The following is a 461373-nucleotide window of genomic DNA, read 5'->3' as shown; positions in this document are numbered from 1 at the left end:
TGTGCCACTGGTGAGGCTCCCCCATTCGATTAATTGGTTCCGCTCCACTGGTCGCACTCATTCGATTAGTTGGTTACTCGCCACTGGTCGTACTTACCCATTCGATTAGTTGGTCACGCTCCACGGGTCGTACTTACCCATTCGATTAGTTGGTCACGCTCCACGGGTCGTACTCACCCATTCGATTAGTTGGTTACTCGCCACTGGTCGTACTCACCCATTCGATTAGTTGGTCACGCTCCACGGGTCGTACTCACCCATTTACTTACGGACCGTATAGCCACTATTTGCGAAAAAAACGCATATTTGAGATGGTATCGGACTCAGGTGCAGCTATTTACTCCAAAACACCCCATATGGTCGCGATAATTAGCCAATAACGTCGCTGGTGTCCGAAAGTAGCCTCAATTGCCTCTTTTCTAGCAAATAAGGACTTCTGAGTCCGATCCGGAGCAGGGTACCTAGGAACCTAGCAGCAACCAAGGGAACTCTCCATCATATGCAGTCAGCCCCTTCTCATTCTTATCACCGACCAAACCCTAAAGATTAGACCATCGTTAACTGGTGGAACCCCCTCATACTCCCTCATACTTTCTCATACTTTCTCATACTTTCTCATACTCTCTCATACCACCCCTACTCCCTATTTACTTACGGACCGTATAGCCTCTATTCGCGAAAAAAACGCATATTTGAGATGCTATCGGACTCAGGTGCAGCTATTTACTCCAAAACACCCCATATGGTCGCGATAATTAGCCAATAACGTCGCTGGGGTCCGAAAGTAACCTCAATTGCCTCTTTTCTAGCAAATAAGGACTCCTGAGTCCGATCCGAAGCAGGGTACCTAGGAACCTAGCAGCAACCAAGGGAACTCTCCATCATATGTAGTCGGCGCCTTCTCATTCTTATCCCAGACCAGACCATAATGATTGGAGCATCGTTAACTGGTGGAACCCCATCATACTACCTCATACTCCCTCATACTTTCTCATACTTTCTCATACTTTCTCATACTCTCTCATACCACCCCTACTCCCCATTCACTTACGGACCGTATAGCCACTATTTGCGAAAAAAACGCATATTTGAGATGGTATCGGACTCAGGTCCAGCTATTTACTCCAAAACACCCCATATGGTCGCGATAATTAGCCAATAACGTCGCTGGGGTCCGAAAGTAACCTCAATTGCCTCTTTTCTAGCAAATAAGGACTCCTGAGTCCGATCCAAGCAGGGTACCTAGGAACCTAGCAGCAACCAAGGGACTCTCCATTAAATGTAGCCGACGCCTTCTCATTCTTATCCCAGACCAAACCTAAAGATTAGACCATCGTTACTGGTGGCACTCCCCCATATCTTACGGACTAATAAAAAACCGAACGAAAATCAGAGGAAATCCTGAAATCCGGTCGGCTCGACGGCAGCACTTATTTTATTTCTTTCATAAATGCCTGAAAGTCTTTTACGATTTCTTTTGCTTTAGTGCGATATAAATAATGTCCCTCTTCAAACTTCACTATTTTTCCATGCACAGAGTCCTTGATTTGCTTTTCATGCTCTGGTATCCATCTATCCGTTGCTGGTTGATTCGCTTGTATAAAGAAAATAAGAGGAAGATTTTTAGGAAATGTTAAGCTTTCAGCTGATTTAAAATTAGAATACATCATTCCAGCTTCATTTAATTGGGTGGGATTAAATATGTTTTTGCGATTGATCAGTCTCATTTGTTCTTTTGTTTTATCATCAAATGGTAGTTCAGCAATTGGGTCAGCACTAAATTTCATTTGCAATCTGATTAAACCTGATTTTTTGAGCAGATTTATAGCTCTTAATTCCGAAGCTTCGATCTTCCTCTCGCTTATCGATGGAACACTACTATCAAGCCCGACAAATGCACTCACTTCATTTTCATACTTGTTAACATAATCTAGTCCATATATGCCTGAAATAGAGTGGCCCATTAGAATATAACGGTCAATATTAAGAGCCTGTAAAGCTTCATGAATTTCACTTACAATATTCTCTGTGCTGCGCTCCTTTTTGGTCAGATCACTTAATCCATACCCAAAAGGCTCAATCATGACAACTTTGTAAAACGGCGACAGTTCATCTATTAATGCTTTAAAATCAAGAGCTGGCGCTGCTGTGCCATAACCCGGTAGTAGCACGACTGTTTCTTCACCTTTTCCTTGAATATAAACATTCATGTTTTTCCCATCTACGGGTACTAACTGACCATAGGGTTCTATTTTATTTTGTTCCGATTTATTGCTGATCAAATTAACTGTATAGACAATAGCGAGAAAAAGCACGATTGCGATGATTATTGCTCCTACTACTTTAAGTAGTATGTTTAGTATTTTACTTGTTCTCGTGCCCGCCTTCATTTTCATTTTTTCTTTTATTTCCACTCGTATCTTCTCCTGTCATCAGCTGTGTTTTGGACTACCATAACTAACTGCTAAGCTAAGATTAACCAATGAAGATGTACTCTCTATGACCTCAATATGAACGGAATATGAACATGCAAAAAAGCTATAGCGTCATGCACAAGGGTAGCTGCACAGGATGCCATAACAGGAGGAATATATGTGTGGAGGTGGATACGATCAAGGCTGCCTTGCCATCCGCAGCTTCAGCTGATTCAGCTGATTCAAATTCATCTTTGAACAAAAAAAGCAAACCACGAGCTAGGCTCATGGCTTGCTGATGACTTGCAATAAACTCTATTCCTGCACCTTCAATTTATAACATCCGCTAACAAAATCCTGCTGGATATCCGGCAGAGCCAGTCCAGCCTGCATTAACCGATCACCACCGTAAACCTCACCACTTGCCTCCAGAATGTAATCCAGCTGCGGATTTAAACCATTCAGCTTCAGGCTAAGGCGGGGCGGGTGCGGCACAGCCATTACCCGGAAGTAATAAACTAATGCCTCTCGCTGATCATCGGACACGAACATCCATGCTGTCTCATTGCCCTCAAACGGGCTTTGCTGCCGGTACAGATTCCCTTGCTGCACAAGACTGCGGATTTGTTTATAGTTCGCAACCTGCTCCTTCACAAGTTCCTTCTCTTCGTCTGTAAACTTCGTAAGATCCAGCTCATAACCGAAATTACCGGACATAGCTACATCTCCACGAAAAGACAGCGGGGTGATCCGTCCTACCTGATGATTCGGCACGGCAGACACATGCGCGCCTATCGAACTAACCGGATACACCAGACTTGTTCCATACTGAATCTTCAGTCGTTCCACAGCATCTGTATCGTCACTGGTCCAGGTCTGCGGCATGTAATGCAGCATGCCTGGGTCGAAGCGGCCACCACCACTACAGCAGCTCTCGAACAGGATATGCGGAAACTCTGAAGTTATTCGCTCCAATAGCTCATACAGACCAAGCACATAACGATGAGCGGTTTCCCCTTGGCGTTCAGAAGGTAACTCTGCAGAGCCAATCTCCGTTAAACAACGGTTCATATCCCATTTCACATAACTAATGGGCACGGTCGAGAAAATCCGGGACAGTGACTCATAAATGTACTGACGTACATCCTCCCGAGTATAGTCCAGCACCAATTGCCAGCGGGCTTCGCTACGGCGGCGTCCCGGCACATGCAGACACCAGTCGGGATGCTTACGATAGAGCTCGCTGTCTGGCGAGATCATCTCCGGCTCGAACCAGAGGCCAAACTGCAAGCCTAGATTGTTCACACGCTGCGCTACATCAGACAATCCGCCTGGAAGCTTGCGCAGATCCTCTACCCAGTCTCCGAGAGAGGAGTTATCTGCATCTCTTTTGCCAAACCAGCCGTCGTCCAGTACGAATAGCTCTATCCCGAGTTTCGCTCCTTCCGCCGCAATCGACTCCAATTTATCCGCATCGAAGTTGAAATAGGTGGCTTCCCAATTGTTGACCAGAATGGGCCGTTCCTTATCTCTATATAACCCTCTGCATAAACGGGTCCGGTACAGGCGATGATAGGTTCTCGACATTTCCCCGATCCCCTTGGAAGAATACACCATCACTACCTCTGGGGTCTGAAATTGTTCTCCCGGCTCCAGCAGCCAGGAGAAATCAAATGAATTCAGCCCCATCGTAAACCGGGTCATCCCGAAGGAGTCGACCTCTGCCTCAGCTTCAAAGCCTCCACTATATACAAGACTGAAGCCGTAGGCCTCTCCATGATTTTCATCCGTTTCAGGTTTCACCAGCGCTGCAAATGGATTTAACTGGTGGCTGCTCATCCCTCTGCGGCTCCCAATGGTCGTACCCCCTTGCACCAGACGTCTACGGGTCAGATTACCTTCCCTTGACCAAGCTCCTGCCAAATAGATCATATCCATATCGCCAGACGAGAAATCGACACTAGCACTCAGTGCACGCTGCAATCGCAGCTGTGTTTCCCCCGCATTGGTGAACTCCACAGAGCGGGTGATTACGTTGGTATGTTCAAAAACCGTATAGCGCAAATTAACACTCAGCTTGGCGTAATCATCCTTAAGTGTAAGCTCCAACGTCTGTGCTTCTTGCGCAGACTCAACATATACAGATGGCAGACCTGGCAGTGAGGGTTTACCCTCAACTACCCGGTACCCGCTGTATTTCAGCTCTGTAATACGAGTGCCGTCTTCGAGCCGAACTTGATAAGCAGGTGTTCTGAAATCTCCCGTGCCGTATTGGGGATATTCCTGCGGGAGCCGGTCGAGACCCGTATTTCCTCCCAGATTCAACAGCCCTTCCAAATTGCTGCCACTACGCAGCTTCTTGCCCCAATACACATGTGCCGGATAATCATTAACAAGCTGAAGAATATAACTCATCCCTGCGCTCTGTAAATGGAATAATCCCTTATCTTCCTGAACTAAAATCCCCATGTGCCAGTCCTTCTCTCCTTAGGATTTACAGCAAATCTTCGCTCACAAAATCAACCATCGATTGAACCTTTAGCCCTTTAGGTGCGGCAGGAATCCAGTCTCTTCCATCGTTCCCGCGTTGTGAGAACTCTATCGTCTTGGTCTGACCTGGGAGAAGGTCAAAATAATTGTCAGAGAATATTCCTTCCTCTTCCGAAGTCAGGTATACACCTCTAGCCAATACATCACTGGTCACGGTGAAGCTTAATCCACTGCTCTCTGGAGTTTCCAGCACGGTAATTACTGAGCGCTGCAATGGAATTTCTTTTTCCGGAGTAAAATAATGCAGCTTGTGATCTATCACCTGGCCATCCGCCTGCAAGCCAATTCCAAGCAATACATCACCCACCCCTTGACCTTCTAGCAGCTCTGCCACAGGAGACGAGAATACGATAGCAGCAGAATCAGCTCCCAGCTCAACGGGATGTGCCCACTCTCGCAGCACCGAACCGTTAAACTGATACAAAGTAAGCACCAACTCAGCGCTCACTGCTGTTCTTAAATCAGATACGACATGAACGTCTACCTTCTCACGGTCTGTACCGTCGATAGACAACAGAACATCTTGGAAGCTTGAACGCACGGTATATTGCAGGGCTTTCCAGCGCCCGTTATAATCCATGCCCGCCCAAGAAGCCACCGGCCAGCAATCATTCATCTGCCAGTATAAAGTGCCCATACAATAAGGTTTATTTCTTCTATGGCTTTCAATCGCGATTCGGATCGCTTCGGCCTGCAGGATTTGACTCATATATAAAAAAGCTTTGAAGTCCTTTGGCTGCGGCAGATACATATCCATATATTCTTTGATCAGCAGATTACCGCGACCATTCTTCTGATGCGCCAGCATCACCTCTGAGGTAAGCTCCAAATCCTGCTCTTCTGCATAGCTCATTACCGTTTTTAGTTCCGGGAACGACTGGAAGCCATATTCACTCATGAAGCGGCCAACCTTTGTATTATAGTTCTCAAAAGGCTCGATTCCGTGCCACACGCCCCAGTAATGCACATCCCCTTCGCCCACAATCCGTGTCGCATGCTGATTAATATCGCCAGTCAGCTCCCGCAGCGGCGAAGACGGCCAATAGTCCACTCCCGGATGGAACGCGGCTACAGCCTCCGGCAGAATACGGTGGAAGATTTTAATATAATCGGCCCACATTGTCGTTCTTTGCTCAGCGCCGAGTTTTTCTTTCCAGCCCCAGCCCATATTTTCCTCGAACTGTGACCAGGCCGAATCAATCTCGTTGTTGCCACACCATAAGGCGATGCAGGGATGATTGCGCAATCTTTTGACGTTATATTCGGCTTCTTTTTTCACATTTTCTAGGAACGCCTCGTCCCCGGGATACATACTGCAAGCGAACATAAAGTCCTGCCAGACCAGCAATCCGTATTCATCACAGAGCTGATAAAAAATATCTTCTTCATATATACCGCCGCCCCAAACGCGCAGCATATTCATATTCGATTCTACTGCCGTGGCAATTTCATGCCGATACCGCTCCTCGGTTACTTCTGTGGTGAAGCTGTCATTTGGAATATGATTGGCACCTTTGACGAAGACGGAAACTCCATTCAGTGCAAAAGAAAACGAAGCTCCTTTGGCATCACGCTCCCGAATCAATTCAATACTGCGGAGTCCGGTTTTTACACTTTTGCTAACCTCTACTTCCGCATCTTGTATCAATTCTGCCTGGAATGTATATAAATGAGGCTCTCCGAGCCCTCTGCACCACCAGAGCTGTGGCTCGGATATAACAATATTCATCTCTAATTGCTGCATGCCTTCTTCTAAAGTAACCGCTTGCATCCACTCCAAACCATCGGCACTTATTCGCAGCATTCCCCGCCAAGCAGCAGGAGCATCCACTTCAACAATTGCGGTCAGGCGAGCTTCTTCCTTAGCAATCACATTTTGACGGATATAGAGGTCTGTAATTTGAACGGTGTCACGTCCCACCAGAGCTGCCGCACGCCATATTCCACTGGTCAAGAAACGCGGGCCCCAATCCCAGCCGTAATGATAAGGTGCTTTGCGCGCAAAAATACTAATCCGTTGTTCATCTAATCCCCCAAGCTCGGATTGATCATTCGAGGCAGGCAGCGCGTAACCCAGCTTCGCTAATTTCGGTAAATCTTCCTTAACCACAGAGCGGAACTTCACCCGTATATTATTTTCTCCAGTCTTTAACTGATCTTTGACATCCACTTTCCATGCCAGAAACATATTATCAGCAGCGAGCACATGTACATTATTCACGTACACATCTGCATAAGTATCCAGTCCCTCAAAAACTAGCTCCGTACAAGCAAGCTCCTGCCACTCTTCCCCCAACTGCAACGAGGTTTGATATTCCCAGTCCTTCTTATCGATCCACTGTAGATCATGTTCATTTGTTCCATAAAAGGGGTCTGAAATCTTCCCGTTCTTTAGTAAATCCGTATGGACTGTACCTGGCACAGTCGCCGGAAGCCACTCCTCATCACCACAGCCTCTAAATTCCCACTTCGCAAGATTCATATGCAAATGTTTCATAATACCTCCTAAAAGTTTTGTAAGCATAGACTTCTCTGAATGACTTCGCGCAAAACTCGCTTCGGAAGCAGATGCCTAAAGTTTTGTAAGCATAGACTTCTCAAAAATAGCATAAGACTTCAATTAATTCATTGAACCCTTTTGATATTCTTTGTATTTTGTTATCTGATTGTTAGGTACATGCTAATTATAAACGCAGAAACAAAACAAATAAAGACAATAAATAATAATACAATACATTTATTAACGGCTTCGATAAAGCTATAATGTTCATGTAAACGCTAACAATAAAAACGAAAAGGGGATTAAGCTATGAGAAATAAGTTATTTTCGTTATCCTTTGTTATGATTATGGTCTTATCTTCAACACTTGCTGGCTGTGGTTCGAATAATGACAACACCACGAATAACGGTGCTGCCGCAACTGAAAAGCCCGCAGCAACTAACGCAGAGAATACCGGCGGTGACACGAATGCAACTGCCGAACCTGCAGCAGGAGCTGATATCAGCGGCAAAATCACCTTCCTAACTAACAGAACAGATATGATCGGCAAAGAATATGACGAATATTTAAAGCGCTTTAATGAAAAATACCCGAACATTAAAGTCGAATTCGAAGCTTCCCAAACCGACTATAACCAACAGGCTAAAGTCAGAATGGCCAGCGGCGAGCTTCCAGACGTTATGTTTATTCCTTCCATCCCTAACTCCGACCTGCCAAAATATTTTGCTTCACTGGATGATCTCGGCTTGAACGATCAGATCACCTTTAAAGACTTCAAATCCTTTGATGGTAAGCTTTACGGAATTACTACAGGGAACTCTACTTCCGGTATTGTTTATAACAAAACAGCATTCACTGATGCCGGCATCACCGAAACGCCTAAGACTTGGGATGAATTCCTGGCTGCCTGCGAGAAGCTGAAAGCAAAAGGTGTTATTCCAATGTCCTCTAACTTTAAAGACAAATGGCCACTTGGTACTTGGGCTTATGACACACCACGCTTAATTGAAGGCAATCCTGATTTTCCAAATGCTAAGCTGAGCTCTGAAACACCGTTCACTATAGACAACGGTTATGGCAAAGCTTTCAGCCTACTTAGAGAGCTCAATGAAAAAGGCTATCTGGAAAAAGACATCAACTCCACCAACTGGGAGCAATCGAAAAAGGACATAGCTTCCGGCAAATTCGCCATGTACTATCTTGGCAACTGGGTTATTAACCAAGTCATCGGAGCAGGCGCTTCTTCAGACAATGTTGGCTTCTTCCCATTCCCTTATGACAATTCGGGTAAACCATCCGCTACCCTTAGCCCTGACTTCTTCTATGCCGTTGCCAAAAACAGCAAAAATTTAGAGGCAGCTAAAGCCTTCGTAAAATGGATGATTGAAGATTCAGGTTATGAGGATTTCGCCGGCTTTATCTCTCCATTAAAAGGCAAGGAATCCAATCTGACTCAGCTGAAAGAATTCCAAGCTACCGGAGTAGAACTGGTAGAAGGAACTGTTGACGATGCAAAGGTTACAGAAATCGGCAACAAGGCACAACTGGATCTCCCTGCTGTTGTACAGGAATTTGTACTTGCCAAAGATCCACAAACCGTATTAGACAAGTGGAATAAAGCTTGGGCTAAAGCCAAGAAGGACCTCGGTTATTAATTTGAGCTTTTGATTCGAAGTACACTACGGAGCAAAATGGATTATTGCTTTTACGGATAATCCATTTTGCCTTTCCATACCACGTTTTTATGAAAGAAGGGCTAGCGATGTTCGGAACACTTTCCTATAACAAACAGAAGACGATTATCATTGTATCCTTCCTCACGATTCCTTTGTTGCTGCTCGCAACATTCACGTATTATCCGGCACTCAAGCTGATTTATTACAGCTTTACGAATTGGGATGGCTATAGCCCTGAGAAGCCTTGGGTCGGTCTCGATAATTACCGCGAAGTCTTCTCCAACCCCGATATTTTCAAGGTATTTACCCATAACTTTGCTTATTTCGCGATGGGAATTCTCCAGAATATCGTCGCTATTTATTTTGCGATTGTGCTCAATAGTAAGTTGAAAGGAAAAAATGCATTTCGAATCTTATTGTTCCTCCCTTACATTATGAACGGTGTCGCCGTCGCCTTTATGTTTGGTTATGTCTTTGACACCACCAATGGCTCTCTGAATATGTTCCTGAATAGCATCGGTCTTACCGGACTAGGACAGACCAGTTGGCTTGGAACAGAAGGACTGGTTAACTATTCTCTGGCGTCCACAGGATTTTGGCGTTTCATGGGTTATAACATGGTAATCTACATCGCCTCCTTGCAGGCCATTCCAAACGATATCTATGAGGCCTCAAAGATCGATGGTGCCGGACCTTTTCAAACACTTTGGAGAATTACTTTACCGAATATGAAGCCAGTCATCCAGCTTAACTTATTTCTTACCGTCACAGGGGCACTGGAAGTATTCGATCTCCCCTTCGTGTTGACCAAGGGCGGCCCCGCAGGCGCCAGCGAAACATACGTACAAAAAGTTGTAGATACTGCATTTGCTTACAATAATTACGGCCTCGCTTCTGCCATGAGTATTATTTTGCTTTTCTTTGTCGTCATCGTACTGTTAGTACAGCAACTAGTTCTAAGCCGGGGAGGGGACAAATAGATATGACATACTCCAAATTTCGCTTCACAGATGTTATTAAATACTTCTCGCTGCTTATCGGCGTATTTGTTGTACTCTTTCCTCCGTATGTGGTCATCGTCAATGCCTTTAAATCCACTGACGAATTTAACAGCAGCAGCTCCATGGCACTGCCAAAAAGCTTTTTGAATTTCGATAATTTCACTGCCGTTTTCCAGCGTGGGGGTCTACTTAACGGATTTGGTAATGTGTTAATCATTATAGCTATTACTTTAATTCTGAACATTCTGTTCGGCACTATGGTAGCATTTGTATTGGGACGCTTCTCTTTCAAATTGAAACCCGTAGTCTTTGGTGCATATCTAGTAGCCACCATTATTCCTAGTATCACGACACAAGTAGCGACTTTTGGTATCATCAAAAGCATGGGGCTTTACAATACACTTGGCGCCCCGATCGTGCTTTATATTGGAGCGGATGTAATTCAAATTATTTTATATCTGCAATTTATCCGTAATATTCCCGTGGATCTCGATGAAAGTGCGATGGTAGAAGGTGCCTCTCTGTTCAGAATCTATCGGTCGATTATTTTCCCTTTACTTACGCCAGCTACGGCTACTTTGATTATTCTGAAAACCATTAGCATTTACAATGACATGTACATCCCTTACCTCTACATGCCGAAACAAAGCCTTGGTGTAGTTACGACGATCCTAATGCGTTTTCAAGGGGTCAATTCGGGGGAATGGAATTTAATCTGTGCGGCTATTCTGCTTATCCTGCTGCCAACAGTAATTCTATATTTCTTCCTGCAGCGTTACATCTTTGAAGGCGTAACCAGTGGAGCGGTCAAATAAGGTAGGTAGCTTATTACAGGAAAGGAACAACGCAAATGCTATCATACATCCGGTTAACTTTACGCAAAATGTGGTTGTTCCTTGCCAATCTACCGATGGAGCGCAAGCTGATCGTTATCTTTGTCTTTCTGATCTCTCTGCCGATCACTTATGTAAGTTATCTATCGTCCCGCTCCATGTTCAACTCGGTTCTTGTGAATGCGACTGACGGTGCGGGTCAAATGACATCGAATGCTTCAGATACCATCGACCGATATATTGCCGACCTCAAAAGATATACAGCCCTGCCGCTGTATAACACCGATGTGCAAGTCTACCTGACACAGCAAAATACCGACTGGGAAAAAAATACGGGCATGGCGATGTTCCTTAGCTATTTGAATCATACTAAGGAAGAGATCATTGCCGTGTATTTGGTGGATCAGTACGGTTCTGTCTTTTATGATAAAGACGCTGGAATTAATGAACTGTATCCAGAGGAACGATTAGCCAAATGGAGAACCATGAGTGAAGATGCCGGAGCAGCGCCTGTCATTCAGGGCAGACATACGATCCGCACCAACTCGAATGTCCATAAAGAGGTCTTTAGTGTTCTGCGTACGATTAACTCTGTAAGCACATTACAGAATATAGGAATTCTCGTTTTCGATGTAGACATCAATCTGTTTAAGGGCATTATCGATCCCGTAAATGCAGTTACGCAAGGAAACACGTTCATTGTAGATAACAATGGAGATCTGATTTATGCCAGTGAAGATTCCGCGGTTCCGAATCTGGCTGCCGATACACAAACTCTGAATACAAAGCTGTTGCTGCAGCAAGTAAATCAGCAGCAGGATCATTTTCAAATAGACTTGAATGGCCAGTCTTATCTTGCAGTGTATACCGTCTCGAAACAGACCGGGTGGACCACTATGGTTACGATTCCTTTAACACGTATCCTGTCCCCTGTACAAAAGAATCGTAATACGCTTATCTTGACCACACTGATTATCATTGCTTTTGCACTTTTTGTTGCGACTATAATTTCCCATGCCCTGACCAAACCCCTTAAATCCTTGGTCCGCTTAATGAAACGAGTGCAGCATGGTAATCTGGATGTCTGGCAGCATTCCAAATATAATGATGAGATTGGGATGCTGGGCAGTCATTTTAATCGGATGATCATAAGGATCAAAGATCTGTTACAAGAAGTGTCTATCACGGAGAAACGGAAGCAAAAGGCTGATATGCGGGCGCTTCAAAACCAGATTAATCCCCATTTTATTTATAATACGCTGGAATCCATCCGCATGCTTGCAGAGAGCAATGATGATCCACGTGTGGCGAAGCTAACCTATTTACTTGGGCTTCAAATGCGTTACAGCATTGTCCGAAACGAAGAGGCTGTTACAATTAGACAAGAGCTGGATCATGTGAGAAATTATTATCAGCTGTTGGAAATCCGATTCCCAGACAAGTTCAGACTTAACATCGACGTGCCGGACGAATTCCTTCATCTTCCTGTTATTAAGCTTGTCTTTCAACCGATCGTAGAAAATGCTGTCTTTCACGGTTTGGATCAAAAGGTAGGACCGGGCACCTTGAGCATCACCGCATGGAGCGAGCATGGAGATGCCGTATTCTGTGTAGAAGATGATGGGATCGGTATGGATGAAGCCACCCTTCGTTCCTTAAACAATAGTCTGCAGACTGGAACGGACAATGAAAGGTTCGGGATTGGACTACGAAATGTAAATGAAAGAATTCGCCTGCATTACGGCAGTTCGTTTGGTCTGCTTGTTGAGAGTGAGCTTGGAATCGGCACTCGTGTTACCCTGCGCATTGCGGATATTAACGCTAAATTCAGTGAAGATGAATTTATTTAGGAGAGGGGCTGCTCAGATTGCTGCGTATTGCGATTGTGGATGATGAGATCTTAATCCGCGAAGGACTGGCCCGAATGATCAGTAAAGAAAGCGCCGAATTTCTGGTCATCGGCACCTACTCCGACGGAAAACATCTATTAGATAAGTTAAGCACACTTCAACTTGATGTTGTGATTACAGATATTCGTATGCCGCAAATCAATGGCTTGGAGCTGATTAAACAGTTAAAAGCCACCCATCCGCAGATCTACTCTATTCTAATGAGTGGATTTGTTGAATTTAATTATGCCCGAGAAGCCATCCGCAGCTCAGCTGTAGACTATTTATTAAAACCAATTAATAAAGAGCAGCTGTTCGAGCTGCTTTATCGGCTAGACAAAGAACGGCAGCTCGCGCGCGACAAGGAAGAACGCCACCGTTCCGGGCTTTTATTGACAGTCTTACATATCGAAGAGCCCTCTTCCCCTCTCCTATTATCCAGCCTTACCTTGCCCCAGCCTTATTTCTCGGTCTTTGTCCTCAAAGGGAGCGCCAGAGAAACCGTCTGCTCCTGCGCAGACAGTCTGCGGCAAGAGAAGGCGTTGAGCTTCGACAGCTTGGAGATTCAAAAAGGACTCTACGTCTGGATTGTATATTCTGCTGAGCCGCTGTCAGACAACGATTTAAAAGATATCGGTGACATTATGCGGATATCTGCACACGGAAAGATCCTACATGTAGGTACCAGCGGTTGTTATAATGAGGTATCCAAGCTTAGACAGGCATACCTAGATGCTAAACAAGCCTGCAACATGGGCATATATAATCCGGAGCCTGTACATTACGCGAATATTCAGAACATTCAACAGCCGGAGATGAACCTCCTGGATCACTTTAATACAATTAGAGAACCGCTGATCCATAACCTGCAGATTCTGAATGTGACAGGCGTCTTAGAATGGATTCATGACCTGTTCTCAGTGCTGAAAGCACAACAAGCCGGTCCTGACCAAATTCTCCGGGTCTGTCGCTGGGTTGAAGAAACTGCACAAAAGGAACTGCAAGAATTCGAGGCCCGCAATAAAAGTGTTCCCGACCTCAGGTTGGACGACAGAATCGCGTCCAGTATGAGCTTTTGCGACATTGAGGAGATGTTTACCGCTCATTTCACAAACATTCTGACCGAAATCAGAACCCATCGTCTGGAGATGTCCGGCACAGCCATAGAAACCATAAAACGCTGGATATCCGCTAACTATAATCAGCATGCGGATCTGAACACTTTGGCGAATATGGTTTTTTTGACTCCAAGCTATTTAAGCAAGCTGTTCAAGCAAGAGACCGGACTTACACTGACGGACTACATCACGGAAATTCGGCTGCGCAAAGCCAAACATCTACTCAAGAATGCTCCGGACCTGAAGGTTCACGAGATTGGGGCAGAGGTTGGATATGGCGATCCTGCCTACTTCAACAAGCTTTTTAAACGTGTTGTCGGGGTTACACCCAATGAATATAAACGAATTAGTATTGTATAAGGAGATCGATCACTTGCATTCAGAGCTTCAAAGAAATAGCGAAAATCATGAAATAACCGTCTACGACACAACAGAACTATATGGTGAAAAAGGCTCCTTCCGTGTTATGCAGTTCTCGAATCATGCCACTCAAGGTGCGATGGATCTTAATGACCCGCAACGAATTCTCTTTGAATATCCGCGGGCCATCATTCACTTCATGGAGTTCAACCTCCCTTCTTTTGAGGATGTTTTTCTTATTGGGCATGGAATTGGAACAATTGCCGGACATTTTCCGGACAAAAGATTTAAAGTAGCCGAGCTAGACAAACAAGTAGTCGAATTAAGCCGCCGCTGCTTTGGATATAGTCAAGATAACGTAGTGATCGGTGACGGACGTCAGATCCTTGAAGGCGAAGCCCCGCAGGTATATGATTACATCATTTTGGATGCCTTTACTGCCGCTGGTACACCAAGGCATTTGATCTCCCGTGAATTTTTCAGTATTACCCGTTCGAAGTTGAACACAAGCGGATATATTCTCATGAATCTAATGGGAAAAGGTGAACATGACCCGCTGATCAACGCGATTTATACAACGCTAGCCGAAGAGTACGCCTATATCAGAGCCTTTTCCCTGCCTTCAGAAGGGGCCGCCGATATCCAAAATATCATTATGGTTGGCGGCAGCACCCCTATCCGCTTTCAAGCCCGCCATTTGGCTGGCTTCAAAGAAATACAGCTGGGACAAGGATATCTGATTCAGGATTAAATCAGGATTAACTATAAAAAATGACCTCATCCTCCACTTCACTGTGGATTTCGAGGTCATTTTTGGGTTGTTTTCATACGGCACCATTTAAACCGGATTAGGCACAAAGCTGCCACCACGGCAATATTTCAAGTAATTCAATGCATGCACCTGGCCGGTCATTTCCAGCTCATCACGATACACTGGATCATGCCAGCCTTCGATATCAATCGTACCTTTATAACCCGCTTGGCGCAGGATGGTGATTACATCTACCCAATTGGTATCCCCGAAGCCAGGGGTCCGGTCCCATACATAAGGTTTGGGGCCATGAATACCGTATTCCTTGACGATGTCCCAAGCGATGGTCGCATCCTTGCCATGCACATGGAATACTTTATCCATCCATTTGCGCAGCTGCGGAAGCGGATCAATCAATGCGATCATCTGGTGGCAAGGCTCCCATTCCAATCCCAGATTATCCGCCGGAACGGCATTGAACATCTTCTCCCAGGCCGAAGGATTGTGAGCGATGTTCCACTCTCCGCTCTGCCAGTTTCCGCCCATAGCGCAATTCTCAAAAGCAATCCGCAGGCCACGATCTGCCGCTCTCTTCGCCAGTTCTCCGAACACCTCTGTAAACTTCGGGATGGACTCATCAATGGACAAGCCTGGCAATCGGCCAGTGAAGCCGCCTATAATATCTGTGCCAAATAAATGTGCATGATCAATCAGCCGCTCCCAGCTTGCCAACGTGTCGGCATTGTCGCCGCTGCCTGCGAGCGGATTGCCATAGATGCCCACAGAAGAGATGACAAAATCATGTTCAGCAGCTAACTCCCTCAGTCGTGCAGCCGTTTCTATCAAATCGGTTTCGCCGGTGGTCTGCCAAAAGTTCAGATTAAATGATTCAAATCCATGCCCCACAATTTGTGGAATGACCTTAACGGCTTCTCCACCACGTACAATCGTACCTATTCTCAGTGTATCTTGCATTTCGGTTCCACTCCAATAAAGGTTTATAGTGTGATCTTAACGAGGTTTAATCATCTTGCAGGAACCACGCTTGAGCAATACCGCATCATAGACAATATGCTGATGGTTTGAACGTCCGGAAATGAGATCAAACAGAACACCTACACTGGATAAGGCCATTTCCGTACCCGGCTGGCTGATTGTATCAAGAGAAGGATGATAATATTCAGCCATCTCGATCCCGTCAAAGCCAATGATCGAAATATCATCAGGGATAGATAACCCCGCGGTAAGCACCGCTTTGGCAGCACCGATGGCAATCGTGTCGGAAGCGGCAAATATAGCTGTAATTCCCTTATTCTTGTTGAGCAGTCTCCGCGCAGCATTAAATCCCGAGCTGGGACTGTATTCACAATCCTCAACCAACCCTGAATCATAGGGCAGACCCTGCTCTTCGAGTGCTTTTTTGTAGCCTAAATACCGCCGGTTGCCCGTGGTTTCATCCAATAATGGAGACTTGGCTAAAAAGCCGATATTCGTATGACCTAATGAGATCAAATAATTGGTAGCCTTATAGGCTTCCTTCGTTTCATTGATAATAACGCTGGAAAAAATAAGCGGGTTCACCTCCTGCGTTGAGGTGATCGTTGTCAGCACAAACGGAACCGTCAGCTGTTTGAACTTCTCTTCAGAATGATCATAGGTTCCACCCATGAAGATAATCCCACACAGATTCTTCTCCTTCACCAGTTGAATTGCAGCATTGATTTCATCGGTCCCATCCTCTACTTGCTGGATAAGAAACGGGTAGCCCCGCAGATTGACCTGCCGTTCAATTTCTCTGATCATATTAGAGAAAAAAGGATTGGTAATCCCCTTGACCATAAGTGCAATGTTCTTAGATTGTGTAGTTTTCAAATTCCGCGCGTTGGAATTGGGAATATAATTGTATTCCTTAACCACACTCATCACTTTCTCACGTGTAGACTTGCTCACCGGTCCCTTGTTATTGATTACCCTGGAGACCGTCGAGATGCCCACACCGGAAATCCGCGCGATATCCTTGATATTTACATCCACTTTACTCCCCCATTTATGGGTAAAGGAGCTATATCGAATTATAGCTCCCTTACACCCCTTAACTTTCTTTAGTTGACAGGAACAAACGCAGCCAATTGCTTCTCTACTTCGGCAATGACCTTGTCAACTCCTGCTTTTTTCAGCTGATCGCGGTACTCTGCAACAGCTGCTTTTGGATCTTTGCTTGTTTTACCAAGCATCAATTGAATACCAAGCTGTGAATTCACGTTGGAAATCGAAGCAATTTCAGTTGTAACATTGGTTGGATCAAAGCTGAAGCCATTGTAAGGATCATCGATAGCCACTTTATCCCATTCTGCGAATAAGGAGTTACGGATTGGGTTTTCTGTATCCGTAGGAACTACGAATTTGTCATTACGAAGTGACCAAGCAGCGAAACCTCCGCCGTCCGTTTTATCGTTGAAGCCTGCAGGCTGCTTTTTAACACCATTTTCCATCACATATTGTTTGCCTTCAATACCGTTTTGGATGAGGTTGTAGTAGCTTTCATCGGTCATGAACTTCTCGATCACCATCAGAGCGCGCTCTGGATTAGCTGAGTTCGTGCTGATTACAGTCGAGTTGTCAACGCCCATCTTACGTTTGATCTTCTTATTAGCTTCCGCAAAAGTAAAGAAGTAAGGATCTGATTCCGGTTGCGCCTTCAAATCCGCACCGTATTGGCCGATCCAGTCCTGAGCATGAGTCAAATAACCTGCGGAGTTAGCTGCTCTGAAGTTATCCTTGCTGCCTAGGGTTGCAGACAGCACATCTTTACTCCAGTAACCCTTATCCGCCCATTCACGCATCTTCACAGCCCAATCTTCAAATTCCTGAGTGAAAGCTGGATGGAAGACGGTCTTGTAGTCCTCTGGACTTTTGGTCACAAGATTCAGCTCATTCAAAGATATACCAGGAGCGTTAAGCCACATCCCTGTAGTATCTACGAGCATTCTGAACATATTGGCTGCATCTTCTGCCTTGCCGTTAATTGGTGGGAAGGACTCATTAGCAACCACATTATCCATGTATTTAACCATATCATCAATGGAAGTGATTTTGTCCATTCCATATTTCTTCAGCAAGTCAGAACGATAGGCATAACCGGCAGGTGTGTATTCGCTATAAAGACTTGGTACACCATAAATTTTGCCTTTGTATTTTGTATTCTCCCACACACTTTCCGGGATTTCCGCTTTTAGCTTAGGAGCAACTTTATCCAGCATATCTGTAAGGTCCACTAGAGCGCCTTCACTAGCCAATGTGAAATAAGACACTGGAGCTCCGGGAGATGCATGCGACATATCAAATTCTTCGCCTGAAGCAAATAGCAGCGGGTACTTAGTAGCGATATCCGGCCAGTCAATATACTTCACTTCAATCGTAGCGTTTAGATCAGCCTTGAGCTTCTTGTTAATCTCAGCGAGGATTTCTTTATTTTTAACTCCTTCGCTGCCCCACAGGTAGTACACCAGCTTAGCTTCCTTGGAAGTATCCACTCCGCCTGCATTGGCTGAAGCCTCTGGAGCTTTCGTGGCTGCCGGATCATTACTCGGCTCATTGTTGTTCTTGGATGTGCAGGCTGTCAGTGCTCCAGTAAGCATGAGGACAGCAATTAAAGAAGACGCGATCTTTTTACCTTTCATTTAGGTAAGCCTCCCTTTTCTCTTCTATTTATGAAACTTTCATTTATAATAAACGCTCTTCGAAAAGAAGATTGCGTCCATTAACCCTTTACAGCCCCGATGGTGAGGCCTGTTACGAAATAACGCTGTACAAATGGATACAGGAGAATAATCGGTCCAGTGGCCAGCACAGCTGTAGCCATCTTGATGGATTGCGTCGGAAGATCAGCAGTATTGATGACCGCTCCCGAGTTGATTAGCGCTCCTAAGTTCGTCTGATTGACCATTCGCTGCAAAAAGTATTGGAGCGGATATTTCGTCGGACTGTCAATATACAACATCCCGTTATACCACTCATTCCAAAAGCCTAGTGCTGAGAAAAGTCCAATAGTAGCCAAGGATGGAACCGCCAGCGGAATAAATATCCGCCAATAGATGCGAAAGTCACCAGCACCGTCAATGGTAGCGGATTCATATAAGGAATCCGGAATCGCCTTCATGAAATTACGCATCAGGAAGATGGACCATGCACCAACTACACCCGGAAGAATCATGGCGAATAAGCTGTCCTTCATATGCAGGTGCTTAACCATCAGGATGTATGTCGGAATCAAGCCGCCACTGAATAGTGTTGTAAAGTAAATCAAGAAGGAAAAGAAGTTGCGGTACTTGAAATCCTTACGGTTGAGCACGAATCCGGCCATCGACATCATAAACAGTCCGAGTACCGTACCCACTACGGTGATGAAGATAGTTACCTGATAAGCATTCACCAGCTGAGTAGAGTTGTTGAATAGCATCTCGTAAGCCTTAAAGGAAAATGCCTTCGGCAGCAGCTTGTAGCCTTCACGAACAATTTCCTGCTCGTTCATGAACGATGAGGAGATCATCAACGCGAAGGGAAATAAACAGAATAGCGCAAAGATAGCGATACAGATATAACTGACTGCTTTTATGAGAATGCTTCCGGAATCCTGTTTGATTGTACTCTTTTCCATATTTATCACCCCTGTTTCGTGTCTAGTCTTAGAACAAAGCGCTGTCCGGTTCTACCTTGCGTACAATAAAGTTAACTACAAGCACCAGGATCAGACCGAATAAGGATTGGTAGAAGCCCACTGCGGCACCCATAGAGAAGTTGAATTGTCCCACCAGTGAACGGAAGACATAGGTATCGATGATATCTGTCTGCGGATACAGTACAGAGTTCGTACCGATCAGATTATAGAAAAGGTCAAAGGATCCCTTGAGAATTCCACCCATACCGAACAGTAGAAGCAGAATAAAGGTTGGCTTCAGAATCGGCAAGGTCATATAACGGATTCGCTGCCAGGTAGTCGCTCCATCCATATAAGCAGCCTCGTACAGATCATGATTAATCCCTGTGATCGTTGCCAGATAAACAATCATTCCATATCCGGTACCCGCCCAGATCTTGAAAGCCACAATAATATATTTCCAGATGCCCGGATCGGAATAGAACTCGTAACGGTCTAGCCCCATTCCAGTTAACATCGTATTGATAAACCCGGAATTGAAATTGAATATATTGTAGGCAAACACACCGACGATAACCATGGAGATGAAATTCGGTAACAGGATAACGGATTGTGATATTTTTTTGAACCACTTGCCTGAGATCTCAGACAACATAATGGCAAATACTATTTGAATGATATTACCTAAAGCCAGGAAGACGATATTATAGAGCAGCGTATTCTTGGTAATATTCCATAGATCCCCATTTTGAACCAGAAACTCAAAGTTCTTAAGGCCGATAAAGTTACTTCCAAAAATCCCCTTATTGAGCTTGTAATCTACAAATGCGACGTAAGCTCCAGGCATTACAGCATAGTGAAAGATAACGAAATATACGATTACAGGCAGCAACATTAGAAAAAGAACTTTGTTCTTAATGACTTCCCGAACAATGTTTCCACCCACAAGCTTCAGTCTCGCCAAAGTGCCCACCTCCAATTTGAAAGATGCATTCAGTCACATGCATAAATTACCTTCCTTTCTTGTCCAGCAGCCAGAATAAAAACAGTTTGCCCAACCTTCATAAAAAAGTGTATCGAGCGTTGTAGAAACGTTTCCAGTGTTTCTGTAAAACTCTCTGTGTGAGAAGCATACTCCCAAAATGTATGCGCTGTCAATTCATTTTATTTTTGAATTATAAGTACTAAAGTTACATATTTCACGTAAAAAAATATAAATTAGCTGTTTTTCTAAAGGCGATTGACTTTTTTTGGTGTTCAGACTAATATCGAGGTGTATCGTTTGTGGAAACGTTTTTATTCTTTTCTTTCATAGACATGTCAGTCTCCATATGTAACATCTTAATGATGCAATCCTCTTCTAATTTAATTCATGTCTCATCCTGTATCCGAAGAGAGAAATGCTATGATTTTCACAACAATTGAACCTGATTATAGCTCAGGCCCATTCCGCATCTCGGAGCTGTGTGCCAGGAGAGTTAACGGTTCACTCCCATCCTTATCGCCTATCTAACGTAAGTTTTGCCAATATAATCATGCTTACGCTGCCTGGCGGGGAACTACACATCTATTTAACAAACTAACTTTCAATGCGCTCACGAGGAAGGAGTTAACCATGACTAAAACGTTTATCCAAGATCTTGTGAACGATATGACCCTGGACGAAAAGCTGGCCCAATTAACCCAGCTAGGTCCTCACTATTGGGGTTTGGACGATACCGTGGATTTAACCGGACCATTTAAGGAACTGAACATTAAGCCGCAGGTAATGGAGAGCATCGGAAGTGTTCTGAACGGTATTGGAGCCCGGAATGTAATCGAGCAACAGACCCGACATTTGCAAACCAGCCGACAAAAGATTCCTCTGCTCTTCATGGCGGATGTCATTCACGGCTACCGGACCATCCTCCCGATTCCGCTGGCCATGGGCAGCAGCTTTGACCTTGAAGCCTGTGAAAGGTTTGCTGAAATCGCCGCCAAGGAGAGTGCGGCTGCCGGCATTCACGTCACCTTCTCGCCCATGACTGATCTCGTACGCGACCCGCGCTGGGGACGTGTCATGGAGACATCTGGTGAGGATCCCTATCTGAATGCCCGTGTCACCGAAAGTATGGTGCGGGGTTATCAGGGCAAGGACCTAAAAGAAAAAGGACGCATCGCCGCCTGTGTGAAGCACTTCGCTGGTTATGGTGCTCCCGAAGGCGGACGGGAATACAACACGGTGGATATGTCTTCCGGCGTATTGCGTGAGTTCTACCTGCCAGCCTATAAGGCTGCCGTAGATGCTGGTGTGGCCATGGTGATGGCCGCATTTAATACCATTGACCGTATCCCGGCAAGTGGTAATTCCGAGCTTCTTCGCGGGATTTTACGGGAAGAATGGGGCTTCAACGGCGTTACCATCGCCGATTTCAATTCCGTTAATGAGCTGATTCCCCATGGCGCCGCGATAGATGGCCGTGAGGCAGCCGAGAAAAGTCTGGCTGCTGGGCTGGATATTGAGATGATGTCCACTCACTATCTAAACCACGGCGCTGCTCTGGTCGAGGAAGGAAAGCTTGATATCGCCTTGATCGATGAAGCTGTTATCCGGGTGCTTGAGCTCAAGGACGCGCTTGGCTTGTTCGATAATCCATTTAAGGATGCAGATCCGCTGGTGGATGAGGCTCCGAAACCTATCGCGGAGCATCTGCAGGCCGCACGGGAGCTTGGAGCTAGCTCAGTTGTACTGCTCAAAAACGACAATGATGCTTTGCCCCTTAAACGTGGCATGAAGATTGGTCTGGCTGGTCCTTTCGCCACCTCCATTCATGTGCTGGGCGGTTGGGCCGGGACAGAAAAAGATCCGGCTGTATCACTCTACACCGGCATTTCGCAAAAAACATCTGCCGAAAATATTTTTACGGCCATGACTGGTGAGCTGGGAAGCATGCTTGAGGGTGTTTTTGATGTGAAGGATGAAATTGAAGACGCCTACCAGGCGCTGAAGGATTGTGATGTAATTCTCGCCGCTGTCGGTGAGAACCAGCAGGATACCGGGGAAGGCGGAAGCAAATCCAATCTCCGCCTATCAGCCAATCAGGAGAAGCTGATCTGCCGTCTGAAGGATACCGGAAAAAAGGTCGTCACCATTGTATTCAGCGGCAGACCACTGGAGCTGAAACCCGTTCTTGATGCCAGCGACGCTCTGCTGCAGGCTTGGTTTCTGGGTACAGAGTCAGGAAATTCGCTGGCCGATGTGCTGTTCGGAGATTATAATCCTTCCGGACGTTTATCGATGAGCTTCCCCTACTCGGTTGGGCAAATTCCTGTCTATTACAATGCTTATCAAACGGGACGTCCTTATGATCCTATGTATCCTAATGTGCGTTACGTGACCCGTTATCTGGACTGCCCGAATGACCCGCTGTTCTGTTTTGGTTATGGCCTGAGCTATTCCAAGTTTGCTTACAACAGCTTCAATGTTGAAGCTGCGGATCGGGTGGTTGCCTCCATTGAAGTAGAGAATACTTCGGACATCGCCGGCAAGGAAACCATTCAGCTCTACATCCACGACGTCAGCGCAAGTGTCGTGCGCCCGGTCAAGGAACTGAAAGGCTTCCAGCAGATTACACTCGCACCGCATGAGAAACAGGTGGTTTCCTTCGAAATTACCAGAGAAATGTTAATGTTCTACGGAAAAGACGATCAGTTGGTCTTCGAGCCTGGGGAATATGATATTATGATCGGTAGAAACTCTGGAGATCATTGCACTCAGCGGATCTGGATCGGCTGACCTGCGTATAGCTATGCTTCTAACGACGTCAGCCCTTATTGCCCTCTTGGCGCAATGAGGGGTTGGCGCCTCCACAGCTTGCTATTCAATATTCGATAGTAAGGGAGATTATTCTAATGAGACACAGTTTATCATTTCAGCAAGATGGCACTTTTAAAATCGTACAATTTACCGATCTGCACTGGATGGATGGAAGAGCTGAGGATCAGCTTACCGAGGCACTGATGGAACGCATTCTGGATGCGGAACAACCTGATCTTGTGGTTTTCACGGGAGATCTTATTTACACGGGTCCTGTATCACCGGGAAACAAGGCATGCGAGCACCCCGCACAAGCTTTTCGTGAGGCTGTCGCTGCCGTGGAGAGATCCGGCATCCCTTGGACCTTTGTATTTGGCAACCATGACACAGAAACTCTGATTTCAAAGAGTGAACTGATGCAAATTGCCCTGGAACATCCCCACTGCCTGACCGAAGCCGGTCCAGAAGAGCTGGAAGGCTCGGGCAATTACACTCTTGAAATTAAAGATCAGGAAGACCACTCGGCTGCTATTTTGTATTTTCTGGACTCTGGCGGCTACTCCGAGTATGAGGATATCCCGGGCTACAATTGGATTGGGCGGAATCAGATCAACTGGCTGACGGCTGAATCTGCGCGGCTGAATCCGAAGACTGCTGAGAACAGGCTGCCTGCCTTGGCTTTCTTCCATATTCCAATTCCCGAATATCGGGATGTCTGGTCTACACAAGTCTGTCATGGGCATAAGTTTGAGCGTGTATGCTCACCTGAGGTGAACTCGGGCTTATTCTCAGCTTTGCTGGAAATGGGTGATGTGCTTGGCACCTTCTGCGGACATGACCATATCAACGATTTTAGCGGCAGCCTGTATGGCATACGTCTTTCTTATGGCCGTGCTACCGGCTACAATACTTATGGAAAAGAAGGCTTTATGCGGGGAGCACGCGTCATCGAACTGGTCAAAGGCACTCAAGACTTCAATACCTGGCTTCGTCTTGATGACGGATCCGTTATAAATGAACAGCCGATTCAGGACATTAATCTTTTATAGGATTAAATTTTAATAGTGATTAAATGAACCAGTGCGCAGATGTTACGCTGGTTCATTTTTTTGTGCAAATATTAGCTTGTCTCCATATTCCCCATTACATCACTTTTTTTGTTAAAATAGAGAAGTCGACGTATTAAGCACTACAGCGTCAGTCATGGAAACGGAGGCAAGTACCTGTGGATTATATTATTCTGGACATCGAATTCAACGGCCGTAAGTTTGCCAGCGAGCACCCTATGGAGGTCATTGAGATTGGAGCCGTCCGGTTAGACTCTTCACTGCAGTATAAGGATGAATTTTCTTCCTTGATCAAACCTATATATTTCTCCACCCTGAATTCCTTTATTAAGAAAAAAACGGGTATCCCTCAAGAGGAAATCGATATTGCCGCTCGCTTCCCCAAAGTCATCACTGCTTTTAGAGAGTGGCTTGATCTAAGCACAGACGGAGTTCTGCTGCTTACCTGGGGTGGCGAAGACATGAAGCGAATCATTCAGGATGTGCGCATGCACAAGATGGACGAATCCTACTGGATGTCCGCTACGTATTTCGATTTGCTCAAAGGAGTTCTTCGTGCGCGTGGTCTTAGCAATGATGTCAGCGTGGAAAGCGCGATGGCATTGTTTGAGCTTGAGCCTACTGGATCTGCACACCGGGCGCTGGATGATGCACAGATGACATCAGAGATCTTCCGCGCCGTGTTTAAGGATCTGGATTTTGAGCGTTCACAGCATTACGTAGATACCTTCTCCAATGCCAAAGAACGCAAAACAGTTAAGGTAGCCATAAAGGCTATGACCTCACAAAAAATTGTACCTACCTGGGACCTTGTCGTTGAACACTACTTCTCAGACCAAGCAACCCTTGCGGACCCTCGTAAGCTGGAGGAATTGCACAATTATTTCACAGCACAAATGGGTCATAAATAAATTCAAGCAGCAGCAAAGCTCAACATAGCTCAACATTATAGACTTATTCATAGCAGCGGCAGACTTCCCCATGATCATTCAGAGGGTAGCTGTCGCTGTTTTGGATATGCTAAAAAAACCATTTGACCTTCACGTTACGTAAAGGTGTACATTTGGTTTGTAGGAGGTGATACTACGGAATACACAGTGCAGAAGCTCGCAGAGTTAGCTGGAATCAGCACACGGACCCTGCGCTACTACGATGAGTTTGGCATTCTTAAGCCGGCGAGAATCAACTCTTCGGGGTATCGTATCTATGGCCGTACCGAAGTAGATCTACTACAGCAAATTTTATTTTATCGGGAGCTTGGCTTAAGTCTGGAACGTATCAAGGCTATTATGACAGAGCCCTCATTCGACGGAGCCAAAGCGCTGCGGGAGCATCATGACAAGCTACTGGAAAAAAGACAGCAATTAGATCTATTAATCGCTAACGTCGAAAAGACGCTGGCTCAAAAAGAAGGGAGAATTACCATGAGTGATACTGAAAAATTCGAAGGCTTTAAACAAAAGCTGGTAGATGACAACGAAAAGAAATATGGCCAAGAAATAAGGGAGAAATACGGAGATGACACCATTAATCAATCCAACCAAAAGCTTAAAGGAATGACAGAAGATCAATATGCCGCTATACAACAGCTTGAGGAAGAGATGTTCGAAACACTCTTGCAAGCAATGGAGCATGGAGATCCTGCCAGTGTATTAGCGCAAAAAAGTGCAGACCTACACCGTGAGTGGCTCTCCTTCTACTGGAATTCCTATTCCAAAGAAGCTCATGCTGGTGTTGCACAATTGTATGTTGATGATGAACGTTTTACCGAATACTATGACAAACGCCGCCCTGGACTCGCTGCGTTTCTAAGAGATGCCGTACATGTATATACGGGAAAAAATGCGTAAGCGCACGAACAATATTTTAAAATAGAAAAAGGCATCCGGATACTCCGGATGCCTTTTTTTTGAGGCAATAGCAATCAGCAGAAATCACAGACTGCGGTGCAGCAGCGACAATGTATTCCGAAGCTCAGCGACAGCTACCTGGCCAGGTGCAGAAGGTTTATGTGCAGCTCCGAAGGTAAGCGCTGAACCAAAAACTTCACCTGCCAAACGGCTGATCACCCCGGCTCCCGCCATAGACATCGTTATAATCGGACGGTCTGCATATTTTTCCTTCATGATGTGTGTAGCTTCCAGCAAAGTTAGCACATCGCCTGCATCTTGGGGCATAACGGCAATTTTGGGCAAATCCCCGCCAAGCTCCTGCGCCTTGCATAACCGTGAGATGATCTCCTCTTTAGGAGGTGTACCCTGAAAATCATGATTTGAAATAATGACAGACACGTTATGAGCATGAGCAGCTTCGACCAGTAGCTTTACATCCTGCTCATCATTAAATAGTTCAACATCTATTATATCTACTAGACCGCTCTCGGCAGCAGCTTTATTCAGTGCTGTGTAATATTCCGTGCTGACTTGCTTCTCTCCGCCTTCTTTTGCACTCCGAAAAGTAAAAATCAGCGGCAGATCTGGAATCACAGAACAGATTTCGCTTAGTGCGTTCTTTACAGCTGCAACGTCTTCCACTTCAGCAAAAAAATCCGTCCGCCACTCCACCAAATCAGGTTGCAGTACTTTCAGCGCTTCCGCTTCCTGCTTCAGCTCAGACAAGGTCGCTCCAATTAGCGGAACACATATCTTAGGGATTCCTTCGCCGATGATCACATTTTTAACGGTTACTGTTCTGCTCATTATTTAAGCTCCTTATCCTATCTCATCTAGTATAGATCTTGAATATCCTGTACTGTCTATTCTACAGCGATTTACGTTTTAGAAACTGCTCGACCTCGGACAACTGCGGCAATGAAGGGATCGCCCCTTCTTTCCCTACAGCCAATGCACCTACAGCATTAGCGAAGCTCACGGCTTCCTCCAAGGTCTTCCCTAAGACCAGCTGTTGGGCTAATGCGCCATTAAATGAGTCACCGGCAGCAACTGTATCTACCACCTTTACCGGGAAGCCTGGAACAGCCTTGGCACCTTCAGCATTCACAATCAGGGCACCTTTTGAACCCAAGGTTACAATTACGTTCTGTACTCCTTTTTGCAGCAAAATACGGGCTGCCTGCTCAGCAGTCTCTGCGCTATCCACAGTCATTCCGGACAAAATCCCGGCTTCCGTCTCATTAGGTGTCAGGTAAGATACCTGAGCCAGCATCTCATCCTTTAGCACTCTAGCTGGTGCAGGATTAAGGATGGCCGGAATCCCCTTACGATGGGCAATCGCAATCGCCTGCTCACTCATCGCCAGATCCATTTCAAGCTGCAGCACAATGATCTTAGCCTGGCTAATCACAGCCTCCAATGCCTGAATATCCTCTACCGTAAGCTCAATATTCGCTCCAGGTACCACGATAATCCGATTTTCTCCATCTTCTTCAATAACGATTGAGGCGACTCCTGTTGCCTCATGTTCACTTACAGAAATATGCTCTATATGAATGCCTTCATTCCTGATAATCTCCAGCATTTCGCTACCAAAGGTATCTTTTCCAACTCTTCCGATCATACTAACCTCTGCACCCAGACGTGCTGCGGCAACGGCCTGATTTGCCCCTTTTCCGCCAGGAGATAGAGCAAAGGCTTGTCCAATCAGGGTTTCTCCTGCATTTGGTGACCGGTTTGTACGTACCACCATATCCATATTCAAGCTTCCAATCACAACTATATCCAACTTAGACACCACCATTAATTATTTCTTCAATCTCTTTATCTTAGGGGCTTCTGTCCACTTTATCAATCAATTCCGCTCCATTGGATTCAAAATGGTTGTTTTCACCAAATTGACGTTATGCTTTTATTCATCGAGTGTGCTAGAATAGTGGTGCAATCGCTTCCACAATGATTGCCTGCACTATTTTGAGCAAACGTTTGCACCTAAGATAATGCCCGCAGCTTCACTGCAATTTAATCTAATCCGTGATTAGGAGGCTTATCAAGTGAACGAACAAAAATTACCGTCAGTCGCTTATTTTAGTATGGAGTACGGGCTGCATTCCGATTTCAAAATGTATGCCGGAGGTCTGGGCATTCTTGCCGGAGACTACATCAAGGGTGCAAAAGATATCAACGCCCCTATCATCCCTATTGGGCTGAAGTGGAAACAAGGTTACACGGACCAAAAGATTGATGCCAATGGCAATCCGTACGACTCCTATCACAATTATGTTTATGAGTTTCTTGAAGATACAGGGGTTAAGGTAACTGTTAAAGTCCGAAAAACCGATGTGGTATGCAAAGTATGGAAAACTGATTATTTTGGCAACAGCACATTGTATTTACTGGATACGGATATTCCCGAGAATAATGATGCCTGGATCACAGGCCAATTGTACGGCTGGTTCGGCGAAGAACGGATCGCACAAGAGATCGTGCTTGGGATTGGTGGAGTCAAAGCTATGCGTGCGTTGCAAATCCCTATTGATGTCTATCACTTCAATGAGGGTCATGCGGCTCTAGCGGCTATCGAGCTAATCCGTGAAAAAATGTCCGGAGGCCATACCTTCGAAGAAGCGTGGAAAGCCACTCGCGAAGAAGTCGTATTCACTACCCACACACCAATCAAAGAAGGCAACGAAACCCATCCTCTCGACCGACTTGAGTATATGAGTGCGTTCAACGGCTTAACCCGTGACCAGATGGAGCGGATCGGCGGCGAGCCATTTAATATGACGGTTGCAGGTCTAAGACTATCACGTATTTCCAACGCAGTAGCCCAGCTACACGCCGATACGGCTAATAAAATGTGGAAGGAAGTAGCCGGAAGATCAGAAATTATAGGCATTACTAATGCCATCCATACTCCTACCTGGGTAGATGATAGAATGACGCAAGCCTACGAACAGGATGGAGACTTATGGGCAGTGCATAAAGAGATCAAGGGCGAACTGATCCAGTTCATCAAAGAACGTTCCGGCATTAGCTTAAATGCTGACAATTTACTCATCGGCTTCTCACGCAGAGCAGCTCCATATAAACGAAGCGACCTGATCTTCTCGCAGCCAGAAATTATCGAACCTTATCTGGAGTCTGGAAAGATACAAATTGTATTCTCCGGCAAAGCGCACCCACTCGATGATAACGGTAAAAAAATCGTCAGTAACCTAGTAGCGATGATGAAAAAGTATCCAAAGAGTGTTGTGTTCCTCGAGAATTACGATATGACGATTGGCGCCCAGCTGACGCGCGGTGCTGATATTTGGCTCAACAATCCACGCAGACCATTGGAAGCCAGCGGCACCTCCGGGATGAAAGCAGCTATGAACGGTGTATTGAACTGTTCTATTCTGGATGGCTGGTGGCCGGAAGCCTGCATCGATGGTGAGAATGGCTGGCAGATTGGAGACGGCTTCGAAACTACAGACTTTGAGGTGCTGGATAAGCATGATAGTGATGCACTGTACGACACCTTATTGAAACGTGTGCTCCCAACCTTTTACGAGAATCGTGAACAGTGGGTACAAATGATGAAAAAGAGTATCGAAACCACCCGTACGGAGTTTGCCACCAAAAGAATGTTAGATGAATATTACAACAGAATGTACATTAAAGCCTAAGTACAAGAACCGAATATCTTCTATATCAAAAAATGCAGCGCACCCCTTCAGTGATGGTAGGGATGCGCTGTTTCTTTTTTAATTCTGCTAAGTAATTAATCACTTTGTCTATCATATATATCTGAATGTGCCAACGATGTATTGACGATTACCACATATTGTAATGAGTCAATTATTTAAAAAGTGTTGCAATTTCTCTAAAAAACATTAATATAGAACTTATACTAAATCTAAAATCAAATCTCATGAGGTGATTCTATTAATGAGCTCCAATAATAATAATCTTACAACCAGCTGGGGTGCTCCAGTAGGCGACAATCAGAATTCAATGACAGCCGGTGACCGCGGTCCCACTTTACTGCAAGATGTCCATTTGCTTGAGAAATTAGCCCACTTTAACAGAGAACGTGTTCCTGAACGTGTCGTTCATGCTAAAGGTGCTGGCGCTCACGGGTATTTTGAAGTTACAAAAGATCTAACCCAATACACAAAAGCTAACTTTTTGTCTGAAGTAGGCAAACGTACACCGTTGTTCATTCGTTTTTCTACTGTAGCTGGTGAATTAGGTTCTGCTGATACCGTACGTGACCCTCGTGGATTTGCCGTGAAGTTCTATACTGAAGAAGGAAACTATGATCTCGTAGGTAACAATACGCCTGTATTCTTCGTTCGTGATGCGATTAAATTCCCGGACTTTATTCATACACAGAAACGTGATCCACAGACACATCTGAAGAACCCGAATGCTGTATGGGACTTCTGGTCTTTATCGCCTGAATCTTTGCATCAGGTAACGATTTTGATGTCGGATCGCGGAATTCCAGCTACACTGAGACATATGCATGGGTTCGGTAGCCATACCTTCAAGTGGGTAAATGCCGAGGGCAATGCAGTCTGGGTGAAATACCATTTCAAAACAGAACAAGGCATTAAGAATCTAGATGCAGACCTTGCTGCCAAAATCGCTGGGGAAAACCCGGATTATCATACAGAGGACTTGTTTAATGCTATTGATAAAGGAGATTTCCCTGCTTGGAAGCTCTACGTGCAAATTATGCCAATCGAGGATGCGAAGACTTACCGTTTTGATCCATTTGATGTAACAAAGGTCTGGTCGCAAAAAGATTATCCGTTAATCGAGGTTGGCCGTATGGTATTGGATCGCAATCCGGAGAACTACTTCGCTGAAGTAGAACAAGTTACATTCTCCCCCGGCTCTTTCGTTCCTGGTATTGAAGCTTCGCCGGATAAATTGCTACAAGGCCGTCTGTTCGCTTATGGTGATGCACACCGTCACCGGGTTGGTCCCAACCATAACAGTTTACCTATCAACCGTCCAAAAGTAGAAGTGAAGAACTATCAACGTGATGGTGGTATGGCCTTGGGCAACAATGGCGGTTCCGGTGCCTATTACGAGCCTAACAGCTTAGGAGGACCTAAAGAATCACCGCAGCATAAAACATCGCCGTTCGAAGTCTCTGGTTATGCGGATAGTGTCTCCTACAATAGTGACGATCACTATACACAACCAGGTGACTTGTACCGTCTAATGTCTGAAGAAGAACGTACCCGTCTAGTTCAAAATATCGTTGGCGCTATGACTCCTGTTAAAAGTAACGATATCAAACGTCTCCAGATTGAGCATTTCTTTAAAGCTGATCCAGACTTGGGACAGCGTATCGCATCCGGTTTGGGTTTATCTGTACCAGACGGAATGTAAGATTGTAAATGCACTTATAAACTAAAGAGGACCTTTGCCCGTAGATGGGAAAGGTCCTCTTTTTGCTAATTAGCTGAAAACATAATAAATGATGACAATCACAACGCCCAGCGTGGAGACAATGGATAGACATGAAAAAAACGTGTTCCAGTTATTGCCTTTCATTTGTCTTATACACGACCAGTATAGTGGTTCTTTGGTGCTCTGCCCCATCACGTGATGATTTAACTACCGAACCGTAACAGATATTCACAATCTGTTCCTCCCGTAGTCCTGCCAGGAACTCATTAGCTTTATTCTCTGCATAAGAATTGTCAGCATCTACAAACTCTTTAACTTGAATCATCCTGATCTCCTCCTTTAATAAATTAAGTAGTTATTTTATAGTTCTGGAATCTATATGTGAACTCAACGAAATGTACATGGCGTATCACTCCCCAGGTAACAATTAATGTAAAAATATCTTCAAAATACAGTATAGGCATTTCGCAGTTTTCTACGAAATGCCTATGCATCAGCCTATCATAGCACCCAAGTATGTAATAGTCAAAGGTTTTCATTACAATATTTAGAAGGTTTTAATTCCCCTTTTAAAATGGATTGGATTTACAAATAGAAGCTGGTATACTGATCAGAAGGTCTCCATTGGGGGACCTCTATTTGTATAGGAGGGATTTTAAGATGGCAACACACCATAACAGGTTTACAAGGAATGTGCTACTTAGAGGGGGTGAAATCTACTATGAACCATAGTCTTATCTATGAAGGCTCACGGACACAGCTGCTTCAGCAGCTTATCTATTTTGATGAGGAAAAAATCGCATTTCTAAATCAGTACTTTCCGGTACGGAGCAAAGATAGAAGCAACGCTGAAACGCTGTTATCCCGTTATTGCTCCGAGCTGGAACAATTACTAACTGAGTTCAATGGTGAAGATTTAAATTCACAGGTCTTTATCGGAAGTCAGCTGCAGCTTCGTTACTTGGACGATAATACTACAGATATCTATACCATCGTATTTCCTAACCAAGCAGAACCTAACAATAACAAGATTTCTATGTTGTCACCTATAGGCATGCAGCTGCTGCTGGCTGAGCTCGGCAGTACTTGTCAGCTAGCGATTCCTTCAGGTCAACTAGAGGTGAAGATCGAAAGCATTAAGTTCGTGAATAATGGTGAAGTAGGCGTTCTTATATAAGGACGATCCCTTATATACCCGCTACAGCAGCGTCCCTTTCCAGATATTAAGGAGGAGGACGCTGTTCTATTATTTAAGCCTCAAACCTTCTTCCAGCTTATTAACTGACTTCTGGATCCTTGCTGCTCTGGTTTCCGGTCTTTTCGCCCCTTCGATCCAGCTCACATATTCCTTCCGATAGGAATAAGCCAAGCTGTTATAATACACCTCTGCCTGCTCATTGCTGCTTAGTGCGTCCAGAAAATCTTCTGGAGCTTCTATCTCTCGCAATTGATGATCTTGTTCCATTGTCACCCGTACTATATCTCCAGGTTGAGCATGGGCTAAGTCTCGCAGTTCTTTTTTCACGACCATAAAATGTTTCCCATTACCATGCGGCATGAGTGTTCCTTTATAGGGAATGTCATTCAGGCTTCCTTTAACTTGTATCCTTGATTTAGTTTCATATATTTGTTCAGCGTCAAAAGGAACCGTAAGATATGTCCAACTCCCATTCGTATCTGGTCTGACTAACCTTGCTTCAAATTCAAACATTGGCCCCTCCTCAAATAAAATCTCTAGTTCCTATTGTATCCATACGTGCTTAACTATACAAAAAAACACCCGCCTAATACCGGCAGGTGTTTCTCTTTATAAGCGGGTGATGGGAATCGAACCCACGCTATCAGCTTGGAAGGCTGAAGTTCTACCATTGAACTACACCCGCAAAGGTATAAAATCGGGATGACACGATTTGAACATGCGACCCCCTGGTCCCAAACCAGGTGCTCTACCAAGCTGAGCTACATCCCGTTAACAATACTATAACTGCTTAGTAATAAAAATGGCGCGCCCTGAGAGATTCGAACTCCCGGCCTTTTGATTCGTAGTCAAACGCTCTATCCAGCTGAGCTAAGGGCGCAAAATCTATATGGAGCGGACGACGGGAATCGAACCCGCGACCCTCGCCTTGGCAAGGCGATGCTCTACCGCTGAGCCACGTCCGCAAAAACATGGTGCGCGTGAAGGGACTCGAACCCCCACGTCGTGAAACGCCAGATCCTAAGTCTGGTGCGTCTGCCAATTCCGCCACACGCGCACACTTTAAAGAAAATGGTGAGCCATGAAGGACTCGAACCTTCGACACCCTGATTAAAAGTCAGGTGCTCTACCAACTGAGCTAATGGCTCTCATAAATGGCTGGGGATATAGGATTTGAACCTATGCATGACGGAGTCAAAGTCCGTTGCCTTACCGCTTGGCTAATCCCCAATAATAATTAACTAAATGGCGGAACCGACGGGATTCGAACCCGCGATCTCCTGCGTGACAGGCAGGCATGTTAGGCCAACTACACCACGGTTCCATAGACATAATGCATAAGTGTAAATTGGTTGCGGGGGCAGGATTTGAACCTGCGGCCTTCGGGTTATGAGCCCGACGAGCTACCGGGCTGCTCCACCCCGCGTCATTAATTAGTATATACTATTCATTTTCACCATACCAGCTTATCCCTAAACATAATGTATAAGAGTAAATTGGTTGCGGGGGCAGGACTTGAACCTGCGACCTTCGGGTTATGAGCCCGACGAGCTACCGGGCTGCTCCACCCCGCGTCAGTGAAAAAAAATGGTGGAGGCTGAGGGGATCGAACCCCCGACCCTCTGCTTGTAAGGCAGATGCTCTCCCAGCTGAGCTAAGCCTCCATGATATGACCCGTATGGGATTCGAACCCATGTTACCTCCGTGAAAGGGAGGTGTCTTAACCCCTTGACCAACGGGCCATGCTAATAATTTTATGGCGGAGAGAGAGGGATTCGAACCCTCGAGACGCTTGTGGCGCCTACACGATTTCCAATCGTGCTCCTTCGGCCAAACTCGGACACCTCTCCATAAATGGCTCCCCGAACAGGACTCGAACCTGTGACAACTCGATTAACAGTCGAGTGCTCTACCAACTGAGCTATCAGGGAATATGGTGGGCCTTAGTGGACTCGAACCACCGACCTCACCCTTATCAGGGGTGCGCTCTAACCAGCTGAGCTAAAGGCCCTTCTAAGACATATTAATATTAAGGGCAAAAAAAATACCACGGGTAATGTGGTTGTCCGCTTGGCGGCGTCCTACTCTCCCAGGACCCTTCGGTCCAAGTACCATCGGCGCTGGAGGGCTTAACGGTCGTGTTCGGGATGGGTACGTGTGGAACCCCTCCGCTATCGCCACCAAACGGGCATTTACAGCGTAAATGCTCAGGCTTAATCGCCTGAAAACTGAATCCGAATTGAATTTGCGTCGCCCGTCATCTCTTCGGGGCCCCCGGAAAGTATTCGGAATTAGCTTCGCAGCCTTTTCTTCACTTTTTGGGGTATTTTTAGGATAAGCCCTCGACCGATTAGTATTGGTCAGCTCCATGCATTGCTGCACTTCCACCTCCAACCTATCTACCTCGTCGTCTTCAAGGGGTCTTACTAATTGGGAAATCTCATCTTGAGGGGGGCTTCACGCTTAGATGCTTTCAGCGCTTATCCCGTCCGTACGTAGCTACCCAGCCATGCTCCTGGCGGAACAACTGGTGCACCAGCGGTACGTCCATCCCGGTCCTCTCGTACTAAGGACAGCTCCTCTCAAATTTCCTGCGCCCACGACAGATAGGGACCGAACTGTCTCACGACGTTCTGAACCCAGCTCGCGTACCGCTTTAATGGGCGAACAGCCCAACCCTTGGGACCTACTTCAGCCCCAGGATGCGATGAGCCGACATCGAGGTGCCAAACCTCCCCGTCGATGTGGACTCTTGGGGGAGATAAGCCTGTTATCCCCAGGGTAGCTTTTATCCGTTGAGCGATGGCCCTTCCATGCGGTACCACCGGATCACTAAGTCCGACTTTCGTCCCTGCTCGACTTGTAGGTCTCGCAGTCAAGCTCCCTTATGCCTTTGCACTCTGCGAATGATTTCCAACCATTCTGAGGGAACCTTGGAACGCCTCCGTTACTCTTTAGGAGGCGACCGCCCCAGTCAAACTGCCCGCCTGACACGGTCCCCGTACCCGGTAAGGGTACTAGGTTAGAACCTAGATACGATCAGGGTGGTATCCCAACGGCGCCTCCACCGAAGCTTGCGCTCCGATTTCTACGGCTCCCACCTATCCTGTACAGATCGTACCCAAATTCAATATCAAGCTGCAGTAAAGCTCCATGGGGTCTTTCCGTCTTGTCGCGGGTAACCTGCATCTTCACAGGTATTAAAATTTCACCGGATCTCTCGTTGAGACAGCGCCCAAGTCGTTACGCCATTCGTGCGGGTCAGAATTTACCTGACAAGGAATTTCGCTACCTTAGGACCGTTATAGTTACGGCCGCCGTTTACTGGGGCTTCGGTTCATAGCTTCGGGTTACCCCTAACCACTCCCCTTAACCTTCCAGCACCGGGCAGGCGTCAGCCCGTATACTTCGCCTTGCGGCTTCGCACAGACCTGTGTTTTTGCTAAACAGTCGCTTGGGCCTTTTCACTGCGGCCCCCTCGTGCTATTCACACTACCGGGGCACCCCTTCTCCCGAAGTTACGGGGTCATTTTGCCGAGTTCCTTAACGAGAGTTCTTCCGCGCGCCTTAGAATTCTCTTCTCGCCTACCTGTGTCGGTTTGCGGTACGGGCACCTTCTCCTGGCTAGAGGCTTTTCTTGGCAGTGTGAGATCATGACCTTCGCTACTATAATTTTCGCTCCCCATCACAGCCCAGCCTTAATGATGTGCGGATTTGCCTACACATCAGCCTCACTGCTTAGACGGACATCCATCAGTCCGCGTCACTACCCTCCTGCGTCACCCCATCGCTCATAGCGGATTACGGTGGTACAGTAATTTCAAACTGTTGTCCTTCGACTACGCCTTTCGGCCTCGCCTTAGGTCCCGACTTACCCTGAGCGGACGAGCCTTCCTCAGGAAACCTTGGGCTTTCGGCGGATCAGATTCTCACTGATCTTTTCGTTACTCATACCGGCATTCTCACTTGTGTAGTGTCCAGCGCTCTTTTCAGTACACCTTCAACCCCTACACAACGCTCCCCTACCCCAGATACATACGTATCTAGCCATAGCTTCGGTGGTGTGTTTAGCCCCGTTACATTTTCGGCGCAGAGTCACTCGACCAGTGAGCTATTACGCACTCTTTCAATGGTGGCTGCTTCTAAGCCAACATCCTGGTTGTCTGTGCAACTCCACATCCTTTCCCACTTAACACACACTTGGGGACCTTAGCTGATGGTCTGGGCTGTTTCCCTTTTGACAATGGATCTTAGCACTCACTGTCTGACTCCCGGCAATAAGTATATGGCATTCGGAGTTTGACTGAGCTTGGTAATCCTTGCGGACCCCGCACCCAATCAGTGCTCTACCTCCACTACTCTTATACCGAGGCTAGCCCTAAAGCTATTTCGGGGAGAACCAGCTATCTCCGAGTTCGATTGGAATTTCTCCGCTACCCCCACCTCATCCCCGCACTTTTCAACGTACGTGGGTTCGGGCCTCCAGTGCGTGTTACCGCACCTTCACCCTGGACAGGGGTAGATCACACGGTTTCGGGTCTACGTCCACATACTCAATCGCCCTATTCAGACTCGCTTTCGCTGCGGCTCCACCTTCTCGGCTTAACCTTGCATGTTAAACGTAACTCGCCGGTTCATTCTACAAAAGGCACGCCATCACCCATAGATCGGGCTCTGACTTTTTGTAAGCACACGGTTTCAGGTTCTATTTCACTCCCCTTCCGGGGTGCTTTTCACCTTTCCCTCACGGTACTGTTTCACTATCGGTCGCCAGGTAGTATTTAGCCTTAGCAGATGGTCCTGCTGGATTCATACGGGGTTTCACGTGCCCCGCACTACTCGGGATCCGTCTCGGAGAGAATACAGTTTAGGTTACAGGGCTTTTACCTCTATCGCGGGCCTTTCCAGACCTCTTCACCTACCATATTCCTTTGTAACTCCATGTGAGACGTCCCACAACCCCTAAGAGCAAGCTCTTAGGTTTAGGCTGTTCCGCGTTCGCTCGCCGCTACTGACGGAATCACTATTGTTTTCTCTTCCTCAGGGTACTTAGATGTTTCAGTTCCCCTGGTCTGCCTCTACATTTCCTATGTATTCAGAAATGAGTAACTGCGAATTACCACAGCTGGGTTTCCCCATTCGGACACCCCCGGATCAAAGCTTGCTTACAGCTCCCCGAGGCAGTTTCGTTGTTCGCCACGTCCTTCGTCGGCTCCTGGCGCCTAGGCATCCTCCGTGTGCTCTTATTAGCTTAACCTTGATTCTTCCGCAGGAAAATATCATACGATGACATTCTCTTTGGAATCATCTCACTAATAACATTTACTTGTTTGCACAAGTTGCTAAAAGATGTTCTAAAACGCAAATTCGTTTCGGTATCCAGTTTTCAAGGATCAAGTCTTACTTGAGAGCTTAAACTCTCAAAACTGAGCAACGAGTGAGTAACAGGCCTAAACCTGAGATTGTGGAAGTTAAACTTCCGATTTGAATGTTCTCATTGCAGAGAACGATTCTCCATAGAAAGGAGGTGATCCAGCCGCACCTTCCGATACGGCTACCTTGTTACGACTTCACCCCAATCATCTACCCCACCTTCGGCGGCTGGCTCCCTTGCGGGTTACCCCACCGACTTCGGGTGTTGTAAACTCTCGTGGTGTGACGGGCGGTGTGTACAAGACCCGGGAACGTATTCACCGCGGCATGCTGATCCGCGATTACTAGCAATTCCGACTTCATGCAGGCGAGTTGCAGCCTGCAATCCGAACTGAGACCGGCTTTGATGGGATTGGCTCCACCTCGCGGCTTCGCTTCCCGTTGTACCGGCCATTGTAGTACGTGTGTAGCCCAGGTCATAAGGGGCATGATGATTTGACGTCATCCCCACCTTCCTCCGGTTTGTCACCGGCAGTCACTCTAGAGTGCCCAACATTACTTGCTGGCAACTAAAGTTAAGGGTTGCGCTCGTTGCGGGACTTAACCCAACATCTCACGACACGAGCTGACGACAACCATGCACCACCTGTCTCCTCTGTCCCGAAGGCCGCTGCTATCTCTAGCAGATTCAGAGGGATGTCAAGACCTGGTAAGGTTCTTCGCGTTGCTTCGAATTAAACCACATACTCCACTGCTTGTGCGGGTCCCCGTCAATTCCTTTGAGTTTCAGTCTTGCGACCGTACTCCCCAGGCGGAGTGCTTACTGTGTTAACTTCGGCACCAAGGGTATCGAAACCCCTAACACCTAGCACTCATCGTTTACGGCGTGGACTACCAGGGTATCTAATCCTGTTTGCTCCCCACGCTTTCGCGCCTCAGCGTCAGTTACAGCCCAGAAAGTCGCCTTCGCCACTGGTGTTCCTCCACATATCTACGCATTTCACCGCTACACGTGGAATTCCACTTTCCTCTTCTGTACTCAAGCCACCCAGTTTCCAGTGCGACCTCAGGTTGAGCCCAAGGTTTAAACACCAGACTTAAATAGCCGCCTGCGCGCGCTTTACGCCCAATAATTCCGGACAACGCTTGCCCCCTACGTATTACCGCGGCTGCTGGCACGTAGTTAGCCGGGGCTTTCTTCTCAGGTACCGTCACTCCGGTAGCAGTTACTCTACCGGACGTTCTTCCCTGGCAACAGAGCTTTACGATCCGAAAACCTTCATCACTCACGCGGCGTTGCTCCGTCAGGCTTTCGCCCATTGCGGAAGATTCCCTACTGCTGCCTCCCGTAGGAGTCTGGGCCGTGTCTCAGTCCCAGTGTGGCCGTTCACCCTCTCAGGTCGGCTACGCATCGTCGCCTTGGTGGGCCGTTACCCCACCAACTAGCTAATGCGCCGCAGGCCCATCCCTCAGTGACAGATTGCTCCGTCTTTCATTCTTCTCTCAGGAGAAAAAAGAAATTATCCGGTATTAGCTACCGTTTCCGGTAGTTATCCCAGTCTGAAGGGCAGGTTGCCTACGTGTTACTCACCCGTCCGCCGCTAAGTTATTTTGAAAGCAAGCTTTCAAAATAACTCCGCTCGACTTGCATGTATTAGGCACGCCGCCAGCGTTCGTCCTGAGCCAGGATCAAACTCTCCAATTAGTATTGAAAAGAGCGATATGCTCATTTTGAAACATCTGACGAGAAAATTAATTCTCTAATTTGGATTTCACTTACGTGATTTCCTACTCACTCGTTGTTCAGTTTTCAAAGATCAAGTTCTCGTTGGCGCCGTTTAATGTCTCAGCAGCAACTCTTATACTATATCATGTTCGGCTATTTAATGTCAAGCTCTTTTTTCAACTTCTTTTTCGAGCTCGGCATGTGTACTTCTTGGCCGGACTTAGAATATATCATGTATAGAGATTCATTGCAAGCTTTATTTTAAAAAAACTAAACACATACTTCTCCGCAATTGTATCGCAACCGTATTCCCCTTTTCCGCGTCTATCTATTTAACATCAGAGCCCCTTCATACATAGGTATCAATTCCATTATTTTTTGGCAAAGAGGTGATTCATATAAAGACCTTGCATGATCTCTAGCTTCCCTCTAAAAGGAGGTTGGAGAATCAATGAGCAGAAGTGTGAAAAAGCAACCCGTGTGCAGCGACCAACAGAAAGATGGTTCATCATGGGATAAAAAACAAGCCAATAAAGCCGTCCGCCGTTACCCTGGCGACATCCCTAAAGGGAAATGGTATCAGAAACTGTATAACAGCTGGAACATTTGCGACTACAGCTTTTACCAAACTAAACAGCAGGCGATTCATGAATGGGAAACAAACAATTGGATCCAGATGAGATTCCCCTCCCGCCAAGAGGCCATTCAAGATTGGCACAAGTCTTATAGAAGAAAGTAAATCAAAAGATGCCCCGGCAGGGAAGCCCCGGGACATCTTTTTACTTAGAAGCTTAATTTCGCACCTACAGTTACAATCTCAGATGGTCCGACCTCTAAGTGGTGAACCGAAGACGTTGCTCCTTGTAAAGCAGGGTTAGGCTGCTCTAAGATATTGCTTTTAAATAAATACTCTTGAGGACTGTTCACTTTCAGTTGCAACTCTGTCTGCTGAGCGGACATATTGTACCAACGCAAAAACAAGTCGCCGGAAGCTCCGTTCATTTTCATGGATGAGAAGGCCATGTTGTCTCCCTCCCAAACCAATGGGGTATATCCAGAGTTCAACTTCCCGCTATGCAGGCCGGTCTGACATACCGTCCAAGGAGTCTGGAATTGATAGGCCTCTGTAAATGCCCGTTGTTCACTTCCCTCACCAGAATGAGGAATCAGCTCCAGTTGTGCTGTGTATTCGCCCAGGCACTGAGCTTCCGGAGTTGGGAACCAGCCCCAATCCCCCAATTCCCCTACGCTGCGTAGCAAGGTGACGGCAATAGTATTGCGTCCATCCCGCAGAACCTCATATTCGTTCAATCCCTGGTTGGCTACCGTAAGTCCTACATTGCCATTGCTGACATCGACAAAGGATTGCTGATGTTGAGTGTTGCTCGGATTTGCCCATTCTGGTGCCGGATTATTGTCCCGTGTAGCCACTTCAAACATAGAATCCACACGATGCACATCGGTAGACAGATCGGTCGGGAACAGCATTCGTATCCGGTGATCCTTGGCTTGGTTATTAATTGTGGATTCAATATGCACACCTTTGCCTTCCCGCTCCAGCGATACGACGGTACGAAGCTTCAAAACCACCGTATTTACACTCCGCTGCGCTTTACGCTCAGGATAATACACAAGTGCACGCTGTTCCGCCTCCAAGGTGTCATCCGCCGAAGCCGGAATCTCCCAATCTATTCGGATCTCAATGGCCGCACGGAAGGGAGAGTCTTCAATCACCTTAATAACTGCAGGCTGGCCTTTGGTCGTCAGCGCTTGTTCACCTTCTGGCTGCTTGTACATGTATTCATTGCCTACGTCTCCGGTATTCTCGTAAATCCCCAACTCACGATAAGTGGTACCGCTATGCTTATCCAATAACGTAAATGAACCATCCTCAGCAACAACTACCTTGAGAGATGCATTCTCCAAGCTGCGCTCTCCTTCTATTAAAGAGCTTCCCTGAGCGGATTCCGTAGTTGATTGTACCCAAGCGTAAGTACAAAGCCCAAGTGCAGGCACATTGCGTGCTTCAAAAGTAAGTCTCACTTTGCGGCACATATACGGCTGACGGAATTGGTCATCAGGCAGATCATAACCAAAGTTTAAACCCAGATCTTCCACTGTAGACGCTAATTCCTCCCCTGTGTGATCGACGAGAATCCTGCCGGACAAATCAACAGCCAGCATTCTGCGGGCGGTCTCATCCAAAGGATAACCCTCGCGCAGATATAACCGTTCAGCATCCAGCTCTATAGTTACCGTTCCCGTACGCTTCCACCCCGTGGTATTCATCACTATAAAAGGAACTGCATCTTCCCCGTATGCGGAAAAGCCAGAAGTCTCCACTTGATCTGCGATAAACTTAGCACTGTCATCTATGATGCTCTCAGCAACATGCCGGCTTTTATCAAAACGAGTTACCAGCTCACGATGCACTTCATCCACACTACAACCACAGATACTGTCATGCGGATGGTTCTGCATCAGCGTCTTCCAGGCATAGGTGAATAGATGGTGCGGGTAGTCCTGTCCGGACAGGCGGGCGATGGAGGCCAGCGGCTCGGCTACTTTTTCCAAAAGAGTCTGGCCCAGCTGGTTCATCTGCTTCAAATAAACCCGGGCTGAGGCTGTGTTCACTAAGGTGCCCCATCCGTCAGTACGCTGGCTGCGCAGTTCCCCTGTAACGGTGGAGAGCTCCCGCTGACCCGAGGATAATTGCTGATCCAAGGCTTGCAGATAGTCCGGGAAATTTGAATGCACGAACTTCACTTCAGGGTATAGCTTTTCGGCGGTGCGGATAGCTTCCGGCAAATCCAATTGCAGAGGCTGGTGGTCGCACCCGTTCATGAACAATAACTCCCCCGTTGAAGCATACTTCTCTGCATCCGCAAGCTTACGGTCCCAGAATTCCCGAGCCGCACCTTCCTCAACAGGAACTTCATTGCCGTTAGAATACCAGTTGGCAAATAGGATACCGAGAATTTTGGATCCATCCGGCCCTTCCCAGATCAGCTCGGAGAAAGAGGACTCATAACCTGCATCCGATACAGTGTTGTTAAATCCCGTAGGCTTCACCCCGCGTCCAAAAAAAGCATTCGTAATCCCTGACTGCAACATCAGCTGCGGAGTCTGTCCGACCAATCCAAACGTATCGGGAAAATAGCCGATTTTGGAAGGCTCGCCGTATTTCTCGGCATCCTGATGGCCGATCTGCATATTCCGCACATTTGCCTCGCCGCTCGTCAGGAACGCATCCTGCAAAATGTACCAAGGTCCAATCAAGATTCGCCCATCCCGGATATACTTCTCCAGCTTCTCTTTGTTCTCTGGCCGAACCTGAAGATAATCCTCCAGAATAATGGTTTGCCCATCGAGGTAAAAACTGCGGAAGGCGGAATCTCCGTCCAGCTTCGCAAGCAGTGCATCCACCAGCTGAACCAGACGGACGTGGTGTTTCTCATAGGGCAAATACCATTCACGGTCCCAGTGAGTATGGGACACGATATGGGCTGTTTTGGTTGTTGTGTGGGTCATCTGTGTGTACACCTCAGTTCTTCAGCATTTATTAAGCGTAATGTTAACCTCTTCAGGTCTGTAGACAGCTACCAGCTTGCCCGCTGAATCAGCTGCAAACAACACCGAACGTTCTTTCTCCAGTAAAAATGAGTAATGAGCTCCAGTTGCAGGATCTTTTATTTCAAGTTCGGCATCCCAGGCGTATTCAGATACGAAGATATACAATGAACCTTCTGCAAAAGCAAGCTTTCGCCCGTACACACCTGGCAGGTCTCCACCGCTGATCCATTCCAGCCCGGTTTCGATACCTGCGGCTTGTGCAGCATATTGGTAGAGCGCGGCGATCGGCTCGTCGCGGTCATTCAGTTCTAAAGGTAGCGGGCACCAGATCAGGCGACCTGTACCAAGCTGGCGTTCGATGAGGTGATCACCCACACCACCTGAGCTAGACGAATCAACATCTGCATTTGCTGGCGTTTCTTTGACTAGCTCCGCGATTCGCTTCTGTCCATAGGACACCGCAAACTTGCGTCCGTTCAATAGAAGCTGCTCCTCACGGCGCATGTTACCAAGTTTACGGGCTCCTACTATTGCGTCCATACGATCCGAAGGCTGCCAATACGCATCAACCCCCAATGCTCCAGTAATGAGCAGAACGGCACCTGTACGCTCCACTATGTCCAGCAATTGCTGAAGGGCGTCATTATCCAGATTGTGCACACTCGGCAGGAGAATCAACTTAGCCGGCTCTGCCTCCAGCGGAGCCAGATCGTATTCCGATACGGCGCGGAAAGGCAAATGAAGCTGATAAGATAAGATCCGCGTCAGGCGGGTAGTCGCATCATAGGCGAGCTTCCGGTTAGAGAAGTCATTAGAGTAAGGGAAAACCACGGCAATCTCTTCCAGCTTCCGCCCGTCAAATAATCCCCCGGCTTCGCCGATGAACCGCCCAAAATCATAAGACACATCCGCTTCCGGCTTCTCAGTCCCATCGGCCCGCAGCGCACCGATCTGTGATTCATTGGCATTATCCATATAAAAGTTCGTGTTCCAGATCCATTGCACAGCCCCGGCACCTCCAGAAGCAAACGCATAGGCATATTTGCGCTCCAGCATGGCCCGCAATTCTTCCTCACTGCGTTTAGCCCGTCCGTCTGGCGTCTCTACGTACATGATGCCGGTCTCCTGAATGAGGTTCGGTTTATGATGGGTTTTGGCAAAAATTCCATCCCAGAGCAGATTGTCATTCAACCACCAGCTGTGAACAGTGGTGTAATCGACATCGCGCTCATAAAAGAACGGCGATGGCCGTTGGGCACCTAAAGCCTCATCCTGCCCTACGGTCACTAAATGATCTGGGCAGAGTTCCTTGATAGTCCCGCTAAGCTCCCTTGCCCATACGTTGTGCATGTCCATGGAGAACAGGCAGTAGTCGAGCCAACGTGTGCCGCGCTTCCCGGAATGAATATCCTGCACACTAAAGTTAATCTCTTCTCGCTCAGGAGGTTGTGCAGCCGCAAAATCCGGCAATTCCAGCGGCGTCATATTCCAGCGCTCTTGCAGCAAAGTTATATCACCATGGCGTTCTTCCAGCCAAGCAGAGAAAGCAGCGTGTTCATATTTATCTCGCGCCGAGCTCGGTCCGTCCGAGAAAATCCGCGGCGGATCGAACATTGACGGTTCATTGATCAAATCCCAATCCACATGGGTTGTCGTGCGATGCCGTGCGATGATGGAGCGGATGAACCGTTTTTGCGCTTCTACACTGCGCGGATCGAGATAAGGATTCGTCCCTTCCCAAGTCTCCGGTGTAAAGGAGAAGAACGTAAAGGTTACCTGCAGCTCATGCCGCTTCGCAGTCAGTAGAAAAGCATCAATCGCTCGCAGCACTTCTTCCGAGGCATGACCGTCTACCTGCATAATATTGCGGTAGGCTGTCCAGATGCCGGTACGAATCCAGTTGATGCCTGCCTTCCGCATCTGTGCCATATCCCGATCCCAGACATCAGCATTTGGCAGGAATAGAAACTTCCGCGCTACGTCAGAGGTCATATAAGTCATGCCGACAACAGGTAAAGGCTGACCGTCTTTGATAAAATAATCTCTTCCAGCCTTAATCGGTTCCCCCTGCGATAACAGGCCCACGTCATATCCCCAAAAGCCTTGACGCAACATCCGCACTTCGCCTTCTTCCGATACAGCATGGCAAGAAAGATGATACAGGCCAGGTTGAATTTCTATAGCAAGCGGTACACGTAGGAAGTTCAGCTCGCGACTGACCTCAAGCTTGCACTCGTGAGTGAAACATGGGATAGACTCCCCGTCTTTGTTCAGAGTGATGTTCAGGGTCCACTGCGCTGATGTCGGTGACGATTGGCTACGGCTTAGCCGCTGACCCTGCAAAAACAGCAGCGGCCGCTCGCCTTCTTCATAAGAAGCATAGTTAGGCTTCAGCCACAGCTCTGTTACTCCCCGAGCGGCAAAAGTTGCCCAGCGGGTTAATGCTTCCGTTCCGCCTTGATTCCAGAAATCAGGCGTAAGCGGTTGGCCGATGAAGATCCAACGGCCACCAGCAAAAGGCCCGCCGATATGCTCCCACAGCACAGCTGGAGCTGAAACTTCCCGCCCGGCGGCGGTAATGCCCTTAAGCAGCGGGTAGATCCGCGTGTCCATGGGTCCACTGGAACCCATCTGCTCCGGCAGGTCACTGCTTTTAGTGACATGCGGCACCAGGTTCCAGGTATCCGACAGGGCCAGCAGCTGCTCATCGCCTACAAAGAGCGGAATGTCTCTAAGCGCGACATGCTGCTGTATGCGATTTGCGCTGCTCACCTGCAGCGCTTCATGGATATGCAGCTGGCGGTGATAGGCAGTCTGCTCAGCTTCGACCCGCCACTCTTCAGCGACTAGGCGGACTGGATGCTTAAACGGGGCACCGCCAATGCTGATCAAGCTGCCGCCTCTGCTCAAATAAGCGACGATGGAAGGCCAAGCTTCCTTTGGGAAGTATGGAGCATGGAAGCTAACGAAGCAGTCCCCGGCCTTGGCGCTGTCCAGCGTTTCGGCCAGCTGTGCTGCATGAACAGGAGGGTCAGTATGATGTATTCCTATAGACTGTGCCTGTTCCGCTGTCAGTCCGCCCGCTGCGGTATACCCGGGAAAAGACGGGTCCGCGAACAGGATGATACGGCCCCCGCTCACAGAATACCTTCCTTCATCGCCCGATAGACAAGCTGCGAGAACAAGCTGTTCGACCATGCAAACCAGCTGCGGGTAAATACACTAGGATCATCCACATGGAAGCCTTCATGCATATATCCGGTTCCGGCATCCGTACTTTCCAGCATCGCAATCAGTTCCAGCTTCTCTTCGGCAGTCTGAGCCGTAATGCCCTGCATAGACAACGCCATATGCCAGATATAGTTCTCCGGAGTGTGCGGGCTGCCGATCCCTTTGGCAGCTGTGCCTTCATAATAGAACGGATTTTCTTTGCTCAATGCGAAACGTCTGGTGTTCTGGTAGATGGGATCATCCGCCGAAGCGTAACCCAGATACGGAATGGAGATCAGTCCGGGCGTTCCCGCATCGTCCATCAGGCAGTAATTGCCGAAGCCGTCGGTCTCATAAGCATAAATCGGACCAAACTCCGGATGGCGATAAATGCCGTAGAGCTTGATGCCATGATCCACTTCAAATTCCAGCTCTTTAAGTTCAGCTAGGAATTCTAGGTCGCGGAAGACCCACTCCGCGAATTCCTGCATCTGGCGCAGCGCGACAACAGCGAACATATTGCCAGGAATGTTGTAGTGGAAATCACAGGCATCATCGCTGGACCGGAAGCCCGACCAGATCATTCCGGTATAGTTCACCGGCATGCCGAGACCGCTATTGCGCAGAGAATCTTCCGGAATGCCGTTATTGCGGCTGAACCGGTACGGAGACTGCTCGAAATGCCGCTGCTCTCTTTTGAACAAATCGAAAATCTGGCGCATGGCCGACTTGAACCCAGCGTCGAAGAAATCAGTCAGGCCCGTCTCTTTCCAGTAGGTATAAGCGAGGCGCACAACAAAACATAACGAATCAATCTCAAATTTACGCTCCCACACCCATGGCGACATCTCGGTCACATCCGTAGTGTTCCAGTGCCAGTCATTGGCCGACTCATTAAATGCATTGGCGTAAGGATCGATATGAATATACTGAATATGGCGTTTGATAAGACCGCCGATAATGCGCTGGAGATCGGGATCGTTTTTGGCCAGAGGCACGTATTGAATTACCTGCTCAACTGAATCACGCAGCCAGGAGGCCGGAATATCGCCGGTAATCACAAAGGTGGTTCCGTCATCCAGCAGTTTAGTCGTCGTCTCCAGCGTATTCGGAAAACAGTTCTTGAACAGCTGCAACAGCTTCGGGCGATGTGCCAGCTTCTCCTCTGCTTCGGCAAGCACTTCTTGTACAGCCTGCGGCAGCGGCAGCTGGGGCATTGCTATTTTGGGTAATCGGAATTGTTCCAAGTGAGTTATGCTCCTTTGCATCTGTGATGTGATTATTTAATTTCTGATGTAGATTGTTTTGATCTCGTAAGGGGCAAAGTGAAGTTCCAATTCACCGTCAGCCGTGTGTTCGATCTGTTCCAGCTGCTCTTCCAGAGCATTGGACAGGTAGACGCTCTGAACTGGATGCTGCCATTTGAGCTGGACCCGCTCGCGGCCTCCCGAGGATTCGTAGAAACGGAGAACAGTCCCCTGCCCGTCCTCGGATGGCTTAATCGTATCCAGCACCACATTCTCACCCGAGAATCCAATAAATGAGCCTGTTGGTGGCAGCTGCCCCTGTGTTGAAGAAGCGGCAAAAGTATACAGCTCATGATTTAGCTCTGCTGCACGACGAACAGTATGAGCCTCCCGCCAATCCCCACGGTGCGGATATAGCGAATAGGTGAAGTCGTGCTCGCCGAGATCCGCAGTAACATCCGGCCATTTCGGCGCGCGCAGGAGCGACAAACGAATGGTACTGCCTTGGATGTCATAGCCGTATTTACAATCATTCAGCAGACTGACGCCATATCCACGTTCGGATACATCGGCAAAACGGTGCCCGCAAACCTCATACTGCGCCTGCTCCCAGCTGGTGTTGCGGTGGGTCGGACGTTCCAGCGCACCAAATGGAATCTCGTAAGTCGCCTTATCCGCGACAACATCAATCGGAAACCCTACCTTAAGCAGCTTATGGGCTTCGTTCCAGCTTACATGCGTCTGGAAATCAATCCGGGGATTATGGTGATGTAGAATCATATCCTGAGTAATCTCGGATTGGCCCAGCTTCCAGCGGAAGCGCAAAATATCCTGCACCGCACCAGTGCGGATCACTCCCTTTTCTATAAGTTCAGCCTCCCCGGCGGGTTGGGCTTCATAACGGTTGTCAATGTCCCAGGCATCCCAAAGCGTCGGACGGTCGTGGAAAAAGTGGAAGCGGTTCGCCGGCTCACCGGATTTTACGATCTCCCGGTTTCCTTTTTTATCAAAAAGACTGGTGATTTCTCCCCGCTCGTTAAAGGTAATACGATAATAGTCCGTCTCCCAACGGTCGCCGAAGGGAACAACTCCTATAGCTGTTTGATTATGTTCAGCAGCGGCAGATTCTGCATTATTTTCAACGGATGTGTTCTGAGACAGATCACGAATCCAGATCGTCTTGTAACCAAAGGCTGGAATCTCCGGAACGAGAACCGAGACACCAGAAACTACTGTCTCCTCCGTCAGGACATCTGCTTCCAGCAGTACGTTATCCTCGCCATACACCGCAAAGTTTCCGCTAGCGACTCCTTCTTCATTGAGGGCAAGTTCGACCACGGCATCCCGCATCCAACCCAAACCATTAAAAACAATGTAAGGTGTACCCTCGCCTGACGTGTTAATGTTCCCGGCCAATGCCGCAAGCCCCGGCTGAAGCGCATCACGGCCAAGCTCAAATACCTCTGCGTATTCCTTCTCCGAGGTCTCGTAAGCTTCGGTAATCGCCGAGCCCGGAATAATATCATGGAACTGGTTCAACAAAATCAGCTTCCAGCCCTGATGCAGCTGCCCGGCAACTACGGCATGTTGCTCCGTGTCCAGCTGCGGCGAAGCTAATGTCTGCCACAGCTCCGCTTCACGGTACAACACTTCCGCCTTGCGGTTGTTCCGCTTGTTGCGGCCGTGCGTGGTGTAGGTGCCGCGGTGCAGCTCCAGATACAGATCGCCCCGCCACTGCGGCAGCTGCGGCTGACTGCGCGTAATGCCCGCGAAGAAATCCGCGGCATTACTGTATTTACTCTCCGGCTGGCCGACCATTAGCTCGGCACGCTGGATATATTCCAGCATCTCGCGGGTGACCCCGCCGCCGCCGTCACCATGCCCATAGAGCAGCATCTGCTCATTATGTTTATCTTTTTCGCGGAAGGACTGATAGTGTTCATGCACATCTTTGGGCAGCGTATTCTCATTGACCCCATGATTCAGGTAAGACAACATCGGCGTGCCGTCAATGCCGACCCAACGGAACAGATCGTAAGGGAAGACATTGGTGTCATTCCAGCCCAACTTGGTGGTCATAAAATATTTGATGCCACCATGCTGCAGAATCTGCGGCAGAGAAGCGCAGTAGCCGAAGGTATCCGGCAGCCACTCAATCTGCGAGGTGCGCCCGAACTCTTCGAGATAAAAGCGTTGACCATATAGCATTTGCCGCATCAACGATTCTCCGCTCGGAATGTTCAGATCCGGTTCGATCCACATCCCACCGACCAGTTCCCAGCGTCCTTCACGGATGCGTGCCTTGACCTTCTCATAGAGTACCGGGTCATTGTCTTTCAAATATTCGAACAGCAGCGGCTGGCTCTGCGCATATTGATAGTCAGGATATTCGTCCATCAGGGCATTCACCGTCGAGAACGTCCGGCTCGTCTTGCGCACGGTCTCGCGCGCAGGCCACAGCCAGGCAATATCGATATGGGACTGGCCCACCATGTGGATTGTTCCTTCGGCATGACCGCCGATCTCCCCGACTCTGCCCCGCAGCTTCTGCTCGATTCGCGTAATCTCACCACCCTCGCGGATCTCCTGCGTGGTAAGGCCAACGAATTCATCCATTGCCACATACAAAGCTTCCAGCATCCGGTTACGGCGCTGGTCCTGCTCAGGCAGCAGAATTGCCGAATCGCGAATCACTACTGCCGTGTACATTAGACTCTGCACAGGTCTATTCACCAGCACCAGCTGGCTGTGGATCATCCGAATCGGCGGCTGGATCACCGCCTGTTGATTTAATGGGTCCACCGGCTCGGGGACCGGATCGAAGAGTTCGATTTCCAGGTCCAACGGACGGCCAGATGGATCACCTGTCAGGGTCACAAAGGTATGATTGCGGTCAAGTCCTTGCCGCGATTCACCGTTCACCCGCAGCAGCCCTTCCCCACCTGAAGCAAAAATCAGCCCGATGTGGCCCGGCAGCCAGTTAGCCGGAATCTCCAAAGTACGGCGGAAGAAATAGGTCGTTCCTTGCACACTCGGGAACAGATCATAATTGCTGCCGTCCTTATAAGGCTGCAGCTTGTCATACTGTCCCGGCAATTGATACACCGAGGACAGAATCTCCCAATCGCGCAATTCCTGCACCTCTAGCCATTGCTGCTCGGAGAGCTCGCGGATGAAGCGTTTAATGCGTTCCATGTCTTTACCCCCTCACCGTCAAATCGGTGCTCAGTGTATCATTTACATGCTTACCCACCAGCACTTTAAACGCTCCTGGCTCTACAACAGGTCTTAAATCCGGTCCGATATATTGCAATTGCTCCGACCCTACCGTGAACAACACGGTTTGCTTCTCACCCGGAGCCAACTTGATTTTGTCAAAAGCCTTCAATTCCCTGGCAGGACGGGTGACCTTACTGGCGACATCGGAAATATACAGTTGCACCACCTCTGCGCCCTCACGGTCTCCTGTATTCTGAACGTCCACGGAAACTGTAGCCGTCTCCCCAGCCGCAATTACTTCCGGCTCCACCTTCAACCCGGAGTACGTAAATTCAGTGTAGCTAAGCCCGAAGCCGAACGGATATTGAGGCTGGGAATCGGCCTCCAGATATCTTTTGCCACGGGAACGTTTACCGTTGTAATAGACCGGGAGCTGGCCCACATGCTTCGGCACGGATACAGTCAGCTTCCCGGACGGGTTCACATCGCCGAACAGGATATCCGCAACAGCGTGCCCGCCTTCTTGGCCTGGATACCAGGCTTCCAGAATGGCATGTACATGCTCGTCAATCCAAGGCTCACTCACCGGACGGCCGTTAATATAAACAACGATCACAGGTTTGCCGAGCTGATGAACCTGCTGGATCAGTTCCAGCTGCACTCCCGACAGGGTCAATGACACCCGGTCAATGCCTTCGCCGCAGTCCATATCATTCCAGGCATTCTCCGTCACCTTGGACGCGCCTGTCTTGAGATCGATACTGCCTTCCCCGAAATCGCGTGCACTGGAGCCGCCGACGACCATAACAACGGTATCAGCCTGCTCTGCACAAGCGAGCGCGGCTTCAAAACCTTCGCGCGAATCGCCTTTGATCCGGCAGCCCGGTGCATAGAGCACCCGCTCCGGCTCTGCAGCCAGCTTGCTGCGGATGCCGCTGAGCACGGTCGCTACCTTAGCCGGAGGCTGCGGTGAGGTATAATCGCCGAGCTGGTTATACCCGGCATCGGCGTTAGGGCCAATGACGGCGATCGTGCCGGCGGTCTTGGACAATGGCAGCACACCTGCTTCATTTTTCAGCAGGATGATGCTCTCGCCCGCCACTTGCCGGGCCAGCTCTTGATGCGCTTTGCTGCCGATGACGCGTTCAGCCGCATCGGGATCAGCGAATGGTTGCTCGAACAGGCCCAGCCTGAACTTGAGCGTCAGCACACGGCGGACCGCCCGATCCAGCAGTGCCGGGTCCAGCTTGCCTTCACGAACGGCATCCACCAGGTATTTGCCGTACATCTCTCCGGACATCTCCATGTCGATGCCGGCTTCCAGTGACTGCACTGCTGCATCCATGCCATCTTCAGCCACATCATGGCCAGAGGCCAGCATCTCTATAGCTCCGCAGTCGGTAATGATTAGACCCTCAAATCCCCAAGCTTCGCGGAGTATATCCTCTAGTAGCTCTGTATTTGTCGTGCAAGGCACGCCGTCTATTTCGTTATAAGCAGGCATAATGGAGACTGCACCCGCTTCGACCGCTTTTTTGAAGGGCAGCAGATCCACTTCCAGCAGTTCACGCCAGCCCATGTGCACAGGTCCGGCATTCCGGCCGCCTTCTGAGCTGCCGTATCCCACAAAATGCTTCAGCGTAGCCCCCACGCTGCCGCCGCTCTGCAAGGATTCCCCCTGCAGACCTTCAACAGCCGCAACCGCCATCTCGCTGATCAGGTAAGCGTCCTCGCCGAAGCACTCCTCGGTGCGGCCCCAGCGGGGATCGCGCACCACATCCAGCACCGGCGAATACGTAACCGCGCCGCCCTGACTGCGTGTCTCCAGCGCTACGGCGCGGCAGACCTCACGATACAGCTCTACATTCCAGGAGCTGCCGAGCGACAGGGGCACCGGGAATACGGTGGCCCCGATCGCCATGTGGCCATGCGAGCATTCCTCGCCGATCAATACCGGAATGCCCAGCCGCGAATGCTCCAGCACATACCGCTGGAGCGTATTCACCGCTTCCGCACCTTCACGCGGAGACAGGCCAGTAGCCAGCGTCACACCGGTCCACGGGTCAGCGCGCAACATCCCGTAAAGCGAACCAACGCCGCCCCCGGCAACCTTCTCCTTGAAGCTTTCTGTCAAGGTCATCTTACCGTCTCTATGTTCATAGGCCTGCCAGCCAAAAGGCTGAATCAGCTGACCGGCCTTCTCTTCCAAAGTCATCAGTCCGAGCAGATGCTCCGCCCGTTCTTCAGCAGGTAAATTCGGGTTTGTATAACTCATTCCTTAACAGCCCCTACGGTAAGACCTTGAATGAAATAACGCTGGAAGAACGGATAGGCAAAAATAATCGGTCCTGTCGCCAGCACGACCATCGCCATCCGCGATGTATCCTGCGGCATGGAGCGAAGAGCTTCCAGACTGAGCGAACTGTTCTGGGAGTTCTGCAAAATAAACTGCATACTGGTCTCGATCCGCATCAGCATCGATTGCAGCGGGACTAAATTCGGGTTGTCGATGTACAGCAGCGCATTGAACCAGTCATTCCAATAGCCGAGGGTGCTGAACAAAGCAATCGTAGCCAGACCGGGCAGTGATAAAGGCAACACCAATTTCAGGAAGATACGGAACTCGCCCGCCCCGTCGATTTTGCCGGATTCGATAATGGCATCAGGCACACTCGTGCTGTAGAAGGTGCGCAGAATCATAATGTAAAAAGCATTCACCGCCAGCGGCAAAATCAGCGCCCAGATCGTATCCTTCAGGCTTAGAAACTGCGTAACGATAATATAAGTCGGCACAAGTCCACCGTTGAACAGCATGGTAAAAAACGCGAAGAACGAGAAAAAATTGCGGTAACGGAAGCTTTTCCGGGAAATGGCATACGCATAAAAAGCGATAAACAAAAGGCTGATAATCGTCCCTATCACCGTTACAAAAATCGTCACACCATAAGAACGCAGCAGCATATCTCCGGATTCAAACACATAACGGTATGCGCCGAGACTCCATTTTGCCGGAATCAGCTTATAGCCATCCCGCGCCAGCGCCACCTCATCGGTGAAGGAGATGATCACGACGAACAGAAACGGAAACACGCACAGAAACGCAAAGATGCCGGCTATCAGATTAAAAGTGATATTCCAGGGCGTCGAGAGATGGTGGAAATCACGTTCTTTTTTAGTCTTAGTAATGGAAGACATATGGCCCACTCCTTTCATGAGGTTCTAGAACAAAGCGCTATCCTTGTTGTATTTGCGGACAATATAGTTAGAGGTCATCACTAGCGTAAAGCCGACAACCGATTGATACAGACCTGCGGCAGTGCTCATACCAATCTCACCCGTTGTTTTGAGGCCTTGATAGACATAGGTATCAATAACATTCGTGACACTGTAGAGCGTACCGGAATTACGAGGCACCTGGTAAAAGAGACCGAAGTCGGCGTAGAAGATTTTACCGATGGCCAGCAGGGTCATGATCGTGATAATTGGACTCAGCAACGGCAGTGTAATATTGCGAATCTGTTGGAACTTACTAGCTCCGTCGATCATCGCCGCTTCATACAGCGACTTGTCGATCCCCATAATAGCTGCGAGATAAACTACGCTGTTGTAACCAACTGCTTTCCACAGATAGACTAGGATCAGGATGAACGGCCAGTAGGCTTTTTCCGAGTACCACTGAATTGACTCTGCGCCAAAAAAGCCCATGATCTGGTTCAGCATCCCGCGTTCGGAGCTCAGGAAACTAAATGCAAAATAGCCGACAACGACCCATGACAGGAAGTAGGGCAGGAACATGCCGGTCTGATACACTTTGGCCAGCTTCTTGTTCACAATCTCGGACAGCACAATCGCCATCAGAACCGACAAGATCAAGCCAAGCAGGATAAACGCTCCATTGTAGAGCAAGGTGTTGCGGGTAATGATGTACGCGTCATTGGTGGTAAACAAAAACTTGAAGTTGTCTAGCCCCACCCATTTGCTGTTGATAATACTCGCCCAGAAGCCGTCGCGGCTAAAGCGGTATTCCTTGAAAGCAATAATCGTCCCTATCATCGGCAGGTAAGAGAAAAAGAGAAACCAAAGCGCACCTGGTAAAACCATGAGCAGCATAATCTTGTTATTCATAATATTTTTTATAAATCCGCTGATTGTCTTCACACTTAGATCCCTCCTGTATGTCCTTATATTTCAAAAAAAGACCGGGTCAGAGGCCACGCCCCTGCCCCGATCTTCTCTTACGTTGATGTTTTACTTGTTGTTGGACGCTTTCCAGGCATCAATTTGCGATTGCGCTTCAGCGATAATTTTGTCCAAACCAGCTGCCTTGAATTTCTCAATAGCTTTCGGTAGATACTCGTCAGGATCAACGGTTCCAGTCATCAGTGGTGACCAGTATTCTTCTTTTACGTTCTGAACCGCAGCGATTTCAGTAGTCACCTTGGAAGTGTCGAAGTTAAAACCAAGCAGCGGTGCATTTACACCGGATTCATTAAACTTTTTGAACTCTTCCCATTTGTTCTCAGGGTCACCCTCGTTCAAATAGTTGATCATGATATTGCCCAGCGAGAAGGTTGGCATGTCATAGTTCTTGGATTCATCCAGGTTCTTCATGGAATTCTCACCGGTCTTCTCGTAGTGCACGCCTTCGATTCCGGAGTCAATCATATTGCGCAGCACCGGATCGGTGTTGAGCAGGTTCAGGAACTCCATCGCTTTCTCCGGATATGCGGAGTTAGCCGAGATGGCTTGCATCGAACCCATAACGGACCAGTTGTAGATGTAAGGTTTGCCAGCTGGCGTGGAAACTACAGGATAGCCGTAGCTTGCCGACCACAGATTGTCCGCCATCGGCTGGGTAGCTGCACGATCCATGAACCAGTTGGAAGATTTGTAGAGATCATCCACCGAAGTTGTAGTTGCTACTTCCGGCGAGATATAACCTGCCTTGTAATATTTGCGAACGGTTTCAAGAGTGCTTTTGAGTTCTGGTGTTTCCAGAATGTTCACGATCTTGTAATCCTTCGTGTCCATATAAACAGCCATTGGCATCTTTTCAATGATGTAATCGAACGGCAGTACTGGCATGAAATCCTTCACCATAGCGTAAGGCGTGATGCCCGGTTCATTCTCTTTGATCGTCTTCAGCAGTGGTTCAATGCTTTCCATTGTGTTCACCCCGGAAATGTCGAGGTTATATTTGTCGAGCAGCTCTTTATTAAAGCGCCAAACTTCTTGCGCCGGAAGCTCTTTGTTGGCAGGTACGGCATAATTATGTCCATCTACCTTGGAGCCTTCCAGGAACGCCGGATCAATGGTGTCTACGATGCCTTTTCCATATTCATTAAGCAGGCTGTCCAATTCCATAAAAGCGCCTTTGCGGGCATTTTGCACATAATCGAACGCCCAGGAACACGTAAAGAGAATGTCCATGGGTTCGCCAGCGGCTACTTTGACCTGCATTTTTTGTGTATAATCGCCAAAATCAATCATATTCATCTTCAGGGTGACATTTATCTTCTCTTTAGTGTACTTATTGACTTCTTCCACGACACGGTCCAGATCCTTCTGCGGTCCGCCGATCGTGTACCAGATCAGTTCGACCGGTTTCTCGGATGATGCACCGTCGCCGCCCGCTCCTGAACTGTTAGTTGCGGCGTTGTTTGAATCGCCGCCACATGCGCTGAGCGCAAGCGAGAATGCCATAAGTGATGTCAGTAACAGGGAAAACCTTTTTCTTTTGTTGTTGCCCATTCCTGTATAACCTCCCCTTTGTTTACCTCAAGATCGCTGGCCTAATCCGGAATTAAACCAGCAGCTTTCTCCTTCAAGGACTATCTTTACTGTAATTTATGAAAGCATTTTCAAACAGAAGCTAAACTAAATAAATCATGTAGAAAATAAAGAAAAAGCTTGCAGCGGGGGTCCGCTAGACAAGCCCTTTGTACTCCGTAGGAGATATCCCGACATGCTTCTTAAATTGTTTGTAAAAATAGCCGGTCTCCCAATAGCCTACTTTGAGAGCGATTTCATGAACTTTAAGTGAGGTATTCCGCAGCAGCTCCTTTGCCTTCTCAATCCGGTATTTATTGATATATTCGGTGAACGACTCATTCACCTCTTTATGGAACAGCTGTCCCAAATACACCGGGTGAATATGGTATTGGGCACCGAGGGTCTTCAGTGACACATCTTCATTGTAGGACTCATGGATATAATTCAGCACCTGCTGCACGACTGGACTCTTTACGTCCCGAACTAAGGCGTCTACCGTAATGGTAGCGGCTTCCTGAATAATCTGAGTCAGTTCATTTATGGAAACTGTAGAGCGAATGAGGCCAAAACCGTCTGCGAAAAGCTCCGGTTCTTCCACATGACGAATCTCCTGCAGCTGCATCTTGAAGCGGATCAACCATTCCATGGCAATGCCTTGCAGCAGCACGGGTGTAATCCCCTCCATCCGCCGCAGCTGCTCAAAATGATCCTGGATCCGCACCAGCAGCGCTTCCTTATCCTTCGCCATAATCAGCTTGAGATCATCTTCCCAATTCAGCGGCATGCCTTGGACGGCAACCTCATGCCTGTCCTGAACTTCCTCATAATGCAGCAAATTCCGCTCTGGAAACAGCATGAAATATTCCTGAGTCATCTTTGCATGGGCATAACTCTGAGCCGCCGCCTCCTCCATCTCCTCCACCGTTCCTACGGACAGACGCATTGGCGGACCGCCAGTTAGGGATAACAGCAGCTGCGCATGAAGCCTTTCCACCGCTTCTTTACCCTGCTGATACTCACTAAGCAGATGCAGCAGCACGGTATCTCCATCCATATCCCGGAATGCAATCAAAGACGGGTTACCGCCTACAACCTCTTCCACCGCCTGAAATAGCTCGGCAGCGTCCTGTTCAGGGCGAAGCAGGGCTACCTGCACCAGCGGCTTATCTAGTCTAAGTCCCAGAAAATCAGTCCGTTCACAGAATTCCTTCGGCCCAATCTGGCACCGCAGCCAGCGGTACATCACATTATCGCGCAGAATGGAAATACTATGCGCATTGAATTGACTCTCTTGACGGGAGACACCCAGCTTCTCGGCGGCAGTCACTAATGTTGCCCGGAACTCTTGCAAATTAATAGGCTTGAGCAGATAATTTTCAATGCCGAGCGCCATTCCTTCCTTAAGATAACCGAACTCATCATAGCCGCTGAGGATAACAACTTTGATCTCCGGCTGAATCTCCCGTACGGCCCGGATCAGATCCAGCCCGTTCATCAGCGGCATGGAAATATCCGTAATCAGAATATCCGCTGGAACAAACCGCAACGACTCCAGCGCTTCCTGTCCGTTCTCGGCGTGGCCGACAATCTCCATCCCCAGTGCTGCCCAATCCACAATGTCATATAATCCTTCGATAATAAAAGGCTCGTCGTCCACAATGAAAATTTTATACATGGTTTGGATCATCCTCTCCCAGATCGGGAAAATACACAGTCACGGTTGTGCCGGTACCCGCTTCGCTTTGTAATTCAATGCCATACTCACTGCCATAAAGCAGCTTCAAACGTTCATGAATACTGCGCAGGCCGAATGATTCCGATTGTTCATCTGGCTGCAAAAGACCTTCTTTGAGCTGGACCAATCTGTCCGGGGCAATCCCCCGCCCATTGTCTGTAACTACCGCACGCAAATATTGGCCATCCTTGACCACAGCCACACTGATGTGATTATCATTCTTGTCCACGCGCATCCCATGTAGAATGTAGTTTTCAATGATAGGCTGCAGCGACATTTTGAGTACAACTCTTCCTGTAAGCTCTTTCCCGCATTCCATTGTATAAGAGAATTTATCCTTATAACGGATGCGGAACAGCTCCAGATATAAACGGCAGGCCTCTAGTTCATCCTTCATCGTATGCTTGGGTTTCTGATGAACATAGCTTTTGAACAACACCGACAAGCTGTAGATCATCTCCCCGACATCTGAAGCTCCTTGAGAGATTGCTCTCATTCGGATCACCTCCAAGGTATTGTAGAGAAAATGTGGGTTTACCCTGGCTTCAAGCGCGGCGATTTCGGTATGTTTTTGCTTGATTTCAGCCTTGAACACACGGTCTATATGAAGATTCAGCTCATCCAGCATGTCGTTGAAGCTCTTGGAGATCTGCCCCAGCTCGTCTTCTCTGACATCGGTAATCCGGGCATCCAGGTCACCGTTTTTCACTTTGCGGGTGAACTTGATAATTTTATGAGTCCGTCTGGCAAAATTATTGATAAATAAAGTGGGTGTAATAATCGCAAACAACAGGCAGATCAAGCAGATAATGAAGATCATGTTCCGCAATCCCCTATAAGTGGCGGCTAATTCCTGCTTAGGTACAGCACTCAACACAGTAAATCCGCCTTGGGTGTGAGTCTGCTTAGTAATGATCATCCCGCCGACTTCTTCACCATCTGTATAGGCAGAATTCATCTGCTCGGGATAAGGATAGCGCTTTCCATAATAGGTGCCCGAGGTATCAAATAACACATCCCCATCCGCTGCCAGCACCAGAATCTTTCCCTTGAAGTCATCCTTATAATTGCCCATACTCCCCCAGACCTCACTGGCATCAAAATAGACTAGAAGCTGACCAATGTTGCGCAGTGATATCTTGTTATTGACTGGGGTACGGACCGTAAACATTGGCCCCTCCGGAGATGAGATCGCCTGACTGACCCAAGTGTTTGGAGCAGTGACACTCCCTTCCTCCTCCAGATACAGCGCATCCGGTACGAAAGAGTGGGCTGCATTAGTGGAAATAATCTGAAATTTGCCTTGGTCATTATAGACATACAGCTGCTGTTCAGCTGCACTGTAGAGCATTAAACTGCGGATATCAGGATCATCTTCAACTTGATTGCGAAAAAACTGCACGGTATCCGTCGTAGCATTACTTTCGTTGAAATAGCGGTCCAGCCGGTACCTCACGTAATCTTCATACGGATGCTCCAGCAAATACGACGTATTAGCAGTCAGCTCCGTGTCCCGGTACACGTCCCGCATCATAGACTGTACAGAGTCATATTTCTGCTCAATATAGCTGTTGATGCTCTCCACGGTACGTTTCTGAATCTCCATCTGCCGCTGCACTACAGCCTGAGACATGAGCAAGAACATCAGGTAGGAGAAGGTGATAATGGTGACCACGGCAATGACTGAGAAGAGCAGGATGATTTTCATAAACAGATTATTCTTCAGATACTTTCTGTACAATTTCCCCGGAAACATCAGCAACCTCCTACAGCAGGGGGAAGACTAAGCTTCGCTGCTTGTCATTATGAATAAAGTATAGCATGAGGTGCTTCCTGCCTGTGGCTGGTAAAAGCTTGCAATCCTCCGCCAAGCAAAGACAGTCTGCCCATGGAGCAAAGGGCTCCTTGGGCAGACCGTGGTGAGGCAATATAATCTACCGGATGTAATTCAAGATGAACTGCGCAGCCTCGGCACGGGTCGCCAAGCCACCGGGAACAAACTTCCCGTCCGTGCGGCCATTCACCAGACCCAGTGATGAAGCAGCATTCACGCTGTCTGCCGCCCAGGCTGCTACCTCACCGGAATCGGTGAATGTTGCCGGGGCTGATGACTGAAGCGCTCCATGCTCCAGTACATAGGCACGCATTAGCATAGTGACAATCTCCTGGCGGCTGATGTTCGCACTCGGATCGAAGTGCTCAGCAGTGCGTCCACCTACAATACCTGCCCGGACCAGACGCGCCAGGTCCTGCTCATACCAGACACCAGAAGGCACATCACTAAATTTCAATTCCGCCTGATCTTGCAGTCCCAGCACGCCAGCCAGCAGCTTCACAAATTCCGCTCTTGTAATCCTGCGGGCGGGTTCAAATCCATTTTCGGAAGTGCCTTGTACCAGATGTTTAGCCGCCAGCTGGCGGATAGTGTCCGCAGCCCAGTGAGTAGACGGAACATCAGCGAAGGATTTATTGTACTCCAGCACAGCCAGCCTGCCTGTTCCGCTAAACTCCCCTTGCAGGAAGCCATTCGCGTACACTCCGCCGAGATAGGTAAGCGAACCTCCTTCAGCAATAGCATATAAACCAAGCAAATTAGTATTATAATCCGTATTTGTTGCATTCCATTGTAAGGTTACTGGTTTGCTGAAGCTTGGAAGACGGCTAGATGTGCCATTCCCCGCGATGATGCTCAGATCAAACGTCATACCTGTACCCCGCAAGACCACCCCACGCTCTACTTTCAGTGTGCTCATGTTCAAAGTCTCCGGGCTGAGCTTCACCAGAATCTTGCCGCCTGAAGCTTGGGCTTCATTAAGCAGAGCCTTCAATTGCACCAGCAATTCCGGCGCAATACCAAGTGTGGTTCCCGAGGCAGCCAATTCAAGTTGATGGATCCCGAGCAATTCACCTGCATTCACAGGCAGCTCGATAGCTGTAACGCCTGCCGGCACATTTACCGTCACTTTGCCGTTCTCAGTAGATGTACTGAGTGCACTTGCTGGAACTGTCAAAGTTGTGCTAGTAGGACTTGGAAGCGGCGTTGCTGTCGCTGCCGGAGTCGTCCCACCAGTTCCCGTACCTGTCCCTGGAGCCGATGTCGGCTGCGGTGTAGATACAGGAGTATTGTGGACCTTGAAATTAATAATTCCGCTCTTTTGAACAGCCGTATAAGGGTGACCATTCAGTATTTTGGTGTTGGTGACTACGGCCGTGTACTCGCCGCTGTCTGTTTCTTTTGCAGAAGGAATCGTATAATTACGCTCCACAGCACCTTCAATGGCCTGCCCGTCTTTCAACCATTGGTAGCTTAACTCGCCATAAACTGCAGAAGCTACTACGGCAAAAGACACCTTATCACCTACAACTGCCGGATTCTTATCTACACTATTAGAGGTGATAATTGGCGCATCGGGTGCCGGATGTACTGTCACCGTAAGTTCATTACCGGTTCTTGTGGAAGGCTCCGTTCCCTCTTTTCCAGTCAGAACCACACGGAACTGCGTACCGCTGTCTGTTTCAGAAGCAGTAAATGCGTATACCGCCGAAGTCACGCTCTCCGCCACAGTCCATTCCTCTGCGGTTGCTGCCTTCGTCTCCCAGCGAACCGATTCCACATCCCCGCGGATCTGTACGAACAGCTTCACTTCTTCACCAGTAATGACATCAAGTGCAGACGGAAGATCGGTTATGAAATCAGGCGCTTCCCATGGTGCTTCAGCCGGAGTTAAGTTAATTGTGTACTCTGCTTCACTGCTGTCACCAGATTCATTGGTGACGATGACCTTGTACTTATTGCCATCCATCCCGGTAGTCAAAGCAGGGATAGTATAGGAGGCGGACACTCCCAACGCATCTCCATAACCGCTGCCTGTGTCCGCATACCAGGCATAAGTCAGCTGCCCTGCGCCAGTGGCAACTGCCGTTAGTGTCGCGGACGTATTTTCACGGAAGGAGCCTTCCCCTACGATCTGCACCTTTGGAGCTTGCAAGGCCCACTTCGCCTGCAAGTTCAGTTCACCGGTTATTAGATCTTCGGTAAAATTCCATCTTCGCGCACCTTCTCCTTCTCCAACATACCAGCCTTCCAGGTCATAACCCTCTCTGGCAATGCCTGTAGGCTCCATCAGCAAAGTGCCATACACAGCCTCGGCCACAGTATTTGCTGGCTCACCCCCATTAGCATCAAAGAGAACGGGATAGCTTCCTTTCAGATAGACAGGTTTGGAGCGGTTGCCTGCATAATCCTCCATCACCACATGCACAACTTTTGCCGACGAGGTGAAGCTTAAGCTCGCCTTAGTTGTCCGTCCACGGATAATCATCGGCTTATTGCCAGAGCTATACGTTGTGGCAAAAGATTTTGCATTCCCATCCTCATACACATACATATACCGCCAGTCTCTAGTATTCGGCATCGGCAGATTCAGCTTACCGTCCGTCCAGGACCATTCTTCCGCGTAAGGTTCCGCAACCGTGTCGATGAACTGGCCGCTGACCGAGACTGGATCGGTGTTGCCTGCGGTAACGGTGACAATGTAATCATCGCCGTTTACCGGCATCCCCGTGAACAGCGCAGTGCTTGCACCTGCCGGGACAACCACTTGCTGTGACACCGGTTCGGATGTCGTAATCCAATTCAAAGACTGCACTCGAACGGTAATGTCACCGGAAGCTTGGGCGGAGTTCGTCCAGTTCACAGTCAACTCCCCGTCCGCGCTTGAATCCACCTTCACTCCGGAAACCGCCGCATCCAGATCAAAAGCCAGCGTTGCCGCTTCACCCTCCACTCCATCCGCACCCACTGCAACCACTTTAAGGGTTCCGGATTTCACCGGGAGATGCTTCAGGTAGAACACCTCATCGTATTTGCCGCCCATAAATACATCATTCACGTACACATTATATTGCTTGATCTTAGTGTAATCGGGATCTAGCTTCCACTTCACAACCATCTCACCTGTATCTGTAAAAGCTTCCGCAACTGCTAATTCCGCAGGAGCTGCGGGCTTTACGGCAGACCCGTCATAAACGCGCAGCTGTCCGACGTTCATCTGGTAGGTGGACGCTGTTCCTTGCCCGGGATCGAAGACCAGTCCAAGGGCTGCAATATTATGACCCGCGTATGCACTGAGGTCCAGCTCCTTTGTCAACCAACCGTCCGAGTGCTGACCACTGTTTGGAACAGCGACCTCTACGACGGTATTCGGATCATCAGCCAGGATGAGTCCTACTGCCATCGCCGAAGCATCTGTGGCAGATGGCTTGTTGAAGCTGATCGACAGCTTGGAGTTGCCATTGACCTCCAGCTCTGTTTTGTACAGACGCAAGAAGTTCTTCGCATTCAGATTGCCGTTTACCACCAGTGAACTGCCACCGTTATACGCACCGATCTGCTCATAGTTGTAACGGTTTGTACTCGCAAGGTTGTACTCCGGTCCATAATCAAAATCTACAGTAAGCTTATTGCCAGCAGTATCCTGCCACCACTGCCAAGTCACTGGGATATCCTGCAAGCTCATATTAGACCACTCATCCGGGTTCGATACTTCACCGTTCACGGAATAGGACAAGCCTTGTCCAGTGTTAAAATTGGTGTAAAAGTTCTTGTCCTTAATTACCGAACGCTCCGCAATGACGGAGGAGATTCCCGGCCAGTAACGGTTGTCGGCATAAACATCGGAAACGGTATTGGTTGCCGATTTGACCGTATTCTTAGGGTCCACGTTCGGGCCTGACCACCATAGCTGCTCACGCAGTTTTGTCATCCATTGGTAGTCATTTTCAGATCTGTGCGAGACCGGGTAAGACAGGTTCATGTCCTCATCCAGACCGGCATGAACAAAGTCCGCACCGAGTGTAGCCAAGCTGAGCCGCGGCAAGCCATTGCTGTCCAGCTTGTTCATCAACGCTGTTCCGTTAACGGACTTGAACCGGTCGCGGCCTGCTTCCAGCCCTGCAAAACCAACTTCAAACAAGTTGTAGCTTGTTCCCAGACTGGCATTCAGATTGCTTAAGTAATTAGCCGCGTTAGTAATCTGTGTATTGCCAGCCCCGTAGTCGAAGAAAAACGAATTGGAGACGGGTTCCTTGGTGCTTTTATCCACTAAAAAGGAGATATTGGTATCATTAATCGTCCGGGCGAACGTATTAGCACCGGTATTGGTGTTCAGCGAGTCGTACCACTGTACATACAGGCCGCCCTCTTGCAGCACCTTCATAAAAGCGATGTAATCGGGGATATCCTGGGTCGCTACATTCGGATTCATCTCTTCCTGATTTACAAAATAACCGTCAAACCCGAAATACCCGGCCATCTCGATCAGTTTATCCGCCACCGGAAAATTACCATTCTCGTCTTTAACTATCATTTGTTTGTACGTCTGCTGTCCACGGTCATTATTGGAAAAAAAGATTCCCGCCAATGACAACACGCCGTTCTTATGCGCTGCATCGGTGTAGGTAGGGTTCGGGATGTTCAGCATGCCGAATTCGAACCATTTTTGCTGCCAGTCCTTCTGGGCCAATTCATCATAATATTCCGGCGGGGTGTACGCAGTCGCTGTACCGTGCCAATAGGAGTAGTAATCGATATATTGCCAAAAGTTAAAGTGATACTGCGCAAACTTGTTCGTATACGGCGCGTTCTCAATAAAAGCATTCCCGTAGTCGCCAGCAACGTTGATCATCTGTGTATCTGCGCTAAGTGCTGGGTTAGCTTGGGTTGCAGCAAATGGGGCATTCCGCTTCTGCAGCGGCACCCGCGATCTCAACAGCTCTGCATCCGGATCGGTTGCCGGACTCCAGTTCGCAATATGGCTGCTCGTATATCCATGTACATTAGGCTGATTGGCACCCGGCGCACTGTCTCCTGTAAAAGGCCACGTATCGCCGGCGTAAGCCGTTAGGGGAAGTCCTGAAACTAGCAAAGCTGCCGCCAGAACAGCTGATGTCAGCTTACGACGCGCCTTTTTACCGGTGTGAAGGTTCATTTTCCACTCTCCTCGTCCTGTAGTTGTTTCGGTTACTCTCATCCATGAAGCGTAATGTGTCTCACTATGTCGCCGAACAGCAAGTAGATTACTTCTGTTGTCCCGTCCCTCTGCTGCTCCTACCCTCTTCTACTTCTTCTTCTTCTTCTTCTACTCTCTTCTGCCTACAGATTCTGTATCCAACCACATTCGTGCAGGCACATTCTGTATTCAACCCCGATCGTGCAAGCGCATTCAATTTTGTTGGCAACCCTCCTGCCTTACTTTGATTAGTCCACCCTAATCTAACCCAGATCTTTCCTTACAAATAGCCGCAAAATTAAAGATATGCTGGATAAATTAAAGATTATCGTGCTATCAAGGCTCGATATCCTGTCAATGAGTGGGTCGTTAAACATATGTTGGTTGAAAATATAAAGAGGATGAAGGAGCGTGGTCTCTTTTGCCTCTTATCTCCGCCACTCCACCGCATTCGCTCATTTCTGAGGCACTTTTGCCTCTCATATCCGCCAATCGCCGCATTCGCTCATTTCAAAGGCATTTTTGCCTCTCTTTCACGCCCATCCGCCGTATTCGCTCAAATCAAAGGCACTTTTGCCTCTCTTTCACGCCCATCCGCCGTATTCACTCCAATCAGAGGCATTTTTGCCTCTCTTTCACGCCCATCCGCCGTATTCACTCCAATCAGAGGCACTTTTGCCTCTCTTTCACGCCAATCCACCGCATTCGCTCAAATCCGAGGCACTTTTGCCTCTCTTTTACGCCGCACCACCGTATCGCCGCCTCCCTCACACTACCCAGCTACGAAAAAAAGATTGCCTCTCCGTCATCAACGTGAACTGCACCCCGTCAAGTAGACAGCACAAAAAATAAAAGTAGTTTAAGCGGCCTTAGTCCTAAATTCAATGGGACTGAGGCCGTTTAGTTTTGCCTGTAACCGTTCGTTATTGTAAAAATGAATGTAGGTATCAATATCTGTTTGGAGTTCTTCAAAGGTCTGGTAGGAATGTAAGTAGTACTTCTCACATTTCAATGTTCCCCAGAAGGATTCCATCGGCGAATTGTCAATGCAGCAGCCTACTCGGGACATGCTTTGCTTCAGTTCTGCATCGTCCAGCATCTTTTTAAAATGCAGAGAGGTATACTGAAAACCACGGTCGCTATGGAGTAAGGTTCGGCTCTCCGGTGCTGCCTTCAAAGCTAATTCCAGTGTGTTAAAAACTAGCGAATTATTATTGGAATGACCCAGAACGTAAGCAACAATCGACTTGTCATACAGATCTTTTATTGCACTTAAATACGCCTTCTTGCCGTTTCCGTATTTGAATTCCGTTACATCCGTTACCCATTTTTGGTTTGGAGCTTCAGCCTCAAAATTACGGTTCAGCACATTCTCTGCAACCTGCTGCGGCGTGGAGCCTACATACTTCTTTTTCTTTCTGCGGATGACTGACTGGATGCCTTGGCATCTCATCAGCCGGTACACTCGCTTTGCGTTAATAGATTTATCCATTTGTCTGCGCAAATGCAGGGTCAATTGGCGATACCCAAAGGTTCGTTCCACCTTCTCATACAAGAGGAGCATAGCCTCTGTCAGTTTCTCGTTGTCTGCCTCTCGAGAACTGGGTTTGCGATTCAACCATTTGTAATAACTTGACCGTGAAATCCCTGCGATGTCACACAAAAGCCGAATGGAGCAAGACTGTTCCTGCTGAACGGCCTGAATGGCCAGGTAGATGTTCACCTGGCGAATGGTCCTTAACGTCTCCTCCTTTCGAGTTCCTCTAACTTTTTTAGAAAAGCATTCTCCGCACGCAGGCGTGCATTCTCGTATTCCAGCTTTTGCATCGCGAGTTTGTGGCGATCTGCTTCCGTAAGTTCTTCAGGCGCTTTAGTGCGTCCTCTACCGTCTCGTAACGCCTCTTCACCACCAGCTTCGTACTTCTTTACCCAGCTATATACTTGTTGGTAAGACACGTGAAAATGGCTTGCCGTCTTCGCATAGTCTTCTCTGTTCGAAAGGCAGTACAGCACGATATTTATCCGTTCCTGCCAAGTGGTTACGCGTCCTTTGGTCATAGCTTTAGTTCCTCCTGAATGAGCTGTTAAGCTGTTGCTATGACCATTATACTTCCTAATCCAGTTGGCGAGTTGGGTTGAACTTGCAATCTTATACTTGCAGATGATTTGGTTTTGCGACAATCCTCCCTCGAGATAGTCCTTAACGGCATGGAGTTTAAGTTCTGCAGAATATGTACGATTGTAGCTTCGGACTTCCAGCCCTTCGTATCCATACAATTGATAACGTTGCCGCCACTTCACTAATGAGTTTTTGGATATTCCATACTTCCGGGCCGCAGTTTTCAAACCAATGTCGCCCCGTTCAATTTCTTGGAGAATCGTTAACTTTTCCAGTGCTGTAAACTTCTTTTGTTCCATAAAAATGCTCCCCATACAGCGACAGGTTTTTATTATTTCACCTGTCTACTATATGGGGAGCATATCAACGATGACCTTGAGGCAATCTTTTTTCAAACCATCCGATTTAGTTACTTTCCTTGCTTCTCCAGCAGGTTCAGAATGATTGTTACTGCTTCGGCCCGGGACGCTACCTGGTTAGGTGCGAAACGATTTTGTCCTATGCCATTCACAATGCCCGCTTCTGCTGCTGCTGCAATATATGGCACTGCCCATGCGGGTACATCCTTAGCATCATTGAAGGTTAAGGTCGCTTTTGGATCTACTGTAATACCCAGAGCCCTAACAACCATAACTGCTAATTCAGTGCGAGTAAGCTCCTGCGTAGGACGGAAGGTACCATCATCATAGCCGCTGATAATTTGCAAAGCTACTGCCTGAGCTACAAAGGACTTGGCCCATGCCGGAATCTTCGCTGAATCCTTAAAGCTTGAAGTGCTACCACTGTCCGGCAATTGCAGGGCACGAGCCAGCATAGTGATAAATTCAACCCGATTTACTTTCTGATTAGGACGGAAAGTATTATCCGGATAACCACTAACGAAGCCCCCTGCTACTGCTTTCTCAATAGCCGCTGCTGCCCAATGGCTGCCAGTATCCGTCAATGATGGTTTGACTACTGGTGTTGCGGTTGGTGTAGGCACCGTTATTGGTGCTGGTGTAGCTGTTGGTGCTACTGTTGGCGTTGGTGTTGCTGTTGGTTTTGTTGTTGTCACTGGTCCTGTTGATGATCCTGTTGTTGGTTCCGTTGTTGGTGCCGTTGTTGGCGCCGTTGTAGGTTCCGTTGTAGGTTCCGTTGTTGGTGCTGTCGTTGGCGCTGTTGTCGGCGTTGTTGTAGGTTCTGGTGTTGGGTTTACTTCAGGATCTGCTTCCTTAATAATACCGAACTCTTCCAGAACATATGGTTTAGCATCATTAATATTCTGATCGATCTCATAAGATACAGCTGTTAATTTGCCAGCATCTACAGTAATACCTACAAAGGTCTGAACTTGACCGCGTTTTGGACGCGTAGCATCACTTGGGTCCGGCCCGTATTTAGCAGCTGTATTCTCATTTGCTACTTCAAAGAGATTATAATACGCATCTCCCAATTCTGGTTTCATGTTCTTGTAGTAAACCTTCGCTCCCGCTGTAGCTGGGATCAGATAGATCGTTCCATCTGGATTTACTGTGTACTCTACAGTTTGACCCTTGAAGCTTTCCTTGATCTTCACTGTGTCTGCCGCAGTTCCATCAGCTTTAATTGGCTTGGTCCGGGCATAAATATGGTCGTGGCCTTGAAGAACCAAGTCAATGCCCAGTTCAGCCATCATTGGAGCAACCTTCGCTCTTTCTCCATTTGTACCCATAATGTCTTTGTCAGTAGCGTGGTTAGAGGTTGTGTACGGACCTTTATGCATAGCTACGATAATCCATTTCGCTCCAGCAGCTTTCGCTGCTTTTACGTCAGCCTTCATCCAATCCAACTGTGCTTGGCTGAAGTTAGCAAATTCATCGGAATTCTCATTTGTATTCAGGACTACAAAGTGAGCATTGCTGTAATCATAGGAATAATAAGCTCCTGTTTCTGTTGCAGAGCCCGGTGCTTCCTTAATATTGTAGTGCTCATAAAAGGCATTTGCCTTATCCTCATGATTCCCTGCCACTGGCACGATGGTCGTGTTAAGCAGGGTATCTTGCGAATGACCAAGCAGCCAATTCCATTGGGATTCATTAGTTCCGGTATCCACGATATCTCCGTTAATCGCCACAAACTCAGCATTCGGGAACGTCGTAAGTGCTTTTGCCATCGTTTCACCGGAAAGAATCGCTTCATCTTCGGTCTTAGCCTGTGTATCAGCCAAATCGATGAAAGTAAATGCTCCTGTCTTAGCGGCAGTTTCAAAAGTTCCCACTGCACTCCACAGACCTAGTGCTTTATCACCTACACGGAAGTAGTATTTTGTATCAGCTTTCAGGCCCGAAGCTTCCGCTTTATGAACTAATTCGTCCTTTGAATTTCTGGAAACCGCCGAACGTCCTGTAAACTCAGAAGCCTTAGCAAAGTCTGGAGTAACGCCCGTATTTTCTACAACCTGCAGATCGTTTCCAGTAGACTTCAACGCTGTGTACCAAGTGAAGCCTTTTGCACTCACTGGGTCGCCATTAAAGGTAACTGTAACTTTTTTAATCGAATCCGTTGAAGCGATAGCAGCTTCTGAATTTGTTCTTTCACTTACAGCTTTGATAACAAATTGATAGGTTTGGTTTGGATTAGTATTTTCTACAGTGTAAGTATAAGAAGTTTTACCTTCTTCATTAGGAACACTGGCCGTCCAATTTGCGGATACCAGATCATTTTGCTCATAAATACGATATCCAGACACTGGTGCACCGGAAGCTGGCGCATCCCAAGTCAACGTTATTTTAGCACCATCTGCTGCAGTAGCCTTGGCATTTTGCACAGGTTTAACTGCTACTTCCGATTTATGAATGCTGTAGTTATCATACAAGTCTGTAGAACCACCAGTTGTTGTGGTGTAGGCTTCGTAAGAAAGCTCATCATTCGTTACCGTCATCCCCGTGAACATTTCCTTACCAGGCTGTCCGTATTTAGCTGCAAAAGGGAATGTTCCTGAAGCTACGTTGTATTTCTTATTGCCCGCTGCATTTGTAATCAGATATAAAGTACCTTTAGGATCAGTTACTACTCCGTTTGAATCCGGAACAATATCCGTCAATGGCTTGTTATTGTACATCTGATAACTTCTAGCAAAGGTGTGGTCATGCCCGCCAATTACCATGTCGATACCAAGCTCATCAAACACCTTCGTTAATTGCGCTCTGTAAAAGAGTACATCTGTATCATTGGTGTGATTGGCAACGGAATAAGGAGATTTATGCAGAAGCACAACCTTCCATTTCTGATTGCTTTTTGCCGCTTCGCTACGAAGCCACTCCACTTGTTTATTGTAAATTTCGTTATTCTCAAGATTCGAGCTTGCACCATAATATTCTGTATTAATTACCATAAAGTGTGCTGAACCGTAGTCAAAAGAATATACAGAACCATCAGGTTTCGCACCTGTATTCGATACGTTCGGCAAATTAAAATGAGAGCTATAATTGCTATAATTTTTACTTTCATGGTTGCCTACCAAAGGAACCAACGGAATATTCGCTAAAATATCCTTAGGCTTATTGAAAAACCATCCCCATTGCTCCTCAATATCACCGTTATCCACCAAATCACCAGAATTCAGGATAAACTCACTTTCCGGGAATTTAGCTAATCCTTCTTGAAGGGTATGATTCCAGATATCAAAATCTTCTTCAGTTGTTCCTTGGGAATCCGTTGTATATAAGAATTTATAAGCCTGATTACTGGAGCCTTCTGTCTTAAAAGTTCCTACGTCGCTCCAGTTCTCAGCTTGTCCATCCCCAGCACGGTAAGCATATTCCGTTCCCGGCTGCAGATGATCCGCTATTACCTTATGGCTGGTTAGCACAACTGGTTTTTTAGCTGATTTATCCGCTTTTGTCATATACACACTAGTTGTAACGGATGTCCCTTCATAAGATTGAGCGCCTGCCGCAGGAAACTGGCCATTCTCCAATTTAGAAACTTCTACTACTTCCAGTTTGGTGCCAGTCACACTTTCAGGTGCATACCAGTTGAATCCCATACTAGTCTGCGGGTTGCCATTAAAAGTAATTGCGATAGAATCAGGCTTCCCAACTCCAGGTTCTACTGTCTCCACTACAGGATAAGCAATCAGGCTCATATCCCAATAAAGGTCAGAGCTAGTGTCGCCCGTCTGGTGAACTTCAGCTGAAAGCTCATTACTTCCATCCTTCAGATTGGCTTTTACGATTTCCGTTAGGTCAACCTTTGTATACTCATTTGGATCACTGCCATTAGTTGTACTAAGTGTCTGATAGTCGATTTCACCAGCTGGCATAGCCTCGCGGTAGATTTCTGCACCATTCAGATACAGCACTACTCCGTCATCAAATGCAAAATTACCTAATACTTTATCCGATTTCGTAATTTCTTCCTTATTCACAGTTACATTTGTCCGGAAATAGGAAGTACGATATTTCTTCTTTTTATCCGTGCCGTAGCTTATGTTTGTATTCAGAGCACCAAATTGCTTGCTGCTGACTCCGGCCCCAGAATCTTTATAACCAAGCGGCGCTTGGCCTGATGCCCATGTAGAATCATCGTAAACAGACCGCCATACCGAACCTTGATCCGTTCCGTTATCTAGATATTTCCATGTAGAATTGCCCGCCAGTAGTGTAATTGGCTCTAGCGTTTGTAATTGCAGTAATCCAGCATCCTCATTGCTTTCTTCTGCAAAAGCTGGCATTCCTGTAAATGTAAGTCCCAGTACCATAACAAAGGCTAGTGTCATGGATACTGCTTGTTTTAATAACCTGTTCATAATCAGTCTCCCTTACTGTTATTATGAAATGCTTGCATCCATTCATAGTAACTACTAAATATTTTCACAATGTACGGATTGATCCACTAGTTTGTAAAAACGGCTTGTGTATTTAATCAGGCAAAAGTGGTTACAGTAACGGCAAGGTTATGATCAAGGAGGACAAACATGGACGATACTCAAGCTTTTGTAGACAAAGTACACGACACCCAGAAGAAAGCAGAAAAGAACAAACAGAATCACGGTAAAGGAACACCAAGCCAAAAGCTGCCTAATAAACAGCACAGTAAATAGAACACGCAGACACGAAAACAAAAAAAAGCAGCAAGCCCTCCCGGATCGGAGTGACTTGCTGCTTTACTTTTTGTATATTGAGCTTTGCTTTTAAAGGAGTTATTTACTCCATTTCACCACATTCACGGCTACCTTCTCTAATTGTGCCTTGCTCAAAGCCTTGTCTGGAGAACTAATCGTCACAAAACGATCATCCAGTTTATAGGTCAAAAACAATGAATCGCTGGTAGGGCTGTACCACTTAGCTTCTGTACCATTGGAAAGCTTTACGGTATCGCCTTTGTAATCATAGGAGTAGTCACGTGGAGAAACGTTCACCCTCATATGGTCGAACAAAAAGTACACTCCATCTTCAGAGCTAGCTGCTTTTTGAAAAGCGTCACCACTCACCATTTGTGCTGGTGCATAAACCGTTTTAAACCCATCGAAATTTGCAAAAGCTTTAGAAATTTGTTCTTTTTGAGCGTTGCTGTACTGTACTGGTGTTAATGTATCTTTATCCGGCACCACAGTTCCAGTACCCAGAATGACCTGATTCGCTGCCGCATCAAAAGTCACTGGCACCTTCAACACATCAGCCAAGGCACGTACAGGAAGATAGGTTGTATTGTTATAAGTAATCGGAGCTAATGCGTTACCTTTATTATCAACAGGCGTATAAGCTGCACCATTCACTTTAAATCCAATGCTGTGATTGAGGTATGCGGTGATTTTTTGCAGCTTAGTTCCTGCGTACACACCAGCCGAACCTGTAATTGCCATCCCAAATACCATCGTTGCTATAATGAACTTTTTACTTTTCATATGTTATGCCTCCTTAGAAGTTCAATCTCGGTTTTTACTTTAGCTCAAGTTTTAAAGGAATATGTCTCTAAGTTGTATTTAACTTGTACCCAATTTGTAAAGAAACTATTCATCTGAAGCTCTGGTTTGTATAAGAAAAACAGCAACCCGCTTATCCCATAAGGATTTAACGGATTGCTGAGGGCTTTAACCTTGATACGGAGTTGTAACCTTATACACTTCTGAATATAAAATTTCTCTATAAAGTTGGAATTCTTCTTCATCAACAGGGTTAGGGTAAGTCATAATTAAGAGTGGTAAATCTTCATTTCCTTCACGCAAAGGAGGCTGCACATAATCGTAAGGGTTCAAATGAAAGCCCAGCCGCTCATAAAAGCCGATTCTCCGCTGCTCCATTTCACCCAGTGGCCGCTCAACTTCCAAAAGGACAGGCTTGTTAGATAGACTGATGTATTCAGTCATCAGCTTTTTGCCAATTCCTCCGCCTCTAATGCTTGGGTCGACTGCTATATGTTCTACAAAACGAAAGCCGGGAAACTCCCAGCAGGCCATAAAAGCAACAATTTTACCCTCAGAATTCATCTCGGTAATGAGACGATAATCTGGAACGTCCAATAACTCCTGTTGTCCCTCAAAGGTTCTGATCTCAGAAGTAGGAAATGAGGCTTCCATAATAGCGAATATTTCATCAAAAGTTGTGTGATTCATAACATAAGTTCTCACTTTCTGGATTTGTGGTCTATTATAAGTTTACCTTACACATATTATCTTAACCCGAAATTCATTAAGAACTCAAGGTACTAGTACCTGGTACTAGGATAACGTGATATACTAAATAGAACAGTTATACACATCTTGTTTGATATAGGAGAGGTTCATATTGGATAATCAGCAATGGATCGCACCTGAGTTCTACAATCTCACTTCGGAAATGGAAAGCCATGCTCCTGAGAAGATTGCGCTTAAGTGGTTAAATGAGCAAGGAGATTATGAGGAAATTACTTACGGTGAATTACGCAAACAAGCTAACCGGCTGGCCGGAGGACTTGCGAAGCTTGGGCTGCAACAAGGGGATCGTGTTCTTGTTATGGTTCCACGCCGCATCATCGCTTATGTCATCTATTTAGCTTGTCTGAAACAAGGACTTGCCATCATTCCATCCTCAGAAATGCTGCGTGCCAAAGATTTATCCTACCGCCTGCGCCATTCTGAAGCCAGAGCCGTTATTGCTTGGTCCGAAGTAACCGGGGAAGTTAATAAAATCTCAGAGGATCTTCCTGCTCTCGATTACCGTCTTTCCGTATCTGGCAGCTCAGACGAACTCGGTGAAGGCTGGCTGGATCTAGAAAGTCTGATGGTTGGACAACCAGATACCTTCACAGCAGTCGCAAGCCGCCGGGATGATATGGCTATTCTCGCCTACACCTCAGGTACTACCGGCAACCCTAAAGCGGTCGTTCATAGTCATGGCTGGGGTTATGCTCACTTGCGGATCACCTCACCTCAATGGCTGGATATTCAAGGATCTGACACCGTCTGGGCAACAGCAGCTCCCGGCTGGCAAAAGTGGATCTGGAGTCCCTTCTTAACCGTTCTTGGCAACGGAGCTACAGGTTTTGTATATAGTGGATCCTTTCATCCCAAAAAATATTTGCAGCTATTGCAGGATCACAAAATTCAAGTATTATGCTGCACCCCAACGGAATATCGTCTAATGGCTAAAACAGAAGACTTAGGTCGTTACGACTTGTCTACCCTGCGCTGTGCAGTATCTGCCGGAGAGCCATTAAACCAAGAGGTCATTAACACCTTTCAGCGTGAGTTCGATATCACAATCCGTGATGGGTACGGCCAGACGGAAAGCACCCTAATTATCGGAACACTCAAAGATACTCCAATACGCATTGGTTCTATGGGTAAATCAATCGCTCCCGGCTTAGTCGAGGTTGTGGACGAAGACGGCAAGCCACTGCCTGCTGGAGTGGTTGGTGATATTGCCGTACATTTGAGTATGCCAGCCCTGTTCCACACTTATTACAAAGATCCCGGTAGAAAAGAAAGCTCCACACACGGCGAATTCTTCATAACCGGCGACCGGGCAAAGAAGGATGAAGATGGTTATTTCTGGTTCGAGGGTCGTGGGGATGACATCATCATTAGCTCAGGTTATACTATCGGTCCTTTCGAGGTAGAAGAAGCATTGATGAAGCATACCTGCGTTAAGGAATGTGCGGTCGTTGCCAGTCCAGACGAAATCCGTGGGCACATTGTTAAAGCATTTATCGTGCTTAAGGATGAGATTGTTGGTTCACCAGAGCTTGTAAAAGAGCTGCAATCCCATGTTAAAGAGTGGACAGCCCCTTATAAATATCCGCGCAAAATCGAGTTTATTCAGGATCTTCCGAAGACGACCTCCGGTAAAATACGGCGAGTAGAGCTTCGTGAACAGGAGAACCAAGCTGCGCAGGAATAAACATAGCCATATAAAATTCACCTTATTAAAAAATAAACAAGAGCAGCAATCCATAATGGACTGCTGCTCTTGTTTATTTGGCATCAGGCCGTTACTCGGACCAATATTTCGCATCCGGGTTCAGCGCCGCACCAACTTCGCCTTCTAATACTAAATCGCAATCGAGGTAGCCCTCTTCATCCAGGAAATAAACCTCCTGCTTGTAGAACTCGCATAAGGTCTCCAGGAATTTATCAGGCGAATCATACATCACAATTAAATCGCCGAAATCATGGAGCAGGTCACATACCTGTTCCACACCCTCAGCAGACTTATAATAACAAATGAAATCACTGCCATAGTTCGTTAAGATAGGCAAGATAACTCCATCAGGATGTTGACCTTTTTCCTCCAATATCCCAGCTAATACCTTCATCTCCTCTTCATATTCATCCATATGAATCAGGCGGTACCCTGGAATAAATTCGATAAGGCTTGGTTCCTCTTCCTCACTGCTTGTCCCTGAGACAGTGCTATAAATAGCTTTCAGCAGTTCAGGAGTCTCCGGCAAAACAGCCGTAATCTTTGCTTCGTTACCACCCTTGCCCAAGCTGGCAATATAATCAGGGCGTAATTCTGCGGACAGCTTAAGGTATTCTTGAAATTGTTCTGTCAATTTATTGGTGTGCATATTGTCATCCTTTACTTATTTGCGGAAGTCCACATCTTCATCAGCCACGTATCGAAGTCAGCGCCTTTTTCACCTTCATAAGCGTCGTACACGTCAACTCTCATCTTCTTCAGCTTCTCTTTGAAGTCCTCGTAAGAATGATCTCTTGGCAGGCTCTTTTTAATTCTCAGCAGGATCTTGGATACGCCTTTAACTAGTTCAGGCTTGTTCTTCGATGGCACCTTAACGTCTTCACCAAAAGCCTTCAGCTTAAGGTAAGCAGCTTCTTGAACTGTATATACAGGATCGCTCTCCATTAAACGCGTCAGGATATCGATAATTTGTTTGTGGTTGGTCTGTCCCAGCTCTTCAACTGCTTCTAGACGCGCTCTCCAATCCGCAGAGCGGTTGGCAGCTTTCTTTAATTCCTCATAATTCTCCGGTAGTTCATTGTTCAGTTCTTCGATCATTCCGTTCAATCCCCTTCTATTAAAAACTATCTATCTTACAGTAACAGTATAACCAACCATTGCGCAAGCTAAGAGAGGAAGATCTTTGCATGAATTCATGTGAATATCATATTTCCGCAAAAATATGGGTAAAGTATCCGGAGTAAGTACCCAGCGCAACATTCTATCGACTATATACGTTAGTAACTAGAGAAATTCAGACAATACATCAAGGAGAGTGACCTAAGTTGAAAAAGCATACCTTCATGCTAGCGTTAACCATTGTACTAAGTGTGGTGCTTGGCGCCTGTTCCAGCAACAACAGTAACAATGGAGCTGCCATTGAAACGAATCTAACTGCAAAAGAAATGGTCGATCAAATGCTGAGCAAAGTAGAGCAGCCATCATTAATGGAGCTTGATGCGGCTACAGTCGAACAGCTATATCATCTCAACCCAGAATTGCTTGAAGATTATAGCATTAGAATGCCTATGATGAATGTGAAAACTAACGAAATCGCCGTTCTGAAAGTTAAAGATGTAAAAGATATGACTACTGTTGAGGATGCCATCAAAGCGCGTGCAACAGATGTTCAAAAACAATTCGAAACCTATCTGCCTGATCAATACGAAAATGCCAAGAACTATAAACTTATTAAAAAGGGTAACTATTTCCTGTTCGTTATTGCTGATCCTGCGGATCAAGATAAACTCGTAGCAGACTTCGATACTTACTTCACAGAAAAATAAATAACCATGGTATTCAGCAGCCTACTTTTCCTATTCCTATTCCTGCCGGCTGTCCTAGCGCTCTATTATGTTTCGCCCTGGCGAATCAAAAACCTCATATTGTTTTTAAGCAGCCTGGTTTTTTATGCTTGGGGCGAACCTGTCTACATTGTAATCATGTTGCTGTCCACCATTACAGATTACAGCTTTGGTCTACTGCTCAGCAGACCAAAGCTGACTGCGGTGCAGCGCAAGTGGATTGTGGTTAGTTCCGTCATTATTAATCTAGGCTTATTGTCGTATTTTAAATACGCAGATTTTCTCATCCAAAATATAAATGGACTCCTCGGTACACATATTCCTTTAACGGATTTACCTTTACCTATTGGGATTTCATTTTATACTTTTCAATCCATGTCCTACATTATTGACGTCTATAGAGGAACTACGAAAGCACAACGCAATTGGATTGATTTCGGTACATTTGTAGCCCTGTTTCCACAGTTAGTAGCAGGTCCGATTGTTCAATATAACACCATTGCCGGGCAACTACGTGAACGTTCGGTCGATATCCCCATGTTCGCAGAAGGTGTACGGAGATTCATAATCGGATTAGCCAAAAAAGTACTGCTCGCCAACAACATCGGTCTGCTCTGGCACACCATATCCAGCTCCAATCTAGATTCCCTGCCTGCTTTTACCGCTTGGCTTGGGATTATTGCGTTTGCTTTTCAGATCTATTTTGACTTCAGCGGGTATTCGGATATGGCTATTGGTCTCGGTCTCATGTTCGGCTTCCGCTTTAACGAGAACTTCAACAAACCTTATATCTCTCAGAGTATTACTGACTTTTGGCGGAGATGGCATATTTCCCTTAGCAGTTGGTTTCGTGACTATGTCTACATCCCGCTTGGAGGCAACCGCCGGGGGTTAAGCGTTCAAGTGCGCAACATTCTCATCGTGTGGCTGCTCACGGGAATCTGGCACGGGGCAAGCTGGAATTTTCTGCTCTGGGGATTATACTTCGGGGTCATTCTTATCTTTGAAAAATGGTGGGGATTAAAGCTATTAAGCCGCCTCCCCCGTTGGACAAGACATTTATATGCTGTAGTACTTATACTCATCGGATGGGTCTTATTCGCTTTTGAAGAACTTCCTCTGGTCATTGGCTACTTACAAGCGATGCTTGGCTTTAATGGACAGCCGTTATGGAATAACACCACTTTATACTTCACTTACACGAACGCGATTCTACTCGTGGTGTTAACCTTTGCCTCTACACCTGTGAAGCTCTCCAAGCGGATAGATTCTAGATCGGTTCCTGCTCTTGTTTGGTATGGTGTGTTATTTTTCCTATCTGTTGCCTACTTAGTAGATGCAACCTTTAATCCATTTTTATATTTCCGGTTCTAACCATTAGGGGGTGATTGTTTATGAAGCAGAAGACGGATCGAATCCTGGCTGGGGGATTTGTTGCAACGTTATTTCTGGTCGCTATCCTCTTTTTCTTACTGCCTGTTCAGCGTTTCTCTGAGCTTGAGAACCGGTATTTGCAAAAGGCCCCACATCTGACATGGGACAATTTATTATCCCACACCTATGCGGAAGAGGCCGAAAGCTTTGTAACTGATCATTTTCCATTTCGGGCCAAATGGGTATGGGTGAAATCGGCGGTGGAACAGATGAGGCTGCAGCAAGAGAATAACGGAATCTATAAAGGAAAAGACGGCTATCTTTTCGAAAAATTCGCAGCACCTGATTACACTAAAGTTCAGCAATATGCAGCAGCTGTGAAACGCTTTGCCGATAACAATCCCGATGCAAACACCACTTTCTTATTGGCACCTACATCGGTTGGCTTGTACAAGGAACGTCTACCCTGGTTAGCTCCTGTCTACTCGCAAGCTGAGGTGAATCAAACAATAGCTAAGGATGTAGGAGATAGCCTTACTTTTATAAATGGATTTGATGTTCTTAGCCCACATGCCGCAGAGCCCATTTACTATCGGACCGACCATCACTGGACAACCTACGGTGCCTACTTAGCTTATGTAGCCTATGCTCAAAGCATGGGCTGGCAGCCTCTGTCCCAGAGCGAATACCAGATTCAGACTGTGAGTAATTCATTTCTCGGAAGCTATCATACCCGGGGGCAATTTATCGGGGTCACACCTGATTCCATTCAAATGTACAAACCTAATCATGAGGTATCCACCCAAATGTACATTCAAGATACCGGTGAGACTTTAAAAAGTATGTATGACCTAAGTTATCTGGTGAAAAAGGATAAGTACTCTTATTTCCTAGGGGGCGTACATGCGCTCATGAAAATCACCAGTCAGCTTGATCCAACAACGGTCAAACAGAAAAAGCTGCTCGTCATCAAGGACTCTTATGCACATAGCGTTATTCCTTTCCTGACTCAGCATGTGCCTGAAATCCATGTGATCGATATCCGTTATTATAATGGAAACATCAGTGATTATATGGCTCAAAATGATATCAAGGATGTCTTGCTGCTTTTTAATACGGCTACTTTTATTGATAATGCGGCGCTATTGAAGTTAAATTAATGATATTGCGATGGATGCGGTGAAAAGATCTTTAATAGGTGTTGTGCGTAACTGCGGGAATGTTGGACTTTCGGTCGCTGTTGTCTCCAGATGTTTTTGATTTTACCGCTATCAGCGGATAACCTCCGGAGACAGCTTATGCTTCCGATGCGAGCTTTCCTTCGGAAAGCTTTCAGGCGAACGCTAACGCTCCTACAGTTCCAAAATTCCCTCCGTTACTTCAAACCAAATACTAAAACTAATATATGAGTCCTCTAATTTGGACTCGTATTTCAGATCATTTTTGCCAAGAATCTCCGCGACGATGGACAGACCAAGTCCAGTACCGGAGATTTCTTTATTTCGAGACTCTTCAATTACATAGAATGGGTCCCAGATATACGCTAAATGCTCCGTTTTCAGGCGAGTGGTTTTATTGGAGATCGTAAATTTTAATGTACGAGTAGTGTCACTCCCTAGTTTTATTTCAAAAAAATCCTCTTCACCATATTTAATGGCATTACTAATTAAGTTGTTGAATACTATCTCGATTTGGCTGATATCTTCTTCAACGATTGAGGATTCAAGCGAATGAAAGTCGCTCATTAAGGTTATGTTTTTATTTTTTAACGTAATATTATATTGTGAGATCACTTTTAGCAGAAGCTCTTTAAGATCAAAAGGCTCTTTATGCACTTCTGACTTCTGGATCTTGGACAATTTAATTAAATAATCCACCATATCCGACGTATACTTCACTTGCTCCAAAATGATATCCGTATACGTGCCATCATCCAGACCGTCCTGAATGCCAATCGTATAGGCTTGGATTAAGGATAATGGTGTTTTCACTTCATGCGAAATGCTTGAGATAAGGGTATTTAAACTTTGATTTTTCTCCTCTAATTTGGCATGGGTGCTCTTTAGACGCTGACTCATCTGATTGATGCTTTTCGAGAGCTCTTCGATTTCATCCCCCGTTTGAATCGTCACTTGTTTAAAATCGAGATTGGATATATCCTTCGCGACATCCTGTAATTGTTCTAACGGTGTAATGATCTTTTTTGAAAAATAAGCCACTAACAGCAAACTGATAATAATCCCCAGTAGAATGGAGTAAAAGCTGAATTGATTTACGAGGGTCAAGGCATCTGTATTGTGCACAACCACAGTTCCTATGAGGATTAGACTGCTATCCTGCTCGTATATTTTCGTTAACAGACTCGATTTCAATTTGCCCTGATTAAATAAAAGATTAACCGTGTTGCCTTGTTTTACTTTTTGTAATACCTCATCTGTGATCCAAAATTTATTAAGTGCCACCTTATCTTTAAACAACGCAAATTGAATATTTTCGTTAATTTCTGCTGTACTTCCACTGTTTTCAACCCTAACAATGGTTACGTTATTATTGTTCTCGATCCTGCTTTCATTTTCCATGAGTTGATCCAAACGGAGATCCTTTACTTCGTCATAAATGGTGTTGATCTTGGTTTTCATTTTGTATAGGTAATAATCTGCTGAGAAATAGTTGTGCAGGAAATAAGACGTACCAAAAACAATCAGCAAAATAATGCTCACCATGATCAATAACTTCGTACTTATTTTATGAATTTTTATCATGGAAGCTGTACCCCATTCCCCTATGCGTGATCACGTGGTCAGCCCCAATTTTATCGCGCAGCCTCTTAATATGCGTATCTACCGTTCTTTCTTCGCCCAGATAATCCATTCCCCAAACCGCAGACAATAAGGCATCTCTGGATAAAATACGTCCTTTATGCTCATACAGGAAGGTTAGCAATTCAAATTCTTTTTTATATAACGCCAGTTCGGCCCCATTCTTGTAAACTTTCTTCCGCTCAAAATCGATTTCTAAATCCCTAATCGCAGCCACTTTTTCAGTGCCTAGCATTTTTTTAATTCTAAGCATCAAAATCCTTGGGTCGAATGGTTTTCTTATATATTCATCTGCTCCTATATCCAAGGCACTGAATTCATCATCATGGGAAGACCTTGCGGTCAGCATTACAACTTTAGCCAAACTAACCTTCTTGATTTCATTACAAACCTCAAGCCCGTTTCGCTTAGGCATCATCCAATCCAGCACCACCAGATCGATCCTATTCGAAAAAAAGAGCTCAAGCGCCTCTTCACCATCCGCTGCTGTCCAAACGTTATAGCCTTCTTTTTCAAAATAAGTCTTCAATATAGTGGTCATATGTTTCTCATCATCCGCAATTAAAATATTCAAAGCAGATTCTCCTTCCTATAATTATCAGAAGAAAAAGGCGAAATCCTTTACAGGTTTCACCTTTTCATATATTTTCATGCTACGTTATTGCAACTTCTCTACACCTAATCCCTTCGTCAGTACGTTCCATATCGGGTTATCGACCGTCTTTCGATCAGGCTGTTCACCCTTCTCTATCGCTTCCCAATACTCCCAGGTTGGTGGCTCAGTGCCAAGTTCATAATCCATGCCATCCCAAGTATCCTCCCGGAACGCATAAAACGCCCAGTGCCAGCCGTAATCATCAAAAATCGAGATTAAATCAGCCAAGTATTGATCTGCACCTTTTACAAGCCGGTTCGTGCCAAATTCTTCAGCGACAATACGATTAGCAGGGATGTTATTTTTTTCTGCCCACTGTGCGATAGGTTCTAGAAAATCCTTTAAGGCTTTCTTATTGAATGCTTTTTCCGTCTTCTCCTCACCTACTTTAACTGTTCCAGGATATTCATAGGTTAAGCCTTTTTTCTTATTTTGGCTGGTGAGTTCGTAGGGTTCGTACATATGAAAAGCATATAATACATTCGCATCATCGATGGGTTTCAAATATTTAAAGGCCCATGGTGTAGCATACAGACCAGAATTGACGATAATAGGGGTTTCCGTATCTACGGTTCGAATCGCTGTCACAATAGTCTCATATAAAAGATTCAAATCCGCCTGAGTATTCTCCACTGAGCTATACCATTCGTTGTAATCCTCTGTCCAGAAATCATTAAATCCAGTAGCTTGTTCAGGATGTGGCTCATTAATCAGATTATAGCCGACCACCGCAGGATGATCCTTTAATCTTTCCGCAAGATCCTTCCAAAACGTTGCCGCTTGTTCATGATAACTGAAATCCTTCCAGATTCGATCATCATTTGTATAATCATTAAACTGCCGCCACCGATCTCCGGGCAGACTAAGGACTGTCAGCACTACTTTTGAACCCCGCGCCTCGGCTGCATCCAAGTCTGCTTTTAACGCTGTAAAATCATCCTCAACAAGCCCCTCGTATTTATCTGCATTCCCTATTAAAAAGTCTTTATCTGGATTAGCATCCGGTTGATCGTTAAACAGGAAATCACTATCTTTTGCCCATTTATCTGGCGCAAGTCGAATGAACTCTATATTATTTTCTTTCGCTGCATCATAATTTTCGGGTATAGATTTGGAATTCATGAAATTTGTTCCTTTACGCTGTTGATCCCAGAAAGCGATCTTCTCATTGACCTCTTTCTTTACCTCCTTCTCCGGTTCAAGATTTGCTTGTGGTGTTGCTGCACTGCATCCTACGACTGCCAACAAAATCAATACGATAAATCCTTTAAACTTCTTCATTCTCTCACCTCGTAACCTATCGTAGCCAATCTCTGTTACAAGAGTGTCACAAGAGATACCTAAAAAGACTGCCCTAAGGATGTCGGCAGACATTCTAGGACAGCCCGATCATATTCATAGAATATAAAATAAATGCTTACTGATTAGTACTTCGACGGGAATGTGACTCCGCATAGGCATCATGACGAAAGTTCAGAATAGGATCTTCAGAGCATTCAATGCCGGCAGGTACAACTGTCGGATCAAAGACGTACTCTTGAGCCTTCTCGTCTGCCACGCCGGTGATCGACAAATGGCCGACAACAATCCGTTCCCGGTCTTCAGGCCAAGCAGACGCCGGGTCATCCGTAGGATCTCCCTCCTGTCCGAGGATTACTGTCAATTGAAACGCCACAGGACCTTTGGACAGTCTCTCGATTAGTTCATCCTCCAAATAATCGGGAGATCGATTCTCCACCTCTTCCTGGGCCAGAAAGTGCAGACCCGCTTCCGGTTCCCACTCATATTTAATAGCCCGCCGCTCGCCAGCAGCATTGGTGAAGTAATAGGCATGAATGGAATGATAAAGGTTGGTTGCAAAACTGAGTGGCGGTTGCAGCATTTTCACGGCTTGAAGCCCAGCCCGGCTTTCCGAATACTTCTCCATGACGGCTTTGAATTTGTCTGCAATGGTCGCTCCCTCAAACGAATTTTCTTTAATTGTACGTAAGATATTAATAAAGGATTGCGGTGTTTTGGCAAAAAAGATCGGCAATGTAATTGTCACCAAACTTGTCACGCCCCCATCAGGCAATACAAACTGAACCGCCATTCCTTTTGCAGGCGAAAAAACATCAGGGATGGACGGATTAGTCGAGCTATTGGAGAAGCGTACGAGAGCTTGCACCTCTTGATTTTGCAAATGTGCAGCTGTTGTTAAAGGACCCGCTTGGCCGTTAGGGGTGAACACCGCCTGGTAGACAACACCTTTGGCGTGCGCGCGTCGATAACCCGGATATTTGCCTGCTACCTCCTCAATGGAGTTTACCGCTTCTTCTGCGAGTTCAGACGACACTGATTTATTATTGTTCATTTTCGTTCACCTCTTTGTAATTTATCAGGAAGGAAAAGGGGACAAGGCCCCCTTTTCTAGTTATTTAGCTTTGTGATGCGTCAAGCAAGTCGTTCCAGGCCTTCGTAATTCGCTGTCCGCGCCAAATATCTCTGACCGTGGCATCGGGATAAGCACTGTACCAGCCGGATGCAGTGATCTGATGGTTAGCGATGAAATCTTTCGCTTCCGAAGATTCAATTCCCGGAAAATCCTTCACTTCATTAAACATGTTATTCAACAACTCTGGAATTTCAGTTCCAAAATCATCGATATAGCTATCCCAGTCGCCATCATAAGCCGTCGCGAACAACAGCCGGGTGTCGTTATCAAAGATTACGAAGCGCATGTCGTGAACGGTCGCGATCTTCGCCATCGTTTCGGCTTGTCTTGATGCGCTTTTTTTCAGCTTCTCACGGAGACGATCCGCCCCACCTTCTTTAAGCGGCGCAATGATGGTAAGCTCAGATATTTCACCTTCCCGCAGGCCGGCACGTCCAGCGCTTGTAATTGGATTAGTCTGATCTTGTGCTTCTAACATGTTTATTCCTCCTTAGATGTATGTTGATCCAACTCTGCCATCCACCGCAATGCAGTCATGCTGGGAACAAAGAAATACTCCCCGCCTTTGGTGATTGAAAAACTTGGAATTTCTTTCATCCGGTGGCGAATAGGTTTGTCCGGAATGGTAAACATCCCTTCCCCCTCATTCTTACCGGTAATAGGGTCTTTCTCGGTTGACATGCCCGCGAAATTGCCTCCATTTAACCAATCGCTCTTGATAAACTCGAATTGGCGGGACAATGAGCTGCATATACCTGCAAAAATAAGGCCTCTATCCTGACCATCATCCTCCATTACACCTTTTGGCAGTATAGGGCCATACATCGTTGACCGCCGGAGCAACCGGTGAATGTTCACATTAACAACCGAATCCTGCAAGCTGTCTCGGGGAAATGCACGACGGATATGCGAGCTTACCGGACATTTCAACCCTTTATGATCATCCCCATACGTAAATGCGTTCCGTCGGCTGACATCTTCGCCCAGTGCCGGATCATCTGCTTCAGGAGCCAGACTTAAAGGGGCTCCGCTCGGCCATCTTCCTACCATTTTAGCGGCCAAAAGTTCTTCCTCTTCCCGGTTATCCGCATGCTCCCGCAAATAACGACGGAAAGTCGCGACCCTCATATGCAATTTACGGAAACTGAGGTAACTTCCATTGTGGCCAAGTTCTGCCGGCTGTGGTCCCTGTGTTATAGTGCCGGATTCATTTAAATGCCCGAACAGGAATTCACCGGCTTTAATCTCCGCTTCCTGCCCCACCGCATTGGGTATATGGTTTCCTTCGATTCTCGGATTGCTGATTCCATCCATGAAGCCCAGATGAGTACGTCCGTCAGGATTCATTCCGACATCCAGCTGGTAAACGACGGATACACCATTCAGTTCGCAGTGGATTCGACGGGCTGCTTCTTCTGCTTGAAGCAGCGCTTCTTTGGTGGGCGCGAACAGAGCAAGCGCCACATCGACTTTGTCAGTACCCAGCGGGTCTTCCCAGTGCTCCGGGCTGCTTTCGTTTACATCCCCTAGCTTAGCTGCCCGGACAGCCATGCCCTCCCGGAACTCCAGGTCGAAGCTGTTGAGTGACTCCTTGGGAATCCCCAGCTTCTGGAGTCCTTGATAGGTAAAACCAACGTTGACCCAAGCACCTTCGTGAGGATTATTCCACTGTCCGGCCGACGTCACTTCGTCGAGAAGCCGCTTCAGCATCACTTTCCCGTCCTGTTGATGATCGATAGACAGCAATACATAGGTTCCTACGTAGGGGGTAGGCCGTTCTTGTAAGACGATTCCTTGAATGTCATCATAATTCAGTTCTTCCGTTTCTGTACCTATGACGCTCACTCCTCCCTCGTCTTAAAGTTGTTTTCATAATATTAAAAACGGGTATTCTCTCATCCGTCTCTCGATCTAATTAAACTTAGCCCTAAATGGTTAATCAGGTTAACAGTCCTCCCCAACTAGACAATAACGGTACATTGTCTAAAAAATAGACACATCGTTAGATTTGTCTAAAATCGAGACAAAAAAGAGATATTCTAAAACCGGACCGGCTTTAGAACATCTCTTATCTTCGACTAACCTCACAAATCATATTCATAGTTATCAAACTTGCCATCTGATGCGAAGACATATTCGCAGATGTTCTCACCCCATCTAGCTATAACACTAAAGACGCGACCCGAAGTGGGAATATCACTGGTGGATGCTGGAGGGTTCACAAATTCATATTTCCCTTCGACGAGTGTTACAGGAACTTCTACAATTGGAAGCTGCGATTCATCAAAGCTCTCAGTTAGATAGGCCATCTTTACTGTGACTTCACTCGGTGCGTAATCTCCAAAGTCGACCTGCAGTTTCTCCCCTGGTTTCAAACGATGCAGCCCCGTTAGAAGCGCAGGTTCACTATGCCAAGCCGTATAGTAAAAGGAAGCCCGATCATAGTCCGCTCCATTCCAGCTCGTCTTTAGAATGACATAATTCTCTATAGCATCTGTACTATTCTCATGTGTAATGATAAGGGGCGACGGTTCAGCAGGACTTTTGAAAGAGCTCTCGGATTTACTCATTATTCCTCCGCGTTCCCCAAGCACCACCGCACCAATGATAACTACTGCCAACAGCATCAATGAAATCAATAATATCCTTTTAGACTTATTCCTATATTTGATAATAGCTCCCGCCTTTCCTTAAACTTCTAACCCTTCTTTCATTTAACACTTGATCATCAAGCCATGCAAGTAGGTAGCTGATGAATTATATAGAAAATCCAAGAGTTAACTCTCCTTCTATCATATTCTATTTCTAGGAGGTGAATATAAGATGACCATTCAGTTTGTAGATTTAAGACTATCCAACCAAGCTGCTTCTGATGCTACACCAGCAGTTATTCCACTAGCAGCGACTCCCCTTGTTTTTGGAGATATTGGTATTCAGACCGCAGGCGTGTCGGCTGAGAATCAAGGCAATGTCCGCGTACTTTTGACCGGATTTCTAAAAGTAGAAAACAATCCTCTTTTCAATACCAATACCGTTAATGTTCGCAGAAACGGAACGATCATTTTCACCACGACATTTGGGGTTGCGATCAGCAGAGAAAATGAAGCTTTCGGTTTTACAGCAGTAGATATTCCACCACCAGCGGCTGTCGCAACAGGGCAAATTCAGTACACAGCAGAGATCTTCACAAATGCAGCTGCAACAGATCCCTTTAATAATGTCCAAGCCAGAAACTTTAGTGGCGTTGCAGCTGCGGGTAACTCCTAACATGAACATGTAGTGGGTGAGGGAGCGAATTGCCCCTTTAAAAACAGAAGCTCAACCAAAGGTACTGGTTGAGCTTCTGTTTATTCCCCAAATAATAGATTCAGAATCCGTTCATCCGCCTTTCGGTTCTTCCCTTTATAAGGATAACAATGAATATGAATCGCTGGATTAAAGTTAATCTCAATAACGCTATAGTTCGTATCATTGGCTTCTTCCTTGATGTCATCAATCATCATATCCACTCCACAAAAAGTGGCGCCCGCAGCTTTAGCCGCTTGAATCGCCCGAGCCTTATAACTATCTGGGATCTCATCCGTAAAATCCAGGCTGTCACCACCCGTGCTAATATTAGAGTTCTCCCGAAGATAGATGACTTCGTTTAATGGAGGAATATCACTCCAAGCCTGAGCGTGGTTGTTCAAGAACATCGCTTCTGCTTCACCGATCTGAATTTTCTCAAGTGGTGTCTTATACCCACGGCCTCTTAACGGATCCTTATTTTTCTCGTGCACTAGTTGTTCAATCGTATGTACACCATCTCCAATCACATTTGCAGGAACCCGGTGCAATACTCCGACTACTTCATCACCCATGACAAGAAAACGATATTCTTTACCCGTCATGAATTCCTCTAGTAGCACTGTTCGATCAAACTCGAAGGCGATTTCGAAGGCTTTTTGATAATCTTCTTTAGAGAAGTCGTCTGTAAAAATAGTAATGCCGAGTCCAAAATTGGTTGATTTGGGCTTAATCACAATAGCCTTGTTACGGTAAGTGCCATGCGCATTCATTGCCTCTTCCAGATTTCGAAAAGCTTCTCCTGCGGGAACACGAATGCCTTGCTGTTTAAGAACTTCTTTCGTAACGATCTTATTCTCCATGATTAATACCGTACTATAAGAATCAAGGGAGGTCTTCGTAGCTTGCTTAATATATTCTTTATGATCACCTTGCGTAAGAACTACAAAGTTCTCTTCCCGATCGATCAATTGAAACTTAATGCCACGTTTAACCGCTGCCTTCAAAAGAAGCTGTGTAGATAGCTCCAGATCCTCATATCCCACAAAACGGTATCCATTCGCAAGACTTTCCTTAGCATATTGTTTAGCTTTATTCAGATGGTATTGTACAAAAGAGGATTGTTGAACTTCCGACTTCACAATAGCTGCAAAACTCCGGTCTGGCTCTACAATTTTATTCTTAGCTCCATGCAATACGTTCAAAAACACTTCATTCTCCGGGTTCAACAGTTGGATCATATTCTGCATCTCATGAATACAAGTTAATGCCTGCTGCTCCATCGTTGTACATGAATCCCCGTAATCATGCAAACATCCCTTTATTCCTTCCATGATTAGTTGATCATGATTAAGATTCGCCATCTTCTGATCCTCTACTCCGAACGGTTCGTCCTCCTTCAGCAGCATATACAGGATAAAAAGATGAATGAAAATCATCGTTTCTTTGCCGATTCCTATTTTGTAGAGTGGATTCAGATCAATAAACCGAAGCTCCAAATAAGCTATCCCATCTTGCATCAGTTCCTCTAAAGGGTGTTTGCCTCTTGCTGTCTTCACTCTAACCGGACTATAAAACTCTTTTACACTTAATAATTCTTCCGATTCGATCAAAGCTTGTAAATCATGAACATAATCCCTTAACGAAGCAAAAGATACATAAAGAGGTTTTTCATTTCGATACCCACATTCGCTATTCCGCAGTGAATTCATATTCTGATAATAAAAGCTTTTGTCGTCATCTGTTTCCCCGCGAGCTACACATTGTTCCATATAAGTCTTATCAAAAACAGGGCTGGCGCCTGTTAAATAGATAAGAAGCCAACGGTACCGCAATAGGTTACGGGCTATTTTTAAGTAGGTAGCGTCTTTGAATTCTTTAAAGCTCACCTGTGGATCTGTTATGTCATGAAGCTGTCTCAGAAATTGTTCATCAAAAGAGAAATTGTAATGGATTCCGCTCAGCAATTGTCTTTTGCGACCGTATTTGTCTGCTAGCTGATGTCTGTATTCATCCTCAATCGGATTACCCATCTTGGCAATGGGGATGTCCTGATCATTCGGTAGCCTTGGAGGATTACTACTCGGCCACAGATATTCTTCCTTGAGCTCAAGCGACACAATATCCTGCAGCGCCTCCAGAAAGTTATAAGTCTCATCAATAGAATCAAAAGAAGGGGTGACCATTTCAATTTGACTCTCTGAGAAATCGGTTTGAATATACGGGTTCTCCATTTTGTTGCCAAAAGCCTTAGGATGTGGTGTCAGCGCAAGCCTTCCCTCTGGATCCACTCTGACATTTTCTTTTTCCAGTCCAAATTCGCCGTGAAAAAGCTCCTTATTCAAATGGTTATCCCTCAGAAGCTGTATGAGTTTACGATTTAATAAAGCCATTTCAACGATCATCCTTTGCTTAGTAGTTTATCTGCTGTTTGTTCATTTTGAATAAAGATCTTCTAAACCAGAACACAAGAATAACCCCTTTAAACACACTGCTTAGAGCAATCGACATCCACACCCCATTCAGGCCAAAAGGTTCGGATAAAATCAAGGCTAGTGGAATTCGCAGTGCAGTAAATGTAATACTGAAGATCGGCGGGATATGAGTTTGGCCAATGCCGTTAAACGCACCTACTGTCATTAATTCCATACACATAAATAATTGAGAGTAGCCAATGATGCGCATATAATCAGTGCCTAATTCCAGGCTTGTCTGATCTGATAAAAACAAGGAAAATAGCTGCTGCGGGAACGCAATAAATATAAGCGATATGATCACGCCAAAGATGGAGGTTAAGATCACAGCCTTACGATATCCCTGCCCTATACGGTCCAATCGGCGTGCTCCATAATTTTGTCCAAAAAAGGCAGCAATAGCTCCCTGTAGTCCTCCAATAGTCATATAAGAAATAGATTCAATTTGAATCCCTACTTTTTGCACCGCAATCGCATCCGCCCCAAAACGTACTATGATCTTAGCAATGACGATCGATATGAGCGTAAAGGTGACCCGTAGGATTGTGATCGGAAGTCCCATACGAATTACTTCTTTCATTTGACGAATGTCCCATGCTGATGTGTTCGAAATGATTTCTGACTTTCTTGTCTTTATGATAAAAAGAGCCGTAACTAAGATGTTCGCTGTCAATGTTGCCGTGGCTGCCCCCGCTACTCCCCAACCTTCAAAACTGCCCCAGCCAAAAATTAAAAATGGATCAAGGACGATATTAACCATAAGACCAACAGAGAAGATCTGAAACGGTTGTTTACTATTTCCCATCGAGTTTAAGAGTGTGGCAAACAAAGTATTTACGATGGAAAATACCGTCCCGAAGATCGAAATCATTAAAAATTGTCGTGCCATCCGTTCAACTTCATCACTTCCAAGATCAAAAAAACCAATCAACTGATTGTTGGTCAACAGAACTAAACTCATATAGAGAAGTCCTAATAAAATAGACATCGTAAACCCGTTTTTCATATAAGATTTAGCCTTCTCTATCTGACCAGATCCCATACAAAACGCAACCTTAATCCCTGTACCGATCGTAATCATAGTCGACAATGCAATCGCTAGATTAATGAAAAAACTCGCCGTGCCAATCGCGGCAACAGGACCACTTCCCAATCTTCCAACCCAAATCATATCGACGAGGCCATAGGTTGTGGAGATGAAATTCGTCGCAATAATGGGAAGCGTTAATTTCATTAAGGTAGGCATAATAGGACCCTGAGTCAAATCATTCATGCCCTGCAATTCCTTCAAATCTAAAAACACCTTCTTCATCTGATTTTCAGATTTATTATATAACCAAACACTTATATAATCAATTGATTATATTTGAGTAATCTACTCAGAACTCCTAAAAAGTATATGAATTGTGTAGACATCAAAAGGCAGTTCCTAGTGCACAAAATGTGCCCAACGGAACTGTCTTTTTTTCGTAATTAAAATTTCTTTTGTTTTTCAGTCGAAAAGCTATTGAAAATGGAATATTGTTCGTTTACAATAAAACCAATAAAAAGTTCTATAATTATAGAACTAATTAATGTTTCAGTAACTTAATTAAAGGATGGAGAAGCTCATGGAATATAAAGTAGAAGTCGATTTTGCCCCCATGTATGAATGTGTGAACAGTATGACTGCTTTTCTAAGCAAGCAGAACCATACTGCTATGGATTCCGGTAAGCTCTGGGTACGTGAAGTCCAAGCAAGATTTGCCCCGATGTTGCTTCGTAAAATGCAAGAGGTCGTTAAGAAACTTGATGATTTCAGTTTGGCTCCCTACATTTGGTGCTGTCCAGTAGAACGTTCGGTTAGCAGCTTTCTGGATTGGTTTGATGGGTTAACTTCGGGTGAACTGTATGAAATATCTGGACGTTTCGGCCAATCGGTCCCCTCTAATCTTTCCGAGCTAAGGGACACTGCCTCTGACATCCTGCGCGAATGGAACGCGGGTTACTTCAATGGAATCGAACCTAATATCCTCAAAGGGCTTGATCAGGAAGCTGAGTCAAGACGAACGACACTGAATGGGAACAATGATATGGAAGTCTTTGAAGCAGCAACCGACGGAATGCGCCTCTATCCAACCGAACGTCTGAAGCAGGTCATTATCATTCCGCAATATCATGCCCGCCCACTGGTCACCACCTCTATGTTTGATGAATTCGTGTTCACTAGCTACTCTTGTGATGTTCTCCCTCCGGAAGCTGGCCGGCCTGCTCCAGCACTACTTCGCCTTACCCGGGCACTCTCGGATGAGACGCGGCTGTATATCCTTCGTTTGCTTACAGGCAAGCAGTTGAATTTCACGGAAATCGTGCGGGAAGTCGGACTTTCTAAAAGTACAATCCACTACCATCTGATCGCGCTGCGCGCAGCAGGGCTGGTCATTGTCCATACCAACGTTAAAAGCACATCGTATAGCCTGCGATTGGAAGCCTTAAATGGGCTACCGCAACAGATTGGGTCATATCTAGAGAGTCAAGCATAAACGCCTTAAGCGTCCTTATAAGGACGGTAAGCGTATATGCGAGAAATATAAGAAAGGAGCGAACAGGCTATGATAAAACGCAGCTATTATGGTTTACTCTCAACCATAACTTTAAGTGCTTTTGGGGATGCTTTTGGCTTGTTGGCTATGGAATGGCTCGTCTATGAGCTGACGGGTTCCAAACTAGCGATGGGAGCACTCGCACTCAGCTCCGGCATACCTGAGCTGCTGCTGCGCTTGCTGGGCTCGCCGCTGTCCGACCGACTCCACCGGGTACGCTTTATGGCCTGCTTGGCAGCCATTCGCCTGCTGGCTATAGCATTGCCACTTGGCATGGGTCTGGCTGGCCAACTGCAGCTGTGGCATCTGTTTGTCGCCGCTGGTCTCAGCGGGGCCTGCGCCGCCCTGTTCATGCCAACAGCCATGGCTGTTATTCCCGGCGTTGCCGATAGCCGGAAGCTGGTGCGGGCTTTTGCTATCATCGATGGCAGCAAAAGTGCAGCAGTCTTGCTGGGCCCCGCCCTGGCTGGGGCGTTGACCGCTGCCAGTGGCGCGCTGCCAGCCCTTAGCATCAACATGTTATGTTACGTTGCGGCCATCACTACCTTGCTGTGCCTGCAGAAGCTACCCAAGCCCTCTCCAGCTCCAGGCCGTTTCTCCATTGCCATCTACGTTCGCGAAATAGCTGAGGGCTTTACCTTCTATAAACAATTCCCCGCCATGCTTACGATAATGATGATGGCCTCTATTAGTAATCTAAGCTCCATTGCCGTCTGGACCATGATGGTTCCTTTTGTACGCGAAGTGCTCCACCGTGATGCGGCGACGATGGGCACACTTAGTACAGTTTTCGCACTTGGAACCTTAGTCGGGCTAAGCGTCATTTCCATGATAGGGGAAATTAAAAAGAGGCGGTTTGTCATGCTCGGAAGTCTGGGGACCATCGGTTTAGTTACAACATTATGGGGGTTATTTCCTAGTTTTTCTTTTGCTCTCGCCGCCGTATTCGCCACCGGAACGATAGGCCCCTTCTTCGGCTCCTTAAGCTCTTCACTCCATGGACGTCTGGTTCCGAGCAATCTGCAAGGAAGAGTCAACTCCATCCGTTTTTTAATCGGTGGCGGCTTGCAGCCTTTTGGTGCTTTTACCGGGGGCGCGATTGCTGAACTCTATGGTGTGCCTACGCTTTTTGTCATCGCCGGCTTGCTTCCAATGCTCTGTGCCAGCGCAGCCTTGCTGCTCCCCGGACTCAAAACACTGGACGGTGACCTCTCCACACTTGAAGCCACTCATCGGCGCCCCGTGGTGCAAAGTTCATCGCAAAGTGTTGTAACTGAGCGATAGATGGTAATAGGTTTAAAAAATTCATTTTAATTATTTATGATGAAATGAATAAAAAAAAGAGATGCTTATAAGCATCTCTTTTTTTGACTATACAGTTAACCTTTGTCTCGGATAACTCGCCGTCACGCACGATTATTTTATGTATAAATAATAACATATATTCTAAAATTAATAAAGAAAAAATCATTTAATACCTAGTTTAAACCAATCTGAATGCTTTCCCCGCCCCATTCTTTCGAACATCTTTACCATTAAGCTTTTTTCACGTTTTGAATTACAACGTCTAAAATAAAAATCTTTAAATAGCTTTTCTATATCTTTTAGACTTTCAAACTGGGAAAGTACTAATAAAGTGTCATATAGTCTTATTTCATAATAAGTTGAAATTCCTGCAGTATTAATTTTGGTTCTTAAACCTAAATCATTTATCAAACCCGAATCAACCCTTAAACGATTCGATGTCCGAAATCTATTAACTAATTGAAAATGTGCACAAGTATTTCTTAATTCAATAAAAATTCGTACTGAGTTGATAAACTTTTGTTTATCAATGTACTTCATCCCCATATCTTCAATGACCTTTTCAAAAACATCTCTTTCAAATCCTAATAATAAACTAAAGAGAGAACCAAACTCAAGGACTTTAATAGTCACCCAGAACGGCGGGTGATCATAAGTAGATATATAAGGATATTTAGCTCTGCAATGCTCAATGAAATTACTATACGTAGCCCCATTGAAATAAATATTTGCCTGAAATATTTTATGTCCTGAAATATTCTTAGCTAAATCTTTAGGTAAACTCAAATGATTTGAACGTGGATTCGTATACTTATTAATATCAATGTAACATGCAGAATCAGAAGCATTTAAATAATGTTTTTCACAAAACCGATATGCCATAGAAGATTTCAAACGAATTTCAAATTTATCTAAAATTTTCAAAATCTCTAAATTCAATTTTTTATCAAAATCATACAACAATAAAAAGTCTTCAAAAAAAAGACCATTGTATTCTTTATTAGTAGCTTTTGAATCAGTTAATAATAATGTTTCAAATCCATTTATCAAGTCAAAATAATTCTTTTCTAATAAATGTCGTTTAGCTTTTTCTTCATCTCTAATAATTAGTTTTCTTTCTTTTAATAAATCAATTTGTTGGTCTAAAGACTTGAATGTTTTGGTAACATGTGTGCTCAAATAAATCTCCCCATTATTTTTAATCTATTTATTTAAAGGTTCTATAATTTTCTAAATGAGCGAGCTACCTAGTTTACTTCCATTTTTCGTAAGAAAATGTTAAAAACCACTCTGAATTATACATTAAATAAAAAAATAGGGATATGAACTTCTAGGACGTTTGGCATAATGAATGAGATACTCCACAGAATCGACAAAAACAGGCGATACCGGATACCGGAACATCGCCTGTTTTTATAAGTCTTCACCTAAGAGCATCGCTACTAGGTATATTCTCTTTTCAGTGGTTTGTCACAGTGGCTTGATTCGTAGCCACTAGTTCCCCTCCCCCTTCCGGTAAAAACCGAAGCGGGAGGCGTTGAGCCTTTAGTTTGTATTTGTGTTTGTGTGTTGGTGTTTTGGAATTCGCGCTGATAGCAGCGGAGAGAACGGACTGATTGTGGAAAAGCGGAGCGTCCGCCAGCGTAAAAAGCCCACAGCGCACAACGTCCAAAAGCTAACACCAAGAACCTAAGGCTCAATCAACCCATATTTCGTTTTTATCCGATCCAACTTCTCAATCATAGGATTAGCAATAAAAAACAAAAACACCACCGTCGAGATCGCATGCACCATATCAAACCAAAAACCTGAAATATAAGTGGTCATTAAAGCCGGCCATGAGAACTCTGAAGTGAACATCATCAGCGAGCCTATATTGATAATGCCTCCGTATACGAAAAACGTCGCTAAGCCTCCGAATATACACAGCGACAGCTTATTCTTTTTAAGCAGACCCTTCTTGAAGAAAATGCCCGCCAGGAAGCCAATGATGCCAAAACAAAACATTTGCCAAGGCGTCCAAGGCCCCTGCCCAAAGAAGAAATTCGAGACAAAGCCTGCAACAGCGCCAACCAGAAACCCTGCCTCCGCACCCAAGCTTACCCCTGCGATGATGACAATAGCAACCACTGGCTTAAACTGCGGCAACATAAAAAAGGCTGCGCGTCCCGCCACGGCAATGGCTGCTAACACCGCTATAACGATCAGCTCCCTCGCCTGCGGCTTCCGGTTCTCGAATACCATCGCAAAAGGAATCATCGTATAGATAACAATTAATAGACTGATAAAATAATACTTCCGATCATTTAGCACAAAGATGCCTAATAAAATCGTAGCTGGAATGACTATGAGGATTAGTAGTGCCGCTAATAAAGTTCGACGACTCAAACGACGATCCGTTATCTGCTTCTTTGACATAAATCAATCACACCCTCTATCGTTACTCCCTCATTCCATACATGACGCGCCATACGGTTGGCGGCCGTTGTATAGAAGCTGTTTCCCGCAAAAAACTTCTGTGCTTCATTCGTAGTGATGATACTTCCATCAAAAAACATGGCGCAGACCTCAGCGTATTTGGCACAAAATTCAACATCATGCGAGACCATTACAATAGTAACGCCTTCGGCATTGAGCTTTTGCAGGAATACGGCTAGCTTCTCTTTGAAGGGTCCATCCAGTCCTTTGGTCGGTTCATCCAACAGCAGAATCTTTGGTTCTAACAAAAGCACCTTCGCCAACGCTGCACGCTGTTGTTCTCCCCCGCTGAGATCATACGGATGCATGGAGAGGAGATGTTCCAGTTCTGCGAACTTTACCACAGCTTCAACTCTGGCGGTTTTTTCTTCCTTCGTCAAAGAGAGCTGGGATAACATTTCATATAAATCTAGCTCGACTGTTTTTTTCACAAATAAGGTTTGCGGATTTTGCGGGAGGATGCCCAGATTGTTAGTAAACAACGCTTTGGCATTCATCTTCGCAGGGTTGTTCCCACCGATTAGAACTTTCCCTCTGTATGGCTGAAGGATCCCGCTCATCAGCGACAGCGTCGATGTCTTCCCTGTTCCATTCCCGCCAACAATACAATAAAATTGCCCTTGCTTCACTTCAAACGACAAATCTTTAATGATATCCGGTCCATTTTTATCATATTTAAACCATACGTCCTTAAACTTTATGACTACAGGGCCGGCCTCTTTCGTGCTAGGCTGAGTTTCTGCCATCGTTGCAGGAGTCTTACCCTTTAGAAAAGCATCCAACCATTGGCGCCCTTCCTTCACAGTCACAGGCCACGCTAAGTCATGATCTACTCCTGCAACAATCTGCATCGGTGAGGGCATGGACAGAAACATCGGATGGTTCAGCTTACTTAAAGCCTCGCCCACCTTTTGCGGGGTATCATCGGCGATCACAACTCCCTCATTCAGCACAATCAACCGATCTGTAAGCGGAAGAACATCCTCTAGACGATGCTCGGTCATGATCACGGTTGTTCCCAGCTCACGATTTATTTTTTTGACCGTCTCCAGAAAATCGGAAGCCGCAATAGGATCTAGCTGGGAGGTAGGCTCATCGAGGATTAGAACCGAGGGATGCATAGCCATTATGGAGGCTAAGTTAAGCAGCTGCTTCTGGCCGCCTGATAACTCAGTCACACTTTTATGAAACCAGGTCTGGATCCCAAAAAAACTGGCCATTTCCGCCACACGCAGACGAATAGTAGAATGATCATACCCCAAACTCTCCAGCCCAAAGGCAAGCTCATGCCATACTTTATCTGTCACTATTTGATTGTCCGGACTTTGGAGTACATAACCAATTTCCGCTGCCTGCGTTCTTTGATCGATCTCCTCTACAGGTTGACCCTTATAATAAATTGCCCCTTGGCGATTGCCATGTGGGGTTAGAATTGTTTTCAGTTGTCTAAGCAGAGTGCTTTTGCCACAGCCTGACTTTCCACAAATAGTAATGAAGTCTCCACTTTCAATCGTTAGATTAATATTCGAAAGAGCCACTTGCTCTTGTTCAGGAAAAGTAAAGCTTAGTTCTTCGATTCGATAGATTTCCATTTCATTGCCTCCACCATATTGATGAGCACTGGGATCATACATAACGCAAAATAAGCGATATATATAAGAATACTAAAAGGCGTAATTGCGCTCGCTTTAATCGACGGATAGAATCTCATGGTGTTCTCACCCATCACTGCCCCTACGGCTACCAGCGCAATTAAGCCTGTCATGATCAAGAGGGCTACTTTGTCTCGGGCATCTAACCGAAAGATAGAAAAGCTTGTACGGCCCGGCAATCCATACCCTCTCGATCTCATGGAATCCGCTGTCTCAATCGCATTTTCCAAAGCCCAGGTGGTCATAATGGAGAGGATCGTAATGCCATTCCGCGCACGCGCGAGGAGATTTCCCTGTGAGACATCCCGGCCTATACATTTTTGAGCATTAGAAATCACCTTGATTTGCGCTAAATATCTAGGAACAAAACGAAGCACCATCGAAAAAATCAACGACAGTGCCGGCAGTATTTTTCCGAATATATAAATAAACTTATCCGAGGTCATCACGACGTTATAACAGGAGAACCAAATAATTACCGTCACAAACATAGACGCCGCTGCCACGCCATAAAGAATCGATTCCTTCGTAATAGGGTTCCCGTTGTTTAAATAGAACAAGATCGTTACCCCTTGGTGATTAAAAACAGGATTCATCACTGCCATAAATAGCAAAAAAGGAATCATGTAAAGCAGATTAAATCGGATGCCCTTTTTTCCTTTTAACATAATTGAGTAGGCTACAGCACTAATAAGGGCAATCACTTGAAATATAGGATGCATGAACACCATGCTAAACAGTAATACAACAACAAAATATAGAAAATTCACAAACGGATGAAAGGTAGAAAAGCTATCCTTCATTATTTCTGAGCTCCTCCTGTGGCTACATAACCACCCACATCTCGACCTAGATCACAAGTGTATACCCAATCAATGACATCGCCATCTTTGAGAACATAGCGGCTACTGCCGTAGTTAGGGAACCAGCCATTTACTTTGTACATCCATCCACTGAGCTCTCCAGCATCGAATTCATACAGATTATTTATACCTTCAATATAATTACTGTTATAGATCGGCGTCATACTGAATTCCATATGGATTTTATTCTTTTTCATTTCTCTTAGTAAAACATCAAACACAGACTCACCTTCATAAAAAGTTACCTTCTGCGCTTTATAAATGATACCATCTGCCGGCAATACTTCAAGCTTATCCTGATTAAAAATATCCATGTTATCTAAAATTGTTGCCGCTGAGACGGACAAGGTAGCCGTTAATTGCTTCTTCTTATCTACCGTTGCATCTTGCCATTCCACTGGTTTAGGTTTCCCGCTTGGCACTGGATCGGTAAGAAATTTATCCTTTTTCGGTTCCTGCTTGGTTTCTGTTGTCGCTACTTTTGAATCAGGTTTTGTTACGGGTTTTGCCGTCGCTTTCGTTTCCGGCACGGACGTTTTAGCCGCTTTCGGCGTTGCGGTCGGTTGCTTCGTTGCAGCAGGTTTTGTTGTTGCGACCGGTGTTACAACTTCTGTTGGTGCTGCAGTTCCTGTTGGTGTTACAGCTTCCGTTGGTGTTGCCGATTCATTTGGTTTTAGGGTTTCAATGGGCTTAGCTGTTTCACTTGGCGTAGCTGACGGTGTTATCTCTGTTGTCTCGGTAGCGATTGCCTCAGTGGGTTCAACATCATCATTTGTTGCGGAAGCAGTGTTCTCTGGCTCTATAACCTGTGTCTCAACGCTACTATTTGCGACCTTGTTTGGGCTCTTCTGGTAATCCCCGCCCCAAAAGAAGGCGATAGCCAATACACCTATGATTAGTATCGCGGTTAACCATTTCTTCTTGTTCATTTCTCTAGTCCCACCTTAAATAATAAGCAAGGGTATACACGCTACCCTTGCTTATCTCTCTAAATAAAATTCTATTTGACGTCAGTCATATCATAAAGACGTGTCTGGCCATTAACGAGCCGATCATAGGAAACCAGTGCATACATCGCCTGATCCGTAGCCATAAGATCTACTTCTCCTGGTTGCGCGCCTCCATTGCCTACTCCACCCTGCTTCACGTGATAAAAGCCACCTTCAGGTGCAGCAAAACTAAGCAATGCGTCTACTGCGGAATGTCCATTTTTAATAAATCTGGAATCCTTATGCGGGTCAATACCAAGGCCAGTTAAAGCTACAATCACCTGAGCGATGCTTTCGGAATTTGTAGATTCCCAGCTTGCAAAACCACCGTCTGCAGTCTGTGTTTTGGATAACCAAGCAATCCCCCGGTCCACAGCAGCTGTTACTTTGGCGTTGGTTTTGTAATAAGGCGTTAAGCCTTGAATGACCATCCCCGTGATATCTGGATCAGCCGCTGTAGCATTACTGCCTAGTGCCCATCCACCGCCGCTGATCTCTCTGCCCAAAATATAATCAATGAGCAGCTCTCTAGTCGTCTGCGTCTTTACACCCTTAACCACTGGAATGTCGTAATGATTACTGTCCAGTGCAATGAGAGCAAACACAGGTCCATTAATACCTTGCTTAATTACAGTATCAAAATCCGCGAGCGGTTCCAGTAGGTTATAACCCGCCACTTTATCAATATTTTTGTTGATTGAAGTTAATGCCAAAATAACTCTATCATATTCCGTATATTTTACGCTATGCAGCTTCCCAGCTTTTTCTTTAAGAGTTGCTTCTACATTCGCGTAGTACTTAGTGTAATAACTATCTGGAACCTTCACGCCTGAACGTGCCAGCCCGAACACTGTCCAGTCCCCGCCAACCGAGGAGATAACCGGGTTTGTTACTGTTTTTTGCAAAAAGGCAGCTGTGTTCTGAATATAAGAACTAACTGCTTTATTCTGAATAGTCGGACTAACCACTTTGTTCCCACTCTTATAATCATGGGTTCTAGTAGCTACAACAGCCGCCATTTCTCTAGTTACAAGCTCTTTAGGTTTAAATTGATTATCATCACCTAACATCAAACCAGTCGCAACAACGGTCTCTACATCTGCTTTGGCCCATGCCGATACGGTGTTGATATCTTTAATCGCTGTTCCTGGCTTCGTCGCCGGGATGGCCAATGCTCTGACGATAATTGCTGCCATCTGCTCACGAGTAATCTTGTCATTTGGCTTAAATTCATTATTAAAGCCTGTGATTAGACCTGCCTTATGCGCAGCATTCACATATGGATAGAACCAATCGCCTAGAGCGACATCCTTATAGGTAATACCTTTATCACTCTTAATATCAAGTTCTAATGCAGAAACCAGAATCTTAGTGAACTCCGCTCTTGTGATATAAGCTTTCGGATTCACCTGACCATTATTACCTTGGATATATCCTTTTACTGTAGCTGTTTCAATCGCTGAATAAGCCCAGGAAGAGATCTTATCAGCATCTGTATACAGTTGTTTAATATCATTTGTCTGGTTAGGATCCTTAGGAGTCACTGTTGGAGATGGACTCACATTTGGATCAACGCCGGCTTCCGGATTAGCTCCCCCACCAGGAGCAGGAGTAGCACCAGGCTTAGGCGTTGGGGTTGGAGTAGGGCTTGTAGTTGGTATCGGTGCATTTAGATCCACACCCAAATTCGTAGTATAACGCCACTGAATTCTTTCCCCGGCACTTAGTTTATATGAAGATGCACCATAATCAGGATAGACTCCATTCACATTATACATCCATCCACTGCCGCTGCCATGGTCAAATTCTCCATCGCCTGCGATCGATTCTACATACACACTTCCATATTTACCGCTCCAAGAATCTCGATATTCGATACCGCGGCTATCTAATGTTCTTTTTAGTACAGACCACACCGTGTCACCAGATTGGAGCTCTACCTGTACAGATGGAACAACATATCCCTTATTAATTGTAAGCTTATCCACGGACAGGGTTACATATGGTTTCGATGGAGTGGTTTCGCCACCATTGTTGCCACCATTGTTGCCGCCATTTCCTTCACCATTTCCGCTACCACCGTCGCCATTACCATTACCACCGTCGCCGCCAGGTGTTTGTACTGCACTGGAAGCATACGCAATGTAGTCAGTGAAGTGATTGGTTTTTACAATTAAGTCATTTCCACTATCATAGGCATACTCAGACTTACCGCTTGCAAAACCTAAGTCATCACTTGCAAATTTTTGAATGGCATGAGGGGTGCCATTTTGAATATAAGCAGCTTCTTTTCCTTTAAGGTCCTTAAAGGTTAACGTAATAAATTGACTGAATTCTACTCTTGCACTACCACCCATGGAAAATGCTTGAAGAATGTTATCAAGCTTCTTGTCCCCAGGAATAATCTGATTCACACTATCTTTTAGTGCAGATTCTGCACCGGTTAAAGCTGAAATCAGTTCAATCGCAGAGGCATCCCCACTTGTAACTTTTGCACCCTTAGGAATGACTACAGATACGTTACCTTTTATGGCCTCTATCTGAGGAAGGTCGCTGTTACTTGGTAAATTGACACTAACCTTCGATTGATTTTCTTCCGAAATAGCTACTGTGATTTCTTTGTTGCTATCTCCAGTGCTGATCGGAACGATATAATCATTAGCGTCATTTGGGATTTCAACTTTCGGGTTCTCCCCAGAAGGTAACGGAAGTTCTTTCGGACCCTCTGGTTGCCCAGGCCCCGGTTCTTCTGGTTGTTCCAGTTTCACATCATTCATATCAAAGAGACGGTTGCTATGATTGATCAGACGATCATAGGACACAAGTGCATACGTACCTTGGTCCGTTGCCATATTGTCTACTTTGCCTGTGAGGATATGCTTAAATCCACCCTCAGGTGCAGCAAAGCTAAGTAATGCATCAATAAGCGAATTTCCACTTTTAACAAATCTAGCGTCAGTGTGCGGATCTACACCTACACCAGTTAAGGCTACAATTACCTGCGAGATACTCTCGCTGCTAGTGCTTCCCCAGCTTGTAAATCCGCCTTGATTGTTTTGGTTATCGGACAGCCATTGGATGGCCCGATCCACGGCAGCTTTTACATCATCACGGGTTGCATAATAAGGTGCAAGAGCTTGCATCGCCATCGCAGTCATATCGACATCGGCTTTGGTTACGCCTAATGCCCAGCCACCAGCTTCTGCTGTACCTTTTTTAACCTCTTTATCTAAAATGTACTGAACTAGTTTTTCTCTTGTGGTCTGTTCTGTAACTCCATCAACTACAGGGATCTCATAGTTATGGCTATCTAACGCGATCAGAGCAAAAATCGGACCATTATTGCCTTGCTTTTGGATATATTGATAATCAGCGAGTGCTTTTCTCAGATCATATCCCGCAACATTTGTGATATCTTTTCCGATAGAGGTAAGTCCTAGAATCGCTCTGGAATTCTCTGTGCTTTTATTGGCGTCGAGTTTTCCATCCTCTTTAATGATTGATGCTATTTTCGTAGCTACATTATTGTAATAGAGATCATAATAACCGTTAGGTACTGTATAGTTCGCCCGTGCCAGAGAAAGGATCGACCATTCTCCGCTGCCTGTTCCAAACGACGGGGTCTTTACAGTGTTTAGAATATAGGCAAGGCTTTTATTTAATTGTTGTTTGGCTACAACAGCAGTAGGTTGTTCTAATTGCACATCATTCATATCAAAGAGACGGTTGCTATGATTGAGCAGACGATCATAGGACACAAGAGCATACGTACCTTGGTCCGTTGCCATATTGTCTACTTTGCCTGTGAGGATATGCTTAAATCCACCCTCAGGTGCAGCAAAGCTAAGTAATGCATCAATAAGCGAATTTCCACTTTTAACAAATCTAGCGTCAGTGTGCGGATCTACGCCTACACCAGTTAAGGCTACAATTACCTGCGAGATACTCTCGCTGCTAGTGCTTCCCCAGCTTGTAAATCCGCCTTGATTGTTTTGGTTATCGGACAGCCATTGGATGGCCCGATCCACGGCAGCTTTTACATCATCACGGGTTGCATAATAAGGTGCAAGAGCTTGCATCGCCATCGCAGTCATATCGACATCGGCTTTGGTTACGCCTAATGCCCAGCCACCAGCTTCTGCTGTACCTTTTTTAACCTCTTTATCTAAAATATACTGAACTAGTTTTTCTCTTGTGGTCTGTTCTGTAACTCCATCAACTACAGGAATCTCATAGTTATGGCTATCTAGCGCAATCAGAGCAAAAATCGGACCATTATTGCCTTGCTTTTGGATATATTGATAATCAGCGAGTGCTTTTCTCAGATCATATCCCGCAACATTTGTGATATCTTTTCCGATAGAGGTAAGTCCTAGAATCGCTCTGGAATTCTCTGTGCTTTTATTGGCGTCGAGTTTTCCATCCTCTTTAATGATTGATGCTATTTTCGTAGCTACATTATTGTAATAGAGATCATAATAACCGTTAGGTACTGTATAGTTCGCCCGTGCCAGAGAAAGGATCGACCATTCTCCGCTGCCTGTTCCAAACGTTGGATTCTTTACAGTATTTAAAATATAAGCAAGGTTTTTATCTAACTGTTGTTTGACGGCAACTGTAGTTTCCAGTTTGTAAGTAACCTGATAAGTTACATTTGTTTTGTTTCCAGCTCCGTCAAGAGCCGTTACAGCAATTGCATTAATGCCTGAATTCAGAGTAGCTTTGTACTCCCCATTTGCGGGTGATAAAGTAACTCCATTCAGCTTCACTTCTGGAGTAATGTCACTATATACATTGTCTGTGACAGCTACTTTGAAGCTTATTTCTTTATTGGATACTTCCTGTTTATCTTGTATGCCACTTACTGTAATAACAGGGGGTTCAATGTCTAATGCATTATTAAGACCGACAAGCGCATGATCTACACTTATTTGAGAGCTTGCCATGTTTTCGAGCACGGAATAGGCTTCATAAACTGCCGATTGCACTACTGGTCTGTCCAAAATAGTTTCTTTATTAGGGGCACTATTAATCTCGGCGATTTCCGCAGTTAAAGCATCCTTATTGGCAAGTTGAACTGGGATTTCCCCCCAGCCGCCAAGATCAGAACCATAGCCATAAGTGGTGAACTGAGTTCGAATGATGTCACCGTCTTGAGGCTTATAATCGGTCATCCCAAACGGAGGAAACACATTATTTACTGCATACATCCAACCCGACATGGAGGTGTAGTCAAACTGACTTAACCAATCTGGGTCTGCTTTAGTGCCGACTGTATTCCCATCGGCTGAAATCATATCTAAAATATATTGTGGAATATTGACTTCGCTTCTGCCACTATCTTTAACTTCTGATAAATAAAAACCACTATCTATATTTCCTAAATATCTATAATTCCCATCACCTAGCGCACGTGTTATTAAAGATGCGCCATTATCGCCTTCATAAATCGGAACTTTAATAGGTTCCTTAATATACCCTTGGCCTAAGGTGAATTTCTCTACGGATACAGATACATACCCTTTAAGGGTAGAGCTTGCTCCATCTGCTTGAGCCGGGATTACACTTGTAGAGAATGTCGTAATAAATACAGCTACAATAAGTAACCACGCTAAAAACTTATTTTTCTTCATTTTTCCATAACCCTTCCCTTCATACCTATGATAAAAAACAGAATAAACTTTCTCATAACCACAAAAAAACCACTCAACATAAACGTCAAGAGGTTAAGATAGTGAACCACAATAATAGCTGGCAAACACTATTCAAGCACCTCTCTATCGATCGTAGAGTTTGATGGTGTAACAGAAAAAGGCAGATATTCTGGCTCAAGTATCATCACCCTTGCTGCCTTCCCAGTTTCCCAGTGGCATTTTGCAAGGACTCCTCTTTCACAGCGGCGGGACCGCGCGGGATTCACACCCGCTTTCCATTTAACCAATCTATGATTGTACTTCCGCAACATTCATAGTTGGCACCTATTTCTAATTTTAAATTTTCATGCTTCATCATAACTAATATATATGCTTTTGTCATGTTATATTTCTTTTTTGTATAACGGGCAGCTAGAGATAATCCTATTGAATAACCAATTTCTACGAGTAGGGTTATTCAAATAATTTCTTTATCCAACTGTGGGGCAAATTAATTTAAATCACTAATTCTTATATGAATTTACCACAAATTAGTAAGGTACTCGCTAAGTGTATTCTATGTTAGGGTATATTCAGAAAGCGTTTACAAAATAAAACTGGAGGTGTTTGCGTTCATTTAACCACCAAGTACAGCGTCAAAGCCAGGTCCAAGCATCCTAAATTTATCTCACAAAGGAGAATTCAATGACTACGCGAATCCAGAAATCCTTCTTATCATTGACACTTGTCACCGCTCTTCTGCTCTCTCTGTTCTCATCCATGGCCGCAGCTGCAACTAAGGACGAGCAACAAGCTAAGGCAGCGCCAAAGAGTAAGATCCAATCCTATGTAGACGAAATGCAGCCCGGATGGAACCTTGGCAATACTTTAGATGCTACAGGTGAGGATGAAACCTCCTGGGGCAATCCACGTGTGACCCAAGATCTTATTAAAAAGATCGCCGCTCAAGGCTATAAAAGCATTCGGATTCCTGTGACCTGGGATACTCACATGGGTGCGGCACCAGACTATACCCTAGAAAAGGCCTACCTCGACCGTGTGGAAGAAGTTGTCGGCTGGGCACTGGACGCCAAGCTTTATGTCATGATTAATGTCCACCATGATTCCTGGCTATGGGTAAGCCATATGGAAGAAAAACACGATGAAACGCTGGCACGTTATAATGCAGCCTGGACTCAAATTGCCGATCGCTTCAAGGACAAATCCGATAAGCTGATGTTCGAGAGCATAAATGAACCTCGATTCACCGATGGTGGAAGCACAGACGAAGCAAAAATGGAGCAAATGCTTACTGAACTTAATAACTCTTTCTATCAAATCGTGCGGAAATCCGGTGGGAAAAACGACCTCCGCCCACTTGTATTACCTTCATTAGAGTCTTCACCTACGCAAACAAGAATGGATCATCTCTATAAGACGATTACGGCTCTGAACGATCCAAATATTATTGCGACCGTTCACTTCTATGGCTTCTGGCCGTTTAGTGTGAACATTGCCGGCTACACCACATTTGAAAAAGATACAAAAAATGATATCACTCAAACTTTTGATAACGTTTACAATACATTTGTAGCTAAAGGCATCCCTGTCATCGTCGGCGAATTTGGTTTATTAGGTTTCGATAAAGACACGGGTGTGATTGAACAGGGCGAGAAGCTTAAATTCTTCGAGTATCTGACTTATTATTTGAAAGAAAAGAAAATGACTTCCATGCTCTGGGATAACGGGCAGCATTTCAACCGTAAAACTTATAAGTGGTCTGACCCTGAACTCCACAATGTATTAATGTCTGGTCTGAAGGAGCGTTCCTCCAGCACCGAAAGCGATTTGGTCTACCTAAAAAAAGGTGCACAAATCAAAGATACCAAGGTTAAGCTGAACCTGAACGGAAATAAGCTAACCACCATTAGTGCCAACGGAAAGTATCTGACCAAAGGTAAAGATTACACCTTAAATGGTGAGGAGCTCATCCTCAAAGCCAGCCAACTTAAAAAGCTCACAGCTTCCCAAAAATACGGTGAAAATGCCGTGCTGACTCTGAAATTCAACAAGGGTGTTGCGTGGAGACTTAAGGTGATTGTGTATGACACAGCTAAATTAAGCGATGCAAAAGGCACGACTGAATCCTTTGCCATTCCGACCACCTTTAATGGTAACCAGCTTGCCACAATGGAAGCTGTATATACCGCTGGTGGCAATGCAGGTCCGCAGGACTGGACTCCATTTAAGGAATTCGGCAATACCTTCTCACCTTCTTATAACACTAAAGAAATCAAGCTGCTTCCCGCGTTCTTTAAAGATGTTAAAGACGGCGAGGTAATCCTGAAGTTCCACTTCTGGAATGGTGATATCATCACCTACAAGATCACGAAGAGCGGAACAAACGTTGTAGGAAAGTCCTCTTAACCCCCCGTCCTGTTAACAACACAAATAGGGGTGTCCTTCGCAGGAACATCCCTATTTGTATTGCACCGATCACATATAAACCTCGTCATACGAAATTATCATCAACCGATAAATTAAATAAACGCCAAGATAGACTCCGGTAATAAGAAACATTGGATTTAAAAATATCGCATGGATCGAGGTCATAAATACAGCATGATCTCTTAATATTTCGTAAATTGCCAAGGCAGAAATATTTCCAAAGATAATCGTACTTAAGACCGAAACAACATTGAAAACCATACGCCACTTTATCGATTTCCCCTGTAACATCAGCATAACAATGGGAACAAGAATACTACCAAGTACGATTAGAAATTTCATCCAGCTCACCTCGGTAATTTTTTAATCGTCCAGTTCCACACTTTCGATTTGTCCGTCTGCATTTACCGTCCACTCGATTTCAACGCCATTGTTCAATCCGAGCTTGTCTTCATCTTCAATGACTATATGATCAGGAATCGTTAAGGTTTGCTCTTTACCGCCCTCCACTTGAACAGTAACCTGCTTACCCTTAACCGCAGTGATCCTTCCGTCATATTCAATCTGCTGCAAAACAATCTTTTGATTCGGATCTGTGATGGTGACCCGCTTGCCTCCGTCAGTTAGCAGCTCAACCTTTTTATGATAGTTATCTTTTAACGAAACATCCTTGATAACTCTCTGAATGCTAACCCCCTCTGGAAGTTTCCCAGTATTTGAGCCGGGTGACGCAGATGTTAGGGGTTGATCTGTTGCGTTATTTGTAGGTACAGGTGTAGTTGCTTCTGCAGAAGGTGCTGCAGTTTCTACTTGAGCTGTTGGAGTAGGCACTTGAGTCTCATCCGCTGCTTTAGTGCAACCACTTAGCAATACCGTACATGCACAAATACAACAAAGAATTGTAGCCCTGGTAAAACGTTGTGTTGTTCCTTTATTCGATATCATCTTTTACCCCCGCATTTTAATGTATTTTTTTCTCTATAGTGGACATAGTTTTACCTCTTATCTTCCTTTTATTCACCAGAATATGGCCATCTGAAAGCAACAGTTAGATAACAATTCATGAATATGTCAAAAAACCGCCCTGATTTAGATCAGTGGCGGTCTCCATGAAATGATGAGATAAATTAGATCCTATTAATTTACAATATGTGTGCCAGCCTGTTGGCTCATCGCAGCTTTCATATTTTCCGGATTGGTAATGATAACTCTACGTCCCTCTTTTTTCAAAAAGCCAAGACTTGCTTCAATTTTAGGCTGCATACTGCCAGCAGGAAAATGACCCTGCTCCGCATATACCAACATTTCTGCCGCTGTAACTTCTTCAAGAGCCTTCTGCTCAGGCGTACCGAAATTCACACATACCTGAGGAACTCCTGTTGTAATGATAAGAGATTCTGCATCGATCTGTTCGGCCAGCAGACTTGTAGCAAAGTCTTTGTCAATGACCGCATCGATACCTTCGTAGGTATTATTTTCGGTTTTGATCACAGGAATCCCGCCTCCGCCAACAGCGATTACCACATAACCCGTCTCAATGAGTGATTTAATGACGTCTTTTTCAACGATATCAATCGGCTTAGGCGATGGAACAACACGGCGGTAACCTCGACCTGAATCCTCAATGATGACCCAATCTGGCTTGGCACGCTTCATCTCCTCTGCTTGCTCAAGCGTGAAGAAGGAGCCCACTGGTTTCGAGGGAGACTGAAAATTCGGATCATTTTTGCTAACCTCGACCTGAGTAATGACTGTGGCAACCTTTTTGTCTAATCTGCGATGAATGAATTCATTTGTTAAGGCCTGCTGAATTAAATAGCCTATGCCCCCTTGCGTGCCCGCCACGCAATTGACCAGCGGAGTAACATCCATTCCAGTGACTTCCGAAGCCACCTCGCTTCGTCTCAGCTCGAATCCAACCTGTGGACCGTTGCCGTGAGTAACCACCACATCGTTGCCTGCTTGCACCAGATCAGCGATATTGACAGCAATTTCACGTACTGCCTCAGACTGATCCTCTATAGAATCGCGGCCATTGTCTTTCACCAATGAATTACCGCCAATGGCTACAACTATAAATTTACTCATTCCATTCCTCCTGACGGATCAGTTGATCCTCATTTATTAGCGTTTAAGGGCCAGCTGAAATTGTTCCTTCGCGAAGTGAAAATCCGGATTGGCAGGATTATAGCTGATAGCAATATCTATTTCTTGAATGGCCATTTCATGATCACCAAGTAAACCAAGTGACTGTGCCTTATGATGATGATATAAAGGATTGCTCGGATCGTTAGCAATTGCGTTCTCAATCGCCTCAACTGCCTCTTGATGCCGGCCAAGTGATCTCAAGCTGTTCGCCTTATGAAACGAGAAATCATACCGTTCAGGCTGCTGTTCCAGAAGCTGATCCATAACTTTAACCGCTTCCTCATGCCTGCCCAACTCTCTTAAATAATTGGATTTATGATAGCGGAAGAAGCTTTCGCCAGGATCGCGTTCTATCGCTTTATCATACTCTGCTAACGCTTGCTCGGATCGCTTCATCATTCGGTAGGCATTTGCGGTATAGAAATAGAAATCAAGGTCATCCGGTTCGATAGTAAGTGCCTGTTGATAGGCTGCCAAAGCTTCCCCATATCTCCCGAGTTCCCCTAAGAAGTATCCTTTATAGTAATAGAAGTCTGAATTATTACTGTCCTCTTGCATTGCATGTTCCATAACCAAACTTGCTTTCCGGAAATCCTCTGCCCGAGCTAGCTCTTGAGCGCTTTGAATACTTGGATGAATCGTTAGCTTTTCTTTTTTGAGAATACGGATGACCCTCTCCTGTGCCAGCTCTTCTGCATGCTGCAACGATGATTTGCCGTCACGATCCGGCAATTGAACATCCGCTCCAGCATCCACCAACAACTGAATAATATCAGAGTATAAACGGCCACCATTCCCGAGAATTACTGCCTCCAACAAGGCAGACCATCCCAGATTGTTCATATGGTTAACTGCAACACCTGCTTCCAGGCATTTCTGAACAGTTCTTAGATACCCCTTCTCGCTGGAGGGGAGCAGTGTAGTTCCCCCAAAACGATTTACACTGGTTGTATCCGCACCTGCGGCAAGAGTTAAAGACAGAATCTCATGAAATCCATTGGCACCGGCACACAGGTAGGGTGATAACATAGTGATATCTCTTGCATTCACGTCACTGCCTGCTTCAATCAGCTTTTGAGCGAGAGGAATATGATTTTTTTGCGTTGCCGCCATCAGCGCAGTACGACCACTGGCATCCTTATGATGAACATCGGCACCACGAGCTAAAAGCTGTTCTACGGCAGCTAAATCCCCGCGATCCGCTGCTTGAATTAAATCTTCTGACAGAGTTTGATTAGTCATGGCTTTAGCTCTCCTATTTCTTTTTATCAATTATTTATTCGGATTGCAGCTTGTTCGCTGGGTCACGAAGGTCTGAAAAATGCTTATAAACAAATAATCCTGCAACCATCAAATAGGCGTATACGAACGGCATAAGTGAAGCTTGAGCAAATCCAACAGTCGGCGCGTGAATGATCCCAAATAAAGATAGACCAGACGCGATTACAGCAAAGACAGCAGCCCGCAGTGGTTTATTCAGGATAGAGAAAATAGTGATGGAACCCCAAATCAAGCTGCTAAGCGGTGCACCATTTCCTAAATGCATCAGGCCGTTGTAATAAACCCCTTTACTTAATAAGAGATCAATCCCCACCTTAGAAGCCGAAGTTTCAGCCGCATTAAAAATGTTGTTCGCAAGCGTTAAAGCCCAGTTAGCAATCCATGGGAACAAGGTGATAAAGATAACGGGCACTTCATTTTTAGGTGTCTCTCAAACCACCTGATTCGCCGTAACGACCCCGACATAGACCAGAATCGGAACAATCGCCACAACAGGTATGATAGACAACAGCAGTGCCCCTATGCCAAAGAGACAAATAATTAACATGGAGAAACCAGAAGCTATGGTATAACCAAGTCCAGCCCCAATAGATTTCCAGCCTGCATGACCAATGTACACAGTTACCGGGAACGGATTACCTGTAAAAGCACCAATACTTGAAGCAACCCCGTTCGTTAGCATGACGTTACGAGTGTTATAAGGATCTCCCGCAGCATGTGCGCTCTCAATATTTTCAAGGTCAAAAATATAATTCGCCAGTCCCAATGGAATTGCAGAAGCCAGGTATGGCAAGGCATGCGGAATCCCTTGAATTAAGCTGGTAATATGCACCTCAGGTGGATTAAACCCCAGTGTTGAAAGAGCCGTTGTGATCGCTTCTGGATTCTGCAAGCCGAATATCCAAGCCAGCGCGGTTCCAGCAATCAGCAGCAGGAATCCTGTAGGAATTTTTTTGAATATCGGCGATTTGCCAAACCAGTTAATAAAGATGATCACAAGTACAACAAAAGCAACCACTGGTGTTTCGAAGGATTGCAGCATCGGGTTCATAGCCAGCAATAACAATCCAAGTCCAGATAAACAAGATAAAAGTACAGTTCTTGGAATAACCTTACGCAGCACATCTCCCAGAAATGAGCCGACAATAAGGATCAAAGCTTCGAACAGGCACCATACGAGACCAATTTGCAGCGCAAATGATGCATCATTGGTTTCTCTAAATACGGGAATTAACACTAGAAAAGTTACCGTAAAAATCGATGGAGCACTAGGTCCTGAAGGTAATGCGGTTATATCCGTTCGGCCTGTTTTTTTGGCTAGCTGATATCCAAACCAGCCATAAGCAATACTTGCGATAAAAATCGCGAGTCCAAACGCAGGAACGACTCTGCCGTAAACCATACCTTCCGGAAACCCTACTACAAAAATTAACAATGAAATCATCGTAAGCAGATTGGTTAAATTGTTAGCAAGCAGCCCGAAAAACGCGGCCCAATCTCCCTTTTTCCAGAACATCTTCATAAATACTTGATCCATAATAAATCTCCCCCTAGATCGTTAGCGCTTACATACCAATGGCTTATGAAGCCCTCAGGCCCTTGAATAGGCCTGAAGGGCGGGTGGTTCTATGAATGCATGCTCTGGCTAAAAGCGAGAATGGCTTGCTCGAAACACTCGATTGGAGGATGAGTGATTCCGGCTCCAATCATTCCGATGCCTGGATCCTTATGGGCAATAGCCGTGTTGATCACTGGCATAATGCTGGTTTGACCCACTTTACGAATATCGATTCCAGTAGGAATTCCGCGGAAGTTCAACAAAGGAATCGTCACATTTGGATTCTCCGTCGTAGTAATTTCCTTCATTTTCACAGAATAGTTCATGGCATCATCTACGGTTCCCCCAACTAATGCTACAATCGCCGGCGCGGTTGCCATGGCGAAGCCACCTATACCATACGTTTCGGTAATCGCACTGTCACCGATATCGAGTCCCGAATCTTCCGGCTTATACCCTGCAAACATCGGTCCGACAACCTTTTGCGCAGGGCCGGTAAACCAGGTATTGCCTGGCATTCCACTGACACGAATACCGAATTCCACGCCATTGCGGGCCATCGTTGTTACGATGGTGCTATGCTCGATGCCATGGGCAGCATCAAGCGCACATTTACAAAGAGCCATCCAGGTTGGTCCGGAGAAATAATCACTCATTGCCACAAAATCGAACACTTCGATTTTCTGCTCATTAGTAAAATCCGTTCTCAGGATAAGCGGCGTTAATGCCTGAATCAAAAGAGTCGTTCCAGCGTTGTTGCGGTTATGGCATTCATCTCCCATATGGAGCGCCTGTGATAACATGAGCCGTAGATCAATGCCGTTCTCAGAGAACTTCATCGCCTCACGCAGCATCGGTCCAAGCACATCTCTCATCCAGATCAAACGGGCAACGACCGTTTCATCGTTTGCACCCATCCGCAAGATTTTCGACAGTTGCTCACTAAGGTTCGTATAAGCGATGTTGCCATACGTTTTATTCTCTACAATGTGCATGAACATAGAGGCTGAGGTTACCCCTGCCATGGAACCCACACAATTATGCTCGTGACAAGGGGAGAACGTAATCTCACCTGATGCCGCTAGTTCGGCAGCTTCATCCAGATCCTTCGCCAAGCCCTCAAAGACCAAAGCGCCGGTAACTGCACCTTTCATGGGACCACTCATCTTATCCCAGGTAATCGGAGGCCCTGCATGTAATATCGTAGTCTTAGTCATCCCTGGTACGACATTGATCGCTTGATCAAAACCAACCAATACCGGTTGTGAATTCACGATTCGCTCTACAGCCAGCTTGTTGGCAGCCTCAATCTTTGCAGCAATCCCCTCTTGCTCTAACGCATCCAGTGCGGCAATTAATTCGGGCTTACCTCCACCAGGTGGCTTCCATTCCAGATGGGTTACGTTGCCTTTTTGCTTCAGGATATCATCCTTGAACATTTCTAGGCCGACATTGATAACGTGAAGTTCACTCTTAAATAACTCATTGATTCTGCTCATGTTATACTCCCTTCTCTACAAAACCTCTGGCAAGAAGTCCTGCATTCGTATTACTGCTTGCATAGGTAACGCCCGCGGATACCAGCTTATCAAGCTGTTCTTGGACGGAAGGTGTATCCAGATCGGTTCCAAGTACATAGCCGACAATCTCCAAATGTCTGCCTTCTTGTTCCGCTGCTTGCTTAGCCTCAATAATTGCAGGCACCATAACACCTACTGGATCCTCATGCGATCCATAGCCTAATACAAAATCCATAATGATCACGCCCACCGCCGGGTCCTTTGCTTCCTGCTTGAATCTGGCAATCCGTGAAGAAGGATCAATCATCGGATGTGGTTTGCCGTTAGTGAACCCATCATCCCCAAAGTCAATAAACGTATGCGCTTGGCTGATATGGATATCACCCAGCTGATATTCCGGATCTTTTGGAATGTTGCTATAGACATCGTCGTATTTCTCCATCGCTAGATACATTGCTTCATCACATAAAGTACCGCCGCAGAATAACCCGCGAATATACTTCTGTTCTGGCTTCAGCTTGACCTTAATCTCCTCAATCAGCGGAAGGTTTAGCGGATGCTTGTCAATTTGACTCTCATCAATGCCGGATAGAATTACCGCCTTTAGCGCGGCCTCTTTGGTTGTTTTGGCAAAATGTCCACCTGCTTCCAGAACAGCTTCCTCCGTTCCTCCGATAAAGCAGACCACGACAGGCTTATGCATATTTTTGATTTCATTCAGCACTTTTTGTTCCACACTTTTGGCGGGTGGCTTGGAAATCAACACAATGACCTTAGTGGCTTCGTCTTCGTTAAGCGCTTTCATAGCATCAAGCATCATTACTCCGCCGACACGTTCACTTAGGTCTCTGCCGCCTGTGCCAATCAACTGTGAGATGCCTCCGCCAAAATCGTGAATCCGCACGCTGATTTCCTGACTTCCTGTGCCGGATGCACCCACGATGCCGATATTGCCTTTACGAACCTTATTGGCAAAACATAAGGCCATATTTCCAATGATCGCGGTTCCGCAATCCGGCCCCATCATCAGCAATCCACGCTCATGTGCTATTTTTTTTAATTCAATTTCGTCTTCTACGCTTACGTTGTCACTGAACATCATGACATGGAGATTATTCTCCAGCGCTTTTCTTGCTTCTCTGGCTGCATACGCTCCGTTGACTGAAATCACTGCAAGATTAGCTGCTGTCATATTCTTCACTGCCGACTCAATTGTTGGATATTTAAGCGCTGTACCGCCAACTGCACTGTCTTTTTTAATAAACAGCTCTTCGATTGCTTCAAAGGCAACTTCAGCCAGCTCAGGGGATGCTGCTTTGATTACGATCATCAGGTCACTATTCTTAGCTTCCTCTAGCTCAGGGGTTATCAGCCCTACATTCGCTAATACCTCTTTATTCATTTGAGTAGCCATTGCGATAAAAGCTTGTTCGACACCCTCTATTTGATTCGCTTTGGTCGACAACGACATGAGCGAGACGGAATCAAAGTATGTGTTTCTTTTAATTACTATTTTAGTCGACATATCTTACCTCCAACGTTGTTCTAGATTAAGATTCAAACCGCTAATGATCCCCAAGGCAATATCTGTTCCGGAAGAAGAACCTATATCCAGCACTGCCGATAAGCCAAGAAGCATATTTTCCTTACTCTCATACATGAGCGAATGCAGCATCTGACCCATTAACTCTCTCACCTGACCCCAAGCCGCTTTTTTCAGAGCCATATAGCTTATTTCATTCGTTAATTCAGCTGCTTCGTTCACAACTTCCCTGCACCACGGCTGATATTTACTAATAGGACTCTGAGGCAGATGGATCGCAGCAAACAATCCAACTAAAAAATCATCTCCCGACGGAGTCAGCCCTGAGCCTAACCCCATTAGTCGAATTGCATAATGAGTAGCCTCTTCCATGCTGTCATTCGCCAAGGCATTGAGAAGACCTGAAGATCGCTCTTCCAGCAGCCGCATCGTTTCTCTCTCAAAGCTGCTAGAACCCGCAAACTGCTTCATACCGCCTGGTTTTCCATAGCTATTGATATAAGCCCTTGCCGCAGCCAAATTATCTCTTAGCGTCTTTACTTCTATTGGAAAAATAGATAAAGAGCTCTGCCAAACTGTCAGTTCCTTGATCGATATTGAAAGCTTAGTGCCAATATATAATTGATCATTCTCCGCAAAAACTTCATCTCCCACAACCAGTCCAAGATCCGAAAAACTACTAACCTCTGTGATCAAAGTATTAGGCGCATTATCTATCCTACTGCTCGCAATGGTATATAATTCATCAGTTGCCTTGCACCTTACATTTATCGTCCGCTCAAATATGCTGTGTACATTTCCGAAAAATCTTGATTCTCGAATCCGATGAAAGAACGCGCTATCACTGGATATCCCAGCTTTTAAATAAGAGGTACACTTGCTCTGAGAATGCTCCGTTTGATCGCCCCCTTGAGAAGGAAGTAGATAATGGTTTGGTCACTTACTGTCAGGTTATCCTATATAGAAAGCGTTCTCATAAAAAAACCGTAACGGTTGATGATGAATGATAGAAGATGTTACACTCAGTTCATAAAATTCCAAGAATGATGAAGATTGAGCTGCTTTCTGTGTGAAAAAGGATATTTTTGTGAAATATATCACAGTTTAACGGATAAACGTTACCTGACACCCTTATTGTAGTCCTCCGTACACTGGGGGTCATCATACAAGAACACTAAAAACAACAAGTAATCACTATGCACATTGCACAATGGGCGAAGATGAGAGGTGTGAATTGATGCTAACGATAAAAGATATCTTACAAATCAAATCCATCGAAGGCATAAAGATCGTTGCGGGGCATTCTGGCCTAAACAATCAAATCTCCGTAGTTAATATCATCGAGAATCCGGACGTATTTGACTGGCTGACCTCGAACGAGCTGCTTTTATCCACCGGATATATCTTCAAAGACAGCACGGAGCTGCAAAATAAATTCATTCATGAGCTGGTGGAGAATAACTGTGCAGGACTCTGCATCAAAATGAAGCGATATTTCGATGCTATCCCGCAGAATATGATCGAGCTTGCTGATAAGCATGGACTCCCGCTACTGGAGCTCCCTTTTGAATACACTTTGTCCAGAGTCATTGCGATCATTAACGAAAAGACCAACGCGGATTACGATGCAGTGAACCGACGCTCGCTCGACCTTCATAATGCGCTGTTCAAAATCGCACTCGAAGGAGGCGGTATTGAGCAAATATCGGCGGAATTGTCCGACACGATCCATAACCCTGTTCTTATATTAGATAGAGACTGGAACCTACTCTGCTATACAGATCATAAGGATAACCCATCTCCACTTCAGGAATTCCTGCCACTGGTGAAGAACAGGCCTGTTTTTCCACCAGAGTTCACGGTAGCTTTCCCAAAGTATATTACTGAAATCAAAAAATCTATCAAACGCACCTACTATTCTCAGGGACAGCCGTACAAGTGCTGCATTATGCCGGTTTCTGTATCCAGTAACGCTTACGCGTATATCGTCGTTCTGCAAACGGTACGCAAGCTGGTTGAATTTGACTACACCGCGTTAGAGCATGTATCCACGATGCTTGCACTGGACCGGATCAAAGCCAAGGAAATCGAAGAGGTAAAGCATAAAATCAGGCAGGACTTCTTCGACGACTTATTAGCTGGCAATATTACTTCAACAGAAACACTGCATTCCCTATCTGCTATGCATGGGCTTAAAGTTAACTATGCGTATTACTGTACAGTTATCCATATTGAAGCTACACAGCTGGAAAACTACACGGACATGGTTTATAGAAAATACGAAATGGAGCATATGGTCAAAAAATGTGTCAATTTGATCTATGGCTTGACCAGTAATGCAGGTGGAGAGCTAATCTGTTACTATCGCAATCAGCAAATCATCATCTTGATCGGAAAAAATGAAAATAAACCGCCAATTTCCGTAAGCGATACGAAAGCCTTTGCTCAAGAGGTGCTGCAGTTGCTGGCTCAGGAAATGACTAAAAATCATTTTCTCATCGGCATTGGCAGTCAGTATAAGACACTTGCTTCGCTCCATCGAAGCTTCTTCGAGGCCCAGGAAGCTATGCGGCTCATGCAGCGGTTTAATAAAGACAGCCGGAGCATTGCTCACTTCGAGGATTATTCTGTCTATCATTTTTTGGATTCCAATATTAAGCCTACGGAAATGGAGACATTCTTTAACAAAGTTCTGGGAGGCATCCATGAACATGACCAGACGATGAACACGAGATTCATGTCTACCTTGGAGTACTATTTTATGTACAATCAGAATGTAACCGAAGCCGCCAAAGCGATGTTTATTCACCGCAACACCTTTATTTACCGGATTGATAAAATCAAAGATTTGCTAAATATAGATCTGAAAAACTCAGATGAGTTATTCGAGATTCAACTGGCACTTAACCTCTATCGATTGCTGCAAAGAGGTTAAAATAACGAAGGGTATTCCCGGCAACCATTACTCTAGTTGCACTGGAATACCCTTTTTTTCATAACGTCATAGCCCGTCCATATCTTGCTAAATATTCTTCCTTCTCCTTATAATCCGGCATTAGGCTTCCAACCCGTCGCCAAAAGGAGCGATCATGGTTCATATGCAGCAAATGACATAACTCATGAATGATCACATAATCGATAACCTCCACGGGAGCCATGGCCAGACGATAGTTAAAGGTTAGCTTTTTATCGGAGCTGCAGCTTCCCCATTTGGTCCTGGACTCTACAATCTCGATACTCTTAGGTTTTACTCTAAGCTGCGTCTGGTACCTAGTGATCCGCTCTCCTATAAGCTTCTTGCAGCTAGAGAAATAGAACTTTTTCAGCTTTAACTGAAGTTGTTCTTCACTTAGCTCCGCTGTCTCTATAAGCTCATGCAGAGAATAATATTTGCCTAGATACAGGAACTTCCCTTCATCTTCGTAGGCTCTGATCATCTTTGGCGTTTCACGAGCCGCTTCGAGACTTTGCAGCTTCTCCACAATCATTTTGCCATTACGCTCAACCACACTTTTAATCGTCTCTTCAGATGTTTTCTTAGGAACCTTGAGTGTTATGCGCCCTGACGAATCTATATGAATGGAGATTTTTTTTCCGTTTCCATATTGAACATTAAACTCGATCACCTGATTGTCGTAATCAATCTTCATACCCACCATCGTTTCTATAAGATTATTCGCAATAAAAAAGAAGAACGCACCTAGGCGTTCTCCTATTTTAACACGATTCCTCAGTACACCGGATATCCCGCTACAAACATTGCCAAGTACAGTATACTACCCACAACAGATATAACAGTGAGTGCAACATCCTTCGGCTTTTCATTAGTGAGCGCAACGGCTGCAAAAGCTAGCGGAAAGGCAACAAGCAAATAACGCGGGGCTGACAGCAGCCAGGTAGCTCCCACTACGAAAGCAAAATACACGATAAAATAAGCAGTGTAGGATGGCCGTAGTTTTCTTGCTCCCATAAACATGATAATTAGTGCTGAGAATATAGCGATTAAATTAGGCAGCCACATGCCGAGAAAAGAACGGCTATCTCCACTTTTAAAGGTGCCCACCGCATATTCCATCTGATATCTTACGGTATCGAAAAAGAGATAGAACTTCTGTGACCAATGCTCCCTCTGGTAAATACTGAACTGAAAAGCATTTCCCGTAACATAGTAGTTGATATAAAGATAAGCCAGCAAACCCATCGATATGATAGCAAGACAGCCAATGGCGGTGGTCAGTTTATGTATAAACGCTTTTTTATCTAGTAATTTATAATTCCCGATAAGTTCCCGTGCAAATTCAATCGCAACCGGTACAATCAACAGCACCCCTGGAGAACGCGTATACGCTGCAAGTGCACCGCATAAACATCCGATTAGCCATTCTTTTTTTCTCACAAAATATAAACACAACAGCGATAAGGCCAGAAATAGAGATTCGGTCATAGGAATAAAGAAAAAGAACGCAGCCGGAAATATAAAAATATACTTTACTACTCGCATAGCACTCTTTCGATGCATGTCTAGTGCGGCAAGCTCATAGGCGACCAAGGCAGCAACAAGCGAGCAAATATTAGAAACGATAAATCCAGCGACGAGATAATTCCCTACGAATACCTGAACTACTTTAATTAGATTTGGAAAAAAAGGGAAAAACACAATATGGTATTTCGGATCTCCCTCCGTCACATACCAATTCTCCGCGATGCCCAAATAATGTGAAGCATCGATCCCCGATATATGCCAGGTCTCAACTATTTTGTTAAACAAACCACCGGAATAGCCATTCTGTATGATCAAAAATATATAACCGATAAACATAAGCAAGACCCGACTAGCCACTATCCAGCCGATAATATATAGCCAAGCCTGCTTTCTGTCCCGTGTTTTATTTTCCAGAGTTACTTCAGGTGCTGGATTTGTCAGAACAAAATCTGTTAAAACAGGTATAGTGCGGAGTCCCAATAATACAAAAAGTACGAAACAGGCCACGGAAGCAAGGGTACCCATCATAGACCAACTAGTGGTCGAGTTTACCCAGAAAATAGCCGTCACCATCATAATGAACATGAAGATGAAGGAAATGATTTTGTCGTGCTTTTTCATTTGAACCTCCAAAGATAAATTCTTACAATAATCTAGTTAAAAAAGGAAAATATTACGCATAGAAATATAATAGTCTCTGGAAATTTTTTTGTAAATCATTTCTTAGATCATCATAGATTCTAAAAAAAGCCTATGCACTGAAATGCATAGACTGTATGTATAGCCCTATTTTAACAACTCTAACACGCCTTGAGGCTGTTGATTAGCTTGAGCCAACATCGCTTGCGATGCTTGAGATAAGACATTGTATTTGGTAAGCTTCATCATTTCCTTTGCCATATCCGCATCTCTTATTCGTGATTCAGCTGCTGTTAAGTTTACTTCGTAATTGGTTAGGTTATTATGGATATGTTCTAATGCATTTTGATACGCGCCGTACATTGAACGCCTGGATGAAACGGTATTTATAGCTTTGTCTATTTTCGAAATCGCTAATTCGGCACCTTGTCTAGTTGAAAGATCTATATCCGCAATTCCCAGAGCATTAGTTCTAGCATCTGTTAATTTAACAGCGAAGTTATTCCCAGAGTTTGCTCCCACCTGAAGATTTACTGTTTTGTAATCATATGTGGTACCAGGGTTTGATCCGTAAGATACATTGAAATTGGTTATCCCAGTTGTAGTTGAAAAAGTGTAACTTCCGTCATCATTACTAATAATGTTATTTAGTCTATCCGTAGAGCCCCCACCATTTAGATTAACATTAGCCAATTCATTACCCTGTGGATCAAAGATGGAAAGACGATAATTATTATCTACTATTCCTCCAACGATGTAATTCCCATCTTTCATTTCTGTAATGCTAGTAAGTTGACTGGAGTTGGAAGTTTCATTTGAGATATTCTTCTCCCACAATACGTTTCCACTACTGTCTAGTTTATAGATTAATCCACTAGTTTTAGTAGAGTCGTTATAAGAACCAACAATTATGGCCCCTCCATCACTGGTTGCGATGGCCTGGTAACCTTCATCATCCCCAGCAGCACCGACTCGTGTGTCCCATAACGGATTTAAGTTACTATCATATTTCACAACCCAGCTTGACTTATCGGTATAAGAACCGTTTAGTTTGAGACTTGATGAACCAATAGCCAAATAACCGCCGTCAGCAGTTTCAATAATAGAATTAAATTCTTCGCTTCCATAGCCAACAGGATTGGATTGTGAAGAACCCACTATCGAGGTGGATTGTTGCACACCACTACTATTAAATTTAGCCATAAGGCCATCCCAATTTTGAATACCGGAACCCGTCCCTGCCACAATAAAGGAACCGTCACTAGTCTCAATTACTTCATTCCCCATAATGGAGTAGACACCAGATACCCCTGTACTCCACTGCTCATTCAAATTCGCATCCCATTTAATTATATTTATCCTTTGATCGGAAATTGCCCCTGCTGAGAAATCATTTCCTAATAAAATATAACCACCATCACTAGATTCCTTAATACTATACACATCCATATTAGGAATTGCTTGTGACCAAACCAGATTACCCATACTATCTAATTTGAAGGGATTATTACCGGGAATTCTTATTCCGACGTAACCTCCATCTGAAGTCTTAGATAAATCTCTGGCAGGTATGTTAGCGGTCCAGTTCGTACTTATATTGCCCTGTACTGGGGTAATATTCGTGTTTACTTCGAGGTCATTATTCAATAAATGAATTCCATTAAATTGAGTGTTATTAGCAATATCATTTATCCCAAGCTTTATCTGCTCAACTTCTTTTTGAATCAATGTTCGATCAAAATTTGTTAAGGTATCATTTGAAGCCTGTATTGCAAGCTCCCGTAGTCTTAGCAGATTAGGATCTTGTATAGTTCCAAGTCCACTCTCAGCAGTCTGAATTAGTGAAATACCATCCTGTGTATTCCTTGCTGCCTGAGACAATCCACGAATCTGTGCTCTCATTTTCTCAGAAATTGCTAATCCTGCAGCATCATCTGCCGCTATATTTATCCGAAGTCCAGAAGATAACCTCTCTAGTGAACTTGTAATAGATTTATTATTTTTATTTAATCTGTTCAAACTATTTAAAGACGTGATGTTGTGACCGATTCGCATTTAATCACCTTTCAATTGTTAGTATCTTCTATATCGGATAGTCCTTAGTAATTTTTTAGGTCAAATTACCCGTGTCTTAAGGCCTCGCCTTAAATTCCCACCGTCCCCCGCTGAAAAGTTGAATATTCACATACAAAAACGGCGATCTATCACCGGTTAAGCACCGACAACAGATCACCGCTAAAATTCTGACTAGATCATTATCATTCAAACGGATAAATCCAGAAATGTTCTGTTCCAAAACGAGCTTGGATCTCTTTATCATTTAAAGGTTTGCTGCCCAACAGCTCAGCAGCTTGGAATTGGGAACGATGCGCCTGAATGGACGCCATCTTGTGCTTGAGGAAATCTCTCACATCATTGATAACCTTTGGCTCCCCAATCTCTACAATATTATTAGCAAAAGCTATACAGTGAACAGGAGGTCTTTCTTCCTTTGGAAGTCTTGCAACGGTTCGGATCACTGCGGCTCCAGTAGCATCGTGATCAGGATGTACGCTGTACCCTGGATAGAAAGTGATGATCAACGAAGGTTTAAGCTCTTTCAAGAGCGCATCAATCTGCCCATCGAGCAAGACTTGATCTTCGAATTCTATCGTCTTGTCGTGAAAACCAAGCATTCTTAAATCCTGTATGCCAATAGCCTCGCAGGATTCCTCCAGCTCCTTCTTACGTATTTCTGGGAGGGTTACCCGATTTGCGAAGGGCGGGATGCCCATATTGCGGCCCATTTCTCCAAGCGTTAGGCATGCGTAGGTAACTTGGGTCCCATTTTGTATATGTTTGGCAAGGGTACCTGATATACCGAAGGCCTCATCATCCGGATGTGGCAAAATAACAAGAATATGTTTTTCCACAGAACTCTTCATCTCCTCTTCCATTAGAACGGCTCTCGGCTTAATTGTAACGATACGATCAGTTTGCCTTGAGCATCATGTCCAGCCATAATCAATCTGCCTGTCTCACTCTCTTCATAGTGAGTTAGCCCTTCCGAGTAAACCCAGCCCTGCGACATTTTTAAGCCGACCCGATAAGGACCGTTGCCGGAAATCGAACCATGGGAATATCGAATAACAGCATTGGTAATAAAAGTAGCGGCTGGATGCTTCGAACTATCTAAATGGGCAGCGTAGGCTCCCGTTGTCATCTCAAGATGGATATATAGATCCTGATCTTTAAGCAGGTCGATCCTATCTTGTACTTCCGATTGATTGATTAGCTGCAATGTTGCGCCTCCGTCTCTGACTGAATATATACATACAAAAAATAAGATCCATACCTTATAGAAGGACGGATCTGTTATATGATAAGCGGGTCCGTATTTCTCATCAAAGTATAACGTGCAATGCTATGTAATTCAATGGATAGAGCGATCCCCTCCAAGTGTAACAGTAATGGACTGGCTTTTTACTGTTCACCTGAAGGGGATAATATCACTGAGTGGTTATGCTGTTTATATTAGATCACAAACTGATCTAACATCTTTACGATGACTTCACGCTTTACAGGCTTGCTGATATACTCGTCCATCCCGGCAGCTAGACAGTTTTCACGGTCACCCTTCAAAGCATTAGCCGTGACCGCGATGATGGGCGGACATTTCTCTTGATGCTCATCTCTTAACATCTTCATAGCCTCTATACCGTTCATAAGGGGCATGTGAAGATCCAATAAAATAAGATCAAAGGGTTCTTTCCGTGCTGCTTCAACCGCATCTATGCCGTTTGTGACGGCGATAACGCTGTGACCCATTTTTTCGAGTATTTTGGTCAGCACTAGCGCATTGATAGAGTTGTCTTCAGCAAGTAAAATTCTTGCCTCACGTGCGGTATGAAGCTTATTAATGTTAGCCTCTTGGCTAGGGATTACCACTGATTTCTTGGGCCTGATTGTGAAGGTAACCGACGTACCGCTCTTGCCGTCACTCTCCGCATAGATCTCACCACCCATCATTTCGACAATTCTGCGGCTGATGGCAAGGCCAAGACCCGTGCCTTCATGTCTCCGCATCATAAAGCTATCCACCTGCTCAAACGGTTCAAAAATATCAGTAAGTCGATCAGGATCAATTCCAATGCCAGTATCGGTTACCGTAAAAGCCAGCAGGAAGGGATCTTCCTTTACAAGCCTCACTTTTACCGATATGCTGCCCGCGGGTGTGAATTTCACAGCATTCCCTAGCAGGTTCAAGAACACCTGCTTCAAGCGTTCCTCGTCACCGTAAATAAAGTCAGGAACGTCATGATTTATGATGCTGGTGAGCTCCAGATTTTTTTGTTCAGCTTTTATTGCGATAACAGAAAAGCTGTCCTTGAGGCAAGTTCGCAGATCGAATGTATCCTCTTGTAGCTCGCTTCGGCCTGCCTCAATTTTTGAAAGATCAAGGATATCATTAATTATATTGAGCAGGATTCCTCCGCTTTTGCGAATGATTTCTACATATTCACGTTGTTCTTCATTAAGCTCTGTTTCAAGCAAAATATCAGTCATGCCGATCACCCCATTCATGGGAGTGCGAATTTCATGACTCATCATAGCCAGGAACTCACTTTTAGCTCTATTCGTGGACTCTGCGGCTTCCTTAGCTAGCGACAATTGCCTTTGCTCGGAAATGTCCTTGCATATAAGATAAAATCCGATATTATGATTGTTCACATAAATAGGTGCAATACTGGTGAGCACTTCAACGACTTCGCTGTCCTTAGTGACAAGCTTATTGATATACTGCTCAACTGTATTATCGTAAAGGGCTCTTTCCAGAATGCGCTGGACATTCTCTTCTCCAATCAGACTCGCAAGCTTCATCCCGATCAACTCGGACTCGATGGCATAGCCCGTTATCTTTTCCGCCATACTATTGGTGTTAATGATTCGACCGTCAAGGTCAAAGGAAATGACGGCGTCATGGTTATATTTTTTAAGCGACGTATACCGTTCAACAGACTCCTGAAGGCGTTGCTCGGATTCCTTTTGCTTTGTAATGTTAACGATTTGGCAAATGAAGTATGCTGGCTGGTTCGACTCGTCGCTGAATAGGTGGAGCGTGAGCTGTCCCCAAATATAATCTCCATTTTTTGTGATAAACTGCTTTTCCATCTGCACTTCTGTTTCCTCACCCAAAACTGCTTTTAAATCATGAAGGTTGCCGAAATCCTCGGGGTGAGAAAGGTCTTCTAACCGCATACCCTCAAACTCTTCAGTGGAATAACCAAAAGTCTGCTCAAAGGCCGGGTTTACGGTCAGAATCAAACCATTTGGCGATAAAAGGGCGATCCCAAAGGAGGCGTGATTAATCACCTGTTGGTTGAATTGTTCCTGGTTTAGATTTACGCGATGCATAGCGACCTCCATGGATGATGTGATTTTTGCGTGAAAAAATAGACCTTCTATTTAGAAGGTCCTATTTATAGCTTATAGTCTAATTTACCCACTTTGTTATTAATTGAATCCGTTAATTTAACGGGATCGAATAGAACACTCTGGATCCTTTATTGTTCGTATACCAAATGATTTTGTCTCCACTAATAATAGGACTGCACTCTGATAAGGCAAAATGCTTGATCGTTTGGATTTCGCTAGTAGCTTTTCCCGCTCCATCTATAAGAACATATTTCAGATCACCCGGATGATTCTCTTTATCAAACTCCTGCCACAGCACCATCATTTTGTCGTCTGTGATTTTTACTAGCTTAGGGATGGACGCGATCAGGTTCGTGCCTACATATTTAGCCAAGGTAATGTGATTCACCGAAGTACTGCTCAGGTTGGACTTGGGCAACACACTAAGCATGACATCCCTTTGGTCCGTTTCTAAACCCACCATCTCATAAGATGTATACTCTTTGACCAGTGAATGATCTACCGAATTCATAGCGACTATATAGTTCGCCGGGGACATCTCAAATCCGCCTATAGAAACACCCGTCGCGTTCGCTCCGATTTTGCCGGGAATATTAAATAAGTCCACTTCGTTATAACTGGCTCCGTCTCCTTTATTCAGAACAATCGAACGGGGATAAGCGTCGCCATGATCGACTAAAACATGCGCTGCACCATCAAACAATACATATTGGTCAAAAGAGTGACTGACATGATTCTTCTGGAATCTTCCCAGATCATTGGTCACGGTCATGGATTTAGTATTTACGATAATGGTAAGCTGGGATTGATGATTTAATTTATCTTCTGTCGTGTATCTTGTACGTGAGGTGTGAAATACAAGCGTATCTCCAGCCTCAGCCATACTACCGGAGCCTGAATCAAACGGGCTAACGGTATAGCTCTCCCCACCCTTTATGGAGACACTGTCTACTCTATTGAAACTTTTATCATAACGGACAATACGAATGACTTCTTTGTTATCATTCTCTTCGCGGTTCTCTTGGCCAAAAGCAATATAGTTATACTTCTCCCCACTAAAGAAGCCACCAAACACCGGAAGCTCAAAAGGAATGCTCTTATTGCCTGTTAGTTCGTACTTCTCATTGTACGTTTCAATCGTAAACTCTTTGTTCGCCTCAATAACACTTACAGTCCCATCCTTATTATTCACAAGATAAGAAGAGGCCGTACTTTTCCATCTAGGAAAATAAGAAGATTCCGCATTACTCTCAGCTACAGCCGCCGTCTTTACCCGGTAAGCATGATCTGGGATTGTGGAGAATAACGATATGCGATCAGACTGAACGTCAAATTCAATATCGAACGGAATTTTACCCGCCAAATCTCTCAACTGAAAATAATTGTTATCATCAATATTGTACGCCGTAATAGACTGCAACTGTCCATTGACCAGCACCTTAGAATTTGAAAGCGTAGCTGCATAATTTCTATTGCGGCTATAATAGTTACTTGTTGTTTTCTTTTCGGGCGTATAAGCTTGTCCAGTTATGATCTCAATCGCATTGTTCGCTTTATTCCAAGTGATATCAAACTGGCTACTCGTTCCCGAGAAATACTCTGCCAAATCGCGTAGTCTGAAATAATTGTTATTCGATATGTTGAACCCATTCAGGTTCCGCTGTTCTCCATCAAAATATGTACTGCTCTCGGTTACCTTAGCCTTCACCGTACTGCTCGCAAAGGTAGTAGTGCCGAGTGCTGGTGTAACCAGTAATACAATTAGCAAAACACTAAAAATCCTCTTCATCCGTCTTTCCTCCATTTAAACATAATTACAATGGCATGCTTTTGGTAATCACAGTATCCATCTATTAATCTTATCGGTAATCGCGTTAAACTTAATTATGAAAACGGGGTATGGTATATAATGGACATAAATTCAAAATACTGGAGGCGTATATGAGTAGAACAAATTATGGTTACTTACTGATCATTCTAGCCTTAATCCTACTGTTGACAGCTTGTGGACCAGGTCCAAAGTCTGGCAATCGATACGAAAAAGATATTCTGAACACACTCTCCCCAAGATACAACCTACAATTCAAAGTAGTAGAACGGACGGGCGTAACCAACAAAGACGGTTATGAGAAACTAATCTTATCTCCCATTAATGATCCGAACATTAAATTTTTTGCCAGTTCCATTTATGCGAAATCATACTATTCAATTTTTCGTTCGGAACAACATCAGGAAAGTTATCTAGACGGTCTTTTCTTTGCTTATGCCCCTTCATTGTACGCCAGACATTTAAATTTCAAGTTCCCTTCTGACTATTTCAGTGAAACGCTGAAGTATGGGGAGATTTACAAATCTACATACGAGAGGGATGGAACCGCACCATATATCATCGATGGAGTTACCGAAAAAGATTTCATTCCGTTATCCAAGGACTTTTATGAGATTATAAAGGGATTCTATCCGCACAGACCACCTTCTCCGAATTTAGTCAATCAGCTCGGTTCCACCATAGCACTTCCATACAGATTTGAAGGCAGTACAAAGCTGCAATTGATCCGCCACAATTTCGCTTCTGCTGAACCATACGACTCTTATGAAATCTATAGGCAATTTGTTAGCAGTTATGAACAGATGAAAGAAGGGAATGAGTGATGAGAGGCTCTTATAAAATCTCCATTCTGATGATCATTTGCTGTATTCTGTTGACAGGGTGCTTCTCGGGGAGTCACAAGTCAGGAGATAAATATGTGAAGAATGCTCTAGCATATATGAAGGCATACTATTTTATTGATTTTGAATATTCAAGAGTCATAGGAAAAAATGACGATGGATCCGACATTTTGGAGCTCTACCCTAAGCTCAATCCAGACATCAAATTTAACTACCAACAGTACATTATCCAGTATCCTCTTCACAAAACTGATAAATATAACGTTTCTAAGAATTACGAGGAAGTCCTCTGGATTAAAAAATATGCAGATGTCTATCAAAGGATTCTGGGTAAACCCGTGAATACCGATGCTATTTGGGAAGCTTATCAGAAAACAGATTTCACCCAAACTAGCTTTCTCGAGTTCCTGAGAACCACCGATTATGTGATTTCAATTCCACCAAATTCAATCCCAGAGTTCTCCCAAAAGATTTATGCAATGTCTCAAGCGATTGCTGAATTCCCAGAGATCAGCCGCGTGGGAGGAAGGCGCATTGATGAACTGCCTTACCAGTTTGAAAATCAAAAGGATCTCTCACGCGCTTACTTTTTATCGAATGATTTCAGTTTTAATGAAGAAACGACCCTTCAGCAGCTCACTCAGCATTATCAATATATGAAGGACACCGGGGAATTGAAATAATTTATATTCCTCAGATAGCACTCTCAAAAAAAGCCGGCCAAACTCAGGACAATACACCTGAAATTTAGTCGGCTGAATATTAAACTTAGTTTGTTTTAGAAGCAGGAAGCTTTTTTAATGTAATCTTTCATCAAACATGAGTTGGATTTGAATACCAAAGGGATCTTCAATGATACCGTAGGCTTTGCTAAACACATTGCTAGATAAAGGAGCAATAATTTTCACGCGCTCGTCTGTGATTAAGCTTTTATAAAAACCTTCAATCCCCTCTAAGTCAGCACTTTGAATACATAATGAAGTGTTATTGCCCACTGTATATTCCTCATTCGTATTCATTGTATCTTCTGCTATCATTATTTTTGTTTTTCCGATTAACAGGACAGAGTGAGTAATATAATCCTTATTTTCATCCGTAAGCTGTATGGAGCTGTCACGCTCTGCTAGTTGTTGATAGGTGACACGTAGCAATTCCTCTGCGTTAAAATGTTCTTTGTAAAATTCTATAGCTTCCTTAGCTCTTCCATTCATCGATAAAAAAATAGCTACTTCTAGTGTTGTACTCATAGTATAAATCTCTCCTTTTATATATTTGATATCTGGCCTTAAACTTATTATCCTATATAAAGGTATCAAAACATGACACCTTTATAAGGAGTTTTATATATGAAAAAATCAGAACGATTAAATGACATGATGAGGTACTTAAACAGTCGAGAATTCTTTAATTTAAGTGATCTCATGGATAAATACGCTATTTCAAAAAGCACAGCTCTACGCGATATTAGTTCATTAGAACAATTAGGTATGCCTATTTTCGCAGAACATGGAAGACACGGACGTTATGGTATTCTAAAAAACAGATTGTTATCCCCTATTATTTTCACGATAGATGAAGTCTATGCGCTGTATTTTGCCATGCTGACGTTAGAATCTTATCAATCTACACCCTTTCATCTGAGTGTTAACAAGCTAAACGAAAAGTTCGAGCACTGTCTTTCGAGTACACAAATCAACCAAATTCACAAAATGAAAAAGGTCCTGCAATTCGAAATGTATCAGCATAAGCATGTCAGCCGTTTTTTAGATAAAATCCTAGCAAGTATTCTAAATGAGAGTGCCTGTAACATTGCATATACAAAAGAAAACCAAACAAAAAGCTACCCTGTTCAATTCTTTAGGATTTCCGCTAGGTTTGGTCAATGGTATGCCACTGGAATAGAGCTTACGACGAATACATATAGAGTTTTTAGATGTGATCGAATAACCTTCATTGAAGAAGAGGAAAGCAAGGCTCGTTATTCTATAGAAGAACTTCTTAGTCGTTCATTAGAAATCTATCAGTCTGCGAAAAGTATTGACTTTGAAGTTGAGATTGCGGAACAAGCAAAGGATATTTTTTATAAAGAACATTATCCTTCTATGGAAATAGAGGTGGGTCCGAAAACAGTCATTAAGGGATTCTATAATCCAGGTGAAGAAGATTTCTTGGCTAATTATTTTATGCGATATGGTCATGCTGTTACATCCGTGAAACCTGAAGCCTTAAAACAAATAATCAAAGATAAATTAGAGCAACTCGTAAATCATTATCAAAAAATATAAAACTAAGCAAAAGGGGTAAAAAACACAGCTTGGAGAACTGCCTTAGCCTTTTTGAGGTTACGCGTATCAAGTTGGTTAAGCATGTCTACGATTTGACTCATTTCATCGTTTTCCACTGGCTCAAGAGATTCTCCGGCAGTTAATAATTCTTTTTCAGCAACCGATTCCGAATGAACCCATGACGCTTCCAAAGTATCCTCGAAGGCTTGGATTATAAATAACAATTCATCTGGGTTATATCTCTGTAGAAACCGGTTTATCCCTTTATTCATCTGCTTATGTAGGGCTAAATGCAAATCGAATATTTCTTTCCCTAGAGGTGTTGTAAGAAAAAGCACTTCTTTTTTATTATCGGGGAGAAACTCCGTGCGAATAATTTCTTGTTGCACTAATTTTCTAGTGATTTTGGACACGCTGCCTTTCGGAATTCCGAATTGCTTCGAAATGGTAGTGCCATTCACCGGCTCAAGCTGTCCAATCGCATCTATTACATGCAGCATCATGACTGTGGAGTCTTGGAGGAAATCAATGATAAGGGGATTACTGCAGTTCTGAATCAACCATTCCTTCTCTTCATCATCCTCCGATTGAAATCGCTTTTGTAGTTGGGGAATCATCTCTATCAGTTTTTTTATCAAAATATCCTTATTAGGTAAGTTCTCGAAAGAATGCGTCACTGTTAAGTCTCCTCGTAAATTCATCTTATGCTCATTTTAACAAGACACAGATCATAAATAAAGTTTCCTAGAAATAATATTGACAACAAGGAAACTTAAAACGTATTATTGTTTCCATAGTTAATATTTAATTTCAAGGAAACAATAATACGAAAAGAAGGTATTTATATGAATGTCTTAATTATTTTTGATCATCCATACGGAGCAACAGCGTCCGAGAATGTCCCCCATCAGCGAAGCTATTCCGCAGCCTTATTAGCCTCCGTAATGCGAGGTCTCACCACCAAAGGCCATACAATTGATCTTATCGATCTGCATGCCGATGGATTTGATCCCGTCATGTCGCACAAAGAACTCACTGCTTGGCGGCAAAAGAGAACCCCCGACCCGCTAGTCGCCAATTATCAGCAGCGTCTTATAGCAGCGGATCATATTGTCTTCATTTTCCCTATATGGTGGGAAGCCATGCCCGCTCTTACCAAAGGTTTTCTTGATAAGGTATTCGCAAAAGGCATTGTCTACGAAGAAACTAAACCTGGGCGGCCCTTCAAATGCTTGCTCCCGAATATTAAAGGAGTGTCCCTGCTGACCGTAATGAACACGCCCGACTTCTTTTATCGCTGGATTTTTGGCAACCCCATCACCAAAATTCTATTCAGAGGCACCTTTCGCAAAATGGGAATACGTAAGAATCTTCGTTGGTATAATTATGCCGGGATGTCAGATCGCAGCTTAGAAGAGCGGGTGAAACATCTTGATAAAACAGAACAACGGTTTGCACGACTGGACTAAACTAGACTAGATCAAATTACTCAAGCGCTGACTGATTCTGAGAACTGAATCTCTGGTTTCTTCATCTCCCTAAGCACCAGCAATCCAATGAATAAGGATACAACGCCGATAATAATCAGCAGCGCCCCCAGCTCCTGACTGTAGGCTGTTAGCGCCCCATCCCGAAAAGCCATTCCGCGTATGAGGCGATTAAGCCAGTTCATAGGTAATACCCATGCGGAAATTTGAAAGAACTCTGGAAAGGCAAGTGGACTCAGCTGGATTCCAGTAGCAAGAAACGACGGATACAACACGAAATTGGTTCGTAAATTAACTTTGGATACGTCTTTGGCAGTATAACCAATCAACAGGCCCATAAGCGACAAGGCAAAGGCATATACAAACAGCGGAATAATAAACAGATAAGGCTCCGCTTCAAAGCGCATTCCCCCCACCTGCTTTAATAAGCCGTAACATAGGAGCAGCGAAATAGTGGTCAAAACAGCGTAAGGTACACTGCGAACCCAAATCTGCCAAGGAGACTTCCCGTTTGCAAAGAGTTTCCCCTCCTGTCGCAACCGAGGGACAATTGAACCCGCTGCGCTTGTTGTAATCATCAGCACCACAATATTCACAAATCCAACGACCATAAAACCCACATAACTTGTGGTCGGGTTAAATAACATCCGCTGCTGGAGAGATAACGGAGAAGCAAGCCCTTTAGAGGTTTCGGCATCCATCCCCTTTTGGAGGAGCCGGGTCATAGAAAGAGTCACATTTTCCGTCTGGATCACTTCCTGAATCGCAGTCCGGATGCTGGTTAACCCTGATGGCATTGTATTATCCATTAAGATGCCAATATTTGTTGATATCCCCTGCTGCTGATGTTGCCCCAACTCTTTGGGAAGCATGATGACCGCTACAGCCTGCTCATTTGCCAGTAACGTCTCTGGGTTCAGGCGGCTGGAGTACACATTTGTTACGTTCATATATGGAGAGGCATTTATCTTTGAGATCAGCTGTCGTGAATACGAACTGTGATCCTCATCAATGACAATAACATGCGATTCGCTGATTTGGTTCTTCGAGAACATTAAGCCAAAAAACAGGGCCGCAATAAGCGGACCTATAAAAATCAGGCGTAAATACTTACTGCCCACCACGTACTTCCATTCGTCAATCAGTGACTTCATCGAGCTTCACCTCCGCTGTCATCCCCGGAAGCAAATCAGCATTCCCATCCATAGTTACACGGACAAGAAACATGCTTAAATCGGCTTGCCCTTTTTCACGTGACATACGTAAGCTCGCAAATTGAGGCGCGGCTGCGATAGATGTAATTACACCTGTCACCTCCGTTGGGTGCTCCAAATATGGAAAATGAACTCCAATACTTTGATTCACCTCTAGCTTTTGGATTTCACTTTCTTGTATGTAGAGATCTGTATAAAAGCTGTTTTTTTGCAAAACCGCCATTGGCATTCCTAGCTGGACTAGATCCCCCGGCTTTACAATAATCTTGTTGACTGATCCGTCCTCCGGCGCAACTACATCCGTTTCTCCTTCAGCAGATTTAACCTTAAACAGCACCTCTCCCTGTTTTATAGAATCACCTGCAGCCACACCGACCTCGACAATTGACCCTGGACTATTCTGATAAAATATTGTCTTTTGCTCCGCATCCAGAATCCCTTGTTTCCTGCTCTCAGCCTGACTGACTGCATCCTTTCCTTTTACAGCAAGAAGCGCCCCTCCAACAATCAGCACAATCGCAATTCCTATATATAGCCCTGCTTTTATCTTCATTTTCCACTCTCTTTCATCACCATTTTTTTAACTGCATTTTCAGCAGCCTCCATAATTACTTCTCCCAATGTGGGATGAGGGTGAATGGTCATCGCCAAGTCCTCCACAGTGGCTCCCATCTCAATAGCAAGAGCAAGCTCCGACACGAGTGTGGATGCCTCTACTCCAACGATTTGTGCACCCACTACGACTCCTGAATTTAGGTCCGCTACAAGCTTGACGAAACCTTCCGTCTCCCTCAAGGCCAAGGCTCTCCCGTTAATCCCAAAGGAGGATTTGCCAATAACCAGCGAAATGCCTTTTGCCTTTGCTTCTGTTTCACTTAAGCCGACACTGGCCAGCTCTGGGTGCGAAAAAACAACGAGCGGGATGGCTCGATAATCAACTTCGGAGGAGAGACCTGCAATGGCCTCTGCCGCAATCTTTGCTTCGTACGATGCCTTATGAGCGAGAGTCGGGCCTGCCGTAATATCTCCAATTGCAAAAATATGCGGGATAGCTGTTCTGCACTGTTCGTCCGTCGCAATCAATCCCCTACTCGTCACTGGCAAGCCTATGCGATCTAGTCCTAAATTGCCGTCTGTATTTGGTTTTCTGCCCACAGTAACTAACACATATTCCGCTGTAACATGCTGCTGTTCCTGATTTTTTAAATAATGCAGTGTAATGGTATCTGCACTCTCCACTACGTTCACAGCTGTCGCTCCGGTAATAATTTTCATGCCATCGGCTTTCAGCTGCGTTCCAACAGGGCTCACAAGCTCCGCCTCAAATCCAGGCAGCACTTGTTCTCCCCCTTCCAGAATCGTTACCTTTGTTCCGAATTTGGCATACATCTGCCCCAGCTCGACACCAATATAGCCCCCACCTATAACTACTAGGCTAGTTGGAATCTCAGGGAGCGACAGCGCTTCTGTGGAAGACAAAATACGTCCGCCAACAGGAAAGGCTGGCAGCTCAATCGGACGAGATCCTGTAGCCAGGATAGCGTTTTTAAAGGATAAGGTTTGCTCCTGTCCAGACTGACTGATGATAGCTGTATGTTCATCCACCAAGCTAGCCTCTCCTTCGAAAATGCTCACCCCAGCAGTCTTTAATAAATAACTGACTCCACCTGCCTGCTTATTCACAACTCCTTGTTTAAAATCCTGAGCATTTTTAAAAGATGCTGACGCATCTGCAAAATTGAACGGTCTGAGCAAATTATAGCGATGTGATTCAGCAATTAATGCTTTGGATGGGATACATCCAACATGCGTGCAGACTCCGCCAAGCTGGTTGCGTTCAACAATCGCTGTTTTCATCCCAAGCTGTGCAGATCGCAGCGCCGCCACATAACCTCCCGGACCTGATCCAATGACCAATGTTTCTACGGCTTCAAGCTTACTCATCTCCTGATACCTCCTGTTGAACTTTTTTAAAATATGATGATCGTAATATATTATTACCATCATATTTTAAAACAGTCAATAACCTTGCCTCGCCTTTCACAAGCTAACTTTCTCAGAATCGCTAAATTGACAGGCTTTATTATGACGCCTATAATATTTTAAAAGTAGAACTATGAAGCTGTGGAGTGATTACAATGCCGTACCCCAAAGGTCATAAAATAAAAGTGCGAAATAAAATCGTTGAAAGTGCTGCTCAGGCTTTTCGCACCAACGGTATTCACGATGTAAGCGTTCCGTTCATTATGAAGGGGGCCGGATTAACTCATGGCGGGTTTTATTCCCATTTTGACAACAAAGAACAGCTTGTCGCGGAAGCCTGCCGGTATGCCATCAGCGATACCATCGCCCTTCTGCAGAAGGTCGCTGACCAGGAAGAGCAGAACCCCAAAATCAATGCTGTCATTGATTATTATTTAAGTCCGTATCACCGCGACAAAATGGAGATGGGCTGCATTATCCCTGCCCTTTCTAGCGAAATATCCCGTTCCTCAGAAGAAGTTCGGCAGGTATTCACGCAGGAACTGGAGCGGATGATTGCTTTTATCTCTAATCTGGCGGGAATTGACGCGTCCAAAGGTAGTGCACTGTTCAGTACTATGGTTGGCTCCCTTGTTCTTGCACGGACGGTTAAAGATCCTGAACTGAGCGACAACCTACTCTCGTCTGGCAAACAGTATGCCAAAGCGCTAGTAAGAGCCTAATATAAAAAACACGCCAATAAATGGCGTGTTGTAGTTAAATTTATTAAAATTCTTCATACGATGCGGGATCTTGATCAGCTATGCGACCTGTTGGCGAGGTTAATGCGGAAATAACGGTCATTTCCGCTTCCGATAATTCAAAATCAAAAATATTCAGATTATCACGCTGATGCTCTAGAGAAGAAGCCTTTGGAATGGGAATAGCCCCAAGCTGTATATGCCAACGTAAGATAACCTGCGATATCGATTTATTATGAACCTTGCCTATTTCCGCTATTTCCTCATTTTCCAGTACACTGCTAGCCCGTCCCAATGGACTCCACGATTCAATCACTACCCCATGCTCTTTGTTCCATGCACGTTGCTCTTCCTGATTAAAATGAGGATGCAGCTCAATCTGATTCATACTCGGCGCTATACCAGTTTCTTGTATCAAACGTTCAATATGCTCCGGCAAAAAGTTACATACACCGATGGAGCGAATCAAACCTTGCTTACGTGCCTCGATCATCGCCTGCCAGGCCTCAACATATAAATTCACTCTAGGGTTAGGCCAGTGGATGAGATAGAAATCATAGTAATCCAATCCGGCTCTGAATAAAGACTCCTGTATAGTAGACAACGCTTCTTTATAAGAGTGATGGCGTCCTGGCAGTTTGGAAGTAATGAGTAGCTCTTCCCTAGGCACAGAACTTTGCCGAACAGCCTGGCCTACAGCACCTTCGTTCTCATAATTAAACGCAGTATCGATCAGACGATAGCCAACATCAATCGCCTTAGTGATGTTTTGTGCTCCCTCAGTTCCGTTTAACGCGTAGGTACCAAAACCAATCGCAGGCACCTTCACTCCATCGTTCAATACGATTTCAGGTATTCTCTCAGTCATCGTCGCTCTTCTCCTTTGTTGTCATTTAAACCCCTGTCGATCCATCTTATAATTATTATAACATCCTCATAGTAAACTCAATCATTGGGTCACCTGAACAACCTCTAGCCTATTAGTAAGCCGCTTTCGTGGGCATCCGATTTATTTTTTATAGTAAAATGAATCTACAACACAGGATTTTCGTAATGTTATGAATTAAAAGTAGAGATAAGAGGTGTATCCAATGAAGGAGCAATATCCAGCTAGGCTTGAATTGTTCACAGACAACGCTCAGAGGATCAAAAAAGCTTTCCCATGGCAAAATGCAATGGTTAATCGGTTAGCGGCACTATTGTATGCTGTAGAAGACAAAGTTGCAGATGACGAAGCCATCCGTGCCAGCTATGAGCTAATTAAGGAGAGTACCGGGATTTTCTCTCAATTTAGAGGGGCTTCGGTGATCAGCATTGCCGCCCTGCTCTCTCTTTCTGACGAGAAGGAAACTCTGCTTGCAAACACACTTGCCGTGTATGATTTAATGAAGGAAGCCAAATTCAGAGCCTCTGATTATCTCGTCGTTGCTGCCTATCAAATCGCTGCTAATGCAACATCGGATCAATATCAGCATACGGTAGAACGGGCAAAGCTATTTTACGATAGTATGAAGGCAAAACATCGTTTCCTTACCGGACAGGACGATTATATCTTCTCCGCGATGCTTGGTCTTTCCGATATCGATGTTGAGAGTGGCGTGGACCGCATGGAGCAGCTCTATGTAACGCTTAAGCCCGAGTTTATGTCAGGCAACAGTGTGCAAGCCCTGACCCAGGTATTGGTTCTTGGGGAAGAAGCCCCTCAAGCAGCGGACCGTGTATTGGCATTAAGAGATGCATTTCGTGCACAGGGTATCCGGCTAGACAAAGAATATACCCTCTCCTCACTGGGCGTGTTATCCCTGCTCCCTTGCAACAAGGAGGACATCGTTACTGATGTCTCGGAGACTTACGAATTTTTGCGTACAAAAAAGGGCTTCGGGAACTGGTCTATTGGCAAGCAGGAATTACTGCTCTTGTCTTCTGCACTGGTAGCCTTCAGATCTGTGGAGGATGTGCAAAACGGCGTATTAACTTCGATGCTTTCTACCAACATTACCAATATTGTAATTGCGCAACAGGCTGCTCTTGCCGGGGCAGCGGCTGCATCAGCTGCGGCTGCAGCTTCTTCTTCGAATTAGATTGAATCGTGAGGGAAAGATATGGACTCAATAAAAATCTTCACAACTAGAAATGAAGAATTGTTAAACCGTCTACTGAACATTTGGGAATCATCCGTGCGGCATACTCATCTTTTTCTATCCGAGCAGGATATTGATGCTTTGCGGCCGCTGGTCACGCAGGCGCTTGAGGGCATAAGCGATTTGTTTGCTTTTACAGATGATGAGGAACAGTTGCTTGGCTTCATAGGGGTTCAGAATAAAAAGATTGAAATGCTGTTCGTAGAACCTGCTGCAATGGGAAAAGGGGTTGGAAAAGCGCTAGTAGCTTATGTCATGCAGAAACTCGCCGTACACCTCGTGGATGTGAATGAGCAAAATCCCCAAGCTTTAGGTTTCTATGAGCATATGGGATTTCAGGTTTTTGAGCGTTCAGCACTCGACGAACAAGGTAATCCTTTTCCTATCCTGCACATGTCGCTTAAGTAGCTTTTTCCTATGCAGGAGACAGTTCGAAGCATTTTAATATTGTAAAAAGACAACAGAGCAGCGATTCTCTCGTTTGAGAACGCTGCTCTGTTGTCTAGTTGTCTGCAGTTTAGGTTGGCGAAGCTAGGAGCGGATAGGAGGAGTTATAAGAAGAGGCGGAGATAGGCGAAGCGGCTCCGAGTATTCGGCTCAGCTGTATCTACTTCTGCATCTACATCTACATCTGCATCTACTTCTACTTCTTCATCTACATTTACTTCTACTGCTACAGCTACTTCTACTTCTACTGCTACCTTTACATCTGCTTCTGCTTCTACCTTTACATCTACTTCTGCTTCTACCTTTACATCTACTTCTGCTTCTACCTTTACATCTACTTCTACTTCTACTTCTGCAACTACTTCTAAATCTACGCATATACCCTCGTGCACATCGCCAAATCAATGCTCTCTGTTGCTTCCGGACTCAGATGACGCTATTTGCTCATTTATCACCTTTGAGGCATAGTTTCGGACTCCAGTGTCGCTATTCTATAGAAAGAGCCTCATTTCTGGCGTTTTTTATGCCAATAGCTGCTATGGAGTCCGATACCATGGCAAATGGCGGATAATCTGGCGTTTAAGGTCATCTGGGTCCGATGGAATCCGCTAGCGTCAGTTCCTAACCATCCCCAGTTACTTCCGGACCCAGGGGGCGCTATTTGCTCATTTATCACCTTTGAGGCATAGTTTCGGACTCCAGTGTCGCTATTCTATAGAAAGAGCATCATTTCTGGCGTTTTTTATGCCAATAGCTGCTATGGAGTCCGATAACATCTCAAATGGCGGATAATCCGGCGTTTAAGGTCATCTGGGTCCGTTAGCGTCCGATAGCGTCAGTTCCTAACCATCCCAACTTGCTTCCGGACCCAGAGGACGCTATTTGCTCATTTACCGCCTTTGAGGCATAGTTTCGGCCTCCAGTGTCGCTATTCTATAGAAAGAGCCTCATTTCTGGCGTTTTTTATGCCAATAGCTGCTATGGAGTCCGATAACATTCCAAATGGCGGATAATCCGTCGTTTAAGGTCATCTGGGTCCGATAGCGTCGGGCATAGATTCAGATAACAAACAATATCGTCAGAAATCATCGGATGGCAGCGATAACGAACGATAGCGTCGGGTCCTAACTATCCCCTGTTCCTTACGGACCCAGAGGACGCTATTTGCTCATTTATCGCCTTTGAGGCATAGTTTCGGACTCCAGTGAAGCTATTTCATAGAAAGAGCCGCAGCTATGGCGTTTTTAGATGCTATTCCACCGACTTCAAAGCCTCTATCATATGGATTCGTTTGAGCTTAATATGCATGAACGCCATGACTATACCGGAGAACAAGAGGGTTAGGAGCGCCGCATAAATATAACTTGGCCACTTGATGATCGGAGCGAACATCGTCGCATCCAGCTCGGCCGTCTTCAGGACGAAGCTATGCAGCACTATGCCGAGACCCGATCCAGCCACAATACCGAGTAGGCTAAGCAGCATATTCTCGCGGTAAATATACATGGTTACTTCCTTGTCGTAGAAGCCCAGTACCTTAATGGTTGACAGCTCCCGGATCCGCTCGGACACATTGATATTGGTCAAATTGTAGAGGACGACAAAAGCCAACGCCGCCGCTGAAACAATGAGCACCAAAGTTACAACGTCCATACTCTTCATAGTCTCATCGAAGGCGGAACCTACACTGCTGGAAAAGCTGATGGCAGCGACGCCCTCATTAGCCGTCAGCTTCTCACCAAATTTGTCTTCCCATGTTTTATCATGTGCGGTGTAGTTCAGAAGTTCTGTGTTGAATACTGGTTTTTCTCCGAACACAGAAGCATAATACGCCGGTGTCATATAAACATAGTGCATTACATAATTCTCTGTAATCGCCGCGACCTCAATCTCGAATGTTTCATTATCTTTGTCCACCACGGTCAATTTATCACCAGACTCCAGCCCATACAGCTTAGCCAGCTTCTCTGAGATAATAACCCCATCATCCGTAAGCATCCGTCCTTCTCCACTTTTTCGATCACGCAACTCCACGAAATCGGATAAAGAGTTAACAGAGGTAGGAACGAACAGATGAACCTCTTGGTCATTTACACCACTAGCATGTGCGGTCATCCGTTCTTGCGCCACACTCAGCGTCCCAGTTACTGCAGATTCACCAGTGATTAGTTGGTCGTAGGCTTTTAGCACATCGGCAGACACATCTTCATGCAGTGCCACAAGTGCATCATATTTCATAATCGTGCCGAATTGCGACCCGGCGATGCTGCCAATTGAATCCTTGAGACCAAATCCCGTCAGGATCAGCGCTGTACAGCCAGCCACGCCGAATACAGTCATGAACATCCGCTGCTTATAGCGGAATAGATTCCGTGCGGTAACCTTTTGGACAAAGCTCAATCGCTTCCATATAAAAGTGATCCGCTCCAGTAAAATACGCTGGCCACTCTTTGGTGCCTTCGGACGCATCAATACGGAAGCATTGCTGCGTAGTTCTACCCGTGAGGCAATCCACGCCGTCAACGTAGTACATATTAACGCTACGATAACGGATATGATCGAATAGGAAAGATAGAAGTTCTTCGTGATATCCGGTAAATTATAGATTGCACTATACGCATCGTAGATAATACCCGGAAACAGGGTAAAACCAACCGCAAGACCCGCAATTGAAGCCGCCAGACTGGCAAGTGTACCATAGACCAGGAATTTCGCCATAATGTCGCGATTGCCATAACCGAGTGCTTTCAGTGTCCCAATCTGCAGGCGATGCTCCTCAACCATCCGTGTCATGGTCGTCAAGCTGACCAGCGCAGCAATCAGGAAAAAGAACACAGGAAACGCACTGGCAATCGCCGACAACCGATCAGCGTTATCTTTATATTCGGCATATCCCGGATTAGCGCTTCGGTCAGTAACGTAGACCTTAAGCTGCTCCAGCTCTGCAAGCTTTTGCTCCCCTGCCGCCAATTCCTCTTTGGCAGAAGCAAGTCCGGCAGCAATTGCCTTTATACTTGCAGCCTGTTCCTGCTGCACTTCCTCCGGCTGGCGCTGCAAATCCGCAAGCTGCTGCTCGGCGGCGGCCACCTTTGCGCGGCCACCAGAAAGCTCTTTCTCGCCTTCCGCACGCAGTTCAGCAAGCCGTGCTTCCGGCACGCCGGACATCGCCTGCTCTACAGCATGGGTATGCTGTTCGATCAGATCTTCATACTCCGGCGAATAAGCCTTCACTCCGGCTGTATCCTTAAAGGACAGATAGGCTTCCGTATACACCGGAAGCTTGAAATCTGACTCCGGGATCGCGGCGAACGCATCCGCCGTACCTTTGCCGATCCCACTGGTGCCCCGGGTACTTTGCTCAATAAACTGTGGACTTCTAACAAAGCCAACTACAGTATACTCCAGTCTTTCGAAGCTGTTCGACAGCTCCGCATCCGTACCGTTTCCACTAAAAGATACCTTGTCACCCAACGCATATTCTTCCGCTAGCTTATCGTCCAGCACGATTTCACCGGAATGCTCCGGTAGATGGCCTTCAATAATACGGTATTGATTAAGTGGTTTATCCGTGTTGTAAGAATTGACTTTAAGTATTAAGGCATTATCACCTATGAATACATCTGCACTATAGCTCGGCTGAATCTCATCGATCCCCTGTACATTTCTGAGTAACCCGATGTTGTCTTCGGTCAGGCCGTAGTTAGTCTGCACCTTCAGATCCATCAAGCGCTGCTCTTTGTAAAAGGTTCCAGCTGTATTCAACATATCTGGCCCAGTAGCCTTGATTCCGGCAAAAAAGCTGACGCCTAACATAATAATTGCAAAAATCGAAATAAACCGGGCTTTGGTATGCCCAATTTCACGAAAAATATCTTTCCACAATGCTCGCTTTTTCATAGATGCCTTCTCCTTACCATTCAATATCGTCAACGGATACCGGCGAAGGATTGATCACCATCTTCCGTACCTTAGCGTTGTTAATCTCTATAACCCTGTCAGCCATCGGAGCGATCGCCAGATTATGTGTAATTACGATGACCGTTGTCCCGGTGTTACGACAAGTATCCTGCAGCAGCTTCAGCACCTGCTTGCCGGTGTTATAATCAAGCGCCCCTGTCGGCTCGTCGCAGAGCAGCAGCTTCGGCTGTTTAGCCAACGCTCTGGCGATAGCGACACGTTGTTGCTCACCACCGGACAACTGAGCCGGGAAATTATCTAACCGCGCGCCCAGACCCACATCCTCCAGCACCTTACGTGCATCTAGTGCACGCGGGGAAATCTGCGAAGCAAGCTCAACATTTTCCAGTGTGGTCAGATTAGGTACTAGATTATAGAACTGAAATACAAAACCTACGTCATTTCGGCGGTAGCCTGTCAGCTCCTTGGCACTAAACTTGGCGATATCAATGCCATCCACAATGACCTGACCTTCATCGGCGGAATCCATGCCACCCAGAATATTAAGCACCGTAGATTTACCCGCACCACTTGGGCCGACGATCACGGCAAATTCACCTTTTTTTATCTCAAAATCAATCCCGTCATTCGCGACAATTACATTCTCGCCCATCTTGTAACGCTTGTACTCCCCTTTTACAGCAACAAAACTCATTCCTCTTCCTCCTGTCCCTATCCGAACTAAGTCTAATTACTCTACATTGTCTCAGTTTATCATAATTAGAACGCCCAAGCCCGAATGGCAAACCCTCATTACACAAGGTGAAATTCACATCATTAATAAGTTCATTTTTTTGTAACAATAATGTAACAAGGAAATTTTACCGTAAACGATACTTAGTCATTTGATAATGTTATAATCACTTTGTTTTATTTACTCTTTTCAGGCAAGAGTGAAAGAACAAGAACAATCAGAAACAGGTGATCAGATGTTCGAACTGAAATGGCTATGGCAGAACCTAGAGGGAAACCGGACGCGATATATTCTGGCACTCTGCCTTTCGGTGGTGGGCTCAAGTCTTACAATCGTGAATCCGTACATCAGTCAGCGCATTGTCGATACGTTTATAGCCGGTGACAACGCCCTGCAGAATCTTACACAAGAACGGCAATTATTGATTATGCTCTGTCTGGGCATGATCGGATTTTCTCTACTGCGCACAGGTCTCGCATATTTCACGACCATGCAGTACGAGATATCCTCGCAAAATATGATGTACAATGTCCGCATTTATTTGTACAACAAAATTCAGGGACAGGACAGAAAATACTACGATCATAATCGCACCGGCGATCTCATGACCAAGATGACAGGCGATCTGGACATGGTCCGTCACTCTATGGCCTGGATTTTTAAGACGATCATTGAATCGCTAACGATCTTCCTTGCCGCCGTTATCTATTTTTTCACCATAGATGCGGAACTGACGCTGTGGATGCTTATCCTGTCACCGCCCATTTTTATCGTGGCTTACATATTCGCTAAACGCGTCCGTCCTATGTATATTGACCTGCGTGAACGGCTGTCCCAGCTTAACACGACTACACAGGAGAATATCTCAGGCAACCGTGTGGTCAAGGCTTTTGCCCGTGAGGAATTCGAGGTCGAAAAATTCACAGAGAAGAATGTCAACTATTCTACAGCGAACAAAAAGGCCGCCCTTGTATGGCTTGATTATTTTCCTTATCTGGAATCCTTCGCTCAGGGCTTCAACGTAATCCTTATGTTGGTTGGTGGTTTGTTCCTTATGAACAGCCGGATCACCTTCGGTGAGTTTATGGCCTTCTCTTCGCTTATTTGGGCTATATCCAACCCTATGCGCAACATCGGTATCATTATCAACGACATTCAGCGCTTTTTTGCGAGCTTGTCCAAAATCGTAGATATCTATTATGCCCGGCCAAATATTGTTAATGAGCATACTGTCACTGACAAACGCCGTTATGAAGGCCGTATTGAATTCGATCATGTCCGCTTCAAATATGATAGCGCTATCGTACTGGACGATATTAGCTTTACCGTTGAACCCGGTGAAACTGTAGCAATCATGGGCGCGACAGGATCAGGCAAAACAACAATCATCAACCTCATCCCTCGCTTCTACGATGTAGCTGAAGGGCGCGTACTCGTAGACGGTGTTGATGTTCGGCAGCTGGAGCTTGATGAACTTCGTGGAAATATCGGCATGGCGACCCAAGATGTACTCTTGTTCTCTGATACCATTGATGGAAACATCGCCTATGGCGATCCTGATCTTCCGGAAGAAGATGCAATGGGTTATGCAGAGCTCGCAGCCGCACACGACTTCATTACCAAAATGCCTGAAGGTTATGATACCGTTGTCGGGGAACGCGGAGTCGGACTATCGGGGGGGCAAAAGCAGCGTATTGCCTTAGCGCGTGCTTTGGCGGTACACCGTCCTATCCTGATTCTCGATGATACGACCTCTGCGGTCGACCTTGAGACGGAGGAGCATATCCAAAAAAGTCTACGTGAACTGGACTATCCTTGTACGAAAATTATTATTGCGCAGCGTGTATCTACTACCTCGCAAGCCGACCGTATTCTTATTCTGGATGGCGGGAAGCTAGTTGAGGAAGGGACTCACACTGAACTGCTAGCGAAACGTGGTTACTATTACGAAGTGTTTAAACTGCAGAACGAGGGTATTGGAAGGCAGGTGACCGCAAGTGGCAAGGAATAAATTTGACGTCGATGAAAATCTTGAATCGCCGTTTAATATAAAACACTTCCGGCGTGCGATGGTATATATTAAACGAAAGAAAACGCCAATGATTGTTGCGTTCGTGCTCAGTGCACTTTCAGCAGCCATTTCACTGTCGGCTCCGCTGATCATGCAACATGTCATCGACGTGACCATTCCGGCAAAAGAGAAGCTTGCACTGCTGGGTTGGGCTGCACTGATGCTTGTGACCATCGTGGTCAGCGTTTATCTGGCTACGATACGCTCGCGCATCATGACGAGTGTTGGGCAGGATATTATTTTTGACATCCGAACGGATTTGTTTAAGCATCTGCAAGAATTGCCTTTCAAATATTATGACGACCGTCCACAGGGCAAGATCCTTATCCGGGTCGTAAACTACGTCAACGCCGTTTCAGATGTGCTGTCCAACGGGATTATCAACTTTATTCTAGAAATCGTGAATTTGCTCTTTATCGCAGCCTTCATGTTCGCTGTCGATGTACGACTCTCATTTGTCATCCTTGCCGGACTGCCAGTCTTCCTTGGCATCATGCTGCTGATCAAAACCCGGCAACGCCGGGCATGGCAAGCAGTGTCCAACAAAAGCTCCAACCTGAACGCCTATCTGCAAGAGAGCATCAGCGGTATTGGTGTGACACAAATGTTCTCCCGGGAACAACGTAACGAAGGAATCTTCACACGTCTCGCGGGTAATTTCCGTAAAGAATGGATGAAGGCTCAACGTTACAACTTACTTATTCCGTTCTCTGTAGACAACTTGTCTACGATCGTTACATCATTAATTTTCCTTGTAGGCCTACTAACACTGAGTCCTCAAGACATGACCCTCGGTGTCATTCTGGCGATGAGCAGCTACGCTGCCCGCTTCTGGCAGCCGATTCTGAATCTTTCGAACCTGTACAATAACTTCATCAACGCCGTTGCCTATCTTGAGCGTATCTTCGAAACGCTGGATGAACCGGTTACCGTCAGTGATATCCCGGATGCAAAAACACTGCCATCTGTACAGGGCCATGTCACCTTCGACGATGTAACTTTCGCCTATGACCCGGGGCTTAATATTCTGGAGAATATCTCCTTCAAGGTCAAAGCGGGAGAAAGCATCGCGCTGGTAGGACCCACAGGTGCGGGCAAAACAACCGTCGTCAATCTGATCTCACGCTTTTATAACATTTCCAGTGGTCAGATTCTGATCGACGGCCAGGATATCTCGCAGGTGACGTTAAAATCTCTTCGCAGCCAGATGGGGATTATGTTACAGGATAGCTTCATCTTCTCCGGTACCATTCTGGACAATATTCGGTACGGCCGACTGGATGCGACCGAAGAAGAAGTAATCGCCGCTGCAAAGGCCGTTTGCGCCGACGAATTCATCCGTGAATTCGATCAAGGCTACATGACAGAGGTCAATGAACGTGGCTCCAAGCTGTCTCAAGGACAGCGGCAGCTCATTTCGTTCGCAAGAACACTTTTGGCAGATCCGCGCATTCTCATCTTGGATGAAGCCACTTCTTCCATTGATGCGAAGACTGAGCGCTTATTGCAAAAAGGGCTGAATGAACTGCTTAAGGGACGCACCTCGTTCATTATCGCGCATCGCCTCTCCACCGTAAAAAACTGCGATCGTATTATGTACGTATCTAACAAAGGCATCGCGGAAAGCGGCTCACATGATGAGCTTATCGCACAGCGGGGCCTTTACTACCACCTCTACACAGCACAGAAGATGGAAGCTTAATCGAATAAACATCAAAAGAGCTCAGGCCGATTTGCAGCCTGAGCTTTTTGATGTTTTATTATTTTCAAAAAATATCAAAAACTAATCTATCGCTGTCCAAATATTTAGCGCAAGCGAGCGAACCGCAAGGTTCGTGTGATTTCTGTACAACCGCAGACGCTCTGCAGGCTCTGGACTCCATAATAGAGCACTTCCGGCAACTTCAAGCAACGAAAGTCCAATATACTGAGATTCATATTGGCTCTCAGACCCTAGAACATCTACAATTTCCAATAAAGTTTCCGGACTCCAGTATCCCGTGCTCTCTTCTAAATTATACGCGACCTGCTTATAAACATCGCTTAATAGCTGGGGTTGATTTGAAATAGTGGTAACCATCCGATTCAGATAATTGGCGGATTCCTTCACATTATTCCAATCTATTGCTGCTATATACAATTTCATCACAGCTTGCTGTAAGGTCTCATCAGATGCCAGACAGTCAATCAGATCCGTATACAAAGGGATAAGGTGCATCCGGGTGATTTTTGGCAAAGCTATCAGCTGGTTGACTAATTTCAGTAGACGTTGCCGATGAGGCAAATCTCTTTTGGCAGTGGCGTTCCATTCATCACTTATCGCTGCACTAACCAGTCTCTGACATACACCAACTACAACCTCATTGATCTTACCATCGCGACAGGTTTCTACCAGCGTGTTCATAGCAGTTTCCCATCTAGTGCTGTCTTCCAAATCCGTAATAGACCGAGCGGTGGCAGCTGCAACAATCCCTTCATTTCCATTTGTCCACCGCATCATAGAAATGAAAGCATATCTGCCAATATACGCATCTTGGTGCCTTGCAATTTCAAGGATTAATCCTAGATAACGTGGTCTAAAGTCTAGCGGAAGAGCATTAGGCTGTTGAGATAATAAACTTCCTGCGATGTCACTTTCTGATGAAGAAGCCATTGTACTTAACATATCCCAAGCGCGTTCATCATCTAAAAGCTGTTTGGCAGCATGCCCTATGGCTATGATTACATCCTTGTGTGCATTGGGTTTCTCGAACTCATTCATCAATAGCGGAAGGCTGTCATCGCTTCTATAAGCGCCCAGTAAGCGGATGGCTTCTTTTCTGACAGTGATCTTCAGCTTATCCCGATTCAGAAGCTCTTTCAGCATGGTAACCAGTAACACCGGATTCACCCTGCGGATGCATCTGGGTATCGAGTACATGGCTACACGGGCCCGGTCCCCATCCAGATTCTCCAGCAGAACGGGAAGTGCCTTCTCCGGTTCTTCCATAAGCGAAAAGGCATGAAGTGCAGCTTCTACTACAGTTACTTCCTTATCCTGCATAAGCCCAAGTAACCTATCCGAACCGAGATCAGGCATGCTTGCCATGATCTTAATAACGCTTGCACGCTCCCAAAGATTACGTTTGAAATCGTATGCAATTTTTTCTAATAAGGCACTTAAAGCTTGTTGCTGACGTGGCAGCCATCTGTGGAATCCATCCGCGGCCGGCACAAGATAGATAGTTTTGCCTGATAGGAACTTGCCCTTAATGATAGCTCCTGAAATAAAAGGATCGAGCCATTCCTGACGCTTCAGATGCAGATGCTGGAACACTTCATGGATCGTAATATACGATTTATCTAAAGCTAATAATTCCTTAACTCTGGCATCACGCGTTGTACGAGGCGCAAGCCAGTATCTGGCCGCTTGTATGGCTGTAGAATCCGCCTTTGCCCTCGTTGCTTCCTTTAACAGATTCTGAAGTTTTATGATGCCGTAACCTCTTTTACCGAAAGAGCTAGCTAGGCTTAACACCAGATTGTAATCTTCTCTTTTGTTGGCCTGTACAGCTAATGTATAAATTTCGTCGAAGATAATCTCTTCTACTCCCCAGGGTAAATTCTTCTCCAAGGATGGAAGGGAAAGCTGCCCATTCTGCTTGGCCAATTTCTGAATCGTTTTTAAAGAAAACTTAAACAGCTCACCATGAGGATGTAATGCGTTATGCCGGAGAATAGCAAACGCCAGTTGTTGAACGGAAAATTTTGTACCATATGAAGTATCTCTGGCCTCTATAACACTATCAACAAGCAAAGTAAGCTCTTGTACATGGGCATCCGTGAACACAGACGCAGGACTTTCCGATAGCTCTTTAAACACAGCGCCCCGGACAGGATCCTGATCATTTTTAATCCGGCCCAGGTACACCAAAGTTTCATTCATGCCCTGTCTCGACAGAACGGTACTTCTGATCAGCTGCATAAGCGCCGTGGCACGTTCGTCTGCACTGGATACCTGTGTTGCTTGTTCAAGTCCCGCTCTTGAATGAAGAATAGAACGGCAAGCTGTAAATCTGATTGTTCTCTCCCTGTCATCATTAATTTCACGAAGGCCAAGCATCCGGGTGGCTTCCTTGTCACGCAAGGCATGTGGTAATACATACAGTAATCTTTCCGGAAAAATACGTTCATTACGTTTATCTTCTTCATACACAGCATCGAAAATGACTTTGCGGTTAGAAGGTGCCATATTATGAAGCAGCTTTGCTATGTGCATAGGGTGATCTGCGAGTAGTTTCGCTATCTCCATCCATTGATCCATGGATAAATATTTTTTCCTTTTAAGAACAGCTTCAGGAATACCATAAGAAATCAGATCGCTCCGCGACTCCGTTCGTGTTAACAGTTGATATACCTTATTAGGATTTTGGCGTACAAGCGTGCCAAGCTGTTCTTTTAACGCAGGATGTATGATGCCCATAGGTCCATGATTCAGCGCACACTCCAGCACCAAGTCTGCCTTCAGATTGCATAGGATCTCCAGAGCTGATGAGAATCTCCACCAGACATAGCCTTTTTCCCTGAGTGGTGTGCTTTCCAGTGTTGTTGCAAAGTATTCTGCTACTACGTTAAGATGCCGGCTGGATAATTTCTTCCAGTCTTTTATGGCATACCCGATATCAGCAAGCCATTTACTTACCGTAGCCGAATAACAGGCCTGCAATATAATCGCGGCTTCCTCCGCTCCCCATCGGGCATACACTACAGGCAATAAGCGTTCTGCTAATTCCTGACGGTTAATCTGTGAAATACTGTGCAGAAGCTTGCGGCGGCAATCATGGGATAAATGGGGGAGCTCACGTTCAATATCAGCATCCGAAGCCACCTTTGCCAAAAGACCCGCAGCCGTATTTCTGATACTTGCCTTGGGATGCCGCAGTGCTGATAGAATAATAGCATCATCTTGTGTTGCAATGGCGCCGATTAAGGCAAGTCGTGCTTCATAAACACCATCCTCCAGCAAAGAGGCTAGTAATTGGGAGTACTGGACAGATCCGAGATGATCACGGCCTAGGATTGCTACTTTCTTGATTCTGTCGGAATAACCTAGCGAATCCAATTCTTTAAGTAAGCTCTGTTTATCCAATGGATCTCTTTTGAAAATCATAAGTCCTCCTCGTTAACCTGTTCTTATTCCACCCGAACTTTATTCTCTATACCCTAATCTATCCCCTTTAAAAAAACTAGAATTCAGCATCTGGTTTCGTTGATCAAAAAATAAAGGTAACCCTGAAGCTGGTTATTCAACCCCCTTCAGAATTACCCATCATGTACTGCTTGCTCTAGTCATTCTTTTTCTGAATAAACACATACGTACTCTCATCCGACAGCTCATCAACAAAGCTGAAATCAAATCCGTCGAAGCCTTTGATATCCTCCACACAGCTGATTTGCCGCTCAGCCATGAAGCGTACCATTTCACCTCTGGCCATCTTGACCAGGGTCGCTCTCTCTACTACCCTACCGCCGATCTCCTGCCCGAATACACAACTAACCATGCGAACATTCCCGCCAATGTAAGGGGAGATGCACTTGCTGTATTCCTTAGAGGCCAGATTCAGAATGATGTCAGTCTCCGAAAACAGCTGATCTGCCAGCTTCCTGTTCCAGAACTCGTAGATAGACTTGAAACCAGGTCCGCTAAGCTTTGCCTGCATCTCCAGCCTGTACGGCACAACGCCGTCAAATGGCCGGACGATTCCATAGAATCCGGATAATATCCGTAAATGCTGCTGAAGATATTCCAGCTCCTCCATTTGAAGTACCCCTGGTGCCATGTACTGGTACTGGATACCCTCATAAGAAAAGATAGCCGGTGTAAGATCCCGTGTTACATCCATATCCCGAATCCGCTCCACATTCAGCGTGGCGATGGCATCATTGCATTTCCATAACGATTTGGCTTCTTCATAATTCAACTTTTGTAATAAGGCCAGAAGAGTCTGCGACTCGCTTATGAATTGCGGCATCTGGCGGCAATCCAAGAAATCCGTATCCATCTTCATCTTCTTGGCAGGCGATATAATGATTCTCATGGTGCTCCCTTTTCTTACCCCCGCGGGGAATTTAAATGTAACCTTATCCTATCACACTTAATCTTCGTAGGCTTGGGGCAAGTTCATGAAATTTGTTCACTGCCGCCCACCTTGTGCGCCACCGCCATCTGTACCTGGGTTGCCGTTTCTCCTTGTCCCACCATTCATGTTGGGAGATCCGCCCCCATCTTTCCCCCGCCCGCCGGTGAAGCCCTGTCCCCCGTTCGCTCTTGACCCGGAGTCAGTACTCGTTATCTTCTGTGCGGTAATAGCATCGCAGGAGACGAGCACCATGGAACAACTTAGCACTGCTATGAGCAAAGCGAAATACCGCTTGGTCCGCATCTTTGAATCCCCTCTTTCCGAGCGAACATAGTTAACGTGGAAAACATCTTTTTAACATATAATCGTATACGTCCTTAAAACCCATGTAGGATAATACGATCAGCAGCGGATACACCGGGTAAATATACCGGGACTTGATCTCCCATAAAAGATAGAATCCGATAAAGCCCAGCACCACAAGAATCAAAGAGGTCTCTTCAAATCTTTTGGCTCTTATTCCACCCATTAAGCGAACGAGTATAAATACATACATCAGAAAATTCAGAACATACAGCATCCATAACATTCCACTTCTATAATTGGAGTCTGCCTTAAACAAATCCGTAGCAGCATTAGTGTAGCTATAACGGTCCATGACAAAGCCCATTCTTCCCCCGTTACTGGATGATCCGTCATTTCCGAGCCCATATCGTTCCATCTGGTAGGTTCCTTCCGTCCAGGTCCAAACGATTTTTTTATAATACATCTTCACTAAGTCACTTAGGCCCGCCTCGGAGAGTTTATTACTGATTTCTTCTTTAAATAACTCCGTACTTTCTACCTTATTATAATTTGCATCCTGCTGATAGATAGCGTAGCTCTCCCGGTTGTCCCAGAACCCAAACGTCTCCAGATTGATCCCCATATTCAGCCACATGTAGACAGGTGCGGAATTTTCGTTCATCGGTTCATCTACAACATTCGTCGCCTGCAGCACAGCATTTTGCGTCCAGCCGGGAACATTAAACAATATGGCCGTGATAAACAAAGCGCTAAAAACCTTTTTCACCCCGATAGAACGTATGTTAAATAAAAGACCCGCCACCACGGTAATCAGAAAAATAACACCGATACTGCGGAAATAGTTGCCTATTGCCAGTAAGAGAGCTGCGAAGAGAATATCCTTAATGGACCTTCTTTTAATAAATCTTATGGCAAAATATAAAGCACTTGTCAGAAAGGCGGTAGCGATCACATCGTTATAGATAAAATTACTCATAAACAATGAAGGGATATAGGTTGCAGCAAACACGAGGATGCCATAATCCTTATCCTTGGACTTATAATTGAGCTCTTTATACAGCATGTAAATCATTAATGAGGTTAAGAGTGTAAACAGAATATTAAATATTTTGATTACCAGATAATTATCCGGAAAGATCAACAACAACGTCTTTAAATATAAAACGATCGAAAAATTAAACGGAAACATATGCAGATAGCCGTTCGTGTCAAACGACGAATAATCATTCCTGTACAGCATGTCGAGTGCCAATGAAAGCACTGTCTGCGAATCATCCGTCGGCAAGCGTGGAAACAGAAAGATAATCACCATCTGGATTGCAAAAGAAAACAGCAGTATGGCTGGAATGACTATTTTCCAACTGTACTTATTAAGCTTCAGGCACATTTTATACAAAATAACGCTTAATGCCAGCACCACTGCGATCACTAGAATAAAAAGACCCAGCTGTTGTCTCTCCAAAATTGGCGTGTCCCCATATACGAAATAATTATATTTCGCCCTAATAAAAAAGGAGGATGCGATAAAAAGACCGATAAAGAATGCAAGTATGAGATACAATGTTTTTTGAATTCCTCTTATCATGGAAAACCTCCTTTGCGCAATCGAAAGCCCTTTACAATCCGCTGCCCCGATTCATAAAAAGCATTATAAACACCCAAACTGAAAATCCAATGAAAATCGGAAGTTTGGGAATTCGCAAAGAAGAGATTTAGAAAGAGAGGTACGTCCTACAATTGGGAATCAAAAAATCGCAAATGTGATACGGAAGTTTCAAAATGGAGAGAGTTGCGGAGACAAAGAGAGGAAATGGAAAACTACTCCAATCCTAGGGAGTATTATGACAAGAGTCTTAATTCTCTTTCAAACGATTATGCTATACTGGTGGAGCAAATAGAATAGGCTTAAAGGGTCGGTCGGCTACCTCTCACCGAAGGGAGGGATGCCTTGTGACAGTGTTTGAAGCAATGATGCTTATGCTAACCTTTGGTTCGCTTATCGTAGCGCTGCTGTCCAATAAACGCAAATAGACCGCCCACTCACAAAGGCATGCGGTCTATCTGTCGTGTCCTATTTGCTGAAGCCTACCGCCCTTAAAAGCGGCTATTGCCTTGGGAGTCGTGTTACAGCACGGCTCTCTTTGCATTTTACGTCTTTTCTACCTTTAATATACCACAAATAATTTAATAACGTAATAATGTACGGTGTTACATTACATTTCCAATCTCCCAGAAAATCCATCCATCCTTGCGTACATCAGAACAATTTACTATCCATCTTTTTTAAAAACCGATTATTAGCGATTAAGCCTTTCACTCTCTTCGTTGTATTAGGCCCTTTCGGTGTGCTACCTCTTCTATTCAGCAAAATCCACCGTAGACATGCCCAAGCTTCAAAGATCTCAAGTTCTTCCTGATCCATATCATTTTCCAATAGATAAGCAGTTCGGAACACATCAGCATAACGCTCAGAGATATATATTTTCAGCAGAATAAGTGACCAGGCAAAATCATATCTAGAGTCTCCCAACTGGCCGTTCGTCCAATCGATTATGGTATATCGCTCTTTATCCTCCACTATATTTCCGATATGAAAATCCCCATGAATGATACAGTCTTGCTTCATTGGAGTTTGCTCAACAAGAGCAGTCAACACATTATAAATATCAGATTGTTCTTTGGCTTCAGGGAAAAAGTAGCCGATGAAATCGTATTTTGGCAGTTGTATATTTCCAATCTCTTCAACGCGAATCTTATGTATTTTTGCTAATAGGCTTGCGAGTTCCTTCATTTTCCTGGTATTCATTTTATGAATAGGGGTTCCGTCAAAACTTGTTAACAACACCTTATGTCCCTCCGGATTGATTCCCCAGCCCACTGGTTTAGAGACGGCTACTCCTCGTTCGGATAGAACATCCAATAAACGATATTGAAACTGGACATCCGGTCTGGATTCCTTATTCCATGTTTTCAGTACATAGCTCTCTTGATCAGAATTAATCCTCATGACCTCAGCTTCAAATCCTTGATCCATTGTATGCGCAGTTAAGCTGTCTTCCTGATTTAATAAGTCGTTTATGATTTCGTTGTGCTCTAGCCAATTTATGATAGATATAGGAGTTTTCAAAAATGGGTCTTCCTTTCGGATGATTGTATAGACTCTATGATTCTTCTGGAATGCCCGCTACGATCTCAAGCAAATTTCCTTCTGGGTCAGCTACAACAGATTCACGCAACCCATAGGGCTGCGAAATAGGTTCTTTTACAGGAGTCGCTCCTGCCTTTACCAGACGCTCAAATTCCTTGTCAACGTCCTCAGGTGAGGGAACGCCAAATGAAATTTCCATAGTCCCGTTTATCCCTCTGGGATAGGTTAGCTGTGACATATTCAGTGCATCCCGCTGACACAAATTAAAGAATACACCACTCTTCAGTTGAACCCCGGTAAATACGCCACCATCCCATTCTATAGCTATTTTCATGACGTCACGATAAAAGGTAACCATCTTTTCCATGTCTTTCACAAAAAAAGTGATCGCGCCGATTTCCATAAAATACACCTACTATTCTAAAATATTCCTTTTACGGTTATAGAAATAGTAACATAGGCTTTAAAATTATGAAATGAACTATAAAATAATAAAAAGCCCTGTAGAAACTCTACAGAGCTTAGTTACTGGGCAAAAGTATTTTTACAAATAACATAAAATAGATTGTTCTATCCAGTACATAAATACAGTATCCGGGCTTTCCTTTTCAAACTTTTTCATTTTTAAATACATATCCATTCCATCAGAAACATCATGCCATAAATCCGTAAATACAAAATCATATTTTTCCTTAGACATATGTTGTTCTGCATATTCGAAAGCATCTGCTTGGATAAGCCTGATCTTGTGAGCATTACTGAATTGTGGCAGTACATATTTATTAAATAAATCAATGACATCTTGATTTTTTTCAACAACCGTTATGCTTTCAACATTAACTTTTTCAGAAACCATATAAGCATAATAGCCAAGTCCAAGCCCAAATGTAAGAACATTCCCAAACGCTTTATGAACAGCTTCTTTCATTGTTTCTATTTCATTTGGTGTGATCGTCATCCAGATTCTTTCATTCTCCAAGACAGCCGGGAACATGAATTCAGTTTGAAAAAAACCAACCTGAGGAATTTGTCTTCCCTCTTCTGTCCGGATGATATCATTGCAAACAAAACCTTCAAAAGGTTTATATTTTTCATATTTTAATTCACTATTATTAATCTTTATAGTTGGTATCTTGATATTTTTATAATATGGATTGTCATAATATTCATTTGCATCAAGCTTATGAAGCATATTGCTAAAATATTGGTTGAACAATTCCTTATCATCAACATTATCAACCGTATCCATCCCAAAAGCAGCAGCCAGCATTAAACCAAAAGCGTATTCATAAGATACACCACAGTTTACGATTTCTTCAATTTCTTCTTTGTTAATAAAGTCGGGGGTATTATTCAAATAGCGGCTTAGTAAAGCAAACACTTTATAGTTATCTTCTTTTACTTTTTCTTTTATTACGTTATTAAATTCCATATTCTCACCTATTAATTAGAATTTGTTCCTATGTCTCATGTTAGTCTTTCCGGATTGACTAGTAGGCAATACTCTCATTTTACCATTTAAAAATCCAGAAGAACAAAAACCGCTTTACTAATCCGTGACAGTTACCACTTCTACAGTGAGAAAATCTCACGCCAAATCTTCTAGTTATATGGTTTATGGTCCATTTTCCGCCTAATCCGCTCAATATTTCGTTACCCTATGTTAGAATAGACGACTTGTATAATTTGTGAAAACTTTCACTAATAATCATGATTGATGGTATACTTAATAAGAAGATGAACTAAAGAGAATAACGATGGAAACTGTGGACGTAACCGTAGAAGATTTGAAGTTTGGAGAACAACAGCGACGCGCGCGCTTCTCCACTTCCAACTCCCTCTGATACTTCCTTTCTTTTTTGTCGGGTTCTTTTGGTACATCTTAATAGAGAAATATAAAAGTGGAGGGTTAACAATGAAAAAGAAAGCAGCTGGTGCTCTGAGTCTCGTCCTCTCTGTCATGCTCGTTACCGCAGGTTGCGGTAATGGAAACGACAAGGTGAACGAGAGCAAGAGTAATAACAACGAGAAAAAAGAAGTTGAAGCCGTCTCCGGGGCATCTGAAGCAAGCTACACACCATTCGATCAATTAAAAGATAAATATGATATCATCATTGTCGGTGCGGGTGGTGCGGGAATGTCCGCGGCGCTTGAGGCCAAAGAGAAAGGCATGAACCCTGTTATTTTGGAAAAAATGCCGGTTGCCGGCGGGAACACAACCAAATCCTCTTCGGGGATGAACGCTTCTGAAACGAAATTCCAAAAAGAACAAAACATTGAAGACAGCAATGATTTATTTTATGAAGAGTCATTAAAAGGTGGCCATGACACTAACGACAAAGAAATGCTTCGTTTCTTCGTTGATAATTCCGCGAGTGCGATCGATTGGCTGGATTCCATCGGAATCCGCTTGAACAATATCACCATTACAGGCGGCATGAACGAAAAACGTACACACCGTCCTGAAGATGGCTCTGCTGTGGGTCAATACCTTGTCAAAGGTTTAGTAAAAAACGTACAAGAGAAAGAAATCCCACTTTTCGTGAATGCTGATGTCAAAGAAATCACTGAAAAAGATGGCAAAGTAAATGGCGTCAAGGTCCTCTTTAACCAAACAGAGGAAAAAACAATTACGGCAGATGCTGTCGTTGTAACCACTGGCGGATTCGGTGCCAATATGGATTTGATCTCCGAAGTAAGACCTGACTTGGAAGGCTACGTTACTACTAACCAAATCGGCAGTACCGGGGACGGCATCAAGATGATTGAGAAACTCGGCGGCACAACCGTCGATATGGATCAAATCCAAGTTCACCCGACTGTGCAGCAAGAAAAATCCTACCTCATCGGCGAAGCTGTTCGTGGGGAAGGCGCTATCCTTGTTTCCAGTGAAGGTACACGGTTCACCAATGAATTGGATACCCGTGATAAAGTAACAGCTTCCATCAATACACTGCCTGAAAAAGCAGCTACGCTGGTCTTTGATTCCGGTGTTAAATCCCGTGTGAAGGCTGTTGAACAATATGACAAAATGGGCTTCGTGATTCAGGCGGATTCCATCGAAGCTTTGGCCAAAGAAATCGGTGTTCCAGAGGATAAGCTGGCAACAACGCTTGATACTTGGAACAGCGCCGTTAAGAATAAAAAGGATGCCGAATTTGGCAGAACTACAGGAATGGACAATGACCTGTCCACTGGTCCTTTCTACGCTATTAAAATTGCTCCTGGGATTCACTACACCATGGGTGGCGTGAAGATCAATACGAACACAGAGGTTCTAAATAAAGATGGTGAAGCTATCCCTGGTCTGTTTGCGGCAGGCGAAGTTACAGGCGGCTTACACGGACAAAACCGGATTGGCGGCAACTCTGTTGCAGAAATCATTATTTTTGGTCGTCAAGCTGGGATCAAATCTGCTGAATTCATAAAAGCAAAATAAGTAGATAACAGATACTATAGGCCTCACAGCAAAAAGCTCAAGCATCGGCAAGTTAGCCGCTGGCTTGAGCTTTTTTAATGGGATTAATCGCCAATAGTTCGGATAATAGTATCAAACGGATCTAATTCCAGGGTTTGTTGTCCATATTCCGTATCGATCGTAGTTTTTTGAAGCTGGTCGCTATTGTTAATCACGACGAGTATTTTACTTTCTGGATAATAAGCACACTCTGTATATAAATTATCCGTAATATACTTTGTTTCCTTTAACTCATTGCCGGCAAAACGGATCACATTTAACAGCAATCTTGTATTTTCAAAGCTTAAGGTGAAAGAAGGCAGGTAGATCCCCGTTCCTTTACCAAAGGCATGGGTGGACAATGTTATCATCCCACTCTTTTCACACAATACCGCTGCTGAGCCATCCGTAAGATAGATGTTATTTTTAGGTGTTATGCTGGCTCCTTCAGGCACTAAACCTTGCTCATCTCTAGCCTCAAATGTCCATCTTCCATGAGCTACCTTGGAGCCTGTATCCTCATCCAGACCAAGCACATGTGCCATTCTGAAAAAGCTGTCATAACCATCAAGCGCCGAAGGCTGATTGATACCTATAAAAGTACCGCCCTCATAAACCCATTCTGTCAGTAAGTCCACGCACTTATGGTCACTCCAATATTCTCCACCACTCCATGCTGAACCTGCCGAGCCGGCATTGATCACTACATCACACTCTTGTAATACTCCCTTACGGATATCTTCAAAATCAATAAACTGGACTTCAATCGGCAATCCGGACAAAGCCTCATTGATATGAATCAGATCATGCATATACGTTTCATGGAAATGCCCGGACAAGGTCCACGATCTCAATTTGCCCCAAGCGTGCAAAATGGCTACCTTCGTCTTAATGTGATACGGTTTGCCTTTATGATGCAGCTCTTTAATTTCTCTGAATTCATCCGCGATCTTTTCGATATAATCACAAAAATCCGGATAAGGCTCTACAAGATGCAAATATCCGCCCAGTCCAATCCGATCTATAGGTTCTCTGAGCAAGGCGCGCCGGATATTAATCCAATACTTTTTGGCATCGAGCGTAGGGTTACCTCCCTCCATAAACGTAGGAAGCCCTCCCAATCCAACCGGAAATAAATAGGGATGCAGCCGAATCTCATGGGTATCTACTTTTACACCAGAGCAAAGCCTTGCCTCATACCCTGAGAACACACATTTAATCATCCCGTCAAAACCAAACTCCTCAAAACGGTCATTGTAAGGCTCCATGCCAACCCAACTATCATCATAGAAGACATACGCCAGCTTATCGTGCTTATGCACAATATCAATTAATTGCTTACCAAATTCGATGACAAAATCATTGATAAATGCCATATAGTCCAGCTTCCGCTGCTGCGCCGGGATATGACTGACCCGATATTTCCCACCATTCACAAAATCCTCAGCCGTGAGCGAATACCCATATTTTTTGGCAAACAGATCAAGCGCCCTTGAGCTTACCGTAAAATCATATGAACCCCAGTCCGAGAACAAATGGCGATTGCGCTCATCACTGCCCCAGATCCAGGCGAAATTATAAAAGAGGGAGGTGAACCGAACCACTGTTGTTTCCTTATGCTTATGACACCAATCTTCTATCCAATGGAGTAAATATTTTTGCGTTTCTACATAGATGGGATCAATCTGCATCAGATGCTCTTTTTCCCAGTGATTCGTGGTGTGATTGTACATGGAGATCTCTTCCCAAATCCGGTAGACCATGAAGCTGACTGTGTATTTATGCCAAGGCGTTATTCCGGTAATGACTACATTTCCCGATTCCCGCTCATAATTCCACAGTTCTCTTGGAACCTCTTCGCCCGTCGTTCGGTCAAAAACCTGCCAGTACTTAAACGCCTCTTTGGAATCATTCACTCGGAATTGTTCAGCAAAAAAATCCTCCATCAGATAGATGGATAAATAATCCTGTACCGCTACCTTCGGATTAGTTATTAAAAAACTCTGCTGCAGTTTATCTGAATTCTGGGACGCCCATTCGTTATGATCTCTGATGATGCAGATTGTAGAATAAATGCCGTATCCTGCGTTGATAATCTCATCGGACAACTGTGTGCCGTCACTGTCACGGATGACATCGGCACCCCAACGTTCAGCTAATTCCAGGGTCAATGCCTCATAACCGGATTCTCCCGGCAGTGTAAAGGCCCCCGTTGTTTGTTTGGACAACTTGGATCCCTCCTATTTAAGCATATCGGATAGAAAAGCTAATGCTAAGCCTTGCCCCCAGCCTTGAATCCAGTCTTTTGGAATATTGCGGTATCCTTCCCGATCCTTCATAACCGCTGTTCCGCCAGAGACACCCAGTACCCGTCCATCTTCACTGATATTGTTCAAAATACCTTTCAGGGCTTTTTGCACATATTTGGTATGCAGCGGATTGCCGTTATTGATCATAGCAGCCGCAATACCGCAAGACGCGGATACTTCTTCATAAGACTCCTCGTCATCGAGTACTGTCCGCCACAGGCCGTTCTCCGTTTGCACCAGCTTGAGTGCGGCCAGCTGATCGCGCAGCGAACACTCCACGTCCATACACTGCGGATACAGATACCATTCTTTCAAAAGCTTTTTAACTTGCGACATGGTGTATGCGCCCCAAGCATTCGCTCTGCCCCAGAATAGTCCAGACATGTGATCCTGCTTCACATTATTGTAGCCATGGTACCAAAACCCGCTGCTAGGATCTTGCAGGTATTTGATATGCCAATAATATTGATTCAAGGCATCTTGAATCATTTCCTGATCCTTTAATTTGCTTCCTACACGGAGCAGGAAAAATGCCGCCATAAACAAGGTATCCGCCCATGCCTGTTCTGGAAAATCATTAGAAATAGAGACGGTATGCTGCAACACATGATCTCCGAATCTAAGCGCATTGTTCTGCAGATAATCTACTTTACTCATCACAATATCCCAATATTTCTGATTGCCTGTTTCCTCATACAAAGTGATCAGCATATGGCCCATGGCACAGGTATTTACCGTCCAATCCGGCAGACCCAGCTCGATATATTCATCTGCCCACTGGACAAGCATATCCAAATACTCTTTATTTCCAGTAGTTTCATAAGCTCTGGTTACCCCATAATAAGCCACACCACAAGGCCAGTCCCATGTTAAATCCATCGCCATTGTTTTTCTGACCACTTTGTCGATGACCCTTAAAATCTCTTCTCTGTCATAAGTTAATTGAAGCATCTTGTTTCTCCTCTCTTTCGCACACGCCCCCAAAGGCGCTTGAGAGCTGTCCGTCCATATTGTAAACGCTTTACTAACTCTATTGTAAGTAGTAAAATGGTCTGATTCTAAGCATATTCATAACTAAACTGTGCAATTTCAACCATTAACTTTTGTTCGCTATATCTTGGAATTAGCCGTGACTACAGAGAATATTTGGACTTCCGGCCGCTGTTGTCGTAAGAATTTCTTGATTTTATACCGCTCTTCGCGGTGGAAATCTGCAGACAAAGGCGGACGCTAACGCTCCTACAGTTCCAAACTTCTCCTCCGCCACTTTTTTCCCAAATTGTATAATATCAAGTTCTCTTTATATAGTTGAATTTGATATAACGTTAACCTATAATCTACTCAACCTACGTAATAAGAATGGGAGTATTGAGAATATGCCCAGAAAAAAGAAGCCCGTCATTGAATACCGCCACTACAGCTTACCGATAAACTTTCCTATCTTGCTGTTAAGTGGTGAACGTTGGAAGATTTCTGATATTAAAAGTGAACATCTGCATTTCCATAATCATTTGGAGATTGGCATTTGCCATTCGGATAGCGGCATCATGGAGATCAAAGGAGAATCTGTGCCTTTTAAAGCCGGAGATGTGACCTTCATCCCTAGGTATCTCCCTCATACAACTTATAGTTCGCCGAATGAAGCCAGTCTGTGGTCTTATATCTTTTTTTCGCCTGAGGAGCTTTTTCAGCAATCCTTCAAAAGCGCTTACAGCAACTTTGAGCCGAATCTGTGGGCAATTAAGGGAATAAACTGTATTTTGAATAAAGAGGAACATCCCAAGGTATATACCCTTGCGACATCGGTCGTAGAGGAATTGAAACAAAAAAATCCTTACTATCAAGAAAGTGCTTACGGCTTATTATTATCGCTTTATATAGAGCTTCTTAGAATTCATTCCCGGAATGAACCCTTGGTTAATCAAGACACAGAGCATAGCCTGAAGGGCGATTTTGTCATCTCACCCGTTCTGGAATACATCACTAAAAACTACATGATGCCGATTACCATCGATTTTTTAGCTGATCTGTGCCACCTAAGTACTACTCATTTCCGCAGGAAATTCCATGAGATTATGGGGTCCGCACCTCTCGACTTCCTAAACAGTACCCGTATTGAAGAGGCCTGCAAGCAGTTAAAAAGTACGGATGATTCCATTCTCTCCATCTCTGAGCAAGTCGGTTTTCAGTCCATATCCAGCTTCAACCGATGTTTCTCCAAGCTTATGGGTGAGTCACCTAAACAATGGCGTAAAGGCGCACAATCCGAAGCACAATCCGCTAAAGCGTCTATATTGGAGTTTACGGGGTGGGTATGATCCATTGATCCATTGATCTATTCTAGATCATCTTTCTCCCGATTGTTTTATATAACATGGTTCTTATCTTCTTTAACTGCGCAAAGTTTTCTTCAAATGAAATGCTGTGGGTCAGTGCCAGCCCTTTTGAGAAATCTTTTTTATATAGAAAAATTGATTCCAAATACAAACCTATGACATGAATCTGGTTCCAAGTAGGATAACTTGAATGATGATAGAAGACAGTCAGCGTTTCTAATGCATAAAAATTATGACACCATCTCGCTTCCTCCATTATGTACTTCATTGCCGGTCCATTATTGTTAATCATTATGTCTCGGAATTCATCTAAATGATTAGGCTGAACATCGACATATTCAATTGCATAAAATGGCTTTACATGCCGTTTTCGCGCGCCTTCCCCTGGTGTAGGGTACGTGCTGTTTGGTGTGGTTACAAGTAACTCTATACGGATTGTTTCGAGCACGAAAGGTATATTCACATTTTTTAAGTTAGGTAAAATGATTTCGGCATCTTCTTTTTCCTTGATCTGCATTAGGATAAGATAATCCCATATAATGAATTCTCCATGTTTTTCGGCTGTTTTGTTATGACTGTAAACTGAAATATCCTCCACAGCATTATTTTGAGTCATGGATCCTAGAACGTCTGTGAGTTGGCTCTTTATTTCTTTTTTCATATGCTTTTTATACTTCTTATCGACTCCGATACTCCAAGCAATATAATAAGTATCATTTTGTGGTGTCAGTTTTAGATTCTCTACGCTTATTTTCTTATCCATTTCTGTTTCCCTTTCTGTACAAGTCCCCAGCCATCGATGTATAATTCGTCTAAGATTTCTAATAGCTCGGAAGGGGTCTGAAGCAAGGCTGCTTATGGTTAATCGTAACGCTGCTTCCCAATAAACGCAAATAAGCCCCCTCTATGAACTGCCCCATCAGGCACAACAAAAAGGCATGCGTCCGGTACACTACCGAATTCATACCTAACAAGTCGCCTAATAAAATAAGCTGTTATGTGGTAAGGCTAGCCTTTACTTGACCTCACAAAATCTATTTAACAAGGAAATGATTTGTTCCTTGCTCATAGGGGCGTCGTGCCCCGGGATATACGTAGTAAATGAAAGAGTCGATAAAAGCTCAATATATTCTTTCATTTTTATCGGATCAATTTTACCTTCTCCATGATAATAATCCCCGCTATGTGCATCGCCTGCGAATAATACTCCCGCTTCTTTTACATATACAACACAAGAATCGTCTTCATGTGGCCCTCCTACCTTTATAATCTGGCAAGTGGTGCCCCCTAAATCCAGCGTTAAAGCATTCTCGAACATAATATTTCCTGTGCTAACCTTAATCTTATCAAACGTATCATATTCTTTTTTCATACAGTTATAGGCGAATGCTATTTCTTCTTTGGTCTCTAAGCGTTTTACCACAGATTCTTCATCCCATTCCCATTCTTTCAGGCGCTTTAGTGCCTCATTCGTTGCTGAAGAGACTATAGTTTCCCCGTCAAAAGCATGCATACCAAAGGTATGATCCCAATGCCAGTGCGTGATCAAAGCATATTTGGGACGTGGCAGATTGTTATCATCCAAACACTTTATAAAGGCATCTAAATGCGATTCTGAATTGCCACAATCAATCATAATTGAAAAGCTGTCACCTACAACATATCCCAAAACAGGTCTGTCTGTTTCTCGGACACTTTCCAAATAATAAATAGAGTCATTTATTTTTTTGAGTTCCATCCTATTTTCTCTCCTTTATGGATACAGGTAAAGATACGCTCTATGGGGGAGATGATTACCTATTTATAATGGATGAAGCAGGTCCCATTGAGCAAGGGAGAGTTTAGTTATATTCACAATGTACTACGCCGTAGTTCATAAAAATATTGCACAATCGGATGCTTTAACTGCATCTTCTCGCTCATGTTTAAAATCCGCTTTTTCCCAACCCGTCTATCCACTAAAGCCAGAATATTCAATAAGATATCATCGCTCTCTATGCTTTCCTCTATAGAAGTAGATAAAAACTTATTAGCTATAACGATAAAATTCGATTTACTTAATGACGTCTGTGCTGACAAAAGCTCCTTTGCAACTTCTGATATCTTTCTGCTTCTTGCAATGACTATTAGACGATCCTCCGGGATGTTCCCTTTACTATCTTTTCTAACCGCTTCAATGTCTTCAGGGTGGATTGGAATTTGGAGTTCTGAATCATTCTTAATCTCCTGCTCCGTCTGATACCATCTGATTGAGTTAGTTCTATCATTCATATTGAGTACGTTCTTTTTATCTACCGAAATATAACAGCTCCCTGATTTATCAGGTAAATAACGGTAGCTGCTTGCGCGATATTCAACCTTGCCGGATAACGCAGGACAGAGAAAACTCTCCAGTTGTTGCTTTAATTTGCTCCAGGACATGTATCCTCCAACAAGACGATCTCTTCTCCTCGTCTTTGTCTTATTTTTATATTTTCTTTTCCCCAAGAACACATAACATCCACGATCTTATTGGCTGTAACGCCATATTCCGTGAGGCTGTATTCAACTTTTGGCGGCATCTGCTGGTACACGAATCTTTTGACAAGCCCATCCCTCTCAAGTTCACGAAGCTGCTGGATCAGAACCTTTTGTGAGATGCCCTGAATATTACGCTGTAATTCACTTGTTCTTTTGGCACCGGACATCAAAAAGCAAATGATCAAAGCTTTCCACTTTCCGCCGATGATTTCTAGTGTTGCCTCTATCCCTAAATGATATTGTTTCATAGAATAACACCTCGTTCATGCTGATCAAATTAAGCTTACTCAAAACTTCATTGTTGCATATATTTTTTTCGGAGTCCAGTACACACCTCGAAGTAACCATCTTACTTTATTGTGTGCATTTTCTTTTTTTACAACCTGCAAGATAATAATAATATTCATAAATAATATAGGCCTGAGAATGGAGATTCATCATGAAAACACTAGTGATTTTGGCGCATCCGAACCTTGAGAATTCGAGGGTCAACCAGCGCTGGAAAGAAGAACTGCTGTTATATCCCAACGATATTACCCTTCATGAGATTTATAAAGAGTATCCTGACTGGAATATTGATGTTTCTAGAGAGCAGAATCAAATGGAAGCTTATGACCATGTGATCTTTCAATTCCCGTTGTATTGGTACAGTTATCCGCCGCTATTAAAAAAATGGTTTGATGATGTGTTGGCTTACGGATGGGCTTATGGATCAAACGGGAACAAGCTTAACGGGAAAAAGTTAGGGCTGGCCCTGTCCATCGGTGATAAAAAAGAAAATTATCAGCCAGCGGGCTCTGTTTCTTTTACCGTAGACGAAGTGATCGCACCCTTTAAAGCCAGTGCCAAACATGTAGGCGCAGAAGCCCTACCGTACTTTGCTGTTTTTGGAGCTTCATTCCAAGCTAGCGATGAAGAAATTAATACTAGCGCAAAAGAATATATCGAATATATCTTTAATCACCGTATTTGACACAAAACAAATTGGGCTATCCTTAGTCTTGTTCAAAGACTTTAAGGATAGCCCATAGCATTGTTGAAGCAGTCTAAAGATTCTCTGTAGTAAGGGTGAAGCCTTCGATCACGGCATCTTCGTCAACCTCAATCAAAATGCAGCGTCTCCCATGGTAATTCACTTGCTTCACATATTTTAAATCCTGCGGGCTGACCGAAATCGTAGCTACCTTTGTATCGATCTTAATCGATTTGGTAGTGAATTTCGGCATTACGCTGCTCGCCTTCATCTCATAATGCTTATCGTCAACGATCGTTTCAAACGCCCGTTCCACTTTTTCCATTGTCACGTTCTCTACGCCACTTACCGTGAGTACACGTTCCAGATCTCTATAATCGAGCTTTGGAGGTTCTTCCTTATCGTCGTTGGTTTCGATGACCTGATGGATCTCCTCGTACACCTGTGCGAGAGTGGTTGCATCAAGCTGTTCGCCCGCCACTTCCTTCACGATGTCTTCGAATATAGCTCTCTCTTCCAGTGCCGTCATGGATCTTTCGGCATTCAAGACCTCTCCGACAAAATGCGGATCTGGAAAGTTCGATTTCCCCGTACAATATAGAATACGGTTCACATCGGAATAATTGTCCGTCACACTTGGGTAAAAGAAACCTTGCTCCGGTGTGCTTAACTTGACGATCGGATCTACAATGACATTGTACTTGAACTCCCGCTCCACGTAATCAAACAAGAGAGCCTTCCGTTGTTTCTCCGTGGAATTCACGCTGCATAGGATAAAAGGATGCGCGAATAATTCGTTTTTCTCACTTTCCTCGGCTTCATCGTTTCTATCTTTAGTCGGGCGGAAATACTGTCCTCGAACGAAAGTGATCACCGTATCCCGTTCATAATGAGTATCCGCCATCATTCTGTCCACCAACAGCAGCATCAGGTCCTGCCATTCATCCGGATCTCCTGTCACCAAAGCTTGATGAAGCATCACCTGCGCCGGCTCCTCCGCTTCCGCTTGAAACTTCAACTCGAACAATTTCTGATCCAGTTCACCGGTCAGGAGTTTTTTGAAATTGCCCATATACAGCTCCTGCTTCTCTCTGTCCACCATTCCAAACGGCTGGCGCTCCCAATGATAGATCTCGTTGCTTTCCTTCATAATATACACGTTGAGAATATCGTAAATACTCATTAAATCGTGATCCAGCTTAAATTGCTTGCGTATATGCGCGACTTCTTTCTTTATCATGATTCGTTAGACAACTCCTAGGAAGATTAATTGGTCTTTTCAGTATAAAGGATAAAAAAAACCTTCGCTAGAAGGGGTTTTTAACGTTACTTCTTTTCAGTTTTGTTCCAAAGCAATAATACAACGACTTTACGTGATAATACTAGGCGGCTTAATCAGTTGAGACTCACGAATCGCTTGTGGGCGCGATAGTCTTCACTCTCTACTTTTGCAACAATGCTCTCTTGGGTCCAAAAATTATAAAACTGATCGCGGCCAACACCCAGACACCAATACCGCCATAGAGCATCACCAAACCAAAGCCGTGTACAAGCGAGGCATGGACGATAGCTCCGGATGCATCCAGTGAAGATAGTTCTGGAAAACCCTGATTGAGAGACGAAGTGTTTCCGGCAGCTGTTTTTTCGGCCAAAGATCGCAATTGTAAAACATCGACAGTCTCAGGAAAAGCTTTCTTCAAATAAGAAAAGATGCCTTCCTGTAAAATGAAGCCCATTACGGCAATGTTGATGGCTAGACTGATTAATCTGGCACTCATGTCTATGCCGGAAGCCATACCTGCACGAGTACTAGGTACCGAGCCGGTAGTCGTGTTGGTGACAGGCGTGTTGGTTAATCCCAGCCCAATACCAGCCAACAGAGAGCCGGGGAGCATAGTCAACCAGCTGGCGTGATCACCGCTGCTGCCATACTTCATCAAAATGAAGCCCAAGCCGATAACGAATAGACCCAATGGGATAACTATGCGCGGTTGGTAGCGGAGCGAAAATCGCTCTGCCAGAGGCGGAATTACCAGGGTGGGCAGTGCATAAGCCAGAACAGACAACCCGGCACTTACGATGTCGTAATCAAGCCCGCTCTGGAAATAAATTGGAAGATAGATCATGAATGGCCAAAAACTGAAATTCATCCCGACGGAGCCAAGGAGAGCACCAGAAAAATTACGTATCTTGAATACGGAAAAGTCGAACATTGGATGAGCACTGTGCTTCTCCGCAAATAGAAATACTATGAAACTTATTGCCACTGCAACAAGGATGCTGAGGGATGCTGTACCTCTAAAACCAAGTTCCGACCCTTGTGTGATAAAATAGACCAGGCCAAAAACCGTCAACGAAAGCGTGACGATGCCGATAATGTCCAGCTTTTTTGCCTGTGGATCGCTGGACTCCTCCACGCCGCTGAAGACAAGGATCAAAGTAAAAAGGGTCAGCGGGACATGGACCAGAAAAACCCAATGCCAGTTCAATACAGCCACGATCATACCGCCAATGATAGGTCCAAAACCGAGACCGATACCAAACACGATCCCCCATGTGCTAAAAGCTTTGCTGCGTTCTTCTCCTTTCTGAAACCGATGTGAAAGAATGGCTATCTGGCAAATCTGCATCGCGCCAGCACCCACGCCTTGAAGGAACCGGCTGGCGATCAGAACCGATGTGCTTTGCGCCAAGCCACAAATCAAAGATGTAATACCGAACAAGATAAGGCTGATAATAAAAATACGCCTCCTTCCATACCGGTCAGCCAGCGTTCCAACAGCCATCAGAACTGTCGCACAGGCAATGGTGTAGGCGTTCATAATCCATTGCATATCCTTGAGGCTACCGTGCAGTACCTTTTCCAGGGTAGGCAGTATCACAGGCACACTGGAAATTTCGAGGCCAAACATCAATGCGGACAAACATATAGCAGCTAATGTGATTATATTTTTGCGGGAGTGGGAGAGTCTCATTGGGAGTTTCCTCCAGACTCATCAATACGTGCCTGTAAATCTTCTGTACCTACTTTATTTAAATCAAATTTTCTCAATGGTAGCCATCCTCTCTAACTTTCCAAGTGTAGATCATCATTTTGGTGAGAGTCATATTATATAATGTAAATTATTCATTTTACATATTATAATCAATCAATTATGATGATTTAACAAAGTAATTAAAGGAGTTTTAATGAATTACCTTAAATATAAAGGAGGCCATCCAAAGTGGATCATGTAGACAAACAAATTCTCTTCTATCTTCAAAATCAAGCGAGGATTTCAATGACAGAACTGGGGAAATCCGTAGGTCTGTCTCAACCTGCGGTTACGGAACGAGTTAGAAGAATGGAAGAGAAAGGAATCATTGAGGAATATCGCACCATCATCTCCCCTGAAAAAATCGGGAAAAATACGGCAGCCTATATGTTGTTTCGGACTAGAGACTGCCTGGCATTTCTTGACTTTGTCCATGCCTCTCCCCAAGTTGCCGAGTGCCACCGTATAAGTGGAGAACACAGCTATTTATTAAAAGTAGTGACCGAATCTACACATGCTCTTGAAGAGTTTGGCAATCAATGTGATAAGTATGGAACCTATACGATCCTGATTGTTATGTCTTCACCGATAGATCATAGATTTCTCATTCATTCTCTCGAAGAGGCATCTAAAGTAGACTAATGCCAAGCAGAAGGACAACGAGTTTACAGAGAAGTAGCTTTATTAAGAGCGTCTTACAATAAGCAGGAATAAATGTTTAGTTAAAAAAAACGACATCTCTGTCGTTTTAAGGAATACGTATGGTGGCACTTTAGCGGATCGAATCGCTGACCTCCTTTTTTACTACTCATTTATCGCATGCTCTAATGCATAGTCTTCAAGCTGAATATCTACCTGTTGATTCATGGCCAGCTTGGCTAGCTGCTCACCAAGAAAGGGCCCCATCGTTAATCCGGATGACCCTAGTCCATTAGCAACAATTAGTTTATTCCATCCTTGAACCCTGCCCAACACGGGAAGAAAATCTGCTGTAAATGGACGGAACCCTACTCTTATCTCATTTAGGCTACAATCCGCAAGACCGGAAGCCGTTTGAAGACCTTTATTTAGAATTTCTTGCATTCCTCCTGCGGTTACAGCAGTATCATAACCTACGACATCATTTTCGTGAGTAGCACCTACCACGATATTTTGATCTGCAAATGCGAGTATATATTGATCTGTAGGCGGCATTACCACAGGCCATTGCTCTGTACTCGCTTGTTGAGCAAGCTTCAAATGCATAATTTGAGCTTTTTGATAACGCACCTGAAGCATGATCCCAAGCGGATGAAGCAAAGCGTTAGACCAAGCCCCTGCGCACACAATCACTTCATCCGCTGTGAATGTCTGTTCTCCTACACTAACCCCTTTAATTTCATGTTCATCATGTTCTAAAATAGCATCGCCCTCAATCATTTGCGCACCATTACGCTGAGCAGCCCTTAGCAAAGCATCACGTAATTCACGTCCGTTCACTCTTGCTGCACCGGATACATGAAGCGCATGATAACCTTCCGACAATAAGGGAAACTTCTCTTGCGCTTCAAGATCCGTCAGCATCGTAAGTTCCCCTATTTCAGGGGCGTCCTCTCTGCGCAGCTCCGCTCTTTCTTTCATCGCGAGTAACTTTTTCAAATCCTCATGGATACATATCGCTCCAACTTTTGCGTATCCAGTCTCGGTTTCTCCAGCCTCTTCCAACTCTTGAATAAGTGCCGGATAAAAGCTTGCTCCCGCTTTAGCAAGACGATACCATGCTTTGTTTCTGCGTTGAGACAACCATGGACAAATAATCCCTGCTGCTGCATCCGTTGCTTGTCCAACATCCTTACGATCTATAATGATGACCTCAGCACCTAACTTACTTAGCTGATAAGCTGCTGAAGCCCCTAATATGCCTGCACCAATTACAATAACCTTGTTCATGTTCGAAGTCCCTTCAGTTATTCATTTTTTTTAATCATTCACTACTTACCCATTGTATCTTAAATTTGACATTTCTAATGAATTATCGTACTATAAATTTCACTCAGTTAAAAGTACTTTAATTGAAGTACTAAAATAAAAGTGTTATTCAGAAGAAAGAAGGAATACAGTTGAAGTTTTCACAGTTTTTGAAGTCCAAAGGGGCCATTGGTTCTATTTTTATGGGTGTGTTCTATGCCATTGCGATGCTTGGTATTTTCTTACCAGGGTATACAGCACTTCCAGGGAACATGGATGATTTAAAAATTGCTATTGTCAATGATGATGCAGGTCAATATGGGGCTCAGATTTCGAGTCAGTTCTCGGAGAGTTTACCATTCAAAACGATAAAAACGGATGTATCGAATAAAAAAGCGATGGATGAATTAGAACATAATAAGTTAGCTCTAGTTGTCCATATTCCAGAAGAATTTTCAGCCAACGTTCAAAGCGGTAAGGTATCCGCAAGTATTGATTTCACAGTCAACGAAGCTTCTGCCACCATGGTATCTTCAGCCATGTCTTCCGTTGTAGGAGAAATTAACAAACAATTAAGCGCGAACTTCTCAGAGCAAACCGCAAAAGGTGTGTTAATGAACTTTAACGTACCAGAAGAACAAGCCACCGCAATGGCTACACAAATTGAAAATAGCTATGTCGGGAATTATGTTGTCATCAATGATGTTCCGGACGGCATGCACAACAACATGTTACCTATGTTCTTAACTATGGCTGGTTATGTTGGGGCAATGATTGCCTCCATGCAATTAGTTGCTTCTTTTAAAGCGAACCGCGGGAAAGCAAGCAAGACAAAACTGTTTATGTTCGTTCAATTCACAGCTTTATTAATCGCTGTATTATCAACAGTCGTTGCTTTAACCATTGCCTTCTCTGTTGCAGATGTAGACCTATCCTTACTGTTACCAGTTGCTGCTCAACAAATTCTAATGTATATGGCTGCATTCAACGTGTGTGCGATTATGGTCTTCCTAGTTGGCGAAGGCGGTATGGTCTTAAATATTCCAATCCTGCTCATGCAAACCATCGCCAATGGTGCTACCATGCCTCGTGATATGATGTATACACCATACGATTGGTTCGGCCGCATCACCCCGATGTATTATTCTGTGCAAGCTTATTTGGCACAAATGTTTGGTTCCATTAGTCCAGCCCCCTTCTTATGGGGATTAGCAGGCGTATTTGCCGGGGCTATGATGATTAACATTGTAATCGTCCGGTTTGTTCATAAACCTGTACCTGTGACTAAAGAAACTATACTGCCCGTTGAAGTTAAAAATACAGCTGAAATAACCGCCTAGGTTTGGTAAGATAGAGTTTAGCCAACAATTAGGAGTGGGTTCTGTGATGTCAATTCAAATTTATATCTTAAGTAAGTTAATGGATGAAAATAATTATCCTTATAAATTAAAAAAAGAACTATCCACCCCTATTCCTTTTGATAAATTGCTCAATCTATCTGAAAGCAAACTGTATTATCACTTTGAATCTCTTACGAAACAGGGCTTAGTTGAACAGGTAGAGATTATCAAAGAAGAACATCGTCCAGACAAACAGGTGTTTTCCATTACCGATAAAGGGCGCAAGCAGCTCCCGCTAAAAATTTATAAGGTAATAGAAGATGCAGAATCCATTTCAGATATGATTGTCGCTCTTGTGAATCTTCGTTTTGTAGAGACTGATAAAGTGATCCCGATTATCGAGAAGAAAATTGAACAGTCACTTATAAAAAAAGATCAATTAAATCAAATCTACCAGCAAATAGATGTAGATAGCTCCACTCGTGAAAGTGTAGATTTCATGGAAAGCTACTACGCTTCTCAACTTGAGCAATCTATACACTGGTGGAAAGTTCTTTTAGAAAAGCTGAAAACGAAAACTATATAAAAAAGAATGCCTTGGATTATTGCATAATCAAGGCATTCTTTTTTTATTTCCAGCATCAATCACACAATAGCTTTTTTCAGTTATTCACTTTTAATTAATAAATATAAAAAGTATGGAGCACCGATTAAAGCCACGATTACTCCTGCTGGTATTTCAGTATTGGCTACTACCATTTTACCAAGCGCATCTGCAATAACAACTAATCCGCCACCGATTAATAAACACGCGGGAATCATTATTTTATGGCCACGAAAGAGTCGTCTAACTAAATGTGGAACTACTAGTCCTACAAATCCAATGCTCCCACTGACAGCAACCGCTGGTGCCGCCAATAAGACACTACACACTAAAAACCAAACACGATACTTATTTAGAGATACCCCTAAACTAATGACTACAGGATCGTTAAGCCTTAGTACATCCAATATAAGATGATTCCGAATTAATAAAGGCACAATAAGAAGTAACCAAGGCAGCATAGCATACACGTGACTCCAATTACTATTCCCTATGTTCCCTGCCAGCCACACCTTAATCATCTGATACTGCGAAGGATCTAGTACGAAGGTTAACACAATCATAAATGCACTAATCGCAGCCGCAACAGCAATACCAGTATAAATTAATCGAATGGGAATAATGCCTTGATTGCGATCATAGGAAAGCATAAATAATAGAGCGACAACGATAAATCCGCCCAATAAAGCATACAGTGGCTGAACATAAGTATGTAAGCCGGTTGAGCTATTTTGTAAGAGTAAAAATAACATCATGGATAATCCAGCACCAGCATTTATCCCCAGTATGCCCGGGTCGGCCAAAGCATTTCGGCTTATAGCTTGCAGCAGCATTCCTGCTATTGCCAACGCGCCACCTACTAGAAAACCCAAGATCATACGTGGAATACGGAACTGAAAAAGTACAAGCTCCTGCCTCGGTGTTCCATTTCCCAATACGGTTTGCCATAACTCTTGTAAGCTTAAGCTGCTTTGACCAGTAGATACACTATATATAAAGCCTAGCAGTAAAATGATTGCTATAATTATAAATTTCCATCTTAGCTTCACTATAGCTCCCGCCTTTCTTTACGCGCCAAATATAGAAAGAACGGAACACCAATAACCGCAATCACAGCACCTACAGGGATTTCATAAGGGGCATTTACGATACGTGCCACTAAATCAGCAAGCACAACAAGGATGGCTCCCAGAATTGCGGATAATGGAATAATATAACGATAATCCACACCCACTATGTAACGTACCAAATGCGGAGCAATTAAGCCCACAAAGCTTACAGATCCGGCTAAAGCACATGAAATCCCAGCTAACATAAATGCGGCTAAAAGCGAAAGATTTTTGATAAGTTTTATATTAACGCCTAACCCTTCCGCTGTCTCATCCCCTACAGAAAGTATAGTAATCGACTTTGAAATTACGATGGCAAGTAATAGCGCAAGAAGCATCCACGGCAACATTTGCTGTAGATGGGCCATGCTAATGCCACTTAAACCTCCTCCATACCAAAAAGCCACCTGCTGAGCCACTGAAAAAAAGATACTTATTCCTTCACTTAGGGCAGTTAGCATAGCAGAGATGGCAGCACCCGCCAATACAAGCCGAATAGGCGTCATGCCTCGTTTACTTAATAAACCAACACTAAAGACTAAACCCGCTCCCAATCCCGCACCTAGAATACAGAGCCAAAGTGTACCTGTGAATGAAATCGTCGGCAGGAAAACCATAGCAATAACTAGCGTGACCCCCGCCCCAGCATTTAATCCAAGAATCCCCGAATCCGCTAAAGGATTGCGACTAATCCCTTGAATAATCGCTCCACTTACTGCAAATCCAGCGCCTGTTGCCATAGCGGCAAGTACCCGGGGTAAACGAATCGACTGGATCACCTGATGGGTAGACGCCTTATCATCAAAAGCAAAAATAGACATGAATACATCTGCGAAGGGCATTTTTTTCGCGCCAAGGGCCATAGCAAGCACTAATACGCCTATTAATAGGAGGAGCATGAGGATTAGCAATAATAAAAAGGAGAACTTTTTTTCTCCTGCTAGTGATGATTTCTGAACATTTGCGGCCAATGTTTCCAACCCTTTCCCTTCACTTTACAAAAAGAGCCAGCCAAGGGCCAGCTCAGATGCAAACGAATATGATTTCTATCTAACTTAAGTCAGAGGATGTGGTAAGCAAAAATTTGACGGCCCGACTAATCGCACCCGAGATTACGCTCACATGCTCCTCTTGCTCAAGCAATGCCCAGCTTACTTCGAAGCTTGGAAGGTGTAAGGCTATCATGCTGTTACATAAATCCAAGCTATCCTTGACCATATAATCCAGCTCTTCTCCACCGGCAATCATAAGCGTTTTAGGTAACTGACTTAGCATATTGCTGTGTAAATCAGCTTTAAAACTCTCATATTCCTTTAAAAGTGCGTAATCATTCCACCAGATGGAAGCACTACTTGCAATATAATGTGAGAACAAGGTGGGTTGTGTAAACAACGCATGCAGAACAAATAATCCGCCAAAGGAATGGCCAAACAATGCTTGCTTCTGCTTATTGATAACGAACCGCTGGGCAATGGCTGGCATTAACTCTTTTTCAAAAAAAGCTAGCAGCTCATCTGCCCCGCCAAATTCAGGCCAAGGCTCCCCATTGGGACGTTTCGGTAAATTCGCGAGCTCGGCTGGCATGGTTAAATCATAGGTTCGACGCACGGTATCAAACGCCTCACCTCCAGGATAACCAATGCCAACAACAATCGCGGGTGGATAGCCTTTAGGCTTACGCGTCAGCAATCGGGTGATTTCAGCAGCGGTTTCAAAAAGCCCATTGCCGTCAAGAACATAAATGACGCCGTAGCCATCTTTTGCAGACTCATCCAACGGTTTTGCAATAAAGATTTCATAGTCCTTATGATTAGCTTTACTCGTGATCAACATCGTTTCATAGTTTGGTTTTACGTACGGTTTGATAATCATGGCAGCAGGAACGCTACAATATCGTCCATCGTTTTTTGATAAGCAATTAATCCACTGGATCTCCAGTGATCGCCATCCACCTCGAACACTTTACCTGCTTGAACTGCAGGCAGCGCCTTCCATAAAGGACTAGCTTTAATGTCTGCCAGGAAAGCATCTCCCAGACCATCATTATCGTTAATAAAGATATAATCAGCGTCTAAATCAGACAACATTTCCAGCGAAATATCAGCGGACATTTCTCCTTCTACAAGAGCACTTTGAGCAAAGCCTAGCTCACTCAGCACATAACCCCCGTAATGGAAGTTACCCACTAAAAAGATCGCACGGGCATTCGCATTAATATAAATTGCTTTTTTACCGGCAGAAACGCTGGCTAACTTTGCTTTAGTTGCTTCTAGCTTTGTATTGTAAGCAGCAATAGCTTCTGTTGCTTTATCCTCTAAACCTAGCAATTTCGCAATCGTTTCTGTGGCCTCCACTACATTGCCGAGTGCATTCTTAAACACGTAAGTTGGAGCAATTTGCGAGTAGTTTTCATAAACACCATTTTGTGCATAAAAAGCAGTGGGGAATATAATTAATTCCGGCTCCAAATCTACTACAGATTCTGGAGAGGGAACACCATTAGCGAAGCTGATTTCTTTTACACCACTTAACGTATCCTGTAGATACTGCTGCGGTCTTTCACCCGTGGACCATTGGGCTACTGGGGTTACACCAAGGGTAACTAAGTAATCCTCTAAACCAGGGGCATACACCTTTTGTACAGTCCCCGGAATGTTTACTGTATTGCCTACTTGGTCAGTTACTACAAACGCTTCTCTAGCCGCTACTTCCGTTTCATGTACAGCTGGTTCATCCGTTGCAGTTGCGCTCGCTTCACTGGTTGTTACTGGAGTATCTGTTGCTTGCTGATTCGCTGTATTATTACTGCCGCAAGCTGTTAGTAGAATGGATAATAAACCAACCATTACAATATAACTTATTATCTTTGTATTAAACCCCTTCATGATTGACCTTCCCTCTTTCCTATTTTCTCAATAATAATCATTCTCAGTATTGAGTGTATAAGAGATGGGGCTCATTGACCATGTAACATCTTATGATTGCTCATGTACATTTTCAAGGTATCATCATCACTGCAACTTCTTCTAGCATCCGCTTTAAAGCCACTGGGGAATATTCGAACCAAGGATCAGAATGAATGACATAGATTTGTTGCTGTTTAATAGCCTCTAACTGTTTGAATCCAGCGTCTCTCTGCAAATGATGCCATGTTGCCCGTGACTCATCATCGGGGCAAATAATCGTAAACAGCTTATCTACCTTCAATTTACCTAATTCATCAAAAGTAATCTCAGTATTATATAGACCCGGCTGCTCATAACTAGATTCCGCTCCCAAATCCTGAAATAAAAGATGCTGAATGCCTGTATTACAATAAGCAAAGATTTGCTGCTGATAGATACGTATAACTAGAACTTTAGGTGGTGTAGAGGTCCAGTCTAATCCGCGACGAACGTCTTCCAATCTTGCCCTATACTGTGTGATCCACTGTTTCGCTTCTTCTTGTTTATTTAGTCGGGCAGCAAGTTCAGTTAAGGCTACTAAACAATCTTGCTTATCATCCAGCCAATAGATTGGAAAATGATCCTCTATCCGTTTTACCAGCTCTGACGACAAATCTTTGGGAGAAATCAGAAGATCAATTGGCAAATGCAATAGCTCATTGGGGCTGCAATAATTTTTGTTTTGCGTCAAGGTTACCTTATGCTCGATTTCTTGCGCCCACAAATTATAGTAGTACGGTGTCCATTTTGCACTTAAGGGTGCAGCAAACGGAATGACTCCTGCCGCATGTAAATACCCCATCATGTTCCCAGTTACAACACCGATATGAGATTTTTGCTGGCTGGAATACATCGTTGGCGAGATCCCTTCAACCTTTTTGAACACTCGGCTAAAATAAAACTCATCACTATATCCAACAGCCTCTGCTATAAACTTTAAGCGAACATCTTCCTTTTGCAATAATTGTTTTGCCTTTTGAATCCGCAACTGGGTAACGAACTCCATTGGACTTTGTATATATTCCTGTTTGAACGCTGAGGAAAAATAACTGGAGCTAAGGCCAGAAAGATTAGCTAAATGTGCTAAAGACAAGTGCTTCGTGAAATTCTCTTCTATATATTTTCTAACCTCAGTTAAATCTGTCTTCTGCGATTGTTTTTGCATTCTGTCACCTCTTTACTGCTTATATATTAATACAGCTTGATTAATTCGATGATTGATAATTATTCTCAATTATACTTTTGTTTTTGGGGGGTGGCAATGGTTGGGGAACGTTCTATAAAAGTGTGCTCAAAAAAGAAGACGCTCAGGGGACTAATCCCCTCGCGTCTTCTGTGTGTAACTATAGGCTGCTGCTGCCCAGAGTAAGTCTTTTATTCCGAATCTACAGCCGGAGCCGGAGCTGCAACCGCTGCTCCATTCTTTTGCAAGTTCTCCTTCAATTGACCTTGCTCTAAAGGCTGAACAGGCGCACCAATCTTAAAGCTATCAATGATTTTCCCTAGTGTAGCTTGGTCAAAGTCTACTTGGGAATACAACTCTACTGTATAGCCATCCTCTTCCCAAATCACAATTCCATTTGCATAATAAACCTTAGTCCCGTTAATTACTTCTGTCTTCACTTCTTCCGTAGTGCTGATCCCATTGTCCCCGCCCTTGGAGATTAGAAAATTCACAGCATTCTCACCGGAATTATACTGCACTTCAACCATGCTGGTCCCCTGAAGAACACAATTCACAAACTCATAGTCTCCCATCCAATCGGGTGCCGGGAAGTTCATGCCAAGTGCTGCACGTGCTTCATCTAGGCTCAACTTAGCTGCAACCGGCAATTCAATGACCGCATTCTCCCCACCTTGGGCATCTTCAGATGGAGTCATTGACTGTGCAGCCGATGGGATTTCCTTATCGTATTGTGTGATTTCGAGATTTCCCACTTCAAACTTTGCCATGATCGACTGGAACATATCCTGTGCATAGGAGGTTGCAGAGAATGCTCCACCCAGACAAATTACTGCACTGCCAATCACTATTGCATTTCTCCAGCTGCTTTTTTTCATCGTTATCCCGTCCTTTATCTCTGATTGGGGGTTAAGTGCCCCATGGTCCAATTTGTATATCAAGCGGTTATAGATTCTTTCTTTGGCGGTAGTGCTGCCCTGTTCGGCATTCTCAAGCAGTTCTATGGTTTTGCTGAATTTGGTGAGATCATCTTTCTTATTCATTTTTGAACCCTCCTGCCTTTAAGGAAATATGCAGTTTTTTCAAGCTTCTATATACTACGACACCGATATTGGACTCACTAACTCCCATGATCTGTGCAATTTCGGAATTTTTCAGCCCAGCCCCATATTTCATTGCAATGATATTTCGTTCCTTCTCACGCAGCTTGGAGAGCGCCTTGAACAGTGCTTGATTATTATCCTCACGGATCGCCAGCTCCTCAGGAGACGGCTTGGGAAATATAAGCTCCAGCAACGAATCCAGTGAGGTATAGCTTCTTTTCTTCTGCGCCCGAAAGTAATCCGTCACAGCATTTCTTACAATGGCAAACAGCCACACCTCAAAATTCGATTTTTCTTGTGAAAAACTATAATACTTACACATCACAGTCTCAAACACCTGACTGCATATGTCCTCTGCTGCATGGTGGTTATTAATCCGATAACAGATATATTTGTAAACACGTTGGTAGTACGTATCATACATCCGGGTAAATTCCTCTTTGGACATGATAGCTTCACGTGATCTTTCGTTATTCATGTAACGCTCCACTTTACCCTGGATAACCTCCATCTCCACCCTCCTTCCACCTCACCTTCATCGAAAAGCTAAACAAATTGCGCAATTTGTTGTGAAGAAACTTACATATGTTAATACGGAGAAACGCCCAAACCATTAACAAATGTTTTGATGTAATCGTGGGATGGCAAGAAACCATCATACAACTTATAGTTCACCAAATGGAGACTAGGGACCTTTTTCAACGTTGGTTCATGAGATTAACAATCACAACACAAAAAACGCAACCCCGAAAGGCTGCGTTAACGTTAACCCCTAACTTCCTGTTCTCCCTAGTCTAATTAGTTATTTTTGCAGGTGCAAGCTTTAGTAATTCCACGGTTAGCCGCTGCTCCGCTTCCTCATCAATACGATACCCATCAGCTTCTAAACGTTCAATTTGCCGATCCAAGAAATAAACCGTATTTAAAATCTCAGTAGCACCCAGTACAGATAAGACGGGTTTTAATGCATATTCAATCGCTAGAAGATGGCCTAACGAACCCCCAATAGCAATAGGTACAATTCGCTTACCAACCAGCGCTTTTTGCGGAAGGAGATCTAAATAGGTCTTCAAGATTCCCGTATAGGAGGCTTTATAGATAGGCGTTAATACGGCGACAATATCCGCTTCTTCCACTAGCGCATTGGCCCGCAGAATCGCCTCACTGGCGAAATTGGCCGTAAGCAAATCGTCCGCTGGTAACTCATGTACATAGATCGAATTATGCCAAATCCCCTCTTGCGTTAGAAATCTTTCAACCTGCTGATGAATAGCTGTTAATCGAGATTTTCTAGTATTTCCTCCATTAATAATGACTGCTTTGCTCATTACACATTCCCTCCTGTACTCGCACTTGTTAGTGCTTTTTCAAGTGTTGTTACAACAGGTACAGATAGCCCTAAATTTCCTCGAAGCGTATAACTCTCATATTCAGTACGGAATAAGCCTCTACGCTGTAATTCAGGAATCACTAATTCAACAATATCGTTAAAGCCCTCCGGGAAATGGGGAGGCATCACATTAAATCCATCTGCACCATCGTTTAAGAACCATTCTTCTAATTGATCTACGATTTGTTCAGGGGTTCCAACGATTTCCCGGTGTCCGCGTGCTCCAGCGATACGCTCATAGATTGCACGAATAGATTGCAGATTCTCACGTTTGGCGATATCACGAATAATGTTGTAGCGGATCCGCGGATTGGTGTCATCTTCAATTGAACTGAATTCCGGAAGTGGTTCTTCGACATCATACCCTGACAGATCAATGTTAGTGAAAGACGACAAATACGATAGTCCTACTTCAGGTAAAATATAGCTGTTTAATTGCTGCTGCTTCAGCAAAGCTTCTTCCTCTGTTTTCGCTACAGTAATAAACACACCCGGCATAATCTTCAAGTCCTCCGGTTTACGTCCATATTTAGCCAACCGCCCTTTCACATCACGATAAAAGGTTTGCGCTTCTTCAAGCGTCTGCCATGCTGTAAAAATAACCTCTGCGGTCTTCGCGGCTAACTCTTTTCCAGATTCAGACGATCCGGCCTGAACAATCACGGGATGCCCTTGTGGTGTGGTTGATGAATCCAGTGAACCCTGTACCTTAAACCAAGCTCCCTGATGATCAACAGGATGTACCTTTTCTACATCTAAATACCGACCTTGCTCCTTGTCGATAACAAGCGCCTCAGACTCAATAGACAACCAGAGCTGTTTGACAACCTCCACAAATTCCTCAGCACGTTCATAGCGGGACGCATGCTGCAAATGTTTATCTTTACCAAACAGGAGAGCTTCACCCTCATTGGCTGATGTTACTACATTCCAGGCGGCACGCCCCTTGGACAAATGATCAATCGCTGCGAATTTACGCGCTACATGGTATGGATCGTTATAGGTAGTAGTCAACGTGGCCGTTAGCCCGATATTCTTAGTCACTGCTGCAAGTGCTGAGATAATAATAACGGGATCTAGCTTTAATGATGATTGTGCATTTCCGGACAGCTTTTGACCTAATACATCTGCAAAAAATATCATATCGAACTTGCCGCGCTCAGCCGTTTGTGCAATCTCCGTTAAATACTCCAAATCAAATGCCCGACTTGCCCCTGAAGCAGGATGACGCCAGCTTGCTACATGATGACCAGGTAGATTAATGAATGCCCCTAATTTCATTTGTTTTTTTGTCATGTTAACCACTCCCTATTGTTTGATTTTCTATTAAGGAAATCCGTACACAAAGGCGGATGCTCACGCTCCTACAGTTCCAAACTTCCCCTCTGCCACTCTCCCTTTTTAGATTGTTTTAGATTCAACTCATATATAAAATTATTTAACAAAAGGATTAAATTCGTTCGTATATAACTCTTCCGGTTTCACTTGGCCTTCCTTTAGCTCCCCATTTGCCACAAGCCAATCAATCCAGACATCGTATTCCGAGGGTGTGATCACACCGCCTTTTTCAGAGATGCCCGTACTCTTCCAAAACTTAAGATTATCTGTGGTTTCCTTGCGTTCACGCTTATTAATAATTTCCTCGAATCGTTTAATTACTTCCTCCCTAGGTGTCGTTCGGGCCCATTCAATCGCCTTAGCCACTCCATCTACAAATTGCCTGACGGTATTCGGATTATCCTTGATATACTGATCTGTAAAGAAATAATCACCCGCAGTAAACTCTGTGCCAAACACATCAATATCCTTAAAAATTTCTGCGACCCCACCTGTTGTTAAAGCCCGATCCCGGGCAATCCCGCTTAACATAACCACATCGATCTGATGATTTCGCAGAATCTGTTCTGCACTAGAACTTGGAACTGTCACTAAGGTTACTTGTTCAATTTCCTTTTCGGTCAAGTTACCTTGGCGTAAATAATCTTTAATGACGAATTCCGAATGGGCACCAAGAATATTCACCCCTACTTTTTTACCAATAAAATCTTTAGCCGACTTTATAGCTCCCTCCTCAAGGGCATATGCACCTACATACGTATTTTTATCACTGCCGTAGGAGCCAATGACCGACTTTATTTTTACATTCTTGGCGTAGGATTTAATAATGGCTCCATTGAATGCTGCACCAAAGTCAATTTGTTTCGTCGCGGTTAACTGAATACTTTCCGGACCACCCACGCTGTCACCTATAGACTCTAGCTTCAAATCTCCTAGGTAACCTAAATCGGCGGCCAGCTCTGGGAAAGAGACACTTCCAGGTGCAGACTGATATTGCAGGATCTGATCTTCTCCACTTTTGGCGGAGGACTTCCCCTCTGAGCAGCCAGATAAAATACCACTAACCAAGCCTACAAGTATAAGCAGTGCTACTGTTTTGTTCATCTCGCTTCTCCTTTTCCAAATGAATTGTATTTTTCTGAGCTACAGTTCCAAACTTCCCTCCGCCACTCTTCCTTTTTAGATTGTTTTAAGTGTAATTAATTCAATTTGTTTAGTTGGTATTATTCCGAAAAAATATCATTCAAAATCATCCTTCTATTCATTCACCGGTTGCTTCCATTTAGAAAATTTACGCTCGAGCATGGTCAAGCCTTGGTTGATTAGCAAACCCAACAAAGCAATGGTTAATATACCGGCGTACATTTGAGGGATCTGAAAGTTATATTGAGAATAAGTGATTAAATAGCCTAAGCCTTCTTTTGCCCCTACCATTTCTGCAGCAATCAATACTAATATCGCCCCTGTTCCTGCCATTCGAATCCCTGTAAAAATAGTTGGCACGGATGCCGGCAAAATCACCTTTAGAAATAACTTGAACGACTTAATATTCATGGATTTAGCCGCTTTAATAAGTAAGGGATCGACGTTACCTACAGCAGCAATCGTGTTTAGAAGAATAGGCCATGTGCAAGCAAATAAGACGATTGTAATCTTAGAGGTTTCACCAATCCCTAACAGCAGCATAAATACCGGAAGTAAAGCGAGCGCAGCTGTATTTCGGAACAATTCCAACACTGGATTTAACAGCTCTCGGGCCAATGGATACCAGCCAATCAGTAATCCTAACGGGATTGCAATCACTAACGCTAATGCAAATCCACTGAACGAGCGAATGATACTCGCTAAGAAATGAGTGAATAGCTCACCTGAAGCTATCAAATTCCATAAGGCGGTGATTACCTCAGAAATAGGCGGGAAAAATGCTGCGTCAACTAAGCCGGTCCGTGGTGCGACTTCCCATAGTAAGAACAATAAGACTAAGACAATGGACTGTTTGAACACCTTAAGCACGCCGGAAAAAGAAATAGGATTTCGTTTCTTTAGCTGTAACGTTGAATGAACAGACTTAACGGATTCGATGGGAATCCCCCCCTTTATAGATTAAATATATGCACCTTTGTATTCAGGTTCATGCAAATAACCCCATACCTCATGTCGAGCCTTCACAAAATCAGGATGTGAGCGAATATCCGCATCTTCCAATCGTGATTGAAGCGGAATATCTACAATCTTCCTCACCGTCCCGGGCCCTGGTGTCAGGACGACTACCCGCTCCCCAAGATAAACGGCCTCATCAATGCCATGCGTAATAAATATGATGGTTTTTTGGGTCTTCTGCCAAATCCGTAAAAGCTCACTTTGCAGGGATTCACGTGTTTGGGCGTCCAGTGCGGCAAAAGGCTCATCCATTAACAAGACGTCCGGGTTAAAGGCAAGACTTCTGGCAATGGCTACACGCTGCTTCATCCCTCCGGAAAGCTCATGTGGATAACGGTCTCCGAAATCACTAAGCCCAACTAACGAAAGAAAATGCCCAACCTGCTCGCTACGTTCATGCTTCGGAATCCCCTTTGCCTCTAACCCAAATTCAATATTGCCACGCGCCGTCTTCCAAGGAAATAAAGCATACTGCTGAAACACAATACCTCGATCAAGCCCTGGACCTGTTATTGGGTGACCATCTATTAAAATGCGACCCTGTGTGGGGGATGATAAACCACTAATCAAATCAAGCAAAGTTGACTTACCGCACCCGCTTGGCCCCACTATCGTTATGAATTCACCTTTTCTTACGGAAAAGTCCAACTCTTTTACCGCCGTGAATTGCTGCGTTCCCTCCTTTTGCTTAGAATCTCGGACACTGAACGTTTTGGTGACACTCTCAAATCTGATTTTTTCAGCAGCAGCCATTGACTTCACCTCTTTTAGTTATTATTACGGGAAAGTGATTGTTCACCAAAAAGGCTCAGATGACAACGACTAGCGTTTGTCCCCTGAGCCTCTGGTGGAACCAGTCAGCATATTCCGTTTCGTACTCACAATCACTAAAATTTAAACATCAATAATTTGCATTAATCTGATGGGATTACTATATTTTAATCCGCTGGGGTTGTCAACAATAAATTCATAATTATGGAATTAACTAAACAAACCTTACTTCATGTTCACTAACCTTAAATATTCCGAACTTCAACAACCTTTCCCAAGTCCACATACTGCTCATGATCCAACTTCACCTTCACTCTGCCCCTTCGGCGTTTCTCACGCCATTCACGAAGATCTCCCTCCGTTTCTAAGCGAAGCTCCGCGATTTCCAAGGCACGATCCAGAATATATTTACTCGTATAGAGCACCGTTTGTATTCTTTGACCACCTAGCATGATAGGAGACGTAATTGCTTTCCATTCCTCGACCGTAAATCGTACATACAGATCTTCTTCAGTACCCGGGCGACAAGGAACCTCTTTAATCTCATTACGCCGCAGCACCTTCCAATCCGCTACTTTCCCTACCCAGTGAATCCCCGTTTTTGCAGGATCAATGAACTTTTTGCGGGATTGGCACATCGCTACGTATTCAATTTGCGTTAGGATCTTCTGATTTGCAAGATTCCTTAACGGCATATGATAAAAAGCTTTCCCCAGCGCCACCTCCACTTGTTCGGGTCCCCGGACAGAACCAACAAGCACATTTTTACCCGCGAGTTGGTTGGCATAGTATTCTTTCGTGCCGCGTGGACGAGTCGAGCGTTCATAAGCTTTTTCCGGACTATCCTGAATAATCTCATCCAAGAATCGCTCCACTAGGCTTGTAGAATTCGGTAGGAATGGCAAAGCGCCAATATTCAATAGCTCGATGCTTTTGTAGAATCGGTGGGTCTTATACCGCTCCTCATCCGGGTAGGGGAATAAAACATAGGCGCCAAACATGCTTCGCTCATATTCTTCCGATCCCTTCTCCTGATACACAATGGCATCCCGATAACGGTGCATGGTGTTGATGTCATCCTCTTCAGGACCAGGCTGCCTATAAGTGCGGTGATAGGAAGTCCCTTCATAAGCCGGATTTAATCGGTATTTCGCATCAAAAACATACTTATACTCTTTGATTTTGCCAGCATCCTTCTTCTTCAGTGTCAGCACATTATCCGGACGCTGATTGAGCGTCGGTGCCTTATCCGAGCTAGGAATCGCATTATAATACAGGATGAACTGCTCTCCGTTAACTGGATTCTCGTACACCATCTTAGCGCTCTGCGAGCGGTCAAGTGTAACAAAAATACCATTCCGATTCACCTTAATAATATCCTGCTTCACCAGCTTATACTTCTGACCCAGAAGCTGATTCAACTTGAGGAAGCACCAGTATTCATAGAGCTGCGCGACATCCTTCATAGACAGGCGCAGCAGATCACCTTGGATCGACAAGCCTTTGAGCAGCAATAGATAACAGCGATAGACCTCGCGGTATCCAGGGGCCATCTGCAGCACCAGTGTAACGGACATCTGCCTCAGTACTCCAGCCTCACGCAAAAAATCCATCTTGAGCACCCGCTCTAGTTGAGTGAGCATGTTGTCTAACCTTTTTATAAGTAATGGATCTGGGGTTCGGTTTTTAATCTTCCAGCGACCCTTGAGCTCTTTCAGCTTTCCATGAATGCGTTCCAGCATCCAGCGGATGAACCTATTCTCATTAGTATCATAGGCGAGGCGTCTTCGTGTCTCCATTAAATGTGTGGCTGTGTAATTTCGGCTGCCGATGGTCAAGAATCCATGGTTCATGTCTTCTCTTAATCGTTCGGGATGCTTCGCGAGCTCGCGGATGTTCTCTCTTCCTGCCTTTTTGACCCGATTAGCATCCATTAGTCGGCGGTCCTGAAGCAGAGCGTAATTGGGATTCTTGTTAATCCGCTCAACGGCATCCAAGAGCTGTCTAAACACATGCTGAAGTATGGTGAAAAACTCCGTCAGGCTCTGATGCTGCGTCTCCCGCAAGCCTGTTAGTTGGTAGGTTTTGCGCAAAAAATCAAAAGCCAAGTTATAAATCTGCTCATTCACTTCATTTAAAATATTCTGGTAATCCAGCTTGTAATCCATTTTAGAGGGGAAGATCTCCATCTCTACCCGCAGCAAAGCCTGTCCCGAACTGCGGATCTCCCATTCCGTCAAACCGACCTCATTCCCAAAGTTCAGCACACCCGCAAGAATAGACTCACCTAGGGGCTTAATTGCCTGCCGAAGCAGCACATTTTCATGATAAAAAGAGAGGTTAGCAGCGGTCTTCCTCTGGATCACCAGCTCATACGACTGTGTCTCATAAAAACAAGGAAAAACAGACTCCCCCGGCTGCCAGCCCACCATCCCGTGAGCTTCAGGAGAAAACACTTTAATCTGAACATTACCAAGCCGTTCGGAGCATGTAATCCCAAACTGAGCATTTACCCACTCCTGACTAGAAGAACGATGAAGCTGCAAGGTCTCCACAGTAGGATGATATGGCCTTCCTTGAAGAAAAAGCGTAAAAAGCTCCGTTTCTACACGGAGCAATTCTATCGCCTGATTAAGAGAGCCAGTATGAGGTGAATCCATCTTCCTCCAGCCTCCTAAGCATAAAAGCCAATTTACGCGCACTTTGTGGATGTTTGGCTGTAGGGGGAGTTTGTCCAGCAGCCCATCTCATATACAGTGGAATAGCATCATCCATGAAAGCTGGGAAGTCTACTGTAACACCAGATCTGGTACCCAGAGCCTCTTTCATCAAGTTCAATAATACCCGGCGAACCGATGAATGGCTCCCTTGAATGCGCGGCAGTATCTTTTGCAGCAGTTGCCAGTCAAAAGCTTCTTCCTCATTCATCAGCTTGTACCGTTCGTTATAGATCATATAGAAGCAAATCGCATCGCGTACCCGGAAACCTACATGAGCATGGACATCCTCAAGCAGAGCATTGATCTTAACCAATCTCTCTGTCGTCCGGACAACTAGCTCTTTATTGGCATCATAGGCATCCACTAGCTGCAAATAATCGGAGCGCAGAAAAAGATGATTCAGTTCGGCAAGATCAGCGGGGTCCGTCTCTTCCTGCTCACTCATGTCCGGGTACTGCTGCAGATTGATGTAATTGAACTCCAGTGTGTTAGCTCGGTCCAGTACCTTTTTGCTAAAAGGATGTGTCGTTTCGTCCATGTTCACAGTCCCGATCAAGAACACATTCTCCGGGACACCTAGGCTGCCAAACTTCACTTGATCCTCAGACGTATCCAGCATGGTAGAAGATATGAGATCCTGTGTCTGGATCTTCCCCTCCTGCCAGTCCTGTGTTTCCAGCACACTTAACAGGTCACTGAAGTAATGCTCTACCCGCGCCAGATTCATCTCATCCATGCAGATAAAATATGGCTTATGCTGATTCTCCGGCTTCCGCGCCTCTACTAATACTTCCGTAAGCGGACCTGGTTTGAACCTGCCCGAAAGATCCTTGTACCCCAGCAGATCCGCAGGATCACTCCAATCCGGCCGCACTGGGATCAAGGTAAACTGTCCGTTATTCCCCGTTGCACCAAGAGCCTCTGCAAACAGCTTCACCAATCGAGTCTTCCCTGTACCCGATATCCCCGCCAGGATGACAAAAGGCTTAGTCTTTAGCGAGAGGTAAAAGTTTTCAATAAGGTGCTCAGGGAAGAAGAAACCTTTGCGACGGATGTGGGATTGGATTTGGTGGAGGATCCCTGTTACTTGTTCGTCCTTCAGCAGATCAGCTTCTTGTGTCACTACTTCCACTTCCTCATTATCAGCTACATTACCTGTAGAAGTCACAGTGTCCACATATAGACGGTAATCTTCCATCACATTCTCGAGATCTTGAATTAGTTGCTCGTCATTCGGAACGGCTCCTCTTTGATACTTGATGTAAGCGACAGTAGACACCTGATAATCTTGACCTAGACCGCTGTCTACCAGGTGAATATTATCATCCTTATTCATATGGTTCAGTGAAAGGAGCCCTTGTATTTCTTGTGTTCGAGTTCGCAGATAGGCATAGCCATCTCTACGCCCCTTCTCTTGAATAGGCGCCGTCACTCCTTGGTTAAAAGTAAGATAGACAGCACTCATATCCTCAGCAAACAGATACACAACATACTCCCCACGCTGAGTCGTTTCCGTGATCCGCTTATCCAGTATTGCAAGCCAAGGAACTGTTGCCCAATTCCCTTGACCAACAGAACCTTGAATTTTATATTGATCATCTAAGAATGGTAACGCTTTGAGCTCAGAAGGAAGTGTCTGACGAAATAACGTACCTAGTGCATGACTTGCAAAGGTTTCTTTTTTGGCAGAAGTGTACTCCGCCATGATCTTCTCCAGATAACCTTGCAAAGAGAAATGCTGCAAAGCGCCGTTATAAGAACCCAGTTCGTTATAGGCCAGACTTTCCAATTGCAAAAGCCCCTCTTCCCCTAGCTGGCTTCGAAGCTGGCTATGAAATCCTATGGTGTTATCTTCCGAGTTCACAAACAAAATATGCGAGAGCGCATTAACTGGACTGTTAATAATATCTTTAAGCTGGCTTTTAGGTGCATCCTTCCATAGCTCCCGTCCTGGTGGCTGATCCACCCGATTTCCTCTTTCCTGTTCAGCTATAAAGTATTCAAGAAACCGATCCTTAACGTGATCGAACGAAACGCGCTCCAGATTGGTTGCTCTCAGCTCTTTAATTAAGGATAGGATGAGGACCATTTTGTATGATTTTTGCTTACGCTTGAAAATCTGCGTGACTGATTCCGGTAATGGCATGTTGACCTCCAAGACTAGTTAACGATTCTAGTAGTCATATTTTTTTACATGAAGTTTGCGAATCTTTGGTCGGACAACAATATATAATTAGCTTTCTCTCACTTATACAATTGTTTGAGATATGATTCACTGGGTTTACATAGCCTTTGTCTTACGACAGCTTGGATAATTACTACAGCCCCAGAAAGTTGTGCCCTCCTTACTTTTACGCTGAACCATTTGTGCCCCGCATGCGCAGGTTGCGGCTTTGACTTTGCTACTACTAGCTTTTTTAGGCTTTAATTTGCCTTTTGTAGGCTGCCATTTTCCCCAGGCTCGAAGCTTGTTCTCGATTAGAGCTCCATGCCAGTAATCGACTTTAAATTGCTCTGCCTCCCGTTTTGCATCCACCGTAAGATCAGAAGTGGTGATAAGCAGAGACAAGATGCAGTCATGGTTTCTTTTAGCACCTACCAATTCACGAACCGTCATAACCTGCACTTTGTTGTGTTCAGCATAACACTTGGCTTGCACCGCGGTTTTCTCTCCGCGCTTATCGATAATAACCAAGTCTACACCCCCATCTTTGCCACCTACTCCTACTTCTTTGACGATATAGCCTTGATCCCGAAAATATAAAGACAGCAATCTTTCAAACTCAGCACCGTTAATTTGATCTAGAGGCGCTTTTAAGAGCAATTCATCAGGTCTACACGTTGTCGAGGAACGGTTAAAGGCAGTGGCAGTACTTTTCTTTACAGGTGTTTTCCGTTTGACTGAACTACGTTTTTTTCTCTTATTTCCTTGTATTAGTCCGGACAAGATGGATAAAACGATGATAGCTACTATAAATCCAATAATTGATGGCATTAAATACTCCTCTGATTCATTAGTATAATTACGTTGGCTATGCCATTACTCGCTTGAGTTGACCTTCCAGGTACTCTCAATTTTAGGCTTTTCTTTCCCGGCACTGAGCCGCATCCCCATTTGATAAATGCATTCTCAATTTCCACTGTTGGCTGGTTGCTATCAACTTTCTCCTGGAAAGCTAGTGCACAGCTGCTGCAAATGATCATGTATGCTCCCTATAAATCAGTATATTTTTCTTTCTTCCCAAACGCCTTTTCAATTGGATACTTGGCTTCATTCTTCTTCAGCTTAGCGAGTATTATATCTTCAAGGTCTAGCTCTAATGACTGTGCTAAGTACACTGCGTACACTAGTACATCTGCAATTTCATCGGCGATCTGTTCCTTTTTGGACTGAACTGCTTCCTCGGAAGACTTCCACTGAAAGATTTCTAGCAATTCAGACGCTTCAATACTCAACGAAATCGCCAAATCCTTCGGATTGTGGAACTGTTCCCAGTTCCTATTGTCTCGAAAGGCCAAGATTTGTTTTAAAAGCTCTTCTCTCATCTGTGTGCTCCTGTCATGATAAATAAGTAAAGAACGCAAAAAGAGGCAGTTCTCCCTTTACCTAGGATTCGCCTCTGAATGGTCACTCATGGCCACGCTTTGGCCTTGTTATATGCTTCTTAATTAAGAATATTATGGAGACCAGGAATAGTCAAACTAAATAAGGTAGACAACTCTATTAAACCTTCCGCATATTATATAGATTCACTAGATAACAAAATCTTCTGTACTTCAACTGCGTGGTATTATCCTGTACTGATTTGATTTCACTTATATCATCAGTTAAGTTGTTCAAATGCTCGTCCACGTTCAATCCATAACAAATTGCAGTTTTCATAATCACAACCAACCCATCAAGCAATCCCTTTGGATAGGTATGAAGAAAGCGAACATACTCATCCAAGAGTTCTATTTTTCCAGATAAAATCTCTACAGCATATAAATTCACTTTTGCCAAATGTCGAAATTTACAAGCAATTTCTTGCCCCTCCGTTCCTAAGTCCTCTAACCACCCAAGTTCTACATATCTATAAATACTATCCCTGGCCTGCTCGTAATCCCCCAGATGCTGATATGCAACTCCCCGCATCTGTTGACTGAAACCAAAATAATAAACAAGAGGGCGTTGCATCTTAACTAAGGGGATCGTTGTCCCCATCGCTTTACAGTACAACCGCTCTTCATAAATACGCTGGGCATAGCTATGCAAAATATCTGCAGTGTATAGCAACTTGTTCCACTGTTCGAAATAGTGCGCAGTTTCCAGCATTTCGACAAGAAAATCTGGGTTGAAGGACTTAAGAATTGAGAGGTGCATAAGTATAACCTCCTTATAAAGGGTTTTTCCAGAAAAAGCTTCTTTCTCGATTCATATGCAAGTAGTAGAATAAATAAAATATACTACTCATAAGTAGTTTTTTCAATAAATTTTACCGCCTATGAATCCCTGCTATTTATACCTTTACTCTCCTACCCTTTAGGAGAGGTGAATAATAATGACAAAGTTACGCAACTTGGTTGGAGATAGAGTAAGGGATATTCGGAAATCAAAGGGCTTAACCCAACAAAAACTTGCGGAGTTATCAAATCTGGATGATGCTTATATAGGGTCAGTAGAACGAGGAGAACGAAACTTTTCCATAGATTCACTTGAGAAAATTGTGATAGCCTTAAAGGTTCAGCCAAGTGAGTTTTTTCAGAATTACGATAAACAAAATGAGGTTGAAGCTGCTCAACAAGCGGCAGTTGATGAGTATATGGTTGCTGTGAGCGGCTTAAGTATTAAGCAAATTGAGGCTATGATGAGGATTGTAAAAGAGGTAAGCGGGGTCCTAAAATAGTGCACTAGCTCTTTTAGGTTATCTTTGTTATTTTCCCTTCATACATAAACGTTTTTTTCTGTAAAAGTCTAAAAATGGCTTTAGTATTTTGGAGTTGATTGCAAATATTGGAACATCGAAGCTTTGTATTCAATCTCTATGAAAATCCAATCATGCAGGAGACTAAAATGGCGAGAGAACTTGTTTTTGAGAAAATAGGCTTTAATAAATGGGATTCTGATCACATCCAAGCAGATTATTTAATCAACCATCCAGTCATCTATATTCTTTATAATCAAAAGTTGTCCCAAGCTTATATTGGACAAACTGTTCACGTGAAGAGACGACTAAATGAGCACCTTAAAAATCCACAACGCAAAATGCATAATCAAACAATAATTATTGGGGACGAGAGGTTTCATCAATCTGCTACTTATAACATCGAGACCAATCTAATTAATTATTTTATTGCTGAAAATCAATTCAAACTCCAAAATGTAAGCCAAACAGTAAAAACCCAGATGCACAATTATTACCAAAAGGAATATTACAACCAAGAAATATTCATGCAAATATGGGAAAGGTTGAAGCAAGAACATATTGTAGAGCAGACACTTGAGAACTTAAGAAATAAGGATACGTATAAGCTTTCTCCGTATAGAGAGCTCTCGGAACAGCAACTAGAAGTAAAAAATTCGGTTATCGAGTTTTGCAAAAAGCACGCTAAAAAAACTACTCCTCACGTACTATTAATTGAAGGCAACGCAGGCACAGGCAAAAGTGTATTATTAAGTTCTCTATTTAACACTATTCAAGATTATGCTAACGATGATAGCTCCAATTTGAATGGTACAAATAATTACTTATTGGTAAATCATAGCGAAATGTTAAAAACCTATCAAAGTATAGCTAAGAGTCTCCCTAATTTGAAAAAGAAAAACTTTTTGAAACCAACATCTTTCATAAACAAAACAGTTGATCCAAATACCAAACCAGCTAATATTGTATTAGTAGATGAAGCACACTTACTCTTAACTAAAGAAGACTCTTATAACAACTTCCGGTATGCGAATCAATTGGAGGAGATCATTAAAAGAAGTGCTGTAACTATTGTAATCTTTGATCCGAGGCAGGTTCTCAAGATTAAAAGTTATTGGAATAAACAAATGCTAAATGAAATAACAGAAAAATATCACACCAAAAAATTCCTGTTAACCGACCAATTTCGAATGGATGCAGGTCCAGAAATCATAAATTGGATCGACAGTTTTCTTTCTAAGAAGCTTGTCAAGTTTCCTACAGTAAGCAGTAATGCATATGATCTACAAATCTTCAGTGACATACATAAATTAAAGAAAGCGATTGAAGACAAGAATCAGGAATTCGGTTTATCCAGAATGGTATCTACCTTTGATTATGAACATAAAAAGGATGGGGAGATATACTACGTAGAAGCTGATGGGCTGAAAATGCCGTGGAATATAACGAGAAACAATACTACTTGGGCCGAAGAAGTTCATACTATTCAAGAAGTAGGTTCTATTTATACGATCCAGGGTTTTGACTTGAATTATGTTGGTGTAATCCTTGGCCCATCCATTAGATACGATGAGGAAACAGATCAAATTCTAATTGACGTCACTAAGTACAAGGACGTAGGTGCCTTTACCTCACGAACTGATTTCGCCAATGAGAAAATAAAACAGATTAAAGAAGAGATCATATTGAATTCGCTCAATGTTTTAATGAAACGTGGCATCCATGGACTCTATATTTATGCTACCGACCCAAAGCTAAGAGCAAGATTATTATCATGCCGTCCCGATGCAGACTCTTAGGAGTCTGCAATAACCTTCTCTCTCACTTCACTTCTCTAACTACATCTTTTATTGGCTATTTCATCGATCATTAATCCACCTCATTCAAATTGCACGCCATTGTCCTTCTAATTATCAGAAAACCATGGTTCAATTTTTTCACTAAAAACTTATCATTCAGAACATTCTCTATTAGAATTAACGCCTCAGGTGAAACAATGCTGAATGGTTCTGTCGAGGGTCGCTCACCGTTAACCAATTGGTATAACCTTTACTTCATGACTCTTTTCAGTTCAAATTGTGTTGCCTCTAATATCAAGATAAGTCTGTCATTATTCAGATCCAAAAAACTTAGGGGTATAGCAAGTCCTGTAGAAGAGTCGGAGATACTTAATACTTTTACTCCATCATTCATGCTTAAACTCGGCATATCCATTTTATAAACTCTATAAGAAGAGTCATTATTTTAGTGTACTTCTGTAATGTTATAGAGTGGAGCTTCTAGCTGATATTGATAAACAGGATAGTGTTCAAACCCTTTTGATAAAAAGGAATCTTTTTTGATTATAATTTCATCACCAATAACGTTTTGCCCTGTTGGATATTCCGAAGCATCATTGTAAGAATTTGCAAATCCTAAAAGGTTTTCAACTTTCCAAGTTCCATAGAAGAACTTCTCAGTTTCACTATCCCAATCCTTACTTCCTACAAAAGGTTCAGATGTATTACTTGGAATAAGATCATCTCCATTGATGGTTCAATCGTAGGGATATTCTTTGCAATTCCATCATTTTGATCTTTAAATACTGCTCCATTACTACATCCAACCAAACAGGCAGACAATATAGTCACGATAAGAAATATTTTAACCCTCATGATTCATATCCTCCAAACACCCGTTCATTTTTATCTCGTTCTCAAATGCAGAAACCGGTAGTCTCGCTCGTTTTACGGTTTTCCTTCTCTAAATTCATACAAAAACCGAGAAAAGTCACTTCATTTATAAGTGTCTATTTCTCGGTTATCGTGTATTCATTCGTTATTTTAATTAGTTAGGTTGCTCTTCCATCGCTCTAATAGATTCATCCACCTTCACCATCATGGAACATTCGACTCTTTTGCGGAAGACGTCACAGCTGAAATCATAGGTTCCGACCAGGGAACCCGTCGCGTGCAGTGCATTGGCTGGACAACCACCGCTGCAGTAGAGTTTAGCCCAGCAGTCCTTGCATTCCGGCTTCGAGTAGCAGTTGCTCTCTTTGAATTGACATTGCAGCTCTGGCTTTGTGATGCCATCCCAGAGGTTTCCCATGCTGTACTCTTCATCCCCTACGAACTGGTGACAAGGAAAAAGCTCTCCCCAAGGGGTGACGGCAAGATATTCGGTTCCTGACCCACAGCCAGTGATTCTCTTCTGGATGCAAGGTCCTTCCGAGAGGTCTAGCATGTAGTGATAAAAGGTAAAACCCTTGCCTTGTTCACCGCGACCGATCATTTCCTTCGCGAGAATTTCGTACTGGTTGTATATCTCCGGCAGGTCCTCCTCGGTAAGTGCATAGGGCTCCTTTGGATCACAGATGACCGGTTCCATCGAAATTTTGTCAAAACCAAGGTCTGCGATATGAAATATATCGTTGGTGAAATCGACATTGTTACGAGTGTAAGTTCCTCGTACATAGTACTCTTGGTCTCCGCGCTTACGAACGAATTCCTGGAACTTCGGAAGAATATGATCATAGCTGCCTTTTCCGTTAACCGTTTGGCGAAGCCGGTCATGAACCTCTTTTCTTCCATCCAGGCTTAATACGACATTGTACATTTCCTGATTTAAAAACTCGGTGACCTCATCGTTCAGCAGCATCCCGTTCGTCGTGAAGGTGAAGCGGAACTTCTTTTTGTATTCTTGTTCTTTGCTTCTTGCATAAGCTACGATCTGTTTAACCACTTTCCAGGCTAAAAGTGGTTCCCCGCCGAAAAAGTCAATGTCCAGGTTTCGATGATGACCTGAGTTTTCAAGCAGATAATCGATAGCTTTTTGTCCAACCTCATAGCTCATGATTGCTCGATCTCCGTTGTATTTCCCCTGACTAGCGAAGCAATAGTCGCATGACAAATTACAGGTATGCGCAACATTGAGGCAGAGTGCCTTGACATAAGTTTTTCGTTTTTTTAAATCGAGCGAGAGGTTCTCATACTCATCTTTTGTAAAAAGCTGTCCATCATTTATAAGCTCCTCGATATCCACGATGGTTTCTCGAATGTCGCTCTCGGAAATGCTGGAATCATCTTTATATTTATCCAACATTGTTGTCACGATTTGATCGACAGAAGTTTTCTCATAATCCGCTATAATTTCATATGCTAGGTCATCAACAACATGCACCGAGCCACTATAGGTATCGAGCACGATATTGTATCCGTTTAGTTTATATTGATGAATCATACTTACTAATCAAGCTCCTTTTGCACACAAGTAGAAACGGCTTTGCCTTCCTTTAGAGGTAGCATCCATTTCTTAAAAATAGCCGCCCATCAGCAGAGCAATGGGCGGTAAAATTCCGAATCCTATCTGTTCATTGCATTTTCACACTTCTGGTTTGCAACGCCGCAGGAAGTTTTACAAGCGGACTGGCAAGAGGTCTGGCATGCGCCGCATCCGCCGTGTTTTGCGGTATCCATCAGTTTGCGGGTGCTCAGTGTTACGATTCTTTTCACGATAAATAACTCCTTCTGTAATTTCTTGTGATCACTTTCACTTAATTTCCATGGAACATCGTAGCAACATCACGCAAGTACGTCTATGATGCCCGTCACCTAACAGAGTAGAGAGGGCTTAAACATAAGTATCAACGTTAATTTTCGTGCAATCGTTCATGCTTGTGATCGTAGGATGCGGTAGCCGGAACCAGAGTCAGGGCAATACTAAAAAAGTGAAACAAAAAAGAGACGGCAATGATGCCATCTCTTTAACAACATTTTTTCTCATACTTGTCCGTAAAGTCCAATAAATATAAGGATCTCATAGCACTGTATCCTTCCTTACCAGTAGAGCGACACTCTCCACATGCGTGGGTAGACAGTGTGAACAAACTTATATGAGGAGCCTAAGACACTTCCGGACAGTTTATCTGCTCTTGACGCCTTAGTTCATAAAAATATTTCACTATTGGATGCTTTAACTTCATCTTCTCGCTCATGTTTAAAACCCAACCGTTTTGATAGAAGGCAACTCCGAGCATAACATCTATGGCGTGCTGCAGAGGGACGAGAATAACCCTCCTATCCATAACCGAACGGATGCTTTTTGTACTCTAAGGGGCTTGAGCCGACTCTATTTTTGAACACACGACTAAAATAGTACTGGCTCTTATACCCTACCTTCACGGCCAGATCCCCGATTTTGATATTCGGCATTACGTCATCCAGAATCTCCTTCGCCTTCGATATCCGAAGCTCGGTGACATAGTCAAGGAATGAAGCACCGATTTCTTGCTTCATACGCTTACTAAGATAGGTTTGGTTGATATGAAATAGTGCTGCTACTCGAGTAATAGACAGCTCCGGATCCTGATAATGACTGTCAATATACTCGGTCACTTTTTGGATAAGCACTGTTCCATCCCCTGTATACCCGGGAAGCTCCCGCTCCTTATCCACCCTGTCTTCATGTGAATGCAAAGGATATTTTACCTGAAGATGCTCATCGATCCGATGAAGCAGCTTGTTCAGATCACTCTTCGGCACAGGTTTCAATACATAATCGAATGCTTGCAGTTGCACGGCTTGACGCGCATATTCAAAGTTATCGTACCCGCTGATGATGACAACCAGAACCGACGGGCAGCGTTCGCGCAATATATTCATCAGATCGAGCCCATTCATATTCGGCATGTTGATGTCCACAAGACATACATGTGGTGGGGCTTCCTCCACCATATTCAATGCTTCGTTTGCACTTTTCGCTTCTCCTGCAACCTCAAAAAGATACGGACTCTCCTCAATGTATTGTCGCAAGCCTTTGCGAATGATCGTTTCATCATCGACGATGACAATCTTCCACATCTTCATTCCACTCCCCGTCCAAAGGTATTCGAATGACCATAACGGTAATGCCATCTTCGCTCTTCACTGCAAGGCCATATGGCACTCCGTAAGCTAGTCGAATGCGATGGTTTACACTGTATAGCCCAAAGCCTGTGGCAGAACGATCATATGTATCATCAAGAAGGGCTTGATTTATCTGCTCAAGCTTCTCTTCCGGAATCATAACCCCATTATTTTCAACCTTAATGACCAAATAATCGGCCTGTTTATATGCTGTAATCGAAATTTTGCACTTTTGATCCCCAAGTGGCTTAATCCCGTGATAAATCGCATTTTCCACCAAAGGCTGCAGCATGAAGCGAACGACTTGGCACTGATCAAGCTTTTCATCATATCGAAGCTCGTAGTCCAGAATCTCCTCATATCGCACACCTTGAATATGAAGATAACTCTCGACATGGTACAACTCCTGATCAAGCAGAATGTATGGACTGCCTGTGCCAAGCCCTAATCGGAAATACGCGCTAAGCGCTTCCACCATCTCCACCACATTGTCTGCTCCATGTTCCGTTGCCATCCACTGGATCGTATCCAATGTGTTGTATAAAAAGTGCGGCTTGATCTGCTCATGAATCAGTCTGAGTTCCATCTCCTTTCGGTCCTGCTCCACAGCGTATAATTGAACAAGCATGTCATTGAAGCTTCGTCCAAGATCGCCGATCTCATCCGAGCGCGTAACATCTGCTCGTATGGTTTGGTTGCCGTTCTGCACATTTTCCATTACCTGGCGAAGCGACTGAATTGGACGAATAATGGAAGAAGCAAGCAGCACCAGAAAGACGATAAACGCACTACCGATAAGAACGCCTACCAGCAATGCAGTCCGCTGGGTTTTGATCACCGCTAACGATAGACTTGAATTCGGTACTTTGAGTACTAACTTCCAGCCTTCCACATTTTGAATTGGAGCCTCAAATACACTCATGTTCTTCTTATCTGCTGTATCCTCCGCTCCATCTTCTTCACCCAGCTCTCTGCAATCGACGATAAGCTGGCCTGACTGGTCATATAGCATTACATCTTGAGCAATCTCCCTCATCTTCTTGACGGAGACGGCTGCGGCAATATAAGCTACCTCATCATTCACCGATGGATTCACGCGATAAAGAATGACGACGATTTCGGCTGCATTCGCTTTGGATACGATCGGATTGCTTACCACATAATTGGAATCTGAATTCAGCAGTTTTCGATAGTAGGGTCGGTTTAGTATCGAAAAAGGCTTGTCCCTTGCTGACCAGGAATTTCCGTGAATATCCACCACGCGTATGGATTCGTACTCTACTTTCTTCTTCGCCTCGAACTTATCGAACTCTTGCAGCAATTCATCTCGTGTCCACTGATGGTCCGAAGCTAGAGAAGCAAGCATGTCTATCTCTCCAATGCGCTGATTAAACCAATAATCAATCTGGTCGCTGCGTGCAGTAACCACTTGCTGCGTTAAGTTCTTATTCAAAGGGACAACCGTATGGTTCATCTCCAAATATATTGTTACAAGCAATGCAACGAACAGCAGCAAGAAGCAGCCTCCTGCGATTAACGTAATTTTTAAGTGAATTGATTTCATTGTAATCATAGCCCTTCACAATATCCGTTTCTTACATGCCCGAAAAAGACAAAAAAACACTAATCTGTGCAAATACATAATGCTGTACTAAATCTATAATAGGTCTTGTGCATATTTTCACATGAAATAACATTCATGTCTAGGCTAGAGATAAAGGATTTGCCTAGCAAATCTTCCTCTCCCTAGTGTATGTAACCAATCCACAACAGAATGAAGGAGATATTATGCGAACTCACACGAAAAAGCTGTTATCTATTCTACTAGTCCTCAGTCTTATGTTCACGCTTGCTGCTTGCGGCAGTAAAGATGCAGAGCCCGCTGCAGATGCAAACGGAGTTCAAGTCTTTGAAGGAGTTGGGCAAGGTAAACATGGCGATATTAAAGTACAAGTCTCCTTATTAGATAACAAGATCACTGACATTAAAGTGACAGAGCATAAGGAAAATGAAGTACTTGCAGAACCTGTTTATACGCAGCTCAAGCAAGAGGTCATGGCAACTAACAGCGCAAAAGTTGATGCCATTAGCGGATCTACAGTTACAAGCAAAGGATATCTCGAAGCCATTCAAGATGCAATTACGAAGTCTGGACTTACCCTTGTCGCTGGCGCTGAAGTCAGTGGAAGCAAAGACAAAGAAGAAGTCGAGCAAACCTATGATGTTGTCGTCATCGGTGCCGGGGGTGCTGGCTTTAGTGCGGCTATCGAAGCGAAGAGCGCTGGAGCTAATGTAGTTCTGCTCGAGAAAATGCCAGCTGTTGGCGGCAACACATTGATTTCCGGTGGTGAGATGAATGCGCCTGACAACTGGGTTGAACGTGCTCTTGGCATCACAGATGACACGGCTGACTTGTTCTATAATGATACGATGAAAGGCGGAGACAACCTCGGGGATCCAAAGATGGTTCGTATTCTTGCCGACAATGCTCTAGCATCTGCCGAATGGCTGCGCGATGATATCAAGGTAGAGTTCTTACCTGATCATCTGTTCCAATTTGGTGGCCATTCCAGAAAACGTGCGTTGATTCCTGTAGGTCATACAGGTGTTGAATTGATTACTAAGTTAAAAGCCAAAACAGACGCTGATCAAATCACGATCAAAACGAATATGAAAGCCGAAACCTTGCTGAAGGACGAAAGCGGCAAAGTAACAGGTGTAACTGCGACTTCGGGTACTGGCGACAAGATCACATTCCATGCGAACAAAGGCGTCATCATCGCTACCGGTGGTTTTGGATCCAATGTAGAGATGCGTAAGAAGTATAACCCTACAATGGATGAAAAATATATGACTACCGATACACCAGGATCTACAGGTGACGGTATCGTTATGGCAGAAACGATTGGCGCCAAACTGACAAACATGGAGAGTATTCAAACGTATCCAATCTGTAATCCTGAGACAGGTGTTATTTCCCTGGTTGCAGACTCCCGCTTCGATGGTGCGATCCTGATTAACCAAGAAGGCAAGCGCTTCGTTGAGGAATTAGAACGTCGTGACGTTATTTCTAAAGCAATTCTTGCCCAAACGGGTGGATATACGTATCAATTATGGAATCAAGGCATTGAGGATATTGGTAAAACGATCGAAGTTCATCAAGACGAATACGATCAACTCGTTAAACAAGGCTTGCTCTTTAAAGCCGATACGATTGAAGAGGCGGCTGATTTCTTTAAAATTGACGTGAACACTTTGAAAGAAACGATTAATAAAGTAAATGATTATGCGAAAACAGGTAAAGACCTTGATTTCAAACATCGCGGTGGATTGAAATCTCTTGAAAAAGGCCCTTACTACATCGAAAAAGCTGTACCCTCCGTTCACCATACAATGGGCGGCTTGGTGATCGACGAGAAGACTCGCGTTTTGAATGAAAAAGGCGAAGTCATCCCTGGGTTGTTCGCTGCAGGTGAAGTAACAGGGGTCATTCATGGTACAAACCGTCTTGGCGGTAATGCCATCGCTGATATCTTCACATTCGGCCGGATTGCAGGCAAACAAGTTGTAGCAGAGTAATCTTATTTTTTGTGTAACTGCTCTATTAATAAGTTAGCCTTAAAAACGTGCAAGATAGTTCGTAATGTGCAGGTTGACTCTAACTTTCAAGCTGCCCTCTATGACATAGCAAACCGCCCTGTCAGCAACATTGCGAACAGGGCGGTTTATTTATGTATTCGTGTCATCGGCATGAAAAAAATAAGCACTGTGACCAAAAGTGTGACCACGATGATCTTCACGATTTTTTTATGGTGGAGCCTAGGGGCTACGCTCGTCTAACTCGCTGCTCTTTTATCGTTCCGAAAAAGGAATATTATTCCACTCTCTTTTTACTTTCATTGCATTTCTCTCCTTTAACTGAATGTGAAAAAGCGCAGGAACTTGTCCCTGCGCCATGCTTCCGCAATATGCGGAAACAAAAAAAGCCCCATATGGTACCCTCGAAGGTTCCATATGGGGCTGACTTTTTGCAGGATCATTAATAAATGAGAAAGAGCCCTCACGGATAATAGGCATAGACCTACTTCGTAAGAGCTTTATTATGCAGATATGTGGTTGGCGAACGCTTCTAATTAATGGCCAGATATAATGGAAAAGCATATAGCCAACCAATGAATCCAATATATAATCGGATATTAATATTCAGGGAAATCCCTGATAAAATTTAATTCCCCGTGCTCGTCCACAAAAAATAGACGTTTTATGTTACTCGCCAAAATTTTTACAAATATATTTTATGATATTATCCTCTGCTCGGCGTTTCGTAATACTTCAGTGTCCGAAGTTTCCGGGCGAATATGACTGGTCATTGCATACTCTTGCTGCAGCTGCGCTCTCGACTTCGCCTTGTTTTCATTTACATTCTTCTGTTACATCCCTGACCAACAAAGCCACCGACTCCACATGCACCGTATGCGGGAACATATAGCACCAGGATGTGAGCTGTTGCAATCCGCGGAAACCTTGATATGACGGGTTTTTCGCCAATTCACTTCCGTTTAGTATGGGCTCATTCCGATCGTTTCTGTTGATGTTTTACATCAATTTCACATCAATTATTGAATTACTGAGCTCGTCTGATAACAAAAGTAAAATATGGATTCCTGTGATTTAAAATAATCATAGGTTTAAGAGGTGAACCATCCGCCACTTAAACCTACGATTTGGAAGAGTGGCTGCCTGGATCTACGTCACGGTTTAGAAAGAAACTCCGAGACATCCCCCAGCCGGTATCTGCGATGAACTTCGCGATATGTCGGATTTTAATTATATATGCGATTTCGAGATTTTTCGCAGATGACAGAATAAATCCGTGCAAGATTGAAACTTTCTTTGTAACGGGATATGCTTGGCGAGGCCTGGAATGGACGGGATCGGGTGAAACGGTATTTCATGTTCTGTCATCCCAACGGATCACCATTCCATTATGAGCACCCGTATCTATGGTTCCCTCAATCTATCCGGAGGAACAACATGCGATATATCCGCTTCCACGATCTGCGCCTTACCTACGCAACGCCTCTCTATCAACTATCACAATACATTTGCATTGTTTTGTGTAAACTCGAACTGAAACAAAGCAAAAAATATACCTTATAGAATTGAATAATAATTAATAAGTAAAACTTAAAAAATATCAAGCAAACTAATTTGTTGTATTATAATTATCAACAACATCATCAATACAATCTGTTAAAATTTCTAAAAGCCTTATTTTCATTGCATCCATTGAAACAACATCTTTTAGCATATTATATATTCCTATGCCTCTACGCATTTTCACGCCACTACCATTATCAGAATACATATTTCCCCACTTCTTATTTTGACTATTCACCATTGTCTCCATGAGAAACCTCGAGAAGTTCTTACTTAAACTTTGTTTTAGTTCATCTTTTAAAAACTCCATATTCAAATCATCATCAGCAACATCATTTTCTTTTTCAATTGTCAAGAACTCGTTATTCGATGAATCAAGAAATTCTGATATATAAGCTTGTAAGATAGCTTTTAACTCTTCAATGGGTCTTAAAGTAATAGAACTGCCATAATGAATAGGGTCGCCCATATATGCATTGTAACATAAAGCTTTTGTAGTATTATAGGCAGGGGTGTTATAGCAATAAATGTTTTCTTCCTTTTTTAAATATTCTGCTGCTACCTTATTGTAAATATCATCACTATAATTCATAATAAATTTATTTTCTCTGTGATGAGATGTTATTGAAAATCTGTTTCCTTTTCTAATCTGTAAATCTTCATATAAAAAAATAATTTTATCTATAAGTTCAGCTAAACAACCCTCAGAATCTTCAAAACTGGCATTTAATATTTCCGCTTTTTTATCATCCATATGCATTTCTATATTTGAAGAAGCTGGGCTGCGTCTAGACTTTTTCTTCGATTCATCATGATTCATTGTATTAACTCTTGGCACAAGCCCTTTCAAATAAATAATATTCTGTTTATTGTTTTCAGTTAAATGTTCATAGTACAGCTTTGCTTTTTTGGATTTTATTTCATTATCTTTTGGTGGATACAAAGATTCTAAAGCTCTTTCTAAATATGTATCCAATTGTAACTCTCTATCATCATCAGTTCCCATATCTGCTTTTATGAACTGATTGTAGTAAGTATAACTCAACAATAACTTACTTTTTAATCCTAGGCTCTCTAATGTGTACAACTGATTTTTTATACCTTGTTGCATTGTTTCATTGGCTTTATCTATTAAAACTACTACATCACTTTCATTTAAAATACCTGAATTACTAAAAATATCCACATCTATATTCTTTTCATCCATGTTTTTATACTCAGGATTATGTCCACAACCAACTGTATCTGCAAACACAAATGAATGATATTTTAATTTACCATCACTATATAAATTTTCAGGATTCACAGCTTCTTCTAGAGCGTTGTGAAAATTATCCATATGCAAATCTGTTTCAAGATATATTTCTTTAACGCAAATTCTTAAGCTACCACCTTTTATAGAATTATCAGTAAAAGGCTTATAACAATTATCTATAATATTTCCAATTTCCTCCGGTGTTAACTCAAAAGAAATATTAGATTTATCTGAGTCTTTGTTGTCAACCTTTACTTCTTGAACATACTCTTTTATACTTTCGATTGCACTCTCAACAGATTTTTTAAAATATTCATCAAAGCTTTCTTTTATAATTTCATTTTGATTAAAATCAATATCATCTTCAATGTCATCAATAGGATATTTACTAAACTCATCTAAAATAGTTTTATAAAAGCCTTTTGTTATTGACTCTTCATTTACAGCACCAAACAATCCATCTAAGTTGCAATTGGAGTTTTTTATAAATTCCAATATTATCCTCTGTCCATCTAAAATGGATTTTTTATATTTCTCAAAGGCAAGTTGCAAATTAGGAATGATTATCTTCTGATAAATATGCATATTACTGTGCAAAGTAATACTATTTTTAAAATGGTACTTATCAACATGTATTTTTTCATATTCATCATTATCCGTGATATGTTCAATCTCACCATCATTGTTTACAATTAAGCCCTTTACTATTGTATTGTAAATAGTTGTTCGTCCATTATCGACCAACAAAAAACGATATAAATCATCAAAGCCTAATAACTTTTTTATAGTAGTTGTTTTCCCAAAACCAAAACCACCTATAAATGAAACAATAATATCTTTATCGGTTAATTTATATTGATCTCGAATGCTATCTATGTCATTTTCTGTATGTTTGTTTAATAAAACAGGCATTATGATACCTTCAAGGGTAGCCTTTATTTTTGAGTATTGATATTCATTTAACCTTGAGCGCATTTCTCCTTGGATTCTTTCAATTAGTCCACCAATCCCCATTGATTGATAGAACGCTAAATAGTCGTTTAAATTATGTAACATTTCCTGTAAAATCATTTCAGTTGATTTCATGGCCTTTTTAGACAATTTAATGTTAAATGAACGCTTTACCCTATAATCTTTACCCGTCGAACTAACTTCAGAAAATAGTTTTTTATCTTGAAGTTCGGAATTTGATATAAAAATATTAACCGTTGTTCCCAGGTTGGTTTTGACACAATTAACTTTCATAATTTGCACTCCTTTATTTCATAATTCATTTTCCAAAGAAAAATATTAAATACAAATCACTGCATTTGAATTATTAGCCTCTTTAATGTAATTGAACTATAACTCTTTCTTTCTTATTTTTCAACACTTGTTTTGCATTTCATTTTAGAATAATGCATTTAACCTCGAAAAACCCTGTTCAAAATACAGATAGTTTGTATTCTTCATATATCTTTGTGCAAGTATTGCATTCCAGGGTAACACTGTTTAATTCCGTGTGCACATAGTGAAACATCACTCTTTTCTTGGTTAATATTTTTGCTGTGTTTTTGTCTTATTTTTGTTGAAAAAGGAATGAAGCCAAACCCTCAAAACTTATAATTATAGGGCTTTTACGATTTGTCTTTATTATACTGTATGGGCATACCTCGGCCACGCTGCACATTAATCAAGGCGTTCATGCCAAGATCATTTTGCGGCTAGGTCACGGGAATATCAACACAACGATGAATATTTACGGTCATGTGCTCCAGTCTGCTGACCAGTCTGCTGCTACTGATAAGTTGGGCTCCCTGTTCTCCAACAAGATAAAAGCGCAAAATAAAGACGCTGCGGGGAGTAATTCCCGAGCGTCATCTTGCGTTCTTTTATGTCAAATTATATTTATTTACTGGCAATTATTTAGCTTTTTCACATCAAATTTATATCTATGAATGATTTCTCCCGCTGTATCATTAACTTTCACCGTCTTGTATCAGCAACCGAACCCTTGTTACATAATGAAGTATTGCCCTGTACTACTTTAGCTCCAACAAACTTAAGTTACACCAGATTATTCCTGTCGGTAGAGATCATCTAGTGCTTGGAATAGTTGAATGCGTCCAAATAGATGAAGCAATCTATGCAGGAAACTATAAAATAGCTATTGATAAATGAAAGCCGCTTGCTAGTTTGGCAGGAGACTTTGCCGGACTAACGCCTTCATTTACATATCGATTGAAAGGTACTTAAATCACTTGCTAGCAGAGATTGATCTATTTTATGTTACTAAAACTTATAAGGAGAGCCTAAGCGCTGACCGCACTTAGGCTATAATATCTTTAATAAAAGGTTAATGAGCTCATTTTCAATTACTTCCTTACCAACACCGCCACCGACTCCACATGTGTTGAGTAAGCAGAGTCAACACATACAATAAGGATGCCTAAACCCGATTAATGCCAAAAGGTAGGGCATATTTACTTGATATAGCAAAGAGCACTACCAGTAAAAATCAATATGCGTGTATAAACCTCTGAACTTGTTCAGGCTCTCAGAGGTTTAGTCATCTTTTTGATTGTTAACAATCAGTCTAAGAGTAGGCTCGATTTCCTTAAGTTTAAGTGATCCTTTTTCCATGGTACAAAGCATTTCGATAAACTCTCGCGGTACGCCACTCTCATTGATAATTTGCAATTCATTCTTAAAATTATCCTGGAGCAACATCTTTATTCCTTTATTTAAAAGAATAGGCTTAGGAACCGGAATCACATCATCTAATGGTTCTTTCGATCTCATCTTGTGGATGGACATTTGCTTCAATAAAGAAGTATATCTGCTCTGATCAATTATCCCTAACTCTTGAGCTCGATACAACATAGCTGCGATTGATACTTTCCAATATTTTTTCAACTCTATAAAGTGAATCAACTTTGTAGAAGTAACTGTCTTTGCAAATGCCTCTGCTGGTAATAATAATGCTGATGCGAAGCGATTGGCCTGATTCTCAATGATCTTGAATTCCTCTCTTGAGAGGATATCCTGATTGTGAATATGATTGTGCATCAAGCGATGGCCAATTTCATGCGCCGCATCAAATTGTCTTCTTGCAGCAGACTCCTTATCATTCCCTAAGAAAATATAAGGGCGCCCTTTTCTGGATTGACAGAACGCGTCTACTTTCAAGCTATCCATATCAATAGAAAAAACAACAATACCGTTTCGTTCCATAAGATTAACTATATTGTTGATAGGATTTTCTCCAAGTCCCCAAAACTGTCTGACATTCTCCGCGAGAATCTCAATAGAATCATCATCCCAATCAGCTTGATCGAATGAAGATAGATCAGGTAAGTTCAACTCGGGGAATTCAATGTATTTTTGCAGATAATCATATATATATCCTGCAAGTTTTGATTTATTATATTGAATTTCCTTGTTTTTTTTCGTTGCTGCTGCAGATGCCCTAAAGAAAGTATTACCTATGATATGTTCTTCATAAGTCTTATAGAAAAAACTCTTAGGGAAGTCCAACTCCCGTATAATCCCCATCATCGTAGTGGGTTTTGGTTCGTTTTCTCCCAGCTCGTATTGAGATATGGCTTGTTTAGAAAGGCCTACTCTCGACGCGAGTTCATTAATACTTAGGCCTCTTACCAAACGAGCCTCTTTAAGTCTAGCCGGAATGATTCTCTGATCTTCTTTGAACATATTACTTTCCTACTTTCATACTGACGGATCAGATTTCAGCTTTAGAGGGATATCCTCGTCAGTTTGATGCGCTGTCTCCTTAAACGGTATCTTGATATCGTCACTGTTCTCATAAACGTTAATTGGCGTCACATTGTCTAAACTATTACTTAATACCATACTCGTAGTATCCTCTAAAAATATCCAGTCCGAATGATCAGGCAATAATGCGCCTTCTCTGATTGAACCATTATGTGGATCATATACAACAATTAGACCAAAGGGATAATTCTCCGTACCCAGCGGATGCATTGCCCGCTGGTATTGAATGTCGATATCTGGGGAGTCCTCAGATAATCCTTCCTCAATTAACCTTGGGATGTTTGAGACAGAAAAGTTCATTCTGTAAGTACTCGCACTGTCAAACATGTCTTTTTTAGTTGCTAATGGTAATACAAGAACAGATATATTTCTTAGCTTTTCTCTTAATACTATGTAGGGATGAAATCCCGACTTTTTCATCTCAAATTCAATCTGCAGGTGCGGATGTTTCTCAATAGAATTAATTACTTCTGTGTTAACAAGGTCATAACGGTTTTTGGGATTCGAAGTATCTGTTACTATATCAGAAAATAGTTCTAGGTAAAGCTGATGTCTTTTAAATCCTGCTTTAATCCCTTCACATATAACAGTTCTCTGCTCTAAAAGAAGCATACATTTTTGATATATATCCATACTCATAAATTGTTCCCCCCTTTGTTGATGTCCTTAACACTAAGATATACCAAAATCATTTTTTTGTCTAGTTGTAATCATATTTATTTAATTTTGTAAAGTTATATCTCTTTTTATAGTTGATTGTCCACCCAATAAACAAGTTCCACTTCCTAGCATTCTAATAAAAATAGAGTTGGATAAAATTCGCAAAGGAGATTTATCCAACTCTTGAATATGTCGCTATGTTGTTTGAATCGTCTTAACTATCACAAAAAATCTGTAGGCCGGCTTGGTATCTCAGAAATAAAAAATCTCATTCTTTATTGTGTAGATACTGTTGTTTTAGACACAAATGCAGTTCATTCATCTTTACCTTGCATCATCTTGTTAACCCAATTGGTAAGTCTACCTGATTTATTTTCGGCAGCATACCACTTACCGTTAACAGTAACAACCGCACACTGATCAGTCAACAAATAAAATGTATTTTTTTCAAAAGTAATCAGTCTCTTCTCAGAAAGACTCTTAACAAGGTCTTCTAGTCTCGCACCTTTTTGATCCAACCATTTTTGGAAGCCCTGTTCCTCTGTGTTAAGCTCTTGATGTAAGCAAAGCCAATTGATTATGAACCACTCTACCTCGTCAAGTTCCGCGGGCCTCCACTCCCAAAATAAAGGCTCATGATCTAGTCCTTCTTTTGGGATATAAATATAATTTGTCTCCCAGCCTATTTTATCATCGCTTCTTTTAGCCTTAGTCCGCAGAAAAGGATGGAAAGCTTCAAAATCAAGATCTTCGCCAAAGATATCATCGCTAAGGTTGTATCTATAGCTCAGCTTTGTCCAAATAAACTCTAGAAGTATTAAAAACGGATTATGTGTTGTTGAGCCATAGAAATTCCAGTTACCTTCCCTATCTAGAGGACTTACATAAGGCATAGCATCCAACTTCGCTATAACACTATTATTACATATAATAAGGTCGGGAAAGATAGTTGGACTAAATCCCCTAATACCTGAGTTCTTTTCTATATATTTGTTAAACGCTTCTCTTAGGGCAAATTCAGATGAATATCCATAATAACCAAATACTATTCTCACCGGCATCATTTCTTCTATTAACAAACTGTGATAAATCATTTGCTCATGTAAAGGCAGTTCTGTCACTTCTTCATAGTCAGGAAGTTCTTTCTGTACTATATGTCTAAACGCATCTCTAAACGCTTTCATATTTAACAACTCATTATTAGGTTCAGTAATTGAATATATTTTGCGCATTTTATCATAGGCATCTATCAGGTCATCTTGATACAAATTTTTTTTAACTTCTAGAACGGCAATTACTTGAGAGAGATCATATATAAATTTGCCTGTATACGGAATGGCTTCACCGTCTCCCTCAACTATCATACAATCTATTTCATTACTAAATTCACCCAATTCGTTCCGTATTTTTCCGGACACAATTCGTATATCTAACCCTTCAAATATTGCTTTATTCAGGAGACTCACTGTAAGTCCTTCATACATGTCGCCAATTGTAGGACCATGTTTAATTATGCTGTATTTTTTCAATAATTCTTTTTCTTTGATCATAAGAGAATTCAATAGATCGGCCACTGTTGTAATCAATTTAATTCACCTCTTACCTGTATTATACTTCCAATTTACTACAGCCTTTTACCTCTCTGCTATTTTCAACTACTTTATTTTCAGATAAAACTTTCTGCCCCCCTTCTTCTAAGCTCCCACCTAATCGTACTCTCACTGATTCCGTATTATCGACAACGCATGTCTGTGTTCGCAACATCTAACCACATTATCCATTTGGGACTTTTTATACTTCAGTGGCCTCTCCTTTATATAATCCGCTTTTTGTCTCGTTATTGCTTAACCGCCTGGGTTCTCTCAAGAATCTTAGCTCTTTCAAATTCTGCAACTGCAAATAATTAGTCAAGACGCCTGACGAAGTATGCTATGTCCGGCAGTTCCTGCTTCCCTGAAATCCCTCTGCCAGACTGAGGCGTATGCTCGATGCGTAAATATATTGTTATCTGAAGGACACTTCAAACTATTTACTTGTAAATTCGAATTTCGCTGCTATATATTTTGCTGTATTTTCAATATAGGGAAAAACTGTGCTGTCATTAATATTCAATACATCAAGTTCACCTAAAATCTTTTTTTTGTTTCTAATAGTCATCCTCTGTACTGAGATGTCCTCGGTCCCCTTTTCATCCATAACTGCTTCATGACCAAAAAGCAAAAATGCTCCTGACTGTGAATGTATCCTACTATTTGTTCTTTTGCTTTTAATACATATAATATCTTGTAAATCCGATGGTACTATTCTTGGTTGGAAAAATGGCTTTTCTACCATAATATAATGAAGCAATCTTCCGACGACTTGTTGTTTATTAAATTTCCCTATGTCGCTAGCAAACACAATATTCTCTTTGTCTCGTTTTGATAACTTCGCTAGATTTGAGATGCAACTTGCTTTATCAGAATCGAAGTACTTAATATGACTCTTATTTACTTTTAAAATTATAACTTCTCCATCAATATTCATTTTATCAATTGACGAACATGAAAAATACAAAGCAATAAGTGGGTTGGATGTTATATCTAATAGGCGAGTGGGTAACGAATAATGTTGCATTCTTACTAATTTATCTAAAGTATTCGTATCCGTTGAGAAATCAGAAGAGTTTGATAAGATCATTTCATTAAACATCACATTTTCATTATCAAGAAATTTATAGTTCCCTGATTTATCTTTCCTAAAAAGAGATGGTACAAGTTTATATTCTATTTTGTCTGAATGTCCTCTATAAAAAATATTATTATCTTCATCATTACCTAAATTAAAAATTGCTTCAATATATGACTTTACTGATGTTACCTCTAAAATATTACTTTCTGATGGTCTAGGTAATTCAACTTTCTCATTATTTACTTCAAAATTTATAAGATTCACATCACTCAACCTTATTAATAGGTCTTCATCTTTAATTGCCCAGTGCGTTCTATTAATCTCCCAACCCCTAATATCTAGTAATAGTGAAATTTTTTCTAATTCTGCAGATGGTATTGGTGGTATTTTGTCATCAAATGAATATTCAATTAAGTACGTTTTTCCTCTATCAGAAATCTTATTTAAATAACCAACTTTTGAAATGCCTTTAAAACCTTCATAAGTGAATAAACAAGGAAATTCTTTAAGTACATCAAATTGCTCTTGTTTAGCATTCTTAAATACATCACTGATGTCCATATTTGTATACTCTAGAAATCTACTTTTTTCGATGCTATAGTGAAGTTTTTCCCAACCTTCATCCTCACCAGTAATAAAAAGATTATACATTCTATCACTCCTAGTTTTTTTGAAGCCTCTTTCAGATAACGTTGTTGTATTCACAACGCCCCCACCACCCTAAAGGAACGAAGTGACTGGCCGCGAAGCGGTTGGGTGGTGCGGATGTGTGCGGCTGTTTCCGCTTCACTGCTGCTGAAATGCCTCTCCGAATCAACTTCTAACTCCTGCCGGACCGAGGGACGAGTCCCGATGCGTGAATATGGTATTATCCAATGCCGTCTAATTAGAGAAGACTTACAAAACAAACTTCAACCTATTCCCAGAACTTAAATAAAAAGTCACTATATTCTTTGAAATTTGAAAAGTAGTATCTATCATTTACTTCTCTCTTATCAATAATATCAGTATCTTCAGCCGTACAAAGCGGACATATGATTTTCAACTTTTCATTAATAAAGAAATCTGCACTTACTTCATTTATTAGAAATTCTTTCGAGCACTTTTTACAATTAATTTCATAGGCGTAAAATTTCTTGTTTTCATTTTCTTTAAGGTTAGGAATATCATTATAAAAAATAATCTCCATTAAGGTACTAATTGCTTCTCTAATTGCTGATATATTCATTTCCATTGTTATGTTGATGTCATTAAAATCAAACCATCCATTTGGATTTATGCTAACTGAATTACCAGGAAACAATTCATTTGGGGCCAGTGAAAACTTCGCTGTTAATGGACGTCTATGTACAATTTCATTTCTTAATTTAATTACCCTATCAACCTCATTACATTTATAAAGATCAAATAAGTGTTGAATACTATCCTTCTTCGAATATTTTTTCTTTACTGTTTTTAGAAGTTCATTACTCTTGTTTTTAATTGAAATATTAAATAATTTGTATCTTTTCTTCAGTTCTGACTCTGCAACTTTTCTAATCTCCTCATTTAATGGTTTCGCAACAATCTTATAGCCCTTCCCGCTAGGAATAAATTGAATATCATGACATCCAGTTTCTACTATTTTTTCACGAATGTCCCTTCCAACAACTAACTCTGTTTGTAAAACCTCATTCACAATAATAAACAAGTACTCCCATATTGAGGCAGTTCTTAATAAAGCATTCTCAAGAAAGAATGATTTAACACGATGGTCAGCTGAATTAGTTTCTGCAAGGACTACAAATTGGGCAATTGACATACAAAGATCATTATTATAATAAAACTTTAACTCTTCTATTAGAGGGATTATATAGAGTGACATCCCTAAGTCAGAGGCAATTTTCTCTTGTTTCAAATTAACTTCAAAATCACTTCGATATTGCATTACTTTATCATTCAATCTAGTAAGAATAGACTGATTCATTTGAAAACTTTCAACTGAATAATATTTGTGTGTGTCTACTTGGTTTCTTGTTTTCTTTCTAAAATTAAACAAAAGGATCGCTTCTTTCTTTATTTTTTTGATTTGGGTTTTACGGTTTCGGATAACGTTTTGTATCTACGAACCCGGGAAGCTTAAGGGAGCAACGCGACCGGGTCCATCGGACTTAGCCTCGCAGGGTTGTGAGCCGAATTGCCTACTCTGCTTACCTCCTCTTGCGAACCAAGGGCCGTAAGGCCCGCAGCGTAAATACTTTGTTAGGCGATGTTCATCTCTCCCAGAGTTCACGATCATAAAAATCTAAGCAGAGAGACCATCCAACAGGCTTATAATCTTTAGTGTGTATTCTTCTTTCATAATAATCTATATGTTCATGAGCATGATAACCTGGATGGCGTATATATAAATCTCTTCCTTCATCCCTCACTTCACTACCATCAATAGAAATATTTACGAAGACCTCTCTACTTCCAATCAAAAAAAGAGTCTCATACTGTTCCTTGATATCTAGATAATCTTTATGATCCCGATACCAGTACTTGCTTAAATTACGTGACTCTTTCTGATCCTTAGCTACAATGATTTCCTCTGTATTCGCATTTTTAGATTTTCTAATTAAGTTTCTAATTGCCTTCCAGTCATTCGTTTTGAACTGGATCGTATGATGTAAAATTACAATGTCATTCCCACTATCCTTATTTGACCATCGATTAAGTAAATATTCGGTTAATTCATTCTTTCTTGAAGGTATAAAGATAATACTATCTTTATTAGTAGCTGCAACTATTAATATATTTTCTAGCTTTTCCAAGCCACATTCGTTACCTAAAATAACGGCTCCTTTAGCATCTGTACTAACTACGTACAAACCTTCTACATCCGGTGCTGGAATTAACACCTTAAATGTCCTGCTCCCAAGATTTACTTCGTGTTTTCGAAATGTCATTTTCATTTTCATTTTTCCCTTAGATGAATTTCGCCTAACGTTCTTGTATTCACGACGCCCCACCACCTTAAGGGACGAAGTCCCGGCCGCGATGCGGTTAGGTGGTGCGGGTGTGTCCGGCTGAATATACTTCCCTGCTACTGAAATTCCTCTTAGAATCAACTTCTAGCTTCTACCGGACCGAGGACCGAATCGCCCGAAGCGTGAATATTGTGTTATTAGAAGGTCAGTTCATCCTTGAATTACTTCTAAAATGAATTGTTTTATTTATTTTAATTTTGTAACCTCATTGTTTAATAGGGTAAATACATCAATACAACTATTCAATAAATTAGTTATCGTAGCATTTATATCAATATCTGATAGCCCATGAAAGCCTCTGTGTACTACTTTATTTCTTAAATAAGAAATGGCTTCCCATTCATTTAGAAATCTATTGAATCCAGCAACGTAAAGTAATTCTTTTAATTTCATTCCACTTAGTTTGTTAAATAATGCAATTCTTTTTTGTCTACCTTGAAACGAATCCATTAATGCTTCTGCAGCCTGATTTGAATTCACATATTGGCTAACTAATCTATTCAAAGTTTCTTCCAATAGCATTTCAAGTAAAGTACTTACGAAAACAATTGCAACTTTTCTTTCTTTGTAATCATCTAAATTCTGCTTCTCAACTATGTCGATAAGAATTAAGACATCTATTGCTGGCCAATGTTCTCTAGACTCATTAGTAGCTCCACAGCATGGAGCGGGGTTACTAAGATTTGTTGTAAAATTCACTTTGTCATTGAAAATCATTTCACAAGATGGGCATCTCTTGTACCCTGTCAATTTCATATTCTCATCCCCTAAGACTTCAACTGACTTTCTGATAACGTTTTATTTACGAACTTCGTAAATAACTCCATATGTAGAGTATTCGCGAAATTATTGAGCTATCCTTTAATCACTTCACCGTGTATTCTGAACTTATAGCAATAATGAAAACTAGTCGAATAAGTCCGTTATTCGACTGACGCAATAAGTTAATGTTATATCTATTCACGACATTCTCCATTCGTTTTGATAACATTTGGGTAGTGATTTTTTCTTTGCTCTTTAGTATTCTGTTTCCTTGGTTATCCAAGTCTACATGCAAGGTTTGAGGAAAAAGTTTCATTACACTTCCCATCATAAGTCAATTTCCTCTACTATAAACGCATAGAGCACCCTAGCCTCTAAACGCTGGGTGCTCTATTTAAATTATTATAGGATATATAAGCTTAAAGTTATCGTAAATACGCCAAAGCGCTACCGTTTTGTACAACGTTAGAATGCGTGGAGGCACAGCACTGGAGATTCGATGATTCTAAAGCGTATCAATATTTTCAAGAAATTCGTATGCTATTACCAGCGTTAATATACGGTCTACGATAATTATATGTCACTGAATATAGGCAGGAATTATTTACCGCTTGTTTTGATTGTTAATCTTACTGTACTGTTAAAAGTATAAAAACCACCACAATCTAATTCATCCGTACCGGAGGGATAGTTTGTGGTGGTTTTTTTTGTGATTAATTATGTAGTAATTGAGCTAATTAACTTAGAACCGTTATTCAGGATAAGGGGTGTTAGTGTGAATCCATGAATTGATTGAGTCTCTGTAAAATAAAATTCTTCTTCGTACTCTTACAAAGGGAATTTGATTTTCACGTACCATTGTATAAATACAGTCTGTTGAAACACCAAGATAATCAGACAACTCCGATACAGAAAATACAGCTTTCATATGGAGTTCATCTTGTTGCAAAGTTACATTTTCGTTACTGCTATCAACAGTTGTGTTAGATTGAATCTTTTCTTTCCCCACACTGACTAGCAGCTGTTCTTCCATTTGTACTAATATTTTTAATAATTCAATTCTTAGCAAGTCATATTCTCGCATAACGTTCACCCTTATTCATAAATGTAATTATATAAAAAAAATCTGTTTTTGATGAGATTTTCAAATTTCGAACTGTACTTGAAAGGTTAATTTCTAACTAAATTCTATGAATGTTTTTTCAGAATCACAAACTACATATTTTTAGAGAAGTGTGGTGAGAACCCTTGACCCTTCAAATGGCCCTGAATACATTAATCTCCCACTCTTGGTTGTTTAGTCGATTACTCACATATATGAGTATCTCGGTATTCGTTTCTCACCATGGTTATGATAGATGTGGTGAATATTAATGAATATAAAAGATGAATTTTGGGATCAGCCAGTACGCAAAGCGCAGGAAATGTTGAATACAACAGATAATAAAAGTAGAGCGGAATGTCGCAGCTATATACTTGATGCGAACTATCGTTTACTTTTCCGTATTCAAATCTATAAATCACTCTGGGAGCAGTTAATTCTGTATCCAGATATCTTCTTTCGAAGACAACTCTATGCAAAATCGTTTGGTTTAAGCCAACAAATGATTAAGGAAGGAATAGGAGTTTCAACGGGAACTGCTCACAACCTGCTAAATGCGACTCAGGAACCACCTCTCAGTGTCATTCATTCCTATGCAGTCATGTGCAACGTTCCTTGGCAAACGATTGTTGAGGAAAATCCTGATCAGAAGTATTTTTCTATTCCAATAGAATATTGGTTTAACGGAGCTTCCGTTGAAAAACGAATCGATGAACTAAATGAAGAGCGAAGTCAGGTTCGGAGCATACGTGGTTACTGGATCAGTGACCCCCTTCCACTTTTTGAAGGGGAGAATAGTCCCATTACAGCAAGATGGGTGAGAAGCTATCCAGAAATAGAGTATCTCGAATTCCATCTAAATCACGAACCCTCACTCTATCCTCAAAAAAGAACCAACATTAAGAAAATGTTTCCGTTTGCAACACATCTTGTGACAACCTATACGCCTTTGCAACCACTTCATAAACGGTCCTTCTGGATAGTAGGACCAAAACCAAAAAAACAGACTGCATTTGAAGAGTTGTTAAAAGTCATCGAAAAGCGACAGTACACCGACGTTACCTCTCTTTAGAAACTGCTTGCATTACCCTCCATTATGTTGGCTTTCTCATGTTGATGAGTGATTAACTGCAAATCATCAACATGGTTAGGCTAGTGCTAACAAACCTAATGGAGGCTACGCTTATGGAGAAACAATCTTCCGATACATCCCCTCATTTAGAAAATCAAAACAACCTCGAAACCCAAGAATCTTTTCGGCAGAATTTTTCTTTTGCCGAAAAGATTCTTGATGTTGAGGGTATGTTTCCCACTCACAGTGACGATCATGATATTAGAAAAGTCACGCGTGAGAAGGTGGAAAATATGCTGTATGCCAAACAACTGATACCTGAAATTCAACATATCGAAGCCAATACGTATCTAGGTGCAAAAGGTATTAATCAGTGGATATGGGAAAACAAAGTGCAGCCGGAAATTCCTCAAAGCTTATTACGAGAATATTTAAGTCGCAGTATGCGCAATACTCCTCATAACTTTTTTAGGAAATTTCGACTCACTCGTAATCTGCTACTTCATATTGCGAAGGTTTATGAGATCGAACCTTCTCAGATTCAAGAAAGACACTTGCTTGATCCGAAGTCTCTTCATCAGGGTTTCGAACATTTAGCGAAGGATGGATACAAGTCAACTCTATTCCACTTCCTAATGCGAAAATCCATTCAAAACGGAATGCTAGATAAAGAGATCCCGTTCTTTAAAGCAGCAAACAAGCAGCCAACCCTGCATCCGAGAATCCTCGGCTTCCAAATGTATATGGAACAAAAAGGATTCTCTCGTAAACATATTCGGGATACAGCTACCCACGTAAACCAGCTCTTTGTTTGGCTTTGTGGAAATGTCCAGATGTTTAGTAGAACTACCTCTGATACGATCTCCGTTTTTCAAATTCAAAATGAACATTTGCTGAAATACCGTACCTACAAACTGAGGCAATTGAGGGACGGAGAGTACAGCCAAATCTCATTTACACACAGTATATATGCCATTCGCTCTTTCTATCGTTTTTTGCATGAAAGATTTGGCTATGAGCCACCCCTACAGCGCTTCCGTTCCATTAAGTCACCACGATACAGCCCTCGTGAACTTCCAACGGAAAAACAAATCGAAGCATTCTTTCATGTGGTGGAGCAGTACGCAAGAAATCCTGTTCTTGAACAGCTCGGGTACCGATTGATGTTCCATCTGGGGCTAAGATTATCTGAGGTAGCGCAAATTAAATGGAGTGATATTAATTTAGGAACACGAACGATTGTGATCCATAGTAAAGGCAAGAAGAGTCACGTTTTGCCTTTCGTTGGAAGTCTTAATTCCCTTTTACAAGAACTTCAAAAACAGCCGAGGACAACCTACCTCATGGGGCAAAAGATCTCTACGATTAAACACGAATTATATGAATACTTCATTCTCTATGCGATGATCACGGGTTGGCCGTTTCCAGGCGGCGTTCATATCTTCCGTCATATGTTTATTACGCGTCTTGCATATAAAGGAGTTCTTCCGCAAGCGATAAAAGAATTAGCCCGTGTAAGTATGCTGGATACTGTAGGGCTATATATTCATATGGCGCACCGAGACCAACATATGAATAGTCAAATTGATCTACTCAAATACGAGTAAGGAGGAGTTAGGGTATGCCTATATTTGATGATACGATAGCCAATGATGTTGCTTTTGAAGAAACCCTAATCCAGCTAGCGGATCAATATGGACCAGATGCCTTTAAACGCATGTTGCAGCGCCTATCTCCACAAAACAATGCAGAAGCGATAAAAATGAAGGGAACGGTTCTGCTAGATGATGCGGTTCTCCATTATTACGAGAGTGATGCGTTTCAAAGTTTAGCAAAAACCTCACAACAAGCATATCGCTATGAAATGAATTTGTTCTTACGATATTGCGAACGCTTAAAAGGAACCCACCCAAACATCAAGGAGATTTCTTCTACAGCCTTTTTAGACGAATATTTAGCCACCGTTCAAAAACTTAATACACGCAGCAAAAAAGCTGCTTTTTTAAGAAGTTTTCTAGGAGAGGCTTTTGCTCATTTCTTCAACCAGGATATCCGAAAACTCAAACGAACCCTTTCCATTGAAATAGATCAGAATCGTGAGCCTCGTGCGTTTACCAAAGAACAGTTGGATGAGCTACTTTGCCTGGTTAGACTCGGCCGCGAAGCCCACCGAAATTTCACCATTTTATGGACCTTTTTAGGCTCGGGTATTCGGCTGAGCGAATTGTTACATCTACAGATTGGAGATATTGTTTCATCCCGGCAAGAGATTCTTGTACGCGGAAAAGGAAAAAAGGGATATAAACAGCCTAGTAAAATAACCAAATCATCCCTTGAAATCCTCAGTACCTACGTGAGCTTTCGGTACCATGGCGTGAAAGACTCGCAAGATTATCTAGAACGATATATTTTCTCGGATGACAAAGGAAAATCTCCTCTACACGAAAGCACAGTTCAGAAAATGTTTGCTGCCTTGATTGATCAAGCAACATCTATACGCGAATCGGACAAGAAACCCTATCAGCTTTCCGTACACTCTTTACGCCATTCCTTTGCTCTCTATTTGCTTGAATCCGGCGTAAATCTATACACGATTAAGGAGCTCATGAGGCATTCGTGGCTAAGTTCCACGGAGGTTTATTTAAAATTGTTTGATAGTATGCTGGTTAAAGCAATCGACCAACATCCCCTCGCTCAGCTTAAAGCAAGCGATCTCTTTTGAATCAGGAGGCGATTCGTATGGCTTTTTTACTTCAGTCCGCCTACTTCCAGTTCTGGAGCAACCAATTCACATTAAGCAATTCATCTAAGTACAAATATATAAGCGTACTCAAGAAATTCGAAGCTTTCTTACTTCACAGTGGTTTTGAAGGCGAACTTGATTTTGATCGATTTCATGCCAGTCGTGAGCACCCCGGTAGATTTCTCCCCATTCAACGACAGGTCTTCGACCGTTTTTTTATTGACTTAAAACGACATGAACAGATTACAAATATGAATTTAGCAGCGACCATTACCGTGCTAAGATGTTTTTTTGAATTCCTGTACGAAGCGGATCTGATTCAACATAACCCACTACTCGGATATCCTAGACCAAAATTTGAGTCACCCATTCAAAACACTGCCTTGTCGAAAGCAGAGTGTCTCACCCTTCTTCAAGCTGCACTTCATAGAAGCCCTTTTTACCGGCAGGAATTTGTGTTTCTCTGGTTCATGCTGATCACGGGTCTTCGACTTTCAGAAGTCCGTTTCCTAAGGCGGAAACGGGTACACTTGGATACACGGATCGTTCACATTTTTGATGCACAAAAAACCGAGAAACGACCTGTCGCCCTCCCTAAGGATCTCACTGCAGAACTTGAACGGTACTTACATCATCCTGAATATCTTAAATATGCGAATCAGGGGGATGAATACCTATTCCATCAACAAGGAAAAATCATGACCGTTGACAAGATTAAACGGATACTATCTGAATTAGCTCAAGATGCAGGCCTTGGCAGACATATTCGGCCACATGATCTTAGACGAACAGCGGGATATCTGATGCAGACAGGTGGCATGAGCATCGTCGATATTCAACATCAGCTGCGCCATAAAAATGTAGGAACCACGTTGCGTTACGTACCCCCTTTGAATGATTTGACTAAGATTCTCGAGGATACCTAAGATGATATCAATCTATATTAATCCATTAAGTTAAGGTCTCACTTCTTCAAGAATGGACATAATGACTAGTATAAAAAATCCATTGTAGAAGGTGTTTTGAGTTGGCTAATATCCAAAAACGTGGTGATAATTCATGGTTCTTAACGGTTAATGCTGGTAAAGACGCTAGAGGAAAATACGTCCGTTTCACGAAAACCGTTCATTGCCGAACAAAACGAGAAGTGGAAAGCGAATATGCTAAATTTCGGATGGAAGTTGAGGCAGATCAATATGTGTCGCCTCAGAAAATAACCTTCGGTGCGTTTGTAGAAGAATGGAGAGATAAATATGCCGTAAAGCATCTGGGATACAAGACGTTATACACTTATGACTCTAATCTTAAGACCCGAATTCTTCCTTACTTCCAGCATCTAAGGCTTGAGGAAATCAAACCACTTCACATTTTGAACTTTCTGAATCAACTCGAGAAGGAAGGTAGCCGTGGAGATAAAAAAACAGGAGGCTTAGCCTCTGGTACGATCGAAATTCAGCACCGTATCTTAAAAAACATACTCAAACGTGCAGTGGAATGGAGAATTATTAAGCGAAATCCAGTTATCGATGTGCAAAAACCAAAAGTAACTTCAAAAGAGAACGTCCCTTACAATGAAGCAGAGGTAGAACAAATGCTTCGAGCGTTGCAATGTGAGCCCTATCACTGGAGAATCATGATTACCTTGGCTCTTACAACCGGACTACGGCGGGGCGAATTACTTGGGCTGGAATGGAAGCATCTTGATTTCAACAACGGGATGTTAGATGTTTCACAATCTATGATTCATGCTCTTAAAGGTGAGATTATCGTCAAATCTCCTAAAACAAAAAAATCCATTCGAAAAGTAGCACTACCCAGTTCCATGTTAAAGGAGCTAAGAGAATATTACGCTTATAGAATGCAAGAACGAAATGACCTTGGCGATGCATGGTATAGCGGAGATTGGTTTTTTATGTTCTCACATCCCGATGGGCAACCTTTCCATCATGAGCGTCCCTACCTTTGGTTTCGACAGTTCATAAAGAAAAATAACTTTCGGTACATTCGGTTTCATGATCTCCGGCATACCTCAGCCACGATTCTGATTAACCAAGGCGTTCATGCTAAGATTATTTCAGAACGACTTGGACATGGGAGCATCGCCACAACTATGAATATTTATGGTCACGCTCTCCGTACTGCTGACCAAGCTGCAGCTGATAAATTCGAATCGTTTTTTACATCTGGTGCTGCACAAGGACAATAAATAAGACGTACAGGAATTTCCTGGCGTCTTCTTTTCTTTCAGGATTTATGAAAGTATAACTTATTTTCCGAACACTGCAGCTTTGACTAAACCAACCATGTTAGCCAGTTCCTTATCCACCCATATAAAATATCAGCTGTTTTGGAGGGTCCAATATCCCTGCTAATTTCCAGGAACCATCCACAGTAATACTCCATGATGACTTTATCTCTTTTTACAAAAAGCTCTGCATTCGTATTCTGCTGATGTTGATTTCCGACCAGAATAAAATCGCTCTTTATAAGCGATTCATTAAACATATTGAACTAACGTTTCCTGTTGGCAATAGGTTCACTGTACATCTATAGATAGCTTTGACTGGTGTTTGAAACTTGAAAAGATTTTCTAAACCCAGCACCCCTTTGTTGAGCCTGTCACGCAGCGAACGGTGGGATGCAGGGGACGGAAGGGGATCACTTAAAGTCGACCGTTAATATCCATCAAGTGGCGTGAAATGAATAATTCTATCATTTTTATCTGCAAAATAGGAGAAATTGGACAATTTGGCCTGTAAAAGTAGCTTTTTTAGCATATTCATGGGCTTTGTATAAGTTTCTCAGAAAATTAAGAACAATCTATCCATTAACCTTTGGACTGGATAGATTGGTAATAACAATAAGTAGCTGACGACAACAAAGCCACAGCTGCTGCTGTGGCTCTCAATTCAATTTTATTTGGTCAAACAAAGAGGTGCCGTTCTAGCGATATTAGTTAAATGTAAACACTCCTACTCCTAAGAAACACATTGTTTTTGAAACTAAAGGGCTGCTCTATTTCAATTCCCGTTTACTATTCAAACAAAATATAAAAGTGTATCAGTCAAAACACTAAATTTTACACAGAAATTATAAGGTAACAAGGGTCTTCTATTTTTTCCCTAAAAATTTGTTGTTTATAATTCTATATAATTCTTTCAATTCGCTTTGTAGTTTATTATAGAATTCTGTCTGTTCTTCACCAACTAAAGGGTTACTCAAACTTGTAACTAAGTAATCCTCCAATGATTGACATTTTGTTTTTAATTTTTTATAGAAGATATTGTCATTATAGAAATAATATAGCGAATCCTGTCTAATATTATTTAATTCATCTCTAATTTTATCTGTATCTTTAAGCATTCCACTCGTATCAATATATATGTATTTCCTTGCATTTGGTAAACGTTTTATTAAATACTCCTTATAGATTTCATTAAAATACACAGATTCTAAATTGGTCTGGTTTAGTTTATGATCTGTCCTACGTTGAATAAATGCTACTGCTAGTGCTATGACTGCTGCCGCTATAGATACAATTAATGCCGCTAAATCCAATCTAAATTCCCCCAGTACACTCTACAATAAATTTCGTATTATTAAGTTTTTTAAATCAGGGATCGAAGAGATAATAGAAACTTTATCTTCGATTCCACTAATTCCAATATTCTTTACAATATCCTCAAAAAAACCTTGTATAAAAGAGGATGCTATTGTATCGATTCTATCTGGGAATATTATTGTAATATTATTTTCGTAATTTACTTTTCCCAAGAGCTGCTCTTTAAACACTTGTTTACCTAATGGATTACCAGCCAGCTTAGTGACCATTTTATTATCAAATTTCAATTCAAAATAATTGTGCATTAGTATATCACTCCTCTTTCTTCATAACAAAATTCAAATTATATGCTGTGCCTGGCATGTTAATATTGCTACCACTTAATAATTTTGTTTCGGGAATTTGGGTTAGAAAATCCTTGCTTTCGTTAAACCCAATCCAACCTTCATCATTATATGATAAATAGTCACGCTCAAAAAAAACAGCCCTATTTCCAGTTATCACATAACAGAGATAAGCCTCTGAATAGCCTTCAAGCCTGCTTATTAATTTAGTTAAACCTGTTCCACCCGTGCTTTCATTACTCAACCTACCTGAGATTTTATGTTGGAATGAAGCAATATTAAAAAAATCCTCTTCACCATATTGTGAACTAAAATTTTGTTTATGCATAGTATATGCATCTAACAATTTTAAATGCCTGTCATTCAAAATGTCTTTTTGTTTAATTTTTTCCGATAGTGAATATCCTAATAATTTAGGCGAGAAATTTATTATTGTAATGTTTATACCGTAAAAAATCCCCTCTGTTTCTTTTTTATTGTAAGGCGTCGTAACATCTAAATCTATAAGGCAATCCGTATCAGTATGTTCTAATGCATTTCCGGCTAATTCTATAATTACTTCTGTTATTGCATCTCTGTATTGTTTGGCAACAGAGAACATTTTCAAAAAACTATCTATATCAGACATAATCCTAGACAATAGATATGGATCATCATTTTCTTTAGTTTCTATAACTCTTCTATAATGTGATTTATATATCTCTTTGTTAAACTTCTGTAGAAACTTAGAAAATCTCTCTTTTTGGTTCGTTCCTAATAATAGCAACGGTGATGACTTTATCCCCTCTGTGTTAATTTTCTCTTGTGCTTTAACCGTAACAAAAACTTTTCTTTTACATGTTTTAAGCAAATAGTTGCAAACACACTCAAACATAATATACGTTAATTTATCCCTAATTTGTATATTCCCCAAATCAAAATGAATGGGCAACTTCATCATATGGTACTTTTCTTCGACTGCATTTACAAAACCAATTATATCTTTAATTACAGTTCCATCGAAATTTGATTTATTTAATTTATATACTATAAAATTATTATTTAAATTAAATTTTTTAATCCGTTTCTTTCCATTTTTTTGTAATAAAAACTGATCATTTTTCACTTAAATAATCACCCCGGACTAATCTATTAAATATAACTTATAATTAGTTATTACCAATATCTACAACACAAACTATTTCTGCTTTAATAAATTTCATTTACTTGCGATATAACTATAAATTAATTTCAATTACAAAGTCGTGGTTCTTTAAGTCAGAGGCAATGGATATTGTTGGGTTGAGTTCAGGAATTAATGCCCAATCATTTCACAAAATCCTCTCAGCTAATTTCAGAATTGATTACTTCGGATTAATTATAACAGTAGTTTGAGGTTCTATGCAGGATTCAAAAAAAAAATTTGCCCTATTGGCGATACAGCTCCAATTAATTAATCTTCAACTATCCTCCCTGTTAGTAAGAACGGCCTCTCCTTGAGAGGGCAATGACCCGTTGAGACACGGGAGTAAGAACCCCAATGGGCAGTGTGGAGAATGCGTGCAGAATATAGAAGAATAGAGGGTTTGCAACCTCCCGTCTGTTTCCTCACGCCTTCATGTTTTCCTGGTCTTAAAGTAGTTTTCCCTATCTTTACTTCTGTATTTCTGGCAAGGGTGAAATCCTGTAAATAAGTGAGAATTCGTGAGAATACTAAACTGTACTGATGGAACTTAATAGGACGTTACCAGTCTAATGCTTTAATTTCTCCCACAGCTTCGCAGCGCTACCTATCGCCTTTTCCCAGCGTGACGATCGCTGAATCCCCGTTTTTGTAAAAATGATATAGATTTTTAACACAGGACAGATAAAAATAAAGAGACAATAGGATTGTATTACTCTGAGTCTGAAAGGTGATTAAATGCTTTATCAAATTAAGGGAACAACCGTCATTTCCAATTTCATTGTCAGTGAAACGATAGAGGCTCCAGATCCCAGAGCTGCCCTTAGTAAAGTTTTAAAATTATACGGTAGACTAAGACGGGGATACGAAGTTTACACAGAATCATTTTTAAATTCTATCGATTATCCTGAAGCCGAACGTACTGCTCTCATTGAGCCCTTGCTTTGTGATCATTGTGTTTTCAAGATTGGCCATGCCATTAGAAACGGGACGGTTACTCAAGATGAATACAAGTTATTCTGTCGGTATTTTCACCCGATGATTAGCAATGCAGTGAATATGTTTTGGAAGGATGTTTTCGAGATTCCGGCTTCAGACATTGAAACTGAAATGATTGAGCGAATCGCGTGTGAATTTTTACCTAAAGTAGATGACCGAGGCCATCTACGCCCATTTATTAAACGTAATATTCAGAGCCGGTTAATTAAAAAGTGGAATCGTAAAAAGTATGTAAATGAAAACAAAGCGAAGTCGAGAGCGCAGCTGCAGCAAGAGTATGCATTGACCAGTCATATTCGACCGGAAACTCCGGACACTGAAGTATCACGAAACGCTATGATTCGCATTGCACTCCATTTGCGGGAAACGGGACAAGAGCTTACACGTAAGCAGAAGAAAGAATACTACCAATTAATTATTAACTTAGACATGCATAAAGAGTGCCTAAAAAGTGAATATCAAATTCAAGCTTTAGAAAACTGCTACGGGTGGGATGCCATAACGGAAAAGGAGTTTAGTACCGAGCGCGGAAGATCACAGTCTACGATTCATATTACGAAACGACGAGCAGAGGATAATATCATAAAATATATTTGTAAAAATTTTGGTGAGTAACATAAAACGTCTATTTTTTGTGGACGAGTACGGGGAATTAAATTTTATCAGGGATTCCCCTGAATTTTAATATCCAATTATATACTGAATTCATTAACTGGCTATATGCTTTTTCCTTATATCTGGCCATTAATTAGAAACGTTCGCCAACCACATATCTGTATAATAAAGCTCTTACGAAGTAGGTCTTGCCTATTATCCGTGAGGGCTTTTTCTCATTTATTAATTATCCTGCAAAAAAAGTGAGCCCCATATGGAACCTTTGAGGTTACCATATGGGTTTTTTTTGTTCCCTAATGATTCTTCCCGTTACCATAATCACGAGATTCGATTGCAGTCATTACGGCTGCACGTGGATACCTTTTGACTACTCTGCCGTTTAAAATACCGCTTCTCACAATCACTTTAGCATTTGAGCCCAAGTTGCAGCTTTATCGGCTGCGACTTGGGCTTTTTTTGTTTCCGCAAATTGCGGAGGCATCGCGCAGGGACAAGTTCCTGCGCTTTTTCACATTCAGCTAAAGGAGAGAAGTGAAATGAAAGCAAAAACAGAGTGGAAGGATGTTCCCTTTTCGGAATATCCGGTAGTAAAGAGATTAGGACTTGAACCAACCAACAGGCGGTGGAAGAAGGAAAGAATATATACGGATGGTGACAAGTTTTATCACAAGGATTCCCTGCATGGGGAGGTTGAAATGTACAACAGTCGTAAAAAGCATATAGGCGTTCTTACGGCCAAAGGCGATATACATCCGAAAAAAGGAAAGGTCAAGGGCCGGGTATTATAAGATAAATAGTTGGCACAAAGTTCCCAACAATAATAACCCGCTGGACAGCGAAGACACTGTCATCCAGCGGGCTTATTTATTTTTGCTTAGGGACGGGGGGTAAGAATAAAGTAAGTAAGCATTTGTATTTTACTGCATTGGATCTCAAGTCAATACTTTTATTAGCTGCTTTTACAACTCTGCACGTTTCCAAGCGAAACTAAACAACCTGAGTCCCTATAATTACCGAACTCAGACGAATAAATATTGATTTTTATTTGGTGTCTACTTGACGGGGGCACTTCAAATTGCCAAGTTTCTTCTTTTCATCAGGCTCAATTCCGTTAGATTTTTACATCAATTTTACATCAAGTCTGTTCTCCACCATCTGTACCACCAATATTTTAAATCTGTACTATATTGGAAAACCCCAGTAAATAAAAGGATCTCATTTCACTGTACCATCCCTCACCAACAACGCGACAGACTCCACATGCACCGTATGCGGGAACATGTCCACCGGAGTTACCTCCACTGTCTTGTATCCGCCATCTTCGAGCACCCGCAAGTCTCTTGCCAGTGTCGATGGATTACACGACACATACACCACACGCTCCGGCTTCATAGCCAGAATCGTCTCTAACAACCGCGGATCGCAACCCTTACGCGGTGGATCGACAACGATAACATCCGCCGTAATCCCTTGCTCTTTCCAATTCGGAATGACATCTTCAGAGGCACCAACCTCGAACACTACATTCTTCATCTCATTTAACTTCGCATTCGCCCGGGCATCCTCAATAGCTTCGGGTACAATCTCGACACCGTATACCTTAGCCGCATGCTGTGCCAGGAAGAGGGAGATCGTACCGATGCCGCAATAGGCATCGATAACCGTTTCGTTGCCAGTTAGTCCGGCATATTCAACGGTTTTACCGTACAGCACTTCGGTCTGTGCCGGGTTCACTTGATAGAACGAACGCGCTGAGATAGCGAACTGTACATCGCCGATGTAGTCATAGATGACGTCCCTGCCCCACAGGACGCGGGTTTCGCCACCGAAGATGACATTCGTACGCTGAGTGTTGACGTTCTGGCAGATGCTGACTACATCTGGCAGCTGTTCGCGGATGCTGCCGAGCCAGGCGTCCAGGTGTGGGATGTCGCGGCCGTTGGTTACGAGGACAACCATCATTTCACCGGTACGGAAAGCTTTCTTCACGACGACATGGCGCAGCAGGCCACGACCGGTTTCTTCACTATAAGCAGAGATGCCAAGTTCTCTGCCGATATCTTTCACCTTGCGCACAACGTCATCATTATCTTCATGCTGAATCAAGCAGGTTTCCATATCGATGATACGGTGACTTCCGCGTGCGTAGAAGCCGCCCACAAGACCGCCTTCTGTAACCCCAATTGGCACCTGTGCCTTATTGCGGTAACGCCAAGGCTCGTCCATGCCGAGTGTAGGGCGAACAAGAATGCCATCTGTATGAGCTACTCCAGCGCCATCAGTCGTACCATCTGCAATGCCGCCATAGTTGGCACTGTCCGTCTGACTCTCAACAGCTTCATTCTCTTTGCTCTTTCCGCTATCCCCGCCAACACTCACCCGAAGCTTCCCAATCCGCTCCAGGTTGTCCACCACCAGCTGCCGTTTCCACGCCAGCTGAGCAGTGTAGTCCATATGCTGCAGCTGGCAGCCGCCGCATTGGTCATAGATCTCGCAAGGCGCCGCGATGCGGGCGCTGCTCGCTTCTACTATATTCAGCAGCTTGGCGTAGCCATACTGCTTTTTGGTCTTGAGCACCCTTGCCCGGACTTTCTCTCCGGGAAGAGCTCCCTGCACAAAAAGGGTAAAGCCTTCTACGCGGCCTACCCCTTCGCCTTCATGGGTCATGCCGATAATATCGAGCATAACCTCATCATTTTTATTCACAGGCAGTCCGGCGACAGGCGCCTTGCCGGCTGGGCGGCTGGTGCTGCGTCCACTGCGGTGTTTACTCATTATTTATAGTTCACTTCTTTCATTATCATCGCTGTATAATCCCACACTCTTGCTTTCAATCAACCTAATTATTCTGAGCAAAAATCCGCAGATGCTGCGGCAAAATCCGAAAACGACCCGGCAGCTCTCCGCCAAGTTCTCCATCCAAGTTCAATTGTACATGCCCTGGAGAGATTACATCCATTGCATCCGTACGGAAATACACAACCTTTTTATCCTGCAAATGCTCGCCACGAAGGGCCAATCTAACCAAACGGACAAACTCTGCCAAGTTGCATTTTTTAACCGCAATAACATCTAACAGACCGTCATCGATTCGAGCGCCGGGAGCAAGCTTTTCAAAGCCGCCAACAGAATTCGTATTTGCAATCAGGAACAGCATAAACTCATCATGAATAACCTCCTGCCCATTGGCACGAATGATTAGTTCCTGAGGAGATAGGCTGACCATTTTTTCAATACCTTTTAAATAGTACGCAAGCTGCCCTATCATGGTCTTCAGCTTACTTGGAACTTCATAGGTCAGTTCGGTTAGACTGCCACCGCCTGCTATATTAATGAAATAACGATCATTGGCTTTACCGATATCAATCGGACGCGACTCTTGACGAAGGATTAAATCAACGGAATCTTCCCAATTCTTCGGGATCCCCATCGCACGTGCAAAATCATTGGTAGTCCCAAGTGGCAATACGCCAAGCGGGGGGAGATTAGGTTTCTCCGCCATACCATTGATAACCTCATTTAAAGTGCCATCCCCACCGGCTGCTATGATTAGATCATAACCGCGCTCTACTGCATCCGCAGCAGCTAACATAGCATCGCCTTCTCCGGTCGTTGCATGGCAGGAGGCTTCAATGCCACCCGTATCCAGCCGGTCCAAAATGTCGGCGAGCCGCTTCTTCATTTCTTCCCGTCCAGAAGTGGGATTATAAATCAATCTCGCAGTTTTCATTACCGGAACGCCACCTGTTTTTTATAATAGAATAACCTAATTGATTATACCTAATTCGGACCACTACAATCAATGTCAGAGGACATTTATCGTAAATATTCCATTATACAACAATTCACGACACCTTATTAGGCAAAAACAACTATATATATGTCTATGCAGCAAATCCCGTATTATCCACGGAAATGGGCACTATTTTTCATGATTAAGTGGGCTAAAAAGGAAGCTTTTTAACTCTTTTTTCGAATCTGTTCGAGGAGTGTCTCTACCTGTCTCTCAATCCAATGCGGAAGAAGCGGGTGCGGCAAAAGCGTCTGGCCAGAATACTTATAGGTTAACCCTTTAAGTCTGTTCGGAACCACATGTTTAGTGAAATAACCTTCACTCAAAAAAAGCGGCGCCACCAAAACCTCGTGACCCTGCTCCTGCCAATACTCCACTTTGCTTCTTACACTGTCCGGATTCAGCAGACCGTAATCGGCAGCTGCTACGCCGCTCACCTCACGTACACGTCCTGCCAGTGAAGAGATGCCCTGCTGCCAACGCTGGCGGAAGCCATCATAAATGCTGCCGTGACCTACCAACAGAATCGTCTCACGTTCAGGTTCCGTAGACAGCTTACGGAGCTTGTCCCAGATCATCACAGCGATGTCCGGGTCATCGTCGACAGGATAACCATAGTGAACCTTAGCCTTCACGTGGAACGGCTCTAAATCGGTCTCACGTTCAGGTGCAGGTTTAGCCCCTAGTGCATATTCTATTTCATCGACATGTGTGCTTCCCGAGGAAACGAACAATGGGATCACAATTATATCTGTGACCCCTGCATGTTCCAGTTCATTTATTCCATCTTGAATCAGACGGCCCTCTACCAGCTCTAAAAAAGAGACCACCACTGGCATCTCTTCATCTAGCGATAATTCGCTTACGGCCTCTTCCACGATCGACACCCAAACCTCGTCGCGGGAGCCGTGACTGATAATAAGTACGCCCGGTACCATAAATTAGCGTCCCAAACGTTCCAGCGTTAATTTATAACCATCATTTCCGTAGTTCAGGCAACGTTTTACACGGGAAATAGTAGCTGTACTTGCTCCTGTCTCTGCTTCGATCTGATTGTAGGTCGAACCTTTGCCAAGCATACGCGCTACTTCCAGTCGTTGCGACAGCGATTGAATCTCGTTCACGGTGCACAAATCATCAAAGAAAACATAACATTCTTCCATATTCTTTAATGTTAAAATGGCTTCAAATAATTGGTCTATACTTTTATCATTTAACTTCTTAAGTTGCATCAATTTTTCATCCCCTAAAAGTTCTATCAGCATTAGTTTCTCTGATTAAGCTCCGTACAAAACTAGCTCCGGAAACATCAACCTAATGTCACTATCCTGCCTTTACTATATTGCACTGGAGCGCATTTTTCAAGCATTAACGATTTCACGCTGTAAAGAACGAAAATGATGGACAAACGTCCACCCCACGCGCACACCATTTATGTACCCCAATACAAGTATTTTTCTCTACATAAGAATTATCGCCTACACTATAGTACTACAAAAGCGCCGAAAATCAAGCTCGTACACGGTTTCTTCACTACTTTAACCTGTTTATAGGCATACGCCCTTTTCCGCTCCTATCCCTATTACCCGGGCATTCGTCTATACCGTATGTTCGCCCATGACATACAGTATAGCAGACCACTAACAAAGGAATGTGATATTATGCCTGATCATTACTATAATCATTCCCGCCGGAATCAGCGTTCACTGAGCGATTCGTATAATGCCTCTGCCTACCCCGGCCTCAGTTCATATGCGCCCTCAGCTCTCCCAGGTGAGACCGGAATCCTTCCTGCTTTAGGAGCAGAAGCTGCCACCGAAACTGCACTAGCGCTCCCTGCAGCTGAAGCTGCAACAAAGGCAAGCGGCGGGCTTGCCGGACTGCTCAGCGGCTTAGGCGGCGGTGGCGGAATTGGTGGGAATATGGAGCAAATCAAAGGTATCATCGATCGTATGGGCGGCATTGACGGGATCGTAAACTCTATGGGTAAAGTACAAAAGGTGATGTCCGGCTTCCAGCAGATGGCTCCAATGGTTAAGCTGTTCATGGGTAGCTTCGGTAAAAACAAAGGCGCAGCAGGCGCACTAGCCGCCGAAGAGGATGCTGCCCTGTACAGTCCTAATCGCCGCAAAAAAAAGCGCTCCACCTCACCCCGTCGCAAATCTACTACAACTACTCGCCGACGCTCTACTTCTTCCACCGGAAAACGTCGCCGCAAATAGCGGTGACGTTTTCTAGCTATGTATCAGAAAAACAGCAATTCTCGCAGGAAAGAGATTTGCTGTTAGCGCTTCTGCTCTATTTTTACTTAAACCAGCCACTCCGTCGAAACCATCGGAACATCCCAAAACCAACCACCAGCATAAACAACAACACGGCAAAATAACCATACTTCCACTCTAGTTCAGGCATCTTCACAAAGTTCATTCCGTAGATCCCGGCGATAAGCGTCAGCGGCATGAATACCGTCGTGATTACCGTTAGTGTTTTCATAATCGAATTCATCCGGTTGGAATTGAGTGAAATGTAGCTGTCACGCAAATCCGCTGTCATTTCCCGATCAGCCTCAATCATATCGGAGAGCTTTAGCAGATGGTCATAAATATCGCCAAAATAAATCCGTTCCTCGCCATTGCTCTGGACATGCTGTGAATTCACGATCCGGTACATCAAATCGCGCATCGGCACAATCGTCCGCCGCATTTTGAGGAGTCTTCCGCGCACGCCAAACACCTGGCTCATCAATTCCTCCACCGACTCACTGCTGCCGCTGCTCTCCAGATCCGCAAGCTCGTCCTCTAAACTGTAGAGACATGGAAAATACTTGTCCACCAGCTTGTCCATCACCGTATATGCAGCTGCCATCGGCCCACCCGACCAGCCTTTTCGACTATGTATTTCGCTCTTCACCTGTTCCCACGCTTCATTCATCTCTGCTTTTTCCTGATGGTGATAGGAGACAAGAAAGTTCGCGCTTAAAAATAGGTCAACCTCCTCAGCATCCAACGTCCGCTCATTCAGCGCATGCAGCACAAAAAACTGCACATTCTCATAATGATCCAGCTTCGGCCGCTGCAACACATGCATACAGTCCTCTATCGCTAAGGGGTGAAAATGAAAATATTGATCCAGCAAAAGCGTTTCTTCTGGCGTAGGCGTAGCAAAATCTGCCCATATCCAAGCATAATCCTCCAGCCGGATATTTTGCAGAGGGATCTCTGTCAGCACCTCACCTTTATGTGTGACAACAAGTGTACGTATCATAAATGTTCCTCCGCTTCATCTTCTTCCACGCCTCTATTGTACAGCAAGAAGACAACTCTTCCAAAAAGCAAAAAACATAGCCAGCAGCACCGCTCAAGCTAGACTAAGAAACATTTGGTGCTTCGTCGTTCGTTAATGCTCGATTCATTTGTGTAAGGTTGGTTGCGCTGGGGGCGAGCTGTCCTTATTCTCTGCTGTCGGTATCGGGTTTATGAGTGAGATGAATTCATAGCTGTGAATTACTATCGCTATTTTTACTAATTAGTTGGTGAAAAGGTGCTCATAAGGGATAGTAAACAACCCTTCGATCGTAAGCAGACTGACCTTGATTTCGCAAAAGGTTGAGTCCATCGCCTCGCGTTCATTTAACGTAAGTAACATATGGTTTACTTTGGGGCTGATAGTGATTTGTGGGATTGGGATGCAATCCTTGCCTGTAAAGTTGAGTGCGGGAGGGATAATGGAAATAAGGCGATATTCTTCGACGGCAGAAAAGCAGGGAGAAAGGTAAGGGTTGGGTTGGGTTGGGTTGGGTTGGGTTGGGTTGGGTTGGGTTGGGTTGGGTTGGGTTGGGTTGGGTTGGGTTGGGTTGGGTTGGGTTGGGTTGGGTTGGGTTGGGTTGGGTGCACTGGATTCCGTTGAAATGTATTACGTTAGGCTGTTGAGTTAATTTGTGTTAGGTTACTTTGTGCAGGGCTGGACTTCGATGTGCTCGATTCTGCTGAAATGAGGTAAGTTAGACTATGCTGAGTTAATTTGGGCTAGGTTACGTTACGATGGACTGGATTAAGGGTGCACTGGATTCCATTAAAATATGGTAAATTGGGCTAGGTTACTTTGTGCAGGGCTGGACTTCGGTGCGCTGGATTCTGCTGAAATGAGACAAGTTGGACAGTGCTGATTTAATTTGGGCTAGGTTACGTTACGATGGACTGGATTTAGGTGCGCTGGGTTCCCTTGAAATGTGTTAAGTTGGGCTGGTCCAACCTCATACAAGTCAGGTTCCGTCATTCTAAGGCATTTATGCCTTTCTTTTTGCTTCTTCGACGCTATTCCACTAATTCTAAGGCATTTATGCCTTTCTTTCTGCTTCTTCGACGCTAGTTCACCCATTCTAAGGCATTTATGCCTTTATTTCTGCTTCTTCGACGAAGTGTCTCCAATTCTAGGGCAATTATGCTCTTCTTTTTGTCACCATCCTCGAATTTCGTAAATTCTACGGGATATATACCGTACATTCCCCCTCCGACGCCAAACTTCGTCACTTCTACGGGATTTATACCGTACATTCCCCATCCATCGCCAAACTTCGTCACTTCTACGGGATTTATACCGTACATTCCCCCTCCAACGCCAAACTCCGTCATTTCTACGGGATTTATACCGTACATTCCCCATCCATCGCCAAACTTCGTCACTTCTACGGGATTTATACCGTACATTCCCCCTCCAGCGCCAAACTTCGTCACTTCTACGGGATTTATACCGTACATTCCCCCTCCAGCGCCAAACTTCGTCATTTCTACGGGATTTATACCGTACATTTTCCCTCCATCGCCAAACTTCGTCATTTCTACGGGATTTATACCGTACTTTCTCCCTCCGACGCCAAACTCCGCCACTTCTACGGGATTTATACCGTACATTCTTCACCCATCCTCATGTCCACACAACAAAAAAAGATGTCCGCAGCCCAATGGCTAACTGACATCTTTATTAAAGGGTGTTTAAAAAATGATTTTGAAAATCAGACCTGCTAATACCGCACTGATTGGAATCGTGATGAACCAAGTGACCACAATACGTCCGGCTACTCCCCATTTCACTGCAGAGAAACGTTTGGCAGAGCCTACCCCAAGGATCGCTGATGTGATCGCATGCGTTGAGCTTACTGGCAAATGCAGCAGCGTTGCTGAGAAAATAACAGATGCCGCGGAAATATCAGCCGCGAAACCGTTAATAGGTTCGATTTTGAAAATCTTCGTACCCATAGTCTTAATAATCTTCCAACCACCGATGGAGGTACCGAGCGCCATAGCCGTAGCTGCAGCTATCTTAACCCACAAAGGGATAACATCCATAGTTTCTTGACGTCCTGAGGTAACGAGTGCAAAAGTAATGATCCCCATCGCTTTTTGCGCATCATTCGTACCATGTGTGAACGACTGTAACGCTGCCGTAAGGACCTGCATAGAGCGGAAGCCCTTGTTGACCGTATGTGGACTACGCTTAGCAAAGATCCATTTCAGGATGGTCATGATAATATAACCAATAACAAACGCAATGATTGGGGAGAAAATCAGTCCTTCGACAATTTCCACAAACCCGCCCCAATTGATGTGTGCTGAGCCTGCCCCCACGTATACTGCACCCGCTAAAGCGCCGATCAGTGCATGAGACGATGAGGATGGAATCCCGAGCCACCAAGTGATCAAATTCCAAATAATCGAAGCAATCAGCGTGGCTATTATGATATCCAACCCATTTTCAAGCAAGGTCGGGTCGGTGATACTTCCGCCGATTTTTTTGGCCACACCTGTAAACATCAAGGCCCCAACAAAGTTCATCAGTGCTGCCATAATAATTGCTGTTCGCGGTTTTAAGGCACGTGTTGAGACAGAGGTAGCAATTGCGTTGGCCGTATCATGGAATCCATTGATAAAGTCAAACGCAAGCGCGAGAAATATAACAATTCCAAGAATCCATATAGATGTTTCCATATTCTAGTACCCCTTATGAGTTGCGCATGATGATCGATTCCAACATGTTGGCTACATCTTCACATTTGTCTGTAGTGGTTTCGAGCCGCTCATACAGTTCCTTGCGTTTAATCAGCTCAATCGGGTCTTTTACAGTTTCGAACAGGACCTTAGTACAAATACGAAGCACTTCGTCCCCTTGATTCTCAAGGTCATTCAGACGGATTGTATATTCACGGATCGCCAACAATTTCTTCTGGGAGAGCAAATGAACCGCTTTTTGGATTTCATAAGCACACTGGCGAAGAATTTCGGCGAATTGCACAATGTATTCATCCGGGTCAAGAAGGTTGTACATATAGAAACGTGAGGCGGATGCCTCCAGACCATCGATGACATCATCCATGCTTGTGATCAAGTCCATAATGTCGTCACGTTCAAGCGGCGTAATAAACGTCTTGTTCAATTCTTTGATAACGGTGTGCGTGTAAGTATCACATTGGGATTCGTACTTTTTCATCTCTGCAGCGAAATTATCGACATTATTCCGGAGATCAGTGATATTCTGAGCAAAATAATCTGCAGCTTGGACAATAGTATCGGCCATATTTTCCAGCGTCTCAAAGAATATGTCCTTTTTTCTCAACTTCATTGTTTTAAACCCCTTTACATAAAATTACCGTGAATACAGAGCCATTCATATGTAAAAAGCATGAAAATGAATGACAACCCTTGTTATCTTATCATATCCGTACAAGGTATAGAAGCTATAGAAATGAACTTTTTTACACTCTATTAACACATACCCATTATTCCGAACACAAATCTGTATAACACTGGATATTCCGACTTTCTTATGTTGTACCATCCGCCCCGCCATATACCACATGACTGCTAAATGAAGGCGCATTAGGGACCACCAAAATATGGGTAATTCCTGGATACATCAGCTCTTCTTTTCCATCCCTCACAAAGCGGATCACATCCCCTGGTTCACGAGACCATCTGCCTTTGGTGACCTGTCCCCGCTGAAAAAGCAACGCTTCCCCGCCAAGCTCCACATCAATCTGAAGTCTTCCGACATCATCAAGCACTTTGTGATCAGCTCCTATAACCATCACATTGGCCGCTTCCACCGGATTATCGTTATTTAGATCCACATGAGGTTTGTCATTCACATAACGCTGATAGGTCTGACGTTTAGGATCATATTTATAGTCAACTTTATAACTTTTGAGCAGATAGTTTATGCTAAATTCAGCGGCTTTCTCTCCGTCCGCCGGTATGTAATCTGGATTGTTAAAAAGATACCCGGGTACCTTCACACTTTGCGCAAACCCAAGCTTCTCGGCACCTTCCCGCAGTTTGGCTGCGTTGCTATACAGGTTATGAGGTGCTTTTCGCGCTTTATCCCGCCAAAAATAAGCTCCGGCACGGCCGATCTCGTCCATATCTTCTTTTTTCTCTTTTTGCAAAATGGCATAAGCCGCCGGACTCCCTCCGGCATGCACCGTCACACCACCGTAGCTCTCGCCAATATCCAGCAGATAGGGGCGGATGCTGCGAATCGGTCCGATTTTCACCACACCTGTATGGCTCTGAAAAATACCAATCAAACGTGTGATGCCACCTTCGGCAAGAATCTCATACAAAATATCTGCTTCACTAACCCCCGATTGCGGCCGGGCGGCAGGAGCATTATTTATCATTACGGCCAAGGGACGTGGAAGACTGTCTTCAGAAACTGGAAGACCTGTTAATCCGGATACGAGCTCAGCAGCGGGATCAATGGTAGGTGAGGGTTGAATCGTTTCGATAGGCGTGGGCTCTGCGGTAGGCTGCTGTGTCGGGGTGATCTCATTATTTGCACTCTGTGTTCCGCAAGCGGAGAGCAATAGGGTGGTCAATACAATGGCAGATAACAGACGGGAAGAAGAGCAATTTACTTTCATAAGCTTGTAGTTCCTCCTAAACGTTTTATGAAACTCACTGATTCCTTCCATTTAATCACAGTCAGTCCCATTTGTCTTGATCACCTTCTCCCTTTTTTCATAGCAAGCATAAGGAAATTTTATAGCATGGAATAGATAAATTCTTATATTAAAAAAAGGGTACAGCCATTGCGGCTGCACCCTGCGGGTCTCTTATTCATTCAGTTAGTCTAGCTTCCAGCAATTAAGACTTAATGTCCCATACTGATAAGCCTGAAAAATCCGCTCTGCCTTCCTGCTGCCATCCGCTGTTCCCATCGCGTAAAAGAGAGGTGCAAAATGCTCTCTTCCATAAGAAGGAACCGCATCGCGTACATGTGGAGCTTTTTTCTCATACGCAAAAAGTGAAGGCAAATCCCAGGCTTCTAGTCCCTTGGCAATCCATGCATCGAATTCAAGTGCCCAATCCTCAGGCTGCTCACTTTCACTTAGCATCCGCAAGTTGTGAACAAGTCCACCGCTTCCAATCAGCAGTATGCCTTCGTCACGAAGCGGTGCTAACATCCGCCCGATATTGTACTGCTCCTTGGGAGAGCGCAGGGAATCGACGGATAAAGCAACTACCGGAATGTCGGCGTTCGGGAACATTTTTTTCAGTATCACCCAGACTCCATGATCGAGTCCTCGCCCCAGAACGGGCTGATGTGATAGATTGTTATCCTTGAAGAGCTCAGAAATCCGTCTTGTTAGGGCCGGATCGCCCGGGGCCGGATAGGTCAGCGTGTAAACTTCTTCAGGGAATCCGTAGAAGTCATGCTGTGTCTCGTGCAGTTCATCAACGGTAAGTAGCTGTTCAGGGCTATCCCAATGCGCTGAGAAAACTACTATACCGCGTGGCGCTTCAAGTTCTTGACCAAGCCGCTCCAGAAAACGGGTATACTCGTTATCCTCCAGTGCGAGGAGCGGAGAACCGTGCGCAATAAAAAATGACGGTAATTTCATAGGATGCCAACCTCCATAACCCAGTATATGGTGTGCATCTTTATTTTACCGCTTATTGCAAGTTAATGCGAATAAAAACCTTCTCCTAAATCATCCAATTCTGCCACTCTGTCTGCAGATGCTCTTGTTCGTTCATCCATTCTATAGTCCGCTTAAGCAGCTGCTGCTGCGCCGGTCCAGAAGAAAAGGTGTGATCCCCTTGAAAAATGATCTCTTTGTCGCAACGTCCTTCGGGACGTGTCCAGAACAGCTTCTGGTAAAGAAAAGCGTAATCCACCGGAATGACATCATCAGAGGTGCCATGAATGACGAGTACATCGCCGCTAAATTTGCTCGCTTCTTGGAAGGGCTGAAAAGCCGCCAAAGAATTAAAATATACCGGTGTAAACGAATAGCCCACATAATCCGCTGACCCATTCTTCACAGCACGATCATACGCCTCCCGCCCTACAATTTTCACAATATCATTGAAAGGATAACCAACAGAGGCCCATAACACGAGATTCTTCACGCGGCGATCGCGAATACTTGTCAGCAGCGCCACCGCGCCACCGAGGCTATGGCCAATCAGCGTCACGCGCTGTGGGTCCACATCAGCAGAGCTAATTCCGTAATCAAGCACCGCTCTAGTCTGAGCGATCATCGATTCCATATCTTCGCCGCCATAATTCCCGCTGCTCTCGCCGCAGCCCACATAATCAAAACGAATAACCATATATCCCTCTTGTGCCAGCTCACGAGCCGCCTTCACAAAAATCCGGTCTACGCCAATCCGATTCCCCACAAATCCGTGGCAGATCACGGCTAATGGCAGTCTATCCTTGCAACGCGAAGAGGTTCCCTTCTCTTTGTTCGGGTAATGTATGCTCGCCGTCAATTCTTCTCCGTTATGCCGGATTACAATATTCCGTTCCATTGCCGCATCCTCCTATAATTATATTTATAATTTAATTTATTTTAATTTATTAGAATTCCGATTAACTTAGTATGAATTATAATCTAATTATAAAGATTTCGTTCACATTGTCAACAGCAAGGGGACAATTCTTAATAAACGCACGGAGTATTTGGGCATTAGAGTCTGCACGACAAACAGGGTGTCCCGTAAGATATGAACATGACTCTGGGGCTCCCACGTCGAGTGGATTGAAACCGCCAATCCGGGATTCAGCAGCTCTATCGGATTCAGTAGCTCCAGCAGACTCGGCTGCTCTATCGGACTCAGCAGTTCCTTCGGACTCAGAAACTACATCGGACTCAGTAGCTTCAGCGGACTCAGTAGCTCCAGCGGACTCAGAAGACCCTATTCGCAGATTTAGCACACTTTTTGAATTCTATCGGACCCCATAGTCGCTATCACCCTGTAAAACAGCAAATAAGAGCTACTTTTCGAGCAATAGCGTCACTGGGGTCCGAAAATGTGCTGAAAAGGCGATAATTTGGCTAATAACGTCATCAGAGTCCGAAAGATGGTGGATGCTACGACAACCGGGGGTCTGGGAGCTCTGGAGTTCCCGGGGTTCCGGGGTTCCGGGGTTCCCGGGGTTTCAGAACCCCACCAAAAAACAACAGAGCAGCGATCCCAGTATCGGAGGATCGCTGCTCTGTTGTTTTTTCGAGATGAATGACCAGGGTTGTTAATCAATCGTAGCTGTCGTTAAACATCTCATGGGTTTCATGGCTGCCTTCCCAATCCTTAAGCAAGCCCTCGGGAGCATCTTCTGCGGAATCCCACATGCTGAATCCATCGGAGCCGCCCCAATCCCCCATTGAATTATTGGGCGTAGGCTCGAAACCGTTGCCCATGGATCTTCCCTGTTCTTTCTTATTCTCATGTTCCATAAAGCTCCCAACCTTTCCCAATGCTATATTGATCAAGCAACAACATTATCAGTGTTCACTCTTCTAAAAGGATTATGCATATCGCCATAGAAATGGTTGTCCTTGCGTAGACCTGTCATGCAAACGTATACTCTAGGTTAAAGACTATACCGATTAACAACACTGGAGGTTTACATCCAAATTATGAAAGTGAAAGATATGATTAAGGAAAATAACGCCCTACGTGAGCAGTTGACGCCCTTCAATCGCTCCTATTTAGAAGATATGATTCTTGCGGTGCGGGCCAGTCGAATTGAACCCCTGCGCGGAGAAGAACTTTTGCTGGATGCGGCCAAGCTGCTGTTGAAGGAACAACGTAAAGGGAAAAATGCCAAGCAAGTATTCGGCGAGAATCCGCACGATTATTTTAAAGAAATCATAGACAGTGTTCCCGGGCGCCCGGTGCGCAGTAAATGGAACTATTACTTGATGATTCCCTGCGCAGCTCTGACCTGTCTTTTTGGGATATTGGCAATCGGTGGACTCTTCTTCCAATGGACTGACGATTCACCTGGAATGTTCGGACAGATCAGCCTTTTCACCCTGCTCGCTGTGGGAGTAGGCTCCATTATCTTAATTGAACTCATTATGAAATGGATGTCTTCCTTGTCGGAAAGCGATGCACCCAGTGCCAAACCTTTTGATATAAAAAGCCTTGGCATCTATATCGGCATTGCAGTAGCTGCTGTATTTATCGGTATGTTCCTCGATCGGTTATTTCCGGTCATTACAATATCCCCGTGGGTAAGCTTAATTCTGTGCATCATTGGGGGGTTGGGACTGAAGTTTATATTTTTCAAAAAATAAAGTTCTAGGCTGAAAATTTTATTCCATCCGATAGATAGGGGGAAACTTCCATGATTAAGAAGCATTATATTCTCTACTCCGTTCTAGCTATAGCCTTAGGGCTAGGCATAGTGCCCAGTGCTATTCACGCCGAAGGTGCTACCAGCCCTCCTGGGGAAGGCGCTAAGGCAATAACCCAAGCAGCTAGCAATAATCATGCAGAGGCTGTCTATAAAGCTGCGTTACCGCTCTTATCTACCTCTGACAAGTTACCCGAAGCCATAAAATATTTGAACTCCAATATGTATGCGGTAGGTTCGTATCGTGCAACAATGATGACGCTGAAGCTTGAGAATCTGCATAAAGCTGCGCTGCAAGCCTGGGAGAGTAAATTCAGTACCAGCACTGTCCAGCGGAAGCTCACCGCCATTTATAAAGCAGGCGCCAGCATGTCTTCTCTTGCTGCTATTACTGATGATCTCCAGCTGCGTACACTGCTGAAAAGTGCCAGCGAAAGCGGATATAAGCTGGAGACAGCAGAGGGTACTTTTTTCCCGGTGATCGATTATGGGGCTTACCGCAAGTACAAGCTATACGTTACCAATGATATCAGCGCTTATATTACCATTATGGCCACCGAATCGGACCTGCCCTCTTCCAAGGACAACGGGCTAGTTATCGCCTGGACTGAGGTAGCAGCCAGAGCTTTATCTCAAGAGCAATTCATTCAAAATCATCCGAAATCAAACCGAATTTCTGCTGTAAAAGCCTTGTATACTATGTATGTGAATAATACGTTTTACGGCCAGAATAACACTCCTCTCTTCCATTATGACAATCTGGAAATGGATTTGGAGGCGCAAAAGGCTTACTCCAGTATTCTGACCAAAAATAATGATAACAGCCCATTTCTACAAAAGCTGGATAGCTTCATGAAATTAATGAAAGACAATAGCTATAAATTGACCGATGAGGTCGAGCAATATCGTAAGACTTCGTTACCTCTCTAATAAAGAAATCACAAAAGCCCGTCCCTGAAATGAATAGGGACGGGCTTGTTTATGTTCATTAACGTGATTATGAAGTGGATGCGAGCCTTAAATAAGGATGTTAAAGAGATTAGAATCCTTATTGATCTCTACATAATCGACGCCCTTCTGCTGCATCCGTTCGATGAGAGGTTCGTAGGCATCCGTTGACAATAATTCAATGCCAACAAGCGCGGGACCATTTTCTTTATCATGCTTCTTGATATACTCGAAACGGGTAATATCATCGTGAGGTCCAAGGATTTCGCCCAAGAACTCACGCAGCGCACCTGCACGTTGCGGGAAGTTCACCATGAAATAGTGTTTTAAGCCTTCGTAAATCAATGAACGCTCTTTGATCTCCTGCATCCGGTCAATATCGTTGTTGCCGCCGCTTATGATACAGACAACTGTTTTGCCGCGGATTTGATCACGATATTGATCAAGCGCTGCGATAGGCAGCGAACCTGCTGGCTCAACCACTATGGCATTCTCGTTATATAGTTCTAGAATCGTGGTACAAGCTTTACCTTCAGGCACCATCACGATGTCATCCAGATGACGGGAACAAATATCGTACGTCAATCCGCCAACACGTTTTACAGCCGCTCCGTCCACGAACTTATTAATTTCCTTTAGAGTCACCACTTCTCCAAGCTTAATCGCTTCCGTCATAGAAGCTGCTCCGAGTGGCTCCACACCAATCAACTTGGTAGAAGGACTAACTGTCTTCACATAGGTGGCTATACCCGCTGCCAGACCGCCTCCACCAATGGTTACGAACATAAAGTCTGCAGGGTTGTCCAGACTCTCCATCACTTCCATTGCAATGGTGCCGTTGCCCGCAATGATTCGTGGCTCATCAAAGGGATGGATCAACGTCATCCCATGATCTATACAAGCTTGCAGTGCTTCATCATAAGCGTCATCAAAGGTATCTCCCTTCAGAATGACCTCAACAAACTCACCGCCAAACCGCCGCACCTGCTTAACCTTCTGGTTAGGCGTAGTGCTTGGCATGTAGACCTTGCCTTTAATTCCAAGCGCCTTACAGGAATAGGCTACGCCTTGTGCATGGTTGCCCGCACTCGCACAGACAATCCCTTTTGCTCTATCTTCTGCTGACAAACTACGAATCATATTATAAGCTCCGCGGATTTTGAAAGAACGTACAATCTGCAAATCCTCGCGCTTCAAATACACATCACAATCATACTTGGCTGACAGCACAGCATCACGTTGTAGGGGTGTCCGGATTATGACTTCACGCAGTACGTGATGAGCCCGCACAATATCTTCCATTCCTACGATTCGGTCTTCCTCTTCTCTCATAACCCTCTCGCCTCACTATCTATCTGTTATTCTACTTCTTGTAACATACTCTCCCGAGGACATTTTTTCAAGCATCCTAATCAGTGATAAAGAAAAAGAGACTAAAGGAACCCTATAGTCTCTTACTAATATTTGCTATCCCTATGCTATGAAACCTACTAGTCCTGTTGCTTCAGCATCCACTTCACCAGGTCTGGTAAGCTTGTCCACAAACGTGAATGTACAATAACATATTCGATAGCCTCGTTAGCGTCACCCACGCCTACAAAATCAGGCAGGTTATGCGGCAATCTTTTGATACCTAACAGATAATCTGGCACATGCTTGTTCACATTCTTCGCCACGCGGTATAGCATTTTGAGCTGGGAAGTAATCCCGTTCTTCTTATATTCTAAAACCATACGGTCATATGCTACTGTTGCTGCTGCATCCTTGCCGAACTTCTCCAGTACCTTCTCGGTCTTCTTAAGCTTATTAGTGTAAAGGTACGTTGCCGTTAGAAGGTAACGTGCACCTGTGTTATCTTCTGGGTTCAATTCTAGAATGTGCTCCAGCGTCTTTTGTGCTTCTTCTGCATTTCCGCTAAACCAGCAGGAGTCAGCGTAGCTTTTGCAGATTCGAATGTACGAACGTGTCTCGTAAAGACCCCAGAAATGTCCTTTGTTCTCAGTGAAAAAGGCTTCTCCAAGCTCACGCGCACCCGCTTCCATCCCTGCTTTCAGATAAGCACGGGCATCTGCTTCATTCTCGGCTTCCTCAGCCAAAATGAGATAGGCGTCCGGACTGTCCGGATAAACTTCCAATGCCGCTTCTGCTAGCTGGATCCGACGATTGGATGCTTTAGTTTCCATTGCTTTTTGCAGCAAAGCCTGTTCCTGATCCTTCGGAGTACCTGAAACGTTGAGCAAAAGTAATTCTTCCTCTGCCCCGCCCATGCCGTACTGTTCGATATAATTAAGCATCTCTTTAACTTTTCTGGAGATGGTAGGTGCAGTAACCTCATGTTTGATCGCTAGATCAGCTTGAGTTTGAAGGAATCCATATTCCTCAGACAAGATAAACTCGATAGCTGCACAGAAGGAGCCCATTTTCTTCACTGCAGGCTTGATGTGACGGGAATAACCATTCCATAGAACCAGACCTTCCCAGATTAGCTCCCGGTCATAGCTGTCTCTCATGGTCTCAATAAGATGCAGAGCCAATTGTTCATGCGCCGGATGCTCCCATTTCAGATCACGTGACACCTTTTTTTTGAGAGTAGTTAGGGTAAGCTTAGCTTCAGGAATGGCTGCCGCTTCTGGTTTCTCGGCCACAGCCACAGTAGCAGCGGATTCTTCCGTTGTTACCAGTCGCATGATGGATTCCACTGCAGAAGTTTCTTTCCCTAGGCAGCATTTCTTATATTTTTTCCCGCTTCCGCAAGGACACATATCATTTCTTCCAATCTTACTCAAAACGAATTCCCCCTTAAATCTGTGAGTAGCCATTCGCCATAAGCGTATCGCTAGTATGCACTATAAGTATCAACATTTTCAGGCACGAGGCATCCTTTATAAGGTTACTGCACAAAGTCTGAAGGACTCCGATTTAAAAGGGCCTTCCCATGATCGGAAAGGCCCTTATCTGTATATATCCGCACATTTTCCCCCGTACGTGTAGTATTATAGCACTTCTTCTATCACTTGTCAGTCCTTTTTTAGGACTTAAAGCGCAAAAAATTGCTAGATACAGTGCTTTATCCTTATACCAGAGCCTTCATAGCGATGTCGCTGCGATTCTGTTTCCCGGAAAAAGAGATTCCTTCAGCCCTAGCATAGGCTGCTGAACGAGCTTCGGCAATCGTAGCACCCAGGCCTACCACGCCTAAGACCCGTCCGCCGTTCGTTACCCAGCTGCCATCTGCCCCCCGTGCTGTACCGGCATGGAAGATCAGCCCTCCTTGGCTGTCCTCAAGCCCTTCGATCGGCACTCCCTTAGGATAAGAGCCTGGATATCCTCCAGAAGCGAGAACCACGCACACCGCTGCTTCGTCGCTCCATTCAATGTCGATATCCGCAAGTCTACCCTCGGTTACTGCCAAAAAGATTTCTAACAAGTCGCTCTTCAATCTAGGCAGCACGACCTGTGTCTCCGGATCCCCAAACCGGGCATTAAATTCGATGGTCTTTGGTTTACCTTCTGGAGAAATCATCAGCCCTGCGAACAAAACGCCGCTGAAAGAACGGCCTTCAGCTACCATAGCCTTGGCTGTTGGCTTAATGATGGTCTCAATCGCTTCTTGGATAATCGCCTCGTCGATATGCGGCAGAGGCGAATAGGTACCCATTCCACCGGTATTAGGGCCTTTATCTCCATCGTAAGCGGGCTTATGATCCTGAGCGGCAGCCATCGGACGAACTGTCTCTCCATCAACAAAAGCCAAAATCGACATTTCCTGACCCGCTAGGAACTCTTCAATGACAACCTGAGCGCCAGCCTCACCAAACACTTTGGTTACCATAATATCAGCTAGTGCCTGCTCTGCCTCTTCCCGTGAATAGGCAACGGTCACGCCTTTTCCTGCGGCAAGCCCATCTGCCTTGATTACGATCGGCAGCGGTTGCTCGCGTAAGTAAGCCAGTGCAGCTTCATAGCCATCAAATTTTTCATAGGCTGCTGTCGGAATATTATATTTGTGCAAAAGATCCTTCATAAAGGTTTTGCTGCCTTCGATCTCAGCTGCATTCTTACGTGGACCAAACACAGGAATAGCCTGTGCTTCAAAAGCATCCACAATGCCCCCTGCTAACGGATCATCCGGTCCGATTACGACAAGGCCAACTTCCTTCTCTTTGGCAAAAGCCGTCAGACGATCGAACTCGAACACACCGATAGGCACAGATTCTGCTAGCTGCGCGATCCCGGCATTGCCGGGTGCGCAATAGATTTTACCAACCTTGGGGCTTTGGGACAGGCTCCAAATAATAGCATGCTCCCGGCCGCCGCCGCCAACCACTAAAATATCCATTAGAATAAAATCCTCCCAGCGTTCTAGTGTTTGAAATGACGGACGCCTGTGAAGACCATAGCAATTCCATACTCATTCGCGACCTTGATCGATTCTTCGTCTTTAATGGAGCCGCCTGGCTGAATAACTGCGGTAATGCCTGCTTTAGCTGCCATTTCAAGTGTATCTCCCATTGGGAAGAAGGCGTCAGAGGCAAGGACTGATCCTTTGGACTTCTCGCCAGCTTGTTCAATCGCAATTTTTGCCGCGCCAACGCGGTTCATTTGCCCTGCACCTACGCCAACTGTCATATCATCCGCCGCTAATACAATCGCATTAGATTTCACATGCTTAACTACCTTCCAGCCGAACAACAGCTGTTTCAATTCTTCTTCGGTTGGCTTACGGTCCGTAACAACTTGCAGATCATCCGGGTTCACAGAATGCACATCGCTCTCCTGTACAACCATTCCTCCATCAATAGAGGTAACTACGAAGCTGCTCTTACGCGCGTTAGCCGTGCTGAGATTGCCGATTTTGAGCAGACGCAGGTTCTTTTTCTTCGTAAGGATTTCCAGTGCTTCTTCCGTAAAGCCTGGCGCCAATACGATTTCGAGGAAAATCTCTTTTAGCAGAGTAGCAGTGTCCGCGTCGATAATCCGGTTAGCGGCTACAATTCCGCCAAAGATAGAGGTTGGGTCTGCGTTGTAAGCTTTTTGATAAGCTTCGTATACACTTTCACCGACACCTACACCACAAGGATTCATATGTTTAATGGCTACGACAGCAGGTTCTTCAAATTCTTTCACGATTTGCAGCGCTGCGTTAGCATCGTTGATATTGTTGTAGGATAATTCTTTGCCATGCAATTGCTCAGCTGCTGTAAGAGTATCCCCCGCAGCCAAAGGCTTGCGATAGAAAGCCGCTTTTTGATGCGGATTCTCGCCATAGCGCAGATCCTGAATTTTCTCATAAGTCACGGTGTAGCGCTCAGGAAGCGGTTCTCCAGTAACATTAGCCAAATAATCGGAAATTAAGGCATCGTAAGCCGCCGTATGACGGAACACTTTTGCCGCAAGACGTTTGCGTGTTTCCAGCGTTGTATCTCCACCTGCGCGAACCTCTTCAAGCACTGTAGCATAGTCGTTAGCATCTACCACTACACTTACAAAAGCATGGTTCTTCGCCGCAGAACGCAGCATCGTCGGTCCGCCGATATCGATATTCTCGATGGCTTCCTCATACGATACATCCGGTTTAGCAATGGTTTCCGCGAACGGATACAGATTTACTACTACCAGATCAATGTAGTCCAGACCAAGCTCTTTCATTTGACGCGTGTGTTCCTCATTGTCACGAACCGCTAGCAATCCGCTGTGTACAGCCGGGTGCAAGGTTTTGACACGTCCATCCATGATTTCCGGGAATCCTGTAACATCGGAAATACCGATGACTGGAACACCTTCCTTAGCCAAAAGCGTGCTTGTTCCACCTGTGGAAATAATCTCTACGCCTAATGCAGACAACTCGCGGCAAAAATCCACGATACCTTGTTTATCCGATACGCTAACTAGCGCTCTTTTGATACTCACTTTGAATAGTCCTCCTTCGGGTTGTACGTGCGATTTAATGTGATGACATCTAAAAGCTTGGGAATTTACTATAAGAAAGAATCTGACTCTATTACCTACTACACGACACATAATGCCGCTTATGCAATATTTCCCGAGAAATACCCTGAAATCTCTCCGCCTGTCACCAAATGTCGATCCAAAACTTCGAATGGCTACAGTGTGGCTTACTTTTCGCGGATAATCGTCTTTCTTCCACTCAGTTCCACTTTCCCGCTGGCAAAAGCGCCAACCACTTCAGGATACAACTCATACTCAACCTTATGAATCCGTTCCGCCAATGAATCTGCCGTGTCGTTATCCAACACAACTACGCTACGCTGAGCAATAACCGGCCCGGTATCCATACCTCCATCGACAAAATGCACAGTGACTCCCGTCAGCTTCACGCCATAATCCAGCGCTTGTCCGATCGCATCCTTTCCAGCAAAAGCAGGCAGCAGCGATGGGTGAATGTTAATAATCCGACCCGCATACGGCGTTAAAAGCACTGGTGTAATGAGGCGCATATACCCTGCCAGCACAACCAGCCCGATTTCCCGCCGCTGAAGCTCTGCTACAATCTCTGCTTCGTAGAGTTCACGGCTGGCGAAGTCTTTTGGCCGCAGCAAGAGGGCGGGAATTCCCGCATCCTCCGCACGTTGTGCTACAGGCGCTTCCGGCTTGTCCGAGACAAGCAATTCAATCCTGCCGTCTCCAAGCAAGCCTGCTTTCTGTGCCTCGATCAGTGCTGCAAAATTGCTGCCCTGCCCCGAAGCAAAAACAGCGATTCGACTTGATTGCATCACACTTCAGCTCCAGTAAAGGTTACTTTGCGTTCCCCTTCTGTTACTTTACCAATGATATACGCCTCTTCTCCGCTAGCTTTAAGCAGTTCAAGAGCGCGTTCTCCATCAGCAGCGCTAACTACCAGAACAAGACCAATTCCCATATTAAAAGTAGTGAACATATCACGGTTGCTTACGTTACCTTTGTTCTGCATCAACCCGAAGATTGGCAGAATCGGCCACGATCCGTAATTGATTTCCACATCTACATTATCAGGCAATACGCGTGGGATATTCTCGATGAATCCGCCACCCGTAATGTGAGCCATACCTTTTACCGGAAGCTGCTCCAGCAGTGCCAGCAAAGGCTTCACATAAATCTTAGTTGGTGCAAGGAGTACATCCGCCAGCGGAGCGCCAAGCTCAGGAAGCACGTCATTCAGGCCATAACCCTCTTGCTCAAGCAAAAGCTTACGCACCAGCGAGAAGCCATTGCTGTGCACACCACTGGAAGCCAGACCAATCACTGTGTCGCCAGCAGCGATGTTAGCGCCTGTTACCAGCTTCGCTTTGTCAGCTACGCCCACTGTGAATCCAGCGATATCATATTCACCTGCTGAATACATACCCGGCATCTCAGCCGTTTCGCCGCCAATCAGTGCACAACCCGCTTGGTGACAGCCTTCAGCGATTCCAGCTACGATAGCTTCGATTTTCTCCGGCACCACTTTGTCGCAAGCCAGATAGTCGAGGAAAAAGAGTGGCTCTGCACCTTGCACTACAATGTCGTTCACGCACATAGCTACAGCGTCGATGCCAATCGTGTCATGGCGATCCGCCGCGAACGCGATTTTGAGCTTTGTGCCTACACCATCGGTTCCCGATACAAGCACTGGCTCTTCATATTTATCTTTATTGAGGCCAAACAGCGCTCCGAACCCACCAAGATCCGTCATTACTTCTGGACGGTAAGTACGTTTTACGTGCTTTTTCATGCGTTCTACCGCTTCATTACCAGCCGCAATATCCACTCCGGCGTTTTTATAAGCTTCCGACACTATTGGACACCTCATCTTTTAATAGTTTAGAGCGCGTTTGGGCGCATTCGGCTTTTGGGTGGTTGCAGGGGAGTTATTGCGAGGAATGTTTGGACTTCCGATCGCTGTTATGGTTGGATTTCCTGATTCGAACCGCTCTTCGCGGTAGAAATCCAACCATAAAGGCGAACGCTACGCTTCTACAGTTCCAAACTTCCTCTCCATAACTCCCTCCAACCACCGGTTTGTCCCTACTGCAAGCCGCAGTGCGCGCCTTGCACACGGACCTCAAGACCTCGGTGCATGAGCTGCGCCATGCACCTCCTTAAGCGAGACAAGCGGCCCTCGTATTTGCGAAGCAAACAGAGGGAAGCTTGGCGAGCCAGTCCCGGCGGCGGATGCAGCCGGGGGGCGGAGCGCCGTAAAGCGTGTCCCGTCCGTGCGCAGCACACAGGGACAAAGCGAGCACTCGTACCCAAGTCTTCTTAGCAAGTTATAACCTAACTCCTACCGCCGAGCTTTCGGGTGGCCGGAGGGCAGAGCCCTTCGGAATCCCCCTTTGAAAGGGGGACTTAGGGGGATGTCAACACGAGCAGCCATCTTTCTCTGCCCCGCCAAAATCCACCTGCGTCGGGTAATCATTATCAAAGCAAGAAAGGCAAAGTCCGCCTTTATAGTCATCTTTGTTGTGTCCACCAATGGAAGAGATTAAGCCTTCCGGCGACAAAAATGCCAAGGAATCGGCGTTGATCTCTTCGCACATTTCCTCAATGGTCTTGTAGGACGCGATGAGGTCGCGGCGGTCTGGTGTATCAATGCCGTAGAAGCAAGGATTCTTGAACGGCGGCGAAGTAATCCGCACATGCACTTCAACAGCTCCCGCTTCCCGAAGCAGATTGACGATTCGGCGTGAGGTCGTGCCACGAACGATAGAATCATCGATCATAACGACACGTTTGCCATCAACTACGCTGCGCACGGCGCTCAGCTTCATCTTCACACCTTGCTCACGCAGTTCTTGACTCGGCTGGATGAAGGTCCGTCCAGTGTACTTATTCTTAATGAGCCCAAGCTCATAAGGAATTCCCGTTTGCTCGGCATACCCGATGGCTGCTGAAATACTGGAATCCGGCACACCGGTTACGAGATCAGCATCGACAAAAGCTTCCAGTGCCATGCGGCTACCCATCCGCTTACGGGCGGAGTGCAGGTTAGAGCCGTTCATATCACTGTCTGGGCGTGAGAAGTAAATATACTCCATCGCGCACAGCGCTTTACGTTTGGGTTCGGTAAAACGGTCCTCCAAGAGACCGTTTTTGTCGAGGACTAGCAGTTCGCCCGGCTCAATATCACGAACCAGCTGTGCCCCAATGACCTCTAATGCGCAGGACTCGGAAGCAAAAATATACGCTTCACCAATCCGTCCCATCACTAGCGGACGCAAGCCATGGGAATCTGAAGCGACAATTAACTTATCATTTGTCATAAGCAGAAAAGCAAACCCGCCAACGAGCTGCTGCAGCGCATCTTTTGCCGCCTCAACAAAATCCTTTGGCGAACGGGCAATCAGATGCGCCAGCACTTCTGTATCACTCGTAGTTTGAAAGATCGATCCGCTTTGCTCCAGCTGTTTGCGGATCAACGGTTCATTTACTATGTTGCCGTTCGTAGCAATCGCCAAATCGCCGTCACGATATTTAAATACCAGTGGCTGCGCATTGGTTAAGCGACTGTCTCCACTAGTGGAATAACGTACATGCCCAATGGACATGTCTCCAACCAATGAGGCAATTTTGTCCTTGTCGAATACTTCTTTTACTAACCCCATCCCGCGGTGATAGTTGAAATCACGACCGTCTGCTACGCAGATTCCCGCACTTTCTTCTCCACGGTGTTGTAAGGCGTGTAAGCCGTAATAAGACATGGACGCCGCTTCCGGGTGTCCGAAGACCCCGAAAACGCCGCATTCTTCTTTTAATGTGTCAAAAATATCTCCCGAGCCCGTTCCTTCATTGTAAAAGTCACCAGTCCACAGGATAGGAGTCTCCTGCTCTTTCCCGGTCTTTATTTCATAAGACATGGAATAGCATCCTCCCAAACGAATTTCAATTCTGCTACAGCTTCATCTAGTGCGGACACACCGTCCAGATTTACGCGCAGTCTGTCTCCACCTACAGTTCCGATGATCTCCACGGGAACACCGCTGGCTGCAATCGCTGCTTTCAGCTCTTCCGCACGTTCAGGAGCGGCTGTCAGCACAATGCGTGATTGGCTTTCGCTGAACAATGCTACATCAGATCTAAGACCGTTAGCTGAAAGTTCAACGTTCGCTCCGATTCCGCCGCTGATACAGCTCTCTGCAAGCGCTACGGCAAGTCCACCTTCGGACAAGTCATGTGCGGAACGCACCAGACCGCCACGAATTGAGGTAAGGACTGCGTTCAGTAGTTTTTTCTCAGTAGCCAAATCCAAAGCCGGAGGACGACCTTCGGTCACACCATGAACAGCATATTGGAATTCACTGCCGCCCAGCTCAGCCTTGGTCACTCCCAGCAGAAGAATAGAATCTCCTTCTTGCTTGAACCCTTGAGTCGTAATATGATCCGTGTCCGCTACTAAACCAACCATGCCGACAACCGGCGTTGGATAGATGGACCCCGTAGTATTTTCGTTATAAAGACTGACATTACCACCGATAACCGGAGTATCCAGCACACGACATGCTTCAGCCATACCATCAACCGCACGCTCCATTTGCCAGAACACATCAGGCTTCTCAGGATTTCCAAAGTTCAGATTATCCGTAATAGCCAGCGGTTCAGCACCGGAACAAACGATGTTACGTGCCGCTTCGCTGACTGCAATACGTCCACCCACTTCAGGATCAAGATGAACATAACGGCCATTACAGTCTGTAGTCATCGCAAGTCCTTTACGAGTACCATGAATGGTAACTACAGCCGCGTCAGATCCAGGACGTACAGCTGTGCTCGTCCGCACCATGTAATCGTATTGATTGTATACCCATGCTTTACTTGCTACGGTTGGTGATCCAAGTACTGTATGCAATGCACCGCCCAGATCCGTAACTTCCTCGTAACGAAGGGTATCTACCTTTTCATTCGCAATATAATAAGCAGGAACCTCAGAAGGTTTGTTATATACTGGGCACTCATCCACGAGCGCCGTTACTGGCATGTCACCAACAACCTCGCCGTGATGATACAATTTCAAGCGGCCATCATCCGTAACTTTACCGACTTTACAGCAGATAACACCCCAGCGGTCAAAAATCTCTTGTGCCTGGGCCTCATCCTTCGGCTCAACGACGAACAACATCCGTTCTTGTGATTCTGAAAGCATCATTTCGTAAGGCGTCATGCCCTCTTCACGTTGTGGCACCTGATCAAGATACAGCTCCAGACCATTGCCTGCTTTACTTGCCATCTCCGCACTAGAGCATGTAAGGCCAGCTGCACCCATATCCTGAATCCCGATAACGATGCCGCTGTCGATCAGTTCTAGACAAGATTCCATTACGAGCTTTTCCATAAATGGATCGCCGACCTGTACAGCGGTACGTTTAGCTTCTGATTCCTCACTAAGCTCTACCGATGCAAAAGTAGCACCATGAATTCCATCACGTCCTGTAGGAGGGCCTACATAGAAGACAGGGTTGCCTACACCCTTAGCTACACCACGTTGGATTTTGTCATGATCGATCAGACCCACACACATTGCGTTAACTAGCGGATTGCCGTCATAGCTATCATCAAACATGATTTCGCCGCCAACCGTTGGAATCCCGATACAGTTACCATAACCAGCAATACCAGACACTACATGTTCGAACAAATACTTCACTCGATCACTTTCCAGCTTCCCGAAACGTAGTGAATTGAGGATTGCGATAGGTCTGGAGCCCATGGAGAAAATATCACGAATAATCCCGCCGACACCCGTTGCCGCACCTTGGAAAGGTTCTACCGCTGAAGGGTGGTTATGACTTTCGATTTTGAAAACAACCGCTTGGTTGTCACCGATATCTACAATCCCTGCGCCCTCGCCAGGTCCCATCAGGACACGTGGTCCGGAAATTGGGAAACGTTTCAGGAGGGGTTTGGAGTTCTTATAGGCACAGTGCTCGGACCACATTACGCTGAATACGCCGATTTCAGTGTAGTTCGGCAAACGTCCCATAAAAGACTTGATCAGCTCATATTCGCTGTCCGACACACCGAACTGGCTGTAAATTTTCTGCTCCGCAATCTGTTCTGCGGTCGGTTCCTTAACGGATACTTGCTGCGTCATGACGATCCCTCCAAGTCTTCAGTATGGATGTAAACATTCTTTTGCCATCTTCTGAACCAAGTAAACTATTAGCCGCGCGCTCAGGGTGAGGCATCATGCCAACCACATTCCCTTGTACGTTACTAACACCCGCAATATCGGCTACGGAGCCGTTAGGGTTATCGCTATAGGTAAACACGATCTGATTGTTAGCTTTCAGCTCTGCTAAAGTCTCGTCATCACAGTAGTAGTTGCCTTCACCGTGTGCGATTGGGATGATGATTTCTTCATCTTTAGCATAGTCAATAGTAAATGGGGTTTCATTATTAACAACCTTAAGCACTGTATCGTGACAGCGGAACTTCATCGACATGTTGCGGCGAAGCGCACCTGGCAGCAAACCAGCCTCAGTAAGAATTTGGAACCCATTGCAAATGCCTAGCACGTATTTCCCTTGCTCTGCTGCTTTAGCAACTTCCGCCATAACAGGAGCAAATCTCGAAATCGCGCCACAGCGCAGGTAATCACCATATGAGAATCCGCCTGGAACCAAAATGCAATCATACGCCGACAAATCCGTCGCTGTATGCCACACATAGTCGACTGGTTCGCCGAGACTGTCCTCTACCGCCTTGTAGCAATCAATATCACAGTTGGAGCCTGGGAAGACAAGTACAGCAAATTTCATGTCGTTTAGTCCTCCAATTCGTAGCGGTAATCCTCGATCACCGTGTTGGCAAGTAGCTTTTCGCACATTTCCTTGAGACGAACTTCCGCTTCAGCACGGTTATCCGTATCCAAAGTCAGCTCCATATATTTCCCGATACGCAAGCTTTCAACTTCTTGGAAGCCTACCGAATGAAGTGCTCCTTGTACTGCTACCCCTTGTGGATCAAGAACGCTTTTCTTTATGGTGACATATACCGTCGCTTTTAACATATGCTTGTAGTTCCTCCTAAATTTTAATGAGCATACCCTCTGAAACTGAAATTCTACAATGAGTACATTTAGCTTCAAAAATATATACTGAATTTATTCCCATGAGTGCACACACTATGTTGAACTATAAAGACTTGCCAGTAAGACGATGATAAATGTCCAGATAACGCCGTGTAGTTTCTTCTACTACTTCCAGTGGGAGCGGATCAGGTTTACTATTCTTGTCCCAGGCAGATGCAGATAGATACGTACGAACAGGCTCTTTATCCATACTATCAATTTCAATATCAAGCGCGTATTTATCCTTAGCCCAGAAGCGGGAAGCATCCGGTGTAAAAATCTCATCGATCAGAATCACCTTACCGTCCAACAAGCCGAATTCGAATTTGCAGTCCGCAAGAATGATCCCACGCTCAGCACAATACTCTCTAGCAAAAGCGAACAGCTTTAAGCTCTTTTCCTGCAGCTCAAGCGCCAGATCAGCTCCGATTAATTCCTGCATTTTCTCAAACGGAATATCCTCATCGTGACCTACATCATTTTTAGCCGCAGGAGTAAAAATCGGTTCTGCCAGCAGCGCGTTTTTGCGGAGGTTAGCAGGAAGTTCAATACCATTTACCTTGCCGGTTTCTTGATACTGTCTCCAGCCGCCGCCAGTGATGCATCCACGCACTACGCATTCGATATCAATACGCTCAGCTTTGCGTACCACCATGACACGGTTTCTGAGAGCCTCTTTGTCCTTAACTACGTCGCCGAGCAGATCCACATCGATATGAACGACATGATTCTCCATCAGCTCTTTAGTCTGTCCGAACCAGAACGCGCTCAGACGGTTAAGCACATTGCCCTTTTCAGGGACTGCCGGGTCCAGCACATAGTCAAAAGCAGATATCCGATCTGTAACTACGATCAGTACATTTTCCCCTAAATCGTATAGCTCACGAACCTTCCCTTTGTAGAGCAGCGGCGCATTGATGAGTTCCACGGCTGTGGATACGGCCGATGATGTCATGACCTTTCCTCCCTTGAACTAATGATCTCCCTAATAACTATCTGGTCTCAAAGGCGTAACTCCGAGGAATGTTTGGACTTCCGATCGCTGTTATCCTCAGATTTCCTGATTGAACCGCTGCTGCGGTAGAAATCCGAGGATAAAGGCGAACGCTAACGCTTCTACAGTTCCAAACTTCCTCTCCATTACTCCTTCGACCGATTTCTTTTATTCCTAGTTCCTTAGTTCACCACTAACTTATCTTTTTTAGAGTCTCAAAGGCGTAACTCCGAGGAATGTTTGGACTTCCGATCGCTGTTATCCTCAGATTTCCTGATTTGAACCACTGCACGTGGTAGAAATCCGAGGATAAAGGCGAACGCTAACGCTTCTACAGTTCCAAAATTTCTCTCCGTTCCTTATCGACCAGTTGCATTTCAATTCTGCACAACCTTAACCGCTCGTACTATTCCTAGCTCCTTAGTTCACCACTAACTTATCTTTTCTTAGATAAGTTCTAGCTTGCGGAAGATGGTATCCACATGCTTAAGGTGCCAAGAAGGGTTAAATGCATCTTCAATCTCTTCTGGGGTGAGGACATTAGTGATTTCAGGTGTAGCTTCCACGATATCACGGAACTGCTTTTGCTCTTCCCAAGCTTGCATCGCACGTGGTTGGACGGTATCGTACGCTTGCTCGCGGCTAAAGCCTTTATCAATCAGCTTGGTTAAGATCCGGCCAGAGAAAGGAACGCCGAAGGTACGGTTCATGTTACGCTTCATATTCTCTGGGAATACAGTCAGGTTCTTCACGATGTTTCCGAAACGGTTCAGCATGTAGTTCAGCAGCATCGTTGCATCCGGAAGGATGATACGCTCCACTGAAGAGTGCGAGATATCTCGTTCATGCCAGAGCGGCACGTTCTCGTAAGCTGTAACCATATGTCCGCGAATCACGCGGGACAGACCGGAAATATTCTCGCAGCCAATAGGATTCCGTTTATGCGGCATAGCAGATGAACCCTTTTGACCTTTGGCAAAAGCTTCTTCTACTTCGCGAATCTCACTCTTTTGCAGAGCGCGGATTTCGGTAGCGAATTTGTCTAGCGAGGTTGCTACCAGAGCAAGAGCTGCCATATATTCAGCGTGACGGTCGCGCTGTAGAGTTTGTGTCGAGATCGGTGCAGGGCTTGTACCCAGCTTACGGCAGACAAATTCTTCTACGAATGGATCGATGTTGGCATACGTACCCACGGCTCCGGAGATTTTGCCAAATTGCACACCATTCGCAGCATGGCGGAAACGCTCCAGGTTACGTTTCATTTCTTCGTACCACAATGCCATTTTCAGACCAAAAGTAGTTGGCTCAGCATGAACCCCATGTGTACGGCCCATCATCGGTGTATCTTTATAAGCAATAGCTTTATCTTTAAGGATCTCAATGAAGTTAATAATATCCTTCTCTAGAATCTCATTCGCTTGACGCAGCAAGTAACCCAGTGCTGTATCCACCACATCTGTGGAAGTAAGGCCGTAGTGTACCCATTTGCGTTCTGCGCCAAGGCTTTCGGAAACCGCACGAGTAAAGGCGATTACGTCATGACGTGTTTCCTGTTCGATTTCATCAATACGTGCGATGTCGAATTTAGCATCCTTACGCAGCTTAGCAGCGTCTTCATGTGGGATGACTCCCAGCTCCGCCCATGCTTCACAAGCGCATATTTCCACTTCCAGCCACGCTTTGAATTTATTCTCCTCAGTCCAAATGGCCCGCATCTCGGGTCTGCTGTAACGTTCGATCATATTCTTTAGTTCCTCCAAAGTTTAGATTGCTCCACCCAGGATAGGCCGTCTCCGGTATCCTTGCACAGCAGATTGATATGACCCATCTTACGACCAGTCTTACTCTCAGTCTTGCCATATATATGAAGCTTAGGTACAATACCCAGCTTATTATCTTTTTCCTCATGTGTACAGGTCGCTTTAATCGCACCATCCAAATGCTGACCTAATACATTTACCATAACTACAGGTGTCAAAAGCGTTGTATCGCCCAGCGGCAGATTACAAATCGCCCGGACATGCTGCTCGAACTGTGAGGTCACGCAAGCATCCATGGTGTAATGGCCGGAATTATGCGGTCTTGGTGCCAGCTCATTGACGAACAATTCACCGTCCACTGTGACGAACATTTCCACGGCAAGCAGTCCAACCGCATTCAGGCCTGCGATTAAAGTCTCAGCCAGCTCGCAAGCTCTGCGCTGAATGTCCGCTGACACTCTTGCAGGCACAATGGACAGATGCAAAATATTGTTTACATGAATGTTCTCAGAAGGCGGGAAGCTTTTGACCTCCCCAGATGCACTACGTGCAGCAACAACGGATATTTCGCATTGAAAAGCTACAAACTTCTCAAGCACCAGCTCCGGAATCACCTCACCGGGTGCAACCTGCCGGAAGGCTTCTTCCAGCTCTTCTTCCTGACGAATCACAGCTTGACCCTTGCCGTCATAACCGCCTGTGGCTGTCTTGAGCACGCAAGGTAGTCCAAGTTCAGCCGCCGCCTCTTTTAGCTCCGCAAGGCTGTCCACCTTCCGGTACGGGGCGACCGGAACGCCCGCCGCCTCGATGGCGGATTTTTCGCGCAGCCGATGCTGCGTGGTATACAGCAGCGCGCTGCCCTGCGGCACGTACGATTCTTCCGCCAGCAGCGCTGCTACGCCCGCGTCGACGTTCTCGAACTCGTACGTGATGACGTCCGAGCGGCGGGCCAGCTCCCGCGCCGCGTCCCGGTCGTTATACGCCGCCGTAATCTGCGGCGTAACTTGACCGCTAGGCGCATCCGGCGCAGGATCCAGCGCCACGAAGCGGTACCCCATGGCGCTGCCGGCCAGCGCCATCATGCGCCCGAGCTGCCCGCCGCCGAGCACGCCGACGGTCGCGCCGGGCAGCAGCGTCCGGACGGTGTCCGCACCGGACGCTTGTGCGGCTGGCGAAGCTGCGCCGCCAGCCTCCTGCAGCTTCAGCTCCTCCGGCCTCATAAGCTGTCGCTGCTTTCCAATACTTCATCGCGGATCGCATCCCGACGCAGCTGCACACGCTGCTGCACTTCGGGGTCGAACGCTCCGATGATCTGTGCGGCCAGCAGGCCTGCATTTACAGCGCCTGCCTTACCAATAGCTACCGTTGCTACCGGTATGCCTCCAGGCATCTGCACGATGGAGAGCAGCGAATCCAGCCCATTAAGTGCTTTCGACTGCACGGGCACACCAATCACTGGCAGGATCGTCTTTGCAGCCACCATACCCGGCAAATGCGCGGCGCCGCCTGCTCCTGCAATAATCACGCGAATGCCGCGGCCAGCGGCTTCCTCCGCATAGCGGAACATCAAGTCCGGTGTACGGTGCGCGGATACTACCTTCTTCTCATAAGACAAACCCAGCTCTTCCAGCACCCCACAAGCGTGCTCCATCGTATCCCAATCCGACTTACTACCCATGATGACAGCTACCTGCACAGACATGATTCGACCTACCTTCCAATCACTAGTATGAGATATCTTTATCTTGTAAATCCGAACAAGCAGAGACTACATTCTCGTCCTTCAGGGATGACTATCGTTTTCCTTAATAATATAAGGTTGATGTATTATGTGTAACTTATTCCTTATATTAAAAAAGCCCGATGTCCAGACGCATTTTGCTGCGGGAGGATCGGACTAGTAAAGGAATTAGGAAAAAACACTCCCGCTTGCCTCTCACCAAACTGGCATTAAGCGCGGAAAGCTGCACAATGCATCACTCCATTATCTGGACTGCATTATCGCATTCTAGCATCCTATTTCCTCGTAGTCCGGTAATTTACGGTTCCCGGGTAGAAACTTCCGGGCCATATTCCCGGTTTTATACGAGCTCTTCATGACATCAGTTTAACAATCCCCTACACATGATGTCAACTCAAACACGAACATTGGTAAAATCACCATAATAAATGTTCGCTTTTGGGCGAATTTAAATTCTCAATAACCTTATATTTTGTGAAGAAGTACTTCTTTCCGTACGCTCCTACCTCTAGCGCTCTATGGTGTTTAAGCTCCAGATTAAGACCTGTACAGCCTTAAATTGAAAAAAAGGAACGCTATCAGCGTCCCTTTGAACTCTATATTATTTTACAACCAGCACTGGAATACGAGCGCTTTGTACTACATTATGGCTGACACTGCCCAGAACAAATTCACGTATACCGCCAAGCCCGCGGCTGCCGATAACTATGATGTCTATAGCATTTTCCTTAGCATATTTCAAAATCACTTCCGCAGGAGATCCTTGTAAAAGCTCAACCTCAGCATTCAGGCCTTCAGCCTCAAGGCGTCCCTTCACTTCCTCGGTTGTCTGCACTGCCAAATCATAATATTCTTTATTTACTGAAGCTGGTAGTGGTGCAAGAGCTTCTCCGATAAAAAATCTTGGGAATTCAAATGCGTGTACGACATGCAATATAGAACCTGGTGTGACTTTAGCGAGTTCAATTGCGCGCTCCAATGCTTGATTAGAAGCCTTTGAACCGTCATAGGCTAGCAAAATTTTAGAGAATAACATGTACGCCACCTCTTTTTCTAGTTTGTAATCCTAAAGACTATTATCTTAAAAAATAGCTGTACAAAAAGATATTCAGCAGCAGCAGAAGCGGAATTCCGATCCTGAAGGATGTATGACGCGTCTTGTGGCGCTTACGGTACATGGCAATCAGCACACCTAGTGCGCCGCCCATGGCTGCCAGCAGAAAAAGTGTTTTCTCAGGTACACGTTCCCGCCTTTTGCGGGCTTTGTTCTTGTCCTCGGACATCACTACATACCCGATTATATTAATTACCACAAACCACAACATTACAACCTTGACCATTCTCCCGGGCTCCTCCTCCTTGCTTCCTATCTCTATTATATTCCTCTTTTGCACAAAAAACCAATCATCCTTACACGCTCTGCCAAGTCTGTTAAGTTGCTTTTAGCTGCTTCTGCTTCGTATCCTTCATCCATACCCAGGATAAAATTGTAGCCAACGCCGCCGCAATCCCACCTAACCAGAATCCTCCGGTCAAGCCATATACAGAGCTCATCCAACCTGCTACGAATGGCCCTGCTGACATCCCTATCGCATAAACGGCCTGATAGAAACCCATAGCTGTAGCCCGTTTAAAAGGATCTATTTCTGATACGGATTTACTCAACAGCAGCGGAAAAATAAGTCCCTGCATAAAACCATTCCCCACCTGAGTCAGACAAAGCGCCGCTAACGTCGGCATAGAAGGAATGAGCAGCGTAAACAGTGCGCTTCCCGCAAAGCCTAGCATAAGCTTCCCTCTATCACCCAGCAGCCCTCCAAACAGACGTGAGCCGTAGAGCGTTGCGATGGCATGCGGAATCATAAAAGCGAGTGTTAGCCAGCCCAAGCTTTCTTTGCTTGCTCCGATATTCAGCGCCTGGTTCGGAGTATATCCGAACATTGTTATAAATAGCACACAGTGTGCCAGCACAGACAACAGTGATACTTTTACCAGCAAAGGTTCCTTTACGACACCAGCCAGTTCCTTGATCTGTATGGCATTTTGCCGTTTTTCCTGCTTTTGTTCCGGTAACCGAAGCGCAAGTATTAGTGCCGCAATAGCTACAATTCCACCAATCAGGAAGGGGGCATTCCAGCCCCAATGCTCTACCATATAGCCGCTGATCATCATGCTGGTCAATTGGGCGATTACTGTAGTGAATTGCAGCATGCCCATCGCTTTTCCAGCTTCCTCTTTTGGAAAATAACCTGCAAACATCACAGAGTACACAACCCATGCCGATGCTGCTATCCCGGATACCGCACGTGCTGCCAACGCCCAACCCGGCTGTGCTCCCCACATAAAAAGAAAACAGCTGACTCCACTCGCAATCAATCCCAGATAGATAAACGGCCGCCGCCTATTTAAATAATCTGAACCGATGCCAATGGGTATACGGAATAGGATCTGCATTAACCCATATATCCCAAGCACCATGCCCACCATAAAATACGATGCTCCCAAATGCTCAACATATGGTGAAAGCACCGGCACATAAATATAAGAAGAGAACCAAAACATAAATACAATAACCAAAAAGAAAAACCTGCTGCTTCCTTGCCCCTGTGGGCGATCTGCCGCTTTCAACGGATTCGCCTGCTGCTCAGCTGCCACCTAATCACCTGCTCCACTCATTTGCTTACCATTCTAATTCAAAGCCTATCCGTAGACCACATAAACTTACTAGGATAGAAAAAAGACTGCTGAGCACACTCAGCAGCCTTCATTATTCTAATCATTCGTTTTAATTGAAGCTAACCATCCGATGATTCCTACTACTTATCCTTCTTTTGTCCTTCAAGCGCTGCTTTCAGCAGTTCCCCAAGGTTAGAACCAATGCTTTCCTGCTTGCTGTATTGCTGCACCAGCTTTTGCTGTTCACGTTTATTAACATGCTTGTGATCCTTATCTAAGGTCTCTGTGATTCCACAGCCTAGACATTGTACGAACATGCCTGCTTTACCCTCTTTAAGCTCCATTTTCTTATGGCACTGTGGGCAGCGGCGATTCGATAGTCTTTTCTCACCTGCACGGGTGTAACCACAGTTATCTGCAGGACACACCAGCAGCTTCCCTCGTTTGCTCTTCTTCTCGAGCAGTCTTGTACCGCATTCCGGACAATGACTGTTAGAGACATTATGCGGCTTATATTCTGCTCCGCTAGTTTTCACACCTGTTACCAATTCCTGTGCCATACCGCGGATACCTTGTAAAAAGAGCTCCGGTTTGCCTTGACCACGCGCTATTTTCTCCAGCTCAGCTTCCCAACGTGCGGTTAGATCCGGGGTTCGTAGCTGAGTGGATACCAGCTCGATTAACTGCTTACCTTTTCCTGTCGGATGCAGGAGATTACCTTGCCGCTCAATTGTATCGGAGCTTACCAGCTTCTCAATAATATCCGCGCGTGTAGCCGGGGTTCCGAGGCCGTGCTTCTCCATTTGCGTCAACAGCGAAGCTTCATTATAACGCTTCGGTGGCTGTGTTCGGCCAGCACGCACCATACAGCGGCCAATCGTGACAGCAGCCCCTTCGCGCAGCTCAGGCAGCTTTACACTGCCCGCTGCCGGCTCGTCCGCAGATTCCTCCTCGTCATCACTACTCATATCTCCGCCGTATACTTCGCGCCAGCCGGCATCTTTTACTGTCGTCCCTTTGACATGGAAGCTTTCGCCTTCCACATTGACGGTTACAGCTACCGCATCATAACGAGCTGGCGGATAGAACAAGCTTATAAAACGCCGCACAATCAGATCATACAACTTACGTTCTTCAGTACTCAGACCATTTAACAATACGGTCTGTTCTGTAGGAATAATAGCGTGGTGATCACTGACTTTACTATCATCCACGATTCGCTTCGTAATCCGCAGCTGCTTGCGCAGCAATGGACGTGCTAACGCTGCATATGGACCGACCGCAACACTATCCAGTCTTTCCTTGAGTGTGCCCGTCATATCTGAAGTTAAGTAACGACTGTCCGTACGCGGGTATGTGACAAGTTTATGCTGCTCATATAACCGCTGCAGCACACTGGAGGTCTGCTTCGCGGAGAAGCCGAACTTCCGGTTCGCATCACGCTGCAGTTCAGTCAGATCATAAGCCAGTGGATGAGGTTCACTTTTCTCACTCTTCTGTACCTTAATAATACGGCCGCTGCGTCCTGTAAGCTTATCCTTTAAGCTGGCTGTCTTATCCTTTTCGAATATTCGACCATCACCGTTACTGGCCCGCCATGCCGCTTGGAAATCCCCAAAATCAGCAGTCAGCGTCTCAAAATCGACGGAACGGAAACCCGTAATCTCCTGTTCACGATCCATGATCATCCCTAATGTCGGCGTTTGTACCCGTCCTGCTGAGAGCGGCGAACCGAACTTACAGGTCAAAGCTCTTGTGACATTCAGTCCAATCATCCAATCCGCCTCTGCGCGGCAACGTGCAGATTCATACAACCGATCAAATTCCCGGCCCGGACGGAGTTTTGCAAATCCCTCTTTAATTGCCTTATCAGTCTGCGAGGATATCCATAACCGCCGGAATGGCTTTTTCCACCCTGCCATATTCATAATCCAACGAGCCAGCAGCTCCCCTTCACGGGCAGCATCTGTAGCAACAATAAGCTCCTCAATGTCCTGACGCTTCATTAGGTGCTGGACAGCTTTATATTGCTGGTTGGTCTCCCGCAGCACCTTCAGCTTGGTCTTCTCCGGCAAAATCGGCAGATCCTCCAAGGCCCAAGTTGCAAACTTTTTATTATAATCCTCTGGCTCTGCCAGGCCGACCAAATGACCCAGCGCCCAGGTAACCACATATTTTGGACCTTCAATATAACTCTTCTGTTTATTATTGCATCCCATGACCCGTGCAATCTCGCGTGCAACAGACGGCTTCTCCGCCAATACTAGTGTCTTCATAATGCTCCCCTTTCCACATCAAATTTCATTATAGCATTAAATGAATGTTAGCAAATATCGTCAGGCTTTACCGTATGCCTCTGTTATACACTAGATCATATCTGATACCCGAAAGGAGTCATAGTCAATGAATGAACAAGAAAGCTATAATATATTATCTATAGGATCGGTTAGAGGTACAGCACATAATTTGCGGCTTGAAATCAACCCGGAATTCAGACCAGCGCTTAAAGGTTTATCTCAGTTTAGTCATTGCCAAGTACTTTGGTGGCTGCATGAGTTTGCAGAGGATCATTTCCGGCAGACTACACAGATTCAGCCTCCTTATGATGCGACCTTAACTGGAGTATTCGCTTCCCGTTCCCCTATTCGCCCTAATCCGATTGGGCTAAGTGTAGCAGCAATCCTCTCTGTCGATGTAGACTCTGGAATAGTGGAGGTGGCCGGGCTTGATGCCTATCCGGGTACACCTGTTCTCGACATCAAAGCCTATTTTCCTAGTGCAGATCGCGTAATGGAAGTGACAGTTCCCGATTGGGCTGCTGTTTGGGGCGACTGGACAGCAAATCATTGAAGTAATCGTGCTAGACACCATTTCTATTAACTGTTATGGGAGGACATCTCTTGAACAATCGCCAACTAATCATTCAAGCCTTAGATCTCATTGAGGATCGCTTAACCACGTTTCTTCCTGTAGCTGTCCTCTCCAAAGAAATGGGATACTCCCTTTATCATTTCACCCGTCTATTTCAAGCAGTCACTGGGATAGCACCCGGCGACTATATAGCCAGACGCAAAATCACTGAAGCAGCCTTAGACATTCATCGAATGCCAGAACGTTCACTCCAGGACATTTCATTAGACTATAACTTTAGTAACTATGAGACCTTTACCCGTGCCTTCAAAAGAATGCTGCACACGACTCCCTCTCTTGTTCGAAAAAGACTTACTGAAACGAAACTCCCTTTGCTCCCTAGACTATATGAACAGGATCTACTTCAAGTCCTTTCTGATAGTGATCTCTCCCCCCAGCTCGTTGATTTCGGAGAAATTATACTTCAAGGACCCGTAGTTAAAGTAGACCTAGATTTCTCCGTCATTTCTGATACTTGGCCTTTGCTTTTCAATAAGGTAGCCACTATATCGGATAGAATACAGCCTGAAAAATATTATCAGCTTGGCTTCTGGCCAGATGACTATGAGAGTAATGGGTTTTCGATCATGTGTGCCTGCGAGCTTAGTCCTATAAAAGCAGACCACAATCAGACTTTCCCCCTTCAGATCTTACCACCCATACGTTATCTGAAATTCATCCATAAAGGCCGCTCTTGTGATATCCCTTCTACCTATAAATATATCTACGGAATCTGGCTGCCGAAAACAGAATACAGGATGTCCATTCCATTTGAATTGGAATATTATGGTGAATTGTACCTTGGACCAGATAACGAAAACTCGGTGAGTGAAATCTACATTCCATTAGAATTTTTACAAGAAGAGACTACGTTGTCGTCTTTTATAGATGACAACCGTTACTCTTAGAAATATAAAGATATTATAGTTTTGCAGCTTATAAATTCTCATTTTTTAACAAAAAGCCCGTATCTGCTATGCAGACACGGGCTTTTTTTGCTTATGGGATTAATAGTTACTTTTGCTCCACCTGAATCGTTTGTTCAAGCTCCGGATAATAATGTTTAACTTGTTTTCCTTCTTCATCCCTTAATGCTTTATGATTTTCATCAATGGAGTAAGTAAACGGCTTAACTGTAATTGTCTTTGGTGTTTGCGCGAACGGTATGAAATCTTTGTCTACCAAAGGATAGACTATAGCTGGCAAGTTAAATGAACCACCCGATGAGAACGCATTACCTAGTTCATCAACGATTTCATAGAACATTTCAGAGGTTGTGTATCCATCCTTTTCTTTCACAGTTGGCGCTTTACCTTCTTCGCTGAGCTGTAATCTGCTTGTGGCTGGAGTTAATTCCAGCTTGGTAATCGTATAACTGAATTCTTCTGCCTCTTTTGTTTGGTTCAGATCAAGCTTGATAATTCCTTCCGTTACTTTTTTCACCGGCACCTTGATTACAAAAGGCTCTGCAATTTGTGTAACCGGCACACTGATGCTTAATTCAAATTCATCCCCCAAAGCCTCTATATTATTTAGATTTCTGTAATCGTATAAAATAGCATTCTTTTTTCCCTCAACATCACCAAAAGATGACATTTGGCTCTCCAGTTTTTTCCCATTCGGCAATTTCACTTCTGCTGAACCCAACAACCCTTTTTCGGACTGGTTCATTGTCACTTTCGCATGTTGTTCTGTTAGCGATGGATCGAACTCAATCGGTTCAATAATCATCTCAGCCATCATCTTATCATTATCAATGCCTTCCCGTTCAATCGCAAAAGCCAACCGCGAGCCGTCATAATAGGCATCGGTAACCTTTAAGGTCACTCCATCATGGGTAACGCTTTGGTTAGGGGCAGTAGATAATCCTTTTTCCTCAGCAGCATTTAGACCTTTATCGTCAATCCCCTTAAAAATACTTCCTACAACAGGAATCTGCTTCAATGTTTCAGCCATGACCGGGGATACAAATCCGCTACCGATTATCCCCGCACCCAACACTGCTGCTGCCGAGGCAGCCACCAATGATTTTTTCAGAAACTTATTTCCATTCTTTCTTGACGCTCGTTTTTCCATTCCCTCGTCTCCTATCCGCTTCATAATTGAATCGCTGAAACTGTCTACCGGCATTTCATGATTTTGGAATGTTTGACGAATGTGCTCCATCTTCTGACTTTCAGTTCGATCTTGCCATTTCTCCATGAGGGCTGCCTCCTTCATTCATTCTTTGCCGGACTAACTTTTTGCGTAGACGTTCAAATTTCTTGCGTAAAGTAGCTGAATTACAATCCATAATCTGACCCATTTCTTCAAAGCTGTACTGCTCAACCACCTTAAGAATCAGGAGATTGCTCTCTTCGGCTGTCAGGTCATCCATAAATAACTTCTGCAATGGCTCCTCATCGTTAGGATTATAATAGGCTTTGGGCTGCTGCTCTTTATATAGCGACAACAGACGGTTTCTTCGCTTGCGTTTGCGAACCTGATCCAGACAATGATGATAGGCCACTTTATACAGCCATGCACTAAAAGAGACTCGTTTCTCATAACGTCTGAGTTCCTGATACACTTTTACAAATATATCTTGCACAGCATCCTCTGCTTCTTCATGACTTCTCAAAATATAATAGCAATACGTATAAATCTTTCTTTCATAGGCTTGTATTATAGTTCTATAGGCTTCGCGGTTACCCGCAAGAACCTGATCGATAGCCTCTTCAATTATTGTTTGATTCACTTGGACCCCGGGGCTGCGACGTTCCAAAGAATCACCTCCTTGTTATTGACTACAACTATATAACGAATGTGATCCCTTTAATTGTGACAGGCTCAAAAAAAATTTCCAAATATGTTAGAAACATCATCCGTTTTCAATAAAAAAAGCGATTGCCCCGATTGATGTTCGGAGAAATCGCTTTTATAATAATATTCCATATTTATAAATTACTTACTTATTCGTACTATTGGACACTTTTTAACGCTATACATGCTTCAAAATATACAGTATCACTATTCTGACCGCGTACATATATACCATCATCCGTTACAGCTGAACGTAAAATAGTCAGTTCATCCCCAAACTTAGCTTCTTGTAGATAAGTAATCCGGAAGCGTGTGAACTCTGCATTATCCCATTCCGCTAAAGTGAGCGCATCACAACATAAATCCCCGTATCGGGCATTATTCAAATGTCCGTTGCTGTCAAGCCCACTATATCTTACCTGATACCGATAAGCTTCTTCCATAGTAATATCAGAAGGGATCGTTACCTTAACAGGCATATCGCCTACTGAATCGCCATTATAGTGCTTAACCTGAACTGGAAGGGCATTCGGTCTAAGTATCTTTCTCTTCTCAATATCTACTAAAGCCCATATGGATCGTGCTGTGGCGATTTCTATATGATCTCCATCGAAAATACGATAATCCCGTTGCCACAGTGCCCCTTTAGTGCCTTTACTCCAGGTATGTACGCTAAGCACATCATTCGGGCGGGGAATACGCTTAAAATCAAGATCTAACGTGATCATCATCCAGCCCATTCCTGCATTCAGAATTTCTTCCACACTTATCCCCAAATTACCCACTGCGAAGTCTGCCGCACATTGCATGATATCCAGAATAAAGGATAACTTACCCTGCGAACGATAATCCGTGTCGCTCGCATGTACAGAAAAATCTTCTATCCACACAAGATTGCTACTGTTGTCCATTGTTTATCCTCCTGCCATGCAAAATATCCTTGCATTTACTTGAAGTATCCACATATACCACTGCTCTATCCACATAAATTGGGGACTACTTTCATTTTTGAATATATTTTATTATTTCATCCACATGTTAGTAACTTTTATAATTTCGTTAATTCCCCATAACTTATCCACATTTTTAAAATTAAGTGGTAAAGGGAACAAAAAAGCCATTGTTGATAAATCAACAATGGCTTCGTGTGCTTGGCAACGTCCTACTCTCCCAGGACCCTTCGGTCCAAGTACCATCGGCGCTGGAGGACTTAACGGTCGTGTTCGGGATGGGTACGTGTGGAACCCCTCCGCTATCGCCACCAAACATGCGTCTGTGAAACAGACGCTGCCGCGTGAAATTCGGTTCATCACCAGAAGTGACAATGAATTTCTAAGCGTATTTCAGGCTTGATGCCTGAAAACTGAATCCGAAACGAATCTGCATTCTACGTATAGGATAAGCCCTCGACCGATTAGTATTGGTCAGCTCCATGCATTGCTGCACTTCCACCTCCAACCTATCTACCTCGTCGTCTTCAAGGGGTCTTACTAATTGGGAAATCTCATCTTGAGGGGGGCTTCACGCTTAGATGCTTTCAGCGCTTATCCCGTCCGTACGTAGCTACCCAGCCATGCTCCTGGCGGAACAACTGGTGCACCAGCGGTACGTCCATCCCGGTCCTCTCGTACTAAGGACAGCTCCTCTCAAATTTCCTGCGCCCACGACAGATAGGGACCGAACTGTCTCACGACGTTCTGAACCCAGCTCGCGTACCGCTTTAATGGGCGAACAGCCCAACCCTTGGGACCTACTTCAGCCCCAGGATGCGATGAGCCGACATCGAGGTGCCAAACCTCCCCGTCGATGTGGACTCTTGGGGGAGATAAGCCTGTTATCCCCAGGGTAGCTTTTATCCGTTGAGCGATGGCCCTTCCATGCGGTACCACCGGATCACTAAGTCCGACTTTCGTCCCTGCTCGACTTGTAGGTCTCGCAGTCAAGCTCCCTTATGCCTTTGCACTCTGCGAATGATTTCCAACCATTCTGAGGGAACCTTGGAACGCCTCCGTTACTCTTTAGGAGGCGACCGCCCCAGTCAAACTGCCCGCCTGACACGGTCCCCGTACCCGGTAAGGGCACTAGGTTAGAACCTAGATACGATCAGGGTGGTATCCCAACGGCGCCTCCACCGAAGCTTGCGCTCCGATTTCTACGGCTCCCACCTATCCTGTACAGATCGTACCCAAATTCAATATCAAGCTGCAGTAAAGCTCCATGGGGTCTTTCCGTCTTGTCGCGGGTAACCTGCATCTTCACAGGTATTAAAATTTCACCGGATCTCTCGTTGAGACAGCGCCCAAGTCGTTACGCCATTCGTGCGGGTCAGAATTTACCTGACAAGGAATTTCGCTACCTTAGGACCGTTATAGTTACGGCCGCCGTTTACTGGGGCTTCGGTTCATAGCTTCGGGTTACCCCTAACCACTCCCCTTAACCTTCCAGCACCGGGCAGGCGTCAGCCCGTATACTTCGCCTTGCGGCTTCGCACAGACCTGTGTTTTTGCTAAACAGTCGCTTGGGCCTTTTCACTGCGGCCCCCTCGTGCTATTCACACTACCGGGGCACCCCTTCTCCCGAAGTTACGGGGTCATTTTGCCGAGTTCCTTAACGAGAGTTCTTCCGCGCGCCTTAGAATTCTCTTCTCGCCTACCTGTGTCGGTTTGCGGTACGGGCACCTTCTCCTGGCTAGAGGCTTTTCTTGGCAGTGTGAGATCATGACCTTCGCTACTATAATTTTCGCTCCCCATCACAGCCCAGCCTTAATGATGTGCGGATTTGCCTACACATCAGCCTCACTGCTTAGACGGACATCCATCAGTCCGCGTCACTACCCTCCTGCGTCACCCCATCGCTCATAGCGGATTACGGTGGTACAGTAATTTCAAACTGTTGTCCTTCGACTACGCCTTTCGGCCTCGCCTTAGGTCCCGACTTACCCTGAGCGGACGAGCCTTCCTCAGGAAACCTTGGGCTTTCGGCGGATCAGATTCTCACTGATCTTTTCGTTACTCATACCGGCATTCTCACTTGTGTAGTGTCCAGCGCTCTTTTCAGTACACCTTCAACCCCTACACAACGCTCCCCTACCCCAGATACATACGTATCTAGCCATAGCTTCGGTGGTGTGTTTAGCCCCGTTACATTTTCGGCGCAGAGTCACTCGACCAGTGAGCTATTACGCACTCTTTCAATGGTGGCTGCTTCTAAGCCAACATCCTGGTTGTCTGTGCAACTCCACATCCTTTCCCACTTAACACACACTTGGGGACCTTAGCTGATGGTCTGGGCTGTTTCCCTTTTGACAATGGATCTTAGCACTCACTGTCTGACTCCCGGCAATAAGTATATGGCATTCGGAGTTTGACTGAGCTTGGTAATCCTTGCGGACCCCGCACCCAATCAGTGCTCTACCTCCACTACTCTTATACCGAGGCTAGCCCTAAAGCTATTTCGGGGAGAACCAGCTATCTCCGAGTTCGATTGGAATTTCTCCGCTACCCCCACCTCATCCCCGCACTTTTCAACGTACGTGGGTTCGGGCCTCCAGTGCGTGTTACCGCACCTTCACCCTGGACAGGGGTAGATCACACGGTTTCGGGTCTACGTCCACATACTAAATCGCCCTATTCAGACTCGCTTTCGCTGCGGCTCCACCTTCTCGGCTTAACCTTGCATGTTAAACGTAACTCGCCGGTTCATTCTACAAAAGGCACGCCATCACCCATTAATAGGGCTCTGACTTTTTGTAAGCACACGGTTTCAGGTTCTATTTCACTCCCCTTCCGGGGTGCTTTTCACCTTTCCCTCACGGTACTGTTTCACTATCGGTCGCCAGGTAGTATTTAGCCTTAGCAGATGGTCCTGCTGGATTCATACGGGGTTTCACGTGCCCCGCACTACTCGGGATCCGTCTCGGAGAGAATACAGTTTAGGTTACAGGGCTTTTACCTCTATCGCGGGCCTTTCCAGACCTCTTCACCTACCATATTCCTTTGTAACTCCATGTGAGACGTCCCACAACCCCTAAGAGCAAGCTCTTAGGTTTAGGCTGTTCCGCGTTCGCTCGCCGCTACTGACGGAATCACTATTGTTTTCTCTTCCTCAGGGTACTTAGATGTTTCAGTTCCCCTGGTCTGCCTCTACATTTCCTATGTATTCAGAAATGAGTAACTGCGAATTACCACAGCTGGGTTTCCCCATTCGGACACCCCCGGATCAAAGCTTGCTTACAGCTCCCCGAGGCAGTTTCGTTGTTCGCCACGTCCTTCGTCGGCTCCTGGCGCCTAGGCATCCTCCGTGTGCTCTTATTAGCTTAACCTTGATTCTTCCGCAGGAAAATATCATACGATGACATTCTCTTTGGAATCATCTCACTAATAACATTTACTTGTTTACACAAGTTGCTAAAAGATGTTCTAAAACGCAAATTCGTTTCGGTATCCAGTTTTCAAGGATCAAGTCTTACTTGAGAGCTTAAACTCTCAAAACTGAGCAACGAGTGAGTAACAGGCCTAAACCTGAGTTTTGGAAGCTTAGCTTCCGATTTGAATGTTCTCATTGCAGAGAACGATTCTCCATAGAAAGGAGGTGATCCAGCCGCACCTTCCGATACGGCTACCTTGTTACGACTTCACCCCAATCATCTACCCCACCTTCGGCGGCTGGCTCCCTTGCGGGTTACCCCACCGACTTCGGGTGTTGTAAACTCTCGTGGTGTGACGGGCGGTGTGTACAAGACCCGGGAACGTATTCACCGCGGCATGCTGATCCGCGATTACTAGCAATTCCGACTTCATGCAGGCGAGTTGCAGCCTGCAATCCGAACTGAGACCGGCTTTGATGGGATTGGCTCCACCTCGCGGCTTCGCTTCCCGTTGTACCGGCCATTGTAGTACGTGTGTAGCCCAGGTCATAAGGGGCATGATGATTTGACGTCATCCCCACCTTCCTCCGGTTTGTCACCGGCAGTCACTCTAGAGTGCCCAACATTACTTGCTGGCAACTAAAGTTAAGGGTTGCGCTCGTTGCGGGACTTAACCCAACATCTCACGACACGAGCTGACGACAACCATGCACCACCTGTCTCCTCTGTCCCGAAGGCCGCTGCTATCTCTAGCAGATTCAGAGGGATGTCAAGACCTGGTAAGGTTCTTCGCGTTGCTTCGAATTAAACCACATACTCCACTGCTTGTGCGGGTCCCCGTCAATTCCTTTGAGTTTCAGTCTTGCGACCGTACTCCCCAGGCGGAGTGCTTACTGTGTTAACTTCGGCACCAAGGGTATCGAAACCCCTAACACCTAGCACTCATCGTTTACGGCGTGGACTACCAGGGTATCTAATCCTGTTTGCTCCCCACGCTTTCGCGCCTCAGCGTCAGTTACAGCCCAGAAAGTCGCCTTCGCCACTGGTGTTCCTCCACATATCTACGCATTTCACCGCTACACGTGGAATTCCACTTTCCTCTTCTGTACTCAAGCCACCCAGTTTCCAGTGCGACCTCAGGTTGAGCCCAAGGTTTAAACACCAGACTTAAATAGCCGCCTGCGCGCGCTTTACGCCCAATAATTCCGGACAACGCTTGCCCCCTACGTATTACCGCGGCTGCTGGCACGTAGTTAGCCGGGGCTTTCTTCTCAGGTACCGTCACTCCGGTAGCAGTTACTCTACCGGACGTTCTTCCCTGGCAACAGAGCTTTACGATCCGAAAACCTTCATCACTCACGCGGCGTTGCTCCGTCAGGCTTTCGCCCATTGCGGAAGATTCCCTACTGCTGCCTCCCGTAGGAGTCTGGGCCGTGTCTCAGTCCCAGTGTGGCCGTTCACCCTCTCAGGTCGGCTACGCATCGTCGCCTTGGTGGGCCGTTACCCCACCAACTAGCTAATGCGCCGCAGGCCCATCCCTCAGTGACAGATTGCTCCGTCTTTCATTCTTCTCTCAGGAGAAAAAAGAAATTATCCGGTATTAGCTACCGTTTCCGGTAGTTATCCCAGTCTGAAGGGCAGGTTGCCTACGTGTTACTCACCCGTCCGCCGCTAAGTTATTTTGAAAGCAAGCTTTCAAAATAACTCCGCTCGACTTGCATGTATTAGGCACGCCGCCAGCGTTCGTCCTGAGCCAGGATCAAACTCTCCAATTAGTATTGAAAAGAGCGATATGCTCATTTTGAAACATCTGACGAGAAAATTAATTCTCTAATTTTGGATTTCACTTGCGTGATTTCCTACTCACTCGTTGTTCAGTTTTCAAAGATCAAGTTCTCGTTGGCGCCGTTTAATGTCTCAGCAGCAACTCTTATAATATATCATGTTGTTTTCAGAAATGCAAGCTTTATTTTTCGAAGCTTTTTATCAGCCTCGTCTATATCGCCTGTACGCTGTCTAACAACGCTTACCTATAATACCCCAACTATTAATAGAAAAGCAACCCCTAATATAAAAATAAACAACTGGCTTAATAATTAAGCCAGTTGTTTATTTAATAGAGTTATGTTTCTAGGGACGAACTTAATAGTATTTTGCCGCAGTATATTTGCTTGAGGCTTTAATTAAATCGGTTTTCTTATCACTCTTTGCAAGTCCTGCATCCACTGTAGTATCAATGGTAACCCACTTCCCATTAAGCAACACTTCGTTCCATGCATGATATTGCGTAACGTAGCTTGTATTCCCCATTACCAACTTAGCAGGAACATCTACACTCCGCAGCATTGCGGCAAAAAGAGAAGCGTAATCATAGCAAATCCCTTTTTTAGTAGTCAATGTCTTATCGATGCTTGGAATATAATCAGTAGTTACACTATTAGCAAGAGAGTAATCATATTGTACATTCGCAACTACATAGTTATAGATCGCTTTAACTTTCTCTTCGTCTGTTGTTTTGCCTTGTACTAATTGTTTAGCTTTGACAATCGCTTTATCAGAAGAACTCCATTTCACATTCTGTACGGAGCCCAAATATACGGAATTCGAGTCACTCATGGTTACGTCTACTACTTCGGAATATAATGCTTTGTATTTATTGCCGGTTGTGTTCTCCAGAACAGAAACCTTATACGTCCCATTTCCTTGTTGCAAAGGGAAGTCCTCAGCTTGTCCAGAAGCATACAAGTTATATGTATAGCTGCTGTTATCTTTGGTGATCATGAGTTTGATTCTTTTATCTTTCGGAATATCATAGTTAATACCAATAACACCTTGAGCCACTTTGGATGTAATCAACCAGCTGGCATCTGCACTTGCAGCTTGAGCTGTACTTACCGGAACTGAAGTCATTAGGACGAACAACGCCACCAGCATAAAATAAACCTTTTTCACGGATAAAACTCCTTTCGGTAGCTGGCTGCCATCCTTTCGGGAAGGCCCTTTAGCTTTGCGTCCCTACCTTTCGATAGGTTTGCCGTTATCGTATAAGCTCTATCTGTTCTAGCTTTACTAGATATAATTGATAGAATCCATTTGAAACAAACAAAAAAAGCCTCTTCATTCGGTAGCTGGCTGCCATCCTTTCGGGAAAAGGCCCTTTAGCTTTGCGTCCCTACCTTTCGGAAGGTTTGCCGTTATCGTGTTTAGCTTTCATAGTATAATACTATCATATTTATAGTTGTGAACAAGACCTAATTTACTAGATTACCCATTATTTTATAAATATCTCCCGGTATTTGTGTTTTCTTGTCATTCACTATTCTCCTTTTGTTAATTTGGCATGAACAATCAGCCGATGCGTTGGATTCACTAGCGGATCACATGTAATCAGAGTAAGAATCTTATCCTTGTCATTCCCGTCAAGAACGGAGACATCACTCGGATCTACAACAGAAATATCGTATACCTCATAGTTAAACACCTGATCACTAGTCTTTACCGTGATAACATCCCCCACAACAACCTCATTCAATCTGTTAAACAAACGCCCCGTAGTTCTAGCCCGATGCGCCGCGATTGCAGCATTCCCGATCTCTCCAAGGGGTGCCGTTTCTTTCATATGGGCTGCAGCATGTTTCATATTAGCTTTTGTAGCCCCTTCTAATACAGGCAGCTTCAAATCAATCTTATCGATTTCAATTAGTGCGATTACTTTGCCACCGACTTCAATCTCCGGTTCAGGCTTTTCTGTCTCTTGGGGTTGGGGCTGTGCCTGGGCATCCAGAACCGATTCCTCTGCTAACAGCTGAGTAACTTCAGCATACCTGCTCTTTAGATCTGGCTGGGGAGTACTATCGGCAGTGCTTAGTTCAGCCGTTTCTAATAACTTCTCCTGCTGCCTGTCGTTGTACCACTCGTTAGCTGTCGGATATAACATGATAAGTATCCCAGCCAGTATGAGTAGATAGGAGAATTTACGCAATGTTATTCACCTCCGTATATTGTTTCTATGGTTATATACAAATCAAGCAGAAACAGCTACTTGCCTTTAAGCATAGCAACTCCTTCTGCCTGAAATTAATGTTTAAAATACCCATTTACGACTTCCAAAGAAATTGATGATCACCGTGATAAAGGTAACCAGCACCTTGGAGATCAAGACTTGAATACCTAGTTTGTCTGTCAACAGATGCATTAACAACAGTGATATTCCGAGCACTACCAGATTCAGCACGATAAACTTGACCAGCTGTACGCGGTCGAAGCCTTCTTTATTCCCCCGGTTGCGATCACGAAAGGTAACTTTTTTATTCAAAATAAAGCTATTCGCCGTGCCTGCACTATAGGAGATCACCTGCGCCAATGCGTATACCATCCCTAGTGAATTCAACAATGTGAAAATCACAAAATCAATAAGCGTATTGAGCAAACCTACGGCATTAAATTTGAGGAACTGTATGAATGCAGCGCGCAAGTTCTTATCTGACATCATTGTGGTCCTTCCGGCGGTCCAGTTGTTCTTCGTTCTGGTAGCCTTTAGTCTCACTAACAATATATAGCGGTCTATCTTTAGACTCGTCATAAATCCGTCCGATATACTCCCCAATCACACCCAACAGCATCAGAACAATACCGTTAAAGAGCAGATTGACACCTACAATGGAAGCCCAGCCCGGAACCGTCCAGGAGGTGAAAAATATCCTTTGGAACAAGACGAAAAATAAATAGAGAAAGCTAGAAAATGAAAGAAAGAATCCAATATACGTAGCAATCTTAAGCGGCTTATGTGAAAAAGAGGTGATGCCATCTAACGCAAAACGAATCATTTTCTTCAGCGGATATTTGGTTTCTCCGGCAAAACGTTCTTCCCGTTCATATTCCACCATAGTCTGCTTGAAGCCAACCCAGCTCACCAAACCTCTGACATAGCGGTTCTTTTCTTTAAGTCCCCGCAGGACATCACATACCTTACGGTCAATAAGACGGAAATCGCCTGTATCCGTAGGAATATCTACACTTGTCATACTGCTGAGCAGGCGGTAAAAAAGCTTCGCGGTGACCTTTTTGAACATCGTTTCTCCGTGGCGCTTCAGACGTTTCGCATATACAACGTCGTAGCCCTCTTTCCACTTCTCGATCATTTGCAGAATGACCTCCGGAGGATCCTGAAGATCAGCGTCAATAACAACAACCGCTTGACCTTCGGCATAGTCCATGCCAGCTGTAATCGCTACCTGATGTCCGAAATTACGCGAGAAGTCAATCAGCTTGACATGCTCGTCTCGTTCACAGATCTCCCGAATCATCTGGGCGGAACGATCACGACTGCCGTCATTGACAAAGACCAGCTCATAAGTATCGCCGCACTCGTCCATTACTTTTTTCAAACGTTCATAAGTATGGCTAATTACTTGCTCCTCATTGAACATGGGTACAATCACACTATATCTGGCTTTCACCTTTATTCCTCCTACAAGCTTTTTGGAGCGTTACATCCATCTACACTTCATAATAACGCTGCATGCATAAACTTATTTTATAGATTTTTATTAAATCCTAGAAAACCCAAGTTGGGAACCAACGCAGCATATCTTTCACGTAATCTCCACTGACCTGCATCCCTGACAGTACCGGGTAGAAAGCAATAAAGAGCAGCAAAGCAACAGCTACATAGACATACTGTACGTAACGGGCCTCAGGGAATTTACTATCCAGCAACTTCATTATATATACAATACCAAGAATCATAAATGGCACCATAGCAAAATAATGGTAAATAAATGTTTCTCTTGGGACAAGCATCCACGGAACATATTGCGAGAAGAAGGCGATCCAGATCATGTAGAGGTTCTTATCTTTACGTTTCAGCGTAATCCACAGCGTTGCCAACATCGCAAAAATACCCGTCCACCAGATAAGCGGATTCCCCATAGTCACTATACTGCTGACCTGACCTTCCGGCAAACCTTCACCGCCGCTAAAGAACCAGACCGGTCTCTTCATAAACGGCCATTGCCACCATGAGGAAGCAAAAGGATGTGTAGCTACAAGCTGGCTGTGGTAGTTGTACATATTCTTTTGGGAATCAATCAAACCTTTTATAGTGAAGCCCTCTGCTGATGCAGATAACCCCGGCACAAAAGATAAGCTATAAATAATTACTGGAATAATTACAAAGAACCCGATACAACTAGCCAACGTAATAATAGTCTTTTTCCAAAAAGAATCTACTGCTTCACGACAGGTGCCCAGCAATTCCTTGTCTTTAATCTTCCCCTCTGCCAGCAGGCGTCCGGAGGCTTGGTATTCTCTGTAGCGTTCAAAAAGGGAGATAGCCAGCATAATGGCCAGCCCTGCTCCTCCATAGAGCACAATCCATTTCGAAGCTACGCCGATTCCGAAGAATAAGCCAGACCAGAATAACGGAATTAATGTTTTTCTTAAAGGCTGCTTGTAGAAATTCATTGTGTAATACCGCTGCATAAAATAGAACATCAACATAATGAAGAATACTCCGTATACGTCAATCGTGGAGATTCTTGTCTGTGTGAAATGCATGAAATCCAGCGCAAACAATCCTGCCGCGAGGGCGGCGTATTTGCTTTTCTTAAACAAACGCAGCGCCATTACATATATAAGAGGTAACATGGCAACTCCGAACAAGGTTCCGATAATACGCCAGCCGAATGGATTGACTCCGAACAGCTCCATACCTATGGCAATCAAAAGCTTGCCAAGCGGTGGATGCGTATTCTCGTAAGGCACTATCCCGTGTGTATATTCATAAGCTGTTCGCGCATGATAGATCTCGTCAAAATAAGTGCTATTCATAAAGTTAGAATATTCCGGAATGAGCGCCTGCTCGTCAAAAAGATTGGCCGCTGCTCCTCTTTTAGGTACTGCGTTAGCATCCGGTGTCACACCGGCAATAGGAAGGGGGATTCTTTCTCCCCCCTGCTCATAAAAGGCCATTTCGTTCAAAGTGAACCCTGGAGAGGTAACTGTTAACTTCACATATCTCGCTGTAACGTTCAGGGGTTGGCTTTTCCAGATGAAGACATTCCCGACATCCTCACTGACATCCATCGGACTGCTCCAGACCTCAGGATTGTCGCTGAATTCCAGCTTGAACTTACCCGTTCCCACGCCACCAAAGATATTGACCCGTTCCAATGGTTTACTCTGCCCCAAATCTACATAGAAGCTTTCACCACTGGCAGCAGGCTCCCATAAGGTCTCTGGAGATTTAGTAGAGCCAAGATTATATAAAGCAAGCGCTGCGTAAACGGCCGTGATAGCTATTATGCATATCCAATCTATACGCTTAAACTTCATCGTTAAATCGCCCTCCCTTCTGATGCGGTTTAATTTGCCCGACAACTCTCAAATCTTCTTCATACTGTTCTTCCGGTGTAATTGGCGCTGGAAGAGGTTTTATTCCCTTGCGGACATACACATCGTATCCGATATTCAGCATATAAAGCAGCAATGCTAGATTAGCTATAGCAGTCACTAATACGATTCCGTCTGCACCCGGGCTAACATCTGCATTCAGGTGGGATAAGGTGTACGCCACATTGATGTATTGCGTTAAGCTGAATCCGAGAAATAGCGATAAAAAGCGGCGGTCCCGACTTTCTATATAAGTAAACAAACAAAGAATAAGAGCAGGGAACATATAACGTTCATGCATTTTGGTGCCAAGCACAAAGACCACTACTATAAGCACCATCCCGATAAAATAGGATTTGGTCAGATCCAAGCGATCCTTTTTAAAGGAATAAAATGCCGCAACAGCTACAGCCACTAAAATAAATATGAAGCCCCATACACGGTATGGAATGCCAAGCCAGGTTAGATCAAGGGATGACCACATCGGATCAGTCAGTGCATACAGATTAAATGCATTCACTGAAGAATACGGATAGGAAGATAACGTACTCTTGTAAAGATCAATAATCCCTACCAGACCTCCGTTATTCCAGAAAAACGGTGCCGCAAGCAATCCGAAGATCCCTAATCCATACAAAGCTCCGAATCCAAGCTGCTTCCAAGCGCGGTGATGATAAAAAGCAAACAACAATACCGGCGTGAATATCAACGCTTGCGGTTTAATTAGCGTCGCTAAGGCAAACAAAATTGCGGAGCGGACAAACTTTTTGTTCGCAGCGCCATGGATACTGAGCAGCAGGAAGATCAAAAAGAATGAATCTGCTTGTCCCCAAGCCGCTGAATTAATAAGTACCGCTGGATTAAACAGAAACAACAACATTAAGCCGAAAGCTATTCCTGTGCCGAGTTTTTTGCGTGACATTTGATAAATGAAGTAGCCGAGTACCAAATCAGAAAGGATCGCAGGGAGCTTGAAGAGCAAATTCTCTCCACCTGAGCCCTGAGTGAATCCTAAAACGCCACGAATGGCGCTAAGCACGTACAATATGTACAAATAGCCAGGAGGATAATCGGCAAAATAACCTTCTTCATAAAATTTGCCTGGGCCTAAATCCACCATACGCTGTCCCCAAGAAATAAAGGTATTCATATCATTCTGATATCCTTGCGCGGTAAGACCAATCCACACTCTCAGGATAAAAGCAATTCCGATGGCAATGCTCAGCCATTTGGAATAAATATTCTCAGGCTGCTTCATAAGCTTCTCACTACGGAATGCCTTAGTATAAAGCACTGCAAAAAACACGCTAAACAGCGCTGAAATCAGCAACATCTTAGTTGGAGATACTTTATGTGGAGTGTCTGCCTTTTTGTCGCCGGCATCTGGACTAACCGCTGAACTATCCAGCGAAATGACGTTAGCCCCTTCAGGAGCCGCGTCTAATTTTTCTACAGCAAAATCATCAAAATAAGCCTTACCTTGAATCAAGCTAGAGTAGCCGCCCAGACTTGCGCCTATGCCAAATGACTTCTGCTCCGGTCCTGTCTGGCCGATATATTCAAGATACTGCCATTCACCTGCCGTATCAGTTACGCTGGGATACCCCCCGCCTACTCCAACGGCAAGAATGTTGGCGCCCATTCCCTCCCCTGCTGTACTTACTACTTTGATCCATCCAGAGATTTTATAATAACTATTCGGCGTAGCCTCAATCGTCTGCACCCATTTCGAATGATTGGGCTCGATATTCTCAATGACTGCCGCCTTGCTGCCGGAATGAACTTCCTCCGATTGGATTGAAAGTAGGCCTGAATTATCTCCTGAAATCCACATATCCTTAGTCCAGTTAGAAGGCGCATCATCTCCCCCCTCCTCAAAGCCAGGGTTCTGCAATAGATTCCCCTCTGCATAAATGCTTGTTACAGGAAGCACAAACAATAACAGCATCAATACAGTCATTACGGCCGCACGTGTACTCTTGATCATCGTCCCAACCTCACCTCGTCCTATATTCATCTTAGTCCAGCCAAAAGCATATCCCTTCTGAAAAACAACTCCCGAATTAGTGTATTTCACCGTTGCTAAGAAATCATTTGGATTGATTTTCTCATAAAAGAGCATATAAATATAGGGTATGTTAACCTTATCTGGATCGCAGACCCTTCCATCCACAATATTCCATTCCATAGGATCGCTCTAAGCTTCAAGGCTCTTATATAGACTCTTATATAGAATAGAAGAATCGCAGTGGCTAAAGCAAATACCGGAGCAAAAAAACAGGCCATTCTATCAGCATAAAGCGAGAGAACTAACAAAATGGTAAGACCATAGGACCACCTAGGGGTTTGAAGTATTTTCAGTACAAAATCAACAGAGATCAGGATCAAGGAGGGAACAAATTGGACTCTAACGCCAAGGCTGCCTCGTCCTGAACATCACCTCTTCAACAATATAATCTAAATCATAGATGATGAAAAGCTAGAAACATAGACTAGCCTGAATGGTTAAGTGCCAACAAAAATATAAAAAAAGGGCCCCCTCAGTTATGAAGGAGCCGTTGAATGCACATCTGTATGCTATATATGAGTTAGCCCGCACTACCAAGAAATACATAACGGAGAATAATCAGAATAGCAAGTACCCACATCATCCAGTGAATATCGTATTTTTTCTTGCCAGCAAGGTTAGCTACACAAGCAAGGATTACATAAGTTACGATACCAAAGGAAATACCATTAGCAATATTATAAGTGAAAGGCATGATTACTAGAGTAAGGAACGCTGGAATCGCAACAACCATATCTTGAAAATCAATTTCGCGAATCGATTGTGCCATGAGCACACCTACGACAATCAATGCTGCGGCTGTAGCAGATCCAGGGATCAGAGCCACTATTGGTGCAAGGAATAACGCAAGCAAGAAGCACACACCCGTTGTTACAGCTGTAAGACCTGTACGTCCACCTTCAGCAACACCTGCCGCGCTTTCTACAAAAGCAGTAGTAGTGGAAGTACCCAATGCCGCACCACCAGCTACAGCGATGGCATCGACAAACATTGCATTACCTACACGTTTGTTACCTTCTTCAGGGTTGTCCATAATACCAGCGCGTTGAGCAGTACCTACAAGTGTACCAAATGTATCGAACAATTCTACAAAAGTGAATGTTGCGATTGCTGAAACAATACCGGTGTGCAGGATTCCATCCCAGTCAAATTCGAAAAAGTTCAATTGCGTCAGGTCAGGCACCCAAGGGGTTGTCGGACTGGACAAAGAGCCAAAATCAACTACACCCATCAGTATACCCGCGAGGGTTGTACCCAAGATACCGAATAAAATCGCACCTTTAACTTGCAGTACCATCAGGATGGAAATAAGAAGCAATCCGATAATTACCAATTGTACATCAGTGTTCTCTAGGCTACCCATATGAATAATTGTTTCAAAGGATAGGACATCTGTGAATGTATTGGCGGAAATATCTTTACCAGCTTCGACACCAATCGTCATCAAACCACTGTTCTTAAGCCCAAGGATTGTAATGAACATCCCGATACCTACGGTAATGGCATGCTTCAAGCTGTCAGGAATGGCTGTCAGTAAGATCTGCCGCACTCGGGTAACCGTAAGCAGGATGAAGATCAAACCGGAAATAAATACTGCGGTCAGACCCATTTGCCAAGTGAATGGATGTTCTGAGGTTGCAGAAGACAAAATTACGGAAGCAAAGTATGCATTAAGTCCCATACCTGGTGCCAATGCTACTGGAAAGTTTATAAACACGCCCATTGCAATGGTGAAAATACCTGCTGCCAGCGCAGTCGCTAGAAATACAGAGTACCAGCCCATATCGATGCGGCCAAATGCTGTTAATGTGCTCGGATTAACCGACAGGATGTAAGCCATAGCCATGAACGTAGTCAAGCCGGCCATTATCTCTGTACGTACTGTAGTGCCGTTCTCTTTCAACTTGAAAAACCGATTCAAATTGTTCTCCCCCTAAGGTATGTTGTGGCTGACAGCAACAAAAAGCCGGTATCTGATCGACACCGGCTCGAAAAAAAGAGTAGCACCCATGACTATAGCCCTAGATTCAGGACAATACGGGTTGCTCAGCTCTTCTTAATCGTAGCCAGGTCATTACGGTGACCTCGTAGAAACTTCCAGGCCTATTCCCGGAAATATACGAAAGAATTATGTTGTTGTGCTTTATCATTTTAGGTGGACATCACATAAGTTGTCAATGAAAAAAGCGAACATTTTCGACTTTATTTTTTCTATTGTTCGTAATTCATACAATTTTATCTTTAACTTCAACCCCAAAATCCTTTAAATCATGCAGCTTATTAACTATCAAAAGCCTTATCAAATGGGTATTTTTCCCTATAAAACAATTTCGATGTTCCCTGGCTTATTGCCCTTTGGAATACTGATAGCTATGCCAAGAATTAGCAAAATGCCCTATAGCTAAACAAATCACTGCAATACCCAACCAGAAAGATCTGCCCCATATAGCCGCAAATCCAAATGCACAAACAGGGAGAACTGCCATGGGAATCGGAAGAAACAATAATGGAGCCCATAATAATCTGAATTGCTGTCCCTTAACCATATAACGAATCCATAAACCGTAATAAATCGTGATAAACACAAAGATAAGTGCAGCCCAGATCCCGAATTCTACATTTTCAAAGTTATCCTTTGAAATCGCAAGAATGGCTATACACCCCAACTGCCCTACTCTCTCCAAAAGGGTGTAGACGATGCCGGCATCTTTTAAACCGCTGGGAACATGATCGGGCGGAAACTTAATCATCAGTAAACTTGGGGCAAGAATAACCATAGCTATTAGTGTTCCAATAAGTGAGAATCCCATTCTAATGGCTCCTGTAAGTATATTTTTCCCAGTTTATCACATTCTCTAAAGTTGCTATATAGGGTCCGTCACAAGCTTCACGGTTAATAAAAAAACCTGCAGTCCCTTAATAAATAAGGAGCTGCAGGTTTCTTATTGTTATATGCTATTCCCACTCAATGGTTGCAGGTGGTTTCGAAGTAATGTCATACACTACGCGGTTTACATTCTCAACTTCGTTGACAATACGTACAGAGATTTTCTCAAGAACATCCCATGGGATACGTGCCCAGTCAGCGGTCATGCCATCGATGGAAGTTACTGCACGAACACCTACTGTGTAGGAATACGTACGAGCATCACCCATAACTCCGACACTCTTCATGTTAGGCAGGGCAGTGAAGTATTGCCAAATTTCACGGTCTAATCCCGCTTTAGCAATTTCTTCTTGCAGAATGTAGTCAGAATCACGAACGATGGTAAGCTTGTCCTCTGTTACTTCACCCAAGACACGAATAGCAAGACCTGGACCTGGGAAAGGCTGACGCCATACGATCGCACGTGGCATGCCAAGCTCTTCACCGAGTTTACGAACTTCGTCCTTAAACAAGGTGTTTAGCGGCTCGATCAAGCTGAATTTCATATCTTCTGGCAGGCCGCCCACATTGTGGTGGGATTTAATGGTTTGCGCTGTAGCTGTTCCACTCTCAACGATATCCGTATAAAGCGTACCTTGTGCAAGGAATGAAAAATCTCCGAGCTTAGCTGACTCTTCGTCGAAGCAGTAGATAAACTCGTTACCAATGATTTTACGTTTTTGCTCAGGGTCTTCAACACCTGCAAGTTTGCTCATGAAGCGATCGCGTGCATCGATTTTCACTACATGAATATCGAATTTGCCTACGAAAGTCTCCATAACGCTTTCTGCTTCACCTTTACGCAGAAGGCCGTGGTCAATAAACATACAGGTCAATTGATCTCCGATTGCACGGTGGATAAGCATAGCCACAACGGAAGAATCCACTCCGCCACTAAGAGCGCAGAGTACTTTTTTATCTCCGACTTGATTGCGAATATCTTGAACGGCTTCATCGATAAACGATTCCATTGTCCATTTGCCGTCGCAACCACAAACTTGGTATAAGAAGTTCGAGATCATCTCGTTACCTTGAACGGAGTGACGTACTTCTGGGTGGAATTGCACAGCGAACAGTTTGCGCTCCGCGTTGCTCATTGCTGCAATTGGAGCACTTTCTGTACCTGCATCCAGCTTGAAGCCTGTTGGAAGCTCAACTACATGGTCACCGTGGCTCATCCATACAGTCTGGCGGTTCTCCAATCCTGCAACTAAAGCAGTTCCTTCTGCAAAGTCAACATCAGCTTTACCATATTCCCGTTTAGCCGAACGTTCTACTTTACCATCAAGCTGATGAGCCATCAGCTGCATCCCATAACAAATACCGAAGATCGGCACTCCTAGATCATAAATAGCCGGATCTACGTGTGGTGCATCTTCAGCGTATACACTGCTAGGTCCGCCGGAGAAGACAATTCCTTTAGGCGAAAGTGCTTTAATCTTGTCAACTGGCGTATTGTACGGCAAAAGTTCGCTGTATACTCCCAGGTCCCGAATTCTGCGCGCGATAAGTTGGTTGTATTGTCCCCCAAAATCGAGAACGACGATAATTTCATTTGGCTTGTTCATTACGTGCCTCCCTTGATTATTGGATTCATTATACTCATGGTTAATTCTCATCGTCAAGGAAAGGAGGACACGCCTCTCATAATCAGAGAGTGATAAAACTTCATGCAGAACCTTCCTTGCTATGGCATAAATTAGATAGCGGATCTAAGCGTTCTTAGCCGTTTATGTTAAACGGAAGGTAATGAGCAGACATTCGCGAATAAACGCGGCCGCATCAGAAGCCGCAGGTTCGCCGCCAAGGGCGGGAGCGGAGTCTACGGGATTGTCGCGGGCAGAGATCACGGCTGTGGAGGCCGAAGCTGGCGCGTACGCCAGGGTCTCCCACTGGCGGACAAACTGCCGGACGGCTACATCTAGTCCGGCATCGTAAATCCGCAGGGAGTCCACATACTCCCTGCCAGTAACGCCGGGCGGCGGCGGTCCAAACCGCTCCGCCAGCCCGTGCCAAGCCAGAGAGGCCGCGCGCAGCTGCCTCTCACGGCTCAAGCTGCTGCCGCGACGCGCGGCCAGCAGCAGAGCCAGGCTGCGCCGCCAGCGCCAAGCGGCGGCGGGAAGCAGCGCCGCGGCAGCGAGCGGCGCTGAAAAGGGCCCGCCCGCCAGCGGCAGGGCGGGCAGTTCCGCGCTGCGCGTTGCTTGCGGTGCGACTGCTGCGGCAGCAGGCCGTGCCGGCGCAGGGAAGCCAGCCGCAAGCGCAGGACCCGGCGTCGGATCGAAAGGAACCCAACCTGCGCCGGCAAAATAAACCTCTACCCAAGCATGCGCATCCCCTTGGGTGACTAAATACTTCGCCGGCATGGCTTCCTCCTGCTGGGTTCCAGGTCCGTAGCCTTGAACATACCGCGCTGGAATACCTGTGCTTCGCAGCAATACGGTCATCGCTGTGGCAAAATGCACACAGTAACCCTGTTTGGTCTCAAACAGGAAATGATCCACAAAATCAGCCCCAGCTGGCGGAACCATGGTATCCAGCGTGTAAGAATACCCGTTTTGCAAATAATCCCGAATGGCGGTTGCGGAGTCATATCGGTTGCCCGAGGAAGCTGTGAGCTTCTCTGCCAGAGCTTTCACTCGCTCAGGTAATAAATCAGGCAGTTGCAAGTATTTATTCTTTATTTCTTGTGGATCAGCGTCACCCAAACCGCGCAGCAGTACTGGATTACTCTCGGGAAGTATAGAATCAACTATATACTCAGTGATCCGAGTTGACCCCACCGAATCTGGCAGACGAAAGGTATCCCTGTCCTTATTCGCCAGAACATAACCAAGCTGGCTGCCATTGGATAGTTGAACTGTCTCAACATCTGTTAGGGTGCCCGCATTGAATACAGGAATTCCGCCGGAAGAGGGGCTGGCAAATTGTATCCGCTGTTGCAAAGTCCGCCCCCCATTAGTAGTGGTTACCGTCGCCGGAATCTGAGGCAGGCTGGACAAGTTAAGCGGAGTAAATTCCTCACCCCCTCTGATCCAACGGCGACCGTCATAATAGGCAATGCTCTCCCCGCGCCAATAGGTACGCTGGCTGGTCAATGCTGTGAAGACTGGCTCGGTATTGCGTGATAATGGAGCACCCAGTTCTCCATCATTTGTACTATACCCTGTTGTTCCTGCAGGTATAGCCTCATTATCTTCCGGCATATGGCCCGAAGCCCATTCCTGCAGCTTTTCAAAGGTTGACTGGAGTGTAGTTTGGTTAGGCGGTCGTACTTCATATACCTGCCCACCAAACCATGCTGTCATCATGACGAATATAGCAGTTGCTAATGCCAAAACTCCCCATCGGGCATACGGCAGGTGAATGCTGCCCACCCGTTCCCGCAGACGGAGCAAACCACTCATTGCTTGCATCCATACAATAAGCCCGACTGATATTACAACATCCGTTGTCGTATTAACGCCAAAGCCAATATCCAGAACTAATAGATAAATGAGGGTCACCGCTGTAAACAGCAGCGTACTACCTCTGAAAAGTGCAAGCTGCTGCACCGAAGATACCAGCAGCCCCCAGCCAACAATCAAAATCAAAAGTCTGCTGATCTCGCTTAGCTGAGAAACATGCCCGGAAAAGAGCAAAATCAGATCATTTGGAATTTCTACTGCATAAATGCCCAGCCATCCTGTCCCTACGCTCTCGCTGCATAGATATAGCCAAGCTGTGCCGATCATCAAACATTGGATACTTAGCAATAGCCACCCGGGAATCTGAAGGATTCCCCACATCAACAGCACGGCAGCAGAAATCATCAGAATCTGCAGCAATCTAGCAGTATCTTCCAATGAAGTCGTTCTATATAAAGGGAGCAGCCATTCTAAAAACAGCCCCAAAATAGCCAAAGAGAACAGCATGCGATAATACAGAGGTATCTTTCTCTGTTTACCGGCATGACTGTTCTCCAGTTTTTCCAAATGGAGCTGCTTTGGTTCCTTCCCACTGTGCTCATTCATAGAGAAGCTTGTGTCACCCGGTATCCGCTTACCGTAGCGTTGGTTTTCCGGATGATTCATGGTACTCTACCTCCCTGAGCCTGTAAGCTGGCAATGCATCATCCAGACAAAACATCCGTGCTCCCAGACGACCCAGACTATCCCCGACCGTTCCCCGCACAGGCTGGCGGATCTCCTGCAGCATTACCTCAGCAGGCAGCGGAGCTGGCTGATCCCAAGCATAATAGAGCTCAACTTTTACACCTTGCACTAAGAATTTAGCGATAACCTTAGCGGATTGTTCCTCTAATCTTCCGGTCACTATAGCAACGGTCATTCCCGGAATCCAGCCTCTAGAAGCATCCTCCAACAGCTCGGACAGGGTTCTTGTTCCATTCGGAGAAATATCAGTTAGAATATCCAGCACTCTCCCTGGGATTTTACCCAGTCCTTCATGCCTAGCCATTCCTTCCGGCCAGCCTCCGCTAAATAACTGGACATAAGCACCTGACTGCTCAGCAAAGAGCATCAGCCCCATCGCCGTTGACACTGCCTTCTCAAATACCGGAGGCTGCTCCTCCCGACTGCCACGAGGTGTAAGTGCATTGGCTGGAATCTCATAGCTTTTGGGATCATTAGCCAACACGATACAGCTCATTCTTGCCTTTTCACGCTCTGGAACTTTGCTCTGCAGATTTCCTAGCCGGGCGCTGTTCTTCCAATGAATTCGGCTAAGCGGATCACCGGGCTCATATTCCCGCGATTCCATGGTCTCATCATTGCTGCTTCTTCCCCTTCTGGAATAGAGCGAATTACCGCTAATAAAGCCGCTGTCCGGGACTGCTCCGCCATAATATAGGGGGGCTGGCAGCACTTTAACGCTATGCTCTTCAGCAGGCTCAGATCGGCCTGTGAACCAGCCGGGCAAATCTCCCCAGGTTACTCTACAGCCCTGCAAATGATGATGTCCCCGCGGCATATTCTCAAGAAGGTAGGTGTATTCAAAAGAGCGTCTGAATCCCGGAAACAGTAGCTTGTGATGTCCTCTGTCCCCCCAAAAATCAGCGATAGTCAGCCATGGCAGTGGAAGCCGGGCAGAGAAATTCACCCGCACCTTCACAAGCAATGTACTTCCAGCTATCGGTCTTACTGGAGTGATTGTCCGTTCAATCTTTATCGCCCGTGGACCTGAAAGTTGAACAATCAGTCCGCCAACCATGATAACGCCTACAGCGATCAGCAGAAATAAGAGTGATGCGCCTCCGCGCCATGCATATAAAACACCTATAATTCCAGCCACAGCCAGCATCCGCAACCATTCAGCCAACGCACTACGGCTACGCGGATAGCTTCTAACTCTTTCAGTCTTGTTATTTAATTTGTGTTCTACTTTTTTTGAAGAGGACAATGGAACGAACACCCTTCCTTTGGGTCTAGACTTGTTCCCAGCTGAGGAACTTATTACTATCTATTCTTCCCATGAAAAAGGGTGCCCAGACATTGTTTTTTTCTTTTAAAAAAACTGCCTGAGCGCTAAATCTCAGAAGGCTATTACCCGGCGCTCACCTTCCGTCACGCTTATATTTAAAGGAGGATGATCGGCTGTCTCCAGCAGCTCACGCAGCGATACCCAGATAGAACCGCCAATCATCTCCACACTGGCACCGTTTATCTTTTGAATATGATCAGGAAGATTTAACAGGAGTTCCTTGTTCGCCACATCCGCGATGATATCTTTGCCGTTCCAGGCAATCTTCCCACTGCGACTGCCCGCATCCCAACTAATCTGCCCTCCCAGCCGTTCGATCACAGCGCGAAGTGGCACCATATATTTCCCTTTTTGCAGAGCATATTCACCTGGCGCCAGCTTCGTCTCCAGCTTTCCAACCTCCAGCACCAAAGGTTTGCCGGGCGCAAACAGCTCTGCATTCGGTATGATATTCGAGGTGATCCAAGCTTCCGAAGGTTTCACTCTGCCCAAGCTATTTGCTTTTGAGGAGACTCTGAATTGTACAGGCTCCACCGTCTCATCTAAAAGGCCAAAGCTGTACCCAGCAGCCTTATAACGCGCAATAATATCAGGCAGTGCTTTAACACTCTCCTGATGGCCGCCGCCATCATGCAGCAGCAGAATAACCCGAGAGGACTTCAGATCTGCGGTTGACTCTTTTAAGATTTCTGACGCCGGTACCCCTTTGCGTTTAGAATCCCCGCTGTCCACCGTCCAATCCGTAACGATATAACCGGCTTGCTTCAACAAATTGAAGTAGGTATTATCAAAGTGATCAAAGGTTCCGCCCGGGGCGCGGATAAGTTGTGGGCGAACCCCTGTAATGCCCCGAACAATTTCTTCGGTCTTTTTAATCTGGCTCCAAAATTCAGTGAATCCACTATATAAATCATGGTAATTATGATTATAGGTATGATTGCCAATAGCATGTCCTTGTTCCCATATGGCATTAATTAGCTCTGGATGGCTTTTCGCTTGATTACCAAGGACAAAAAAGGTCGCCTTCACACCTTGCTGCTGTAAAATTTTTAGAACGTTGAAGGTATTGTCACTCGGTCCGTCGTCAAATGTAATATAGACCGTTTTTGAAGCTTTCTTTGCGGCCGCAATTGCTGAATATGTTGTCGACACCTTGGATACTTGTGCCGTACTGGAATTCAATTTAACTTCTGGAGAAGCAGTCACAATGGACTCTGCTTTAGGAGGCAATTCTTGCATCGCCACTAACGGGAGATTATTCTTAACAGAGACAGACTCCGCGCTTGCGGAATGTAATGAACGATTCATCCAAGAATCTACACTCTCCCCTGCGTTCCATCCCAGCATTACGATGACGATTACAACCATAACAAGCAATCCGCTTATCAAGTTTCGGCGGCCGTGAGTGTTTTTGTTACCTTTCATCTTCTCTACCTCCAGCATTCTATTGGCTCAAAAGCCATTTGGTAGATTGTATGAAGACAAGCTTCAAAATAGAATAAGGCAACTGCCCCTTGGAGAGTGAGAATCTTATGGAAATGCTGAACTTTATACAAGAATTATTCAGCAAATATGGATATAGCGTATTATTTTTTGGATTGCTGCTCGAATTTGTTGCCTTGCCGTTTCCCGGAGAAACTACCATGGCTTTTGCAGGTTTTCTTTCCTATACGGGAAGACTTGATTTCATAACGTTGATTCTAGTGGCGTTTGCTGGGACCACAGCGGGGATGACCCTCACCTATTTTGTCGGCTTAAAAGCCGGAATGCCCTTCATCCAGCGATACGGAAAGTGGTTGCTGTTCTCCCCTGCCAAGCTGGATAAAACGCAAAAATGGTTCGAGAAATACGGCAGTATCCTTATTTCCATCGGATATTTTATTCCAGGCGTTCGTCACTTTACCGGCTATTTTGCTGGTATAGTTGCGCTGCCCTTCCGTAAATTCGCCCTCTACGCTTATAGTGGAGCATTATTCTGGGTAGTGCTGTTTCTTGGCATAGGACGGGTATTTGGTCCGCAGTGGATGGGTATTTTCCATTTATTCGAGTTATATGCACTATGGATTATCTCTGGCGGTGTAGCTATAGCTGCCCTTGTAATCCTGTATCGCTACCGCAAAAAGATAAGCATCCGCCTGTTCCCGCGCAAAGCTGCCATTAAGCTACAGACTCAGGTTAAAAAAACTTCCAAGGGACGGTGAAGCCACCGCCCTTTTTAAGTACGTTTTTTCTTGCTGCGTACCCCCGCGTATCCTGCGAGTAAAAGCGCAACTATGGCAAATCCCGCTCCCCCAGCAAACCCTACCATTCTTGGTTCCACCCCTTCTAATAGCCACCCGGCGAACAGCATAGATAATCCCAGCAGCGTATTTCCTACTGCAGACAGGAGACCAAACACAAAGGGCTGCATAGCAGATGGGGTTTCCTGCATAACGAGCGTATCCAGACAGGCATTCCCCGTCCCCCCGGCAAATGACAGCAGGATGTATAACATAAATGCTGCCGCAAAATGATTGCTGACACTGATGCCCATCAATAATACACCTTCTAGTAAAAGCCCTCCGATGGCTACAATCAGCAGCCCCTTTTTTAAATAACGTGAGGTAAAAAAACTAAGGCTAAGACCGATGCCAAGCGCCGCATAAAATGCCCCCACTCCAATATCCCCCGCGTGAAATACCTGTATCGCATAGACACTGATCAGTACATTATCCAGACCATTTAGCAACGGCACCAACAGCTCATAACCGAAAATGACCTGCAACGTTAAGCTTCCGCCAATTACCATTCCCAGAGCACGCAGCCGACCGTATTGTGCTTCTTTATCGGATTTTTCTAAGTCCCCCTCAGGAAAATATGTAGCCTTCTTAGCCACCGTCACCATTTCCGAATGTTGTGGAAAATCGATACCGTAAATTAACATCGCTGCGATTAAAAAAGACACTGCATTCATAATGAATGCTGCCTCCGGACCAAACCACATCGACACCACCCCTCCACTGAACGCTCCAAGGATCAGCACGCAGCCGCTCATTAACTGCTCTAGTCCGTTGACGGTCAGCAGAGAATCTTTGGTGACGAGCAAGGGGATAGTGGACTTACGAACAGGGCTGTAAATGGCTTCGCCCGCTGCCAGTAAAAAACTTGCCATATATAACAACCACAGCTTCTCCTCCCCATCCACCCATAAAAAGGCTAAGGCTACTGGGACCCTCAGCATATCTGTAGCTATCATGATATATTTGCGTGGAATTTTGCTGCTAAGTATGCCTCCAAGCGGGGCCAGAAATAAATAAGGAAACAGTCTCACACCTAACGAAATCCCTACCGCCATGCCTGATCCCGTCAACTGCAGAACCAGCGCTAGTACTGCAACGCTAGTAAAACGATCACCAATTCCATTGATCAAGCCGGCTGTGAACAATCGTGAATATCCCTTATGACTCCTAAACATCGCAACAGCTGAGTGATTATTCATAAAATAAACCTCATCTCATCTATTTATACATATATCTAATTAGATATTAATCGAATCATTAATTTATGACAATGCTTTATTTTCAAGGATTTGCTAAGATGAAATACAGCATTACTTCACGGAAATCTCCGGGAAAGAAGGAATTGTCTTTTGAAAATAGATCGATTGCTCTCTATCGTTATCCTGCTAATGAACCGCCGCCTAATTCAGGCGAAGGAGCTAGCCGATATGTTCGAGGTATCTGTGCGCACGATTTATCGTGATATTGAAAGCATTAATGGAGCCGGAATTCCTATCGTCACCTATCAGGGAGCGAACGGTGGGATCGGGCTTATGGAAGGATACCGGCTGGACCGCAATGTTTTGACGGATCGTGAGCTGGCGGATATTTTCACGGCTCTGCAGAGCGTCTCGTCTTATGGAGGAAATGAACATACTCTGCTCATGGAAAAAATCAGCAGCGTAATCCCGCCCTCCCAATCCGCCGCCTTCCGCAGCAAAACAACTCAGCTCATCATCGACTTCTCCCCATGGGGTCTTCAACGTATTCTGGAAGAAAAGCTTGCCACTCTAAAAGAAGCACTTGAGGAAAGCGTGACCGTAAACTTTGATTATGTGGATGCTGCGGGTCAGACAAGCCAGCGTTCGGTAGAGCCCTATACTTTAGTGCTAAAGGGGCAAGCATGGTACTTATATGGATTTTGTCTCAATCGTCAGGATTTCCGTCTATTTAAGCTGTTGCGCATGAAAGAGCTCGTTAAGAATACCCAAGTTTTTATTGCAAAAGATGTGGATGCAAGCGAGCTGCCTTGGAGCAACGAGTATCAGAGATCAACCGTAACAACAGCAACACCCATCGTTTTGCAGTTTAAGGCTGAAAGCAAACATCTAGCGGAAGAGCGGTTTGATTCTACCGAGCTACTGCCCGACGGTAATGGAGGTTACAAGGTTACCATCAACTATCCTGAGGATGGATGGCTGTATGGTTTCCTGCTAAGCTTCGGGATGCATGTAGAAATCTTAGAGCCACCGCATATTCGGCAAAAGCTGGGGCAGCTTGCAGCAGGCATAGCAGCAAAATATACAACCTAACAATAAACCTGACGGAATGTCGTCAGGTTTATTGTTCTATACTGAACTTAAAGCGGGCGCTCGAGAGCTTGCATACCTTTAAAGGAGTGTTAAATATGGGACATGAACATGTAGAGCAAGGAGATCTTAAAATTTGTCAAAGCTGTGGAATGCCAATGCCTACGGCGGAATTGCTTGGAACGGACCAGAATGGCAACAAGATCGAAGATTACTGCGTGTACTGCTATGAGAATGGCGCATTCAAACAGCCTAACATCACGTTGCAAGAAATGGCTGACATTTGTACAGGCTATATGGTCGAAGAAGGAATGGATGAGAATGTTGCCCGTAAACTTCTCGCGGAGCAGCTGCCACATCTGAAACGTTGGAGCGATCCTGCAGCTGTGTCTCCAGCTAACTAATAGCATCACAACAAAAGAAGCGCCCTACGGAACCATAACAGTTCGTAGGACGCTCCTTTTTCCATTCTTTGTTAACCCAGTTTTTTATTGATTGTCCTGCTGTGGCTGCACTTCTTCCGTCTTCAGGAAGTCTGGCTGCGGTGAAGTCTTTTTAATAAAGAAAGCCAATACCAAAGCAACTACAGTGATCCAGGTAGCAATGTTAAAGGCATGCGTAACCCCGCTAATTGTAGCCTCTTGCGTAAGCTTAAGCATCGCTGCTTTATCGTTTAACGAAACCGTTCCGCTCATAAGCGTATCAGTGATTGTGCTCTTCGTCTTATTGGTCATTAGACTGACGAACAACGCCATTCCCAGCGCGCCTCCGACCGTCCGCAACGTATTCGACATTGCTGTACCATGCGAGCTTAAACGCTGTGGAAGCTGGTTAAGTCCAGCCGTTACAATCGGCATCGATAACATCGACATGCCTAACATCCGAACCGTGTAAGTAATAATCATATGCGTATACGTCGTACTGTCTGTAAGCTGGCTGAATTGCCAGGTCGTAATTACCGTAATAATCAGGCCTACCACAGACAGCCATCTTGCCCCGATTTTATCAAATATAATCCCCGTGATTGGAGACATAATTCCCATTAGAATGGCTCCCGGCAACAGCATAAGACCAGACTCCATTGGCGTAAAGCCACGGATCGTCTGCAAATAAATCGGCAGCAAAATCATACCCGAATATAAAGCCATCGTAATGATGATATTGATTAATGTCGTGAGTGAATACATATTGTATCTGAAAATCCGGAACTCAAGCAGTGGTGTCTCAGCCTTAAGCTCTCTCCATACGAATAAAGCCAGTGCAATCACACCCACAATGAGGCAGGTAATGACTGTTGCACTTCCCCAACCATCGGTTCCAGCATCACTGAAGCCGTACAACAATCCCCCAAAACCAATGGTAGACAGGATAACACCCGTTTTATCCAGCTTCGGAGAGGTTGTTTGCCCTACATTTTGCATTGTTTTCATACCTAGCAAGGTAGAAAGAATAGCCAGCGGAAGAACGATAAAGAACAATACACGCCAAGAATAGTTCTGAACTACCCACCCTGACAACGTTGGACCTACAGCTGGAGCAAAAATCATGGCTACCGCCATTAGCCCCATCGCTTTCCCCCGCTCTTCAATTGGGAAGATGCGAAGAAACACAATATTCATTAACGGCATCAAAATCCCTGCGCCAACCGCCTGAATGACTCTGCCGACCATGATCATTTCAAAGCCTGTTCCGATTCCACAGACAAGTGTACCTAACGAAAAAAGTGACATCGCGGTGATGAATAGCTGGCGGGTCGTAAACTTTTCCACCAGAAACGCACTAATCGGTATCAGCACACCGTTCACGAGCATAAATCCCGTTGTTAGCCACTGTGCCGTATTCGTTGCGATTTTTAGATCGTCCATTATGCTCGGCAATGCCACATTAAGAAGTGTTTGGTTCAAAAGTGCGACAAATGCACCTATTAAGAGCGCTGCAATAATCGGTCCTCTACGTATTCCCTTAGTTGCCGCTGCAGCGTTACCTGTAATTGTACTCATAAATTCTGTTTGTCTCTCCCCTGCTCTAAGATCTGAATGATTTCGGTATGAATCCTAAGTAATTCGCCTGCATCCTCGGCAGGTATATTGGATAGTGGAAGTAAGTGTCTTCTGAGCGATTGCTTACTTCTTTCCCTGATCTCTCTGCCCTTTTCAGTAATCGCCAAGTTGTATATACGCCGATCTACCTCAGAGCGCTGTCTTGTGATCAAATCGGCTTTCACCATCCGGTCCACTACTCCGCTCGCTGCACTGTTCCCCAAATGTAATAGCTCGGCAAGATCTGTAATGCCAATATCGGGATTTGCAGATATTTTGCGGAGAACCATCAACTGTGTTGGTGTGATGTCCAGCTCTTCAGCATCCTTCCACAGCAACTGCTGAAATGCATGGCTAATCCGGCGAAAAGAGGAGAATATATCATCTAATTGCTGCTCCTTATCTTCCAAATCTTCACCTCCAAAGAATTAATTAGTTAGACCATCTAATAGTTCGCATGCGTACTATTTTACACCTTAACTAAATTTCGGTCAATATTTTGCTGTAACTTTCTGAAAGTTAATTTTATATTGCAGGAAAAACATGAAAATCATACATAAGTGCACAAAGCATAAAAAAAGCGAACCAAGGTAGATCCTTGGCCCGCTTTTTCGTCTGAACAATGCTCAGGTTAAGCTGTATGAACTTTCAGGTAAAGTCTGCTGCTGAGGCTTATCCTGCAGTTTTAAATTAGATGGCTTAGTCTCTTCCTGGCTGCTGGCAATTGACATCATCAGCTTAATCCGATTCGCTTGGTTGACTACGCTAACTCCAGCATCATAGTCAATCGCCACGATATTTGCACCCGGATATAATTCCTTAAGACCTTTAATCATCCCACGCCCGGTGATATGGTTGGGCAGGCACGCGAACGGTTGAATACAGGCGATGTTGTTCACACCATTATCCAACAAATCCATCATTTCTGCGGTTAAAAACCAGCCCTCACCCATCTGATTCCCTACGGACACCAGTCGGCTGGCCTTCTCGGCAAGACCATAAATATTCTCCCGTCCTTTAGCCAGCCCCGCATCCTCAAGGGCAACCTTAATCGGCTTACGGTAAATTTCCAGATAAGAGATCAGCATGGGATTGATATAGCCGAGCCGTTTGCTTTTGCCGAATTGCTCAGCTTTGTAGATCGGATTATATACACAATAGAAAATGAAATCCAGGAAATCCGGCATTACCGCTTCCCCGCCCTCTGCCTCGATCATCTCTATAATGCGGTTATTAGCATCCGGATGAAATTTGATCAGGATCTCACCGACAATGCCTACTCTTGGTTTAGTAACACCTGTAACGGGCAGCTTGCAGAACTCTGCAACAATCTCACGAATCAGGCGTTTGTATTCTCGGAATGAAAAGTTGGATAAGCTTGCCTTGCAACGCTCCATCCCTTTGCGGAATAGAATTTCAGCACTTCCTGGAACAACCTCATGCGGCCTAAAGTGATTTAACATCCGCATCATAAGATCACCGTAACAAGCGGCAGCTATCAACCGATTCGCCAGCTTAAGACTGATACGGAAACCCGGCTGATTTTCCATCCCTGAAGCATTGAGTGAAATCACCGGAATTTGTTCAAGGTCTGAATCCTTTAAGGCTTTGCGCAGCAAAGAAATATAATTCGTAGCCCGGCAGCCGCCACCCGTCTGTGACATAATCACAGCAGTACGATCCGGATCGTATTCCCCACTTTTCAGCGCCGACAGAATCTGGCCAATCGTCACAATTGCCGGATAACACGCATCATTATTAACGTATCTCAGACCTTCTTCTGTCTCTTCGGGTCCGGTCGTCTCAAGTATCTTCAGGCGGTATCCGGCATCGCGAAACACCTGCTCAAACAATTCAAAATGAATAGGCGACATCTGTGGCGCAAGAATGGTATAGGTCTCTTTCATTTCCTTTGTAAATAACACATTAGCCTGCACTTTTGGCGGCTTTTGCGGCACTACCTTACCTTTTTCACGCTCACGCATTGCCGCCAGCAATGAACGAAGCCGAATGCGCGCTGCACCAAGATTGCTGATCTCATCGATTTTGATCAATGTATATACCTTGTTATGTCTTTCCATAATATCCTGTACGGCATCACAAGTGATCGCATCGATCCCACAGCCGAAGGAAGTCAATTGAACAAGCTCCAGATCCGAGCGGACTGCAGCAAGGCGGGCTGCACGGTACATCCGGGCATGGTAGGTCCACTGATTAACAACAGCCACATCCCCTTCGCTGTGGTCCAGATGGCAGACAGAATCTTCTGTCAGCACGGCGAGTCCCATCCCGGTTATCATATCCGCTATCCCGTGATTAATCTCAGGATCGGCATGATAAGGGTGCCCACAGAGCAGGATTCCTTTGGTTCCAGTATCAGCTAGGTACACAAGGGTCTCTTCCCCTTTGGTACGCACATCACCTTTGGCGTTATCAGCCTCTGTAAGTCCCGCTTGCACCGCGGACGCAATCTCTTCTCGCGGAATGCTGGTAAATGTCTTCACCAGCCCTTTGGTCAGCGCAGAAATATCATCGAAGGTCAGGAATGGACTGACAAGCTTGATTCCATTGTCCTTTAACCCATCCATATTGTTGCGAATGACTTCGGGATAAGAGGCGACTACTGGACAATTGAAGTGGTTATCCGCAGCTTCATCTTCTTTTTTCTCATACACCACCGCTGGATAAAAAATAAAATCGACACCTTTACCGATCAGGCTTTGCACATGTCCATGGGCCATTTTCGCAGGATAACATATCGATTCTGAAGGAATCGTATCCATGCCGCTTTCGAAGAGCTTCTTGCTTGATTTAGGGGAGAGAATCACCCGATAGCCCAGTTTGGTGAAAAAAGTGTGCCAGAACGGGTAATTCTCAAACATATTCATGGTACGCGGAATCCCGACGGTCCCCCGCCATGCCCCTGTTTCCGGTAAACTCTCGTACTCAAAAAACCGTTCATATTTATACTGCATCAGATTCGGCAGGACATTTTTCTCTTTTTTGACTCCTGCGCCGCGTTCGCAGCGATTGCCGGTCACATAAAAGCTCTTATCCGGAAAACGACTGATCGTCAGCGCACAGTTATTCCCACAGCGGCCACAGCGGCCTGAGGAGACCTCATATTTAAAGCTGGCAAGCTCCTCTGCTCCAAGCAGCGTACTGGATCCGTTAACCCCTGCTTGCTCACGCGCAATCAGTGCACAGCCGTAAGCTCCCATTACGCCAGCTATATCCGGTCTAACCACCGTCCGCCCCGTCAAGGACTCAAAGGCGCGCAATACAGCTTCATTATAGAAGGTACCGCCCTGAACGATGATATTTCGCCCTAAGTCCTCCGGATTGCGGATTTTAATTACCTTTTGCAGAGCATTCTTGATCACAGAGTAGGCAAGACCCGCCGATAAATCCGCTAATGATGCGCCCTCCTTCTGAACCTGCTTGACCTTAGAGTTCATGAACACCGTGCAGCGCGAGCCCAAATTAACAGGCTGAGTCGCTTCGAGTGCAGTTTTGGCAAATTCCTCGATCCCAAGTCCGAGGGCAGAGGCAAAGCTCTCCAGAAAAGAGCCACAACCGGCTGAACAAGCTTCATTGAGCATAAGGCTGTCGATAGCACCGCCATGGATTTTGATGCACTTCATGTCCTGCCCACCGATATCCAGTATGAAATCTACTTCTGGCATGAACTTGGAAGCTGCCTTATAGTGTGCAACAGTCTCTACTTCTCCGCCATCTGTCCGCAGAGCGGCCTTGATTAACCCCTCACCGTACCCTGTCACATATGATCCTGCGATATGGCAGCCTTCAGGCAGAACCCGGTAGATCTCCTTCAGTGCATCGCTGACCGAATGCAGCGGGTTGCCTTTGTTGCTGCCATAAAAGGTATAGAGAATTTCGTCAGCCGAACCGGTTAACACGAGTTTAGTTGTGGTTGAGCCGGCATCAATTCCTAGATAACAAGGTCCACGATATAAGGCTAAATCTGATCTCGCTGCAGAGGCTTTGCCGTGACGAAGCCGAAATTCTGCAATCTCAGCGGCATTCTCAAAAAGCGGAGGCAATTCAGCATCCGCAGCTCGATCCGCAGTAAAATCAACCGCCGCAATTCGCGTGATCCAGCTTGAAAGTGGCAATACGACTGGATCAGCTTCGGAGAGCGCAGCTCCAATCGCCACGAAATACTGTGAGCGTTCCGGGAACAGGATATCCTCCTCCGCCAGCTCCAGCGTTTCCGCAAAACGCTGCCGCAAGGCAGGCAGGAAGGTCAGCGGGCCGCCAAGAAAAGCCACCCGTCCTCGAATCGGACGTCCACAAGCAAGACCGCTAATCGTCTGATTAACGATACTCTGAAAGATCGAAGCCGCCACATCCTCCCGGCGTGCTCCTTCATTAAGCAGCGGCTGTACATCGCTTTTGGCAAATACACCACAGCGTGAAGCTATGGGATAGATTCGCTCATGCTTCTCCGCCAAAACATTTAAGCCTGCCGGATCGGTCTGCAGCAGCGCTGCCATCTGATCGATGAACGCTCCCGTTCCGCCCGCGCAGGCTGTATTCATACGCTGCTCAATGCCGCCCCGAAGATATATTATCTTAGCGTCCTCTCCACCCAGTTCAATCGCCGTGTCACATTCCGGAATCAGCGCACTGATCGCCTTCGTGCAGGCTATCACCTCCTGAATAAAGGGAACTCCACCTAATTTGGATAAAGACAACCCCGAGGAACCGCTTACAGTAAGCCTAGCTCCCCTCTCTGGGAATCTGTCGCGTACATCAGACAGAAGAGAGAGGGCCGCTTTTTTAATATCGCTATAATGTCTTACATAGTCTTGATAAACAATGATGTCCCGCTCTATGACAACTAATTTAGCAGTAGTTGATCCGATATCAAGCCCAATATGCAGCATTATCACTCCACCACCTCTTCTTGCTCCAAATTTGAAGCAATTATGAGGAAACTATATCATGACAACACCTTATATAAGCTGTTAAAAATGTAATAGACATCTATAAAAAGTAATTAGTAAAATTTATGATTCGCTTATCCCTGCTATCGTGTTTGCGACATGCCCTTTTACCCGTACCTTCCGCCATTCTTCCACTAATATCCCCTGCTCATCAATCAGAAAAGTAGATCGCACAATTCCCATAAATTCTTTGCCGTAAAGTTTCTTGAGCTGCCATACGCCGAACATTTCACTTACCCTATGATCCTCATCAGACAGCAGTGGAAAGGGCAAACTATGCTTCTCTGTAAATTTAGCGTGTGATGCCAAAGAGTCCGGACTAATGCCCAGAACAACCGCACCCACCGCCGTGATTTGATCAAAAGCATCACGAAATTCGCAGGCCTCCTGCGTGCAGGCTGGTGTCATATTTTTAGGGTAAAAATATAAGATGACCTTTCGGCCCAAGAAATCACTCAAACTAACCTCATGCCCATTGGAAGAGGGAAGGGTGAAATTGGGTACTTTTTGTCCAATAGCTACTTCGATCAAGATATATCCACTCCTTCTTAAGATTGGGGAATTATTCCTAAATTGCACGTATCCCCAAAAGAAATTATAATGTAGTCAACGTGAATGCGAAAGGAAGAACGAGAAATGCCACCTAGAAAGAAAAGGCACGCAAAGACTGGTAAGTCAAAAAAGAAACCGCTGCTTTGGACGCTGGCCATTATACTCCTCCTTATTATCGGTGGGGCCATTTTCTACATTACAACCATTTACAATGAGCTTGGTAGCATGTCGAATACTGAAGATTCACCTTTTCAAAATGCAGAGACCGTTGATGTCGATACCCCTGAGCCTCCTAAGTGGGAGGGTACAGAGCCTGTTAATATCCTATTAATGGGTGTAGATGCCCGAGGTGTGAAGAAAGGGGAAATCCCCCGTTCAGATACAATGCTCGTCGCTTCTCTTAACCCTGTGAAGAAGAAAATCAGTGTATTTTCAATACTGAGAGATACGTACGTTCCGATTCCAGATCATGGCGAGAAACGTATTAATACAGCGATTATTTATGGACCTAATACTGCGATGCAGACCGTCAGCGATCTGCTCGGTATCCCAATTCAATATTATGTCTACACGGACTTCCAAGGATTCATCAAGCTGGTTGATGCCGTTGGGGGTGTGGATTATGAAGTCGAAAAAGATATGGTCTACAAAACCGTTGCAGACGGTCCGGAATATGATATTGATCTAAAAAAAGGATATCAGCATCTTGACGGCAACATGGCGCTACAATATGTTCGCTTTCGGCATGACGCTACCTCCGATTTCACTCGAACCGAGCGCCAACGCGGTTTTCTCAAGGCTGTGGCTGATAAGTTGATCAGCACCACCTCCATTGTCAAGCTGCCAAATATCCTGTCGCAGGTTACGCCTTATATTGAAACCAATATGTCAGTTAATGATATGTGGAAGCTGGCAAGCGTAGGGTATAATAGCAGTATGGGTGGCAGTGAGCAAATTCCGCCAATGGATCTGCTCACTGAGGAGACTACAAGTGACGGATCACAGGTTATCGGAATTCGTAGCGAAAAGAAGCTAAAAGAATTTATACAGGATACCATAAATGGTCCTGAGCCAACACCAACCCCTACACCGGAGAACACCTCCAATAGCAGTTCTGCCGGGACCAATTAAGGGCCTGACAAGCAAAGTTCACATGTACACAAAGCTGTGACTTGGTATAATACGGGCGGACAACGGAAAACACCGTTGTTCGCCCGTTCCCTTGAGCACCAACAATCGAAAGGATGATCACATTATGAATCGTTCCACATCTGAACAACTTTATCACGAAGCCCTCCAGCATATCGTTGGAGGTGTAAATAGCCCTTCCCGCTCCTTCAAAGCCGTTGGCGGCGGAGCACCTGTATTTATGAAACGCGCCAGTGGATCTCACTTCTGGGATGAAGACGGCAATGAATATATCGATTATCTCCAAGCCTATGGACCGATCATTACCGGCCATGCCCACCCTCATATTACCAAAGCAATTACTACAGCAGCAGAAAATGGTGTTCTTTACGGAACCCCAACCCAGCTCGAAATTAAACTTGCTAAAATGCTAAAAGAAGCCATTCCATCTATGGATAAAGTACGTTTCGTCAATTCCGGAACCGAAGCGGTTATGACAACGATTCGTGTAGCCCGTGCCTATACAAAACGCAGCAAAATCGTAAAATTCGCTGGCTGTTACCACGGCCACTCTGATCTGGTGCTTGTAGCAGCAGGATCCGGACCTTCTACACTTGGCATTCCAGATAGTGCCGGTGTTCCAAGCAGTATCGCCCAGGAGGTAATCACCGTTCCCTTTAATGATCTGGACAGCCTGAAAGAGGCGCTGGAGAAATGGGGCGAAGATGTCGCAGCTGTTATGGTTGAACCGATTGTGGGGAATTTCGGCATGGTGATGCCTAAGCCTAGTTTCCTCGAAGGACTTTGCAAGCTGGCTCACGATAATGGCTCCCTTGTTATTTATGACGAAGTCATTACTGCCTTCCGCTTCCATTATGGTTCTACACAAACCTATGCGGGGCTGGATAATCATGAGGACATTACTCCTGACCTTACTGCACTTGGCAAAATCATCGGTGGCGGCCTGCCTATCGGCGCTTACGGCGGCCGCAAGCATGTTATGGAACAGGTAGCTCCACTTGGACCGGCATATCAAGCCGGCACAATGGCGGGCAATCCTGCGTCTATCTCTGCAGGGATTGCTTGTTTAGAGGTTCTGAGTGCAGAGGGTGTATACGAAGAAATGGATCGGCTTGCAATCCGCCTCGCCGATGGACTTCAAGCATCTGCAGACCGTCATGGCATTCCACTGACAATCAACCGCATCCGTGGTTCGTTCTCCACTCATTTCTGTAATCATCCGGTTACGAATTATGACGAGGCTCAGGATACAGACGGCGAATTGTTCGCCAGCTTCTTCCGGCATATGCTGAACCGTGGCATTAACCTTGCCCCTTCGAAATACGAAGCTTGGTTCCTGACCACAGCACATACTGATGCAGATATTGATGCTACACTTATCGCAGCTGAAGAATCCTTCCGCGCTATGGCGGCTGAGAAATAAGATTGTTTTGAAACGGCAGTGCTTCATAAGCTAAAAAAAGCTGAATAGATTAAGGAGCTGTCCCAGTCCCATAAACCGCAAATGTTAAAAGAGCAGCGATTCTCCTATATTGGAGGATCGCTGCTCTGCATTTTTACTCATCCACGGCCTGCATCTGTAGCTTGTGGCAAGCTTAAGCCAGCCGATCTCAAGCGTCAATTTCTATATGCTGCGTAACAGGTATCGCCAGACCTTCCCGGAGTTTAGTACAAGGGTTAGGGAGCTTGAATAGATAATTAGGGAAACCCTCCCTATAATTTAGCTGATTTAGCGGAAAACAAAGAACTTACCCCATTTTTTAGGGAGGAAATCCCTAATTCTGTTCATTTACAGAGAATATAGGTTATTTTCAGGGAGTTTTCCCTAATAACTCTGTAGCTCACACCGCAAAAAGCAGAAACACACCGTATATAGTCTAGGGGTTAAACAAAGAAGCGTTTTGTAAGAGTGTGAGCGATAGTGACCACCTTTATCTACGGATTTCATCCGCTAACAGCGTTTGGAAGTCCAAATATTCTACTGCTCTCATGTAAAATCCACCTGCTTGTCCAACGTAATCTCAGTCATTAACGGTCTTAACATTTGCTCGCTCCCAGGTACTAGTGAAAACTCTACACCCTCCAGATGCTCCGGCAGCGTTGGGGCGACCAAGAATTGCATTTGTGTATGCGCTCCACCTCCATGACCACCATGCGGCTGCACTTCATATTCATTCTCACCCACCACTTCAAGCGTTAAAGCCGTTCGAAGATGGATATGTCCTACAGCTTCTTTTAAATATTTGATTTCCACAGTAACTATGCTGAAGGCTTCATACTGCATAGCATGCGTAAGTATATATTCACATTCTTCAACGACCGTCCGCTTCACAATCGGAAGCACTCCCAGCAATAAACCAGGCTCCTCCCAATATTGTCTTCTGGGTACAGTTTCATTCATAAGATGCAAATGCTGCACAATCTGAGTAGTGTTCATCTCAAATCTAGTTACCCATTCCTCAAGTAGCTTACTATCAGGGGATAATCGTTTCTTGCCTGTTATAGCTTTACGTTCCTGAATCAGACTCAAAATCTGCTCATCAATCTTTTTAACCTCATCATTGTATTCGTTGGCGAATCCTCTAATTGGCATTCTGCTCCAGTTCATTTAACGCCTCCTCTTATTACTAATTTAAATCCATTAATTGTAAGGGTACATCCTTTCGATTGATTTGTAAAATATTTGAAATATCATAATCTTGCCGATAGGTAAAAAAAAGCGACCATTAGCTTTACGCTGTAAGGTCGCCCGCTTTTTAATTCAGAGTTACTCTCCTACTCATATAAGTTCCGGATCTCCACGCCCTGAGGCAGCTTAAACGGGTTCTCCTTGTTAATTCGGTCATAGAACATAATCCCATCGAGATGGTCTATTTCATGCTGGATGATGATAGCTTGGTAGCCCTTAAATTTAAGGACAACCTCCTTGCCCTCCAGATCATAACCCTTCACCTTCACGGTTTCATACCGAGGTACAAAGCCATGCACGGGACGATCAACGGACAGACAGCCCTCGCTTTCTGGTAAGTACACCATAGACAAGGAGTGGCTTATGATCTTAGGGTTAACCCAAGCATGCTCTACAGCCCGCCCTCTCTCGTCTGTAAGATACATCGCGAACATACGCTTCTCCAGTCCGATTTGATTCGCCGACAGACCTACGCCAGAGCGCAGCTTATATTCTTCGGAAATCTCCGGGTCCTGACTGTTCTTCAGAAATTGAAGCATACATTGCAAAGCCTCACGATCTTCCGCCTGTAATGGAAGCTCCACTGGTTGTGCTACGGTACGAAGTACGGGATGACCCTCCCGCACTATATCATCCATGGTGATGATATATTCAGCATTATATTTTGAACTAGACAATATTCCATCCACCTTTTCCTTACGGGCTTAATTTAATTTCTTATGATGTATAGTATGCAGCTTTATGGATTTATGAAAGCAGTTCGCAGTTGGCTGCTGTAATTAACATCGAATCCAAGTCCTGTCGCCAAAGCGGCAAGGGGTAAGTAGGTTTTGTCCTCCTTGCCTACCTTTTGCAGAAAAGCTGGAGTATCAATAGCCACGTTCTCTCCATTCACCTTAATAAATTTCGAGCCAATGGTGATCACAACGGTTCTTCCACCATACACGATGGTAGCGCTGGAGGTTTTGTTATCCCACTTCCCGCTTGCGCCCACGGCATTTAGAATATCTTTTAGCGCCAAAAAGTTCTGGCCATTTTTAAGGATAGGCTTATTGGGTGTATTCAACTCCACGCCCTTCACTACAATCGACATCGGTACCGATGCAGTAGCCATTGTAGCTACAGTAGGAACGCGATACTCTCCCCATTGTAACTCCGCAAAGACCTTAGCAATAGTCTCGTATCCAAGCTGCGTCGGGTGAAAATCAGTTTGCCCTGCTCCAATAATATGAGTCAGCGAGCCTTCTACCCCGGCAAACTTAGCCGCAACATGAGCTACAAGCACCTTCGCTCCCTCTTGGTTCACGCTTGCAGCTACACTATCCGCTGCTTCCGTAAATTTGCCCGCTGCCGTCATTAATCTGTTGTACATTTGACCAAGCGCAACCTTAGGGGCAGGCTGATATTGATCAGCCAGTATAATCGTCGTTTGCGGACTTACCGCACGAATATTCTCCAGCACTGCCTTCACATTTGTTTGATAATCCGCTAGCCGCTGGTCCAGCTGTGTTTGGAAATCCGCATCCGTCAGCTCCTTGAACTGCAAGAACAGACTGCTTACATCATTCCCACCAATCGTAATGGTAATCAGATCAGCTTCCTTAAGCTCTGCTGCGATCTGCGGAGTTAGCTTCACGAACTGCTCTATTCGTGGATCTGGGAGACCTGCCTGAACTCCTTCAGCAGTAATCACTGAACCATCCTTGATCGCTCCTGTGTAATTACGTAATCCGGCTGTAGTCAGCCCTAGAATACCATAATTAGTAAGTGCACTTCTGCCATGATACCAGCCCTGCTCAAGCAATCTCTCCGCATAGCCGTATGGCTTAGTATTCACGTCCGTCATTCCTGGCTCGTAGCCAGCAGTAATGGAATCACCTAGAGCTACGATGCGAAAGACATCTTGCCCAGAGTCTTGTATCGCAGTCGTGTCAGCCGCATTTGCCGTGCCTGCTCCTACGCTAATCAGCGCAGATAACAAAAGCAGGCTGCTTATGCCAGCTGCCCAAATTTTTTTCCAATTGCCTAGCATCGTATCCCTCCCAAATTGTTCTAATTCCATTCTACCATCCAGGATAGCAACGCAAAAGAGCGGCCTCCTATATTCAGGAAACCGCCCCTCGCAAATCACTGGCTATTATTGTCTGAATCTTCATCTGACTCTAACTTCTGCCCTGCACGCTCCAGATATTTATCATAACGGTCATCCAGCTCATATCCAATCTTACGATAACGTAATGTTTCTTCCACAATAGGATCGAGCGTAGTCTGAATACGAATTTCATATTTAGGTGAGATTTCCCGGATTTCCTTAGCCGTACGATCGCCTTGTTCCATCTCACCATCTACCAACATTTCGCTCAGCTTGCGTTCCAAATCATCCTTCTCACTCATGCTGTATCGTCCTCCCTAAAGCTTATATCCTGTTGCTTCAGCATTCTTCAGTGACGAAACCAAATATTCGTGAATGTGGCCATTACTTGCTACTACATGGCGTGTACCAATATCATATGAACGTCCTAGGGTATCCGTAATCTTGCCTCCTGATTCAAGTACAAGCAGTACTCCTGCTGCACAGTCCCAAGGGCTTAAGCCCACTTCCCAATAGCCATCTACACGGCCTGCCGCCACATAAGCTAAATGTAGAGCAGCCGCGCCTCCGGCACGAATACCACGAATCTGCGGAAGAATACTTTGCAGTCCGGCCATATTCACAGGTTGTGCAAACTCACGATCCGGCGGAAAGCCCATAGCAATCAGGCTGTCCCCAAAATCAGTCTCCGTAGAGACCGAGGTAGGAACACCGTGCATGTAAGCTCCCTTTCCTTTTTCAGCGACGAACATTTCATCACGAGTCGGATCATAAATAACGCCTACAGTTAGTTCACCGCGAATCACCAATGCTATGGAGACACAGTAAAAAGGAAATCCGTGTACGAAATTAGTCGTACCATCTACAGGATCTACAATCCACAAATATTCATGCTCACGAGCTTCTTCCAATGCAGCGGTAGCCGCTGCTGCTCCCGGCGAAACCCCCTCTTCCCCGAGAATGGCATGGTCGGGAAAATGTGTCAGGATCAGCCTGCGAATCATTTGCTCAACGCCTTTATCAACTTCCGTAACCAGATCTTGTGCTGAAGTTTTTGTATTCAGCTCCTTCACGAGACCCTGTCTGCTCTTTATCCATTCTCCTGCTTTGGCAGCCGCATTAATGGCCACCGCCGTATGTCCCTTGCTTGTTACTACATAGGGTTCACGTTCATTCTTACCCTCTGGATTTAAAGGACTCATATCTTCACTCCACTTTCTTGAACATAATCGCCAATGGCTTTAATTCTAAAGCAATCCTATTCACAATACCGTGCAATACGTCAAAACGTTCCCCAAGTTCCCAAAGTTCCGCCAAAAGAGGACCCAATTCTCACCTGCGAGCATAAATGCCCTAGGTCCATATAAAGACGATAAGCGATTAAAGTTTCATTCAACGTACCCTATTTCAAGTTACATATCAAGTCATGATAGGACCCGTATTCGGGACCTATCTCCTTATTTTCATTGTTTAAGGTTCAATATTCACGCTTGCCCCATTTAATAAGGAAATTCCGTTACCAGCTTCAGCCAGCTCCTTCATAGCCTCCATCAATCCAAATAACGCGCCATCTTTTAGTTTCGCCTCAATCATAACATCGACAGCAGGCGTATCTGCGGCAATACGTTTCAGAAAAGCCAGCAAAGGCGCAGGTTCCACGCCATCCGCATGGCTGCGCGGATCAGACGGGCTGCGCGGACTGGATACATGAATCTTAGGCGGCAAAAGCTCTCCAGAAGGAACGTCCTTCTGTGCTAGCTCACTTCGCCATGTCTGCAAAATGTCAGGCCACAGCTCCCAAGGGAGCTCTCCTTCATTATTCACCCATTGGTGGTGAATATCCAGCACCATCGGTAATCCTACGCTCTGACTGACTGCCAGTGTCTCCGGAGCTGTAAATGTCTTATCGTCATTCTCCAGCGTTATACGCTCCTGCAGCGCTGCCGGCAGCGCGCGGAAATGCTCCTCGAATCGCTTCGCCGCTACAGGCTTGTCCCCATAAGCTCCGCCAATATGGATATTGTTCTTCGCCATGGCAGGAAGCCCCATAGCAACCAGCATGTCCACATGGTACTGCAAATCCCGTACGGAGTTTATCAGCACCTCCGGACGGGGTGTACTAAGTACTGTAAAGTGATCTGGATGAAAAGAAACGCGCAGCCCGTGCTTTTTCACATATTGGCCCACTTCCGCAAATTCCTCGGCGAGCGCCGCAAACGGATTCCAGTCCTGCAAATCCGGATGCGTCGCCAGAGGAATGATTTTGGAAGTGAGGCGGTACACCATGATGTCCGAAGCCACATTATGCTTCATCAACCGCAGCGTATTATGCAGATTCATTCTAGCGATGTTCTCCAAACGCCGAAGTGCCGCTTCACGGTCATCCAGCTTCTTAAAAGAGGCCATCGTCATTGTCTTAGATGGGGAGCAGTCTTTGATAACGGTGGACATCGCTACATATCCGAAGCGGACAATCATCCCTGTGCTCCAAAAAACATTTCCTCAGCCAAAGCCGTCTGCACTCTGGACTCTTCTTCTTTCAGCTTACGCACAAGCTCCATCTCGACCGCGGTAACCTCATGCCCTTGAAAATTAATCTCTGCAATCGAGGCTGAAATTTTGACAATGGCTACAGCTACGTTCTCAGGGGTGTAAGCAATAACCTTTTGGCCCGTTGGATACACACGAAAGCCTTGCTTCACCATTTTGGTGCGCCCATATTCCAGCAGCTCGTACAGCTCTTGTTCACTCTTGAATTTGCAGACGGAGTTGAATTCTGTTTGAAAACCCATGTTTCTTCTCTCCTTCCAGTCGGGATATTCCCGCTATAGCTTCTATTACTCGTTGTCGTACTTAAGGCCTTGTTTAAAATTATAGCGCTCCAAGGCTAACTCAATCATTCGGTCTAACAGAGCTCTATAAGATACACCCGTCTCACGCCACAATAGCGGATACATGCTGTAAGGAGTGAAACCAGGCATCGTGTTCACTTCGTTAATTAGAATTTTACCATCCGATTTTCGCAAGAAGAAGTCTGCCCGGGTAATTCCACTGCCCTCAATCGCTCGAAAAGCAACTATCGCGGACTCCCGCAAACGATCGGCCACTTCAGAATCCACTGGTGCAGGAATCATCATTTGCGATTTGCCGTCCGTATATTTGGCTGCGTAATCATAATATTCACCAGAAGAAACGATTTCACCCGGAACAGAGGCTTCTGGTTCATCATTTCCAAGCACGCCAACCTCTACCTCACGCGCATCCACAAACTCCTCAATAATAACTTTGGTATCATAGCGGAAAGCAAAATCAATGGCTTTTACAAGACTATCCTTATCGGCAGCCTTAGAAATACCTACACTTGAGCCTAGATTGGCAGGCTTCACGAATACCGGATATCCCAGTTTATCCTCTACACCAACAATCAACTCATGACGTTTTCTTTTCCAAGCGCTGATGTTGAAATAACAAAACTCGCATTGATCCAGACCGGCATCAGCGAACAGCTTCTTCATGACCACCTTATCCATACCTGCCGAAGAGGCAAGAACACCAGCACCGATGTAAGGAATATTCGCCATTTCGAACAACCCTTGAATCGTTCCGTCCTCACCATACGTGCCGTGCAACAGCGGGAACATTACGTCCACTGTTTGGTCAGCACCCGATAATCCACTAAATACCACGTTCAGGGCTGTGCCCATATCTTCGGTCGCTTCTGCAAGCTTGAGCTGCTCCACTTGGCTGTAAGGCGCTGATAACTTCTCTCCAACCTTCCACAATCCCTGTTTTGAAATGTAAAAAGGTATAATCTCATATTTATCATAATCAAATGAGTTCATCACGGCAAAAGCCGTCTGTAGCGATACCTCATGTTCTCCTGATTTGCCCCCGTACACCAGCCCTACGGTTAGTTTTGCGTTCCCCATTCCCTTAACCTCTTTCTGTACTATAAGTAGTCGTCAATATGAAAAAAACGGTATTTCGTTTGATCAGTCCATGCGTAGGAATCACGATAATCCCAATACCGATGACGGCTGCTAACGGTACGTGCATTCACAAGCGGCATGCCTCCTGCATCAAAGGCTGTGACGATTGTGCTGTGCTGATACTGCCCGTTGCCATCCCAGTCATATTGAATGATATCGCCCAGCATCAATTGCTCCGGCCGCTCCATGACTTCCGCACGCAAGCCACTGCTCCGACTTCCGCTCAAATAGCGTTGCAGACTGTCTGATACAGCCCAGCTATAGCTCCACCATTCTTGTTTGCCTTGGTAACCTTTGTACCACCAGCCCGTTTCTCTTTTACCAGTATAGTTGATAGGTGCTCCCCCTGCAAAGAGACATTGGGAGACATAATTTGTGCAATCCACCTCGAAGGTTTCGAACTCCGGATTGCCGTCTTTCCACCAGCGGTCGGCATACGCCACAGCTTCTTCACGGTTATAACGAACCTCTCTTGAACCTGCAATTTCTCCGAGGACATTCCGGTTTAGCAGGGGCTGTGATGGCAGCGGTGCCGGCAAAGCCTCTCCCCATTTGGATAGTCTGCCCGATAGCTCTACCTCTGCCCGATGAACCGTATTTCTTTCAGGGACACTTCGTTCCACACCAGCAATCTCCCAGCCCCCACCGTCCCGTACAAAGGTCAGCCGCTCCAGCTCGATAATATCCTCGCGGTGGTTAACGCCGCCTTTTTCATAATAAAGCGCACTATGCAGTGTAACCTCTGCTACTACCTCGGTCGGAGTCTGCCGGACGGTCCGCAAAGTCTTAACCCCTGTCTCTCCGCGCAAAGGAGTTATCCCACGTTCTTTATACCACTCCGCAAGACGTCTTGAACGCTCCCCTTGTTCTACCAGAAAACGCGGATCTTTAACGGATACGGAAACGGTATGCGATGATGACTTAGGCTCCACCCTGGCCTTATTCACTTGATCAACATATACATAAAGACTTTGCTTCCACTGTTGTTCCATTATACTCGCGCCCCTTCTTTCCCTTTTAACTGCTGTTCTATGTATATGAAAGGAAACAGGCCGCTATACAGATCGGTTGAATAGTTAAGGATGTTTCAGGCAAAAACTCTAACCCCAAGTCCGACATCTCAATCCAACATCGACAACGAGGACCCTATCACCTAATAACTGAGGAAGAGAAATTCAGTGTGTATTTCGCCTAATAATTAAGTAAAACCAAGGATTCCGGTGAATTCTTTCGTATTATCTCCTTTAAATGGCTCTTTTTGAGGTAAAAAGAATATCCCGAAACGATACAATGTAACAATGGAAGGGTAGCTTGGCAATTTCTCAGGCATAATTCGGGCTTTAGATGTAGGAAAAAAAACTTTACTCCCCACTTTGTAACCGTTATAATTAAGCTAGAAGCAATTTGAAATTGGGTTTCATTAGACGAAACAAGGAGGCGCATATATGCCAAGCAAGGATCATTTTTCATTGGCTCGGACCCTGGAATCAGGCGGCAAATCTTATCGCTATTATGATCTGAAGTCCCTTGAGGAACAAGGATTGGGCTCTATTTCTTCCCTGCCTTTTTCGATCAAAGTCCTACTAGAGGCTGCTGTACGTCAGTTTGACGGACGGGCAATTACTGAAGAACATGTGAAACAACTGGCCGATTGGTCAGGTGACATTGACCGTAATAAAGAAATTCCATTTATCCCTGCTCGTATCGTGCTTCAGGATTTCACCGGAGTTCCGGTAGTCGTGGATCTCGCAGCTATGCGTGATACTGTAAAAAAAGCCGGAGGAGATCCTAAACAGATCAATCCGCTTGTCCCGGTTGACCTTGTAATTGACCACTCTGTCATGGTTGATGCTTTCGGTACAGCAGACGCCTTGGAATACAATATGAACGTTGAGTTCGAACGCAACGAGGAGCGTTACCGTTTCCTTCGTTGGGCACAGACAGCTTTTAACAACTTCCGTGCAGTTCCACCAGCAACAGGTATCGTGCACCAGGTAAATCTAGAGTATTTAGCTTCCGTTGCCACTACTAAAACTATCGATGGTGAAACTGTCGTTTATCCAGATTCCCTTGTAGGAACGGATTCCCATACCACGATGATCAATGGTCTGGGTGTTGTGGGCTGGGGTGTAGGCGGTATTGAGGCTGAAGCAGGAATGCTTGGACAACCGCTCTATTTTGTTACACCTGATGTAGTGGGATTCAAGCTTACAGGCAGCCTTATCGAAGGAGCTACAGCAACGGATTTGGCACTGACAGTAACTGAAATGTTGCGTAAAAAGGGTGTAGTCGGCAAATTCGTCGAATTCTACGGACCTGGCCTTGCTAACATCAGTCTGGCTGACCGGGCAACTGTTGCCAACATGGCGCCAGAATACGGAGCAACTATCGGTTTCTTCCCTGTAGATGACGAGACACTCGCTTATCTTCGCAGCACGGGCCGTCCGGATGATCTGGTGGCGTTGGTTGAATCTTATTACAAAGCACAAGGGATGTTCCGTACCTCCGATACGCCAGACCCTGAGTTCAGCGATGTGATTGAGCTTGACTTAGCTTCTGTCGTTCCTAGCTTGGCTGGACCAAAACGTCCACAAGACCGGATCGAACTTACGCATATGAAGGAAAATTTCGAAGGTATTATCCGTACACCTGTAGACAAAGGCGGTTATGGTCTCAGCGATGAGAAAATCGCTCAAGTCGTAGAAGTACAGCATAAAAATGATACTACCAGCAAGCTCAGCACAGGCGCAGTCGTAATCGCAGCTATTACTAGCTGTACGAATACTTCCAACCCTAGCGTTATGCTTGGAGCAGGTCTTTTGGCGAAAAAAGCTGTGGAACGTGGTCTGACCAAACCAGCTTACGTTAAGAGCAGCTTGACTCCAGGATCCTTGGTGGTTACTGAATACCTGCAAAAAGCAGACTTGCTGAAACCACTCGAAGCATTGGGCTTCTACTTGGCTGGTTATGGCTGTGCCACTTGTATCGGTAACTCCGGTCCATTGCCTGAAGAAGTTAGTCAAGCCATTACTGACAATGACATGACCGTAGCCGCAGTCATCTCCGGTAACCGGAACTTTGAAGGCCGCGTACATGCTCAGGTAAAAGCAAACTACTTGGCTTCACCGCCGCTCGTAGTTGCTTACGCACTGGCTGGTACAGTAAATATCGATTTGCAAACTGAGCCACTTGGATTTGATCCGCAAGGTGAGCCAGTATTCCTGAAAGATATCTGGCCAACCACTGCTGAAATTCGCGAAGCCATTGGTCTCTCCCTTAGTCCGGAGATGTTCCGTAGCAAATACGAAAATGTATTCACCGCTAACGAACGTTGGAATTCGATTCCTGTTCCGCAAGGCGAGCTGTATGAGTGGGATGATAATTCCACGTACATCCAGAATCCGCCATTCTTTGAACATCTGGCAGACGGTCTGGGAGACATTAAGGATATCAAAGATGCACGCGTTCTAGCGCTGCTTGCTGATTCCGTAACAACCGACCATATCTCACCAGCGGGTAATATCTCTACCTCTGGTCCTGCTGGCGAATATTTGCGCGATCATGGTGTAGAACGTGCAGACTTCAACTCCTACGGCTCACGCCGCGGAAATCACGAAGTCATGATGCGCGGTACGTTCGCTAACATTCGGATTCGTAACGCAGTAGCTCCTGGTACAGAAGGCGGCGTTACTACCTTCTTGCCAAGCGACGAGGTTATGTCCATCTATGATGCTTCCATGCTCTATCAGGATGCTGGACAAAATCTGATCGTCATCGCTGGTAAGGAGTACGGTACAGGAAGCTCACGTGACTGGGCGGCTAAGGGTACGCTTCTACTTGGCGTTAAAGCAGTTATCGCTGAGAGCTTTGAGCGGATTCACCGCAGCAATCTGGTCGGTATGGGTGTACTCCCACTTCAATTCCAAGAAGGCCACGGCTGGAGCAGCTTGGGACTGACCGGACGCGAGACCTTCAACATTACTGGTCTCGATAACAACGTGGCACCAAGTCAAGAGCTAACTGTCACGGCTACCCGTGAAGACGGCACACAATTCGATTTCCCTGTCATTGCAAGACTCGACAGCACAGTCGATATTGATTACTATCGCAACGGCGGTATCCTGCAGACTGTTCTTCGCCAGATGCTGGCAGATGCTACAGACTCTTCCGCGGTGTCGGTAGAATAGATTTAAAGTAACTTAAAAAGGGACTGTTTCACGGCCATGAGTGGCTGTGAGCAGTCCCTTTTTTATGGGGTGGTTTCAGTAGCCAATTTGCGGCGGGTAGGGTGCCTCTGTCTGTTGTCTTTGGGATCTTCACCATTGCTGCGTGAGGCTCAGGGGACATTTAGGATTCCGCGCGCCTCAGGGGACGCCTAGGATTCCATGCTATCGGACTCAGATGACTCTATTCGCTCGATTATCCGACTTTTGGCGCGCGATCGGACTCAGATGACTCTAAATGAACAAATTTACGAATTTTGGCGTGCGATCGGACTCCATAGTCGCTATTGGCATAAAAAACACGCTGAATGAGCCCATTTCTGCCGAATAGCTGCACTGGGGTCCGAAACTATGCCAAACTGGCTGTCAATTCGCAAATAGCGTCCCCTGAGTCCGAAAGCCTCAGGGGACGCTTAGAATTCGGCGCTATCGAACCCAGATGACCCTATACGCTCGATTATCCGACTTTTGGCGTGCGATCGGACTCCATAGACCCTATTGGCATGAAAAACACGCTACAGGAGCCCATTTTTGCCGAATAGCCACTGGGGTCTGAGTCCGTCTTCTGAGTCCGGAAGCCTCAGGGAACGCCTAGGATTCCATGCTATCGGACTCAGATGACTCTATTCGCTCGATTATCCGACTTTTGGCGCGCGATCGGACTCCATAGTCGGCATGAAAAACACGCTTTTTTGTCGAATAGCTGCACTGGGGTCCGAAACTACGCCAAACTGGCTGTCAATTCGCAAATAGCGTCCCCTGAGTCCGCACGTCTCAGGGGACGCTTAGAATTCGGCGCTATCGAACCCAGATGACCCTATACGCTCGATTATCCGACTTTTGGCTATTGGCATGAAAAACACGCTACAGGAGCCCATTTTTGCCGAATAGCTGCACTGGGGTCCGATCGGACCCAGATGACCCTATACGCTCGATTATCCGACTTTTGGCGTGCGATGACGCTCGATTATCTTTTGGCCGATCGGAGAGACCCTATTGGCATGAAAAACACGCTACAGGAGCCCATTTTTGCCGAATAGCTGCACTGGGGTCCGAAACTACGCCAAACTGGCTGTCAATTCGCAAATAGCGTCCCCTGAGTCCGCACGCCCCAGGGGACGCTTAGGATTCCGCGCTATCGGACTCAGATGACTCTATACGCTCGATTATCCGACTTTTAGCGTGCGATCGGACTCCATAGACCCTATTGGCATGAAAAACACGCTACAGGAGCCCATTTTTGCCGAATAGCTGCACTGGGGTCCGAAACTCTGCCAAAAAGGCTTTAAATGGGCAAATAGCGTCTTCTGAGTCCGGAAGCCTCAGGGAATATCTAAATAACAACCCGAGATTACTTGTGTACGAGTTATGAGATACGTGGGTTCGTGGGTTCGTGGGTTCGTGGGTTCGTGGGTTCGTGGGTTCGTGGGTTCGCGGGTTCGCGGGTTCGCGGGTTCGCGGGTTCATGGATTTGTGAGTTCATTGGCTCGTGGGTTCGTTGGCTCGTGGGTTCGTTGGCTCGTAAGTTCGTTGGCTCGTAGGTTCGTGAGTTCACTGGCTCGTGAGTTCATTGGCTCGTGGGTTCGTGGGTTCGTGGGTTCGTGGGTTCGTGGGTTCGCGGGTTCGCGGGTTCGCGGATTTGTGAGTTCATTGGTTCGTAAGTTCATTAGTTCGTAGGTTCGTAGGTTCGTAGGTTCGTAGGTTCGTAGGTTCGTTGGCTCGTAGGTTCGTTGGCTCGTGGGTTCGTTGGCTTGTTGGCTCGTAGGTTCGTGGGTTCGTGGGTTCGTGGGTTCGTGGGTTCGTAGGTTCGTGGGTTCGTTGGCTCGTAGGATCGTTGGCTCGTAGGTTCATGGTGGGTTCTCTACCTTCCCGTCCTTCCATCCTCCCGCCCCTCCGTCCCTCCGCCTATCTAGACCCGGGGTTCAAACGCTCGAGCCTCAGCATTACGAGTTACTGAGGATTCCAAAGAAACGTATATTCACTGAAGCTCACCAAACCAACGCAAGGTAGGGGAGCCGTTAGCCATTAGCTAGCCGTCAGTTAGCTGTTGATTACCCATCAGTCAGCCGTCAGTTACCCATCATTCACTCATCAGCCACTCGTCAGTCACTCATCATTCACTCATCATTCACTCGTCAGTCATTCATCAGGCCATCAATTACTCTCAATTACTCATCAGTTACCCGTCAGTCCCCCATCATTCACCCATCAGCCATCAGTTTTCAGCCACTTACCCACAATCGACTAAGCCCTCCCCAAAACAGCAAAGCAGCGATCCTCCAGTAACGGAGAGATCGCTGCTTTGCTGTTTAACAAGGTATGTCTCAGCCAGCGAATTAAGGAATCATCATGCCCATTTCACTAGCCGCTTCCTTCAGTACCGCGGCATATTCCACTAGCGTATCTCGGGATAGGCGACTAACTGGGCCGGACAGTGATAACGCCGCGATCACATTTCCACCGCGGCCCGTAACAGGCACCGCCACCGCGGCCGCGCCGGGCTCGCGTTCCTCAAAACTGGTGGCATATCCGAGCCGGATAATGTCATTAAGCTGCTCTTGATAGACATCCTTCTCAACGTAGTCCGGCCATCCCGAACTCTCCAGCAATTCTTTCAGCACCTCTGGAGGAGCATAGGCTGCCAGCACTTTACTTGATGCGCCCACAGATAAAGGCAATCTCGCACCGATCTGCGCCACTCGCCGGATGGCCTGCTGACTCTGAACCGCCTGAATCCGCACACGTTCTATGCCGTCGCGTAAGTATAAACTAACAGTCTCCCCTAGCCGATCCCGCAGCCGTTCCATTGACGGCAATAATACCGCGGCTGACTCATCAAAAGCAGGCAAATGCGTAGACAATTCCCAAATTCGTATACCCAAACTGTATTTCTCAGTGGCCGGATTACGAATGAGGAAGCCCTTTTCCTCCAAGGTTGCCAGCAGCCGATGGACGGTACTTTTATGTAAATCAATCTTTGAAGCGATCTCCGTCAACCCTAAATCTCTGTCCTGCGTAAAACAAAGCAATATATCAAGCGCACGTTCTACCGCACGCACTGTAAGCTTTCGGTCCTCCATGACAATCTCCCCCTCGTGTTTCACCAAATGAAACTCGGTTACATTATAACTAACTCTATCTTAGTGCAAAACTCTATGGAAAGTCCAGTATATTCACTCCGCCGGAGTTGTGCCAAAAATGTGCCGGAAAAGGTTGGGCCGCACTTTACAGTTACATTACAAAAGCATCTAATTCATTGACTTTGTAAGGGCTTTTTCATACGATTAACATATTAAATTATCTACTGATGCTTTAGAATCATTTTTACAAATTCTTCTAGGCACTAGTACTCACATCATTCTTAGGAGGGGACCATATGGATCTGGCAACTCGCCAAACCGGCACAACCGTCTCCCGTCGACCTAAACTACCTAAACAAGGCAGTTCATCCCGGCTATCGCTGCGGATGATTCGTGTGAAGCATATTATCGTTGCACTGCTATTATCTATTTTTTTCTTTTTAGCCTTCTGCTTTGTCTCACTTCATGGCTATATCGCCTGGGTATTATCTAATCCAACGGTCGCACCTCTGTATTCCAATCCCATGCAGGCCAAAGGTCTCGCATACGAGGATGTGACGTTTCCAGCTAAAGATGGAAGTCGGATGATGAGCGGCTGGTATATTCCCTCCGAAGGGGCTACCAAAACTATCGTGTTCAGCCATGGCTATGGCGCCAACCGGGAAGAATCTTGGGTACCTATGTACGATCTCGCTCACTATGCACACAGTCTGAATTTCAATGTCGTGATGTTTGATTACGGCTTTGCTGCCCAAGGCAACAAGGATATTGCAACCGGAGGTAAAAAAGAATCCCAGCAGCTTCTAGGAGCTATTGATTTTGCTAAAGAACGTGGAGCTGAGGAGTTAGTGGTATGGGGCTTCTCCATGGGAGCAGGCACAGCACTGCAAACAGGATTAGTATCAGAGGACATTGACGCGATGATTCTGGACAGCACCTTTTTGTTAGAGCCAGATACGCTGTATCATAATATTAAGCAAAATATTGATCTGCCCCGCCAGCCTTCCCTGGCGATTATGGAAATGCTGTTCCCAGTTCTAAACGGTACGGGGCTGAATCAAATTCCTTATGCGAAGGTCAAATCCGAAGATTATCCTTTCCCTATTCTACTCATGCATGGAACCGAAGATGATAAAGCTCCTTATCCTATTGCCGAAAAGCTGGCCGCGAACCAAAGCAATCCGTTCTCAGATTCCTGGGTCGTAGAGGGCAGCCATCATGAATTGCTATTCCGTGAGCACCCGCGTGAGTATTTGCGGCGAGTCTCTGCTTTCTTAGGAAATGTTCAACTAGCCAAAACCTACAATGGCAACCAGCCGGCGATGGCAAGTAACTAGTTAAGCACTACAATCCGCCTCTGTCCCCTGATGGGTCAGCTGCTTCAACCATTTACCACGGCGAAAACGCACGTAACCTATAACCAATCGAACAGCCTCTTCCAGGGACAGAAAGAAGTATACCCAGGGAAGAGGCTGTTTCCATCCCCATGACAACAGTAGCCCTAGAGGCACCCCAAGCAACCAAGTTGTGGAGGCTTCCATAATAAAGACGAATTTACTATCGCCACCACTCTGCAGGATCCCTCCCGCAATCATCATATTGCCCACCTTTATCCATAAAAAAAGAGCAAAAAAGCAGATAACGGAAGTGACCATTCGGCGCTCTTCCACTGTTAAGTTAAAGGCTGAGACGTAGAGCGGGGCAAGAACAGCAATAAGAACACCAAGCAGCAATGAAATCCCTACTCCTATTCGAACAAAAAAACGAGCATACTGAAAAGCACCTGCATTATTATTCTCTCCCAGCTTATGTCCGACCATAATGCCAGCTGCACCAGAAAGCCCTGCCAGAAGCCCAATCGTCAACCCCTGCAGCGGAAAGGTCACTGTCATAGCGGTCATCTCCGCTGTGCCCATACGGCTATATATTACGGAATAACAAGCCTCCCCTAAGACCCAAACCAATTCCGTTAAAACAATAGGCGCTATCGTTCTTAAAAAAGGTATGCACAGCGCTTTCGAAAACGAACTGAGTTCCTTAATACCTCCGGCACCCGGCAGCTTTCCACGATATACGGCTCCGACAATCAAGGCACTTTCGACTATACGTGAGATTAACGTTGCATATGCCGCACCTGCAAGTCCAAGCTCTGGAAATTCCCAATGCCCAAAAATAAGCGCATAGTTTAAAATAATATTCATTCCTACAGCAGCTATGCTAACAATCATTGGATACTTTACATGTCCTGAACTTCGTAGAACCGCCGAATAGAGCATCGTCAACATCGTTGGAATATAACTGAGGGCAACGATTTTCAGAAAAATGTACCCATTCTCCAACACTTCTTTATCCGTTGTAAAAATAGACAGACATAGCCGAGGGTTGAAAAAAACAAATATCGTAAATGAACCCGACAAGATCAGGCCAATTCCAAGACTTAATCCCAGTAGTGGTGTGATGCTCTTTCGGTCTTTACTCCCCCAATATTGAGCCGCGTATATAGCAAGACCCGTAGCAAGACCCGCCAGTACCACTGAAATCACGCTATAGATTTTACTAGCCATCCCAACCGAAGCGATCGCTACACCCCCAAGCTGCCCTACCATCAATTGATCTACTAAATACAGCACCGCCATGACTAGACTTTGGAGGGATATCGGTACCGCTAATTTTAACAGCTGATTATAAAATTGCTTCTTCTCAAGCTTGTTCATACCCTCATCTCATTTCTCAAAGTTTTTCTACTACCCCATAGGATTTCATTAATCGGTCCACACGACAAAAAAAGGTACACCCTCCTTTTCGCGAGGTTGTACCTTTCGGTATCATTGCCTTTATTTTCCTGTATTATTTCACCATATCAAACGGTTGTCAACGATATTATTATCGCGTTCTTATGCTCTTCATAAGCTATCATGAGCACACATATAATGGACTGATGAAGACATATCACGGGAGGTTTTCTTGGAATGTTATATGTATACGGGCCGATGCTGCCAGTACGTATTTTAGAAGAAATCGTATTCTGGAAAACACAAGAGAAAGAGCATACCGAGGTTATCAAAGCAATCGTACCTAACCTGGAGGAACCCTATGTTAAACTGCTGGATGAATGGGCAGTGGTCTTCGGTGCCACAGAGATGGCCGCTCAGCAGTTATTGAATTCTGCCCTCTCTGCTTCTCCACCAAGTCAGGCTGAACTCACTGCGGAAACAGAAAAGCTGCTGCATATCTCCTGTACCCAATCCCAAGAATTTGTTCGGCAGCTTTTTGCCATTATGGAAAGTAGCGCAGCCGTCAAAGCCGTCCCCCTTGCAACCACTGTGATCCTGCATATTATTCGCGAATCAGAGTATTTCCTTGCCGTACTGCACACTCTGAGCTCGCCCGGACAGCTCACGCAAATTATGAGAGATTATACAGCAGCCGACTATGTCGTAAGAACAGAAGAGGACAATGTCACGCGGAATGAGGGACTTATTCCTTCTACAGATACTATCCTTGATATTCGTGAAATGAGTGCTGTGCCAATTGGCGGGCATACGCTGCCTCCATTGCCTTATGCTTATAATGCGCTGGAACCATACATCGATGAGAAAACCATGCGGATTCATCACGATAAACACCATCAAAGTTATGTAGATGGACTAAATAAAGCGGAGAACAAGCTAGCTGAGGCTCGCAAGAAAGGAGATTTCGATCTCGTTAAGCATTGGGAGCGGGAGCTAGCCTTTAATGGGGCAGGCCACTATCTCCATACAATCTTCTGGAACGTAATGTCTCCACAAGGTGGCGGGCGTCCAACTGGAGCCTTACTGGAAGCCATTGAACAAAGCTTCGGCAGCTATGACAGCTTCAAGAAACAGTTCACAGAAGCTGCGAATAAGGTTGAAGGTGGCGGCTGGGCTATTCTCGTCTGGAGTCCACGCAGTCATAGACTGGAGATTTTGACTGCGGAGAAACATCAGAACCTGTCACAATGGGACGTGGTTCCGTTACTGGCTCTGGATGTATGGGAGCATGCCTATTACCTTAAACATCAGAATAATCGGGCCGATTATATTGAGGATTGGTGGAAGGTCGTTAACTGGCCTTACGTCTCAGAACGTTATGCTGCTGCCAGTAAACTGGCCTGGAAGCCTTTTTGATATTATTTCAATTCACAGTGAACATCACTCTTATTCCCACACCCTGACCAAAAAGGACCCATCATTCACATTACGTGAACGATGGGTCCTTCCAATTTCGAGGTATGCACCCCGATATTTATTCCTTAATCAAGCTTAGAAACTCCGCACGAGCGGCGGCATCCTCACGGAAGACCCCTCTAGTAGCCATAGTTACCGTTTTGCTGCCTGGCTTCTTCACTCCGCGTGCACACATACACAGATGTTCTCCCTCCACAACAACCATAACACCGTGGGGGCCTAGCACCTCCGTCATAATATCAGCAATTTGCGCCGTAATGCGTTCTTGAACCTGTAGACGCCGGCTTACTGCTTCAACAAGCCGAGCTAATTTGCTGAGTCCAGCAATACGTCCGCTCGGAATGTATCCTATATGCACTTTACCAAAGAAAGGAGCCATGTGGTGTTCACATTGGCTGTAATAGACGATATCCTTAACGATCACTAGCTCTTCATGAGACTCATCAAAAGTAACGCCGAGCGCCTCGCGGGGATCTATCGAATAACCGCCGAATATCTCCTCGTACATCCGCGTAACACGTGCCGGTGTTTCCAGCAGTCCCTCGCGGCCGGTATCTTCACCGATTAATTCTAATATTTTCTCAACGTGATACTCGATTTGCTCACGGTTCTCTGCAACTTTACCGTTCACATATTCCTTGATGTTCCCCATGATGTCTCCCCCTTCCGCACCCGTATACATGTTATCCGGACCCGGTTACTTACTTCTACGTTTATTCCCTTTAGCTGCTCCTGGGCGCGCACCTGGCTGTCCCTGAGTCTTCATCATTTGCTGGGCACGCTGCATTTGCTTCCCGTTCAGGTTATAACCCATTTGCTTTGCAACCTTTTGCAGCATTTCAGGATCATTCTGCATGTTTGTCATTTGTTTGCGCAGATAATATACACCGATGAAAAAACCACCGATGAGACCTACGACCAATGTAATAATAGGTAATGCGATACTCATCTAAAGCCCACCTCTACACTCTATTGTCTGCATCGCCATATGGCACGCGAATCTATCATAGCATTTCGGGAACTGGACAGCAATTGGCAATATGCAACCTGTCTATGAACTTTTTCCTCCATTAATATCGCTGTCCTCCCGTGCCTTCTTCCCAGTAAGGAGCACATCCTGCGCCCGGCTTAGCATTTCCCTCACCGTGCTATCCTCCTCGCGCTCTAAACCCGCTTCTACAGCCGCTAGAGCCTCATCACCGCCAATACGTCCAAGCGCCCAAGCAGCAGTGCCCCGCATCTCTGGCCGCGGCTCTTTCAGAACAATCTCTGATAGCTTTGGCACAGCCCCGGCTTCCTTAAAATTGCCTAGGGCAATGATCGCATTTCGCTGCATCGGCTTTTTGCCTCTCCAGGCTGCTGAGCTATTGCCGAATTTCTCTTTGAACTCACGATTGCTAAGATCAAGGATCGGCAGCAGCAGCGGCTTCACAATTTCAGGATCAGGTTGCATCTGAGGGCGATGATTCCAGTTCTTACCTCTATTCTTGGGACATACAATCTGGCAAGTATCACAGCCGTATAGACGATTGCCGATCTTGGTCATATACTCCTCGCTGAGGAACCCTTTAGTCTGCGTCAAAAAAGAAATACAAGCCTGTGCGTTAAGCTGACCCGGACCCACCAGCGCTCCGGTCGGACAAGCATCAATACACTTGGTACAGTCCCCGCAGCCTTCTTCAACAGGTTCATCCGGAGCAAAAGGAATGTTCGTAACCATTTCCCCAAGATAAATCCAAGATCCCCATTTGGGCGAGATGATAGAACAGTTTTTGCCGCTGAAGCCTATTCCCGCTCTTTCCGCTACCGCTCTATCTACTAGAACACCAGTGTCCACCATACTTTCCAGCACAGCCTCTGGTACACGCTCGTGAATAAATTCCTCTAGCTTACTTAAGGCTTCCCTCAGCACATGGTGATAATCCCTGCCCCAAGATGCCCGGGCGAGGATGCCTCTACGTGCACCCGGCTCAGATTTAGGAGGGTTCTCCATTTTAGAAGGGTAAGCCACTGCAATCGAAATAATAGATAACGGTTTGTCTCCAGAAGACAATGCTGGAACTGTCCTTTTATCCAGATCGGGTTCCTCGAAGCCAGATTCATATCCTTTGTCCCGGTGGTCTTGCAGTATATTTTTTAAATATAAAAAAGGTTCTGCTGTTGTAAACCCGATATCATCAATACCGAGTGATGTCGCAGCCTCCTGAATCTCTGCTTTAAGCTGTGCCCACTTGGAAGGCGGGGGAGCATACGATGACTGAAATGTATTGGTCATTTCCGCCTTCTCCTTTCATATCTTCGCTGACTTTCTTATAATCTATTCAGTTTTGACAGAGGCCACCATATATAATCAGCCCTGCCGACAATCATATCCTGTGAAATAGAGCCGAAGTAACGGCTGTCCTTGCTGGCTGAAGCATGACGGTTATCGCCCATTACAAAATAATTGCCACTTTCCACGGTTAACGCTGCAAAATCCGGATCTTCAATCTCAGTATCGATATAGGGCTCATTCACTATTTTTCCATTCACGTATAACTGATGATTCCGTACCTCTATGATATCTCCAGGTATGCCAATCACTCGCTTCACTAAATACTCCTTATGACTAGGTCCAGTACTTGGATCATGAAGAATGACAACATCACCATGTTTTGGATTTACGAAGAGCAATGAAATTTTATTAATGAAGAGCCTCTCACCCTCCCAGAGCGTTGGCTGCATAGACTGACCTTTAACCGTTGATATATTGAACACAAAAACATTAAGAACAGACATCACAGCAAAAACAATCACAGCTGTAAGCAGCCAATCCTTCATTTCCGAGACCAAACGACCGCCCAGGGTAGTCTTGGATCTGGAGGATCTATGTCTTTGTTTCCTATTTCTCGTGTAATCTACTTGGGGCTCCTGATTCAATATGTCACCTCTGTTCTCAATAATTGAAGTCTATACTTGCAGATATTATAACAATAAAAAAGCATATCTCCCAGCCATTAGCAATGGACTTCTGGAAAATACGCTCGAGTATGAATGAAACAGACTATATCGTCAGCTATAGTTCTTTTTTCTAGAAAATGTTTCCGCTTTCGCAGCTGAGTGATCAAAATTACCCAACAATGCTCAGCTTCCGGACAGATTTGAAGATTTGATTCTCGCTATATCCCATAGCTTCATACAATGGCAAAGCAAAAGAATTATGCTCATCGACGGCTACATAGATACCACTGACTTTACGAGCTTGAAACCTGGATTCCATAGCTGATACCAGACTTCTACCGACTCCTCTGCGGCGATAATCAGGATGTACAGCAATCCGGAAATAACAACCGTGGTTTTTCTCAATTGTACCAATCAGTGCTCCAACAATTTCTTCTTCATCTTCCGCAACTACAATGAGATCTGAATCCCAAGAAAGCTGCCTGGAGAAAGGCTCGATAGTGTTCTCGAAACACTCTTCCGATAATGCGGTTTGCAGCAAATCAGTCACAGGGCTAACGTCGCTTAATTGAAAGGAACGAACGTGCATTCTTTAAAATCTCCCTTGTCTATGGCTTATGAATTTAACAAAAAGAAGGGGTTCCCTTAACATAGAGAAAATAAAAAAAAGCATCAAATATCGAGGAATACCTGCTTTTAAATCTATTAAAGCACACTTTTCTCGTGATATCATCATTTTTCTTTTGAAAGCGCTTAATATCAAGCGTTTACATTTCGGATGGGGTTCATTTCTTCATTAAAAGGGTATTAATAAGGATATATGTCTATAGGTTAGGGACTATTTATTTTAACATTCTAAATACAATTGTAAAACCCTTTCCCTCTCCAATTATACTTTATAAACATTTATGTTTGTTTAGTGTTGCATTATTGGTCTAGATACGGTTTAATTAAAGTATCCTATTGGGCGAAACCCTATAGTACATATTTACAATAAAGGATTTTGACGTTAGTTCGCCAGAATTCTTTATCTATAACAAAATTCTAATATAACTCAGGAGGGATTTTTCCATGGCATTTCAATTACCGGCACTTCCTTATCCGAACAACGCACTCGAACCACACATCGACGCATTGACGATGGAAATTCACCATGACAGACACCATAACACATATGTAACTAATCTGAATGCAGCTTTGGAAAAAGCACCTGAATTGCAAAGCAAAAGCATTGAAGAGCTTCTTACAGATCTGAACGCTGTACCTGAAGCTATCCGTACTGCTGTTCGCAACAATGGTGGCGGACACGCTAACCACACTTTGTTCTGGGAAGTTATCGGACCAAACGGCGGCGGCGCACCAACTGGCGCATTGGCTGAAGCTATCGATAAAGAACTGGGCGGATTCGAAAAATTCAAAGAAGATTTCGCAGCAGCAGCAACTACTCGTTTCGGCAGCGGCTGGGCTTGGCTAGTTGTTAAAGATGGCAAACTGGCAGTAACAAGCACACCTAACCAAGACAACCCAATCAGCGAAGGCGCTACTCCAATCCTCGGACTGGATGTATGGGAGCACGCTTACTACCTGAACTACCAAAACAAACGCCCTGATTACATCAAAGCGTTCTGGAACGTAGTAAACTGGGAAGAAGTTGGCAAACGTTACGAAAGCGCAAAATAAGAAATTCCATTTGGCTTATGCCATTTAACTAAAAAAGAAGGTATCTCAGAGCCGAATAGGCTAAGGGATACCTTCTTTGTTTAGGTTGGAGATATAGAGGGATAAAGATAAAGACAGAGATTGACTGACTGATTGATTGATTGAGATCCTCCCAGACACCGCATTTCACGCCGCTTGCGTCGCTTAAATGGATGCGCTGGATCGGTATAGATCAGAATAGATCGGTATAGATGAGAATAAATCGGAATAAATCGCAATAAATCTATACTCGGCTTACGAGAATCTGCGTTTGGAGTAGCTGAGCAATAGATTAGGGAATAACTCCCTAAAATTCTGCGATATACTCCATAAACACGAGTAATTAGGGAAATACTCCCTAAAAATCATCCGTTTTGGGCATAAAACTGATATTTCCCCAATTATTAGGGAGGTTTTCCCTAAAATGATCAATTACAAGCCAATTCGACCTATTTTCATGGAAGAATTCCCTAATTAAATTTCATTCACTCTCGTAGCCATAGAACACCAGAAGAATTTAGTTGGAACAAGACTGAACTAATCTGAACCAAATAAACAAATATTTGCTACGAAGAGACTGAAGCATACGACCCTACTTGGGCGCATACGACCCTACTTAGGCGCATACGACCCTACTTAGGCGCATACGACCATACCTAGGTGCATACGACCCTACTTAGGCGCGTACGACCATGCTTTGGTGCATACGACCATGCTTTGGTGCATACGACCATGCTTTGGTGCATACGACCATGCTTTGGTGCATACATCATACTCAGGTTTTGTACATTTAGCACTTTAGCAACGCAACACGGCGAATCTTCTACTTCTCTAGCTTCGCCCGCTCTTCCTGCTCATCAAAATAAAGGTTCAGTAGCTTCAGAAAAACGTTAGGGAACGCATAGTTAGCCATGTCTTCGCGGCTGATCCAGCGCACTGCTCCGCCATCCTCTGGACTAGCGGTCCCGTCCTCAAATCTCTCGATAGGCATGCTGCTGTCGATCCCCGAGAATAAGTCCGCATCCGCGTTGTACACCGCCCGTCCTTCTGCCGCTATCGGCAGCGGAAGGGCGTCCTCTTCGCTGCAGCGGTACACCTGCAGCGTCCACACGATATGGCTGAAGATATGCTCAGCAGCCATCCAGTGCTTCTCAGGCCGGGCAGAGATCCCGGCCTCCCGCAGTGACCGGCGCAGCCGGTCCAGCGCCGCCGCTTCCGGTAGCCGCGCGCCTTTGGCGCCGCCTTCCACAGGCGGCGCCGGCCAGTGCGGCAGCTCCCACATGCGGGCTAACAGCCCGCTTTGTGGCCGCTGCCGGATGAGCACTTGGCCCGCGTGGGCACCGCGGCCCTCAATCAAAGCCGCCAGCCGCTCCTCAGGGCGCGGCGGCTTGGCCTTGGTCTTGACGGGCAGCGAGGTCTCGCAGCCCGCCAGGCGCGCGGCGCAATGCTCCATCACCGGGCAGGTTAAACAGCGCGGTGATTTAGGAGTGCATACGAGCGCCCCAAGCTCCATCAGCGCCTGATTAAAAGATGCCGCTTCCCCCTCCGGGATCAGTTCAGCTGCCAGGCGCTCCATTTTTACGCGGGTGGGTCCCTTGGCGATATCATCCTCTATCAGGAAGTATCGGGACAACACCCGCATCACATTGCCGTCGACCGCTGGCTCCGGCCGATTGAACGCAATGCTAAGGATAGCCCCTGCCGTATAAGGTCCCACTCCCTTTAAACTGAACACAGCCTCACGATCATTCGGCACCTGCCCGCCATACAGCTCTTTGACCTGTTTGGCCGCATGCTGTATATTGCGAGCACGAGAATAATAACCTAAGCCTTCCCAGCACTTAAGAACGTCCTCTTCTGGTGCATCGGCGAGCGACTCCACGGTAGGAAACCTTTCGATAAACCGATTGAAATACGGGATTACCGTATCCACCCTTGTCTGCTGCAGCATTATTTCAGAAATCCAAATATAATAAGGATTGCGGTGCCGACGCCAAGGCAAATCCCGTTTCTGCCCTTGATACCACTCCAGCAAATGATAGCTGAAATATTGCTTAGCCTCCCGCAGCTCCTGTTCGTCTTGAACTTGTAGATCTTGTTGTGTCATTATAACGCTCCTTGCCCTTCTATAATCAGGGTTCAATTTATGAACCTGGCCCTTCCACGACGGCAAAAGCCGAAGCCAAATCACGGCCATGTGTTATCGTAAGATGAATGGTGTACCTCTGTCCATTTGGCAGATCTAGTCTGCTCCAAGCTTCACACGATAAAGTTACCTCTGGTTTTCCTTTAACATCAGGCAATATCTCAATATCGTGAAACCCAACTACATTGCCGATGCCACAGCCTAAAGCCTTCACAACTGCTTCCTTGGCAGCAAAACGTCCGGCTACGAACTCAGCCAACCTCCCGCTTCGCTCTTCAGCAAGTTGATATTCTTGCTCTGTTAAGACCCGCTGGTTAAATTTCTTACCCAGTCCTCTATTTATTACCTCTGAGATTCGTTCAATTTCTAACACATCATGTCCGATTCCGTAAATCAACACTTCACGCTCCTTATGGACGTGTATCCCATTTTGCTTCAATAATGGTATGATCAATCATATGAAGTATTATTAAAAGTAATAGTCCTGCAAGATTCTTTCTGCTATCTTAAAAGAAAATGCGCTCTAAGTCTAATAAGACTATCCAGCGACTTCACGATAGACTAGCTGATTTACTTCATTTTTATATATGGAGAGGGGATTACCCTATGAATCATCGTAATTTTGAAATACCTGCCGGAGACGGAGCTGTTCTCCGCTGCTCACACTTCCCAGCCCAAGGCAAAGCCAAAAGCGTTATAGTTATAGCCCATGGCTACAAAGGTTTTAAAGATTGGGGAATGTTTCCTTACATAGCCACAACTCTCAGCCAAGAGCATGAAGTAATTACTTTTAACTTCTCTCATGCTGGCATCGGGGAAGATCTGCTGCATTTCACTGAACTTGAGAAGTTCGCCCGCAACACCTATCGCCGCAGCTTGAAGGACATGGAAATCCTGTTGTCCTATCTTAGTCAACACCCGAAATTCGGCAGCCTGCCGTTATTCCTTCTCGGCCACAGTCTCGGAGGGGGAATTTGTTTGGTCTACACGCTTGATCATCCCAATGAGATCAGCGGAGTAATCTCCTGGAACGGGGTTACGAAACTCGATTTGCTGACGGAAGAACAAAAGCAGCAGATGAAGGAAACAGGAAGAACCTATGTCCTTAATGGACGTACTGGCCAACAAATGCCGCTGGATGCTGTAATTTTAGAAGATATGGAGAACAACAAAGAACGCTATAACATCCTTGAACGCATACAGAAAGCGTCCTTCCCAGTTGTCCTTATTCAAGGCAGTCAAGATGGAGTACATCTCCGCCAAGGATCTGAGCATCTCATCAAACTTCGGCCAGATATTAGCTGGGTGCAGGTTCCTGAGGGTAATCATACGTTCAACACTGTGCATCCTTTTGCTGGCACGACTCATCAATTAGAGTTCGCGATTGCTGCGACAACTAATTTTATCGATCAGACACTTACGCTTACAGAATAATTATTCTTCTTAGTCTATCCAGCTATCCAACTCACAAAAACCGCCACGAGCTCTGCTGCTACGCAGACCCGTGGCGATTTCTAGTTCAACCTATTCTAAATCCCCGGAATAACATTACGCTTATGTGCCGTTCTCCGGTAATAATTCTCAAGCTTCTCAGCTACTTCAGGGTTAACCTGTTTACCTTCAAGATAGTCGCTGTTATCGTCATAAGTAATGCCCAACTCGGTTTCATCCGTCTGACCCCGCCATAAGCCCGCCGTAGGTGCTTTTGTGACAATATCCGCAGGCACACCGATATGTGCAGCCAATTGACGTACCTGACGTTTATTAAGTGTGGATAGTGGTGTAATATCTACAGCGCCATCGCCCCACTTCGTGTAGAAGCCGGTAATCGCTTCAGAAGCATGATCCGTTCCTACTACAATCAGATTGTTCTCAAAAGCGAGTGCATATTGCATAACCATACGTGTTCTGGCTTTAACATTTCCTTTGCCTTGATGCGTCATATGGCGGTGTTGGCCTATTGATTTCAGACCATGCTCAACTTCAAGGGCAATTTCATTTACAGCTTCCTCAATGTTGGTCTCCACAGTATGAGTCAGATTAAAAGCTTTGGCAACATCATAGCTGTGCTGAATATCTTCCTGAACCCCATAAGGCTGGAATACTCCAAGCGTCATATACTCTGTTCCTTTTTCTGCCGACAGCTCGTCCGTAGCCTGTTTACAAAGACCCGCGGCTACCGCACTGTCCACTCCACCACTAATGGCGATCAATAATCCTTTAGCCCCTGCGTTTAGCACGTACGACTTTAAGAAGTCAACCCGTTTTCGTGCCTCAACCTCTACATCAATCGTTGGCTTCACGCCAAGATCCGCAATAATTTCTTTCTGTAAACTCACCAAACACACCTCGTTCCATCAGAAATGGTTCCATATCCATCAAAATATCCACCCAAACGAAGCTCATGCTTCTAAGCATATTCTATCCCATTATTGCTCTTATATTTTGAAAAATCCCGCATGCAGCCGATTTGCCGGCTGATGCGAGATTATATGGAATAACTGTTTTTACTGGCACAAACGATTGAAGACTTCTTTCAATTCAGCAGCAATTTCAGCAGCCGAACGATCTTCTACACCATGACGTTCAATAAAGTGAACGAGTTCTCCATCCTTCATCAGTGCGATGGAAGGTGAGGATGGCGGATAAGGAGCAAAATATTCACGTGCTTTAGCAGTAGCTTCTTTCTCTTGACCTGCAAACACTGTGAACAAGTGATCCGGAGTGATTTCATTTTGCAAAGCCTGAGCTACACCTGGACGACATTGTCCAGCAGCACAACCACAGACCGAATTTACGACTACAAGCGATGTTCCTTTTGCGGTTGGAAGAGTTGCTTCCACCTCTTCTGGAGTCATAAGCTCCTGAAACCCGATACTTGTCAGGTCATCACGCATAGGCTGAATTGAATCTCTCATATATTGATTAAAAGACATGGACATTTCTCTGCACTCTCCTTCACATTTCAACTGTTTGTCAGATAATATTACAGCAGTACTTACTAACTTTATTATACATTCATACTCTGTGAAAGCAAGAGATGCTGTAGAGGGTGATTCAATCTAAGAGCGAACCCCGCTGGGTTCCTCCTTATTCAATGGGAAGGAGATCGTAAATACCGTGCCCTCTCCTTCTACAGACTCTACATTTATTTTACCGTTATGCCGCTCCACAATACTAAGACACAAGGATAAGCCTAGACCTGTTCCCTGAATTTTCGTCGTAAAAAAGGGTAAAAACAGCTTCTCGCGTTGACTTTCTGACATACCAACACCGCTATCGGTGACAATCAACTCCACTTTATCATGAGTACTGCGAGTCTCCAGCGTCAGCACCCCCTTGGGTCCCATAGCCTCCATACCATTACGTCCTAAATTGAGAATAAGCTGCTTGATTTCCCGGACATTTAGCTCCAATTCATGCAGTGATGGGCTCAGCTTCAGTTCAACACTTTGACCGCGAAGATTAGCATCAGCCCACAGCAATGGACTAACTTCTTCTATAATATGGTGCAGCAGCACCTTCTCTTTATCAGAAACCCGGCTCTGTGCCAAGGATAAAAAATCATTAATAATACTATTAGCGCGGTCCAGCTCTTCCATCACAATCTGATAATAAGAATCCAATTCTTGAGCACTCTTTTCTCTCATCAGCTGCAAAAACCCCCGAACTACCGCCATAGGATTACGAATCTCATGGGTAATTCCAGCAGCCATCTGCCCGACCAAGCTCAAACGTTCCACATGATCCAGCTCTACACGTAGTTTTTCCTCATTGGTCATATCCTGCACAATAATTACAGCACCACTTGTTACCCCTGAGCTCTTATGCATTAACGGCGCTGAATAAATCTGATAGATGCGCGACTCATGAATCATTTTTTCACTGGAACGCCGTTTAGAGCGGATATTATCACTTACCCGCATATATGCCTGTGTATCCACTGAGCTGTGAAAAAACTTTTTTACCGGTTCGTCAATAATATCCTCTTTTCGCAAATTGGGATAATGAGTCCTCATCATTCCTAACATACAATCATTAAGATCAGTTACAACTCCGTGTTCATCCAGAGACATAATACTCAGAGGGACTACATTGGTAATCTGCTGCAGCTTCTCGGACTCCCACTGGAAACTTTCACTGATACTCTCCATTTGTACTTTATCCCGCAATCTACTTCTAACCATCTCAACAAAATATACAAAAACACCACCTAAAGCGATGGTGAAAAACAGATATACCGTAATCAGAAATGCTTGCACGGAATTTGATTCATATATATTTTCCCCGCCTATAATCGGGACTAACGCAATAAATAGCATGCTTGGACAAAGAATCATCCATAACATACCGATCTTCTCAACTACTGTACCTTTCTTAAAAGGTTTGGCCAGTCCAAACAGCAGCGGATATAATAAAACCCCTGAATTCAATATCACGTTACTGATTCCTGTAGGCTCCGCAATGATTACATTGCAGATAAGCAAGAAAATGGACAGCAAAATGCCCGAACGGGTAGTTCCATATAAAATACCAATATACGCAGGGATTAATCCTAAATTCAAATAGGCTACACCAAACAGAGTTGTCGAAAGAAGAGAGCACAGGATAAGACTAAACGTACACGCCAAAATTAAAAAGGTCTGATCATTTGGGAGCTTCCCCTTTTTCCGAGTCACAAATCTACGGTCCACCCACCATTGAAAAAGAAAAAGAAAGGAGCATGCTGCCGATATTTGCAATAAGATATCCTTAACCGCACCAATAATTACAATCACACCCCAAAATGGACAAATTACCCTACATGCTTAGATTAAAGCACAGGATTACTCTCCTGACAACGATAATCACCTAATGATTGGACAAGACTGGTTACATGTGAATCAGAATGGTATGATTCCGTTAGGAATACCCGCGGAAATCGCTTCCGTGTCTTAACATGTAAAGGAGTAAAATTTCATGAGCAATTACGATGTGATCGTCATTGGAGGCGGCCCTTCGGGTCTAATGGCAAGCGTGGCCGCCGCAGAACACGGGGCATCCGTTCTGCTAATCGACAAGGGAGCAAAACTAGGCCGAAAGCTCGGAATATCCGGTGGCGGACGCTGCAATGTTACCAACGTCAAGGAAAGAGACGAGCTAATCGCCCATATTCCAGGAAACGGGCGTTTTTTGTATAGTGCCTTCGACCATTTTAATAACCAGGATATCATCGCCTTTTTTGAAGGTTTAGGCATTGCATTAAAAGAAGAAGATAACGGGCGGATGTTTCCCGTTTCCGATAAGGCCTCTAGTGTCGTCTCTGCCCTAATCAGCAAAGTACGGAGTCTAGGCGTGCAGATTATGACCGACAGTCCCGTCTCAAGAATAATCTATGACGAAGGGGCTGTTAAGGGAGTCCAGCTGAGCTCAGGCAAGACGATCGCCTGCACTGCTGTTATCATCGCCACCGGAGGCAAGTCTGTACCACAGACCGGCTCCACTGGAGATGGCTACCCTTGGGCAGAAGCCGCAGGGCACACGATCACCGAGCTGTTTCCGACAGAGGTGCCGATTCTTTCACGGGAAGAATGGATTAAGTCCGGCGAGCTGCAAGGCCTGTCGCTACGTGATGTAGCCCTCACTGTGTGGAATCATAAAGGGAAGAAGGTCATCTCTCATCGAGGAGATATGATATTCACCCATTTTGGATTATCAGGGCCCATTGCACTGCGGTGCAGCCAATTTCTGAGACAAGTCCAACGTAAATCCGGCACAGATACGGTGGAGATGTCCATTGATCTCTTCCCTGATCTGAACACACAGGAAGTAGAATCTATGTTGCAGGATAAGCTGGATCAGGAACCTAAGAAAGCGATCCGCAATTCGCTGAAAGGACTGTTGCCAGAACGTCTCATCCCCCTCTTGCTGACTAAAGCTGACTTAGATGGGGATACAACTGGCCATCACGTCTCCAAGAATGGGTTGCTTCTATTAGCTGGGATTTTGAAACGCATGCCGGTTTATGTGCATGGCACCCGTTCCCTATCCGAGGCCTTTGTTACCGGGGGCGGGGTAAACCTGAAGGAGATCGATCCCAAAAGAATGGAATCGAAGCTTATGCCGGGGTTATTCTTCTGCGGCGAGGTACTCGATATCCATGGCTATACAGGAGGCTACAATATAACAGCGGCCTTCTCAACAGGATATACAGCAGGCAAGCACGCTGCTGACATTCGACTGGAATAATCTCTAATGCAACGTGAATATCCTCCAAGCAGCTTACTACTTTGAAAATGGCGGTCTGCGCGATTCTCTCATTAATTGGAGAATCGCTCCTCTGTTTTGGGTTCCTCAGCTGCTATGTGGAGCGTCTGTCCTAATCAGCTACTGCGGCTTCGGACCCAGATGACGTTATTTGCGAATTTATCACCTTATGGACAGTGTTTCGGACTCCAACGACGCTATTCATTATAGCGAGGCTCATATAGGGTGTTTTTCATGGAAATAGCAACTATGGAGTCCGTTAGCATCCCAAAAGTGGAAAAATAGTATGTTTAGGGGCAGCTGTGTCCGATAGGCTAGCTAGGTACCTCGTACGTACGTGCGTGCAATAGACCGAATCAAGACAAAAAAAGAAGAGTGCCCCAGCAGCCTTTTCACGGCTTATGAGGCACTCTTCCGTTCTATTTATATCTTTATTTCGCTAAGCGAAATGTTCCAAATATTCTAGAGCTAAACAGTGCAACGATATAACCTAGCGGGATGAACAGGATAATCCCAAACCATCCATATAAGGAAATACAGATCAGCGCAGAACAAATGATTGAAAAAGGAAGCAGTAAGATAGGGATCGCACGCAGCCCCGCTTCGGCTTTTTGTTCCTTTGAAAACGGCAGAATTCCGATGTAATCATCTCCCACGAATAACGACCAGAACGACAACAGCCAATTGGTCATGAGAGAAACTAAAACTATAAATCCTAGCCATTTGAACCCTGATGGAATGATAAATATCGCTAGAAGGGACACAGCAGTAAACGATAAGTAGAGCTTTAAATGAGCCGGATTCCGTACAAGTGCCTTAATCGCTGCCGCAGAGAAACGACTCTCGGCAGTTTTTGATTTTAGCAAAGGCTGTGATTTCCGGAAAATCCACGGCTTATGGCGGGTCGGACGTGGCTTATCCAGTACACCGCGGAGTAATAGGGCCGCTATTTTCATCCGCTGCTTATAATCTTCACGCACATCGTTCATGAATGTCCCACGCATCACTATACGCCGCTGAAGAGCGATTACCGCTACGACTGCAAAGAGTGCTGCGATCAGCAGCATAAAAACTGGACTGTTGTTCCAAAACGCAGCTGCACGGAAATAGATCCCACAAGGAACGGAGATGGCCAGAATCAGCCACAGCCAGCGCCGCCAGCCTTGCTTTTGTACTTTTACAATATGCCCCAGTAATTTAATGCACCAGCTACATGCCAGAGTCAGAGCGAACAGCGCCCATACCTCTGATGACAGCATTCCATATCCCCGAACCAGAAAAGGTAATAACAGCACAAAAGCTGCACAGAACTTCAACGATGTTACGATCAGGCTGTACAGCAACCCGCGAAACATAATCGTATTTATCCATCGCTGCCGTTGTCTTAGAAATAATAGATCGCCTTCCTGCAATAATAGCACCAGTCCCCCTCTACAGAGCAGGAGCACAAATAATGAAGGAATGAGCATAAACGGCAAATCTCCACTCCAAGCTGGCAATGCCTCGTTCCAGAACCCGTAATATAACCGTCCTCCCAGAAATCCCCCGGGAATCAGTATATATAACAGCACAGTCCAATCGGCAGCCGTACGGATAATAGCAGATTGCTCACGCCAATGAGAAAATAATCGCCGCCAGAATAGCTTTTTGGAGGTAGGAAAAGCAAACCCTCGCTGCTTCTGCTTACTCATGTCAGTTCGTCGAAGCAATCAAACAACGACGCCTCCGGCAGCCCAGCATAATCACGTATATCTTCGAGCGTTCCTGCAGCGGCAACCCTGCCACCCGAGATCAGCACAAAATCATCGCAAATTTTCTCAGCAGTATCCAATACATGCGTAGACATTAATACACCAGCTCCGCGCTGCCGCTCCGCTTCCAGCAGTCGCAGGAAATCTTTAGTGGCCCGAGGATCCAAGCCGATAAAAGGCTCGTCCACAATATAAACATCCGGCTGTACCAAAAAGCCAAGCATCAGCATCATTTTCTGTTTCATACCCTTAGAGAAACCAGCTGGAAGATCATCACGGACATGATTCATGCCGAACTGCTTCAGTAACCTCTCCGCCGTTTCTTGAAACTGCTCATATTTTAGTCCATAAGCAGCAGCAGCCAAATCTAAGTGCTCCCATAAGGTCAGGTCCTCATAAAACACCGGCTGCTCCGGTACATAAGCATAGGATTTATTAACTCCATTAAAGGAGACCTTAGCTTTGGTATTCTTAAGCAAACCGAGCAGTGTTTTGATTGTAGTACTTTTTCCCGCACCGTTTGGTCCGATCAGTCCGAGCAGCTGTCCACGCCGCACCTGAAATGAAATATCGAATATGCACGGGGCACCTGCTTCATAGCCTGCTTCATCGATCTCAACATCGAGTACAATCTCTTCGTCGCTCTCGGTATCCCCTGTTATTTCTACATTCTCCATATTCGCCAACTCCTAAATATTTCTAATGAATATTATTATCGAAATTCCAATCCAGAAAGATAGCTTCTCTAATCGTACTATATATACTTTCTCCAAGGAAGCAAACTGATTTTTTCACAGCTCAGAGAACTACTCTCCTATTTAAAAAAGAAACCTCCCATTAAAGAGAGGTCTGTCCCAGAAGCTCTAGGTTATTTGTTGCTGAAATTTCTTCTTCACGTTTAATTGCCGCTTCATCTCTACGCTCGATTTTACCACGCAGCATTAACAGTAACACTCCGAGCAGGGCTGTAAGCAAACCAGAGAGAATGAAAGCCGGGACAGGTCCTGACGCTGTAACTAAAGCCCCACCGGCTACAGGTCCCAAGATAACAGCCGCACTTGTTAGACTGCCTATAGTTCCAAATACACGGCCCGTGTATTCCGCAGGGGTCCGCTGTTGCAGCATAGAATTGAAGGGAATGAACGCAAGGCCTGCTCCCACACCAGCAAACATAAAAGAACCAAATAAAGCGATGTTCATCCATAATCCGGCCTGACCGTGGGCAGTTACAATTCCTGCACTTGAGAAAACAACCCCCATAATTACAGCTCCCAATCCCATAAAGACGAGCGTATGTTTACCACTGCCTATACGGCTTACAAGCAGGGCTGACAGTAAGGTGCCAAGGCCACTGGCTGCCACACACCAACCCAGCAGATCACCGTTCACACCCGGAATTTCCCGGAATAACGTTACAATCTGCGAATCACCAATTTGCAGCATTAGCAGCACTAGCACCAGCATAGCAATCCCGCAAAGTACTACAGGCATTCCCACGATCACCTGCAGACCCGCCGACATTTCTTGGCGAAAAGACTTCCGAGCACCATTCTCCCCTGTGCTATCCTCTGCTGCATCTTTCTTCAGTGCAGCCGCACGCGGCAGTCCTATTAAGATGACCGCCGATAAAATGAAGGTAGCCGAGTCAATCACATAACAAGCGGCAATACCAAATGCGGCAACCAGAAGTCCACCTAGAGCAGGACCTACAATTTTGGTTATTTGTTCGATAGATGAGCTAAGCGCCATGGCTTTATCCATCTGGGCCGCAGGGACAAGCTCCTTGAGCTTTCCGCTTTTGGCTGGTGAAAAGAGTACATCCATGATCCCTTTAGCCACCAGCAGGACATATACCTGCCAGAGAGAACCTGCAAATACCAAACAAACAACGATTCCGGCACGAGCTAGATCCGAACCAATCATCAGCGCCTTGCGGTTAAAACGATCACTTAAATAACCTGCGAACGGTCCTCCTAAGAGCAACGGCACAGCCATACATAAAGATATAGCCGTAATTTCCCACGGTGTCGCATTCCATTTAAAACCTACCATTGTCAGTAGCGCTAGGATATGCAACCAGTCTCCCACATTCGATACAAGCTGTGCGGCAATAAGCAGCATAAAGGGCTTATTCGCCGTTAGCTTTCCTTCTTTTGAATCATGAGCCAGTTGTTCCTCCATCTTACTTCACTCCCCGTTACTATTTCTCGATGAAGTAATAGTAAAATATTGGAGAACATCAATCATCCGTCTGGAGGCGTAAATAGCGCTTGAACCTAAGACTGAAATTCTTATCCTTTCAAAGACTGAAATCAAAAAAACCTTCGTTTTTATCGTATTCAAAAAATTGTTTGATTTTTAATAATTAAAAGTGTGCTCATTGTGACAAATCACATGTTCTTCATTCGCTCTTTCACGTATTCTAAGGTTATCTCAAGGTTCGTTGCACAGGTAACCCGTGCACTAATGACTATTGATTGCAAACTGTGCGATGAGTTCACACATGATTAACGATAGAGGGTGGAGAAGCATGATACAATCTTACGAACGTGATACGCAATTAACACTACATTTGTACCGGGTATTTGCCAAGTCTTTTAAGAGCATTAATGAACATGCTGTTACCGGCAGCAAAATTGAAGGTTTTAATCCGACTGCCTTTGCCGTTATGGAAGTGTTGTACTATAAGGGACCACAACCCATTCAACAAATTGGCGCCAAGCTGCTGCTGCAAAGCGGCAACGTTACTTACGTAATCGATAAGCTTGAGGAACGCGGCTATTTGCAGCGTAAGCCTTGTCCGAGCGACCGCCGTGTGATTTTTGCGGAGCTGACTACGGAAGGTGAACGTCTCATGAATGAGATGTATCCGAAATATTCAGAACGCCTGCATCTTGCTTTCAGCGGTCTGAATGATGATGAGAAGGAACAAATGATTGTTCTGCTCAAAAAGATGGGTCTACAAGCTGAGAAGCTATCCCCTCTTCCTCGTAAGTAAGAGTCGCTTATTTATGTGTTTTAGACAAGCTGTTATTGATTTCTGTTAATGGTAAAAAGAAAACCAATAGGCGATTCTCCGATTTATTTGAGAATCGCCCATTGGTTTTCTTTGTTCTGCGGCAGCTTACTTGAGCAGATGATATAAGTCCTTATGACCCCTCTGAGCAAAATTTGAGTGCCTTTTTACAGCCTCCGTTAGCCGAACATTAGTTGAGAACTGATCAGTTAGGGCAGTAAGTCGATGCCGAAGACGGACCTTGAGATCCGCTTTTGGCAAACCTCGGATCATAGTCATCCTTATTCGGCAGGACTAGCGAGCACACTTCCGACTGGATTTGGCGTAGCACACCTCCGATTGGACTTGGCGTGCACGCTTCCGATTGGACTTGTCGTGCACGCTTCCGATTGGACTTGTCGTGCACGCTTCCGATTGGACTTGGCGAACACACTTCCGATTGGACGTCCCTTCTAGCTGACCGTAACTACCACTCTCAGTAAAATCCACTTTTGATATAACCCGCTATATTTTCAGCGCCCGATCTTGATGGGAACCTGAGCAGTAGCTAAAGGAATAACTGCATTCTATACAGCTATTTCGTATGCAAATCGGATTATTCTAACTTTAAGTGTATTCTGTACAATTAAAAACCAGAAAAAGTACCCCTAGGCGAGTAAATCAAGAAAATAGATGTACTAAATACAGCTATATCCATTGAAGAGTTAACGGCAGGATTATAGTTGTACAAAATACAACTAAATTTGCCTAACGATTGCTTCCACTGCTTCCACCGACGCTCTACTCTAAAGTTCAAGTCAATCTCGTGTGTTATTACGCTCGCCACTCCGTGCGTGATTCCATGTGTCACTCCATACGTCATTCCATGTGCTACTCTCCGTTAGTCCATGCGTCTTTCCGTGCGTGATTCCATGCGTCTTTCCGTGTGTCATTCCATGTGTCACTCCGTCCGTCATTCCATGTGCTACTCCGTCCGTTAGTCCATGTATCACTCCATGCGCTATTCCGTGCGTCATTCCATGCGCCACTCCGTCCGCTATTCCATGTGTCAGTCCCTGCGTCATTCCATGCGCCACTCCAGGGAGTAAATTCGTATGGTTCAACCACTCTAACACGCTATCTACCTATTAAGTTATGCCTTTTTCAAGGACGATGAAGCATCCTCTACTGAAGGCACACCCTTGCGCAAACCCCAGGAAATTATCAGCGACAAAACAGCGAAAACTGCCATTACGATAAATAATGAATGAAGACCACCTTCAAGGGCATCACGCAGACTGTTTGATACTTCCCCAGACAGGTTGGTTCCTGCATGTGATCCAAGCAGCTTATTAATATCATCTCCTGAGATGTTCGAATCCGGTTGTTTTCTTAACAGCTTATCAATATTCAAGTTCAGCCAGGAACCAAAAATAGCCACCCCAACAGTCTGTCCTAAAGAACGCGTGAACGCATTAAGCGCTGTAGATGCTCCCCGTTGCTCATACGCAACAGAGGACTGCGCGATAATCGTAAAGACTGTAGAAGAATACCCAAAGCCAACTCCACAGACCAGCATCAAGCATAAGAGCAGCAGCTGTGAAGACTCCCCTGTTAAGAAAGCCAGGCCAATAGCCCCGGCAGCGATCATAATCAACCCAAGCATTGCGGTTCGACGCGAACCCGCTTTTAGAATCATCCGCCCTCCGGCGATCGAACCAAACATCCAGCCTACCGACATCGGCGCCAGTAGCAAACCTGAGATGGCGGCGCTTTTTCCGGATACACCCTGCACCCATAATGGCACATACGTAGAAAGCCCAATAATTAATGTGCTTACCAGCAGGTTAGCGCCTGTAGATACTGCGATATTGCGGTTCGAGAATAGACCCAGCGGTAACATAGGTTCAGGAGCACGACGCTCCACAAAGAAAAATAAGACTAGCAGGATAACAGCCACACTTAGAGTTGCAATTAGCAGTGGGGATGTCCACTCCAGATTCTGTCCTCCTGTGGAGAGACCGAAGAGTAATGCGCCCATACCAGCAGCGAATAGCAGCACCCCTGCCACATCAATTTGTGCTTTCCGGCGTACCTTCTCTTCCTTCAAATAACGGGCAATAAATACCATTGCTAGTAAACCAAATGGCAGATTAAAGACAAATACCCAGCGCCAGCTTAGGTAATCTACAACATATCCTCCAAGAAGAGGGCCTACCAAAGAGGAAATCCCCCATACAGAGCTAAGTAATCCTTGTGTCTTCGCTCTCTCCTCAATACTGTAAATATCCCCGATAATGGTAAAGGTCATTGGAATGAGCGCACCCGCGCCAATCCCCTGTATTGCCCGGAACAGGATCAGCTGTTCCATACTTTGCGAAATACCACATAATAATGAGCCTAATAAAAAAACAGCTGCCCCCCACATGAACACCGGCTTGCGTCCAAAGAGGTCACTGATTTTGCCGAAAATAGGAGTAGTAATAGCCATTGCCAGCAAATAAGAAGTGAATATCCAGCTAAGCCACTGCATTCCCTGAAATTCACCTACGATAGCTGGACCCGCTGGTCCTGTTACCGTTCCTTCAATCGCAGCCAAAAAGGTAGCTAGCAGCACCCCTATCAGTATTAATTTACGTTCTAAATCCCCTGTTGACTTCAATGTTCCAAACCCTCTCTTTATGTAATAAAATCATTGCCATTCCCCACGCAGAAGCGCATGTAGAGTCACATCCTGAAAGCCGGAAGGTGTCTGACGATATTGACGTAATATACCTTCCTTCTGAAAGCCGAGCGTTTGAACCAGCCTCTCCGCACGATTATTATCAGGATGACACAGCGCTTCTATCCGATTCAGCCCCATCCTATTAAAGCCGAAGTCGAGCACTAAACCAAGCGCTTCTTTCATATATCCAAGCCCCCAAAAGGCAGGCGCCAGATCGCAGCCAATTTCCCCGCGGTAAGCTCCCTGTAACTGCCAATAGTTATACCCGCAGCTCCCTATAACTTCACCTCCGGGTCCTACAATACTCCAGCGTAAGCTGTCCTCTTCCTGAGCCATCTGTGATAAAAATGCAATCAGTTGCTTAGTCTCTTCGATAGAGGATAATGCTGGAGCCCCCAGCCAGCGGGTGACCTCTGGATGAGACCAGACCTGATATAATGCTGAAGCATGTTCAGTAGTCATAGCACACAGCTTCACTCTACTGCCGACCAGTGTGGGTATCACTCCATTGCAGATATACAAGTCTCTGCCCCCCTTCAACTTATCAATTATACATCATTCAAGAGTATATCCTTAAGATAAAAGTTCTAAATTCTTTAACATTGAAAAGAACAAATTCTACGCGTTAACGTAAAAAGACGTCTGCAGCAGGGAGCAAACACTCCCTAAATGCAGACGTCTTTTTATTAAACTTAACTACAATGATTTCATTCCGCTTCATGAATAACTTCACTGCATAACACCTGAAGTTTGGCTCGAATATCCTTGAACTCTTCAATTCCAGTCCCCGTAATACTGTACCCTTCGGTATGGGCAGTCAGAAAGTTGTCCAGTGTCAGCTTTTCCAATTCCTGTTTCACTTCGCGTTCTCCTACACGATACCCCAGATCTTCAAGTCCGAGCAGCATCTCTGAGATCGTCACATCTTTATCCCGTGCACAATAAAGCATATGAATTCCTATGAACAAGTTCTGTACATCAGCGCGCATATTCCACCTCTTCCGGCTATATAGCCTTCGGTATTTATACTAGCATTACCCTCTGACCGATCCCCGGAAACATTATTGTGGCTGTTCCGCATTTCATGGACTTCATGGAAGATTCCATATTGTTACAGATTGGTATTGTCGCTTGACGTATCATGTCTAGCTGTACTATGTTGATAATTACAGTTATGAGTTGATATTTGAATTTAAAGTACAGGAAGGTGATGCTTCATGTTTCAAGCTATGCCTTACGATGGAACACGCAACGAGCAGTTTGAAGCGGTTCTAATCCAACTAGAAGCATTAGTAAAGGACGAACCAAGTGCAACGGCCAACCTGGCCAATGCTTCGGCACTGCTTAAACACGCTATGCCGGATACGAATTGGGCCGGTTTTTATTTATTTGATGGCAAGGAGCTTGTGCTCGGGCCTTTCCAAGGTCTTCCTGCCTGCATCCGTATCCCGTTATCTCGTGGAGTCTGCGGAACGGCTGCTGCGGAACGACGCACGTTAGTAGTAGGAGATGTGCATGCATTCCCGGGACATATCGCCTGTGACGCCGCTTCAAACAGCGAAATTGTCGTCCCGCTGATCAAGGATGATCGTTTGCTTGGCGTACTCGATATCGACAGTCCGCTGAAAGATCGTTTTGATGATGAGGAACGCCGGTTCCTGGAGCGGTTCGCAGCCCTGGTATCGGAAGTTATCTAAAGCAGCTCTATAGAGCATAAGAAATAGGCTGTCTCATTTGTAGGAATCTCCTACTTATAAGACAGCCTATTCTTGTTGAGCCTATAGCCGTACCGGACTGATATTCCAAATCTCCGCCGCGTAGCGGCTAATCGTGTTATCACTTGAGAATTTACCGGAATGACCAATATTTATAATAGACTTTTTCAGCCACTCCTGACGGTTGCGGTATGCCCGGTCAATCTCGACATGAGTCTCGACATAACTTGCGAAATCCTTAAGCACAAAGAATTCATCGTTATTATCCAAAAGAGAATGGAAAATAGTCTCAAACTCCGCACCATGACAGCATATAGGTCCCGGATTAACCAACTGATCCAATACTTCCTTCACACGGCTATCCCCATTGTAGATATCACGTGCGTGATAGCCGCCATGCTGATAATAATCCATTACCTGCTCAGCACGAAGACCGAACAGGAACATATTGTTGTCCCCTACCATCTCATGCATTTCCACGTTAGCGCCGTCCATCGTACCTACGGTTAATGCACCGTTCATCATAAACTTCATATTCCCCGTACCGGAAGCCTCTTTACTCGCTGTAGAAATCTGTTCACTAATATCCGCAGCAGGAATGATCTTCTCGGCCAAGGATACCGAATAATTCTCAAGGAAAAAGATACGAATCTTGCCTTTAACATCCGGATCTTTGTTGACAGCCTCCGCCACAGTATTGATCAGCTTGATAATTCGTTTCGCCAAATGATAGCTTGGCGCCGCCTTTGCTCCGAATATAAACGTGCGCGGTACCATATCCATCGAAGGATTATCTTTGATTTGGTTGTACATATGCAGAATATGCAAAATATTTAGCAGCTGCCGCTTATAAGCATGCAGGCGCTTCACCTGAACATCAAAAATAGAGTCGGGGTCTACATGTACCGAATGCTTGCTGTAGATGTATTCAGCCAACTTGAGCTTATTCCGCCGTTTAATGCTGGCCACTTGTTCCTGGAAGGATGCATCCTCACAATATTTAATCAAGCCAATCATCTCTTGCGGATGGCTCATCCAGCGGGTTCCTATCGATTGATTGATAAGGTTAGCCAGATCCGGATTGGCATGCATCAGCCAGCGCCGGTGAGTAATCCCATTCGTCTTATTATTGAAGCGGTGCGGGTACATTTCATTAAAGAGCCGCATTTCGCGTTTCATCAATATTTCTGTATGCAACGCCGCTACCCCATTGACACTATGGCTCGCCACAATCGCCAGATGGGCCATGCGAACCTGATCGTCATGAATAATCGCCATCTGTGAAATCCGGTCCTGATCGCCGGGATAACGACTCATCAGCTCGCCGCAGAAGCGGGCATTAATCTCTTCAATGATAAGAAAAATACGTGGAAGCAAGTCCCTGACCATTTGAATAGGCCATTTCTCCAGGGCTTCGCTCAAAATCGTATGATTTGTATAGGACACCATACGAGTTGTAATACTCCACGCCTCATCCCATCCTAATCCATGTACATCCATCAGAATCCGCAGCAATTCAGGAATTACAAGCGTCGGATGTGTATCATTGATATGAAGTGCAACCTTGTCGGGCAGCGATTGTATAGGGAGTCCAAGCTTTCCAAAGGTTCGCAGAATACTTTGCAGGCCAGCGCTGCAGAGGAAGTATTGCTGCTTCAACCGCAACAGCTTGCCTTCGTATTGAGAGTCATCCGGATACAGGAACTCCGAGATGGATTCTACGGAACGCTTATATTCCAGGAATTTATGATAGTCTGATCCGGCAAAAGAGCCAAAGGTTCTGGTAGGCTGGGTGATGGACTCCGCGCTCCAGTTGCGCAGTGTATTCACATGCCGCCGATCTGCACCAATGATAGGCACATCATACGGAACTGCACGAACGGCCTCATATTGACTATGCTCAAAGACAAGCCGCCCGTTCTCCTCGCGAGTCTCAATCACGCCCCAGAACCTTACTTCTACCTGCTTGTCTTCACGACGCACTTCCCATACATTATCATTTTGCAGCCAGTAATCGGGCAGTTCCACCTGATACCCGTCAACGATTTTCTGCTCAAACAGGCCGTATTTATAACGTATACCGCAACCATGCCCCGCATATTGCAGGGAGGCCAGTGAATCCAAGAAACAAGCAGCTAGACGTCCAAGTCCTCCATTGCCAAGCCCAGCGTCGGCTTCTACCTCCTCAATATCCTGCAGCGAGAAACCAAGATCGGCCAATCCCTCACGCACGACCTCCAGCACGCCCATATTCAGCAGATTGTTCCCCAGAAGTCTTCCGATCAGAAACTCCATAGAAAAATAGTATACCTGCTTATCCTTATCCGTCTTGTACTTTTGATTGGTATCCGCCCAATTTTTCCCGGCATTCTCGCGAATCATGTTGCCTAATATTTTATAGACATCAGCATTCGAGGCTTCCTCCAAAGGTTTGCCCAATTTACTGATGAGCGTCTCGCGAAACACCTGTTTGAAAGTTTCTTTATCGTTAAACAACAGCAGGTTCCTCCTGACAAAAGCTTTTTTTAGGGATGCATTAGACTATGCCTGTAGATCAGATAGGTTATACTGTTTCGTTTCATCTAATCCAGTTGGTTTATATTTTGCTGCTCTTGGCGATGACAAATGGACGTTTACTATCCCCGACGAGAATTCGATTCTTACTTAAATGTACGTCCTTATCCATGATCACATTCTCAATAACAGCATCTTCCTCTATAATGCACTTCTGCATAATTACAGAGTTGATGATCTTCGCTCCTTTACGTACCTGAACCCCACGAAAGATCACGCTGTTCTCCACCGTTCCAGCTATAATGCAGCCGTTAGCCACCAGTGAATTGCTGACATTTGCGCTCTCTAAATATCGGGTAGGAGCCTCATATTTAATCTTCGTCTGCACTGGACTTTCTTTGAACAGACTAAAGTAATTCTCCTGCTGAAGCAGCTCCAGACTATTCTTATAATAGCTTTCCAATGAATTAATTACGGCATGATAGCCATGATACTCATAAGCAGCGATTTTGAATTTATGGCGGTTTTTCTGAATGACATCACGGAAAAAGTAACTCTCCCCATGTGCAATGCAATGTTCCACCTGCTCCAGGAACAGTTTTTTCTCCATAATGAAGATATCGAGATATAAATTGGGATGATCCTTCTCATGATGGATATTGGTCACATTATTCTCTTCGTCCACTTCAATACGCTGGCATAACTCATGCTCTGGCTGCAATTGCTCTATTTTTTTGTATACTACTGTAACATCGGCACCCTTCTCCAAATGGTAGCTGTACAAGTCCTGGAGATCGATAGTATTAATATGCTGGCTGCCGGAAAACACAATATATTTAGCAGATCCCCGTTTAAAAAGATCCAGATTATTATGATAATGCTGAAGGTCGCCAAGAGAAGTATCGGTGGGATCATTCCAGTCCGGAGGCAAAATAAATAGTCCCCCATGCTTGCGATTCATATCCCAAGATTTCCCGTCACCCAAATGGTCCATTAAAGAACGGTATTTACGGCGAACAAACAGGCCCACGCTCTCCAGATCCGCACGCATCATATTGGAAAGCACGAAATCTATCAACCGATAACGACTGGCAAAAGGTACGGCTGCGCCACAGCGGAAATAAGTGAGTTCATTTAGTTTATCGAGTTCATGATCCAGATTAATTACACCCATGAGTTGCTTCATCGGAATCCACCGTCCTCTTATAATTTATAAGAAAGTATAAGTTTCACTATATACTTTATCCTTATAAATCTCGCATAAACGCTTACCGTCCCTAGAAGGACGCCGAAGGCGTTTTAGCTTGATTATATGGTTTTGGCCACAGCTGATTTACGTTTCTTGCTTTTATTGTCGATCAGCAAAATTTCGTTCTCGTTCTCCCGCTCGATGCCTATTTCCATATAATCGTCGATTACCGTATTCTCACTAATAATCGCTTTATGAATGCGTACGTTCTTACCAATCTTAACCTTAGGCATAATTACGGAGTCCGTAATCACACTGCCTTCACCTACCTCTACGCCATAAAAAAGAACCGAGTGCTTCACTTCACCATGCACAATGCAGCCTTCATTAATAATGCATCCTGACACTTTCGCCCCAGGTGCGACATATTGGGCAGGTTGATTCGGATTACGTGTAAATATGCGCCAGCTGGGATCATTTAGATTAAGCGGTGGATTATCGCTCAGTAAATCCATATTCGCTTCCCACAGGCTTGCTACCGTACCAACGTCTCTCCAATACCCTTCAAAAGGGTACGCAAATAAAGAGTTCCCGTCTTCCAGCATCAAAGGGATGATATCCTTACCAAAATCGTGAGATGACCCTATATTCTCTCCGTCCTCCAGCAAATGCTTGCGGAGAATTTCCCATTTAAAGATGTACACACCCATAGAAGCTAGCGTGCTTTTTGGCTGTGCAGGCTTCTCTTCAAATTCGTAAATTTTCAGATCGTCCTCCGTATTTAAGATTCCAAATCGACTTGCTTCCTCCAGCGGAACGTCAATCACAGAAATCGTGCAATCTGCGTTTCTCTCCTTGTGGTATTGCAGCATAGCATGATAATCCATTTTATAAATGTGATCACCGGATAGAATAAGAACATGCTCGGGGTCGAACTGATCTACAAATTTAAGATTTCGATAAATCGCATCGGCTGTTCCCCGATACCAGCTGCTTCCATTCTCACGTTCATGCGGTGGCAATACGAATACTCCACCATTCTTACGGTTCAAATCCCAATCACTGCCTACTCCGATGTAAGAATGTAGTATAAGTGGCTCATACTGTGTCAATACACCAACAGTATCAATACCCGAGTTGGAGCAGTTACTTAAAGGAAAGTCGATGATCCGATAAGTGCCCCCAAAATAGACAGCGGGCTTGGCAAGCGATTTGGTTAAACCTTTCAATCTTTTGCCTTGGCCTCCAGCCAATAGCATGGCTACCATTTCTTTTTTCTTCATGGAAAAGCCTCCCTTGACTTATGGGTAATATAAAGTTCAGCAAACCTAGGATGAATGAACAGAATTCCAAAAAGAAGTGAATTAGAAAAGAAATACACCAGAAAGAAATGAGCCTTGATAGGAAGATGACAAAGTTGAAAAAACGAGGAAGGAAATTTTACACGTTCGGATGATCTAACCTAAAATAGGGAGAGCATTCTCCAAAATCAGGAGCCTGAATCAGGAGATTATCCTTATTGTAAAGTGTTCTATATTCTTCGTCAAAACCCTTTATCGCAATTCCGAAAATCCGGAATTTTTAACCCTGTTTGTCATTAAACACCTTAATATTCCTTATAACTAGATTAACCAATTTAAAGCCATGTGAAAGAAATTCACTCATTTATTCTAGAAAAAGAATCATTCGGTCTTCAGCAAACATTCAACCGGATATGGCATAATGAAGCTATCTATCACCGATTTGGAGGAACCTATGATGAAAGCAGTACAAGGAGTTCGACTTCTGCTCGTAGATGATGAGCCTCATATATTACAGTTCCTGGAGCTGGGTCTCCTTAACGAAGGTTTTGAAGTACGAACCGCGTCGGACGGGCTAAGCGCCATTTCGATTGCAGCTGAATTCAAGCCCCATGTAGCTATCCTGGATGTGATGATGCCGGGTATGGATGGATTCGAGGTATGTCACTATCTGCGCTCAGAAGAGACAGAGGTAGCTGTCATCATGCTTACTGCAAAAGACGAAGTGGATGATCGCGTAAAAGGACTATCTATTGGTGCTGACGACTATATGGTCAAGCCCTTCAGCTTTGATGAATTACTAGCGCGGATCCAAGCGCGGCTGCGGAATCAGTTTCCGGGGCTGCTAGGTGAGGTCCGCTGCGGTCCTTTCCGAATTGACAGTCGGCGAAAGGAAATTCGCTTCAGGGAGGAAGTACTTGAACTCTCCCCTACGGAATACGAGTTATTACAGTATCTCGTTATCAATCACGGCCTTGTACTCAGCAAGCCTATGATTCTTGATAAAGTGTGGGGCTATGATTTTGGCGGTGAGGAAAATATTGTTGAGGTCTATATCCGTTCGCTTCGTGAGAAGCTCGGAGATAAGGAGCACCGTATTATCCGTACCCTGCGGGGCGCAGGCTACCGGGTGGATCTATGAGCACTCCCATCTTCAGATGGCTTCGCAGACTGCCTGCACCACGTTCCTTGCGTAAACAGCTGCTTGCCACATCGCTGCTTATTCTATCAGGATTGCTGTTGCTAATTGGAGTCTTACAATATATCCTTATGCGAGATTTTATATACAGCAATAGAGCCGAGTCTATGGAAGCGCAAATACGTTCTGTCCCCCGTGAGATGTTTTTTAACTTTTTCAATTCCTATGACGAGGATAGCACAGGCATAAATGACACGAACAACGAGTTTAACAGCAATTTCCCGTTGGAAAGAGAAGACATGAATAAAATGCCAAGTGGGCTGCGAACTGGCGAGAACCGGCGCCCGCTTCTGCTTGATGCCCATACAACTCTCGCCATGTACAGCTCGGATGGCACCTTCAGGGATTTACAGCAATTAACCCTCTCAGATATAGCTGCACCCAGGCTGACCAATGAGCAATACGATGCGCTGCTGATTCACACCACGGATAGGGCAACAGGAAATTACAAGCTCATCCAAGCTGAAGACGGCACTGAACATCTAGCCATATTCATGAATCTTTATAGGCCTGGAAATACTAGATTGCTGCTGCAAATGAGTGTGAGCACGGGGCCATTGACGGATGTGATAATGCAGCAGCTGCTGATCTACGCAGGTTTGTCAGTGATTGCTTTATTGACTGGATTATTCCTATACTTACCGGCCCTGCGAAAGACGTTAGTTCCTCTATCTAATATGGGAGAATCGGCTGAGATCATTAATGCCGGTAATTTGGACATTCGGTTTCCAGTTGACCAAGGACAAGCCGAGATCGACAAGCTTGCTCATTCATTCAATGGTATGCTCGAACGTCTCGAAATATCCTTTCATAATGAACGGGAGGCCAAAGAGCAGATGCGCAGGTTCGCTGCCGATGCTTCCCACGAGCTTAGAACTCCGCTTACCTCAATACACGGTTTTCTTGAGGTCTTGCTGCGGGGCGCCGCCGATAATAAAGAACAGTTATATAACTCGTTGCGAAGCATGCATGGTGAATCGAAACGGATCAACAAGCTGGTCGAGGATCTGCTACTGCTCGCTCGAATGGATGGAGCTCCACAGCTGCAGATGACTGATCTGATTCTCAGCGAGGTAATTCACGAAATGAAGCCGCATCTGCTTTTGCTCGCGGATCAACGTAAAGTTACATTTGATATCTCCTATGGCATCCGTGGTAAATATGATCCCTATAAGCTCAAGCAGGTGATTCTGAATCTGTTCCACAATGCAGTTCAGCATACCAATGCCACGACAGGGAGCATTCATCTCTCTTTGCAAGCGGAAGGAAATCAAGCTCTATTAAGCGTGCGGGATAATGGCTACGGAATTCCCGGAGAGCACATCCCACATATCTTTGATCGATTCTACCGCAGTGACTCCTCTCGCACACGTAAATACGGCGGATCAGGGTTGGGTCTCTCCATCACAAAATCTATTGTCGAGGCACATCACGGCAAGATTAGTGTAAATAGCACCGTTGGCGAGGGGACAACGTTTACGGTTAGCCTGCCTTGCGAGGAAGGATTAGCCAAGGAAGAGTAACAACCGTTATAATTAAGAGGAACTGGAGCATCGCTCCACAAAACTTAAGCGTATGCTTTCGTTGCCAGTTTTGCTATGTAGTCCATTCTAAGGAGCATCGCTCCACAAAACTTTTAGGAGGTAAATACATGTACGAAATCGCCGTAATTGGCGCCGGTCCTGCCGGTGCAAGCGCAGCCCTGTTCGCCGCCAAGGCGGGCAAAAAAACGCTGCTGATCGACAACGATAAGGGCATGACCCGCAGAGGTTGGTTTGAGAACTTTTATGGAATTTCCGAAGTAGGTGGTCCTGAGCTGGTAGAAACCGGGCATAAGCAAGCCGTTAAATTTGGCGCTGAGCTGGTTTCCGAACAGGCTATCAACCTCACCTCCAGCGGCAATGGTTTTGTCATTGAAACTGAAGATGGAATTATCTATGAAGCAAAACATGTCATTCTTGCCACAGGCGCCCTTACAGATCTAGCTGTCAAAGCTGGTGTGGAGATTAAGGATGGTACAGAGCCAAGAATCAAAACTGTAGTAGCCGTTGATGCTGAAGGCAAAACGAATATCGCAGGCATTTGGGCAGCTGGTACTGTTGCTGGAGTAAGTGTACATGCCATTATTACCGCAGGCGATGGTGCGAAGGTAGCTATTAATGTAATTAGCGAGTTAAATGGTGCGCGTTACGTTGATCATGATGTGCTGAAAGCTTAATCTATACTCAAAACATAAATCCGGAGGATGATTCTTAGGAATCGGTCTTTCGGATTTTTTCGTCACCCAGGAGAAACAAGTTACGAAATTTAAAAATAACTGCACTTGATGCAGCTATTTCATACAATAACACCCACACGGCTGTTTTAAGTGTATTTTATGCAACTAAAAACAGGCTAACTGAGCATTCTAGCTAAAATGTAAAGATATAGATGTATCAAGTACAACTAAATCGATTTGCAGCTGTCCCCCCATACTTTTAATTGTATAAAGTACACTTATTTGCTCGTCCCTCACCGTCCTTTGAACACCACACGCAAAAAAACTGCTTCAAAACCTCATCCCACCGCCGAAGCCGATGTTATGATCGTTTGAAACAGTTCCTCTCCCTCAACTGTGTATACTCCAATGCAAGGAATCCACTTCTTCTTCTCTTCCCTTAAGACTAGCAGCCAGCTCCTGCAAATACGGAACCAATAATGGGCGCAAATCCTCCCGCATCAAACCTACCTCCAGCGTGGCTTTAATGTAACCAAATTTATCACCAATATCATAACGTTTGCCGATTAAATCCAGCGCCAGCAATCCTTCTTGCCGGCATACCTCGTGCAAAGCATCCGTCAGTTGATATTCACCGCCCGCTCCACGTTTGAGGTTAGCCAGCACTGAGAATATCGAAGGCTCCAAAATGTATCGCCCCATAATGGCGTATTCTGAAGGTGCTGTTTCAGGCGAGGGCTTCTCTACCAATCCTTTTACTTCATGAACTCCATTTAGTGAGCCGCTGGAGGCTATAATCCCATATTTGTTAACCTCCTGCCGTGGCACCTGCTGCACACCGACGATAGTCTGCTCCTCTTGCTCATACAATCTCATCATCTGCAGCAGCGCCGGGTCCTCCGAAACCATAATATCGTCACCAAGCAAAACAGCAAAAGGTTCATCACCGATAAATTGTTCCGCACAAAGGATGGCATGGCCTAGTCCCAGCGGCTCTTTTTGCCTAATGTAATGGATGCTCGCTAGCTCACTGATTAGCTCGACTTCACGAAGTAGATCCTCTTTCCCTTTTTCCAAAAGCGTCTGCTCCAGCTCCACCGATTTATCAAAATGATCTTCAATCGACTTCTTATTGCGGCCGGTCACGATGATAATACTTTCAATACCAGAGCGGACGGCTTCTTCTACGATATATTGAATCGCTGGTTTATCCACAATGGGCAGCATTTCTTTTGGCTGAGCCTTAGTGGCAGGCAGGAAACGAGTGCCTAAGCCCGCGGCGGGAATGACAGCTTTTCTAATCTTCATCATGAATCCCTCCCTTGCAGTTTATTTACGGAGATGGGTCACAGGGTGCTCACGAATGTTCTTTTGCTGCCCCTTACCTTCATAGAACTCTTGGACAATATAAAGCGGACGTCCCTTAGTTTCGTCATAAATCCGGCCGACATACTCACCTAGTATTCCTAGTATAATGAGTACAAATCCGTTGAAGGTCAGCGTAATTCCAATCATCGAAGCCCAACCCTTAACAACTGAGTCTGTAAAAATCACCAGGTACAAAACATACATAAGGTACAGAAAACCAGAAGCCGACAGCAGTGCGCCCAAATATCCTGCCAGCTTCAGCGGCTTATAGGAAAAGGAGGTGATTCCGTCTAAAGAGAGCTTGATCATACGTTTTAGTGGATATTTAGTTTCCCCCGCCAGACGTTCATCCCGTTCATATTCAATCGCCTTCTGACGGAAACCAACCCAACTGACCAGTCCGCGCACGAAACGGTTTTTCTCCGGTAGACGTTTGAGCTCTTCGCAGACCCTACGATCTATAAGCCGAAAATCACCCGTATCCACAGGGATAGAAATATCGGTTGAATAACGCAGAATTCTATAAAAGAGGCTGGCCGTCCACTTTTTGAATAGGGATTCACCGTTTCGCTTCACCCGCTTAGCATATACAACTTCATACCCCTTCTTCCATTCCGCAATCATGTCCAAGATCAGCTCAGGCGGGTCTTGCAAATCAGCATCAATAATGACAACTGCATCCCCAAGGGCATAGTCCATTCCGGCAGTAATAGCGATCTGATGTCCAAAGTTACGTGACAAATCGATCAGCTTCACACTCTCATCCCAGTAGCTATATTCCTCGATCATCTGGGCACAGTTGTCGGTGCTGCCGTCATTCACGAAGATCAGCTCATACACTTCCTCCGTCATTGCCATCACTTTTTTAATACGACGATACGTTTCCTGAATGACTGCCTCTTCATTAAACATCGGTATAATAATGGAATAGCGCACGTTGATACTCATGAGCAGCTCCTCCTTTTATTTAAATGCTGAAGCGTGCCTGTAAATGTATTAGCACGCTTCGTATCCTCAAACACTGAACTGAACTAGTTAACTGTAACTTTGTATAACGTTCCGCTGTTGCCAGCGTCATTTCCTGCCCAATCCGCTGCTGGAACCTCTGTACCATTGTCGGTAATCCAGGTAGAGAGCGTAGAGTTCCCTCCACGTCCCCCCCCCATACCGCCGCTGCTCAGCAGGAAGTATTTCACCTTTCCACTCTTTACTAACGCCTCTAGGGTATCTGTGGTATATACTGTGTCCGAATTGGAAAAACCGTTCAGAATAACAACCGATGCCCCCTTATCGACGATATAAGGAGCTGCTGTGCCATAATCCAATACGGCAAACAGATAAGGCTCCCCAGTATTATTTTCCTCCAGATAGGACAACAGACTCTCGTTCGCACTTGTGGCGCTATTACGTCCAAAGTTGCTAGAATTGCCGCCCATTCCTCCTCTGCCCTCACTGCTACCTGGTCCTGCTTCAGGGGTTTGACTGTTCAGGCCATAAGTAATTGGGGTAGCTGCCCAGTAGAGCGGGCCAATTAACAATACTAGTACAGCAACAATACTTGCCGAGAAAACAAATGGCTTCTGTTTGCCTTTAAGAACGACCAGCACCAGAGAAACAACTATACCGGCAGCCAGAATACCAATCGACCAGCCACTGCCAATCGTATCGTCATAAGGATGAATAATGTACCACTGAAAAGCTGCTGTAACCAGCGTTGCAACTGGCAATAGCCATGACAGCCAACCAGAGTGCTCGCGATACAGACTCCAGAGCTTTGACCAGCCTGCACCGACCAGCGCGGCTATCGGCGGAGCCATCATCACCAGATAATATTGATGGAAGAATCCCGCAATACTGAAGAATCCCATCACCGGCACCAGCCATGCTAACCAGAATAGAGCTTCTTTATGCCCTTGCGTAAAGTTCCTTCTCCGCAGATTAGCGAATAATCCAATACAACCAAACAATACAAAAGGCAGCAGCCAGCTTGCCTGACCTGACAGCTCTGATTGGAACAGGCGCAGTGGACCTGCGGTTCCAGTATTGAACATTCCTCCACCGCCGCCATTCATGCCGCCGCGTTGTCCTTGGCCCCCACCTTCACCACCAAATTGCCGGTTTTGATTATCTGTTCCACCGCCGGGTGGTTGCCCTGGAGAACCTCCATCATCGGTGCCATTTTGACTGTCTGAGGTTGAATTTATGCCTTGCCGACCCGAAAATGCTCCACGTCCGCTATCCGTACCATTTTCAGCATCTGCCCCGTTCATAGCGGGTCTTTCACCGTTCATAGCTGGCATCTCGCCATTCATGTTCGGCATCTCACCACCATTCATTGAAGGCATTCCACCTCCGCCACCACCTGTCCCCCGATCACCCGTCAATCGCGCGACACCATTATAACCAAAGGCAAGATTGAGCACGGAGTTAGTACCGCTGCTGCCGATATAAGGTCGTTTACTAGCGGGAATCGAATCCACTATCACTGCCCAGGATAACGAGACCACGAGTAATATAGCTGTCGAGGCCGCTAATACTCCAGTTTTTCGCTTCCAGTTCACTTTCGCAGCCAAGACATAAAAGAGATAAAAAGCCGGCAATACCATATAAGCCTGCAACATCTTTTCATTAAACCCAACACCGATTAAAGCGAATGCGGCAAGGAGACTGCCCAGCTTATTACTCTTCGTTCCTTTAAATAAAAACCAAACCGCCAACAGTAACGTGAATACTAACAAAGCATCAATGTTATTCGTCCGGCTAACAGCCGCCGCTACTGGAGTTGTTGCCATGGCCAGCGCTGCTAAACGAGCTGCTGCTTTACCAAAGGTAGGTTTTACCAGAAGGTATACGAGCAACACGGAGCCCACGCCCCCAAGCGCCTGAGGTAAAATTACACTCCAGCCATGCAGCCCGAAAATGAGTGCGCTAAGAGTCTGAATCCAAAAGGTGACCGGTGGTTTATCCACCGTGACTGAACCTGCAGAGTCGAGTGAAGCGAAGAAGAAATTATGAAAGTTTTGCAGCATACTTCCCACGGCAGTGGTGTAGTATGTATTCACATAGTGGTCATTCCAAACTCCATAACCGTACAAAAAAGCAGCGAGTATTAAAATGAGCCACAGTATAAGATCCGAGCTTATTTTTCTAGCAAAACTCATCTCCATTTCACTCCTATCCCTTGATCATTCTATATGCCGGCAGTTCTGTAACTCCGGCCCAAGCTTTCCGTAGGTGTATTATTTCATCCATACCTTAACTCTCAATGAGTGCAAGCTGAATGTTTGCTGAATAAATGAGGCTGCCGGAACGCAAAAAAGACCCCACAATGTGGAGCCTTTCGGTACCCTGTTCAATCCAAACTATGTTATTCCATCTTGCCTATGGCAACAAGCTTATTCACCGTGTTCCAGTTGCGTGCGGTAATGGGCATCCCGAGTATTTTGTCAAAAGGGACTTTAAAAAGCGATGATTGGCTCACACTGACCTCATATAATATATACATCTCTCTGCCGACAAAACGCACTTTATCCGGTCCATTCTCATAAGTGCACAGTTTATCCAATGCTTCCCCTGAAGGCTCGGCTGGTAAAAAAGTAACATACCATCTTTTGAATTCCTCTGGCTCGGACAGCTGAAAGGGATCGTTAGCGATCACATTCTCCATTTCTGCTAAAGTACGGATAATAACAGAGACCTCGAATCCAAAAACCTCACGAATCTGACGTTCAATGACTCCTCTAAGCAGGCTTACCGAACCTTCATCACTCTCAAAAACGACATTTCCACTCTGAATATACGTTCGTACATTTGCAAATCCAAGAGACTGAAACATCGCCTTCAGGTCCAACATTTTAATAATTTTGTTCCCGCCGACGTTAATTCCACGCAGCAGCGCTATATAGGTAGTCATAGAATACGCCTCCGTTTTTGTGCCATGATCAGCTTACCTCTGCGGCTAAGGTGTGTAGACGTTTACGAACTTCTTTTACCAGCAGCTCCTTCTCTGGAGGCGAAAGCCCCTCCACCAGACGTGCGGCAGCGATCGGCAAAATCCAGCGGTCTACGTCCTCATAAGTGTGTCCTGATAATCTGAGATACTCTTGAATGTATCCCTTAGTTAATCTTTTTCTTATAAAACCTAACATTAATTTGGAGAAGGCCGAAGCTCCCGGAGGCATAGCTCCCAAACTGAACATCACTACGGAACGCGCAGCATCTCCAGCAGGTTCTCCCACTACACCCGTCATCCAGTCGATCACCCAGAGCTGTTCATCCATAAGCACATTGTCGGGATGAAAATCCCCATGACATAAACGAGTGCCTTCCGGCAGCTTCTCCAGATACTTCAAAATGACGGATTTTTCCTCTTCGCTCAGCATAGGGGCAACCATGATCTGACTTTTCAGCATATCCTTTTGCTGGCCGATTTCCTCTGTAGTTTCAAGCTTATGTAAATCACAATGAAGCCCCGCCATCAGCCTGGCATATTGGGTAACTTTCCAAGGCTTCTCACCCATCACCTTTAGTAAAGAGGGACCCTGAATTTGTTGAAAAACGATACCTTGTCGATTCTGTTCAGAAATAAGCTCAAAAGGCTGGGGGGTCCGAACACCCCGCGCATGTACAAACTGGCTGATTTTATATTCCCGGCTGACGTGTTGCTCTGCTATATCCTCCCGATACAATTTAAGAATCCTCTGATCGTCATGCTGCCAGATCTCCGCTGTTCTGCCTTCCCCAACAAGCTTGGCCTTCATTCGGTATCCTCCATTTAGTCCAGATTAATGCGGGTAAAATGCTCAACTACCGGAAATGGGTCGTAGTAATGGTGAAGGAGTGCTTTCCATTCCTGATATTGGCTGGATTCTCTAAAACCAACAGTGTGGTCTTCAAGCGTTCTCCACTTCACCAGCAACAGATACTTATGATCATCCTCCAAGCAATGTTGTAATTCATGGCCCATATAACCTTCTATCGAGGAGATTAAGCTTGATGCCTCCTTGAAGCTTTGCTCAAATTCAGTAGTCAAACCAGGCTTCACTTGCAGCATCGCAGCTTCCAAAATCACACTCATCATCTCCTAAAGTTATTAATTTAAAGCATCCCGGAAAAATTCATGATAGAAATTAATGATGACCAGCAGTATTGCTAGTGACTCGTTGACACTGCCTACCTCCAGCGAATGATTGGCATCATCGATTCTATACACCTTCAAATGATTCAGCCCACTAATTTCACCCGAATGCTCTTCACCAAATAAGGGGTCACTGCCACCATAAATTACAGTCCCCCGACTCCGCTGAATCAGCGGCACCGCCTCAGGCAACGGGGTGATATATAGATGAGACGTCTTCTTCTGTATTTCTAGCTCTTCAGCTATTCTACCTGCAATAACAGCTCCCATGCTTTTACTTATAAAAAGAAACCTCTTATAATCCGGCAGAGAAGCAATCACGGCTTTACATTCCTCAATGATAATACTCATTTCTTCACGCTTGAAATCCACCCTAGCACTCTGGTAACCATATTCTAAAAGCAGAACATCACAATTATGCTCCCGGGCAGCTTTAGCCGCATAATCCAGCAGAGAGCGATCAGCTGAATAATTTTTACCCGGAAAAATAACAGCCAGCGCTTTGGAACCTTGGGTGATATATTTATGTTTAACCTCTCTACCCCAATAAGAGGACATAATGATATTGCTAACGTTCATACATGTTTCCCCTCTTCTACTCCTTAAACGGATTTAAAATGTTTAAAGAAATCTATCGTTTCTTGCAAATCTGCCTCATCTTTATAGATACTCATTACTCGCCCAATTTCAAGCGCAAAATCTACATATCCATTCGGCTTAGCGGTAATGATTGTTCCATCGACAACGACGTTAGATACGCCGGATTCATTGTCCACATAAACCTTACCATCCAGTACTCCGGCTGCCTTAAGAATGGATACCCCACCGCAAATGCCCGCGATGACTTTGCCTGCTCGATTCAGGCTTCTGATTAAATCTAATAGAGCCTCCTGCCCTATTAAATTATCTGTTTCCCCACCAGGGATAATCAATAAATCTATGGTGCTAACGTCCACATTTTCAACCAATACGGATGGATTAACAGAAAAACCCTCGCAGGAGATTAACGCCTTATCTTCCAAACCTAAGGTATAAACCTCACCCTTTGTTTTCATAAAATAAGCTGCCAATGTAACCTCAAACTGCACAAAGCTATCATATATAAGAATATATGTATTCAATGATGGATCAGCTCCCCTGTTCTCAAAAAAAGTAACCTCTATTCTATGTATCTATCATTATAGCATCATCGCCCTCTCCTGAAACTTACGGACTCAGAGGACGCTAATCAATAACAACTATGCGCTCCGCTAAGATTCCGAATGTGGGATTTCACCTAATTACTCGTAACAAAAAGGACACAAGCATCCCAACAGCCACCTTTTATGGCTCACGAGACACCTGTATCCTCCTATTTAGAGCTATTGCTGCGACTGCGGCGTTATCTGTTTATTTTTACCTCGGCTCACAACAATTTCAGCGCAAATCCATAATATCAACGGAATAATCACCTGGAAAGGAAAGGCGTATATTTTATAAATATGGTAAGAGAAATAGTACATTTCCATAATATCCTTGTACACAAAATCCGCAAAATAGATCATGAGTAGTCCCATCTGAAGCACAACGGAGCGGTAACTCTTGAGCTTGAATACTTTAGCTACTCCAATGCAAGATACGTAAAGGCATAAACTTCCTTTTATAAATGTTGTGATTACAAAAGCCACTGCCGATGACGCTTCAATTCGGGTCAAAAAATCTCCTACATTAATACGCCCTGCAGACACATAAGCCGGAAAATATAAACTAGACAAGACCTCAGGACCCAGCATCAATAGGTTCCGTAGTGTAGCCATAATAATAATTGCCCCAGCAATCGCTACGCCACCAAATAATACCTTCTTCGCTGAGCTCTTCTTCGATAAATTACCGAATACCCCCAGAAAGACTACAACCTCTGCAAATGGAAAAGAAAATGTGCCCAGCGTATCGTTAAATAATGGCTTCCAGCCTTTATCCAACAGCGGAAGTAGGTGATGATATTCCATTTTGGAAAAAGCTAAGGTGACAATGACTAGATTAACAAATATTGCGAACAGTAATAGAAGCTTAGAACTTCTCCCCAGCACTTCAATCCCAGCCTTAACTATCCATATACACAACAGTCCAAGACATGCCATAGGTGCTATCATTGGTGTTTCGGTTAAAGTAACGGATCTACTGAATTCTCCAAAAACCCTAAGAATTAGTGTCCCTAGATGAAAGGTATACCAAATATAGAGACAAGAAATGATTCGACCCAAGACGCCTCCAAACACGGTAATCAACATATCAAATAGATCCTTGCCTGGTAATAAGATGTGTAGTCTGGCATATATCAGCAGCAGTGGGACCACCAGTACCATGGCTAATAATACGGCGATCCAGTTACTGTTACCGGATTCTCCCGGCACACCCATAAATATTGAAGTCCCCATAATAAACAAGACAGCAATACTAATAGCATGCCCTGTTGATACGATCTCTTTGTTCATACTCTATTCTCCCTTTAGGCTTGTCACCTAAAATAGCATCTTAATCCAGTGTTCTAGGTATGGTGAAGGACTAGGGAGTGACCATCTCATTGCCAATGCAAAAGCAATACAGAATGATACCAGACATAGTGCGGAAGAAACATAAAAATCCCGCTTCATCCCCTGTTTCCATAGACCATAAAGATCACTCAAAACAATTACCGCATAGATAAATATGACCACAACAACCAATTTTATCACCTATTTTTGATGAATCTTGATAGACCTTGACGTTTGTGCACTGCTCTCGATAATCACCTTGGAATTCACTACTATCTCTACGTTGGAAAATTCCTTCCCCCAGTTTTTCTCGATTTTCTCCCAGGTCCGTGGCATTTTCTCATGAAGAAGCTCTCCAAATCCAAAAATATCTGCATGGTAATCCTTCTGAACCTTATGAATAACGGAGAGAATCTGCTCCTCCAGTTCTTTTTCAGCCCACCTTTCTATAGTCTTCTTGCTGTCCAGATTATTGAATTCCCCCGAAGATTTAACCTCGTCCAGTCCTGCGTGTGTCAGTGTATTAAGCTTTATTTGGAGCTTACCGTTTATCCATACAGGTTTTATTTTTGTACGATTGGATAAAATTTCGAGGGAAAAGGCAGGTTCTCCACTTTCATCCTTTACGATTAACACACCTCCCTCGATTTGATTGTTGGCAAACAACATGTATTTCGTTTCTTCGCCACTGATCATACCGATCATTTTATCCATCCTGAAAATAGCTGTTCCGCTAACTCGTGCATTCTTCGTCTTATTTTGTTCATGAACATAAATTAATGGAGCGATGGCATATTCACCAGAAGCCTCGAGCTTATCTATGAAGTCCCAAATTTCCACAACCGGCGCTGTACTTACATTTTTCTCAGTCCTCATCTGCTGTGCAAGTGCATAGGACATAATACTCTCAGTCGAACTGCTGAGACTTATGATTTCTTGAGCCGACTTCTCTTTAGCGACAAAAATATACACATCCGATCGGGTTTCCGTATCCCTGTTGTACCAATCTATTACTTTGGTGACTCCCTCCCTTGCAATCTCCTCACTAAGGATAATCGCCTTAGAATGGCTCCAAAATAACTTTTTTCCAGTGATCGAGATCATTCCCCTCACAATATCAAACATGGTCTCGCCCGCGAGCGTGATCATTTTGAAGCCAGCCTGACTTGATTTCATTCCTTCCTTCGTATCTACAATCTCTGTTGTCACCAATAACTGACCGTCTTTTTTCCCCTTATCAATCGCGACCCCGGCAACAATCGACATATCGTCAATTTCAAAGTAGTTCCAGCAGCCTGTATTGCAGATCAGAAGCATCATGGATGTAACAATCAGAAGTATCCTTTTCAGCTTGCTCATGGTCTTCTCCTTATTTTATTGGAACCTTTTCTCCTCATATTTCGTGCCCCAATTAACGCCGGACGCAGATACATATGCCACCACGGCGCCCTGATCGCTGTATCTTTAATGTCCTGAGGACGGATTGAGCCTACTCCAAGCATGTATGGAACCCCAAAACTACGCAGACTCATCAAATGAACTACTAAACCAAGCATTCCAAGAAAATAACCGTATATCCCTAGAAAAAAACTCGCACCCAGCAGCAATGTTCTTACGATAATTAAAGGACCGGTCAACCTAGGGTTAAGTAGCGTCATGATTCCTGTTAAACCGACTACAATAATCATTGGAGCACTAACTATTCTAGCCTCCACTGCTGCTTGTCCTAACACGAGAGCGCCTACGATACTGATAGCCTGTCCTATATAGGTAGGTATCCGCTCACCCGCCTCTCTTAATATTTCAAATATAGTTAACATGAATAACGCTTCTACTATTGTAGGAAAAGGGACTGCTACTCTTGCTGTAGAAATACTGAGCAACAACATGGTTGGGATCATTTCCTGGCTATAGGTAACTAAAGCTACGTAAAGAGCAGGTATACTGATCGACAAAAAAGCTCCAAAAACTCTCAACATTCGATTGAAGGAACCAAAATAAAAGTTAATGTAATAATCCGAGCTGGCTTGAAAATTCTCTACAAATACATAGGGGACAGTCATTGCAAACGGGCTGCCTTCAATGAGCACGGCAACTCTGCCCTCCATCATGTTACTGACTACAGCATCCGGGCGCTCTGTACTTCCTGTCATTTCAAAGGGCGAATAGGGCTCGTCTCTAATTAATTCCGCCAGAGATGCCGTATCTAGAATAAGATCTATGTCAATCTGTTCCATTCGATTCTGTAATTCTTTGAGAATAGCCGGTGATGCTAACCCCTCCATGTAACAGATACATATCGGTGTTTTGGACCGTGTTCCCAGTGAACTAAAAACAAATTTCAACTCGGAATCTTGTACCCTGCGCCGAATAAGAGTGAGATTTACTAACAGTGATTCCGTAAATCCCTCCCTTGGACCTTTGACACTTTTTTCGGTCACCGGTTCCGCAAGAGCTTTTGTCTCCCAACCCTGTGCACCAATGTTCAGAACACCGGCATAACCGTCCATCAACAGTAAGGTCTTGCCAGCTATAATCGCATAGATCATTTCATCAAAATTCTCAGAGGCAACCACATCGCTAATACTAATGACCTGCGTCCGGATGTTCTCCATCAGCTCGGCTTTATTGCCACAATCCTTTTCGGTAAAATCAAATGCCATGACGGGCTTGATAATCCCCTCTTGGATCATATGTTTGTCAACCATTCCGTCAACATAGACTAATCCAAAGCGAAGACTATCACTAAACATGTTGCTAAACACTCTGATTCTAAGCGTTCCATCGTTCTTGAATATGTCTCTAAACAAAGTCATCATTTCATCCAGTGACGTACTCAGAGTCTGCTCAGATTTTGTGTTTTTTTGAGACGTATTGCTGTTCCCACCTGCTGGCCGTTCCTCCACAGTAGTCACTCCTGTCAGAATTAGGTTTCCTAGAAATTATCCCCCGTCTCTCCAAATCCTATCCGCCAAAATTATACTGAAAAGGGATCAACAAGAAAGAAAATGAGACTGCTCCATAGGCTGGGTTCCGCAGGTAAGTCACTAAATCAGCCCTTGGGGTCATGCCAATAGCGACTCACTGCATACATCCTCAGACACTTTCGGCTCAGGCACGCAACACCGCATACATCCTCAGACACTTATGGACTCAGAGGGCGTTATTTGCTCAATTACCGCCTTTTGGGCACAGTTTCGGACTCCAGTGCAGCTATTTCATTCAAAGTGGCTCTGTTCGGGCGATTTTTATGCCAATAGCGACTATGGAGTCCGATAGCACGCCAAAAGTCGATAAATGCAACGTTTAGGGACTACTGGGTCCGTTGCCGCCGAGTCACACTCATCCTTTGGGCTTACGCACCTAGCACGATAACACGAATACACTCTCAAGTACTTACAGATCTAGGTACGATAACACCGAGTGCATCCTCAGACGCTTACGGACTCAGGAGGCGTTATTGGCTCAATTACCGCCTTTTGGGCACATTTTCGGACTCCAGTGCAGCTATCTCATCAAAAGTGGCTCTAATCGGGCGATTTTCATGCCAATAGCGACTATTGGGTCCGATAGCACACCAAAAGTCGATAAATGCAACGTTTAGGGGCTACTGGGTCCGTTAGCGATCTCTTGCGTGCAAATTACATACCATGAAGCAAAGTTTGTTTTAAGAGCGTGGTGGATACGAGCATGAGATTAGGCGTTTGGGGTTGGCAGCAAAAAAACACAGGTGCCCAGCAGTCATGATCATGACTACGGGACACCTGCGTCTTTTTTATATCTTGTATTGCTGCACGATTATTGAAGCTGCTCAAACAGGCGGAAGATCACGGTCGCTGCTTGCGCTCTTGTAGCCTTGCCGTTTGGTCCAAATTGGTTGGATGTCATACCGTTAATAATTCCACTAATACGCATCGCTTCTACAGCTTTGGCTGCATCCGCAGACAACTGGTTCACATCAGAGAATGCTTCACCAGAAGCCTTTGTTCCGTCGGTCAATGGGATATTAATCGTCTGAGCCAAACGATAAATCATGACCGCCATTTCCTGACGAGTAATCTCCTCGCTTGCACCAAAGTTGCCATCCGCTTTGCCTTTAACAATACCGAGCTTTTGAGCGCTCGCAATCGGACTGGCATACCATGCCCCATCCTTAACGTCTGTAAATGTGCTTACAGCCGTCTCATCTAGTAAATCAAAAGCGTTCATCAATATTTTGATGAATTCTGCACGGGTCACATTTCCACTTGGATTAAAGTGTTCAGCATCCATCCCTTGGATTGCGCCTCGTGCTGCGAGTGCTTCAATACTGTTTACCGCCCAATTAGCTGTAGCGGTATCTTTGAATGAAACATTCGAGTGAACCACTACATAACTGCCAAGCTGTTGCAAATTTAACTCAAGCATCTGTGTTCCTGTATTAAATCTTCCGTTCTTAACGATCTCTAGTTGCTGATTACTGTTCAAGTAATAAACCACTACTTTATGTGCTTTCTCACCAGACTTCAGCGTATAAGGAAGTGCCAGCTTGATCCCCGATGTCTTCAGTACATCGCCTGGAATAATCACACCATCTACGCTAAGACTGATGTCTTTAATTGTACCTGCATTCAACTGACTGCTTACCGAAAGTGGCAATCCGGATATATCTCCAGTGCCCACAATAAGCTTAAGTTTGCTGTTCTTAGCATCTTTGTAAGTCTTAAGGAAATTTTCCGGCAGCATTATGCTTGCTGTTCCTGTATCAATCTTGAGGGATTTAACATTCCCCGCTGCTGCCAGTGACTGCAGTGGCAGCTCAACTACAATTTGTTTCGCGTTTCCGGTAGGATTCACGACAATGGACAGAATACCATCCTTTGCATCCTTTGCTGCCTTTTCAACATCTGTGGCAGCCAGTTCAGCCAATGCTTTTCCATCTGCTCCGATAACCATCTGGACAATGATTTTACCATTGCTTACAGCAGGGGCAGCTGTCGCAGACGCGCTAGGCGAAGGTTTTGCCGTGGCTACAGGCACATAAGTACCCGGTGCCTCTGTTGGTTTCGGCGTTGCCGTTGGCGTTGGTGTCGTTGTCGGTGCAGGTGTTGGCGTAGGTGTTGGCGTAGCTTCTGAAAGCAACTTCAGGCCCGCAACCGCCGCAGTAAGCTGACTTAATGCCTCATCAATGTCTGCCTGAGTAGCAGTTCCACTCTCCAGCAACATCACTGCACGTGCTACCTCTTTCTCAAGAGTATTCCAGCTCTCCTCTACATAAAGGCTCTTATCCAGAGCCTCTATTGCTCTAAGCTTCTCCTCCAAGGCTGCCGTTATGAGAGGTGGATTTACAGAAACTAATGTTAAGGTATACGTTCTGGTCGTTGTTTTATCCAGTGCCGTCACAATGACCTTGTAACCCGTTTGAATTTCTCCCGCAATAGTAATGCTATCGGGTTCATACACAGCGAAGGTAACCCCTACCGGCACAGTAAGTCCTTCCTTCAGCTCATCAAGTGTAGTCGTATCCGGTAAAATAATTTCTTTGGCTACCTGATCAATAGATCCGCCCGGAATTGTGATTCCGCTGATCGTTGCATCATGAGCTTCGACAGGCTGTAAGGCTTCAAAGGCATTTTTCAAATTGGAATATGCCACATTAATATCACCATCGGTAGCACCGTCATTTGCATAAGTGGCTTTAGCAGCCTCTAGTGCAATGCGTAGTGCCTCCCATTGCTCAGGCGTTCCGGTATAATTCTCTTCATTTACCGAAGGATCTTCCGCTGTATCAATGGCTGCTTTAAGTTTAGATTTATCGTACCTCACACTGATGCGGCAGCTGGCAGCAATATCGGTGCCCGCCACTTTACCAAATATAGTGAAGTCTGTAGCAATGGTGAGTTTGTTAAGGGGAATTTCCTCCCATACCACACTTGCCAAGCCTGTCGTTTTATCGGCGTAAGTTACCGTAACCTTAGCTGGAAGATTAGGCACGACGTTAACTGTCGTACTCACCGCAATCTGTTCAATGCTTACAATCGCACCATGGTCGCCGGGAGCAGGAACTTCTCCTTCTGGCTTAGACGAAATTGCCCGCCATTCCTTAACGCCTGTCCAAATACTAGTGGACTGCTTATTAAGAATCAAACGGAGTTTATCCGTCTTCACCTCGTCAAAGGTTACCTCGTTAAATGCATTTCTTGCTTTGCCTTTCTCGCTCAAGCCCGTTACCGGCACATATTTTCCGGCATCCTTATCCCAATATTCGAAGCTATAATCTCCCGGTACCTGTACACCGCCTTCATCATCATAGAAGTACACGGAGCTGCCTGACAAAGTCACGGGCTCTTTCCAGGTCAGTTGTAGCCAGTGGCTTTCACCGGGACCGCCCCAGTTCCCATACTGAGTTTCTGCTTCGCTATTGTAAATACTTGCTGAAGTATAAGGGATATAACCATCATTAACGCCATACACAGACTCCCATGCCGAAGTGTAAGAGGCACTAGGCGTAGCCAAAAGGGCAGCATTTCTGTATCTAAGGTTATCCACCGCCATCCGCATTTGATCCGTTGCCACTTTGATCTCTTCCAGTGTATATTCTCCCTGAGCCAGCAATGCCTTGGCAGCAGTCAGTGCAGCTTGCAGCTCTTGCCATGTTGCCGCAGTAAAATCATCCTTGTTCCGGACAAGTCTGCCGGAATCCCGATCCGCAAACTTCGCGATCATCTCTGTCAGTTCTGCAGTAGCTACAAATACGGTGACTGGAACCTTCACGACAGTTTCAAGTTCCCCATCGCTAACAGTCAGGCGGTATTCATATTCACCAGTCGCCTTAAAGGTTGCTTGCAGCATGGCCTTATCAAGCCCTGTCTCCTCTACTTCTCCTTCACCTGAAATCTTCTCCCAGGTATAAGTCAGCTTGCCACTTGGCAATCCATCATCAACGATTTGCGGCATAATCGTCAGAGGCACATTTTGCTCAACCTTCAATGGTGTTTCTAGATAAACCTTTGGTGCCTGATTGGCAGCCGCCTTAACCTCCAGATTATTGTTGTAGATCTGAATCTCCTTGATGGCGGTCGCAAGTTCCAGCGAATGCGTCACATGAATGCGAATCGCTGCAGTGTTAACCTTTTGGAACTCTACATTGTTATAGTTGGAAGCAATATACTCCGGATAGCGGAATTGCCCCTCCACTGGTTTCCAACTTCCATCAGCATCCTGATATTCGACACCGAATGTCTGTGGTGTACCATAACCGTTCAGAAGCCGGTCATTATAGAAATAGACTTTTACATTGTCCACAGCCTGGACTCCATCAAATTTGAACGTAACCGTATCGACGGAATTCGGCGAACCTCCGAATAAAGCTGTGTTTGACGTATGATTAATCGATGCGATTGTCGAATTGTCCGCCAGGTTGCGGATGTTCGAACCGCTCTTGATATAAGTCGATTCAACAGTAGTGCCTGAAGCAACAGCCAGATTCGTACCGTCATTAACAATATCTACGCCTGCTTTATTAAACATATCGACAGTCTTCTCATTGCTAGCTAGGGATGTTTGATCTGCCGCAGCAAGTGTCGTAGCACTGCCTTTTTCATATAACACCTGTGTCTTCGAGTTATCGCCAACAGCCCCAGTTACATCACCTGAAGGTTTTTCCACCTTACCAGTAGCTGTATCATAAATCAGATGGGACATTTCGTTAGTTGTCATTACGAGTTCATCATTAATGAAGAGCGAATAACCTGCTGGAATACCTTGATAATGAGGATTGTCGCTGTATTTAGCAGGATCCTGCCATACGATAGATAAGTTAGCATCATGATAACGCACGTTATCTACAGCAAAATAGTCATAATCAACATTAATCGGCCATAGCTCGATCTTGTCATCTGTCCGTGGCTGAATACCCGCCATATCTTCAACCACAGTGTAATTCATCATGCCAAGCGTATCGTGGTGAATCCATGCCCGTACCATATCTCCACTAGGGTTAGGAGGATTGTCTTTTGTCCATGGCGTGCCGAAGAAGTAATCCTCCAGCCAGAAAAATTCATTAGAGTCCAGGTGGTCCGTATTGCCCGGCTCCACTGTATGCAACCAAGCGCCCCAATCAAACAGTGTTTTGTAAACGTCACTATTGATGTTATCTATAGGATAATAGCGCAGAGAGGCACGAACGGTATTAATATAGTTGCCGAAGTTACACCATGCGAACTGGTCTGTACCGAAGGCATCCGTCTTGCCATTCTTGAAATCTTCCACCCGCTTCATAATGCTGTTCTGATCCGCTGTAAAGAAAGGAAAGATCGGATAATAATTCGGATCTGCGTAATCAGACAACTGGGATAAATATTTCGCCTCATATCCTTCTTCACCTTCAGTTGGTACTACACCAAAGTTAAAGACAAACATGTTATTATCCCGCCAAGGGTTGAATACATCGGTACCACCCACAACTTTTTTGTGCAAAAAGCTGCCTGTACCATTCGTATCTGCCACACCGTCACCATCAAAGTCAGCCTTGTCGTACCACATCTCATTCAGAATTGAATTCTTAATATTCTGCGCCACAGTGTTCATTTTAGCTGCACCCGCAGTATCCCCAAGCTGCTCGTACATCTTCGCTGTTGCCACTGCATTGGCGTAGGTAGTAGAAGAACCATCCAGCCTAGCATAGTTACCACTGCCATTCCAGTGCATGGATACGGTATCTCCGTCATTACCTGTAATCGGACCATGGTTATAATAAACAAGATTTGGATTAGTGCCTTTAAAATGTTCAAGTGTGCCGGTAACATCAGTGGCGGAAAAATCAGCGAACTTCTTCAATATTTCCTGACCACCACCGTAAATCTTGTAAGCATCCCAGCCTACTTGCGACGTGTTCTGCATCATATCCCAAGTCCAGATGTTAGGACGTCCGGGATTATTTTTATAGTTCTTATTCTCGGAATATTCCCCTTGAGCCAGCCAGGTTCCATACAAGTAGGAAGGATCACGCAGCCATTTCAGATCCTGCATCGCCCAAGGTACACTGACCGTAATCCCGTTGTTGTAGCCAAGAACGCCCTCCATGTTCATCGGGAACTGCCAGTCATTGCCCGGAATGTTGGCATCCAGCAAATTAAAGCGGTTACACCACCAACGATAATAAAGTACCTTCTTCACATTCTCATCGGGAACATCGATATATGGAATGTTCTCTGCCCACCACTCGTTGTACTCCCGCACCTGTGCGGAGAAGGCTGTATCATTGCTGTCAGCAGCCTTAAAGCTCTCATAATGCAGCTTTGAGCCTGGTATTTCATCCGCGAGCCAACCCATGACTACCTTTTGGTCAACGGAGCCACCGGCGGGCACTGTAATCTCTTTAACCAGTTCATTTCCGGAAGGACTCATGCCGTTTCCGCTCAGGTGAACATCCACGTAGGACATTGCTTCAACTACCTTTTGCCCAGCTTTGCCTATCATTAGCGGAGCAGCCACTCTGTAACCCACCAGCTCATCACCCTCAGCCGCTGAGACAAAAGGTGATTTAACCTTTATCGTCAACGTTATATCGCTGGCTGTAGGATTCTTCAATTGAAGCAGCGTTACAGCACTGTTATAGCTGGAAATAAATTTCCGCTGGTTAATCTCCAGGCCTCCGCTTGTGTAGGTCTGATTCTCATGACTCGGGTAGTTCTTCCGCACATTTTTCTGTTCCGCCAAGTCTCCTGTAGAAAGGGTGATGTTATACATCGTGTCCTTGTTCAAAGTATCCGCGTAATGCACTGTTCCCACAAAACCCAGCTTGGTATTATCCTGAGTCTTCATGTACAAAGCGCTTCCCCGGCTGAACAATGTATTGGCGCTAACTTCGTCGTTGACATCATCCGGAATGACACCTTCGTTAACTAGCAAGGCGTCAAGCCAAGGCAAATCGGAATTATCTTTTGCAAAAGCCTCAAAATCAAAAGCTTCAATCGCTTGCATCATTTCTCCGACGGTGACATCGCTGAAATTAACGCCTTCCTTAACAATAGAATTATCCTTCCACTTCGCCTGCCCGTAATCGGTGCCTACACCTTCATGATAGAAATCAGTCGTGTAGTTAGCCGATACGGGAACAATCCCTGCATTTAATACCACAGCCGCGCATAATGCCGCTACAGAAGCTCTTCTGGGCCATTTATGACTTGTCATTTGGATGAATTCCTCCTTTTTATCCCTTGATTCCTGTTAATGTAATGCCCTCAACAAAATATTTGTTGCCGATCAAGAAAAATACTAGACAAGGAGCTGTAACGACGAGCGCCAGTGCCATGACCTGTTCATAGTTCGGAATGCGCATCCCGTTCACAATATACAAGCCCATAGGCAGCGTATAATCTGCTTCAGTCTTTAAATAAATCATGGTGTAGAAAAATTCATTCCAACAGTTGATAAAGCTGAACAACGCCACAACAATCATTGCGGGACGTATAAGCGGCAGCATGATGCGGGAGTAGATACGGAAGTAACCCGCACCGTCAATCTTGGCAGCTTCACTGAGTTCTAGCGGAATCGTCATAAAAAATTGCCGGAGCAAAAAGACAAAATACGCGTTGCCGCCTGCACAGAAAAAGGCCGGAATAATAAGAGCAGGTTTGCCAGCTAGTCCCAAAGAAGTGTACAGAGAATATTGTGGCAGCAGGGTTACGGCACTAGGCAGCATCATCGTACTGATGACCAGCACGAACCACATCCCGCGCAGCGGAAAGTTCAGCTTAGCAAAGGCATACCCAGCAAAGCTTGTCGTCAGCACCGTCCCGATCACATAAGGAACTACAATCGAAACTGAATTCCAGAGCTGCCGCAGGAACTGAATACGTTCCAACCCAAGCCGAAAATTATCGACATTTAGTGACTCAGGGAAAAACACAGGCGGCCGCGCCAGTATTTCTGTATGGCTCACGAAGGCACCTCGCAGCAGCCAATAAAGCGGAAAAGCAAACACCACTGCGAGCAGACAGGAGAGCAGAATCAGCCCGGTATTGATGGCTTTAGCTCTTTTCTTTTTTTTCTGGATACTTGTATAATTCATAATTGCGGTAGCCGCCATTATCTCGCCTTCTTTCTTTTGCCCATCGAATCGTCCCTTTTAAATGCGCCCTGGAAGTAGAACAGCACACCAGTAATGGCCATAGTGATTAGGAAGACGACCCATGCCTCAGCAGACGCCAAACCGCGCATCCCTACCTGAACAAATGAATGGTCATAGATCATAACGTTGATAAAATAAGTCATCCGATCGGGTGCACCATTTCTGGACAACACCACACTTTGCGTATAAATCTGGATAGAGGTCATCATGCACATAATCAATTGGAAAAAGAGGACAGGCTTGATCGTCGGATAGGTTACTTTGAGGAACTTGTGCCAAGCATTTCCCCCGTCCATCTCGATAGCTTCCAGCAATTCTCCCGGAACATCCTGCAGCGTAGCGATGAACACAACAATCGTCCCACCACAGGTCCACAAGCTCATGATAAACAATGTCTCAAAAATACGGATGGGATCTGTCAGGAAATCAACAGGGGCAATTCCTATCTGCAATAAAATCCAGTTAAGCAATCCACCCTTGGCTTGGTTCTGTAGAAGCATCTGCCACACAATTGTTGTCGCCAGCATCGGAACTACAGACGGCAGAAAGAATATAGCCCGCATCAAGTTTCTGCCGATAAATTTACGGTTCAATAAGAGTGCAACAATCAGACAAAAGGTGATTACAAGCGCCACGTTAATGAAGGCATAAATCAAGGTTACCGTTATGGATTTCTTGAATTCGGAGCTGGTATTGGTGAATATGTACCGGAAATTATCCAGTCCAATCCACTCCATAACTTGGCTTCCGCTCATAATCGTTATTTTATGAAAGCTGTAAAACAAACTGGCCAACATCGGATAAAGCGTCAATACCAAAAATCCAATAATGGCCGGTGCTGCAAACAAATATCCAGCCACCGCCTCTTTGGTGACACCTCTGGCATGCTTTTTAACATAGACCGCAGCCGTTTCGGTTTTGCTCTCTGGGTTCATAAGCAATAGCCCTCTTTTCAAATATAAGCTCTAATTAGGAAACCTTGCCGCTCTCGAACAACTGCTTGATCGCTGGCATGATCGCGTCATAGACTTCTTTAACACTTTTCTTACCTGCCAACGCCTGATCAATAGATTTCTCATATTCAGTATTCATCTTGAGGTAGGCAGGAACGTAATATGCAGGCCATTGTGCGATAGAGTCTTTCGTTGTGGAATAACTAAGGATAGTTTCTTTTGCGCTTTCAGGAAGATCGGAGGTCCACTTTTCAACCAAGGTAGGATCGGTATACCAATCTGCCTGGTTCGGCAACCACGCACCACTCTTCAGCAGCTCCAGACTGTTCTCAGGGTTGACCATGTAAGCATAGAATTTCTTGGCTTCCTCAATGTGCTTCGATGTATTGTACACAACAAGCGGAGCACCACAGTTCATCGTTACTGCCTTTTCCATCTTAGGCAGAACGCCAACGCCGATATCTTCATTACCTTTGATATTAGCTAGATCCCAAGAGCCGCTGATTGCCATGGCATAACCACCACTCAAAGCGTCTACCGCAGAACCAATTCCAGAATTCCAAGTGTAATTGAAAGCGGATGCAACCTTGTCTTTGTTAACGAGATCAGCTAGCTTCTGGATGGCATCAACTGTTTTGGGAGAATCCCATTGAAACTCCCTTCCATCCGGGGAAACAATCCCGCCACCGTTGGCATAAGCTGCCCAGAAGTGGTGGAACTCCCGTCCCGCTGTCATACCAAGCCCGTAGTTCTCGGTCAGAGCAGCATCAAAGCCTTCATCTGCCGCTGTTTTTCCTTTAGTATCTGTCGTTAGCTTTTTCGCGTTTGTCACGAATGTATCCCAATCCCACGCATTTTCAACTTTGGAGGGTGGATATTCAAGACCTGCTGCATCAAATTTGGACTTGCTATAGTAAAGCAGCTCCAACTGGTTGGATAGGCCGACTCCAATCACTTTTTGCTCAGGTGAATGGATTGTAATCGCTGATAGTTTTTCAGGAATGCTTCCGTCCGCTAATAAATCGCTGATATCTTCGATAATTCCCATTTCATTGTACTTTTGGATATCGCCTTCACCCATATAACTGATATCTGGAAGTTCACCGGATTCGAGCCGAGTCTGAATAAATGTATCAAAGGAGCCATCTGCTGGAAGTACTTGTGCATTGATTTTCACTCCGGTGTCGGCTGTATATTTTTCTGCTGCCGCTTCTACCAGCTTTTTCTGTACATCATCACCCCAATACAATAATTCCAAGGTTACATCTTTATCAGGCGTAGTTTCTTTGTTGGCTGCTCCAGACCCTTCAGATGCCTTTGGAGCCGCGTTGTTGGAATCGCCCGAACAGCCTGCCAGTGCGGAAAAAACCATCATTGATGCTAAAGATAGAACTAGAGTACGTTTTCCAAACTTCATGTTTGTTGCCTCCCTTTTTTTCATATCTATTTATTTCAAGCCAAGCATTTAAAGCTTTAGCCTAAAATCATCATGGTTTGTCATTCTTAGCGATTACAGACAAGGGCTGAATATTCCTCCGCCTGCCAGTCTTACGCGAGGCTCTAGTATCCCCTCAGTTGTGCGATATTCGAGCTTATCCTCAAGCAGCACATATCTTGACGGATATGCAGCGTAACTTGTTACGATCCAGCCCTCCGAGTCTTCTTCAATATAACCGTTAATACAGCGCATCTTTCCGCGTGGATCCCTGTACAAATATGTGGTTGTCCCGAAGCCCATTAGATAGGCCACTAGCTCCTCCCCCATATCCCAATCATCTCCTGTCACACCCGAGAACAGCGAAGCAAACAAGGAATCACTTGCCCCCACAAATACGGATTGCCCAAAACGGTTTCGCGACAATTCTGGCATGTTCAGGTTAGGAGCTGCCACACTATATGTAGAGGCTGCCTCTCCAGGCAACAAACGGCGTGGAGTAGAGCGTACATTCCAATCGTAACAATTGAATACTGCCATCGTAGAACGGTAAGCGGCTTCCAAATATTCAGGGTCTCCAAGGAATTCATAGGCAACCCGGGATGCACCTGCTACCAATCCACCCCAAAGGGAATGAATCATATACGACAAAGCTTCCCACCAGCGATCCGGATTCTGCACTCTGTAATCATTACTGAATCCGATATTTGCCAGAATTAGTTGCCCATAACGCTGAGCCTCCTCTTTATTTCCAAGGTGACACAATGTTTCACAGGTAGGACCAAATCCTGCATTATCGTAAAAATGCTCCGTTATAGCTCCCTCATACTGCTGTATCCCTGTCTCCAGATTTCTGCCAAATTGCTCCCATAAGGTAAGTAGACGTTTATACTCTTCTGAAAGACCGCTCTGCTTCAGTGCCTCTAATAAATCAAGAATATAGAGCACAAATATACCATTTAGACGGCTCTCATCCTGTTCACGCTGCCCACTATGCCGATCAGGGTCTAGGCGAAGGCACATGATTTCGGCAGCCCATTGTAGATATTCTCTAGGAGAATGAATTTTAAGTAACGAACCATCCATTCGTGACAATAGATAAAAGACATGCCCAATATAATCCAGATCATAAATGCGGTAGAATTCTCCATACAAGGGACGCGGATGATTGAAATCTCCGCCTTCAAACCAATGCTCCTTCACATCCAATACTGCGGCAATCTCGGCCTTAGCTACTTGTTCGGGGACAGCCTTGGCCATGCTATTCTTCATCAGAAGAAAAGCAACCTTACCCAGCGATTCTCCCTGATTCGATAGCGGACGGAAGGCATATGGCCTCTCAGCCTCACCTGTCCCTCCAAAGTTGTTATTTACCAACCACTCGGCTCTCTTTTCCAGAATCAGGTCAATCGACTCCAGTACATTCCAGACCAGGATATCGGTCCGTCCATCTTCTAGCCCCAGCTCCAGCTTATGTTCTCCCGGCTCCAAACGCTGTAAAGATATAGTGTAGCTGCTGCCTGACTCCAACCGTACAGCTTCGTTCGTAATATTCTCCTGGCGGATCAGCTCCGTTGCCGTTGAAGTGCTATACAAACGCAGCTCACGTAGAGCCTGGCCCTGCGGCAGATCAACAACAGCTTCGAACCTTCCTCCCCGGGTTAATACAGGCGTATAGCTCCAGCGCGGATGTCCATAGGCCATACCCTGCCTATAGAAATCATCTCGATTCTGACAGGGATGGAATATGTATTCCCAGCTGGAGGTCTCTCCAGCGTCAAGATCCAGCGGACTGTAAGCGCCACCATATATCCAGTCGGCAGCTGCAGATTCGGTCATAGATGATCCGTCCTCCACCAACGATAACCGATGATACAGCAGACCATCCAAAGAAGGGGAAACCTGCTCAAGAAAACGATTCTTATAACTACAATAAGTACCTACGGTTACTGTTCTGCCCTGAACACCATAAACACCCAGATGTGGTGCTTCGTTGCTCCGTCGAATGGCAGCAATTTTAGCGAAATCTCCACCAAGATGGGGGAATACTGCACAGGACTGACTCATATTGCGCTGCACATTTTCATCTCTGTACATGACATAAGCGAGCGAAAACCACACATGAAGTCCATTAATTCTTACAGACTGTGTTGAGCGGTTCATAGCTTCAATAGTCCATCTTAGTCGCTCATCTTCCAAAGAATATGTAAGTCTGATTGCAATCGGCGCGCCTTCAAAATCCACAATTACACGGTGTTTTCCTTCTAGCGTGATATTGGGCAACAGATCAGTGCTTTTTATGATATTCCCGTCTAGCTCTATTGTCCATTCTCCGAATAGCTTATCTGTATCCGCATAACCTGCCTCTTCCAAATAAGACGGATCAACTACCCAGTTCATTTCACTAGGGTCGCCCTGTAATATCAGAGACTGAAGTGCTCCGCGGTCGCTTAACTCCATCCTGAAATTTTCGTTGCCTAGAATCGTCATTGCCTAGCACCTCTTCAATATTTTAAGTTAAACGTTTAGATTTATGAGGAAAAAGGAGCTGTGAAACTTATTTTTGTCTCACAGCATTTTTTAACGTAGCCACAGAATCACGTTCGATCAACCGGCACTCCGGCATGGTCAGTGAATCCATCTTCGTCCCCTTGATTAAATTGAACAACACCTCAATAGCTTGATAGCCCATCTCATGTAGCGGAAGTCCCATTGTTGTTATACGCGGGCGTAAGTAATCACTGAATTCACGATTATCAAAACCGACAACCGACAGATCATCCGGTATTTTAAACCCTTTTTCCTCTGCCGCCTGCAAAATACCTACAACCATTACATCATTCATGGAAAGAATCGCGGTTGGAGGCTCCGGCAAAGCGAGCAACTCGGAGGTAAGACGATACCCTGATTCCCTCTCCCAGTCTCCCATCTTAATTAACAGTGGATCGAACGGTAATTGATATTCAGTAACGGCCTTGTAATAACCGTTCAGTCTTAATCTGGAAGGGATTGAATCCATCAAACCACTGATTACAGCAATTCTGCTATGTCCTTGGTTAACCAAGTAGGACATGGCTTGGTAAGCAGCTTGCTCATCATTATACTGGATAGAGATATCGTCCTGTGTGTAAGAGTAGGTATACACAATAGGCTTACCTTCCGTATCGATTAAACCCGTTAAATCACGGGGATGAACACCGATATAAATAATCCCATCCACTTGATTACTGAGCAGTTCGGCAACCGCATTAGCGGCATACTTTCGATAGTCTTCCGTATTCGAGAAGTTACGGCCGATACGCTTGTCCAAACGAAGATTCACCAGTAAAATATGCAAATCATTACGATCTCCAAAATCATTAATTCCATCGATAATATCGGGGGTGTTAAATACCGTCACATCTTCTGCAATAACACCTATTGTATTCGTACGGTTGAGTTTGAGACTCTTCGCAATAGCATTCGGCTTATAATTCAACTCCTCAATGGCTGCAACAACTCGTTCCCTTGTATCGGAACGTACATTGCGGGTACCATTAAGCACATAGGAGACTGTAGCAATCGAAACATTAGCCTTTGCGGCTATGTCTTTAATGCTGGTTTTCCTCATTACACCTTCTCCTATCTTATTATGGAACTCTTTCAATCACGTTGTTAAACGTTTAGATTATTTTTACAGTTAAAATATACCACGCGTATTTATTGCTTTGCAACCCCTTTTTTGCTATTCTCAAAAAATCCTCCTGTTCGTCCCCCGTTTCGTTTAGAATTGATTTATCTGTTGAGCATTGGATAAAAATAAGATATAGGAGCTTGAGCTTGCTATGACACCATTTACTGAGAGAGTTATTCATATCATACAGTCTATACCAGAAGGTAAAGTGATGACCTACGGAGGAGTTGCCCGCGCGGCAGGCAGCCCAAGAGGAGCGAGGCAGGTCGTTCGCATCCTTCACTCCATGAGCAAAAAATATAAGCTGCCCTGGCATCGGGTCATTAATGCTAAGGGAATGATCGCACTAACTGAGGATGAGTCTAACTCCCTCCAGAGGCTCTATCTACAGGGAGAGGGAGTTAGTTTTAATGAAAAAGGTGTGGTAGATCTGAAGCAATTCCAGTTTGAGCCGGAGTGTGCCGATTAGTACCCTCTGGTAACTCTTCGTCTTTCTCCGGTGCCAAGAGCATTGAGTAGACAATACATCGTCGCGTAAATGACCAGCAGGACAAAGGCAATGAACAAGCTGAAAAATACGGACTGGAGATTCAGGCTATCCAGAACAAGTTGATACAACTGATGCCTGTCCGTCAGGACGTCCCAGCTATTGAGTCTGTAGACTCGGCCAAGCAGTACACCATATCCCCCGAGCATACATGCCGCAAGCACGAATACCCATGACCACAGCAGGTTGCTTTTGCGATAAATGACCGTCTGGAACTGATACAATGAGAAAAAACCGGTCAACCATCCACTCCAGGTGAACAATAAAAGAGTGACCAAGTCATACCAGTAGCGATTCTGAATGGCCCCCTCCACGATATATCTACTTTTTCTTACCGTTAAATGCACCAGGTCAGTCATGAGATAAGGCGCGTTGGGAAAGAACAGCAACCACGCGACACCCAAAGGAAGAAGTAATAAACCGCCTATCTTCCTTTTGTCTAGCTCATAAGCAGCCATGGAGAATAAAAACGGAATCCAAGCTAAGAACAAATTCCAAATTAAAAAACCGTAAAACGAATCCGTCTGAAGTGACACTACACGATATACCGCCAATGTAGCGACAGACAATCCCGCCAAGAGCATAAACACCTTCGGATAATTCAATTCCTTCATGAGCTTATATTCTCCTTATCGATATTAATTACATTAAACTTATACCCAATTGTACAAATTCAGAATTCCGAAGTCCAATTTTAATACAAAAGCCCAGACGCAAGAATAGCGCCCAGGCCGACTTTATTTATTAAGCTCAAGTACCGCTGATTAGTTCAGAGGCAATGCTGGCTTCTTGCGTCCTGTCAGACCTCGTAGTCCACCTGCATCCTCCTGACAGGATAATGCCGTACACTCCCTAAACGCCGCATGACTGCATCCGATACATTTATTGTGATTAATACTGCTAAGAGCTTCATTGATCGCTTCACCGGTATGATGATAGAACTGTGCCTCTCCTATTTTGTCATATAGCCCGGTTCTCTTAAGAAGCTCAAGCGGCTGCGGCTGAACACCGGAGATCATCAGTTTCCCTCCAACAGCATGGAGATGCCGCACCAGCTCCGCCAGATTGGATTCACCCGTAGTATCCATGAATGGCACTTTTCCCATCCGCATTAATATAATTTTCGGCTGATCGGAGCCATAACCCGGCATGGTGTCATCAAATCTATACGCAGCGCCAAAAAACAGCGGCCCTTCCACGGTATAAATCCCAATCTGCGGACAATCATGACTCTCCGTTACCATATGTGCTCCTACCTTGACGGAATTAGGATCAGGCAATACTTTGGATACCAGATGAACCTCTCCCATCCGTTTCACAAACAAAATCACCGCAAGAATCAATCCCACCTCTACGGCCAGCGTTAAATCTGCAAATATCGTCAACAAGAAAGTGATGAATAATACCAAAGAATCGCCTGTTTTGATTTTAAGCAATTGAAGAAATTGTTTACGCTCACTCATATTCCAAGCTACTACCATCAAGATAGGAGCCATCGCTGCCAACGGAATACTAGAAGCATAGGGTGCAAACAACAGAAGAATTAGGAATACCACTACCCCATGAACGATCCCTGAGATCGGAGAAACTGCGCCGCTTTTGATATTTGTGGCGGTTCTGGCAATGGCACCTGTGGCTGGAATTCCTCCAAACAATGGAGCTGCAATATTGGCGATTCCCTGACCAATCAGTTCACGGTTGCTGTTATGGCGGCTGCCTGTCATCCCATCAGCTACGACAGCTGACAATAAGGATTCAATAGCACCCAACATCGCGATGATAAAGGCCGGACGAATCAGCAGTGTAATCCGCTCCCAGGTAATGGTCGGAAAACGGAAGCTTGGCAGTGTATTAGGGATATTCCCATAGGCCAAACCAATCGTAGTCACCTTACCGCTAAAAAATAACGCTGCTATGACAGTCGCACAAAGAAGACCGACCAATGAACCCGGCACCTTCGGAGCGAAGCGAATCGCTAGGATAACAACGGCCAGACAAATCGCGGCGGTCAGGATACTATATCCATTGATCGTCGATAGATGAAGTCCAATTTCTTTCATGTTATCTACAAAGCTCTCGTGCCGTTCAATATCCCTTAACCCAAGGAAGTTAGCAATCTGTCCGGTGAAGATAATAACCGCTATGCCTGCTGTGAAACCAATCGTGACCGGCTTCGGAATAAATTTAATCAGTACACCCAGCCTTAACAATCCCATGAGGACTAAAATAACCCCCGCCATCATCCCCGCTAACAGCAGGTTCTCATAACCATACTGCATCCCAATGGCAAACAAGATAGGAATAAATGCACCTGTCGGTCCACCAATCTGAAATTTCGATCCCCCGAACAATGAAATACATATGCCGGCAACGATTGTCGTATAAATGCCATATTCCGGCTTTACACCAGAAGCAATAGCAAATGCCATCCCTAAAGGAATGGCAATAACCCCGACGATTGTCCCTGATATCAAATCCTTGCGAAAAGCGTTCATGTTGTAGCCTTTATAACGACCCCGCCCTGTCATGTTCAAACCTTCTTTTCTTTAAATATCTGATTATTTGAATATAAGAAGAACATTACTCTAGGACGCGACTGTTGTCAACGCCAAAATAACGTTAATCTATTCCATTTTCACTCGCCGCGCATGCCTTCCAGCAATGAAATGGTATTCACGAGATGGTTATCAAATATTTGTTTGGCCACAACCAGAAGGTCCTTGATCAGAGGATCACGTAAGGCATAAATGACTGTGGTGCCTTCTTTCACACTGGTTACTACATTTTTGGCGCGTAAAACAGCTAGCTGCTGGGATACAGCAGAACCTTCCGAGCCGAGAATAGCCTGCAGTTCATTCACATTCTTCTCACCTTCGCTAAGCAGCTCCAGAATACGAATACGCATCGGATGAGCCAGCGCCTTGAAGAATTCGGTCTTAAATTGCTGAATTTCGGTGTTCATAGCTTTCTACTCCTCATGCTTAACTTTCTGAATCTAATGTTATCTTTGTATGTTATCTTAGTCCCTAAGAAGCGTCAAATACTGAAGGGATAGATTCGCACATCACGGACCTGCAATTCTACGAACACACCCAGTGCCATAGGTTCACCGAGACACTCGAACATCACTAACCCTTCACCTATTCGTAAAAATCCTGTGCCATCTTCTTCAATATTCTCCAACACGCCCGTAAAAATAACCCTATCCTGTTCGAGCCTGATGTTGAACTCACCTGCAGGCACAGGATGGATATCCACCCACCTCATAAGCAGCTCCGAAAGCTCGAATTCCACATCCATTTCTGCCCCTGGATTCACAGGAGCACCACACCAGATTCCCCGGCCCTCCCCAAATTCTGTGAGAAAAAATACCTCGTCCTTTTTCAAACCACTTTTTGTAATTTTGATTTGCATAGCCCATACTCCACCCTAATGATTTATAACGATCATTATATCATGAGAATTAGCCCAATTTATCAAGTATAATTCTGGGTTGCCTTATTCAGATAAGTACTAGGGTGTAACCAAGGATGCTTAAAGAACTCACTTTTACTGGTAATCTTCCGCGAAACACTCAGGTCATAATCGATCATAGACTTTATCTGCTCTGCAAAGGCCTCCCCTTTTACCAGCATTCCCAGCTCAAAATCGTGGCAGGCACTTCTTTCGTTGATATTATATGAACCATGAAAAACGGCTTGTGATCTATGATCATAGGTAATTTTCCAATGGGAAAATCGACCGGTGGCACTGTAGTCATAGAAGGAAACACCGTTAATAAACGGCATATACATATTGCCTCTTACCGCCGCGCGATTTGTAGGATGATCATTAACCTCCAGCGGGTTACAAATGTTCAAATTACACGAGCATTCCGGACCAAGCAGCCCAAGCCGATCCCAAAAATCCTGATCAATCAAATAAGGATTCACGATGATAGTCTCTTCAGCCGCGTAAGTAATTAAATCCAGATAATATTGTTGAATCAGGTTAACCGGGTTACCTGGAAAGCTTGCTAACAGCGTACATTCTTCCTCACCAAAATGATAATCCACATCCGGATAATAAAAGACATCATTCACATCAAAATGATCTCCGCCTAGAAGCAGCCAGCGAGAATAGAACATCGCATTCAAAGGCTGCGCTGCTGCGCCGCGAATCCGGAAGCAGCCATCATGCCACTCAGCCTCTTTACTAGGAATCCCCTGTGGATGTCCATCTATACTCATTGCAGAGGATGCCTGCACTGGGGTCTCATACGTATATTGGTCACCAATATTTACACTGCCTATAATCGTGGTTACCCCATCTATGACCATAAACTTCCGATGATCGATGACATTCAGTCCTGTGACCTCAACATCCTCTTGCACTTTATCCTGCAGAAACAGGATACTTTCCGGCACTCCTTCTTGCTCCAGCGCCTTTCGTTTCACCCGCCATTCAATGGCTGTATAATACGAATTGAAGGTATTCAGCAGCTTGGCGCCTGCATTCTCAAGCTGATCAGCAATCTTGGAGAACTGGCCGTACTCCAGATTATTTCCGTACCCCAAAGCCGTCAATGTGTAATTGACCATAACCCTTACCTTAACGCCACGCTTAAGAGCATAAAACAGTTCATCTGCAACCAGATTGCCCGAGCGATCATTAAAAAAAAGCATGACAGACAGGTGGATATAATGCTGCGCTTTTCTGATCTCCTCTAATATCATTCCTAGACACTCTGGACCATTCACGTAAGGTGTTACTTGATTATTCCACGTAGTCTGCGGAGCCAGAACCTTTAGCTTGCCTGAGTCTAGTCTGCCCAATACTTCAGTAAGTTGTTCCAGGAAGCTTGGGCTAAATCCAGGAAGCTGGAATAGCTGCTCACTTGTCGTAATGACTCCGCCAAGCGTCTGACGATAGGCTCTGGCAGCCTCTAGGTCTATCCCCTCAAGCTTACGCTCCACCTCTTCTCCTGCTACACCCATAATACGGGCAAGCGATCCGCCGGATAGATAATAATTCAAGAAATCAATCATATTTCTCTGTGTCTTCATATGTAAAGTCCCCCATCGTTTATATTGCATGCCTTTGAATCAAGGTAAGGATAGATACCCTAGATCTCCTTTTTATAAACGGGGTGAAATGCAAAACAGGGATGCCCCACAGCCTTTATGGCTATGGATCATCCCTGTTTAGGTTTAAATAGAATTCGCTAAGAATGGAGACAGCTTATTTTACCTGTTCTGCGCTAAATACTTTAACATCTAGAGGAGCAGCCAAGAATTCGCCAGCTTTAGCTGAGAAAGCAGTGAAATGAGCGCTCGTATTGTGGCTGGATACTGCTTCAGCATCACGCCATTGCTCAATCATAATAAATGAGTTGGCTTCTCCAGCATTCTCATATAGCTCATAAGAAAGGTTACCCTCTTCAGCATGAGTAGCAGCCAGTAATGCTTTAGACTCCGTCAAAAACTGTTCGCGACGCTCTGGATTAACTTTAAGTACAGCATGAATAATGATCATTGTATATTCCTCCTAAGATTAGTGTTTATGGTAGCGTGTTGGCTTACTAACTTTAATAATTATTTCCACTCAGCAACTTTATCGATAGGCAGACGAACAGAGGGGTAACCTGCATCAACAGCTTTACCAATGGAGAGCAGCATTACAGGAACATAACGATCTTTTTCCATACCAAACGCTTCAGCGATTTGGTCTTTTTCAAATCCACCAATTGGGTTTGTATCGTAACCATGTGCACGAGCAACCAGCATCAGCTGCATAGCAACAAGTGCGCCATCGATAAGCACGGTGTCTCTATTAATTTCCCGTGGCAGGTTAGCGAAATGAGCGGATAATCTGGTTAATTGATTTTCTTTTACTTCAGCAGGCATAAGTCCACGTTCAACAGCCGTACCGTAAATTTCTTCAGCGTAATCGAAGTTGTTCAAATCACCAAAGATGGCAATCATAGCCGCAGAAGTCTCTACTTGTACGTTATTAAAACGAGCGAGAGGCGCTAAAGTAGCTTTAGCTTCGTCACTTTCAATGACCAGAAAACGCCAAGGCTGCATGTTCACTGAAGATGGAGCAAGTGTAGCTTCGGTAAGGATCTGTGTCATTTCTTCTTTGCTGATTTTAACGGATGGATCATATTTGCGGATAGAGCGGCGTCCTGTAATAATTTCTTGAAAATCATTTGTTTGTGTAGCGTTCATATGATTAATTCTCCTTTGAGTGTGTTTTGTAAGTTACAACAGAATGATATTAGATTGCAGACGATTGAGCATATCAATGAGCACTGCTCGCTCCTGATCGTTAAAACCTGTTAGCAGAGTAGCGATAAACCGCCTTTTCTCTTCGCTATATTTAACCATTCTTTCCCGACCTTGATCGGTTAATGAGACCAATGTGACCCTGTTATCGGCTGGGTTATTGCGGCGAGCGATCATGCCACTCTCTTCCAATCCCTTCAGATGACGTGTGACGGCTGCCGCATCAATATCCATTTCCTTTTGCAGACTGATTTGGCTGACTTCATCTACCCGAAACAGTTCATGCAGGAGGCGAAGCCGTGTGGGACTGATCCCTGCACAACGTTCGAATTTTGGAGAGATTCCTTTGTTTAAGGCCTGCAGCAGTTCAAATATATGTTCTTCCTCAGGACAGTACTCCGTCAAAATATACCTCCTTTCTATATTTAATTGCATGCAATTGTTTTGTATGAAATTATACTAACGCATAATCATTGACCCGTCAACTAATATATCAAATCATTTTTAAAAAATCAACATTGCTTATCCTCATCCGGTGCTATACGCTTGAACAAAAGAGGAGGATACCTATGAGAATATCCCTGATTCAGCTGGATATAGCATTTGGCAATCCCGCTATGAATTATGCTGCCGTAGCCCAAAAAATAAGTGAAGCTGCTTCCGCAGCCCCTGATTGTCTGATTCTCCCTGAGCTATGGACCACTGGTTATGATCTAAATCGCTTAGAAGATATTGGCGATCCGGAAGGAGAAATTACCAAGGAATTCATCTCCAGCTTAGCTAAACAATATAGCATCAATATCATCGCTGGTTCTGTCGCTAGCCGAAATGATACTGGTGTAACTAATCGTATGTATGTATTTAATCGATCAGGTGAGCTCGTCGGACAATACAGCAAGCTGCATTTGTTCCAGCTGATGGATGAACATTTGTATCTACAACCGGGAGAAGCCAAAGGACTATTTACATTAGACGAAACGTTATGTGCAGGGCTAATCTGTTATGATATTCGTTTTCCGGAGTGGGTTCGCGCCCATACTGCACAAGGGGCGGAAATCCTGTTCGTCTGTGCTGAATGGCCACTGTCCAGAGTGTCCCACTGGCGGGCGCTGTTGATCAGCCGGGCCATCGAGAACCAATGTTTTGTTGTAGCCTGCAACCGTGCAGGCAGCGATCCTGCCAATATCTTTGCTGGGCATTCAATGATTATTGATCCTTGGGGAGATATTGTGTGTGAGGCTTCTGAAGAGGAAGAAATTCTAACCGGAGAGATCGATTTACATCAGGTGCGTGAGATTAGGAAACAAATTTCGATTTTTTCGGACAGACGTCCTGAGTTGTATAATTAAAAGAGCGTCATTGTTGAATATTAAAAAAGACGTTACGTAGGCTGGCATTATCCAGCTTTCCGTTACGTCCTTTTTTAACAGACTCCAACCCATGCTCAGCCCTTAGGAATACCGCTCGCGCAGCACCCGCGTTGCATCGAGCACACGTGGATCATCATAGTCCAAGCTGTATCCTGTCTCTTGCTGCAAAATGCGGGATGCTCTAAGAGAGACCCCACGACGAATTAAAGCCTGAATAATTCCCTCCACAAACACTGTTGCCACTTCAGGTCCACCTAGTTCACCAAGTCCAGCAATCGTCTCTGGACGAACCCGTGGATAAGCTAATGAGGAGTCTCCTCCGGAGGCTTGCGCATAGAAATTCCGAATTTGTTCACCGCGTTCTTGTCCCGAGCCAGAAACTACAACAAATGCATGTACAAAATAAGCATTGTTCTGCCTACGCTGAGCAATACCACAAAACTTCCGGCCACCAATGGCCAGATCGAAATCACCAGGGCAGTAAGAACCAACAATCTCACCAGCCTCAATTTGCGCCGCAGCCTGTGGATGACTTATAGCAACCGCTTCCGTGATCAAAGCAGCCAAGAGCCTAAAGTCATCATGAAAGTCCAGCTTTCCACGTCCTTTGGGCAGAACTAGAGAAACATTAATGATCCCTGCATCCAGAGGCACCGCAGCCCCGCCGGAATGCCTAACCGCCGTTCTAATCCCTTGCGCCTCAAGCGTAAGCATCGCCTGAGCTGCACACGGTAGCTTACTGTCCCGAAGTCCAAGTGCCACACCACCAGAATGACTCCACAGATGTAAGCTAGGAGGTATAAGTCCCGCTCCAACATCCCGGCATAAGGTTTCCTCAAAAGCGAACGGGACCAGCATATCCTCTAAGCTCCCTGCTTCTGTACCTTTGCTCTCATCCCTTGCACTCAGATGTTGAAAGAGCCCCATTTCTGAAGGAAGTTTACTAAATATTGAATCATACTCACGAGTATCCACCAAAGCCCCTCTTTCCCGAATATGAGCCACGAGACCTGCTATTCTCTACCAGCTAAAGATCCAAGCCTATCCGTATAAATAATGATAGTAATATTGTAACCGATCTGTCTCCATGCTGTGAGCAGAGAATTGAAATGAGGTTATGATAACGCTATTCTTATAGTAAATGGACTTACCCCAGAGCATAATAGGGGAAGCCCTAAATTCATGCTATCCCAAACGTTAAGGAGTGATGCTGCATGACAGGAGACAAGCTGACCAAAGAACGACAGCTAACCAAAACAAAGCAATGGGAACAAGCCCTTAACCACCTTTATATCAACTTTTGGGATTACAGCCATGACGCATTAAATAAATTCGCGGATGAAGATATCCACCAGGCAAGAGTGAACTGCCGTAAGCTGCTAAGTCTATTATCCATTCTTGATCCGCGGCACACTTCAGGCCTGTACCCTATTTTCAAAAAAGCGCAAAAGAGATTAGGTAAAGTGAGAGATGCAGATGTTCTAATAGAATCTTTCAAGAACAAGCGCAAGCAAGCGAAGGAGAACGGAGATTCCAAAACTGCAGACCTGTTAAAGGCAGTGATTGCTTACCAAAAGGACAAGCGCAAAACTTACCGCAAGAAGCTCGCTAAGGAGCTGCCTGAACTAATCAATGAAGACCTCGAGGAAAAGTGGAAGACCTTCCTAAGCGAGCAGCTTGAAGCCCTAGCCGCCAAAAAGAATGTTAACGTTGTTATGCGTGAGCTTGAGATCGCTTATGAGCAGAAGAAAAAAACCTGTAAAGCTATTTTCCATGAAGACAATGCCGAATCTAAAGAAGCCTTCGACGCTTTGCACCAGCTAAGAATCGCTGCTAAGGAACTTCGTTATACCGCGAGTGCGGCCGATTTTGCGTTAAATCAGAAATTTCATGCGCATGAGGAGATCTATAAGGAGATTCAAGATCAACTTGGGCTGATTAACGACAAACGTCTATGGCTGGAAACACTGAATGCTATTGGACGTGAAGAGCTGGACATCGGTAAAAAAGCATGGAATGCCTTCACGTCGCAATTAAAGGATGAAGTGCTCGATGCACTGCATCATAATGATGTCATTCCTATCCAGACACAAACGAAGTAAATTGCAAATGGTCCTTTCTATTCAGCCGATGTATCTGATGCACCATACTCTTCAATATTTAGTTTCACTTCATAGGTAATCGGAATCTCACTAAAGGTTTCATCCCAGTTATTCTCTACGCTCCGCCATACGGCTGGATGTTGAATACGCAAAGCGTTGCCGAAACCTGCAACCTCTGTATGCAGCTCCTTCTGCATTTTTTTCACAGTGACCTGAAGCATGTCTAAGACATGCTTCTCTAGCACTGCTTTATCCTCCTTTACAATGCCGTCATGTAACTTCTTTGCACTCTTGGCAAAAGCCTCACCATATCTCCCCGTAGATTCTATTTTCACATGAAAAGAGATCTTCCCATCCTTCACATTAGCTTTATACTTACTACCCAGAGATTTGATTTCATAGGTAATGAGCTTATTGTTAGACGGGTCGTATGCTTTGAGAGCACCCCCCTCTCCCTTTCCAGTCAGCCAAACCATACCTTCCAGCTCCGATGCATCTAAAAAACCAACGAGCTTTCCCGTTTTCCCTTTAATTACGCCTGCTCCATCCAGCTTTGTCTCCTTCTCTTTTTCTAAAGAAATTACATTCTGCAACATGAAACTTCTTTTACCATGCAAAGGACCCGCCACTTTAGCTATTGAAACCGGCTCCCATATCCTCGTGCTCCGACTTCTATTCACAAAAATCCCCTCTAATACAAATGACGGGGTTTGGCCCGGCAGCGCATTTTCCAATACATCTCTGGCTTTTCCCTTGCTGACATATAGTAGAACACTGGGACGGATATCGTTATCCCTGCTAAAGAAATCAATTAACTCAGAAAACTTGGTAGAGCGTGCAAGCTTCTCACCGATCACAATGACCTTAAGGTGATGTCCGATCGGAGTACGTCTAGTACGCAGTGAAAGTGCCCGTAATGCTTCAAACATCGAATCACTTACTTCACTCATGTTATAGTAATTTCTGGTTGAGGATGGGGAAGCCCCAGACTTCATACCTGACCCTCCTGAGCCTTGAGGAATCGTAAACTGGTAGGTACTCATTATTTGGGCAGGCATAGGATTTCCCCCGCCTCCTTGCTGGGTTGCCTCCTCATCCCCTGTCTCCTCCGCACTGTCCAGGGCAACACCAATCTCCATACTTAACTCCTCAACAGGTGTGCTGCTCCAGCAACCGGTCAACAGAATACATACTATAAGAAATGTAATCGACACTCTCCATTTTTTCATGAAGCCGCCCTCCGGAAATGTGCGATGATCAACAGCGGCAATGGAATTAATCCAAATAAAACGATCATCCAATTACCTACGACTGTTCCTAATGCAAATAGAGCATTCACATTTGGTGGCATTCTGGAAACTACATAGGCTACTGGAAGTATAGCCAATAAGCAGCTATTAAATCGTTTATGAAATATTTGAGAAACTCCCAAAGCAGCAGCATAAATAGTGATGCAGAAGGTGCAGAAAATTTGCATAATCCAAATTACCAGTAGCAGCGATTCAAACCTCTCAAAAATAAGATAATTCACCTCAAAGCTTCTCACTAGATCAAGAAATGGCCAAGTTCTTGTGACCACTCCATCTATAGAAAACGCACCAATAGTCATTACAACAGCTAAAAGATAAAAGAACGTTGATATACATGATCCAGCAATAATTACCTTTACTGCTTTTTGTGGCTTATCCATAAAAGCAACAACGAACAGCATCGCTTCACCAGCAGTAAAAGTCAGAATGGTTGGCCTGATGCCCTTCCATACCGGTCCTAAACCATCTCCAAGGAAAGGCCGCAAATTATCGATATCGAAAACTTCAATACTAAGCAAGCATACTCCAACAAAAACTGTCCAAGTAATCGGAACAATCAACCTACACATGCTAGTGATAGCATTAAGTCCTCCTCTGCATAAATAGAAGGCTATCCAAATAAACACAGCAACAATAGCCCAAGGAGGGGTTCCCTCCAACAGAAAAAAAGAGGTCACTTCCTGTACGGAACGTGCTTCAAAACTGGCTATACACAGAAAATAAACAATCACTAATATAGAGAGCATCACTCCAAGTGGCTTGCCAATGATTTTCCCGCTAAATTGAAAAATAGTTTGACCTGGAAACCGTTGGCTAAGTTTCACTATAATTAAACCTGTTAAAAAGGTAATTACTCCCCCTAAAAAAACGGAGATCCACACGTCTGGAGTTTCACTAGCCTCTACAATCGTCCGAGGAAGTGTAAGTATCCCTGCCGCAATAGTATAATTGGCTAGTATGATCGTCGCTTGAACAGCAGTAATTCGGTCCTTCACCTCGGTACTCATATTCGCTTCCTCCTTTACTTCGATCTCTCACCCTTTGCGTCGGGGGTCCTTCGGCTTCAACAGCGTAGGGCGGCCTGTTAGAAATTGCAGTGGCATACGGAATATAAAATCTTTCCAATCCTTAATCTTATACGGTATAAACATGCCAAGATAAGGCATGCCGAAGCTTTTTAGCTTGATTAAATGGGCACTCAGGAAAAGGAAAAATAACACAACTCCATATAATCCAAAGACTGCTGCAGAAAACATCGCTATAAAACGGAGCATACGCAGCGTCATTCCCGCACTATACATAGGGATGGTGAAGGAGGAGATTGCTGTAACTGAAACAACGATGACTAGAATTGGACTCACAATTCCCGCTTCTACCGCGGCTTGGCCGATGATTAGACCGCCAACAATCCCCATCGCGGGACCGATAGGTTTAGGCAGCCGGAGTCCAGCCTCCCGTAATATTTCGATTGAGGTCTCCATGATCAAAGCTTCGATTAATACCGAAAAAGGTACACCTTGGCGGGAGCTGATGATTGAAATGGCCAACTTTGTCGGAATCAATCCCGGCTGAAAGGAGAGGAAGGAAATATATAGTGCCGGTGCAAACATTGATATCAATGCGGCGAGAAAACGCAGTAAGCGCACCAACGACCCCACCATCCACCGATCGTAATAATCCTCTGGGGATTGCAACAGCATCCCGAAGGACACGGGCATGATCAAGGCAAAGGGTGTGCCATCCAGCAGGATAGCTACTCTCCCTTCCAATAACGCTGCCATTACGCGGTCAGGTCTTTCCGTATTCTGAATCTGCTGGAATGGCGTGAAGCTATTATCTTCGATTAATTGCTCCACATAACCAGATTCTTGCACATCATCTATATCAATCGTCCTAATTCTTCGTTTGACTTCTTCGACAAGTTCATCGTTCGCGATATCTTTGATATAAGTTAGAACCAGATCCTTCTTCATCCTCTTTCCTACAGTAAAAGAAATCATGGCTAGCTCTGTGCTCTGCCCATGTCGGCGCAGTAATGCCGTGTTATCACTTAACGTCTCATTAAATCCGCTTCGAGATCCCCGCAAGACAGCTTCTGATTCAGGCTCCTCTATCCCTCTTGTGTTCCCCTTCGGGGTGCTGAGCACAATAGCCTCCTGTATCCCTTCTACTAACAGCACTACAGAGCCGAACAATACCTTTTGAAGGGAGAGCTTCACTTTATCCGTAAACTCAACTTCCGAAATAAGCACGATCTCATGAATGAGAATATCTTTTAGATCCTTGGCTTCCGGTATCGTATGGGGATCTTTAAAAACCTTATAGGCATCCATTAAAGGCTTCAGAATATTCCGATCCATTTTATCTTTATCTGTCAGTCCATCTACAAATATAAGGGCCGCTTGCAGCTTTATACCTCCGATACGCAACTCCCGAAAACTCACATCATGCATATCTGTGCTCATCTCTTTAAATCTTTGCAAATCCTCCCGAAATTGACCGCTATAGCTTGCTTCTGTAGGAGATTCTTCACTGATTCCAACGGAATCGTCCGCCTTAGTAACCTTTTTCGTATTGCTAGAACCTAGAGATGCTTCTCCGTAAGGAACCCCACCACCTATGCTGCCGGCAGCTTTTTTTGCTCTAGTACTTATCGTATCTTCCTTTACATTAGCCCAACTCATCATCCGGATTAGAATAAACGGAACGAAAAAGATCATAATAGCTTGGAAAATCACACTCCATTTAGGAATTATCTCTAGAATAATATTCCACACCTTCATCACCTCCTTTATAACTGTGTTCGTATTTTTTACCGAAGATGGGTAAATCATGCACGCAAAAAAGACCCCACAATATGGAGTCTCCCTAATTTCATCTTTTAAATTATCGCCTTATGCTTGAAGAACCTTGTTCAGTATGCCTTGGTAGGCTGCTTTCGGACGCAGACCGATCAGCTTTTCCACGGGCTGCCCCTCTTTATATACAATGACTGTAGGCATCCCCATAACACCCGCTTCTCCAGCCAAATCCGGCAGTTCATCACAATTCACCTTAACAATAGAAACATCGTCTCCATATTCCTGGTGAAGATCTTCCAGAACAGGCAGCAGCACCTTACAAGGGGGGCACCATGGCGCACCATAATCCACCAGTACCGTTCCTCCACCACGTATTTCTGACCGCACCCAATCCGCACTATCGGCATTTATAATAGACATTTGCCATTCCTCCTCATATTTTTCAACACCAGCAGTACTATTCCAAGTTCTCCAGTGGACACGTTCCCAACTTGCTCTCATCCTGCTCCTGCAGAATAGATGCCATTCGTTCTTCCAAATTTCTCTTGATCTGATTCAGCTCTACAAGCTGACGTTCAATATCTTCCAATTTACTGCGGTATAGTGGCATCACTTCTGCGCAGAAAGCTTCTTTGTTCTTCAAGACACAATGTAGAAAGCCCGCGATCTGCTCTGTCGACAGACCCAGGTTCAAATATAGTTTAATCGTTTCTACCGTCTCTACAGCAAGTGAAGAATACTCCCGATATCCGTTGGCCTGACGGATCGGCGAGATTAATCCTTGACTCTCATAGTAACGAAGTGAACGGACGCTTACGCCCGTCAGTTTAGCAAGCTCACCTATTTTCATAGCATTCTCCCCGGGGTTCATGAGAATTGTTCTACACCAGTATAAACCCTGACACCAATGTTAGAGTCAACAAAAAAAATCCAACCGCGGCTAACCCGCAGTTGGACTCGTGTTTTATTTTACAACAGGTATATCCGCTTATATCCTATAATAATCCTGCCGCCCAAAGTCCACCTCTAAGAATCATCTGGCGAAAGGGCTCTACGGAAAATGACGGCAAATGATGACCAGGCATTAAATAAACAACCCGGCCTAGACCAAATTCATGGCACCAAGCTGCCTGTCTCATTGCCCCATCATGAGGATATTCCATAAGCACAGTTGTTTCGAAATAGGGATGCTGCTCAAAATAATAAGGCTCATCATCGATCACAAATTCTTCGATCCCCTGCATAATGGGATGCTCCCGTGCCGGTATGGACATCTGGAGCGAAGTGAATTCTGGATGATGAGTGAAATGCGCTCCCAGCATAGCGCCTAGCTCCTGATTACGCTGTAAGGAGATTCCGTTATGTACCACTAGTAATCCGCCACCGTTAGCCACATAGGAGAGCAATGCGCTGCTTTGTTCCGCCGGTATTTTATAATCGGAGAATTCGGTATAAGAGATCACCAGCTTGTAGTCAGATAATGTTTCTTTATTAAGCAGCCCATAATCCTCCGAGGAGAATACCTGCAGATCATTGGCAAGGATCTGCTCAATCTCCCGGTCTACTCCCGCAAATGGGTGATATTTAACCTCCGAATAACTTCCGAGTGCCAGTGCTTTTAGTGTAGACATCCTATCATCGCCTTTCTTCGTGTAGTTTTTTTGATTACGGGAAGCCCATCTACCAAGGCCATGTATTTCCATCCACGTCAAGATAGGCCGGCTCATCCCCTAGATGCTTTTTATACTCCATAACCTGACTTATAATCTGGTCTGCAGACACATCGGGTGAAATATCCGCTTGCTCATTTTTTTCGCCATGCATATAAGTCTTCATCCAGCCGGGGTGAAACACCATCACTTGACCCCCAAGCGTCTTTAGATGATTGTGCATCAGGGAGGATTGCATATTGAGAGCCGCCTTAGACATGCAGTAGCCGTACATATTAATACGTTTATTTCTGCCAATGCTGCCCGCTTCCGAAGAAATATTAACAATCAATTTATCCTTACTTTGCAATAAAAGTCCCATAAGTGCATTGCTGACTCTCAACGCGCCTAGTGTATTCACATTATAAATCTCCGCCATGCCCTCATCATCCATATCCACCAGCATCGTAGCATCATCTGCGGAATGAATAATTCCGGCATTATTAATAAGAATATCAACATGCCCAGTTCTGCTGGCGATAGCCCTTGCTGCCTGCTTTACACTGTCCTTACTACCAATATCGAGTGGAATAAGTTCCAGCTGTTCCGGATACTCCTCTTTAAGCGCTTTCAATTCATCTGTATCTCTCATGTATTGTCCAGCAAATACTGAGAACTGTTTCTCTAAAAGAGAGTGCACAAGAGACAATCCGAGACCCCGATCAGCTCCAGTCACACATGCAACTCTGTTCATTCTTATCAACACTCCTACCTAGTAAGGATTATTGAAGCAAGTTGTCTTCCTTTCACCTTAGCATGCCGTCCTCTTTTTTTCAACGCACTAAAATGAGGGTTTAGTCATCCTTGGATTAGCTGCTCCAGAATCCTTTTTGTTTTAAATTTAATATATGTTACAATCATGATTACAGGTTGTTAACAACACAATGGTTAGTAAAATAACGATCCCAGGAGGGTGATATCTATGTCTATTCAACAACTTCATACATTGGAAGATCTTGAGCAGTATGTGGCTAAACCTGGCAAGAAGCTGCTGTTCAAACACAGCACTACCTGCCCGATTAGCGCCAAAGCTAATGAAGAATTCCAGGCTTATCTAAAGGATGCGGATACTGCAGCAGCAGTAGTTCTAGTCATCGAGGATCGTCCAGTTTCCAATCAAATTGCCGAGGATTTCGGGATTAAGCATGAATCTCCACAGCTCTTCCTGCTTGAGGATAATGAGGTCCGCTGGAACACTTCCCACTGGAAGATCACAAGAGATGCTATCAAAGAGGCTGTGAACCAATGAGCCAGCAAGTGATTGTTTATTCAACAGCAGGCTGCAGCGACTGTAATCTGGTCAAACAATATCTTACGGAGCAAGGTATCCCTTTTGAAGTAAGAGATGTTATGACTAGCACCGTCTATCAAGAGGAAGTCGAAAAGCTTGGTTTCATGGGTGTTCCTGTTACTGTAGCAGGGGATCACGCCACCAAAGGATTCAATCTTCCCGAGCTGAAAGCACTTCTCGAAGCTGCTCAGTAATTCATTCGTTTAATTATTTAGCACTTGATATATGCTTACAAAAAAGGGGATTCCAGCAGCCACTCGGCAAGGAATCCCTTTTTTTCATTGTTCTAAAGCTTAGGGTTCCTCACGCATAAGATTTGCCACGACCAGTACATCTACATTTCTGGCCGAACGCAAAATCTGTTTAGTGACATCCCCGCGTAGCCATTTGCGCACCCATGAGCGTTGGGACTGGCCGATAATAATCTGTGTGCTCTGTAAGGCTTGAGACCTTTCAAGCAGCAAGGAAGACACTCGTGCCGGGAGCACGTTAGGAATCATCTTAAACGTTCCACCCAGTCGTTCCGTCAATTCTTTCAAATCATTAATTCGTTTATCGTAAGAAGGCCCGCTCTGCTTATATTCCTGTACGTACGTAACATACCAGCAAGCTTTTAGACGATAGGCAATCCTAAAACCGCGCCGAATCAGACGTTCCGCATGATCTCCTAAGGTGATGCACACATAGATCACTTCCTGCCGCCGCCAAGGTCCCCGCAGCGACCCGACACGTTCCCAGGCCTCCAGACGTTCATCCACATCATCAGCAATTTCCCGCAGCGCCAGTTCACGGAGGGCGATTAGATTGCCGATTTTGAAAAAAGCCCCCAGCGCCTGATCCACTTTGGTCATCGCATATATTTTTCCATCCTTCATCCGCTCTTGCAGTGTTTTGGGGGATACATCGATAAGTTCAACTTCGTCGGCCCGTTGCAGAATGCTGTCCGGGAAAGTCTCTCTAACTCTAACTCCGGTAATTTGTTCTACTGCATCATTCAAGCTTTCTAAATGCTGAACATTCACAGTGGAGATTACAGAGATCCCCGCATCCAATAACTCCATAACATCCATATACCGCTTCTTATGCTTGCTGCCCGGCATATTGGTATGTGCCAGTTCATCTACCAGTACGACCTCCGGATTACGCTTAATAATAGCTGCCGTATCCATTTCCTCAAGGACAGCCCCCCGATAGTCAATGCTCAGTCGCGGAAGGATCTCCAGCTCACCGATCTGTTCAAGCGTTTCTTTACGTCCATGCGTTTCTAGTAGTCCAATAACAACATCGATCCCTCTCTTTAAGAGATCATTTCCTTCTCGCAGCATCTTATAAGTCTTGCCCACCCCGGGAGCAGCACCAATGTACACTTTAAATGTGCCCCCACGAATCGCATCGATTTTATCCTTTACTTCCTGAGTGCTTAATCTGTGATAGGCATCAGCTTTCCGCTCATTTCGGCTCTGCCGGGTAGGAAGAACACGTTCTCCCTCACGCTCAGCACGATCAGCCACGAAAAACACATCTACTCCACGGATTTGCTTTAACAATGAGTTAGCAATCGAACCCTTCCACAGCTCCTGCCACGCCGTTTGCTTAGAGTGACCCATAACGATACGGGTAATATTATGCTGGATGGCGTATTTCACTAGAAGTCCCGGAATCTCCCTCTTCGAGCGAAAAGAAATCTCCTCCATCGAGGCCCCAATCTTCTCAGTCAGCTTCCATAGGGATCGCTTGAAGGTTGCTGCTTCCTTAGAGGGCGTCAGGCCCTGCTTCCAGAAGGATACCACCGCCAGATCTCCGTTTAACCGTTTAGCGATTTGCTGCCCACGGCGGATATGAATCGAGCCATTCCAATAATACTGTGCGGACACCAACACTTTTTCGGCAATCCCCGAAGCCCCCAGCAATCCTTGCTCCTCCCGATGCTTCTCCAGCGAACCATTAACATCCTCCGCAACCATTCTCAGCGCCAGCTCCCGCAGCTTGCTTAGATTCCCTTTGTTAAAAAGCGAAGTCCGCTGCTTCTTGCCCAAATGTCCTTCGGACAAACGTTGAAGTATCTTTTCCGGAGTCACATCAATTAGAACGATATCATCTGCAAGGGTGAGCACTTCCGCAGGCAAGGAATATTCCACCTCAATCCCCGTCCACTTCCGCGCAAGATCTGCTGCGCCCTCCAGCTCGTATACGTTTACAGTTGTGATGACACTAATTCCACAGCCCAATAAATATTTGATATCCTCCAGCCTAGTTGATCTCTCCGCACCCTCGCGATTATGATGAGCCAATCCATCGGTCAGTACAACCTCTGGATTACGCGCCACAATGGCCTCCACGTCCAGATCCTTCTTCTCGATCTCCTTCTGAAACCAATGAATACTTGGAATCCGTTCCAAGTCACCCAGCTGATCCCTTGTTTCTGGACTTTGGTTGGTTGAAACCGCACAGATTACAACATCGATGCCCTGTGCTTTCAGCGCCTGACCCTCACGCAGCATCTGATAGGTCTTGCCTGATCCACTGACCGGACCTATATAGATCTTCAGGCGTCCACGATGCAGCTCATAAATAGAGAGCAGCAGTTCCTCCGGCGTCTTCCTCCGATATGTTCCCATCAAGACCACTCCTTAATAACCCGTTCATCCATTCACTCTTCTATGCCAGAAAGCAAGATATCCCTGACCCAGTTTGAACAATCGGGCAGGGATATTAGCTATATTTATTTGTTCGTTAATTTCTGCAGCTCCATGTTCAGCTTCAGAACATTTACCCGCTTTTCACCAAACAGCCCTAGATCGCGACCTTCGGTCTGCTTATTCACTAGCTCTTCCAGCTGCGCGGCTGGAATCCCAGTCAAATTACTGATCCGGGGAATCTGCACAATTGCCGACGCAGGAGTGATATGCGGATCAAGACCTGAACCCGAGTTGGTTACTAAATCAACCGGCAGCTTGTTTACAGGCACATCCGGATTATCAAGCTGCCACTGTGTGATGGAATCCTTCGTCCGCTGCAGCATATCCGGGTTGGATGGGCCGTAGTTATTGGAACCTGAGGCTTCCGCTTTATAATCAATGCTGGATACACGGCCATGGAATAATGCCGGGTCCGTAAAGCTTTGCCCGATGAGTTCTGAGCCCACAACTACTCCAGCGTCATTCTTCAGCTGACTGCCGTTCGCTTGCGATGGCATCAGAACTTGAGCAATCGCTGTAGTAGTCAGAGGATAAATCACTCCGCAAAGAACAATAAACACTAGACATAGCCGTAATATAATAAAGAAATTAGCACCCTTCGATGATGACAACTGTTCTTCAGCGTCCGCAATCGATTTTCTGTTATTCACGATGCTCTCACCCTTTCAATGATTAGTCAATCCGTTGTTAAATCCATACACTTACGAGCAAATCAATAAGCTTGATGCCCGCAAAAGGAACGACTACTCCACCTAAACCATAGATAAAAATATTACGTCCCAGCAGCTTCGTAGAACTCATCGCTTTATACGAGACACCTTTCATAGCCAATGGGATCAGCAGCGGAATAATAATCGCATTAAATATTAATGCAGATATAATTGCCGAGCTAGGTGAACCCAATCCCATGACATTCAGGGCTTCCATTTCAGGAATGGCGAGCATGAACATTGCCGGAATAATTGCGAAGTATTTAGCGATATCATTCGCAATACTGAACGTTGTCAACGCGCCCCGCGTCATCAGTAGCTGTTTACCAATAGCTACAACCTCAATGATCTTCGAGGGATCGGAGTCCAGATCAACCATGTTTGCTGCTTCCTTAGCGGCTGTAGTCCCACTGTTCATCGCTAAGCCCACATCAGCTTGGGCAAGGGCAGGTGCGTCATTCGTACCATCACCAGTCATTGCCACCAGCTTGCCTTCGTTCTGCTCACGGCGGATAACCGCTATTTTATCCTCAGGTGTACTCTCTGCAATAAAATCATCTACCCCTGCTTCACGGGCAATAGTAGCTGCGGTCAGCGGATTGTCCCCTGTACACATGATAGTCTTGATTCCCATTTTTCGCAGCTCATCAAACCGCTCTTTCATGCCTGGCTTAACCGTATCCTTTAAGTAAATAAGTCCATAAATCCGGTTGTCTACCGCAACAGCAAGCGGGGTCCCCCCCATCCGAGCGATAGCATCGGAATTACTGTCGAGGTTCGCGGGAATGACTCCGCCCTTCGACTGTACCCATTTCTTCACGGAATCGACTGCCCCTTTACGAACAGATCGTCCATCAAGTAGATCTATACCACTCATCCGGGTCTCAGCCTTAAACTCTACGAACTCTCCGCCTTCAGCAAGTTTGCTGTCATAGCTGCGCTCCAGCTTCTTAGCCAGCTCAATAACCGAACGTCCTTCCGGAGTCTCATCCTTTAGCGAACTAATAGCTGCCCAAGCCGTAAGCTCAGCTTCCGTTTCATCTCCAACAGGCACAAAATCACTCGCCATCCGGTTTCCGAAAGTAATCGTACCTGTCTTATCTAGAATCATTGTATTAATGTCGCCGGCAGCTTCAACGGCCTTCCCTGACATAGCAAGGACATTAAACTGTGTGACGCGGTCCATCCCTGCTATCCCGATAGCGGAGAGCAGTCCCCCGATTGTGGTCGGGATCAGACAGACCAGCAAGGCGATCATAACAGGAATATCTAGATCAACGCCCAGATAAGTCGCAATTGGCCGCAAGGTCACTACTACAATCAGGAAAATCAACGTCAGACTGATCAAGAGTGTATTTAGTGCAATTTCATTGGGTGTCTTTTGACGTTTCGCCCCTTCAACGAGGGAGATCATCCGATCCAGGAATGACTCACCGGGATCACTGGTAATTTTGACTTTAATCTCATCACTGACTACCCGGGTGCCGCCTGTGACTGAGCCAAAATCTCCGCCGGCTTCCTTAATAACAGGTGCAGATTCACCTGTAATTGCAGATTCATCTACGGAGGCCAGCCCTTCAATTACTTCACCATCGCCAGGGATAAGTTCTCCCTGACTGACGATGACAATATCTCCTTTACGAAGCTCGGAAGAAGAAACGGTCTTCACAGACCCTCCAACGAGTTTGTTAGCTGTGATATCCTGTTTCGTTTTCTTGAGTGAATCCGCCTGGGCTTTCCCGCGGCCTTCAGCCAGCGCTTCAGCGAAGTTGGCAAACAGCACTGTGAATAGCAGAATGAACAACACTGTGATATTGAAGCCTACCGATTTCTCTGCATTAAAATATCCGGGGGCCAGTACCATAAGCAATACAATAATCGTACCGATTTCGACTACGAACATGACCGGATTTTTAATTAACGTCACCGGGTTAAGCTTAATAAAGCTATCCTTTACAGCGCTTAGGAGTATGGGTCCCGTCAGCAGCTTTTTTCTTTTTACAGTACTCATCTTGTTCTCCCTCTTCCTACCGTAAGGTCAAATATTCTGCAATCGGGCCGAGCACAATGACTGGCAGAAACGTCAGAGCCCCGATAATTACAACGGTACCAATCAGAATTCCGGTGAACAGACCATTGTCTGTGCGGAATGTGCCAATCGTCTCAGGAACTGGCTTCTTCTGGATCAGTGAGCCTGCAACTGCCAGCATCGCGATTATAGAGACATAACGGCCAAGCAGCATTACGATCCCGGTTAAAACATTCCAAAAGGTGGTGTTGTCCGCAAGCCCTTCAAATCCTGAACCATTGTTCGCGGCAGAAGAGACATATTCATATAACACTTGGCTAAGTCCATGGAATCCGGGATTCGTGATGGAACCGTTGCCCAAGTCCGTTAAGAACGCACCTGCTGTTGGTACAAGGATAATGAATGGATGCACTAGGATAGCAATCGCAATTAGCTTCATCTCCTTGGCTTCTATCTTTCGCCCGAGAAACTCTGGTGTTCTGCCAACCATTAGTCCACATAAGAAGACACCCATGATGGCATACATCAGCATATTGATTAGTCCGACACCTTTTCCCCCGAAGACGTTGTTGAGCATCATTAGGGCCAGAGGGGTAATGCCACCCAGCGGTGTCAGCGTATCATGCATATTGTTAACACTACCTGTCGTAGCTGCCGTTGTTACCGAAGTGAACAGCGAAGATTGCGGGATACCAAAACGTACCTCTTTACCTTCCATGCTGCCTTGCGAAGACTCGATCCCCAGCGCATTGATAGCTGGATTGCCTTTGGTTTCCGCATAATAATTCAATCCCAGCAGTAATACGAACAAGGTCATCATTGCTGTGAAAATCACCCAGCCCTGACGTTTGTTCTTAGCGAACAATCCGTACATATATGGCAAAGAGGCTGGCAGCATCCACATAGAGAGAATCTCCAGAACGTTCGTAAGTGGATTAGGGTTCTCAAAAGGATGTGCTGAATTGGCTCCGAAGAAGCCGCCACCATTCGTACCTAAGTGTTTAATTGATTCCAAAGAAGCGACTGGACCGATAGCGATTTGTTGCGTCTGCCCTTCAAGTGTAGTGACCTCAAGCGATGGCTTGAGCGTTTGTGGCACATGCAATCCTACCAGCACCAATGAAACTAGCAGAGCTAATGGAATGAATACACGAATATGTGCTTTTACGAAGTCCTCGAAAAAGTTCCCGACTGATTTCTGTCCTGTAATCCCTCTGACAAAAGCAACCGCAACAGAAAATCCGCTCGCTGCAGACGTGAACATCATCATCGTGATGACTGCCATTTGTGAAAAATACGATAGTCCCGTCTCCCCGCTATAATGCTGCAGGTTCGTATTGGTCATAAAGCTGATCACCGTATTGAATGAAAGCGTCTGTTCCATATCGGCAATTCCATTCGGGTTCAGCGGCAATCCCCGCTGTAATCTCAGAAAAATATAACTGAAAGCAACCAGTACGATATTAGTTAAAACAAAGCTGAGTGCATACTTCTTCCAGGACATTCCGTCCCGTTTTTTCAGGCCGATCAGCTTATAAATACCTTTCTCTGTGCCTGCAAACCAGCGATCCGTACGATTCGGTTCGTTAGAAAATACATGATATAAATACGTTCCCATCGGCTTGACCAGCAAGATGAGAATTACAATTACGACGACTATTTGCAAAATGCCCATGAATGCCCCTCCTTAAAATTTCTCAGGATGAATCAACGCGTAAACCAGATATATAAACAACAGTAGGGTAACAGCGATTACTAGAATCACAGCTTATCCCTCCCCGTATCCTCAACTACACCTGCGCACCAGCGCATAAAACCATAAAATAACCCGTAAATTACAGCTAACGAAGCCACCATATACAGATCCATCATATCTTCCGCACTCCTTCCATTATCCTTGATGAGGTGATCTATCAATTAGAAAATCAGCATCACCACTATGGGAATAGATTACATAGCTCGCACCAAGTCTTTTATAGACCAATCTAGGATTTATTGAACTTGTAATCACAAAAATCGGCTGTGTCGTCCAGGTACGGCACATCTGAATATAGCGGCAGCAAAGCGGAAAGCTGCTCTCAAACAGATATACCCTGCCTACCGGGAACGATGGGCGAAACCAAGTGCTCTGATGGCGGGTATCCACTAGAATAACCTGCTCAATCCCGAGCTCCTCAAGTAAAGCTTTCTCAGCCACATTGTTGGTTAATCCCGCCATCTTAATACCCCTGAACTTCAGAAGTTTAATGAAATGTTCTCCCGCCTTTGTAGGCGCACATACAAGCACATATTCATTCTGATCCGTCATCTTTTTTCTCCTCCTGCTCATTTACAACAAGGAGGCAACGAAAATCTCCGAAAGGATGTTGACCTATCGTCATTTTCGGGCACAACCTAAAGCTCGGTTGTGTCACGTCATTAGACGCTGCCTTACAAATACCGCTAATGATGAATTTAGCGACCTCTTAGGGGAGGCCTCCATAAATGCTTTGCTTCTAAGAGCACAGCAAAAAGCCACAAAGGATCTCCTCTGTGGCTCGCTAGCGGTCACATTGCACTCATCCTCTCTCCATACGCTTACGAGGTTAGCTGTCGGATTCGGGCGGTGAGAGTCGCCCTACCTGTATAGATGCGAGCTCACTCACACCCTCTACAGGATTCACCCCATAACCGGCTTCCGACTCTCACATCGGCTGCCGATTGTTGGTTCCCCCGCTTTCCTTACCGGAAATTAAGCGGATCAAATATTCGATTGTCGTTGAAACAGGAGTAATCATACTCTTATGCACGAAGACTTGTAAAACCTGAATGATGCCAAAATAATGCAAATTAAAAACTATTTTCCCATTAGATAGCGCTTACTTGATATCTAATCTCTCTATATCTCTTGTTTACTCGAGTTTGGAGCGTTTAATCGCTATCTATAATACATGTGATTTTATTCACCTTTTTAGAGCGAAAATACTGCAAATTCCCATTATAGGTAGAAACGCAAGAAGCTGAGGCTGAGCGAGAAAGAGGCGCGATAACACGCCATAAATACCTATTTACCTCGTTTTTCAGTCGTAGTCGGCAGGATATGGTTAAAATTGCTCTAAAAGAACATTTTCCGTTTTTTACAGAAAATCTTGAAAAGAGTATGATTCGGGTTGAATCTAATTCATGAAAAACAATCAACGCTGAGTTCCTGCATTCGCAGGGAACGGGGGAACCATCAGGCCATCTGGCCTACTTGGGGTGAATCCAAAGGAGACTGCATAAGTCTCAATAGGTAGGGCGACTCTCACCGTCCGAATCCGACAGCTAACCTCGTAAGCGTAAAGAGAGAGACCCTTGATCCGCCACGCTTTGGCCCAGGTATATCTGCCTGTAATCCAAAACCGCAGCAGAGGTCCTCCTCTTGCTGCGGTTTTTGCGTTACCTAAGCTTATTAGGTGATAGCACGCTGGATGGGGTGAATGTTTTGAAGCACTATTATTTAGGGATACATCAAGGGCTGCTTGAGCCGATAAGTCTAAATTACGTTTGTTTCGGGGCCTTGTGGTTCGAAGAACATAATCACAGGTACATTGTAGGCTATGCATTTGGCCAGAACCAGATCCAAGCCCTTCGCCAGTTCAGCACACCTTCTTCTTGTAAAGACTGTTTAGACTCTAAGATTGTATATGAGATATATAAAAAAATTCGAGAACAACAGCAGCAGCAGGATTGGTCATCACACCAAAAGCTCCCGTGGTTTACAGCCTTCAAGGAGCCTTGGAAAGATGTAAGCGCCGGTTGGTATGTCTTGAGATCCCGCAGCACCTTTCCCTTACATCTATCTGTTATACGAAAAGAGAAGTTCCGACTATGGCTAGAGCATACCGCAGTCTGTGAGAATAAAATGGAGATGCTCGCTTGTGTAGAAAAGGCTAGTGTCACTCATCATGTTGACTTAAAGCTTTTGGAAATCTAAGGAGGAACCCTACTATGGACCAGCGCAGACTATCCCGCATTGAAGTATTTGTATTGGATGAACCCGAGCCTATTCACTATGGAATGGAAGGGGCTGAAGGCTGCCGTTATGGTATTCTGAAGCTCACCTGTAAGGGAGGCTGCAGTTGGGGGGCTTGTCTGATCTCTGCCAACACCAAAAATTTCGATCTTATTAAATGGAGTTCTTTTTTACGGGCCATCTGTCATTGCCGTCTTGAAGAAGCGCTGGATAAGGTCCGCCGCGAAGGTTCAGATTGGGAGCAGGTTAAGCTTGAGCTAGTTCAGGGTGCTTTGCAGGATTTAAAGGCCAAGCTCCAGGGTAAATCCTTGGCAGGGCATATTCAGCAAGGGCGTCTGTACAGTGTTGCAGCAGGGGGGAGCAATTCCAGAAGTGAACGGCTCTACTACAAACCTTCCAAAGCTTTATCCACTGCCTCCCAGCAGAAACACAGTTGCCCGGAACCAGACACCGCCGATCTCATCAATAAATCCATCTCTTACTTTTCTATATTATAGATTCAAGCAAATCTCTCAATCTGAAAGGATCGTGTTCACCATGCCTGACCCCTTACCTCCCGAGTCCACCTACAGTACTAAATTTGCAGAGTGTGTTCAAAAGTATACTAATGAAGTCTACGTACTTAGTTCCATGTTGTTAGAACAATCTAATGAGGCAGACAAGATTACTATCCGCACCTTCACAGAGCTTCATAAAATATATCGTCAGGATGATTTTGATCCTCAGTTATTCTCTATCCACGCTTACCGCACTTGTATTCACCAGTGTGCTGATTCTTTTGCCCGGCGCTCGCTTCTATCGGCTAAGGCATTACCTTGGGAGGAACAGCTTGTGAAGGTCATGTGGTACGGCCTAAAGCTGCCTCTTTCTCAAATAAGCATTATTCTGCAAAAAAGTGTTCCCGCACTGAAAACACAGCTTAGAGCTCTACGGGAGCAGATGACCACCCAAACGGATATACTAACGAGCGCAAATCTTTCTATAATTTAGTCACTGACTAGAATTCAGACAATCTTTAAGCGCATGAAGCATCTAACGGACTCAGGAGCCTTTAATTGAAGCTTTTCCACAAATATGGCCGGCGTTCGGACTCCAGTAGAAATCCCGAGCGATGAATTTCTCGGATCGTCTTAAAGCAAGCCCTAATCATCTTCCACCAAGGCTTACGGACCCAGATGACGTTATTTGCACGTTTATCGCCTTTTGAGCATAGTATCGGACTCCAATGCAACTATTTGGTTAAAAGAGCTACTAATTCACCCTTTTTCATGCCAATAGCGACTATAGTGTCCGATATCTTGCCAAATCTCGATGATTGTTGCATTTAAGTGCTGCTGGGTCCGTTAGCTATATCAGCTCGTATACAAAGAGATTGCCAACTCAAAAACGGGGATATCCCAGCAACCATAAACGGCTGTTAGGATACCCCCGAAAACTCAGTGCCTACTATTACACTTTACTCTTACGCGCCTTACCGTACATCCACAATCCTGCCAACATCCCCACTATAGCAACACCAGTCAATACGCCTTGAACGAAATCCATAAAAGTGGAGCCATCCGGAAGCATTCTACTAACCGTAGCCAGCGATACAGAACTCATTAAAAGCATAATGGTATATTGTTCGCTTGTAGACATCATTAGCACTCCTTAAAAGTTATTATGAGGTCTTCTTAGATCTTGTAAGCTTTCATTGCTTTTCTAATTTCTTTAATACTTGGGCGTTTGCCGTACATCAGTACGCCGGTACGATAGATCTTGGCTGCCAGCCATCCGAAGATGAAGGTAGTCACAAGCAGGATCAGCAGCGATACAATGACTTGCCAGATCGCCACCTCGCCGACACCAATTCGGAGCAGCATCGTCAATGGTGAGGTGAAAGGCACATAACTCGCTATCTTAACCACTAGAGTATCTGCATTGGAGATACTGAACAGTGGAACATAGAACGCTACGAAGCCTAACATCATGATTGGCATTACCGCCTGACCGAGATCCTCCGTACGGCTGACAATCGAACCTACAGCCGCATACATCAAGGCATAGAGGAAGTAACCTAATACGTACAAGACAAATCCATAGAGCAGCAAGTTAATATTGAGCTGGCCTAAATCGAGATCAAAATCAGCCAATACAGTCGCATTATGCGGGAGCGTCAAATTGACGACGATCGCTGCGACAAAGATCCCAATTTGCAATATTCCTACTAGGAAAACACCGATAACTTTACCGAACATTTGCGCTAAAGGTGAGGCACTTGTAATCAGAATCTCCATAATCCGCGAGCTTTTCTCAGAAGTTATCTCAGCAGCAATCATGTTGCCTGTCATCATAATGGACATAAAGAACAACATAAGCATGGCATATACGATAATGTAGTTAATGGCTGGAGTGTCCTCCTGAGAGCTTTCACTGCCACCGCCTGCGTTAAGCTGTTGTGTAGTAATCTGCACAGGCGTTGACATTGCAGCAATCTGTTCAGAGGTCAGCTTGTCGCCAACGATGAATTGTGTGTTTGCTTGCTGAAGTGCATTTTGGAGATAAACTTGCACATCTCCGTTTAGTTCCCCATCATTACTATGATAAGTAACGGGTGGAAGCCCTTCACCAGTAGGTTCCGCAAAAGTAACATAACCTTCTACGGTCTCTTCATCTAATGCTTTCTTTAACTCGGCATCCTCCGCAGAAGCATATTGTACTATCTTAGCCTGTGGCATGCCCTCTGGCGCAGTATAAGCCTTCAACAATTCTGCAACCTGATTTCCCTCTTCAGCAATCACAGCAATTTGAGTAACTTCACTTTTGGCCGAATCACCCTTAAACTGATCGATGATATAGGGAAGATTCATCCCTATGCTGAGCAATAATACTAGAATCAAAGTAGTAATCATAAATGATTTCGTTCTAACTTTATTTTTAAAGGTAAAGCCGATAATTGTCCCCATCTTATTCATTAGATTCACCCACCGCTCTGATAAAGATTTGGTTTAACGTAGGTTCCTTGATTTCAAAATGCTCCACTTCACCCTGTGCTATCGCCTGCTGTAAAATACGCTGTGCTGCACCGATCTCACTGATCGATAACAGATACCCACGCTCCAGCCGTTTAACTGCTGTAACACCTGCGATGGACTCCAAACCTTTTACCTCATTAGCTGTACGCAGCAATACTTCTTCCCGCGGGTAGCCATTCTTGATCGTGCGGATATCCCCTTGAACGACCGTATTGGATCGATCGAGAATCGTAATGTTACGGCATAGCTCTTCCACATGCTCCATCCGGTGCGTAGAGAAGAGGATACTTGTTCCCGAATCACGTAATTCTTTGACCGTATCTTTCAGCAGCTCCACGTTTACTGGATCCAGCCCGCTGAAAGCTTCATCTAGAATCAGAATCTGCGGCTTATGAACGACAGCGGCGATAAAGCCCATTTTTTGCTGATTTCCTTTGGAAAGCTCTTCTATTTTTTTATTGTAATAATCCGGAACCTCGAATCGATCCAGCCAATAGCGCAAGCTCTTATCTGCATCACTAGCTGACATCCCACGCAGGCGGGCCAAGTAAACGATTTGATCGCTGATCTTCACCTTAGGATATAGTCCACGTTCTTCGGGCAGATAACCCATAAGTTGCTGCAGTTCACTGTTGAAAGGTTTTCCATTATACAAAATCTTGCCCTCATCAGGGTAGATTAGGCCGAGCACCATACGCATCGTGGTTGTTTTCCCCGCGCCGTTCGCCCCCAGTAATCCGTAAATTTCCCCTTTACCTACGGTTAGGTTAATTCCGTTTACTGCGGTTTTTTCTCCATATTGCTTAACTACACTTTCCAGCTTTAAGGCTTCCATTTCTCTAGTCCCCTCTCTTGTGGTCAATTAGAATAGGACGATGACCCTGTGTCCATAAACTTAATATTTCGTCCAGTTCCAAACTGCGGCTCTTGATAACCTTTACGCCCAAGTCATGAATGCGTTTCTCGTTTTCAGAAAATTGTTCTATGATAAAAGAAGCTACACCCGGTGTATCCATGGTAAAGTGCAAGCCTCCTGGCAACTCAGCCGATAACTCCGCAAGCTCCTCTTCATCCGCAGCATTCACCCAAACCTCGGTCCAAGCACCGAACAGACTGTCTTTTTCAGCCATACCCAGCAGTTCTCCCCGATGCATAAGGACGATATAATCCGCCAGCCTTCGCACCTCATCCACAATGTGTGTGGAGATGATAATCGTTGCGTTGTGCTCATCCATATATTTACGAAGTGTCTCGATCATAATCTTCCAGGCAAAAGGATCAAGACCCGATGAAGGTTCATCCAATAGCAGCAGACTTGGCCGTGCCGCAAGTGCTGCAGCAATTTCGAATTTCCGGCGCTCCCCTTTAGACATCTTCGAAAGTCTCATATGATACGGAACCTCAAAGCGATCCATCAGCTCGTGAAAATACTGATCGTCCCAATTTGGATACCAATACTTCCGAAATCGTGCTGCCTCCTCTGCATTCCAGTGGTTCTCCTCAGTAATTGACGTTTCAGGAACATAGGCAATGGTCTGGCGAAGCTCCAGAGACAACCCGCTATCATACCTGTTCTCGAACCAATATATCTCACCTTCCTCTGGATTAGTCAGCTGCATCAGCAGATTCAGCAGCGTGCTTTTGCCGGATCCATTCTGACCTACCAAAGCTGTAATATATCCTTTAGGCAGATTCAGGGTCAGTGGCCCTATCGTCTTGTTTCGCCGCCGTTTAAGTACATTCCGCAATTCTATAGCCATCTGTACCATATGAGTAAGCGCCCCCTCTCAATCCTTTTCTCTATACTTGCGTTCTACAATCTCCATAAAAATCTGTTCAAGTTCATCCTTGCTGCAATGTACCGATCGGGCGATATCCACTGCACTTTCAAGTGCTTTGCCAACCGTTTCACGTTTATATTCTTCCATGGCTCCGTCACCTACATGGGATACAAAGGTACCTGTTCCTTGTCGCGTTCGCAGCAAACCTTCGTTCTCCAGATCCTGATATACCCGCCGCACGGTAATTACACTGCATTTCAGATCTCCTGCGAACTCACGAATCGAGGGCAGCAGCGTACCTTCTGTAATGACTCCGCTAATGATTAATGATCTAAGCTGAGTCTCTATTTGATGATAGAGGGGCTCTGCACTATTTTCGTTGATTTGTACCGGTATCCACATTATTTACACCTCGCCTTCCACTCTAGCGTGCTAGAGCGCAGTCCTTGCCATTTCCGATTTTTTATATGAGATTGCGACTTTTCAGCCGATGTATAGTCCATTTAGAGAATAACTGCACAGATATTGTTCCCAGCAGAAGTGACCCCCACATGATCGGAGATAACAGCCCCCACTCCTTCGAATAGGAGATACTGTATAAGAACAAACTGCCTCCGCCCAGTGTAACTAAGAACGATGTTGCCCACGATAAAACTACGATAAGCAATGTTAGCCATAGATAAGCTTTGCCGCTAAAAAGATATTCAATAAAAATATATAGACCTGAGACCATGAATCCGAAGCCGAGCCAAGTAATCGCAAAAGCTATGTACGAAGGAACCGCCAGCTCTGCCCGGAAATTCTCTCCTAACAAGTAAATAATAACGAAGAATAACGTACCATTTAGAGTAAAGGAGCCCACACCCTGAAGTTTCCTCCGCGATAATATTACTGCAGCTGGGATCGGTAAAGTTCGTAAGTAAACCAACATTTTTGTGTAAGAGTCTTCACTCCAATATTTCATGGAGCGGCGAGAGAATGTTAATCCCAATAAGGGGATAAAGGAGAGAAATAAGAAATCCGCTAGCATCGTCCGATCCTGCTCACCTAGTACATCATTTGCTATCAGGCTAGTCAGTCCACCAAGATAACTCATAAAAACAACTGTTATCACGAGGGTCCCTAATATTTTTAATTTGTCTCCGCGAAAATCAGAGCGCAACATAAACCATGAATCTTTTAATGTTCTCATTAATGCTAACCTCGCTTTACAATGTCTTCAGCGTCTAGCAGAAGCAGGTGTTCATATCCCTGTGCTTACTGTATATATCTATATACACAGTATATGACCTTAATTTTTCATTGTCAATCCTGTAACTGGAAATTATTCAAAAGAAATAGGAGGTTTGGGCAACCTCATACTTCAAGCTTATGAAGACACTCTCAAACGTTAGGTAACGCTTATTAATTGAGATTAAATACAATGAAGGGGAATTGAGGCAGAATGCTGCTACGGGGGCGAATGTAGCTGGGATAATGGAGTTTATTAGATAATTCATTCTGGAAATGAAGTAGTAAGAGCTCACTCTTGCTTCTATGCAACGTGTTGGTGTGATGTGTGTTGAGGGAGGCGGGTATGGCGGATGGTGCGGTATCGGGGGCGGGGTGCTGATTCGGCTGCTAGTGCAGTTTCAGGTTTCGGGTGTGAGATACCGTTTCGGCTGCTAGTGCAGTTTCAGGTATGGGATATGGGCGACTGCCGGGCGGATTAACATTAGGGAAAAACTCCCTAAAATCTGCCCAACCGAGCTTAGATTATTAGTTTTTAGGGAAATCCTCCCAAAAATTTCAGCTATTACTCCGTTATTGAGCTAAATCCATTCACTTTCAGGGAGGATTTCCCTAATTATGGCCTTTTTTAGCTAATTTCGTGCATTATCAGGGAGGTTTTCCCTAATTGCGTCTTTTTCGAGCTAACTTCGTTCAATTTCAGGACAGATCCCGAAGCTCTACAAACCAAAATAAGCCCATCACCCGCAATCCCTACTCAGGAACATGCAGATATATAGGCTTATTTCATAACTATTTACGGTTCTGCTACTCTAGTGCTGTTCATTCGCTCAACGCACTAAACTCTGTGCTCTATTCAAGCACTTATTTTACGCACCCAAAATAACTTCCCACACCGGCTTGGTGTGTCCACCTGGATACAAAACATACAACAGCACGTACACCATAACGCCTGTAATCGCTGTGATAAACCAAATTATCGATGTCACTCTGCCCCACTTACGGTGCTTGGAATACTTCGCCTTGAAACCAAGTGTTAACGTAGTAAGTCCGAATACCGCAGCTACGGTTGCCAGAACGATATGGAAGATCAAAAACACTTGATAAATTGTCTTCAGTTCATCCGGTCCACCCCATGAGGTATTTCCCACAAACAACGTTCTCGATACGTAAACAATAAAAAACAGCAGCGCAGCGATAGCGGCAGCAATCATCGTTTTCTTATGCGCCTCGCGTTTGCCCTTGATAATGAGCCACCAACCTATAGCCACCAGCACCGCGCTGATCACGATGAATGACGTACTAATAGTCGGAAACACTGTGAAAATATCCATGATTCTCCCCCTCGGCAGTCTACCAGTTATGCACGGTTCAAGTTGCTCTCCTGAAGTGTTGAGGATGGCGTCGACAATTCACCGTCGTCTTGTCCGTTCTCTTTTTTATACCAATGATAGAACACATAAGCAAGCATAGAGGCAAAAATAAATTCCTGAATGAACTTCATCGCGATGCCTCCTACCTGTTGATCCACCTTCGGCGACATCACTTCAAAGAATGCAGGACCTCCAAAATTCTGAAGTAAAACAGAGGGGTCACCCGAGATACAATAGCCCATAGCACGCGCCCAAGTCTCTGGATCACTGTAAGTGGCGTAGAGCGGATGATCGGCAAATATAATCAGCCCGCAAGCTGGCGTCAGCAATACCATGTTCAGAAAAATAAACCCAATCTTCCCAAGCCCACTCGCCATACGATGTTCCGGCAGCGGATTAATCAGTGTCCACCACATTAAAGCAGAGGTCAGGAACAAAACAATGTAATAAATACGATGAACAGTAAAATGCAGCATCACATAATCATGAATAACAGGAATATGGTACAAGGAAAAAAGTCCGTTAAACAATAGAGCAGCTACTACCGGATGAGCTAAAAAAGATAACCGCCGAAGCGGATTCACCTTTAGTATCCTGCGCCAGATAAAATCTGGAATTCCAAGCATAATCAGCGGCACCGCTACCAGATAAGACAAGGCCATACTGACCATGTGGAAGGAAAACATCATATGCCCTAAAAGGCTAATGGGTCCTCCTTGTGCCAGGTAAAGGGCAAGCATCCCACAGACAAATAACGCTCTACGCCAAAATGGCACCGGTAATGAATCGGCATAACGCCCAGCAATCGGACCAATCCACACAAAATAACCTGCTGTCAGCAGCAGCATTACCGCTAGAAAAAGCGGACTCCATAGTTCAGCAAAGTTAAAGTATTCTAATCCCAGCATAATCCCAACCTCCTAGCGCAGGAATTCATATATCTAAACATCAAAAAGAGGGGGCATCGCAGCCCACCTCTTTCATTATCGTCCGTTAATTCCACCAAACCCAATACAGCGACATAACAATACAGGTCCCAGCGATAAAGAAGCCGCCCAGCATGAAGAGAATCGGCAGAAGATGCCCTTTATCTTTTAGATGCATCCAGAAGCCCATCTGCACAATAACCTGAAGAACAGCCATTACCAGCAGCAAAATAATCGCAAAGGTTGCATTTACGCCCCCAGCCGCAACAGCAGCGAAAGCAATCAATGTTAAGACAATGGAGAAAATAAAGACAACAATATGTTTCTGTGGTCCTTCATGCCGATGACGTTGCTTATACCCGCCGCTATCTGGCATATGCTGATCCGTCGTCATAGTGCCTAGCCCACCTTTCCGAGTAGGTATACAACCGTAAAGATGAAGACCCATACTACATCGATAAAATGCCAGTACATGGCTGACACATACACTTTTGGTGCAGTAACAACCGTTAACCCCTTGCGGGCGAGCTGCCCGATCAAGATGGAGATCCAAGCGATCCCGAAGGCTACGTGCGCACCATGAAATCCTACCAGTGTGTAGAATGCCGAGCTGAATGCACTTGTGGTCATTCCGAATTCTTCGTGTCTTACATATTGAGTAAACTCATAGATCTCCAAAACCAGGAAACCTAAACCTAAACCTACAGTAACTAAAAGCCAATTCCGTAGCAGTGCCGGCCGATTTCTGTGCATTGCTTGAATAGCGAATACACTCGTCAGACTGCTTACCAGCAGGATGAATGTTGCAGCGGCTACAAGCGGCAGGTGAAACAGTTCATTCGCCGAAGGCCCCTCATTCGTCTGATTACGCAGTGCGAGGAAAGTAGCGAACAACGTGCCGAACAATACCGCTTCGCCGCCTAGAAACAACCAAAAGGCAAGAACCTTGTTGCGTCCTTCGAGCGTAGCTTTTTCCGGCTCGTGCGGAAAGGTATCCTTAGAAGCTTCTGCATGTGCCGTTGTCATGTCCGCTCACTTCCTTCCAGCTCTTCAGGTTCAATATGCCATCCGTGATCATCATACAGCGAACGCATCAGCATGGATCCAAATGTAATAATAAGACCGATGGCTGTAACGATATAATTATTAAACAGGAAGCTCATAAAAGCATTGCCGAATTCATCACGGCTAAACATAAAGCCAAGCCCAGCGATAAAAATTCCGATAGACATCGTAAACGGTAAAATCGTTGCTGACGGCATATGAATTGAGCCCACCGGCTCTGCTGGTGTCATGCCTTTATTCCCTGCTACTTTTTCTTTCCAGAAGGCATCAATCCCCCGAATAAGAGGTGTTTGCTTGAAGTTATATTCTGGCGGCGGTGAAGGAATGGTCCATTCCAATGTACGTCCATCCTCCCACGGATCATTGCCTGCATCCGCTGGTTTTCTGGAAGTCAGGAAGATGTTCACCAAGAAAATAATCATACCAACACCCATAAGTCCTGCACCAATGGTACTGACTAGATTTAGCAAATCAAATTGCTGATTTGGTAAATAAGTAAATACGCGGCGCTGCATCCCCATAAGCCCAAGGAAATGCTGTACAAAAAAGGTCAGATGGAATCCGATGATAAACGTCCAGAAAGTCCACTTGCCCAGCGTCTCACTCAGCATCCTTCCGAACATTTTTGGCCACCAGTAGTGCAGACCTGCGAACAGGCCAAGCACCAAACCACCTACAATAACATAGTGGAAATGCGCTACAACAAAATACGTATCATGGAACTGAAAGTCAGCAGGTGCGGACGCCAGCATCACTCCAGTTACTCCCCCCATAGTAAATGTAGGAATAAATCCTACAGCGAACAGGTTAGGGGTTGTGAAACGTACTTGCCCGCCCCACATCGTGAACAACCAGTTAAAAATTTTAATCCCGGTCGGAACCGCAATTAACATCGTTGATACGGAGAACAACGCGTTAGCTACAGGTCCAAGTCCAGTTGTGAACATGTGGTGAGCCCAAACCATAAAACCTAAGAAGGCGATCAAGATGGTTGCAAACACCATGGAGCTATATCCGAACAGTCTTTTACGCGAAAAGGTTGGGATGACCTCGGAAATAATCCCGAAGGCAGGCAGAATGAGAATATACACTTCCGGGTGACCAAATATCCAGAAGATATGCTGCCATAGCACTGGACTTCCTCCGGCTCCAACTTCGAAGAAATTGGCTCCTAGAATCCGGTCGAATGTCAGCAGTACTAAACCTACTGTTATTGCTGGAAAAGCAAACAAAATAATGGCGGAAGTAATAAATGTGGTCCAGGCGAACATCGGCATCCGCATATAGGTCATTCCCGGCGCACGCATCGTAATGATCGTGGCTAGAAAGTTAATCCCCCCGATGAGGGTCCCTAATCCGGCAATTTGCAAGCCGATCGTATAGAAGTCTACACCGTGTGTAGTGCTGTATGTACTCGTAGATAGTGGGGTGTAGGCGGTCCACCCGGCATCAGGAGCACCACCCATAACCCAGCTAAGATTCAGTAGAATCCCGCCGAACAGGAAGGTCCAGAAACCAAGTGCATTTAGAAAAGGAAAGGCTACGTCACGTGCACCGATCTGTAGCGGAATGACGGCATTCATGAGTGCGAAGATGACTGGCATGACGCCGAGGAAGATCATCGTCGTACCATGCATGGTTATGAGTTCATTAAACGTTTGTGCATCCAAAAAGTTATTCATCGGCTTGATGAGCTGCCAACGAATCAGAAGCGCTTCAATTCCCCCGATGCCAAAAAATAATCCTCCGGCCCATAGGTACAAAATCGCGATTTTTTTGTGATCGACGGTTGTTAGCCAATCCATAAGTCCTGTATGGCGCTTCACACTGTGACCGTGCCCCAGAGGCTTGGATGAATTCAAGGTATGCGCTGCTTGAGCCAAAGTTCGTCCCCCCTTTTCGAAAGTTCCGCCCGCCTTTAGGCTAAGGCATTAGTCCAGCTTATAGTTGGCCAGATACTCTGCAATGCCATCAATCTCAGCATCACTCAGGCCCAGATCTTTGGGGTTAGGCATCAGATTGCCTGGTTTTACGGATTGCGGGTCGTGCAGCCAGGTTTTGAGATTCTCTTCAATCGGCGCACCATCTTCCCTCGTGTCGTCGTTGAGAAGAATTCCAGCAATCGATTCCCGAGAACCAATTCCGGTCAAGTTCGGCGCATTATTAATCCCTTGATCACCTACAGCGTGGCAAGTCAGACATGCCGCTTTGAACTTCTCAGCTAAAGCAGGATCCTCTGGCAGCACAGCTACAGGTGCTTTCATCGAATCAATCCACTTTTGAAACTCTTGTTCACTAACTGATTTCACCTTAAATTCCATCAATCCATGAGAAGGACCACATAGCTCCGCACATTTCCCACGGTAAACGCCTTCATTAGGCGCACTAAAGCTAAAGCGGTTAATCGTTCCAGCTGGGTTAGTATCGATTTTACCGGAAAGAGAAGGGACCCAGAAGGAGTGCAGCACATCTTTAGTTTCCAGTTCAAAGGCGATATCTTTGCCCACCGGAATAATCAGGTCCTGCGCTGTAGTTACCTTATAGTCGGTATACTCAAACTCCCACCAGTATTGGTGGCCGGTTACTTTAACCTTGATCGCATTCTTGTCATTGGAATGATCATCTCCAGCGGCAAACACAGCTTTAACCGTTGGCACGGCCAGTACTACAACAAGGATGAGCGGAATGACTGTCCAGAGAATCTCAAGTTTCATACTGCCCTCAACCTGCTCAGGGATTTCATTCTGACCCGGTCTTCTGCGGAAGCGGATCAGTACATAAGCTGCAATCGTAAAGACAATCAGCAACACCACGATCATAATGCTGATCGACAGCTCCATTAATCCGTAAGATCTGTCTGCTGCAGGTCCCTGTGGTCTGAGTACTGACAAGTCCTCACGACCGCACCCGGCAAGAAAGAGTCCAAACATAGCGGTCATGGGAAGGAGTCGCTTTACAGCCTGCCACGTTTTCATCATTGATCTACCCCGCTTTTCCCGATTTCGTAGATTCCTGTTTTTTTCTGTCAATTATAACAATCACTATTAATATAAGTTTAAGGGAAAGTTTTGTCAATCGTTCACAACTAGTTCACATTGTAATTTTCGACACAATAACCCCTTGTCCCATCTGGATTTTATAGCATTTTATGAAAACGCAAACAAATAAAAAATAATAAAGAAAGCGCATTCAATTTAAAATGTGTCTATTAATTCATTTGACTATTCTATGAGGAAGACTTTTCCTTATTCGTAAATGGACATACAAAAAAAACCGATTCCAGCAACAAAAGTCGCTCGGGCACGGTTTATAAGAATCCTCGTGGATGTTATTACTCAAAATGATGTCTAAAGTTAAGCAAGTGACAAACGTATCTGTTAGCTAGGAGACGGATGAATTCATCCGTACCAACTCGTGTTCCACGACCATGGTCAGTTCTTCTTCATAGCCTCCTGTAATCCGATACTTTCGGACGTACTCCTTTACGAATTTCTTGGGATCTTTGGGCCGGAAAATGCGTGTCATTTCCCGTAGACTTTCCTTGACTTCGTTATGACCTTTACTTGCCATGATCAGTTCCCTCCCAAAACATTGAAAATGAATGCTCCGTTGTAGAGAATGCATGATGAAAAGTACGCCGTAACCTCGAATGCAAGTGAAGTATCCATTACACATACGTGGCTTGCACTATCCGTCAACACGTGGAATCTAAAGCTAAATCTAGCCTTTGAAACACCGCCTTGCCGGTGAAGCAGGTTCGTCGTGATTTGGGCTGAGAGTAAGGACGCCTGATGAACGATAGCTCCTTGACACTTTTATTACCCGAAGAGCCACTTACTGAATCACTCCTTTCGGGCCTTATCGTTATATTGTATCATATTCCGGATTAACTTCCACCTTTCCTTGTAAAATGTACTATTTGGAAAATATTATTTTTTACAGCTGCCTTCGTAAGTCAGATGTCTCCAAACTGGTTAAAATAAAATAACCTAAACAGCAAGGGAAACTGCATTTATCAACAAATGAGAAGGAGATCGTTATGGCTCAGCCTGTAATTCCCCTAATGACTACCGCAGCGCCAGAAGACACCGATACACGCCTGGAGTGTCTTGAACAAGCCCATCAAGCTATCCTAAAAGAATACCCCAAGATGCATAGCATGCTTATTGTGCGTCACGGAAAACTTATCTTCGAACGTTATTATAACGACCATCATGCTGGAGCATTAAATGATCTCCGTTCTGCCACCAAAAGTTTTGTCAGCGTCCTTACGGGAATCGCTATCGGCCGTGGAGAGATGCCTGATCTCCATATTTCTGTGTCCGAGGTTCTTCGCAAGCATATTCCATACCTTCACTCCCCACATCTCTCAAAGATCACACTCCGTCATCTTCTTACCATGACTTCCGGTTTTAGCTGGATCACAGGGAAGAAACTTGGTGAACCGCTCGTTCGGAACCTCCATCGCAGCCGCCGCTGGGGTTCCTTTGGCCTTAGCTTGAACATTATTCCAGAACAAATCGGCCAGTTCCAATATCGAAGCATCGACTCACATCTAATCTCGATAATGATTAGTGAATCTACAGGTCTTGATGCATTTCCCTATGCAGCACAGCATTTATTCACTCCACTCCGAATGGCTAATACCGCTTGGTTACCTAGCCCCGAAGGACATAGCATGGGTCATATCGGTTTGCACCTAACGTCTCGGGATATGGCTAAATTCGGAATCTGCCTGCTGAATAATGGAGTGTTTACAGAGCAGCAAATCATCCCAGAACATTGGTTGCAGGATGCACTTACCGCTCAAGCTAAGGGATATCCAGCGTTTGGTGATTACGGATATCAGTTTTGGATCGGTACGATGAGCGGGCAGCCCTACAAGCTCGCCCACGGGCATGGCGGGCAGCAGATTCTGCTCTTTCCCAATCTGGATGCTGTAGTGGTCTTTACAGCAGAGAGCAAGACAAACAACTGGAAGAACCCTCGCAGGCTGCTTGAAAAGTATGTTCTCCCTTCAATGAGCTAAACATACTTTTTCCTGACAAGTCATAGGCTTGTAAGGAAGAAGGATTCGAACAATCAAGCCCCTTCTTCTCCAAGCAGAAGGAGAGTGAGCCCATTGTCCCCTTTTAAATCATCCACCGGATTGCCCGATAATATAGCGGGCGCGTTATGTTACTTTTTCCCTTTTCTCGGCGGCGTCGTCTTTCTCGCATTGGAGAAACGCAGCCGCTTTGTGCTGTTCCATTCGCTGCAATCACTGATTACCTTCGGGGTGCTGATGATCCTCCACGTTCTAACCGGATTGGTCCCATTCCTCGGCCCCTTGATGAGTGCCCTCGTCTCTCTTTGCAGCTTTGGGGTGTGGCTGTTAATGATCTACCATGCCTTAAGTGGCAGGTGGTATAAACTTCCTTGGGCAGGTGATATCGCAGAAAGTCAGATTCGCCATCTGTAATCCCCCAAAAAGCAGCCCCTCTGATCGCTGAAAAGTATTCCCTTTTGCCCATCCACTCCTTACAATGTAGAAAGGGCATCAATGGAATTCTACAGGCTGGAGGAAATCATATGTATCTATTTATCATAAACCCGCGTTCCGGCGGGGGAGCAGGCGGCCGGACCTGGCATACTGTAGAGGCGCTCATGAAGGAGCGTTCGCTGCCTTTCATGTCCTTGTTTACGCACAGCGTAGAGGGTGCAGAAGCCCTTGTTTTAAATACACTAAAGCATCGCGAGGATTGGAAAGCCGTGATTGTAATCGGCGGTGACGGCACGCTCCATAGCATTTTGGGTGCACTTTGCGGCAAAGATATCCCCATGGGCGTAATTCCTGCCGGCTCCGGCAACGACACCGCCCGGGGGTTCGGCATTCCACTTTCCATAGAAGCCGCGCTGGAGGCCGCCCTTAGCGAGCGGTATATCGAAGCAGACCTGCTTTCAGGAGCAAACGGACTGACCGTAACAGCCGTTGCCAATGGCTTTGATGCTCAAGTGGCCGAGAATGTGAATGCCAGCCGATACAAAAGGCTGTGCAATGCCATTGGAGCAGGCCAGCTCGCGTATATCATCGGCATATTGCATACGCTGATGACATTCAAGCCCTGCCGGGTAAGCGTAGTCTGCGACGGTACGGAGCACGCCTTCGAGAAGGCATGGCTGGTCTCGATCTGCAACCTGCCCAGCTACGGCGGCGGGCTTTTGATCTGCCCGCAGGCAAAGGCCGATGACGGCCAGCTTGACGTCTGCGTCGTGCATGGGTGCAGCCGCGGGCAGCTGCTGCGGTTGTTCCCCACGGTACTGAAGGGCAAGCATGTGGCGTTGCCCTTCGTGTCTATGCTGCGCGGACGTAGCGTAGCTGTAGGCTTTGCCGAGGCCCGGCCTGCGATCGGCGACGGCGAGAGCCTCGGCAAAGGGCCGCTGGCCGTTCGCTGCGAGCCGGGGGCGCTGCGGGTGCTATCGCCGCTGGCGGCGGACAGCGTACAGCTGCCCGCCGACACTGCAGCGGCATGCGGCAGCAACGGGTAACCTGACCCGTGCATACCATACACACAAAAAACAGCAAGCGACTGGTTCATTACCAGTTCGCTTGCTGTTTTGTATATCCTATAGCTTTTGTTTGAGAATGCATTCCAAAATCCTCAAACAAGAGGCTCTTCCTCGTCTTCCACGAAAGTGACTCTTCCGTCCTCCAGTGAAGCAATACGCACAAGTGACTCTACGCGATATCCCGCTTCCTGCAGCAGCCGATTTCCTGGCTGGAACGCTTTTTCGATCACAATACCAATTCCAACCACACTTCCCCCCGCCTGCTCAACAATACGGGCAAGTCCGAAGGCGGCTTCACCATTCGCCAAGAAATCATCAACAATCAGCACCCGTTCTCCGGGAGCAATGAATTTCTTCGAAACGGTAATTTCATTCGTTTCTTTCTTCGTGAAGGAGTAGACCTTCTCCACGTAAATGTCTTCTGTCAGCGTCAGCGATTTCTGCTTACGGGCAAAAATCAGCGGAACCTCCAGCTCTAATGCTGTCATAATCCCCGGAGCAATCCCCGAGGATTCTATAGTCAGCACCTTCGTAATTTCTTCGCCAGCGAACCGGCGGATAAACTCACGGCCAACCTCACGCATCAGGAAGGGGTCCATCTGATGATTCAGAAAAGAATCCACCTTGAGCACTCCTTGCCCGAGTACAATACCTTCTTTCAACACTTTTTGTCTCAACAGCTCCATAGTGCTCCTCCTTCTCCCATCATTGAATCCATTCTCCCCACATTACAGACCTGTCGGCTTCTGAGGCAATAAATTTCCAACGATCGATTTTAAATTATGATCATCCTTGCTCTTTTCCTGACCGTTATCATAACCCGTAATTCGAATCTCCAAGAAATCTCCCGGATTTACCGGTTTAAAAATCAATTTTTCGCGGTCTTCCAGTCTCACGTTAAAATTCATATCCTTAAACATTTCGACTAATTCTGCTTCTCCAGGAGATGCTCCCTTATCCAGAAACAACAGTCCACGCAATTTTTTAGGACCATCATTGTGCACCACTTCAAAATGAACGATACATTCCATGCTTCTCACCTCCCTATGATAATAACTACTGCGCCTGTTCTTCCCCATCATCGCCTTGATCATACATAACATATTTGCTATGAATTTTGCTGTAACGTTCTCCATAACGCTCTACTAATTCTGCGCCCATATCCTGCTCCAGCTCGAACAAGACCATTTCCTGTGTGAAATGATTCAACAGCAGCTCCACTAACACCGGGTGCTCTGTTACCACTGCTTGCGCCGATCCATCATCATAACGCATCCCCAGCATACACCAGCTCCGGTCAATCACAAATGAGAACTTCCGTCCATCCGCCCGCTGCGAATCTTTTCCGAATGACGGCCATACCGGGTAAGAGGCAGCAGCAGCATTTCCACCGTCAAAAGCCCATAAAAGCCTAACGCCACGCAGTTCGGCCTGTTCAAGTTCGCTCCGCAGAAGCGACGCTTCCTCGCGCCACATATCCACTACAATTTCCTGCTCTGCCATGTTAAGCTGGCGAATCAGCGCCCCCATTACATTGCGGTCGCCCTCTACATTATAAAAAGAAGGACTAACAGGCCCTCCGCGAGGCATCTCACTTTCCATATAAGCCAGCGAAGCTTGAACTCTTCCCGAGATCATCGTCGCCAGCTCCTCTGGATTGAGAACACTATACCGCGCAGGCTCTCCTTCACCACATCGTACATATCCCTGCTGTGTTAGGCGCTGAAGCGCCGCATACACATTTGATCTTGAAACTCCGAGCTGTTTGGCAACCTCATAGCCAGAAGCCTGACCTTTAGTCGCAAGCTCGACCATGATTTTGGACTCCATCTCCGTGAAGCCCAGATTGCGCAGATGCAGCAGCAGCTGTTCCATCTTGTTGTCCCCCTAAGCCCTAAGCTGACTGATATCTGTACTATATTTGCTCCGATCCACAACGCGGGCACCATAAGGAGCCCTTGGGCAATTCATTCCGACAGATTTGACACTTAATCATATCACGAACACCACTGTCCTGGGTGACTGCGGACTCCTCCTGATGTTCATTCGCGTTCCAATCGCGGATGCGACGATCCAGCTCAAGCTGTCTTTGTCTTTCCCGTTCCAGCTGATCAGCATGTCTGCGATCCCGTTCAATGTCATGTTCGTTCGCCGCATATTCCTCCAATGGCAGCTCATCATCCTCTGAAGGCAGGATCTCAGAATACACCACACTTTGCGGATGGAGCTTCATTGCAATCTCCTTCTCTTCATCCGTTAGCTCATCCGCACCATAGTATTGATCCTCATCCTCTTCGTCCTCATCCACAGTTTTGACGAATACCGGCGGTGACGGAATCTTTCTTGATGTGGTTAGCTCCTCCAGCTTACTTCCACACTTTGGACAAAAATTTGCATCGAGCGCCACAACATTGCCACAAGAACATAACCGTTCATTTTTCAGTTCAGCAATTCTTGCGCGTTGGACTTCAATTTTTTCCTGAAGCTTGGAACAGGTCCGTGCCAGTTCTACCATTTTGCCTTCAGCTACAGACATATCCTTAGAGCGATACCCTTCATAAAAAAGCCTGCCCATTTTCGTGAATTCCACTTCCATCTCACGTTCAATATCGGAAATAAGCCCGTTCAGCTTGCCGATCTCAACAGAGCTTTGTGCTTTTTCGGTAACCCGGCTCGCACTATCTTTGATTCGTTTCATAAAACTCATTACAGTTCCTCCCTCTCCAGCGATACGTGTTTCTATCATACCAAATGTATCGAACAGATTCATTAATGTGCTTTAATACGCGATTTAGCGGAGAATGTTCCTATAAATTCTTATTTTCCCTGATTTCAGACGTTATTTTGCGTCAGGGGTTCTACATCGGTTAAAATAGAATTAATCACAAATAACGAAATTGGGAGAGTTTCAGTGGAAGAACATGACAGCACACAGCTTACGCTAAAACAGATGCAGGTACACGTTAAGGATCTGCAACATTGGCAGGATAACGAGGATTTCACAAATCTTATCAATGAGTTCAAGTCTCTGCCAGCACTCTATCGCCATGCACTAAACGATCTTGAGAATAAAATCGATGTGATCAAAACGGAATGGCAGGTCCGTGACGGCTTCAGTCCCATCGAGCATGTTAAATGCCGAATTAAAGAACCCAAGAGTATCCTTCAAAAGATGGAGCGCAAAGGTTTCGAGTTCAACTTGGAAAATATGGAGCAGCACATTCACGATATTGCAGGTATGCGGATTGTATGTGCTTTTGTTAAAGATATTTACCGCCTGGTTGATCACCTCAGCACACGCGAAGACATTCGCGTATTGGAGATCAAAGATTATATAGCCCATCCCAAGCCGAATGGGTATCAAAGCCTGCATCTTATCGTCGCAATTCCGCTCGTCCTGCTGGAAGGAACACGCTGGGTCAAAGCCGAAATACAGCTGCGAACCCTAGCCATGGACTTCTGGGCAAGTATGGAACATATTCTGTATTATAAATTCGATAAGCAGCTTCCTTCGCATGTTGCGGAGGAATTGAAGGATGCCGCACGCGCCGCCGATGAACTGGATCAAAAAATGCTGCGCCTACGCCGCGAGATTCTGGAACTTGCAGAAGGGGAATCCCCTGCCGGCGGGCAGGTTTAAGCTTTCATATTTCTACATTTCTCAAAAATTAAGGGGATGTCTCATAAGCCATGACAATGGCTGCTGGGACACCCCCTTCTTTTTAATCGATTAGGCCGTTTGATCGTTACCCTTCGCCGCCGAAGCAAGGTGCTATCGGACACAGCCGATCTTATTCGCAAAATAATCCTCCATTTTGCATACTAACGGACCCCAAAGTCGCTAACGACATAAAAACGCCGGATCTGCGCCCTCCTATATGAAATAGCTGCACTGGAGTCCGAAAACATACTGGATAGGCGATAAATGTGTGAATAACGCCTCCTGAGTCCCTAAACCTCAACCAACGGCTAATCATGACCCGGCGTTCCGCTGTATTCAGCCTCAAGGCTTACTAACCAAAGGCTTCCATGTAACGCCGCCATCTGTAGTGGTCTTTAGAAATCCTGGACCCGCCAACCAGCCGTTTTTCGGCGTAACGAACTGAATGTTTTCTGCCTTCGCGAATAGCTGTGATGTCGCAATCAACCTCCAGCTTACACCCCCGTTGACAGTCGCCACCAGTTTGCCGCCCTCCTGCAAAGCCCAACCTTCACGAGCGTTCAGCCATGTTGTTCTCGCTGCCTCAGTACCGAGCAATTGAGGGCCAAGCTTCCATGTCCTGCCTCCGTTATCACTTGTGTAAAACACCATACTTCGAATCCCATCGTCAACGATCTCCAGCGGCAGGATGCCTTTCATATTGTCTTTGCCTGAGAATTTAGGCGGATAACTATTACTGTAAGTAAAGGCTGCCAGAGCAGCTGGCTTCTTTAATTGCTCCGGCTTCCAGCTCTTCCCGCCATCCGTAGTTCTGAATGTTAAAATGTATTCTTGCCCATGGTTGCTGGAGGTGATCCAGCCATTCTGGGAATCCTGAAAGGTTATCCCTGTTGGATAGGCTTTAATACTCCCCGTTAGATTTCCGATTCGCTTCCAGCTGTTCCCGCCATCAGCCGTGCGATACAAGGATTTCTCCATCATCCCGAGACCAGGTTCTGAATCCAGCAGCACATACCCGTTATTCACATCGATAAAATGAATAAAACCGCCACTGTATCCTTGCTCCCAATCCTCCGTGACGGGAAGTTTTGTCTCCTTCCAGGTCTGGCCCTGATCAGAGGTATGATAGATCATGACAGGTTGCCCTATACCATGACTACTTATAATCCAGCCATTTGTGGCATTCAGGAAAAAGCTTGCTGCGGCAAAGATGCCTGTTTCTTGTGGAATAGGAACAATATTGCTGTCCGGATGGTACCAACTACTTCCTCCATCGTTCGTAGTCCATAATCCAGTCTCGTCTATTCCCCATCCATGCTTTATGTCATTCATGCTAAATTTAGCAGGATACCCCTGCAAAGAATTCATATTCGTCTTCAGCTCAGCGGTATTTATCCCCATACTCGAATCTAAACCAAGATTATCATTTACCATGTAGGATTGCAGAAATAACCCAGCAATGATTATCGGGGCAAAAACGGCATATAGTCTCAAATGAAACCCTCCTTTTTCCATTTCCTTCTATTCTATAATCATAGACAGAGTTTAATAGTAAAAGGTTACAGAAGCTTTACACAAAGAAGAAGCCGCCTCCTCAGATAGGAAGCGGCTTCTCTAAACTCCACTGCTGTTTGACTACGCCTTACTTGCACGACGGGCAGCAGCTTCTGCTACTCGATTCATAATCAAAGTTAGGCCTTCTAGAGCCTTAGGTGTCTGAGGCAGCAAAGCTCCCCAGTCTTCCGTTACCGCTGCTACTACCGGCGATGAGGGAAATGGCCTAGCCGTAATCTCATGGAACTGCGGTCCCGGCTGGTGAAGCGAACCTTCAGCAGCCGCTTCTGCAAGCCATTCCCCAGAAGAAATTGCGGGGCCCTTGCGCTCTAGCCGTGCTAATTCTGTTGCAAGCTCACTAGCTGGGGCTGCCTCTGTCTCAGAATCATCGGCAGCTATATCACTTTCAGCCCAAAGGGCAAATATTCCATCCAGGAGTTCTCCCTTAGTAAATCCTCTCAGAGAAAGCGCCAGCAGCGGCTCTTCAGCAAGTCGTTCTTTTATAAGCTGCAGAGTCTCCGCCTGGTTCTCTAACCCTTCCCCCTCAAAGAGGGCTTGCTCCAGCTCTGTATCTGTAGGCAGAAGCTCCAGTTCCGCCAGCCCACCCGTCAATCTCCCTTGCAGCAAAGCAAATACCTCATCCGGACTTAGCGCCAGACGCCGCAATATTTCTTTTCTACGGGCAGCATGCCATACTGGAACCTTCAGAGAGAGAGGTTGCTCCGTTCTTTGTCCCTGAGGAACAGCAGAAGTACCGACATTCCATTCACCTTTTGCCCGCGACCCTCCCGTCACTTTCCCGGGCGAAGCCGTCCATGCTGCTTTTACTAATCCAGGCACAACTTCCAGCCGCATCTCTAACAGTTCACTCATTGTTCGATCCCTCCGTATTGCTCATGTCTTTCTTTACATCCAATCCTGATCCTGCAGTTCAATAAGCTCCTTCAGTTCATGATTAGACATCTCGGTCAACCATGTTTCACCAGAACCAACAACCTGCTCCGAAAGGCTTTTCTTCCGCTCAATTAATTCGTCAATACGTTCCTCCAGCGTTCCTTGGCAAATCAGCTTATGAACTTGTACGTTCTTATCCTGCCCAATTCGGAAAGCCCGGTCTGTCGCCTGATTCTCCACTGCCGGATTCCACCAGCGATCGTAATGAATAACATGATTGGCCCGGGTTAGGTTCAAACCTACTCCGCCCGCTTTAAGAGATAACACGAAGAAGGCTGGCCCCTTGCCCTCTTGAAAATCATGCACCATCTCGTCCCGCTCCCGTTTTGGAATCCCCCCATGAAGGAACAGCGGCGATGTACCATAACGCTTAGTAAGCTTGCTCACCAGCAGCTCACCCATCGCTACGTATTGCGTAAAGATCAACACAGATTCGCCAACTTCAGCGACACTGTCCAGCACCTCGAACATAACCTCCATTTTACCGGAATGTTCATTGCGTGGACTCCGTCCTTCTTCTTTCCGGAATAGCTGAGGATGATCGCAAATCTGCTTCAGCTTCGTCAGAGAGGATAACACCAGTCCACGGCGAGCCATACCACTGCTCTCCCCGATCACACCGAGCATTTCATCCACGACACCCTGATACAGGGCAGCTTGGGTCTCGGTCAGCGGGCAATAAGACTTCAGCTCCAGCTTCTCCGGTAAATCCTTAGAAATATCCGGGTCACTCTTCAGACGCCGCAACAGGAATGGGGATACCAAGCGATGTAGCTCCCGCAGGCGTTCCCCACCTTCACCAGACACATAACGCTGCCGGAAGGAATGATAGGTTCCTAAATAGCCCGGGTTTAAAAAGTGGAAAATAGACCATAACTCGCCAAGTCTGTTCTCTACCGGAGTACCTGTCATAGCTATGCGATGCGGTGCCGATAATTTCATCACACTCTGTGCCTGCTTCGTCCGGTGATTTTTAATATATTGAGCTTCATCCAGCACTACTGTTGACCACTGGACATTGGCTAAATCCTCGCTGTCACGCCCTGCCAAGTGATAGGTCGTCAGTACGATATCATGACTGGTTGCCAGTTCTAAGAAGCTATCTCCCCGAACACGGCGTCCACCATGATGTATGTGTACATTAAGCGAAGGAGCAAAGCGCTGCAGCTCCCGCTGCCAGTTGCCAAGAAGCGAAGTTGGGCAGAGAATCAGCACCGGCTCCTGCTTCTCTTCACGGGGAGCACTTAACGCCCGGTCCAGCAGGCAGGTGATAACCTGCACCGTTTTACCTAGACCCATATCATCGGCGAGACATACCCCAAAACCCAGACCACTGAGCTCGGCCAGCCATTGATAACCCCGCTCCTGATAAGGTCTTAAAGTTCCATGCAGACCTTCAGGTACGGGACGCACCGGAAGATTACGTAATACATCTCCGCGCATAAGTGATGCCAACAGCCCGGATGTCTCCATCCCAGTGACGGACATTCCTTTCCAGAGCCGATCCTCACCATCCTCGGCTTCTAGGCGCATCCAATCCGCGGCAGTCATTTCTCCGTTTTCATGGCGTTTCATATATCTAAGAACCTGGCGGATTTCTTTAGGATCTATCTCGATCCATTCCCCGCGGAAACGTACAAAAGGTACACCGGCCTCTACTAATGCATTTAATTCTTCCTCACTAATCGTACTATCTCCAAGCGAGGCCTCAATACGGAACGAGATCAGCTCTTCCATACCCAGAGCTGCGGGCGCCGGACTATCGCCCCCGTTCACGCCCGGCTGCATTTTCATCTTCATGCCAATGCGGCGGCGTCCCTCACGGCTCCAGCGCGAAGGCATCTGCACCGTTATTCCCCGATCGCGCAGCTGCTGCACCGTCTCCTTCAAAAAGAAATAAAGACGCTCCGGTTCCAAATCCGCCCCCGTAGGCGCAGGCTTAGCAAGAGCGCGCTGAATATCCGGCGATATCTTCGCAGCCCGGCCCAGCGCTATAAGCAGCTGCTGCTGGATATTGCGATAGCGTTTACCCCATAACGTAAACTCTCGTTCCTTACTGCTCCAGATCGATTTGGCGGGAAACCAGAATTCCCCTTCTTCCTTGTTCTCCGCCCAGAAGGTTAACCGCCACACTTCATTATTGTCTTCTGGCGGCTCCAGCCGTAACCCAAGACCCAGCTGCCCGCTCCGTGCTTCCTCTGGTTCTGAATGTGGCACATCGCTGCCAGCGGTCTCGTTCACAGTGACCAAAAGGTCTGTCACCTCTGCTGGAGTTCCTTGCACGGGTATATCTCGGCTTCCCGTGAGAAGGCTATTCCACCACAGTTCAGTTAAAGGGGAATAACCCCGGCGATAATTCGCTTTATAAGGGGTTAACTCACTTTCAATGCCCGCAATTACTTTTTTTATCTCAGCAGTCATTACAGCCTGCATAAAGGAGTAAAGCACATATGCTCCAGCCTCATCACGAGAGGATAAATCCCCTGCCTCTGCGATATGCGTTCCTAGTGCAAGAACAGGCATGGATGCTGCCAGCTGCAGAAAGATCTCTTTGTCCTCCTGCTTTCGGAAAGCTGGCGACCAGCAGACCGTCGCCGCCTGTTCGCCGCCACGGCGACGTGAGCCCACAGGGCGTGGTGGCAAGGCACCCGGCGTAATCCCGCCAGTACCCATCAGCTCCAGCGCAAAACGTGCCGCTGCTGCCCAGTAACGCAGTTCGCCGCCTGGCTCCACTCCCTGTTCTCGGCATAACGTCTCATCCCATGCCAGAAGCAGTTGAAATGCATCGCTAGGAACCAAGGCGAGCCCTTCGAACGTTCGTCCGGGCAATCCGCGCCGGGCTGGCTTCCCCTCTACAGGGGGAGCCGGATATTTCACTTCTGCCAGACGCAGAGCAGCAGTTGCAAAAGGACGCACTCCTCCCTGTAGCTCCATCCGCTTCACTACGCGAGTCCAAGCGTCAACCTTCGGCTCCGAAGTTTCGCCAGAGAAGCAAAATAAAACGTCCCCTAACCATATTGCATACAGATGCTTAGTCATCGGTGATCTCCTGTCTTTTAAGCAAGCAAAAAAAGAACCAGCCCCATACCATCAGGAAGGGTAACTGCAACCTTTTCCGCGAGAAATAAATTTTGAAGCTATACAAGTAGAAGTCGCTTCTTCCTCTTTTAGAGAGGGAATGCGGTCCTGCGGTAAATATAAGGATAAAGAACTAGGACAAAACTTATATTTTCTTGAATCTTCATCTCTTCATCTTATACGAAAAAGCGCTGATTTAAAAACATTTCTGCATATTTTCTGTAGATTTTTATGAAATAAAGTTGAAGGATATAGAAACACCCAGTAATTTGATTCATTTAAAATACCCCGCACTACTGCCCTGCTATCCAAGAATGTTATGACTCACTAGTCACTTCTTTTCTTTTTATAGTCTTAATTAGGCCAAAAAGGGGTATATTCTAAATAAGCAACACCCTATTAAAAAAGCTAGGGAGTGAATTATTTGAGACGTTATAATCCTTATAAATGGTGGAACCTCGTATTCTTTGTGGGTGTAATTATCGTAAATGTGCTGGCGGTAACCTTGCCTTTGGGCGGAAACAGTACAGGAGAAATCTCTGACAAATATAAGACTTACATGACTCCTGCTGGCTACGCATTCTCCATTTGGTCGCTGATCTACCTCTTGTTAGCCGGTTTCGTTATTTATCAATTCCGCTCCTATACAAGTTCTAGGGATTCTGTACGAGCTATTTCGTTCTGGTTTATCCTGAGCTGTGTTTTTAATATGAGCTGGCTTTTCCTCTGGCAGTATTTATATATCGAGCTTTCTTTGATTGCCATGGTGTTAATGTTAATTTCCATCATTGTTATCTATCGCCGAACGCGCCAGATCGCAAATCCTACTTCAGGTGAGAAATGGCTGATCAAGCTACCCTTTAGTATATACCTTGGCTGGATCTCTGTGGCGACTATCGTGAATGTTAGCGTTGTTCTGGAGAAAAATCATTGGGATGGGTTTGGACTTAGCGGGATAACCTGGGCCGTGATCATGCTCTGCGTGGGGACACTGCTTGCGGTGTTAGTCAGCTATCCTAACCGAGACAGCATCTATCCTCTGGTCTTCGTATGGGCTTTCATCGCGATCGCCTTGGAACATAGAGAAGCTAATGCAGTCTTTGTAACGGGCACAGTAACGGCAGGTCTTCTGCTGCTCTACAGCATTTGGCTATTGCTCACACCACGCCGCAGAAGATACAGCAGATACTGATTGTCCTCTTGATAATATAAAAAGGCAGGCTAAGAAGGTGATCCTCCTTAACCCGCCTTTTTTTTGTAGAATAATCTAGAAGTGCGAAATCATATTTATTTCTTACGTGCTACCGCTTCGATCTCAACAAGTCCGTCTTTGGGAAGTCGAGCAACCTCAATGGCACTGCGGGCAGGATAAGGTTCTTTAAAGAAAGTGCTGTAAACCTCGTTAACTGCTGCAAAATCATTCATATCTTTTAGGAATACGGTGGTCTTCACTACATGATCCAGTGATGCACCAGCTTCCTCAAGAATAGCTTGTACATTGCTAAGTGCTTGACGAGCTTGTTCCTGAACGCCCTCAGCCAAATTCCCTGTCTCGGGATTAAGGCCCAGTTGTCCTGAAGTGTATACCCAACTACCGGTGGTAATGGCTTGACTATAAGGACCAATGGCTCCTGGTGCTTTTGTAGTAGCTACTTGTTTTTTACTCATCTTGTTACCCCTCTCCATTAAACGCTGATCATTTATTGTCCATTGTAAGTCCTGTTCTCACCGTAATGCAAATTTATTAGCAGCCCGAAAAACTTAACGTTTTCCAATCACATGTATTACTTCATTCGTGTAGATATGCAAACCATGCGTGTCAGCAGAGGCAATGTTAACCATAGCTCTCGCCACAGTTACACCAGGTATGGCACGATATTTAGCCGCTTTGCCAACCATCACAAACTCCAGTGCTTTCATCAATCTAGCCGCGACGCGTTCTCCCAGTCTGAATTCCTCACGATGACCCAGCAGCAAGGATGGCCGAAACAAATGCAGCCCTTGAAAACCGATTTTGCTTAACGCTTCCTCTGCTCTCCCCTTAGTCCGACTGTAGAAATTGCGCGATTTGGCATCTGCCCCCATGGATGAAACAACCAAGAACTGTTTAACACCGTGATCTCTCGCAATAGCAGCAGCTGCAAGCGGATAATCCAGATCGACACGTTCGAACTGCTCTTGTGAACCTGCCTTCTTGATCGTAGTCCCGAGGCAACAGAAGATGGAATGAACGCCTTCGAACGAATCGCTATACTCCGCCAGGCTCTCCCAATCCACAACGATTTGCTTAAGCTTAGGATGTTCTAAAGCTAATGGAGTCCGTACAAGCACTCTCACCTCACCCCATCCTTCACGATTCAGCAATTCCTCCGTAACCGCTTTCCCTACTAATCCAGTAGCCCCTAATACCAACGCAATCCTTAACATGGAATAGTCCCCTTTACTTCTATTCGTCCTTTAGAATACGACGGCCCAGCAGGAAGGCAAGAGCGATCATAAGCGTTCCCACTACCAACTGCATACCGTATACTTGGGTCCATTGCGGCCAGTGGGCAATTTTTTCATACAGCTGTCCCCCAATAAGCGGACCAAAAAAGGATGATAAACCCGTAAGCGCCGCATAGGTCGCCATATACATAGGCCGTTCTTTTTTCGGCGTGTCTCCAATAATAAAATTAAAGGCCAGCTGGTTGAAACCGCCTACACCTACACCAAAAACAATATGAGCGGCAAACAACACCAACAGCATCGGCAACACAGACAAGAGTCCCCACATCAACGAGGACAAGGCAATAATCGGCAACGTAAAGAACAACAGACGTTTATTGCTATATTTTGCATTTAGATTACCCCAAACGTAGAAACTAGCCATCATAAAAAGAGTCTGGGACACATTAAGCAGTGATAACGTTTCATAATTTATATGAAGTAACTGCAACATGACATACGAGTATAGCGGAACAGTTAAATTCTGCAGCAGCAACCAGGCGGCCAGAAACAAAGTAGACTTCATAAATAAAGTATCTTTAAGCGGTTTCTTAAACATCGGTAAAAATTTATGTTCTTCCGATTTCTCGAAAGGCACGTCGGGATAAAAAAAGAATACAACGACGTTAGAGATCGCGAAGATCCACACGACAATATAAAGAATCAGAAAGCCATGGCTCCCGGGATAACGATCCAAAACGATACCCCCACCATACATCACCAGACTACCGAGTGCATTCAGGAACGTATTACGAATCCCAAAATAACGTCCACGCACACGTGCCGGAACAAGATCGCTGATCACAGAGCTCCACAGCACACCACCCGCCGTATTGGCAATAAAAGCAGTAGTATATAAGGCTATAAAAGCCATGACCCAATACTCTTTAGGAAAAATAAACGGAATTAGCCCCGTAGAACTCCAAAGTATCCTATGCAGGCCGATAAAAGTAACCATAGCCCATTTGCGGCTTGGCAGCTTCTGAATCAAAAAAGCTACCCCGATCTGCATCACGTTAACCAAAGTGGTAAGCGCTAGCACAAATCCAATTTGACTTGAAGTGGCTCCTAAATATAGCAGGAATCCTGTTAGAAACTGCCCTTGCAGCAGGACCTGAAAAATGGTCGATGGCACACCTTCCCAGGTAGCAATGCGCAAATTCCTGCGATGTACTGAGGTTTTACGGACACGCTTTGAACTAGTAACTGTGTGCTTAGTTTCCATGTTGTTCATAGAAAGGGGTAACACTCCTTTGATGCGGCATTTGCTTCATTCTACTCCGCATCAATCTACTGTCAATACGCCAAATTAACAAATAATATTGGAGCTTACTCTTCTATGAATTCGAGGGGTAAATAAAGCGAAAAACGACTCCCTTTACCCTCCTCACTTTCTAAAGTAATGAACCCTCCGAGCAGTCTGGCCAAATCATTACTAATAGAAAGTCCTAATCCTGTTCCGCCATATTTTCGACTAATTGTTCTATCCGCCTGTTGGAAGGCTTCAAAGATCATGGCATGCTTCTCTGGTGCAATACCTATCCCACTATCTTCTACCTCAAATACAATCCAATGCTTCACAATAGCTCTTTCCCCACGTTCCTCTTGGCGAATACGGAGTGCGACATGGCCAGACTTTGTAAATTTAAAAGCATTAGAGAGCAAATTACGCAGGATCTGCTGAATCCGCTGTGGATCAGAATGAATCATTTGCGGGATATTTTCTTCCATAGCAATAGTAAATTCCAATTCCTTTTGTTTAGCCGTGACAGCGAATTGCATAGCCAGGATCTCTGGGATCTCAATAACACTTAAATCTTCATTTATAATATCCAATCGACCTGCTTCCACTTTGGAGAGATCTAATATATCGCCAATTATCATCAATAATTCTTCACCAGAACGGCGGATAATGGCTGCATACTCACTCATTTCTGCTTCCGTAAGAGAATTATCATTGTCTTCAATTAATTGCGATAAATTAATGATGCTATTCAGTGGTGTTCGAAGCTCATGAGACATATTGGCCAGAAATTCGGATTTAAATTGCGAAGCCATCATTAACTGATCGGCACGTTCTTCAAGCGCTATCTTATTCTTATGCAGCTCCTCCGTCTGGGCGGACAGTTGTTCATTAGCACGCTGAATCTGCACATTCCGTAAGAGTCCTAATTGAAAGTCACGAATAATTAAGGAGAATAGAACACTTAGAATCAACCCTGCAGGGAAAGTAATCGGCATAATCTCTCTTATGTACTCTGGGGCGGGAATCACACCAAACACCATAATGTTGATTGCATTCATTACATTTACGACTAGAATCACGATCAAACCTTTGTTCACTATGCATAAGCTAGATCGTCTGACCCAGTAGCTAAGCGCAGCACAAACAAATCCTAGAATGGACAAATTAATTGTACCAGCCATTGCTGCCTCATTTACTCCAAAAGTTAACCGTGTAAGACCTGTTCCTATACCAATCAAAACAAGAATGAAAGGATGCGGATAAGCCAGCGTTGAAATAATAAGTGGCACAAAACGTAAATCAAAAATCACATGCTCATCCAGCCTATATCCAAAAAGAGTACTAATCCACCCGGCAAAGATGGCTAGTAATACCCAGCTTACTTTCTTTATTCTTACACTTGCATTTGAAATGGTGCTTTTATATATAAGATTAGCCAAATAGGCTACAGCTATTAGCATCGCGGTGTTTCCAAAAAATATTTTAAGATAACCCATAGATTCACTCCCACCTTGGCAAAATAAATTACAACTTTCATCTCATAATACTACCATACTAAAGCCCTATTCGATAACTAACCGCCCACGGACGCAGAAGAAGAGCGCAAATCAGATGCGATTTGCGCTCTTCTTCTGGAATTTTATTATAGACGTCATTAGTAACGAATTAATCGCGGTAGGATCGTCCCCAAGTTTGGTACTCTTTTTCCGCGTCTTCTTTCGTGTGTCCATAACGTTCTTGTAGTTTACCTACTAATTTATCCTTTTCACCATCAATTACGTCAAGATCATCATCTGTAAGCTTGCCCCATTGCTTCTTGGCCTCGCCTTTGAGCTGTTTCCATTTCCCTTTAAATACATTGTTGTCCATTATAAGCTCATCTCCTTAGCTGAATTAATTAGGGTAGGATCGTTATCCCGTGTTACCTTTACTTACCCTTCCCCATTCGCTATGAATCTTTCCGCCATTCATGGCATTAGCAAATTAAGTCGTATTCTGTCACATATATTTTTTAATTTATGTATTCAAATCTTTTAAAATTTGATATAATCCAGATATAAATTAAATATTTAATTTTTTAAGTGATTTATTTCACAAATGTTTTCCTAGTCCATGTGCTAGAATGCCATCGGAGATAAAACAACATCATTAAATTTTTTCCTAATGTATGCCGATATAAGTCATGATACTGTTACAAACGGGTAATAAGGTATGAGATTAAAGTGACAAATATCATTTATAAAGTGATTTTTATCACTTCGCTCGACTATTAAAATGTTTTACATTTTAATATATATATTTTAAACTATATTTTTGGAGGTCATTTGAAATGAAAAAAGCTTCTGTTATCTTGTCGAGCGCACTTATCCTTGGATTGCTCGCAGGTTGTGGTAACAACACAGACAACGCCGCAGCCCCTACTAACGCACCAGCTGAAACAACTGCTCCTGCAACAAATTCCGGTAACGCTGGAACTGAAGCTGGACAGTACAAAGACGGAGTTTACTACGGTACTGCTGACGTTGATGCTAAAACTGGCTGGCAATATTTCGCACTCTTAACTGTAGAAGGTGGAAAGATCACTAAAGCTGACTGGGATGCCTTTAACGTTAACACTGCAGGCGACCTGAAGAAAAAGGTTTCTGAAGATGGTAAATATGGCATGAAAGCTGGCGGTGCTTCTTCTGAATGGCACGAGCAAGCAGCTAAAGCTGAAGAATTCCTGATCGAAAAACAAGATCCAGCAGCTATAACTTTTGATGCTGAGGGGAAAACTGATGCCATCTCTGGTGTATCCGTACACGTATCTGACTTTGTAAAAGCTGCTCAAGCTGCTCTTGCTGCTGGTCCAGTAGAAGCTGGTCAATATAAAGACGGAGGCTACCATGCTGAAGGCGAAATGGACGCTGAATCCGGTTGGAAATCCACTGTTGACCTGACTGTTGCTAACGGTAATGTTGTAGCTGTTAAATTCAGTGGTTTGAATGCTGCTGGCGATGACAAGAAGCAATTCTCCGTTGATGGTAAATATGGTATGAAAGCTGGCGGCGCTTCTGCTGAATGGCATGAAGAAATCGCTTTGGCTGAAAAATACTTCCTTGAAAACAAAGGTACTGCTCCAACGCTTGATGCTGAAGGCAAAACTGATGCAATTTCCGGCGTGAGTATTCATGTTGGTGAATATTTTACACTTGCAGAAAAAGCACTCGAAGGCGCGAAATAATTTCGCAGGACCTTCTGCAGCTAATCAGACGAATGAGGTGAATTTCTCTTGAAGAAAATAGTCATTTTGGGCGGCGGCTACGGCGGCGTACTCACGGCTAAGAAACTGGCAAAGAAATTTAAGAAAAACAAAGATGTTGAAATTACACTGATCGACCGGAATCCATATCACACTCTATTGACTGAGCTGCATGAGGTTGCCGCGAACCGTGCTCCAGAGGATTCAATCAAGATCGATCTTAAGAAAATTTTTGCGGGCCTTAAAGTAGATGTTGTTCTTGATGAGATCAGCAATATCGATTTCAAAAGCAGAAAACTTAAGTCCGATAAAGCTACCTACGCTTACGATTACCTTGTAATCGGCACAGGTAGCAAACCAACCTTCTTCGGCATTCCAGGCGCAGAAGAAAACACCTTCTCCTTCTGGTCTTACGATGATGCGGTAGCATTGAAACGCCAAATCCGCGATATGTATACCAAAGCGGCTATGGAGAAAAATCCAGCTGTACGCCGTGCTATGCTGACCTTCGTTATTATCGGTGCCGGCTTTACTGGTGTCGAGCTGGTTGGTGAAATGGCTGAACAACGCGAGGAATTATGCAAGGAGTTCTTTATCGACCCATCCGAAGTAAGACTGATTGTGGCTGATATGGCTCCGAAGATTCTGCCTATCCTTCCAGATAAGCTGATTCAAAAAGCTGAAGCTCGCCTTCGTAAGCTGAACGTGGAAATCGTTACTGGCGCTAAAATCACCGAAGTAGGCAATGGTAGTGTTGCCCTTGGTGAGAAAAACGTCGTTGATTCCCAAACAATTGTTTGGACTGCTGGTGTTGAAGGCTCCGAAATCGTTGGTGGACTTGAAGTTCAACAACAAGGCCGCAAACGGATTGTTACGAATGAGAACCTGGAAAGTGTAGATCATAAGAACGTCTACGTAGTAGGGGACAACATTTTCTACATTCCTGAAGGTGAAACTCGTCCTGTACCACAAATGGTTGAGAACGCTGAACAAGCCGCTCCGATTGTTGCTGGCAACATTGCCGCCGACATTCAGAATACTGCTAAAAAAGCTTACAAACCAGGTTTCCACGGTACAATGGTCTCGATTGGTAGCCGCTACGGCGTAGCTAACGTTGGTCTGCCAGGTAAGTTCTTTATGCTTACTGGATTCATGGCAATGCTATCCAAACACTTTATTAATATGTTCTACCTGTCTCAGGTTGTCGGATTCAATAAAGTATGGACATATATGATGCATGAATTCTTCCATGTTGAGAACCGCAAGAGCTTCTTGGGTGGTCACTTCTCCAAACGTTCACCTAATTTCTGGCTCGTTCCACTTCGTGTTCTACTTGGGGGTATGTGGTTATACGAAGGTATTGAGAAGATCCAAAAGATTTGGAAAGATCCAGATAAGATTTTCTTGATTCCAGCTGCTCCTTTTGCAACGGATGCTTCATCAGCAGCCAGTGTTGCAGTAGATGCAGTTAAAGACACCGTAGATGCACAATCTGCAGCTTCAGCAGTATCCACTGCAAAAGAAGCAGTTGAAGCGTTGCCTGTACCTAACTTCGTATACAACATTACAAACTGGTTCATGGATTTGATGTTCTACAACAACGACGGAAGTTATACTTTCCTCGCGAAATGGTTCCAAATCGGTATGGTATGTGCAGAAATCGTCTTCGGTATTATGCTCATCGTTGGTCTCTTCACAGCACTTGCTTCTATAGCGACCGTAGGCATGTCGGTCATGATTTGGTCAACCAAAATGGCCTCGACAGAAATGTTATGGTACGTTGCTGCTGGTATTGCCTGCATCGGCGGATCGGGAAGCACACTTGGTCTAGACTACTATGTACTTCCTTGGCTTAAGAAACAGTGGAAGAGAATTCCGCTCGTCAGACGATGGTATCTATACACCGACTGATAATAAAACCCTGAATTTGTGTAATTTATCATATAGAACATATGTGCAAATTGTATTTTATTAGGGTTAAATATGGATATACTTCAGAGTAATGTGTCCCTAGGACACATTACTCTCCTTATTTACAAGAAGAAAATAACCTTCCTAATCCTAGGAAATGGTGGTTTTTTCTTGAATGAATGGTTTTGTAGGGATGATCGGGGTATGGTTTCTTCCGGCAAAACCGACAAGAAGGAGAGAATCTTGTGAACAAACAACTCATAGAAGATACCCTCCGGTTGTTGCATACTGAAATGTCACCTATTGCCGGAATTGAGCTTCAGCCCTCTCCGGCTGCATGTGAACAGCTAATCTCGGTACTGGAACGCCATGATCTGGAATACAGCCGCAAAGTCAATTTGCTGGGTATTTACACTATTCTCACTTTGGCAGCAGAGCGCCATATGGAATGTATCCCACATCATCCCGACCTTACACGCAACATTTTGGATGGAGATTATTTGTATAGCTTTTACCTGCAGTTTGCGGTGAAATGCCGTGAGCTCGACTTAGTTGCTTATCTAGCTCCTTCGATCAAAAAAATGCAGATTAGACGGTCAAATGGAGACTTCGCGGAACATGATCCAGCTACTGGAATCGAAGAGTTCTTGATTCAAGAGTGCAGACAGCGTAGTCGCACAAGCAAAGCCATTTGACAGGTGGGATCCATAAATGAAGCTGCATGAGGCCTTAAATATAGACATAAATGAAATCAACCGCGAAATCGTAAACCTTGTGACGCGTGATAAAGATGTACCTAAGAAATCTCAGCTCGCGCAAAGTGTTCTAGAGCTTATAAATTCCGGTGGTAAACGCCTTCGTCCCCTCATGGTCATTGTTGGCAGTCGGTTTGGCCGTAAGGATACCGGTCGCAGAGCGCTTCAATTAGCTGCTGCTGCTGAATTTATTCATGCCGCCTCATTAATTCATGATGATATCATTGACCGTTCTGAGTTACGGCGGGGCGTACCCGCCTTACATATTAAGACGGGGACATTGTCAGCAGTACATGTTGGTAATTACATGTCCGCTCGGGTCATCGAGCTGCTGAGCAAATATACAGGAGATAAAAACAGATACGTTCATGACTTATCCTCTGTAGCCACCGCTCAGCTGTGTCTGGGTGAATATCAGCAAATGGAACATGCTTTTGATTATGAAATTACAATGGATCAGTATTTGGAGAAATCCTTAAACAAAACCGCTCTTCTTATGGCAACCTGCTTACGGGTTGGTGCACTGTCCACTGAAAGCACCGAAGAAGTTGCCAATCTCCTTTATAATTTTGGAGAAGCCTTAGGGATGTCCTTTCAGATACAAGATGACCTGCTAGATTTCACACAGTCCGCCGATGTCCTAGGCAAACCTGCCGGTAGCGACCTGCGACATGGTCAGGTCACCCTGCCAGTGCTGTACGCCTTGCAGGACCCTAAGCTCTCGCCTGTGATCCGTGCAATCGGCCCGGATTCTTCCGACGCTGAAGTAGCACATGTGCTCACCCTAATTAACAATAGCGATGCCCTCGCTCGCGCTGAACGGGTCAGCCAGAACTATCTGGATAAAGCTGCAGCTATTGTGCAGCAGCTCTCCTCCTACCCTGCGCATGCTGATCTGGAAACGTTGCTGCAATATTTTGCGGACCGTGATCGCTAAAGCGTACGATCTAATACAAATAAAAACGGATACCTCCCATTCACTTGGGGGTATCCGTTTTTTTGATTTAGACACATCATTTTATTGATCTTGTCGCAATTCAACTGCTATTTTTCCGCTTCAACAGGACAAGCTAAACACGCAAACGCAGCGTAGCGCACATGAGCTAATTCAGTCATTCTACTCCATCGGATATAATTAGGGAAAACCTCCCTAAAATTAGCTAATAATCGTTCGAAAAGCACGATATTAGGGAATTGCTCCCTAATAAAGTCCACTTTAGCATGCTTTTAAGAGTAACCAGCTATATTTCAGGGAGAAATTCCCTAAAACAGAGTCAAAGGATAAAAAACTCAATAAGATTAGGGAGGTTTTCCCTAATCTTTGCATTCAACTCGTAGCTTCCCCCTTGCAGAGCGGGGAACCGAGTCAACACAAAAAAGGAAAGCTAGCGTAGCCAGCTTTCCAATTCCCTTGCCTACCCAAAAGGGGTAGGCTATTGTCTTTTGTTGTTAGTTTGAGGGCAATGTGCCAAATGCTCAGCCGGCTCACCAAAGCCAGCTCCCTAACTAACATAGAAAAAATCAATCAACGTACACAATAATATCACTATGCTGATTACCTGATTTAGATTATAAGAAGCCACCTTCATCAGCTTACGATTCGAAGGTTTTATAATCTTATGCTCGGTCATCAGGAGCAATGTAGCGATACCAATCCCAACTAAATACATCCATCCGAGATCCTGCCATACGCATAGAAATAATAGCAGCATAATCATAATGAAGTGTAGACCTTTGGCGATACGCAGCGCATTCTCTAATCCAAAGAAGCTCGGAATAGACCATAACCCATGCCGCCGGTCAAATTCAATGTCCTGAGTGCCGTAGATAATATCAAATCCGGCAATCCAGAGCATAACTACCGTCCCGATCACAAACGGGGTAAATGCGATATTTCCGGTTACGGCAAACCATGCACCAATCGGTGCGGAAGCAATAACAAAGCCTAAATATAAATGGCTTAGAAAGGTAAAACGTTTTGTATAAGAATAAGTCGATATTAACACGATTGCTACCGGCGATAAGAGCAGGCAGAGCAAGTTCAGCATGCCTGAAGCCACAATAAAGATGGCATAATTGACAATAACAAAGACAACCACTTCTTTTTCTGCCAATAACCGTTGTGGCAAATGCCGATGTGCCGTACGAGGATTCTGTTCATCAAACGTACGGTCTGCCAGCCGATTGAATGCATTAGCGCCATTACGGGCACCGATCAATGCAATCAGACCCCAGATCATCACATGCCCTGATGGCCAGCCCCCAGCAGCCCACACCATCGAGATAATGGCAAACGGCAGCGAAAAAAGCGTATGAGAGAACATCACCAGTTCACTGAACATTTTAAGCTTTAGGCCTGCAGTTTTAAAAATGTTTAGAATAGCCATTCGTTTTCCTCTTTCTTCGCTACTTGAAATTCATTATATTAGTCATTAAGCTCCGCAAGGACTTCCTTCAGGTTGTTAAGCAGCCCATCGATATCCTCTTCCGTAATAATCATCGGCGGTTGAAAGGCTAGTACGTTGCGTCCTATGCCATTTTTGCCGATCAGGTATCCTCTATCTTTCATCGCTTCCAGTACTTGATCTGTAAGCGCCGCAGAGCCTTCTGCATCCTCACCAGCAAGCTCCGCTCCCAACATAAGCCCAATTCCCCGTACATCCACAATAAGCGAAGGATAACGGTCTTGAAGGGTCTTTAGCCCTGCTTTCAATCGTTCTCCGAGCAGCACTGAGCGTTCAGGAAGCCGTTCATCGCGAATATAATCAAGCACAGCCAGCGCCGTTGCAGCAGATACCGGATTGCCTCCAAAGGTTGAAGCCGACGGACGGTTCAGCGCGAGTGCAATCTCATCCGTTGTCGCAAAGGCTGCCACCGGAATTCCATTCCCCAGTGCCTTGGCCATACTAATAATATCGGGCACTACGTCAAAATGCTCCATAGCAAATATTTTGCCTGTACGACCAAATCCAGTTTGAATTTCATCAGCGATCAGAAGTACGCCGTATCTCTCCAGCAACATTTTGACCTCACTGAAATAGGTTGGCGTTGGCATAATCATACCACCATTGCCTTGGATTGGCTCTACGATCATTGCGGCGATAGTATTCCCCTTCTCCTCAAGCACTCGCTCCAGAGATTCCAGGGATAGTGCAGCGGCTTCCTCCAGAGATAGTTCTGGATGATATGGGCGAGGAATAAACTCAACGTCATGATCCAAGTATTTATCGGTACGCCACATCGGCAGACCTGTCACGCTCATAGTTAGATTGGTACGGCCGTGTAGACCACTTTCCAGTGCAATGAACCCCTTGCGTCCTGTATACATCCGAGCGAGCAGCAGTGCGCCTTCATTAGCCTCTGAGCCGCTGTTCACGAAAAAGGTTCGGCGTAGACCGCCTGGCATAACCTCTTCCAGACGTTCAGCCAAATCCACATTTGGCTGAGTTAAATAGATCGTAGACGTATGCTGCAGCTGCTGCAGTTGCTCAATCGTACGTTCAGTTATGGCTGGATTGCAGTGCCCACAGGCAACTACAGATACACCTGCGAAGAAATCTGTATATTGTTTGCCATTTTCATCATACACAAACTGCATCGAACCTCGCACAAGCTGAGGCGCATCGCGGTAAAAATGCTGTGTACACGGATAGAAATATTGCTTACGCTTTGCCGCTACGGCTTCTCTTCCGATGAATTCTTGTTGTTCCATGATTGATTCCCTCTCTTCTTGTGAAAATAGTAACTTATTCATAGAGTACTGTGCATTCTTCTTACTAGCAGACGGTATTTTGCCCCAAAAAATAGAATTAGTTAAATTGCAGCGAACCTAGAGTATAACCCGCATAAATGGGCTCAAGACCACCTAGCATATCATCTTTTACTTCAGTACGATTCATAGCTTGTTGATAAGAAATTATAATTTCACGCAACTGCTGAGCGCTATATGTCGCTCCTTCAATACGGAAACTAGATATGCCTAGATCAATCATCTCACCAAGCAACGGTAAATAGCAGAGCTCTTTCGCGAACAAAAGATGGCAACGGCCGTGCTGATCACGATATACCGGATTTTCACCTTTGTCTGTTTTTAGAACCAATACATTATTGTGCACATATTGATTATCCTCTTCAGCGATAGGCTCCATTACTTCAGTATTCTCATAAAGGTCATGTTCCATATACATTAGTGCAGGTGTACCATGTACAACAACTTCCAAAGGCGTGTCACAACGCGAGGCAAAGGTAGCAAAGTGCTCCAGCGTCATTTCCGGTGAAACCGAAAGCTGAGTTAAACCTAATTTTGCATATAATTGGGCTGAAAGATGATTGTAGACATTTAAACTACCATCTCCAATTAACGGATAACCTGTAGAACTGTATCTGCGAATCGCTCCCAAATTAGTAACGATTATACCGTCGATCGGCAAGCGTTCTCCACCAAGCAATTGATCATATTGATCAAAATGCAGCTCGGTCATCATGCGTGGCAACCCTAAATAGATTTTGCTATCGCCTTTTAGCTCACCAAGTTCCTTAATATCACGTTTTGTAAAAGGTCTGTCCGGTTCAAATACATCCCCCGGCAAGTATAAACTATCCACACCCAGCTCCAATACTACGCGCGCCTGTTCCATATTATTCACACGTACAGCCAACTTAGCTTTTGTTTCCATTGGTTTCTTTTCTTGCGCCAAACGTTCCCGCAATTCCTCTACACGTTTTTCAGATAGCGCACGTTCTGCGGTTGGTGTGCTAAATACTTTTCCAGTGCTATAGAATTTGCCCGTACCTTCATAACGACGGTTAATGTTAGCTAACCCTGGTTTACCAAAAGCATAAGCTGTCGAAAAGTCACGCTTGCGGTTGTTGTACAGCTCTTTAGTATCAACCGTACGATCAAAGCCAATCGGATCATCGATATATCGGTCAATGGCTTCGCCGTAGCTATTCGCCAGCATCACCATAAAATCCTTATCACGCATACGGCCTTCTATTTTGAAGGAAGTAATGCCTGATTCAATCAATTCCGGAAGATGCTCATACATAAACATATCTTTGACAGCCAGTGGATATTCAGCAGGATATACATATCCGTCTTTTTTAACCCGATAATCCCAGCGGCATGGCTTCATACATTTTCCCCGGTTGCTGCTCATGCCAAAAACATGGGAACTGAAGTAACAATTTGCACCATGCACAGAGCACATATCCCCGTGAATAAAATATTCCAGCTCCATACCACTCCGCTGACCAAGCAGCTTAGCTGTCTGCAGGTCCATTTCCCGCGAGGTAACTACACGAGTTACACCCAGATCACGCAGCGCATAGATCATCTCCAGGTTGTGAACATTCATCATTACGGAAGAGTGAATAGGAAGGTTAAGCTCCATCTCCCGAATAAGCTCCAACACTGCCATATCCTGAACAATCAAAGCATCTGGCCGAGCACCATCAAGGAAACGCAAGTATTCTCTAGCTTCCTCCACATCTTCCTCACTAAAAAGATTATTCACAGTGATATACACTTTTTTGTCTAGACGATGTGCGATATCAAGTGCCTCTACGATCTCTTCATGAGTAAGGTTATAACCTTTACGCATCATTCTCATATTCAATACAGGTCCACCAAAATAAACTGCATCACACCGTGATTGGATCACTTCCTTGAAAATCTCAAACGTTCCTGCGGGTGCGAGTAATTCGACTTCTCTACCGTTAAAATAACGTGCCATTCAAGTTCCCTCCCAAGTTGATACTACTAATAGGGAATGAGTATTATAACAAAGCTACTGCAATTCCCATGACCACAAACATCCCAATAAAAACAGTATCGAATTTGCCCCACCTTAGGCGGTGATACCGACTGCGGGGAGCATCCATGCGAAAACCGCGGGCCTCCATGGAATACACCAGATCCTGAGCACGCCTAAAAGCACTGGCGATAATCGGGACCAGCAGGGAGACTAACATCCGTCCCTTTTCCTTCAAAGGCAGCTCTTTCAGATCGGCTCCCCTTGAGGCCTGCGCTTTCATTATGATCTGCGATTCATCTAGAATCGTAGGAATGAAACGAAGTGAAATGCTGATCATCAGCGTGATACGGTCAGGGGATAAGCCAAGCTTTTTGAAGGGTATCAAGATCCCCTCCAGCCCTTGATTCAGCTTCCCCGGCGTTGTTGTGAAGGTCAGAAGCGCTGTAAAGGTGATAAGAAAGAACATGCGGATGACCGAAAATGCCCCTAATCTTAGCCCTCCCTCATAGATAGACCAGGAACCAAGAGTCAGCATTACCTCCCCTGTCTTTACAGACACCACCTGCACAATAAAGATAAACAACATTAAATAACGTAAAGGCTTAGCTGCTTTCAGGAAGTATTTAAGCGGAATCTTCGTTGAAGCCATAACGGCTATCGAAAAAATAGCCAGCACAGCCATGGCCATCCACGAACGTGAGAGCAGGATAACAGCTACGTATAATAGCATGCCAGTGATTTTGGCACGAGCATCCAGCTTGTGCACCCACGAACCGGTCTCAATACTCCGACCTAAGATCAGTTTCTCATTCATGGTCATCCCTCTTTCCATCGGGCTTACCAGTGCTTATTGATTCCGCTGGCAGCGAAGCTATAAGCTCTGCCAGACTCTCAGCCGTCAAGCGGGGGGCTTCATCCACAAGACCTAAATGATCAGCAACTGCACGCCAGTAACGAAGGGACTGCGGAACCGTCAAACCACACTGTTCCAGAATCGAAGGATCATCTGCAAGCGCCTTTACACTGCCCTGAAACGCCGTGCTGCCCTCTTTAAGTACAACCCAGCTGTCCGCATAGGGCAATAACTCATCCATCCGATGCGTAACGATAATGATCGTTCTGCCCTGCTCACGACATAATCTCTCCAGCAAGCTGATTAGCTCTGCACGGCTAATGGGATCAAGCGTTGCCGTGGGCTCATCCAGAACGATGACCTCAGGGTCCATAGCTAGCACGGAAGCGATAGCCGCCTTACGCATTTGTCCACCGCTCAATTGGAAAGGATTCCGCTCTAGCAGTGCGAGATCCAGCCCCATATCTGACATGGCCTGACGTGCACGTGACTTTGCCTCTTCGAGACTCATGCCGAAATTAAGGGGACCGAAAATGAGATCCTTTTCGACCGTATCTTCGAACATCTGCTGCTCCGGAAATTGAAATACCAATCCGACTCGGCGGCGCAGTGGCATTAGCTTAGGTGACTTCTCACCAGCCTGAATGGTTACATCAAGCACTTTTACCGTACCCTCGGTTGGTTTCAGTATCCCGTTAAACAATTGCAGCAGCGTCGATTTACCTGAGCCCGTCGCCCCCGCAATACCAACCATCGAGCCAATGGGTACACTGAGGTTAATGTCCCGGAGCGCCGTCAGCTTCCAGAGGCTTCGGTCAGCGTAGGTGTAACTTACTTGCTGTAATTCTATGGCCATAACGTGTCTATAAGCTCCTTTTCACTGGTCGGAACATCCACATGAATACCCTGGTTCTGCAGCTCGCGTGCAAGGCGCCAAGGATAAGGTTCACGCAGATGGCATTTTTCCAGAAGCTCCTCGTTCCGGAACAACTCCGCCGGTGTAACATCTGCAGCCAAACCACCTCCATGCAGCGCAAGCACCCGATCCGATGCCAAAATCTCATCTGCATCATGCGTAATCATGAGGATCGTGTACTTCCCTTCTGCCCGCATATCCTGCAGAATACCGAGAAGGTCATTTCTGCTTCCTTCATCCAACATAGAAGAGGCCTCGTCAAAAATGACGATGCCTGGTTCCATAGCAAGAATGGAAGCGATAGCAACACGCTGCTTTTGACCTCCCGACAGCTCACCCGGATGCTTGGACAACAGATGATTTATTCCTAGTCTCGTCGTATAGGAGTGCAAACGTTCAGCCATCTCTTCGTACGGCAAACAAAGCCCTTCCAGGCCGAATAGGATATCTTCCTCTACAGTGGCTCCAATAAACTGATTATCCGGATTTTGGAACACCATTCCGATACATTGCCGAATGCTTCCGATCGTTTCCTCACTAAGCAGCATGCCACTAACCACAATCTCACCAGCCCCCTTAGGCAGCAGAGCATTGAGCAGCTTGACCAACGTAGACTTCCCGCAGCCATTAGGACCAACCAAGCTAACCCATTGTCCTTGAGAGATAGATAACGTTATATTGTGAAGAATCGGATGCTCGGGATCATAGCCAAACGATACCCCATCCAGAGAGATGACTGCTTGTCCTTCTCCCTCTAAGTCTTGACCTTCGTATGATTCATTCATGTTAGTCATCCTTCCGCTGATGTGACTAATCAGTCCAAAAATTCTTCAAACAGCGATATTTTTGACAATGACGCCACCAAATAACGGACTGCATAGCCCACGGCAATTCCTGTTACTACCCCAGTGATCAGCAGCATGGGAAGATAATAAAAAATACTAAGTGATGCAAATACCATAGAAGCTGCCAGCAGCTGACCGATATTATGCGCAATCCCACCGGCTATACTAATTCCGATCAAGCTTATACTCTTACCTTTGCCACTAATCAGCATCAGCACAAACATAACAACAAAGCTAAAAAGTGAACCAAATAAACTAAACAGCAAGCTTGAGAAGGTACCTAGCAGAAATGCAGTAAGCAGTGTTTTGAGGATGACAAGCAGCAAAGCATCCCGTCCACGTAAAAAGTAAATACAAGTCAAAATCATAATGTTGGCCAGTCCGAGCTTAGCACCCGGCACCAGTCCCATCCCGGATAACGGAATCTGTGCCTCTATTAAACTTAACACTACTGCCACTGCGGCGAAAATCGCAATAATCACTGTTCTTTTTAAAGCTGTTGCAGATTCACTACTGGACATAGGCATCTATATCATCCTCCCCCGACGCACTGGTGATTTCGACTAATACTCTATGCGGTAGACAGACAATCGTCTGTTTGGGCAGGGTAATAAAACCAAAACCTAGGCAAACTTTATCAGCGCAATCGGCATCGTACATTTCAATCCCGTAATCATGCACCTTCAAAATGTTATAGCCGCGTTCCGTGCGGACCTCAATGGTTTGTTCTTCTTTTGTAAGCTTTACCGTTTTAAATAACTCACCGTCCACCGTTACATTGGCTATGAGATTTTTACCGGCCCCACCTTTGTCATCATTGTCCGAAAACCATCTCGGTACGAGAAAAGCGAGCGCAGCAATCAATACGATGGAAATCAGCCACACATCTGCGCGTTTCATAAAAATCTCCCTTATTTTTTAATTAAAATCCAGACTTATTAATTATAACGGTCTACCCTCAATCCTTCAATCAATGTTGGAGTTTATTGTCAGTTTTAGAGAGCTGTTCACAAAATAGGCACGCAAAATAACCCCAGCAGACACAACCCATTCGTCTCTGGCATTTTCAGTTGAAGTTTGTAGCGTTTGCAAAAATATCCAACTTACATTTTAGCCCATTTGCACCGAGATCGCCCATCTCCTCTGGTTTACTAGCTTTTCCGGAATAATTCACAATTAACCCAATTTAAGTTACTTTCAAAATCTAAGCGCCCCTTATCGAGGTTTGTTCCTCTCTAGAATCAAATAAACCTTATCTTGGAATTCATTATTATATTTGCCTTTTAAACAATAGTGTGTTATATTTATATGGTATTTGTTTTTCGATATATTGAATATCCCCACCAAGAAGATGTCAGGCCGACTATTATACACATCGGCATTTTGGACAAAGAGGCTTTATGTTTTCTTGCAGTACTCTTCCTTTTTATGAGATTAAATTCGAAATATAGCATTCCGATTCACACTGGCGCGGTCAATGGAGCCGCAAGGGCAAAAGAGAGGTAGGGCTTTTGTCGTATTGGAAGGATTATTCTCGCCACACGGCTGCTGGAAATAACAAGGAATCAAGACACCCGTTACTCACGAACGGCGGGGGATGAATATAACGAGAAAGCATGACGGTACGTTCCTTATTCAAGGACTACGTCATGTGTGGAAAAATATAGGCGCCCGATAACCGCTACCTAGCGGATATCGGGCGCTGTCTACGTTCAGGACTTATTTTACATATCGACTTACAAAAGCTGTTACTACATCTATATACCCCGCCTTATCCGTATCATAAGACAATCCATGCCCCGCTTGCGGCACTATGAGTCTCTCTTTTGGACTCTGGCATGCCTCATACAATTCATTCATCATAGCAAAAGGTACAAAGTTATCCGCATCCCCATGAATAAAAAGAATCGGGACCTTCGCTTTCCGCACTTGTTTTAATGCAGAGGCTTCACCAAAACCATACCCCGCCTTCAAGCGGGTGATTAGACTTGCACTTTGAACGAAAGGGAAACTTGGCAAGCGATACATGCGTCGTAGTTGGTAAGATAATTGTGCTTTTACTGAGGTATAAGCGCAGTCCGCAACAATAGCTTTTACCTGCGGCGGAAGATCTTCCCCTGAGGTCATTAGCACTGTAGCACCGCCCATAGAGACGCCGTGAAGCACAATTTGAGCACTGGGCCCAGTCTTTTTAATCATGTATTCAATCCATTGCAAATAATCTTTTCGTTCCGGCCAACCAAAACCAATGTAATCCCCTGCGCTATCTCCATGCCCTCTTGCATCGGGAATTAGGATGTTAAAGCCTAAGTTCTCGTAGTAGATTTTGGCGTACGCCCCCATATCCTTTGCTTTACCTGAATAACCGTGGGCTAGAATGGCTGTGCGTCCCGCAGCACGATTAGATTGGAGTAAGTAACCCCTTAGTTTAAGTCCATCTGCAGATACGATCTCAATATTCTCGAAGCTCTGGCGAGAGACCCAATCCTTCCCCTCCCCCCAAGAAGCTCCGGCAACCGGAGGATCAGCCTTCAGATTAGGATTATTACTTAGAAATACCTTTGGCGCTCGTTTAATAGCAATACCATAGAAGAAAAATCCCACATAGATTAGAATCCCTATGATGATTACAGCGCTAATAATGAACCATATCAATTCGCCTTCGCCATCCCCTCTACATTTCTTTTCCAACAAGAGTATACCATCTACTTAGAATGCACCAAACTATCGCAATCATGACATACAAATAGAGCCGCCATCGGAACACTCCCGAAAGCGACTCTATGTTGATCTACCCTTTATTATTTATTCTTTTTGGAGAACTTGGTTCTCATTAATAATCCGATAAGTGCAAAACCTAAACCTGCTACATAGTAAGGTACAGGACTTGATTCACCCGTTTTTGGCAATTCCTTCACAGGTGGCTTACCTAATGGGATCGTATCGTCCACTACGATGATTTCATCAGGTGTTGGTGTTGGCGTTGGTGTCACTGCCGGTACCGGACCTAATGGGATCTCATCATCATCAACAAGTACTTCTGTGCTATTCGACGGTGTTGGTACTGGCGCTGGTGTCGGCGAAGCTACAGGCCCAAGCGGCACAGGATCTTCTGCAAGAACTATAGTGCCAATTACGGATGATGGCGTTGGTGTCGGGAACACCGAAGTCTCTGGTGTCGGCGTTGGTGTCGGCGTCACTGTCGGTGTTGGTGTCGGTGTCGGTGTTGGCGTCACTGTCGGCGTTGGTGTCACTGTTGGCGTTGGCGTCGGTGTCACTGTCGGCGTTGGCGTCGGCGTTGGCGTCGGTGTTGGTGTCACTGTCGGCGTTGGCGTCGGTGTCACTGTCGGCGTTGGTGTCGGTGTTGGCGTCACTGTCGGCGTTGGTGTCGGTGTTGGTGTCACTGTCGGCGTTGGTGTCACTGTCGGCGTCGGCGTTGGTGTCACTGTCGGCGTCGGCGTTGGTGTCACTGTCGGCGTCGGCGTTGGTGTCACTGTCGGCGTCGGCGTTGGCGTCACTGTCGGCGTTGGTGTCACTGTCGGCGTTGGTGTCGGTGTTGGCGTCACTGTCGGCGTTGGTGTCACTGTTGGCGTTGGCGTCGGCGTTGGCGTCGGTGTCACTGTCGGCGTTGGTGTTGGTGTCACTGTTGGTGTCGGCGTCACTGTCGGCGTTGGCGTCACTGTCGGCGTTGGTGTCGGCGTCGGCGTTGGTGTCACTGTCGGCGTTGGCGTTGGTGTTGGTGTTGGTGTTGGTGTTGGTGTTGGTGTTGGTGTTGGTGTTGGTGTTGGTGTTGGTGTTGGCGTCACTGTCGGCGTTGGTGTCGGTGTTGGCGTCACTGTCGGCGTTGGTGTCACTGTTGGCGTTGGCGTCGGTGTCACTGTCGGCGTTGGCGTCACTGTCGGCGTTGGTGTCGGCGTCGGCGTTGGTGTCACTGTCGGCGTCGGACATGGTGTTGGCGTCGGTGTCGGCGTTGGTGTCACTGTCGGCGTCGGCGTTGGTGTCACTGTAGGCGTTGGCGTCGGTGTCGGTGTCGGCGTTGGCGTTGGTGTTGGTGTCGGTGTCGGTGTCACTATCGGCGTTGGCGTTGGCGTTGGTGTCACTGTTGGTGTCAGCGTCACTGTCGGCGTTGGCGTTGGTGTCACTGTTGGTGTCGGCGTCACTGTCGGCGTTGGTGTCGGCGTTGGTCCAGGTTCATCACCATCGTATGGATAGTGGTGAAATTCACCACCACCAGTACCTTTGAGTGAAGCCGCCACTAAAGTACCGTTAATCTGACCATTAATAAAATCAACATGAGCATAGGGGGCAAGTATGCTTCCCATTACACCTATGCCTGCCATATCAAGATACGCAGCTTGGCTAAAGTTAAGCAAAATTTTCTTGCTGTTCAACACGTTATTAGGTAGAAATCCGAAGTTTTTCATTTTTACGTTAGAACCATCAATATTAATAATTGCAGTAGATCCTGAAGGAACATTTATTGTAATTCCGTAGGTATTAGAGACGTTATCTCCTGAAACATTAAAAACATTGACCGCAGGATCTGTACCTGTCAGGGTAAGGCTGCCATATTGGTACACTGTTGTTCCATTCGCCGGCAATGCTGCAAGTTCTGCTGATTTGTCCTTCAAAGACTGACCTACGGCTGAAAAGTCAATCGTACTCCCCTGTCTTTTTGTACCACCCTTGAGGAGCGTTACATTCCCTGAAAAATCTCCCCCGTACACGATATTCCCATAAACAGTACCTCCGTTGAAAGTAAGATTCCCTCCAACAACAAGTGTGTCAGTCAGGGAAACCTCTGCTGCGGTCAACCTATCTCCAACACTATAGTTGGTTAAGTTAACGTTACCTCCAGCAGCAAACCTTCCTTCCGTATCCGAAACTGTCGTTATATCCCCTAGAATAAACACGTTGTAGACCGCTGCAATTCCCAATGTAGAAGAACTACTAGCTCCAGCAACTCCAGCTCCCAATGAGGAAAGCCCACTACCTACCGTCAAAATCCCAGCTAATACAAGCGAGAGTAACGGTTTTATTCTTCTTTTCAAATGGCACACCTCCTAAAACTATGATTTATATTAATCAGAATAATTACCAGAAACTCTAAAGGACCTAACAACAAAAAAGACCGCCAAAAAGAAGTGAAATTCCCTTCTCATGGCAGTCGGACGGTCATTGTGCCTTTAAGACACTTTAGACTCCTGGACTTTGCGTCCCGCCCTTTCAGACGGTTTGCTATTATCATGACTATATATATGTATTACACTGCAAGTCCAGAACTGGTAGCTGAAGCATTCTATCCAATAACAGTCTATGACTTTTAATACTTTTGAATTAATAACAGTTTAGCTCCCGACACCCACAATTGTCAATCAATTCCTTTCGATAATTCCCCGCATTAGTACCACACAAAAAAAGCGCCTAAAGGCGCTTCGCATAAGGTTTTTCATTAAATTTTAAAGTAACTGTATATAGCCCAATATGGATATCCATAAGGGAACACTCAAAATTAAACCAAAAAACAATCCACGCTGGAGGCTGCCCTCTTTTTCCATCATAATTCTCCTTTATTTGCGTTCGATACATTAATTTTTATTATTACAATTTTTAATATAATTTATTCTTCGTTATTAAGTTGTGAATTTAATCACATTGGATAAGCTGTTTAGAAATACCATTGATTATTTTTGGAATATCGGGGTAGAATACGAATATACGTTCCTATTAGAGGTGATGAGATTCATGCATAGAGCAGAAAGCAGGGACAACATGCTGGTGAAATCTTATTTATTGCTTCCGATGATTTTATCAGCTTTCGAACGGGACTCCGCCATTTTATCTACACACTTACGAACACCCGCCCCTTATCTGGAGGTGCTTGGAACAGCTGCTGCAGTAGCTACAACAGATCTAAGGGATGTTCGTGCAGAAATGAGAAGACGGGGAATCAAGGTGTATGAGCAAAACAGACTTAATACTGGAATTGAAGCCAAGTATATATGTCGTGGCTATCATGAACGAATGCTGCTGTTGAATGACATTGTTGCGGCTCAAGCTGCCATCCATATGCGCAGATACCTAGGGCTGGATATTTCATCTTTTAAGAGTTACGAAGAACAGTACCAGATTAAGTAAAGCTGTATAGAAGCCGCTGCGCTCTCTCCCCCCGATCAATTAGTGAACAAAAAAATAGGCCTTACCATGGGAGTTGGCAAGACCTGAGAGAGATATACCACAAAACACTGGGGGGTGTTTGGTGTCTCTAATATATACCTCGAACCTGAAAAATAGCTGATAGGCACATAAAAATTACATTAAAAATATTGTTCGCCGTTCAGAAGTGATTAGAGTGCTCCCAC

Annotated in this window: 369 protein-coding genes, 15 tRNA genes, 6 rRNA genes, 1 pseudogene and 8 riboswitches (1 of these 399 running past the window's edge); of the genes and pseudogenes, 93 read left to right on the top strand and 298 right to left on the bottom strand. The window is 45.0% G+C overall.

The window, feature by feature from the left end; translation table 11 throughout:
• Nucleotides 1-1430: 1430 nt before the first annotated feature.
• From MHH46_RS04490 to MHH46_RS04480, 3 genes are all read right to left on the bottom strand, one after another.
• On the bottom strand, nucleotides 1431-2396 hold the full coding sequence (locus tag MHH46_RS04490) for an alpha/beta fold hydrolase (RefSeq protein ID WP_076194460.1): 966 nt from the start codon (nucleotides 2394-2396) through the stop codon (nucleotides 1431-1433).
• A gap of 333 nt (nucleotides 2397-2729) precedes the next feature.
• Complete coding sequence (locus MHH46_RS04485; protein ID WP_076194385.1) at nucleotides 2730-4883, bottom strand: alpha-galactosidase; 2154 nt, start codon at nucleotides 4881-4883, stop codon at nucleotides 2730-2732.
• A gap of 25 nt (nucleotides 4884-4908) precedes the next feature.
• Nucleotides 4909-7461 (bottom strand): glycosyl hydrolase 2 galactose-binding domain-containing protein, encoded by a 2553-nt coding sequence (locus MHH46_RS04480; protein ID WP_076194383.1) that lies wholly within the window; start codon nucleotides 7459-7461, stop codon nucleotides 4909-4911.
• A 312-nt stretch (nucleotides 7462-7773) separates the two neighbouring features.
• On the opposite strand from MHH46_RS04480, the gene MHH46_RS04475 reads away from it, so the two are divergent.
• The 6 genes from MHH46_RS04475 (at nucleotide 7774) to MHH46_RS04450 (ending at nucleotide 15093) form a co-directional block, all read left to right on the top strand.
• Nucleotides 7774-9120 (top strand): ABC transporter substrate-binding protein, encoded by a 1347-nt coding sequence (locus MHH46_RS04475; RefSeq protein WP_076194381.1) that lies wholly within the window; start codon nucleotides 7774-7776, stop codon nucleotides 9118-9120.
• Nucleotides 9121-9227: 107 nt separating this feature from the next.
• Complete coding sequence (locus MHH46_RS04470) at nucleotides 9228-10121, top strand: carbohydrate ABC transporter permease (protein ID WP_076105422.1); 894 nt, start codon at nucleotides 9228-9230, stop codon at nucleotides 10119-10121.
• A gap of 2 nt (nucleotides 10122-10123) precedes the next feature.
• Nucleotides 10124-10957, top strand: a complete 834-nt coding sequence (locus MHH46_RS04465) for a carbohydrate ABC transporter permease (protein ID WP_076130664.1) — start codon at nucleotides 10124-10126, stop codon at nucleotides 10955-10957.
• 35 nt (nucleotides 10958-10992) lie between these two features.
• Nucleotides 10993-12825: a sensor histidine kinase gene (locus MHH46_RS04460; protein ID WP_076130665.1), complete on the top strand. Its 1833-nt coding sequence runs from the start codon at nucleotides 10993-10995 to the stop codon at nucleotides 12823-12825.
• Between the two features lie 17 nt (nucleotides 12826-12842).
• Nucleotides 12843-14342: a response regulator gene (locus tag MHH46_RS04455; protein ID WP_076194378.1), complete on the top strand. Its 1500-nt coding sequence runs from the start codon at nucleotides 12843-12845 to the stop codon at nucleotides 14340-14342.
• Nucleotides 14314-15093: a spermidine synthase gene (locus MHH46_RS04450; protein WP_081387266.1), complete on the top strand. Its 780-nt coding sequence runs from the start codon at nucleotides 14314-14316 to the stop codon at nucleotides 15091-15093. Before MHH46_RS04455 ends, MHH46_RS04450 begins: the two co-directional genes overlap by 29 nt.
• 87 nt (nucleotides 15094-15180) lie before the next feature.
• Here MHH46_RS04450 and MHH46_RS04445 read toward each other — a convergent pair whose 3' ends face one another.
• The 5 genes from MHH46_RS04445 to MHH46_RS04425 form a co-directional block, all read right to left on the bottom strand.
• The gene (locus MHH46_RS04445) at nucleotides 15181-16068 is read right to left on the bottom strand and encodes a sugar phosphate isomerase/epimerase (protein ID WP_076194375.1); all 888 of its coding nucleotides are present in this window, start codon (nucleotides 16066-16068) and stop codon (nucleotides 15181-15183) included.
• A 36-nt stretch (nucleotides 16069-16104) separates the two neighbouring features.
• Entirely contained in the window at nucleotides 16105-17127 is a 1023-nt protein-coding gene (locus tag MHH46_RS04440) for a LacI family DNA-binding transcriptional regulator (RefSeq protein WP_036686912.1), read from the bottom strand.
• Between the two features lie 68 nt (nucleotides 17128-17195).
• Nucleotides 17196-18773, bottom strand: a complete 1578-nt coding sequence (locus tag MHH46_RS04435) for a DUF3502 domain-containing protein (RefSeq protein WP_076105428.1) — start codon at nucleotides 18771-18773, stop codon at nucleotides 17196-17198.
• An 80-nt stretch (nucleotides 18774-18853) separates the two neighbouring features.
• Nucleotides 18854-19750, bottom strand: a complete 897-nt coding sequence (locus tag MHH46_RS04430) for a carbohydrate ABC transporter permease (protein ID WP_076105429.1) — start codon at nucleotides 19748-19750, stop codon at nucleotides 18854-18856.
• Nucleotides 19751-19778: 28 nt separating this feature from the next.
• Nucleotides 19779-20723, bottom strand: coding sequence for a sugar ABC transporter permease (locus tag MHH46_RS04425; RefSeq protein WP_305953532.1), 945 nt, complete (start codon nucleotides 20721-20723; stop codon nucleotides 19779-19781).
• 642 nt (nucleotides 20724-21365) lie between these two features.
• Here MHH46_RS04425 and bglX point away from each other — a divergent pair.
• The 4 genes from bglX to MHH46_RS04405 all read left to right on the top strand — a co-directional run bounded on the left by bglX (nucleotide 21366) and on the right by MHH46_RS04405 (nucleotide 26463).
• On the top strand, nucleotides 21366-23525 hold the full coding sequence (gene bglX / locus MHH46_RS04420; protein ID WP_076130669.1) for a beta-glucosidase BglX: 2160 nt from the start codon (nucleotides 21366-21368) through the stop codon (nucleotides 23523-23525).
• A 116-nt stretch (nucleotides 23526-23641) separates the two neighbouring features.
• Nucleotides 23642-24595, top strand: a complete 954-nt coding sequence (locus tag MHH46_RS04415; protein WP_076130670.1) for a metallophosphoesterase family protein — start codon at nucleotides 23642-23644, stop codon at nucleotides 24593-24595.
• A gap of 176 nt (nucleotides 24596-24771) precedes the next feature.
• Entirely contained in the window at nucleotides 24772-25524 is a 753-nt protein-coding gene (locus MHH46_RS04410; RefSeq protein WP_076194373.1) for a 3'-5' exonuclease, read from the top strand.
• 186 nt (nucleotides 25525-25710) lie between these two features.
• On the top strand, nucleotides 25711-26463 hold the full coding sequence (locus MHH46_RS04405) for a MerR family transcriptional regulator (RefSeq protein WP_076187440.1): 753 nt from the start codon (nucleotides 25711-25713) through the stop codon (nucleotides 26461-26463).
• A gap of 84 nt (nucleotides 26464-26547) precedes the next feature.
• Here the strand turns inward: MHH46_RS04405 and aroD are convergent, their stop codons facing one another.
• The gene (gene aroD, locus MHH46_RS04400; RefSeq protein ID WP_076130672.1) at nucleotides 26548-27312 is read right to left on the bottom strand and encodes a type I 3-dehydroquinate dehydratase; all 765 of its coding nucleotides are present in this window, start codon (nucleotides 27310-27312) and stop codon (nucleotides 26548-26550) included.
• Between the two features lie 61 nt (nucleotides 27313-27373).
• Complete coding sequence (rbsK, locus tag MHH46_RS04395; RefSeq protein WP_217696554.1) at nucleotides 27374-28303, bottom strand: ribokinase; 930 nt, start codon at nucleotides 28301-28303, stop codon at nucleotides 27374-27376.
• Between the two features lie 256 nt (nucleotides 28304-28559).
• Here rbsK and glgP point away from each other — a divergent pair, with 256 nt between their 5' ends.
• Nucleotides 28560-30176: an alpha-glucan family phosphorylase gene (glgP, locus tag MHH46_RS04390; RefSeq protein WP_076130674.1), complete on the top strand. Its 1617-nt coding sequence runs from the start codon at nucleotides 28560-28562 to the stop codon at nucleotides 30174-30176.
• A gap of 262 nt (nucleotides 30177-30438) precedes the next feature.
• A complete protein-coding gene (katA, locus tag MHH46_RS04385) occupies nucleotides 30439-31896 on the top strand; it encodes a catalase KatA (RefSeq protein ID WP_076130675.1) in 1458 nt (485 codons plus the stop codon).
• A gap of 151 nt (nucleotides 31897-32047) precedes the next feature.
• On the opposite strand, the gene MHH46_RS04380 is transcribed toward katA, so the two are convergent.
• A complete protein-coding gene (locus MHH46_RS04380; protein ID WP_036686883.1) occupies nucleotides 32048-32242 on the bottom strand; it encodes a sporulation protein Cse60 in 195 nt (64 codons plus the stop codon).
• A gap of 396 nt (nucleotides 32243-32638) precedes the next feature.
• Between MHH46_RS04380 and MHH46_RS04375 the strand changes: the two genes are divergently transcribed.
• Nucleotides 32639-33094 carry a GreA/GreB family elongation factor gene (locus tag MHH46_RS04375; RefSeq protein ID WP_076130676.1) on the top strand — a complete coding sequence of 152 codons (456 nt, stop codon included), beginning with the start codon at nucleotides 32639-32641 and terminating at the stop codon, nucleotides 33092-33094.
• A 69-nt stretch (nucleotides 33095-33163) separates the two neighbouring features.
• Here the strand turns inward: MHH46_RS04375 and MHH46_RS04370 are convergent, their stop codons facing one another.
• The 19 genes from MHH46_RS04370 to MHH46_RS04280 form a co-directional block, all read right to left on the bottom strand.
• Entirely contained in the window at nucleotides 33164-33628 is a 465-nt protein-coding gene (locus tag MHH46_RS04370; protein ID WP_076130677.1) for a YdeI/OmpD-associated family protein, read from the bottom strand.
• Between the two features lie 101 nt (nucleotides 33629-33729).
• Nucleotides 33730-33800: transfer RNA gene (locus MHH46_RS04365), tRNA-Gly, on the bottom strand.
• Nucleotides 33801-33812: 12 nt separating this feature from the next.
• Nucleotides 33813-33886 (bottom strand) — tRNA-Pro (locus MHH46_RS04360).
• 32 nt (nucleotides 33887-33918) lie between these two features.
• A tRNA-Arg gene (locus MHH46_RS04355) sits at nucleotides 33919-33995 on the bottom strand.
• Between the two features lie 10 nt (nucleotides 33996-34005).
• Nucleotides 34006-34080: transfer RNA gene (locus MHH46_RS04350), tRNA-Gly, on the bottom strand.
• 7 nt (nucleotides 34081-34087) lie between these two features.
• Nucleotides 34088-34172, bottom strand: a tRNA-Leu gene (locus tag MHH46_RS04345).
• A gap of 15 nt (nucleotides 34173-34187) precedes the next feature.
• A tRNA-Lys gene (locus MHH46_RS04340) sits at nucleotides 34188-34263 on the bottom strand.
• A gap of 7 nt (nucleotides 34264-34270) precedes the next feature.
• A tRNA-Gln gene (locus MHH46_RS04335) sits at nucleotides 34271-34345 on the bottom strand.
• 16 nt (nucleotides 34346-34361) lie between these two features.
• A tRNA-Asp gene (locus MHH46_RS04330) sits at nucleotides 34362-34439 on the bottom strand.
• Between the two features lie 25 nt (nucleotides 34440-34464).
• Nucleotides 34465-34541, bottom strand: a tRNA-Met gene (locus tag MHH46_RS04325).
• Between the two features lie 71 nt (nucleotides 34542-34612).
• Nucleotides 34613-34689 (bottom strand) — tRNA-Met (locus tag MHH46_RS04320).
• A 14-nt stretch (nucleotides 34690-34703) separates the two neighbouring features.
• Nucleotides 34704-34779, bottom strand: a tRNA-Val gene (locus MHH46_RS04315).
• A 6-nt stretch (nucleotides 34780-34785) separates the two neighbouring features.
• Nucleotides 34786-34857: transfer RNA gene (locus tag MHH46_RS04310), tRNA-Glu, on the bottom strand.
• A gap of 15 nt (nucleotides 34858-34872) precedes the next feature.
• Nucleotides 34873-34965, bottom strand: a tRNA-Ser gene (locus MHH46_RS04305).
• A 5-nt stretch (nucleotides 34966-34970) separates the two neighbouring features.
• Nucleotides 34971-35046: transfer RNA gene (locus MHH46_RS04300), tRNA-Asn, on the bottom strand.
• Nucleotides 35047-35049: 3 nt separating this feature from the next.
• Nucleotides 35050-35126: transfer RNA gene (locus tag MHH46_RS04295), tRNA-Ile, on the bottom strand.
• A 57-nt stretch (nucleotides 35127-35183) separates the two neighbouring features.
• Nucleotides 35184-35300: ribosomal RNA gene (gene rrf, locus MHH46_RS04290) — 5S ribosomal RNA — on the bottom strand.
• Between the two features lie 145 nt (nucleotides 35301-35445).
• Nucleotides 35446-38372 (bottom strand): 23S ribosomal RNA (locus tag MHH46_RS04285).
• Between the two features lie 263 nt (nucleotides 38373-38635).
• A 16S ribosomal RNA gene (locus MHH46_RS04280) occupies nucleotides 38636-40193 on the bottom strand.
• The 16S, 23S and 5S rRNA genes sit together here with 15 tRNA genes alongside, the layout of an rRNA operon.
• A gap of 472 nt (nucleotides 40194-40665) precedes the next feature.
• On the opposite strand from MHH46_RS04280, the gene MHH46_RS04275 reads away from it, so the two are divergent.
• Entirely contained in the window at nucleotides 40666-40953 is a 288-nt protein-coding gene (locus MHH46_RS04275; RefSeq protein WP_076130108.1) for a hypothetical protein, read from the top strand.
• Nucleotides 40954-40997: 44 nt separating this feature from the next.
• On the opposite strand, the gene MHH46_RS04270 is transcribed toward MHH46_RS04275, so the two are convergent.
• The 15 genes from MHH46_RS04270 to MHH46_RS04200 all read right to left on the bottom strand — a co-directional run bounded on the left by MHH46_RS04270 (nucleotide 40998) and on the right by MHH46_RS04200 (nucleotide 72867).
• Nucleotides 40998-43745: an alpha-mannosidase gene (locus MHH46_RS04270; protein WP_076195155.1), complete on the bottom strand. Its 2748-nt coding sequence runs from the start codon at nucleotides 43743-43745 to the stop codon at nucleotides 40998-41000.
• Nucleotides 43746-43766: 21 nt separating this feature from the next.
• On the bottom strand, nucleotides 43767-46928 hold the full coding sequence (locus MHH46_RS04265) for an alpha-amylase family protein (RefSeq protein ID WP_370511269.1): 3162 nt from the start codon (nucleotides 46926-46928) through the stop codon (nucleotides 43767-43769).
• Nucleotides 46925-48244 carry a glycoside hydrolase family 125 protein gene (locus tag MHH46_RS04260; protein WP_076130111.1) on the bottom strand — a complete coding sequence of 440 codons (1320 nt, stop codon included), beginning with the start codon at nucleotides 48242-48244 and terminating at the stop codon, nucleotides 46925-46927. The genes MHH46_RS04265 and MHH46_RS04260 overlap by 4 nt, the downstream gene beginning before the upstream one ends.
• Nucleotides 48245-48280: 36 nt before the next feature.
• Nucleotides 48281-51439: an alpha-mannosidase gene (locus MHH46_RS04255; RefSeq protein ID WP_076130105.1), complete on the bottom strand. Its 3159-nt coding sequence runs from the start codon at nucleotides 51437-51439 to the stop codon at nucleotides 48281-48283.
• A 4-nt stretch (nucleotides 51440-51443) separates the two neighbouring features.
• Complete coding sequence (locus MHH46_RS04250) at nucleotides 51444-53738, bottom strand: glycoside hydrolase family 3 N-terminal domain-containing protein (RefSeq protein WP_076130104.1); 2295 nt, start codon at nucleotides 53736-53738, stop codon at nucleotides 51444-51446.
• On the bottom strand, nucleotides 53735-54658 hold the full coding sequence (locus MHH46_RS04245; protein ID WP_036684927.1) for a carbohydrate ABC transporter permease: 924 nt from the start codon (nucleotides 54656-54658) through the stop codon (nucleotides 53735-53737). The genes MHH46_RS04250 and MHH46_RS04245 overlap by 4 nt, the downstream gene beginning before the upstream one ends.
• 24 nt (nucleotides 54659-54682) lie before the next feature.
• Nucleotides 54683-55588: a sugar ABC transporter permease gene (locus tag MHH46_RS04240; protein WP_282579979.1), complete on the bottom strand. Its 906-nt coding sequence runs from the start codon at nucleotides 55586-55588 to the stop codon at nucleotides 54683-54685.
• 123 nt (nucleotides 55589-55711) lie between these two features.
• Nucleotides 55712-57214 (bottom strand): ABC transporter substrate-binding protein, encoded by a 1503-nt coding sequence (locus MHH46_RS04235; protein ID WP_076130103.1) that lies wholly within the window; start codon nucleotides 57212-57214, stop codon nucleotides 55712-55714.
• A 175-nt stretch (nucleotides 57215-57389) separates the two neighbouring features.
• On the bottom strand, nucleotides 57390-58910 hold the full coding sequence (locus MHH46_RS04230) for a response regulator transcription factor (RefSeq protein WP_076195154.1): 1521 nt from the start codon (nucleotides 58908-58910) through the stop codon (nucleotides 57390-57392).
• The gene (locus MHH46_RS04225; RefSeq protein WP_076195153.1) at nucleotides 58903-60726 is read right to left on the bottom strand and encodes a sensor histidine kinase; all 1824 of its coding nucleotides are present in this window, start codon (nucleotides 60724-60726) and stop codon (nucleotides 58903-58905) included. The genes MHH46_RS04230 and MHH46_RS04225 overlap by 8 nt, the downstream gene beginning before the upstream one ends.
• 178 nt (nucleotides 60727-60904) lie before the next feature.
• On the bottom strand, nucleotides 60905-65959 hold the full coding sequence (locus MHH46_RS04220) for an endo-beta-N-acetylglucosaminidase (protein ID WP_081388004.1): 5055 nt from the start codon (nucleotides 65957-65959) through the stop codon (nucleotides 60905-60907).
• Between the two features lie 88 nt (nucleotides 65960-66047).
• On the bottom strand, nucleotides 66048-66209 hold the full coding sequence (locus MHH46_RS04215; protein ID WP_179086345.1) for a hypothetical protein: 162 nt from the start codon (nucleotides 66207-66209) through the stop codon (nucleotides 66048-66050).
• Nucleotides 66210-66536: 327 nt separating this feature from the next.
• Nucleotides 66537-66680 (bottom strand): hypothetical protein, encoded by a 144-nt coding sequence (locus tag MHH46_RS04210; protein WP_179086344.1) that lies wholly within the window; start codon nucleotides 66678-66680, stop codon nucleotides 66537-66539.
• 159 nt (nucleotides 66681-66839) lie between these two features.
• Nucleotides 66840-68398 (bottom strand): IS3 family transposase gene (locus MHH46_RS04205; protein ID WP_143762803.1). Its coding sequence is split into 2 segments (ribosomal slippage): nucleotides 66840-67765 and nucleotides 67765-68398, totalling 1560 coding nucleotides; the frame shifts between segments, so codons are not numbered across the junction.
• 110 nt (nucleotides 68399-68508) lie between these two features.
• Nucleotides 68509-72867, bottom strand: a complete 4359-nt coding sequence (locus tag MHH46_RS04200; protein WP_076190143.1) for an S-layer homology domain-containing protein — start codon at nucleotides 72865-72867, stop codon at nucleotides 68509-68511.
• A gap of 168 nt (nucleotides 72868-73035) precedes the next feature.
• Here MHH46_RS04200 and MHH46_RS04195 point away from each other — a divergent pair, with 168 nt between their 5' ends.
• Nucleotides 73036-73161: a DUF4023 domain-containing protein gene (locus tag MHH46_RS04195; protein ID WP_051491363.1), complete on the top strand. Its 126-nt coding sequence runs from the start codon at nucleotides 73036-73038 to the stop codon at nucleotides 73159-73161.
• Between the two features lie 99 nt (nucleotides 73162-73260).
• Here MHH46_RS04195 and MHH46_RS04190 read toward each other — a convergent pair whose 3' ends face one another.
• Complete coding sequence (locus MHH46_RS04190; protein ID WP_076190142.1) at nucleotides 73261-73965, bottom strand: hypothetical protein; 705 nt, start codon at nucleotides 73963-73965, stop codon at nucleotides 73261-73263.
• 186 nt (nucleotides 73966-74151) lie between these two features.
• Nucleotides 74152-74673, bottom strand: a complete 522-nt coding sequence (locus tag MHH46_RS04185; RefSeq protein ID WP_036684918.1) for a GNAT family N-acetyltransferase — start codon at nucleotides 74671-74673, stop codon at nucleotides 74152-74154.
• Between the two features lie 169 nt (nucleotides 74674-74842).
• Between MHH46_RS04185 and MHH46_RS04180 the strand changes: the two genes are divergently transcribed.
• A complete protein-coding gene (locus MHH46_RS04180; RefSeq protein ID WP_076190141.1) occupies nucleotides 74843-76438 on the top strand; it encodes an acyl-CoA synthetase in 1596 nt (531 codons plus the stop codon).
• A gap of 91 nt (nucleotides 76439-76529) precedes the next feature.
• Here the strand turns inward: MHH46_RS04180 and MHH46_RS04175 are convergent, their stop codons facing one another.
• Complete coding sequence (locus MHH46_RS04175; protein ID WP_076190140.1) at nucleotides 76530-77108, bottom strand: SMI1/KNR4 family protein; 579 nt, start codon at nucleotides 77106-77108, stop codon at nucleotides 76530-76532.
• A gap of 11 nt (nucleotides 77109-77119) precedes the next feature.
• Nucleotides 77120-77557: a HEAT repeat domain-containing protein gene (locus MHH46_RS04170; RefSeq protein WP_036684913.1), complete on the bottom strand. Its 438-nt coding sequence runs from the start codon at nucleotides 77555-77557 to the stop codon at nucleotides 77120-77122.
• 227 nt (nucleotides 77558-77784) lie between these two features.
• Here MHH46_RS04170 and MHH46_RS04165 point away from each other — a divergent pair, with 227 nt between their 5' ends.
• From MHH46_RS04165 to MHH46_RS04155, 3 genes are read left to right on the top strand one after another with little or no spacing between them, the layout of a single operon-like run.
• Nucleotides 77785-78285 (top strand): DUF4358 domain-containing protein, encoded by a 501-nt coding sequence (locus tag MHH46_RS04165; protein ID WP_036684911.1) that lies wholly within the window; start codon nucleotides 77785-77787, stop codon nucleotides 78283-78285.
• 6 nt (nucleotides 78286-78291) lie between these two features.
• Entirely contained in the window at nucleotides 78292-79677 is a 1386-nt protein-coding gene (locus tag MHH46_RS04160; RefSeq protein WP_076190139.1) for an MBOAT family protein, read from the top strand.
• A 20-nt stretch (nucleotides 79678-79697) separates the two neighbouring features.
• Entirely contained in the window at nucleotides 79698-80837 is a 1140-nt protein-coding gene (locus MHH46_RS04155) for a DHHW family protein (RefSeq protein ID WP_076190138.1), read from the top strand.
• A gap of 192 nt (nucleotides 80838-81029) precedes the next feature.
• On the opposite strand, the gene MHH46_RS04150 is transcribed toward MHH46_RS04155, so the two are convergent.
• The 7 genes from MHH46_RS04150 to MHH46_RS04120 form a co-directional block, all read right to left on the bottom strand.
• Nucleotides 81030-82439 carry a HAMP domain-containing sensor histidine kinase gene (locus tag MHH46_RS04150; protein WP_081387735.1) on the bottom strand — a complete coding sequence of 470 codons (1410 nt, stop codon included), beginning with the start codon at nucleotides 82437-82439 and terminating at the stop codon, nucleotides 81030-81032.
• Entirely contained in the window at nucleotides 82423-83070 is a 648-nt protein-coding gene (locus tag MHH46_RS04145; protein ID WP_076130096.1) for a response regulator transcription factor, read from the bottom strand. Before MHH46_RS04145 ends, MHH46_RS04150 begins: the two co-directional genes overlap by 17 nt.
• A gap of 84 nt (nucleotides 83071-83154) precedes the next feature.
• A complete protein-coding gene (locus tag MHH46_RS04140; RefSeq protein WP_076190137.1) occupies nucleotides 83155-84432 on the bottom strand; it encodes a glycoside hydrolase family 5 protein in 1278 nt (425 codons plus the stop codon).
• Between the two features lie 136 nt (nucleotides 84433-84568).
• Nucleotides 84569-85504, bottom strand: coding sequence for a catalase family peroxidase (locus tag MHH46_RS04135; protein ID WP_076190136.1), 936 nt, complete (start codon nucleotides 85502-85504; stop codon nucleotides 84569-84571).
• A 64-nt stretch (nucleotides 85505-85568) separates the two neighbouring features.
• Entirely contained in the window at nucleotides 85569-86063 is a 495-nt protein-coding gene (locus MHH46_RS04130) for a hypothetical protein (protein WP_143762704.1), read from the bottom strand.
• A 2-nt stretch (nucleotides 86064-86065) separates the two neighbouring features.
• Nucleotides 86066-87430 (bottom strand): Dyp-type peroxidase, encoded by a 1365-nt coding sequence (locus tag MHH46_RS04125; RefSeq protein ID WP_081387734.1) that lies wholly within the window; start codon nucleotides 87428-87430, stop codon nucleotides 86066-86068.
• Between the two features lie 239 nt (nucleotides 87431-87669).
• The gene (locus tag MHH46_RS04120; protein WP_405132572.1) at nucleotides 87670-88212 is read right to left on the bottom strand and encodes a hypothetical protein; all 543 of its coding nucleotides are present in this window, start codon (nucleotides 88210-88212) and stop codon (nucleotides 87670-87672) included.
• Between the two features lie 196 nt (nucleotides 88213-88408).
• On the opposite strand from MHH46_RS04120, the gene MHH46_RS04115 reads away from it, so the two are divergent.
• Nucleotides 88409-88852 (top strand): hypothetical protein, encoded by a 444-nt coding sequence (locus tag MHH46_RS04115; protein ID WP_036684901.1) that lies wholly within the window; start codon nucleotides 88409-88411, stop codon nucleotides 88850-88852.
• A gap of 80 nt (nucleotides 88853-88932) precedes the next feature.
• Here the strand turns inward: MHH46_RS04115 and gshAB are convergent, their stop codons facing one another.
• Both gshAB and MHH46_RS04105 read right to left on the bottom strand, forming a co-directional pair.
• Nucleotides 88933-91263, bottom strand: a complete 2331-nt coding sequence (gshAB, locus tag MHH46_RS04110) for a bifunctional glutamate--cysteine ligase GshA/glutathione synthetase GshB (RefSeq protein ID WP_076190134.1) — start codon at nucleotides 91261-91263, stop codon at nucleotides 88933-88935.
• Nucleotides 91264-91282: 19 nt separating this feature from the next.
• On the bottom strand, nucleotides 91283-92656 hold the full coding sequence (locus MHH46_RS04105) for an MATE family efflux transporter (RefSeq protein WP_405132571.1): 1374 nt from the start codon (nucleotides 92654-92656) through the stop codon (nucleotides 91283-91285).
• A gap of 298 nt (nucleotides 92657-92954) precedes the next feature.
• Between MHH46_RS04105 and MHH46_RS04100 the strand changes: the two genes are divergently transcribed.
• On the top strand, nucleotides 92955-93866 hold the full coding sequence (locus MHH46_RS04100; RefSeq protein ID WP_076190133.1) for a helix-turn-helix transcriptional regulator: 912 nt from the start codon (nucleotides 92955-92957) through the stop codon (nucleotides 93864-93866).
• A 69-nt stretch (nucleotides 93867-93935) separates the two neighbouring features.
• Nucleotides 93936-95210: an MFS transporter gene (locus MHH46_RS04095; RefSeq protein ID WP_076190132.1), complete on the top strand. Its 1275-nt coding sequence runs from the start codon at nucleotides 93936-93938 to the stop codon at nucleotides 95208-95210.
• 183 nt (nucleotides 95211-95393) lie between these two features.
• Here MHH46_RS04095 and MHH46_RS04090 read toward each other — a convergent pair whose 3' ends face one another.
• From MHH46_RS04090 to MHH46_RS04065, 6 genes are all read right to left on the bottom strand, one after another.
• Nucleotides 95394-96410 (bottom strand): Abi family protein, encoded by a 1017-nt coding sequence (locus MHH46_RS04090; RefSeq protein WP_076190131.1) that lies wholly within the window; start codon nucleotides 96408-96410, stop codon nucleotides 95394-95396.
• A gap of 510 nt (nucleotides 96411-96920) precedes the next feature.
• The gene (locus MHH46_RS04085) at nucleotides 96921-97649 is read right to left on the bottom strand and encodes an ECF transporter S component (protein WP_036684891.1); all 729 of its coding nucleotides are present in this window, start codon (nucleotides 97647-97649) and stop codon (nucleotides 96921-96923) included.
• A complete protein-coding gene (locus MHH46_RS04080) occupies nucleotides 97631-99301 on the bottom strand; it encodes an ABC transporter ATP-binding protein (protein ID WP_076190130.1) in 1671 nt (556 codons plus the stop codon). Before MHH46_RS04080 ends, MHH46_RS04085 begins: the two co-directional genes overlap by 19 nt.
• Complete coding sequence (locus tag MHH46_RS04075; protein ID WP_076190129.1) at nucleotides 99274-100164, bottom strand: energy-coupling factor transporter transmembrane component T; 891 nt, start codon at nucleotides 100162-100164, stop codon at nucleotides 99274-99276. The genes MHH46_RS04080 and MHH46_RS04075 overlap by 28 nt, the downstream gene beginning before the upstream one ends.
• On the bottom strand, nucleotides 100164-101153 hold the full coding sequence (locus MHH46_RS04070) for a DUF4430 domain-containing protein (RefSeq protein WP_076190128.1): 990 nt from the start codon (nucleotides 101151-101153) through the stop codon (nucleotides 100164-100166). Before MHH46_RS04070 ends, MHH46_RS04075 begins: the two co-directional genes overlap by 1 nt.
• 71 nt (nucleotides 101154-101224) lie before the next feature.
• Complete coding sequence (locus MHH46_RS04065; protein WP_405132570.1) at nucleotides 101225-106846, bottom strand: S-layer homology domain-containing protein; 5622 nt, start codon at nucleotides 106844-106846, stop codon at nucleotides 101225-101227.
• A gap of 162 nt (nucleotides 106847-107008) precedes the next feature.
• Nucleotides 107009-107210, bottom strand: a riboswitch (cobalamin riboswitch).
• A 341-nt stretch (nucleotides 107211-107551) separates the two neighbouring features.
• Between MHH46_RS04065 and MHH46_RS04060 the strand changes: the two genes are divergently transcribed.
• Nucleotides 107552-109273 carry a cellulase family glycosylhydrolase gene (locus MHH46_RS04060; RefSeq protein ID WP_076190126.1) on the top strand — a complete coding sequence of 574 codons (1722 nt, stop codon included), beginning with the start codon at nucleotides 107552-107554 and terminating at the stop codon, nucleotides 109271-109273.
• A gap of 69 nt (nucleotides 109274-109342) precedes the next feature.
• Here MHH46_RS04060 and MHH46_RS04055 read toward each other — a convergent pair whose 3' ends face one another.
• The 9 genes from MHH46_RS04055 to MHH46_RS04015 form a co-directional block, all read right to left on the bottom strand.
• Entirely contained in the window at nucleotides 109343-109591 is a 249-nt protein-coding gene (locus MHH46_RS04055; protein ID WP_405132569.1) for a transposase, read from the bottom strand.
• Nucleotides 109592-109657: 66 nt separating this feature from the next.
• The gene (locus tag MHH46_RS04050) at nucleotides 109658-110239 is read right to left on the bottom strand and encodes a hypothetical protein (RefSeq protein WP_076190124.1); all 582 of its coding nucleotides are present in this window, start codon (nucleotides 110237-110239) and stop codon (nucleotides 109658-109660) included.
• Between the two features lie 192 nt (nucleotides 110240-110431).
• Entirely contained in the window at nucleotides 110432-111382 is a 951-nt protein-coding gene (arcC, locus tag MHH46_RS04045; RefSeq protein WP_076128616.1) for a carbamate kinase, read from the bottom strand.
• 36 nt (nucleotides 111383-111418) lie between these two features.
• On the bottom strand, nucleotides 111419-112684 hold the full coding sequence (locus tag MHH46_RS04040) for a tetratricopeptide repeat protein (protein WP_076190123.1): 1266 nt from the start codon (nucleotides 112682-112684) through the stop codon (nucleotides 111419-111421).
• Between the two features lie 34 nt (nucleotides 112685-112718).
• Nucleotides 112719-113114, bottom strand: coding sequence for a hypothetical protein (locus MHH46_RS04035; protein WP_405132568.1), 396 nt, complete (start codon nucleotides 113112-113114; stop codon nucleotides 112719-112721).
• A 39-nt stretch (nucleotides 113115-113153) separates the two neighbouring features.
• Nucleotides 113154-114260, bottom strand: a complete 1107-nt coding sequence (locus MHH46_RS04030; protein WP_256717160.1) for a xanthine permease — start codon at nucleotides 114258-114260, stop codon at nucleotides 113154-113156.
• 89 nt (nucleotides 114261-114349) lie between these two features.
• Entirely contained in the window at nucleotides 114350-115780 is a 1431-nt protein-coding gene (locus MHH46_RS04025; protein ID WP_076098692.1) for a DUF1116 domain-containing protein, read from the bottom strand.
• Between the two features lies 1 nt (nucleotide 115781).
• Nucleotides 115782-117326, bottom strand: coding sequence for an acyl-CoA synthetase FdrA (fdrA, locus tag MHH46_RS04020; RefSeq protein ID WP_076190122.1), 1545 nt, complete (start codon nucleotides 117324-117326; stop codon nucleotides 115782-115784).
• Between the two features lie 3 nt (nucleotides 117327-117329).
• The gene (locus tag MHH46_RS04015; protein WP_081387732.1) at nucleotides 117330-118040 is read right to left on the bottom strand and encodes a DUF2877 domain-containing protein; all 711 of its coding nucleotides are present in this window, start codon (nucleotides 118038-118040) and stop codon (nucleotides 117330-117332) included.
• Between the two features lie 541 nt (nucleotides 118041-118581).
• Between MHH46_RS04015 and MHH46_RS04010 the strand changes: the two genes are divergently transcribed.
• Complete coding sequence (locus tag MHH46_RS04010) at nucleotides 118582-120279, top strand: PucR family transcriptional regulator (RefSeq protein WP_076190121.1); 1698 nt, start codon at nucleotides 118582-118584, stop codon at nucleotides 120277-120279.
• 58 nt (nucleotides 120280-120337) lie between these two features.
• Here MHH46_RS04010 and MHH46_RS04005 read toward each other — a convergent pair whose 3' ends face one another.
• From MHH46_RS04005 to MHH46_RS03975, 7 genes are all read right to left on the bottom strand, one after another.
• A complete protein-coding gene (locus tag MHH46_RS04005; protein WP_038574107.1) occupies nucleotides 120338-120994 on the bottom strand; it encodes a M48 family metallopeptidase in 657 nt (218 codons plus the stop codon).
• Between the two features lie 80 nt (nucleotides 120995-121074).
• Nucleotides 121075-122448 (bottom strand): hypothetical protein, encoded by a 1374-nt coding sequence (locus MHH46_RS04000; RefSeq protein WP_076190120.1) that lies wholly within the window; start codon nucleotides 122446-122448, stop codon nucleotides 121075-121077.
• Nucleotides 122449-122613: 165 nt separating this feature from the next.
• Entirely contained in the window at nucleotides 122614-124485 is a 1872-nt protein-coding gene (locus MHH46_RS03995; protein ID WP_405132567.1) for a flagellin, read from the bottom strand.
• Nucleotides 124486-124724: 239 nt separating this feature from the next.
• Entirely contained in the window at nucleotides 124725-125378 is a 654-nt protein-coding gene (bshB2, locus tag MHH46_RS03990) for a bacillithiol biosynthesis deacetylase BshB2 (RefSeq protein ID WP_038574105.1), read from the bottom strand.
• Nucleotides 125379-125401: 23 nt separating this feature from the next.
• Nucleotides 125402-125746, bottom strand: coding sequence for a YojF family protein (locus MHH46_RS03985; RefSeq protein ID WP_076128602.1), 345 nt, complete (start codon nucleotides 125744-125746; stop codon nucleotides 125402-125404).
• A gap of 233 nt (nucleotides 125747-125979) precedes the next feature.
• Nucleotides 125980-127860: a PAS domain S-box protein gene (locus MHH46_RS03980; RefSeq protein WP_076190118.1), complete on the bottom strand. Its 1881-nt coding sequence runs from the start codon at nucleotides 127858-127860 to the stop codon at nucleotides 125980-125982.
• A 112-nt stretch (nucleotides 127861-127972) separates the two neighbouring features.
• A complete protein-coding gene (locus MHH46_RS03975; protein WP_076190117.1) occupies nucleotides 127973-129670 on the bottom strand; it encodes a hypothetical protein in 1698 nt (565 codons plus the stop codon).
• A 152-nt stretch (nucleotides 129671-129822) separates the two neighbouring features.
• On the opposite strand from MHH46_RS03975, the gene MHH46_RS03970 reads away from it, so the two are divergent.
• On the top strand, nucleotides 129823-130533 hold the full coding sequence (locus MHH46_RS03970) for a hypothetical protein (protein ID WP_076185106.1): 711 nt from the start codon (nucleotides 129823-129825) through the stop codon (nucleotides 130531-130533).
• A gap of 95 nt (nucleotides 130534-130628) precedes the next feature.
• Nucleotides 130629-131234: a hypothetical protein gene (locus MHH46_RS03965; RefSeq protein WP_139329906.1), complete on the top strand. Its 606-nt coding sequence runs from the start codon at nucleotides 130629-130631 to the stop codon at nucleotides 131232-131234.
• A gap of 114 nt (nucleotides 131235-131348) precedes the next feature.
• Here the strand turns inward: MHH46_RS03965 and MHH46_RS03960 are convergent, their stop codons facing one another.
• Nucleotides 131349-131798, bottom strand: a complete 450-nt coding sequence (locus MHH46_RS03960) for a VOC family protein (RefSeq protein ID WP_076190116.1) — start codon at nucleotides 131796-131798, stop codon at nucleotides 131349-131351.
• 99 nt (nucleotides 131799-131897) lie between these two features.
• On the opposite strand from MHH46_RS03960, the gene MHH46_RS03955 reads away from it, so the two are divergent.
• Entirely contained in the window at nucleotides 131898-132836 is a 939-nt protein-coding gene (locus MHH46_RS03955) for a YafY family protein (RefSeq protein ID WP_076190115.1), read from the top strand.
• A 2-nt stretch (nucleotides 132837-132838) separates the two neighbouring features.
• Here MHH46_RS03955 and MHH46_RS03950 read toward each other — a convergent pair whose 3' ends face one another.
• Nucleotides 132839-133513: a winged helix DNA-binding protein gene (locus MHH46_RS03950; protein WP_256717159.1), complete on the bottom strand. Its 675-nt coding sequence runs from the start codon at nucleotides 133511-133513 to the stop codon at nucleotides 132839-132841.
• A gap of 168 nt (nucleotides 133514-133681) precedes the next feature.
• Here MHH46_RS03950 and MHH46_RS03945 point away from each other — a divergent pair, with 168 nt between their 5' ends.
• Entirely contained in the window at nucleotides 133682-134305 is a 624-nt protein-coding gene (locus MHH46_RS03945) for an NAD(P)H-dependent oxidoreductase (protein WP_076190113.1), read from the top strand.
• Nucleotides 134306-134325: 20 nt separating this feature from the next.
• Here MHH46_RS03945 and MHH46_RS03940 read toward each other — a convergent pair whose 3' ends face one another.
• The 3 genes from MHH46_RS03940 to lpdA are packed head-to-tail and all read right to left on the bottom strand — an operon-like array spanning nucleotide 134326 to nucleotide 137481.
• Nucleotides 134326-135477, bottom strand: coding sequence for an ABC transporter permease (locus MHH46_RS03940; RefSeq protein ID WP_076190112.1), 1152 nt, complete (start codon nucleotides 135475-135477; stop codon nucleotides 134326-134328).
• Nucleotides 135461-136090 carry an HlyD family efflux transporter periplasmic adaptor subunit gene (locus MHH46_RS03935; RefSeq protein WP_076128586.1) on the bottom strand — a complete coding sequence of 210 codons (630 nt, stop codon included), beginning with the start codon at nucleotides 136088-136090 and terminating at the stop codon, nucleotides 135461-135463. The genes MHH46_RS03940 and MHH46_RS03935 overlap by 17 nt, the downstream gene beginning before the upstream one ends.
• A complete protein-coding gene (lpdA, locus tag MHH46_RS03930) occupies nucleotides 136087-137481 on the bottom strand; it encodes a dihydrolipoyl dehydrogenase (protein ID WP_076190111.1) in 1395 nt (464 codons plus the stop codon). Before lpdA ends, MHH46_RS03935 begins: the two co-directional genes overlap by 4 nt.
• A 194-nt stretch (nucleotides 137482-137675) precedes the next feature.
• On the opposite strand from lpdA, the gene MHH46_RS03925 reads away from it, so the two are divergent.
• Nucleotides 137676-138242, top strand: a complete 567-nt coding sequence (locus tag MHH46_RS03925; RefSeq protein ID WP_076128582.1) for a TetR/AcrR family transcriptional regulator — start codon at nucleotides 137676-137678, stop codon at nucleotides 138240-138242.
• Between the two features lie 43 nt (nucleotides 138243-138285).
• Here the strand turns inward: MHH46_RS03925 and MHH46_RS03920 are convergent, their stop codons facing one another.
• Entirely contained in the window at nucleotides 138286-139128 is an 843-nt protein-coding gene (locus MHH46_RS03920; RefSeq protein ID WP_076190110.1) for an aldo/keto reductase, read from the bottom strand.
• A 223-nt stretch (nucleotides 139129-139351) separates the two neighbouring features.
• On the opposite strand from MHH46_RS03920, the gene MHH46_RS03915 reads away from it, so the two are divergent.
• Both MHH46_RS03915 and MHH46_RS03910 read left to right on the top strand, forming a co-directional pair.
• Nucleotides 139352-140341: a DUF4003 family protein gene (locus MHH46_RS03915; RefSeq protein ID WP_076190109.1), complete on the top strand. Its 990-nt coding sequence runs from the start codon at nucleotides 139352-139354 to the stop codon at nucleotides 140339-140341.
• 21 nt (nucleotides 140342-140362) lie between these two features.
• Nucleotides 140363-140809: a GNAT family N-acetyltransferase gene (locus tag MHH46_RS03910; protein ID WP_076190108.1), complete on the top strand. Its 447-nt coding sequence runs from the start codon at nucleotides 140363-140365 to the stop codon at nucleotides 140807-140809.
• A gap of 143 nt (nucleotides 140810-140952) precedes the next feature.
• Here MHH46_RS03910 and MHH46_RS03905 read toward each other — a convergent pair whose 3' ends face one another.
• From MHH46_RS03905 to MHH46_RS03895, 3 genes are all read right to left on the bottom strand, one after another.
• Complete coding sequence (locus MHH46_RS03905) at nucleotides 140953-141240, bottom strand: hypothetical protein (RefSeq protein ID WP_179086251.1); 288 nt, start codon at nucleotides 141238-141240, stop codon at nucleotides 140953-140955.
• 859 nt (nucleotides 141241-142099) lie between these two features.
• Nucleotides 142100-144745, bottom strand: coding sequence for an FtsX-like permease family protein (locus MHH46_RS03900; RefSeq protein WP_076190107.1), 2646 nt, complete (start codon nucleotides 144743-144745; stop codon nucleotides 142100-142102).
• Nucleotides 144746-144758: 13 nt separating this feature from the next.
• Nucleotides 144759-145460, bottom strand: a complete 702-nt coding sequence (locus MHH46_RS03895; protein WP_036684849.1) for an ABC transporter ATP-binding protein — start codon at nucleotides 145458-145460, stop codon at nucleotides 144759-144761.
• Nucleotides 145461-145698: 238 nt separating this feature from the next.
• Here MHH46_RS03895 and MHH46_RS03890 point away from each other — a divergent pair, with 238 nt between their 5' ends.
• A complete protein-coding gene (locus tag MHH46_RS03890) occupies nucleotides 145699-147510 on the top strand; it encodes an ABC transporter ATP-binding protein (protein WP_405132566.1) in 1812 nt (603 codons plus the stop codon).
• A complete protein-coding gene (locus MHH46_RS03885) occupies nucleotides 147497-149272 on the top strand; it encodes an ABC transporter ATP-binding protein (protein ID WP_076190105.1) in 1776 nt (591 codons plus the stop codon). The genes MHH46_RS03890 and MHH46_RS03885 overlap by 14 nt, the downstream gene beginning before the upstream one ends.
• Before the next feature lie 81 nt (nucleotides 149273-149353).
• Here the strand turns inward: MHH46_RS03885 and MHH46_RS03880 are convergent, their stop codons facing one another.
• The 4 genes from MHH46_RS03880 to MHH46_RS03865 form a co-directional block, all read right to left on the bottom strand.
• Complete coding sequence (locus MHH46_RS03880; RefSeq protein ID WP_076190104.1) at nucleotides 149354-152719, bottom strand: HEAT repeat domain-containing protein; 3366 nt, start codon at nucleotides 152717-152719, stop codon at nucleotides 149354-149356.
• A 175-nt stretch (nucleotides 152720-152894) separates the two neighbouring features.
• Nucleotides 152895-153647: a peroxide stress protein YaaA gene (gene yaaA, locus MHH46_RS03875; protein ID WP_076190103.1), complete on the bottom strand. Its 753-nt coding sequence runs from the start codon at nucleotides 153645-153647 to the stop codon at nucleotides 152895-152897.
• 96 nt (nucleotides 153648-153743) lie between these two features.
• Nucleotides 153744-153992 (bottom strand): hypothetical protein, encoded by a 249-nt coding sequence (locus tag MHH46_RS03870; protein ID WP_076190102.1) that lies wholly within the window; start codon nucleotides 153990-153992, stop codon nucleotides 153744-153746.
• A 31-nt stretch (nucleotides 153993-154023) separates the two neighbouring features.
• Nucleotides 154024-155580 carry a glycosyltransferase family 39 protein gene (locus tag MHH46_RS03865; protein WP_076190101.1) on the bottom strand — a complete coding sequence of 519 codons (1557 nt, stop codon included), beginning with the start codon at nucleotides 155578-155580 and terminating at the stop codon, nucleotides 154024-154026.
• A gap of 365 nt (nucleotides 155581-155945) precedes the next feature.
• Between MHH46_RS03865 and MHH46_RS03860 the strand changes: the two genes are divergently transcribed.
• Nucleotides 155946-156026: a putative holin-like toxin gene (locus tag MHH46_RS03860; RefSeq protein ID WP_367946913.1), complete on the top strand. Its 81-nt coding sequence runs from the start codon at nucleotides 155946-155948 to the stop codon at nucleotides 156024-156026.
• 226 nt (nucleotides 156027-156252) lie between these two features.
• Here MHH46_RS03860 and MHH46_RS03855 read toward each other — a convergent pair whose 3' ends face one another.
• The 3 genes from MHH46_RS03855 to MHH46_RS03845 all read right to left on the bottom strand — a co-directional run bounded on the left by MHH46_RS03855 (nucleotide 156253) and on the right by MHH46_RS03845 (nucleotide 158575).
• Nucleotides 156253-157122, bottom strand: coding sequence for an aminoglycoside phosphotransferase family protein (locus MHH46_RS03855; RefSeq protein WP_076190100.1), 870 nt, complete (start codon nucleotides 157120-157122; stop codon nucleotides 156253-156255).
• A gap of 34 nt (nucleotides 157123-157156) precedes the next feature.
• Entirely contained in the window at nucleotides 157157-157546 is a 390-nt protein-coding gene (locus MHH46_RS03850) for a VOC family protein (protein WP_076190099.1), read from the bottom strand.
• 141 nt (nucleotides 157547-157687) lie between these two features.
• Entirely contained in the window at nucleotides 157688-158575 is an 888-nt protein-coding gene (locus tag MHH46_RS03845; RefSeq protein ID WP_248549422.1) for a hypothetical protein, read from the bottom strand.
• Between the two features lie 483 nt (nucleotides 158576-159058).
• Between MHH46_RS03845 and MHH46_RS03840 the strand changes: the two genes are divergently transcribed.
• On the top strand, nucleotides 159059-160582 hold the full coding sequence (locus MHH46_RS03840; RefSeq protein WP_076190098.1) for a flavocytochrome c: 1524 nt from the start codon (nucleotides 159059-159061) through the stop codon (nucleotides 160580-160582).
• Nucleotides 160583-160665: 83 nt separating this feature from the next.
• On the opposite strand, the gene gnpA is transcribed toward MHH46_RS03840, so the two are convergent.
• Together gnpA and MHH46_RS03830 are read right to left on the bottom strand one after the other, a co-directional pair.
• Nucleotides 160666-162828 (bottom strand): 1,3-beta-galactosyl-N-acetylhexosamine phosphorylase, encoded by a 2163-nt coding sequence (gene gnpA, locus MHH46_RS03835; RefSeq protein WP_076190097.1) that lies wholly within the window; start codon nucleotides 162826-162828, stop codon nucleotides 160666-160668.
• A gap of 12 nt (nucleotides 162829-162840) precedes the next feature.
• A complete protein-coding gene (locus tag MHH46_RS03830; RefSeq protein WP_076128555.1) occupies nucleotides 162841-163860 on the bottom strand; it encodes a glycoside hydrolase family 88 protein in 1020 nt (339 codons plus the stop codon).
• 425 nt (nucleotides 163861-164285) lie between these two features.
• Between MHH46_RS03830 and MHH46_RS03825 the strand changes: the two genes are divergently transcribed.
• Complete coding sequence (locus MHH46_RS03825; protein WP_076190096.1) at nucleotides 164286-165227, top strand: AraC family transcriptional regulator; 942 nt, start codon at nucleotides 164286-164288, stop codon at nucleotides 165225-165227.
• Nucleotides 165228-165249: 22 nt separating this feature from the next.
• On the opposite strand, the gene MHH46_RS03820 is transcribed toward MHH46_RS03825, so the two are convergent.
• The 4 genes from MHH46_RS03820 to MHH46_RS03805 form a co-directional block, all read right to left on the bottom strand.
• On the bottom strand, nucleotides 165250-166008 hold the full coding sequence (locus tag MHH46_RS03820) for a hypothetical protein (protein WP_076190095.1): 759 nt from the start codon (nucleotides 166006-166008) through the stop codon (nucleotides 165250-165252).
• Between the two features lie 252 nt (nucleotides 166009-166260).
• Nucleotides 166261-166983, bottom strand: coding sequence for an MBL fold metallo-hydrolase (locus MHH46_RS03815; protein ID WP_076190094.1), 723 nt, complete (start codon nucleotides 166981-166983; stop codon nucleotides 166261-166263).
• 113 nt (nucleotides 166984-167096) lie between these two features.
• Nucleotides 167097-167666: a hypothetical protein gene (locus MHH46_RS03810; protein WP_076185132.1), complete on the bottom strand. Its 570-nt coding sequence runs from the start codon at nucleotides 167664-167666 to the stop codon at nucleotides 167097-167099.
• Nucleotides 167648-168013: a helix-turn-helix domain-containing protein gene (locus tag MHH46_RS03805; RefSeq protein WP_076128545.1), complete on the bottom strand. Its 366-nt coding sequence runs from the start codon at nucleotides 168011-168013 to the stop codon at nucleotides 167648-167650. Before MHH46_RS03805 ends, MHH46_RS03810 begins: the two co-directional genes overlap by 19 nt.
• 191 nt (nucleotides 168014-168204) lie before the next feature.
• On the opposite strand from MHH46_RS03805, the gene MHH46_RS03800 reads away from it, so the two are divergent.
• Complete coding sequence (locus MHH46_RS03800) at nucleotides 168205-168738, top strand: NAD(P)H-dependent oxidoreductase (protein ID WP_076190093.1); 534 nt, start codon at nucleotides 168205-168207, stop codon at nucleotides 168736-168738.
• Nucleotides 168739-168811: 73 nt separating this feature from the next.
• Here MHH46_RS03800 and MHH46_RS03795 read toward each other — a convergent pair whose 3' ends face one another.
• Nucleotides 168812-169978, bottom strand: a complete 1167-nt coding sequence (locus MHH46_RS03795) for a DUF4317 domain-containing protein (RefSeq protein WP_076185135.1) — start codon at nucleotides 169976-169978, stop codon at nucleotides 168812-168814.
• A 202-nt stretch (nucleotides 169979-170180) separates the two neighbouring features.
• A complete protein-coding gene (locus MHH46_RS03790; protein WP_076128539.1) occupies nucleotides 170181-171713 on the bottom strand; it encodes an MFS transporter in 1533 nt (510 codons plus the stop codon).
• Nucleotides 171714-171962: 249 nt separating this feature from the next.
• Here MHH46_RS03790 and MHH46_RS03785 point away from each other — a divergent pair, with 249 nt between their 5' ends.
• Nucleotides 171963-172415 carry an Lrp/AsnC family transcriptional regulator gene (locus MHH46_RS03785; protein WP_076128537.1) on the top strand — a complete coding sequence of 151 codons (453 nt, stop codon included), beginning with the start codon at nucleotides 171963-171965 and terminating at the stop codon, nucleotides 172413-172415.
• Between the two features lie 162 nt (nucleotides 172416-172577).
• Here MHH46_RS03785 and MHH46_RS03780 read toward each other — a convergent pair whose 3' ends face one another.
• Nucleotides 172578-173702 (bottom strand): FAD-binding oxidoreductase, encoded by a 1125-nt coding sequence (locus MHH46_RS03780; protein WP_076128535.1) that lies wholly within the window; start codon nucleotides 173700-173702, stop codon nucleotides 172578-172580.
• A gap of 170 nt (nucleotides 173703-173872) precedes the next feature.
• On the opposite strand from MHH46_RS03780, the gene MHH46_RS03775 reads away from it, so the two are divergent.
• Nucleotides 173873-175060: a YhgE/Pip domain-containing protein gene (locus MHH46_RS03775; RefSeq protein WP_076185138.1), complete on the top strand. Its 1188-nt coding sequence runs from the start codon at nucleotides 173873-173875 to the stop codon at nucleotides 175058-175060.
• Between the two features lie 46 nt (nucleotides 175061-175106).
• Complete coding sequence (locus MHH46_RS03770; RefSeq protein WP_076128531.1) at nucleotides 175107-175646, top strand: PadR family transcriptional regulator; 540 nt, start codon at nucleotides 175107-175109, stop codon at nucleotides 175644-175646.
• Between the two features lie 80 nt (nucleotides 175647-175726).
• Here MHH46_RS03770 and MHH46_RS03765 read toward each other — a convergent pair whose 3' ends face one another.
• The 17 genes from MHH46_RS03765 to MHH46_RS03685 form a co-directional block, all read right to left on the bottom strand.
• Nucleotides 175727-176713 (bottom strand): iron ABC transporter permease, encoded by a 987-nt coding sequence (locus MHH46_RS03765; RefSeq protein WP_162164281.1) that lies wholly within the window; start codon nucleotides 176711-176713, stop codon nucleotides 175727-175729.
• Entirely contained in the window at nucleotides 176713-177753 is a 1041-nt protein-coding gene (locus MHH46_RS03760; protein WP_076190092.1) for an iron ABC transporter permease, read from the bottom strand. The genes MHH46_RS03765 and MHH46_RS03760 overlap by 1 nt, the downstream gene beginning before the upstream one ends.
• 70 nt (nucleotides 177754-177823) lie before the next feature.
• Nucleotides 177824-178645, bottom strand: a complete 822-nt coding sequence (locus tag MHH46_RS03755; protein ID WP_076190091.1) for an alpha/beta hydrolase — start codon at nucleotides 178643-178645, stop codon at nucleotides 177824-177826.
• Entirely contained in the window at nucleotides 178642-179658 is a 1017-nt protein-coding gene (locus MHH46_RS03750; RefSeq protein WP_076190090.1) for an ABC transporter substrate-binding protein, read from the bottom strand. Before MHH46_RS03750 ends, MHH46_RS03755 begins: the two co-directional genes overlap by 4 nt.
• A 112-nt stretch (nucleotides 179659-179770) precedes the next feature.
• Nucleotides 179771-180883, bottom strand: a complete 1113-nt coding sequence (locus MHH46_RS03745; protein WP_076190089.1) for a helix-turn-helix domain-containing protein — start codon at nucleotides 180881-180883, stop codon at nucleotides 179771-179773.
• 209 nt (nucleotides 180884-181092) lie between these two features.
• Entirely contained in the window at nucleotides 181093-181944 is an 852-nt protein-coding gene (locus MHH46_RS03740) for a hypothetical protein (RefSeq protein WP_076190088.1), read from the bottom strand.
• On the bottom strand, nucleotides 181937-182515 hold the full coding sequence (locus tag MHH46_RS03735) for a sigma-70 family RNA polymerase sigma factor (RefSeq protein ID WP_081387731.1): 579 nt from the start codon (nucleotides 182513-182515) through the stop codon (nucleotides 181937-181939). Before MHH46_RS03735 ends, MHH46_RS03740 begins: the two co-directional genes overlap by 8 nt.
• Before the next feature lie 283 nt (nucleotides 182516-182798).
• Nucleotides 182799-183332: an NADPH-dependent FMN reductase gene (gene ssuE, locus MHH46_RS03730; protein ID WP_076190086.1), complete on the bottom strand. Its 534-nt coding sequence runs from the start codon at nucleotides 183330-183332 to the stop codon at nucleotides 182799-182801.
• Nucleotides 183332-184690, bottom strand: a complete 1359-nt coding sequence (locus MHH46_RS03725) for an LLM class flavin-dependent oxidoreductase (protein WP_076190085.1) — start codon at nucleotides 184688-184690, stop codon at nucleotides 183332-183334. The genes ssuE and MHH46_RS03725 overlap by 1 nt, the downstream gene beginning before the upstream one ends.
• Before the next feature lie 138 nt (nucleotides 184691-184828).
• On the bottom strand, nucleotides 184829-185836 hold the full coding sequence (locus tag MHH46_RS03720) for an ABC transporter substrate-binding protein (protein ID WP_076190084.1): 1008 nt from the start codon (nucleotides 185834-185836) through the stop codon (nucleotides 184829-184831).
• 153 nt (nucleotides 185837-185989) lie between these two features.
• Nucleotides 185990-186745 carry an ABC transporter permease gene (locus MHH46_RS03715; protein ID WP_370510809.1) on the bottom strand — a complete coding sequence of 252 codons (756 nt, stop codon included), beginning with the start codon at nucleotides 186743-186745 and terminating at the stop codon, nucleotides 185990-185992.
• A 90-nt stretch (nucleotides 186746-186835) separates the two neighbouring features.
• The gene (locus tag MHH46_RS03710) at nucleotides 186836-187645 is read right to left on the bottom strand and encodes an ABC transporter ATP-binding protein (RefSeq protein ID WP_081387204.1); all 810 of its coding nucleotides are present in this window, start codon (nucleotides 187643-187645) and stop codon (nucleotides 186836-186838) included.
• Between the two features lie 263 nt (nucleotides 187646-187908).
• A complete protein-coding gene (locus MHH46_RS03705) occupies nucleotides 187909-190323 on the bottom strand; it encodes a restriction endonuclease-like protein (protein ID WP_076190083.1) in 2415 nt (804 codons plus the stop codon).
• Complete coding sequence (locus MHH46_RS03700) at nucleotides 190295-192529, bottom strand: MrcB family domain-containing protein (protein WP_076190082.1); 2235 nt, start codon at nucleotides 192527-192529, stop codon at nucleotides 190295-190297. The genes MHH46_RS03705 and MHH46_RS03700 overlap by 29 nt, the downstream gene beginning before the upstream one ends.
• Before the next feature lie 135 nt (nucleotides 192530-192664).
• Nucleotides 192665-193378 (bottom strand): restriction endonuclease, encoded by a 714-nt coding sequence (locus MHH46_RS03695; protein ID WP_076128508.1) that lies wholly within the window; start codon nucleotides 193376-193378, stop codon nucleotides 192665-192667.
• A 218-nt stretch (nucleotides 193379-193596) separates the two neighbouring features.
• On the bottom strand, nucleotides 193597-193929 hold the full coding sequence (locus MHH46_RS03690) for a nucleotide pyrophosphohydrolase (protein WP_076128503.1): 333 nt from the start codon (nucleotides 193927-193929) through the stop codon (nucleotides 193597-193599).
• Between the two features lie 178 nt (nucleotides 193930-194107).
• Entirely contained in the window at nucleotides 194108-194746 is a 639-nt protein-coding gene (locus MHH46_RS03685; protein ID WP_076128501.1) for a hypothetical protein, read from the bottom strand.
• A 178-nt stretch (nucleotides 194747-194924) separates the two neighbouring features.
• Here MHH46_RS03685 and MHH46_RS03680 point away from each other — a divergent pair, with 178 nt between their 5' ends.
• Nucleotides 194925-195269, top strand: coding sequence for a helix-turn-helix domain-containing protein (locus MHH46_RS03680; RefSeq protein ID WP_076128498.1), 345 nt, complete (start codon nucleotides 194925-194927; stop codon nucleotides 195267-195269).
• Between the two features lie 167 nt (nucleotides 195270-195436).
• Nucleotides 195437-197086 carry a DUF2075 domain-containing protein gene (locus tag MHH46_RS03675; protein ID WP_076128496.1) on the top strand — a complete coding sequence of 550 codons (1650 nt, stop codon included), beginning with the start codon at nucleotides 195437-195439 and terminating at the stop codon, nucleotides 197084-197086.
• Between the two features lie 1027 nt (nucleotides 197087-198113).
• On the opposite strand, the gene scfB is transcribed toward MHH46_RS03675, so the two are convergent.
• The 4 genes from scfB to MHH46_RS03655 form a co-directional block, all read right to left on the bottom strand.
• A complete protein-coding gene (scfB, locus tag MHH46_RS03670; protein WP_076128494.1) occupies nucleotides 198114-199508 on the bottom strand; it encodes a thioether cross-link-forming SCIFF peptide maturase in 1395 nt (464 codons plus the stop codon).
• A gap of 122 nt (nucleotides 199509-199630) precedes the next feature.
• Nucleotides 199631-199780, bottom strand: a complete 150-nt coding sequence (scfA, locus tag MHH46_RS03665; RefSeq protein WP_076098734.1) for a six-cysteine ranthipeptide SCIFF — start codon at nucleotides 199778-199780, stop codon at nucleotides 199631-199633.
• A gap of 564 nt (nucleotides 199781-200344) precedes the next feature.
• The gene (locus MHH46_RS03660; RefSeq protein ID WP_076128491.1) at nucleotides 200345-201127 is read right to left on the bottom strand and encodes a response regulator; all 783 of its coding nucleotides are present in this window, start codon (nucleotides 201125-201127) and stop codon (nucleotides 200345-200347) included.
• Entirely contained in the window at nucleotides 201102-202688 is a 1587-nt protein-coding gene (locus tag MHH46_RS03655; RefSeq protein WP_076190080.1) for a histidine kinase, read from the bottom strand. Before MHH46_RS03655 ends, MHH46_RS03660 begins: the two co-directional genes overlap by 26 nt.
• A gap of 272 nt (nucleotides 202689-202960) precedes the next feature.
• Between MHH46_RS03655 and MHH46_RS03650 the strand changes: the two genes are divergently transcribed.
• The gene (locus tag MHH46_RS03650; protein ID WP_076190079.1) at nucleotides 202961-204751 is read left to right on the top strand and encodes a flavocytochrome c; all 1791 of its coding nucleotides are present in this window, start codon (nucleotides 202961-202963) and stop codon (nucleotides 204749-204751) included.
• Nucleotides 204752-206378: 1627 nt separating this feature from the next.
• On the opposite strand, the gene MHH46_RS03645 is transcribed toward MHH46_RS03650, so the two are convergent.
• From MHH46_RS03645 to MHH46_RS03605, 9 genes are all read right to left on the bottom strand, one after another.
• Nucleotides 206379-208832, bottom strand: a complete 2454-nt coding sequence (locus tag MHH46_RS03645) for a hypothetical protein (RefSeq protein ID WP_076190077.1) — start codon at nucleotides 208830-208832, stop codon at nucleotides 206379-206381.
• A 1299-nt stretch (nucleotides 208833-210131) separates the two neighbouring features.
• Nucleotides 210132-211280 (bottom strand): ImmA/IrrE family metallo-endopeptidase, encoded by a 1149-nt coding sequence (locus MHH46_RS03640; RefSeq protein WP_076190076.1) that lies wholly within the window; start codon nucleotides 211278-211280, stop codon nucleotides 210132-210134.
• A 15-nt stretch (nucleotides 211281-211295) separates the two neighbouring features.
• Complete coding sequence (locus MHH46_RS03635; RefSeq protein WP_081387729.1) at nucleotides 211296-212000, bottom strand: hypothetical protein; 705 nt, start codon at nucleotides 211998-212000, stop codon at nucleotides 211296-211298.
• 335 nt (nucleotides 212001-212335) lie between these two features.
• Nucleotides 212336-213571 carry a DUF6602 domain-containing protein gene (locus tag MHH46_RS03630; RefSeq protein ID WP_405132565.1) on the bottom strand — a complete coding sequence of 412 codons (1236 nt, stop codon included), beginning with the start codon at nucleotides 213569-213571 and terminating at the stop codon, nucleotides 212336-212338.
• A 475-nt stretch (nucleotides 213572-214046) separates the two neighbouring features.
• Nucleotides 214047-215396, bottom strand: coding sequence for an FRG domain-containing protein (locus tag MHH46_RS03625; RefSeq protein ID WP_218642196.1), 1350 nt, complete (start codon nucleotides 215394-215396; stop codon nucleotides 214047-214049).
• Between the two features lie 211 nt (nucleotides 215397-215607).
• Nucleotides 215608-216633, bottom strand: coding sequence for a hypothetical protein (locus MHH46_RS03620; RefSeq protein WP_405132564.1), 1026 nt, complete (start codon nucleotides 216631-216633; stop codon nucleotides 215608-215610).
• 310 nt (nucleotides 216634-216943) lie between these two features.
• Nucleotides 216944-217573 carry a hypothetical protein gene (locus tag MHH46_RS03615; protein WP_143762703.1) on the bottom strand — a complete coding sequence of 210 codons (630 nt, stop codon included), beginning with the start codon at nucleotides 217571-217573 and terminating at the stop codon, nucleotides 216944-216946.
• A gap of 315 nt (nucleotides 217574-217888) precedes the next feature.
• Complete coding sequence (locus tag MHH46_RS03610; protein WP_076190071.1) at nucleotides 217889-218458, bottom strand: hypothetical protein; 570 nt, start codon at nucleotides 218456-218458, stop codon at nucleotides 217889-217891.
• Nucleotides 218459-219215: 757 nt separating this feature from the next.
• Complete coding sequence (locus tag MHH46_RS03605) at nucleotides 219216-219548, bottom strand: excisionase family DNA-binding protein (protein WP_305954149.1); 333 nt, start codon at nucleotides 219546-219548, stop codon at nucleotides 219216-219218.
• 289 nt (nucleotides 219549-219837) lie between these two features.
• Between MHH46_RS03605 and MHH46_RS03600 the strand changes: the two genes are divergently transcribed.
• The 5 genes from MHH46_RS03600 (at nucleotide 219838) to MHH46_RS03580 (ending at nucleotide 225587) form a co-directional block, all read left to right on the top strand.
• Entirely contained in the window at nucleotides 219838-220638 is an 801-nt protein-coding gene (locus tag MHH46_RS03600) for a hypothetical protein (RefSeq protein WP_076190069.1), read from the top strand.
• A 113-nt stretch (nucleotides 220639-220751) separates the two neighbouring features.
• Nucleotides 220752-222245: a tyrosine-type recombinase/integrase gene (locus MHH46_RS03595; protein ID WP_076190068.1), complete on the top strand. Its 1494-nt coding sequence runs from the start codon at nucleotides 220752-220754 to the stop codon at nucleotides 222243-222245.
• A 14-nt stretch (nucleotides 222246-222259) separates the two neighbouring features.
• On the top strand, nucleotides 222260-223360 hold the full coding sequence (locus tag MHH46_RS03590) for a tyrosine-type recombinase/integrase (RefSeq protein WP_076190067.1): 1101 nt from the start codon (nucleotides 222260-222262) through the stop codon (nucleotides 223358-223360).
• A 17-nt stretch (nucleotides 223361-223377) separates the two neighbouring features.
• Nucleotides 223378-224307 (top strand): site-specific integrase, encoded by a 930-nt coding sequence (locus MHH46_RS03585; RefSeq protein ID WP_076190066.1) that lies wholly within the window; start codon nucleotides 223378-223380, stop codon nucleotides 224305-224307.
• A 101-nt stretch (nucleotides 224308-224408) separates the two neighbouring features.
• Entirely contained in the window at nucleotides 224409-225587 is a 1179-nt protein-coding gene (locus MHH46_RS03580) for a site-specific integrase (protein WP_076190065.1), read from the top strand.
• Nucleotides 225588-226492: 905 nt separating this feature from the next.
• Here MHH46_RS03580 and MHH46_RS03575 read toward each other — a convergent pair.
• Genes MHH46_RS03575 through MHH46_RS03565 form a run of 3 tightly spaced genes read right to left on the bottom strand, consistent with a single transcriptional unit; the run spans nucleotide 226493 to nucleotide 228392 of the window.
• On the bottom strand, nucleotides 226493-226939 hold the full coding sequence (locus MHH46_RS03575) for a hypothetical protein (RefSeq protein WP_076190063.1): 447 nt from the start codon (nucleotides 226937-226939) through the stop codon (nucleotides 226493-226495).
• A 21-nt stretch (nucleotides 226940-226960) separates the two neighbouring features.
• Complete coding sequence (locus MHH46_RS03570) at nucleotides 226961-227248, bottom strand: hypothetical protein (protein ID WP_076190062.1); 288 nt, start codon at nucleotides 227246-227248, stop codon at nucleotides 226961-226963.
• Between the two features lie 7 nt (nucleotides 227249-227255).
• Nucleotides 227256-228392: a hypothetical protein gene (locus MHH46_RS03565; protein ID WP_076190061.1), complete on the bottom strand. Its 1137-nt coding sequence runs from the start codon at nucleotides 228390-228392 to the stop codon at nucleotides 227256-227258.
• Nucleotides 228393-229187: 795 nt separating this feature from the next.
• On the opposite strand from MHH46_RS03565, the gene MHH46_RS03560 reads away from it, so the two are divergent.
• The 3 genes from MHH46_RS03560 to MHH46_RS03550 all read left to right on the top strand — a co-directional run bounded on the left by MHH46_RS03560 (nucleotide 229188) and on the right by MHH46_RS03550 (nucleotide 231101).
• A complete protein-coding gene (locus MHH46_RS03560) occupies nucleotides 229188-230063 on the top strand; it encodes a hypothetical protein (RefSeq protein WP_076190060.1) in 876 nt (291 codons plus the stop codon).
• Between the two features lie 536 nt (nucleotides 230064-230599).
• Complete coding sequence (locus MHH46_RS03555) at nucleotides 230600-230851, top strand: colicin E3/pyocin S6 family cytotoxin (protein ID WP_076190059.1); 252 nt, start codon at nucleotides 230600-230602, stop codon at nucleotides 230849-230851.
• 136 nt (nucleotides 230852-230987) lie between these two features.
• Nucleotides 230988-231101 (top strand): IS3 family transposase, encoded by a 114-nt coding sequence (locus MHH46_RS03550; RefSeq protein ID WP_368665107.1) that lies wholly within the window; start codon nucleotides 230988-230990, stop codon nucleotides 231099-231101.
• Nucleotides 231102-231278: 177 nt separating this feature from the next.
• On the opposite strand, the gene rlmD is transcribed toward MHH46_RS03550, so the two are convergent.
• The 4 genes from rlmD to MHH46_RS03530 form a co-directional block, all read right to left on the bottom strand.
• Complete coding sequence (rlmD, locus tag MHH46_RS03545) at nucleotides 231279-232838, bottom strand: 23S rRNA (uracil(1939)-C(5))-methyltransferase RlmD (protein WP_076190058.1); 1560 nt, start codon at nucleotides 232836-232838, stop codon at nucleotides 231279-231281.
• 64 nt (nucleotides 232839-232902) lie between these two features.
• On the bottom strand, nucleotides 232903-233793 hold the full coding sequence (locus tag MHH46_RS03540) for a diacylglycerol kinase (protein ID WP_036680719.1): 891 nt from the start codon (nucleotides 233791-233793) through the stop codon (nucleotides 232903-232905).
• A 230-nt stretch (nucleotides 233794-234023) separates the two neighbouring features.
• Nucleotides 234024-234794 (bottom strand): sirohydrochlorin chelatase, encoded by a 771-nt coding sequence (locus tag MHH46_RS03535; protein ID WP_036680721.1) that lies wholly within the window; start codon nucleotides 234792-234794, stop codon nucleotides 234024-234026.
• A gap of 3 nt (nucleotides 234795-234797) precedes the next feature.
• Nucleotides 234798-235088: a YerC/YecD family TrpR-related protein gene (locus MHH46_RS03530; RefSeq protein ID WP_019913624.1), complete on the bottom strand. Its 291-nt coding sequence runs from the start codon at nucleotides 235086-235088 to the stop codon at nucleotides 234798-234800.
• A 429-nt stretch (nucleotides 235089-235517) separates the two neighbouring features.
• On the opposite strand from MHH46_RS03530, the gene MHH46_RS03525 reads away from it, so the two are divergent.
• Nucleotides 235518-236078, top strand: coding sequence for a hypothetical protein (locus MHH46_RS03525; protein ID WP_038568686.1), 561 nt, complete (start codon nucleotides 235518-235520; stop codon nucleotides 236076-236078).
• Between the two features lie 82 nt (nucleotides 236079-236160).
• Here the strand turns inward: MHH46_RS03525 and corA are convergent, their stop codons facing one another.
• From corA to MHH46_RS03485, 8 genes are all read right to left on the bottom strand, one after another.
• On the bottom strand, nucleotides 236161-237120 hold the full coding sequence (gene corA, locus MHH46_RS03520) for a magnesium/cobalt transporter CorA (RefSeq protein ID WP_076190057.1): 960 nt from the start codon (nucleotides 237118-237120) through the stop codon (nucleotides 236161-236163).
• A gap of 1100 nt (nucleotides 237121-238220) precedes the next feature.
• Nucleotides 238221-238766, bottom strand: a complete 546-nt coding sequence (locus MHH46_RS03515) for a hypothetical protein (protein WP_405132563.1) — start codon at nucleotides 238764-238766, stop codon at nucleotides 238221-238223.
• An 81-nt stretch (nucleotides 238767-238847) separates the two neighbouring features.
• Nucleotides 238848-239840, bottom strand: a complete 993-nt coding sequence (locus tag MHH46_RS03510; protein ID WP_036686873.1) for an inorganic phosphate transporter — start codon at nucleotides 239838-239840, stop codon at nucleotides 238848-238850.
• 13 nt (nucleotides 239841-239853) lie between these two features.
• Complete coding sequence (locus MHH46_RS03505; protein WP_036686871.1) at nucleotides 239854-240471, bottom strand: DUF47 domain-containing protein; 618 nt, start codon at nucleotides 240469-240471, stop codon at nucleotides 239854-239856.
• A 202-nt stretch (nucleotides 240472-240673) separates the two neighbouring features.
• Nucleotides 240674-241771: a DUF3048 domain-containing protein gene (locus tag MHH46_RS03500; protein WP_076128478.1), complete on the bottom strand. Its 1098-nt coding sequence runs from the start codon at nucleotides 241769-241771 to the stop codon at nucleotides 240674-240676.
• Nucleotides 241772-241975: 204 nt separating this feature from the next.
• Complete coding sequence (locus tag MHH46_RS03495) at nucleotides 241976-242752, bottom strand: class III extradiol ring-cleavage dioxygenase (protein WP_038568677.1); 777 nt, start codon at nucleotides 242750-242752, stop codon at nucleotides 241976-241978.
• Between the two features lie 85 nt (nucleotides 242753-242837).
• Nucleotides 242838-243668 (bottom strand): S9 family peptidase, encoded by an 831-nt coding sequence (locus tag MHH46_RS03490; RefSeq protein WP_076195105.1) that lies wholly within the window; start codon nucleotides 243666-243668, stop codon nucleotides 242838-242840.
• Nucleotides 243669-244393: 725 nt separating this feature from the next.
• The gene (locus MHH46_RS03485; RefSeq protein ID WP_036680885.1) at nucleotides 244394-244594 is read right to left on the bottom strand and encodes a hypothetical protein; all 201 of its coding nucleotides are present in this window, start codon (nucleotides 244592-244594) and stop codon (nucleotides 244394-244396) included.
• Nucleotides 244595-244777: 183 nt separating this feature from the next.
• On the opposite strand from MHH46_RS03485, the gene MHH46_RS03480 reads away from it, so the two are divergent.
• Nucleotides 244778-245440: a DUF1129 family protein gene (locus MHH46_RS03480; RefSeq protein WP_076187230.1), complete on the top strand. Its 663-nt coding sequence runs from the start codon at nucleotides 244778-244780 to the stop codon at nucleotides 245438-245440.
• Between the two features lie 50 nt (nucleotides 245441-245490).
• Nucleotides 245491-246429, top strand: coding sequence for a hypothetical protein (locus tag MHH46_RS03475; protein WP_081387998.1), 939 nt, complete (start codon nucleotides 245491-245493; stop codon nucleotides 246427-246429).
• Between the two features lie 87 nt (nucleotides 246430-246516).
• On the opposite strand, the gene ilvA is transcribed toward MHH46_RS03475, so the two are convergent.
• From ilvA to MHH46_RS03385, 18 genes are all read right to left on the bottom strand, one after another.
• Complete coding sequence (gene ilvA / locus MHH46_RS03470) at nucleotides 246517-247779, bottom strand: threonine ammonia-lyase IlvA (RefSeq protein WP_076104158.1); 1263 nt, start codon at nucleotides 247777-247779, stop codon at nucleotides 246517-246519.
• A gap of 158 nt (nucleotides 247780-247937) precedes the next feature.
• Nucleotides 247938-249233 carry an SEC-C metal-binding domain-containing protein gene (locus tag MHH46_RS03465; protein WP_076128473.1) on the bottom strand — a complete coding sequence of 432 codons (1296 nt, stop codon included), beginning with the start codon at nucleotides 249231-249233 and terminating at the stop codon, nucleotides 247938-247940.
• A 287-nt stretch (nucleotides 249234-249520) separates the two neighbouring features.
• Nucleotides 249521-250786, bottom strand: coding sequence for a phosphoribosylamine--glycine ligase (gene purD / locus MHH46_RS03460; RefSeq protein ID WP_076128471.1), 1266 nt, complete (start codon nucleotides 250784-250786; stop codon nucleotides 249521-249523).
• Between the two features lie 23 nt (nucleotides 250787-250809).
• Nucleotides 250810-252357 carry a bifunctional phosphoribosylaminoimidazolecarboxamide formyltransferase/IMP cyclohydrolase gene (gene purH, locus MHH46_RS03455; protein WP_076128469.1) on the bottom strand — a complete coding sequence of 516 codons (1548 nt, stop codon included), beginning with the start codon at nucleotides 252355-252357 and terminating at the stop codon, nucleotides 250810-250812.
• Between the two features lie 206 nt (nucleotides 252358-252563).
• Nucleotides 252564-253181: a phosphoribosylglycinamide formyltransferase gene (gene purN / locus MHH46_RS03450; RefSeq protein ID WP_076128467.1), complete on the bottom strand. Its 618-nt coding sequence runs from the start codon at nucleotides 253179-253181 to the stop codon at nucleotides 252564-252566.
• A complete protein-coding gene (gene purM, locus MHH46_RS03445; RefSeq protein ID WP_076128465.1) occupies nucleotides 253181-254221 on the bottom strand; it encodes a phosphoribosylformylglycinamidine cyclo-ligase in 1041 nt (346 codons plus the stop codon). The genes purN and purM overlap by 1 nt, the downstream gene beginning before the upstream one ends.
• Nucleotides 254222-254783: 562 nt before the next feature.
• Complete coding sequence (gene purF / locus MHH46_RS03440; RefSeq protein WP_036680905.1) at nucleotides 254784-256280, bottom strand: amidophosphoribosyltransferase; 1497 nt, start codon at nucleotides 256278-256280, stop codon at nucleotides 254784-254786.
• The gene (gene purL / locus MHH46_RS03435) at nucleotides 256265-258511 is read right to left on the bottom strand and encodes a phosphoribosylformylglycinamidine synthase subunit PurL (RefSeq protein ID WP_076195112.1); all 2247 of its coding nucleotides are present in this window, start codon (nucleotides 258509-258511) and stop codon (nucleotides 256265-256267) included. The genes purF and purL overlap by 16 nt, the downstream gene beginning before the upstream one ends.
• Nucleotides 258489-259178: a phosphoribosylformylglycinamidine synthase subunit PurQ gene (gene purQ, locus MHH46_RS03430; RefSeq protein WP_036680909.1), complete on the bottom strand. Its 690-nt coding sequence runs from the start codon at nucleotides 259176-259178 to the stop codon at nucleotides 258489-258491. The genes purL and purQ overlap by 23 nt, the downstream gene beginning before the upstream one ends.
• 5 nt (nucleotides 259179-259183) lie before the next feature.
• Entirely contained in the window at nucleotides 259184-259429 is a 246-nt protein-coding gene (gene purS, locus MHH46_RS03425; RefSeq protein WP_036680912.1) for a phosphoribosylformylglycinamidine synthase subunit PurS, read from the bottom strand.
• A gap of 124 nt (nucleotides 259430-259553) precedes the next feature.
• The gene (locus MHH46_RS03420) at nucleotides 259554-260444 is read right to left on the bottom strand and encodes a phosphoribosylaminoimidazolesuccinocarboxamide synthase (protein WP_076136913.1); all 891 of its coding nucleotides are present in this window, start codon (nucleotides 260442-260444) and stop codon (nucleotides 259554-259556) included.
• A 485-nt stretch (nucleotides 260445-260929) separates the two neighbouring features.
• Nucleotides 260930-262225, bottom strand: a complete 1296-nt coding sequence (gene purB, locus MHH46_RS03415) for an adenylosuccinate lyase (RefSeq protein ID WP_036680917.1) — start codon at nucleotides 262223-262225, stop codon at nucleotides 260930-260932.
• A gap of 5 nt (nucleotides 262226-262230) precedes the next feature.
• Nucleotides 262231-263463 (bottom strand): 5-(carboxyamino)imidazole ribonucleotide synthase, encoded by a 1233-nt coding sequence (gene purK, locus MHH46_RS03410; protein ID WP_076195114.1) that lies wholly within the window; start codon nucleotides 263461-263463, stop codon nucleotides 262231-262233.
• The gene (gene purE, locus MHH46_RS03405; protein ID WP_036680920.1) at nucleotides 263460-263945 is read right to left on the bottom strand and encodes a 5-(carboxyamino)imidazole ribonucleotide mutase; all 486 of its coding nucleotides are present in this window, start codon (nucleotides 263943-263945) and stop codon (nucleotides 263460-263462) included. Before purE ends, purK begins: the two co-directional genes overlap by 4 nt.
• A gap of 305 nt (nucleotides 263946-264250) precedes the next feature.
• A riboswitch (purine riboswitch) is annotated at nucleotides 264251-264352 on the bottom strand.
• A gap of 233 nt (nucleotides 264353-264585) precedes the next feature.
• Nucleotides 264586-265020, bottom strand: a complete 435-nt coding sequence (locus tag MHH46_RS03400) for a universal stress protein (RefSeq protein WP_036680923.1) — start codon at nucleotides 265018-265020, stop codon at nucleotides 264586-264588.
• Between the two features lie 40 nt (nucleotides 265021-265060).
• Nucleotides 265061-265324, bottom strand: a complete 264-nt coding sequence (locus tag MHH46_RS03395) for a DUF1294 domain-containing protein (protein ID WP_036680925.1) — start codon at nucleotides 265322-265324, stop codon at nucleotides 265061-265063.
• 91 nt (nucleotides 265325-265415) lie between these two features.
• Complete coding sequence (locus MHH46_RS03390) at nucleotides 265416-266639, bottom strand: MFS transporter (protein WP_081387999.1); 1224 nt, start codon at nucleotides 266637-266639, stop codon at nucleotides 265416-265418.
• A gap of 161 nt (nucleotides 266640-266800) precedes the next feature.
• Complete coding sequence (locus MHH46_RS03385; protein WP_076195116.1) at nucleotides 266801-268936, bottom strand: DNA topoisomerase III; 2136 nt, start codon at nucleotides 268934-268936, stop codon at nucleotides 266801-266803.
• Between the two features lie 127 nt (nucleotides 268937-269063).
• On the opposite strand from MHH46_RS03385, the gene tsaA reads away from it, so the two are divergent.
• Both tsaA and MHH46_RS03375 read left to right on the top strand, forming a co-directional pair.
• Entirely contained in the window at nucleotides 269064-269510 is a 447-nt protein-coding gene (gene tsaA / locus MHH46_RS03380) for a tRNA (N6-threonylcarbamoyladenosine(37)-N6)-methyltransferase TrmO (protein ID WP_076148050.1), read from the top strand.
• A 50-nt stretch (nucleotides 269511-269560) separates the two neighbouring features.
• Nucleotides 269561-270478, top strand: a complete 918-nt coding sequence (locus tag MHH46_RS03375) for an AraC family transcriptional regulator (protein ID WP_076195118.1) — start codon at nucleotides 269561-269563, stop codon at nucleotides 270476-270478.
• A gap of 106 nt (nucleotides 270479-270584) precedes the next feature.
• On the opposite strand, the gene MHH46_RS03370 is transcribed toward MHH46_RS03375, so the two are convergent.
• From MHH46_RS03370 to MHH46_RS03285, 18 genes are all read right to left on the bottom strand, one after another.
• Nucleotides 270585-271772, bottom strand: a complete 1188-nt coding sequence (locus MHH46_RS03370; RefSeq protein WP_076128451.1) for a DUF4179 domain-containing protein — start codon at nucleotides 271770-271772, stop codon at nucleotides 270585-270587.
• A complete protein-coding gene (locus tag MHH46_RS03365; RefSeq protein ID WP_076128449.1) occupies nucleotides 271747-272334 on the bottom strand; it encodes an RNA polymerase sigma factor in 588 nt (195 codons plus the stop codon). The genes MHH46_RS03370 and MHH46_RS03365 overlap by 26 nt, the downstream gene beginning before the upstream one ends.
• Nucleotides 272335-272530: 196 nt before the next feature.
• Nucleotides 272531-273283: an acyl-[acyl-carrier-protein] thioesterase gene (locus MHH46_RS03360; RefSeq protein ID WP_076195120.1), complete on the bottom strand. Its 753-nt coding sequence runs from the start codon at nucleotides 273281-273283 to the stop codon at nucleotides 272531-272533.
• A gap of 238 nt (nucleotides 273284-273521) precedes the next feature.
• Nucleotides 273522-273638 (bottom strand): 5S ribosomal RNA (rrf, locus tag MHH46_RS03355).
• Between the two features lie 128 nt (nucleotides 273639-273766).
• Nucleotides 273767-276693: ribosomal RNA gene (locus MHH46_RS03350) — 23S ribosomal RNA — on the bottom strand.
• A gap of 262 nt (nucleotides 276694-276955) precedes the next feature.
• Nucleotides 276956-278513, bottom strand: a 16S ribosomal RNA gene (locus MHH46_RS03345).
• 367 nt (nucleotides 278514-278880) lie between these two features.
• On the bottom strand, nucleotides 278881-279690 hold the full coding sequence (locus MHH46_RS03340) for a transglutaminase family protein (protein ID WP_038568647.1): 810 nt from the start codon (nucleotides 279688-279690) through the stop codon (nucleotides 278881-278883).
• Nucleotides 279691-279703: 13 nt separating this feature from the next.
• A riboswitch (cyclic di-GMP riboswitch) is annotated at nucleotides 279704-279784 on the bottom strand.
• Nucleotides 279785-279858: 74 nt separating this feature from the next.
• Nucleotides 279859-279941, bottom strand: a riboswitch (cyclic di-GMP riboswitch).
• A gap of 113 nt (nucleotides 279942-280054) precedes the next feature.
• Complete coding sequence (locus tag MHH46_RS03335) at nucleotides 280055-280720, bottom strand: class D sortase (protein ID WP_248549048.1); 666 nt, start codon at nucleotides 280718-280720, stop codon at nucleotides 280055-280057.
• A gap of 102 nt (nucleotides 280721-280822) precedes the next feature.
• Nucleotides 280823-281230 carry a GtrA family protein gene (locus MHH46_RS03330; RefSeq protein ID WP_076130538.1) on the bottom strand — a complete coding sequence of 136 codons (408 nt, stop codon included), beginning with the start codon at nucleotides 281228-281230 and terminating at the stop codon, nucleotides 280823-280825.
• Complete coding sequence (locus MHH46_RS03325) at nucleotides 281217-282197, bottom strand: glycosyltransferase family 2 protein (RefSeq protein ID WP_036679898.1); 981 nt, start codon at nucleotides 282195-282197, stop codon at nucleotides 281217-281219. Before MHH46_RS03325 ends, MHH46_RS03330 begins: the two co-directional genes overlap by 14 nt.
• A 97-nt stretch (nucleotides 282198-282294) precedes the next feature.
• On the bottom strand, nucleotides 282295-284073 hold the full coding sequence (locus MHH46_RS03320) for a phospholipid carrier-dependent glycosyltransferase (RefSeq protein WP_076195064.1): 1779 nt from the start codon (nucleotides 284071-284073) through the stop codon (nucleotides 282295-282297).
• The gene (locus tag MHH46_RS03315) at nucleotides 284063-286318 is read right to left on the bottom strand and encodes a glycosyltransferase 87 family protein (protein ID WP_076195066.1); all 2256 of its coding nucleotides are present in this window, start codon (nucleotides 286316-286318) and stop codon (nucleotides 284063-284065) included. Before MHH46_RS03315 ends, MHH46_RS03320 begins: the two co-directional genes overlap by 11 nt.
• 400 nt (nucleotides 286319-286718) lie before the next feature.
• Nucleotides 286719-288119 carry an NCS2 family permease gene (locus MHH46_RS03310; RefSeq protein WP_036679893.1) on the bottom strand — a complete coding sequence of 467 codons (1401 nt, stop codon included), beginning with the start codon at nucleotides 288117-288119 and terminating at the stop codon, nucleotides 286719-286721.
• A 122-nt stretch (nucleotides 288120-288241) separates the two neighbouring features.
• A riboswitch (purine riboswitch) is annotated at nucleotides 288242-288341 on the bottom strand.
• Nucleotides 288342-288543: 202 nt separating this feature from the next.
• Complete coding sequence (locus MHH46_RS03305) at nucleotides 288544-289008, bottom strand: hypothetical protein (RefSeq protein WP_076106071.1); 465 nt, start codon at nucleotides 289006-289008, stop codon at nucleotides 288544-288546.
• A gap of 145 nt (nucleotides 289009-289153) precedes the next feature.
• Complete coding sequence (gene guaA / locus MHH46_RS03300; RefSeq protein WP_036679874.1) at nucleotides 289154-290692, bottom strand: glutamine-hydrolyzing GMP synthase; 1539 nt, start codon at nucleotides 290690-290692, stop codon at nucleotides 289154-289156.
• 162 nt (nucleotides 290693-290854) lie between these two features.
• Nucleotides 290855-293194, bottom strand: coding sequence for a transglutaminase domain-containing protein (locus MHH46_RS03295; RefSeq protein ID WP_076195068.1), 2340 nt, complete (start codon nucleotides 293192-293194; stop codon nucleotides 290855-290857).
• Nucleotides 293163-294521, bottom strand: coding sequence for a DUF58 domain-containing protein (locus MHH46_RS03290; protein WP_076130533.1), 1359 nt, complete (start codon nucleotides 294519-294521; stop codon nucleotides 293163-293165). The genes MHH46_RS03295 and MHH46_RS03290 overlap by 32 nt, the downstream gene beginning before the upstream one ends.
• Nucleotides 294522-294653: 132 nt before the next feature.
• Nucleotides 294654-296027 carry a polysaccharide deacetylase gene (locus tag MHH46_RS03285; RefSeq protein WP_076130532.1) on the bottom strand — a complete coding sequence of 458 codons (1374 nt, stop codon included), beginning with the start codon at nucleotides 296025-296027 and terminating at the stop codon, nucleotides 294654-294656.
• 107 nt (nucleotides 296028-296134) lie between these two features.
• On the opposite strand from MHH46_RS03285, the gene MHH46_RS03280 reads away from it, so the two are divergent.
• The gene (locus MHH46_RS03280) at nucleotides 296135-296803 is read left to right on the top strand and encodes a DedA family protein (protein ID WP_076106058.1); all 669 of its coding nucleotides are present in this window, start codon (nucleotides 296135-296137) and stop codon (nucleotides 296801-296803) included.
• Between the two features lie 14 nt (nucleotides 296804-296817).
• Here the strand turns inward: MHH46_RS03280 and MHH46_RS03275 are convergent, their stop codons facing one another.
• Nucleotides 296818-298080, bottom strand: a complete 1263-nt coding sequence (locus MHH46_RS03275; protein ID WP_076130531.1) for an MFS transporter — start codon at nucleotides 298078-298080, stop codon at nucleotides 296818-296820.
• 150 nt (nucleotides 298081-298230) lie between these two features.
• On the opposite strand from MHH46_RS03275, the gene MHH46_RS03270 reads away from it, so the two are divergent.
• Nucleotides 298231-299172 carry a YafY family protein gene (locus MHH46_RS03270; protein WP_076130530.1) on the top strand — a complete coding sequence of 314 codons (942 nt, stop codon included), beginning with the start codon at nucleotides 298231-298233 and terminating at the stop codon, nucleotides 299170-299172.
• Between the two features lie 95 nt (nucleotides 299173-299267).
• On the top strand, nucleotides 299268-299573 hold the full coding sequence (locus MHH46_RS03265) for a zinc ribbon domain-containing protein (protein WP_052096752.1): 306 nt from the start codon (nucleotides 299268-299270) through the stop codon (nucleotides 299571-299573).
• A gap of 84 nt (nucleotides 299574-299657) precedes the next feature.
• On the opposite strand, the gene MHH46_RS03260 is transcribed toward MHH46_RS03265, so the two are convergent.
• From MHH46_RS03260 to bcp, 4 genes are all read right to left on the bottom strand, one after another.
• A complete protein-coding gene (locus MHH46_RS03260; protein ID WP_076106051.1) occupies nucleotides 299658-301169 on the bottom strand; it encodes a DHA2 family efflux MFS transporter permease subunit in 1512 nt (503 codons plus the stop codon).
• Nucleotides 301166-301618 carry a MarR family winged helix-turn-helix transcriptional regulator gene (locus tag MHH46_RS03255; protein ID WP_076130529.1) on the bottom strand — a complete coding sequence of 151 codons (453 nt, stop codon included), beginning with the start codon at nucleotides 301616-301618 and terminating at the stop codon, nucleotides 301166-301168. Before MHH46_RS03255 ends, MHH46_RS03260 begins: the two co-directional genes overlap by 4 nt.
• A gap of 216 nt (nucleotides 301619-301834) precedes the next feature.
• Nucleotides 301835-306118 (bottom strand): 2-hydroxyacyl-CoA dehydratase, encoded by a 4284-nt coding sequence (locus MHH46_RS03250; RefSeq protein ID WP_081387995.1) that lies wholly within the window; start codon nucleotides 306116-306118, stop codon nucleotides 301835-301837.
• Nucleotides 306119-306241: 123 nt separating this feature from the next.
• Nucleotides 306242-306709: a thioredoxin-dependent thiol peroxidase gene (gene bcp, locus MHH46_RS03245; RefSeq protein ID WP_076130528.1), complete on the bottom strand. Its 468-nt coding sequence runs from the start codon at nucleotides 306707-306709 to the stop codon at nucleotides 306242-306244.
• 105 nt (nucleotides 306710-306814) lie between these two features.
• On the opposite strand from bcp, the gene MHH46_RS03240 reads away from it, so the two are divergent.
• Together MHH46_RS03240 and MHH46_RS03235 are read left to right on the top strand one after the other, a co-directional pair.
• Entirely contained in the window at nucleotides 306815-307861 is a 1047-nt protein-coding gene (locus MHH46_RS03240) for an LCP family protein (protein ID WP_076130527.1), read from the top strand.
• Between the two features lie 124 nt (nucleotides 307862-307985).
• Entirely contained in the window at nucleotides 307986-309302 is a 1317-nt protein-coding gene (locus MHH46_RS03235) for a glutamate-1-semialdehyde 2,1-aminomutase (RefSeq protein WP_076130526.1), read from the top strand.
• Between the two features lie 564 nt (nucleotides 309303-309866).
• On the opposite strand, the gene MHH46_RS03230 is transcribed toward MHH46_RS03235, so the two are convergent.
• From MHH46_RS03230 to MHH46_RS03185, 10 genes are all read right to left on the bottom strand, one after another.
• Entirely contained in the window at nucleotides 309867-310487 is a 621-nt protein-coding gene (locus MHH46_RS03230; protein ID WP_076130525.1) for a hypothetical protein, read from the bottom strand.
• 167 nt (nucleotides 310488-310654) lie between these two features.
• Nucleotides 310655-311206, bottom strand: a complete 552-nt coding sequence (gene def / locus MHH46_RS03225; protein WP_036679906.1) for a peptide deformylase — start codon at nucleotides 311204-311206, stop codon at nucleotides 310655-310657.
• A 101-nt stretch (nucleotides 311207-311307) separates the two neighbouring features.
• Nucleotides 311308-312630, bottom strand: coding sequence for a stalk domain-containing protein (locus MHH46_RS03220; protein WP_405132562.1), 1323 nt, complete (start codon nucleotides 312628-312630; stop codon nucleotides 311308-311310).
• Nucleotides 312631-312695: 65 nt separating this feature from the next.
• On the bottom strand, nucleotides 312696-312962 hold the full coding sequence (locus tag MHH46_RS03215) for a hypothetical protein (RefSeq protein WP_076130524.1): 267 nt from the start codon (nucleotides 312960-312962) through the stop codon (nucleotides 312696-312698).
• Nucleotides 312963-312977: 15 nt separating this feature from the next.
• Nucleotides 312978-313862 (bottom strand): inositol monophosphatase family protein, encoded by an 885-nt coding sequence (locus tag MHH46_RS03210; protein WP_036679857.1) that lies wholly within the window; start codon nucleotides 313860-313862, stop codon nucleotides 312978-312980.
• 268 nt (nucleotides 313863-314130) lie between these two features.
• Complete coding sequence (gene uvsE, locus MHH46_RS03205; protein ID WP_036679855.1) at nucleotides 314131-315138, bottom strand: UV DNA damage repair endonuclease UvsE; 1008 nt, start codon at nucleotides 315136-315138, stop codon at nucleotides 314131-314133.
• Entirely contained in the window at nucleotides 315135-315452 is a 318-nt protein-coding gene (locus MHH46_RS03200) for a hypothetical protein (RefSeq protein WP_076130523.1), read from the bottom strand. The genes uvsE and MHH46_RS03200 overlap by 4 nt, the downstream gene beginning before the upstream one ends.
• Nucleotides 315453-315497: 45 nt before the next feature.
• A complete protein-coding gene (locus tag MHH46_RS03195) occupies nucleotides 315498-316589 on the bottom strand; it encodes a D-alanine--D-alanine ligase (RefSeq protein ID WP_076130522.1) in 1092 nt (363 codons plus the stop codon).
• 20 nt (nucleotides 316590-316609) lie between these two features.
• Entirely contained in the window at nucleotides 316610-317641 is a 1032-nt protein-coding gene (locus MHH46_RS03190; RefSeq protein ID WP_081387996.1) for an amidase domain-containing protein, read from the bottom strand.
• A 206-nt stretch (nucleotides 317642-317847) separates the two neighbouring features.
• On the bottom strand, nucleotides 317848-317979 hold the full coding sequence (locus MHH46_RS03185; RefSeq protein WP_405132561.1) for a hypothetical protein: 132 nt from the start codon (nucleotides 317977-317979) through the stop codon (nucleotides 317848-317850).
• A 115-nt stretch (nucleotides 317980-318094) separates the two neighbouring features.
• Between MHH46_RS03185 and acnA the strand changes: the two genes are divergently transcribed.
• Both acnA and MHH46_RS03175 read left to right on the top strand, forming a co-directional pair.
• Entirely contained in the window at nucleotides 318095-320836 is a 2742-nt protein-coding gene (acnA, locus tag MHH46_RS03180; RefSeq protein ID WP_038568617.1) for an aconitate hydratase AcnA, read from the top strand.
• 1404 nt (nucleotides 320837-322240) lie between these two features.
• Nucleotides 322241-322549, top strand: coding sequence for a hypothetical protein (locus MHH46_RS03175; RefSeq protein ID WP_405132560.1), 309 nt, complete (start codon nucleotides 322241-322243; stop codon nucleotides 322547-322549).
• Between the two features lie 659 nt (nucleotides 322550-323208).
• Here MHH46_RS03175 and MHH46_RS03170 read toward each other — a convergent pair.
• Nucleotides 323209-323952 carry an IclR family transcriptional regulator gene (locus MHH46_RS03170; RefSeq protein ID WP_076124389.1) on the bottom strand — a complete coding sequence of 248 codons (744 nt, stop codon included), beginning with the start codon at nucleotides 323950-323952 and terminating at the stop codon, nucleotides 323209-323211.
• Between the two features lie 296 nt (nucleotides 323953-324248).
• Here MHH46_RS03170 and MHH46_RS03165 point away from each other — a divergent pair, with 296 nt between their 5' ends.
• A complete protein-coding gene (locus MHH46_RS03165; protein WP_139329954.1) occupies nucleotides 324249-325289 on the top strand; it encodes an alpha/beta hydrolase in 1041 nt (346 codons plus the stop codon).
• Here the strand turns inward: MHH46_RS03165 and MHH46_RS03160 are convergent, their stop codons facing one another.
• A complete protein-coding gene (locus tag MHH46_RS03160; protein ID WP_076193774.1) occupies nucleotides 325290-326666 on the bottom strand; it encodes an MATE family efflux transporter in 1377 nt (458 codons plus the stop codon).
• Nucleotides 326667-326921: 255 nt separating this feature from the next.
• On the opposite strand from MHH46_RS03160, the gene MHH46_RS03155 reads away from it, so the two are divergent.
• A complete protein-coding gene (locus tag MHH46_RS03155) occupies nucleotides 326922-328100 on the top strand; it encodes a Fe-Mn family superoxide dismutase (RefSeq protein ID WP_076138416.1) in 1179 nt (392 codons plus the stop codon).
• Nucleotides 328101-328218: 118 nt separating this feature from the next.
• Here the strand turns inward: MHH46_RS03155 and folE are convergent, their stop codons facing one another.
• From folE to MHH46_RS03130, 5 genes and pseudogenes are all read right to left on the bottom strand, one after another.
• Complete coding sequence (gene folE, locus MHH46_RS03150) at nucleotides 328219-328812, bottom strand: GTP cyclohydrolase I FolE (protein ID WP_036676830.1); 594 nt, start codon at nucleotides 328810-328812, stop codon at nucleotides 328219-328221.
• A gap of 45 nt (nucleotides 328813-328857) precedes the next feature.
• Nucleotides 328858-329109 (bottom strand): YneF family protein, encoded by a 252-nt coding sequence (locus tag MHH46_RS03145; RefSeq protein ID WP_036676828.1) that lies wholly within the window; start codon nucleotides 329107-329109, stop codon nucleotides 328858-328860.
• A 129-nt stretch (nucleotides 329110-329238) separates the two neighbouring features.
• Nucleotides 329239-330435: pseudogene (gene queG / locus MHH46_RS03140) on the bottom strand (tRNA epoxyqueuosine(34) reductase QueG); the annotation flags it as partial.
• Between the two features lie 35 nt (nucleotides 330436-330470).
• A complete protein-coding gene (lepB, locus tag MHH46_RS03135) occupies nucleotides 330471-331079 on the bottom strand; it encodes a signal peptidase I (protein WP_076101394.1) in 609 nt (202 codons plus the stop codon).
• Between the two features lie 190 nt (nucleotides 331080-331269).
• Nucleotides 331270-331689 (bottom strand): GNAT family N-acetyltransferase, encoded by a 420-nt coding sequence (locus MHH46_RS03130; RefSeq protein WP_036676822.1) that lies wholly within the window; start codon nucleotides 331687-331689, stop codon nucleotides 331270-331272.
• 482 nt (nucleotides 331690-332171) lie between these two features.
• On the opposite strand from MHH46_RS03130, the gene MHH46_RS03125 reads away from it, so the two are divergent.
• Nucleotides 332172-332780, top strand: a complete 609-nt coding sequence (locus tag MHH46_RS03125) for a superoxide dismutase (protein ID WP_036676820.1) — start codon at nucleotides 332172-332174, stop codon at nucleotides 332778-332780.
• 841 nt (nucleotides 332781-333621) lie between these two features.
• Here MHH46_RS03125 and mutY read toward each other — a convergent pair.
• Both mutY and acpS read right to left on the bottom strand, forming a co-directional pair.
• Nucleotides 333622-334905 (bottom strand): A/G-specific adenine glycosylase, encoded by a 1284-nt coding sequence (gene mutY, locus MHH46_RS03120; protein ID WP_076124396.1) that lies wholly within the window; start codon nucleotides 334903-334905, stop codon nucleotides 333622-333624.
• 37 nt (nucleotides 334906-334942) lie between these two features.
• Complete coding sequence (gene acpS / locus MHH46_RS03115; RefSeq protein ID WP_076186292.1) at nucleotides 334943-335341, bottom strand: holo-ACP synthase; 399 nt, start codon at nucleotides 335339-335341, stop codon at nucleotides 334943-334945.
• A gap of 209 nt (nucleotides 335342-335550) precedes the next feature.
• Between acpS and MHH46_RS03110 the strand changes: the two genes are divergently transcribed.
• A complete protein-coding gene (locus MHH46_RS03110) occupies nucleotides 335551-336378 on the top strand; it encodes an alpha/beta hydrolase (RefSeq protein WP_076193769.1) in 828 nt (275 codons plus the stop codon).
• A 95-nt stretch (nucleotides 336379-336473) separates the two neighbouring features.
• Here MHH46_RS03110 and nadE read toward each other — a convergent pair whose 3' ends face one another.
• The 3 genes from nadE to MHH46_RS03095 all read right to left on the bottom strand — a co-directional run bounded on the left by nadE (nucleotide 336474) and on the right by MHH46_RS03095 (nucleotide 339509).
• Entirely contained in the window at nucleotides 336474-337283 is an 810-nt protein-coding gene (gene nadE, locus MHH46_RS03105) for an ammonia-dependent NAD(+) synthetase (RefSeq protein ID WP_076193766.1), read from the bottom strand.
• Nucleotides 337284-337451: 168 nt separating this feature from the next.
• Nucleotides 337452-337886 carry a BrxA/BrxB family bacilliredoxin gene (locus tag MHH46_RS03100; protein ID WP_036676813.1) on the bottom strand — a complete coding sequence of 145 codons (435 nt, stop codon included), beginning with the start codon at nucleotides 337884-337886 and terminating at the stop codon, nucleotides 337452-337454.
• A gap of 120 nt (nucleotides 337887-338006) precedes the next feature.
• Complete coding sequence (locus tag MHH46_RS03095) at nucleotides 338007-339509, bottom strand: ATP-binding protein (protein WP_081392005.1); 1503 nt, start codon at nucleotides 339507-339509, stop codon at nucleotides 338007-338009.
• A gap of 394 nt (nucleotides 339510-339903) precedes the next feature.
• Here MHH46_RS03095 and MHH46_RS03090 point away from each other — a divergent pair, with 394 nt between their 5' ends.
• Nucleotides 339904-341172 (top strand): NAD(P)/FAD-dependent oxidoreductase, encoded by a 1269-nt coding sequence (locus MHH46_RS03090; protein ID WP_076193763.1) that lies wholly within the window; start codon nucleotides 339904-339906, stop codon nucleotides 341170-341172.
• 449 nt (nucleotides 341173-341621) lie between these two features.
• Here the strand turns inward: MHH46_RS03090 and MHH46_RS03085 are convergent, their stop codons facing one another.
• The 3 genes from MHH46_RS03085 to MHH46_RS03075 all read right to left on the bottom strand — a co-directional run bounded on the left by MHH46_RS03085 (nucleotide 341622) and on the right by MHH46_RS03075 (nucleotide 345122).
• Nucleotides 341622-342881, bottom strand: coding sequence for an ABC transporter permease (locus MHH46_RS03085; protein WP_076193760.1), 1260 nt, complete (start codon nucleotides 342879-342881; stop codon nucleotides 341622-341624).
• Nucleotides 342878-343618 (bottom strand): ABC transporter ATP-binding protein, encoded by a 741-nt coding sequence (locus MHH46_RS03080; RefSeq protein WP_036676805.1) that lies wholly within the window; start codon nucleotides 343616-343618, stop codon nucleotides 342878-342880. The genes MHH46_RS03085 and MHH46_RS03080 overlap by 4 nt, the downstream gene beginning before the upstream one ends.
• Nucleotides 343619-343778: 160 nt before the next feature.
• Complete coding sequence (locus MHH46_RS03075) at nucleotides 343779-345122, bottom strand: MFS transporter (protein ID WP_076193757.1); 1344 nt, start codon at nucleotides 345120-345122, stop codon at nucleotides 343779-343781.
• Nucleotides 345123-345471: 349 nt separating this feature from the next.
• On the opposite strand from MHH46_RS03075, the gene MHH46_RS03070 reads away from it, so the two are divergent.
• Nucleotides 345472-345939: a MarR family winged helix-turn-helix transcriptional regulator gene (locus MHH46_RS03070; protein WP_036676802.1), complete on the top strand. Its 468-nt coding sequence runs from the start codon at nucleotides 345472-345474 to the stop codon at nucleotides 345937-345939.
• A gap of 243 nt (nucleotides 345940-346182) precedes the next feature.
• Nucleotides 346183-346413 carry a hypothetical protein gene (locus MHH46_RS03065; RefSeq protein WP_143762771.1) on the top strand — a complete coding sequence of 77 codons (231 nt, stop codon included), beginning with the start codon at nucleotides 346183-346185 and terminating at the stop codon, nucleotides 346411-346413.
• 341 nt (nucleotides 346414-346754) lie between these two features.
• Here MHH46_RS03065 and MHH46_RS03060 read toward each other — a convergent pair whose 3' ends face one another.
• The 4 genes from MHH46_RS03060 to MHH46_RS03045 form a co-directional block, all read right to left on the bottom strand.
• Nucleotides 346755-347021 carry a hypothetical protein gene (locus MHH46_RS03060; RefSeq protein ID WP_076193754.1) on the bottom strand — a complete coding sequence of 89 codons (267 nt, stop codon included), beginning with the start codon at nucleotides 347019-347021 and terminating at the stop codon, nucleotides 346755-346757.
• 68 nt (nucleotides 347022-347089) lie between these two features.
• Nucleotides 347090-348598: an MDR family MFS transporter gene (locus MHH46_RS03055; protein WP_076124409.1), complete on the bottom strand. Its 1509-nt coding sequence runs from the start codon at nucleotides 348596-348598 to the stop codon at nucleotides 347090-347092.
• Nucleotides 348599-348628: 30 nt separating this feature from the next.
• A complete protein-coding gene (locus MHH46_RS03050; RefSeq protein ID WP_076193752.1) occupies nucleotides 348629-349183 on the bottom strand; it encodes a GNAT family N-acetyltransferase in 555 nt (184 codons plus the stop codon).
• Nucleotides 349184-349368: 185 nt separating this feature from the next.
• Nucleotides 349369-349650 carry a hypothetical protein gene (locus MHH46_RS03045; protein ID WP_036676794.1) on the bottom strand — a complete coding sequence of 94 codons (282 nt, stop codon included), beginning with the start codon at nucleotides 349648-349650 and terminating at the stop codon, nucleotides 349369-349371.
• A 228-nt stretch (nucleotides 349651-349878) separates the two neighbouring features.
• Between MHH46_RS03045 and MHH46_RS03040 the strand changes: the two genes are divergently transcribed.
• Nucleotides 349879-350358, top strand: a complete 480-nt coding sequence (locus MHH46_RS03040) for a GAF domain-containing protein (protein ID WP_036676791.1) — start codon at nucleotides 349879-349881, stop codon at nucleotides 350356-350358.
• An 81-nt stretch (nucleotides 350359-350439) separates the two neighbouring features.
• Here MHH46_RS03040 and MHH46_RS03035 read toward each other — a convergent pair whose 3' ends face one another.
• The 3 genes from MHH46_RS03035 to MHH46_RS03025 form a co-directional block, all read right to left on the bottom strand.
• On the bottom strand, nucleotides 350440-352872 hold the full coding sequence (locus MHH46_RS03035) for a glycogen/starch/alpha-glucan phosphorylase (RefSeq protein WP_076193750.1): 2433 nt from the start codon (nucleotides 352870-352872) through the stop codon (nucleotides 350440-350442).
• Between the two features lie 100 nt (nucleotides 352873-352972).
• The gene (gene glgD, locus MHH46_RS03030; RefSeq protein ID WP_036676786.1) at nucleotides 352973-354076 is read right to left on the bottom strand and encodes a glucose-1-phosphate adenylyltransferase subunit GlgD; all 1104 of its coding nucleotides are present in this window, start codon (nucleotides 354074-354076) and stop codon (nucleotides 352973-352975) included.
• 122 nt (nucleotides 354077-354198) lie between these two features.
• Nucleotides 354199-355362: a glucose-1-phosphate adenylyltransferase gene (locus MHH46_RS03025; RefSeq protein WP_038568594.1), complete on the bottom strand. Its 1164-nt coding sequence runs from the start codon at nucleotides 355360-355362 to the stop codon at nucleotides 354199-354201.
• A gap of 475 nt (nucleotides 355363-355837) precedes the next feature.
• Between MHH46_RS03025 and MHH46_RS03020 the strand changes: the two genes are divergently transcribed.
• From MHH46_RS03020 to MHH46_RS03010, 3 genes are all read left to right on the top strand, one after another.
• Nucleotides 355838-356521, top strand: coding sequence for a response regulator transcription factor (locus MHH46_RS03020; RefSeq protein ID WP_038568592.1), 684 nt, complete (start codon nucleotides 355838-355840; stop codon nucleotides 356519-356521).
• On the top strand, nucleotides 356518-358101 hold the full coding sequence (locus MHH46_RS03015) for a cell wall metabolism sensor histidine kinase WalK (RefSeq protein WP_076186276.1): 1584 nt from the start codon (nucleotides 356518-356520) through the stop codon (nucleotides 358099-358101). Before MHH46_RS03020 ends, MHH46_RS03015 begins: the two co-directional genes overlap by 4 nt.
• Before the next feature lie 128 nt (nucleotides 358102-358229).
• Nucleotides 358230-358796, top strand: coding sequence for an FAD-dependent oxidoreductase (locus tag MHH46_RS03010; protein WP_076193748.1), 567 nt, complete (start codon nucleotides 358230-358232; stop codon nucleotides 358794-358796).
• A 390-nt stretch (nucleotides 358797-359186) separates the two neighbouring features.
• On the opposite strand, the gene galU is transcribed toward MHH46_RS03010, so the two are convergent.
• The 17 genes from galU to MHH46_RS02925 form a co-directional block, all read right to left on the bottom strand.
• Nucleotides 359187-360107, bottom strand: a complete 921-nt coding sequence (galU, locus tag MHH46_RS03005; RefSeq protein WP_175618992.1) for a UTP--glucose-1-phosphate uridylyltransferase GalU — start codon at nucleotides 360105-360107, stop codon at nucleotides 359187-359189.
• Nucleotides 360108-360125: 18 nt separating this feature from the next.
• Entirely contained in the window at nucleotides 360126-361112 is a 987-nt protein-coding gene (locus MHH46_RS03000; protein WP_076193744.1) for a glycosyltransferase family 2 protein, read from the bottom strand.
• An 83-nt stretch (nucleotides 361113-361195) separates the two neighbouring features.
• Entirely contained in the window at nucleotides 361196-363325 is a 2130-nt protein-coding gene (locus tag MHH46_RS02995; protein ID WP_076193742.1) for a glycosyltransferase family 39 protein, read from the bottom strand.
• 206 nt (nucleotides 363326-363531) lie between these two features.
• Nucleotides 363532-364077 (bottom strand): DUF1697 domain-containing protein, encoded by a 546-nt coding sequence (locus MHH46_RS02990; protein ID WP_076193740.1) that lies wholly within the window; start codon nucleotides 364075-364077, stop codon nucleotides 363532-363534.
• 28 nt (nucleotides 364078-364105) lie between these two features.
• Nucleotides 364106-364924 carry a phosphotransferase family protein gene (locus MHH46_RS02985; protein ID WP_076186267.1) on the bottom strand — a complete coding sequence of 273 codons (819 nt, stop codon included), beginning with the start codon at nucleotides 364922-364924 and terminating at the stop codon, nucleotides 364106-364108.
• Between the two features lie 14 nt (nucleotides 364925-364938).
• Nucleotides 364939-365235 (bottom strand): antibiotic biosynthesis monooxygenase, encoded by a 297-nt coding sequence (locus MHH46_RS02980; RefSeq protein ID WP_036676767.1) that lies wholly within the window; start codon nucleotides 365233-365235, stop codon nucleotides 364939-364941.
• A 21-nt stretch (nucleotides 365236-365256) separates the two neighbouring features.
• Nucleotides 365257-365880, bottom strand: a complete 624-nt coding sequence (locus tag MHH46_RS02975) for a hypothetical protein (protein WP_076138393.1) — start codon at nucleotides 365878-365880, stop codon at nucleotides 365257-365259.
• Nucleotides 365881-365903: 23 nt separating this feature from the next.
• Entirely contained in the window at nucleotides 365904-366422 is a 519-nt protein-coding gene (locus tag MHH46_RS02970; protein ID WP_076124426.1) for a DJ-1/PfpI family protein, read from the bottom strand.
• A 240-nt stretch (nucleotides 366423-366662) separates the two neighbouring features.
• Entirely contained in the window at nucleotides 366663-367775 is a 1113-nt protein-coding gene (locus MHH46_RS02965; RefSeq protein ID WP_076193738.1) for an endospore germination permease, read from the bottom strand.
• Between the two features lie 240 nt (nucleotides 367776-368015).
• Nucleotides 368016-369173 (bottom strand): Ger(x)C family spore germination protein, encoded by a 1158-nt coding sequence (locus MHH46_RS02960; protein WP_076193734.1) that lies wholly within the window; start codon nucleotides 369171-369173, stop codon nucleotides 368016-368018.
• Nucleotides 369170-370720, bottom strand: coding sequence for a spore germination protein (locus MHH46_RS02955; RefSeq protein ID WP_139330151.1), 1551 nt, complete (start codon nucleotides 370718-370720; stop codon nucleotides 369170-369172). The genes MHH46_RS02960 and MHH46_RS02955 overlap by 4 nt, the downstream gene beginning before the upstream one ends.
• A gap of 892 nt (nucleotides 370721-371612) precedes the next feature.
• Nucleotides 371613-377987: an S-layer homology domain-containing protein gene (locus tag MHH46_RS02950; RefSeq protein ID WP_076193730.1), complete on the bottom strand. Its 6375-nt coding sequence runs from the start codon at nucleotides 377985-377987 to the stop codon at nucleotides 371613-371615.
• Nucleotides 377988-378006: 19 nt separating this feature from the next.
• Entirely contained in the window at nucleotides 378007-378885 is an 879-nt protein-coding gene (locus tag MHH46_RS02945; protein WP_081383335.1) for a carbohydrate ABC transporter permease, read from the bottom strand.
• Nucleotides 378885-379862 (bottom strand): carbohydrate ABC transporter permease, encoded by a 978-nt coding sequence (locus MHH46_RS02940; protein WP_081383334.1) that lies wholly within the window; start codon nucleotides 379860-379862, stop codon nucleotides 378885-378887. Before MHH46_RS02940 ends, MHH46_RS02945 begins: the two co-directional genes overlap by 1 nt.
• 34 nt (nucleotides 379863-379896) lie before the next feature.
• Nucleotides 379897-381297, bottom strand: a complete 1401-nt coding sequence (locus tag MHH46_RS02935) for an extracellular solute-binding protein (protein WP_076193728.1) — start codon at nucleotides 381295-381297, stop codon at nucleotides 379897-379899.
• Nucleotides 381298-381390: 93 nt separating this feature from the next.
• Entirely contained in the window at nucleotides 381391-383805 is a 2415-nt protein-coding gene (locus tag MHH46_RS02930) for a hypothetical protein (RefSeq protein WP_076193726.1), read from the bottom strand.
• Between the two features lie 67 nt (nucleotides 383806-383872).
• Nucleotides 383873-384925: a LacI family DNA-binding transcriptional regulator gene (locus MHH46_RS02925; protein WP_076193723.1), complete on the bottom strand. Its 1053-nt coding sequence runs from the start codon at nucleotides 384923-384925 to the stop codon at nucleotides 383873-383875.
• Nucleotides 384926-385139: 214 nt separating this feature from the next.
• On the opposite strand from MHH46_RS02925, the gene MHH46_RS02920 reads away from it, so the two are divergent.
• Nucleotides 385140-385457, top strand: a complete 318-nt coding sequence (locus MHH46_RS02920) for an MGMT family protein (RefSeq protein WP_076124439.1) — start codon at nucleotides 385140-385142, stop codon at nucleotides 385455-385457.
• On the opposite strand, the gene MHH46_RS02915 is transcribed toward MHH46_RS02920, so the two are convergent.
• The 8 genes from MHH46_RS02915 to MHH46_RS02880 form a co-directional block, all read right to left on the bottom strand.
• Entirely contained in the window at nucleotides 385454-386149 is a 696-nt protein-coding gene (locus tag MHH46_RS02915) for a DUF1361 domain-containing protein (protein ID WP_038568569.1), read from the bottom strand. The two genes, MHH46_RS02920 and MHH46_RS02915, sit on opposite strands and share 4 nt — an antisense overlap.
• Nucleotides 386150-386299: 150 nt before the next feature.
• Nucleotides 386300-388063: a SulP family inorganic anion transporter gene (locus MHH46_RS02910; RefSeq protein WP_076124440.1), complete on the bottom strand. Its 1764-nt coding sequence runs from the start codon at nucleotides 388061-388063 to the stop codon at nucleotides 386300-386302.
• Between the two features lie 107 nt (nucleotides 388064-388170).
• On the bottom strand, nucleotides 388171-388497 hold the full coding sequence (locus MHH46_RS02905; RefSeq protein ID WP_036676741.1) for a metalloregulator ArsR/SmtB family transcription factor: 327 nt from the start codon (nucleotides 388495-388497) through the stop codon (nucleotides 388171-388173).
• Nucleotides 388498-388571: 74 nt separating this feature from the next.
• A complete protein-coding gene (locus MHH46_RS02900; RefSeq protein ID WP_076185165.1) occupies nucleotides 388572-388949 on the bottom strand; it encodes a hypothetical protein in 378 nt (125 codons plus the stop codon).
• Between the two features lie 62 nt (nucleotides 388950-389011).
• A complete protein-coding gene (locus MHH46_RS02895) occupies nucleotides 389012-390580 on the bottom strand; it encodes a phosphatidylserine/phosphatidylglycerophosphate/cardiolipin synthase family protein (RefSeq protein WP_076193720.1) in 1569 nt (522 codons plus the stop codon).
• A 175-nt stretch (nucleotides 390581-390755) separates the two neighbouring features.
• The gene (locus MHH46_RS02890) at nucleotides 390756-391049 is read right to left on the bottom strand and encodes a putative quinol monooxygenase (protein WP_036676736.1); all 294 of its coding nucleotides are present in this window, start codon (nucleotides 391047-391049) and stop codon (nucleotides 390756-390758) included.
• A 59-nt stretch (nucleotides 391050-391108) separates the two neighbouring features.
• The gene (locus MHH46_RS02885; RefSeq protein WP_076101373.1) at nucleotides 391109-391744 is read right to left on the bottom strand and encodes a nitroreductase family protein; all 636 of its coding nucleotides are present in this window, start codon (nucleotides 391742-391744) and stop codon (nucleotides 391109-391111) included.
• A 33-nt stretch (nucleotides 391745-391777) separates the two neighbouring features.
• The gene (locus MHH46_RS02880) at nucleotides 391778-392206 is read right to left on the bottom strand and encodes a MarR family winged helix-turn-helix transcriptional regulator (protein ID WP_076304354.1); all 429 of its coding nucleotides are present in this window, start codon (nucleotides 392204-392206) and stop codon (nucleotides 391778-391780) included.
• A 158-nt stretch (nucleotides 392207-392364) separates the two neighbouring features.
• Here MHH46_RS02880 and MHH46_RS02875 point away from each other — a divergent pair, with 158 nt between their 5' ends.
• Nucleotides 392365-393150 (top strand): carbon-nitrogen family hydrolase, encoded by a 786-nt coding sequence (locus tag MHH46_RS02875; protein ID WP_076193781.1) that lies wholly within the window; start codon nucleotides 392365-392367, stop codon nucleotides 393148-393150.
• A gap of 102 nt (nucleotides 393151-393252) precedes the next feature.
• Here MHH46_RS02875 and MHH46_RS02870 read toward each other — a convergent pair whose 3' ends face one another.
• On the bottom strand, nucleotides 393253-394146 hold the full coding sequence (locus MHH46_RS02870; protein WP_076124448.1) for a lipoyl protein ligase domain-containing protein: 894 nt from the start codon (nucleotides 394144-394146) through the stop codon (nucleotides 393253-393255).
• Nucleotides 394147-394385: 239 nt separating this feature from the next.
• On the opposite strand from MHH46_RS02870, the gene MHH46_RS02865 reads away from it, so the two are divergent.
• A complete protein-coding gene (locus tag MHH46_RS02865) occupies nucleotides 394386-395273 on the top strand; it encodes a CHAD domain-containing protein (RefSeq protein WP_076124450.1) in 888 nt (295 codons plus the stop codon).
• A gap of 17 nt (nucleotides 395274-395290) precedes the next feature.
• Here the strand turns inward: MHH46_RS02865 and MHH46_RS02860 are convergent, their stop codons facing one another.
• The 7 genes from MHH46_RS02860 to MHH46_RS02830 all read right to left on the bottom strand — a co-directional run bounded on the left by MHH46_RS02860 (nucleotide 395291) and on the right by MHH46_RS02830 (nucleotide 401787).
• Entirely contained in the window at nucleotides 395291-396502 is a 1212-nt protein-coding gene (locus MHH46_RS02860) for a Ger(x)C family spore germination protein (RefSeq protein WP_076193716.1), read from the bottom strand.
• On the bottom strand, nucleotides 396499-397590 hold the full coding sequence (locus MHH46_RS02855; RefSeq protein ID WP_076179795.1) for a GerAB/ArcD/ProY family transporter: 1092 nt from the start codon (nucleotides 397588-397590) through the stop codon (nucleotides 396499-396501). Before MHH46_RS02855 ends, MHH46_RS02860 begins: the two co-directional genes overlap by 4 nt.
• Before the next feature lie 27 nt (nucleotides 397591-397617).
• On the bottom strand, nucleotides 397618-399366 hold the full coding sequence (locus MHH46_RS02850; RefSeq protein ID WP_179086323.1) for a spore germination protein: 1749 nt from the start codon (nucleotides 399364-399366) through the stop codon (nucleotides 397618-397620).
• 111 nt (nucleotides 399367-399477) lie between these two features.
• Nucleotides 399478-399804, bottom strand: a complete 327-nt coding sequence (locus tag MHH46_RS02845) for a co-chaperone YbbN (RefSeq protein ID WP_076193712.1) — start codon at nucleotides 399802-399804, stop codon at nucleotides 399478-399480.
• Between the two features lie 37 nt (nucleotides 399805-399841).
• Nucleotides 399842-400234, bottom strand: a complete 393-nt coding sequence (locus MHH46_RS02840) for a MerR family transcriptional regulator (protein WP_076185170.1) — start codon at nucleotides 400232-400234, stop codon at nucleotides 399842-399844.
• Between the two features lie 145 nt (nucleotides 400235-400379).
• Nucleotides 400380-401015, bottom strand: a complete 636-nt coding sequence (locus tag MHH46_RS02835) for a ThuA domain-containing protein (RefSeq protein ID WP_076124462.1) — start codon at nucleotides 401013-401015, stop codon at nucleotides 400380-400382.
• 49 nt (nucleotides 401016-401064) lie between these two features.
• Nucleotides 401065-401787, bottom strand: coding sequence for an SDR family NAD(P)-dependent oxidoreductase (locus MHH46_RS02830; RefSeq protein ID WP_076124464.1), 723 nt, complete (start codon nucleotides 401785-401787; stop codon nucleotides 401065-401067).
• A 228-nt stretch (nucleotides 401788-402015) separates the two neighbouring features.
• On the opposite strand from MHH46_RS02830, the gene ytxJ reads away from it, so the two are divergent.
• Together ytxJ and MHH46_RS02820 are read left to right on the top strand one after the other, a co-directional pair.
• The gene (gene ytxJ, locus MHH46_RS02825) at nucleotides 402016-402342 is read left to right on the top strand and encodes a bacillithiol system redox-active protein YtxJ (protein ID WP_042123836.1); all 327 of its coding nucleotides are present in this window, start codon (nucleotides 402016-402018) and stop codon (nucleotides 402340-402342) included.
• Nucleotides 402339-402578, top strand: a complete 240-nt coding sequence (locus tag MHH46_RS02820; protein ID WP_076124465.1) for a glutaredoxin family protein — start codon at nucleotides 402339-402341, stop codon at nucleotides 402576-402578. Before ytxJ ends, MHH46_RS02820 begins: the two co-directional genes overlap by 4 nt.
• A 99-nt stretch (nucleotides 402579-402677) precedes the next feature.
• Here the strand turns inward: MHH46_RS02820 and MHH46_RS02815 are convergent, their stop codons facing one another.
• The 6 genes from MHH46_RS02815 to MHH46_RS02790 all read right to left on the bottom strand — a co-directional run bounded on the left by MHH46_RS02815 (nucleotide 402678) and on the right by MHH46_RS02790 (nucleotide 410130).
• Entirely contained in the window at nucleotides 402678-405002 is a 2325-nt protein-coding gene (locus MHH46_RS02815; RefSeq protein WP_076124467.1) for a histidine kinase, read from the bottom strand.
• A 104-nt stretch (nucleotides 405003-405106) separates the two neighbouring features.
• Nucleotides 405107-405694: a potassium-transporting ATPase subunit KdpC gene (gene kdpC / locus MHH46_RS02810; RefSeq protein WP_076124738.1), complete on the bottom strand. Its 588-nt coding sequence runs from the start codon at nucleotides 405692-405694 to the stop codon at nucleotides 405107-405109.
• 76 nt (nucleotides 405695-405770) lie between these two features.
• Complete coding sequence (kdpB, locus tag MHH46_RS02805) at nucleotides 405771-407804, bottom strand: potassium-transporting ATPase subunit KdpB (protein WP_076124469.1); 2034 nt, start codon at nucleotides 407802-407804, stop codon at nucleotides 405771-405773.
• Between the two features lie 16 nt (nucleotides 407805-407820).
• Entirely contained in the window at nucleotides 407821-409497 is a 1677-nt protein-coding gene (kdpA, locus tag MHH46_RS02800; RefSeq protein WP_076193710.1) for a potassium-transporting ATPase subunit KdpA, read from the bottom strand.
• A 12-nt stretch (nucleotides 409498-409509) separates the two neighbouring features.
• A complete protein-coding gene (gene kdpF / locus MHH46_RS02795; RefSeq protein ID WP_076101420.1) occupies nucleotides 409510-409587 on the bottom strand; it encodes a K(+)-transporting ATPase subunit F in 78 nt (25 codons plus the stop codon).
• Between the two features lie 126 nt (nucleotides 409588-409713).
• Nucleotides 409714-410130, bottom strand: a complete 417-nt coding sequence (locus MHH46_RS02790; protein WP_076124472.1) for a hypothetical protein — start codon at nucleotides 410128-410130, stop codon at nucleotides 409714-409716.
• A 250-nt stretch (nucleotides 410131-410380) separates the two neighbouring features.
• A riboswitch (cyclic di-AMP (ydaO/yuaA leader) is annotated at nucleotides 410381-410570 on the bottom strand.
• Between the two features lie 419 nt (nucleotides 410571-410989).
• Nucleotides 410990-411154: riboswitch (cyclic di-AMP (ydaO/yuaA leader) on the top strand.
• Between the two features lie 68 nt (nucleotides 411155-411222).
• Between MHH46_RS02790 and MHH46_RS02785 the strand changes: the two genes are divergently transcribed.
• From MHH46_RS02785 to MHH46_RS02775, 3 genes are all read left to right on the top strand, one after another.
• Nucleotides 411223-411777 carry a hypothetical protein gene (locus MHH46_RS02785; protein ID WP_076124474.1) on the top strand — a complete coding sequence of 185 codons (555 nt, stop codon included), beginning with the start codon at nucleotides 411223-411225 and terminating at the stop codon, nucleotides 411775-411777.
• A gap of 14 nt (nucleotides 411778-411791) precedes the next feature.
• Nucleotides 411792-412313, top strand: a complete 522-nt coding sequence (locus MHH46_RS02780) for a hypothetical protein (protein ID WP_051490930.1) — start codon at nucleotides 411792-411794, stop codon at nucleotides 412311-412313.
• Nucleotides 412314-412446: 133 nt separating this feature from the next.
• On the top strand, nucleotides 412447-412806 hold the full coding sequence (locus MHH46_RS02775) for a hypothetical protein (RefSeq protein WP_341001033.1): 360 nt from the start codon (nucleotides 412447-412449) through the stop codon (nucleotides 412804-412806).
• Between the two features lie 459 nt (nucleotides 412807-413265).
• Here MHH46_RS02775 and MHH46_RS02770 read toward each other — a convergent pair whose 3' ends face one another.
• The 6 genes from MHH46_RS02770 to MHH46_RS02745 form a co-directional block, all read right to left on the bottom strand.
• Complete coding sequence (locus tag MHH46_RS02770) at nucleotides 413266-413454, bottom strand: hypothetical protein (RefSeq protein ID WP_076124477.1); 189 nt, start codon at nucleotides 413452-413454, stop codon at nucleotides 413266-413268.
• 35 nt (nucleotides 413455-413489) lie between these two features.
• Nucleotides 413490-414770 carry an ABC transporter permease gene (locus tag MHH46_RS02765; protein WP_076124479.1) on the bottom strand — a complete coding sequence of 427 codons (1281 nt, stop codon included), beginning with the start codon at nucleotides 414768-414770 and terminating at the stop codon, nucleotides 413490-413492.
• Nucleotides 414763-415665, bottom strand: coding sequence for an ABC transporter ATP-binding protein (locus tag MHH46_RS02760; RefSeq protein WP_036676693.1), 903 nt, complete (start codon nucleotides 415663-415665; stop codon nucleotides 414763-414765). The genes MHH46_RS02765 and MHH46_RS02760 overlap by 8 nt, the downstream gene beginning before the upstream one ends.
• A gap of 4 nt (nucleotides 415666-415669) precedes the next feature.
• Nucleotides 415670-416599: an ATP-binding cassette domain-containing protein gene (locus tag MHH46_RS02755; protein ID WP_076124480.1), complete on the bottom strand. Its 930-nt coding sequence runs from the start codon at nucleotides 416597-416599 to the stop codon at nucleotides 415670-415672.
• 18 nt (nucleotides 416600-416617) lie between these two features.
• Nucleotides 416618-417013, bottom strand: coding sequence for a GntR family transcriptional regulator (locus MHH46_RS02750; RefSeq protein WP_076124482.1), 396 nt, complete (start codon nucleotides 417011-417013; stop codon nucleotides 416618-416620).
• A gap of 61 nt (nucleotides 417014-417074) precedes the next feature.
• The gene (locus MHH46_RS02745; RefSeq protein WP_076124484.1) at nucleotides 417075-417803 is read right to left on the bottom strand and encodes a hypothetical protein; all 729 of its coding nucleotides are present in this window, start codon (nucleotides 417801-417803) and stop codon (nucleotides 417075-417077) included.
• Between the two features lie 344 nt (nucleotides 417804-418147).
• Between MHH46_RS02745 and MHH46_RS02740 the strand changes: the two genes are divergently transcribed.
• Nucleotides 418148-418279, top strand: a complete 132-nt coding sequence (locus MHH46_RS02740; protein WP_405132559.1) for a hypothetical protein — start codon at nucleotides 418148-418150, stop codon at nucleotides 418277-418279.
• Between the two features lie 431 nt (nucleotides 418280-418710).
• Here the strand turns inward: MHH46_RS02740 and MHH46_RS02735 are convergent, their stop codons facing one another.
• From MHH46_RS02735 to MHH46_RS02705, 7 genes are all read right to left on the bottom strand, one after another.
• Nucleotides 418711-419175 (bottom strand): DUF420 domain-containing protein, encoded by a 465-nt coding sequence (locus MHH46_RS02735; protein WP_076124485.1) that lies wholly within the window; start codon nucleotides 419173-419175, stop codon nucleotides 418711-418713.
• Between the two features lie 26 nt (nucleotides 419176-419201).
• On the bottom strand, nucleotides 419202-420122 hold the full coding sequence (gene ctaG, locus MHH46_RS02730; protein ID WP_076193708.1) for a cytochrome c oxidase assembly factor CtaG: 921 nt from the start codon (nucleotides 420120-420122) through the stop codon (nucleotides 419202-419204).
• Between the two features lie 85 nt (nucleotides 420123-420207).
• On the bottom strand, nucleotides 420208-420534 hold the full coding sequence (locus MHH46_RS02725) for a cytochrome C oxidase subunit IV family protein (protein WP_036682505.1): 327 nt from the start codon (nucleotides 420532-420534) through the stop codon (nucleotides 420208-420210).
• Nucleotides 420535-420539: 5 nt separating this feature from the next.
• On the bottom strand, nucleotides 420540-421166 hold the full coding sequence (locus MHH46_RS02720) for a cytochrome (ubi)quinol oxidase subunit III (protein WP_038568531.1): 627 nt from the start codon (nucleotides 421164-421166) through the stop codon (nucleotides 420540-420542).
• Nucleotides 421163-423010, bottom strand: a complete 1848-nt coding sequence (ctaD, locus tag MHH46_RS02715; protein ID WP_076124740.1) for a cytochrome c oxidase subunit I — start codon at nucleotides 423008-423010, stop codon at nucleotides 421163-421165. Before ctaD ends, MHH46_RS02720 begins: the two co-directional genes overlap by 4 nt.
• Nucleotides 423011-423136: 126 nt before the next feature.
• Nucleotides 423137-424183 (bottom strand): cytochrome c oxidase subunit II, encoded by a 1047-nt coding sequence (coxB, locus tag MHH46_RS02710; protein WP_076124488.1) that lies wholly within the window; start codon nucleotides 424181-424183, stop codon nucleotides 423137-423139.
• Nucleotides 424184-424586: 403 nt separating this feature from the next.
• The gene (locus MHH46_RS02705; RefSeq protein WP_019913840.1) at nucleotides 424587-424775 is read right to left on the bottom strand and encodes a hypothetical protein; all 189 of its coding nucleotides are present in this window, start codon (nucleotides 424773-424775) and stop codon (nucleotides 424587-424589) included.
• 469 nt (nucleotides 424776-425244) lie between these two features.
• On the opposite strand from MHH46_RS02705, the gene MHH46_RS02700 reads away from it, so the two are divergent.
• From MHH46_RS02700 to MHH46_RS02690, 3 genes are all read left to right on the top strand, one after another.
• Nucleotides 425245-426234, top strand: coding sequence for a serine hydrolase (locus MHH46_RS02700; protein WP_076193706.1), 990 nt, complete (start codon nucleotides 425245-425247; stop codon nucleotides 426232-426234).
• Nucleotides 426235-426327: 93 nt separating this feature from the next.
• A complete protein-coding gene (locus MHH46_RS02695; RefSeq protein WP_036682511.1) occupies nucleotides 426328-426666 on the top strand; it encodes a DUF4870 domain-containing protein in 339 nt (112 codons plus the stop codon).
• 110 nt (nucleotides 426667-426776) lie between these two features.
• Nucleotides 426777-427733: a diacylglycerol kinase family protein gene (locus tag MHH46_RS02690; RefSeq protein ID WP_076193704.1), complete on the top strand. Its 957-nt coding sequence runs from the start codon at nucleotides 426777-426779 to the stop codon at nucleotides 427731-427733.
• A gap of 113 nt (nucleotides 427734-427846) precedes the next feature.
• On the opposite strand, the gene MHH46_RS02685 is transcribed toward MHH46_RS02690, so the two are convergent.
• The 4 genes from MHH46_RS02685 to MHH46_RS02670 are packed head-to-tail and all read right to left on the bottom strand — an operon-like array spanning nucleotide 427847 to nucleotide 430461.
• Complete coding sequence (locus MHH46_RS02685; RefSeq protein ID WP_076101352.1) at nucleotides 427847-428440, bottom strand: xanthine phosphoribosyltransferase; 594 nt, start codon at nucleotides 428438-428440, stop codon at nucleotides 427847-427849.
• Nucleotides 428441-428482: 42 nt separating this feature from the next.
• Complete coding sequence (locus MHH46_RS02680; protein WP_038568522.1) at nucleotides 428483-428785, bottom strand: hypothetical protein; 303 nt, start codon at nucleotides 428783-428785, stop codon at nucleotides 428483-428485.
• A 25-nt stretch (nucleotides 428786-428810) separates the two neighbouring features.
• Complete coding sequence (locus MHH46_RS02675) at nucleotides 428811-429629, bottom strand: TrmB family transcriptional regulator (RefSeq protein ID WP_036682516.1); 819 nt, start codon at nucleotides 429627-429629, stop codon at nucleotides 428811-428813.
• Nucleotides 429630-429669: 40 nt separating this feature from the next.
• Entirely contained in the window at nucleotides 429670-430461 is a 792-nt protein-coding gene (locus tag MHH46_RS02670; protein WP_076193702.1) for a zinc ribbon domain-containing protein, read from the bottom strand.
• Nucleotides 430462-430704: 243 nt separating this feature from the next.
• On the opposite strand from MHH46_RS02670, the gene MHH46_RS02665 reads away from it, so the two are divergent.
• The gene (locus MHH46_RS02665) at nucleotides 430705-431394 is read left to right on the top strand and encodes a GTP pyrophosphokinase family protein (RefSeq protein ID WP_051491247.1); all 690 of its coding nucleotides are present in this window, start codon (nucleotides 430705-430707) and stop codon (nucleotides 431392-431394) included.
• A 363-nt stretch (nucleotides 431395-431757) separates the two neighbouring features.
• Here MHH46_RS02665 and MHH46_RS02660 read toward each other — a convergent pair whose 3' ends face one another.
• From MHH46_RS02660 to MHH46_RS02650, 3 genes are all read right to left on the bottom strand, one after another.
• The gene (locus tag MHH46_RS02660; RefSeq protein ID WP_076193700.1) at nucleotides 431758-432909 is read right to left on the bottom strand and encodes a YCF48-related protein; all 1152 of its coding nucleotides are present in this window, start codon (nucleotides 432907-432909) and stop codon (nucleotides 431758-431760) included.
• A gap of 141 nt (nucleotides 432910-433050) precedes the next feature.
• The gene (locus MHH46_RS02655; RefSeq protein WP_076193698.1) at nucleotides 433051-433842 is read right to left on the bottom strand and encodes a hypothetical protein; all 792 of its coding nucleotides are present in this window, start codon (nucleotides 433840-433842) and stop codon (nucleotides 433051-433053) included.
• A 33-nt stretch (nucleotides 433843-433875) separates the two neighbouring features.
• Nucleotides 433876-436962, bottom strand: a complete 3087-nt coding sequence (locus MHH46_RS02650; protein ID WP_076193696.1) for a DEAD/DEAH box helicase — start codon at nucleotides 436960-436962, stop codon at nucleotides 433876-433878.
• Nucleotides 436963-437425: 463 nt separating this feature from the next.
• Between MHH46_RS02650 and MHH46_RS02645 the strand changes: the two genes are divergently transcribed.
• Nucleotides 437426-438193 (top strand): TspO/MBR family protein, encoded by a 768-nt coding sequence (locus MHH46_RS02645; RefSeq protein WP_076124500.1) that lies wholly within the window; start codon nucleotides 437426-437428, stop codon nucleotides 438191-438193.
• Between the two features lie 95 nt (nucleotides 438194-438288).
• On the opposite strand, the gene MHH46_RS02640 is transcribed toward MHH46_RS02645, so the two are convergent.
• The 5 genes from MHH46_RS02640 to MHH46_RS02620 form a co-directional block, all read right to left on the bottom strand.
• Nucleotides 438289-438669, bottom strand: coding sequence for a RidA family protein (locus tag MHH46_RS02640; protein WP_036682524.1), 381 nt, complete (start codon nucleotides 438667-438669; stop codon nucleotides 438289-438291).
• Nucleotides 438670-438762: 93 nt separating this feature from the next.
• Complete coding sequence (locus MHH46_RS02635; RefSeq protein WP_076124502.1) at nucleotides 438763-439428, bottom strand: oxidoreductase; 666 nt, start codon at nucleotides 439426-439428, stop codon at nucleotides 438763-438765.
• Nucleotides 439429-439447: 19 nt separating this feature from the next.
• Nucleotides 439448-440722, bottom strand: a complete 1275-nt coding sequence (locus MHH46_RS02630; RefSeq protein ID WP_051491245.1) for an MFS transporter — start codon at nucleotides 440720-440722, stop codon at nucleotides 439448-439450.
• 95 nt (nucleotides 440723-440817) lie between these two features.
• Nucleotides 440818-442230: an ATP-binding protein gene (locus tag MHH46_RS02625; protein ID WP_076179738.1), complete on the bottom strand. Its 1413-nt coding sequence runs from the start codon at nucleotides 442228-442230 to the stop codon at nucleotides 440818-440820.
• A 169-nt stretch (nucleotides 442231-442399) separates the two neighbouring features.
• Nucleotides 442400-442603 carry a CsbD family protein gene (locus MHH46_RS02620; RefSeq protein ID WP_036682530.1) on the bottom strand — a complete coding sequence of 68 codons (204 nt, stop codon included), beginning with the start codon at nucleotides 442601-442603 and terminating at the stop codon, nucleotides 442400-442402.
• A gap of 460 nt (nucleotides 442604-443063) precedes the next feature.
• Here MHH46_RS02620 and MHH46_RS02615 point away from each other — a divergent pair, with 460 nt between their 5' ends.
• The 4 genes from MHH46_RS02615 (at nucleotide 443064) to MHH46_RS02600 (ending at nucleotide 447578) form a co-directional block, all read left to right on the top strand.
• Nucleotides 443064-443957 carry an FMN-binding protein gene (locus MHH46_RS02615; RefSeq protein ID WP_076124505.1) on the top strand — a complete coding sequence of 298 codons (894 nt, stop codon included), beginning with the start codon at nucleotides 443064-443066 and terminating at the stop codon, nucleotides 443955-443957.
• 48 nt (nucleotides 443958-444005) lie between these two features.
• Nucleotides 444006-445886, top strand: coding sequence for an FAD-dependent oxidoreductase (locus tag MHH46_RS02610; RefSeq protein ID WP_076124507.1), 1881 nt, complete (start codon nucleotides 444006-444008; stop codon nucleotides 445884-445886).
• 245 nt (nucleotides 445887-446131) lie between these two features.
• The gene (locus MHH46_RS02605) at nucleotides 446132-446581 is read left to right on the top strand and encodes a hypothetical protein (protein ID WP_076124508.1); all 450 of its coding nucleotides are present in this window, start codon (nucleotides 446132-446134) and stop codon (nucleotides 446579-446581) included.
• Between the two features lie 16 nt (nucleotides 446582-446597).
• Nucleotides 446598-447578, top strand: coding sequence for a polyprenyl synthetase family protein (locus MHH46_RS02600; protein WP_076124510.1), 981 nt, complete (start codon nucleotides 446598-446600; stop codon nucleotides 447576-447578).
• A 565-nt stretch (nucleotides 447579-448143) separates the two neighbouring features.
• On the opposite strand, the gene MHH46_RS02595 is transcribed toward MHH46_RS02600, so the two are convergent.
• From MHH46_RS02595 to MHH46_RS02550, 10 genes are all read right to left on the bottom strand, one after another.
• A complete protein-coding gene (locus MHH46_RS02595; RefSeq protein ID WP_076193695.1) occupies nucleotides 448144-449028 on the bottom strand; it encodes a UbiA-like polyprenyltransferase in 885 nt (294 codons plus the stop codon).
• Nucleotides 449029-449066: 38 nt separating this feature from the next.
• Nucleotides 449067-450353, bottom strand: coding sequence for an aspartate aminotransferase family protein (locus MHH46_RS02590; protein WP_076193693.1), 1287 nt, complete (start codon nucleotides 450351-450353; stop codon nucleotides 449067-449069).
• A gap of 97 nt (nucleotides 450354-450450) precedes the next feature.
• Complete coding sequence (locus MHH46_RS02585) at nucleotides 450451-452376, bottom strand: peptidase U32 family protein (protein WP_076193691.1); 1926 nt, start codon at nucleotides 452374-452376, stop codon at nucleotides 450451-450453.
• A 43-nt stretch (nucleotides 452377-452419) separates the two neighbouring features.
• The gene (locus MHH46_RS02580; protein WP_076193689.1) at nucleotides 452420-453211 is read right to left on the bottom strand and encodes an energy-coupling factor transporter transmembrane protein EcfT; all 792 of its coding nucleotides are present in this window, start codon (nucleotides 453209-453211) and stop codon (nucleotides 452420-452422) included.
• Nucleotides 453204-454106 carry an energy-coupling factor transporter ATPase gene (locus MHH46_RS02575; protein WP_076124517.1) on the bottom strand — a complete coding sequence of 301 codons (903 nt, stop codon included), beginning with the start codon at nucleotides 454104-454106 and terminating at the stop codon, nucleotides 453204-453206. The genes MHH46_RS02580 and MHH46_RS02575 overlap by 8 nt, the downstream gene beginning before the upstream one ends.
• The gene (locus tag MHH46_RS02570; RefSeq protein ID WP_076185195.1) at nucleotides 454097-454951 is read right to left on the bottom strand and encodes an ATP-binding cassette domain-containing protein; all 855 of its coding nucleotides are present in this window, start codon (nucleotides 454949-454951) and stop codon (nucleotides 454097-454099) included. Before MHH46_RS02570 ends, MHH46_RS02575 begins: the two co-directional genes overlap by 10 nt.
• Nucleotides 454952-454980: 29 nt before the next feature.
• Entirely contained in the window at nucleotides 454981-455538 is a 558-nt protein-coding gene (locus MHH46_RS02565) for a Gx transporter family protein (protein WP_076124520.1), read from the bottom strand.
• Complete coding sequence (locus MHH46_RS02560; RefSeq protein ID WP_036681022.1) at nucleotides 455522-455911, bottom strand: NusG domain II-containing protein; 390 nt, start codon at nucleotides 455909-455911, stop codon at nucleotides 455522-455524. Before MHH46_RS02560 ends, MHH46_RS02565 begins: the two co-directional genes overlap by 17 nt.
• A gap of 819 nt (nucleotides 455912-456730) precedes the next feature.
• Nucleotides 456731-457705, bottom strand: coding sequence for an alpha/beta hydrolase (locus tag MHH46_RS02555; protein WP_256717233.1), 975 nt, complete (start codon nucleotides 457703-457705; stop codon nucleotides 456731-456733).
• 107 nt (nucleotides 457706-457812) lie between these two features.
• Nucleotides 457813-460062, bottom strand: coding sequence for a choice-of-anchor A family protein (locus MHH46_RS02550; RefSeq protein ID WP_405132558.1), 2250 nt, complete (start codon nucleotides 460060-460062; stop codon nucleotides 457813-457815).
• 108 nt (nucleotides 460063-460170) lie between these two features.
• A riboswitch (cyclic di-GMP riboswitch) is annotated at nucleotides 460171-460261 on the bottom strand.
• Between the two features lie 390 nt (nucleotides 460262-460651).
• Between MHH46_RS02550 and MHH46_RS02545 the strand changes: the two genes are divergently transcribed.
• Nucleotides 460652-461149, top strand: coding sequence for a hypothetical protein (locus tag MHH46_RS02545; RefSeq protein ID WP_141118591.1), 498 nt, complete (start codon nucleotides 460652-460654; stop codon nucleotides 461147-461149).
• A gap of 199 nt (nucleotides 461150-461348) precedes the next feature.
• Here MHH46_RS02545 and MHH46_RS02540 read toward each other — a convergent pair whose 3' ends face one another.
• Nucleotides 461349-461373, bottom strand: the final stretch of a protein-coding gene (locus MHH46_RS02540; RefSeq protein ID WP_076179467.1) for an ASCH domain-containing protein. The gene runs 389 nt beyond the window's last position; 25 of the gene's 414 nt are visible here — the last part of the coding sequence; its start codon lies beyond the right edge, outside the window; it ends in the stop codon at nucleotides 461349-461351.

The sequence above is a fragment of the Paenibacillus sp. FSL H8-0175 genome (assembly GCF_045040615.1).
Lineage (GTDB): Bacteria > Bacillota > Bacilli > Paenibacillales > Paenibacillaceae > Paenibacillus_AQ > Paenibacillus_AQ odorifer.
The sequence above is the reverse complement of the archived record's forward strand: the minus strand, read 5'-3'. Positions and strand labels throughout refer to the sequence as shown.

What these genes read in the sequence shown, in the direction of transcription:
- MHH46_RS04490 (WP_076194460.1), bottom strand. Translation starts at nt 2,396, where the DNA reads ATGAAAATGAAGGCGGGCACGAGAACAAGTAAAATACTAAACATACTA.
- MHH46_RS04485 (WP_076194385.1), bottom strand. Translation starts at nt 4,883, where the DNA reads ATGGGGATTTTAGTTCAGGAAGATAAGGGATTATTCCATTTACAGAGC.
- MHH46_RS04480 (WP_076194383.1), bottom strand. Translation starts at nt 7,461, where the DNA reads ATGAAACATTTGCATATGAATCTTGCGAAGTGGGAATTTAGAGGCTGT.
- MHH46_RS04475 (WP_076194381.1), top strand. Translation starts at nt 7,774, where the DNA reads ATGAGAAATAAGTTATTTTCGTTATCCTTTGTTATGATTATGGTCTTA.
- MHH46_RS04470 (WP_076105422.1), top strand. Translation starts at nt 9,228, where the DNA reads ATGTTCGGAACACTTTCCTATAACAAACAGAAGACGATTATCATTGTA.
- MHH46_RS04465 (WP_076130664.1), top strand. Translation starts at nt 10,124, where the DNA reads ATGACATACTCCAAATTTCGCTTCACAGATGTTATTAAATACTTCTCG.
- MHH46_RS04460 (WP_076130665.1), top strand. Translation starts at nt 10,993, where the DNA reads ATGCTATCATACATCCGGTTAACTTTACGCAAAATGTGGTTGTTCCTT.
- MHH46_RS04450 (WP_081387266.1), top strand. Translation starts at nt 14,314, where the DNA reads ATGAATATAAACGAATTAGTATTGTATAAGGAGATCGATCACTTGCAT.
- MHH46_RS04445 (WP_076194375.1), bottom strand. Translation starts at nt 16,068, where the DNA reads ATGCAAGATACACTGAGAATAGGTACGATTGTACGTGGTGGAGAAGCC.
- MHH46_RS04435 (WP_076105428.1), bottom strand. Translation starts at nt 18,773, where the DNA reads ATGAAAGGTAAAAAGATCGCGTCTTCTTTAATTGCTGTCCTCATGCTT.
- MHH46_RS04430 (WP_076105429.1), bottom strand. Translation starts at nt 19,750, where the DNA reads ATGGAAAAGAGTACAATCAAACAGGATTCCGGAAGCATTCTCATAAAA.
- bglX (WP_076130669.1), top strand. Translation starts at nt 21,366, where the DNA reads ATGACTAAAACGTTTATCCAAGATCTTGTGAACGATATGACCCTGGAC.
- MHH46_RS04415 (WP_076130670.1), top strand. Translation starts at nt 23,642, where the DNA reads ATGAGACACAGTTTATCATTTCAGCAAGATGGCACTTTTAAAATCGTA.
- aroD (WP_076130672.1), bottom strand. Translation starts at nt 27,312, where the DNA reads ATGAGCAGAACAGTAACCGTTAAAAATGTGATCATCGGCGAAGGAATC.
- katA (WP_076130675.1), top strand. Translation starts at nt 30,439, where the DNA reads ATGAGCTCCAATAATAATAATCTTACAACCAGCTGGGGTGCTCCAGTA.
- MHH46_RS04380 (WP_036686883.1), bottom strand. Translation starts at nt 32,242, where the DNA reads ATGATTCAAGTTAAAGAGTTTGTAGATGCTGACAATTCTTATGCAGAG.
- MHH46_RS04375 (WP_076130676.1), top strand. Translation starts at nt 32,639, where the DNA reads ATGAACCATAGTCTTATCTATGAAGGCTCACGGACACAGCTGCTTCAG.
- MHH46_RS04370 (WP_076130677.1), bottom strand. Translation starts at nt 33,628, where the DNA reads ATGTTTGAATTTGAAGCAAGGTTAGTCAGACCAGATACGAATGGGAGT.
- MHH46_RS04275 (WP_076130108.1), top strand. Translation starts at nt 40,666, where the DNA reads ATGAGCAGAAGTGTGAAAAAGCAACCCGTGTGCAGCGACCAACAGAAA.
- MHH46_RS04270 (WP_076195155.1), bottom strand. Translation starts at nt 43,745, where the DNA reads ATGACCCACACAACAACCAAAACAGCCCATATCGTGTCCCATACTCAC.
- MHH46_RS04255 (WP_076130105.1), bottom strand. Translation starts at nt 51,439, where the DNA reads ATGGAACGCATTAAACGCTTCATCCGCGAGCTCTCCGAGCAGCAATGG.
- MHH46_RS04250 (WP_076130104.1), bottom strand. Translation starts at nt 53,738, where the DNA reads ATGAGTTATACAAACCCGAATTTACCTGCTGAAGAACGGGCGGAGCAT.
- MHH46_RS04245 (WP_036684927.1), bottom strand. Translation starts at nt 54,658, where the DNA reads ATGTCTTCCATTACTAAGACTAAAAAAGAACGTGATTTCCACCATCTC.
- MHH46_RS04240 (WP_282579979.1), bottom strand. Translation starts at nt 55,588, where the DNA reads ATGAATAACAAGATTATGCTGCTCATGGTTTTACCAGGTGCGCTTTGG.
- MHH46_RS04235 (WP_076130103.1), bottom strand. Translation starts at nt 57,214, where the DNA reads ATGGGCAACAACAAAAGAAAAAGGTTTTCCCTGTTACTGACATCACTT.
- MHH46_RS04230 (WP_076195154.1), bottom strand. Translation starts at nt 58,910, where the DNA reads ATGTATAAAATTTTCATTGTGGACGACGAGCCTTTTATTATCGAAGGA.
- MHH46_RS04225 (WP_076195153.1), bottom strand. Translation starts at nt 60,726, where the DNA reads ATGTTTCCGGGGAAATTGTACAGAAAGTATCTGAAGAATAATCTGTTT.
- MHH46_RS04220 (WP_081388004.1), bottom strand. Translation starts at nt 65,959, where the DNA reads ATGAACCTTCACACCGGTAAAAAGGCGCGTCGTAAGCTGACATCAGCT.
- MHH46_RS04200 (WP_076190143.1), bottom strand. Translation starts at nt 72,867, where the DNA reads ATGAACAGGTTATTAAAACAAGCAGTATCCATGACACTAGCCTTTGTT.
- MHH46_RS04195 (WP_051491363.1), top strand. Translation starts at nt 73,036, where the DNA reads ATGGACGATACTCAAGCTTTTGTAGACAAAGTACACGACACCCAGAAG.
- MHH46_RS04190 (WP_076190142.1), bottom strand. Translation starts at nt 73,965, where the DNA reads ATGAAAAGTAAAAAGTTCATTATAGCAACGATGGTATTTGGGATGGCA.
- MHH46_RS04185 (WP_036684918.1), bottom strand. Translation starts at nt 74,673, where the DNA reads ATGAATCACACAACTTTTGATGAAATATTCGCTATTATGGAAGCCTCA.
- MHH46_RS04175 (WP_076190140.1), bottom strand. Translation starts at nt 77,108, where the DNA reads ATGCACACCAATAAATTGACAGAACAATTTCAAGAATACCTTAAGCTG.
- MHH46_RS04170 (WP_036684913.1), bottom strand. Translation starts at nt 77,557, where the DNA reads ATGATCGAAGAACTGAACAATGAACTACCGGAGAATTATGAGGAATTA.
- MHH46_RS04160 (WP_076190139.1), top strand. Translation starts at nt 78,292, where the DNA reads ATGGTATTCAGCAGCCTACTTTTCCTATTCCTATTCCTGCCGGCTGTC.
- MHH46_RS04155 (WP_076190138.1), top strand. Translation starts at nt 79,698, where the DNA reads ATGAAGCAGAAGACGGATCGAATCCTGGCTGGGGGATTTGTTGCAACG.
- MHH46_RS04150 (WP_081387735.1), bottom strand. Translation starts at nt 82,439, where the DNA reads ATGATAAAAATTCATAAAATAAGTACGAAGTTATTGATCATGGTGAGC.
- MHH46_RS04140 (WP_076190137.1), bottom strand. Translation starts at nt 84,432, where the DNA reads ATGAAGAAGTTTAAAGGATTTATCGTATTGATTTTGTTGGCAGTCGTA.
- MHH46_RS04135 (WP_076190136.1), bottom strand. Translation starts at nt 85,504, where the DNA reads ATGAACAATAATAAATCAGTGTCGTCTGAACTCGCAGAAGAAGCGGTA.
- MHH46_RS04130 (WP_143762704.1), bottom strand. Translation starts at nt 86,063, where the DNA reads ATGTTAGAAGCACAAGATCAGACTAATCCAATTACAAGCGCTGGACGT.
- MHH46_RS04120 (WP_405132572.1), bottom strand. Translation starts at nt 88,212, where the DNA reads ATGCTGTTGGCAGTAGTTATCATTGGTGCGGTGGTGCTTGGGGAACGC.
- MHH46_RS04115 (WP_036684901.1), top strand. Translation starts at nt 88,409, where the DNA reads ATGACCATTCAGTTTGTAGATTTAAGACTATCCAACCAAGCTGCTTCT.
- gshAB (WP_076190134.1), bottom strand. Translation starts at nt 91,263, where the DNA reads ATGGCTTTATTAAATCGTAAACTCATACAGCTTCTGAGGGATAACCAT.
- MHH46_RS04105 (WP_405132571.1), bottom strand. Translation starts at nt 92,656, where the DNA reads ATGAAGAAGGTGTTTTTAGATTTGAAGGAATTGCAGGGCATGAATGAT.
- MHH46_RS04100 (WP_076190133.1), top strand. Translation starts at nt 92,955, where the DNA reads ATGGAATATAAAGTAGAAGTCGATTTTGCCCCCATGTATGAATGTGTG.
- MHH46_RS04095 (WP_076190132.1), top strand. Translation starts at nt 93,936, where the DNA reads ATGATAAAACGCAGCTATTATGGTTTACTCTCAACCATAACTTTAAGT.
- MHH46_RS04085 (WP_036684891.1), bottom strand. Translation starts at nt 97,649, where the DNA reads ATGTCAAAGAAGCAGATAACGGATCGTCGTTTGAGTCGTCGAACTTTA.
- MHH46_RS04080 (WP_076190130.1), bottom strand. Translation starts at nt 99,301, where the DNA reads ATGGAAATCTATCGAATCGAAGAACTAAGCTTTACTTTTCCTGAACAA.
- MHH46_RS04075 (WP_076190129.1), bottom strand. Translation starts at nt 100,164, where the DNA reads ATGAAGGATAGCTTTTCTACCTTTCATCCGTTTGTGAATTTTCTATAT.
- MHH46_RS04070 (WP_076190128.1), bottom strand. Translation starts at nt 101,153, where the DNA reads ATGAACAAGAAGAAATGGTTAACCGCGATACTAATCATAGGTGTATTG.
- MHH46_RS04065 (WP_405132570.1), bottom strand. Translation starts at nt 106,846, where the DNA reads ATGAAGAAAAATAAGTTTTTAGCGTGGTTACTTATTGTAGCTGTATTT.
- MHH46_RS04060 (WP_076190126.1), top strand. Translation starts at nt 107,552, where the DNA reads ATGACTACGCGAATCCAGAAATCCTTCTTATCATTGACACTTGTCACC.
- MHH46_RS04055 (WP_405132569.1), bottom strand. Translation starts at nt 109,591, where the DNA reads ATGCTGATGTTACAGGGGAAATCGATAAAGTGGCGTATGGTTTTCAAT.
- MHH46_RS04050 (WP_076190124.1), bottom strand. Translation starts at nt 110,239, where the DNA reads ATGATATCGAATAAAGGAACAACACAACGTTTTACCAGGGCTACAATT.
- arcC (WP_076128616.1), bottom strand. Translation starts at nt 111,382, where the DNA reads ATGAGTAAATTTATAGTTGTAGCCATTGGCGGTAATTCATTGGTGAAA.
- MHH46_RS04040 (WP_076190123.1), bottom strand. Translation starts at nt 112,684, where the DNA reads ATGACTAATCAAACTCTGTCAGAAGATTTAATTCAAGCAGCGGATCGC.
- MHH46_RS04030 (WP_256717160.1), bottom strand. Translation starts at nt 114,260, where the DNA reads ATGGATCAAGTATTTATGAAGATGTTCTGGAAAAAGGGAGATTGGGCC.
- MHH46_RS04025 (WP_076098692.1), bottom strand. Translation starts at nt 115,780, where the DNA reads ATGAGCAGAATCAATGAGTTATTTAAGAGTGAACTTCACGTTATCAAT.
- fdrA (WP_076190122.1), bottom strand. Translation starts at nt 117,326, where the DNA reads ATGTCGACTAAAATAGTAATTAAAAGAAACACATACTTTGATTCCGTC.
- MHH46_RS04010 (WP_076190121.1), top strand. Translation starts at nt 118,582, where the DNA reads ATGCTAACGATAAAAGATATCTTACAAATCAAATCCATCGAAGGCATA.
- MHH46_RS04005 (WP_038574107.1), bottom strand. Translation starts at nt 120,994, where the DNA reads ATGAAGATTGATTACGACAATCAGGTGATCGAGTTTAATGTTCAATAT.
- MHH46_RS04000 (WP_076190120.1), bottom strand. Translation starts at nt 122,448, where the DNA reads ATGAAAAAGCACGACAAAATCATTTCCTTCATCTTCATGTTCATTATG.
- MHH46_RS03980 (WP_076190118.1), bottom strand. Translation starts at nt 127,860, where the DNA reads ATGCATCGCGTAAATCTAAACCAGGAACAATTCAACCAACAGGTGATT.
- MHH46_RS03975 (WP_076190117.1), bottom strand. Translation starts at nt 129,670, where the DNA reads ATGAAGAGGATTTTTAGTGTTTTGCTAATTGTATTACTGGTTACACCA.
- MHH46_RS03970 (WP_076185106.1), top strand. Translation starts at nt 129,823, where the DNA reads ATGAGTAGAACAAATTATGGTTACTTACTGATCATTCTAGCCTTAATC.
- MHH46_RS03960 (WP_076190116.1), bottom strand. Translation starts at nt 131,798, where the DNA reads ATGAGTACAACACTAGAAGTAGCTATTTTTTTATCGATGAATGGAAGA.
- MHH46_RS03955 (WP_076190115.1), top strand. Translation starts at nt 131,898, where the DNA reads ATGAAAAAATCAGAACGATTAAATGACATGATGAGGTACTTAAACAGT.
- MHH46_RS03945 (WP_076190113.1), top strand. Translation starts at nt 133,682, where the DNA reads ATGAATGTCTTAATTATTTTTGATCATCCATACGGAGCAACAGCGTCC.
- MHH46_RS03940 (WP_076190112.1), bottom strand. Translation starts at nt 135,477, where the DNA reads ATGAAGTCACTGATTGACGAATGGAAGTACGTGGTGGGCAGTAAGTAT.
- MHH46_RS03935 (WP_076128586.1), bottom strand. Translation starts at nt 136,090, where the DNA reads ATGAAGATAAAAGCAGGGCTATATATAGGAATTGCGATTGTGCTGATT.
- lpdA (WP_076190111.1), bottom strand. Translation starts at nt 137,481, where the DNA reads ATGAGTAAGCTTGAAGCCGTAGAAACATTGGTCATTGGATCAGGTCCG.
- MHH46_RS03925 (WP_076128582.1), top strand. Translation starts at nt 137,676, where the DNA reads ATGCCGTACCCCAAAGGTCATAAAATAAAAGTGCGAAATAAAATCGTT.
- MHH46_RS03920 (WP_076190110.1), bottom strand. Translation starts at nt 139,128, where the DNA reads ATGACTGAGAGAATACCTGAAATCGTATTGAACGATGGAGTGAAGGTG.
- MHH46_RS03915 (WP_076190109.1), top strand. Translation starts at nt 139,352, where the DNA reads ATGAAGGAGCAATATCCAGCTAGGCTTGAATTGTTCACAGACAACGCT.
- MHH46_RS03910 (WP_076190108.1), top strand. Translation starts at nt 140,363, where the DNA reads ATGGACTCAATAAAAATCTTCACAACTAGAAATGAAGAATTGTTAAAC.
- MHH46_RS03900 (WP_076190107.1), bottom strand. Translation starts at nt 144,745, where the DNA reads ATGAAAAAGCGAGCATTGTGGAAAGATATTTTTCGTGAAATTGGGCAT.
- MHH46_RS03895 (WP_036684849.1), bottom strand. Translation starts at nt 145,460, where the DNA reads ATGAGTTTTGTTGCTGTAAAAGGGGAGTACAAGCGTTACAAGATGGGC.
- MHH46_RS03880 (WP_076190104.1), bottom strand. Translation starts at nt 152,719, where the DNA reads ATGATTTTCAAAAGAGATCCATTGGATAAACAGAGCTTACTTAAAGAA.
- yaaA (WP_076190103.1), bottom strand. Translation starts at nt 153,647, where the DNA reads ATGAGAATCATTATATCGCCTGCCAAGAAGATGAAGATGGATACGGAT.
- MHH46_RS03870 (WP_076190102.1), bottom strand. Translation starts at nt 153,992, where the DNA reads ATGCGGACCAAGCGGTATTTCGCTTTGCTCATAGCAGTGCTAAGTTGT.
- MHH46_RS03865 (WP_076190101.1), bottom strand. Translation starts at nt 155,580, where the DNA reads ATGATAAGAGGAATTCAAAAAACATTGTATCTCATACTTGCATTCTTT.
- MHH46_RS03850 (WP_076190099.1), bottom strand. Translation starts at nt 157,546, where the DNA reads ATGGAAATCGGCGCGATCACTTTTTTTGTGAAAGACATGGAAAAGATG.
- MHH46_RS03845 (WP_248549422.1), bottom strand. Translation starts at nt 158,575, where the DNA reads ATGGAATTTAATAACGTAATAAAAGAAAAAGTAAAAGAAGATAACTAT.
- MHH46_RS03840 (WP_076190098.1), top strand. Translation starts at nt 159,059, where the DNA reads ATGAAAAAGAAAGCAGCTGGTGCTCTGAGTCTCGTCCTCTCTGTCATG.
- MHH46_RS03830 (WP_076128555.1), bottom strand. Translation starts at nt 163,860, where the DNA reads ATGCTTCAATTAACTTATGACAGAGAAGAGATTTTAAGGGTCATCGAC.
- MHH46_RS03825 (WP_076190096.1), top strand. Translation starts at nt 164,286, where the DNA reads ATGCCCAGAAAAAAGAAGCCCGTCATTGAATACCGCCACTACAGCTTA.
- MHH46_RS03820 (WP_076190095.1), bottom strand. Translation starts at nt 166,008, where the DNA reads ATGGATAAGAAAATAAGCGTAGAGAATCTAAAACTGACACCACAAAAT.
- MHH46_RS03815 (WP_076190094.1), bottom strand. Translation starts at nt 166,983, where the DNA reads ATGGAACTCAAAAAAATAAATGACTCTATTTATTATTTGGAAAGTGTC.
- MHH46_RS03810 (WP_076185132.1), bottom strand. Translation starts at nt 167,666, where the DNA reads ATGTCCTGGAGCAAATTAAAGCAACAACTGGAGAGTTTTCTCTGTCCT.
- MHH46_RS03805 (WP_076128545.1), bottom strand. Translation starts at nt 168,013, where the DNA reads ATGAAACAATATCATTTAGGGATAGAGGCAACACTAGAAATCATCGGC.
- MHH46_RS03800 (WP_076190093.1), top strand. Translation starts at nt 168,205, where the DNA reads ATGAAAACACTAGTGATTTTGGCGCATCCGAACCTTGAGAATTCGAGG.
- MHH46_RS03795 (WP_076185135.1), bottom strand. Translation starts at nt 169,978, where the DNA reads ATGATAAAGAAAGAAGTCGCGCATATACGCAAGCAATTTAAGCTGGAT.
- MHH46_RS03790 (WP_076128539.1), bottom strand. Translation starts at nt 171,713, where the DNA reads ATGAGACTCTCCCACTCCCGCAAAAATATAATCACATTAGCTGCTATA.
- MHH46_RS03780 (WP_076128535.1), bottom strand. Translation starts at nt 173,702, where the DNA reads ATGAACAAGGTTATTGTAATTGGTGCAGGCATATTAGGGGCTTCAGCA.
- MHH46_RS03770 (WP_076128531.1), top strand. Translation starts at nt 175,107, where the DNA reads ATGTCAATTCAAATTTATATCTTAAGTAAGTTAATGGATGAAAATAAT.
- MHH46_RS03755 (WP_076190091.1), bottom strand. Translation starts at nt 178,645, where the DNA reads ATGATTATCAAACCGTACGTAAAACCAAACTATGAAACGATGTTGATC.
- MHH46_RS03750 (WP_076190090.1), bottom strand. Translation starts at nt 179,658, where the DNA reads ATGAAGGGGTTTAATACAAAGATAATAAGTTATATTGTAATGGTTGGT.
- MHH46_RS03745 (WP_076190089.1), bottom strand. Translation starts at nt 180,883, where the DNA reads ATGCAAAAACAATCGCAGAAGACAGATTTAACTGAGGTTAGAAAATAT.
- MHH46_RS03740 (WP_076190088.1), bottom strand. Translation starts at nt 181,944, where the DNA reads ATGAATAAGAAAGATGATCTCACCAAATTCAGCAAAACCATAGAACTG.
- MHH46_RS03735 (WP_081387731.1), bottom strand. Translation starts at nt 182,515, where the DNA reads ATGGAGGTTATCCAGGGTAAAGTGGAGCGTTACATGAATAACGAAAGA.
- ssuE (WP_076190086.1), bottom strand. Translation starts at nt 183,332, where the DNA reads ATGAGCAAAGCAGTCATTATTAATGGAGGAAATACTAGAAAATCTCGA.
- MHH46_RS03725 (WP_076190085.1), bottom strand. Translation starts at nt 184,690, where the DNA reads ATGACAAAAAAACAAATGAAATTAGGGGCATTCATTAATCTACCTGGT.
- MHH46_RS03720 (WP_076190084.1), bottom strand. Translation starts at nt 185,836, where the DNA reads ATGAACAAAACAGTAGCACTGCTTATACTTGTAGGCTTGGTTAGTGGT.
- MHH46_RS03710 (WP_081387204.1), bottom strand. Translation starts at nt 187,645, where the DNA reads ATGGCTGCTGCTGAAAAAATCAGATTTGAGAGTGTCACCAAAACGTTC.
- MHH46_RS03705 (WP_076190083.1), bottom strand. Translation starts at nt 190,323, where the DNA reads ATGGATTCACCTCATACTGGCTCTCTTAATCAGGCGATAGAATTGCTC.
- MHH46_RS03700 (WP_076190082.1), bottom strand. Translation starts at nt 192,529, where the DNA reads ATGCCATTACCGGAATCAGTCACGCAGATTTTCAAGCGTAAGCAAAAA.
- MHH46_RS03695 (WP_076128508.1), bottom strand. Translation starts at nt 193,378, where the DNA reads ATGCCATCAATTATTGGATTTATAGTAGCTATCATCGTTTTATCCATC.
- MHH46_RS03690 (WP_076128503.1), bottom strand. Translation starts at nt 193,929, where the DNA reads ATGAGAGAAGAGCTTTTAAAACAAATCTTGGCCTTTCGAGACAATAGG.
- MHH46_RS03685 (WP_076128501.1), bottom strand. Translation starts at nt 194,746, where the DNA reads ATGCACCTCTCAATTCTTAAGTCCTTCAACCCAGATTTTCTTGTCGAA.
- MHH46_RS03680 (WP_076128498.1), top strand. Translation starts at nt 194,925, where the DNA reads ATGACAAAGTTACGCAACTTGGTTGGAGATAGAGTAAGGGATATTCGG.
- MHH46_RS03675 (WP_076128496.1), top strand. Translation starts at nt 195,437, where the DNA reads ATGGCGAGAGAACTTGTTTTTGAGAAAATAGGCTTTAATAAATGGGAT.
- scfB (WP_076128494.1), bottom strand. Translation starts at nt 199,508, where the DNA reads ATGATTCATCAATATAAACTAAACGGATACAATATCGTGCTCGATACC.
- MHH46_RS03660 (WP_076128491.1), bottom strand. Translation starts at nt 201,127, where the DNA reads ATGTGGAAGATTGTCATCGTCGATGATGAAACGATCATTCGCAAAGGC.
- MHH46_RS03650 (WP_076190079.1), top strand. Translation starts at nt 202,961, where the DNA reads ATGCGAACTCACACGAAAAAGCTGTTATCTATTCTACTAGTCCTCAGT.
- MHH46_RS03645 (WP_076190077.1), bottom strand. Translation starts at nt 208,832, where the DNA reads ATGAAAGTTAATTGTGTCAAAACCAACCTGGGAACAACGGTTAATATT.
- MHH46_RS03640 (WP_076190076.1), bottom strand. Translation starts at nt 211,280, where the DNA reads ATGTTCAAAGAAGATCAGAGAATCATTCCGGCTAGACTTAAAGAGGCT.
- MHH46_RS03635 (WP_081387729.1), bottom strand. Translation starts at nt 212,000, where the DNA reads ATGAGTATGGATATATATCAAAAATGTATGCTTCTTTTAGAGCAGAGA.
- MHH46_RS03630 (WP_405132565.1), bottom strand. Translation starts at nt 213,571, where the DNA reads ATGATCAAAGAAAAAGAATTATTGAAAAAATACAGCATAATTAAACAT.
- MHH46_RS03610 (WP_076190071.1), bottom strand. Translation starts at nt 218,458, where the DNA reads ATGAAATTGACAGGGTACAAGAGATGCCCATCTTGTGAAATGATTTTC.
- MHH46_RS03605 (WP_305954149.1), bottom strand. Translation starts at nt 219,548, where the DNA reads ATGCGAGAATATGACTTGCTAAGAATTGAATTATTAAAAATATTAGTA.
- MHH46_RS03600 (WP_076190069.1), top strand. Translation starts at nt 219,838, where the DNA reads ATGAATATAAAAGATGAATTTTGGGATCAGCCAGTACGCAAAGCGCAG.
- MHH46_RS03595 (WP_076190068.1), top strand. Translation starts at nt 220,752, where the DNA reads ATGGAGAAACAATCTTCCGATACATCCCCTCATTTAGAAAATCAAAAC.
- MHH46_RS03590 (WP_076190067.1), top strand. Translation starts at nt 222,260, where the DNA reads ATGCCTATATTTGATGATACGATAGCCAATGATGTTGCTTTTGAAGAA.
- MHH46_RS03585 (WP_076190066.1), top strand. Translation starts at nt 223,378, where the DNA reads ATGGCTTTTTTACTTCAGTCCGCCTACTTCCAGTTCTGGAGCAACCAA.
- MHH46_RS03570 (WP_076190062.1), bottom strand. Translation starts at nt 227,248, where the DNA reads ATGCACAATTATTTTGAATTGAAATTTGATAATAAAATGGTCACTAAG.
- MHH46_RS03560 (WP_076190060.1), top strand. Translation starts at nt 229,188, where the DNA reads ATGCTTTATCAAATTAAGGGAACAACCGTCATTTCCAATTTCATTGTC.
- MHH46_RS03555 (WP_076190059.1), top strand. Translation starts at nt 230,600, where the DNA reads ATGAAAGCAAAAACAGAGTGGAAGGATGTTCCCTTTTCGGAATATCCG.
- rlmD (WP_076190058.1), bottom strand. Translation starts at nt 232,838, where the DNA reads ATGAGTAAACACCGCAGTGGACGCAGCACCAGCCGCCCAGCCGGCAAG.
- MHH46_RS03540 (WP_036680719.1), bottom strand. Translation starts at nt 233,793, where the DNA reads ATGAAAACTGCGAGATTGATTTATAATCCCACTTCTGGACGGGAAGAA.
- MHH46_RS03535 (WP_036680721.1), bottom strand. Translation starts at nt 234,794, where the DNA reads ATGGTACCGGGCGTACTTATTATCAGTCACGGCTCCCGCGACGAGGTT.
- MHH46_RS03530 (WP_019913624.1), bottom strand. Translation starts at nt 235,088, where the DNA reads ATGCAACTTAAGAAGTTAAATGATAAAAGTATAGACCAATTATTTGAA.
- MHH46_RS03525 (WP_038568686.1), top strand. Translation starts at nt 235,518, where the DNA reads ATGCCTGATCATTACTATAATCATTCCCGCCGGAATCAGCGTTCACTG.
- corA (WP_076190057.1), bottom strand. Translation starts at nt 237,120, where the DNA reads ATGATACGTACACTTGTTGTCACACATAAAGGTGAGGTGCTGACAGAG.
- MHH46_RS03515 (WP_405132563.1), bottom strand. Translation starts at nt 238,766, where the DNA reads ATGTACGGTATAAATCCCGTAGAAGTGGCGGAGTTTGGCGTCGGAGGG.
- MHH46_RS03510 (WP_036686873.1), bottom strand. Translation starts at nt 239,840, where the DNA reads ATGGAAACATCTATATGGATTCTTGGAATTGTTATATTTCTCGCGCTT.
- MHH46_RS03505 (WP_036686871.1), bottom strand. Translation starts at nt 240,471, where the DNA reads ATGAAGTTGAGAAAAAAGGACATATTCTTTGAGACGCTGGAAAATATG.
- MHH46_RS03500 (WP_076128478.1), bottom strand. Translation starts at nt 241,771, where the DNA reads ATGAAAGTAAATTGCTCTTCTTCCCGTCTGTTATCTGCCATTGTATTG.
- MHH46_RS03495 (WP_038568677.1), bottom strand. Translation starts at nt 242,752, where the DNA reads ATGAAATTACCGTCATTTTTTATTGCGCACGGTTCTCCGCTCCTCGCA.
- MHH46_RS03490 (WP_076195105.1), bottom strand. Translation starts at nt 243,668, where the DNA reads ATGGAACGGAATATTGTAATCCGGCATAACGGAGAAGAATTGACGGCG.
- MHH46_RS03485 (WP_036680885.1), bottom strand. Translation starts at nt 244,594, where the DNA reads ATGGAACATGAGAATAAGAAAGAACAGGGAAGATCCATGGGCAACGGT.
- MHH46_RS03480 (WP_076187230.1), top strand. Translation starts at nt 244,778, where the DNA reads ATGAAAGTGAAAGATATGATTAAGGAAAATAACGCCCTACGTGAGCAG.
- MHH46_RS03475 (WP_081387998.1), top strand. Translation starts at nt 245,491, where the DNA reads ATGATTAAGAAGCATTATATTCTCTACTCCGTTCTAGCTATAGCCTTA.
- ilvA (WP_076104158.1), bottom strand. Translation starts at nt 247,779, where the DNA reads ATGAGAGAAGAGGAAGACCGAATCGTAGGAATGGAAGATATTGTGCGG.
- purD (WP_076128471.1), bottom strand. Translation starts at nt 250,786, where the DNA reads ATGGATATTTTAGTGGTTGGCGGCGGCGGCCGGGAGCATGCTATTATT.
- purN (WP_076128467.1), bottom strand. Translation starts at nt 253,181, where the DNA reads ATGCAATCAAGTCGAATCGCTGTTTTTGCTTCGGGGCAGGGCAGCAAT.
- purF (WP_036680905.1), bottom strand. Translation starts at nt 256,280, where the DNA reads ATGTCTTATGAAATAAAGACCGGGAAAGAGCAGGAGACTCCTATCCTG.
- purL (WP_076195112.1), bottom strand. Translation starts at nt 258,511, where the DNA reads ATGACGCAGCAAGTATCCGTTAAGGAACCGACCGCAGAACAGATTGCG.
- purQ (WP_036680909.1), bottom strand. Translation starts at nt 259,178, where the DNA reads ATGAAATTTGCTGTACTTGTCTTCCCAGGCTCCAACTGTGATATTGAT.
- purS (WP_036680912.1), bottom strand. Translation starts at nt 259,429, where the DNA reads ATGTTAAAAGCGACGGTATATGTCACCATAAAGAAAAGCGTTCTTGAT.
- MHH46_RS03420 (WP_076136913.1), bottom strand. Translation starts at nt 260,444, where the DNA reads ATGACATCATCGGCCGTATCCACAGCCGTGGAACTCATCAATGCGCCG.
- purB (WP_036680917.1), bottom strand. Translation starts at nt 262,225, where the DNA reads ATGATCGAACGTTACAGCAGACCCGAGATGCGGGCCATTTGGACTGAG.
- purK (WP_076195114.1), bottom strand. Translation starts at nt 263,463, where the DNA reads ATGAGGCCGGAGGAGCTGAAGCTGCAGGAGGCTGGCGGCGCAGCTTCG.
- purE (WP_036680920.1), bottom strand. Translation starts at nt 263,945, where the DNA reads ATGTCTGTGCAGGTAGCTGTCATCATGGGTAGTAAGTCGGATTGGGAT.
- MHH46_RS03400 (WP_036680923.1), bottom strand. Translation starts at nt 265,020, where the DNA reads ATGTTATTCTCTAAAATTTTGCTAGCCTATGACGGTTCAAAGGCTTCT.
- MHH46_RS03395 (WP_036680925.1), bottom strand. Translation starts at nt 265,324, where the DNA reads ATGGTCAAGGTTGTAATGTTGTGGTTTGTGGTAATTAATATAATCGGG.
- MHH46_RS03385 (WP_076195116.1), bottom strand. Translation starts at nt 268,936, where the DNA reads ATGAAGACACTAGTATTGGCGGAGAAGCCGTCTGTTGCACGCGAGATT.
- tsaA (WP_076148050.1), top strand. Translation starts at nt 269,064, where the DNA reads ATGAATGAACAAGAAAGCTATAATATATTATCTATAGGATCGGTTAGA.
- MHH46_RS03370 (WP_076128451.1), bottom strand. Translation starts at nt 271,772, where the DNA reads ATGGAGAAATGGCAAGATCGAACTGAAAGTCAGAAGATGGAGCACATT.
- MHH46_RS03360 (WP_076195120.1), bottom strand. Translation starts at nt 273,283, where the DNA reads ATGGACAACAGTAGCAATCTTGTGTGGATAGAAGATTTTTCTGTACAT.
- MHH46_RS03330 (WP_076130538.1), bottom strand. Translation starts at nt 281,230, where the DNA reads ATGATGTCAGATAAGAACTTGCGCGCTGCATTCATACAGTTCCTCAAA.
- MHH46_RS03320 (WP_076195064.1), bottom strand. Translation starts at nt 284,073, where the DNA reads ATGAAGTTTAAGCGTATAGATTGGATATGCATAATAGCTATCACGGCC.
- MHH46_RS03315 (WP_076195066.1), bottom strand. Translation starts at nt 286,318, where the DNA reads ATGGAATGGAATATTGTGGATGGAAGGGTCTGCGATCCAGATAAGGTT.
- MHH46_RS03305 (WP_076106071.1), bottom strand. Translation starts at nt 289,008, where the DNA reads ATGGGATTCTCACTTATTGGAACACTAATAGCTATGGTTATTCTTGCC.
- guaA (WP_036679874.1), bottom strand. Translation starts at nt 290,692, where the DNA reads ATGAACAAGCCAAATGAAATTATCGTCGTTCTCGATTTTGGGGGACAA.
- MHH46_RS03295 (WP_076195068.1), bottom strand. Translation starts at nt 293,194, where the DNA reads ATGAATCATCCGGAAAACCAACGCTACGGTAAGCGGATACCGGGTGAC.
- MHH46_RS03285 (WP_076130532.1), bottom strand. Translation starts at nt 296,027, where the DNA reads ATGAAAGGTAACAAAAACACTCACGGCCGCCGAAACTTGATAAGCGGA.
- MHH46_RS03280 (WP_076106058.1), top strand. Translation starts at nt 296,135, where the DNA reads ATGGAAATGCTGAACTTTATACAAGAATTATTCAGCAAATATGGATAT.
- MHH46_RS03275 (WP_076130531.1), bottom strand. Translation starts at nt 298,080, where the DNA reads ATGAATAATCACTCAGCTGTTGCGATGTTTAGGAGTCATAAGGGATAT.
- MHH46_RS03265 (WP_052096752.1), top strand. Translation starts at nt 299,268, where the DNA reads ATGGGACATGAACATGTAGAGCAAGGAGATCTTAAAATTTGTCAAAGC.
- MHH46_RS03260 (WP_076106051.1), bottom strand. Translation starts at nt 301,169, where the DNA reads ATGAGTACAATTACAGGTAACGCTGCAGCGGCAACTAAGGGAATACGT.
- MHH46_RS03250 (WP_081387995.1), bottom strand. Translation starts at nt 306,118, where the DNA reads ATGCTGCATATTGGGCTTGATATCGGATCAACTACTGCTAAATTAGTT.
- MHH46_RS03240 (WP_076130527.1), top strand. Translation starts at nt 306,815, where the DNA reads ATGCCACCTAGAAAGAAAAGGCACGCAAAGACTGGTAAGTCAAAAAAG.
- MHH46_RS03235 (WP_076130526.1), top strand. Translation starts at nt 307,986, where the DNA reads ATGAATCGTTCCACATCTGAACAACTTTATCACGAAGCCCTCCAGCAT.
- MHH46_RS03230 (WP_076130525.1), bottom strand. Translation starts at nt 310,487, where the DNA reads ATGAACTGGAGCAGAATGCCAATTAGAGGATTCGCCAACGAATACAAT.
- def (WP_036679906.1), bottom strand. Translation starts at nt 311,206, where the DNA reads ATGGATGATATAGTGCGGGAGGGTCATCCCGTACTTCGTACCGTAGCA.
- MHH46_RS03220 (WP_405132562.1), bottom strand. Translation starts at nt 312,630, where the DNA reads ATGGAATTAGAACAATTTGGGAGGGATACGATGCTAGGCAATTGGAAA.
- MHH46_RS03215 (WP_076130524.1), bottom strand. Translation starts at nt 312,962, where the DNA reads ATGAGTGAGAAGGATGATTTGGAACGCAAGCTGAGCGAAATGTTGGTA.
- MHH46_RS03210 (WP_036679857.1), bottom strand. Translation starts at nt 313,862, where the DNA reads ATGAGTCCTTTAAATCCAGAGGGTAAGAATGAACGTGAACCCTATGTA.
- uvsE (WP_036679855.1), bottom strand. Translation starts at nt 315,138, where the DNA reads ATGATTGTCCGCTTCGGATATGTAGCGATGTCCACCGTTATCAAAGAC.
- MHH46_RS03200 (WP_076130523.1), bottom strand. Translation starts at nt 315,452, where the DNA reads ATGGGTTTTCAAACAGAATTCAACTCCGTCTGCAAATTCAAGAGTGAA.
- MHH46_RS03195 (WP_076130522.1), bottom strand. Translation starts at nt 316,589, where the DNA reads ATGGGGAACGCAAAACTAACCGTAGGGCTGGTGTACGGGGGCAAATCA.
- MHH46_RS03190 (WP_081387996.1), bottom strand. Translation starts at nt 317,641, where the DNA reads ATGGAACAACAGTGGAAGCAAAGTCTTTATGTATATGTTGATCAAGTG.
- MHH46_RS03185 (WP_405132561.1), bottom strand. Translation starts at nt 317,979, where the DNA reads ATGCCTGAGAAATTGCCAAGCTACCCTTCCATTGTTACATTGTATCGT.
- acnA (WP_038568617.1), top strand. Translation starts at nt 318,095, where the DNA reads ATGCCAAGCAAGGATCATTTTTCATTGGCTCGGACCCTGGAATCAGGC.
- MHH46_RS03175 (WP_405132560.1), top strand. Translation starts at nt 322,241, where the DNA reads ATGAGATACGTGGGTTCGTGGGTTCGTGGGTTCGTGGGTTCGTGGGTT.
- MHH46_RS03170 (WP_076124389.1), bottom strand. Translation starts at nt 323,952, where the DNA reads ATGGAGGACCGAAAGCTTACAGTGCGTGCGGTAGAACGTGCGCTTGAT.
- MHH46_RS03165 (WP_139329954.1), top strand. Translation starts at nt 324,249, where the DNA reads ATGGATCTGGCAACTCGCCAAACCGGCACAACCGTCTCCCGTCGACCT.
- MHH46_RS03160 (WP_076193774.1), bottom strand. Translation starts at nt 326,666, where the DNA reads ATGAACAAGCTTGAGAAGAAGCAATTTTATAATCAGCTGTTAAAATTA.
- MHH46_RS03155 (WP_076138416.1), top strand. Translation starts at nt 326,922, where the DNA reads ATGTTATATGTATACGGGCCGATGCTGCCAGTACGTATTTTAGAAGAA.
- folE (WP_036676830.1), bottom strand. Translation starts at nt 328,812, where the DNA reads ATGGGGAACATCAAGGAATATGTGAACGGTAAAGTTGCAGAGAACCGT.
- MHH46_RS03145 (WP_036676828.1), bottom strand. Translation starts at nt 329,109, where the DNA reads ATGAGTATCGCATTACCTATTATTACATTGGTCGTAGGTCTCATCGGT.
- MHH46_RS03130 (WP_036676822.1), bottom strand. Translation starts at nt 331,689, where the DNA reads ATGCACGTTCGTTCCTTTCAATTAAGCGACGTTAGCCCTGTGACTGAT.
- MHH46_RS03125 (WP_036676820.1), top strand. Translation starts at nt 332,172, where the DNA reads ATGGCATTTCAATTACCGGCACTTCCTTATCCGAACAACGCACTCGAA.
- mutY (WP_076124396.1), bottom strand. Translation starts at nt 334,905, where the DNA reads ATGACACAACAAGATCTACAAGTTCAAGACGAACAGGAGCTGCGGGAG.
- MHH46_RS03110 (WP_076193769.1), top strand. Translation starts at nt 335,551, where the DNA reads ATGAATCATCGTAATTTTGAAATACCTGCCGGAGACGGAGCTGTTCTC.
- MHH46_RS03100 (WP_036676813.1), bottom strand. Translation starts at nt 337,886, where the DNA reads ATGTCCATGTCTTTTAATCAATATATGAGAGATTCAATTCAGCCTATG.
- MHH46_RS03090 (WP_076193763.1), top strand. Translation starts at nt 339,904, where the DNA reads ATGAGCAATTACGATGTGATCGTCATTGGAGGCGGCCCTTCGGGTCTA.
- MHH46_RS03085 (WP_076193760.1), bottom strand. Translation starts at nt 342,881, where the DNA reads ATGAGTAAGCAGAAGCAGCGAGGGTTTGCTTTTCCTACCTCCAAAAAG.
- MHH46_RS03080 (WP_036676805.1), bottom strand. Translation starts at nt 343,618, where the DNA reads ATGGAGAATGTAGAAATAACAGGGGATACCGAGAGCGACGAAGAGATT.
- MHH46_RS03075 (WP_076193757.1), bottom strand. Translation starts at nt 345,122, where the DNA reads ATGGAGGAACAACTGGCTCATGATTCAAAAGAAGGAAAGCTAACGGCG.
- MHH46_RS03070 (WP_036676802.1), top strand. Translation starts at nt 345,472, where the DNA reads ATGATACAATCTTACGAACGTGATACGCAATTAACACTACATTTGTAC.
- MHH46_RS03065 (WP_143762771.1), top strand. Translation starts at nt 346,183, where the DNA reads ATGCCGAAGACGGACCTTGAGATCCGCTTTTGGCAAACCTCGGATCAT.
- MHH46_RS03060 (WP_076193754.1), bottom strand. Translation starts at nt 347,021, where the DNA reads ATGACGCAGGGACTGACACATGGAATAGCGGACGGAGTGGCGCATGGA.
- MHH46_RS03045 (WP_036676794.1), bottom strand. Translation starts at nt 349,650, where the DNA reads ATGCGCGCTGATGTACAGAACTTGTTCATAGGAATTCATATGCTTTAT.
- MHH46_RS03040 (WP_036676791.1), top strand. Translation starts at nt 349,879, where the DNA reads ATGTTTCAAGCTATGCCTTACGATGGAACACGCAACGAGCAGTTTGAA.
- glgD (WP_036676786.1), bottom strand. Translation starts at nt 354,076, where the DNA reads ATGAAGCAACTCATGGGTGTAATTAATCTGGATCATGAACTCGATAAA.
- MHH46_RS03025 (WP_038568594.1), bottom strand. Translation starts at nt 355,362, where the DNA reads ATGAAGAAAAAAGAAATGGTAGCCATGCTATTGGCTGGAGGCCAAGGC.
- MHH46_RS03020 (WP_038568592.1), top strand. Translation starts at nt 355,838, where the DNA reads ATGAAAGCAGTACAAGGAGTTCGACTTCTGCTCGTAGATGATGAGCCT.
- MHH46_RS03015 (WP_076186276.1), top strand. Translation starts at nt 356,518, where the DNA reads ATGAGCACTCCCATCTTCAGATGGCTTCGCAGACTGCCTGCACCACGT.
- MHH46_RS03010 (WP_076193748.1), top strand. Translation starts at nt 358,230, where the DNA reads ATGTACGAAATCGCCGTAATTGGCGCCGGTCCTGCCGGTGCAAGCGCA.
- galU (WP_175618992.1), bottom strand. Translation starts at nt 360,107, where the DNA reads ATGATGAAGATTAGAAAAGCTGTCATTCCCGCCGCGGGCTTAGGCACT.
- MHH46_RS03000 (WP_076193744.1), bottom strand. Translation starts at nt 361,112, where the DNA reads ATGAGTATCAACGTGCGCTATTCCATTATTATACCGATGTTTAATGAA.
- MHH46_RS02995 (WP_076193742.1), bottom strand. Translation starts at nt 363,325, where the DNA reads ATGAGTTTTGCTAGAAAAATAAGCTCGGATCTTATACTGTGGCTCATT.
- MHH46_RS02990 (WP_076193740.1), bottom strand. Translation starts at nt 364,077, where the DNA reads ATGACTACCTATATAGCGCTGCTGCGTGGAATTAACGTCGGCGGGAAC.
- MHH46_RS02985 (WP_076186267.1), bottom strand. Translation starts at nt 364,924, where the DNA reads ATGAAGGCCAAGCTTGTTGGGGAAGGCAGAACAGCGGAGATCTGGCAG.
- MHH46_RS02975 (WP_076138393.1), bottom strand. Translation starts at nt 365,880, where the DNA reads ATGAACGTTAGCAATATCATTATGTCCTCTTATTGGGGTAGAGAGGTT.
- MHH46_RS02965 (WP_076193738.1), bottom strand. Translation starts at nt 367,775, where the DNA reads ATGAACAAAGAGATCGTATCAACAGGGCATGCTATTAGTATTGCTGTC.
- MHH46_RS02960 (WP_076193734.1), bottom strand. Translation starts at nt 369,173, where the DNA reads ATGAGCAAGCTGAAAAGGATACTTCTGATTGTTACATCCATGATGCTT.
- MHH46_RS02950 (WP_076193730.1), bottom strand. Translation starts at nt 377,987, where the DNA reads ATGACAAGTCATAAATGGCCCAGAAGAGCTTCTGTAGCGGCATTATGC.
- MHH46_RS02945 (WP_081383335.1), bottom strand. Translation starts at nt 378,885, where the DNA reads ATGGCGGCTACCGCAATTATGAATTATACAAGTATCCAGAAAAAAAAG.
- MHH46_RS02940 (WP_081383334.1), bottom strand. Translation starts at nt 379,862, where the DNA reads ATGAACCCAGAGAGCAAAACCGAAACGGCTGCGGTCTATGTTAAAAAG.
- MHH46_RS02935 (WP_076193728.1), bottom strand. Translation starts at nt 381,297, where the DNA reads ATGAAGTTTGGAAAACGTACTCTAGTTCTATCTTTAGCATCAATGATG.
- MHH46_RS02930 (WP_076193726.1), bottom strand. Translation starts at nt 383,805, where the DNA reads ATGACGATTCTAGGCAACGAAAATTTCAGGATGGAGTTAAGCGACCGC.
- MHH46_RS02925 (WP_076193723.1), bottom strand. Translation starts at nt 384,925, where the DNA reads ATGAGGAAAACCAGCATTAAAGACATAGCCGCAAAGGCTAATGTTTCG.
- MHH46_RS02920 (WP_076124439.1), top strand. Translation starts at nt 385,140, where the DNA reads ATGACACCATTTACTGAGAGAGTTATTCATATCATACAGTCTATACCA.
- MHH46_RS02915 (WP_038568569.1), bottom strand. Translation starts at nt 386,149, where the DNA reads ATGAAGGAATTGAATTATCCGAAGGTGTTTATGCTCTTGGCGGGATTG.
- MHH46_RS02910 (WP_076124440.1), bottom strand. Translation starts at nt 388,063, where the DNA reads ATGACAGGGCGGGGTCGTTATAAAGGCTACAACATGAACGCTTTTCGC.
- MHH46_RS02905 (WP_036676741.1), bottom strand. Translation starts at nt 388,497, where the DNA reads ATGAACACCGAAATTCAGCAATTTAAGACCGAATTCTTCAAGGCGCTG.
- MHH46_RS02900 (WP_076185165.1), bottom strand. Translation starts at nt 388,949, where the DNA reads ATGCAAATCAAAATTACAAAAAGTGGTTTGAAAAAGGACGAGGTATTT.
- MHH46_RS02895 (WP_076193720.1), bottom strand. Translation starts at nt 390,580, where the DNA reads ATGAAGACACAGAGAAATATGATTGATTTCTTGAATTATTATCTATCC.
- MHH46_RS02890 (WP_036676736.1), bottom strand. Translation starts at nt 391,049, where the DNA reads ATGATCATTATTCATGCTGTACTTAAAGTTAATCCAGAGCGTCGCGAA.
- MHH46_RS02885 (WP_076101373.1), bottom strand. Translation starts at nt 391,744, where the DNA reads ATGAACGCTACACAAACAAATGATTTTCAAGAAATTATTACAGGACGC.
- MHH46_RS02865 (WP_076124450.1), top strand. Translation starts at nt 394,386, where the DNA reads ATGACAGGAGACAAGCTGACCAAAGAACGACAGCTAACCAAAACAAAG.
- MHH46_RS02860 (WP_076193716.1), bottom strand. Translation starts at nt 396,502, where the DNA reads ATGAAAAAATGGAGAGTGTCGATTACATTTCTTATAGTATGTATTCTG.
- MHH46_RS02855 (WP_076179795.1), bottom strand. Translation starts at nt 397,590, where the DNA reads ATGAGTACCGAGGTGAAGGACCGAATTACTGCTGTTCAAGCGACGATC.
- MHH46_RS02850 (WP_179086323.1), bottom strand. Translation starts at nt 399,366, where the DNA reads ATGAAGGTGTGGAATATTATTCTAGAGATAATTCCTAAATGGAGTGTG.
- MHH46_RS02845 (WP_076193712.1), bottom strand. Translation starts at nt 399,804, where the DNA reads ATGTCTATTATAAATGCCGATAGTGCGGATTGGGTGCGGTCAGAAATA.
- MHH46_RS02840 (WP_076185170.1), bottom strand. Translation starts at nt 400,234, where the DNA reads ATGAAAATAGGTGAGCTTGCTAAACTGACGGGCGTAAGCGTCCGTTCA.
- MHH46_RS02835 (WP_076124462.1), bottom strand. Translation starts at nt 401,015, where the DNA reads ATGTCTACACTAAAAGCACTGGCACTCGGAAGTTATTCGGAGGTTAAA.
- MHH46_RS02830 (WP_076124464.1), bottom strand. Translation starts at nt 401,787, where the DNA reads ATGAACAGAGTTGCATGTGTGACTGGAGCTGATCGGGGTCTCGGATTG.
- ytxJ (WP_042123836.1), top strand. Translation starts at nt 402,016, where the DNA reads ATGTCTATTCAACAACTTCATACATTGGAAGATCTTGAGCAGTATGTG.
- MHH46_RS02820 (WP_076124465.1), top strand. Translation starts at nt 402,339, where the DNA reads ATGAGCCAGCAAGTGATTGTTTATTCAACAGCAGGCTGCAGCGACTGT.
- MHH46_RS02815 (WP_076124467.1), bottom strand. Translation starts at nt 405,002, where the DNA reads ATGGGAACATATCGGAGGAAGACGCCGGAGGAACTGCTGCTCTCTATT.
- kdpB (WP_076124469.1), bottom strand. Translation starts at nt 407,804, where the DNA reads ATGAGTACTGTAAAAAGAAAAAAGCTGCTGACGGGACCCATACTCCTA.
- kdpA (WP_076193710.1), bottom strand. Translation starts at nt 409,497, where the DNA reads ATGGGCATTTTGCAAATAGTCGTCGTAATTGTAATTCTCATCTTGCTG.
- MHH46_RS02790 (WP_076124472.1), bottom strand. Translation starts at nt 410,130, where the DNA reads ATGACGGATCAGAATGAATATGTGCTTGTATGTGCGCCTACAAAGGCG.
- MHH46_RS02780 (WP_051490930.1), top strand. Translation starts at nt 411,792, where the DNA reads ATGGACCAGCGCAGACTATCCCGCATTGAAGTATTTGTATTGGATGAA.
- MHH46_RS02775 (WP_341001033.1), top strand. Translation starts at nt 412,447, where the DNA reads ATGTTGTTAGAACAATCTAATGAGGCAGACAAGATTACTATCCGCACC.
- MHH46_RS02770 (WP_076124477.1), bottom strand. Translation starts at nt 413,454, where the DNA reads ATGTCTACAAGCGAACAATATACCATTATGCTTTTAATGAGTTCTGTA.
- MHH46_RS02765 (WP_076124479.1), bottom strand. Translation starts at nt 414,770, where the DNA reads ATGAATAAGATGGGGACAATTATCGGCTTTACCTTTAAAAATAAAGTT.
- MHH46_RS02760 (WP_036676693.1), bottom strand. Translation starts at nt 415,665, where the DNA reads ATGGAAGCCTTAAAGCTGGAAAGTGTAGTTAAGCAATATGGAGAAAAA.
- MHH46_RS02755 (WP_076124480.1), bottom strand. Translation starts at nt 416,599, where the DNA reads ATGGTACAGATGGCTATAGAATTGCGGAATGTACTTAAACGGCGGCGA.
- MHH46_RS02750 (WP_076124482.1), bottom strand. Translation starts at nt 417,013, where the DNA reads ATGTGGATACCGGTACAAATCAACGAAAATAGTGCAGAGCCCCTCTAT.
- MHH46_RS02745 (WP_076124484.1), bottom strand. Translation starts at nt 417,803, where the DNA reads ATGAGAACATTAAAAGATTCATGGTTTATGTTGCGCTCTGATTTTCGC.
- MHH46_RS02740 (WP_405132559.1), top strand. Translation starts at nt 418,148, where the DNA reads ATGCAACGTGTTGGTGTGATGTGTGTTGAGGGAGGCGGGTATGGCGGA.
- MHH46_RS02735 (WP_076124485.1), bottom strand. Translation starts at nt 419,175, where the DNA reads ATGGATATTTTCACAGTGTTTCCGACTATTAGTACGTCATTCATCGTG.
- ctaG (WP_076193708.1), bottom strand. Translation starts at nt 420,122, where the DNA reads ATGCTGGGATTAGAATACTTTAACTTTGCTGAACTATGGAGTCCGCTT.
- MHH46_RS02725 (WP_036682505.1), bottom strand. Translation starts at nt 420,534, where the DNA reads ATGACGACGGATCAGCATATGCCAGATAGCGGCGGGTATAAGCAACGT.
- MHH46_RS02720 (WP_038568531.1), bottom strand. Translation starts at nt 421,166, where the DNA reads ATGACAACGGCACATGCAGAAGCTTCTAAGGATACCTTTCCGCACGAG.
- ctaD (WP_076124740.1), bottom strand. Translation starts at nt 423,010, where the DNA reads ATGGATTGGCTAACAACCGTCGATCACAAAAAAATCGCGATTTTGTAC.
- coxB (WP_076124488.1), bottom strand. Translation starts at nt 424,183, where the DNA reads ATGATGAAAACGTGGCAGGCTGTAAAGCGACTCCTTCCCATGACCGCT.
- MHH46_RS02705 (WP_019913840.1), bottom strand. Translation starts at nt 424,775, where the DNA reads ATGGCAAGTAAAGGTCATAACGAAGTCAAGGAAAGTCTACGGGAAATG.
- MHH46_RS02700 (WP_076193706.1), top strand. Translation starts at nt 425,245, where the DNA reads ATGGCTCAGCCTGTAATTCCCCTAATGACTACCGCAGCGCCAGAAGAC.
- MHH46_RS02690 (WP_076193704.1), top strand. Translation starts at nt 426,777, where the DNA reads ATGTATCTATTTATCATAAACCCGCGTTCCGGCGGGGGAGCAGGCGGC.
- MHH46_RS02685 (WP_076101352.1), bottom strand. Translation starts at nt 428,440, where the DNA reads ATGGAGCTGTTGAGACAAAAAGTGTTGAAAGAAGGTATTGTACTCGGG.
- MHH46_RS02680 (WP_038568522.1), bottom strand. Translation starts at nt 428,785, where the DNA reads ATGGAATGTATCGTTCATTTTGAAGTGGTGCACAATGATGGTCCTAAA.
- MHH46_RS02675 (WP_036682516.1), bottom strand. Translation starts at nt 429,629, where the DNA reads ATGGAACAGCTGCTGCTGCATCTGCGCAATCTGGGCTTCACGGAGATG.
- MHH46_RS02670 (WP_076193702.1), bottom strand. Translation starts at nt 430,461, where the DNA reads ATGAGTTTTATGAAACGAATCAAAGATAGTGCGAGCCGGGTTACCGAA.
- MHH46_RS02665 (WP_051491247.1), top strand. Translation starts at nt 430,705, where the DNA reads ATGCAGGTACACGTTAAGGATCTGCAACATTGGCAGGATAACGAGGAT.
- MHH46_RS02655 (WP_076193698.1), bottom strand. Translation starts at nt 433,842, where the DNA reads ATGAGTGAACTGTTAGAGATGCGGCTGGAAGTTGTGCCTGGATTAGTA.
- MHH46_RS02650 (WP_076193696.1), bottom strand. Translation starts at nt 436,962, where the DNA reads ATGACTAAGCATCTGTATGCAATATGGTTAGGGGACGTTTTATTTTGC.
- MHH46_RS02640 (WP_036682524.1), bottom strand. Translation starts at nt 438,669, where the DNA reads ATGAGTAAAAAACAAGTAGCTACTACAAAAGCACCAGGAGCCATTGGT.
- MHH46_RS02635 (WP_076124502.1), bottom strand. Translation starts at nt 439,428, where the DNA reads ATGTTAAGGATTGCGTTGGTATTAGGGGCTACTGGATTAGTAGGGAAA.
- MHH46_RS02630 (WP_051491245.1), bottom strand. Translation starts at nt 440,722, where the DNA reads ATGAACAACATGGAAACTAAGCACACAGTTACTAGTTCAAAGCGTGTC.
- MHH46_RS02625 (WP_076179738.1), bottom strand. Translation starts at nt 442,230, where the DNA reads ATGGGTTATCTTAAAATATTTTTTGGAAACACCGCGATGCTAATAGCT.
- MHH46_RS02620 (WP_036682530.1), bottom strand. Translation starts at nt 442,603, where the DNA reads ATGGACAACAATGTATTTAAAGGGAAATGGAAACAGCTCAAAGGCGAG.
- MHH46_RS02615 (WP_076124505.1), top strand. Translation starts at nt 443,064, where the DNA reads ATGAAAAAAGCTTCTGTTATCTTGTCGAGCGCACTTATCCTTGGATTG.
- MHH46_RS02600 (WP_076124510.1), top strand. Translation starts at nt 446,598, where the DNA reads ATGAAGCTGCATGAGGCCTTAAATATAGACATAAATGAAATCAACCGC.
- MHH46_RS02595 (WP_076193695.1), bottom strand. Translation starts at nt 449,028, where the DNA reads ATGGCTATTCTAAACATTTTTAAAACTGCAGGCCTAAAGCTTAAAATG.
- MHH46_RS02590 (WP_076193693.1), bottom strand. Translation starts at nt 450,353, where the DNA reads ATGGAACAACAAGAATTCATCGGAAGAGAAGCCGTAGCGGCAAAGCGT.
- MHH46_RS02585 (WP_076193691.1), bottom strand. Translation starts at nt 452,376, where the DNA reads ATGGCACGTTATTTTAACGGTAGAGAAGTCGAATTACTCGCACCCGCA.
- MHH46_RS02580 (WP_076193689.1), bottom strand. Translation starts at nt 453,211, where the DNA reads ATGAATGAGAAACTGATCTTAGGTCGGAGTATTGAGACCGGTTCGTGG.
- MHH46_RS02575 (WP_076124517.1), bottom strand. Translation starts at nt 454,106, where the DNA reads ATGGCCATAGAATTACAGCAAGTAAGTTACACCTACGCTGACCGAAGC.
- MHH46_RS02570 (WP_076185195.1), bottom strand. Translation starts at nt 454,951, where the DNA reads ATGAATGAATCATACGAAGGTCAAGACTTAGAGGGAGAAGGACAAGCA.
- MHH46_RS02565 (WP_076124520.1), bottom strand. Translation starts at nt 455,538, where the DNA reads ATGCCTATGTCCAGTAGTGAATCTGCAACAGCTTTAAAAAGAACAGTG.
- MHH46_RS02560 (WP_036681022.1), bottom strand. Translation starts at nt 455,911, where the DNA reads ATGAAACGCGCAGATGTGTGGCTGATTTCCATCGTATTGATTGCTGCG.